The 459,272-nt window shown below is 64.0% G+C and carries 415 protein-coding genes, 3 tRNA genes and 1 pseudogene (2 of these 419 only partly in view); 214 read left to right on the plus strand and 205 right to left on the minus strand.

What is annotated here, in order from left to right; all coding sequences use genetic code 11:
• The 3 genes from QX071_RS03310 to QX071_RS03320 all read left to right on the plus strand — a co-directional run.
• Positions 1-169 carry the end of a DNA translocase FtsK gene (locus QX071_RS03310; protein WP_315702289.1) on the plus strand. The gene continues 2,300 nt to the left of window position 1, outside the view, so 169 of the gene's 2,469 nt are visible here — the last part of the coding sequence; its start codon lies off the left edge, out of view; its stop codon occupies positions 167-169.
• Positions 170-369: 200 nt separating this feature from the next.
• The gene (locus QX071_RS03315; RefSeq protein ID WP_409977481.1) at positions 370-1,131 is read left to right on the plus strand and encodes an outer membrane lipoprotein carrier protein LolA; all 762 of its coding nucleotides are present in this window, start codon (positions 370-372) and stop codon (positions 1,129-1,131) included.
• Positions 1,132-1,271: 140 nt separating this feature from the next.
• A complete protein-coding gene (locus QX071_RS03320) occupies positions 1,272-2,087 on the plus strand; it encodes an exodeoxyribonuclease III (protein ID WP_315702288.1) in 816 nt (271 codons plus the stop codon).
• Positions 2,088-2,158: 71 nt separating this feature from the next.
• On the opposite strand, the gene QX071_RS03325 is transcribed toward QX071_RS03320, so the two are convergent.
• Entirely contained in the window at positions 2,159-3,202 is a 1,044-nt protein-coding gene (locus tag QX071_RS03325) for a transporter (protein WP_315703142.1), read from the minus strand.
• Positions 3,203-3,616: 414 nt separating this feature from the next.
• Between QX071_RS03325 and QX071_RS03330 the strand changes: the two genes are divergently transcribed.
• On the plus strand, positions 3,617-6,106 hold the full coding sequence (locus QX071_RS03330; protein WP_315702287.1) for an arylsulfatase: 2,490 nt from the start codon (positions 3,617-3,619) through the stop codon (positions 6,104-6,106).
• A gap of 95 nt (positions 6,107-6,201) precedes the next feature.
• The gene (locus QX071_RS03335; protein WP_315702286.1) at positions 6,202-7,674 is read left to right on the plus strand and encodes a DUF1254 domain-containing protein; all 1,473 of its coding nucleotides are present in this window, start codon (positions 6,202-6,204) and stop codon (positions 7,672-7,674) included.
• 336 nt (positions 7,675-8,010) lie between these two features.
• Here QX071_RS03335 and QX071_RS03340 read toward each other — a convergent pair whose 3' ends face one another.
• A complete protein-coding gene (locus QX071_RS03340) occupies positions 8,011-8,607 on the minus strand; it encodes a cytochrome b (RefSeq protein ID WP_315702285.1) in 597 nt (198 codons plus the stop codon).
• Positions 8,608-8,748: 141 nt separating this feature from the next.
• On the opposite strand from QX071_RS03340, the gene QX071_RS03345 reads away from it, so the two are divergent.
• The 6 genes from QX071_RS03345 (at position 8,749) to QX071_RS03370 (ending at position 17,624) form a co-directional block, all read left to right on the plus strand.
• Positions 8,749-9,813 (plus strand): AI-2E family transporter, encoded by a 1,065-nt coding sequence (locus tag QX071_RS03345; protein ID WP_315702284.1) that lies wholly within the window; start codon positions 8,749-8,751, stop codon positions 9,811-9,813.
• A 136-nt stretch (positions 9,814-9,949) separates the two neighbouring features.
• Positions 9,950-10,609, plus strand: a complete 660-nt coding sequence (locus QX071_RS03350) for an ABC transporter ATP-binding protein (protein ID WP_315702283.1) — start codon at positions 9,950-9,952, stop codon at positions 10,607-10,609.
• Positions 10,606-12,969 (plus strand): ABC transporter permease, encoded by a 2,364-nt coding sequence (locus QX071_RS03355; protein ID WP_315702282.1) that lies wholly within the window; start codon positions 10,606-10,608, stop codon positions 12,967-12,969. Before QX071_RS03350 ends, QX071_RS03355 begins: the two co-directional genes overlap by 4 nt.
• Positions 12,970-12,971: 2 nt before the next feature.
• Positions 12,972-14,186 (plus strand): efflux RND transporter periplasmic adaptor subunit, encoded by a 1,215-nt coding sequence (locus QX071_RS03360; RefSeq protein ID WP_315702281.1) that lies wholly within the window; start codon positions 12,972-12,974, stop codon positions 14,184-14,186.
• A gap of 72 nt (positions 14,187-14,258) precedes the next feature.
• Positions 14,259-16,814 carry a cation-translocating P-type ATPase gene (locus tag QX071_RS03365; RefSeq protein WP_315702280.1) on the plus strand — a complete coding sequence of 852 codons (2,556 nt, stop codon included), beginning with the start codon at positions 14,259-14,261 and terminating at the stop codon, positions 16,812-16,814.
• Positions 16,815-16,976: 162 nt separating this feature from the next.
• Positions 16,977-17,624, plus strand: a complete 648-nt coding sequence (locus QX071_RS03370; RefSeq protein ID WP_315702279.1) for a tetratricopeptide repeat protein — start codon at positions 16,977-16,979, stop codon at positions 17,622-17,624.
• A gap of 33 nt (positions 17,625-17,657) precedes the next feature.
• Here the strand turns inward: QX071_RS03370 and QX071_RS03375 are convergent, their stop codons facing one another.
• Genes QX071_RS03375 through QX071_RS03385 form a run of 3 tightly spaced genes read right to left on the minus strand, consistent with a single transcriptional unit; the run spans position 17,658 to position 22,140 of the window.
• Positions 17,658-17,990, minus strand: a complete 333-nt coding sequence (locus QX071_RS03375) for a DUF3240 family protein (RefSeq protein ID WP_315702278.1) — start codon at positions 17,988-17,990, stop codon at positions 17,658-17,660.
• On the minus strand, positions 17,987-21,064 hold the full coding sequence (locus tag QX071_RS03380; RefSeq protein ID WP_315702277.1) for a CusA/CzcA family heavy metal efflux RND transporter: 3,078 nt from the start codon (positions 21,062-21,064) through the stop codon (positions 17,987-17,989). The genes QX071_RS03375 and QX071_RS03380 overlap by 4 nt, the downstream gene beginning before the upstream one ends.
• A gap of 2 nt (positions 21,065-21,066) precedes the next feature.
• Positions 21,067-22,140: an efflux RND transporter periplasmic adaptor subunit gene (locus QX071_RS03385; protein ID WP_315702276.1), complete on the minus strand. Its 1,074-nt coding sequence runs from the start codon at positions 22,138-22,140 to the stop codon at positions 21,067-21,069.
• Between the two features lie 436 nt (positions 22,141-22,576).
• Here QX071_RS03385 and QX071_RS03390 point away from each other — a divergent pair, with 436 nt between their 5' ends.
• Complete coding sequence (locus QX071_RS03390; RefSeq protein ID WP_315702275.1) at positions 22,577-23,050, plus strand: hypothetical protein; 474 nt, start codon at positions 22,577-22,579, stop codon at positions 23,048-23,050.
• A 135-nt stretch (positions 23,051-23,185) separates the two neighbouring features.
• On the opposite strand, the gene QX071_RS03395 is transcribed toward QX071_RS03390, so the two are convergent.
• Both QX071_RS03395 and QX071_RS03400 read right to left on the minus strand, forming a co-directional pair.
• The gene (locus QX071_RS03395; protein ID WP_315702274.1) at positions 23,186-23,629 is read right to left on the minus strand and encodes a cyclic nucleotide-binding domain-containing protein; all 444 of its coding nucleotides are present in this window, start codon (positions 23,627-23,629) and stop codon (positions 23,186-23,188) included.
• A gap of 73 nt (positions 23,630-23,702) precedes the next feature.
• Positions 23,703-24,389, minus strand: coding sequence for a response regulator transcription factor (locus QX071_RS03400; RefSeq protein WP_315702273.1), 687 nt, complete (start codon positions 24,387-24,389; stop codon positions 23,703-23,705).
• Positions 24,390-24,660: 271 nt separating this feature from the next.
• On the opposite strand from QX071_RS03400, the gene QX071_RS03405 reads away from it, so the two are divergent.
• Positions 24,661-25,185 (plus strand): L,D-transpeptidase, encoded by a 525-nt coding sequence (locus tag QX071_RS03405; RefSeq protein ID WP_315702272.1) that lies wholly within the window; start codon positions 24,661-24,663, stop codon positions 25,183-25,185.
• A gap of 35 nt (positions 25,186-25,220) precedes the next feature.
• Here QX071_RS03405 and QX071_RS03410 read toward each other — a convergent pair whose 3' ends face one another.
• Positions 25,221-25,895 carry a YggS family pyridoxal phosphate-dependent enzyme gene (locus QX071_RS03410; RefSeq protein WP_315702271.1) on the minus strand — a complete coding sequence of 225 codons (675 nt, stop codon included), beginning with the start codon at positions 25,893-25,895 and terminating at the stop codon, positions 25,221-25,223.
• A gap of 129 nt (positions 25,896-26,024) precedes the next feature.
• On the opposite strand from QX071_RS03410, the gene QX071_RS03415 reads away from it, so the two are divergent.
• The gene (locus QX071_RS03415) at positions 26,025-27,722 is read left to right on the plus strand and encodes a diguanylate cyclase domain-containing protein (protein WP_315702270.1); all 1,698 of its coding nucleotides are present in this window, start codon (positions 26,025-26,027) and stop codon (positions 27,720-27,722) included.
• Between the two features lie 27 nt (positions 27,723-27,749).
• On the opposite strand, the gene QX071_RS03420 is transcribed toward QX071_RS03415, so the two are convergent.
• Entirely contained in the window at positions 27,750-28,736 is a 987-nt protein-coding gene (locus QX071_RS03420) for a GGDEF domain-containing protein (protein ID WP_315703141.1), read from the minus strand.
• A gap of 485 nt (positions 28,737-29,221) precedes the next feature.
• On the opposite strand from QX071_RS03420, the gene leuS reads away from it, so the two are divergent.
• Genes leuS through holA form a run of 3 tightly spaced genes read left to right on the plus strand, consistent with a single transcriptional unit; the run spans position 29,222 to position 33,433 of the window.
• On the plus strand, positions 29,222-31,846 hold the full coding sequence (leuS, locus tag QX071_RS03425; RefSeq protein ID WP_315702269.1) for a leucine--tRNA ligase: 2,625 nt from the start codon (positions 29,222-29,224) through the stop codon (positions 31,844-31,846).
• The gene (gene lptE / locus QX071_RS03430; RefSeq protein WP_315702268.1) at positions 31,833-32,384 is read left to right on the plus strand and encodes an LPS assembly lipoprotein LptE; all 552 of its coding nucleotides are present in this window, start codon (positions 31,833-31,835) and stop codon (positions 32,382-32,384) included. Before leuS ends, lptE begins: the two co-directional genes overlap by 14 nt.
• A gap of 20 nt (positions 32,385-32,404) precedes the next feature.
• Positions 32,405-33,433 carry a DNA polymerase III subunit delta gene (gene holA, locus QX071_RS03435; RefSeq protein ID WP_315702267.1) on the plus strand — a complete coding sequence of 343 codons (1,029 nt, stop codon included), beginning with the start codon at positions 32,405-32,407 and terminating at the stop codon, positions 33,431-33,433.
• Positions 33,434-33,536: 103 nt separating this feature from the next.
• Here holA and QX071_RS03440 read toward each other — a convergent pair whose 3' ends face one another.
• From QX071_RS03440 to hemJ, 7 genes are all read right to left on the minus strand, one after another.
• A complete protein-coding gene (locus QX071_RS03440) occupies positions 33,537-34,430 on the minus strand; it encodes a ParB/RepB/Spo0J family partition protein (protein WP_315702266.1) in 894 nt (297 codons plus the stop codon).
• A gap of 145 nt (positions 34,431-34,575) precedes the next feature.
• The gene (locus QX071_RS03445; RefSeq protein ID WP_315702265.1) at positions 34,576-35,427 is read right to left on the minus strand and encodes a ParA family protein; all 852 of its coding nucleotides are present in this window, start codon (positions 35,425-35,427) and stop codon (positions 34,576-34,578) included.
• Between the two features lie 27 nt (positions 35,428-35,454).
• A complete protein-coding gene (gene rsmG, locus QX071_RS03450; protein ID WP_315703140.1) occupies positions 35,455-36,093 on the minus strand; it encodes a 16S rRNA (guanine(527)-N(7))-methyltransferase RsmG in 639 nt (212 codons plus the stop codon).
• 48 nt (positions 36,094-36,141) lie between these two features.
• Positions 36,142-38,007: a tRNA uridine-5-carboxymethylaminomethyl(34) synthesis enzyme MnmG gene (gene mnmG, locus QX071_RS03455; protein WP_409998043.1), complete on the minus strand. Its 1,866-nt coding sequence runs from the start codon at positions 38,005-38,007 to the stop codon at positions 36,142-36,144.
• A 198-nt stretch (positions 38,008-38,205) separates the two neighbouring features.
• Entirely contained in the window at positions 38,206-39,537 is a 1,332-nt protein-coding gene (mnmE, locus tag QX071_RS03460; RefSeq protein ID WP_315702263.1) for a tRNA uridine-5-carboxymethylaminomethyl(34) synthesis GTPase MnmE, read from the minus strand.
• Positions 39,538-39,694: 157 nt separating this feature from the next.
• A complete protein-coding gene (gene rho / locus QX071_RS03465; protein ID WP_315702262.1) occupies positions 39,695-40,960 on the minus strand; it encodes a transcription termination factor Rho in 1,266 nt (421 codons plus the stop codon).
• Between the two features lie 243 nt (positions 40,961-41,203).
• Positions 41,204-41,626, minus strand: coding sequence for a protoporphyrinogen oxidase HemJ (gene hemJ / locus QX071_RS03470; RefSeq protein ID WP_315702261.1), 423 nt, complete (start codon positions 41,624-41,626; stop codon positions 41,204-41,206).
• 414 nt (positions 41,627-42,040) lie between these two features.
• Between hemJ and QX071_RS03475 the strand changes: the two genes are divergently transcribed.
• The 4 genes from QX071_RS03475 to dnaQ are packed head-to-tail and all read left to right on the plus strand — an operon-like array spanning position 42,041 to position 44,867.
• Positions 42,041-42,880 (plus strand): pyruvate, water dikinase regulatory protein, encoded by an 840-nt coding sequence (locus tag QX071_RS03475; RefSeq protein WP_315702260.1) that lies wholly within the window; start codon positions 42,041-42,043, stop codon positions 42,878-42,880.
• A gap of 10 nt (positions 42,881-42,890) precedes the next feature.
• Positions 42,891-43,499 (plus strand): Maf family protein, encoded by a 609-nt coding sequence (locus QX071_RS03480; RefSeq protein ID WP_315702259.1) that lies wholly within the window; start codon positions 42,891-42,893, stop codon positions 43,497-43,499.
• 30 nt (positions 43,500-43,529) lie between these two features.
• Positions 43,530-44,129 carry a dephospho-CoA kinase gene (coaE, locus tag QX071_RS03485; protein ID WP_315702258.1) on the plus strand — a complete coding sequence of 200 codons (600 nt, stop codon included), beginning with the start codon at positions 43,530-43,532 and terminating at the stop codon, positions 44,127-44,129.
• 39 nt (positions 44,130-44,168) lie between these two features.
• A complete protein-coding gene (dnaQ, locus tag QX071_RS03490) occupies positions 44,169-44,867 on the plus strand; it encodes a DNA polymerase III subunit epsilon (protein ID WP_315702257.1) in 699 nt (232 codons plus the stop codon).
• Positions 44,868-44,956: 89 nt separating this feature from the next.
• On the opposite strand, the gene secB is transcribed toward dnaQ, so the two are convergent.
• The gene (gene secB, locus QX071_RS03495) at positions 44,957-45,436 is read right to left on the minus strand and encodes a protein-export chaperone SecB (protein WP_315702256.1); all 480 of its coding nucleotides are present in this window, start codon (positions 45,434-45,436) and stop codon (positions 44,957-44,959) included.
• A gap of 379 nt (positions 45,437-45,815) precedes the next feature.
• Here secB and QX071_RS03500 point away from each other — a divergent pair, with 379 nt between their 5' ends.
• The 3 genes from QX071_RS03500 (at position 45,816) to QX071_RS03510 (ending at position 48,891) form a co-directional block, all read left to right on the plus strand.
• The gene (locus QX071_RS03500) at positions 45,816-46,517 is read left to right on the plus strand and encodes a Tim44/TimA family putative adaptor protein (protein WP_315702255.1); all 702 of its coding nucleotides are present in this window, start codon (positions 45,816-45,818) and stop codon (positions 46,515-46,517) included.
• A gap of 158 nt (positions 46,518-46,675) precedes the next feature.
• Positions 46,676-48,316: a murein transglycosylase A gene (locus QX071_RS03505; RefSeq protein ID WP_315702254.1), complete on the plus strand. Its 1,641-nt coding sequence runs from the start codon at positions 46,676-46,678 to the stop codon at positions 48,314-48,316.
• Positions 48,313-48,891: a Smr/MutS family protein gene (locus QX071_RS03510; RefSeq protein WP_315702253.1), complete on the plus strand. Its 579-nt coding sequence runs from the start codon at positions 48,313-48,315 to the stop codon at positions 48,889-48,891. Before QX071_RS03505 ends, QX071_RS03510 begins: the two co-directional genes overlap by 4 nt.
• A 78-nt stretch (positions 48,892-48,969) precedes the next feature.
• On the opposite strand, the gene hslU is transcribed toward QX071_RS03510, so the two are convergent.
• Together hslU and hslV are read right to left on the minus strand one after the other, a co-directional pair.
• Positions 48,970-50,274 (minus strand): ATP-dependent protease ATPase subunit HslU, encoded by a 1,305-nt coding sequence (gene hslU / locus QX071_RS03515; RefSeq protein WP_315702252.1) that lies wholly within the window; start codon positions 50,272-50,274, stop codon positions 48,970-48,972.
• Between the two features lie 102 nt (positions 50,275-50,376).
• Positions 50,377-50,937, minus strand: a complete 561-nt coding sequence (gene hslV, locus QX071_RS03520; RefSeq protein ID WP_315702251.1) for an ATP-dependent protease subunit HslV — start codon at positions 50,935-50,937, stop codon at positions 50,377-50,379.
• Between the two features lie 202 nt (positions 50,938-51,139).
• Between hslV and hisB the strand changes: the two genes are divergently transcribed.
• The 7 genes from hisB to coaA all read left to right on the plus strand — a co-directional run bounded on the left by hisB (position 51,140) and on the right by coaA (position 55,926).
• Positions 51,140-51,733 carry an imidazoleglycerol-phosphate dehydratase HisB gene (hisB, locus tag QX071_RS03525; RefSeq protein ID WP_315702250.1) on the plus strand — a complete coding sequence of 198 codons (594 nt, stop codon included), beginning with the start codon at positions 51,140-51,142 and terminating at the stop codon, positions 51,731-51,733.
• Between the two features lie 22 nt (positions 51,734-51,755).
• On the plus strand, positions 51,756-52,280 hold the full coding sequence (locus QX071_RS03530; protein ID WP_315702249.1) for a DUF2628 domain-containing protein: 525 nt from the start codon (positions 51,756-51,758) through the stop codon (positions 52,278-52,280).
• The gene (gene hisH / locus QX071_RS03535; RefSeq protein ID WP_315702248.1) at positions 52,277-52,927 is read left to right on the plus strand and encodes an imidazole glycerol phosphate synthase subunit HisH; all 651 of its coding nucleotides are present in this window, start codon (positions 52,277-52,279) and stop codon (positions 52,925-52,927) included. Before QX071_RS03530 ends, hisH begins: the two co-directional genes overlap by 4 nt.
• A gap of 65 nt (positions 52,928-52,992) precedes the next feature.
• Complete coding sequence (gene hisA / locus QX071_RS03540) at positions 52,993-53,730, plus strand: 1-(5-phosphoribosyl)-5-[(5-phosphoribosylamino)methylideneamino]imidazole-4-carboxamide isomerase (protein WP_315703139.1); 738 nt, start codon at positions 52,993-52,995, stop codon at positions 53,728-53,730.
• An 11-nt stretch (positions 53,731-53,741) separates the two neighbouring features.
• A complete protein-coding gene (hisF, locus tag QX071_RS03545; RefSeq protein WP_315702247.1) occupies positions 53,742-54,518 on the plus strand; it encodes an imidazole glycerol phosphate synthase subunit HisF in 777 nt (258 codons plus the stop codon).
• Positions 54,519-54,599: 81 nt separating this feature from the next.
• Positions 54,600-54,923 carry a phosphoribosyl-ATP diphosphatase gene (locus QX071_RS03550; protein ID WP_315702246.1) on the plus strand — a complete coding sequence of 108 codons (324 nt, stop codon included), beginning with the start codon at positions 54,600-54,602 and terminating at the stop codon, positions 54,921-54,923.
• Positions 54,924-54,969: 46 nt separating this feature from the next.
• A complete protein-coding gene (coaA, locus tag QX071_RS03555) occupies positions 54,970-55,926 on the plus strand; it encodes a type I pantothenate kinase (RefSeq protein WP_315702245.1) in 957 nt (318 codons plus the stop codon).
• A gap of 12 nt (positions 55,927-55,938) precedes the next feature.
• On the opposite strand, the gene QX071_RS03560 is transcribed toward coaA, so the two are convergent.
• The 3 genes from QX071_RS03560 to QX071_RS03570 form a co-directional block, all read right to left on the minus strand.
• Complete coding sequence (locus tag QX071_RS03560; protein WP_315702244.1) at positions 55,939-58,179, minus strand: PAS domain-containing hybrid sensor histidine kinase/response regulator; 2,241 nt, start codon at positions 58,177-58,179, stop codon at positions 55,939-55,941.
• A gap of 134 nt (positions 58,180-58,313) precedes the next feature.
• Complete coding sequence (locus QX071_RS03565) at positions 58,314-58,784, minus strand: hypothetical protein (RefSeq protein WP_315702243.1); 471 nt, start codon at positions 58,782-58,784, stop codon at positions 58,314-58,316.
• Between the two features lie 94 nt (positions 58,785-58,878).
• The gene (locus QX071_RS03570) at positions 58,879-60,417 is read right to left on the minus strand and encodes a YifB family Mg chelatase-like AAA ATPase (RefSeq protein ID WP_315702242.1); all 1,539 of its coding nucleotides are present in this window, start codon (positions 60,415-60,417) and stop codon (positions 58,879-58,881) included.
• Between the two features lie 227 nt (positions 60,418-60,644).
• Here QX071_RS03570 and QX071_RS03575 point away from each other — a divergent pair, with 227 nt between their 5' ends.
• Positions 60,645-62,621, plus strand: a complete 1,977-nt coding sequence (locus QX071_RS03575; protein ID WP_315703138.1) for a putative bifunctional diguanylate cyclase/phosphodiesterase — start codon at positions 60,645-60,647, stop codon at positions 62,619-62,621.
• Positions 62,622-62,783: 162 nt separating this feature from the next.
• Complete coding sequence (locus tag QX071_RS03580) at positions 62,784-63,791, plus strand: DUF2336 domain-containing protein (protein ID WP_315702241.1); 1,008 nt, start codon at positions 62,784-62,786, stop codon at positions 63,789-63,791.
• A 1-nt stretch (position 63,792) separates the two neighbouring features.
• Here QX071_RS03580 and gshB read toward each other — a convergent pair whose 3' ends face one another.
• From gshB to rsmI, 3 genes are read right to left on the minus strand one after another with little or no spacing between them, the layout of a single operon-like run.
• Positions 63,793-64,734: a glutathione synthase gene (gene gshB, locus QX071_RS03585; RefSeq protein ID WP_315702240.1), complete on the minus strand. Its 942-nt coding sequence runs from the start codon at positions 64,732-64,734 to the stop codon at positions 63,793-63,795.
• A gap of 28 nt (positions 64,735-64,762) precedes the next feature.
• A complete protein-coding gene (locus QX071_RS03590) occupies positions 64,763-65,215 on the minus strand; it encodes a YraN family protein (protein ID WP_315702239.1) in 453 nt (150 codons plus the stop codon).
• Positions 65,202-66,173: a 16S rRNA (cytidine(1402)-2'-O)-methyltransferase gene (gene rsmI, locus QX071_RS03595; protein WP_315702238.1), complete on the minus strand. Its 972-nt coding sequence runs from the start codon at positions 66,171-66,173 to the stop codon at positions 65,202-65,204. The genes QX071_RS03590 and rsmI overlap by 14 nt, the downstream gene beginning before the upstream one ends.
• A 223-nt stretch (positions 66,174-66,396) precedes the next feature.
• On the opposite strand from rsmI, the gene QX071_RS03600 reads away from it, so the two are divergent.
• Positions 66,397-67,599 (plus strand): penicillin-binding protein activator, encoded by a 1,203-nt coding sequence (locus QX071_RS03600; protein WP_315702237.1) that lies wholly within the window; start codon positions 66,397-66,399, stop codon positions 67,597-67,599.
• A gap of 67 nt (positions 67,600-67,666) precedes the next feature.
• Here QX071_RS03600 and hemW read toward each other — a convergent pair whose 3' ends face one another.
• The 3 genes from hemW to rph are packed head-to-tail and all read right to left on the minus strand — an operon-like array spanning position 67,667 to position 70,159.
• The gene (gene hemW / locus QX071_RS03605) at positions 67,667-68,818 is read right to left on the minus strand and encodes a radical SAM family heme chaperone HemW (protein ID WP_315702236.1); all 1,152 of its coding nucleotides are present in this window, start codon (positions 68,816-68,818) and stop codon (positions 67,667-67,669) included.
• Positions 68,811-69,449: an RdgB/HAM1 family non-canonical purine NTP pyrophosphatase gene (gene rdgB / locus QX071_RS03610; protein WP_315702235.1), complete on the minus strand. Its 639-nt coding sequence runs from the start codon at positions 69,447-69,449 to the stop codon at positions 68,811-68,813. The genes hemW and rdgB overlap by 8 nt, the downstream gene beginning before the upstream one ends.
• Complete coding sequence (gene rph, locus QX071_RS03615; protein WP_315702234.1) at positions 69,446-70,159, minus strand: ribonuclease PH; 714 nt, start codon at positions 70,157-70,159, stop codon at positions 69,446-69,448. The genes rdgB and rph overlap by 4 nt, the downstream gene beginning before the upstream one ends.
• 150 nt (positions 70,160-70,309) lie before the next feature.
• Here rph and hrcA point away from each other — a divergent pair, with 150 nt between their 5' ends.
• The 3 genes from hrcA to QX071_RS03630 all read left to right on the plus strand — a co-directional run bounded on the left by hrcA (position 70,310) and on the right by QX071_RS03630 (position 73,862).
• Positions 70,310-71,398: a heat-inducible transcriptional repressor HrcA gene (hrcA, locus tag QX071_RS03620; RefSeq protein WP_315702233.1), complete on the plus strand. Its 1,089-nt coding sequence runs from the start codon at positions 70,310-70,312 to the stop codon at positions 71,396-71,398.
• 134 nt (positions 71,399-71,532) lie between these two features.
• Positions 71,533-72,156, plus strand: a complete 624-nt coding sequence (grpE, locus tag QX071_RS03625) for a nucleotide exchange factor GrpE (RefSeq protein WP_315702232.1) — start codon at positions 71,533-71,535, stop codon at positions 72,154-72,156.
• A gap of 185 nt (positions 72,157-72,341) precedes the next feature.
• Positions 72,342-73,862: a hypothetical protein gene (locus tag QX071_RS03630; RefSeq protein WP_315728093.1), complete on the plus strand. Its 1,521-nt coding sequence runs from the start codon at positions 72,342-72,344 to the stop codon at positions 73,860-73,862.
• Between the two features lie 12 nt (positions 73,863-73,874).
• On the opposite strand, the gene QX071_RS03635 is transcribed toward QX071_RS03630, so the two are convergent.
• Positions 73,875-74,813 (minus strand): hypothetical protein, encoded by a 939-nt coding sequence (locus QX071_RS03635; RefSeq protein WP_315728091.1) that lies wholly within the window; start codon positions 74,811-74,813, stop codon positions 73,875-73,877.
• Between the two features lie 426 nt (positions 74,814-75,239).
• Here QX071_RS03635 and dnaK point away from each other — a divergent pair, with 426 nt between their 5' ends.
• The 8 genes from dnaK (at position 75,240) to QX071_RS03675 (ending at position 82,495) form a co-directional block, all read left to right on the plus strand.
• Positions 75,240-77,135 (plus strand): molecular chaperone DnaK, encoded by a 1,896-nt coding sequence (gene dnaK, locus QX071_RS03640; protein ID WP_315702229.1) that lies wholly within the window; start codon positions 75,240-75,242, stop codon positions 77,133-77,135.
• A 142-nt stretch (positions 77,136-77,277) separates the two neighbouring features.
• On the plus strand, positions 77,278-78,405 hold the full coding sequence (gene dnaJ / locus QX071_RS03645; protein WP_315702228.1) for a molecular chaperone DnaJ: 1,128 nt from the start codon (positions 77,278-77,280) through the stop codon (positions 78,403-78,405).
• 207 nt (positions 78,406-78,612) lie between these two features.
• The gene (locus QX071_RS03650; protein ID WP_315728089.1) at positions 78,613-79,215 is read left to right on the plus strand and encodes a class I SAM-dependent methyltransferase; all 603 of its coding nucleotides are present in this window, start codon (positions 78,613-78,615) and stop codon (positions 79,213-79,215) included.
• 126 nt (positions 79,216-79,341) lie between these two features.
• Complete coding sequence (locus tag QX071_RS03655) at positions 79,342-79,920, plus strand: NAD(P)H-dependent oxidoreductase (protein ID WP_315728327.1); 579 nt, start codon at positions 79,342-79,344, stop codon at positions 79,918-79,920.
• Positions 79,921-79,927: 7 nt separating this feature from the next.
• Positions 79,928-80,638, plus strand: coding sequence for an orotidine-5'-phosphate decarboxylase (gene pyrF / locus QX071_RS03660; protein ID WP_315728087.1), 711 nt, complete (start codon positions 79,928-79,930; stop codon positions 80,636-80,638).
• Positions 80,639-80,660: 22 nt separating this feature from the next.
• Entirely contained in the window at positions 80,661-80,963 is a 303-nt protein-coding gene (locus QX071_RS03665) for a DUF1330 domain-containing protein (protein ID WP_315702225.1), read from the plus strand.
• A 68-nt stretch (positions 80,964-81,031) separates the two neighbouring features.
• Complete coding sequence (gene dapB, locus QX071_RS03670; protein ID WP_315702224.1) at positions 81,032-81,850, plus strand: 4-hydroxy-tetrahydrodipicolinate reductase; 819 nt, start codon at positions 81,032-81,034, stop codon at positions 81,848-81,850.
• A 21-nt stretch (positions 81,851-81,871) separates the two neighbouring features.
• Complete coding sequence (locus tag QX071_RS03675) at positions 81,872-82,495, plus strand: 2,3-bisphosphoglycerate-dependent phosphoglycerate mutase (RefSeq protein ID WP_315702223.1); 624 nt, start codon at positions 81,872-81,874, stop codon at positions 82,493-82,495.
• 54 nt (positions 82,496-82,549) lie between these two features.
• Here QX071_RS03675 and QX071_RS03680 read toward each other — a convergent pair whose 3' ends face one another.
• Together QX071_RS03680 and QX071_RS03685 are read right to left on the minus strand one after the other, a co-directional pair.
• The gene (locus tag QX071_RS03680; protein ID WP_315766963.1) at positions 82,550-83,449 is read right to left on the minus strand and encodes a bifunctional helix-turn-helix domain-containing protein/methylated-DNA--[protein]-cysteine S-methyltransferase; all 900 of its coding nucleotides are present in this window, start codon (positions 83,447-83,449) and stop codon (positions 82,550-82,552) included.
• 57 nt (positions 83,450-83,506) lie between these two features.
• The gene (locus QX071_RS03685) at positions 83,507-84,040 is read right to left on the minus strand and encodes a DUF2244 domain-containing protein (protein ID WP_315702221.1); all 534 of its coding nucleotides are present in this window, start codon (positions 84,038-84,040) and stop codon (positions 83,507-83,509) included.
• A gap of 22 nt (positions 84,041-84,062) precedes the next feature.
• On the opposite strand from QX071_RS03685, the gene nth reads away from it, so the two are divergent.
• The 4 genes from nth to QX071_RS03705 all read left to right on the plus strand — a co-directional run bounded on the left by nth (position 84,063) and on the right by QX071_RS03705 (position 88,246).
• Complete coding sequence (gene nth, locus QX071_RS03690; protein ID WP_315702220.1) at positions 84,063-84,866, plus strand: endonuclease III; 804 nt, start codon at positions 84,063-84,065, stop codon at positions 84,864-84,866.
• 208 nt (positions 84,867-85,074) lie between these two features.
• A complete protein-coding gene (locus QX071_RS03695) occupies positions 85,075-86,127 on the plus strand; it encodes a type III polyketide synthase (RefSeq protein WP_315702219.1) in 1,053 nt (350 codons plus the stop codon).
• Positions 86,124-86,627 carry an isoprenylcysteine carboxyl methyltransferase family protein gene (locus QX071_RS03700; protein ID WP_315702218.1) on the plus strand — a complete coding sequence of 168 codons (504 nt, stop codon included), beginning with the start codon at positions 86,124-86,126 and terminating at the stop codon, positions 86,625-86,627. Before QX071_RS03695 ends, QX071_RS03700 begins: the two co-directional genes overlap by 4 nt.
• Positions 86,624-88,246, plus strand: coding sequence for a DHA2 family efflux MFS transporter permease subunit (locus QX071_RS03705; RefSeq protein ID WP_315702217.1), 1,623 nt, complete (start codon positions 86,624-86,626; stop codon positions 88,244-88,246). The genes QX071_RS03700 and QX071_RS03705 overlap by 4 nt, the downstream gene beginning before the upstream one ends.
• Here the strand turns inward: QX071_RS03705 and QX071_RS03710 are convergent.
• Positions 88,175-88,936, minus strand: a complete 762-nt coding sequence (locus QX071_RS03710; protein WP_315702216.1) for a sulfate transporter family protein — start codon at positions 88,934-88,936, stop codon at positions 88,175-88,177. The two genes, QX071_RS03705 and QX071_RS03710, sit on opposite strands and share 72 nt — an antisense overlap.
• 88 nt (positions 88,937-89,024) lie before the next feature.
• A complete protein-coding gene (locus tag QX071_RS03715) occupies positions 89,025-91,514 on the minus strand; it encodes a heavy metal translocating P-type ATPase (RefSeq protein ID WP_315702215.1) in 2,490 nt (829 codons plus the stop codon).
• Between the two features lie 53 nt (positions 91,515-91,567).
• On the opposite strand from QX071_RS03715, the gene QX071_RS03720 reads away from it, so the two are divergent.
• Positions 91,568-91,843, plus strand: coding sequence for a metal-sensitive transcriptional regulator (locus QX071_RS03720; protein ID WP_315702214.1), 276 nt, complete (start codon positions 91,568-91,570; stop codon positions 91,841-91,843).
• Positions 91,844-91,863: 20 nt separating this feature from the next.
• Here the strand turns inward: QX071_RS03720 and QX071_RS03725 are convergent, their stop codons facing one another.
• Entirely contained in the window at positions 91,864-92,817 is a 954-nt protein-coding gene (locus tag QX071_RS03725; protein ID WP_315702213.1) for a YiiX/YebB-like N1pC/P60 family cysteine hydrolase, read from the minus strand.
• Between the two features lie 195 nt (positions 92,818-93,012).
• Here QX071_RS03725 and QX071_RS03730 point away from each other — a divergent pair, with 195 nt between their 5' ends.
• A complete protein-coding gene (locus QX071_RS03730; RefSeq protein ID WP_315702212.1) occupies positions 93,013-94,428 on the plus strand; it encodes a flavin monoamine oxidase family protein in 1,416 nt (471 codons plus the stop codon).
• A gap of 8 nt (positions 94,429-94,436) precedes the next feature.
• On the opposite strand, the gene QX071_RS03735 is transcribed toward QX071_RS03730, so the two are convergent.
• The 9 genes from QX071_RS03735 to QX071_RS03775 form a co-directional block, all read right to left on the minus strand.
• Complete coding sequence (locus tag QX071_RS03735; protein WP_315702211.1) at positions 94,437-95,381, minus strand: MBL fold metallo-hydrolase; 945 nt, start codon at positions 95,379-95,381, stop codon at positions 94,437-94,439.
• A 36-nt stretch (positions 95,382-95,417) separates the two neighbouring features.
• On the minus strand, positions 95,418-96,194 hold the full coding sequence (locus tag QX071_RS03740; protein WP_315702210.1) for a sulfite exporter TauE/SafE family protein: 777 nt from the start codon (positions 96,192-96,194) through the stop codon (positions 95,418-95,420).
• Complete coding sequence (gene pheT, locus QX071_RS03745; protein WP_315702209.1) at positions 96,191-98,599, minus strand: phenylalanine--tRNA ligase subunit beta; 2,409 nt, start codon at positions 98,597-98,599, stop codon at positions 96,191-96,193. The genes QX071_RS03740 and pheT overlap by 4 nt, the downstream gene beginning before the upstream one ends.
• A gap of 18 nt (positions 98,600-98,617) precedes the next feature.
• Entirely contained in the window at positions 98,618-99,037 is a 420-nt protein-coding gene (locus QX071_RS03750) for an endonuclease domain-containing protein (protein ID WP_315702208.1), read from the minus strand.
• Between the two features lie 98 nt (positions 99,038-99,135).
• Complete coding sequence (gene pheS / locus QX071_RS03755; protein ID WP_315702207.1) at positions 99,136-100,218, minus strand: phenylalanine--tRNA ligase subunit alpha; 1,083 nt, start codon at positions 100,216-100,218, stop codon at positions 99,136-99,138.
• Positions 100,219-100,412: 194 nt separating this feature from the next.
• On the minus strand, positions 100,413-100,772 hold the full coding sequence (rplT, locus tag QX071_RS03760) for a 50S ribosomal protein L20 (protein ID WP_315702206.1): 360 nt from the start codon (positions 100,770-100,772) through the stop codon (positions 100,413-100,415).
• A 72-nt stretch (positions 100,773-100,844) separates the two neighbouring features.
• Positions 100,845-101,045, minus strand: a complete 201-nt coding sequence (gene rpmI / locus QX071_RS03765; protein WP_008539890.1) for a 50S ribosomal protein L35 — start codon at positions 101,043-101,045, stop codon at positions 100,845-100,847.
• Between the two features lie 409 nt (positions 101,046-101,454).
• Positions 101,455-101,994, minus strand: coding sequence for a translation initiation factor IF-3 (infC, locus tag QX071_RS03770; RefSeq protein ID WP_315703136.1), 540 nt, complete (start codon positions 101,992-101,994; stop codon positions 101,455-101,457).
• The gene (locus tag QX071_RS03775) at positions 101,978-102,328 is read right to left on the minus strand and encodes a hypothetical protein (protein WP_315703201.1); all 351 of its coding nucleotides are present in this window, start codon (positions 102,326-102,328) and stop codon (positions 101,978-101,980) included. The genes infC and QX071_RS03775 overlap by 17 nt, the downstream gene beginning before the upstream one ends.
• Here QX071_RS03775 and QX071_RS03780 point away from each other — a divergent pair.
• Positions 102,327-103,112, plus strand: a complete 786-nt coding sequence (locus QX071_RS03780) for an alpha/beta hydrolase (RefSeq protein ID WP_315702205.1) — start codon at positions 102,327-102,329, stop codon at positions 103,110-103,112. The genes QX071_RS03775 and QX071_RS03780 overlap by 2 nt on opposite strands.
• A 7-nt stretch (positions 103,113-103,119) precedes the next feature.
• Here QX071_RS03780 and queG read toward each other — a convergent pair whose 3' ends face one another.
• Together queG and QX071_RS03790 are read right to left on the minus strand one after the other, a co-directional pair.
• Complete coding sequence (gene queG, locus QX071_RS03785) at positions 103,120-104,304, minus strand: tRNA epoxyqueuosine(34) reductase QueG (protein ID WP_315703135.1); 1,185 nt, start codon at positions 104,302-104,304, stop codon at positions 103,120-103,122.
• Positions 104,253-104,945, minus strand: coding sequence for a glutathione S-transferase family protein (locus tag QX071_RS03790; protein ID WP_315702204.1), 693 nt, complete (start codon positions 104,943-104,945; stop codon positions 104,253-104,255). The genes queG and QX071_RS03790 overlap by 52 nt, the downstream gene beginning before the upstream one ends.
• A gap of 373 nt (positions 104,946-105,318) precedes the next feature.
• Here QX071_RS03790 and QX071_RS03795 point away from each other — a divergent pair, with 373 nt between their 5' ends.
• Positions 105,319-106,125, plus strand: coding sequence for an undecaprenyl-diphosphate phosphatase (locus QX071_RS03795; RefSeq protein ID WP_315702203.1), 807 nt, complete (start codon positions 105,319-105,321; stop codon positions 106,123-106,125).
• A 30-nt stretch (positions 106,126-106,155) separates the two neighbouring features.
• Here the strand turns inward: QX071_RS03795 and QX071_RS03800 are convergent, their stop codons facing one another.
• Positions 106,156-107,124, minus strand: a complete 969-nt coding sequence (locus QX071_RS03800; protein ID WP_315702202.1) for a complex I NDUFA9 subunit family protein — start codon at positions 107,122-107,124, stop codon at positions 106,156-106,158.
• 197 nt (positions 107,125-107,321) lie between these two features.
• On the opposite strand from QX071_RS03800, the gene QX071_RS03805 reads away from it, so the two are divergent.
• Positions 107,322-107,408 (plus strand) — tRNA-Leu (locus QX071_RS03805).
• Between the two features lie 170 nt (positions 107,409-107,578).
• On the opposite strand, the gene QX071_RS03810 is transcribed toward QX071_RS03805, so the two are convergent.
• Positions 107,579-108,535 (minus strand): IS110 family transposase, encoded by a 957-nt coding sequence (locus QX071_RS03810; protein ID WP_315701447.1) that lies wholly within the window; start codon positions 108,533-108,535, stop codon positions 107,579-107,581.
• Positions 108,536-109,640: 1,105 nt separating this feature from the next.
• On the opposite strand from QX071_RS03810, the gene QX071_RS03815 reads away from it, so the two are divergent.
• The 8 genes from QX071_RS03815 to ptsN all read left to right on the plus strand — a co-directional run bounded on the left by QX071_RS03815 (position 109,641) and on the right by ptsN (position 117,327).
• Complete coding sequence (locus QX071_RS03815) at positions 109,641-110,099, plus strand: hypothetical protein (protein ID WP_315702201.1); 459 nt, start codon at positions 109,641-109,643, stop codon at positions 110,097-110,099.
• 246 nt (positions 110,100-110,345) lie between these two features.
• The gene (locus QX071_RS03820; RefSeq protein WP_315702200.1) at positions 110,346-110,960 is read left to right on the plus strand and encodes a ribonuclease D; all 615 of its coding nucleotides are present in this window, start codon (positions 110,346-110,348) and stop codon (positions 110,958-110,960) included.
• A 128-nt stretch (positions 110,961-111,088) separates the two neighbouring features.
• Positions 111,089-111,832: an LPS export ABC transporter periplasmic protein LptC gene (lptC, locus tag QX071_RS03825; RefSeq protein ID WP_315702199.1), complete on the plus strand. Its 744-nt coding sequence runs from the start codon at positions 111,089-111,091 to the stop codon at positions 111,830-111,832.
• A 70-nt stretch (positions 111,833-111,902) separates the two neighbouring features.
• A complete protein-coding gene (locus QX071_RS03830) occupies positions 111,903-112,556 on the plus strand; it encodes an LptA/OstA family protein (RefSeq protein WP_315702198.1) in 654 nt (217 codons plus the stop codon).
• A 329-nt stretch (positions 112,557-112,885) separates the two neighbouring features.
• Positions 112,886-113,869 carry an LPS export ABC transporter ATP-binding protein gene (lptB, locus tag QX071_RS03835; protein ID WP_315702197.1) on the plus strand — a complete coding sequence of 328 codons (984 nt, stop codon included), beginning with the start codon at positions 112,886-112,888 and terminating at the stop codon, positions 113,867-113,869.
• Between the two features lie 418 nt (positions 113,870-114,287).
• On the plus strand, positions 114,288-115,916 hold the full coding sequence (gene rpoN / locus QX071_RS03840; RefSeq protein WP_315702196.1) for an RNA polymerase factor sigma-54: 1,629 nt from the start codon (positions 114,288-114,290) through the stop codon (positions 115,914-115,916).
• Between the two features lie 97 nt (positions 115,917-116,013).
• Complete coding sequence (gene hpf / locus QX071_RS03845) at positions 116,014-116,613, plus strand: ribosome hibernation-promoting factor, HPF/YfiA family (protein ID WP_315702195.1); 600 nt, start codon at positions 116,014-116,016, stop codon at positions 116,611-116,613.
• A gap of 252 nt (positions 116,614-116,865) precedes the next feature.
• Positions 116,866-117,327: a PTS IIA-like nitrogen regulatory protein PtsN gene (ptsN, locus tag QX071_RS03850; protein WP_315702194.1), complete on the plus strand. Its 462-nt coding sequence runs from the start codon at positions 116,866-116,868 to the stop codon at positions 117,325-117,327.
• A gap of 56 nt (positions 117,328-117,383) precedes the next feature.
• On the opposite strand, the gene QX071_RS03855 is transcribed toward ptsN, so the two are convergent.
• The 10 genes from QX071_RS03855 to QX071_RS03900 all read right to left on the minus strand — a co-directional run bounded on the left by QX071_RS03855 (position 117,384) and on the right by QX071_RS03900 (position 126,618).
• Positions 117,384-118,406 carry a hypothetical protein gene (locus tag QX071_RS03855; RefSeq protein ID WP_315702193.1) on the minus strand — a complete coding sequence of 341 codons (1,023 nt, stop codon included), beginning with the start codon at positions 118,404-118,406 and terminating at the stop codon, positions 117,384-117,386.
• A 308-nt stretch (positions 118,407-118,714) separates the two neighbouring features.
• Positions 118,715-119,200 (minus strand): GNAT family N-acetyltransferase, encoded by a 486-nt coding sequence (locus QX071_RS03860; protein ID WP_315702192.1) that lies wholly within the window; start codon positions 119,198-119,200, stop codon positions 118,715-118,717.
• Between the two features lie 134 nt (positions 119,201-119,334).
• The gene (locus QX071_RS03865) at positions 119,335-119,598 is read right to left on the minus strand and encodes a DUF1150 domain-containing protein (RefSeq protein WP_315702191.1); all 264 of its coding nucleotides are present in this window, start codon (positions 119,596-119,598) and stop codon (positions 119,335-119,337) included.
• Between the two features lie 61 nt (positions 119,599-119,659).
• A complete protein-coding gene (locus QX071_RS03870) occupies positions 119,660-120,085 on the minus strand; it encodes an Hsp20 family protein (RefSeq protein WP_315702190.1) in 426 nt (141 codons plus the stop codon).
• A 132-nt stretch (positions 120,086-120,217) separates the two neighbouring features.
• On the minus strand, positions 120,218-121,315 hold the full coding sequence (locus tag QX071_RS03875) for a sn-glycerol-3-phosphate import ATP-binding protein UgpC (protein WP_315702189.1): 1,098 nt from the start codon (positions 121,313-121,315) through the stop codon (positions 120,218-120,220).
• A gap of 123 nt (positions 121,316-121,438) precedes the next feature.
• On the minus strand, positions 121,439-122,287 hold the full coding sequence (ugpE, locus tag QX071_RS03880) for a sn-glycerol-3-phosphate ABC transporter permease UgpE (RefSeq protein WP_315702188.1): 849 nt from the start codon (positions 122,285-122,287) through the stop codon (positions 121,439-121,441).
• A gap of 3 nt (positions 122,288-122,290) precedes the next feature.
• Positions 122,291-123,172 carry a sn-glycerol-3-phosphate ABC transporter permease UgpA gene (gene ugpA, locus QX071_RS03885; protein ID WP_315702187.1) on the minus strand — a complete coding sequence of 294 codons (882 nt, stop codon included), beginning with the start codon at positions 123,170-123,172 and terminating at the stop codon, positions 122,291-122,293.
• A 155-nt stretch (positions 123,173-123,327) separates the two neighbouring features.
• The gene (gene ugpB / locus QX071_RS03890) at positions 123,328-124,650 is read right to left on the minus strand and encodes a sn-glycerol-3-phosphate ABC transporter substrate-binding protein UgpB (RefSeq protein ID WP_315702186.1); all 1,323 of its coding nucleotides are present in this window, start codon (positions 124,648-124,650) and stop codon (positions 123,328-123,330) included.
• Between the two features lie 192 nt (positions 124,651-124,842).
• On the minus strand, positions 124,843-126,045 hold the full coding sequence (locus QX071_RS03895; RefSeq protein ID WP_315702185.1) for a CaiB/BaiF CoA-transferase family protein: 1,203 nt from the start codon (positions 126,043-126,045) through the stop codon (positions 124,843-124,845).
• 147 nt (positions 126,046-126,192) lie between these two features.
• A complete protein-coding gene (locus QX071_RS03900; protein WP_315702184.1) occupies positions 126,193-126,618 on the minus strand; it encodes an organic hydroperoxide resistance protein in 426 nt (141 codons plus the stop codon).
• Positions 126,619-126,783: 165 nt separating this feature from the next.
• Between QX071_RS03900 and QX071_RS03905 the strand changes: the two genes are divergently transcribed.
• Positions 126,784-127,248, plus strand: coding sequence for a MarR family transcriptional regulator (locus QX071_RS03905; protein ID WP_315702183.1), 465 nt, complete (start codon positions 126,784-126,786; stop codon positions 127,246-127,248).
• A gap of 12 nt (positions 127,249-127,260) precedes the next feature.
• Here the strand turns inward: QX071_RS03905 and QX071_RS03910 are convergent, their stop codons facing one another.
• From QX071_RS03910 to QX071_RS03920, 3 genes are all read right to left on the minus strand, one after another.
• Positions 127,261-127,497 (minus strand): GIY-YIG nuclease family protein, encoded by a 237-nt coding sequence (locus tag QX071_RS03910; protein ID WP_315702182.1) that lies wholly within the window; start codon positions 127,495-127,497, stop codon positions 127,261-127,263.
• 181 nt (positions 127,498-127,678) lie between these two features.
• Positions 127,679-127,754, minus strand: a tRNA-Ala gene (locus tag QX071_RS03915).
• Positions 127,755-127,820: 66 nt separating this feature from the next.
• Positions 127,821-128,231, minus strand: a complete 411-nt coding sequence (locus tag QX071_RS03920) for a TIGR02300 family protein (RefSeq protein WP_315702181.1) — start codon at positions 128,229-128,231, stop codon at positions 127,821-127,823.
• Positions 128,232-128,381: 150 nt separating this feature from the next.
• On the opposite strand from QX071_RS03920, the gene aroA reads away from it, so the two are divergent.
• The 11 genes from aroA to QX071_RS03975 all read left to right on the plus strand — a co-directional run bounded on the left by aroA (position 128,382) and on the right by QX071_RS03975 (position 139,610).
• Positions 128,382-129,719: a 3-phosphoshikimate 1-carboxyvinyltransferase gene (gene aroA, locus QX071_RS03925; RefSeq protein ID WP_315702180.1), complete on the plus strand. Its 1,338-nt coding sequence runs from the start codon at positions 128,382-128,384 to the stop codon at positions 129,717-129,719.
• Positions 129,716-130,354, plus strand: coding sequence for a (d)CMP kinase (cmk, locus tag QX071_RS03930; protein WP_315702179.1), 639 nt, complete (start codon positions 129,716-129,718; stop codon positions 130,352-130,354). Before aroA ends, cmk begins: the two co-directional genes overlap by 4 nt.
• A gap of 249 nt (positions 130,355-130,603) precedes the next feature.
• Positions 130,604-132,313 carry a 30S ribosomal protein S1 gene (gene rpsA, locus QX071_RS03935; protein WP_315702178.1) on the plus strand — a complete coding sequence of 570 codons (1,710 nt, stop codon included), beginning with the start codon at positions 130,604-130,606 and terminating at the stop codon, positions 132,311-132,313.
• 232 nt (positions 132,314-132,545) lie between these two features.
• Positions 132,546-133,526 (plus strand): signal peptide peptidase SppA, encoded by a 981-nt coding sequence (sppA, locus tag QX071_RS03940; RefSeq protein WP_315702177.1) that lies wholly within the window; start codon positions 132,546-132,548, stop codon positions 133,524-133,526.
• 170 nt (positions 133,527-133,696) lie between these two features.
• Entirely contained in the window at positions 133,697-134,008 is a 312-nt protein-coding gene (locus tag QX071_RS03945; protein ID WP_315702176.1) for an integration host factor subunit beta, read from the plus strand.
• A 67-nt stretch (positions 134,009-134,075) separates the two neighbouring features.
• Positions 134,076-134,471: a lipopolysaccharide assembly protein LapA domain-containing protein gene (locus QX071_RS03950; RefSeq protein ID WP_315702175.1), complete on the plus strand. Its 396-nt coding sequence runs from the start codon at positions 134,076-134,078 to the stop codon at positions 134,469-134,471.
• A 60-nt stretch (positions 134,472-134,531) separates the two neighbouring features.
• On the plus strand, positions 134,532-135,191 hold the full coding sequence (locus tag QX071_RS03955; protein ID WP_315702174.1) for a phosphoribosylanthranilate isomerase: 660 nt from the start codon (positions 134,532-134,534) through the stop codon (positions 135,189-135,191).
• On the plus strand, positions 135,188-136,405 hold the full coding sequence (trpB, locus tag QX071_RS03960; protein ID WP_315702173.1) for a tryptophan synthase subunit beta: 1,218 nt from the start codon (positions 135,188-135,190) through the stop codon (positions 136,403-136,405). Before QX071_RS03955 ends, trpB begins: the two co-directional genes overlap by 4 nt.
• Positions 136,402-137,238, plus strand: coding sequence for a tryptophan synthase subunit alpha (trpA, locus tag QX071_RS03965; RefSeq protein ID WP_315702172.1), 837 nt, complete (start codon positions 136,402-136,404; stop codon positions 137,236-137,238). The genes trpB and trpA overlap by 4 nt, the downstream gene beginning before the upstream one ends.
• 93 nt (positions 137,239-137,331) lie before the next feature.
• A complete protein-coding gene (gene accD / locus QX071_RS03970; protein ID WP_315702171.1) occupies positions 137,332-138,270 on the plus strand; it encodes an acetyl-CoA carboxylase, carboxyltransferase subunit beta in 939 nt (312 codons plus the stop codon).
• Positions 138,267-139,610: a folylpolyglutamate synthase/dihydrofolate synthase family protein gene (locus QX071_RS03975; protein WP_315702170.1), complete on the plus strand. Its 1,344-nt coding sequence runs from the start codon at positions 138,267-138,269 to the stop codon at positions 139,608-139,610. Before accD ends, QX071_RS03975 begins: the two co-directional genes overlap by 4 nt.
• A gap of 2 nt (positions 139,611-139,612) precedes the next feature.
• Here the strand turns inward: QX071_RS03975 and QX071_RS03980 are convergent, their stop codons facing one another.
• From QX071_RS03980 to QX071_RS04020, 9 genes are all read right to left on the minus strand, one after another.
• Complete coding sequence (locus QX071_RS03980; RefSeq protein WP_315702169.1) at positions 139,613-140,677, minus strand: ATP-dependent DNA ligase; 1,065 nt, start codon at positions 140,675-140,677, stop codon at positions 139,613-139,615.
• A gap of 97 nt (positions 140,678-140,774) precedes the next feature.
• A complete protein-coding gene (trxA, locus tag QX071_RS03985; protein ID WP_315702168.1) occupies positions 140,775-141,095 on the minus strand; it encodes a thioredoxin in 321 nt (106 codons plus the stop codon).
• Positions 141,096-141,194: 99 nt separating this feature from the next.
• Entirely contained in the window at positions 141,195-144,671 is a 3,477-nt protein-coding gene (gene addA / locus QX071_RS03990; RefSeq protein WP_315702167.1) for a double-strand break repair helicase AddA, read from the minus strand.
• On the minus strand, positions 144,665-147,850 hold the full coding sequence (gene addB, locus QX071_RS03995) for a double-strand break repair protein AddB (protein ID WP_315702166.1): 3,186 nt from the start codon (positions 147,848-147,850) through the stop codon (positions 144,665-144,667). Before addB ends, addA begins: the two co-directional genes overlap by 7 nt.
• Before the next feature lie 1,076 nt (positions 147,851-148,926).
• Entirely contained in the window at positions 148,927-149,649 is a 723-nt protein-coding gene (locus QX071_RS04000) for a nucleotidyltransferase family protein (RefSeq protein WP_315702165.1), read from the minus strand.
• Positions 149,650-149,807: 158 nt separating this feature from the next.
• On the minus strand, positions 149,808-150,119 hold the full coding sequence (locus QX071_RS04005; RefSeq protein ID WP_315702164.1) for a PilZ domain-containing protein: 312 nt from the start codon (positions 150,117-150,119) through the stop codon (positions 149,808-149,810).
• 125 nt (positions 150,120-150,244) lie between these two features.
• Positions 150,245-151,726 (minus strand): M20 family peptidase, encoded by a 1,482-nt coding sequence (locus QX071_RS04010; protein ID WP_315702163.1) that lies wholly within the window; start codon positions 151,724-151,726, stop codon positions 150,245-150,247.
• Between the two features lie 135 nt (positions 151,727-151,861).
• On the minus strand, positions 151,862-152,398 hold the full coding sequence (gene ppa, locus QX071_RS04015; protein WP_315702162.1) for an inorganic diphosphatase: 537 nt from the start codon (positions 152,396-152,398) through the stop codon (positions 151,862-151,864).
• Positions 152,399-152,582: 184 nt separating this feature from the next.
• Positions 152,583-153,092 (minus strand): GNAT family N-acetyltransferase, encoded by a 510-nt coding sequence (locus QX071_RS04020; protein WP_315702161.1) that lies wholly within the window; start codon positions 153,090-153,092, stop codon positions 152,583-152,585.
• A gap of 62 nt (positions 153,093-153,154) precedes the next feature.
• On the opposite strand from QX071_RS04020, the gene QX071_RS04025 reads away from it, so the two are divergent.
• The 4 genes from QX071_RS04025 (at position 153,155) to QX071_RS04040 (ending at position 155,939) form a co-directional block, all read left to right on the plus strand.
• Complete coding sequence (locus QX071_RS04025) at positions 153,155-153,433, plus strand: hypothetical protein (RefSeq protein WP_315703200.1); 279 nt, start codon at positions 153,155-153,157, stop codon at positions 153,431-153,433.
• Positions 153,433-153,840, plus strand: coding sequence for a thiol-disulfide oxidoreductase DCC family protein (locus QX071_RS04030; protein ID WP_315703134.1), 408 nt, complete (start codon positions 153,433-153,435; stop codon positions 153,838-153,840). Before QX071_RS04025 ends, QX071_RS04030 begins: the two co-directional genes overlap by 1 nt.
• Before the next feature lie 110 nt (positions 153,841-153,950).
• The gene (locus tag QX071_RS04035; RefSeq protein WP_409977470.1) at positions 153,951-155,027 is read left to right on the plus strand and encodes a YeiH family protein; all 1,077 of its coding nucleotides are present in this window, start codon (positions 153,951-153,953) and stop codon (positions 155,025-155,027) included.
• 6 nt (positions 155,028-155,033) lie between these two features.
• A complete protein-coding gene (locus QX071_RS04040) occupies positions 155,034-155,939 on the plus strand; it encodes a LysR family transcriptional regulator (RefSeq protein WP_315702160.1) in 906 nt (301 codons plus the stop codon).
• Positions 155,940-156,314: 375 nt separating this feature from the next.
• Here the strand turns inward: QX071_RS04040 and typA are convergent, their stop codons facing one another.
• Both typA and QX071_RS04050 read right to left on the minus strand, forming a co-directional pair.
• Complete coding sequence (gene typA, locus QX071_RS04045) at positions 156,315-158,141, minus strand: translational GTPase TypA (protein WP_315702159.1); 1,827 nt, start codon at positions 158,139-158,141, stop codon at positions 156,315-156,317.
• Positions 158,142-158,425: 284 nt separating this feature from the next.
• A complete protein-coding gene (locus QX071_RS04050) occupies positions 158,426-159,187 on the minus strand; it encodes a Crp/Fnr family transcriptional regulator (protein ID WP_315702158.1) in 762 nt (253 codons plus the stop codon).
• A gap of 176 nt (positions 159,188-159,363) precedes the next feature.
• Between QX071_RS04050 and QX071_RS04055 the strand changes: the two genes are divergently transcribed.
• A complete protein-coding gene (locus tag QX071_RS04055) occupies positions 159,364-159,738 on the plus strand; it encodes a response regulator (protein ID WP_315702157.1) in 375 nt (124 codons plus the stop codon).
• A 242-nt stretch (positions 159,739-159,980) separates the two neighbouring features.
• Here QX071_RS04055 and QX071_RS04060 read toward each other — a convergent pair whose 3' ends face one another.
• Positions 159,981-161,555 carry an alkaline phosphatase D family protein gene (locus QX071_RS04060; RefSeq protein WP_315702156.1) on the minus strand — a complete coding sequence of 525 codons (1,575 nt, stop codon included), beginning with the start codon at positions 161,553-161,555 and terminating at the stop codon, positions 159,981-159,983.
• A 195-nt stretch (positions 161,556-161,750) separates the two neighbouring features.
• Positions 161,751-163,100, minus strand: coding sequence for a TAXI family TRAP transporter solute-binding subunit (locus QX071_RS04065; RefSeq protein ID WP_315703132.1), 1,350 nt, complete (start codon positions 163,098-163,100; stop codon positions 161,751-161,753).
• Positions 163,101-163,455: 355 nt separating this feature from the next.
• On the opposite strand from QX071_RS04065, the gene QX071_RS04070 reads away from it, so the two are divergent.
• Both QX071_RS04070 and QX071_RS04075 read left to right on the plus strand, forming a co-directional pair.
• Complete coding sequence (locus QX071_RS04070) at positions 163,456-163,758, plus strand: 4a-hydroxytetrahydrobiopterin dehydratase (protein WP_315702155.1); 303 nt, start codon at positions 163,456-163,458, stop codon at positions 163,756-163,758.
• Positions 163,759-163,854: 96 nt separating this feature from the next.
• Positions 163,855-164,253 carry a YkvA family protein gene (locus QX071_RS04075; protein ID WP_315728081.1) on the plus strand — a complete coding sequence of 133 codons (399 nt, stop codon included), beginning with the start codon at positions 163,855-163,857 and terminating at the stop codon, positions 164,251-164,253.
• 140 nt (positions 164,254-164,393) lie between these two features.
• On the opposite strand, the gene QX071_RS04080 is transcribed toward QX071_RS04075, so the two are convergent.
• From QX071_RS04080 to QX071_RS04090, 3 genes are all read right to left on the minus strand, one after another.
• Positions 164,394-165,539, minus strand: coding sequence for a TAXI family TRAP transporter solute-binding subunit (locus QX071_RS04080; RefSeq protein WP_409977482.1), 1,146 nt, complete (start codon positions 165,537-165,539; stop codon positions 164,394-164,396).
• Between the two features lie 68 nt (positions 165,540-165,607).
• A complete protein-coding gene (locus QX071_RS04085; RefSeq protein WP_315702152.1) occupies positions 165,608-166,627 on the minus strand; it encodes a hypothetical protein in 1,020 nt (339 codons plus the stop codon).
• A 544-nt stretch (positions 166,628-167,171) separates the two neighbouring features.
• Positions 167,172-168,146, minus strand: coding sequence for an NADPH:quinone oxidoreductase family protein (locus QX071_RS04090; protein ID WP_315728079.1), 975 nt, complete (start codon positions 168,144-168,146; stop codon positions 167,172-167,174).
• Positions 168,147-168,592: 446 nt separating this feature from the next.
• On the opposite strand from QX071_RS04090, the gene QX071_RS04095 reads away from it, so the two are divergent.
• From QX071_RS04095 to QX071_RS04120, 6 genes are all read left to right on the plus strand, one after another.
• Entirely contained in the window at positions 168,593-169,204 is a 612-nt protein-coding gene (locus tag QX071_RS04095) for an invasion associated locus B family protein (RefSeq protein ID WP_315728077.1), read from the plus strand.
• 125 nt (positions 169,205-169,329) lie between these two features.
• On the plus strand, positions 169,330-170,541 hold the full coding sequence (gene rlmN / locus QX071_RS04100; RefSeq protein ID WP_315702149.1) for a 23S rRNA (adenine(2503)-C(2))-methyltransferase RlmN: 1,212 nt from the start codon (positions 169,330-169,332) through the stop codon (positions 170,539-170,541).
• A gap of 126 nt (positions 170,542-170,667) precedes the next feature.
• Positions 170,668-171,153 (plus strand): hypothetical protein, encoded by a 486-nt coding sequence (locus tag QX071_RS04105; RefSeq protein WP_315728075.1) that lies wholly within the window; start codon positions 170,668-170,670, stop codon positions 171,151-171,153.
• 120 nt (positions 171,154-171,273) lie between these two features.
• Positions 171,274-172,065, plus strand: coding sequence for a phosphatase PAP2 family protein (locus tag QX071_RS04110; protein WP_315702147.1), 792 nt, complete (start codon positions 171,274-171,276; stop codon positions 172,063-172,065).
• A gap of 114 nt (positions 172,066-172,179) precedes the next feature.
• Entirely contained in the window at positions 172,180-173,517 is a 1,338-nt protein-coding gene (gene argG, locus QX071_RS04115) for an argininosuccinate synthase (protein WP_315702146.1), read from the plus strand.
• A 219-nt stretch (positions 173,518-173,736) separates the two neighbouring features.
• The gene (locus tag QX071_RS04120) at positions 173,737-175,263 is read left to right on the plus strand and encodes a malonyl-CoA synthase (protein ID WP_315728073.1); all 1,527 of its coding nucleotides are present in this window, start codon (positions 173,737-173,739) and stop codon (positions 175,261-175,263) included.
• A 68-nt stretch (positions 175,264-175,331) separates the two neighbouring features.
• Here QX071_RS04120 and QX071_RS04125 read toward each other — a convergent pair whose 3' ends face one another.
• Complete coding sequence (locus tag QX071_RS04125; protein WP_315728070.1) at positions 175,332-176,192, minus strand: sulfite exporter TauE/SafE family protein; 861 nt, start codon at positions 176,190-176,192, stop codon at positions 175,332-175,334.
• A gap of 127 nt (positions 176,193-176,319) precedes the next feature.
• Between QX071_RS04125 and QX071_RS04130 the strand changes: the two genes are divergently transcribed.
• From QX071_RS04130 to QX071_RS34000, 10 genes are all read left to right on the plus strand, one after another.
• Positions 176,320-177,219 carry a LysR family transcriptional regulator gene (locus QX071_RS04130; protein WP_315702143.1) on the plus strand — a complete coding sequence of 300 codons (900 nt, stop codon included), beginning with the start codon at positions 176,320-176,322 and terminating at the stop codon, positions 177,217-177,219.
• A 413-nt stretch (positions 177,220-177,632) separates the two neighbouring features.
• Positions 177,633-178,031, plus strand: a complete 399-nt coding sequence (gene sdhC, locus QX071_RS04135) for a succinate dehydrogenase, cytochrome b556 subunit (protein ID WP_315702142.1) — start codon at positions 177,633-177,635, stop codon at positions 178,029-178,031.
• A gap of 20 nt (positions 178,032-178,051) precedes the next feature.
• Positions 178,052-178,426, plus strand: a complete 375-nt coding sequence (gene sdhD, locus QX071_RS04140) for a succinate dehydrogenase, hydrophobic membrane anchor protein (protein ID WP_315703131.1) — start codon at positions 178,052-178,054, stop codon at positions 178,424-178,426.
• 3 nt (positions 178,427-178,429) lie between these two features.
• Positions 178,430-180,265, plus strand: a complete 1,836-nt coding sequence (sdhA, locus tag QX071_RS04145) for a succinate dehydrogenase flavoprotein subunit (RefSeq protein ID WP_315702141.1) — start codon at positions 178,430-178,432, stop codon at positions 180,263-180,265.
• 48 nt (positions 180,266-180,313) lie between these two features.
• Entirely contained in the window at positions 180,314-181,096 is a 783-nt protein-coding gene (locus QX071_RS04150; protein ID WP_315702140.1) for a succinate dehydrogenase iron-sulfur subunit, read from the plus strand.
• Between the two features lie 141 nt (positions 181,097-181,237).
• Positions 181,238-183,385, plus strand: a complete 2,148-nt coding sequence (locus QX071_RS04155) for an ATP-binding protein (protein WP_315702139.1) — start codon at positions 181,238-181,240, stop codon at positions 183,383-183,385.
• A gap of 205 nt (positions 183,386-183,590) precedes the next feature.
• Positions 183,591-184,415 (plus strand): FkbM family methyltransferase, encoded by an 825-nt coding sequence (locus QX071_RS04160; RefSeq protein ID WP_315703130.1) that lies wholly within the window; start codon positions 183,591-183,593, stop codon positions 184,413-184,415.
• A gap of 88 nt (positions 184,416-184,503) precedes the next feature.
• The gene (locus QX071_RS04165; protein WP_315702138.1) at positions 184,504-184,989 is read left to right on the plus strand and encodes a pyridoxamine 5'-phosphate oxidase family protein; all 486 of its coding nucleotides are present in this window, start codon (positions 184,504-184,506) and stop codon (positions 184,987-184,989) included.
• Positions 184,989-185,207, plus strand: a complete 219-nt coding sequence (locus tag QX071_RS04170) for a hypothetical protein (protein ID WP_315703129.1) — start codon at positions 184,989-184,991, stop codon at positions 185,205-185,207. Before QX071_RS04165 ends, QX071_RS04170 begins: the two co-directional genes overlap by 1 nt.
• 1,377 nt (positions 185,208-186,584) lie before the next feature.
• Positions 186,585-187,619, plus strand: a complete 1,035-nt coding sequence (locus QX071_RS34000; RefSeq protein WP_409977471.1) for an OmpA family protein — start codon at positions 186,585-186,587, stop codon at positions 187,617-187,619.
• A 120-nt stretch (positions 187,620-187,739) separates the two neighbouring features.
• Here QX071_RS34000 and QX071_RS04180 read toward each other — a convergent pair whose 3' ends face one another.
• On the minus strand, positions 187,740-188,174 hold the full coding sequence (locus tag QX071_RS04180; protein ID WP_315702136.1) for a hypothetical protein: 435 nt from the start codon (positions 188,172-188,174) through the stop codon (positions 187,740-187,742).
• A 428-nt stretch (positions 188,175-188,602) separates the two neighbouring features.
• On the opposite strand from QX071_RS04180, the gene QX071_RS04185 reads away from it, so the two are divergent.
• The 3 genes from QX071_RS04185 to QX071_RS04195 all read left to right on the plus strand — a co-directional run bounded on the left by QX071_RS04185 (position 188,603) and on the right by QX071_RS04195 (position 190,884).
• Entirely contained in the window at positions 188,603-189,157 is a 555-nt protein-coding gene (locus QX071_RS04185; RefSeq protein ID WP_315702135.1) for a fasciclin domain-containing protein, read from the plus strand.
• A gap of 273 nt (positions 189,158-189,430) precedes the next feature.
• On the plus strand, positions 189,431-190,075 hold the full coding sequence (locus QX071_RS04190) for a cytochrome b/b6 domain-containing protein (RefSeq protein WP_315702134.1): 645 nt from the start codon (positions 189,431-189,433) through the stop codon (positions 190,073-190,075).
• A gap of 23 nt (positions 190,076-190,098) precedes the next feature.
• Entirely contained in the window at positions 190,099-190,884 is a 786-nt protein-coding gene (locus tag QX071_RS04195; protein ID WP_315702133.1) for a molybdopterin-binding protein, read from the plus strand.
• A gap of 216 nt (positions 190,885-191,100) precedes the next feature.
• Here the strand turns inward: QX071_RS04195 and QX071_RS04200 are convergent, their stop codons facing one another.
• A complete protein-coding gene (locus QX071_RS04200) occupies positions 191,101-192,288 on the minus strand; it encodes a YbfB/YjiJ family MFS transporter (RefSeq protein WP_315702132.1) in 1,188 nt (395 codons plus the stop codon).
• A gap of 215 nt (positions 192,289-192,503) precedes the next feature.
• Here QX071_RS04200 and leuB point away from each other — a divergent pair, with 215 nt between their 5' ends.
• Complete coding sequence (gene leuB, locus QX071_RS04205) at positions 192,504-193,616, plus strand: 3-isopropylmalate dehydrogenase (RefSeq protein ID WP_315702131.1); 1,113 nt, start codon at positions 192,504-192,506, stop codon at positions 193,614-193,616.
• Between the two features lie 251 nt (positions 193,617-193,867).
• Here the strand turns inward: leuB and QX071_RS04210 are convergent, their stop codons facing one another.
• The gene (locus QX071_RS04210; protein WP_315702130.1) at positions 193,868-194,239 is read right to left on the minus strand and encodes a hypothetical protein; all 372 of its coding nucleotides are present in this window, start codon (positions 194,237-194,239) and stop codon (positions 193,868-193,870) included.
• A 243-nt stretch (positions 194,240-194,482) separates the two neighbouring features.
• Positions 194,483-195,283, minus strand: coding sequence for a hypothetical protein (locus tag QX071_RS04215; protein ID WP_315702129.1), 801 nt, complete (start codon positions 195,281-195,283; stop codon positions 194,483-194,485).
• Positions 195,284-195,397: 114 nt separating this feature from the next.
• Here QX071_RS04215 and QX071_RS04220 point away from each other — a divergent pair, with 114 nt between their 5' ends.
• Positions 195,398-196,432: an aspartate-semialdehyde dehydrogenase gene (locus QX071_RS04220; RefSeq protein ID WP_315702128.1), complete on the plus strand. Its 1,035-nt coding sequence runs from the start codon at positions 195,398-195,400 to the stop codon at positions 196,430-196,432.
• A gap of 33 nt (positions 196,433-196,465) precedes the next feature.
• Entirely contained in the window at positions 196,466-197,008 is a 543-nt protein-coding gene (locus QX071_RS04225; protein ID WP_315702127.1) for a TIGR00645 family protein, read from the plus strand.
• Between the two features lie 47 nt (positions 197,009-197,055).
• On the opposite strand, the gene QX071_RS04230 is transcribed toward QX071_RS04225, so the two are convergent.
• Complete coding sequence (locus tag QX071_RS04230; RefSeq protein WP_315702126.1) at positions 197,056-197,700, minus strand: carbonic anhydrase; 645 nt, start codon at positions 197,698-197,700, stop codon at positions 197,056-197,058.
• 104 nt (positions 197,701-197,804) lie between these two features.
• Between QX071_RS04230 and QX071_RS04235 the strand changes: the two genes are divergently transcribed.
• Positions 197,805-198,683: a CoA ester lyase gene (locus QX071_RS04235; protein WP_315702125.1), complete on the plus strand. Its 879-nt coding sequence runs from the start codon at positions 197,805-197,807 to the stop codon at positions 198,681-198,683.
• An 18-nt stretch (positions 198,684-198,701) separates the two neighbouring features.
• Here QX071_RS04235 and QX071_RS04240 read toward each other — a convergent pair whose 3' ends face one another.
• From QX071_RS04240 to QX071_RS04260, 5 genes are all read right to left on the minus strand, one after another.
• Positions 198,702-199,055 carry a cytochrome c gene (locus QX071_RS04240; protein WP_315702124.1) on the minus strand — a complete coding sequence of 118 codons (354 nt, stop codon included), beginning with the start codon at positions 199,053-199,055 and terminating at the stop codon, positions 198,702-198,704.
• 38 nt (positions 199,056-199,093) lie between these two features.
• Positions 199,094-199,513 (minus strand): hypothetical protein, encoded by a 420-nt coding sequence (locus QX071_RS04245; RefSeq protein WP_315702123.1) that lies wholly within the window; start codon positions 199,511-199,513, stop codon positions 199,094-199,096.
• Positions 199,514-199,631: 118 nt separating this feature from the next.
• Positions 199,632-200,423: a hypothetical protein gene (locus tag QX071_RS04250; RefSeq protein ID WP_315702122.1), complete on the minus strand. Its 792-nt coding sequence runs from the start codon at positions 200,421-200,423 to the stop codon at positions 199,632-199,634.
• A 73-nt stretch (positions 200,424-200,496) separates the two neighbouring features.
• Positions 200,497-201,102, minus strand: a complete 606-nt coding sequence (gene leuD / locus QX071_RS04255) for a 3-isopropylmalate dehydratase small subunit (RefSeq protein WP_315702121.1) — start codon at positions 201,100-201,102, stop codon at positions 200,497-200,499.
• Positions 201,103-201,225: 123 nt separating this feature from the next.
• A complete protein-coding gene (locus tag QX071_RS04260; RefSeq protein WP_315702120.1) occupies positions 201,226-201,624 on the minus strand; it encodes a metallopeptidase family protein in 399 nt (132 codons plus the stop codon).
• 129 nt (positions 201,625-201,753) lie between these two features.
• On the opposite strand from QX071_RS04260, the gene QX071_RS04265 reads away from it, so the two are divergent.
• Together QX071_RS04265 and QX071_RS04270 are read left to right on the plus strand one after the other, a co-directional pair.
• A complete protein-coding gene (locus tag QX071_RS04265; protein WP_315702119.1) occupies positions 201,754-202,080 on the plus strand; it encodes a hypothetical protein in 327 nt (108 codons plus the stop codon).
• Positions 202,081-202,437: 357 nt separating this feature from the next.
• Positions 202,438-202,710, plus strand: a complete 273-nt coding sequence (locus QX071_RS04270; RefSeq protein ID WP_315728062.1) for a hypothetical protein — start codon at positions 202,438-202,440, stop codon at positions 202,708-202,710.
• Between the two features lie 378 nt (positions 202,711-203,088).
• On the opposite strand, the gene QX071_RS34005 is transcribed toward QX071_RS04270, so the two are convergent.
• The 3 genes from QX071_RS34005 to leuC form a co-directional block, all read right to left on the minus strand.
• Complete coding sequence (locus QX071_RS34005) at positions 203,089-203,424, minus strand: hypothetical protein (RefSeq protein WP_409977472.1); 336 nt, start codon at positions 203,422-203,424, stop codon at positions 203,089-203,091.
• A gap of 303 nt (positions 203,425-203,727) precedes the next feature.
• The gene (locus QX071_RS04280) at positions 203,728-203,946 is read right to left on the minus strand and encodes a hypothetical protein (protein ID WP_315702117.1); all 219 of its coding nucleotides are present in this window, start codon (positions 203,944-203,946) and stop codon (positions 203,728-203,730) included.
• Positions 203,947-204,140: 194 nt separating this feature from the next.
• Positions 204,141-205,547, minus strand: a complete 1,407-nt coding sequence (leuC, locus tag QX071_RS04285) for a 3-isopropylmalate dehydratase large subunit (RefSeq protein ID WP_315702116.1) — start codon at positions 205,545-205,547, stop codon at positions 204,141-204,143.
• A gap of 246 nt (positions 205,548-205,793) precedes the next feature.
• Here leuC and QX071_RS04290 point away from each other — a divergent pair, with 246 nt between their 5' ends.
• Positions 205,794-205,931, plus strand: a complete 138-nt coding sequence (locus QX071_RS04290; RefSeq protein ID WP_315702115.1) for a hypothetical protein — start codon at positions 205,794-205,796, stop codon at positions 205,929-205,931.
• Here the strand turns inward: QX071_RS04290 and rplS are convergent.
• The 8 genes from rplS to ffh all read right to left on the minus strand — a co-directional run bounded on the left by rplS (position 205,921) and on the right by ffh (position 212,748).
• Positions 205,921-206,301 (minus strand): 50S ribosomal protein L19, encoded by a 381-nt coding sequence (gene rplS / locus QX071_RS04295; protein ID WP_315702114.1) that lies wholly within the window; start codon positions 206,299-206,301, stop codon positions 205,921-205,923. The genes QX071_RS04290 and rplS overlap by 11 nt on opposite strands.
• 107 nt (positions 206,302-206,408) lie before the next feature.
• A complete protein-coding gene (trmD, locus tag QX071_RS04300) occupies positions 206,409-207,182 on the minus strand; it encodes a tRNA (guanosine(37)-N1)-methyltransferase TrmD (RefSeq protein ID WP_315702113.1) in 774 nt (257 codons plus the stop codon).
• A gap of 64 nt (positions 207,183-207,246) precedes the next feature.
• Positions 207,247-207,906, minus strand: coding sequence for a hypothetical protein (locus QX071_RS04305; RefSeq protein WP_315702112.1), 660 nt, complete (start codon positions 207,904-207,906; stop codon positions 207,247-207,249).
• A 36-nt stretch (positions 207,907-207,942) separates the two neighbouring features.
• Complete coding sequence (locus QX071_RS04310) at positions 207,943-208,623, minus strand: hypothetical protein (RefSeq protein ID WP_315702111.1); 681 nt, start codon at positions 208,621-208,623, stop codon at positions 207,943-207,945.
• 150 nt (positions 208,624-208,773) lie between these two features.
• Entirely contained in the window at positions 208,774-209,868 is a 1,095-nt protein-coding gene (locus QX071_RS04315; RefSeq protein WP_315702110.1) for a zinc-binding alcohol dehydrogenase family protein, read from the minus strand.
• 114 nt (positions 209,869-209,982) lie between these two features.
• Positions 209,983-210,570 carry a ribosome maturation factor RimM gene (gene rimM / locus QX071_RS04320; RefSeq protein ID WP_315702109.1) on the minus strand — a complete coding sequence of 196 codons (588 nt, stop codon included), beginning with the start codon at positions 210,568-210,570 and terminating at the stop codon, positions 209,983-209,985.
• 126 nt (positions 210,571-210,696) lie between these two features.
• Positions 210,697-211,029, minus strand: a complete 333-nt coding sequence (rpsP, locus tag QX071_RS04325) for a 30S ribosomal protein S16 (protein ID WP_315702108.1) — start codon at positions 211,027-211,029, stop codon at positions 210,697-210,699.
• Between the two features lie 168 nt (positions 211,030-211,197).
• Entirely contained in the window at positions 211,198-212,748 is a 1,551-nt protein-coding gene (ffh, locus tag QX071_RS04330) for a signal recognition particle protein (protein ID WP_315702107.1), read from the minus strand.
• A gap of 413 nt (positions 212,749-213,161) precedes the next feature.
• On the opposite strand from ffh, the gene QX071_RS04335 reads away from it, so the two are divergent.
• Positions 213,162-214,154: an MBL fold metallo-hydrolase gene (locus QX071_RS04335; protein WP_315702106.1), complete on the plus strand. Its 993-nt coding sequence runs from the start codon at positions 213,162-213,164 to the stop codon at positions 214,152-214,154.
• A 185-nt stretch (positions 214,155-214,339) separates the two neighbouring features.
• Here QX071_RS04335 and QX071_RS04340 read toward each other — a convergent pair whose 3' ends face one another.
• Both QX071_RS04340 and QX071_RS04345 read right to left on the minus strand, forming a co-directional pair.
• Positions 214,340-215,062: an SIMPL domain-containing protein gene (locus tag QX071_RS04340; RefSeq protein WP_315702105.1), complete on the minus strand. Its 723-nt coding sequence runs from the start codon at positions 215,060-215,062 to the stop codon at positions 214,340-214,342.
• Positions 215,059-215,808: a GyrI-like domain-containing protein gene (locus QX071_RS04345; protein ID WP_315702104.1), complete on the minus strand. Its 750-nt coding sequence runs from the start codon at positions 215,806-215,808 to the stop codon at positions 215,059-215,061. Before QX071_RS04345 ends, QX071_RS04340 begins: the two co-directional genes overlap by 4 nt.
• Before the next feature lie 180 nt (positions 215,809-215,988).
• Between QX071_RS04345 and dapF the strand changes: the two genes are divergently transcribed.
• Both dapF and mtaB read left to right on the plus strand, forming a co-directional pair.
• Positions 215,989-216,855 (plus strand): diaminopimelate epimerase, encoded by an 867-nt coding sequence (gene dapF, locus QX071_RS04350; protein ID WP_315702103.1) that lies wholly within the window; start codon positions 215,989-215,991, stop codon positions 216,853-216,855.
• 5 nt (positions 216,856-216,860) lie between these two features.
• The gene (mtaB, locus tag QX071_RS04355; RefSeq protein ID WP_315702102.1) at positions 216,861-218,129 is read left to right on the plus strand and encodes a tRNA (N(6)-L-threonylcarbamoyladenosine(37)-C(2))-methylthiotransferase MtaB; all 1,269 of its coding nucleotides are present in this window, start codon (positions 216,861-216,863) and stop codon (positions 218,127-218,129) included.
• A gap of 161 nt (positions 218,130-218,290) precedes the next feature.
• Here the strand turns inward: mtaB and QX071_RS04360 are convergent, their stop codons facing one another.
• Positions 218,291-219,097: an RNA pseudouridine synthase gene (locus QX071_RS04360; protein ID WP_315702101.1), complete on the minus strand. Its 807-nt coding sequence runs from the start codon at positions 219,095-219,097 to the stop codon at positions 218,291-218,293.
• Between the two features lie 50 nt (positions 219,098-219,147).
• Between QX071_RS04360 and ftsY the strand changes: the two genes are divergently transcribed.
• Positions 219,148-220,095 (plus strand): signal recognition particle-docking protein FtsY, encoded by a 948-nt coding sequence (gene ftsY, locus QX071_RS04365; RefSeq protein WP_315702100.1) that lies wholly within the window; start codon positions 219,148-219,150, stop codon positions 220,093-220,095.
• A gap of 114 nt (positions 220,096-220,209) precedes the next feature.
• A complete protein-coding gene (locus QX071_RS04370; RefSeq protein WP_315702099.1) occupies positions 220,210-220,812 on the plus strand; it encodes a septation protein A in 603 nt (200 codons plus the stop codon).
• A 119-nt stretch (positions 220,813-220,931) separates the two neighbouring features.
• On the opposite strand, the gene QX071_RS04375 is transcribed toward QX071_RS04370, so the two are convergent.
• The 5 genes from QX071_RS04375 to ccmA all read right to left on the minus strand — a co-directional run bounded on the left by QX071_RS04375 (position 220,932) and on the right by ccmA (position 223,977).
• A complete protein-coding gene (locus QX071_RS04375; protein ID WP_315702098.1) occupies positions 220,932-221,534 on the minus strand; it encodes a DsbE family thiol:disulfide interchange protein in 603 nt (200 codons plus the stop codon).
• The gene (gene ccmD / locus QX071_RS04380; RefSeq protein WP_315702097.1) at positions 221,531-221,710 is read right to left on the minus strand and encodes a heme exporter protein CcmD; all 180 of its coding nucleotides are present in this window, start codon (positions 221,708-221,710) and stop codon (positions 221,531-221,533) included. The genes QX071_RS04375 and ccmD overlap by 4 nt, the downstream gene beginning before the upstream one ends.
• Before the next feature lie 4 nt (positions 221,711-221,714).
• A complete protein-coding gene (locus tag QX071_RS04385; protein ID WP_315702096.1) occupies positions 221,715-222,491 on the minus strand; it encodes a heme ABC transporter permease in 777 nt (258 codons plus the stop codon).
• Positions 222,492-222,578: 87 nt separating this feature from the next.
• On the minus strand, positions 222,579-223,247 hold the full coding sequence (gene ccmB / locus QX071_RS04390) for a heme exporter protein CcmB (RefSeq protein ID WP_315702095.1): 669 nt from the start codon (positions 223,245-223,247) through the stop codon (positions 222,579-222,581).
• Between the two features lie 124 nt (positions 223,248-223,371).
• Positions 223,372-223,977, minus strand: coding sequence for a heme ABC exporter ATP-binding protein CcmA (gene ccmA / locus QX071_RS04395; RefSeq protein ID WP_315702094.1), 606 nt, complete (start codon positions 223,975-223,977; stop codon positions 223,372-223,374).
• Positions 223,978-224,200: 223 nt separating this feature from the next.
• Here ccmA and acnA point away from each other — a divergent pair, with 223 nt between their 5' ends.
• The 3 genes from acnA (at position 224,201) to QX071_RS04410 (ending at position 228,863) form a co-directional block, all read left to right on the plus strand.
• A complete protein-coding gene (gene acnA / locus QX071_RS04400) occupies positions 224,201-226,918 on the plus strand; it encodes an aconitate hydratase AcnA (protein ID WP_315702093.1) in 2,718 nt (905 codons plus the stop codon).
• Between the two features lie 157 nt (positions 226,919-227,075).
• Positions 227,076-227,840, plus strand: coding sequence for a DUF1223 domain-containing protein (locus QX071_RS04405; RefSeq protein ID WP_315702092.1), 765 nt, complete (start codon positions 227,076-227,078; stop codon positions 227,838-227,840).
• Positions 227,841-228,494: 654 nt separating this feature from the next.
• Positions 228,495-228,863 carry a DUF2794 domain-containing protein gene (locus QX071_RS04410; protein WP_315702091.1) on the plus strand — a complete coding sequence of 123 codons (369 nt, stop codon included), beginning with the start codon at positions 228,495-228,497 and terminating at the stop codon, positions 228,861-228,863.
• 62 nt (positions 228,864-228,925) lie between these two features.
• Here QX071_RS04410 and QX071_RS04415 read toward each other — a convergent pair whose 3' ends face one another.
• From QX071_RS04415 to QX071_RS04430, 4 genes are all read right to left on the minus strand, one after another.
• Positions 228,926-229,546 (minus strand): GNAT family N-acetyltransferase, encoded by a 621-nt coding sequence (locus QX071_RS04415; protein ID WP_315702090.1) that lies wholly within the window; start codon positions 229,544-229,546, stop codon positions 228,926-228,928.
• 122 nt (positions 229,547-229,668) lie between these two features.
• A complete protein-coding gene (locus tag QX071_RS04420) occupies positions 229,669-230,460 on the minus strand; it encodes a Bax inhibitor-1/YccA family protein (RefSeq protein WP_315702089.1) in 792 nt (263 codons plus the stop codon).
• Between the two features lie 258 nt (positions 230,461-230,718).
• On the minus strand, positions 230,719-233,289 hold the full coding sequence (locus QX071_RS04425) for an ABC transporter permease (protein ID WP_315702088.1): 2,571 nt from the start codon (positions 233,287-233,289) through the stop codon (positions 230,719-230,721).
• Positions 233,286-234,023, minus strand: a complete 738-nt coding sequence (locus QX071_RS04430) for an ABC transporter ATP-binding protein (protein WP_315702087.1) — start codon at positions 234,021-234,023, stop codon at positions 233,286-233,288. Before QX071_RS04430 ends, QX071_RS04425 begins: the two co-directional genes overlap by 4 nt.
• A 55-nt stretch (positions 234,024-234,078) precedes the next feature.
• Between QX071_RS04430 and QX071_RS04435 the strand changes: the two genes are divergently transcribed.
• The 12 genes from QX071_RS04435 (at position 234,079) to QX071_RS04490 (ending at position 248,312) form a co-directional block, all read left to right on the plus strand.
• Entirely contained in the window at positions 234,079-234,711 is a 633-nt protein-coding gene (locus QX071_RS04435; RefSeq protein WP_315703128.1) for an arylesterase, read from the plus strand.
• Positions 234,712-234,921: 210 nt separating this feature from the next.
• Positions 234,922-235,458: an RNA 2',3'-cyclic phosphodiesterase gene (thpR, locus tag QX071_RS04440; protein WP_315702086.1), complete on the plus strand. Its 537-nt coding sequence runs from the start codon at positions 234,922-234,924 to the stop codon at positions 235,456-235,458.
• Positions 235,459-235,602: 144 nt separating this feature from the next.
• Positions 235,603-236,784 carry a cell division protein ZapE gene (gene zapE, locus QX071_RS04445; protein WP_315702085.1) on the plus strand — a complete coding sequence of 394 codons (1,182 nt, stop codon included), beginning with the start codon at positions 235,603-235,605 and terminating at the stop codon, positions 236,782-236,784.
• A 242-nt stretch (positions 236,785-237,026) separates the two neighbouring features.
• Positions 237,027-237,995, plus strand: a complete 969-nt coding sequence (gene mdh, locus QX071_RS04450) for a malate dehydrogenase (RefSeq protein WP_315702084.1) — start codon at positions 237,027-237,029, stop codon at positions 237,993-237,995.
• A 140-nt stretch (positions 237,996-238,135) separates the two neighbouring features.
• Entirely contained in the window at positions 238,136-239,332 is a 1,197-nt protein-coding gene (sucC, locus tag QX071_RS04455; protein WP_315702083.1) for an ADP-forming succinate--CoA ligase subunit beta, read from the plus strand.
• Positions 239,333-239,337: 5 nt separating this feature from the next.
• Positions 239,338-239,814: a DUF1579 family protein gene (locus tag QX071_RS04460; protein WP_315702082.1), complete on the plus strand. Its 477-nt coding sequence runs from the start codon at positions 239,338-239,340 to the stop codon at positions 239,812-239,814.
• A gap of 228 nt (positions 239,815-240,042) precedes the next feature.
• A complete protein-coding gene (sucD, locus tag QX071_RS04465; protein ID WP_315702081.1) occupies positions 240,043-240,927 on the plus strand; it encodes a succinate--CoA ligase subunit alpha in 885 nt (294 codons plus the stop codon).
• Between the two features lie 137 nt (positions 240,928-241,064).
• Complete coding sequence (locus QX071_RS04470) at positions 241,065-244,022, plus strand: 2-oxoglutarate dehydrogenase E1 component (RefSeq protein ID WP_315728059.1); 2,958 nt, start codon at positions 241,065-241,067, stop codon at positions 244,020-244,022.
• A 130-nt stretch (positions 244,023-244,152) separates the two neighbouring features.
• Positions 244,153-245,391 (plus strand): 2-oxoglutarate dehydrogenase complex dihydrolipoyllysine-residue succinyltransferase, encoded by a 1,239-nt coding sequence (gene odhB / locus QX071_RS04475; protein ID WP_315702079.1) that lies wholly within the window; start codon positions 244,153-244,155, stop codon positions 245,389-245,391.
• Between the two features lie 65 nt (positions 245,392-245,456).
• Positions 245,457-246,203, plus strand: coding sequence for an SDR family oxidoreductase (locus tag QX071_RS04480; RefSeq protein WP_315702078.1), 747 nt, complete (start codon positions 245,457-245,459; stop codon positions 246,201-246,203).
• A gap of 50 nt (positions 246,204-246,253) precedes the next feature.
• Positions 246,254-247,657, plus strand: a complete 1,404-nt coding sequence (gene lpdA, locus QX071_RS04485) for a dihydrolipoyl dehydrogenase (protein WP_315728057.1) — start codon at positions 246,254-246,256, stop codon at positions 247,655-247,657.
• 124 nt (positions 247,658-247,781) lie between these two features.
• Positions 247,782-248,312 carry a hypothetical protein gene (locus tag QX071_RS04490; RefSeq protein ID WP_315728055.1) on the plus strand — a complete coding sequence of 177 codons (531 nt, stop codon included), beginning with the start codon at positions 247,782-247,784 and terminating at the stop codon, positions 248,310-248,312.
• Between the two features lie 19 nt (positions 248,313-248,331).
• Here QX071_RS04490 and QX071_RS04495 read toward each other — a convergent pair whose 3' ends face one another.
• Both QX071_RS04495 and QX071_RS04500 read right to left on the minus strand, forming a co-directional pair.
• Entirely contained in the window at positions 248,332-248,922 is a 591-nt protein-coding gene (locus tag QX071_RS04495) for a DUF4337 domain-containing protein (protein WP_315702075.1), read from the minus strand.
• Positions 248,923-249,014: 92 nt separating this feature from the next.
• The gene (locus QX071_RS04500) at positions 249,015-250,007 is read right to left on the minus strand and encodes a tyrosine recombinase XerC (RefSeq protein WP_315728053.1); all 993 of its coding nucleotides are present in this window, start codon (positions 250,005-250,007) and stop codon (positions 249,015-249,017) included.
• A gap of 111 nt (positions 250,008-250,118) precedes the next feature.
• Between QX071_RS04500 and QX071_RS04505 the strand changes: the two genes are divergently transcribed.
• Positions 250,119-252,329 (plus strand): primosomal protein N', encoded by a 2,211-nt coding sequence (locus tag QX071_RS04505; protein ID WP_315728052.1) that lies wholly within the window; start codon positions 250,119-250,121, stop codon positions 252,327-252,329.
• Between the two features lie 236 nt (positions 252,330-252,565).
• Here the strand turns inward: QX071_RS04505 and QX071_RS04510 are convergent, their stop codons facing one another.
• Positions 252,566-253,102 carry a septal ring lytic transglycosylase RlpA family protein gene (locus QX071_RS04510; protein ID WP_315702072.1) on the minus strand — a complete coding sequence of 179 codons (537 nt, stop codon included), beginning with the start codon at positions 253,100-253,102 and terminating at the stop codon, positions 252,566-252,568.
• A 653-nt stretch (positions 253,103-253,755) separates the two neighbouring features.
• Here QX071_RS04510 and QX071_RS04515 point away from each other — a divergent pair.
• From QX071_RS04515 to QX071_RS04535, 5 genes are all read left to right on the plus strand, one after another.
• Positions 253,756-254,316 (plus strand): F0F1 ATP synthase subunit delta, encoded by a 561-nt coding sequence (locus QX071_RS04515; RefSeq protein ID WP_315728050.1) that lies wholly within the window; start codon positions 253,756-253,758, stop codon positions 254,314-254,316.
• Positions 254,316-255,845, plus strand: coding sequence for a F0F1 ATP synthase subunit alpha (gene atpA / locus QX071_RS04520; RefSeq protein WP_315702070.1), 1,530 nt, complete (start codon positions 254,316-254,318; stop codon positions 255,843-255,845). The genes QX071_RS04515 and atpA overlap by 1 nt, the downstream gene beginning before the upstream one ends.
• A gap of 159 nt (positions 255,846-256,004) precedes the next feature.
• A complete protein-coding gene (locus QX071_RS04525) occupies positions 256,005-256,883 on the plus strand; it encodes a F0F1 ATP synthase subunit gamma (protein WP_315702069.1) in 879 nt (292 codons plus the stop codon).
• A gap of 96 nt (positions 256,884-256,979) precedes the next feature.
• Positions 256,980-258,410, plus strand: coding sequence for a F0F1 ATP synthase subunit beta (gene atpD / locus QX071_RS04530; RefSeq protein WP_315702068.1), 1,431 nt, complete (start codon positions 256,980-256,982; stop codon positions 258,408-258,410).
• A gap of 94 nt (positions 258,411-258,504) precedes the next feature.
• The gene (locus QX071_RS04535) at positions 258,505-258,912 is read left to right on the plus strand and encodes a F0F1 ATP synthase subunit epsilon (RefSeq protein WP_315702067.1); all 408 of its coding nucleotides are present in this window, start codon (positions 258,505-258,507) and stop codon (positions 258,910-258,912) included.
• Between the two features lie 87 nt (positions 258,913-258,999).
• Here the strand turns inward: QX071_RS04535 and QX071_RS04540 are convergent, their stop codons facing one another.
• From QX071_RS04540 to obgE, 11 genes are all read right to left on the minus strand, one after another.
• Complete coding sequence (locus tag QX071_RS04540) at positions 259,000-259,506, minus strand: RNA pyrophosphohydrolase (RefSeq protein WP_315702066.1); 507 nt, start codon at positions 259,504-259,506, stop codon at positions 259,000-259,002.
• 61 nt (positions 259,507-259,567) lie between these two features.
• On the minus strand, positions 259,568-260,074 hold the full coding sequence (locus tag QX071_RS04545; protein ID WP_315702065.1) for an RNA pyrophosphohydrolase: 507 nt from the start codon (positions 260,072-260,074) through the stop codon (positions 259,568-259,570).
• Positions 260,075-260,152: 78 nt separating this feature from the next.
• Positions 260,153-261,367: a divergent polysaccharide deacetylase family protein gene (locus tag QX071_RS04550; RefSeq protein ID WP_315702064.1), complete on the minus strand. Its 1,215-nt coding sequence runs from the start codon at positions 261,365-261,367 to the stop codon at positions 260,153-260,155.
• Positions 261,368-261,542: 175 nt separating this feature from the next.
• Entirely contained in the window at positions 261,543-262,925 is a 1,383-nt protein-coding gene (locus QX071_RS04555; protein WP_315702063.1) for a S41 family peptidase, read from the minus strand.
• Positions 262,922-264,304, minus strand: a complete 1,383-nt coding sequence (locus QX071_RS04560; RefSeq protein WP_315702062.1) for a murein hydrolase activator EnvC family protein — start codon at positions 264,302-264,304, stop codon at positions 262,922-262,924. Before QX071_RS04560 ends, QX071_RS04555 begins: the two co-directional genes overlap by 4 nt.
• Before the next feature lie 31 nt (positions 264,305-264,335).
• Entirely contained in the window at positions 264,336-264,818 is a 483-nt protein-coding gene (gene rlmH / locus QX071_RS04565; protein WP_315702061.1) for a 23S rRNA (pseudouridine(1915)-N(3))-methyltransferase RlmH, read from the minus strand.
• 48 nt (positions 264,819-264,866) lie between these two features.
• On the minus strand, positions 264,867-265,223 hold the full coding sequence (rsfS, locus tag QX071_RS04570) for a ribosome silencing factor (protein WP_315702060.1): 357 nt from the start codon (positions 265,221-265,223) through the stop codon (positions 264,867-264,869).
• A 300-nt stretch (positions 265,224-265,523) separates the two neighbouring features.
• Positions 265,524-266,123 carry a nicotinate-nucleotide adenylyltransferase gene (locus tag QX071_RS04575; protein ID WP_315703127.1) on the minus strand — a complete coding sequence of 200 codons (600 nt, stop codon included), beginning with the start codon at positions 266,121-266,123 and terminating at the stop codon, positions 265,524-265,526.
• 100 nt (positions 266,124-266,223) lie between these two features.
• Positions 266,224-267,513, minus strand: a complete 1,290-nt coding sequence (locus QX071_RS04580; RefSeq protein ID WP_315702059.1) for a glutamate-5-semialdehyde dehydrogenase — start codon at positions 267,511-267,513, stop codon at positions 266,224-266,226.
• A gap of 82 nt (positions 267,514-267,595) precedes the next feature.
• Entirely contained in the window at positions 267,596-268,738 is a 1,143-nt protein-coding gene (gene proB, locus QX071_RS04585) for a glutamate 5-kinase (RefSeq protein ID WP_315702058.1), read from the minus strand.
• Positions 268,739-268,857: 119 nt separating this feature from the next.
• Positions 268,858-269,928, minus strand: coding sequence for a GTPase ObgE (gene obgE, locus QX071_RS04590; RefSeq protein ID WP_315702057.1), 1,071 nt, complete (start codon positions 269,926-269,928; stop codon positions 268,858-268,860).
• A 189-nt stretch (positions 269,929-270,117) separates the two neighbouring features.
• Here obgE and QX071_RS04595 point away from each other — a divergent pair, with 189 nt between their 5' ends.
• The gene (locus tag QX071_RS04595; RefSeq protein ID WP_315702056.1) at positions 270,118-271,035 is read left to right on the plus strand and encodes a DMT family transporter; all 918 of its coding nucleotides are present in this window, start codon (positions 270,118-270,120) and stop codon (positions 271,033-271,035) included.
• An 80-nt stretch (positions 271,036-271,115) separates the two neighbouring features.
• On the opposite strand, the gene QX071_RS04600 is transcribed toward QX071_RS04595, so the two are convergent.
• Positions 271,116-272,375, minus strand: coding sequence for a DUF2235 domain-containing protein (locus tag QX071_RS04600; protein WP_315702055.1), 1,260 nt, complete (start codon positions 272,373-272,375; stop codon positions 271,116-271,118).
• A gap of 590 nt (positions 272,376-272,965) precedes the next feature.
• Positions 272,966-273,274 (minus strand): 50S ribosomal protein L28, encoded by a 309-nt coding sequence (gene rpmB, locus QX071_RS04605; RefSeq protein ID WP_315702054.1) that lies wholly within the window; start codon positions 273,272-273,274, stop codon positions 272,966-272,968.
• 582 nt (positions 273,275-273,856) lie between these two features.
• Between rpmB and QX071_RS04610 the strand changes: the two genes are divergently transcribed.
• The 5 genes from QX071_RS04610 (at position 273,857) to QX071_RS04630 (ending at position 280,790) form a co-directional block, all read left to right on the plus strand.
• Entirely contained in the window at positions 273,857-274,666 is an 810-nt protein-coding gene (locus QX071_RS04610) for a DUF3108 domain-containing protein (protein ID WP_315703126.1), read from the plus strand.
• A gap of 420 nt (positions 274,667-275,086) precedes the next feature.
• Entirely contained in the window at positions 275,087-278,635 is a 3,549-nt protein-coding gene (locus QX071_RS04615; protein WP_315702053.1) for a helicase-related protein, read from the plus strand.
• Positions 278,636-278,719: 84 nt separating this feature from the next.
• On the plus strand, positions 278,720-278,947 hold the full coding sequence (locus tag QX071_RS04620; RefSeq protein WP_315702052.1) for a S4 domain-containing protein: 228 nt from the start codon (positions 278,720-278,722) through the stop codon (positions 278,945-278,947).
• 162 nt (positions 278,948-279,109) lie between these two features.
• Positions 279,110-279,448: a ferredoxin FdxA gene (gene fdxA / locus QX071_RS04625; RefSeq protein WP_315702051.1), complete on the plus strand. Its 339-nt coding sequence runs from the start codon at positions 279,110-279,112 to the stop codon at positions 279,446-279,448.
• Between the two features lie 502 nt (positions 279,449-279,950).
• Complete coding sequence (locus QX071_RS04630) at positions 279,951-280,790, plus strand: CarD family transcriptional regulator (RefSeq protein WP_315702050.1); 840 nt, start codon at positions 279,951-279,953, stop codon at positions 280,788-280,790.
• A 128-nt stretch (positions 280,791-280,918) separates the two neighbouring features.
• On the opposite strand, the gene QX071_RS04635 is transcribed toward QX071_RS04630, so the two are convergent.
• Positions 280,919-281,809 (minus strand): AraC family transcriptional regulator, encoded by an 891-nt coding sequence (locus tag QX071_RS04635; RefSeq protein WP_315702049.1) that lies wholly within the window; start codon positions 281,807-281,809, stop codon positions 280,919-280,921.
• Between the two features lie 135 nt (positions 281,810-281,944).
• Here QX071_RS04635 and QX071_RS04640 point away from each other — a divergent pair, with 135 nt between their 5' ends.
• Together QX071_RS04640 and QX071_RS04645 are read left to right on the plus strand one after the other, a co-directional pair.
• Positions 281,945-282,700, plus strand: coding sequence for an SDR family NAD(P)-dependent oxidoreductase (locus QX071_RS04640; protein ID WP_315702048.1), 756 nt, complete (start codon positions 281,945-281,947; stop codon positions 282,698-282,700).
• A 30-nt stretch (positions 282,701-282,730) separates the two neighbouring features.
• Complete coding sequence (locus QX071_RS04645; RefSeq protein WP_315702047.1) at positions 282,731-283,525, plus strand: N-acyl homoserine lactonase family protein; 795 nt, start codon at positions 282,731-282,733, stop codon at positions 283,523-283,525.
• Between the two features lie 68 nt (positions 283,526-283,593).
• Here the strand turns inward: QX071_RS04645 and QX071_RS04650 are convergent, their stop codons facing one another.
• Together QX071_RS04650 and QX071_RS04655 are read right to left on the minus strand one after the other, a co-directional pair.
• A complete protein-coding gene (locus QX071_RS04650) occupies positions 283,594-284,973 on the minus strand; it encodes a M48 family metalloprotease (RefSeq protein ID WP_315703125.1) in 1,380 nt (459 codons plus the stop codon).
• 125 nt (positions 284,974-285,098) lie between these two features.
• Positions 285,099-285,881: a thermonuclease family protein gene (locus QX071_RS04655; protein ID WP_315702046.1), complete on the minus strand. Its 783-nt coding sequence runs from the start codon at positions 285,879-285,881 to the stop codon at positions 285,099-285,101.
• Positions 285,882-286,079: 198 nt separating this feature from the next.
• Here QX071_RS04655 and QX071_RS04660 point away from each other — a divergent pair, with 198 nt between their 5' ends.
• The 3 genes from QX071_RS04660 to QX071_RS04670 all read left to right on the plus strand — a co-directional run bounded on the left by QX071_RS04660 (position 286,080) and on the right by QX071_RS04670 (position 289,003).
• Positions 286,080-287,303 carry an ABC transporter substrate-binding protein gene (locus tag QX071_RS04660; RefSeq protein ID WP_315728042.1) on the plus strand — a complete coding sequence of 408 codons (1,224 nt, stop codon included), beginning with the start codon at positions 286,080-286,082 and terminating at the stop codon, positions 287,301-287,303.
• Positions 287,304-287,383: 80 nt separating this feature from the next.
• On the plus strand, positions 287,384-288,178 hold the full coding sequence (locus tag QX071_RS04665; RefSeq protein WP_315702045.1) for an enoyl-CoA hydratase: 795 nt from the start codon (positions 287,384-287,386) through the stop codon (positions 288,176-288,178).
• 63 nt (positions 288,179-288,241) lie between these two features.
• On the plus strand, positions 288,242-289,003 hold the full coding sequence (locus QX071_RS04670; protein ID WP_315702044.1) for a hypothetical protein: 762 nt from the start codon (positions 288,242-288,244) through the stop codon (positions 289,001-289,003).
• A gap of 86 nt (positions 289,004-289,089) precedes the next feature.
• On the opposite strand, the gene QX071_RS04675 is transcribed toward QX071_RS04670, so the two are convergent.
• From QX071_RS04675 to rplU, 3 genes are all read right to left on the minus strand, one after another.
• Positions 289,090-289,686 carry a GNAT family N-acetyltransferase gene (locus QX071_RS04675; RefSeq protein WP_315702043.1) on the minus strand — a complete coding sequence of 199 codons (597 nt, stop codon included), beginning with the start codon at positions 289,684-289,686 and terminating at the stop codon, positions 289,090-289,092.
• Between the two features lie 134 nt (positions 289,687-289,820).
• Positions 289,821-290,090 carry a 50S ribosomal protein L27 gene (rpmA, locus tag QX071_RS04680; protein WP_315702042.1) on the minus strand — a complete coding sequence of 90 codons (270 nt, stop codon included), beginning with the start codon at positions 290,088-290,090 and terminating at the stop codon, positions 289,821-289,823.
• Positions 290,091-290,213: 123 nt separating this feature from the next.
• Entirely contained in the window at positions 290,214-290,597 is a 384-nt protein-coding gene (gene rplU, locus QX071_RS04685; protein ID WP_315702041.1) for a 50S ribosomal protein L21, read from the minus strand.
• 304 nt (positions 290,598-290,901) lie between these two features.
• Here rplU and QX071_RS04690 point away from each other — a divergent pair.
• The 3 genes and pseudogenes from QX071_RS04690 to QX071_RS04700 all read left to right on the plus strand — a co-directional run bounded on the left by QX071_RS04690 (position 290,902) and on the right by QX071_RS04700 (position 293,585).
• Positions 290,902-292,036 (plus strand): annotated as a pseudogene (locus QX071_RS04690) (ROK family protein).
• 570 nt (positions 292,037-292,606) lie between these two features.
• The gene (locus QX071_RS04695) at positions 292,607-293,266 is read left to right on the plus strand and encodes an outer membrane protein (RefSeq protein ID WP_315702040.1); all 660 of its coding nucleotides are present in this window, start codon (positions 292,607-292,609) and stop codon (positions 293,264-293,266) included.
• A 229-nt stretch (positions 293,267-293,495) separates the two neighbouring features.
• Positions 293,496-293,585 (plus strand) — tRNA-Ser (locus QX071_RS04700).
• A gap of 137 nt (positions 293,586-293,722) precedes the next feature.
• Here QX071_RS04700 and QX071_RS04705 read toward each other — a convergent pair.
• Entirely contained in the window at positions 293,723-294,202 is a 480-nt protein-coding gene (locus tag QX071_RS04705) for an SRPBCC family protein (protein ID WP_315702039.1), read from the minus strand.
• Positions 294,186-294,536, minus strand: coding sequence for a metalloregulator ArsR/SmtB family transcription factor (locus tag QX071_RS04710; protein ID WP_315702038.1), 351 nt, complete (start codon positions 294,534-294,536; stop codon positions 294,186-294,188). The genes QX071_RS04705 and QX071_RS04710 overlap by 17 nt, the downstream gene beginning before the upstream one ends.
• Positions 294,537-294,642: 106 nt before the next feature.
• Between QX071_RS04710 and QX071_RS04715 the strand changes: the two genes are divergently transcribed.
• The 3 genes from QX071_RS04715 to QX071_RS04725 all read left to right on the plus strand — a co-directional run bounded on the left by QX071_RS04715 (position 294,643) and on the right by QX071_RS04725 (position 297,145).
• Positions 294,643-295,284 carry a dihydrofolate reductase family protein gene (locus QX071_RS04715; RefSeq protein WP_315702037.1) on the plus strand — a complete coding sequence of 214 codons (642 nt, stop codon included), beginning with the start codon at positions 294,643-294,645 and terminating at the stop codon, positions 295,282-295,284.
• A 305-nt stretch (positions 295,285-295,589) separates the two neighbouring features.
• A complete protein-coding gene (locus QX071_RS04720; RefSeq protein ID WP_315702036.1) occupies positions 295,590-296,309 on the plus strand; it encodes an AraC family transcriptional regulator in 720 nt (239 codons plus the stop codon).
• A gap of 71 nt (positions 296,310-296,380) precedes the next feature.
• Complete coding sequence (locus QX071_RS04725) at positions 296,381-297,145, plus strand: sulfite exporter TauE/SafE family protein (RefSeq protein WP_315702035.1); 765 nt, start codon at positions 296,381-296,383, stop codon at positions 297,143-297,145.
• 101 nt (positions 297,146-297,246) lie between these two features.
• Here QX071_RS04725 and QX071_RS04730 read toward each other — a convergent pair whose 3' ends face one another.
• Both QX071_RS04730 and QX071_RS04735 read right to left on the minus strand, forming a co-directional pair.
• Complete coding sequence (locus QX071_RS04730; protein WP_315702034.1) at positions 297,247-298,224, minus strand: hypothetical protein; 978 nt, start codon at positions 298,222-298,224, stop codon at positions 297,247-297,249.
• Between the two features lie 313 nt (positions 298,225-298,537).
• On the minus strand, positions 298,538-299,563 hold the full coding sequence (locus QX071_RS04735) for a hypothetical protein (protein WP_315702033.1): 1,026 nt from the start codon (positions 299,561-299,563) through the stop codon (positions 298,538-298,540).
• 521 nt (positions 299,564-300,084) lie between these two features.
• On the opposite strand from QX071_RS04735, the gene QX071_RS04740 reads away from it, so the two are divergent.
• Both QX071_RS04740 and QX071_RS04745 read left to right on the plus strand, forming a co-directional pair.
• Positions 300,085-300,591 (plus strand): YchJ family protein, encoded by a 507-nt coding sequence (locus tag QX071_RS04740; RefSeq protein ID WP_315702032.1) that lies wholly within the window; start codon positions 300,085-300,087, stop codon positions 300,589-300,591.
• An 883-nt stretch (positions 300,592-301,474) separates the two neighbouring features.
• A complete protein-coding gene (locus tag QX071_RS04745) occupies positions 301,475-301,672 on the plus strand; it encodes a hypothetical protein (RefSeq protein ID WP_315702031.1) in 198 nt (65 codons plus the stop codon).
• A 112-nt stretch (positions 301,673-301,784) separates the two neighbouring features.
• On the opposite strand, the gene QX071_RS04750 is transcribed toward QX071_RS04745, so the two are convergent.
• From QX071_RS04750 to QX071_RS04785, 8 genes are all read right to left on the minus strand, one after another.
• Entirely contained in the window at positions 301,785-303,026 is a 1,242-nt protein-coding gene (locus QX071_RS04750; protein ID WP_315702030.1) for an O-antigen ligase family protein, read from the minus strand.
• A gap of 126 nt (positions 303,027-303,152) precedes the next feature.
• Complete coding sequence (locus QX071_RS04755) at positions 303,153-304,127, minus strand: glycosyltransferase family 2 protein (protein WP_315702029.1); 975 nt, start codon at positions 304,125-304,127, stop codon at positions 303,153-303,155.
• Positions 304,124-305,341 (minus strand): glycoside hydrolase family 16 protein, encoded by a 1,218-nt coding sequence (locus QX071_RS04760; protein WP_315702028.1) that lies wholly within the window; start codon positions 305,339-305,341, stop codon positions 304,124-304,126. Before QX071_RS04760 ends, QX071_RS04755 begins: the two co-directional genes overlap by 4 nt.
• Positions 305,338-307,593 carry a glycosyltransferase gene (locus tag QX071_RS04765; protein WP_315702027.1) on the minus strand — a complete coding sequence of 752 codons (2,256 nt, stop codon included), beginning with the start codon at positions 307,591-307,593 and terminating at the stop codon, positions 305,338-305,340. The genes QX071_RS04760 and QX071_RS04765 overlap by 4 nt, the downstream gene beginning before the upstream one ends.
• Positions 307,590-308,651, minus strand: coding sequence for a glycosyltransferase family 2 protein (locus QX071_RS04770; protein ID WP_315702026.1), 1,062 nt, complete (start codon positions 308,649-308,651; stop codon positions 307,590-307,592). The genes QX071_RS04765 and QX071_RS04770 overlap by 4 nt, the downstream gene beginning before the upstream one ends.
• Positions 308,652-308,655: 4 nt before the next feature.
• On the minus strand, positions 308,656-309,777 hold the full coding sequence (locus QX071_RS04775) for a glycosyltransferase (protein ID WP_315731330.1): 1,122 nt from the start codon (positions 309,775-309,777) through the stop codon (positions 308,656-308,658).
• Between the two features lie 181 nt (positions 309,778-309,958).
• Positions 309,959-310,693 carry an FkbM family methyltransferase gene (locus tag QX071_RS04780; protein WP_315702025.1) on the minus strand — a complete coding sequence of 245 codons (735 nt, stop codon included), beginning with the start codon at positions 310,691-310,693 and terminating at the stop codon, positions 309,959-309,961.
• Between the two features lie 40 nt (positions 310,694-310,733).
• Positions 310,734-311,942: a glycosyltransferase family 4 protein gene (locus QX071_RS04785; protein ID WP_315702024.1), complete on the minus strand. Its 1,209-nt coding sequence runs from the start codon at positions 311,940-311,942 to the stop codon at positions 310,734-310,736.
• 374 nt (positions 311,943-312,316) lie between these two features.
• Between QX071_RS04785 and QX071_RS04790 the strand changes: the two genes are divergently transcribed.
• From QX071_RS04790 to QX071_RS04800, 3 genes are read left to right on the plus strand one after another with little or no spacing between them, the layout of a single operon-like run.
• Entirely contained in the window at positions 312,317-313,774 is a 1,458-nt protein-coding gene (locus QX071_RS04790; RefSeq protein WP_315702023.1) for a lipopolysaccharide biosynthesis protein, read from the plus strand.
• 18 nt (positions 313,775-313,792) lie between these two features.
• Positions 313,793-314,713: a glycosyltransferase family 2 protein gene (locus QX071_RS04795; protein WP_315702022.1), complete on the plus strand. Its 921-nt coding sequence runs from the start codon at positions 313,793-313,795 to the stop codon at positions 314,711-314,713.
• 7 nt (positions 314,714-314,720) lie between these two features.
• On the plus strand, positions 314,721-315,722 hold the full coding sequence (locus QX071_RS04800; RefSeq protein WP_315702021.1) for a glycosyltransferase family A protein: 1,002 nt from the start codon (positions 314,721-314,723) through the stop codon (positions 315,720-315,722).
• 39 nt (positions 315,723-315,761) lie between these two features.
• Here QX071_RS04800 and QX071_RS04805 read toward each other — a convergent pair whose 3' ends face one another.
• A complete protein-coding gene (locus tag QX071_RS04805) occupies positions 315,762-317,234 on the minus strand; it encodes a polysaccharide deacetylase family protein (protein ID WP_315702020.1) in 1,473 nt (490 codons plus the stop codon).
• A 460-nt stretch (positions 317,235-317,694) separates the two neighbouring features.
• Between QX071_RS04805 and QX071_RS04810 the strand changes: the two genes are divergently transcribed.
• From QX071_RS04810 to QX071_RS04820, 3 genes are all read left to right on the plus strand, one after another.
• On the plus strand, positions 317,695-318,879 hold the full coding sequence (locus tag QX071_RS04810) for an acyltransferase (RefSeq protein WP_315702019.1): 1,185 nt from the start codon (positions 317,695-317,697) through the stop codon (positions 318,877-318,879).
• Between the two features lie 333 nt (positions 318,880-319,212).
• Positions 319,213-320,250 carry an acyltransferase gene (locus QX071_RS04815; protein WP_315702018.1) on the plus strand — a complete coding sequence of 346 codons (1,038 nt, stop codon included), beginning with the start codon at positions 319,213-319,215 and terminating at the stop codon, positions 320,248-320,250.
• A gap of 193 nt (positions 320,251-320,443) precedes the next feature.
• Complete coding sequence (locus QX071_RS04820) at positions 320,444-321,559, plus strand: acyltransferase (RefSeq protein ID WP_315702017.1); 1,116 nt, start codon at positions 320,444-320,446, stop codon at positions 321,557-321,559.
• A 124-nt stretch (positions 321,560-321,683) separates the two neighbouring features.
• Here the strand turns inward: QX071_RS04820 and QX071_RS04825 are convergent, their stop codons facing one another.
• A complete protein-coding gene (locus QX071_RS04825; protein ID WP_315702016.1) occupies positions 321,684-322,448 on the minus strand; it encodes a metallophosphoesterase family protein in 765 nt (254 codons plus the stop codon).
• Between the two features lie 642 nt (positions 322,449-323,090).
• On the opposite strand from QX071_RS04825, the gene QX071_RS04830 reads away from it, so the two are divergent.
• The 6 genes from QX071_RS04830 (at position 323,091) to QX071_RS04855 (ending at position 329,633) form a co-directional block, all read left to right on the plus strand.
• Positions 323,091-323,627 (plus strand): hypothetical protein, encoded by a 537-nt coding sequence (locus QX071_RS04830; protein ID WP_315702015.1) that lies wholly within the window; start codon positions 323,091-323,093, stop codon positions 323,625-323,627.
• Positions 323,628-323,691: 64 nt separating this feature from the next.
• A complete protein-coding gene (locus QX071_RS04835) occupies positions 323,692-325,968 on the plus strand; it encodes a polysaccharide biosynthesis tyrosine autokinase (protein WP_315702014.1) in 2,277 nt (758 codons plus the stop codon).
• 83 nt (positions 325,969-326,051) lie between these two features.
• The gene (locus QX071_RS04840; protein ID WP_315702013.1) at positions 326,052-326,699 is read left to right on the plus strand and encodes a hypothetical protein; all 648 of its coding nucleotides are present in this window, start codon (positions 326,052-326,054) and stop codon (positions 326,697-326,699) included.
• Positions 326,700-327,603: 904 nt separating this feature from the next.
• The gene (locus tag QX071_RS04845) at positions 327,604-328,209 is read left to right on the plus strand and encodes a sugar transferase (RefSeq protein WP_315702012.1); all 606 of its coding nucleotides are present in this window, start codon (positions 327,604-327,606) and stop codon (positions 328,207-328,209) included.
• A 216-nt stretch (positions 328,210-328,425) separates the two neighbouring features.
• Entirely contained in the window at positions 328,426-328,644 is a 219-nt protein-coding gene (locus tag QX071_RS04850; protein WP_315702011.1) for a hypothetical protein, read from the plus strand.
• 269 nt (positions 328,645-328,913) lie between these two features.
• A complete protein-coding gene (locus tag QX071_RS04855; RefSeq protein ID WP_315702010.1) occupies positions 328,914-329,633 on the plus strand; it encodes a transglutaminase-like cysteine peptidase in 720 nt (239 codons plus the stop codon).
• Between the two features lie 318 nt (positions 329,634-329,951).
• Here QX071_RS04855 and QX071_RS04860 read toward each other — a convergent pair whose 3' ends face one another.
• The gene (locus tag QX071_RS04860) at positions 329,952-331,343 is read right to left on the minus strand and encodes an O-antigen ligase family protein (protein ID WP_315702009.1); all 1,392 of its coding nucleotides are present in this window, start codon (positions 331,341-331,343) and stop codon (positions 329,952-329,954) included.
• Positions 331,344-331,397: 54 nt separating this feature from the next.
• Positions 331,398-332,507, minus strand: coding sequence for a polysaccharide biosynthesis/export family protein (locus QX071_RS04865; protein WP_315702008.1), 1,110 nt, complete (start codon positions 332,505-332,507; stop codon positions 331,398-331,400).
• Between the two features lie 770 nt (positions 332,508-333,277).
• Between QX071_RS04865 and QX071_RS04870 the strand changes: the two genes are divergently transcribed.
• Entirely contained in the window at positions 333,278-333,649 is a 372-nt protein-coding gene (locus tag QX071_RS04870) for a hypothetical protein (protein ID WP_315702007.1), read from the plus strand.
• Here the strand turns inward: QX071_RS04870 and QX071_RS04875 are convergent.
• Complete coding sequence (locus QX071_RS04875; RefSeq protein ID WP_315702006.1) at positions 333,561-334,814, minus strand: hypothetical protein; 1,254 nt, start codon at positions 334,812-334,814, stop codon at positions 333,561-333,563. The two genes, QX071_RS04870 and QX071_RS04875, sit on opposite strands and share 89 nt — an antisense overlap.
• Before the next feature lie 226 nt (positions 334,815-335,040).
• On the opposite strand from QX071_RS04875, the gene QX071_RS04880 reads away from it, so the two are divergent.
• From QX071_RS04880 to QX071_RS04890, 3 genes are all read left to right on the plus strand, one after another.
• Complete coding sequence (locus QX071_RS04880) at positions 335,041-335,319, plus strand: hypothetical protein (protein WP_315702005.1); 279 nt, start codon at positions 335,041-335,043, stop codon at positions 335,317-335,319.
• 355 nt (positions 335,320-335,674) lie between these two features.
• A complete protein-coding gene (locus tag QX071_RS04885; protein WP_315702004.1) occupies positions 335,675-335,881 on the plus strand; it encodes a hypothetical protein in 207 nt (68 codons plus the stop codon).
• A 111-nt stretch (positions 335,882-335,992) separates the two neighbouring features.
• Positions 335,993-336,817 (plus strand): NAD-dependent protein deacetylase, encoded by an 825-nt coding sequence (locus QX071_RS04890; protein WP_315702003.1) that lies wholly within the window; start codon positions 335,993-335,995, stop codon positions 336,815-336,817.
• A 15-nt stretch (positions 336,818-336,832) separates the two neighbouring features.
• On the opposite strand, the gene QX071_RS04895 is transcribed toward QX071_RS04890, so the two are convergent.
• Entirely contained in the window at positions 336,833-337,006 is a 174-nt protein-coding gene (locus tag QX071_RS04895) for a hypothetical protein (protein ID WP_315702002.1), read from the minus strand.
• Between the two features lie 103 nt (positions 337,007-337,109).
• Between QX071_RS04895 and QX071_RS04900 the strand changes: the two genes are divergently transcribed.
• The 3 genes from QX071_RS04900 to ipdC all read left to right on the plus strand — a co-directional run bounded on the left by QX071_RS04900 (position 337,110) and on the right by ipdC (position 340,575).
• Positions 337,110-337,802 carry a DUF2848 domain-containing protein gene (locus QX071_RS04900; RefSeq protein WP_315702001.1) on the plus strand — a complete coding sequence of 231 codons (693 nt, stop codon included), beginning with the start codon at positions 337,110-337,112 and terminating at the stop codon, positions 337,800-337,802.
• Positions 337,803-338,450: 648 nt separating this feature from the next.
• Positions 338,451-338,555 carry a BA14K family protein gene (locus tag QX071_RS34010; RefSeq protein ID WP_409977483.1) on the plus strand — a complete coding sequence of 35 codons (105 nt, stop codon included), beginning with the start codon at positions 338,451-338,453 and terminating at the stop codon, positions 338,553-338,555.
• Positions 338,556-338,937: 382 nt separating this feature from the next.
• Complete coding sequence (gene ipdC / locus QX071_RS04905) at positions 338,938-340,575, plus strand: indolepyruvate/phenylpyruvate decarboxylase (protein ID WP_315702000.1); 1,638 nt, start codon at positions 338,938-338,940, stop codon at positions 340,573-340,575.
• A 59-nt stretch (positions 340,576-340,634) separates the two neighbouring features.
• On the opposite strand, the gene QX071_RS04910 is transcribed toward ipdC, so the two are convergent.
• The 3 genes from QX071_RS04910 to QX071_RS04920 all read right to left on the minus strand — a co-directional run bounded on the left by QX071_RS04910 (position 340,635) and on the right by QX071_RS04920 (position 342,987).
• Positions 340,635-341,024: a VOC family protein gene (locus QX071_RS04910; protein WP_409977473.1), complete on the minus strand. Its 390-nt coding sequence runs from the start codon at positions 341,022-341,024 to the stop codon at positions 340,635-340,637.
• A 35-nt stretch (positions 341,025-341,059) separates the two neighbouring features.
• Entirely contained in the window at positions 341,060-341,479 is a 420-nt protein-coding gene (locus tag QX071_RS04915) for a hypothetical protein (RefSeq protein ID WP_315701998.1), read from the minus strand.
• A 341-nt stretch (positions 341,480-341,820) separates the two neighbouring features.
• Positions 341,821-342,987, minus strand: a complete 1,167-nt coding sequence (locus QX071_RS04920; RefSeq protein WP_315701997.1) for a hypothetical protein — start codon at positions 342,985-342,987, stop codon at positions 341,821-341,823.
• Between the two features lie 367 nt (positions 342,988-343,354).
• On the opposite strand from QX071_RS04920, the gene QX071_RS04925 reads away from it, so the two are divergent.
• The gene (locus QX071_RS04925) at positions 343,355-343,975 is read left to right on the plus strand and encodes a LuxR C-terminal-related transcriptional regulator (protein WP_315703122.1); all 621 of its coding nucleotides are present in this window, start codon (positions 343,355-343,357) and stop codon (positions 343,973-343,975) included.
• A 103-nt stretch (positions 343,976-344,078) separates the two neighbouring features.
• Here the strand turns inward: QX071_RS04925 and QX071_RS04930 are convergent, their stop codons facing one another.
• The 3 genes from QX071_RS04930 to QX071_RS04940 all read right to left on the minus strand — a co-directional run bounded on the left by QX071_RS04930 (position 344,079) and on the right by QX071_RS04940 (position 346,206).
• Entirely contained in the window at positions 344,079-344,324 is a 246-nt protein-coding gene (locus QX071_RS04930) for a hypothetical protein (protein WP_315701996.1), read from the minus strand.
• A 329-nt stretch (positions 344,325-344,653) separates the two neighbouring features.
• Positions 344,654-345,043, minus strand: a complete 390-nt coding sequence (locus QX071_RS04935) for a response regulator (protein ID WP_315701995.1) — start codon at positions 345,041-345,043, stop codon at positions 344,654-344,656.
• Between the two features lie 443 nt (positions 345,044-345,486).
• Positions 345,487-346,206, minus strand: a complete 720-nt coding sequence (locus QX071_RS04940) for a Crp/Fnr family transcriptional regulator (protein WP_315701994.1) — start codon at positions 346,204-346,206, stop codon at positions 345,487-345,489.
• An 807-nt stretch (positions 346,207-347,013) separates the two neighbouring features.
• Between QX071_RS04940 and QX071_RS04945 the strand changes: the two genes are divergently transcribed.
• The 8 genes from QX071_RS04945 (at position 347,014) to QX071_RS04980 (ending at position 356,071) form a co-directional block, all read left to right on the plus strand.
• Positions 347,014-347,658: a histidine kinase gene (locus QX071_RS04945; protein ID WP_315701993.1), complete on the plus strand. Its 645-nt coding sequence runs from the start codon at positions 347,014-347,016 to the stop codon at positions 347,656-347,658.
• 267 nt (positions 347,659-347,925) lie between these two features.
• A complete protein-coding gene (locus QX071_RS04950; RefSeq protein WP_315701992.1) occupies positions 347,926-349,458 on the plus strand; it encodes a flagellin in 1,533 nt (510 codons plus the stop codon).
• Between the two features lie 477 nt (positions 349,459-349,935).
• Entirely contained in the window at positions 349,936-352,701 is a 2,766-nt protein-coding gene (locus QX071_RS04955) for a hybrid sensor histidine kinase/response regulator (RefSeq protein ID WP_315701266.1), read from the plus strand.
• A gap of 29 nt (positions 352,702-352,730) precedes the next feature.
• Positions 352,731-353,204 (plus strand): chemotaxis protein CheW, encoded by a 474-nt coding sequence (locus tag QX071_RS04960; RefSeq protein ID WP_315701991.1) that lies wholly within the window; start codon positions 352,731-352,733, stop codon positions 353,202-353,204.
• 40 nt (positions 353,205-353,244) lie between these two features.
• A complete protein-coding gene (locus tag QX071_RS04965; RefSeq protein WP_315701990.1) occupies positions 353,245-353,625 on the plus strand; it encodes a response regulator in 381 nt (126 codons plus the stop codon).
• Between the two features lie 104 nt (positions 353,626-353,729).
• Positions 353,730-354,605, plus strand: a complete 876-nt coding sequence (locus tag QX071_RS04970; RefSeq protein WP_315701989.1) for a protein-glutamate O-methyltransferase CheR — start codon at positions 353,730-353,732, stop codon at positions 354,603-354,605.
• A 17-nt stretch (positions 354,606-354,622) separates the two neighbouring features.
• A complete protein-coding gene (locus tag QX071_RS04975) occupies positions 354,623-354,946 on the plus strand; it encodes a PilZ domain-containing protein (RefSeq protein ID WP_315701988.1) in 324 nt (107 codons plus the stop codon).
• A gap of 489 nt (positions 354,947-355,435) precedes the next feature.
• Positions 355,436-356,071, plus strand: coding sequence for a response regulator transcription factor (locus QX071_RS04980; protein ID WP_315701987.1), 636 nt, complete (start codon positions 355,436-355,438; stop codon positions 356,069-356,071).
• Between the two features lie 54 nt (positions 356,072-356,125).
• On the opposite strand, the gene QX071_RS04985 is transcribed toward QX071_RS04980, so the two are convergent.
• The 3 genes from QX071_RS04985 to QX071_RS04995 all read right to left on the minus strand — a co-directional run bounded on the left by QX071_RS04985 (position 356,126) and on the right by QX071_RS04995 (position 361,018).
• Positions 356,126-359,752: a PAS domain S-box protein gene (locus QX071_RS04985; protein WP_315701986.1), complete on the minus strand. Its 3,627-nt coding sequence runs from the start codon at positions 359,750-359,752 to the stop codon at positions 356,126-356,128.
• On the minus strand, positions 359,733-360,092 hold the full coding sequence (locus QX071_RS04990; protein ID WP_315701985.1) for a response regulator: 360 nt from the start codon (positions 360,090-360,092) through the stop codon (positions 359,733-359,735). Before QX071_RS04990 ends, QX071_RS04985 begins: the two co-directional genes overlap by 20 nt.
• Positions 360,093-360,247: 155 nt before the next feature.
• The gene (locus QX071_RS04995; RefSeq protein WP_315701984.1) at positions 360,248-361,018 is read right to left on the minus strand and encodes a GntR family transcriptional regulator; all 771 of its coding nucleotides are present in this window, start codon (positions 361,016-361,018) and stop codon (positions 360,248-360,250) included.
• Between the two features lie 106 nt (positions 361,019-361,124).
• Between QX071_RS04995 and araD the strand changes: the two genes are divergently transcribed.
• The gene (gene araD / locus QX071_RS05000) at positions 361,125-362,864 is read left to right on the plus strand and encodes an L-arabinonate dehydratase (protein WP_315701983.1); all 1,740 of its coding nucleotides are present in this window, start codon (positions 361,125-361,127) and stop codon (positions 362,862-362,864) included.
• Positions 362,865-363,080: 216 nt separating this feature from the next.
• A complete protein-coding gene (locus QX071_RS05005) occupies positions 363,081-363,800 on the plus strand; it encodes a ribonuclease activity regulator RraA (protein WP_315701982.1) in 720 nt (239 codons plus the stop codon).
• A gap of 190 nt (positions 363,801-363,990) precedes the next feature.
• Here QX071_RS05005 and QX071_RS05010 read toward each other — a convergent pair whose 3' ends face one another.
• The 6 genes from QX071_RS05010 to QX071_RS05035 form a co-directional block, all read right to left on the minus strand.
• A complete protein-coding gene (locus QX071_RS05010) occupies positions 363,991-364,551 on the minus strand; it encodes a flavin reductase family protein (protein ID WP_315701981.1) in 561 nt (186 codons plus the stop codon).
• 44 nt (positions 364,552-364,595) lie between these two features.
• Positions 364,596-365,297 carry a 2-phosphosulfolactate phosphatase gene (locus QX071_RS05015; protein WP_315701980.1) on the minus strand — a complete coding sequence of 234 codons (702 nt, stop codon included), beginning with the start codon at positions 365,295-365,297 and terminating at the stop codon, positions 364,596-364,598.
• A gap of 14 nt (positions 365,298-365,311) precedes the next feature.
• Positions 365,312-367,411 carry a S9 family peptidase gene (locus QX071_RS05020; RefSeq protein WP_315701979.1) on the minus strand — a complete coding sequence of 700 codons (2,100 nt, stop codon included), beginning with the start codon at positions 367,409-367,411 and terminating at the stop codon, positions 365,312-365,314.
• 9 nt (positions 367,412-367,420) lie between these two features.
• Positions 367,421-368,626, minus strand: a complete 1,206-nt coding sequence (locus QX071_RS05025) for a pyridoxal-phosphate-dependent aminotransferase family protein (RefSeq protein ID WP_315701978.1) — start codon at positions 368,624-368,626, stop codon at positions 367,421-367,423.
• A gap of 139 nt (positions 368,627-368,765) precedes the next feature.
• Positions 368,766-369,491: a thermonuclease family protein gene (locus tag QX071_RS05030; protein WP_315701977.1), complete on the minus strand. Its 726-nt coding sequence runs from the start codon at positions 369,489-369,491 to the stop codon at positions 368,766-368,768.
• 150 nt (positions 369,492-369,641) lie between these two features.
• The gene (locus tag QX071_RS05035; protein ID WP_315701976.1) at positions 369,642-371,366 is read right to left on the minus strand and encodes a hypothetical protein; all 1,725 of its coding nucleotides are present in this window, start codon (positions 371,364-371,366) and stop codon (positions 369,642-369,644) included.
• Between the two features lie 438 nt (positions 371,367-371,804).
• On the opposite strand from QX071_RS05035, the gene QX071_RS05040 reads away from it, so the two are divergent.
• Positions 371,805-372,668, plus strand: a complete 864-nt coding sequence (locus tag QX071_RS05040) for a caspase family protein (protein WP_315701975.1) — start codon at positions 371,805-371,807, stop codon at positions 372,666-372,668.
• A 67-nt stretch (positions 372,669-372,735) separates the two neighbouring features.
• Here QX071_RS05040 and QX071_RS05045 read toward each other — a convergent pair whose 3' ends face one another.
• A complete protein-coding gene (locus QX071_RS05045; protein ID WP_315701974.1) occupies positions 372,736-373,653 on the minus strand; it encodes an efflux RND transporter periplasmic adaptor subunit in 918 nt (305 codons plus the stop codon).
• A 1,252-nt stretch (positions 373,654-374,905) separates the two neighbouring features.
• Here QX071_RS05045 and QX071_RS05050 point away from each other — a divergent pair.
• Positions 374,906-375,139 carry a hypothetical protein gene (locus QX071_RS05050; protein ID WP_315701973.1) on the plus strand — a complete coding sequence of 78 codons (234 nt, stop codon included), beginning with the start codon at positions 374,906-374,908 and terminating at the stop codon, positions 375,137-375,139.
• A gap of 223 nt (positions 375,140-375,362) precedes the next feature.
• On the opposite strand, the gene QX071_RS05055 is transcribed toward QX071_RS05050, so the two are convergent.
• Positions 375,363-375,623: a hypothetical protein gene (locus QX071_RS05055; RefSeq protein WP_315701972.1), complete on the minus strand. Its 261-nt coding sequence runs from the start codon at positions 375,621-375,623 to the stop codon at positions 375,363-375,365.
• Positions 375,624-376,331: 708 nt separating this feature from the next.
• Between QX071_RS05055 and QX071_RS05060 the strand changes: the two genes are divergently transcribed.
• The 3 genes from QX071_RS05060 to QX071_RS05070 all read left to right on the plus strand — a co-directional run bounded on the left by QX071_RS05060 (position 376,332) and on the right by QX071_RS05070 (position 378,354).
• The gene (locus tag QX071_RS05060; RefSeq protein WP_316171379.1) at positions 376,332-377,309 is read left to right on the plus strand and encodes a L,D-transpeptidase; all 978 of its coding nucleotides are present in this window, start codon (positions 376,332-376,334) and stop codon (positions 377,307-377,309) included.
• 447 nt (positions 377,310-377,756) lie between these two features.
• Positions 377,757-378,038, plus strand: a complete 282-nt coding sequence (locus QX071_RS05065; protein WP_315701970.1) for a type II toxin-antitoxin system RelE/ParE family toxin — start codon at positions 377,757-377,759, stop codon at positions 378,036-378,038.
• A 10-nt stretch (positions 378,039-378,048) separates the two neighbouring features.
• Positions 378,049-378,354, plus strand: a complete 306-nt coding sequence (locus QX071_RS05070; RefSeq protein ID WP_315701969.1) for a HigA family addiction module antitoxin — start codon at positions 378,049-378,051, stop codon at positions 378,352-378,354.
• Positions 378,355-379,145: 791 nt separating this feature from the next.
• On the opposite strand, the gene QX071_RS05075 is transcribed toward QX071_RS05070, so the two are convergent.
• The 3 genes from QX071_RS05075 to QX071_RS05085 form a co-directional block, all read right to left on the minus strand.
• Positions 379,146-379,970 (minus strand): PhzF family phenazine biosynthesis protein, encoded by an 825-nt coding sequence (locus QX071_RS05075; RefSeq protein WP_315701968.1) that lies wholly within the window; start codon positions 379,968-379,970, stop codon positions 379,146-379,148.
• Positions 379,971-380,710: 740 nt separating this feature from the next.
• Positions 380,711-381,619 (minus strand): NAD(P)-dependent oxidoreductase, encoded by a 909-nt coding sequence (locus QX071_RS05080; protein ID WP_315701967.1) that lies wholly within the window; start codon positions 381,617-381,619, stop codon positions 380,711-380,713.
• 6 nt (positions 381,620-381,625) lie between these two features.
• Complete coding sequence (locus tag QX071_RS05085; RefSeq protein ID WP_315701966.1) at positions 381,626-382,447, minus strand: N-acyl homoserine lactonase family protein; 822 nt, start codon at positions 382,445-382,447, stop codon at positions 381,626-381,628.
• A 362-nt stretch (positions 382,448-382,809) separates the two neighbouring features.
• On the opposite strand from QX071_RS05085, the gene QX071_RS05090 reads away from it, so the two are divergent.
• From QX071_RS05090 to QX071_RS05105, 4 genes are all read left to right on the plus strand, one after another.
• Positions 382,810-384,330, plus strand: a complete 1,521-nt coding sequence (locus QX071_RS05090) for a caspase family protein (RefSeq protein ID WP_315703121.1) — start codon at positions 382,810-382,812, stop codon at positions 384,328-384,330.
• 187 nt (positions 384,331-384,517) lie between these two features.
• Entirely contained in the window at positions 384,518-385,147 is a 630-nt protein-coding gene (locus QX071_RS05095) for an OmpA family protein (RefSeq protein ID WP_409977484.1), read from the plus strand.
• A gap of 139 nt (positions 385,148-385,286) precedes the next feature.
• The gene (locus QX071_RS05100) at positions 385,287-386,213 is read left to right on the plus strand and encodes an efflux RND transporter periplasmic adaptor subunit (RefSeq protein ID WP_315701964.1); all 927 of its coding nucleotides are present in this window, start codon (positions 385,287-385,289) and stop codon (positions 386,211-386,213) included.
• The gene (locus QX071_RS05105) at positions 386,213-389,368 is read left to right on the plus strand and encodes an efflux RND transporter permease subunit (protein WP_315701963.1); all 3,156 of its coding nucleotides are present in this window, start codon (positions 386,213-386,215) and stop codon (positions 389,366-389,368) included. The genes QX071_RS05100 and QX071_RS05105 overlap by 1 nt, the downstream gene beginning before the upstream one ends.
• Positions 389,369-389,387: 19 nt before the next feature.
• Here the strand turns inward: QX071_RS05105 and QX071_RS05110 are convergent, their stop codons facing one another.
• A complete protein-coding gene (locus tag QX071_RS05110; RefSeq protein ID WP_315701962.1) occupies positions 389,388-390,884 on the minus strand; it encodes a glycosyltransferase family 39 protein in 1,497 nt (498 codons plus the stop codon).
• Positions 390,885-391,367: 483 nt separating this feature from the next.
• Positions 391,368-392,042: a Crp/Fnr family transcriptional regulator gene (locus QX071_RS05115; RefSeq protein WP_315701961.1), complete on the minus strand. Its 675-nt coding sequence runs from the start codon at positions 392,040-392,042 to the stop codon at positions 391,368-391,370.
• A gap of 197 nt (positions 392,043-392,239) precedes the next feature.
• Here QX071_RS05115 and QX071_RS05120 point away from each other — a divergent pair, with 197 nt between their 5' ends.
• Together QX071_RS05120 and QX071_RS05125 are read left to right on the plus strand one after the other, a co-directional pair.
• Positions 392,240-394,279, plus strand: coding sequence for an AsmA family protein (locus QX071_RS05120; RefSeq protein ID WP_315701960.1), 2,040 nt, complete (start codon positions 392,240-392,242; stop codon positions 394,277-394,279).
• 186 nt (positions 394,280-394,465) lie between these two features.
• Positions 394,466-396,946, plus strand: a complete 2,481-nt coding sequence (locus QX071_RS05125; RefSeq protein WP_315701959.1) for an adenylate/guanylate cyclase domain-containing protein — start codon at positions 394,466-394,468, stop codon at positions 396,944-396,946.
• A gap of 39 nt (positions 396,947-396,985) precedes the next feature.
• Here the strand turns inward: QX071_RS05125 and QX071_RS05130 are convergent, their stop codons facing one another.
• A complete protein-coding gene (locus QX071_RS05130) occupies positions 396,986-397,447 on the minus strand; it encodes a MarR family winged helix-turn-helix transcriptional regulator (protein WP_409977485.1) in 462 nt (153 codons plus the stop codon).
• 271 nt (positions 397,448-397,718) lie between these two features.
• On the opposite strand from QX071_RS05130, the gene QX071_RS05135 reads away from it, so the two are divergent.
• The 5 genes from QX071_RS05135 (at position 397,719) to fahA (ending at position 403,332) form a co-directional block, all read left to right on the plus strand.
• Positions 397,719-399,356: an FAD-dependent oxidoreductase gene (locus QX071_RS05135; protein ID WP_315703120.1), complete on the plus strand. Its 1,638-nt coding sequence runs from the start codon at positions 397,719-397,721 to the stop codon at positions 399,354-399,356.
• Between the two features lie 9 nt (positions 399,357-399,365).
• Positions 399,366-399,605, plus strand: coding sequence for a DUF2783 domain-containing protein (locus tag QX071_RS05140; RefSeq protein ID WP_315701957.1), 240 nt, complete (start codon positions 399,366-399,368; stop codon positions 399,603-399,605).
• A gap of 9 nt (positions 399,606-399,614) precedes the next feature.
• Entirely contained in the window at positions 399,615-400,574 is a 960-nt protein-coding gene (locus tag QX071_RS05145; protein WP_315701956.1) for an MBL fold metallo-hydrolase, read from the plus strand.
• Positions 400,571-401,917: a homogentisate 1,2-dioxygenase gene (hmgA, locus tag QX071_RS05150; protein ID WP_315701955.1), complete on the plus strand. Its 1,347-nt coding sequence runs from the start codon at positions 400,571-400,573 to the stop codon at positions 401,915-401,917. The genes QX071_RS05145 and hmgA overlap by 4 nt, the downstream gene beginning before the upstream one ends.
• A gap of 140 nt (positions 401,918-402,057) precedes the next feature.
• Entirely contained in the window at positions 402,058-403,332 is a 1,275-nt protein-coding gene (gene fahA / locus QX071_RS05155) for a fumarylacetoacetase (protein ID WP_315701954.1), read from the plus strand.
• 77 nt (positions 403,333-403,409) lie between these two features.
• Here the strand turns inward: fahA and QX071_RS05160 are convergent, their stop codons facing one another.
• Positions 403,410-403,886 carry an Lrp/AsnC family transcriptional regulator gene (locus QX071_RS05160; protein ID WP_315701953.1) on the minus strand — a complete coding sequence of 159 codons (477 nt, stop codon included), beginning with the start codon at positions 403,884-403,886 and terminating at the stop codon, positions 403,410-403,412.
• 121 nt (positions 403,887-404,007) lie between these two features.
• Between QX071_RS05160 and hppD the strand changes: the two genes are divergently transcribed.
• On the plus strand, positions 404,008-405,126 hold the full coding sequence (hppD, locus tag QX071_RS05165; RefSeq protein ID WP_315701952.1) for a 4-hydroxyphenylpyruvate dioxygenase: 1,119 nt from the start codon (positions 404,008-404,010) through the stop codon (positions 405,124-405,126).
• Between the two features lie 30 nt (positions 405,127-405,156).
• Here hppD and QX071_RS05170 read toward each other — a convergent pair whose 3' ends face one another.
• The 5 genes from QX071_RS05170 to QX071_RS05190 all read right to left on the minus strand — a co-directional run bounded on the left by QX071_RS05170 (position 405,157) and on the right by QX071_RS05190 (position 412,138).
• Positions 405,157-406,470 (minus strand): hemolysin family protein, encoded by a 1,314-nt coding sequence (locus QX071_RS05170; RefSeq protein ID WP_315701951.1) that lies wholly within the window; start codon positions 406,468-406,470, stop codon positions 405,157-405,159.
• 163 nt (positions 406,471-406,633) lie between these two features.
• Positions 406,634-407,647: an MBL fold metallo-hydrolase gene (locus QX071_RS05175; RefSeq protein WP_315701950.1), complete on the minus strand. Its 1,014-nt coding sequence runs from the start codon at positions 407,645-407,647 to the stop codon at positions 406,634-406,636.
• An 81-nt stretch (positions 407,648-407,728) separates the two neighbouring features.
• Positions 407,729-408,760, minus strand: a complete 1,032-nt coding sequence (locus QX071_RS05180; protein WP_315701949.1) for an amidohydrolase family protein — start codon at positions 408,758-408,760, stop codon at positions 407,729-407,731.
• Between the two features lie 182 nt (positions 408,761-408,942).
• Complete coding sequence (locus tag QX071_RS05185) at positions 408,943-410,880, minus strand: carbohydrate porin (RefSeq protein ID WP_315701948.1); 1,938 nt, start codon at positions 410,878-410,880, stop codon at positions 408,943-408,945.
• Positions 410,881-411,322: 442 nt separating this feature from the next.
• Positions 411,323-412,138, minus strand: a complete 816-nt coding sequence (locus tag QX071_RS05190) for a creatininase family protein (RefSeq protein ID WP_315703119.1) — start codon at positions 412,136-412,138, stop codon at positions 411,323-411,325.
• Between the two features lie 85 nt (positions 412,139-412,223).
• Between QX071_RS05190 and QX071_RS05195 the strand changes: the two genes are divergently transcribed.
• From QX071_RS05195 to QX071_RS05220, 6 genes are all read left to right on the plus strand, one after another.
• Complete coding sequence (locus tag QX071_RS05195; RefSeq protein ID WP_315701947.1) at positions 412,224-413,243, plus strand: ABC transporter substrate-binding protein; 1,020 nt, start codon at positions 412,224-412,226, stop codon at positions 413,241-413,243.
• 25 nt (positions 413,244-413,268) lie between these two features.
• Positions 413,269-414,081, plus strand: coding sequence for an ABC transporter ATP-binding protein (locus QX071_RS05200; RefSeq protein ID WP_409977475.1), 813 nt, complete (start codon positions 413,269-413,271; stop codon positions 414,079-414,081).
• 38 nt (positions 414,082-414,119) lie between these two features.
• Entirely contained in the window at positions 414,120-414,905 is a 786-nt protein-coding gene (locus QX071_RS05205; RefSeq protein WP_315701946.1) for an ABC transporter permease, read from the plus strand.
• Positions 414,905-415,888 (plus strand): 2-hydroxyacid dehydrogenase, encoded by a 984-nt coding sequence (locus tag QX071_RS05210; protein WP_315701945.1) that lies wholly within the window; start codon positions 414,905-414,907, stop codon positions 415,886-415,888. The genes QX071_RS05205 and QX071_RS05210 overlap by 1 nt, the downstream gene beginning before the upstream one ends.
• Before the next feature lie 95 nt (positions 415,889-415,983).
• The gene (locus QX071_RS05215) at positions 415,984-416,580 is read left to right on the plus strand and encodes an AprI/Inh family metalloprotease inhibitor (protein WP_315703117.1); all 597 of its coding nucleotides are present in this window, start codon (positions 415,984-415,986) and stop codon (positions 416,578-416,580) included.
• Positions 416,581-416,688: 108 nt separating this feature from the next.
• On the plus strand, positions 416,689-417,006 hold the full coding sequence (locus tag QX071_RS05220; RefSeq protein ID WP_315701944.1) for a hypothetical protein: 318 nt from the start codon (positions 416,689-416,691) through the stop codon (positions 417,004-417,006).
• A gap of 44 nt (positions 417,007-417,050) precedes the next feature.
• Here the strand turns inward: QX071_RS05220 and QX071_RS05225 are convergent, their stop codons facing one another.
• From QX071_RS05225 to QX071_RS05260, 8 genes are all read right to left on the minus strand, one after another.
• The gene (locus QX071_RS05225) at positions 417,051-417,764 is read right to left on the minus strand and encodes a hypothetical protein (RefSeq protein ID WP_315701943.1); all 714 of its coding nucleotides are present in this window, start codon (positions 417,762-417,764) and stop codon (positions 417,051-417,053) included.
• 159 nt (positions 417,765-417,923) lie between these two features.
• Entirely contained in the window at positions 417,924-419,813 is a 1,890-nt protein-coding gene (locus tag QX071_RS05230; protein ID WP_315701942.1) for a multicopper oxidase domain-containing protein, read from the minus strand.
• 545 nt (positions 419,814-420,358) lie between these two features.
• Positions 420,359-421,069, minus strand: coding sequence for a RadC family protein (radC, locus tag QX071_RS05235; RefSeq protein WP_315701941.1), 711 nt, complete (start codon positions 421,067-421,069; stop codon positions 420,359-420,361).
• An 84-nt stretch (positions 421,070-421,153) separates the two neighbouring features.
• Positions 421,154-421,681 carry an alpha/beta hydrolase gene (locus tag QX071_RS05240; protein WP_315701940.1) on the minus strand — a complete coding sequence of 176 codons (528 nt, stop codon included), beginning with the start codon at positions 421,679-421,681 and terminating at the stop codon, positions 421,154-421,156.
• Complete coding sequence (locus QX071_RS05245) at positions 421,630-422,577, minus strand: glycosyltransferase (RefSeq protein WP_315728026.1); 948 nt, start codon at positions 422,575-422,577, stop codon at positions 421,630-421,632. The genes QX071_RS05240 and QX071_RS05245 overlap by 52 nt, the downstream gene beginning before the upstream one ends.
• A gap of 319 nt (positions 422,578-422,896) precedes the next feature.
• Positions 422,897-423,700 (minus strand): intradiol ring-cleavage dioxygenase, encoded by an 804-nt coding sequence (locus QX071_RS05250; protein WP_315701938.1) that lies wholly within the window; start codon positions 423,698-423,700, stop codon positions 422,897-422,899.
• Between the two features lie 139 nt (positions 423,701-423,839).
• Positions 423,840-424,664: a type I methionyl aminopeptidase gene (map, locus tag QX071_RS05255; protein ID WP_315701937.1), complete on the minus strand. Its 825-nt coding sequence runs from the start codon at positions 424,662-424,664 to the stop codon at positions 423,840-423,842.
• Positions 424,665-424,752: 88 nt separating this feature from the next.
• A complete protein-coding gene (locus QX071_RS05260) occupies positions 424,753-426,072 on the minus strand; it encodes a mechanosensitive ion channel family protein (RefSeq protein ID WP_315701936.1) in 1,320 nt (439 codons plus the stop codon).
• 220 nt (positions 426,073-426,292) lie between these two features.
• On the opposite strand from QX071_RS05260, the gene QX071_RS05265 reads away from it, so the two are divergent.
• Positions 426,293-428,086, plus strand: coding sequence for a potassium/proton antiporter (locus QX071_RS05265; protein WP_315701935.1), 1,794 nt, complete (start codon positions 426,293-426,295; stop codon positions 428,084-428,086).
• Between the two features lie 16 nt (positions 428,087-428,102).
• Here QX071_RS05265 and QX071_RS05270 read toward each other — a convergent pair whose 3' ends face one another.
• Positions 428,103-428,627 carry a hypothetical protein gene (locus QX071_RS05270; RefSeq protein WP_315701934.1) on the minus strand — a complete coding sequence of 175 codons (525 nt, stop codon included), beginning with the start codon at positions 428,625-428,627 and terminating at the stop codon, positions 428,103-428,105.
• A gap of 110 nt (positions 428,628-428,737) precedes the next feature.
• A complete protein-coding gene (mepA, locus tag QX071_RS05275) occupies positions 428,738-429,736 on the minus strand; it encodes a penicillin-insensitive murein endopeptidase (protein ID WP_315701933.1) in 999 nt (332 codons plus the stop codon).
• A gap of 482 nt (positions 429,737-430,218) precedes the next feature.
• Between mepA and QX071_RS05280 the strand changes: the two genes are divergently transcribed.
• The gene (locus QX071_RS05280) at positions 430,219-432,444 is read left to right on the plus strand and encodes a putative bifunctional diguanylate cyclase/phosphodiesterase (protein WP_315701932.1); all 2,226 of its coding nucleotides are present in this window, start codon (positions 430,219-430,221) and stop codon (positions 432,442-432,444) included.
• Between the two features lie 60 nt (positions 432,445-432,504).
• Here QX071_RS05280 and lepA read toward each other — a convergent pair whose 3' ends face one another.
• Positions 432,505-434,316, minus strand: a complete 1,812-nt coding sequence (gene lepA, locus QX071_RS05285) for a translation elongation factor 4 (RefSeq protein WP_315701931.1) — start codon at positions 434,314-434,316, stop codon at positions 432,505-432,507.
• Positions 434,317-434,431: 115 nt separating this feature from the next.
• On the opposite strand from lepA, the gene QX071_RS05290 reads away from it, so the two are divergent.
• Positions 434,432-436,036, plus strand: a complete 1,605-nt coding sequence (locus tag QX071_RS05290) for a glycosyltransferase family 39 protein (protein WP_315701930.1) — start codon at positions 434,432-434,434, stop codon at positions 436,034-436,036.
• A gap of 62 nt (positions 436,037-436,098) precedes the next feature.
• On the opposite strand, the gene QX071_RS05295 is transcribed toward QX071_RS05290, so the two are convergent.
• The 5 genes from QX071_RS05295 to QX071_RS05315 all read right to left on the minus strand — a co-directional run bounded on the left by QX071_RS05295 (position 436,099) and on the right by QX071_RS05315 (position 440,104).
• Positions 436,099-436,428 (minus strand): HPr family phosphocarrier protein, encoded by a 330-nt coding sequence (locus QX071_RS05295; RefSeq protein ID WP_315701929.1) that lies wholly within the window; start codon positions 436,426-436,428, stop codon positions 436,099-436,101.
• Positions 436,425-436,826, minus strand: a complete 402-nt coding sequence (locus QX071_RS05300; RefSeq protein WP_006611446.1) for a PTS sugar transporter subunit IIA — start codon at positions 436,824-436,826, stop codon at positions 436,425-436,427. Before QX071_RS05300 ends, QX071_RS05295 begins: the two co-directional genes overlap by 4 nt.
• Before the next feature lie 132 nt (positions 436,827-436,958).
• On the minus strand, positions 436,959-437,483 hold the full coding sequence (locus QX071_RS05305; protein ID WP_315701928.1) for an HPr kinase/phosphatase C-terminal domain-containing protein: 525 nt from the start codon (positions 437,481-437,483) through the stop codon (positions 436,959-436,961).
• Positions 437,480-439,288, minus strand: a complete 1,809-nt coding sequence (locus QX071_RS05310) for a sensor histidine kinase (RefSeq protein ID WP_315701927.1) — start codon at positions 439,286-439,288, stop codon at positions 437,480-437,482. Before QX071_RS05310 ends, QX071_RS05305 begins: the two co-directional genes overlap by 4 nt.
• A gap of 114 nt (positions 439,289-439,402) precedes the next feature.
• A complete protein-coding gene (locus tag QX071_RS05315) occupies positions 439,403-440,104 on the minus strand; it encodes a response regulator transcription factor (RefSeq protein WP_008966744.1) in 702 nt (233 codons plus the stop codon).
• A 214-nt stretch (positions 440,105-440,318) separates the two neighbouring features.
• Here QX071_RS05315 and QX071_RS05320 point away from each other — a divergent pair, with 214 nt between their 5' ends.
• Both QX071_RS05320 and QX071_RS05325 read left to right on the plus strand, forming a co-directional pair.
• Positions 440,319-441,059: a HugZ family protein gene (locus QX071_RS05320; protein ID WP_315703116.1), complete on the plus strand. Its 741-nt coding sequence runs from the start codon at positions 440,319-440,321 to the stop codon at positions 441,057-441,059.
• A gap of 400 nt (positions 441,060-441,459) precedes the next feature.
• The gene (locus tag QX071_RS05325) at positions 441,460-443,076 is read left to right on the plus strand and encodes a phosphoenolpyruvate carboxykinase (protein WP_315701926.1); all 1,617 of its coding nucleotides are present in this window, start codon (positions 441,460-441,462) and stop codon (positions 443,074-443,076) included.
• Positions 443,077-443,221: 145 nt separating this feature from the next.
• Here the strand turns inward: QX071_RS05325 and QX071_RS05330 are convergent, their stop codons facing one another.
• Together QX071_RS05330 and QX071_RS05335 are read right to left on the minus strand one after the other, a co-directional pair.
• Entirely contained in the window at positions 443,222-444,043 is an 822-nt protein-coding gene (locus QX071_RS05330; protein WP_315701925.1) for a thioesterase family protein, read from the minus strand.
• A gap of 98 nt (positions 444,044-444,141) precedes the next feature.
• Positions 444,142-446,655, minus strand: coding sequence for a glycogen/starch/alpha-glucan phosphorylase (locus QX071_RS05335; protein ID WP_315701924.1), 2,514 nt, complete (start codon positions 446,653-446,655; stop codon positions 444,142-444,144).
• Positions 446,656-446,896: 241 nt separating this feature from the next.
• Between QX071_RS05335 and QX071_RS05340 the strand changes: the two genes are divergently transcribed.
• Both QX071_RS05340 and QX071_RS05345 read left to right on the plus strand, forming a co-directional pair.
• The gene (locus tag QX071_RS05340; protein WP_315701923.1) at positions 446,897-447,358 is read left to right on the plus strand and encodes a GNAT family N-acetyltransferase; all 462 of its coding nucleotides are present in this window, start codon (positions 446,897-446,899) and stop codon (positions 447,356-447,358) included.
• Between the two features lie 209 nt (positions 447,359-447,567).
• Positions 447,568-447,999: a hypothetical protein gene (locus tag QX071_RS05345; RefSeq protein ID WP_315701922.1), complete on the plus strand. Its 432-nt coding sequence runs from the start codon at positions 447,568-447,570 to the stop codon at positions 447,997-447,999.
• 48 nt (positions 448,000-448,047) lie between these two features.
• On the opposite strand, the gene QX071_RS05350 is transcribed toward QX071_RS05345, so the two are convergent.
• Together QX071_RS05350 and pyrE are read right to left on the minus strand one after the other, a co-directional pair.
• Entirely contained in the window at positions 448,048-448,797 is a 750-nt protein-coding gene (locus tag QX071_RS05350) for a DUF2865 domain-containing protein (protein ID WP_315703115.1), read from the minus strand.
• A gap of 253 nt (positions 448,798-449,050) precedes the next feature.
• The gene (gene pyrE / locus QX071_RS05355; RefSeq protein ID WP_315701921.1) at positions 449,051-449,614 is read right to left on the minus strand and encodes an orotate phosphoribosyltransferase; all 564 of its coding nucleotides are present in this window, start codon (positions 449,612-449,614) and stop codon (positions 449,051-449,053) included.
• A gap of 193 nt (positions 449,615-449,807) precedes the next feature.
• Here pyrE and QX071_RS05360 point away from each other — a divergent pair, with 193 nt between their 5' ends.
• The gene (locus tag QX071_RS05360) at positions 449,808-450,434 is read left to right on the plus strand and encodes a glutathione S-transferase family protein (RefSeq protein ID WP_315701920.1); all 627 of its coding nucleotides are present in this window, start codon (positions 449,808-449,810) and stop codon (positions 450,432-450,434) included.
• A gap of 359 nt (positions 450,435-450,793) precedes the next feature.
• Here the strand turns inward: QX071_RS05360 and QX071_RS05365 are convergent, their stop codons facing one another.
• Entirely contained in the window at positions 450,794-451,702 is a 909-nt protein-coding gene (locus tag QX071_RS05365; RefSeq protein WP_315701919.1) for an amino acid ABC transporter substrate-binding protein, read from the minus strand.
• 167 nt (positions 451,703-451,869) lie between these two features.
• Positions 451,870-452,769: a LysR family transcriptional regulator gene (locus QX071_RS05370; protein WP_315701918.1), complete on the minus strand. Its 900-nt coding sequence runs from the start codon at positions 452,767-452,769 to the stop codon at positions 451,870-451,872.
• Positions 452,770-452,937: 168 nt separating this feature from the next.
• Between QX071_RS05370 and QX071_RS05375 the strand changes: the two genes are divergently transcribed.
• Positions 452,938-453,570 carry an RraA family protein gene (locus QX071_RS05375; RefSeq protein ID WP_315701917.1) on the plus strand — a complete coding sequence of 211 codons (633 nt, stop codon included), beginning with the start codon at positions 452,938-452,940 and terminating at the stop codon, positions 453,568-453,570.
• 82 nt (positions 453,571-453,652) lie between these two features.
• Here QX071_RS05375 and QX071_RS05380 read toward each other — a convergent pair whose 3' ends face one another.
• The 4 genes from QX071_RS05380 to QX071_RS05395 all read right to left on the minus strand — a co-directional run.
• Positions 453,653-454,288, minus strand: a complete 636-nt coding sequence (locus QX071_RS05380; protein ID WP_315701916.1) for a LysE family translocator — start codon at positions 454,286-454,288, stop codon at positions 453,653-453,655.
• Positions 454,289-455,257: 969 nt separating this feature from the next.
• Positions 455,258-455,797, minus strand: coding sequence for an NADPH-dependent FMN reductase (locus QX071_RS05385; protein ID WP_315701915.1), 540 nt, complete (start codon positions 455,795-455,797; stop codon positions 455,258-455,260).
• Between the two features lie 27 nt (positions 455,798-455,824).
• Positions 455,825-458,908, minus strand: coding sequence for a DNA polymerase I (polA, locus tag QX071_RS05390; RefSeq protein ID WP_316171394.1), 3,084 nt, complete (start codon positions 458,906-458,908; stop codon positions 455,825-455,827).
• Between the two features lie 40 nt (positions 458,909-458,948).
• Positions 458,949-459,272, minus strand: the 3' end of a protein-coding gene (locus QX071_RS05395) for a LysR family transcriptional regulator (RefSeq protein WP_315701913.1). Its footprint extends 561 nt past the window's final position; 324 of the gene's 885 nt are visible here — the last part of the coding sequence; its start codon lies off the right edge, out of view; the stop codon is at positions 458,949-458,951.

The following is a 459,272-nucleotide window of genomic DNA, read 5'->3' on the forward strand; positions in this document are numbered from 1 at the left end:
CAAACGGGACCGCAAGGCCTCCACCAGCTACATTCAACGCCGGCTACAGATCGGCTATAATAAGGCTGCTTCGCTGATGGAGCGAATGGAACAAGAGGGTATCGTCGGCCAGGCGAATCATGCCGGCAAGCGCGAGATCCTGGTGCCGGAGGAAGAGGGCGGGTTCTGACATCGCCCATTTGGCCCCAAACCGGCCTCATCTGTGTCGTCATGTTCACGCAATTACGATCACGCGGCCCGACCGAACCGAGTTAGAAACGCGCAAAAGCTCAGGACGTCGTTTTGAATAGCCCAGCCCCGAACACCTCAATTCCGTCGCCTTCCGTCGTGCGCGTCGCGCCGGCTCCTGCCGGCTTGGCGCTGGCAGGGCTGGTCATATTCGCGCTCACGGGCACAGCCGGCCATTGTGCAGCACAGACTGCTCCGCCGAAGGCCGCGAAGGGGCGCGATAGCACGCAGCTCAGCGCGTCCGAGAGCCAACGCGGCCAGCAGACCACCGCCACCACCCAGAGCGTGCCGCCGAACCCGATCATCCCGGACCCACGGCGCAACGTTCCGGCTAGTATTTTCACCACCTTCGATGCCAACCAGAAGGCGCAGGCCGCGAAGGTGAGTGCTTACCTGTCGTCGCTGCAGACGCTGGTGGGAAATTTCGTCCAGGTCGGGCCCGACGGCAGCAAGGTGAAGGGCGACTTCTACATCCAGAAGCCGGGCAAGGTGCGCTTCGAATATGATCCGCCGAGCCCGATCGACATCGTCGCCGACGGCTCCTCGCTGGTGGTGCGCGACCGCAATCTCGCGACCCAGGACGTCTACCCGCTGTCGCAGACGCCGCTGCGCTATCTTCTCTCCGACCGCATCGACCTGCTGAAGGACACCAACGTGATCGCGGTGTCGGCGGACGACATGTACATCAGCATCACGATCGAGGAGAAGCAGGCGCTGATCGGGACCAGCCGAATGCTCCTGATGGTCGGCGTCAAGGACGGCCAGCTCAAGCAATGGACCGTCACCGATCCGCAGGGCTACGACACCACGGTCGCGGTCTACAATCTCGACGCGACCAAGAAGCTCGATCCGAGCCTGTTCAAGATCGACTTCACCAATTATCCGACCACGCCGCCGGGCTGAGACCAGGCGGTCTCGCCCGCAAGCGGCCTGTGGAGAGCTGGGGATAAGCGCCGCGACCGCTCGTAGCGCGACCCCCGGGTGCCCGCAAGTGGCCCAAGAAGGGCAGACTCCGCCACAATCCGTGCTATGACGCATCTCCCATGCGTCTCGTTCTCACCACCTGGAACATCAATTCGGTGCGCCTGCGCATCGATCTCGTCGCCAAATTCATCAAGTCGGTGCGCCCCGATGTGCTCTGCCTGCAGGAGACCAAGTGCATCGACGACGCCTTTCCGCTGAAGCGCTTCAAGCGGCTCGGCTATGAGCACATCGCGCTGAACGGGCAGAAGGGCTATCACGGCGTCGCCGTGATCTCGAAATGGCCGTTCGAGAGCACCGATGTCAGAACCTTCTGCGACAAGATCGACTCCCGCCATATCTCGGTGTCGTTCGGCGAAAAGGCCGAGCTCGCAAGGCCGCTGGTGCTGCACAATTTCTATGTGCCGGCTGGCGGCGACATTCCCGATCCCGCGCTCAATCCGAAATTCGAGCACAAGCTGCAATTCCTCGACGAGATGAAGGCCTGCGAGCCGCTGCACCCGCGCGGCGATGACCGCCACATCCTGGTCGGCGACCTCAATGTCGCGCCCTATGAGAACGACGTCTGGTCGCACAAGCAGCTTTTGAAGGTGGTCTCGCACACCCCGGTCGAATGCGAGAAGCTGCTGGCCGCGCAAGCGCATGGCGAATGGTTCGACGTGGCGCGCGAGCGGATTCCCCAATCGGAAAAGGTCTATACGTGGTGGAGCTACCGCGCGGCGGATTGGACGGTGGGCGATCGCGGCCGCCGGCTCGACCACATCTGGGTGTCGCGCGCCCTCAAGGACCAGGTCAGCGACTTCCGCATCCTGCGCGACGCGCGCGGCTGGGAGCGTCCGTCGGACCACGTCCCGGTGACAGTGACGCTGGAGGTCTGACGCCCCGATTCCGAAGTCCGCACCGCATCGCGGCGCATCCGGTTGCGAATCTCGGAAACGAGGAGCCGTAGCTACTTCGTGACTATCCGCTTCGGGGGCGCGGTCGGCATCGGCGGCGCCGGCGAAATGGAGAACGTCACCCAGGCATTCCAGCCGTCGGGCCGGCGTTCTGCGGCAAATTCCTTGTAAGCCTTGAAATTCAGATAGCCCTGCATCTCGCCGACCGGGAAAATGAACCCGACCTGCGGACCCACGGCCGCGACCTGAGAGCGGAAGCAGCCGACCCGATCACCGGAACCGCTGTCGCAGCCGAGCTGCTTGTAGACGTAGCCCACCAGGCCGACCTGGACCTGCTTGCTCAGGAACTGCGACGCGCCCCAGTCGAAGTGCATGTCGACGCCGCTCTGATACTGCGTGTCGGTATTCTTGAGATTGTAGGTAAAGCCAAGCACGCCGGAGAGCTCATGTCCGGTCTGCGGATTGAAGTAGGTATAGCCGCCGCCCGCATCGATCGCACCATGTCCGATGCCGATATTGGCGAGGCGCGTCGAGCTGTAGGCGCCGACCGGGATGTCACCCATGACGTAAGTCATGTAGTTGTTGACGCCGGCATTCCAGCGCATGGCGAATTGCGGGATCAGATCACCGAAGCCCGCTGTGGAGTCGCTGATGGAATCGAACCGCGAGAACGGGATCGAGCCGAGCGGGGTCGAGAGTATGCCCGTCACCGATCCGTTGAGCGAGGTGGTATTGGCACCATAGATTCCGATCAGGCTGGCTGACGCCTGACCGCCGAGCACCGGCGTTGCAAAGACATAGGTCGCATTCAGCAGCCCGAGATCGACCTTGGCATTCAGATTCGCGTTTACTGTCGCGGTGAGATTCACCGGAATGCGGCCGATCTGGATTTCGCGTGCCCGTGCCACTTCGGCGCCTGCAGAAACCGAGGTGTGATAATAGATCGAAGCGGCCGACCATCCCGGCTGTTGAGGTGTGGCCGCAAGGCTGCCGAATGTGCCGGGGATCCAGAAGCTGATACCACCTTCATCTGCCGAAGCCACGACGGGCGCCGAAGCGGCGATTGCGAATACAATTGCGGCCAGCGCCTTGGTCATTCTCATTGCAGCTCCCCCCTCTGAACCACGGCCCCGTCCCGTGTGCAGTCCCGAACACGACGCTGAAAATATGACACCGACGGACAAGCGGGCCATAGCTGCCTTAGAGCAGGGAAAGTATTTTGCAACCATATGTTGCGCAACGGGCACAATAGCCCTATCGCACCGCTCACCTCGGATCATTGAGGGCGCTGCACGCTGCAGCAGCAGGCAACGCGACGCGTAGTCTCACCCAGCGCGCGCGAATGACGTTCTCGTCTGGATCAATTCTCACGCCGCCGTCGTAGGTAAGTGACGTGTCGCACACAGCACTATTCCTACTTCTCGCCCGTCGTCCGGTGCGTTGATTTGCGTCAATTCGTGGCTGTCGACACCAGCCCATGATTGTTTTCTATTTTGAAGGGAGACGCTGCAATGATCTCCACTCGCTTTTTCGTTGTTGCACTTGCATTTTCCTTCTTGACGCCAGCGGTTGCTCAGCAAAGTCAACCAAGCACCTCTCCGCCACCCGGCTCGCCTGCCGCAACCACCACCATTCCAGGTGATCAGTTGCCGCCACCGCCGCCGAAATTCGGGGGCGTGATCAAGGAAGACGCCAAGGATTCGAAGCCCTGGTGGCCGCCGACGGTGGTGCCGCCCAAGGGCGCGCCGAACGTGCTGCTGATCATGACCGACGACTCCGGTTATGGCGTGCCGAGCACCTTCGGCGGCGTGATCCCGACGCCAACGCTCGATCGGATCGCCAACAACGGACTGCGCTACACCCAATTCCACTCGACCGCCCTCTGCTCGCCGACACGAGCCGCGTTGATTTCAGGCCGCAATCATCACTCCGTCGGATTCGGCCAGATCAGCGAATTTGCAACCGGCTACCCGGGCTATGACTCGATCATCGGTCCGGAGAACGCCACCATCGGCCGGATCCTGAGCGACAACGGCTACGCCACCTCGTGGTTCGGCAAGAACCACAATACGCCCTCGTTCCAGTACAGCGCGGCGGGACCGTTCGACCAATGGCCGAGCGGGATGGGCTTCCAATACTTCTACGGATTCATGGGCGGCGAGTCCGACCAGTGGACGCCGTATCTCTTCCGCGATCACACCCCGATCTATCCGTGGATCGGCAGGAAGGACTACAACCTCGTCACCGACATGGCGGACGAGGCCATCAAGTACATGAAGGCGCTCGATGCCTCGGCGCCAGACAAACCGTTCTTCATTTACTACGTGCCCGGCGCGACGCACGACCCGCACCAGCCGACCAAGGAATGGATCGACAAGATCAGCAGCATGCACCTGTTCGACCAGGGCTGGGAGAAATTGCGTGAGCAGATCTTTGCCAACCAGAAGCGCCTCGGCGTGATTCCTGCAAACACGCAGCTCACGCCCTGGCCGAACGAGTTGCCGAAATGGGATTCGCTCTCCGAAATCAAGAAGAAGATCGTCATCCGCGAGGCCGACGTGTTCGCCGCCTACACCGCCTATAACGATCACGAGATCGGCCGTGTGGTCCAGGCCGTCGAGGACATGGGCAAACTGGACAACACGTTGATCATCTACATCAACGGCGACAACGGCACGAGCGCGGAAGGCTCGATGATGGGGACGCCGAACTGGCTGACCGTCGCCAACGGCGTGCTGGAACTGCCGGAGCTCGAATATCTGCGGTATTACGAGTCCTGGGGCTCCGACCAGACCTATCCCCATATGGCAGTGCCGTGGGCGTGGGCATTCGACACGCCATTCAAGTGGGTCAAGCAGGTCGCGTCGCATTTCGGCGGGACGCGGCAAGGCATGGCCATCTCGTGGCCCGGTCACATCAACGACGTCGGAGGCATTCGCAGCCAGTTTCACCACGTGATCGACATCGTGCCCACGATCCTCGAGGCGGCCGGGATCAAGGCGCCGGACATGGTCGACGGCATCAAGCAGAAGCCCATCGAGGGGGTGAGCATGGCGTACACCTTCGACAAGGCGAATGCCAACGCGCCGTCCAGACATACCACTCAGTACTTCGAGATGTTCGCCAACCGCGGCATCTATCACGATGGCTGGTATGCCGCGACCACGCCGCCCGAGCCGCCGTGGCTGGTCGGCACGAAGCCGCTGCCTCCGGTCGATCAGTACAAGTGGGAACTCTACAACATCGCCGAGGACTTCTCGCAGAACAACGACCTGGCGGCGAAGAATCCCGAAAAGCTCAAGGAGCTGCAGGCGCTGTTCCTCTCGGAGGCGGCAAAGTACCAGGTCCTGCCGCTTGACAACTCGGTGCTCCCGCGCCTCCTCACGCCGCGTCCAAGCGGAACGGCGGGACGATCCGAGTTCGTCTACACGGGCGAGAACGTGGACATTCCGATCGGCAACGCTCCGAGTCTGCTCAACCGCAATTACACGATCACCGCCGACATCACGATTCCGGCGGCCGGCGCGGAAGGAATGATCGCCACCATGGGCGGTCGTTTCGGCGGCTACGGGCTCTACCTGCTCGGCGGCAGGCCGGTCTTCGTCTACAATCTACTCAACCTGAAGCGCTATCGCTTTGAGGGCGGCGTCGGCGCCGAGGACTGGCTGGGCGGCCGAGCCCTCGAGCCGGGCAAGCACACGATCGTGTTCGATTTCAAGTACGACGGACCAGGCCTCGGCAAAGGTGGCACCGGCGTGCTGACGGTCGACGGAAAGGTGCTGTCGCAGCTGAAGATGGAGCATACCATTCCGTTCATGATGGCGATCGATGAGTCTTTCGACGTCGGGCTGGACACCCGTACGCCGGTGGACGACAGCTACAAACTGCCGTTCCGCTTTACCGGCAGCATCGATAAGCTGACCATCAAGACCGGTCCGGAGCAGTTGGCCGCGGAAGAGCGCGAGCAGATGAAACGGGCCCTCGCGACCGGACACGACTGATCGTCGGACGCAGACCGCGGACTCTCTGTGAGTCCGACAGCGCGCGGTCGTCCTGATCCGACCGCGGGGCTTCCTCCAACGAACGGGCATCGACCATGTTGAGCGAACGGAGTCTATCGTTTCACCGCCGGGACCTGCTGACGACCGCCTTCGGCGCAGGGGTCGGCGCCATGCTGCCGGCGGCGACCGCCCGAGCCGCCGGTCCTCTCGAGCGCGCCTTCGGGGACGTGCGAGGAGATGCGGTCGAGGAGTTCGCGTATTTGCTGGGCATGGAAGCATACGTCTATGGCTTCCCCCTTGTGATGATGGATGTCACCAACCGCGTGGAGACTGCGACCTCCGAGGCGGGCGAATATGCCGCGCCTATAAACCAGCTCTTCAAAATGAAAGGGTTTGTCAGTCCGGACTTCAAGAACTGCGTCCGTATCAGCGTCAACTCGGTGTGGTCCGGCGGCGTCTTCGATCTCGAAAAGGAGCCACAGGTCTTCTCGTACCCGGACTCGAATGGACGCTATTTCGTCATCCAGTTGCTGAACATGTGGACCGACGATTTCGCCTCCGTCGGGACCCGCACCACCGGCAGCGCCGGTGGCAACTTTCTGATTGTCGGCCCGAACTGGAACGGCACGGCGCCACCCGACGTCAAAGCTGTCTATCGCTGCTCCACCCGATACGGGTGGGCCCTGGTGCAAATGGCCGCCGCTGGTCCGCAGGACTTCCCGGAAATCCACAAATTGCAGGATGGGCTGAAGCTTACGCCACTGAGCGCCTGGGGTACTCCATACGAGCCTCCGAAGAATGTTCCCGTCGATCCCGACGTCGATCTCACCGCCACACCTTACGATCAGGTGCGATTGATGACAGGGGAGATGTTCTTCAGCCGTCTCGCCGCTCTGCTGAAAGACAATCCGCCGTACCTGGCCGACGCTCCGATGCTTACCAAGCTCAAGCGTATCGGTGTCGAGCCCGGCAAGCCGTTCGACCGCACGACCGTGGAGCCCGCCATCATCAAAGGGCTGAACCGGGTGCCCGCTGAAATCTGGTTCAAGCTTGAAACAGGTCCGTATACCGCGCCTACCGTCAACGGTTGGCAGAACACGCTCAATATCGGGAGATTCGGCACGGATTACACGACGCGCGCGTTCGTCGCCTGGTTCGGACTTGGAGCGCTCACGGCGGACGACGCGGTCTATCCCACGGCCTTCGTCGATGGCGATGGCGATGTTCTCGACGGCTCACAAAAATATCTTCTGCATTTCGCAAAGGATGAGATGCTGCCTTCCGAGAGCGGCGTCTGGTCGATATCGCCGTATCGCGAAAACTTCTACGTCCGCAACGCCATCGATCGCTATGGCGTGACGTCCGGAATGCCGCTGAAATACAATCCGGACGGCTCGTTGGACATCTACATCCAGTCGCGGTCTCCGGGAGGAGACAAGGAAGCAAATTGGCTACCTTGCCCGCCGAGCCTTCCCTTCAACCTGAGCATCCGGGTGTATCAACCGAAGGCTGCCCTCAAGGACGGCACGTACAAGATTCCGCCAATTCGGCGCGTTCGCGACAGTTGACGCGGGTGTGACGGCCAATACGATTCAAAGCGCCGCTCGCTTGAAACCGGTGGCGTCCGCCATTGCTCAGTTGGAGCGGGTCATCGATGGCCGATCATCGGCAATGTCGCTGCGCCCGCAATTCGCTCGGGTCTCTTGTCTCTCGGGTCTCTTGGGCGCAGTGGCAACGTCGATCTCAGTCCTGATTTCCGGATCGGTGAGGTCACCGACAGATCTTTACCATTCCATTCACGCTGTCCGAAGCGTGATTCCTCGACATGATTCCTCAAGGCTGATGCGCTTTGGCTGCGGTGCGCGCCACTCTTGTACAGATCACCTTTTGCGTAATCGTCTTTGCTAGCGCGGTCTCACCTGTTCTTTGCCCAGGTTCTTTGCCCAGGTCGGCAGCATGCGGCGCAGCGTATCGTCGCCGAAGACGACGTGATGGACGAGCGCCGCGGCCATGTGGAAGAACGCCAGGGCCAGAAGGACATTAGCCAGGACCTCGTGCACTTCCTTGACGGTATGGGCGAATGCCTTATCGGCCAGCCACGGCGATGGAATTTCGACGAGCCCAAAAATCGGAAGGGCATGCCCCTTGGCAAATTGCAGCGCGATTCCGCAGATCGGGACTGCAATCAGCAGCGCATAGAGCGCATAATGCATGAGTCGCGAGACCGGGTCGGTCCACTCGACGAGCCACTTTCCGAATTCCGTCGGCGTGACCTTCGGCGGCGGATTTGCCATCCGCCACGGTACCCGAACGAAGGCGATCAGGAGGATGACCAAGCCGATCCAGATGTGAGCGAGCAAGCCCGCGTCCCGCGCGCCTCCCCGAGGAAGCTCATCGCCAAACGTGCCCAAGACCCAGGCCAGGGCCACCAGGGCCACCGTGATCCAGTGCAAGAGCTTTGCGACCGGACCGTACCCTTGACTTAGCTCTTGAGAATCCATGTCCCGTCCTCCTGCGGGAAATTTAGGCCACGCAGCAGGCGAAGATTTGATCCGCATCAAGAGGCAAATCTCGTTTGTTGCTTTCTCGCGTGAGGAAGGTGCGATGCTGCGGACGGAACAGGACACATAAGGAAGGTCATCTTGCGCGACGACATGGAGCGGACGCCTTCAGACAGCTTCGCGCGGCGGCTTGTTCTGGTGTGCCTCGTCGGTGCGGCACTGATCGCGATCTGGAAGCTCTCGGACGTTCTCGTCTTGGCTTTCGGCGCCGCGCTCCTCGCGCTCCTGCTGCGAGGCTTGGCGCACGAACTCGGCCGCAGAACCCGGCTGCCGGATCAATGGGCGGTACTGCCTGTCATCGTCGCGCTTGCCGGATCGATCGGCGCCGTCGGTTGGCTGTTCGGGGCGCAAATCTCGGCGCAATTCAGCGTGCTCGCGAAGGACCTCCCGCAGAGCCTCTCGGAAATCGTCCGCGAATTCGGATCGAGTTCGGTGGGCGTGTGGCTGCTCGGGCAGGTGCGCGACATGAACCTCGGCAACGCGACCGGGCAGGCTGCGGGTTATCTTGCGGCGCTCTTTGGCTCGGTCGTTCGGGCAGGCGCCTACGTCGCCGTCCTGCTGTTCGCTGCGGTTTATCTGGCGGTGCAGCCGACACGGTATATCGAAGCCCTGCTGCGGCTCGTTCCGGCAGATCGCCGCGAGAGAAGCCGCGATGTCGTCGATCTCCTTGGAATGACCCTGCGGCGCTGGCTGATCGGTCAGTCGGTCACGATGGCGGTCGTCGGCACATTGACAAGCATCGGCCTCCTCACGCTCGGCGTCGCTGCGCCGATCGCGCTCGGGATGATCTCGGGGATGTTTGCCTTCATCCCCTATGTCGGGCCGATCCTGGCGTCGGTGTCCGCCATACTCATGGCCGCGATGCAGGGACCGATGCTGGTCGTCTACGTCATCGCGCTCTACGCCGGAATTCATTTCATCGAAGGCAATCTCATTACGCCGTTGGTCCAGGCGGAAGCCGTCGAGCTGCCTCCGGTGCTCACGCTGTTCGCGACGCTCGTCTTCGGATTGCTGTTAGGTCCGTTCGGCGTCCTGCTGGCCGCGCCGCTCGCTGTCGTGCTGCTGGTTCTGGTCAATACGGTCTATATAGAGGGACTGCTCGGCGAACGCCGCGTGTGGCCGTCAAGCCCCAAGCCACCGCGCTGACTTTACGGATGTGGCGCTCATGGACTCCGCGGACGAGCCAGGCCAACACGGGATCGGATATAGCGTAGCCGCCGCTGCCGCGTCGCCGGTTGCGACACCGGTCTTCCGCGCCCGGCGCCTTTCAAAAACCTACCATATGGGCGACGTCGAGGTGCATGCCCTACGGGATGTCGACCTCGATATCTTCGAACGCGAATTTGTCGTGCTGCTGGGACCATCGGGTTCGGGCAAATCGACGCTGCTGAACATCCTTGGCGGGCTGGACAGTCCGACTTCGGGCGAAGCCCATTGGCGCGATCACGATCTGGTCGCGGCAGGAGATGCCGAACTGACGCGCTACCGGCGCGAACATGTCGGCTTCGTCTTCCAATTCTACAATCTCATCCCCAGCCTCACCGTGCTGGAGAACGTCGCGCTGGTCAAAGAGATTGCGGAACGGCCGCTCGATCCTCTGGAGGTGATCAGGCTGGTCGGCCTCGAGCACCGCATCGACCACTTTCCGTCCCAGCTGTCCGGCGGCGAACAGCAGCGCGTGGCGGTGGCCCGCGCCATCGTCAAATCCCCGGACGTGCTGCTCTGCGACGAGCCCACCGGCGCGCTGGATTACGAGACCGGCAAGGTGGTTCTGGCGGCGATCGCGCGTGCCAACGAGAGGTTTGGCACCACGATCATCATCATCACCCATAATGCCGCGATCGCCGGCATGGCCGATCGCGTGCTGCGGCTCGGCGGTGGACGGATCGTCGGCGAAGAGCGCAATGCGCGACGGCTCTCGGCCGACGAGGTGCGCTGGTGAGCCTGCTGGACCGCAAACTGCGGCGCGACATCAGCGCAATGCGCGGCCAAGTGCTTACCATCGCGCTGCTCGTTGCCGCCGGCGTCGCGGTCTTTGTCGGGTCGGTTTCGACCTACGTATCCTTGCGCTCGGCCTGCGAGCGGTTCTACGCGTCCGCCCGGTTTCCAGAGATTTTCGTGACGCTCAAGCGGGCGCCATTGTCGATCGTGCCGCGCCTCAGCGCCACTGCGGGCATCGTTGCCGTCGAGCCCCGCATCGTCCGCGAAGTCATCATCGACTGGCCGGCGGCATCACAGCCGGTGTCGGCACGCATGGTCTCTTTGAATCATGCCGGCGACGAACAGCTGGCGCGGCTACATTTTCGCCGCGGCACGGCACCTGACCCGGGCTCGCCGAGGGACGCCGTCATCAACGAAGCCTTTGCCGAGGCGAACGGCGTGAAGCCCGGCGACGAGGTCCGCGTGCTGCTCAACGGCAAGCTCCAGAGCTTTCGCGTCTCGGGGATCGCGCTGTCACCGGAATATGTCTACGCGGTCAAGCCTGGACTGCCCATTCCGGACGACCGACTCTACGCTATCCTTTGGGTGGACCGTCGCGCCGCCGAAGCGGCTTTCGACATGAAGGCCGCCTTCAATGATGCCGTCATTTCCCTGGCTCCCGGTGTGGATCCGCAGCCGGTGATCGAAGAACTGGATCGGCTGCTGGACCCCTATGGCTCGGTCGGGGCCATCGCACGCCGGGACCAGCCCTCCAATCGCTTCCTTCAGGATGAGCTGAACCAGCAGAGGGTGATGTCGATCACCATTCCGTTCATCTTCTTTGGTGTCGCCGCGTTCCTTCTGAACAGTGCGCTCGGCAGACTGGTCGGCGCTCAGCGCGAGCAGATCGCAGCACTGAAGGCGCTGGGCTTTCCGACCGTCACACTCGCGCTGCATTATCTGAAGCTCGTCCTGGTCATAGTGCTGATCGGCTCGGTGCTCGGCATCGCTGCCGGTCTTGGCTTCGGGGAAGCGATGATGGCCAGCTATCAGGGCTTTTTCCGCCTGCCCGACCTCCCATTCAACCTGACGCCTTGGTCGATCGTTGCGGGCGTCGCGATCAGCCTGGCCGCAGGTTCGCTAGGCGTCCTGACGGCGTTGCGGGATGTCGTCGGCCTGGCCCCGGCGGTTGCGATGCGACCGGCCGCGCCGCTCGGATTTCGTCGCTCTCTCTTCGAGACGTTTCTGCCGGGCAGGGCGATGACGGTGCGTTGGATGATGATGCTGCGGAACATGGCCGGACGACCGTTCCGTTCGCTGCTCACCGTGGTCGGGGTTGCGTTTGCCGTGCCCATGATGGTGCTGGGCATATTCTGGCGCGACGCCATCGACCAAATGATCGATCTGCAGTTCAATCTGATCGAGCGGGGCAATGTTTCGATCACGTTTTCGCACCCAATGGACCGCGTCATCATTCGCGATCTGGCGCGCCTGCCCGGCGTGTTGGCCGTCGAGGGGCAACGCATCGTGCCGGTTCGGCTGCGTGCCGGACAGCACAGTTATCTGACCTCGGTGATCGGCCTGTCGTCCGCCGACCAGCTTCGCCGGCCGCATGACGCGGCGCTGCGACCGATTGCCGCTTCTCCGGATGGCGTGACGCTGACCCTGAGGCTGGCCGAACGCCTCGGGGTGAAGCCGGGCGATGTGATCACCGTCGAGACGATGGAAGGCCGTCGGCTGAAGCGCGACCTTCCGGTGAGCGCGACCGTCGACGAGTCGATCGGGATGGCATCCTACATGGATATCGATACGCTCAATCGCTTGACCGCAGAAGGAGCCACGATTTCCGCAGCCAGCCTGTATGTCGAGCCGACCGCACTGCCGGCATTGGGGCGAAGCTTCAAGAACCTGCCGACGATCGAATCCGTATCGATGAAAGCCTACACGCTATCGTCATTTCTGGAGAAGATCGGCGGGTTGGTTTTCGTCAGCGCCGGCATTCTCACCGTCTTTGCCGGGATCATCACCGTGGGCGTCGTCTACAACAGCGCGCGGATCAGCCTGCAGGAGCGCGCCTGGGAGCTTGCAAGCCTGCGCGTGCTCGGCTTTACCCGCAGCGAGGTCGCAGGCATCCTGTTTGGAGAATTCGCCGTCGAGATAGCACTGGCCATTCCGATCGGGCTCTCGTTGTCACATGGGATCATCGCCGTGATTGCCCGCTTTCATTCCAACGAAAGCTTCCAGATTCCCGCGGTCATCGAGCCCCGGACGTATCTGATCGCGGCCGGCGTCGTCCTGGCGGCAGCCGCGGGAAGCGCATTCGTCGTCCGCCGGCGCGTCGACCAGCTCGACCTGGTGGCGGCACTCAAGACAAGGGAATAAGCATGCACGTGGCCATCCGCCGCATCGCGATCGCCGGGGCCCTTATCGCGGTCGCGGCGCTGGTCGCCTGGGCGGTGATGCCGAGCGCCGTGACCGTCGAGACGGCAGTCGTCGCCAAAGGGCGATTTGTTGCCACCGTCGATGACGATGGGAAGACTCGTATCCGCCAGCGCTATGTGGTGGCGGCGCCGCTCGCCGGCCGGCTTGGACGTATCCGCTTCAAGGCAGGAGACCAGATCAAGTCTGACGATGCCGTCGCCACCATCACGCCTTCGCCCGCACCCCTGATGGATCCTCGCAGCCGTCACGAAGCCGAGGAGCGGCTTGGCGCGGCGGAGGCCAATGTGGCGCGCGCCAAGGCAGTGGTCGAGCGGGCGCATGCCCAGAGTGATCAGGCGAACGCCGACGTGGCCCGCACGCGGACACTGGCTGAGCACGGGACGGCGACGGCTCAGGCATTGGAGCACGCCGAGCTCGCTGTTCGGACCGCGGACCGGGATCTGCGCGCAGCAGAGTTCCTGGACCATGCTGCCGAACACGAGCTGAGCCAGATGCGCGCCTTGTTGGCACGCTATAGCGGCAACACAAATCCGGACGAGACCCCGGAAAGCTGGAGCGTCACGGCGCCGGTTACCGGAGTCGTGCTGAAAGTCGCGCAGGAGAGCGAGACGATCGTCCAGCCGGGAACACCGCTCCTGGAGGTCGGCGATCCGCACGATCTCGAAATCGTCGTCGATGTCTTGAGCACGGATGCCGTCGAAATTCGCCCGGGGGCGGATGTGACGATTATTCATTGGGGCCGTCCGGAGCCGCTGTCCGGACGCGTCCGCCGGGTCGAACCGGCAGCCTTCACCAAGATCTCGACTCTCGGGGTGGAAGAGCAACGGGTCAACGTCCTGATCGACATCACCTCGCCGGCGGAGCAGTGGACACGGCTCGGCGATGCCTATCAGCTCGATACGCAGATCGTCGTGTTCACGAAGGATGACGCGACCATCGTTCCGGCCGGAGCTCTCTTTCGCCGCGGCGATCAATGGAGCGTCTACGCCGTCAAGGATGGCCGGGCCGAACTGCGCAGCGTCGAGGTGCTACGCCGCTCGGGTCGGTTTGCCGCAATCGCCTCCGGGCTTACCGACGGCGAAGCGGTTATCGTCTATCCCGGCGATCGTGTTGCGTCGGGAGTGCGCGTCACATCGCGCCCGCAGGCCGCGCCGTAGCCATGCCGGCCAATCTTCAAAGTAGCTACCGCCGGAAAGAATATGACAGCTCTCCGAGATGATGGGTGTCCGATGGGTCTGACCGGCCTCAGCGAAAGCGAAGCGCAGGCGCGGCTGGCCGCCGAGGGCGCCAACGAACTCCCTCAACCGGAGCGTCGCACGCCGCTTCGTATCGTGCTCGAAGTCCTCCGTGAGCCGATGTTCGCGCTGCTGATCGGGGGCGGGGTCATCTACGTCCTGCTCGGGGACATCAAGGAAGCGCTGATCCTGCTCGGCTTCGCGATGCTCTCGATCCTGATCACTGTCGTTCAGGAAAGCAGGACCGAGCGCGTGCTCGACGCGCTGCGCAACTTGGCGAGCCCGCGCGCATTGGTGATCCGCGATGGCGTGCGCAAGCGGATTGCCGGACGCGAGGTGGTCCGCGGCGATCTCATCCTTCTGACCGAGGGCGACCGGGTTCCAGCCGATGGCTTGTTGCTCGAGGCGCGGGATTTGCAAGCCGACGAATCCTTGCTGACCGGCGAGTCCGTTCCGGTGCGAAAGCTCGCCTCGCCCGACGCACAGCGCACGATTGCGGCGCCTGGCGGCGAAGATTCGCCGTACGTCTTTTCAGGCTCGCTCGTGGTTCGCGGCAACGGCACGGCCGAGATCGTCGCCACGGGCGCGCGCAGCCAGATGGGCAAGATCGGGCAATTGCTCCATGGGCTCGAGCCCGAGCCGCCCCGTCTGCAAATCGAGACCCGCAGTCTGGTCCGGCTCGCGGCGATCGGCGGCGGCGCCGTCAGCCTCGTGGTCATGGTCCTCTACGGCTTGTTCCGCGGCGGCTGGCTGGAAGCATTGCTGGCGGGCATTACCATCGGCATGTCGATGTTGCCGGAAGAATTTCCGGTGGTGCTCACGGTGTTCATGGCAATGGGGGCCTGGCGCATCTCCCGCGCGCGGGTGCTGACACGCCGCTCGACGGCGATCGAAGCGCTCGGCTCGGCGACGGTGCTGTGCACGGACAAGACCGGGACGCTGACCGAAAATCGAATGTCCATTGTCGAACTGCGAGCGGGCGAAGCCAGATGGCGGCCTGGCGATGCGGGTCCGGCCAGTGATGACATTCAGCAGCTTGTCACCTTTGGCGTTCTCGCGAGCGCGCCGGAGGCGTTCGATCCGATGGAGAAGGCGCTGCGCGAGGCTGCAGACCGGCTCTCCGAACCAGACGTCGATCCGCGGCCGGACGCAAGACTGGTGAACACCTACGGCCTGCGACCGGAGCTTCTGGCGGTTACGCAAGTTTGGGCCAGAACTGACGGCGAGCCGCTGGTCGTCGCCGCGAAGGGAGCTCCGGAGGCGATTGCTCGGCTGTGCCGGCTCTCGACGAGCGAGACCGCCGATCTGGAAGCGTCGGTCGAAGCCATGGCCGCGCAGGGCATGCGCGTGCTGGCGGTCGCGCGCGCGCAGTATGGCGGGACGAAGCTGCCTGACACGCCGGCCGATTTTGCGTTCGACCCGCTCGGCCTGATCGGGTTCGCCGACCCGTTGCGGGCGAGTGTTCCGGCCGCAGTGCGGCAGTGCCAGACCGCCGGCATCCGGATCGTGATGATCACGGGCGACTATCCGACGACCGCCGTTGCGATTGCCCGCCAAGCCGGCATTGCGGCGAACGAAGCTGTCACGGGTGAGATGATCAACAGGGAGGACGCCACAGCGCTGGTCTCCTACGCGCGGAGCGCGACCGTGTTTGCGCGGATCGTGCCCGAACAGAAACTGCGCATCGTGGAAGCGCTGAAAGCGGACGGGCAGATCGTCGCCATGACCGGCGACGGCGTCAACGATGCACCCTCGCTGAAGGCGGCGCATATCGGCATCGCCATGGGCGGGCGCGGCACGGATGTCGCCCGCGAAGCCTCCGCCATCGTGCTGCTGGATGACGATTTCGGATCGATCGTCACCGCCGTCCGACTCGGTCGGCGCATCTACGACAATCTGCGCAAGGCGATGAGCTTCATCGTGGCCGTCCATGTCCCCATCGCCGGCCTTGCCTTGCTGCCGCTGCTGCTGGGATTGCCAATCATTTTCAGCCCGATCCACATAGCCTTCCTCGAACTGGTCATCGATCCCGTCTGCTCCCTGGTCTTCGAGGCCGAGACGGAGGAGGAGGACGTGATGCGCCGGCCGCCGCGGTCGCCGACCGAGCGATTGCTGCCGCTTCCATTGATCGCCTGGGGAGCCCTGCAGGGCGCACTTGTGCTTGTCATGGCTGGGGCCATGTTCATCTTCGCATCGAGGAATGGCATGCCCGGCGACGAGGTGAGGGCACTCACCTTTGTTTCGCTCGTTGCCGGCATTTTCAGTCTGGTGCTGGTGGACCGCTCTTTCAGTTCATCGCTCAAGCTTGCGCTGGTTCGTCCCAACTTGGCGCTGCTCTCGATCCTGCTCGGCGTTTGCGCCATGCTCGGCCTCGGCCTGAGCGTCCCGGCCTTACGTGAGCTGTTTCGGTTCGGCGCGCTGCATCTCGACGATCTGGCGCTGGCGCTCGGTTCCGCACTGCTCATCTTCGCGGTGTTGGAGTTGCTGAAGCCGTTCTGGCGGCCGAGGCTCACGGGCCGCCGTCTCAGCCTGGGAGCCGGGGAACTCTGACAAAAGGCCGTTGATCCATATCAGCTGGCTGTCAGCTTCGATCTGCCATATTGCGGGTCAAACAAGCCGTGTTTTCCGGGAGCATGTCCATTGTCCAGGTCCGCCGCGGTCCTGCCCGCCGCAATGAGGGCGCCGGCAATGCGAGCATCTATCCGGAAGCGAATGGCTTGCGGCAGAGCTGCCGGCAATACCGTCAGATTTGCTCTGGCTGGGGCGATCGTCACTGCCGCCCTGGTCGCGTCTTACGCGCCGCCGGCGCTGGCCCTGAGCGAGGAAGATTGGGATTCCTGCGCGCGTGCTGCCGAGTTGGCGTCCGACCGTCCGATCCGCGGCTGCACGGCTGTCATCAAGGCGAGTGAGAGGGTGCTTGCCCATCTCGTCGCCGCCTACAACAACCGGGGTCTTGCCTTCAGGTCCAACGGCGAGCTCGACCGCGCCATCGAGGATTACGACCAGGCCATCCGCCTGCAGCCGGATTATTATATCGCGATCAATAATCGCGGCGTCGCTTTGATGGCCAAAGGGGAGTTCGATCGCGCCATTGCGGATTTCGATCGCGCCATTCAACTGAAGCCGGACTATCTGGCAGCGTTCGGCGCACGCGCAGCAGCTTATGGCCACAAAGGCCTGTTCGATCGCGCGATCGCCGACCTCGACGTGGTGATCAAAGCCGATCCGAAGAATGCGTTGTTCGTCCGTGAGCGGGGAACGATGAAAGCGAAACTCGGCGACCGCATCGGCGCTGAAGTGGACTTCCGCCGCGCCGAGGCTCTCACCTCCGGCGTTGCTCGGACAGAGCGCCCGAAGTGAAGCGCGGCTCCGATCGGACCGCCACGGCCGCGATCAAGGCAGATCCTCGGCCGAGCCGTCGACCACCCCGAATTCCAAAACGGGCATGATCCAATAGACCATCCTGGATCCGGCGAAGGCCGTCTTCAGGCGCTGGATCAATTGCGTTGCATCCTGCCGACGAAGAATGGTCCGCACCATCACTTCATCGGCATGGCCTCTGACCCGTTCGGACGGAGTCTGCAAGCGGACGTTCGGGCCGTGCCCGGCAACAGCAGACGCCGTAAAGCCGGACGCGAGGTCGCCCTGTTCGCCGAAATAATCGAACAGTTCGTCGCGAAGCGATTGCGGGATGACCAGCGTGAGGCAGACGAGCTCGGCACTCATTTGGCGACCTTCGCGGCGCCGCCGAAGCGGCGATAGAGGATTGGCAGCAGGATCAGCGTCAAAGCCGTCGACGAGACCAGCCCGCCGATGACCACGATCGCCAATGGGCGCTGGATCTCCGACCCCGGACCGGTCGCGAACAGCAGCGGGATCAAGCCGAGCGCCGTGATGCTCGCCGTCATCAGGACCGGCCTGAGCCGGCGCTGGGCGCCCTCGACCACGATCTGCCTTTCCGGCACGCCGCGGGCGCGGAGTTGGTTGAAGTAGGAGACCAGCACGACGCCGTTGAGCACCGCGATGCCGAGCAGCGCGATGAACCCAACCGATGCCGGAACCGACAGGTACTCACCGGTCAGGATCAATGCGAAGACACCGCCGATGACGGCGAACGGAATGTTGACCAGGACCAGCAGCGCCTGGCGGATCGAGCCGAAGGTCGTGAACAGCAGCACAAAGATCAGCCCGATCGCAACGGGGACCACGATCGACAGGCGCGCGGCGGCCCGCTGCTGATTTTCGAATTGACCGCCCCAGGTCAGCCGATAGCCTTGCGGCAGCGGCAACTCCGCCGCCACCTTCCGCTGGGCCGCCTCGACGAAGCCGACCATGTCGCGCCCGCGGACATTGACGCGCACCACGCTCATTCGGGATCCGTTCTCTCGATTGACCTGGACGGGACCGTCGACGCGGCGAATCCGGGCCACTTGCGACAGCGCAACATGTTGACCCGAAGCGAGCGTCAGCGGCAGGCTTGCGAGCAGCGTCGGCGTCTCCCGCGAGGTCTCGCTGCCGCGAACCAGGATCGGGGTGCGGCGGCCGTCTTCGAGCACCGTTCCGATCGTGCGGCCTTCGATCTGGGTGCGCAACGAATTGGCGATCGCGTCCACGCTGAGACCGAGCCGGCCGGCTTCCATGCGGTTCACCGCAACCGTGTAGTACTGCGCACCTTCGTTGAGCGTGGTGTAGACGTCGTCGGCGCCGTCGATGCTGGACAGGATGGCGGACAGCTTGCTCGCGATCTCGTTGAGCTTGGTGATGTCAGGGCCGAATATCTTCACTGCGACATCGCCGCGCACGCCGCTGATCATTTCCTGCACGCGCATGTCGATCGGCTGGGTGAAGCTGAGTGACAGTCCCGGGAAATCGGTCAGCACATGCCTTAGCTCTTCGAGCAGCGCCGTCTTGTCAGCTGCCTTGCGCTCCTCGACCGGCTTCAGGACCAGGAACGTGTCGGTCTGGTTGGGTCCCATCGGGTCGAGCCCGAGCTCGTCGGAGCCGGTTCTCGCGACGATGCCTTTGACGTCCGGCACTTTCGCCAGAATGGCAGACTGAAGCCGCGTATTGATCGCGATCATCTCGTCGAGATTGATCGACGGAAGCGCCTCGACACTGATGATCGTATCGCCTTCGTCCATCGTCGGCATGAACGTCTTGCCGAGCTGGGTATAGGCGTAGGCTGCAGCTGCCAGCGCCAGCAGTGCGGCGATCACAACCTTGCGCTCGTTCTTGAGCGCCCAGCCGAGTGCAGGCGCATACAGGCGCGAGGCCATCCGGACCAGCCATGGATCGCCATGCGATGCGCTCTTCAGGAGGAAGGAGGTCGCAACCGGGATCACCGTAAGCGCGAGCAACAGCGAAGCGGCCAATGCGAATATGATCGCGAGCGCGACCGGAATGAACAGCTTGCCCTCGAGCCCCTGCAGCGTCAGCAGCGGCACGAACACGATGATGATGATCAGCACGCCGGACGCGACCGGCTGCAGCACTTCTGAGACCGAGCGGAAAATGATATGGACGAGCGGAGCGGCCGTTCCCTGCCGCTCCTTGCTGAGATTTCCGACGACGTTCTCGACGACCACGACGAGCGCATCGATCAGCATGCCGATGGCGATGGCAAGGCCGCCCAGGCTCATCAGGTTCGCCGACATCCCCACGATGCGCATCACGATCAGGGCGATCACGATTGCGAGCGGCAGGCTCAAGGCGATCACCAGCGAGGCGCGCCAATTGCCCAGAAACAGCAGCAGGAGGACAACCACCAGGACGGTTGCTTCGCCGAGCGCGCGGACCACGGTGCCGACGGCACGGTCGACCAGCCGGCTGCGATCATAAAACACGTTGATGCTGACGCCCTGCGGCAGCAAAGGCTTGAGTTCGTCGAGCCGTGCCCGCACGTCGCTGACGAGCTGGCGCGCATTGGCGCCGCGCAGTCCGACGACGATCCCTTCGACGGTTTCGCCGCGACCGTCACTCGTAACCGCGCCATAGCGCGTCAAGGATCCCACCTGGACGCGGGCGACGTCCTTGACCCGGATCGGGACGCCGTCCTTGGTATCGATAACGATCTGCCGGATGTCCTCGATCGAGCGGATGCTGCCTTCGATCCGGACCAGGGCGCTGTCCTCGCCCTGGTTGACGCGGCCGGCGCCGTCGTTCTTGCTGTTGGCGTCGATCGCACGCCGAAACATATCGTAGGAAATGCCACGCGCCGCGAGCGCATCGCTGAGCGGCACGATCTCGAACGCACGGACATGACCGCCGAGAGCGTTAACATCGGCCACGCCGGGAACGGTGCGCAGCGCCGGTCGGATCACCCAATCAAGCAGACTTCGCCGCTCGGCAAGCGAGAGGTCCGCACCATCGATGGTGAACATGAACATCTCGCCGAGCGGGCTGGTGATCGGGGCGAGGCCGCCGGTCACACCCTCCGGCAGATCACGGCTGACATTGGCCAGGCGTTCGGAGACCTGGTTGCGCGCCCAATAGATGTCGGTGCCGTCCTCGAAATCGACCGTGACGTCCGCAAGCGCGTATTTGGTCGTCGAGCGCAGGATCTTCTTGTTCGGCAGTCCGAGCAGTTCAAGCTCGATCGGGACCGTGACGCGCTGCTCGACCTCCTCCGGCGTGAGCCCCGGTGCTTTCATGATCACCTTGACCTGGACGGGCGAGACATCCGGAAAGGCGTCGATCGGCAGGCTGGGCAACGCGACCAGTCCGGCACCGACGAGGAGAAGCACGCCGAGTGCGACGAACAGCCGCTGCGAAAGTGCAAATGCGACAAGACGCTCGAGCATGATCAACCCGCACCGAGCTTGAGCAGGACCCCGCGAAGCGCAGAGATGCCGCTGACGGCGATGGCGTCCTTGTCGCTGATCGGACCGGACACCACCACATGCTCCTGGTCCTCTTCGAGCAGCGTAACCGGAACGAGGTGAAAGCCGCCTTCCGTCGCAACGAATACCGAGGCCTGTTCGCCGCGGCGGATCAATGCGCTGTAGGGAATCTGCCAGGCCGTTTCGACAGAGGATACAAATCCGATCCGCGCCTGGGCTGTCTGCCCAGGCCGCAGCTGGCCGTTGTTCGGCACCTCCGCCCGGACCAGGACGGTCTGGGTCGCGGGATCGGCGGTTTCCGAAACCAGCACCACCTGCCCCGGCGTCGAATAGCCCTCAACGTCCACCTTCGCCCCCGGGCGGATGGCGCGGATATTCGACGCAGGGATTGCGATCTCGACCCATAACGGAGACAGCTGGGCAAGCTTGATCAGCGACGCCGTCTGTTCCACCCGCTGTCCGGGAGAGACCGCGATATCGACGACGGTCGCGGCGCGCGGCGCCACCACGGACAGCGCCGCGCTGATGGCACCTTCGTTGGTCAGTTTCGAGAGCGCCTCATCCGACAGCCCGCTCAGCCGCAGCACTTGCCGCCGCTCAGCAACCACGATGCTGGCCTGCCGGGCTTCGGTCTGGCTCGCCTCCAGAACCCGCTGAGGGGTCGCATTGCCCTGGAATAGCTGAGTGTTTCGCGCGAGCTGCTGAGCGGTCAGGGACTCCTGCGCCACGGCCTGCAGGTACTCGCGTTGCTGCGACACGAAGCTCGGGCTCTCCATCATGACGAGAGGCTGGCCGGCCTTGACCCGGTCGCCGCGCGCCACCGAAAGGCTCGTGACCATGCCGGCGACAGGGCTGCTCACGACCCATAATTGCGGCGTCGGAATAACGATCTGGGCGGGGTAGGGCAGCGTCTTATCGATCGGGCTCGCGATCGGATGGACCACGCGGACCCCGAGGCTGGTTGCCTGCTCCGGGCTGAGTTTCACGGTATCCTCGGCCATCGCCTCTGACGGCAGGGCCAGAAGCGCCAACGTCATCACGATGCGAGCCCTCTTTCGCCATGAGGGCGTTGCTGAACTCAGGTGCATGGCAAGGATTCCACGGGCAAGATCGCGATAACAGATTTGGCCCTTTGCAACCGGCTAGTCCCGATCTGCATGTCGGAGGTTGATATTTATCAATGCCGCTCGTCTTCCGGGGCGCTAATCGGTGCCGAGCGTAGACTTGCTTCGTCGCAAGTCCATGACCTCCTGAACAATGATGAATCAGCGCTGACGGGATGCTGTCGATCCATGTCAGCACATTGTAAGCTCGAATTTGCGACGCTGCGACGACGAATTGCACGTCGTGCCGCGTGCGGGCGGCGAACTGAGCGTGCTGTTCCGGCGCCGACATTCGCTCTCTCCTCTTAAGAGGCACCCGAGCGAAATGTGGGCGCGCCAAAAGGACAAGAAAACCACTGGGAGTCCCGCCATGCTGTCGAGGAAGTGGGCCCTTCCGGCAATTGCGTTCGCTCTCTGCTTGTTGGGCTCTCCCCAGGCCGCGTCGGCATACGGAGGAATTGGGCAGAATCCATGGAATCCTGCGCACCTCAGCAATCTACCTTCGGACCTCCGCGTGCAGGCGAAAAAATGGGAGGCCGCCTGTGGTGCTCCGATCGCTGCCGCCCAAGGGTTTGCGCTTTACCTGACCGCTCCGGGCGTTCAATTCGTCGCACTTCACTTCGATGATTTCCAATGCCGGAACAAGATCGCAGTATGCGACGCATACGGGTGTTTGCATGAAGTGTATGTGGCAAACCGAGGACGATATCGGAAAGTGCTGACCGTGCGTGCTCAAGATATCCGGCTGGTCCGCGACCAAGGCGCCGTATTTCTGGAGATACGAAACGGCTCGATCGCCGGTCCAACAATGCTTCGCTGGACCGGGTCACGCTTCATGCGATGAGCTGATACGTGGAAGTCGTGCGGCCGATTCCTTCCGATCGGTTCGTCGCAGATGCTGCCGACCTCTATGCGAGGCCGCCCCACGACCATGGGGCTTGCGACACCCAAAGTGCTTACGACGACACAGTCGCTGCAACTACGAAATCAGCTTCGCACCGGCGGTGAGGATGTCACTGGCGATCTGGTTCGCCCTGTTGGCGAACGCGTCGCGGAGCCGAACGGCAGCGGCCGGATCGCTCTCCAGAACTCGTTGAAACAGGCTTCGCGACAACCGCACCACGGTCGAATATTCCAACGCGATCGCAGTGGACGGTCGTGGCATCTCGAGCAAGAGAGCGAGCTCGCCGATCAGCATGCCGGGCTTGGCTACGATCTCGGCCCCGTTATCGTCATGAATGCGCAAGGAGCCGCGCTGGACCACATAGCCGCAATCGGCCGTATCACCAACACGGAACAGCACCTCGTCGGCCTGGACGTTGCGATTCTCGGCGCCGATCGCGAGCATGCGCAACGACTCGGGGCCAAGCAGCCGCAGGGTAGGGACGCGCTCCAAGAGCGCGATATCGTCTTCAATCGACATCAATGGCCCGGGAGAGGCGAGAACGACTCATTAAACTATAAACTATGCGGCAACTCGCCGCTCCCGGATCGTATCACGGCACCAGCTTGTAGCCACCGGCCTCCGTGACCAGGATTTCGGGATTGGCAGCATCTTTCTCGATCTTCTGCCGGAGCCGGTAGATGTGGGTTTCGAGCGTGTGGGTGGTGACCCCCGAATTGTAGCCCCAGACTTCCTGGAGCAGGGTCTCGCGCGAGACCGGCAGCTGTCCGGCGCGATAGAGGAAACGGAGGATCGCCGTCTCCTTCTCGGTCAGCCGAACCTTGCGGGCGTTGGGCCCGGTCAACATCTTCGAGCCCGGCCGGAAGCTGTAGGGGCCGACCGAGAACACCGCGTCCTCGCTCGCCTCGTGCTGTCGGAGCTGAGCGCGAATCCGGGCCAGCAGCACCGCGAAGCGGAAGGGCTTTGCGACGTAGTCGTTGGCGCCGGATTCGAGGCCGAGGATCGTATCGGAATCCGTGTCGTGCCCCGTGAGCATGATGATCGGCGCCTTGAAACCGCCCTTGCGCAACGAGCGCACCACCTCGCGCCCATCGGTATCGGGCAGGCCGACATCCATCAGGACCAGGTCGGGCGAGTTGGCTTTTGCAGCGCTGGCGCCCTTGGCACCGGTATCGACCGCTGAGGCTTCGAATTCGTCATGCAGCGAGAGCTGCTCCATCAGGGTGTCGCGCAGATCGGTATCGTCATCCACGATCAGGATCTTGCGGGCATTGGCCATTGGTACAATCCTCATATTGGCGCCGGAAGACCACACAGCAGGCGCCTGCAGCGGTGGCAATACAAGCCTCACGGGCCGTATTTCGTTTGAAGTAGGCGTCTGTTACCGATTCACAAGCGCGAGCACAGTCTACTCCAGATTTCCCGAGCGGCGAGACGAATGTCCTGCCAGGCCCGAGGCCGGACCATTTTCCCACATTAAGGCAATTGACGGGCAGAGCTGGCCAATGAAAAGGCAAGATTTATCATATTGTTACGAACGTAACCCAAAAATGAGGCAGCTCGCTACGGTGCGGATTCATACCGCTGCGGGGACTCGGATTCGTGGCTGGATGAGATTCTCGGGCCATGTCGTCCCCGTGGCGCTTGGCCGGGGCGGCGTCCTCGCCAACAAGCGGGAAGGTGACGGCGGCACCCCGCGGGGCACATTCCGGCCGCTTCGGCTGTGGTGGCGGAGCGACCGCCATGTCCGGCCCCATACTTTTTTACCGGTCCGGGTGATCGGCGCTGACGACGGATGGTGCGAGGATCCCGCCGACCGCCGCTACAACCGGCCGCTCCGGGTGGAGGGAGCCCAAGCCGGCGATCGGCTGCGACGTGACGACCGCCTCTATGATTTCATCATCGAAATCGACCACAATACCCGGCCGCGCGTTGCCGGCCGCGGCAGCGCGGTTTTCCTGCATCTCGCGCGCGCCAATTTCGGCCCCACCGCCGGTTGCGTGGCGATGAGGCCATCAACCATGCTGCGCTTGCTGCAACGGATCGGCCCGCGCACGCGGATCATCATCGAATAGGCGCCCGGCGAGACACGCCGCTACGGCGCAGCCCGCTATAGCCGGCGACCGAAAATGGCCGACCCCACCCGGACATGGGTGGCTCCGAACTGGATGGCGACCGCAAAGTCTGCACTCATGCCCATCGACAGGTTCGCCAGTCCGTTGCGCGCGGCGATCTTCGCGGTCAGGGCAAAATGCGGCGCCGGCGCTTCATTCACCGGCGGGATGCACATCAGGCCGGATATCACCAAGCCATAATGATCGCGGCAGCTCGCGATGAACGCATCGGCGTCGCCAGGCGCGATGCCGGCCTTCTGCGCTTCCTCGCCGGTGTTGATCTGGACGAACAGCTGCGGCCGGCGCTTCTGAGCCTCGATCTCCTTGGCAAGCGCCTGGCACAGGCTCGGCCGATCCACTGAATGGATCGCATCGAACAGCGCCACGGCCTCTTTGGCCTTGTTCGACTGCAACGGCCCGATCAGGTGGAGCGCAAGACCCGGATGAGCCGACATCAGAGCCGGCCACTTGGCCTTGGCCTCCTGCACCCGATTTTCGCCGAACACCCGCTGCCCGGCCGTAATCACCGGCTCGATCGCGTCAGCACCGTACGTCTTCGACACCGCGATCAGGGTCACGGCTTCGCGCGGGCGCCGCGCCTCGTTGCAGGCGCGCAAGATTTCCTGTTCCACCGCCGCCAATGCCGATGGTGAAGGCGAGGTTAAAGTCATGGGACGTTCTGTCGCCATCAGGTCTGGCACTCGTAAATTTGCGGACGTTCGTTCCAATTTTACCGAGTCCGGGAAAGGCTTTTTGAACCCTTCCACCTATCCTCGGCAATTGGGGGTACGGGACCGAAGATGCCAAGCATCCGCTTCAACCGCAATAGAGTAAGGCTCAAGCGGATACTGGGAATCCGTGCCCGCCTGGCCCTGCTGGCGGTGATCCTGGTTGCGCCATTGATGCTGGAGCGCGCGCGTTCGCTGGAAACCACGCGGGCGCGACAGATCGCGCTTGCCACCGAAGAATTCTCGACCGTCGCCAAACACAGCGCCGATACGCAGCGCGAGATCATCATGTCGGTCGAGACGCTGCTGAAGTCCTCGGCCTATATCCGCGCATCCACCGCCGGCATCGCGCGGAGCTGCGACATGTTGCGGGCCAGCCTGCCGCTGAACCTGCCCTGGATCCGCAGCATCATGATCGCGGGCCAGGACGGCCGCGTGCAGTGCTCGACCGATAACAACATTGTCGGCCTGGATGTGAGCAACCGTCCCTATTTCCGGAAGGCGCAAGACACGCGCAATTTCGTGTTCAGCGACTTCATGCTGGCACGGCAGGAGCAGAAGCCGATCATCATGGCCGCCTATCCGGTCTCTGCCATCACCGGCGAACCGGACGCTGTCTTGCTCGCGTCGGTCAATCTGGCGTGGATGTCCAAGATCATGAGCAATCTGGACGGCCGCCCCGGCATCTCGGCGGTGCTGGTCGACAGCACCGGGACCGTCCTGGCGGCGTCCGGCGACGAGTCGAGCTTGATCGGACAGTCGCTCGACAGCGCGCCGCTGTTGTCCGCGATCGCGGAGACCGCGATGAGTTCGGATCGCCGCGAAGGCTCGATCTCCTTCGCCGCCGCAGACGGCTCGCGCCGCGCCGTCACTTTCACCCGCATTGCCGACACCGGATCGCGTTTGATCCTGAGCATCGACGAGACAAGGGTCACCGCCGCAATCGATCAGGAAATTCGCACCGCCTATCTGCAGGCCGGCTTCGTCTGCCTGTTCGTTCTGCTGGGTGCCTTGATCGCCGCGGAGCATTTGATCGTCAAACCAATCAACCTGCTTGCCGCGACCGCGAAGCGGTTCGGACATGGCGATTGGCTGGCGCGCGCGACGACCGCGCGACTTCCGGCGGAATTCATGCCGCTCGCCAAGGCATTCAATGCCATGGCGACCAAATTAGCCCAGCGTGAGCGCGAGCTGGTCGAAGCCAACGACCGTCTGACAGTCATTGCCTCGATGGACATGCTGTCCGGCCTCGCCAATCGCCGCGGCTTCCAGAGCCGGCTCGATTTCGAATGGATCAAGGCACAGCAGCACGGCGGCGAGCTGGCGCTGCTGATGATCGATGTCGATCATTTCAAGCTGTTCAACGACACCTATGGGCATCCGGAAGGCGACGCGTGCCTGGCACAGCTCGGTGAGACACTTTCCAACATCGCGGCGGCGGCGACAGGTTTCGCAGGACGTTATGGCGGCGAGGAATTCTGCCTGTTGGTGCCGAATGCCGGTGCCGACCGTGCGTTGGAGATTGGCGAGATCGTCCGCGCGGCCGTGCTCGAACTCGGGCTGCCTCATGCGACGTCCGGACATCAATGCGTCACGGTCAGCGTCGGCGTCGCCTGCGCGCGGCCGAATCCCTCGCTGCGCCCGGTCGATTTGATCGAAGCGGCGGATGCCGCGCTCTATGCGGCGAAGCATCGCGGCCGTAATGCCGTGGTCGCGCATGGCTTCATCCAGATGGTCGAGGAGGGAAGCGACGCGGTTCGCGCGAGCTGACGCGACTTTCGAGAGAGGTTCTCGCGATCAGCCTACCGCGAGCTTGCGATCGAGCTCGGTCTCAGTGACCACGCGATTGCGGCCGAGCTTCTTGGCCAGATACAACGCACGATCGCAACGGTCGATCAGATCCGCCATCGATTCTCCGAACTGGAATTGGCCGACGCCGATCGAGACCGTGATGCGCGGCAGGGTTTCCCCGGTTGACCGGCGCGTGAACTGGCACTCCGAGATCGACCGGCGGATGCGTTCGGCGATCGCGGTGCAGGTCTCGAGGTCGGCCCGCGGAAGCACGGCAATCAGCTCCTCACCGCCATAGCGCGCCGGCAGATCCTTCTCCCGTACGCGCTCGCGCACCGCTTTCGCAACCAGGCGGAGCACCTGGTCGCCGACGCCGTGGCCAAAATTGTCGTTGAACTTCTTGAAGTGATCGACGTCGATCAGAAGCACGCTGAGCGGCTCATCCTGCTCCATGGCCGCGATCTGCGCCTGGCGGAAGAACTCCTCCAGCGCGCGGCGGTTCGGCAGGCCCGTCAGCGTGTCGGTCCGGGCCCGCTGCTCGGATTTGTTGAGGGAGTCGCGGATGGTGTCGAGCTCGCGCGACTTCTCCGCAAAGCTGGCTTCGAGCTTGGCCGCGCGTTCGGTGGCCTTGGCCAGCTCGCTCACCAGATTTTCAATCAGGGGCTTCGGATCGAAGCCGTCGCCGCTGCGGTCGGCAACGTCGTCGATCGCCTCGATCTGGGTCCGGTTCTCTGCAATGGCCGCCGTCAGGTACTGCTTGGCGGAATCCATCACGCCATAGAGCTGCTGCGACACCTTGTGAACCACCGCCGCATCGGCGCCTTGCGATCCGATGTAGGTATCATAGAGCGCCTGGCTCGTGGTCTTGTCGAACTTGCGCTTGTTGCTGATCAGGATGTCGACGGCCCGCTTCAAGTCGGACGCCGCACCCAGCGAGTATTGGAACCAGAGATGAAAGTTATTCGGTGTCGGCGGCACGTGCTGCTGCACCATCGCACGCAGCGCCTTGTCGGCGACAGAGGTCGCGTATTCGAAATCGAGCTCGTGGAAAGTGGCACTGGACACGATTTGAATGGGTCCCAGATACGGGCAGCAGAGCGCGCGCTGCGACGAGACTGTCCCACCCAAGTCTTAACCCCGCCTCAATCCGATCTCCGAGACTCGGCAGCAATCCCGTAAAAAACCTACCAAGTACCGTCGCTTAGCGCCCCGCCAGGCCGGTATCATCATGTGACCAGCCCATTGACCGGGCTGCAGATTTTATGGCCTAGTGCGGCGGATTTGATGGTCCGAACGGTTCGTCCGCACGTGTCATCGGAACTTCAAATCCAAGGCCGCACCAGAATCCCAGATTTGCTGGTGCTCCTGCTTTCCGAAGTTCGCAAACGAACGCGCCGCGATCGGGTGTGAACGTCGGAATGGGAGCACTGGTCCGCGTCTTCACTCGACGCGAATCCTCGAAAATTACAAGCGATTCCATGACATCCGAACGCTACAACGCCCGTGAAGCCGAGCCGCGCTGGCAGCGCGAATGGGACGAGAAGGCGATTTTCGCCGCCAAGAACGACGATCCGCGCCCCAAGTACTACGTGCTGGAGATGTTTCCCTATCCCTCCGGGCGAATCCATATCGGCCATGTCAGGAATTATACGCTCGGCGACGTTCTGGCCCGCTTCATGCGCGCCAAAGGCTTCAACGTGCTGCACCCGATGGGGTGGGACGCGTTCGGCCTGCCGGCCGAGAATGCGGCGATCGAGCGCAAGGTGGCGCCAAAGGCCTGGACCTACGACAACATCGCAGCGATGAAGAAGCAGCTGCGCTCGATCGGCCTGTCGCTCGACTGGAGCCGCGAATTCGCTACCTGCGATCCATCCTACTACAAGCACCAGCAGAGGCTCTTTCTCGATTTCATGACGGCGGGGCTGGTCGAGCGCGAGAAGCGCAAGGTCAACTGGGACCCGGTCGACATGACCGTGCTCGCCAACGAACAGGTGATCGACGGCCGCGGTTGGCGCTCGGGCGCTGTGGTCGAGCAGCGCGAGATGAACCAGTGGGTCTTCAAGATCACGAAGTACTCGCAGGAGCTGCTGGACGCGCTCGACAAGTTGGACCGCTGGCCGGACAAGGTGCGGCTGATGCAGCGCAACTGGATCGGCCGCTCCGAAGGCCTCTTGATCCGCTTCGCGCTGGATCCTGCAACGACGCCGGCCGGCGAGACAGAGCTGAAGATCTTCACCACGCGCCCCGACACCCTGTTCGGCGCCAAGTTCATGGCGATCTCGGCCGATCATCCGCTGGCGCAGGCCGCGGCCGCGAAGAACCCCGACCTCGCTGCCTTCATCGCCGAGATCAAGCGCATCGGCACGGCGCAGGAGATCATCGACACCGCCGAGAAGCAGGGTTTCGATACCGGCATCAGGGCCGTGCACCCGTTCGATCCAAGCTGGAAGCTGCCGGTCTATGTCGCGAACTTCGTGTTGATGGAATACGGCACCGGCGCGATCTTCGGCTGCCCGGCGCATGACCAGCGCGACCTCGACTTCGTCAACAAATACGGGCTCGGCAACACGCCAGTGGTCTGCCCGGAGGGGCAGGACCCCGGCACCTTCGTGATCACGGATACCGCCTATGACGGCGAAGGCCGCATGATCAATTCGCGCTTCCTCGACGGCATGAGCATTGCGCAAGCCAAGGAGGAGGTCGCCAAGCGGCTGGAAGGCGAGACGCGCAGCAATGCGCCGGTCGGTGAGCGCCAAGTGAACTTCCGCCTGCGCGACTGGGGCATCTCGCGGCAGCGCTACTGGGGCTGCCCGATCCCGGTGATCCACTGCCCAAAATGCGACGTCGTGCCGGTGCCGGCCGGCCAATTGCCGGTGACGCTGCCGGACGACGCCACCTTCGACAAGCCCGGCAATGCGCTCGACCATCATCCGACCTGGAAGCACGTCACCTGCCCCCAATGCGGGGCGAAGGCGCTGCGCGAAACCGACACGATGGACACCTTCGTCGATTCGTCCTGGTATTTCGCGCGCTTCACCGATCCCTGGAACGAGGCCTCGCCGACGACGCCTAAGGTCGCCAACCGGATGATGCCGGTCGACCAATATATCGGCGGCGTCGAGCACGCGATCCTGCATCTGCTCTACAGCCGCTTTTTCACCCGCGCGATGAAGGCAACCGGCCACGTGGCGATGGACGAGCCGTTCGCCGGCATGTTCACGCAAGGGATGGTCGTGCACGAGACCTACCAGAAGGCCGACGGCACCTATGTGAGCCCGGCCGAGGTCAAGATCGAGACCGGCGACAACGGCCGGCGCGCCGTGCTGGCGGCGACCGGCGAGGACATCACCGTCGGCCCGATCGAGAAGATGTCGAAGTCGAAGAAGAACACGGTCGACCCCGACGACATCATCGAGAGCTACGGCGCCGACGTCGCCCGCTGGTTCATGCTGTCGGACTCGCCGCCCGACCGCGATGTGATCTGGAGCGATGAGCGGGTGCAGGGCGCCGCGCGCTTCGTGCAGCGGCTCTGGCGGCTGGTCAATGAATCGGTCGAATTCAGCAAGGGTGCGCCCTCCTCCCGGCCGACGCAGTTCGGTGCCGACGCGCTGGTCCTGCGCAAGGCCGCGCACGGCGCGCTGGACAAGGTGTCGGGCGGCATCGAGCGGCTGCACTTCAATGTCTGCCTGGCTCACATCCGCGAATTCGCCAATGCGCTGGCCGAGGTGCTGGCAAAGGGCGGCAATCCCAGCGCGGACCTCGCCTGGTCCGTGCGCGAAGCGGCCACCATCCTGGTGCACCTGTTCTCGCCGATGATGCCGCATCTGGCGGAGGAGTGTTGGCAGGCGCTGGACCAGCCTGGGCTGGTCTCGGAAGCCGGCTGGCCACAAATCGAACCGGATTTGCTGGTTGAGGACAGCGTCACCCTGGTGGTCCAGGTCAACGGTAAGAAGCGCGGCGAAGTCACAGTCGCCAGCAATGCGCAGAATCCGGAAATTGAGGCTGCCGTTTTGGGCCTCGATGCAGTAAAATTGGCGCTGGACGGCAAACCTGTCCGCAAGGTGATCATCGTCCCCAAGAGGATCGTGAATGTCGTCGGCTAAGTTTCGGATCGCCTCTCGGCTCGTGGCCGTAGCCGCCCTGGCTGCGCTGACCGCGGGCTGTTTCCAGCCGATGTACGCCGAACATGCCGACGGCACGCCGGGCCTGCGCGACAAGCTGATGGCAATCGACCTGCCGCCGGTCGACAAGCCCACCGCCTCGCCGGAAGCGCGGATCGGCGTCGACATCCGCAATGCGCTCGCCTTCAAACTCTATGGCAATGCCACCGGCTCGCCGCCACTCTATAAGTTGGTCCTGAAATTCCAGACCACTCGCTCGTCGCTGATCATCGATCCCAATACCGGGCTGCCGACCACCGAGAATGTCGGGATCGACGCACAGTATAATCTGGTCGAACTCGCGACCAACAAATCGGTGATGACCGGCACGACCTTCGCCCGCACCTCCTATGACATTCCGGGCTCCTATCAGCGCTTCTCGCGTCTGCGCGCGTTCCGCGATGCCGAAGACCGGGCGGCCGATCAGATCGCCGAAAACATCAAGACCCGGCTAGCCTCCTATTTCAGCGCCGGCATCTAGCCAGCGCGCTCTGAAGAACCGTGGTCGCGCTACGCGGACAAGACATCAACGCTTTCCTCGCCAAGCCGGATGCGGCGCGGCCGGTCATCCTGCTCTACGGCCCCGATGCCGGCCTGGTGCGCGAGCGCGCCGACGCGTTGATCACCTCGGCGGTCGACGATCGCGATGATCCATTTTCAGTGGTCAAGCTGGACGGCGACGAGCTTGCCGCCGAACCCTCGAGGCTGATCGACGAAGCGATGACGGTGCCGCTGTTCGGCGGCCGCCGCGCCATCCGGGTCCGCGCCGGCGCCCGCAATTTTGCCAGCGGCATCGATACGCTCGCAGAGATGTCGCTGAAGGATTGCCGCATCGTCATCGAGGCCGGCGATCTCAGGCCGGAATCGCCGCTGCGCAAGGCGTGCGAACGATCCAAGACCGCGGTCGCGATCGGCTGCTATCCCGACACCGAGCGCGATCTGGCCAAGCTGATCGACGACGAGCTGCGCACGTCCAATCTGCGGATCGCGCCCGACGCTCGGGCCTCGCTGATGTCCCTGCTCGGCGGTGACCGTCAGGCCTCGCGCAACGAACTGCGCAAGTTGACCCTGTTCGCGCACGGCCAGGGCGAGGTGACGCTCGATCACGTGATGGCTGTGGTCGCTGACGCCTCCGAGATGAAGCTCGATCCGATCGTCGACGGCGCCTTCGGCGGCAAGCCCGAACTGGTCGAGACCGAGTTCGCCAAGGCGATGGTCGCCGGCACCTATCCCGGCCTCATTATTTCCGCAGCACAGCGCCATGCGGCCTGGTTGCACAAATCGGCGCTGGCGGTCGCAGCAGGCACGCCGGTCTCGGGGATCCTCGAAGGCGGATTCCCACGGCTGCATTTCTCACGCAAACCTGCTGCGGAAGTGGCGCTGCGAAATTTCTCCCCGGCGCGCCTGCTGCCGATCATCGATCAGCTCGCGACCGCCGCGCTGGAGGCGCGCAAGCAGCCGACGCTGGCCGCGGCGATCGCACAGCGCGCGCTGCTGTCGATTGCGGTCAGCGCCAGACGCCGCGGGTGATGGTTGCGTGGAAGACGTCGGACAGAAGTGACGCTTCGCCCTTCTCCTGAAGAGCCGGATGACCGCAACTTCGTCGAACGGCGCCGCTTGGACGAACTAATTATCAGCCCTGCTCCAACCGGCGCATCACCTCGTCGAGCTGTTCGAGGTTGCGGTAGCTGATTTGCACGGTACCGCCGGGATCGCGGTGATTGACCGACACCGTCAGACCCAGCGCGTCGCCGACGCGCTTCTCGAGTGCGAGCGTGTCGGCATCCTTCTTCTCGCCGGCAGACGCCGCACCGGCACGCGGCTTCTGCGGCTTGCGCTCCGGCACGCCCTCTTCATGCGCCAGCGCTTCGGTCTGACGGACATTGAGTCCCTCGGCGACGATGCGCTTCGCAGCGGACAGCGGGTCGGGCAAGTTAATCAGCGCCCGCGCATGGCCGGCCGAGATCTGACCGGTCGCGATCAAGCCCTGCACCTCCGCCGGCAGCTTCGTCAGTCGCATCATGTTGGCGACATGGCTGCGGCTCTTGCCAACGATCTTGGCGATGTCTTCCTGGCCGCGCTGAAACTCGTTGGCGAGCGCGTGATAGCCCTGCGCCTCTTCCATCGGATTGAGGTCTTCGCGCTGCACGTTCTCGATGATCGCAAGCTCGAGCGCGTCGCTGTCGCTGACATCGACCGGCACGATCGGCACCTCGTGCAGACCCGCGGCCTGCGAGGCGCGCCAGCGGCGCTCACCGGCGATGATCTCATAACGATCCTGCACGCCCTTCACCGGCCGCACCACGATAGGCTGGATCACGCCGTGCTGCTTGATGGAATTGGTCAGCTCGCCAAGCTCGGCCTCTGAGAAGGTACGGCGCGGGTTGCGCGGATTGGGCTTCAAGAATTCGATCGGCACCTTGCGCTGCGCACGCGGCCGCTCCGGCGGCGCGCCGGCTTCACGCCCGACATCTCCGATCAGACTTGCAAGACCGCGGCCCAAACGCGAACGCGCTTCATCGGCCATCGCCTTCTCCCTTGGACTCACGCCGTTCGACTCCTGCTCCCGTTTCCGATCCGGGACGCAGGAGCACAAGCGAACCCGAACTATCTCGATGCGATAACCGGTCCCGCAAAGCGCAAGCGTTGACCGATCCGGACTGATGGCGGGATCAGCTCGTCTTGAGCTCGCGCTCGCGCTGGATCACTTCGGTTGCAAGCTTGAGGTAGGCTTCGCTGCCGACGCACTTCAGATCATAGACCAGCACTGGCTTGCCGTAGGACGGCGCCTCCGAGATGCGCACGTTGCGCGGGATCATCGTGTTGTAGACCTTCGATCCCATGAACTGGCGCACGTCCGCCACCACCTGGTTCGACAGGTTGTTACGGGAGTCGAACATGGTGAGCACGATGCCATGGATCGACAGGTGCGGATTCAAGGTGGCGCGCACCTGCTCCACGGTTTGCAGCAGTTGCGACAGACCTTCGAGGGCGAAGAACTCACACTGCAGCGGCACCAGGATCGCATCGGACGCGGCCATCGCGTTGACCGTGAGCAGGTTCAACGACGGCGGACAATCGACCAGCACATAAGTGTAGTCGGCGTCGGGCGAGACATTGTTGTTGAGACCGGCGATCGCATCGCGCAGCCGGAACGCGCGGTTCGCGCTGGAGCCAAGCTCGAGCTCGAGACCGGAGAGGTCCATCGTCGAGGAGGCGATGTGCAGGCGCGGCACGGCGGTCGGCACCACCGCGTCGCGCAACGCGGCCTCGCCGATCAGAACGTCGTAGGTCGAGCAACTGCGGTTGCGCCGGTCGATGCCAAGTCCGGTCGAGGCATTGCCTTGCGGGTCGAGGTCGACGATCAGCACACGCTCGCCGATCGCGGCCAGCGCGGTCCCGAGATTGATGGCGGTCGTGGTCTTGCCCACCCCACCCTTCTGATTGGCGAGCGCGAGAATGCGCGGCTGGCCCTCTGGGTGCTGGGCCCTATCCTCTTGATAGACTTGATCAATTACGGTCATGCGCGGTCGCCATGTCTGTCGCGGGGGTCAGTTGCGTCGTTCGATATGATCGATCTCGACGATCCAGCCCTGTCCGCCCGTCCGGCTGGGATGAAGTTTCGCCGCAATCTTCCAATATTTGGTAGATTCGGTCAATTCTGACTCTACATCTTGACCCTTGAGAAACAGCGCCGTTGAGCCTCTGTTAACCAAGGGTTCCACAAAACTGATTAGCTGATGTAGCGGAGCCAGCGCACGCGCGGTGACGCAATCGATTCGCCCGCTCCAGTTCTCCACGATATCCCCGATTTCGGACAAATGCACGACGCCAGGTGCGCCGGTGACGCGAATCGCTTCGCGCAGGAATGCTGCTTTCTTGGCGATCCGTTCCACCAAGTGAACCTGCGCGCCCGGCGTTTCCGCCAAGGCACAGGCCAGGACCACGCCGGGAAAGCCGCCGCCGCTGCCGAGATCCATCCAGATCTTGGCCTGCGGCGCGAGCTCAAGGAGTTGCAGCGAGTCGGCGATATGCCGGGTCCAGATCTGCGGCAGCGTCGACGGCGCGACCAGATTGGTCTTGGCTTGCCACTCCCGCAACAAAGCAACATAGCGATCGAGCCGCGCTTCCGTTTCACGTGAAACGGACACGAGCCGCAACGCCGCTGCTTTGTCTGAAGCCAAGTCCATGGCGGCCGTTGGCCGCGCGTTTGGTTTCACGTGAAATGATCCCTCACCTTAAGCGGTCGCTTTGGCCCGTCGCGCCTCCCGGCGCAAATACGCCGCGAGGATGCCGAGCGCAGCGGGCGTCATGCCATCGATCCGGCTCGCCTGCCCTACTGTCCAAGGTCGCGCCGCGATCAGCTTGGCGCGCGCCTCATTGGAAAGGCCCGGGACTGCACCATAGTCGATATCGCCAAGCACCATGCCTTCATCACGCCGGAACGCATCGACATCCGCGCTCTGACGCTTGAGATAGACATCATATTTGGCATCGATCTCGAGATGGACGGCAATGCCCGGATCGATCGAACCTAGCTCCGGCCAGATCGCGCGGACATCGTCCCACCCCACTTCCGGATAGGCGAGGAGCTCAAACGCAGAGCGGCGCTGACCGTCCTTGTTCAAATTGAGCCCATGCTTGGCCGCCTCATTGGGGGTCAGAGTTAGTGATCGCGCGTGTGTCCTCGCCGCCTCCAGCGCCGCCATCTTTGACCGATGCCGCTCTGCGCGGAAACTGCCGACGCAGCCAAGAGCGATGCCCTTATCGGTCAGGCGTTGGTCGGCATTGTCAGCGCGCAGTGTCAGGCGATACTCGGCGCGCGAGGTGAACATGCGATAGGGCTCGCTGATGCCGCGCGTCACGAGATCATCGATCATCACCCCGAGATAACCATCGGCGCGGTCGAGCACGATGGCGTCGGCGTCGCCTGCCACCAACGCGGCATTGAGGCCGGCGACAAGGCCCTGTGCCGCCGCCTCCTCATAACCCGTGGTGCCATTGATCTGTCCGGCCAGGAACAGCCCCTTGAGCCGCTTGGTCTGCAGCGTCGGCTCAAGCTCCCGCGGATCGACGTGATCGTATTCGATAGCATAGCCAGGCCGGATCATCCTGACCCGCTCCAGTCCCGGAATGGTCGGCAGCAGCGCCAGCTGAACCTCTTCCGGCAGCGAGGTCGAGATCCCGTTCGGATAGACCGTGCTATCGTCCAGTCCTTCCGGCTCGAGAAAGATCTGATGACCATCGCGATCGCCGAAACGGACGATCTTGTCTTCCACCGACGGGCAATAGCGCGGGCCCGTGCTCTTGATCTGACCGGAATACATCGGCGACCGGTGGACGTTCGCCCGGATCACCTCATGCGTCGCCGCCGTGGTGCGGGTGATCCCACATTGAATTTGAGGCGTGACGATCTTGCCCGTAAGCACTGAAAACGGCTCTGGCGGATCATCGCCGGGCTGCATTTCGACCGCGCTCCAATCGATCGTCGTCCCATCGAGACGCGGCGGTGTCCCGGTCTTCAACCGTCCGAGCTTGAACCCGATCGCCTCGAGCGAACGGGACAACCCAAGCGCCGGCGCTTCACCGACCCGGCCAGCCGGCCAGTTCCTCTCACCGAGATGGATGAGACCCCGAAGAAACGTGCCGGTCGTGATCACGACGGCTCCGGCGGACAGGTGTCGTCCATCGCTCAGCTTGATGCCGCTCACGCGGCCGTCGAAAACGACGAGCTCGTCAGCCTCGCCCTCGATCACGTCCAGATTGGCGGTATCACTGATCGCAGCCTGCATCGCCACCGCATAGAGCTTCCGGTCGGCCTGCGCACGGGGACCGCGAACGGCTGGTCCCTTCCGGCGATTGAGTACCCGGAACTGGATGCCGCCGGCGTCCGCAACACGCCCCATCAATCCGTCCAGCGCATCGACTTCGCGAACCAGATGGCCCTTCCCGAGACCGCCGATAGCCGGATTGCAGGACATGGCGCCAATAGTTGCGAACCGATGCGTCACCAACGCGGTCCGAGCGCCCATTCGCGCCGCCGCAGCTGCCGCTTCACAGCCGGCATGGCCGCCGCCGATGACGATGACGTCGAAGGTCTTCATAGCTGTGCTCATGGATCGATATTTAGCGCCGGAAGGCGACCGTCGAAAGACGTTTCACGTGAAACAAGGAAGAGATGCGCGGGGCGCTGTTTCACGTGAAACACATGCGAGCAATCGTCCATCGTGTTTCACGTGAAACGGCCGGCCGGCCGGCCCCGACTTTAACCTCGCATTAAACATAGACGGAGATATCCGCGCCTACTTGCCAATGCAGAACTCGCGAAAGATGACGTCGAGCAAATCCTCGACATCGACCCGGCCAAGCAACTTTCCCAACGCGAAAGCGGCAATGCGCAGCTCCTCGGCGGCAAGCTCCTCCCCGAGCGAGACGACTTCCAGACTCCGCCGCAACGATACGGCCGTTTCCTCCAGAAGCTTTCGATGTCGTTCGCGACTGATCAGACCAGCCTCGGAGCTGCCGAAGTATTCGCCGGCGAATGCGACCAGCCCGTCGAGGAGCTCGGGGACGCCCTTCCCGTTCTTTGCAGCGATCCGATAGGTCGGCACACCACCATTCCGTTGGACGTCTACCCCATCGCCGCTCAGGTCGATCTTGTTCCGAAGCAGCCAAACCGGAGCTTCGCCATCGTAGTCGATCTTGGCTTCACCCCTCTCGGCGAGCCATAGCACCAGATCGGCGTCGGCCGCGCGTGCCCGCGCCCGACGGACACCCTCCTGCTCCACCGGATCATCCGTGTCCCGGATTCCGGCCGTGTCGATCACCGTGACCGGATAGCCGTCGAGGTCGAGCTGGACTTCGATCACGTCCCGCGTCGTCCCCGCGTGCGGAGAAACAATCGCGACGTCGCGCCGCGCGATCTGATTCATCAAGGTCGATTTGCCAACGTTCGGAGGCCCTGCGATCACGACCGTCAGACCTTCACGCAAGCGCTCGGCTCGACCGCCTTCGGCGAGGACGCTTTCGATCTCACCGAGCAGCGTCTCGATGCGCATCGTCGCGGGTCGCATCAGCTCCTGCGGCACATCGCCCTCGTCGGAGAAATCGATCCCGGCTTCGACCAACGCCGACGCCTCAATGATCTGGCGCCGCCATTCGCGCGCTCTATCCCCGAGGAGACCCCTGAACTGCTGTAGCGCCCGACGGCGCTGCCGGTCCGTGTCAGCATGGATCAGATCATCCAGGCCCTCGGCTTCGGTCAGATCTATCTTCCCGTTCTCGAAGGCACGCCGGGTGAATTCGCCGGGCTCCGCCGTGCGCATATTCGGGAGCGCCGAGAGAGCAGAAAACAACGTTGCAACGACCGCGCGACTGCCATGAATATGAAGCTCGGCGACGTCCTCCCCGGTGGCACTGGCCGGGGCGGGAAACCACAGCACCACCGCATCGTCGATTGGCTCGCCCGTAACATCACGCAGCAGCGCCCGTGTCGCGATCCGCGGACGCGGCAGCTGCCCTGCCAGGGTCTGCAGCGCGAACCCGGCCTGCGAACCCGACAGCCGGACGATCGCAATCGCGCTCGGCAGCCGTCCGGAGGACAAAGCAAAGATCGTTTGATCGTGAGGGTGCATGTGCCCTCAGGTGGACCTTCAGCGCCGCAAAAACAATCGATTTGCCGCAAGATGCTTTACGTTCGGCGGAGCGTCTGCCGGACACCGCAGCAAGCACCGGCCAACAAAAAGGGCGCCCGTAACGGCGCCCTTCGTAATCTGGTCTCCGAACCGTCGCTCAGGTGTTCATCGACTCGAAGAACTCGGCGTTGCTCTTGGTGTTGCGGAGCTTGTCGAGCAGAAAGTCGATCGCATCCATGGTGCCCATCGGATTGAGGATGCGCCGGAGCACGTACATCTTCTTGAGGTTCTGCGTGTCGGTGATGAGTTCTTCCTTGCGGGTGCCGGAGCGGGCGATGTCGATCGCCGGGAAGGTCCGCTTGTCCGCAACCTTGCGGTCGAGGATCAGCTCGGAGTTGCCGGTGCCCTTGAACTCTTCAAAGATGACCTCGTCCATGCGACTGCCGGTATCGACCAGCGCGGTCGCGATGATCGTGAGCGAACCGCCTTCCTCGATGTTGCGGGCTGCGCCGAAGAACCGCTTCGGGCGCTGCAGCGCATTGGCGTCGACACCGCCGGTCAGCACTTTGCCCGAGGATGGCACCACCGTGTTGTAGGCGCGGCCGAGACGCGTGATCGAGTCCAGCAGAATGACAACGTCGCGGCCGTGCTCGACCAGGCGCTTGGCCTTCTCGATCACCATCTCCGCGACCTGGACATGACGCACCGCCGGCTCGTCGAAGGTCGACGACACCACCTCGCCCTTCACCGAGCGCTGCATGTCGGTGACTTCTTCCGGACGTTCATCGATCAGAAGAACGATGAGGTAGCACTCTGGATGATTAGCCGTGATGGAATGTGCGATGTTCTGCATCAGCACGGTCTTGCCGGTCCGCGGCGGCGCGACGATCAGTGCGCGCTGGCCCTTGCCGATCGGCGCCACAATGTCGATGACGCGTGACGACAGATCCTTCCGGGTCGGATCTTCAATCTCGAGCCGGAAACGCTCATCCGGAAACAGCGGCGTCAGATTGTCGAAATTGACCTTGTGCTTGGACTTCTCGGGATCCTCGAAGTTCAGCGTATTGACCTTCAGCAGCGCAAAATAGCGTTCGCCTTCCTTGGGGCTGCGGATGTGGCCTTCGATCGTATCACCTGTGCGCAAACCGAACCGGCGGATTTGCGACGGCGAAACGTAGATGTCGTCTGGGCCGGGAAGATAATTGGCGTCCGGCGAACGCAGAAAGCCGAAGCCGTCAGAGAGGACTTCGACGACGCCTTCCCCGATAATGTCGGTCTCAGCGATCGCGAGCTGTTTGAGGATGGCGAACATCAGCTCCTGCTTTCGCATCGTGCTGGCGTTCTCGACCCCGTTTTCCTCAGCAAAGGTGACAAGCTCGGCCGGTGTTTTCGACTTGAGGTCCTGAAGTTTAATTTCCCGCATTGGGAGGTCCTGTGGAACGACTTGGGAAGGATGCGAAGTGGCTGTGGGAAGCGCGGACGGAAAAGAAGGTCCGCAGGTCTAAGCAAAGTTGGCGCCATGGAGGCACCAAACCTGATGCGGCGGCCGGTCAAACCGGAACGCAACCACATCCGCCTGCGTGGGGTGGGGATGACCTCAATATAGAAAATCGCATCTCATTGCGCAAGGCGCCACGCAGCAAACTGTCATGCTGGTTTTACCGGTCTAAAACGGCTTTACAATCACGAGGATAACGATGCCGATCATCAGTACCGTCGGTAGCTCATTGATGATGCGATAGAAACGCTGGGTGTGCGTATTGCGGTCGGCTGCGAACTCCCTGACCCAGCGTGAAAAGAACCCGTGAACGCCGGACATGATCAGGACCAGCAGGAATTTGACGTGGAACCAGCCGGCCATATACCAGCCGCCGGCCCAGACCAGATACAGCCCGGCGAGCCAGGTCACGATCATGGCCGGGTTGATGATCGCCTTGAACAGCCGCCGTTCCATGACCTTGAAGGTCTCGGACTGCTTGGAGCCGATCTCGGCTTCGCAGTGATAGACGAACAGTCGGGGCAGATAGAGCATGCCGGCCATCCACGAGATGACCGCAATGACGTGCAGCGCCTTGATCCACTCATACATCGAGACGAGCAATCCTCTGGTGGGCCGATCCCTCTTGCAGAGGAGACATATCCGCTCGCTCGATGCCCTCCAAACCAAATAAATTTTGAATCTTAAGGTTTGAGTCTAGGTAGACGTGGATTGGACTCATGCAATGCAGCTCGCAGCTTTCGCCCAGCTTCTTCACATCCCTCAACAAGCCGGTGCTGAACCTCTGCCGGCGGCACAAGACAATGCATCTCAGGGACTTGCGCAGAGTGATCGACAGCTTATCCAGAGACAAGCGAGCTTCGTCCCGATATCATCGCGCCATCGGGTCGACTTATCCTGGCGGGCAGGCATGTGTAGAAGATTGGCGGTTATCCAAAGCCTCCGGGGTGAGGCCGCTTTTTTCGGCGCATCCTTCACCGAGATTCACAGATTGTTAGGGAATTGATGCCCACCACCGGCAACTATTTTCACCTGCATTTGGTTTCGGACTCGACCGGCGAAACCTTGATTACGGTCGCCCGTGCGGTGGCCGCGCAATACACCAACATCACACCCGTCGAGCATGTATATCCGCTGGTCCGCAGCCAGAAGCAGCTCGACCGCGTGCTCGACGAGATCGAGGAATCACCGGGCATCGTGCTGTTCACGCTGCTCGAGAAGGATCTGGTCAGCCGGCTGGAGGCCAAGTGTCAGGAAGTCAACATCCCTAGCCTGTCGATCATCGGGCCGGTGATGCAGCTGTTCGAAGCCTATCTGGGCGCGGCGACCGCCGGTCGCGTGGGCGCGCAGCATGTGCTCAATGCGGAATATTTCGCACGCATCGATGCGCTGAATTACACCATGCTCCACGATGATGGGCAGCTGGTCGAGGATCTCGAAGGAGCCGAGGTCGTGCTGGTCGGCGTGTCCCGCACCTCGAAGACGCCGACCTCGATCTATCTCGCCAATCGCGGGGTGCGCACGGCCAACGTGCCGCTGGTCCCCGGCATTCCGATCCCGCATCAGCTTGAAAATTTGAAGAAGCCTCTGGTCGTCAGCTTGCATGCGACGCCGGAACGGCTGATCCAGGTGCGACAGAACCGGCTGCTCAGCATGGGCGCCGACACCAGCAACGAGACCTATGTCGACAAGCAGTCGGTGGCTGAAGAGGTCGCCTATGCGCGCAAGCTCAGCGCGAAGTTCGACTGGGTCATGCTCGATGTCACGCGTCGCTCGATCGAGGAGACGGCGGCTGCAATCCTGAAACTCTATTCCGACCGGCAGCGACAGCGACTGCTGGAGTGATGAGCGCGACATGACTTTATGGCGCGGCGAAGTGCCGCTTGTCCTTGCCTCCCAGAGCCGGGCGCGGCGAACGCTGCTCGAGAATGCCGGACTGGCCTGCGTGGCCGAGCCGGCCGATATCGACGAGCGTGCGATGCAGACGGAATCCGGTCTGGTTGCGCCCTATGAGCTCGCGCTGCATCTCGCAAAGGCCAAGGCGCTGGCGGTCTCGGCCACGAAGCCCGGTGCCCACGTCGTCGGAGCCGACCAGACGCTGGCGCTGGGTGACCGTCTGTTCAACAAACCCGCGGGCCGTGATGAGGCCCATCGGCAATTGCTCGCGCTTGCCGGTCGGACCCATGCGCTGCATTCGGCCATCGCGGTTGCCCGCGACAGCGAGGTGGTGTTCTCGCATGTCGCGGTCGCTTGGATGTCGATGCGGCCGCTGAGCGAGACCGATATTTCGGCCTATCTCGACGAGGCCGGGGCGGCGGTCACGACGAGCGTCGGCGCCTATCAGCTCGAAGGGCTCGGCGTGCATCTGTTCGATCGTATCGATGGTGATCATTTCACCATCCTCGGCCTGCCGCTGCTGCCGCTGCTGGCCTTCTTCAGAGATGCGCAGCTGCTCGCAATGTAACGGCTGGCCGCGCAGACCGGAGAGAGGCGAATGAAAGTGCTTGGGCTGACCGGCTCGATCGGGATGGGCAAATCAACGACGGCAAAGCTGTTCGCCGAGGCCGGCGTTCCGGTCTACGATGCCGATGCTACGGTCCATAAGGTATATGAGGGCGAAGCCGTGCCTGCGATCGAGGCCGCCTTCCCTGGCACCACTCTCAATGGCAAGGTCGATCGCACCAAACTGTCGGCGAGGGTCGTCGGCGATCCCGAGGCGATCAGGCGGCTCGAGGGAATCGTCCATCCGATGCTGCGCTCCTATCATCAGAGGTTTCTCGAGGATGCCGAGCGGTCGGGGGCCGCGGTCGCGGTGGTCGATGTGCCACTGTTGTTCGAGACCGGCGGCGATAAACGTGTCGATGCGGTTGTCGTGGTTACGACATCGCCGGAGATTCAACGCGAGCGCATTCTGGCACGTGGGACCATGTCGCGTGAGGCGCTCGATGCTATTCTGGCTCGCCAAATGCCCGATGAGGAAAAGCGCAAGCGGGCCGATTTCGTCGTGGATACGTCACACGGACTCGAGCCCGTACGGGCCCGTATTCGCGACATCCTCGATCAGCTTGTTAAGATGCCGCGGCGGCGAAGCTGATTCGTGACGGTCAAGCCGATCTGACGGACCAGACAAGACATGCGTGAAATCGTTCTCGACACGGAAACCACAGGCCTCGATCCCTTGCGTGGCGATCGGCTGGTCGAGATCGGCTGTATCGAGATTTTCAACCGCATGCCGACGGGCCAGGTCTTTCATCGCTACATCAACCCGGAACGCGACATGCCGGCCGAGGCCTTCGCGGTTCACGGACTGTCGACCGAATTTCTCGCGACCAAGCCGCTGTTCCACGAGATCGTGGAGGAGTTTCTGACCTTCATCGGCGATGCGCCGCTGGTCATTCATAATGCGTCATTCGACGTCGGTTTCATCAACGCCGAACTCGACCGCGTGAGGCGGGCACCGATTCCGCGCGAGCGGCTGGTCGATACCTTGTTGCTGGCACGCCGGAAGCATCCAGGCGTGTCGAACCGGCTGGATGATCTCTGCTCCCGTTACGCGATCGATAATTCCCGCCGCACCAAGCACGGCGCGTTGCTCGATGCTGAGCTGCTCGCCGAAGTCTATGTCGATTTGGTCGGGGCGCGGCAGTCGCAGCTCATCCTGACCCAGGAGAGTGCGGAGATTCGTGTCGGGACATCCACCGACATGCCGCGTCGGCAACGTGACGTGCCGCTTGCGCCGCGGATTTCCGAGGCAGAACGCGAGGCCCATCGCGCCTTTATCGCAACTCTGGGCGATAAGCCGCTCTGGACTGATTTCATGCCGGGAACGTGATCCGCCTCGGCCTATTGGCCTGACGGATCACGCGCCTTCGTCTCAATTCACCCGACGATATTCACTTGGCGGTCTTCGTCTAGCAGCGCTCAGCTCAGCTGACCCTGGCCAGCTGCCTGCCGTTCCATGTTCTGCCGGTACAGGCCGACGAAATCCACCGGGTCCAGCATCAGCGGCGGGAACCCGCCGTCGCGTACCGAAGTCGCCACGATCTCGCGAGCGAACGGGAACAACAGCCGGGGGCACTCGATCAGCAGCATCGGCGACAGGTTTTCGCGGGGGATGTTGACCAGCCGGAACACGCCGCCATAGACGAGTTCGAAGCTGAACATCAGCTTGCCGGCGCTTTCGGCCTTGCCGTCGATCGACAGCGTCACCTCGTACTCGTTCTCGGCGATGTTGTTTGCACCGACATTGATCTGAATGTTGATCTGCGGCGGCTGGGCCTGCGGGGACAGCGACTGCGGCGCATTCGGATTCTCGAACGAGAGATCCTTGGTGTACTGCGCCAGGACGTTCAGCTGGGGAGGAGGGGCTGCCTCGGGAGTGGCGCCGTTACCATTGGTCATGAAGTGTTCTCCTGGCACAAAAAGGGCGAATTATCGCGGCGCGTGGCTAACATACGGCCGGTCTGTTCCACAAGGACGAGCGTGGGAAGGACGGATGTCAGCTCCTGCGGCGGACCCGTTTTTACCGACCGCCATCACGCCAGCCACGCAACCCTAACGGCCGGTAAACACTTGAACGGGCATTAATTCCCGGCGGGATCGGATTTCCCCTCCGTTCCGAAACAGGTTACAATCCCGCGCCAGAATGCGTCATTGGCTGGGCTCAATTGAGTGACTACATCGAGGCGATAATCGACCCGGTAGTCTCAGCCGGCTTTGAAACAGCGAGCCCGACGGTCGATTTCGTGGCCGGCGCGAGAAGTCAGAAAGCGAAAACGACGTGGATATCTATACCATCATCTTCCTGGCGCTGGCGGTCTTTATCTTTGTGCGCCTGCGCGCCGTGCTTGGGCAGCGGACCGGTAGCGAGCGTCCACCCTTCGATCGGGCCGCTCGGAACGCTGTCCAGGGTGCGCCTGATAGTAATGCCATGCCGGTTCCAGGCAAACTGATCGAGCCGGCCGCGCCTCTGCAGACGGCCGACTTGGCTCCTGCAGCCGACCGCTGGAAGGGACTGGCCGAACCGGGCAGCGCGCTGGCCCGGGGTTTGGACGGCATCGCCGCCCAGGACTCCGCTTTTGACCCGCGCCATTTCATCTCGGGTGCGCGCAGCGCCTACGAGATGATCGTGCTGGCCTTTGCCAATGGCGATCGCCGCGCGTTGCGCGACCTGTTGTCGCCGGACGTTTATGACAGCTTCGAAGCGGTCATCAAGGATCGCGAGAAGCACGAGCAGACGAACGAGACCCGCTTCGTCTCGATCGACAAGGCCGAACTGGTCGGGGCCGAGCTGCGCGACCGCACCGCGCAGCTGACGGTGCGCTTCGTCTCGCAGATGATCTCCGTCACGCGCGACAAGGCGGGCACGATCGTCGACGGCAATCCGGACAAGGTCGCCGATATCACCGACATCTGGACTTTTGCCCGCGACGTCACCTCGCGCGATCCGAACTGGAAACTGATCGGCACCGGCAGCCATTGAGGTCAGGCAGCGGCGCCGTGCACGGCTCCGCTATGGAGGAGGACAGATAGAACATCGTGAGAGCATCGCCGAGGCACTGAGGCGCAGCGCTCGTGGGTATTCTTGTCTAAGTCTTAATTTCCAAGGTTCGCGTTGAGTGGTGTTTAGATGGTGCAGCGATGGTTCGCGAATTTTGGAAGCTGCCTTTTTCAGGCAATCGCCTCAACTACGCTGTCGCGGCGCTTGGCTTGACCGCGGCTGCGGGCGTGCTGACGCCCTATGCCGCCGAAGCTGTTCGCGCCGCCCGCCGTCATGAGCCGGTAGTACCGGCCCGCCACCTCCCCTACCCGCATTTGGACTGGCCGCTGCAGATCGCCGGCAGCCAATATGTTCCGTTATCCTGGGCCGAGGTTCCCGGCTGGACCGACGATGATCATCTGGCGGCGTATCGGACATTCCGTGCGAGCTGTAAGCCGATCGCCGCGCAGCAGAATGCTGTCGCTGATCCGAAAATCCCCAACGCAAACGGCGGCGAGCCAAAAGCGCTGGGCGACTCCTTGCGCGATCCTTGCCGCGCAGCGCAATCGCTCGATATCTCCGACGGCACCAAAGCACGGGCCTTCTTTGAAGCTCACTTCCTGCCCTTGAAGATTTCACGACTGGGCGACAGCGACGGCTTCGTCACCGGCTATTACGAGCCGGTCTTGGACGGATCGCGCACGCAGAATGAAGTCTACAATGTCCCGGTCTATCGCCGGCCTTCCAACCTGTTCGTGCGAGGCTTCAAGCAGGATGCGCCGAGCTTGCCTAACAAGGGGCCGGTCTACCGCAAGATCGGACGCCGCAAGCTCGTGCCCTATTACGACCGTGCTGCGATCGAAGACGGTGCGATCGAAGGTCGCGGACTCGAAATCTGCTGGCTCAAGAGCCAGACCGACTTGCTGTTCATGCAGATCCAGGGCTCGGCACGTATTCAGCTCGACGACAGCTCGACCCTTCGCGTCAATTATGACGCCTATAACGGTTACCCCTACACGCCCGTCGGCCGCATTCTGATCGAACGCGGCATCATCCCCCGCGAAGAGATGTCGATGCAGCGGATCAGGGAGTGGATGGAGCAGAATCCGAACGCTGCGGACGAAGTTCGCCGGCAGAATCGGTCCTACATCTTCTTTCGCGAGGTGCAGCTCTCGGATAAGGACGAAGCGGTGGGCGCACAGGGCATTCCGCTGACACCGGGACGATCGATCGCCGTCGACAAGTCGCTGCATGTCTATGGTACGCCGTTCTTCATCACCGGCGAGTTGCCGATCGAATCGGAGCGCTCCAAGACCGCGTTCCACCGGCTGATGATCGCGCAGGACACCGGCTCGGCCATCGTCGGGCCCGCGCGGGCCGATCTCTATTTCGGTGCCGGTGCGGACGCAGGCAAGGTTTCCGGTCGGCTCAAGCACAACATGGAATTCGTAATGCTCGTGCCGAAAAGTCTCGATCCAGTGGCGCGGGGCCACAAGATGCCGCTGCCGGATTCGCGACCGTCGGAGAAGATCGCCAAGCTGTTTCCGCAGCTACCGCCCAAGGATCCGGACCAAGCCAAGGATCAAACGAAGGATCGGAAGTCCGCGGCAGTCGTTCCCGACCCGGCCCCACCTGCTGCTGCCGCTGCCGCTTCAGCCCCGGCATCCGCAGCGAATTCGCCTGCCTCATCGGCTGCGAGCGCGGCGCAAGCCGTGCCGCTGCCGGAGCCGAGGCCCAGCATCGAAAGTGATGCAACGATCAGCCGCTCTCATCGTGGCCGGCATCACCGTCATCGCCAATGAAACCGCCGTCGCAGGATCCGAAGTCACCGCGCGGTCGACGGCGCGGCTTGAGCGAAGAAGATCGCGCTTTGTGGGAGACCGTAATCAAGCAGGTCAGGCCGCTGCGCAAGAAGCCACGTCCGACCAAGCCGCATCCGCCGATGTCGGCGCCTGAGCCGGTCCTCGCAAAACCAAGTTCACCGCGTCCGGTTACTCCGATCCCGGTGCCGAAACCTGCAAAGGCTCCGATGCCGCCGCTGGCGCCGCTCGGCCGCCGTGAACGCGCGCGCCTGTCGCGCGGCCGCAACGAGATCGACGCGCGGCTCGACCTGCACGGCATGACCCAACATCGGGCGCACCAGGCGCTGCATCTATTTCTGCAGCGGGCGCATCATGAAGGCCTGACCTTCGTGCTCGTGATCACCGGTAAGGGCACGGTCGGCAGCGACCCCGAGCGGGGGGTGCTGCGGCGGCAGGTGCCGCAATGGCTGAGCCTGCCGGAATTCCGCTCCCTCATCGTCGGCTTCGAGGAGGCCCATATTGGCCACGGCGGCGCCGGGGCACTCTATGTGCGGATCCGGCGCACCCGAGCTTAAGCCGCAAGAATGCGAGACGGGGGTACACCGCGCGTTTCTGCGTCCGAGCGCTTCTCGCGGGAATGACAGGGTCGAGAACTACAAAATGAACCGGCTCAGGTCGGCGTTCTTGGCGAGGTCGCCGATGTGCTGCTGCACGTAGTCGGCATCGACCCGGATGGTCTCGCCGCCGCGGTCGGATGCGGTAAAGGAGATGTCGTCCAGCACCCGCTCCATGACGGTCTGCAGCCTGCGCGCGCCGATGTTCTCGACCGTGGAATTAACGGCCACCGCGACGTCAGCCAACGCGTCGATGGCATTGTCGGTGATCTCGAGGGTGACGCCTTCCGTCTGCATCAGGGCGACATACTGCTTGATCAGCGAAGCCTCCGGCTCGGTCAGGATCCTGCGCATGTCGTCGCGGCTGAGCGCCTGCAGCTCGACCCGGATCGGCAGGCGGCCCTGCAGCTCCGGCAGCAGGTCGGACGGTTTGGCGATGTGGAAGGCACCCGAAGCGATGAAGAGGATGTGATCGGTCTTGACCGCACCGTGCTTGGTCGAGACCGTGGTTCCTTCGATCAGCGGCAGCAAATCGCGCTGGACGCCCTCGCGCGAGACATCGCCGCCGGCACGGTTTTCGCGGACGCAGATCTTGTCGATCTCATCCAGGAACACGATGCCGTTGTTCTCGACCACGCTGATCGCTTCCTGCACCAACTGGTCGTTGTCGAGCAGCTTGTCGGATTCCTCGTTGATGAGGATCTCGTGCGAGCCTGCCACCGTCAGGCGCCGCGTCTTGGTGCGCCCTCCCATCTTGCCGAACAGATCGCCGATCGAGATTGCACCCATCTGCGCGCCCGGCATGCCCGGAATCTCGAACATCGGAAAACCGCTGCCGGAGGATTGCGTCTCGACCTCGATCTCCTTGTCGTTGAGCTCGCCGGCGCGCAGCTTGCGGCGGAACGAGTCCCGCGTGGCAGCACTAGAGTTCGCGCCAACCAGTGCGTCGAGCACGCGCTCTTCGGCGGCGAGCTGGGCGCGCGCGGCGACATCCTTGCGCTTGCGCTCGCGCACCTGGATGATTGCGATCTCGACGAGGTCGCGGATGATCTGCTCGACGTCGCGGCCGACGTAGCCGACCTCGGTGAATTTGGTGGCTTCGACCTTGAGGAACGGCGCGCCGGCGAGCTTTGCCAGGCGCCGCGCGATCTCGGTCTTGCCGACGCCTGTCGGCCCGATCATCAGGATGTTTTTGGGCAGCACCTCTTCGCGCAAGCCGGCGTCGAGCTGCAGCCTCCGCCAGCGGTTGCGCAGCGCGATGGAGACCGCGCGCTTGGCGTCGGCCTGGCCGACGATGAAGCGGTCGAGTTCGGAGACGATTTCGCGGGGGGAAAAGTCGGTCATGGACTTTAGCTAGGGCTGGTTTGGGATCGGGGCAAGCCGGGTTGCTGCCGCAATGTCCGGCCGTCGGCTCGGGTCGGCGGACACAGCGCGAAGCCGGCTGGATCAGCCCGCCTCGAGCGCCTCGATCGTGATGTTGCGGTTGGTGTAGACGCAGATGTCGGCCGCGATATCGAGGGCACGGCGGACGATGGTCTCGGCGTCCTTGTCGGTATCGATCAAGGCGCGGGCCGCGGCCAGCGCGTAATTGCCGCCGGAGCCGATCGCCATGACCCCGGCCTCCGGTTCCAGCACGTCGCCGGTGCCGGTCAGGACCAATGAAACGTCCTTGTCGGCGACGATCATCATCGCTTCCAGCCGACGCAGATAGCGGTCCGTGCGCCAATCCTTGGCGAGCTCGACCGCCGCCCGGGTGAGTTGCCCCGGATATTGCTCAAGCTTGCTTTCCAGCCGTTCGAACAGGGTGAAGGCGTCGGCCGTGGCGCCGGCAAAGCCGCCGATCACGTCGCCCTTGCCGAGCTTGCGGACCTTCTTGGCGTTGGATTTGATCACGGTCTGGCCGATCGAGACCTGGCCGTCGCCGCCGATCACCACGCGTCCGCCCTTGCGGACCGTCAGAATCGTGGTGCCATGCCAGACCGGCAGCTGGTTTTGGGATGCTTGCATGCGGAATCCTTGCTCAGAGCCTTGCATCTAGGGCCTGCTGGCCGGGGATGCAATTACCAGCCAAGGTAACGGTCAAAGCTGGCATGGACTTGAAATCCGCTCACCATAGGCCGAGATGGAGGTCTCATCCCGTCATCCCGCAGTAGCGAAGCTGACATCCGCCTGTTAAAAGGGCCGCGTTTTCAAGGGAAAGCAGACCCTCATGCGCAGCGCGACCATCAAGCGCAAGACCAAAGAGACCGACATCGAGGTGGCCGTCAATCTGGATGGCTCCGGACTGTCCGAGATCGCGACCGGTATCGGCTTCCTCGATCACATGCTCGACCTGCTGGCGCGTCATTCCCGCATCGACATGACGGTCAAGGCGGCCGGCGATCTGCACATCGATTACCATCACACCACTGAGGACGTCGGGATCGCACTCGGCCAGGCCGTCAAGCAGGCGCTGGGCGACATGGCGGGTATCACCCGCTACGCCTCGATCCACATGCCGATGGACGAGACGCTGACCCGGGTCGTGATCGACGTCTCGGGGCGGCCGATGCTGGTGTTTCGCACCACCTTTCCGCGCGACAAGATCGGTGAGTTCGATACCGAGCTGGTGCGCGAATGGTTCAATGCCTTCGCGATGAACGCCGGCATTACGCTGCATGTCGAAACCCTGTACGGCGAGAACAGTCATCATATCGCCGAATCCTGCTTCAAGGGTCTCGCGCGCGCTCTTCGCGTGGCGGTCGGCATCGATCCGCGCGCGGCAGGCGAAGTGCCATCCACCAAGGGTCGGCTCGGCGGCTGACCTCCTTGCGAGGACTATCAAGATGCCGGTCTACACCGTTCACGCTCCTCTCGCGGCCGGAGCCGATCTGCGCTCGACCGACCGTTTCGTGTTCGTGCGCGACGGCTTCCATCTGTGGGCGGCTGTCTTGAGCGTGCTCTGGCTTGCCTGGCACCGGTTGTGGCTCGGGCTGATCGGCTGGGTCGTCCTGGTTGCAGCTGTCGATGTCGTCCTGCGCCGAGTTGGGATCGGTTGGGGTACGGTCGTTGTCGCCGATATCCTGCTCGCGATCCTGTTGGGCTTCGAGGCGTCCAGTCTCAAACGCTGGAGTTTTTCGCGCGGGAATTGGCGGCAGCTCGACATCGTGATCGGCGACGATCTCGATTCGGCTGAGCGGCGTTTCTTCGAGCGCTGGGCCGCGCGTCGCGGCGCCACAAATTACGACAATCACACCGTCGATCGCGGCGCACCGCCGCCGACGCGTGACAATGGCAATGCGCTTCGGCCGCCGCCGCTGCCGCATGCCAGCATCATTGGCTTGTTTCCGGAACCGGGAGGTGGACGATGAGTGTTGCGATCATCGATTACGGATCCGGCAATCTGCATTCGGCGGCCAAGGCTTTCGAGCGCGCCGCGCGTAGCATGCAAGATCCGCAGAAGATCGTTGTCACGAGCGACCCCGAAACGGTTTATCGCGCCGATCGGATCGTGCTGCCGGGCGTCGGCGCCTTCGCCGATTGCCGTCGCGGCGTCGATGCGGTCGACGGCATGTTGGAGGCGCTGAACGAGGCGGTGCGGCACAAGGCGCGGCCGTTCTTCGGGATCTGCGTCGGCATGCAGCTGATGGCATCCCGCGGCAAGGAGCATGTCATCACCGAGGGCTTCGACTGGATCGCGGGCGATGTCGAAAAGATCGTGCCGCGCGACGAGAGTTTGAAGATTCCGCACATGGGCTGGAATACGCTCGATCTCGTGCAGGAACATCCGGTGCTGGAGCGGCTGCCGCTCGGGCCGAACGGGCGGCACGCCTACTTCGTGCACTCCTATCATCTGAACGCGGCAAATGAGAACGACGTGTTGGCGCGCGCCGACTATGGCGGGCCGATCACCGCGATCGTCGCCAAGGACACTGCGATCGGCACCCAATTTCACCCGGAGAAGAGCCAGCGCTTCGGGCTCGCGCTGATCTCCAACTTCCTGAAGTGGAAGCCGTAGGTCTTGCTGCCCTCTCCGCCCGCTGCTGCGCGGAGAGGAGCGGCATGCTTGAAAGATTTTCTCTGATGATCCTGTTTCCCGCCATCGACCTTAAGAATGGCCAATGCGTTCGCCTCGAGCAGGGCGACATGGCGCGCGCGACCGTGTTCAATCTCGATCCCGCCGCGCAGGCCAAGAGCTTCGCCGACCAGGGTTTCGAGTATCTCCACGTCGTCGACCTCGACGGTGCCTTTGCTGGCAAGCCGGTCAATGCGCAAGCTGTCGAAGCGATGCTGGCGGCGGTCAAGATGCCGGTGCAACTCGGCGGCGGCATCCGCGATCTCAAGACCGTGGAAGCCTGGCTCGTCAAGGGCATCACCCGCGTCATCATCGGCACGGCGGCGGTGCGCGATCCCGGGCTGGTGAAGACCGCGGCGAAGGCCTTTCCGGGCCGCGTCGCCGTCGGCCTCGACGCGCGCGACGGCAAGGTCGCGGTCGAAGGCTGGGCCGAGACCTCCGAGGTCACGGCGCTCGACATCGCCCGCCGCTTCGAGGACGCAGGCGTTGCCGCCATCATCTTCACCGATATTGCGCGCGACGGCCTGCTGAAGGGACTGAACCTCGATGCGACCATCGCGCTTGCCGACCAGATCTCCATTCCCGTGATTGCCTCGGGAGGGCTTGCCTCGATCGAGGACGTCAAGGCGATGCTGTCGCCGCGCGCCAGCAAGCTGGAAGGCGCGATCGCCGGCCGTGCGCTGTACGATGGCCGGCTCGACCCCGCTGCCGCGCTCGATCTGATCCGCCGCGCACGCGCCGCGTAGGAGAAACCGCCATGTTCAAGGTTCGTGTCATTCCCTGCCTCGACGTCAAGGACGGACGGGTGGTCAAGGGCGTGAATTTCGTCGATCTGCGCGATGCCGGCGATCCGGTCGAAGCGGCCATCGCCTATGATGCGGCCGGCGCCGACGAGCTCTGCTTTCTCGATATCACTGCGACCCACGAAAACCGCGGCATCATGCTGGATGTCGTCCGGCGCACGGCGGAAGCCTGCTTCATGCCGGTCACCGTCGGCGGCGGCGTCCGCACCATCGACGATATCAGGACCCTGCTGCGCTCCGGCGCCGACAAGGTCTCGATCAATTCTGCGGCAGTGGCCCGGCGCGAATTCGTCAAGGAAGCGGCCGAAAAGTTCGGCGAGCAGTGCGTCGTGGTCGCGATCGACGCCAAGCGCGTAGCCCGCCCGGGCGGTTCGGAGCGTTGGGAGATCTTCACCCATGGCGGGCGGAAATCGACCGGGATCGATGCGCTGGAATATGCCCAGGAGGTGGTCGCGCTCGGGGCCGGCGAAATTCTTCTGACCTCGATGGATCGTGACGGCACCAAACAGGGCTTCGACATTCCGCTGACCCGCGCGATTGCCGACAGCGTGCCGGTGCCGGTGATCGCCTCGGGAGGCGTCGGTAATCTCGACCACCTGGTCCAGGGTATCCGGGAAGGCCACGCCACCGCCGTGCTGGCGGCATCGATCTTCCATTTCGGGGAATTTACAATCCGTGAGGCCAAGGATCACATGGTCCGCGCCGGCCTGCCGATGCGGCTGGATCCCTGAGGACTTCGCGTCGCAAAACTGCTACATAGGAACCCTAGCGTCCGCTCTCCTGCCGCGGGCGTCTGTATCGAGTACCGACTGATGCCCCGTTTCACGGTCCACGATCTCGCCGCCATCATCGATGCCCGCGCAGAGGCGGGTGGCGAAGCGTCCTATACCCGCAAGCTGCTCGACAAAGGTCCGCAGCACTGCGCCAAGAAGATGGGCGAAGAGGCTGTCGAAACCGTGATCGCTGCGGTCGAGAACGATCGCGATCATTTCATCGCCGAAAGCGCCGATCTGCTGTTTCATCTGTTGGTGTTGCTGAAGTCGCGCGGCGTCCGCCTCGAAGAGGTCGAGGCGACCCTGGCCAAACGAACCGGGATGTCCGGGCTGGAAGAAAAGGCGTCACGCAAGACGGAATAGCGCAGCGGCTACTTGGGAACCGCTCGGGGGAAGCGAGGTCAGCGTCATGGATATGCGCACCACAGAACAACAATATAATCCGTACCGCATCTTCACCCGCGAGCAATGGGCGGAGCTGCGCAACGACACCCCGATGACGCTCGAGCCCGGCGAATTCTCCAAGCTGCGTTCGATGCATGATCGCCTCGACTTGCAGGAGGTCGAGGACATCTATCTGCCGCTGTCGCGCCTGCTGTCGATCTATGTCGATGCGATGCAGCGGCTCTATTACGCGCAGCGCCAGTTCCTCGGCATCCGCGACCGCAAGATGCCCTACATCATCGGCGTGGCTGGATCGGTGGCGGTCGGCAAATCGACCACGGCGCGCGTGCTGCAGGCGCTGCTGGCGCGCTGGTCGCCCCGGCCGAAGGTCGACCTCATCACCACCGACGGCTTCCTGTACCCCAAGGCGGTGCTGGAACGGCAGGGCCTGATGCAGAAAAAGGGCTTTCCAGAGAGCTACGACCTGCCGCTGCTGCTCGGCTTCCTCTCCGACATCAAGGCCGGACGCCATCCGGTGCGGGCTCCGGTCTACTCGCATCTGACCTATGACATCGTGCCCAATCAGTGGACCGAGATCGATCAGCCGGACATCCTGATCGTGGAAGGCGTCAATGTGCTGCAGACCGGTCCCTTGCCGCGCGATGGCAAGGCTGTGCCCGTGGTGTCGGACTTCTTCGACTTCTCCGTCTACATCGATGCTGAGGAGCCGGTGTTGCGGAACTGGTATGTGAAGCGCTTCCTGGCGCTGCGCGATACCGCGTTCCATGATCCGCGCTCCTACTTCCATCGCTACGCGCTGTTGTCGGATGAAGAGGCGACCGCGACCGCGACCGCGATCTGGGAGCGCACCAACCTCGCCAACCTCGAGGACAACATCCTGCCCACGCGGCCGCGTGCGACCCTGATCCTCAAGAAGGGTCCCGATCACGGCGTCGAGACGGTGGCACTGCGGCGGCTGTAAGGGCCGTGCCGTTCACGCCGGCACATGGCGCGCCGCCGTCAGCGCGGCGAGCGCCTCGTCGAGCTTGTCGCGATCGAGCGGCTTGATCAGGAAGCCGTCCATGCCCGCTTCGAAACAGGCGTAGCGGTCTTCCACCAGCGTATTGGCGGTCAATGCCAGGATCGGCGTGCGCCGGCTTGGCTCAGACGCTTCTCGAGCGCGAATGCGTTTGGCAGCCTCGATGCCGTCGAGCCGCGGCATTTGCACATCCATCAGGATCAGGTCGTGCGGCGTGCCGGCGGATTTCGCGGCAAGCCAGGATTCCAAAGCCGCTTCGCCGTTGGTTGCGATCACAGTGCGATGACCCAGCCGCGTCAGGAGCGAGCGCATCAGAAGCGCATTGATCTCATTGTCTTCTGCGACAAGGATCGACAGGCCTGAGCTCGGGTTCACCGGCGTCTGTCCGTGGGATTCGATGGCGGCTTCATCGGCCAATGCGGGTGCGGTCACGTCGGTCGCAATGGCGAGACGGGCTGCGAGCGATGCCGCCCGCAAGGGTTTGACGAGATAGCCGGTGAAGGGCGAGCTCGCCTGCAGCTCGTGACGCGTGGCTGGCGTGACCAGCACGATGCGACGGGCAGTGTGGTGTCGCGCGGCTTCGCCGACCTTCAACGCCGTATCGCGCCCGATCGCCTCGTCGATCAGCACGGCGTGCCACGACCGTTCCGGCAGCAGCGCCTGTGCCGTCCCGCCATCCGATGCGAGGCAGGTTTGAGCGCCCCAGTTCTGCAACCGCCGTTCGATCAGCTCCGTCGCAAGACCCGGCGCAGCCAGCAGCATGACGGAGTGGCCGCGCAAATCCGGGCCGGCAAAGCTGTTCTGTTCGCCGCGTTCGAGCGCAGCGGGCAAGGGGACGGCAATCTCGAAGGTTGCGCCCGCACCGGGCGCACTCTCCAGCGTGATGCGGCCGCCCATGCGCCTGACGATCCGCTCGGAGATCGCAAGGCCGAGCCCGGTGCCGCCGAAGCTGCGCGCAACCCGTTCGTCGGCCTGCTCGAACTCCCGGAAGATGCGCGTCTGCGCCTCCGGCGCGATGCCGATGCCGGTGTCGCGGACGCGGAAGCTGATCTCGCCCGGCCAGATTCCCGGCTCGACGATCAGCGCGATGCTGCCTTTCTCAGTGAACTTGATCGCGTTGCCGGCGAGATTGAGCAGAACCTGACGCAGCCGCGCGGCGTCGCCGACCACGCAGGACGGCAGGCGCTCGTCGACATAGGCGGCAATCTCCAGATTCTTCGCCTGCGCCCGCGGCGCCAGCAATTCGGTGACGTCCTCGATCAGCGGCGCGAGCGCAAACGGCCGCGCCTCCAGGTCGAGCTTGCCGGCTTCGATCTTGGAATAGTCGAGCAGCTCCTCGATCAACGACATCAGTGCTTCGCCCGATGTCCTCACCGCTCTGGCGTAGGTGGTCTGCTCCGGCGTCAAAGCGGTGTCGAGCAGCAAGCCGCTCATGCCGATGATGCCGTTCAGCGGCGTGCGGATCTCGTGGCTCGCCATCGCCAGGAAGCGCGACTTGGCACGGCTCGCCGCATTGGCCTGGTCGCGGGCTTCGGCTAATGCGCGCTCGGTCTCGGTACGGTCGGTGACATCGCGGCCGACACATTGCAGCACCGCGGGCTGCCCGGCATCCGAGCGCACCAGCGCTTCCCGCCAGGCGATCCAGCGCGGTCCGATCGCGCTCTCGATGCGCTGGTCGTGAACGCGCGTGCCGTTCGGCTCGAGCGCGTTGTCGCCCTGTTCGATCAGTTCGAAGACAAAACGGCTGCCGAGCAGGTTCTCCCGATCAAGGCCTGCCATTTGACAATAAGCGTCGTTGACGAAGGTGATGCAGCCGTCCGCATCCCGCATCACGATCAGGTCACCCTGGGACTCGAACAGGCTGCGGGCTCGCTGCTCGGCTTCCTGCAGCTCCCAGTTCCGGTCGGCGAGCACCTCGTTGTGGAGCGCGAGCTTGTGGAGCTTCTTGGCGACGAAGCGTAGCCGCATGCTGAGCGTTGCGAGCGCAACGCAGGCGATCGCGAACAGAAAGCTGGCGCCGATCGCAAAGGCATGCGGATTGTAGCCCGAGTTTTCGGACAGGCTGGCCTTGATGAAGCCGTAGGCGCCGCCGAACCCGGCGGAGAAGATCATCAGCGAGCGCAGAATGGCGATCACAAGCTGGTGGCGGCGCGCGAAGCGGAGCAAGCGCAGCTTGATGCGGAAGAACCGTCCCATCGCCATACCCCTGATGAATTCGAACGTTGCCGATCAGTCCAACCAACATGCGGTTGCTATCTTGCGGAGAGCTTGAGCCGGTGTTCAGCAGCGGCGTTGCCGTGCGAACAAGGTGAACGAGGTCCTAATTCCGTTCAGAACTGCGCGTCGGCCAGGTGCGATCTGCCGCCGTGCGCGCCGACGATCAGCGCGGCCGCCTGGCGCGCGGTGACGCGCGTGGATCGGACAAATATCCGATAGTCAGCAGGGCCGTCCGCTGTGAGATAAATCCGCAATGGCGGGTTCTGTGCGGGATTGGCGGCCAGTGCGACGAACTCGGTCGCCGCCGCGGCGCCGCAGCCTTTGTCATCCGCCACCGTCCCATCGTCGACGATGACGAGATCGGCGGTCTCAGGGCTGTCCGTCAGGGCGACGCGAACCGTGGCAAGCGCAGGGTCATCGGTGAAGTCGACGTGGAGGTCGGCATGAAATGGCGTAGAGCCGATCTCGACGGCGTCGGCGCCGACGACGATGCAGGGGCGAGCCGCGGAGGATAATTCGATCTTGCCGACGACCGCCGCCGTCACCGCGAGGGTGATCATCACCAGCACTTTGAAACGCAACATCACATACCCGCCAATCCCGAGCCGACAACACCGGCTGTTATGGTTGGCGGAGTGTAAAGGGAACTGGTTACCGTCCTGTTGACGGAGGAGCGGCTCAGGCCGCGTGCCGCGCTTCGTCCGCGAGCGCGCGATAGGACAAGGCTTCGGCCAGATGCAGCCGCCCGATCTTGTCGGCATGGTCGAGATCGGCGAGCGTCCGGGCGACGCGCAGCACCCGATGATAGCCGCGTGCCGACAGCCGCATGGTCTCCGCAGCTTCGCGCAGCAGCTTCTGGCCTTGCGCATCGGGCTTTGCGATCTCGTCCAGCACGGCAGCCGGCGCCTCGGCATTGGTGCGGACTTGCGGCAGGCCGGCTGCCGCGTAACGCGCAAGCTGGATGCCGCGCGCCGTTGCGACGCGCGCAGCGACCTCCTTCGAGCCCTCGGCGGCTGGCGGCAGGATCAGATCGGCTGCGGTCACCGCGGGCACTTCGATGCGCAGGTCGATGCGGTCCATCAGCGGACCGGAGATGCGCATCTGATAGTCCGCGGTGCAACGCTCGATCCGGTTGCGCTTGCAGGCATAGCCGGGCTCGAAGGCGTTGCCGCAGCGGCAGGGATTCATCGCTGCGACCAGCATGAAGCGGGCAGGATAGGTCACGCGATGGTTGGCGCGCGAGATCGAGACCTCGCCATTCTCCAGCGGCTGACGCAGCGAGTCGAGCACGCGCGGATCGAACTCCGGCAGCTCGTCCAGGAACAGCACGCCCTGATGGGCGAGAGAAATCTCGCCGGGCTTGGCGCGCAGGCCGCCGCCGGTCAGTGCCGCCATGCTGGCCGAATGATGCGGGCTGCGGAACGGCCGTCGCGAGGTCAGCGCGCCGCCCTCGATCTCGCCGGCCACCGAGGCGATCATCGAGACTTCAAGGAGCTCGGCCGGTGACAGCGGCGGCAGGATCGATGGCAACCGCGCCGCCAGCATCGACTTGCCGGCGCCGGGCGCACCGATCATCAGCAGATGATGGCCGCCTGCCGCGGCGATCTCGAGCGCCCGCTTGGCGCTCTCCTGGCCTTTGATGTCGCGCAGGTCGAGCGCGCTCGACGGCGCCTCGTGGATCTTCGGCTGCGGCCGCGACAGCACCTGCGTGCCCTTGAAATGGTTGGCGATCTGGATCAGCGAGCTTGCCGCAATGATCTGGATATCGGGGCTGGCCCAGGCCGCTTCGGCCCCGCACGCAGCCGGACAGATCAGGCCTTCCTCGCGGGCATTGGCACCGATCGCGGCCGGCAGCACGCCGGCGACAGGCGCAATCGAGCCGTCGAGGCCGAGTTCGCCCAGCACGGTGAAGCCGCTCAGCGCATCCGGCGGGATGGCGCCGATCGCGGCCATCAGGCCGAGCGCGATCGGCAGGTCGTAATGGCTACCTTCCTTGGGCAGGTCGGCTGGCGCCAGGTTCACGGTGATCCGCCGGGCCGGCAGCGCAAGACCCGACGCGATCAGCGCCGAGCGCACCCGCTCGCGCGCTTCCGAGACCGCCTTGTCCGGCAGGCCGACGATGGCAAAGGCCGGCAACCCCGGCGCAACCTGGACCTGCACGTCCACTGCGCGGGCTTCGATCCCTTCAAAGGCAACGGTAGTGACGCGCTGGACCATGCCGCCCTCCCCAACGGGTGGAAGGTAACTGAAGACGCCAGTAGCCGCAAGAACAATACATGAACACGAGGAGGCGCCGCTGCGCGGCAATCAAGGACATCCGCCGGAGCGAATTAACGTCGCCTTAGGCCCCACTCTGGATGCTCGTTCCGCGCGAGCGGATCCTCCGGGCCACAATCACCACGTCGTTCCGTCAATTCGACCATTGAAGGCCGCCAGTGCCAAGCATGCAGATCAAGGATAGCGAGCTGAGGCCGGCGGCACTTGCGAGAGCGCAGGCGACGAGCCTGCTGCAAAATATCGCCCTGACTTTGCTCTCGAACGTTGCGATCGCGGTCTCGCTCGCGCTGCTGATCTATCTCGAGCATGGAGGGACGATCATCTCCTCCTGGCTCGCCGCCGCGGTCGCCTTTGCACTGGTCCGGGCCTGGTGGATTCTGAGGATGAAATCCTCGGGAATGCTGGAAACCGATCCGCAGCGGGTGCTGCGGTCCCTGACCGTCGCGGCGTTCCTGAGCGGGCTGCTATGGTCGGTCGTGCCGCTCTGCTTCGGGGCTTTCCTCGCCACGCAGACGATATACTGCGTTGTCTTCATCATGGCCGGGACGACGACCGGCGCAATCATCCAGAGTCTCGCCTATTCGCCGCCGGCGATTGCGTTTGGCGCGCCGCTCATGGGGGCCACGCTGTCGAGGATGCTGATGTCCGGGAGCGGCGTCAGCTACATCATCGCGCTCGACGTCCTCTTCCTGACCTTGATGCTGTTCCGGGCTGCCCGCGTCGGAGAGCGCGGCTTCATCGCCAGCCAAGTCACCGCATTCGAAGCCACGGACCTTGCCTCCTCGCTTGCGGAAGCCAACAGCGAGGTGCTGCATTCCAACCGCGCGCTGGAACGCCTCGTGCGCACCGATGCGCTGACCGGGCTTGCCAACCGGAGTCACTTCCGCGACGTCGCCGACGCGGCGTGCTCCGCTGGGCGGGGCGTCGCGTTCCTGCTGTTCGACATCGACAACTTCAAGACGATCAACGACACGCGCGGCCATGAAGCCGGGGATCGCGTCCTCGCGGCGGTAGCCGACGTGCTCCGGTCCAGCTGCGAGGCAGATGACCTGCCGGTACGGCTGGGCGGCGATGAGTTTATCGTGGTGTTCCAGGGCCGTGATGTCGAGGAGCGCGCCATCGCCTTCGCCGAACGGCTCAGCGAAGGCTTGCTGCAGCCATTGGCAATCGCAGGCCAGCCACAGTCCATCAGCTGCTCGATCGGCATCGCCGCGCACCTCGACGGCGATATCGATGTCGAGGTGCTCTGCGCCCGAGCCGATGCGGCGCTCTATCGGGCCAAAGAGGATGGGCGCGCCTGCATACGCGTGTTCGACGCGCAGATGCAGATTGAGCTGGCGCTGCAGCGTTGCCTCGATCTCGAACTGCCGCAGGCCCTGGCACGCGGTGAGCTCCACCTCGAATTCCAGCCGCAGGTCGTGATGGCGACGCGCGAGGTGATCGGCTTTGAAGCCCTGCTCCGCTGGCGGCACCCGCGGGTCGGCATGATCCCGCCGCCGGAGATTGTGCGTGCTGCCGTTCGGCTACGCTTGTCGGACAAGCTCACGAGCTTCGTCGCCGAACGGGCCTGCGCATTCGTGCGGGCGCTCGACGCGAGTCACGCGCCAAACGCCAAAGTCGCGATCAACGTCTCGCCGCGCGAGTTTTCGATCCATTCGCCTGCGACAATCCTCAACGACGCAGCGCAGCGATACGGCATCGACCCGCGGCGAATCGAGATCGAAATCACCGAGGAGGCGATGTTCGATCCGAAGCGTTGCGCGCAGGAGCTGGAGCTGATCCACGCATACGGATTTGGTCTGGCAATCGATGATTTCGGCGTCGGTCACTCCTCGATCTCCAACCTGGTGGCCCTTGAGCTCGATACCATCAAGATTGATCGCTCATTCGTCCATGGCCTCACGACGAGCTGCCGAAACCAACAACTGATCACGGCAATTACCGCGGTCGCCTTGCCGCTCGGGCACAGGATCGTCGCCGAGGGAGTGGAGACGGAGGAAGAGGCGCGACTGCTGCGGACGCTCGGATGCATCTACGGGCAGGGCTGGCTCTACGGTCGCCCGATGGTGGATAGCGACGCGATCGCATGGTTGACGTGCAGTCAAGGCAGCGAGGTCGGTGCCGACGCAGTCTCGGCCGCCTGATCCCTTAACGTGGCTTTAGGCGGACGCTTGCATGCTCTGGCAGGGTCGTGCCGGCGCTGCCGGTCGGGCTGACATCCTCGCGACGCAAGAGGTAAACGAACCATGACTCAAAGGCATCCGGTGCTCCCGGCGGCACGACAGGCCGCTCCTGAGAGCAGGACGATGTCCGATCTGTCGATCGAAATCTTGCGCAAGACGACCGCGCTGCTTCTGTCCGGGCCACGGCCGCACGCAGCCGAGCAACTCGATCTGTACGATCAGATCTTTGCCCGGCTGTTGCCGCAGGTCGGCGTCGAAGCGCTGGCCGAGTTAAGCGCCGCTTTGGCCTCGGTCGAGCGCGCGCCCTACGCCACCGCGCGCCTGCTGGCGAGCCATCCGGAGGTGCGTGTTGCGGCGCCGATGTTGGCGAAGGCTGCGGTGCTGTCGGAGCGTGACCTCGCGGACTTCATCAAGACCGGCAACCAGCCGCATCTGATTGCGGTCGCAAGCCGCAAGGCCATTGGTGAGCCATTGACCGAGCTTCTGATCGCGCGCAGCTATCCGGCAGTGCGCATGGCGCTGGTGCAGAATCTCACGGCGAAGTTTTCCGAGGACGGTTACCGCAGCCTGTTCAAGAGCGCCGAGCGCGACGCCGATCTCGCCGAGAAGCTCGGGGCCCGTCCCGATCTGCCGGCCAAGCTGTCCCGCGCCTTCGTGGCGGCGGCGAGCGAGGACGCGCGCGCGCGTTTCATCAAGGCGGCGCCGCCGGCCGCCAAGGCTACGCTGCAGGCGACTCCTACCCGATCCGCGGCCGCAGCGATGCGTGCCACCTGGGACTACACGCAGGTCAAGAGCGAGGTCGCTGCCCTGAACAGGACCGGCAAGCTCAGCGATTCCGCGGTCAACCGGTTCGCCGCGACCAACGACTATCCGGCCGTCATTGCCGCGCTGGCGCTGCTGTCGGACGTCAGCATCGAAACCATCGAGGCGCTGCTGGATGACGATCGCATCGGCGATCTCCTGGTCGCCTGCAAGGCATCGCGCCTGAGCTGGGCCACGACCTCGATCATCCTCCGCGGCAGGCCGGGCTGTGCGCCGATCTCCGCCGAGGATTTCGACGAAAGCCGCAAGCGTTTCGACAAGCTCGTGCTCTCCGAGGCCCAGCTGAAAGCGCGGGGCATGAAGCCTTAAATCAGCTCCGCTTCTTTTCGATCACGTCCCAGACGCGCGCCGCAATATCGGGACCGCCGAGTCGGGAAATGGCGCGGATACCGGTCGGCGAGGTCACGTTGATCTCGGTCAGGTTGCCGTCGATCACGTCGATGCCGACGAACAGCAGCCCGCGCTCGCGCAAGGCCGGCCCCAAGGTCTCGCAAATCTCGCGCTCGCGGGCGCTTAGGTCGGTCGCCTGCGCCGCGCCGCCGCGAACCATGTTGGAGCGCAGATCATCGGCCGCCGGCACGCGGTTGACGGCGCCGGCGAATTCGCCATCGACCAGGATGATGCGCTTGTCGCCGTGCTTCACCTCCGGCAGGAAGCGCTGGATCACCCAAGGCTCCTTGAACGTGACCGAGAACATGTCGAACAGCGAGCCGAAATTCATGTCTTGCGGCATCACGCGGAACACCGCCGCACCGCCATGGCCGTGCAGCGGCTTCATCACCACGGCGCCATGCTGATCGCGGAAGACGTTGATCTCGTCGAGATCGCGCGAGATCAGGGTCGGCGGCATAAGCTGCGGGAAATTCATCACGAACAGCTTTTCCGGTGCGTTGCGGACGCTGGCCGGGTCGTTCACCACCAGCGTCTTAGGATGAATCCGCTCGAGGAAATGCGTCGAGGTGATGTAGGCGAGATCGAATGGCGGATCCTGCCGCAGCAGCACGACGTCGAACGATGTCAGCGGCGTCGGCTTCGGCTCACCCAAGGTGAAGTGATCGCCGACTTGGTCACGCACGGTCAGCGCCTGCACGGGCGCGACCAGCTCCTCGCCGCGCAAGGAGAGCTTGTCGGGCGTGTAGTAGGATAGGCCATGTCCGCGGCGCTGCGCTTCCAGGAGCAGCGCGAAGGTCGAATCGCCACGGACGTTGATGCGGGCGATCGGGTCCATCTGGACGGCGACATTCAATTTCATGAGGCTGGTCCTGGTCTTATGAGCGTGTTTAAGGGCTGGCGTCGAATGCGGCCAGCAGATGACGCGGCAGGCTCTTCGGCGCAATCAGAATCGCATCGAAGCGCAATTCGAATTCGGCATGTTCGGGATGCGCCATCAGCCAGGCCTGCGCGGCATCGATAATGCGCTGCTGCTGGCGCGGCGTCACCGCGTAGGCGGCGTCATCCAGGGAGGCGCGAGCCTTGACCTCGACGAAGGCGAGCAGGTTGCGCTTGCGCGCGACGATATCGATCTCGCCGTGCGGCGTGCGGAAGCGCTTAGCCAGAATGCGATAACCCTTGGCCATCAGCAACGCGGCCGCACGACTTTCGGCCGAAAGCCCGGTGCGAAAGGCGGCGACGCGCTCGGGCGCGGCGACCTTCGCAGGTTTTGCCGACGCGGCGTCAGGGCTCGCCGGGTCAGTCTTGGCAGGTGCAGTCTTGGTCGACTCAATCTTGGCCATCGGCCTCTCCGGCCCGCATGTCCTTGGTCTGCATATTCTTGGCGAGTGCCAGCGCACGGGCATAGACCTCGCGCCGCGGCCGCCCGGAGAGCTCGACCGCGTGCATGACCGCGTCCTTGACGGTCTCGGTCCGCAACTGCTCCGTCAGTAATTTATCGAGCTCATCGGATGACATGAGGCCGGCATCGCGTGCGGGCGGACCGATGACGAGGACGAATTCGCCGCGCGTCTCCAGGCTGGCGGCATTTGCGGCGAGCTCGGCGAGCGATGCGCGCGTGATCTCCTCATGCAGCTTGGTCAGCTCGCGGCAGATCGCGGCCTCGCGCGCGCCCATGATCTCGGAGAGATCGTGCAACGTGTCCTGCACTCGGCTGCCGGACTCGAACAGCACCAGCGTCGCCTCGATGCGGGCGAGTTCCGCGAGCCGGCTGCGGCGCGCCTGCTGTTTCGCCGGCAGAAAGCCTTCGAAGAAGAAGCGGTCCGTCGGAAGTGCCGCCACGTTCAGCGCCGTAAGCACGGACGAGGCGCCGGGCAACGCCGTCAGCGGATGACCGGCCGCGCAGACGGCGCGCACCAGCTTGTATCCGGGGTCGGAGATCAGCGGCGTCCCGGCGTCGGAGACCAGCGCGATCGCCGCGCCCTCGGCCAAACGCTGCAGCAGCTTTGGCCGCGCGGCTTCTGCATTGTGCTCGTGATAAGGGGTAAGTTCCGCCGAGATGGCGTAGCGTTCCGTGAGGCGCCGCGTGATCCTGGTGTCCTCGCAGGCGATCAGGTCGACACCGGCCAGGGTCTCGAGCGCACGCAGCGTGATATCGCCAAGGTTGCCGATCGGCGTTGCCACGAGGTACAAGCCAGGTCGAGCCCGTGGCGCCGGAATGCCGTGTCCCGCCACCACATAGCTGGCTTCGGCAATGTGGCCGTTGTCGATCGGTGTGTTCGGGATTGCCTTTGCGCCCATGTCCCCAATCTAGAGGGTGGATTGGGCGAATGCCACCCGCGTTCGCGACGTGCCCGTTGCCGTCGAAAGCAAGACGCAAAACAGTGAATTTGACCAGCTGTGGGGGTCCTCTAATCCTTTTGTTTTGGTTAACTATTCGTCGACAATATGCCTGAATCCGTCCCCCATGTCGGTGCGGGGGCGGATCAATCCTGGCCGGTCTCCGGCCAAGCAAAGAGATGCCATGGCGGGCCCGCGTGATCCCAATTCAGCTGCTCCGAGGCCGGAGCCCACCCGGCTCGCTCGGCGGACCGCGCTGGGCCTTATTCTCGGCGCGCCGCTGCTGTCGGCCTGCTCCAGCGTGTCCAATCCGTTCGAGCAGGCGGCCCCCGGCGGACCGCCGCAGCAGCCGGCGGTCGCAGGCAATGGCCAGGTCAAGGTCGGGCTGATTCTGCCGCTGTCGGCCTCCGGCAATGCCGGTGTTGCCGCCCTGTCGATGCGGCACGCGGCCGAGATGGCGCTGGCCGAGTTCCAGAACCCCAATATCCAGCTTCTGATCAAGGACGACGCCGGCAGTCCGCAAGGTGCACAACAGAGTGCACAACAGGCCTGTGACGAAGGCGCGGAGATCATCCTCGGGCCGCTGTTTGCCGGCTCAGTGCCGCCGACCGCACAGGTGGCGCGTGCACGGAACGTCTCGGTGATCGCCTTCTCGACGGATTCCAGCGTCGCCGGGCGCGGGGTCTATCTGCTCAGTTTTCTGCCTGAGTCCGACGTCAGTCGGATCGTCGAATATTCTGTCGGCATCGGCAAACGATCCTTTGCGGCGATGTTGCCGGACAACGCGTACGGCACGGTCGTCGAAGGCGCTTTCAAGACCGCGGTCAGCCGCAAGGGCGGCCGTATCGTTGCGTTCGAGAAATACGGACAGGATCGCGCCACCACGGCACGGACCGTGGCGCAGTCGCTCGGCGGTGCCGACGCGCTGTTGCTGGCCGATGATGGCGACGCCGTCGTCGCAACCGCCGATGCGCTCACGGCGGCGGGCGCCAATCTCCGCAACATCCAACTGCTCGGGACCGGCCTGTGGGACAATCCGCGCGTCTACGCCAGCGCCAACTTGCAGGGCGGCTTGTATGCCGCGCCGGATCCATCGGGCTTCCGCGCCTTTTCCGGCCGTTATCGCACGCGCTTCGGCTCGGAGCCGGTACGCACCGCGACGCTCGCCTATGATGCGGTGGCGCTGGTTGCGGCATTGGCGCGGACCCAAGGCCCGCAGCGCTTCGCGCCCGACGTGCTGACCAACGCATCCGGCTTTGCCGGCATCGACGGCCTGTTCCGCTTCCGCACCGACGGCACCAATGAGCGGGGGCTTGCCGTGATGCGGGTGGCATCGGCCGGTGGCCAGGCGGTTGCGGGGTCGCCGAAGAGCTTCAGCGCCACCTAAAAGATCTCGTTATTACTCGAGCATGATCTTTTTGGGAAAACCGGTCTCAACTCTTCCGGATCATGCTCTAGGCTGCGAGATCGGCCACGACTGCGTCGAGCACGGGGAACCCCTCCTGCGTCACGCGCAGCCGGCCGTCGCTATCGACGACGATCGCGCCTTCCTCGCGGAGCAGCGCAATCCGCTGCGGGTCGAGCGTACGTCCTGAAATAGCCGCGTAGCGCTTGGGATCGATGCCTTCGGCCAGCCGCAAGCCCATCAGCAGAAATTCGTCGGCGCGTTCTTCGCGGTTGAGCGCGTCGTCGATAGTCACACCATGGCCGTTGGCTTCGACCCGCATCAGCCAGGCCTCAGGGCGCTTGTCGGTCGCGGTGGCGTAGCGGACGCCGTTGATGTCGAGCCGGCCATGCGCGCCGGGTCCGATGCCGGCATATTCGTGGCCGCGCCAATAGACCAGATTGTGCCGGCATTCCGCGCCCGGTCGGGCGTGGTTGGAAATCTCGTAGGCCGGCAGGCCGTGACGGCTGCAGACCTCCTGCGTCACGTCGTAGAGTACCCGTGCCAAACCTTCGTCCGGCGTCTTCAGCTTGCCCGCGGCGTGCAGGCCGAAGAAGGGCGTGCCCTCCTCGATCGTGAGCTGGTACAGCGACAGATGCTCCGCCGCCTCGCCGATGGCGCGCTTGAGCTCCTCCGTCCACATCTGTGGCGTCTGATCGGGACGCGCGTAGATCAGGTCGAACGAATAGCGTCCGAACGTGCTGCGTGCGATCGCAACCGCATCCATGGCTTCTTGCGCCGTGTGCAAACGGCCCAGCATTTTCAGCGAGACGTCGTCGAGCGCCTGCACGCCGAGCGAGACGCGATTGACGCCGGCCGCGCGATAGCCGGCAAAGCGCGTGGCTTCGACGCTGGTCGGATTGGCTTCCAGCGTCACCTCCACATCAGCGGCGACGCGCCAATGTTTGCCGATGGCATCAAGGATGGTGCCGACGGTCTGCGGCTGCATCAGCGACGGCGTGCCGCCGCCGAGGAAGATCGATGTGACATCGCGCTGCCCAATACGTCCCGCGGTGGTCTCGATCTCGCGCGCGAACGCGCGCGCAAAGCGCTCCTGGTTAATGGCGACGTGGCGGACATGGCTGTTGAAGTCGCAATAGGGGCACTTCGACAGGCAGAACGGCCAATGCACATAGACGCCGAAAGCGGACGGATCAGGCAAGGCAGATCTCCGCAAGCTTCACGAAGGCCCGGGCACGATGCGACAGGCCGAGCCCGAGCGGCGGCAGGCCGTGCTTTTCGACCGCGGTCATCTCGCCGAATGTCCTGTCGTGGTCGTCGGGCCGGAACATGGGATCATAGCCGAAGCCTGCATTGCCGCGCGGCGGCCAGACCAGGGTGCCGTCGACGCGCGCCTCGACCTCCTCGATATGGCCGTCGGGCCAGGCCACGCACAGCGCGGAGACGAAATGCGCGCGGCGCTGCTCCGGCGACGTCGCGCCGCGTTCCTGCAACAGGCGCTCGATCTGTGTCATCGCGGCGGTGAAGTCCTTGGATGGTCCCGCCCAACGCGCCGAATAGATGCCGGGTGCGCCGTCGAGCGCCTCGACCACGATGCCGGAGTCATCGGCGAACGCCGGCAATTGCGCGGCTTTGGCCGCTGCGATCGCCTTGATGCGCGCATTGGCCTGGAACGTTTCCCCGGACTCGTCGGGTTCGCCGAGCCCCAGCTCGCCGGCCGATACTGCCTCGACCCCATGCGGCGCCAACAGCTCGCGCATCTCGGCCAGCTTGCCGGGATTGTGCGTGGCGATGACGAGGCGGCCTTCGATTTGCCGGTGCGTGTTCGTCATGCGACCGCGAGCTTTTGTAGATCGACCAGCCGGGCCACGCCCTTGCGCGCAAGCGCCATCAAGGCGAGGAACTCGGCCTCCGTGAAGGGCGTCTTCTCGGCCGTGCCCTGTACTTCGATGATGCGGCCGTCGCCAGTCATCACGAAATTGGCATCGGTCTCAGCTTCGGAATCCTCAGCATAATCGAGATCGAGCACCGGGGTTCCGTTGTAGACACCACAGGAGATCGCAGCGACATGGTCGCGCAGCACCTCGGTTTTCACCATATTGCGCGCCTTCATCCAGCTGATGCAGTCCGCGAGAGCGACCCAGGCGCCGGTGATCGATGCGGTGCGGGTGCCGCCGTCCGCCTGGAGCACGTCGCAGTCCACAGTGATCTGGCGCTCGCCGAGTGCCTCAAGGTTGATCGCGGTCCGCAGGGAGCGGCCGATCAGGCGTTGGATTTCGACCGTGCGGCCGCTCTGCTTGCCGGCCGAGGCTTCGCGCCGCGTCCGCTCCAGGGTCGCCCGCGGCAGCATGCCATATTCGGCGGTGACCCAGCCGCGGCCCTGCCCTTTCAGCCAGGGCGGCAAGCGATCCTCCAGGGTGGCAGTAACCAGCACATGGGTGTCGCCGAACTTCACTAGGCAGGACCCCTCGGCATATTTGACGACGCCACGTTCCAGGCTGACGGCGCGCAGTTCATCCGGTGCACGGCGGCTCGGCCGCATGAGAATCCTCCGAAGCAGGGTAAAATATCGGCTATGCCGAGGCCTTGTAGGGGGGGTGATCAGGACCGGCAAGGCCTTATCGTGCCCCGGACTGGCTTGCCACGGGCCTGCCGCATGGACAAATTATGGGCAATCCGGAAGGGGATAGCTGTGGCACACCACGACCCGATCAACCTGATAACACCGCCTGCCGGGCTCGCGCAGCTCAACGAGCGGTCGCGGGAGATTTTCCGGCAGATCGTCGAAAGCTATCTGGCGACCGGCGAGCCGGTCGGCTCGCGCAACCTCTCCCGCCTGATTACGGTTCCGTTGTCACCGGCCTCGGTCCGCAACGTCATGGCCGATCTCGAGCAGCTTGGCCTGATCTATGCGCCGCATACGTCCGCCGGACGGCTGCCGACTGAGCTCGGCCTGCGCTTTTTCGTCGACGCCCTGATGCAGGTGGGCGACATGACCGAAGCCGAGCGGCAATCGATCGAGGGCCAGTTGGCATCGGTCGGCCGGGCGCAATCGGTCGAGGCCGCGCTGGATGAGGCGCTGACCCGGCTCTCCGGCCTTACACGGGCGGCCGCGGTGGTCCTCACGGCCAAGTCCAATTCGCGCCTGAAGCACATCGAGTTCGTGCGGCTGGAGCCGGAACGGGCGCTGGCCGTGCTGGTGGGCGAAGATGGCCAGGTCGAGAATCGGGTCCTGACCCTGCCGCCGGGCGTTCCCTCGTCGGCTCTGACCGAGGCCTCGAACTTCCTCAATGCCCGGATCAGGGGACGGACGCTCGCCGACGCGCGGCTGGAGCTCGAGACCGCTCTGGCGCGAGATCGCGTGGAGCTTGACGAACTGGCCCAGAAGGTGATCGCCGCAGGATTTGCGAGCTGGTCCGGCGGTGACAATGATGACAGGCAGCTGATCGTTCGCGGCCATGCCAATCTCCTCGACGATCTGCACGCCCTCGAAGATCTCGAGCGCGTGCGCCAGCTGTTCGATGATCTCGAGGCCAAGCGCGGCGTGATCGATCTGCTCGGCCGGGCGGAAAATGCGGAAGGCGTCCGCATCTTCATCGGCTCCGAGAACAAGCTGTTCTCGCTGTCGGGTTCGTCGACCATCGCGGCACCTTATACCGATGCGAGGGGTCGCATCGTCGGTGTGCTCGGCGTGATCGGTCCGACGCGGCTGAATTATGCGCGGGTGATCCCGACCGTCGACTATGCCGCGCGTCTGGTCAGCCGGCTTCTGGGTGGCTGATGAGGGCAACAGCGGGGTTGCTCGACCGTGACTTCGTCGGCCAAGTCCATGCTGTGCTTGATTTTCGGCGCTCAAAGCACGATATCCCGGCCGACACACCCCCCCTTCCAGTTGATTTTGCGAGAAGTCTGTCCATGACCGATCCCGACCTGCAGAAGAACGATCCGGCGAACCCGGCGCAGGCCAACGAACCCGTCGTTTCCAGGCCTTATGTGATGCCCGACGATCCCGAGACCGGCTCTGTGGAGGCATTGGCCAAGGAGGCCGCCGAGGCCCGGGACAAGATGCTGCGGACGCTGGCGGAGATGGAAAATCTGCGCAAGCGCACGGCGCGGGAAGTTGCCGACGCGCGCATGTACGGCATCACGGGCTTTGCCCGCGATGTACTCGATATCGCGGACAATCTGCAGCGTGCGCTCGATGCGGTGCCGGCAGAAGCGCGGGCCGCAGCCGACCCCGGTCTGAAAGCGCTGATCGAAGGCGTCGAGCTGACGGAGCGCTCGCTGCACAACACGCTGGAGAAGAACGGCGTGAAGAAGCTGGATCCGTCCGGCCAGAAGTTCGATCCGAATTTTCATCAGGCGATGTACGAGGTTCCTGATCCGTCGGTACCCTCCGGCACGGTCGTTCAGGTGGTCCAGGCGGGCTATACGATCGGCGAGCGCGTGCTGCGGCCGGCCTTGGTCGGCGTATCCAAGGGCGGACCGAAGGCTGCGCCGGCGGCTGCAAACACGGATGAACCCAACAGCGCGGCTTGATTTTCCGCTCAGTGCTCGGCCGCTTTCGTCAACGATCGACGGATGACGAATGTGAAGCCACGGTGTCGTGCCGTGGCTTCCGGCTGCGTAGCGATCGCAACGCGGTCCGGATCTTCTCCGGAGCTCCTGAAACAAAGCCTTAATGGCGCTTGGCTACGGTCCCGAGAGTTGCGGGGGTGTACGCCATGGCTATGAATATCCATACCGCGCCCCGGCCGATCTGCAGGCCGGAGGTGGACCGGACCTTAGCCCTGCAATGGGGCGCGATCGTTGCGGCGTTCAGCGCAGCGATCGTGATGCGCCACATTGTGGCGGCGAGCCCCGACGTGAGCTGGCTGCTGATTGCGGGCGAGCGCTGGCTCGACGGGCAGCGGCTATATTCCGAAATCCTGGAGACGAACCCGCCCATGGCGGTCTTCGTCTATCTCCCCGGGATCCTGATTGCCCGCGCCCTTGGCTGGAATGCTGAGGACGTCGTCGATGGCCTCGTGTTCCTGGCCATCGCTCTGTCTCTCGGTCTGAGCGCTCTCATCCTGCGAAAATCGACCGTTATCGGGGCGAGACAGGGCTGGGTCCTTGCAATCACTGCCGTTCTCGTCCTGGCGGTCTTGCCGGTCCAGTCCTTTGGACAGCGCGAGCATATCGCCGTGATCGAGATGATCCCTGCGATGGCTGCTCTTGCGCTGCGCCTAAACCGCGAAACTCCGCCCGCATGGACGATCGGGATAACAGGCGTCGGCCTTGGCTTGGCACTGTGTTTCAAGCCTCATTTCGCGCCTGCAATGTTCTGCTGTCTGCTTGTGGCGGCAGCGTCTGCGAGATCGTGGCGAGTGCTCGTCGCACCGGAGAACATTGTCGCTGTCGGTGTGATCCTCGCCTACAGCGTCTGCACGATCTGGTTCTTCCCCGAATACTTCACCTTTATCGTGCCGCTGATCCGCGACGTCTACTCGATCGGACAGCCGATGGGCGCCATGTTGATGAAGCCGGCCGTCCCATTGTTGGGCCTCACCTTGATCGCGACGCTCGTGCAGAAGCGATGCAAAGCTATGACGCCGACATTGCTCCTTTTGCTGGCCGCGTCCGTCTGCTTCGGAATCGTCTATCTGTTGCAGCGTAAGGGCTGGCCATACCACGCCTATCCGATGCTGGCCTTTTCCTGGCTCGGGTTCGGCTATGCCATCTCGTTCAGCGAGGATGGCTTCGACGCCGTTCCTCGCGGGCTTCGCCCTGGCGAGCTTGCCGCATGTGGGGCTCTGTTCCTGGCCGCGATGGTGTGGTTCAATCTGGGGATGGATGCGCGCTTCTTGCAGCCGGCCATTGCAAGGACAGGTCTGCAACATCCGACCATCCTGGCGATCTCGGCCGATGGAGCGATCGCTCATCCGCTGACGCGCGCGATCGGGGGCGTGTGGGCGTCGCGCGAGCAGCGGCTGCTCGTACCGAGATACGAGCAGCTGGTCAGAAGCATACCATCATCGGATTCGAACACGCTGGCAGCGCTCGCGGGATATGCGCAGCGCGAACGCGCGTGGCTGATCGAGGATTTCCGCCGAAATCGGCCCGCGATCGTGCTGGTCGACAATGCAACGGACGATTGGGCCGCCTGGATACACGACAGCCCCGAGCTCGACAGGTTGTTGCAGGGTTACCGGCTCTCGGAAACCGTCCAGAACATCGATGTCTACGTCCGCCGGGGCGGCTGACGTGGCGCTTCGTCACCCCTTCGGCTGGATTCCATCCCGCACGGCCCGGAAGCGCGGGAACGCCGCCGACCATTGATCGCGCGGAGCGCTGCCGATGATGCGCAGCGTGGTCGGACCGCCGAAGCGCAGCCACTGCACGATGGTGACGGGCGTATTGTCCTTGCCGCTGGTCGCATCGATCCGCGTCTCATAGGCCGGCAAGCCGTCGATGCGGATCGGCTCCGACATCGTCAAGCGAGCATCGCGCACGCCGGGGATCGTCGTTGCGGCTTGCTGCGCGAAGCGCCCGCGGTCGCCAGGCTCCGTCGGTGCCGCGGCAATCAGGCTGACCACCATGAAGGGGGCGGACTCGAAGCCTTTGGCTTCATCGCCATCAGCAAGGATCAGTGCGGCGCCCGGTGCCAAGGTGCGGACCGTCTTGAAACTCGCGAGCTCGGTAACCTTGAACGGCATCAGCGAGAGCTGCTCGTCGACCGGGACTTCTTTTCGGACTGCGGCGGAGGCAAACATCTGGCGAATCGCGTCGTCGGTGTAGATCTTGCTCGCGCTCTCCGGGACCTGCACGGCGACATAGCCCGAGAAGGTGCCGCCGGCGACAATCATGGAATAGCGACGCACCGGCGTGGCGCCATCCTTGCCGTTCTCGACGGTGTAGTAGCCGAGCCCGGCGGTGGTCTCGATGCTTTCCGGCTTGATGCCGCCGGTGCCGCCCGGATTGGCGGTGAAGGCGTTCTTCACTTCGCCATAGGCATCGGCGGGCAGCTCCGCGAGCAGGACCTTGACGCTGTGATCTTCGGTCTCGAAGCCGGGGAAGGACTTGGCGACGGAGAGGCCGACCAAAGGGGCCAGCCCGACGCGGGCGCCGGGTGGAAAAACCGCGTCTGCCGCGAGGACCGGCCGCAGCAGCATAGTAGACAGTGCGGCCGCAATGAGGAGTCGAAAGAACGTCATGAATCATCTGCCTCGTTAACGAATACCGCCAGATCGCCGGCTGTCGCGGTCCCCGCCGGGTGGTGGTTCGGCCGCACGCTTTTAACGGGTTTGCGGCAATGGCGACAGGCTCTTGCTCGGGATTTGAAGTTCCGCGAGCCGCGGCTGCCCTGCCCGTTTGGAATTTCCTAACCACAGCGCATGATGGCGCGTGGTCCTGGGCGGGACCGGACCGGATCCGGTCAGCCGCGAGCGCGCCTCATCGAGGGCCGTAAAAGCTTCGGTCTTTCGACCACCGAGCCGGTGGTTCGGTCCTTGCGGGCCGGTCCCCCCCTCCTATATGAGGCTCATCGTCGCAATATCGCGAGCATTTGATCTGAGGGGGTTTGGATTGGGGGCGCCGTCAGGGCCCCTCCCAACCTGCCGCAAAAAGAAGGACATGAGACCATGGGAAAGGTCATTGGGATCGATCTTGGCACCACGAATTCGTGCGTGGCCGTGATGGATGGCAAGGCGCCGAAAGTCATCGAGAATGCCGAGGGCATGCGCACGACCCCGTCGATCGTCGCCTTCAGCGATGATGGCGAGCGGCTGGTCGGCCAGCCTGCGAAGCGCCAGGCGGTGACCAATCCCGAGCGCACCTTCTTTGCGGTCAAGCGCCTCATCGGCCGCCGCTATGACGACCCGATGGTCGAGAAGGACAAGAAGCTCGTCCCCTATAAGATCGTCAAGGCCGGCAACGGCGACGCCTGGGTCGAGGCCGACGGCAAGGCCTATTCGCCCTCGCAGATTTCGGCTTTCATTCTGCAGAAGATGAAAGAGACCGCCGAGGCCCATCTCGGCCAGAAGGTCGACCAAGCCGTCATCACCGTTCCCGCTTACTTCAACGACGCCCAGCGCCAAGCCACCAAGGACGCCGGCAAGATCGCCGGCCTCGAAGTGCTGCGCATCATCAACGAGCCGACCGCAGCCGCGCTCGCCTATGGCCTCGACAAATCGAAGTCCGGCACCATCGCGGTGTACGACCTCGGCGGCGGCACCTTCGACGTCTCGATCCTGGAGATCGGCGACGGCGTGTTCGAGGTGAAGTCGACCAATGGCGACACCTTCCTCGGCGGTGAAGATTTCGACATGCGGCTGGTCAACTACCTGGCCGACGAATTCCAGAAGGAGCAGGGCATCAACCTGCGCAACGACAAGCTCGCGCTGCAGCGCCTCAAGGAGGCTGCTGAAAAGGCCAAGATCGAGCTGTCCTCGACCACGCAGACCGAGATCAACCTGCCCTTCATCACGGCCGACCAGTCCGGCCCGAAGCATCTGACGATGAAGTTGACCCGCGCCAAGTTCGAGGCGCTGGTGGCCGACCTCATCGAGAAGACGGTCGAGCCGTGCCGCAAGGCGCTGAAGGATGCCGGCCTCACCGCCGGCGAGATCGGCGAAGTGGTCCTGGTCGGCGGCATGACCCGCATGCCGAAGATCCAGGAGATGGTGAAGCAGTTCTTCGGCAAGGAGCCGCATAAGGGCGTCAACCCGGACGAGGTCGTGGCGATCGGTGCTGCGATCCAGGCCGGCGTGCTGCAGGGTGACGTCAAGGACGTGCTGCTGCTCGACGTGACCCCGCTGTCGCTGGGCATCGAGACCTTGGGTGGCGTGTTCACCCGCATCATCGACCGCAACACCACGATCCCGACCAAGAAGAGCCAGGTGTTCTCGACCGCCGAGGACAATCAGAACGCGGTCACCATCCGGGTCTTCCAGGGCGAGCGCGAAATGGCGGCCGACAACAAGATGCTCGGCCAGTTCGACCTGATGGGTATTCCGCCCGCACCGCGCGGCATGCCGCAGATCGAGGTCACCTTCGACATCGATGCCAACGGCATCGTCAATGTGTCGGCAAAGGACAAGGCCACCGGCAAGGAGCAGCAGATCCGCATCCAGGCTTCGGGCGGTCTGTCGGAAGCCGACATCGACAAGATGGTCAAGGACGCGGAAGCCAATGCCGCGGCCGACAAGAAGCGCCGCGAGGCGGTCGACGCCAAGAACCACGCCGACGCGCTGGTGCACTCCACTGAGAAGGCGCTGGCCGAGCATGGGTCGAAGGTTGCCGACAGCGAGCGTCGCGCCATCGAGGATGCCGTCAGCGATCTGAAGGAAGCGCTGAAGGGCGACGACGCGGAGGCCATCAAGGCCAAGACCAACACGCTGGCGCAGGCTTCGATGAAGCTCGGTGAGGCCATGTATAAGCAGCAGGCCGAGAGCGATGCGGCTCGCGATGCCGCCAAGGATGACGTGGTCGACGCGGAGTTCACCGAGGTCGACGACGACAAGAAGAAATCTGCTTAAGTCCAGGCAGAGGCGATGTCATGACCCCCATGCCAAAGAGCGCACGATGCGTCTCATTGGATGGGGGTCATTTTCATTGAGCCGAAGCCTGCGCGTTTCGCGCCAGCCCTTCGGCCTGACGACGTTCGGGCGGGTTTGATTGATGTCCACCAAGCGCTGCTACTACGAAACTCTGGAAGTTGAACGCGATGCTGACGAGGGCAAGCTCAAGGCTGCCTTCCGCAAGCTCGCCATGAAATGGCATCCGGACAAGAATCCGGGCGACGCGTCCAGCGAAGTGAAGTTCAAGGAAATCAACGAAGCCTACGAGGTGCTGCGCGACGCCGACAAGCGCGCGGCCTACGATCGCTACGGCCACGCTGCATTCGAGCAGGGCGGCATGGGTGGCCCGCACGGTTTCGGTGCCGGTTTCGCCTCGTCATTTTCCGATATTTTCGAGGACCTGTTCGGCATGGCCGGGCAGCGCCGCGGCACCGGGCGCGAGCGCGGCGCCGACCTCCGTTACAATATGGAGATCACGCTCGAGGAGGCCTTCCAGGGCAAGACCGCGCAAATCGAAATTCCCGTGTCGGTCACCTGCGAGTCGTGCTCGGGCACTGGAGCCAAGGCAGGCACCAAGCCCAAGACCTGCGGCATGTGCGGCGGCGCCGGCCGCGTTCGCCAGGCGCAAGGCTTCTTCACCTTGGAGCGGACCTGTCCGGGCTGCCAGGGCCGCGGGCAGATGATCGAGGATCCCTGCCCGTCATGTTCGGGCTCCGGCCGCGTCACGCGCGACCGCACTCTGTCGGTCAATATCCCGCAGGGCGTCGAGGACGGCACGCGAATCAGGCTGGCGGGCGAAGGCGAGGCCGGCGTCCGCGGCGGACCGCCGGGCGACCTCTACATCTTCCTGTCGCTGACACCGCACGAGTTCTTCCAGCGTGACGGCGCCGACCTGCACTGCCGCGTGCCGATCTCCATGGTCACTGCGGCGCTCGGCGGTGAATTCGAGGTGCCGACGATCGACAAGGGCAAGACCAAGGTCAAGATTCCTGCCGGGGCCCAATCGGGTCGTCGCTTCCGCATCGCGGCAAAGGGCATGCCGGTGCTGCGCTCGCGTCAAACCGGCGACATGTACGTCCAGATCGTGGTCGAGACGCCGCAGAATCTCACCAAGAAGCAGCAGGAACTGCTGCTTGAATTCGAGAAACTGTCGTCTGGCGAGACCCACCCGGAGGCTGCCGGCTTCTTCGCCAAAGTGAAGGACTTCTTCGGTACGCGCGCCACTTGAAGCGCGTGCTCATCGGCTCAGTCGTTGCACCGGCAGGTATAGGTGCAGCGCAACCGCTTAGCCGCCTGCAAATAATTTGCAGGGACCCGCGGAGCCGCGCCGCTTGGCCGAGCGTTACGGTTCAGCTTGACCGCCTCGCCTCCGCCCTATACGTCTTTGTGACTCTTTTCTGACATCGCCGTGAAGACGGTCCCGTCTGGTACTGAGATGCCTCTCCCCTCGTCCGTGCGTGCGTCGAAAAAGCCTCTTCGTCTGGACGACGAGGTTCGATTTCTCCGCTCCTGGATCGAAAAACCTCTGCACATGGGTGCAGTCATGCCATCGGGCCGGTTTCTCGCCCGTACGATGGCGCAATACGTTGACCCGCACGCGTCGGGGCCGGTCGTCGAGCTCGGGCCCGGCACGGGCGCGATTACCAATGCGCTGGTCGAGCACGGCATCGATCAAAAGCGCTTGGTGCTGGTCGAGTACAATCCCGGTTTTTGTGCCCTGTTGCGCGACCGCTACCCGCAGGCGCGGGTGGTCCAGGGCGACGCCTACACCTTGCGAGACACGCTCTGGAACGTCCTGGCGGCGCCGGCCTCGGCGATCGTGTCCGGGCTGCCGCTGGTGACCAAGCCGATGCTCACCAGGCTGAAGCTGATCCGCGATGCCTTTGCGGCATTGGCGCCGGGCTCGCCCTTCGTCCAGTTCACCTATTCGGTGGTGCCCCCAATCCCGAAATCATTGCCCGGCGTGACCACGGAAGCCTCGGAACGGATCTGGATGAATCTTCCGCCGGCCCGCGTCTGGGTGTATCGCAAGGGCTGACGGACCTATCCGCCGCTGGTGCCTGGTTCTGACATTCGTATCATTCGCGGCGCGCGGTTAGAGTAAAGCAGCGAATGTCAGACGCGCCACACGAGTCGTGGCGGGTCGCTCATGACCCACCCGAACATGACCGCACTGAAAATCCTCATCATTCCCGGCTCGGTGCGATCAGGCTCGCGCAACGTCAAGCTGGCGGCAGCCGCGGCTGATCGGTTCCACCAGGCCGATGTCGATGTGACCCGCATCTCGCTGGCCGACTATCCGCTGCCGATCTACGACGCGGACCTGCAGGGGATGTCAGGCGTGCCGAGGCATGCGCTGAACCTCAAACGCATGATCGCCGCACATGATGGTGTCCTGTTCGTCACCCCCGAATACAACGCATCGATCCCGCCGCTTCTGAAGAATGCGATCGATTGGGTGAGCCGGATTGCAGAACCGCATGAGCGCGGCAGCGGGGTGTTTCGCACACGACCCTTTGCCATCGCCGCAGCATCCGAAGGCGGGCTTGGGGGCGCTCGTGCGCTGGCCGCCTTGCGGCTGATCCTGACGGCATGTCATGCCAGCGTGATCCCCAACCAGCTTGCGCTATCCTTTGCCGATCAGGCCTATAACGAGACCGACCGCTTGAAGCAGCCTCAAGATGTCGATGCGCTCGATGCGCTGGTCCGGCAACTGATCGCGTTTGCACAACAGATGAAGTGAGATGGGCATGGCACACCAGATTGCACCGCGTGACCGACTGATCGTCGCGCTCGACCTGCCTGGGCTGAGTGAGGCAGAGGCCATGATCGCCCGCCTTGGCGACAGCGTGAGCTTCTACAAGGTCGGTTATCAGCTCGCCTTCGCCGGCGGCCTTTCGCTGGTGCCGAAACTCGCCGCAGGCGGCAAGAAGGTGTTCGTTGACCTGAAGCTGCATGACATCGGCAACACGGTGATGCATGGCGTCGAAAGCATCGCCAGGCTCGGTGCGACCTTCCTGACCGTCCATGCCTATCCGCAGACGATGAAGGCCGCGGTCGAGGGCCGTGGCGGATCAGGCCTGAAGATTCTCGCCGTCACCGTCCTGACCTCCTATGACGAGGCCGATCTCGCTGCGGCTGGCTACCGCGCCGGGGTTTCGGAGCTGGTGGAGATGCGCGCGCAGCAGGCGCAGTCGCTCGGCGTCGATGGCCTGGTCTGCGCGGGGGAAGAGGTGAGCGGCTTGCGTAACATTGTCGGCGATCGGCTCTGTCTGGTTACCCCCGGCATCAGGCCGGCTGGCGCCGCCGTCGGCGATCAGAAGCGCGTCATGACGCCCGCGCGCGCCATCGGAGCCGGCAGCGATTACCTCGTCGTCGGCCGTCCCGTGATCGGCGCGTCCGATCCCAAAGCGGCGGCGGAGGCCATTCACGCCGAGATCGCCGAGGCGCTCGGTCGGTAACGACAAATCAAAGGAGAACGAGATGGCGAAGGCCTATTGGATCGCCCGCATCGATGTGCACAACATGGACGGCTACAAGGAGTACGTCGCCCAGAATGGCGCCGTGTTCCACAAATACGGAGCCAAGTTCCTGGTCCGTGGCGGCAAGTATGAAACCAAGGAAGGCACCTCGCGTTCGCGCAATGTGGTGATCGAGTTCAAGGACTACGACACCGCGCTGGCCTGCTACAATTCGCCCGAATATCAGCGTCTGGTTGCGATCCGCGCCCCGCATTCCGAGGGCGATCTCGTGATCATCGAGGGCTATGACGGGCCGCAGCCCTGACCTCGCACCCGGTCGGGTTGCCGCCGCCGCCTGCCACGGGGTATAGCCTTCAGCAGTGAGGAAATGACATGTCCAAGATGCGGTTGATTGTTGCTGGTGCCGGCGGTCGGATGGGCCGCGCGCTGGTGCGTGCGATTGCTGAAACCGACGGCGCGGTGTTGACCGGCGCGCTGGAGGCGCCCGGTTCCGAGCTGATCGGCAAAGACGCCGGCATGCTCGCCGGCCTGCCCGCCAACGGCATCAAGCTGTCCGCCGATCTGTGGGCGCTGTCGGGCGAGGCCGATGGCATCCTCGACTTCACCGTGCCGGCGGCGACCATCGCCAACGTCGCCATCGCGGCCGAGCGCGGCATCGTCCATGTCATCGGCACCACCGGCCTGTCGGCCTCCGACGACGCCGTGATCAAGAGCGTCACCAAGCGCGCCGTGGTCGTGCAGTCCGGCAATATGAGCCTCGGGGTCAATCTGCTCGCCGCGCTGGTCAAGCGCGTCGCGCAGTCGCTCGACGACAGCTTCGACATCGAAATCCTGGAGATGCACCACAAGGCCAAGGTCGATGCGCCTTCGGGCACTGCCTTGATGCTCGGCCGGGCCGCGGCCGCTGGCCGCGGCATCGACCTGGACCAGCATTCAGCACGGGGACGCGACGGCTTCACCGGGGCACGGCGCACCGGCGACATCGGCTTTGCGTCCTTGCGCGGCGGCACCGCCGCCGGCGATCACAGCGTGATCTTCGCAGGCGCCTCGGAGCGGCTGGTGCTGGCGCATCACGCTGAGGATCGGATGATCTTCGCCCACGGCGCGCTGAAGGCGGCGCTCTGGGCCCATGGCAAGCCGCCCGGCCACTACTCGATGGACGACGTGCTCGGCCTCAAGAATCTGTTCTAATCAATATAAGTGGATCGAAGAATGAGCGAACGTCTCCTGGTGCTGGTGCGCCACGGCCAGAGCGAGTGGAATCTGAAGAACCTGTTCACCGGCTGGAAAGATCCGGATCTGACCGAGCAGGGCGTGTCGGAAGCCAAAGAGGCTGGACGCAAGCTCAAGGCTCACGGCCTGACGTTCGACGTCGCCTTCACCTCGGTCCTCCAGCGCGCTCAGCATACGCTCGATCTCATTCTTGCAGAGCTCGGCCAGACCGGGCTCAAGACACAGAAGGACCTCGCGCTGAACGAGCGCGACTATGGCGATCTCTCCGGGCTCAACAAGGACGATGCGCGCAAGAAATGGGGCGAGGAGCAGGTGCACGTCTGGCGCCGCTCCTATGATGTGCCGCCGCCCGGCGGTGAGAGCCTGAAGGACACGCTGGCGCGCGCCCTGCCTTACTATGTGCAGGAGATCCTGCCGGGGGTGCTGCGCGGCGAGCGCACGCTGGTGGCGGCCCACGGCAATTCGCTGCGCGCGCTGATCATGGTGCTGGAGAAACTGTCGCCCGAGGGCATCTTGAAGCGCGAACTCGCGACCGGCGTGCCGATCATTTACCGGCTGAACGCGGACTCGACGGTCGCCTCCAAGCTCGATCTGGCGTCATAGGCGACCGGTTCGATGAGCGCGGCGGCGCGCGGAATTTGCGCGCCGCAGGGAGAATTAGTTGACGCCAACCTGCCCGGCTTCCCAGCCCAGCATCGCCTTCTTTCGTGTGAGACCCCAGTGATAGCCGGTCAGCGCGCCGCTCTTGCCGAGCGCGCGATGGCAGGGGACCACGAAGGAGATCGGGTTCTTGCCGACTGCCGCGCCCACCGCCCGTGACGCCTTCGGCGCCTGCAGCCTGTTGGCGATGTCGGAATAACAAACCGCGCGGCCCATCGGGATCTTCAAGAGCGTCTCCCAGACCCGCACCTCGAAGTCGGTGCCGATCAGGACGACGCGCAGCGGCTGATCCTGCCGCCACAGGCTGGTATCGAAGATTCGCTGCGCCAATGTCGCCGTGCCCGCCGGGTCCTCGACATAACTGGCGCGTGGCCAGCGGCTCTTCATGTCAGCCAGTGCCGAGGCCTCTTCGCCTGGATCGGCAAAGGCGAGCCCGGAAAGACCACGGCCGGTGGCCATCACCAGCGCCGTGCCGAACGGCGAGGGATGAAAGCCGTAACGCATGGCCATGCCGGAGCCACCGCTCTTCCATTCCCCCGGCGACATCGCCTCATGCGTGACGAACAGGTCGTGCAGTCGCCTCGGCCCTGACAGCCCGGAGTCGAGTGCGGCATCCAGCACGCTGGCCGAGCCCTTGAGCAGGCCCTTGGCATGATCGAGCGTCAAAGCCTGCATGAAGGCTTTCGGGGTCAGGCCGGCCCAGCGGCGGAACAAATGGTGCAATTCGTCCGGGGTGACGCCGGCAGCGTCGGCCATGTCCTCGATGGTTGGCTGCCGCCGCCAATGTTCCGAGATGAACGCGATCGCGCGGCGCACGGAGTCATAATCGCGCAGCGCGGCGGGCTGCTGTGGCCCCGGCTTGGCCAGGGCTTGGTCGTGGATCGCAAGGGTCATCATGGCGCTCAATCTAAGGCGGCCAGGGGTCCCGCTCCACCCGATTTCCGATCTTCCCGTTCAGATCGGGTTGTAGACCGGACCCCGCCGTGCCGCCTGCAGGGCGGCGGTCAACGCCTTGGCGAAGCTTGCCTTTTCGTTGGGACCCAAAAAGCTTCCGATCGCGACCCGTTGCCCCCTGGAGACCAGATAGAGGTACTCGACCCCGAACTCCTCATGGACGATCTGGTCGAGCTTGACCCAGAGCGGATTGAACGTCCATTCCATGACGTGGCCGCGATGGCTGACCCGCCGCAGCCGCAGCTCGGAGGGGGTGACCGAGACCTCCTCATAGGCGCGGGCGCGGCGGAAGTTGACCTTGAAGGCCCAATAAATCGCGAGCGCGTCGAGGCCGAAAAAGCCGAGGATGGGCCAGGCTCCCGTCAGCCAGGAGGCGACGCCGCCGACGAAGCTGACGCCGCTGACCACCACCATCAGCACGACGAAGCCGGTTCGGTTGAGCGAGCGGTGCGGGGTCAGCAGCGCCGAGAACAGCTCAGTCTCGGCGGGATCCGGTACCTGCTCCTGGTGCGCAAAGGCATTGCCTGCAGTCATGGCGGATCAGTATACCCAGAACATGGCCAAAATCACCCGTCCCCAACGCGCCAACGCAGTGCCGGTTCGTTCCGCACCCAAGAAGGCCCTCAAAACCGCCGTGAAGGGCACAAAGGCAAAAAAGCCAGCGAAGTTGCCGAAGACGGCGCCGGCTTCCAGGCCCGCGAAAAAGTCCCTGAGAGCGCCGAAACCCTGGACCCCGGCGGAGGTGCGCGAGGCCTTCAGCCGCTTCGCCAACGCAAATCCGGCGCCAAAGGGCGAACTCGAGCACCTCAATCCCTTCACCTTGCTGGTTGCGGTCGTGCTGTCGGCGCAGGCGACGGACGCCGGCGTCAACAAGGCGACGCGGCCGCTCTTTGCCGTGGCCGACACGCCGCAGAAGATGGTCGCGCTCGGTGAAGAGCGGTTGCGCGACTACATCAAAACGGTCGGGCTCTATCGGACCAAGGCCAAGAACGTCATCGCACTATCCGAGAAGTTGATCAGAGATTTCGGCAGCGAGGTGCCGCGCACGCGCGCGGAGATCGAGTCGCTGCCCGGCGCCGGGCGCAAGACGGCCAACGTCGTGCTCAACATGGCGTTCGGCGAGCGGACGATGGCGGTCGATACGCATGTGTTTCGGGTCGCCAACCGCACCGGGCTCGCGCCGGGCAAGACGCCGCTCGAGGTCGAGCTCGGCCTGGAAAAAGCGATCCCGGCCGAGTTCATGCTCCATGCCCATCACTGGCTGATCCTGCACGGCCGCTACACGTGTCTCGCCCGCAAGCCGCGTTGTGAGGTCTGCCTCATCAACGATCTGTGCCGCTGGCCGGAGAAGACCGTTTGAACACGACGGCGCGATCGGAGCGCCACCACAGCCTATGAAATGGTGACTTCAAATCGGCGGCATCGGGCGCTGTCTCACCACGGGCGGGCCACATCGGTGCCCCCATTTGAAATTGAAATGCACTCGCCGATGGACGCGAGTGGCATGTGACATGATCGGCGCCGCCACTCGTTGAGGTTGATCGGAGTTGGAGGAAGGACCCCGTCGCATGAACAACACCGCCGCACTCGTATCACTTGCGACCGCGGTCCCGCCGCATCGATTCCAGCAGCAACAGGTGATGGAAGCCGCGCGCGACGTGCTCGCGCCGCGCTTTCCGCAATTCGATACGCTTGCCAGCCTGTTCTCCAACACCGGAATCCGCCATCGCTTCGGCGTCAAGCCGATCGAATGGTACATGGAGCGGCGTGGTTGGCCGGAGCGGACGCAAGCCTATCTGGAGGGCGCGGAAGCGTTGTTCGTCGACGTCGCGAACAAGGCGCTGATGCAAGCCGATCTTGCGGCGTCCGAGATCGACACGGTCGTGACCGTCAGCTCGACCGGCATCGCCACGCCGACGCTGGAAGCGCGCGTGGCGCGGCAAATGGGCTTCCGCCCCGATATCTCGCGCGTTCCCGTCTTCGGGCTCGGTTGCGCCGGAGGCGTATCCGGTCTGTCGATCGCCTCACGGCTCGCCCAGGCGCGGCCCGGCACCAACGTGCTGCTCGTGACGTTCGAGCTCTGCACGCTTGCGGTCCGCCATGACGAATTGACCAAGGCCAATATCGTCGCGCTCAGCCTGTTCGGTGACGGTGCCGCTGCGGCGGTACTGCGCGCCGGCGACGGCGGCGCCACGCGAGTGGAGGCGACCGGCGAGAAGTTGTGGCCGGATACGCTCGACATCATGGGCTGGAGCGTCGACCCCGAAGGGTTCGGCGTGATCTTCCAGCGCACGATTCCGGATTTCGTGACCGAGAACATGGGTCCGGCCGTCACCGAGATCCTCGAAGGAATGCAGCTTGCGCCTCACGATGTCGATCGCTTCGTCTGCCATCCCGGCGGCTCGAAGGTGATCACCGCGTTGGAACGGGCGCTGTCGCTGGATCAGGGCACGCTGGATCACGAGCGGGACATCATCGCCGACTACGGCAACATGTCGGCCCCCACCGTGCTGTTCGTGCTGGAGCGTGCCCGTAACAGCGGACTGCCGCGACGCTCGCTGCTGACGGCGCTTGGCCCCGGCTTCACCGCCAGTTGCGTCTCGTTACGGCACGCCGCATGACGATCGCCTCCTTCATCCTTGCGCTCGTCACCATGCAGCGGCTCGGCGAGCTCGTGCTGGCCCGCCACAATACGAGCCGTCTGCGTGCACGCGGTGCGATCGAGGTCGGCGCCGGCCACTATCCGTTGCTGGTCTCGATGCACGGAGCCTGGCTGATCTCGTTATGGGTCCTGGGCCATGACCAGCCGGTGGATCCGTTCCTGCTGCTGGCCTTCATCATGCTTCAGGCCATGCGCTGGTGGGTGCTCTCGACCCTGGGTCCGCGCTGGACCACGCGGATCATCGTGCTGCCCGGTGCGCCGCTCGTCACCGGTGGGCCGTACCGATATATGTCGCATCCCAACTACGCCGTCGTCACCGCCGAGATCGCAGTGCTGCCGCTTGCCCTACATCTGCCGTGGCTCGCGCTGATATTCACGCTCTTGAACGCGGCCATGCTGGCGGTTCGGATCCGAGCCGAGCAGCAGGCGCTTGGGGAGATCGGGGGGCGGGTCGCATGAGCAGCCAGTCCGCGTCGCAGCCGACACCGGCCGTTGCCACATGGCTCGGTTTCCTGCTGATGTGCCTGGGCATGTTCATGGCGATCCTGGACATCCAGGTGGTCGCGACCTCGCTGCCGACCATCCAGGATGCGCTCGGCATCTCGCCGGAGGCGATGAGCTGGATCCAGACCGCCTATCTGATCGCGGAAGTGATCGCGATCCCGCTCACGGGCCTGCTGACGCGCGTGTTCAGCCTCCGCTGGCTGTTCGTCGGTGCAGTCGGCCTGTTCACGCTGGCCTCGTTCGGTTGCGCGCTCAGCGCCAGTTTCGGCATGCTGCTGAGCTTCCGCGTGCTGCAGGGCTTCTCCGGTGGCCTCCTGATCCCGGCGGTGTTCTCTGCCGTGTTTCTGCTGTTTCCATTGCGCCTGCATGCGGTCGCCACCACGATCGCCGGCGTCGTCGCGGTCTTGGCGCCGACCATCGGCCCGGTGGTCGGCGGTTACATCACCGATACCTGGTCGTGGCCGTGGCTGTTCCTGATCAATGTCGCGCCAGGCATTGTCGCGGCATCGGCCACGCCGCGCCTGTTGCCGCGCCAACCGACCGATTTTGCCGAATTGTCCAAGCTCGACCTGCCCGCCTTGGCGTTGCTGGCGCTGTCGCTGACGAGCCTCGAGATCGGATTGAAGCAGGCGCCCGAGCGCGGCTGGCTGTCGCCGAACTGCCTCGCATTGCTGGTGCTGAGCGGCTCGAGCCTGGTCCTGCTGGTTCAGCGCACGCTGCTGTCGGAACATCCCATCGTAAGGTTCGGGAGTCTGCGGCGGCGCGGCTTTGCGGCCGGGTGCGGCTTGAGCTTTTGCCTGGGCGTCGGGCTGTTCGGATCGGTCTATCTGATGCCGGTGTTCCTCGCCTTCGTGCGTCACCACTCCGCCTTCGAGATCGGCACGATCATGCTGGTGACCGGCGTCGCGCAGCTGCTCGCTGCACCATGTGTGACCCTGCTGGAGAGCCGGGTCGATGCGAGAGTCCTGTCGGCATTCGGCTTCACGCTGTTTGCGGCCGGACTCGCCATGAGTGCGTTTCAGCCGCGTACGGCGGATTACGCCGAGATGTTCGGACCGCAGGTGATCCGCGGCATCGGGATCATGTTCTGCCTGCTGCCGCCGACGCGGATTGCGCTTGGTGACCTGCCGCAAGCGGAGGTCGCCGATGCGAGCGCGCTGTTCAACCTGATGCGAAATCTGGGCGGCGCCATCGGCATCGCGCTGATCGACACGATCATCTATGGCCGCGTCAGCATTCATGCGACCGATCTTCGCGATCGTTTGATCGCCGGCGATGTTACGGCGGCCAAGGCGATCGGATTGCCACCGGAGCTCCTGCTCCACCGCCCTCCGGGACCGCCCGATGCGGCCACCATCGCTTATGTCCGGCCGCTGGTGGAGAAAGCCTCGCTGGCGCTGTGCGTCAACGAGGCCTGGGCCCTGCTCGCGGGCGTATCGCTATTCGCTCTGCTGATCCTGCTATTTGCGCGCGAGCGCGAAGTTGCCGGCGAGGCGCCGGTATCAATCGCGCTGGAATCCCGTCACGCTGCGGCGTCGCGACGGCTCGATCAGCTCGGGTCGCGACCCAGATAGCCGCTTGTGCATGTGGACCATGAAGGCCATGCCGAACAGCGGCGTGGCGAGATTGACGATCGGGATCGAGACGAAGGCGGCAATGATCAGGCCGGCGGTGAACACCGTCGCCGCGTTGTCGCGCCGCATCGCCTTGGCCTCTGCAGGCGGCCGAAATCGCATTGCCGCCAGCTCGAAATATTCGCGGCCGAGCAGCCAGGCGGCGGCAATGAAGAAGATGACGAAGCCCGCGCCCGCCAGGAACACGAAAGGCAGTGCGATCAGATAAACCAGGATGGTGAGGCTTGCGGCCTTCAGCCCCTCTTGGATTGCGAGACCGAACGGCAGCGCGACGCCGGGGCGTTCCGCGGGATAATATTCGCGCTCGACATGCTCGGCCACCTCATCGACGAACAGGCTTGCCACCAGCGAGGTGATCGCCGGCATCAACATGATGCCGCCGAACACGACGCCGAATCCGGCCGCGATCGAAATGATCCAGGCCAGCGCGTCGAGCGAGGTATGCGAATGGGGGCCCAGCATGCCTTCCGCCCAGCCTTCGCCAGCGGTGGCCAGCCAGCTCAGGAGCCGTTGCAGGCCGATCGCCAGCACGGTCACGAGGACAAGCGCAAGCCCGACCGATCGCCACAGGATCGAGCGCATCGGCGGCGACAGCATCTGCGAAAACGCCTTGATGGCAGCATCGATCATGGCGGTTCAACCCCTTCGAAATCCAGCGGAAGAGGTAACGATGCCGGCCTGTTTCGACAAGGCCGGTATCGGTGTCGCCAGCTCCAACTTAGAGCTTCACGCTGCGCAGCCGCAGCGCATTGCCGACCACGCTGACCGAAGACAGCGACATCGCTGCGGCGGCAATGATCGGCGAGAGCAGGATGCCGAAGGCTGGATAGAGAATTCCCGCCGCGATCGGGATGCCGGCTGCGTTGTAGATGAAGGCGAAGAACAGGTTCTGGCGGATGTTGCGCATCGTCGCCGCTGAGAGCTTGCGCGCCCGCGCGATGCCCCCGAGATCGCCTTTCAGCAGCGTGACCCCTGCGCTCTCCATCGCGACATCGGTCCCGGTGCCCATGGCGATGCCGACATCGGCCGCGGCCAGCGCCGGCGCATCGTTGACGCCATCGCCGGCCATGCCCACGATCTTGCCGGCTGCGCGCAGCCGCGCGACCACGGCGCTCTTCTGATTCGGCAGCACCTCCGCTTCCACCTCGGTGATCCCGATCCTGCGCGCGACGGCGGTGGCGGTCGTCCTGTTGTCGCCGGTCAGCATGATCACCTTGATGCCGTCGGCGGCGAGCGCTTTCAGCGCATCCGGCGTCGACGCCTTGATCGGATCTGCAATGGCGAACAGTGCTGCCGGCTTTCCGTCGATCGCCATGACGATGACCGTGGCCCCTTCGCTTCGCAACCGCTTGCTCTCGACGCCGAGCGCATCGCTGACGATCCCAAGCGAGGCGAGATAGGTGGCGTTGCCGAGTACGATCGATTTGCCGTCGACCGAGCCCTGTGCGCCTTTGCCGGTCGGCGCGTCGAAGCCGCTGACCTCGCCGAGCGGCAGGTTGCGCCCCTTTGCATGTCGTACGATCGCATCCGCGAGCGGATGTTCGCTGGCGCGCTCGACGCTGGCGGCGAGCCGCAGCACCTCGCTCTCGTCGAAGCCGGATGCGGTCACGATCGCCGTCACCTTCGGCTTGCCTTCGGTCAAGGTGCCGGTCTTGTCGACCACGAGCGTATTGACCTTCTCCATCCGCTCCAGCGCCTCGGCATTCTTGATCAGAATTCCGGCCTGCGCGCCGCGCCCGACGCCGACCATGATCGACATCGGCGTCGCAAGCCCAAGCGCGCAGGGGCAGGCGATGATCAGCACGCTGACGGCTGCCACGAGGCCGTAAGTGAACCGCGGCTCCGGCCCAAATGCGTACCAGGCGGCGAAGGCGATGATCGCGGCCGCGATCACCATCGGCACGAACCAGCTGGCCACCTGATCGGCGAGCCGCTGGATCGGCGCGCGCGAGCGCTGCGCCTCGGCGACCATCTGGACGATCTGCGACAGCAGCGTGTCCCGGCCAACCTTGTCGGCGCGCATCACGAAGCCGCCGGACTGGTTCATGGTGCCGGCGATGACGTGGGCGCCCTCCTCCTTGGTCACCGGCATCGATTCGCCGGTCACGAGCGATTCGTCGAGCGTCGAGCGGCCGTCGAGAATGGTGCCGTCGACCGGCACCTTCTCGCCCGGGCGTACGCGCAAGCGATCGCCGACCTGCAATTGGTCGATCTCGATCTCGTGGTCCTGACCGTCCTCGCTTACGCGCCGCGCCGTCTTCGGCGCGAGCTGCAGCAGGGCCTTGATCGCGCCCGAGGTGGCTTCGCGCGCGCGCAGTTCCAACACCTGTCCGACGAGCACGAGGACGATGATGACCGCGGCCGCCTCGAAATAGGTCGCAACCGCGCCGCCGTGATCGCGGAACGTCGCCGGGAAGGCTTGCGGCGCCATCGTTGCAATCGCGCTGTAGACATAGGCGACCCCGGTCCCCATCGCGATCAGCGTGAACATGTTGAGGTTGCGCGTCTGCAGCGATTGCCAGCCGCGCACGAAGAACGGCCACCCGGCCCACAACACCACGGGGGTTGCGAAAGCGAACTGGATCCAGTTCGACCAGAGCGGGTCGACCAGGCCGTGGCCGCCGCCGAGCAGATGCCCGCCCATTTCCAGAATGACAACGGGCACGGTCAGCAAGGCGCCGATCCAGAGCCGTCGGGTCATGTCGACGAGCTCGGGATTCGGCGCGCTGTCGAGGCTGACGATCTCCGGCTCCAGCGCCATGCCGCAGATCGGGCAGCTTCCCGGGCCGACCTGCCTGACCTCAGGGTGCATCGGGCAGGTGTAGATGGTGCCGGCCGGCATCTCCGGCGGAGGCTCTTTCTTCTCGAGGTATTTGGCGGGGTCGGCGGCGAATTTGGCGCGACAGCCGGCGGAACAGAAAAGGAAGGTCTGGCCGCGATGGTCGAAGCGGTGTTTTGACGTCGCAGGGTCGACGGTCATCCCGCAGACCGGATCCAGCGCTTTTGCGTTGGTGTCGGAATGATCATGCCCATGACCGCCACAGCAACCCGCACTGGCAGCCGCCGTTTCAGTCACGGCATGATTGCTGCAGCAGCTCTTGGCGACCGCCTCGGTTTGTACGGTTTCCGGCGCTGGCGCCTTCGATCCGCAGCCGCAGGTCCCGGAAGCGGCAATGGCTCCTGAATGCGTGTGTTCGCTTTCCGACATCGGTGTCCAACTCCGGGCTTGTAACCACTACCCCGTAGGGGTATATAGGCCGAATGCGGAAGGACATCAAGATATCCTGTCAGAAGCGGTTGAGCCGGATCGAAGGGCAGGTCCGCGGCCTGTCCAAAATGGTCGAGGACGATCGCTACTGCATCGACATCGTCACCCAGATCTCGGCGGTCCGGGCTGCCCTGCGCCGCGTCGAGGAAGAGATCTTGCGTGATCACGTCGCTCATTGCGTCGAGCACGCGATCGCCTCGGGCGACAAGACCGATCAGCGGCAGAAGATCGCGGAACTGATGGATGTCATCAGCCGCTCCGATCGGTAGCGGTGAGGCCACGCCTGAGGCTAGACGACCGCTTTGTGCCGTCCGGTATCGTCGCGGGAATTTGCCCTACGAGCAGGCCATGCACGGTCACGCTCGACCGCCTTCGCGGCCAGGTTTATTTGCTCAGGCGTAGCCGGCGCTTCCGGGTCAAGCGCTTCAGGAACCAGCGACGGCGTTTCGACCATTTCTGGAAACACACCGAATTCGCCCGCTACCTCCGCGAGCGGCTTCTGCTTGTCCGCCCAGTGCAGGGCCGTGTAGTCGAATCCGTTGATGATGGTCGGCTTGACGATCTCGAAATAGGGCGAGATGTCGAAGTCGCGCGGCATATAGAGCGAGGAATCGCGGATGTGCAGGATCTCGCGCTTGGCGCGCCTGGATCCCGCGCGGGTGATCTTCGGCAGGATCGGATAGCGCACGGCATCGAAGGCCTGCGCAATCAGCGCCGAGCAGATCATTTTTGTTGGATCGCCGGAGCCGAGCGCGATCATGCGCCGACGCCAGCGTTGCGGCACCGGCAGCGGAACCAGATAGCGCATCAGGTCGATGATGTTCTTCGTGTCGTAGCCGAAGCCGATGCGATTGATGGCGTAGCGGCACACCGTGTGCCGGTCTTCGAATGTCAGGCCGACCGGCCGGCAGATGCGCGTGTGGTAGGTGACGTATTTCGACAAGGGCGCCGAAATGACGCCTTCATCGACATAGGCCTCGACCAGCACATGCGGTTCGCCATCGGGTTCCGCCGCACCATCGATCGGTCCGACATAAAGCGCCGCATGCGACCAGGTCGACTGCGTCAGATATTTGATGATGCCGGAGATGCGGCTGTTGCCCTCGACGAGCAGCACATCGCCGGGTTGGACGTCCTTGCGCAGATTGTCCGGATCGCTCGGCGTGAACGGCTCGTAGCCCGGCACCTCCTTCTGCAGGTACGCGGCAATCAGCTTGCCGATCTGATCGAGCACGACGCCCATGACGGTCAATCCCCCCGGAGGGCCTCGGTCGGCCGCTTTTCCCTGTGTGTATCATGGTCGACTGCGGTTGCCATTTGGTTCATGTTCAGTGTGACATCAATCATGGTTGATTCACTATGATGGTTGCCGCACCGCGCCTGATGCGGCAGAGTTCTCGCTACAATCCTGTTTTTCCAATCTTTCGGAAACCATGACATGACTTTCACGCGCCGCGGCTTTCTCTCCGCATCCGCGGCGCTCGCGGCGACGCCATGGCTCGACCGCGGCGCTGTCGCCGCGACGCCGCCGCGCGATGCCGATATCGTCGTGATCGGTGCAGGTGCGGCCGGCATCGCTGCGGCGCGGCGGGTGCTGGCGGCCAATCGCAGGGTGCTCGTGCTTGAAGCCGCGAACCAGATCGGTGGGCGCTGCAGTACCGATACCAGGATCTTCGGCGTACCTTTCGATCACGGTGCGCGTTGGCTCTACAATCCTGACGGCAATCCGCTGGCGAAGCTCGGGCGTGCGGCCGGGCTCGACGTGATGGCTGCTCCTGTCGGGCACAAGATCCGCGTGGGCCGCCGCAACGCGCGGGCCGGTGAAACCGAGCAGTTCCTGGCCGCGCTGGTTCGCGCCAAGCACGCGATCGACGAGGCCGGCCGCAGCAAGCTCGATACCTCCTGTGCTACTGCCTTGCCGAAGGATCTCGGTGATTGGACCGCGACGGCGGAGTTCGTCCTTGGACCTGCTACAGCGGCCAAGGACTTGAACGAGCTCTCGGCCATGGACAAGGCGCGGGCGCAGGACCGCAGCGCGGCGCTTGCGTGTCGCCAGGGGCTCGGCACGCTGATCACCAAACTTGGCGAGCAGCTGCCGTTGGCTCTATCGACTCCCGCCACGCGCATCGTATGGACCAATCGCGAGGTCTGGGTGGAGACGCCGTCGGGTCGCGTCACCGCGCGTGCCATCATCCTGACGGTCTCGACCAATGTGCTCACCTCTGGCGCGATCAAGTTCACGCCCGAACTGCCGAAGCGGCAGCTCGATGCCGCCGCCAAGCTCAGTCTCGGCAGTTACGATCGCATCGCGCTGCAGCTTGCGGGCAACCCCCTCGGTCTGTCGCGCGACGATCTCATGATCGAACAGAGCAGCTCGAAGCGAACCGGCCTTTTGTTCGCCAATATCGGTGGCTCGTCGCTCTGCACGATCGATGTCGCCGGATCCTTTGGCCGCGAGCTGTCGGCACAAGGCGCAGCGGCGATGGTCGCCTTTGGCAAGGAGTGGCTGGCGAAGCTGTTCGGCAGCGACGCCGCTGCTGCGGTGCAGGCCTCCGCCGTCACGCGCTGGAATGCCGCGCCAACCATCCTCGGCGCGATGTCGGCGGCTGCACCCGGGGGACAGGGCTCGCGCAAGATCCTGAGCGAGCCGCTGGGTCCGTTGTTTCTGGCCGGTGAAGCTACGCATGAAACGATGTGGGGCACGGTCGATGGCGCCTGGGAGTCCGGCGCGCGTGCCGCCGAAGCCGCTCTGCGCAGGATTGGTGCGCTTAGGGATTCCGAGCCGGCCGAAGCGCCGGAACCAAAGCGGTCACGTCGTCGCGGCTCGATCCGCTCCGCATCGCCACGCAACTAACCGCCCGCTCACACCGGCAGCTTGAGCTCCATGAGGTCCTTGGCCACGATAATACGGCCGGAGAAGCTTGCCTTCACATCGCGCGTCCAATCGTCATCGGTGATGTCGGGGTCATCGCCCGGCACGAGGTGACTCAGCACGAGCGTCTTTACACCGGCTGCGGCGGCGATGCGTCCGACATCGGCGGTGGACGTGTGACTGTCCATCAGATGCTTCTTCAACGTGGCCCCGTTCTTGGTCTTCAGCACCAGACGGTCGACTGCCGGTACGTAGAGACATTCATGGACCAGCACATCGGCGCCCTTGGCGAACTCGGCCAGCTTGGGATTGTAGGCAGTGTCCGAGGAGAACACGATCACCCCATCCGGCGTCTCGAACTTGTAGGCAAAATTGTCCGTAATCGGCGGATGCGGCGTACGAAACGCGGTCACGGTCACATCGTCCGTCTTCAGCACCATGCCGTCGTCGGTGATGTCCTTGGCGATCAGGAGCGGACGCGGATCGGGGCGGCCTTCGTCATCGATCCGGGTCTCGACGTCGAACTTGTTCAGCTCCCAAAAGTTGCGCGTCATCGCTTCAAGTCCCTTCGGCCCGAAGGAGCGGATCGGAGCGGATAGCCCGGCCGCCCACGCATTGTAGAACAAGTTGCCATATTCCAGGTTGTGATCGGAATGGTGATGGCTGATGAGGATATATTTCACCGAAGGAAGCGGGACGCCCGCGGCCACGAGCTGACGGCTGACGCCCATCCCGCAATCGATCACGAACGGCGTGTTGTTGACGACGACGAGATTGGCGGGGTTGGAGGCGCCGATGCCGACGCGCGGTCCGCCTTTGGTGCCGAGGAAGACGATGCGCGTGCGCGGCTTTGTGGTTTGCGCAAGCACCGAAGGCGCCGCCAGCGTACCGGCTGCGCCGAGCGCAAGGGTCAGCACGCCACGCCGATCGATCATGATCTCCTCCTCGATTTTGTTATGTCGAGGAGAACACTAGCGACGGCCCAGCACCCCGTCGAGAGCCGGCAATCCAAAGACGACCGCCAGCGCGATCAGCGCATAGCAGATGGCGCGAAATGCGCGCTCGCTGGCACGCCCGAACAACGAGGCGCCGAAGAACACGCCGAGCGCATAGATCGGTCCGACCAGGAGCGACAGCTTCAGCGAATCCCAGGTGATCAGCCCGCTCACCGCATAGCTCGCCATCGAGAACAAATCGGAGGCGCCGAAAAACAGCAGGATGTTCGCGCGTGCAGTTTTCGACGCGATCGGCCGCCCGAGCCAGTAGCCGACGATCGGCGGCCCACCGGTCTGCGCGAGCCCGCTGCAGAAGCCGGACACGCTCCCCACCGCGACGGCCAGGGCCGGATGGTCCTTGCCGCGATAGCGCCAGCCCGACAGCAGCAGCGCGAGCAGCGCTACGACGAAGCCGGATATGATCCAGCGCGTCGTGACCGGATCGAGCCGGGTCAGGAAATAGGTGCCGACGGGCACGCCGACCAGGGCGCCCGCGACCATGACGGCCGTCGCCCTGCGGTCGGCATCTTTCCAGGCGTTGGGAACGAGCGGCGCGGCGGATACGAAGTCGATGACGAGCAGCAGCGCGGCAACGAGCTGCGGCCCCGCGACGCTGCTCGCGAGCGGCATGAAGATCAGCGCCGCGCCGAAGCCGGAGAAGCCGCGCGCCGTCGCGGCGATAAGGGCGATGACGCAGAGCGCCAGCGCGGCCGAGGCGCTGACATCGTCAGGGATGAGCCCTGAAAGGCTCATCCGCGCAAGACGCCGCCGGTCTTCTTCGCAACCTCGGCCGTGATCTTGGCGGCCACGGCATCGATCTCCTCGTCCGTCATGGTCTTCTCGCGCGGCTGCATCGTCACAGCGATCGCGATCGACTTCTTGCCGTCCTCGATGCCCTTGCCTTCGTAGACGTCGAACACCGTCACATTCGTGATCAGCTTCTTGTCGACGCCCTGCGCGGCGCGCACGATGTCACCGCCTTTGACGGCGCGATCGACGATGAACGCGAAATCGCGCGACACCGGCTGGAAGGCCGAGAGCTCGAGCACCGGCTTGGCGCGGGTCGGCCTCTGCTTGGCTGCCGGAATACGATCCAGAATGACCTCGAAGCCGACCAGTGGACCATCGGCCTTGAGCGTCTCGAGCGTACGCGGGTGGATCTCGCCGAAGGTGCCGAGCACGTTCTGCGGCCCCATCTGGATGGTGCCGGAACGTCCGGGATGCAGCCAGCTCGGGCCGCCGGGCACGATCTGCAACGCCGCCATCGGCGCGCCGGCGGCGGCTAGCACCGCGAGCGCGTCAGCCTTGGCGTCGAAGGCGCTTGCGGTCTGTGATCCGCTCCAATGCCGTCCAAGCCCTGCGGAGGAGGCGACGCCGCGACGGACGCCGCTCGCCGCCACGAACTGATCCTCGGGCCGATCACCCTTGAAGATCTGTCCGACCTCGAAGATCGCGCTATCGCCGATGCCGCGATCCGCATTGGCCTGCGCGGTCGCGATCAGGCCGGGCATGAGGCTCGGGCGCATGTCGGAGAGATCGGCGGCAATCGGATTGGCGACCGCAAGCTCCGCCTTGCCGCCGCCGAACAGTTCGGCCGCCGGCTTGGAGATGAACGACCAGGTGACGGCCTCGACCATCCCTCTCGTAGCCAGCGCTCGTTTGGCGCGGCGGGTCCGAATCTGGATCGGCGTCAGCACCGGTTTGCGCGGCGCGTCGCCGCGCTCGAACGGCGTCTCCGGGACCTTGTCGACGCCGACCATGCGCACGACCTCTTCGACGATGTCGGCCTTGCCGTGCACGTCACTGCGCCAGGAGGGCACCGCGATCTTCACCACCGGACCCGATCCCGCCAGCATGAAGCCGAGATGGCCGAGGATGCGGCGCATCTCCGTCAGCGGCACGTCGATGCCGGCCAGCCGCTTCACCTCGGTGAGCGGGAAATCGATCACGCGCTCGTCGCCGAAAGGATTGCCGACGACGACGTTGTCCGACGGCGTGCCGCCGCAGAGCTCAAGGACGAGCTTCGTCGCCAATTCCAGCCCCGGCACCATGAAGGCGGGATCGACGCCGCGTTCGAAGCGATAGCGTGCATCCGAATTGATGCCGAGCTTGCGGCCGGTCTGGGCGATGTTGATCTCGTTCCAGAGCGCCGATTCGATCAGCACGTCGGTGGTGGTCTCGTCACAGCCGGAGGCTTCGCCACCCATGATGCCGGCCAGCGACTCGACGCCCGTGTCGTCGGCGATCACGCACATGCCGCTGTCGAGCGTGTAGGTGCGGCCGTCGAGCGCCAAGAGCGTCTCGCCGTCGCGCGCGCGGCGCACGACCAGATTGCCTGTCACCTTCTTGGCGTCGAACACATGCAGCGGACGCGCGCGATCGAAGGTCATGAAATTGGTGATGTCGACCAGCGCGTTGATCGGTCGCAGCCCGATCGAGGTCAGGCGCTGCTGCAGCCATTTCGGCGAGGCGCCGTTCTTGACGCCACGCACCAGCCGCAGTGCGAAGCCGGGGCACAATTTCTCGTCCTCGACCGTGACCTTCACCGGGCAGGGGAATTCGCCCTTGATCGGCTTGATCGCGGGCTCCTTCAGCTTGCCCATGTCGGCCGCGGCGAGGTCGCGCGCGATGCCATGCACGCCGGTGCAGTCCTGCCGGTTCGGCGTCAAATTGATCTCGAACATGGGATCGCCGAGCCCGGCCCACTCGGCGTAGGGCTTGCCGATCGGAGCGTCCGCCGGCAGCTCCATGATGCCGTCGTGGTTCTCCGAGATTTCGAGCTCGGCCTCGGAGCACAGCATGCCGCGGCTCTCGACGCCTCTGATGGTGCCGACCGAGAGCGTGATCTTCTTGGCGGGGATATAAGTGCCGGGCGGCGAGAACACCGAGACGAGGCCCGCGCGCGCGTTGGGCGCGCCGCACACGACCTGCACCGGCGCTGCGCCGTTACCGGTATCGACCATGCAGACACGCAAGCGATCCGCGTTCGGATGCTGCTCGGCGGAGATGACACGGGCGATCGTGAACGGCGCGAGCAGCTTCGCCTTGTCCTCGAGATGCTCGACCTCGAGACCGATCATGGTGAGCTTGTCGGCGAGCTTCTCGACCGGCTCATCGGTGTCGAGATGGTCCTTCAGCCAGGACAGCGTGAATTTCATGGCTCTTTTCCCGCGAAGTCAGTCCTGTTCCCTCCCCCGCTTGCGGGGGAGGGTCAGGGTGGGGGCTCTGGCTGCGACGGCAGCCGCGATGGTTTCGAGAACGCCAGCGCGATTGCTCATCACGTCGTTGTTGGCGAAGCGCAGGATCTGAAATCCTTTCGCTTCGATCACTGCGGAGCGTGAGGCGTCGCGCTGTTCGGCTTCGGTCGAGAAGTGCTGTCCGCCGTCAAGCTCGATGACAAGGCGCGCGGCGTGGCAGACGAAGTCGGCGATGTAACGGTCGATCGGAACTTGCCGACGAAAGCCTGCGCCGAGGAGGCGATGATCACGCAGCTCCGACCACAATAGTCGTTCGGCGTCGGTCGAATTTCTGCGGAGTGCCCGTGCATTCGATCGAAGCTTGGGGGATACGGTCCAGATGGGCTTCTCATCATCCATCGACACCTCCGCTGCGGAGATACCCCCACCCCAGCCCTCCCCCGCAAGCGGGAGAGGGAGCCGCAGCGCCCGATTGGAGATATCGAGGCCGCCAACGTTCACGAGCTCAATCCCCCCGCGAGCGTCGGCACCTCGAGCGGCTTGAAGCCGTAATGCGACAGCCAGCGCACGTCGCCTTCGAACAGTTGGCGCAGGTCGCTCATGCCGTATTTCAGCATCGCGATGCGGTCGATGCCCATGCCCCAGGCGAAGCCCTGGTACTCGTCCGGATCGAGCCCGCAGGCCCGCAGCACGTTCGGATGCACCATGCCGCAGCCGAGAATCTCCAGCCAATCCTCGCCCTCGCCGAAGCGGATCTCGCCCTTGTCGCGGCGGCACTGGATGTCGACCTCGAGCGACGGCTCGGTGAACGGGAAGAACGACGGCCGGAAGCGCATGTTGATGTGATCGACCTCGAAGAACGCCTTGCAGAACTCGTGCAGGATCCATTTGAGGTGACCGAGATGCGAGCCCTTGTCGATGACGAGGCCTTCGACCTGGTGGAATTGCGGCGTGTGGGTCGCATCCGAATCGATGCGATAGGTGCGGCCCGGGCAGATCACGCGGATCGGCGGCTTCTGGGTCAGCATCGTCCGCACCTGCACGGGCGAGGTGTGGGTGCGCAGAAGCATGCGCGAGCCGTCCGCCTTCGGATTGAAGAAGAAGGTGTCGTGCATCTCGCGCGCCGGATGGCCTTCCGGGAAGTTCAGTTTGGTGAAGTTGTAGTCGTCGGTCTCAATATCCGGACCTTCGGCGATGGCGAAGCCCATGTCGGCGAAGATCGTGGTGAGTTCGTCCATCACCTGACTGAGCGGATGCACCCTGCCCGCCTCCGCCGGCGCATCCTGCAACGGCAAGGTGACATCGATCGTCTCGGAGGCCAGCCTTGCGTCCAATGCGGCTGATTTCAGCACCTCGCGCCGGGCGGCGAGCGCTTGCGTCACCTTGTCCTTGGCGAGGTTGATCGCCGCACCTTGCGTCTTGCGCTCTTCGGGCGACATCTTTCCGAGCGTCGCCAGCAGCGCCGAGATCGAGCCCTTCTTGCCGAGAGCGGCGACGCGCACCGCTTCGAGCGCAGCTTCGTCGCCGGCTGCGGTAATCTGCTCGAGGATCGAAGTTTCGAGATTGGCAAGATCGGACACAGGTTGATCTCCGCGAAAAAGCGGCTGGTTGTCGCCGCGCGGGCGGCAGGGGTCAAGGTCAATTCGCCGCGTGAATGACGGTCGCGATGCACGCCTGGCGATGCCCGGCGCTCATCGGACTGAGACGGTCACAAGAATGCAAAAAGCGGCCGATCATCTCGGCCGCTTTCAGCGCTACTTCTCACACAGGAGAATCAGGCAGCCAATGCGGCCTTGGCCTTCTCGACGATCGCCTGAAAGGCCACCGGCTCGTTGATCGCGAGATCCGACAGCACCTTGCGATCGACGGTGATGCCGGACTTCGCGAGACCGTCGATGAAACGGCTGTAGGTCAGCTCGAACGGCCGCACGGCGGCGTTCAGGCGCTGGATCCAGAGCGCGCGGAAGGTGCGCTTCTTGCGCTTCCGATCGCGGAACGCGTACTGGCCGGCCTTTTCGACGGCCTGCTTGGCGGTGCGGATCGTGTTCTTGCGGCGGCCGTAATAGCCCTTGGCGGCCTTGAAGACTTTCTTGTGCTTGGCGTGGGCGGTCACACCGCGTTTGACGCGAGACATGACGGAAATCCTTGATCAATAGTGAGTGTGGGCCGCGCCCTGCGCGGCCGGCGGATCGGAAGCAGTTGGCCGTCAGGCGTTCGGCAAGAAGTACTTCTTGACGTTGTCGCCGTCGGTCTTGAACAGCACGCGGGTGCCGCGCAGCTGCCGGATCTGCTTCTTGGTCCGCTTGATCATGCCGTGGCGCTTGCCGCGCTGGGCGTGCATCACTTTGCCGGTGGCCGTCACCTTGAATCGCTTTTTGGCGCCGGATTTGGTCTTCAACTTGGGCATTTGGCTCTCCTTGATGCCAACAGCAAGCCGCCCGCTAAAGCGGCGCCGTCTGGCGAAAATGCTCGTTAGAGCGTTGACCGTGCTCAGGTTTTCGGAAAAAGCCGAAGCCACCCGCACAAAAGCATCGCCACGGCAGCCCTTGATCAGCCGGGCGGTGAAGGCTGCGCTTATGGCAGAGACAAGGCCGATTGGCAACGCTGGAGAGCCGGAATCAGCGAATTTGACCCGACGTCGGCTCCGTGCACGGCGAGAGACCATGGTGTCCCCGCACCGCCGTGGTTCGTCTCCGCCTTTGGCATCGACTTGCCCGGACGATGCGAATGCCGCCCGCGATTAACCTCTCGTTAGGCAAAAGCCCGCCAAACGCCGTGGCGGGCTCCTCAAGCTGTCGTGCAGGTGGGCGCCGGCTTTAGCGCGGCGCCAGCACCATCACGACCTGCCGACCTTCGAACTTGGCGTCCTGCTCGACCTTGGCAAAGGCGGCCACGTCCGCTTTGACTTTGTCCAGGAGCTTGGTGCCGATCTCCTGGTGCGCCATTTCGCGACCGCGATAGCGCAGGGTGATCTTGACCTTGTCGCCCTCCTCGAAGAACCGCTGCATGGCGCGCATCTTCACGTCGTAGTCATGGTCGTCGATCATCGGCCGGAGCTTGATCTCCTTGATCTCAACGACTTTCTGCTTCTTGCGGGCTTCCGCAGCCTTCTTCTGCGCCGAATATTTGTACTTCCCGTAGTCCATGATCTTGCAGACGGGAGGGCTGCTGTTCGGCTGAATTTCCACCAGGTCCATGCCGGCTTCGGCGGCCATCTTGATGGCGACCATGGTCTCGACGGTACCGTGGTTTTGGCCGTTCTGATCGATCAACTGGATCTGCGCATTGCGAATCTCATCATTGGTGCGCGGCCCGTCTTTGGTGGCAGCGGGCGGAGCTCTATTGGGACGGCGAATGGGTACTTCTCCGAAGTTGTGGAAGAGGGGCATTACTTTGAAGGAAGAAGCCGTAAGGGGCAAGACAGCTCACGGCTCCGGCGTGAAATTTCGCGCCGAGCGGTGCAGCTTTGCCGCCAAACGAGACCGAACTCGGCATCCGCGCCTGCGCGCCGGCGAGGTCGGGCATCTCCCCCGGAACCGGCCGCCGAACATCCGCAAATTCGGAGACGGTGCTGGTTCCGGTGGCGACATAGAGTGCGAAGTCGCGTTTCGCAAGCAGGACGGTCGCCGCGGCGTTGACGGATGGTTGAGGTTCGCCCACACAAACGCCCGATAGCGGGGTGCGATCCATGACCATCACGGCGGAAGCCAACGAAACGCCTGTCTTCATCGAGGTCGGTACGGGCCAATCGTCGCGCCGGATCGCGGTCCGTGCCCGTGAGGGCAGGGGGCCGGGCCTGTTCTGGCTCGGTGGCTTCCATTCCGACATGAAAGGCACCAAAGCCTTGGCGCTCGACGCCTGGGCAGCCGAGCACGGCCGCGCCTGTGTGCGCTTCGACTATTCGGGCCATGGCGAATCCGGGGGGCAATTCGTCGATGGGACCATCGGTCGCTGGCTCGAGGAGAGCGTTGCCGTGTTCACCCGGTTCTGCCGGGGTCCCCAGGTCGTGATCGGCTCATCCATGGGCGGCTGGCTCGCGCTTTTGCTCGCCCGCGAACTCGCCAAGCGCGCCGGCGAGCCGACCGTGGCGGGACTGGTGCTGATCGCGCCGGCGCCGGATTTCACCGAGGAGCTGATGTGGAAGGGATTTTCCCAGGCGGTCAGGCAGGAGATCGAGACCAAGGGCGTCTGGCTGCGGCCGTCAGAGTATGGTGACCCCTACCCGATCACGAAGACGCTGATCGAGGAGGGCCGCAACCATCTTCTGCTGGGCAGCGCCATCAATGTCGGCTGCCCGGTCCGGATCCTGCAGGGCGCCCAGGATCCGGATGTGCCCTGGCAGCATGCCTTTGCGCTGGCGCATCGCCTCCCCGCGGACGATGTCGTGCTCACGATGATCCAGGACGGCGATCACCGGCTGTCGCGGCCGCAAGACATCGCGCGCATCCTGGCCGCGGTCGCCGAGATGGGTTGAATCCAGATCACACGGCGAGTCGCCATTCCTGGCGCACGCCCTCGTCGGTCTCGCCAGCAAGTGCCATCGCCGCGTGCCGATCGAAGCTGGTGCGATCGAGCTGGGCCAGGGCCCAGACGGCCGCCCCGCGCACCAGCGGGCTGGCGTCGTTCAGGAGCGCTTCGGCCGTTGCCGCGAGCGCGGCGTCACCGGAATTGCCGATCGCAATCAGGACGTTGCGGATGAAGCGGTCGCGTCCGATCCGCTTGATCGGCGATTTCGTAAAGAGGGCGCGGAACGAGGCGTCATCGAGCGAGGCCAATTCGGCCAGCGCCGGTGCACGCAAGCCGTCGCGGGCGGCCAGCTTGGCCTCGCGCCCTTCCCTGGCGAATTTGTTCCAGGGGCACGCGGCCAGGCAATCGTCGCAGCCGTAGATGCGATTGCCGATGCTCTTGCGGAATTCGCGCGGAATCGGGCCTTTGTTCTCGATGGTGAGATACGAGATGCAGCGCCGCGCATCGAGCCGGTAGGGCGCCGGAAACGCTGCCGTCGGGCAGATGTCGAGGCAGGCGCGGCAGGAGCCGCAATGATCGATCTCCGCCGCGTCGAATGGCAATTCCAAGGTGGAATAGATGGCGCCGAGGAACAGCCAGGAGCCGAAGCTGCGGGAGACCAGGTTGGTGTGCTTGCCCTGCCAGCCGAGTCCGGCGGCCTGGCCGAGCGGCTTTTCCATCACCGGCGCGGTGTCGATGAACACCTTGAGCTCGCAGGGGGCCGTCGCGATCAGCCAGCGGGCCAGCGCCTTCAGCCGCTTCTTGATGATGTCATGATAGTCATCGCCGCGTGCATAGACCGAGATGGCGCCGCGGGAGCGGGCCTGAAGCACGGCAAGCGGATCCTCGTCGGGGCCGTAATTCACGCCGAGCATGATCACGCTGCGCACCTCGGGCCACAGCGTCTGCGGGTCCATCCGCCGCTCGGGGTCACGTGCCAGCCAGTCCATGTCGCCATGGGCCCCGGCGGCGAGGAATTCCTGGAAGCGCCGGGCGCGTTCGGGCGTCGGTTCCGGCCGCGCGATGCCAATGCAGTCGAAGCCAAGCTTGTGAGCCTCGGCCGCAAGCTTCGCCTTGAGATCGCGGCCGGGAGGAGCAGGCGCCGGGTTCAGAAGTCGAGGTCCACATAGGTCCGCGACGCCGGCACGCCCGCCAGCCAGTCGCTCAGCAGCGGACGGAACGACGGGCGGGACTTCACCCGCGCGTACCACGCCTTTGCTGCGTCGTCCTCGATCCATGGCACGTCGCCCAGATAGTCGATCGCCGACAGATGCGCGGCAGCCGCCAGGTCGGCATAGGTCAGCCGGTCGCCGGCGAGAAAATTGCGCCGCTGTGCCAACCAGCCGATATAGGCCAGATGATAGCGCACATTGGTCTTCGCGGCGCGAATCACGTCGGTCGAAGGCGGCCCGCCGCCATCCTCCTCGCTCATGAAGCGCTTGTAGATGCGCTCGGTGACCAGAAGGTTCGAGGCCTCCTCGAAGAACTTCTCGTTGAACCAGCCCATCAGCCGGCGCACCTCGATGCGTTCGGCCGTGGTGGTCGGCAACAGCCTGCGATCCCCCATCTCCGGCCCGCATGTCTCGTCGAGGAACTCTGCGATGACGCTGACGCCGGGTACCGGCGGCAAGCCCTCGACGGATAATACCGGCGTGGTTCCGGCGGGATTCAGCGTCAAGAAGGCTTCCCGCCGCTCCCAGGCGCGCTCCTCAACCAGCCGCAGGTCGAGACCATATTCACCGAGCACGAGGCGGACGAATCGCGAGTGCGGGCAGAAGGCATGGTGAAAGAGCGTGTACATGGAGCCTTTGACTAGATGGCCGCGCTTAACGAAGCTTCAACCATTCGGCGTTTGCGGCGGGTTCGCTGAGAGGGTCCGAGCTTCGAAACGACGTCCTGCAGATCCGATTCGGAGCATTAGCGCATGGTCGGCAAAAGTGTAAGCAGTTGGGCGGCTGGCCAAAGTGTGACCACAGGGAACGGTGTATCCCCAGGCAAAGCTGGCGGTGCCTGCATGCTCTTGCAGCCGCGCATTTCCGATTCGTGCTCGCGCGCCGGGCTTTTTGGATTGCGAGCGGTGGCCGAATAAGCGAGAAGGACGCGCTTTTCGCGGATCTCGCCGCATTGTCGGCGCATGTCGGCGGCGAGCGAGCCGGCAATGACGGACCAAATTCATGATGTCAGATACGCTGCGGGCGGTGCTTCTCGGGATCGTCGAGGGCGTCACCGAGTTCCTTCCGGTCTCGTCGACCGGCCATCTCCTGCTGGCGGAGCGCTTCTTCGGGCTGGGCGAGGACGGGTTCTGGAAGAGCTTCGCGATCCTGATCCAGCTCGGCGCCATCCTGGCCATCGTCGCGCTGTATTTCTTCAAGCTATCGCGCGTCGCCATCGGCGCCCTGTCGAACGCGGACGATCGCCGCTTCATCATCGGCGTGCTGGTGGCGTTCATGCCGGCCGTCATCATCGGCCTCATCGCCGGCAAATACATCAAGGCGGTGCTGTTCGATCCCTGGGTGGTCTGCTTCACGCTGATCGTCGGCGGTGCAGTCCTGCTGTGGGTCGATCAGATCGATCACAAGCCGCGCGAGCATGACGCCACGCGCTATCCGCTGATGATGTATCTGTGGATCGGCGTCGCGCAGTGTCTCGCCATGATTCCCGGCGTGTCGCGCTCGGGCGCGACCATCGTCGCCGCGATGCTGCTCGGCGGCGACAAGCGCTCGGCCGCTGAATTCTCGTTCTTCCTGGCGATCCCGACCATGATCGGCGCCTTCGTCTACGACTTCTACAAGAGCCGCGCCGAGATGACGACCGACCATATCGGCCTCATCGCGATCGGCTTCGTGGTGTCGTTCATCACCGCGATGATCGTGGTGAAGACGTTCCTCGAATACGTCACCCGTCACGGCTTCGTGCTGTTCGCCTGGTGGCGCGTCATCGTCGGCACCCTCGGACTGATCGCGCTGGCGCTGGGGATGTAAGGCGCTGCGTGGCGGGCTGCCCGCCGCGCCTCAGGCGTTCTTGCGCTGGAACTGGCCGGCGGGACGGAAGCGCCAGAGATATTGCGGGGCGATCGCCTCGAGCGAATCGGGCGTGATGCCGAGGCCCTGCAGGGTGCGCCCCTCCGCCGTGGCGGTTTCCGAGACGACGTTGTCGTGGCGCAACAGCTCGACCTGGTCCGGCGTCAGCTTCAGCGCGCCCGGCGCGAATTGCAGGAAGGCGGCCTGGAGTTTCGCCAGCCCGAACGGCAGCGACACCAGCGCGCGCTTGCGGTCGGTGATGTCGAGGATGATCTCGATGATCTCGCGGAAGCTGAGCACCTCCGGCCCGCCGAGCTCGTAAGTGGTCCCTGCCCTCGCCTTGCCGTCGACGGCATCCGCGATCGCGGTGGCGACATCGCCGACATAGACCGGCTGCATCCGGGTCTGGCCGCCGCCGATCAGCGGCAGGAATGGCGAGATCCGCGCCAGGCCGGCGAAGCGGTTGGTGAAGTCGTCCTCGGGACCGAACACCACCGAGGGCCGCATGATCGTTGCCGTCGGCAGCGCGGTCAGCACCGCCTTCTCGCCGGCGGCCTTGGCGCGCGCGTAAGCGGAGGCGGACGCTTCGTCGGCGCCGATCGCCGAGACATGCACCAGCTGCGCGCCCGCCCCGGCTGCCGCCTTTGCGACTGTCGCCGCCCCCTCCGCCTGCACCGCGTTGAAGGTCTGGGCGCCACTCTCGGTCAGCACGCCGACCAGGTTGATCACGGCATGCGCGTCGCGCATCGCCGCGTCGACCGAGGCCGGATAACGCAGATTCGCCTGCACGGCGTGGATCTGGCCGACCCGGCCCAAAGGCTGCAGGTGACCGGCCAGCTCGGGGCGGCGCACCGCGACGCGGATGCGGTAATCGCGCTTGGCGAGCGCCCGGACCACGTGGCGGCCGAGAAAGCCCGAACCGCCGAAGACCGTGACGAGGGTGTCGAGATTCGATGCCATGGGAATCGTCCTGGGATGTCCTGCGGAAGGGCGTCATTTGGCGGGCGTAGCGTCCGCCGCTTCGCCGCGCTGTATAGCGTATCGCCGCGGGACGGGAAACGTGGGGCGTGATTTTCCGCGCATCTCGGAAAAATCGTCACAAAAATCGCATCCGCGGTTTGACAAGCGCGCCCCCGATCCGTACTAACCGCCCCCATGCCCAGGTGGCGGAATTGGTAGACGCGCTGGCTTCAGGTGCCAGTGGCTTAACGGCCGTGAAGGTTCGAGTCCTTTCCTGGGCACCACGCTTCGCTCTTCGAGCTACGCGTGGTGCGGCGAAGTTGGATTTTCGCCGGTCGCGAAGCGGCGTCCGTAGCGCCCTAGGCCCAGCGAGCCCCCTACCCCGATTTAACCTGTCAAACAGCTGTTCTTGTCATTCCGGGGCACCGCGCCAGCGCTGAACCCGGCGACTGTCTTAGCTGTCAAGCGATTGCTGGGTATATCGGGTGTTGTTTTTGACCATGGTGTTTGCGGTGACCAACAGCTTTCGGGCGATGGCAATGAGGGCGAGCTTGGCGGGCTTGCCCTGTTCTCGCAGGGCTTGGTAGGCGGCTTTCATTCGGGGATTGTGACGGCTGGCGACGAGGGCGGCCATGTAGAGCGCCGTGCGCACGCAAGGGCGGCCGCCCGAGATGGCGGCACGGGGCGGCGCATTGCCGGACTGGCTGACATGCGGCGCGAGGCCGGCCAGGCTGGCGACAGCCTTGCGATCGACGCGGCCAATCTCAGGCAGTTCGGTGATCAGCACAGTGGCCACGCGCTCGCCGATCCCGGGGATCGAGGTGAGGATCTCGAAGCTGCAGGCAAGCTGCGGATCGGCGGCGATCCGGCGGTCGAGTTCGGTCTCGATCTGGCGGCACTGGGTCGTCAGAACAGAGATGGTGGCACGGTGATTGTCCAATAGGAGTGGCTCGGCGGTTTGTTTCAGCCGTGTCTTCTCCATGGCGATCATTTCCGTGAGCTGGCGACGACGTGTGGTGAGGGCCTTGAGCGTCAGCTGCTCGGCGGATGGCAATGGGCGAATGGCGTCGGTCATGGCGAGAGCGAAGCGCGCAATCAGCCGCGCGTCCAGCCTGTCGGTCTTGGCACGGCGCCCTTCAAACTCACGGAATGCCTTGATGCGGCGCGGATTGACGAGACCGACCTCGAACCCGGCCGCGCCGAGAGCGCTGACGAGTTGCCGGGCATAGGGGCCGATCGCCTCCAGCACGACACGGCCGACGCCGGCCTGGGTCAACCGCTCGACCACGGCGGCAACGCCTTCGGCAGCGTTGGCAACCCGGAAAGTCTTGCCCGAGGGAGCAAGGCCGACATCAAGAAAGCGCTGACCGACATCGATGCCGGCCGCGAGCGCAAGAGACTGAGCTGTCATGGGGATCAGACCTGTATGCGAGCTACCGGAAATCGGCGCTCATGCGACTGTTCGATCAGACAAGGCAAGCGGAGACGCCCAAGCCGGGTTACGGTCGCCGAGGCAACCGGGAATCCAACGAGCTGTCTCTACCCGCCGCCACTATGACAGTGACACCCGGTCAGATACAGGAATCCATGTCGTATCCCGCTCTGTGTCCAATGGATTCCGGGCTCGCGCTGCGCGCCCCGGAATGACATGGCGTTTGTCGAAAGATCATCCCGGACACGGACTCTCGTTCTCGCGGCGCAATCTGCGTCCGAGCTTTGCCAAGCTATCCCCCTCAACGGCGAGAGGGCACAGGGAAGGCCGGATGTTTGGCCAACACCCATGGCCCGCCTGCAAACAAAAAGCAGGCGGCAGTCACCACAGGTGGGCCGCAACAACCGGCCTTCCCTGTGCGATGGTTTTAACGCTTATACGCGCTCTCCCCGGGGACCGGCTGTCTTGCCCCCGTCGCCCATGATGCTCGTCGAGTTGCATCACGCGCTTGGCGTCAGCACCGGGACGCCAGGACCACACGATTTCACGTCCGTCGCCATATCGGTCGTCTTGCGCGAAGCGCGCCCGACATCGCAACGTCCACCGCATCCCGCGCTCAACGTTCGTGACGATCGCGAAGCGCCCCTCTCTCAAGAGCGCGGGACGGCGACTAACATCGTTCTGATTTGCCCGACACGACAAGCCGCACAGCCTGCGACAGAGTGGCACGACGGGCAGTTTGCGGATGGGTGATATGCACGAGCACGACGCGTAGTTACGTATCGGAGGAGGTCATCGCTGCCGCTTTCGACAACTGATTTCATGCGATCATCAATCCCCTGCACATGTTAGCTCGAACTGAGTTCGAGGTGCAATTCGTGACAGAGAAGGAGTTGTTTCCTGTCCTTGAAGAGCTTCGAGGAGATGCGCTTGCTTCGTCGTACGTGACTGCGTGGCGGTGTCGGCGCATGTCAGCGGCGCACAGCGCTGCTCTTGCTCTGTCGAGCTAACAAGAGAAACTTGGATTTGATCTGTGCGAACAATCGTGGTGGGATGAAGCCATAGCTGAACGTGCCGGGCCGGCTTGGAAAGCGGCGTCAAGCCGACCTTCGGCGCAGGCGGCGCCTATGTCGAGACGGTTAGCCGGACGACCTTCACGAGCTTTCGTCACCGGCTGTATCGTAAAGGCAATGCCGGGACGGCGTATCTCGCCATGACCCCGAACTACAAGATCGACGACATGAAGAGGTTCGAAGCAACGATACGGACGATCATGGCAGATCGCTCCGTCATCCTGATCGGCGACAAGACGAAACGGACGTGTCCGCTCCAGCTGGCCGCCCTGGAGAACAACCCGACCGGTGTCCAGGTGTCCGCTCAGATCGTCGGCGCGACAATGGCTGATCTTCAGGCGGCGAAGCGAATCGAGATCTCCTTTGACGGGATTGGACGTGTGGAGCAGGACGTCGCGATGGGATTGCAGTTCGATCTCGCCGGCGACCGGCGCAAGATCGGCATCGCTGCGCGGTCTTGCGTCAGGTGAGCCGCCGATAGATGCTGGCCGGCCGGCCAAGACCGCGGGTTCCGCCGGCGGGCCGTCTCGCCTTGCGACGCGCTCGGGCTTGCGTCCAGTCCGCCGGACTGGCATTCGGAGGCCGGCACGCGGCCAATCCGCGGCGTTTGCCGGATAGTTACCAGTGCCGGGCTTAAGTCCGCGCATCAGCGCTTTTACGCGGCGTCGGTCTGGCTCATCGCGTCCGACATCGATTCGACCGAGGTTTTGAAACACATGACCGTACGCCTGCACCGCGGCGACCTGCCCGATCTGTCCCGTTATACCACCTCGGTTGCGATCGATACCGAGACCATGGGCCTCAACCCGCATCGCGACCGGCTTTGCGTGGTGCAGCTGTCGAACGGGGACGGCACGGCCGACGTGGTGCAGATTCCGAAGGGGCACACCGATGCACCGAATCTGAAGGCGCTGCTCGGCAATCCCAACGTCACGAAAATCTTCCACTTCGCGCGCTTCGACGTCGCGGTGCTCTATCATACCTTCGGCGTGATGCCGCAGCCGCTCTACTGCACCAAGATCGCCTCGCGCCTGGCGCGCACCTATACCGACCGCCACGGCCTGAAGGACCTGGTGCGCGAGCTGCTTAATGTCGACCTGTCGAAGCAGCAGCAGTCGAGCGACTGGGGCGCTGATAGTTTGACCGAGCCGCAGCTTGCCTACGCGGCCTCCGATGTGCTCCATCTGCATGGCTTGCGGGAGCGTCTCGATGCGATGCTGGCCCGCGAGGGGCGGAGCGCGGTGGCGCAAGCCTGTTTCGAGTTCCTGCCGCACCGCGCCAGGCTGGATCTCCAAGGTTTTGAAGCCGAGGATATCTTTGCCCATTCCTGAGGCGGTCGATTCTTAAATTCTCGTAACCAATTGAGCCCTGACGGCCACAGATCGGCCGCCGGTTCCGGCTGCAATGTCCGCCGTCTCCGTGGTAGAATGCGCACGGAACCTTCCGCATTGGAGCCACGGTGAACTCCGTCCACAACCCCGTCTACGATCCCGGACTGGAAGCGCGCTTCGCCGTGGCCTCGCGGCACAGCCGCATGGTCCGCGTGTTGCGCATCGCGGTGCCGGTGGCCGTGGCCTTGGCGATGGCGGCGGTTCTGGGAGTCTCGATCTTCAATCCATTCCGCGTTCTGATGCCGAGCCTGCCGCTCGATTCCGGCAATCTCGTCGTCTCCGGCAGCAAGATCACCATGGAGACGCCGCATCTCACCGGCTTCACGCCGGACCAGCGGCCTTACGATCTCGTCGCCCACAGCGCCGTGCAGGACCTCACCGATCCCGATCATGTCCAGCTCAACATCCTGCGCGCCAAGGTGCTGATGGAAGACCAGTCCACGGTGACGCTGAAGGCGCGCACCGGCATCTTCGATACCAAGCAACAGCTCCTGGATCTGTACAAGGATGTCGTCATGACGACATCGACCGGCTACGAGGCGCATTTGAGCGAGGCGCATGCCGACATGGGCAAGGGCACGGTGAGCTCGGACCAGCACGTCGACGTCAAGCTGACCAATGGCACGCTGGCTGCGGATCGCCTGCGAATCACCGACAATGGCGATGTCGTGCGATTCGAGGGCAATGTGGTCATGCATCTGGAAAATCTGGACGGCGGCAATGCCGGGCCGAATGCTCCGGCCGCCGAGCGCGCGGCCGACGCAACGCCCACGCAGCGGACGCGGCCCGTCAAGTCAACGAATGCAAAGTGAATTCATGATTGATCTTATCAGGCCAAGTCGCGTCAGGCTCGGTCGCGCGGGCTCTGCCCTTGCGCGATTCATGGCGGTTGCGGCGCTGCTCGCAGGCGCCAGCGGCGGTGCGTTCGCGCAGAGCGCAACGACGGGCGTGCCCAACGCGCTGCAGGGCTTCTCGCAGAATCGCGATCAGCCGATCCAGATCGAGGCGGCTTCGCTCGAGATGCGCGACAAGGTGAAAGAGGCGACCTTCTCCGGCAATGTGAAGGTGGTGCAGGGCGACACCACGATGACGTCGAAGACGCTGGTGGTGTTCTACGAGGGCGGTTCGAACTCGCCTGGCAATGCCGGCGCCAAGCCGGCGAAGGGTCCGTCGATGCAGGCTGCGACGCCTGGGCCAGGTGGCGCCTCGTCGATCAAGCGGCTGGAGGCGCGCGGCAACGTCGTCGTGACCCAGAAGGACCAGGTCGTCACCGGCGAGACCGCCATCTTCGATCCCAAGAGCAACCAGATCACGATGCAAGGCGGCGTGGTGCTGACCCAGTGCAAGAACGTCATGCGCGGCGACCGGCTGACCGTGGACATGACCACCGGGGTCTCCAGGGTCGAATCCGACAGCGGCCGAGGCGTGCAGGTCTTGCTGCCGCAGGCCTCGGGAGGCGGCAGCGGGCAGGGCTGCGGCTCGTCCGGGCCGACCATCGGATCGCCATTGTCGTTGGGCGCAAATAGGCCCAAATGACAGGAGAGTGACCCGAGAGTTTGGCTTGGGTTACTCTTGGGTTAACTGGCGGCAGTTGAATGCCGCCGCGCCCGCCTCTATTTACGAATGCGGCCGTTGCCGTCGCAATGAACTCGCCACAACGTCTTGGTGAAGTCCATGGCTGCGGAGCCCATATGAGGGCAGGGCGGTGGCTTGCGGCGATGTGCAGGTGCTGTTCCGGGAGATGTTGGCGAGCCCCGAGGTCGAAGGCGTCCGCTGGGCAGGGTAAATCGTTCGTTCGAACTGGGCGACCGAATCAGGCTGAGCGGGTGGTGAGACACCTTCGAGGGAGTTGAGCAAAGCGGGGAATGGTGGATCTACGCGACATGTTCCGTCGGCAGCCCGCAAAGCGCGGCCAGCGAGGTTTCGTGCGCCCGCGTGAGGACATCACCGCGCTCGACGATCCGTTGGCGGCGCTCGCGGAGACCGTGAGCGAGCGGCCCGGGCCACGGATCAACCCGCGCTCGCCGCAGAACACCGAGACACTGGCGCGCAGCAACCGCCCGCCCGCGAATAAGGCTGCAGGCAAGTCAGCAAAAGCCGGTGGCGGGCCGCAGCTGTTGCGGCGGCCGGGCTTTCTCGCGGTTCACTCGATCGAGAAGAGCTTTGGCAGCCGCCAGGTGGTGCGCGGCGTCAGCATCTATGTCCGGCGTGGCGAGGCGGTGGGCCTGCTGGGGCCGAACGGCGCCGGCAAGACCACCGTATTCTACATGATCACTGGCCTGATCAAGGCGGATCGCGGCGCCATCGAGCTCGACGGCCACGATGTCACCCGCCTGCCGATGTATCAGCGCGCGCGACTCGGCATCGGCTATCTGCCGCAGGAAGCTTCGATCTTCCGCGGCCTCACGGTCGAGCAGAACATCCGCGCGGTGCTGGAAGTGGTCGAGCCGTCGCGCAAGAAGCGCGAGCGCGAACTCGACGCGCTGCTCGAAGAATTCACCATCACGCGGCTGCGCAAGTCGCCGTCGATCGCGCTGTCCGGCGGCGAGCGCCGCCGCGTCGAGATCGCGCGTGCGCTTGCCACGCGGCCGAACTACATGCTGCTCGACGAGCCGTTCGCCGGCATCGACCCGATCGCGGTCGGCGACATCCAGCAGCTCGTGCGCCACCTCACCAATCGCGGCATCGGCGTTCTGATCACCGACCATAACGTTCGCGAGACGCTGGGCCTGACCGACCGCGCCTATATCGTCTACGCCGGACAGATCCTGACCGAAGGCAGCCCGGAGGAGATCGTCGCCGATCCCGACGTGCGCAGGCTTTATCTCGGCGAGGAATTCCGCCTGTAGTGTCATGAATGTTTTGTCGGCTTTGTCGTCCATGCGACATGCGCGACGACTCTGCCGCAGGCTTGAGCGTCAGAACGAATTGTCGTTCCGGCGTATGACGCGACCTCGGTGCGCTGCCTTGCGCGCGTCGCGATCCGCGGGGGATGCATCAAGAAAACGATAACGGCCAATTGCCCCGCCAAATAACAAGCTGCGGCCAAGAGCGGCCAAGAATCCTGGCCGGAGGCCGGAACAACGGCGGAAATGTCGGCGATTGCGGTCGCGCCTGGCGGGGAGAAAAGGCGGCAGCTGCCTGAGCCGGTAACGGCTTAGTGCGTGCGCGCCATAGTTCGTTTTTCTTATTCGTCAAGCCGTGTACATCCGGCGCAGAGTAGGATAAGCAAGAATTGGACCACTGTTAGGGAATGTTCTTGCCTCCATGGCGCTGACGCAGAGATTGGAATTCCGCCAGTCGCAATCGCTGGTGATGACGCCGCAGCTGATGCAGGCGATCAAGCTGCTGCAGCTGTCAAATCTGGACCTCGCAACGTTCGTCGAAGACGAGCTGGAACGCAATCCGCTGCTGGAGCGCGCGGCCGACGGGCCCGAGGCGCCGGTTGCGGGCGAGCACACGGCGGAGCGCGCCGAGTTCTCCGATGCCGAGGGCGGCAACGACGATTTTGCCGAGGCGAGCGGCAGTGGCGAAAGCTTCGAGCCGGCCCAGGAAGACTGGATGAACCGCGATCTCGGCAGCCGTGCCGAGATCGAGCAGACGCTCGACACCGGCCTCGACAACGTCTTCTCCGAAGAGCCGGCGGAAGCGGCCGCACGCAACGCGCAGGACGCACCGCCCACCACCTACACCGAATGGGGCGGCGGGGCCTCGAGCGACGAGGACTATAATCTCGAGGCCTTCGTCGCCGCCGAGACCACGCTTTCCGATCACCTCGCCGAGCAGGCTGCGGTCGCCTTCACCGCGCCGGCCGACCGCATGATCGGCCAGTACCTGATCGATCTCGTCGACGAGGCCGGCTATCTGCCGGTCGACCTGGGCCAGGCCGCCGAGCGGCTCGGCGCCGAGCAGGCCGATGTCGAGGCGGTGCTCGGGGTCCTGCAGACATTCGATCCGCCCGGCATCTGCGCGCGGAACCTGAGCGAGTGCCTGGCGGCCCAGCTGCGCGAACTCGACCGCTACGATCCGGCGATGCAGGCGTTGATCGAGCATCTCGACCTGTTGGCCAAGCGCGATTTCGCCGCGCTTCGCAAGCTGTGCGGCGTCGACGACGAGGATCTCGTCGACATGATCGGGGAAATCAAAAGGCTCGATCCGAAGCCGGGGCTGAAGTTCGGCACCACGCGCACCCAGACCATGGTGCCCGACGTCTATGTGCGGCCGGGGCCCGACGGCGGCTGGCTGGTCGAGCTCAACAGCGACACGCTGCCGCGCGTGCTCGTGAACCAAGTCTATTACACCGAGTTGTCGAAGAAGATCGGCAAGGACGGCGACAAGTCCTACTTCACCGACTGTCTGCAGAACGCGACGTGGCTGGTGCGTGCGCTGGATCAGCGGGCGCGCACGATCCTGAAAGTGGCGACCGAGATCGTGCGCCAGCAGGACGGCTTCTTCACCCATGGCGTGGCGCATCTGCGGCCCTTGAATCTGAAGGCCGTTGCGGATGCCATTCAGATGCATGAATCGACCGTGTCGCGCGTCACCGCCAACAAATACATGGCGACCAATCGCGGCACGTTCGAGCTGAAATATTTCTTCACTGCGTCGATCGCCTCGGCCGATGGCGGCGAGGCGCATTCCGCGGAAGCCGTCCGTCACCACATCAAGCAGCTGATCGATGCGGAGGAGCCTTCGGCGATTCTCTCCGACGACACCATCGTCGAGAAGCTGCGCGCGGCCGGCATCGACATCGCGCGTCGCACGGTCGCGAAATACCGCGAAGCGATGCGGATACCTTCTTCGGTGCAGCGGCGTCGCGACAAGCAGAGCATGCTCGCGCATGCGCTATCGGGTTCGCATGCGCCCGATCGTTCCCGGGACACCGCTTCCGCCTGATCGCGCCTGGTTGCGTCCATCGATCGCGCTGGCGCGGATTGCGCCTTGCCCAAATCGGGCTAGTCTTGGCCTCGGTTGACATGAATCGAGGCAGCATATGACCTTACGGATCTCCGGCAAAAGCATCAGCGTCGGCGAGGCGCTGCGTGGGCGCGTCAGCGAACGGACGGCGGAGGTGCTGAGCAAATATTTCGACGGCAACTACTCCGGTCACATCACGCTGTCGAAGGACGGCTTCGGCTTCAAGACCGACTGCGCGCTGCATCTGGATTCCGGAATCACGTTGGAGGCGGAGGGCAACGCGCCGGACGCCTATGCCAGCGCCGACCAGGCTCTGCTGATGATCGAAAAGCGGCTACGCCGCTACAAGAGCCGGCTCAAGGATCGTTCGGCGCGCAAGACGCATGCCGCCAATACGGCGCTTGCCGGCCTCGAGGCGCCGACGGTGGACGCGCCCAGCTACGTCATCGAGGCTCCGGGGGAGGGCGACGAGGAGCTCTCCGGCTACAATCCCGTCATCATCGCCGAGGCCACGACCGCGCTGAAGCGGCTGTCGGTCTCCGAGGCGGTCCTGGAGCTCGACCTGACCGGAGCCTCCTGCCTCGTGTTCCAGCATGGCTCCAGCGGCCGCATCAACGTGATCTATCGCCGTGCCGACGGCAATATCGGCTGGGTGGATCCCCCCGCCACGTCTTGAAGCCGGCCGCCGGGACGCAGCGGATTCGGCCGTGGAACGCGGCAATTGACCGCCTTTTGGACGCCGTTCAACGATCTTAAGGATAGGCCGCCGGAACATGCTTGCGGGAGTTGGCACGGCCGTTGCGTTGGGGTAGAAGCCCCTCGCATCCGACCCGGGCGAGCCCCCGCCCGCGTCGTTCGTCGGCTCCTTGACGCCGCTCGGTCCCGACCTATTTTCGCCCCTGACGGTTCATTCACCTCGGAACGCCCTATGCCGATTACCGATCTGGTCGCACCCGAGGCGATTCTCCCGGCATTGAAGGTCAATAGTAAAAAGCAGGCGCTGCAGGAGCTGGCCGCCCGCGCCGCAGCGCTGACCGGGCAGAACGAACGCGCCATCTTCGAGGTCCTGCTGCAGCGGGAAAAGCTCGGCACCACGGCGGTCGGCTATGGCGTGGCCATCCCGCATGGCAAGCTGCCGAAGCTGGAAAAGCTGTTCGGCCTGTTCGCCCGCCTGGAACGGCCGATCGATTTCGAGGCGATGGACGGCCAGCCCGTCGACCTGATTTTCCTGCTCTTGGCGCCGGAAGGGGCGGGCGCCGATCACCTGAAGGCGCTGGCGCGCATCGCCCGGCTGCTCCGCGATCAGGACGTCGCCAAGAAGCTGCGGGCCTCCCGTGATGCCCAGGCGATTTATTCCGTGCTGGCGCTGCCGCCCGCCTCCGCGGCGTGATGCCGCGCCGTCCTCCAGCGAATTCGTGCGCACTTCGGCTTGAAGAACGCTAGCCACTAGTCCCCCTGCCAGTTCTGGCGCCCTTGCGAGCAGCACCCAGCCTCTGCCGCGGGCCGGCCCGGGCGCGGCAGGGCGAACGTCGTGAGGCGCTTGGCAAGCCTGCGCGCGGCGCCGTAGCCCTTTGCACGCGCCAGCGTGTCCGCAGGAGTCGGATCGTAGCCGAACTCGACGACCAGTTCCTGGAACGCCTCGTCGCGGAGCAGATCGAGATGCTGCGGCATCATCCGATCCTTGTAGACACCGACCTTCTTGGGCCGTCCCGACGACGTCAGGCCGCGCCCCAGGACCTTGAGGTCCGATGGCGCTTTGCGCGGAAGCCCGAGATAGTCGCAGATGCGGTGAAGGACGGGAAACGACGATGTCGTCGTTGCATCGTCAGCGGCGAGTTCGGAATAGAGATCTTCGAACCTCACGGTCAGACAGGCCGGCGAGTCGAGCCAGCTCATGAAATTCCTGATCCCGGATCGGGGAAGCGAGAGGATTGTCGAGGTGATCCGCGACGCATCGTCGGGGTGGGCTGCCGATCCGGCTGCCCGCAGATAGGCGTTCCACTTCCGCATCCGCGGGTAGGCCGCCGAATGGTAGACGAAGTCGACCCAGCTCATGACGATGTCGCGCGGGTCGCGCACGATGAACAGCATCTTGTGCTCGGGTCTGCCGAGCAGATATTGCTCGAGATGCGGACAGTACTCGGTATGCGAGGCGCAGAAGTAGCCGGGAGTGAGTGCGGAGGCCCAGAGCGGCGCCGTAATCGCGCGTCCGTAATCGAATGACCCGTCCGGGTTCACTTTGCTGATCGATGATGTGTAGGTGTGGTAGCCGACGTCGACGTGGCCGCCCAGCGCTCTCACGAGCTCGACCAGGAGGTAGGTCCCCGCCTTGGGTACGCTGTTGCAGATCACGTAGTACGGGCTCGATCCCGGCGCAGGAACGTCCGCGAACACGTGACGGTTCGGCACGGTCCCGAGCGCCAGCTCTCGAAACAGCCCAAGGCTCGACCCAAGGCTCGACGCATGCATCTGCAGTCCCTACACACGATCGTCGTGTTTTTCGATCCCGAAGCACGAGATTGCCGCGACATGACGCGAGCATCGAAAGGCGCGAACATCGGAATCGGAGCACTAGCGGCTGCCGCCGCAGGGACAAACTTAAGGATTGGACAGCTCGGCCCTGAACGGGCTTGATTTATGTCTCGGCGTGAAATTCGGCGCCGCGGAAATGGCCAGAAACAAAATTCTTGAATTATCCGTCTCGTCGATCGGGCTCGGATCGGTTTGCCCGAGCCGTTCGTCATCGCGAGCGTCGGCAGCGTGACGCTGCGCCGGCATCACGACAGAGCTCGTGCGAGATAGCGGACCGTCTTGGCGCCGCCGTGAATGCTGGCCGAGCCGACTTCTGAAAAGTCAAGCGCGGCATGAAACGCGTCGGACTGCGGATTGGGCGGGTCGAGATTGACCTCGCAGACGACGCGATCGTGGCCCGCCTCCGACGCCTTCCGGATCAATGCCTCGTAGAGCCGGCGCGCCAGACCGCGCCCTCGCGCCATGGGCGCGACCACGATGCGATCGACATAGACGAAGCGCGGAAAGCGGTCGTGAAACCATTGGAAGTTCGGATTGTCATAGGAGGCGCGCTCGTCGAGCGCGATCAGGAGCGCGTCGGCATCGCCGATCCGCCAGGCGGCATAGGCCTGCACGACAAGATGCGCGAGCCGCCCGGAGTCCAGCCAGGATAATTCCGTGGCATGCGCGTTGTTCAGCGCCAGCAGCGCCGCGCCGAGCGGCGAGCCGGGCGTCAGCTCCGCGGATGTCATGGATCTCAGGAGCGCGTCCGTCATTAAGCAACAAACATCGGGCCAAAAAAATACGCGGACCTGTCGAGGCGACAGATCCGCGCATGTGTATCACGGCTCCATCGACCGCCACGCGAGGGGCGGCGAGAAATTCGTCAGTGCACGCTCACGGCCTGGAGTTCGTGGCTCCACGCATTCGCAATCGCGGCTTCGCGGCTGTCGGTCAGCATGATCGGCGTGCCGTCGGCGGCATGCAATGCGAACAGCTTCAGGCCTGGCGCGATCTGCGGCGCCTGCGGAAACAGCCCGGGCACATCCTCGGACCGGATCTGCTTCACATAGGCGATATGACCTTCGCCCAAACTGGCCAGCGACTCCAGCGAGACGCCGGATTGAGACGCAACATTACCCTCGTTCATGGTCTCGACTCCTCATCGTAGTCTCAAGCGGTCGAGTCCGCTACTCGTTCCATACCAACTATTATTCGTGTTCATTGATAGCGATTGTCTTAACGATCCGCTCCGGCTCGGGCCGGGCCAGATCGATCGACAACAGCCCGTTCTTCAGATCCGCACCCAGCACGTGCATCCCCTCCGCCAGCACGAAAGTGCGCTGGAAGTGGCGCGCGGCAATGCCGCGATGGATGTATTGCCGGGTCTTGTCGTCCTGCTGCCGCCCGCGGATGACGAGCTGGTTTTCCTCAATGGTGACATCGAGTTGGTCGCGGGTAAAACCCGCCACCGCCAGCGTGATCCTCAAGCGTTCTGGCTGGCCATTGGTGCGTTCGAACCGCTCGATATTATAGGGCGGATAACCGTCGGCACCTTTGACGACGCGGTCGAGCACACGCTCGATCTCGTCGAAGCCCAGCAGGAACGGGCTGGAGAGCGAAGGAACACGAGACATAGTTTACAAAGTCCTCTCGAAGCGACTTTGACGTTTCAGGGCCCTATCGGCACCCCTTGGCAAGCAATATGGGCATGACGCCCGCGCGGTTCAAGCGCCGGGCGACCCTAAACCACCTGTATCTCGAACGGGTTAAAGCACGATCCGGCGGCGGCCGTCGGCCGAGAACAGATGCAGCTGCTCGCGCGGCGCCACCGCGCGAATTTCGGTGCCGATCCCAGGCGCCGCGGTCCCCGGCACCCGTACGATGATGTCGTTGGCGGTCGCCGCCAAAGTGAGGGCGCTGTCCGGATCGATCGGGCCCTGCCGGCGGGCGCCATAGACGAAGGTCTCCGCCCCGACATGCTCGATCGCCTCGACGGTGAGGTCGAGGGCGACGCCGCCGCCGGCGGGCGTTCCCGCGGCGAGCTCGAAATGCTCTGGGCGGATGCCGAGGATGCCGGCCTCGCCCGCGAGCAGGCCGGCGGCTGCGAGCTGGGATTTCAAGCCATCGTCCAGCGTGATCAGGTTCATCGGCGGCGCGCCGATGAAGGTGGCGACGAAGGTGGTCGCCGGGTGGCTGTAGATCTCGAGCGGGCTGCCGATCTGCTCGACGCGCCCGGCATTCATCACGACCAGGATGTCGGCCAGCGTCATGGCCTCGAGCTGATCATGGGTGACGTAGATCGCCGTGGTGTTGAGCCGGCGTTGCAGCTTGCGGATCTCCACCCGCATCGCGATCCGCAGCTTGGCGTCGAGGTTCGAGAGCGGCTCGTCGAACAGGAACACTTTCGGCTGGCGCACGATGGCCCGGCCCATCGCCACGCGCTGTCGCTGGCCGCCGGACAACTGCCCCGGCCTGCGATCGAGCAGCGCGCCGAGTTCGAGGATGCGCGCGGCTTCCTGGACGCGGGCATCGATGTCCTTCGCCGGTGTGCCACGATTGCGCAGGCCGTAAGCCATGTTGTTGTACACGCTCATATGCGGATAGAGCGCGTAGTTCTGGAACACCATCGCGATGTCGCGTTCGGCCGGCTCGACCTGATTGACGATCTGGCCGCCGATGTCGATCTCGCCGGACGTCACGGTCTCCAGCCCCGCCACCATGCGCAGCAGCGTGGACTTGCCGCAGCCGGAGGGGCCGACCAGCACGCAGAACGCGCCATCGCCGATCTCGAAATCGATGCCTTTGATGGCCTCGAAGCCATTCGGATAGGCCTTGCGGATATTGCGGAGAACGACGTTAGCCATGGTTATGCCCGGCGAGTAGCGAATAGGGAGTAGCGAACAGGTGAATTGGATTAGAGAGTCGGGCAAAAGCGAGCGGCTTGGCGAGAGCCCCAATTCGCCATTCGCTACTCGCCATTCGCCTCCTCACTTTTCCGTCTCGATCAGACCCTTCACGAACAGGCGCTGCATCAAGACCACGACGGCGACCGGCGGCAGCATGGCGAGCACGGCGGTCGCCATCGCCACCGACCATTCGGTCAGCGCATCGTGCACGTCGATGATCTTCTTGATGCCGATCACGATCGTCTGCATGTCGTCGCGGGTGGTGATCAGCAGCGGCCAGAGATACTGATTCCAGCCGTAGATGAACAGGATCACGAATAGCGCCGCGATGTTGGTGACCGAGAGCGGCAGCAGCGTATCGAAGAAGAAACGAACAGGTCCGGCACCGTCCATCTTGGAGGCTTCGACCAGCTCCTTCGGCACCGTCATGAAGAACTGCCGGAACAAGAGCGTCGCGGTGGCCGAGGCGACCAGCGGCAGGATCAGCCCGGAATACGAATCCAGCATGTGCAGGTCGGTGGTGATCTTGTAGGTCGGAAAGATGCGCACCTCGACCGGCAGCATCAAGGTGACGAAGATGGTCCAGAACATCGCCATCCGGAACGGAAACGAGAAGAACACGATCGCATAGGCCGAGATGATCGAGATCGCGATCTTGCCCCCCGCAATCCCGAGCGCCATGATCAGGCTCGACAGCATCATGCTGCCGACCGGCTCGTGCGTGGTGCGGCCGCTGCCGGATACGATGGTCTTCCAATAGGTCTCCAGCCCGTGTCCGCCAGGCCAGAGCGTCATCTGGCCGTTGGCGATCACCGCATTGTCGTGCGTCGACGCGATGATGGCGAGGTAGACCGGGAAGGCAACAATGGCGACGCCGGTCAACAGCACCAGGTGCGGAAGCAGATTCCCAAAGCGGCGATGCTCGACCATGATTTAATAGTGAACCTTCTTCTCGACGTAGCGGAATTGGAAGGCGGTCAACACGATCACGATGGCCATCAGGATCACGGACTGGGCTGCCGAGCTGCCGAGATCGGTGCCGGCCTTGCCGTCCAGGAACACCTTGTAGACCAAGGTCTGGGTCGCTCCGTTCGGGCCGCCTTCGGTCGCGGTATCGATGATGCCGAGGGTGTCGAAAAAAGCGTAGGTCGTATTGACGATGATCAGGAAGAAGGTGGTCGGCGACAGCAGTGGAAACACGATGGTCCAGAACCGCCGGAACGGTCGGGCGCCGTCGATCGCAGCCGCCTCGATCACGCTCTTTGGAATGGACTGCAGCCCGGCGAGGAAGAACAGGAAGTTGTAGCTGATCTGGTGCCACACGGCGCCGATCACGATCAGGGTCATGGCCTGCGGGCCGTTCAGCACCGGATTCCAATCGATCCCCGACCGCTGCAGCAGGCGGGCAATCATGCCGAGGCCCGGCTGGAACATGAAGATGAACAGGGTGCTCGCCACGGCCGGCGCGACCGCATAGGGGATGATCAGGAACGTGCGGTAGATCTGCAGCCCCGCGAGTTCGCGGTTGGCCATCACGGCGAGCAGCAGGCCGATGCTCAGCGAAAAAAACGCGACCAGGGCTGAAAACATCAAGGTGACGCCGATCGAGTTGTAATACTCCGGCATCTTCAAGATCGACAGATAGTTCTCGAACCAGACGAACTCGGTGGACAGCCCGAACGCGTCCTGGACCAGGAACGACTGCCAGAGAGCCTGCGCCGCGGGCCAATAGAAGAAGATCAGCGAAATCGCGAGCTGCGGCAGGACCAGCAGAATGGGGAGTGCTTTTCCCGAGAAGATCGCGCGGTTTTCCATGATCCCTATCTATGGCCGGTGGGTACCGGCTCATCCCCAGCTACGGAAAGTGCGGCCTTCGCAGCCTGAGAGCTGCGCAAAGACGTTTAGCGCGAATGAGGAGCCGCGGCGAGCCGGGGACTTAGGAGCCCGAGCCGCCGCGGCGTTGGCTATGACTATTTCGTTGCGGTGCGTTCGAACTGCCGCAGCATCTGGTTGCCGCGGGAGACGGCGGTATCGAGCGCGTCCTTGGCGGACTTCTTGCCGGCAAGCGCCGCCTCGATTTCCTCCGACCAGACGTCTCGCATCTGCACCATGCCGCCGAAGCGCAGGCCGCGCGAATTCTCGGTCGGCGCCTTGTTGGTCAGCTCCTTGAGCGGCACTTCCAGGATCGGATTCTTCTCATAGAAGCCGGAGACCTTGGTCTTCTCATATGCCGCCTTGGTGATCGGCAGATAGCCGGAGACCTGGTGCAGGTTGGCCTGACGGTCGGTGTCGGACAGGAAGGTGAAGAACTTGGCGATGCCCTTGTACTCTTCCTTCGACTTGCCGCCCATCACCCACAGCGAAGCGCCGCCGATGATCGAGTTCTGCGGTGCGCCCTTCGCTTCCGGGAAATACGGCATCGCGACCGCCGTGTAGTTGAACTTGGCGTTCGCCTTCACGTTCGGATAGAACGCCGACGACGTCATGAACATCGCGCATTCGCCCGAGGTGAAGCGGCCTTCGCCGGTGTTGGTGCGACCGGAATAGTCGAAGCTCTTGTCCTTCTGCAGCTCGACCAGGTTCTCGAGCAGCTTGGTTTCCAGCGGCGAGTTGAACTCGAGCACGGTGTCGAAGCCGTCAAGCCCGTTGGCCTTGGTGCCGATCGGCAGGTTGTGCCAGGCGTTGAACTGTTCGATCAGCGCCCAAGTCACCCAGCCCGTGGAGAAACCGCAGGTCGGATTGCCGGCTGCATGCAGCTTCTTGGCGTCTTCGAAGACGTCCGGCCAAGTCTTCGGAGGAGCATCGATGCCGGCCTTCTTCAATGCGTCGAGATTGACCCACATCACCATGCTCGACGAGTTGAAGGGGAACGACAGCATGTCCCCCTTCGAGGTCGAATAATAACCGGTGATCGCCGGCAGATAGGAATTCGGGTCGAACGGTTCGCCCTCCTCCTTCATCAGTTCGGACACCGGCTTGATGGCGCCCTTGGCAGCCATCATGGTCGCGGTGCCGACCTCGAATACCTGCATGATGCCCGGCGCGTTGCCGGCGCGGAACGCGGCGATGCCGGCGTTCAGCGTGTCGGCGTAGCTGCCCTTGAAGCTCGGAACGATCTTGTAGTCGCTCTGCGAGGCGTTGAAGTCGCTGGCGAGCTTGTTCACGACGTCATTGTTCGGGCCGGTCATGGCGTGCCACCACTGGATCTCGGTCACCGCATGCGCGGGCGAGGCGGCGGCAAAGGCCATCATGGCCAGGACCGAAGTCGCGGCGCTAAATTGTCGAACTGACATCAAAAGTACCTCCCATGGGGCGTCATCAACGTTCGTGGCCGTTAGCAGCGGCGGATGACGGTTCAATGAAAGATGTATAGACGGCCGCAGTTGCTGGGGAAAGCACGCCCCACCGCGCCGGTAAAGCGCGCGAACTCCCCCTACATTTGTTGCGGCCGCCCGCCCACGTGGAGCTGAACCGGCGGCTCGCGTTCAGCGCTTGCGTTCGATGCAGACAGCGCCGCTGTCGACCAGGGCCTTGATGGCTTCGTCCGAATAGCCGAACTCGCCCAGCACCTCGCCTGCGTGCTGGCTGAACTTCGGCGGGGTCGAGCGCAGGCTCGGCTTGGTGCGGCCGAGCCGGATCGGTGAGGCAACACCCTTGTACCAGTCCTTCTCGATGACATCGCCGCGATGCAGCGTATGTGCGTTGGTCAGGGCCTGGTCGATCTTCTGCACCGGACCTGCCGGCAGGCCGGCTCCGAGCAGCCGGTCGCAGAGAGGTTCGGCCTCGAACTGGCTGAAGACCGCGGCGAGTTCTGTCCGTAGCGCCGCGCGGTTTGCGACGCGGTCGCGGTTGCGGGCAAAGCGTGGATCGGTGCCGAGCTCCGGCCGGCCGATCTCCTTGCAGAGCTTACGGAACGTGCCGTCATTGCCGACGCCGATGAAGATGTCGTCGGTCTTGGTCGGGAAGATCGCGTAAGGCACGAGGTTCGGATGTTCGTTGCCCGTCAGTGATGGCGGCTTGCCGTGCATGAAGTAGTTCGCCGTATGCGGATGCATGATGGCGAGTCCGGTCTCGTACAGCGTGACTTCGAGGAATTGCCCGAGGCCGGAGCGGTGCCGCTCCGACAGCGCCATCAGGATGCCGATCGCGGCATAGAGCCCGGTGGTGATGTCGACCAGCGGCACGCCGATCCGCATCGGCCCGCTTTCGGGCGAGCCGGTCGCTGCGATCATGCCGGTCATGGCCTGGATGATCGCGTCGTAGCCGGGATTGCCGCCGCGGGGGCCATCGGCACCGAAGCCGCAGATCCGGCAATGCACCAGCTGGGGGAATTTCTCGCGCAGGGCATCGCTGCCGATGCCCCATTTTTCCAGCGTGCCCGGCTTGAAGTTTTCGATCAGCACGTCGGCCGTTTCGAGCATCTTCATCAGCACCGCGCGGCCGCCTTCGGCGGCGAGGTCGAGGCCGATCGAGCGCTTGTTGCGGTTGATGCCGACGAAATAGGCCGCGTCCTCGTCATGGAAGGGCGGGCCCCAGTCGCGCACCTCGTCGCCGGCGGGCGGTTCGACCTTGATCACGTCGGCGCCGTGGTCGGCGAGGATCTGGGTGCAATAGGGTCCGCCGAGCACGCGCGTGAGATCGATCACGCGCAGGCCGGTCATCGCGCCGGGGACGAATTGTGGGGTCATCGAGGGATTCGCGAGGTTGGTGTCAACTCGCGGTCATAAAGCACTGGCGGCGCACCGGCGCAAATCCGAGGGCGCACCGTGCCCATGCACAAAAGGGGCAGGAGACTGCGACCTGCGATCTCCTGCCGTGTCGTGGAATCGCGCCGGTCAGACGACGCTCAGCTTGACGTCGACATTGCCGCGGGTGGCGTTGGAGTAGGGACATACCTGGTGCGCCTTCTCGACCAAGGCTTCTGCGTCGGCCTTGGCGAGGCCGGGGAGCGAGACCGCAAGCTCGACCGTGATGCCGAAGCCGCCCTCCGAACGCGGTCCGATGCCGACCGTGGAGGTGACCGAGGTGTCGGCCGGCACCTTGGGGCCGCCCTGCGAGGCCACGAACTTCATCGCGCCGATGAAGCAGGCCGCATAGCCGGCGGCGAACAGCTGCTCGGGATTGTTGCCGGCACCGCCGGCGCCACCGAGTTCCTTCGGGGTGGCCAGCTTGACGCTCAGCGAGCCGTCGAGGGTCTGTGCTTCACCGTCGCGGCCGCCGGTGGCCTTGGCGCTGGTCTTGTAGAGCACGTTCACGGACATGGTCGGGTCTCCCGTTCATGAATTTCGATGGACACAATATTGCATACAATTATATTGTGCACAATATAATTGGTCGATAGAAATTTCGTGATCGTAGCGCGGGTCGTTGATCGGCATGCCCGGCCGACCCAAGATGGGGTCACGATCCGAGCTTCCGAGGTCACCATGCCCAGAAAGGCCGCGGCCGACGCGCCGCTTCTGCTCGCCAACCAGCTTTGTTTCGCCGTGTATTCGACGGCGCATGCGTTCAACCGCGTCTATAAGCCCCTGCTCGACCGGCTCGGCCTCACCTATCCGCAATATCTGGTGATGCTGGTGCTGTGGGAACGGGATGGCCTGGCGGTCAAGGAGATCGGTGAGCGGCTGTTCCTGGACTCCGGCACCTTGACGCCGCTCCTGAAGCGACTGGAGACGGCTCACCTCGTCAAGCGGACGCGTTCGGTAGCGGACGAGCGGCAGGTCCTGGTGGCGCTGACCGCGCAGGGCGCGGCGCTGCGCGAGAAGGCCAGGGCGATCATCCCGCCGGCGATTCTCGACGCGACGGGATGCTCGGTTGCGGAACTGGCGACATTGCAGAAGAGCCTGATTGCGCTGCGCGAGCGACTCGATGCGGTGGCGGGGGAAGGCTAGGGACCGTCCAGCCTACAAGTGCTTCTTCGCAAAAGCGCGGCCAGAGCCCGACTTGAGATATCTCTCGAACGCGAACGCGAGCTTCTCGTCGCTGAATGCAACATAAGTTCTAACACGCCGCGGCCTATACTTGGACGTATGCGGGACCGCGCCTGCGTTGTGCTTGATCAGACGCTCCGGCACGTCGTCGGTGATCCCGGCATAGAAGTGCACGCCGTCCAGACTTTCAAGGATATAGACATATTTCATGAGAAGGCCCGGCGCTCAGTCGTATCACTACGATAGCGCGGACAACGTGCCGTTAGCCAAGTCTCATTATCGACAGTCCGCCTTCGCTCTCTGAGCTTCGGCGGGACAGCCTTCGCTGGCTTCGCTACGATAGGGGCGGAGTGTGGCTTGCCCTGCCGAAGCTCGCGAAGCGAGCGAAGGCTGGTGGAGCCAGGCGGGATCGAACCGCCGACCTCTTGCATGCCATGCAAGCGCTCTCCCAGCTGAGCTATGGCCCCTTAACAGCTCCGGCTCGTCTGGGCGACGCGCCGGGATGCACCGTGAAACACGTTTTCAGAATTATCTCAAGTGTCTTCGTCGCCGCCGACGTCACCAATGATGTCGGTGACGTCTTCATCCCCTTCTTCTTCGTCGGCGATGAAGGTCGAATCATCGTCCTCGTCGTCGTCGAGGGTCTCGTCGATCTCGATGTCGTCTTCCGATTCGGGAACGACGGCCTTGACCTTGCCGGTGTTCTCCTCGGCATCGGCCTCCTCGAGCGAGACCAACTCTTCGGCCTCGGCCGGCTCGTGCGCCGTATCGACGGGGGCGGCAGCGCGCGCGGCCTCGCCGCGCATGGCGCGGGCAGGGGCCACCGGGGCGATCGGCACCACCTCGCCGGTGTAGGGCGAAATCACCGGGTTCTTGTTGAGGTCGTAGAACTTTTTGCCCGTGGTCGGGCAAATGCGTTTGGTTCCAAGCTCGGCTTTGGCCACGTGCAGCGTCCTGGGAATGTCTGAAAAGCGGTGCTTCACTTGGCTAGTTGCCGCGCCGCTGTCAATAGCGCTTTACACGAGAATTTCGAGGGCTCGTGACGGCCGGTTGGGCCTGTGATACCTGCGGCTCCGATCTGAGAGGACATGACCTTGTCGACATCTGCAGCCCCGACCCCGCTCGAATCCCGGGCCAGCGGCCCCCTGACGGGCACGATTCGTGTTCCCGGCGACAAGTCGATCTCGCACCGGGCCTTGATTCTGGGCGCGATGGCGGTCGGCGAAACCACGATTTCCGGCCTGCTCGAAGGCGAGGACGTCCTGAACACCGCCAAATCCATGCGCATCCTCGGTGCCAAGGTCGAGCGGACCGGCGATTTCGCCTGGAGCGTCCGCGGGGTCGGTGTCGGCGGCTTCGCCCAGCCTGGCGAGACCCTCGATTTCGGCAATTCCGGCACGGGATGCCGGCTGGTCATGGGCGCGGTGGCGGGCTGCCCGATCACGGCCGTGTTCGACGGCGACGCCTCGCTGCGCAGCCGCCCCATGCGCCGGATACTCGATCCGCTGGCCCTGATGGGCGCCAAGGTCATTGCCGAAGGCGAAGGCGGCAGGCTGCCGCTGACCTTGCAGGGCGCGCGCAATCCGATTCCGATCGAATATCGCACGCCCGTCGCCTCGGCCCAGATCAAGTCGGCGGTGCTGCTGGCGGGGCTCGCCGCCCCCGGCATCACCACCGTCATCGAACAGGAGGCCAGCCGCGACCACACCGAGCTGATGCTCAAGCATTTTGGCGCCGAGATCGTCACGACGGCGGAAGGGCCGCATGGGCGCCGCATCGCCTTGGCCGGCGAGCCGGAATTGCGCGGTGCTGCCGTGATCGTGCCGGGGGATCCGTCCTCGGCCGCGTTCCCGATCGTCGCGGCGCTGATCGTCGAAGGCTCCGACCTGGTGCTCCCGGACGTGATGACCAACCCGCTGCGGACCGGCCTGTTCACCACCTTGCGCGAGATGGGCGCCTCGATCGAGGAAAGCGACGTTCGCGGCGACGCCGGCGAGCCGATGGCCAGGCTGCGGGTCCGCGCCTCGAAGCTGCGCGGCGTCGAAGTCCCGCCGGAACGCGCGCCGTCGATGATCGACGAATATCTGGTGCTGGCGGTGGCAGCCAGCTACGCCGAAGGCACCACGATCATGCGCGGGCTGCAGGAACTGCGGGTCAAGGAATCCGACCGGCTGGAGGCGACCGCGGCGATGCTGCGGGTCAACGGCGTCAAGGTGGAGATCGTTGGCGACGACCTGATCGTGGAGGGCAGGGGCCATGTGCCCGGGGGCGGCCTGGTGGCCACGCACATGGACCACCGTATCGCGATGTCGGCGCTGGTGATGGGACTTGCCTCAGACCAGCCGGTCAAGGTCGACGACACCGCTTTCATTGCGACCAGCTTCCCGGACTTTTTGCCGCTGATGCGCAAAGCCGGCGCGGAGTTCGCATGATTATCGCCATCGACGGCCCGGCGGCGTCGGGCAAGGGCACCCTCGCCAAGCGGCTCGCGGCGCATTACGGCTATCGGCATCTTGATACCGGCGTGATTTATCGCGCCGTGGCCTATGCCATGCTCTCGGCCGGTCATGACCTGAACGACGAAGGCCAAGCGGCACAGATTGCCCTGAAGCTCGAGCCCGAGACCTTCGACAATCCGGCGCTGAAGTCCCAGGCGGTGGGCTCGGCTGCCTCGGTCGTCTCGGCCCTTCCCAAGGTGCGCGAGGCGCTGGTGGCGTTCCAACGTCAGTTTGCATCCAGCCCGCCCGGCGCCGTGCTCGACGGCCGCGACATCGGCACGGTGATCTGCCCGGATGCCGACGTGAAGATCTATGTCGTGGCCGATCCGAAGATCCGGGCCCAGCGCCGCACCCTGGAGGCGCGGGCCCGTGGCGAGGAGGCCGACGAGGCCGCCGTCCTGGCCGATATCCTTGCCCGCGACGCGCGCGACCAGAACCGCCCGATTGCTCCTTTAAAGCAAGCACCGGATGCTTACTTGCTAGACAACTCCCATTTGGATATAGAAAGCGGCGTCCGGGCCGCCATCGATATTGTCGAGGCCGTTCGAGCGGGCCGTCAGCGGGTTTGATATTTGCCGCTGGCGTCATTGGAGGAACGCCCGCTCCCGCCCTTGACCGTCGATAGCTCGATTGCGGTTCAATCGGGTTCGATCAGCCGGACATTACTCAACGTATCGCATGTGCAGGCACTGCCGGCCCGCTTCTGCGCGTTTCGCGCACCGAGCGGTCGTTTGGGGTATTTGCGGACCTCCAAACACTGTGCATCCGATGCGCCGATCAACCCGCTGCCGGCAAGACAGTCCGCATCTGGAGAACCAATGGCTTCGAGTACCACTGCTACTTCCTACAACCCCAGCCGCGATGATTTTGCCGCGATGCTGGATGAGTCCTTCACGCGCGGTAACCTGCAGGAAAGTTCCGTCGTCAAGGGCAAGGTGGTTGCGATCGAGAAGGACATGGCCGTCATCGACGTCGGCCTGAAGACCGAAGGCCGCGTCGCGCTGCGCGAATTCGCAGGCCCCGGCCGTGAGAACGAATTGAAGGTCGGCGACGAGGTCGAGGTGTTCCTCGACCGGATCGAGAACGCACTCGGCGAAGCCGTGCTGTCGCGCGACAAGGCGCGCCGCGAAGAGAGCTGGGGCAAGCTCGAGAAGGCGTTCCAGAACAACGAGAAGGTCAACGGCGTCATCTTCAACCAGGTCAAGGGCGGCTTCACCGTCGACCTCGACGGCGCGGTGGCCTTCCTGCCGCGTTCGCAGGTGGACATCCGTCCGATCCGCGACGTCGCACCGCTGATGAACAACTCGCAGCCGTTCCAGATCCTCAAGATGGATCGCCGCCGCGGCAACATCGTCGTGTCGCGCCGTACCGTGCTGGAAGAGACCCGCGCCGAGCAGCGCCAGGAGCTGGTGCAGAACCTCGAAGAGGGTCAGGTGATCGACGGCGTCGTCAAGAACATCACCGATTACGGTGCGTTCGTCGACCTCGGCGGCATCGACGGCCTGCTGCACGTCACCGATATCGCCTGGCGGCGTGTCAACCATCCGACTGAGGTGCTCAGCATCGGCCAGACGGTGAAGGTCAAGATCATCAAGATCAACCACGAGACGCACCGCATCTCGCTGGGCATGAAGCAGCTGCTGGACGATCCGTGGCAGGGCATCGAGGCGAAGTATCCGCTGGGTGCGCGCTTCCACGGCCGCGTCACCAACATCACCGACTACGGCGCCTTCGTCGAGCTGGAGCCGGGCATCGAAGGCCTGATCCACGTCTCGGAGATGTCGTGGACCAAGAAGAACATGCATCCGGGCAAGATCGTCTCGACCTCGCAGGAAGTCGAAGTCCAGGTGCTCGAGGTCGATTCGGTCAAGCGCCGCATCTCGCTCGGTCTCAAGCAGACCATGCGCAATCCGTGGGAGGTCTTCGTCGAGAAGCATCCGACGGGTTCGGTGGTCGAGGGCGAGGTCAAGAACAAGACCGAGTTCGGCCTGTTCCTCGGCCTCGAGGGCGATGTCGACGGCATGGTCCACCTGTCCGATCTCGACTGGAAGCTTCCGGGCGAGCAGGTGATCGACAACTACAAGAAGGGCGACATGGTGAAGGCCGTGGTGCTCGACGTCGATGTGGAGAAGGAGCGTATTTCGCTCGGCATCAAGCAGCTCGAAGGCGATCCCTTCGCCGAGCCGGGCGATGTCAAGAAGGGCGCGGTCGTCACCTGCGAGGTGCTCGACGTCAAGGAAGGCGGCATCGACGTCAAGATCGCCGGCACCGACTTCGCCACCTTCATCAAGCGCTCCGAGCTGGCGCGCGACCGCAACGATCAGCGCTCCGAACGCTTCGCGGTCGGTGAGAAGGTCGATGCCCGCGTGATCCAGTTCGACAAGAAGGCCCGCAAGGTGCAGGTCTCGATCAAGGCGCTGGAAGTCGCGGAAGAGAAGGAGGCCATCGCGCAATATGGCTCCTCCGATTCGGGCGCGACGCTCGGCGACATCCTGGGCACCGCGCTCAAGAATCGCGATCAGAAGTAAGCCGTCGTCGATTTGACGAGCATCAAAGCCCCGGTTTCGGCCGGGGCTTTTTTTATTCGACCGACGTAAGAAGCCGGCCGATCCGGCCTCTGCCTCCAACCGGCATGGCGATCGTTCGGCAGCATCGTGGCGGGCCATGCTTTCTTCATATTGGGTCGCAATTGATGTAATCAGGTAACGTCGGATTCACGCTGCGGATGCAAAACGCGCTGATACTTCCTGGAGATTTTCCATGTCGCTTGATTCGGATGTGATCGTCGATCGGCGCAGGCTGCGCCGCAAGCTGACGTTCTGGCGCGTCGCTGCCGTGCTGATCGCGATCGCGGCTCTTTCGGCGGTCGGCTTCGTGATGTCGCCGCGCGGACGCACCGCGCTGACCACGTCGGGATCGATCGCCCGCGTCAACATCGAAGGCCTGATCCGCAGCGACCAGGATCGCGTCGAGGCGCTGGAGCGGCTGGAGAATTCGTCCGCCGCCGCCGTCGTGCTTCACATCAATTCGCCGGGCGGCACCACCGCGGGATCCGAGCAGCTCTACGATTCTCTGGTCCGCCTAAAGGCGAAGAAGCCGCTGGTGGTCGTCGTCGAAGGGCTTGCGGCCTCCGGCGGCTACATCACGGCGATTGCGGCCGATCACATCGTCGCACAGCAGAGTTCTCTCGTCGGCTCGATCGGTGTGCTGTTCCAATATCCCAATGTCGGCGAACTCTTGAAGACCATTGGCGTCAAGGTCGAGGAGGTGAAATCCTCGCCGTTGAAGGCTGCGCCCAACGGGTTCGAGCCGACAAGCCCGGAAGCGCGCGAGGCGCTCGACGCGCTGGTGAAGGATTCCTACGCATGGTTCCGTGGACTCGTGAAGGAGCGGCGCGGCATGGATGATGCGCAGCTGGAAAAGGTTGCTGACGGCCGCGTCTTCACCGGACGACAGGCGATCGATCTGAAGCTGATCGACGAACTCGGCGATGAGAAGAAGGCGATTGCCTGGCTGGTTGCGCAAAAGAACGTCAAAAAGGATCTGCCCGTGCGCGACTACAAACTTTCGCCGCGGTTCGGCGATCTCTCCTTCCTGCGTACGGCAACTTCGATCGCGCTCGAGGCTGTCGGTCTGAGCGCCGTCGCGCATCAGATCGAGCATGCGGGCGTGGTGCGCGCAGTGGACGGCTTGGGGTTGGACGGCATGCTGGCGCTGTGGCAGCCGGCGGGCAGCAACTGAACCCGCTAAGACCGGCGTCGCCGTATCTTTCGCGCGCTGCGTGTGGGGCTGGAAAGCGGGATTTCGGCCCTGTCACGCAATTTCGCGTCGCCGATGAATGATTTAGCGTCTTGACAGTCCACGGCATTTTCACGGAAATGGGCGCTGAATTTCCCGGATACACCTTCTCGATGATCAAATCCGAGCTTGTTCAGCGTATCGCCGAGCACAACCCGCATCTCTACCAGCGAGATGTCGAGAACATTGTGAATGCGATCCTTGATGAGATCGTCGCAGCGTTGGCGCGCGGCGATCGGGTGGAGCTGCGTGGTTTCGGCGCCTTCTCCGTCAAGCACCGTCCGGCGCGCGCAGGGCGAAATCCGCGGACCGGCGCCCATGTGCCGGTGGACCAGAAATGCGTGCCGTTCTTCAAGACCGGCAAGGAAATGCGCGAGCGGCTGAACCGCGACCAGCCGCCGGAAGCGGCCGAATCCTCGTCCTGATGCGTCCTGCGCAAGGCGCCGGATGTGTTGAGGCGGATGCGGTCTGGGATGAGCACGAGCGAGCGTTATGCGAAAATTCCTTACCGCGGTGATCGTCATTCCGCTGGCACTGCTCTTCGTCGTGTTTGCAGTCGCGAACCGGCATTTCGTTACCGTATCGTTCAATCCATTTGACACGACCGATGCCGGCGCGGCGGTGTCATTGCCGCTCTTTGCGCTGATCATCGCCGCGACCATCGTGGGCGTCGTTGCTGGCGGCCTCGCGACCTGGATCGGTCAGCGCCGATGGCGGCGAGCGGCGCGTCAGCATCAGGCCGACGCGGACGCTGCACGGGCCGAGCTCGCCCATCTCAAGGCGGCCTCGGCTGCGACGCGGGGTGCGCGGGGGCAGCTGGTTCCGTCGTCCTCTCCGGCCGGGCTTTTCGGCCCTTATGGGCGAGACAAGCAGGGCGCCGCGTTGTAGAACCCGCGCGAAACCTCGTTACGAGGTGATCCTTTTCGCGCGGAATTGCGTTTTCGACTGATGCCCTTGCTCGTCAAAATCTGCGGCCTGACCACGCCCGAGACGCTCGCGGCGGCCCTGGATGCTGGCGCAGACATGGTGGGGTTCGTGTTCTTTCCGCCGTCGCCGCGCCATCTCGGCCTCCAAGCGGCCCGCGCGCTCGGCGCGCAGGCGAAAGGCCGCGCGTTGAAGGTCGCGCTCACGGTCGATGCCGATGACGCCACGATCGAGAACATCGTCGAGACCTTGAGGCCGGATCTGCTGCAGCTCCATGGCAAGGAGAGCGTGGCGCGGGTTCGCGACATCAAGCAGCGCTTCGGCCTGCCGGTGATGAAGGCGATCCCCGTCGAAACCGCCGCCGACCTGGCGTCGCTGTCCGGCTATGCCGCTGTGTGCGACCGCATTCTGTTCGATGCCCGTGCGCCCAAGGATGCCACGCGTCCCGGCGGGCTGGGCGCCACCTTCGATTGGCATCTGCTTCAAGATCTCAAGCTCGATCTCCCGTTCATGGTGTCGGGCGGCTTGAGTGCCGGCAATGTGCATGAGGCGGTCAGAATCACAGGTGCGGGAGGCGTCGATGTTTCTTCTGGCGTCGAGCGCGCGCCCGGCGTGAAGGATAGCGACATGATCAGAGAATTTGTGCGCGCGGCGCGCGCGATCGAAGAGTTGAGCGTCCGATGACCACTTTGCGTCCCAATTCCTATCGAAGCGGCCCCGACGAGCGCGGCCATTTCGGCATTTTCGGCGGCCGCTTTGTCGCGGAAACGCTGATGCCGCTGATCTTGGACCTGGAGAAAGCCTACGCCGAAGCGAAGGCCGATCCGGCGTTCCAGGCCGAGATGGACGGCTACCTCAAGCACTATGTCGGCCGTCCTTCGCCGCTTTATTTCGCCGAACGGCTGACCGAGCATCTTGGCGGCGCCAAGATCTACTTCAAGCGCGAGGAGCTCAATCACACCGGCTCGCACAAGGTCAACAATGTGCTCGGCCAGATCATGATGGCGCGGCGTATGGGCAAGAAGCGCATCATCGCCGAGACCGGCGCCGGCCAGCATGGCGTCGCGACTGCGACGCTGTGCGCGCGCTTCGGTCTTGAATGCGTGGTCTATATGGGCGCGGTCGATGTCGAGCGGCAGCAGCCGAACGTGATCCGCATGGAGATGCTGGGCGCAAAGGTGGTCCCGGTGCAGTCCGGCGCACGCACCTTGAAGGACGCGATGAACGAGGCGCTGCGCGATTGGGTCACTAACGTCCACAACACGTTCTACTGCATCGGTACGGTCGCGGGGCCGCATCCCTATCCGATGATGGTGCGCGACTTCCAGTCGGTGATCGGCAACGAGACCCGGGTGCAGATGCAGGAGATGGAAGGCCGCCTGCCGGATTCTCTCATCGCCTGCATCGGCGGCGGCTCGAACGCCATGGGCCTGTTTCATCCGTTTCTCGATGACCCCTCGGTGGAGATCTTCGGCGTGGAAGCTGCGGGCCATGGCCTCACGCAGCTGCATGCCGCCTCGATCGCCGGCGGTCGGCCCGGCGTGCTTCATGGCAACCGCACCTATCTGCTGATGGATGAGGACGGCCAGATCCAGGAAGCGCATTCGATCTCGGCAGGTCTCGACTATCCCGGCATCGGGCCGGAGCATTCCTGGCTGCACGAGACAGGCCGCGTGACATACCTCTCCGCGACCGACGAAGAGGCGCTGGCGGCGTTTCAGCTGTTGTCGCGGCTCGAAGGCATCATCCCGGCGCTGGAGCCGGCACACGCGATCGCCAAGGTGATGGAGCTCGCGCCCAAGCGATCGAAGGATCATCTGATGGTCGTCAACCTCTCGGGCCGCGGCGACAAGGACGTCCCGCAGGTCGGCGAGATCCTGCGAGGGAGGAAGTCGTGACCACCCGGATGGACGCGCGGTTCGCGCAATTGAAAAAGCAAGGCCGCTCGGCGTTCGTCACCTTCGTGATGGCCGGCGATCCCGACCCGCAGACGTCGCTTGCGATCGTCAAGGCGCTGCCGCAGGCTGGCGCCGACATCATCGAGCTCGGCATGCCCTTCACCGATCCGATGGCCGATGGCCCCTCGATCCAGGCCGCAGGCCTGCGCGCGCTGAAAGGCGGCATGACCTTGCGCAAGACGCTCGCCCTGGTGCGCAGCTTCCGCGAAAGCGACGATACCACGCCGATCGTGCTGATGGGCTACTACAACCCGATCTACATTTACGGCGTCGAGCCGTTTCTGGCCGACGCGAAAGCGGCGGGCGTGGACGGCTTGATCATCGTGGACCTTCCGCCGGAAGAGGACGATGAATTGTGCGTGCCGGCGCTCAAGGCCGGGCTCAACTTCATTCGCCTCGCGACTCCGACCACCGACGACAAGCGCTTGCCGGCGGTGCTCGCGAACACATCGGGTTTCGTCTACTACGTCTCGATCACCGGCATCACCGGCGCGGCCTCGGCCGATGCGAAGTCGGTCGGTGCCGCCGTGGCCCGGATCAAGGGACATACGGCGCTGCCGGTCTGCGTCGGCTTCGGCATCCGCACCCCTGAAGCGGCGCGGGCGATTGCCCAACATGCCGATGGCGCCGTCGTGGGCACGGCTCTGGTGGATGCGGTGCGCAGCAGCCTGGACGCGGAGGGGCGCGCGACCGCGAAGACGGTGGGCGCCGTGGCCGATCTGGCCGCAGCACTCGCGCAAGGCGTGCACGGCGCGAAACAAGCCGCAGAATAGCTGTTGTCCGGCTGCGCTGCCGCCGTAGGCGGCGGCTTGCCGGGCCAAGAACTCACCGCCATATATGTTTGCGAGCGCCATACGGAGCGACACATGAACTGGCTTACCAATGTGGTCCGGCCGAAGATCCGCAGCATCCTGCGGCGCGAGACGCCGGAGAACCTGTGGATCAAGTGCCCGGATTCCGGACAGCTCGTGTTCTACAAGGACGTCGAGGCCAACCAGTTCGTCATCCCCGGCTCGAACTATCACATGCGCATGGGCGCGGTTGCGCGCCTGAAATCGATCTTCGACAACGAGACCTGGTTCGACGTCGCGCTTCCCGAAGTCACGCCTGACCCGCTGAAATTCCGCGACGAGCGTCGCTATGCCGATCGCATCAAGGATGCACGCGCCCGCACCGGCCTGAACGATGCCGTCAAGGTCGGCTACGGCAAGCTCGAGGGCATGGGTACGGTGATCGCCGTGCAGGATTTCGATTTCATGGGCGGCTCGCTCGGCATGGCCGCGGGCGAAGCCATCGTGCGCGGGCTCGAGCTCGCAGTTGAGAAGAAATCGCCGTTCATCGTGTTCGCGGCTTCCGGCGGTGCTCGCATGCAGGAGGGCATCCTGTCGCTGATGCAGATGCCGCGCACGACCGTGGCCGTGCAGATGCTGCGCGAGGCGCGGCAACCCTACATCGTGGTGCTGACCAATCCGACCACCGGCGGCGTCACGGCTTCCTATGCGATGCTCGGCGACGTTCAGATCGCCGAGCCCGGCGCTCTGATCGGCTTCGCCGGTGCGCGCGTGATCGAGCAGACCATCCGCGAGAAGCTTCCCGAAGGCTTCCAGCGTGCCGAATATCTCCGCGACCACGGCATGGTGGACATGGTCGTGCATCGTCACGACCTGCGCCCGACTTTGGCGCGGCTCTGCCGGCTGCTGACCAAATCGCCGGCCATCGAGCCCACCAAGCCGATGGCGCAGCTGCCACCGCCTGAGAAGACGGTCGTCTCTTCCGAGGCGACCGCGGGCGCGCCGGCTGCGTGAACGATCCGGCGTCCCAGCAGACCTGTTCGCCCGACGAGCTGATCGCGCGGCTCTCGGCTCTGCATCCGAGCCAGATCGATCTCGGGCTGGATCGCATGCATCGGCTGCTGGCGCAGCTTGGCCATCCCGAGCGCAAGCTGCCGCCGGTGATCCATGTCGCCGGCACCAACGGCAAAGGCTCGACCGTCGCCTATCTGCGGGCGATGCTGGAGGCCGCGGGCCTGCGGGTGCACGTCTTCACTTCGCCCTGGCTTGTGCGCATCAACGAAAGCTATCGGCTGGGCCGCGTCGGTGGCGGCGTCCTGGTCGGTGACGATGAATTGCGTGATGCGCTTGAGCAATGCGAGCGGGTCAACGCGGGCGCGCCGATCACCTTTTTCGAGGTGAAGACCGTCGCTGCGTTTGTGCTGTTTGCCAAGCATCCGGCCGACGTCGTGCTGCTCGAGGTCGGTCTCGGCGGCCGGCTCGACTCCACCAATGTGATCGAGCAGCCGGCGGCCAGCGTGCTGACGCCGATCAGCATGGATCATATGGATTTTCTCGGCACCGATCTGGCATCGATCGCCGGCGAGAAGGCTGCGATCATCAAGCGCGGCTGCCCGGTGATCTCGGCCGAGCAGGAGCCGTCGGCGCTGGCCGTGATCGAACAGCAGGCGAAACGCATGCGTGCGCCGCTGTTTGCGGCTGGTGAGGCCTGGCATGTCAATGTCGAGCGCGGCCGGCTGGTCTATCAGGACGATCGTGGCTTGCTCGATCTCCCCGCGCCAAGACTGTTCGGTCGGCACCAGTTCGACAATGCGGGGCTGGCGATCGCGACCTTGCGCGCCATCGACAGGTTCAAGCTTCCGACCAAGGCGTTCGAAGCGGGCATTACCGGGGCCGAGTGGCCGGCGCGGATGCAGCGCCTGTCGACCGGCGCGCTGCCTGTGCTCGGGCCACAGGGCTCCGAGATCTGGCTGGACGGCGGTCACAATGCCGAAGGCGGTCGCGTGGTCGCGGCTGCACTCGGCGATCTCGAGGAGCGGGTGTCGCGACCGCTGGTGGTCATCGTCGGCATGATGGCCAACAAGGACGCGCGTGCTTTTCTGGCCAATTTTGCCGGCCTGACACGCCACATCATTGTCGTGCCGATCCCCGGTCAGGACAAGGCGATGACGCCTTCCGATCTGGCCGATGCCGCGCGCGTGCTCGGCATGCGGGTCGAGATTGCCGCCGGGGTCGAAGCGGCGCTCGCGAGCATCGCGCGCCTCGCCTACGAGGTGCCGCCGCGCATCCTGATCACTGGCTCGCTCTATCTCGCCGGCCATGTGCTGGCGATCAACGGCACGCCTCCCACTTAAGCTCATGCGAGCAGCTTCATCGGATCTGCGGCCTTCTGCTTCAGCTGATCGAAGGTGCATTGTCGCGGGGCCTTGTCGGGGCGCCAGCGCAGGATCGAGGTGCCGTGGCGAAAGCGGTCGCCGGAAAAATGATCGTAGCAAACCTCGATCACGAGCTTCGGCTTCAGCGGGCACCATTGCGTCGATCGCTCGGTGGACCAGCGGCTCGGGCCGCCCGGCGCATTGCCGGTAAAACCCGGTGGTGCGATCAAAGCCTCCAGCTTCGCGGTCAGCGCCGGCTTGTCTTCCTTTTTGATCGCGGAGGTGAAGCCGACGTGGTGCAGCAGCCCTTCGTCGTCGTACAGCCCGAGCAGCAATGAACCGACCACCTTCTGGCCATTGCCGCCCTTGTTGGTCGCGTAGCGGAAGCCGCCGATCACGCAATCGGCGCTGCGGAAGCGCTTGATCTTCTGCATGCCGTCGCGATTGCCGGCCTGATAGGGCTGGTCGATGCGCTTGGCGATCACGCCATCCGAGCCGGCGCCGGAGCGCGCCAGCCATCTCTCGGCGGTGGCGAAGCTGGTCGTGACCGGCGACAGGCGAAAGGTCGCATGTTTTTTGAAATTGGCGTTGGCAAAGGCTTCCAAGGCCGGCCGCCGCTCGTCCAGAGGATGCTCGGCCAGTTCGCCATCCTTGGCCGTGGCCAGCAGATCGAAAGCAATGAACAGCGCTGGCGTCTCCTGCGACAGCTTCGTCACCCGGCTGGCGGCGGGATGGATCCGCTGCAACAGATCGTCGAACGAGCTGGTCTTGCCATGCGGCACGACCAGCTCGCCGTCGAGCACGAATTTCTGCACTTTCAATTCCCGCGCCGCCGCAACCACCTCGGGAAAATAGCGCGTCAGGTCCTCGCCGGCCTTCGACTGCATCGTTACCTCGTCGCCATTGCGCGACAACAGGCAACGGAAGCCGTCCCATTTCGGCTCGTATTGCCACTCCTTCCCGCGCGGGATGGCGTCGACCGAGCGCGCCTCCATGGCCTGCAAATCGGGATGGCGGGAGAGGGATCTGCGGGGGCGGGCGGGCATGGTGGGCAAACGCTCAAAACGCGGCAAACTCCCCCTCTCAACGCAAACGGCCGGCGATTTCGCCGGCCGTTCTCGAAAAATCTTAAACCCGGAGGGCTCAGACCGCGGTCGAGATCCACTGCTGCAGCTTGGCCTTCGGCGCCGCGCCGACCTGGCGGGAGGCCATTTCGCCGCCCTTGAAGATCATCAGGGTCGGGATCGACATCACGCCGTATTTGGAGGCCGTCTTCGGGCTCTCGTCGACGTTCAGCTTCACGATTTTGACCTTGTCGCCCATCGCGCCCGCGATCTCATCCAGCGCCGGGGCGATCATGCGGCAGGGGCCGCACCACTCGGCCCAGAAGTCGACGACCACAGGGCCGTTCGCCTTCAGCACCTCGGTGTCGAAATCGGCATCGGAAACCTTGCCAACGGCCATGGGAATACCTCGTTTGGTTGGAGAACGGCGCGGAGATTCGCGCCCATAATCGTGACAGCAAAGCTATGAACGGTCTGTTGCGGGGTCAAGCTTGCTCACTCAGACGTGGGGGGATAGCAGTTCCGCGTCCAAAGCGGAGGCGGAAAGCTCCATTAATTCAGGGGTTTCGGTCCAGAGCAGGGCGGCGCGGATGGCGCGGTGGGGGTACAGCTGGCGCAGCACGGCGCGGTACAGCGCGAGCTGGCGGACATAGGCGGGCGGCACCTCGGCCAGACCGGCCGGCGGGCTCTGGTTGGTCTTGAAATCGACGATCAGGACCTCGGCATCGGTCACCACCAAGCGGTCGATCTGGCCGGACACCAGGGCCGCGGGCTGGCCCTCCTGGCTCAACCGCCCCACGATCGAGACCTCCGCACGGCTGCCGGCGGCAAACACGGCAGCAAAGCGCGGCTCCTCGATCACCCCGAGCACGCGCGTCGCCAGCTTCTCGCGCTCGTCCTCAGGCCAGTCGGCCGCATTGCGCGCCAGATATTTCAAGGCTGCCTCGCGGCGCCGCGCCGGCGTCACGTCGGGCAAGGATTGCAGCAGCCGGTGCACCAGCGTGCCGCGCTGCATCGCCTCGCTCCGCGCCATGATCGTCTCGGCCGCCTTGACCGGGCGTCCGTCATCGGGCGTCGCGTCAGAGGGCCGCAGCACCACGTCCGCAGCGGGCGCCTCCGCTGCTTCGGTGCGCAGCCAGGATGGCAGCTCAACCGGCCGGTTGGCCTCGCGCCGCTCCTCGGCGCCGCCAGAAATCGCGATATCCTCGGCGCTGAGATAGCGCTTCACCGGTCCGTCCGGGGTTTCGATCGTCTGCACCTGAAGACCTGCCGCCTCCAGCCCGCGCGCCATCAGATCGTACCAGCTGCCGGGGCGGACATTGTTCATGTTGCCGGGCATGCAGCCGCCGATGATGAGCCGGTCGGCGGCGCGGGTCATGGCGACATAGAGCAGGCGGCGATATTCATCCTCGGTGTCCTGCAGCATCTTGGCGCGGGCCGCTGTCACCGGCCTGGGGTCGTCGGCCTTGCGGCCGGCCCAGACCACGATCTCCTTCTCGCCATAGGGCACATGGATCAGGCGCAGCCGCTGGGTGTCCGAGGGCGAGGACGTCGTATCGACCAGGAAGACCACCGAGGCCTCAAGCCCCTTGGCGCCGTGCACCGTCATCACCCGCACCTCGTCGCGCGAGATCTCCATGTCGCGCTTCACCTCGGTGTCGGCGGCGCGCAGCCAGGCCATGAAACCCTGCAGCGAGGCCGGCGCCTTCCGCTCATAGGACAGCGCGAGTTCGAGGAATTCGTCGAGCGCGTCATTGGCCTCATGGCCGAGCCGCGCCAGGATGCGCTTGCGGCCGCCGTCGCCGCCGAGCAGCCAGGCATAGAAGGCGAACGGGGTCTCTTCCCTGGCGCGGCGCTCGCATTGCTGCAACCGCCGCAGAGCGCGCTGCAGGCGTTCGTCCAAGGCCGCATGCGCCGCCAGCGCCTCGCGCAACGATCCCTTGCGCTGCCACGCCAAGGTGAAGAGATCGTCGTCGGTCAGCCCGAACAGCGGGCTCTTCAGCGCAGTCGCCAGCGCCAGATCGTCCTGGGGCAGCAGCAGCGCGTCGGCGAGGTTCATCAGGTCGATGATGGCGATGTGCTCGGTCAGCTTCAGCCGGTCGGCGCCGGCGACCGGAATGCCGGCATGCTTCAGCGCCTGGATCACCGCATCGAAGGCGTTGCCGCGCCGGCGCACCAGGATCAGCATGTCGCCATAGCTCAGGCGACGCCGCGCGCCCTCATGCCCGGTCATGGCGCCATCGCGGATCAGGCGCTTGATCTCGGCCTGGATGCGCCTAGCGAGCTTGACCTCGGGGCTCGTCACCGCGACGCCGTCGAACGGCGCCCGCCAGCCCTCGATGTCCTTGGTGTCGTCACGCTCGCACAGGCTCCAGAGCTCGACCAGGCTCGGACCCGCATCCGCGAGCGAGTTATGGATGGGATAGCCGATGTCGGGCGAATGGATGCTGCGATAGACCTGCGGATCGCGGAACACGTGATCGACCGCGTGCAGCACGGTCGCCCCCGAGCGGAACGAATAGGTGAAAGACACCGGATCGAAGGTCAGACCGGCCTCGGTGAAGCGCTGCTGCAGCTGCCGCCGCCGCGCGTCGAACTCATGCGGGGCGGCGCCCTGGAACGAGAAGATCGACTGCTTCTCGTCGCCGACCGCAAAGACGGTGCGGACAAGGCCGTCGCGTGCGCCTTCGCCGGCCGTGAACTCCTCGATGATGTGGGCGACGATCTCCCACTGCCGCGGGCTCGTATCCTGCGCCTCGTCGATCAGAACGTGATCGACGCCGCGGTCGAGCTTGTAATGCACCCAGCCGGCGGAGACGCGGTTGAGCATCGCCAGGGTTTTGTCGATCAGATCGTCGTAGTCGAGAAGGCCGCGCTCCTGCTTCTCGCGCCGGTAGTTCGCGGCAGCCGATGTGGCGATCCGCAGCAGCGCATCCGTGCGGTCGCGCATGACCGCCGCGCGGCGCTTCTCGATCAGGACGTCGAGCCGGCCCGCCTCGGCCTCGAACAGCGCGGCGAGAGCAGGATTGGCATCCGCGAACTTCTTGGTCAGCAGCGATTTGCGTGGCTGCTTCTCATCCGTCAGGAAGACGCAGAGATATTCATCGACCTGGTCGCTGCCGGAGTAGGCGAGCGCTGCGCGCAACTGATCCGCCTGCTTCTGCTCGGTCTTGGCGCCCCCGTCGAGCTGCGCCGCGATTTGCAGCCAATCGGCGCGCGGCAGATTGGGGCCGTCGAGGATGTCGCGCTCGATGTGCTCGATCGTCTCATCGGCGCTGACGCCGAGCGCCTGCGACAACTGCGCCGCGGCGAGATCGACATGGCCTGCGCCATCCGTCCACGCCATGAAATGATCGCGGCTCAGGCACGCCTCGCGCACCACGTCCTTGAAGGTCACGTCGGCGGCGCTCGCCATCGCGACCTGAAGCGCACGGCCGACGGCGCTGTCAGGTGCACGCGCCGCATCGAGCAGCACTTTCAAGTTGGCGCGCTCCATCATCTCGGTCTGGTCGCGCTCGTCGAGCACCGTAAACCGCGCCGGCACGTTCGCCTCGAACGGAAACTGCTGCAGAAGCCGCGTGCACAGCGCGTGGATGGTCTGCACCTTCAGCCCGCCCGGCGTCTCCAGCGCGCTCGCGAACAGTTTGCGGGCGGCGGCACGGAGCTGGGCATTCGGGTGCGGAATGCCGGTGGATTTGATCGCATCGTCGAGCGCGCTGTCGTCGAGCGTTACCCAATGTCCCAGCGTGGAGAACACGCGCTCGGCCATGTTGGCGGCGGCAGCCTTGGTGAAGGTGATGCAGAGGATCTTCTCCGGCGGCACGCCTTCGAGCAGCAGCCGGATCACGCGCTGGACCAGCACATGAGTCTTGCCCGAGCCGGCATTGGCCGACACGAAGGCCGACGCCGCCGGGTTCGAGGCGCGGGTTTGCGCTTCGCGTACGGCAGCAGGAATCGGGCGCGGCGCCTTCACCATTCCTCGATCCCCAATCCGCCGGCCGCCGACCACTCCTTGATGCGCGCAAGATCGTCATAGGCGCCGTAGCGGTTCGCCCACATCGACAGGTTCAACGAGGTATAGGCCTGGTTCTCGTCCTCGAAGCTGCGGATCAGCGCTTCGAGCTTGTCGCGCGCCTCGCGCGCGGCGGCATCAGGCGGCTGCGGCGCATCGCCCTTGTTGATCTTCAGTTCGAGCACGCGCTCCTCGCCCGGCGGATTGTTGCCGGAGAGCCTGACGTAAGCGAGCTGGCCGACCAGGCTGCCGGCGGGCATCCCCTCGAAGCCGCCCTCGCGCAGGATCGCAGCTTCCAGCGTGAGCTGCGGCGACAGTCCCATGCGGACCTGCTTGCCGGTCGGCGGCTGTCCGGTCTTGTAGTCGAGGATCGCGAACGAGCCGTCGCTGCGGCGCTCGATGCGGTCGGCGCGAGCTGACAGCGTGAAGGTCCTGTCCGGCCCGAGCGGAATCCCGATCTCGCCGCGGATCTCGGCGGTGAGCTGTTCGACGTGCTCGCGCCGCGCGCTTTCCCATGCCGCGAACCAGGTGGCGATGCGCTGGAAGCGCGGCCACCACAGCGCGCGCGCTTCGGGCCGTTCCATCAGCGGGGCGAAATGCTTCTCGCCGATCAGCCGCAGCGTGCGCGCCGGATCCGGCGGCAGCGCCTGCGCAAAGTTCTCCGTGAACTCAGCGATCGCCTGGTGGATCGCCGAGCCGCGATCGGCCGCGGACAGCGGCATGTCGACGGGATCGAGCGGCTGGAGTTTGAGGATGTAGCGCGCGAAGATCGTGTAGGGATCGCGCAGCCAGTCCTCGATCGCGGTGACCGACATGCGCGTGGGTCGCGCCGCCAGCGGCGGCTTCGGCGCCGGCTGCGGGATCGGCCGGACGTCGGCAGGCTGGTCCAGCGCCTCGGCGTAGCGCACATAGATCTCGCCGCGCACTTCGGCCGCGCGCCAATGATCGCCGCCAGCGACCGCCTCCAGCCGGTGCAGGAAGCGCGAAGCGACCGCGGGCGCGCCGCCGGCCTTGGCGGAGTGGGTCAGGATCACCTCGGGGCTGCCCAGCAGTTGCGCGAAGTCGTGCGCCGACAAGCCAATGCGCCGTTCGGGCAGATCAAGGCCGAGCTGATGCCGCATCGGGCGGCTGAGCCAGGGATCGATGCGCGGCGCCGGCGGCCACACGCCCTCGATCAGCCCGCCGATGATGACGCGATCGGCCTGCATCAGCCGCGCCTCTAGCGGGCCGTAGATCTGCAGGAGGGCACCATGTCGTTCCGGGCGGCGCACTGCGCGATCGCTGAATGCGGTCTGGAACACCTCGGGATAGTCGGACAGCGGAAGCATCAGGCCGCAGCGCTCGCCCGATTTGAGCAGATCGTCGAAGCACCGTGCGAGGCCGCTGCCGTCGCGCTCGGCGAAGGCGACGCTGAGGCCGAGATCGTCGCGCGACACCGCTACCAGCACCTCGCGATGGCGCGCGGCGAGCTCGGCGAAGTCATAGGGCTTGGGCGAGTTCAGGTTCTCCAGCGGAGCCAGAGCCTTCTGCAGGCGCTCGATCAGACCTTGCGCGCGATCGAGCTGCTGCGGAGACAGCCGTGCACGCTGTTCGGCTGGATGCAGCGAAGACGCCTCGCCTTGGTGCAGCTTGGCATGCTCGTCGCGGAAGCGCGCGAAGTCGCGCGCCAGGCCCGCCGTGCCCGGCTGCGGCCTGGTGCCGCGGAGTACGGCCAATTCCAGCGTCTCGATCGCTCCCCTGAACGCGCCCGAGGCGCTGCCCAGCCGGCACAGCGGATGCTTGAGCAGCGCCAGCAAGGTCGGCGGCTCCAGCCCCTTCGCGGCAGCTTCGGCTGCAAGGCGCGCGAAAATGCCGGCGGGCGTTTCCAGCAGCGCATCGCCGCCGGAATCGTCGAAGGTCAGATGCCAGCGCGACAGTGAAGCCATCACCCGCCGCGCCAGCGCACGGTCCGGCGTCACCAGCGCCGCCGATTTCCCGAGATGCCGCGCCTCACGCATCGCAATCGCGATCGCCAGCGCCTCCATCTCCGGATTCGGCGCAGCGACGACGGCGAGATTATCCATTGCGGAGGCGATGTTCGCGGCGACGTCGAACTGGCGCAGCCGCTCATGCCAGGCCGCCGTCGCTTCCGACGGGCGCATGGCTTCCGAGATCAGCACCTCGCGCCCGCCGCGCGCGGGATGGGCGAGCCTGATGACGTCGCGCCGCTCGATGCCGAAGCGGCGCAGCAGCATCTGCATCGCATATTGCGGGTGGTTGAAGGAGGGGTGGGCGCGGACCGCGACGTCCAGCGTCGCATCCTTGCTCGTGTTGTTTGTTGGCTTGTTAGTCGGTTTGGCGCCGCCGATCGCGCGCCAGGCCGCCTCATCGAGATCGGTGTCGAGCCCCGGCAGCACCACCGCGCCATAGGGCAGCTTCGCCACCGCCTGCAGGAATTTCGCAGTTGCCGGCATTGAGCCGGTCGAACCGGCCGCGACGACGGGGCCGTCAGCATTGGCGGTCAGCCGCGCGGCTTCCGCCGCGATCAGAAGATCACGCCGCGCCGCCGGCTCGATGCGCTGGATCTCTTCGAGGTAAGCCGGCCACGCGGTGCGCGCGATGCGCAGGAACTCCAGGGAATGCTGCCAATAGCGATCGAGCTGATCCGGCACCAGGCCGTCGAGCGCATCCCAGGAGATGCCGCGCGTGACCATGTCGTCGATCAGCCGGGCGAGGTCGCCGGCGAGCGCGAGCGTGGAGGCCGGACCGCCGACAACCAGCGGCGCCGAGACCGGCGTCTTGGCCCAGGCCGCAACCAACCGGGCCAGGGTGAGGCGGCGATCGAGCTCGCCGAGCCGGTCCGGAATCTCCAGCGGCGCCGTGCCGGTAAAGGACTCGCCGTCCTCGGCGAAGGCGAGCTCGTCCTCGTCGATGTCGCCGAGCGCGACCAGTCGCGGCAGCACCGCGGCATCGGTCGCAAGTTCCTCGAGGAACACCTCGCGCGCCACGCGCAGGGAGCGCCGGGTCGGCAGGTACAGCGTGGCGCTCGCCAGCCGCGCCGGATCGGTGCGCGCCTCGAAGCCGTCGACCAGCCGGCCGTCGATCAGCGCGGCGATCACGGTGCGCAGGAACGGCGCTGAGATGGGAACGGTATAGACGCGCATGCCGGCCGATTCGTTGTCCTACGCGTCTATATAGGGAGCGATCGGCCCACGGTCATGCGCGGGCTGTGGATGGGTGTTGATAGCCAAGCGCTCGGTACCGCCGTGGCGCGTGGCGGACCGGCCCGTGCGGCCGTCCTTCGAGACGCCCGCCTCCGGCGGGCTCCTCGGGACGAGGGCTGATTCGCGGCAGCATTTCAGACCCTCATGGTGAGGACGCCGCTCGCGGCGCGTCTCCGGACGATGCTACGCATCGCCGGGAGAACCATGAGGCCCGTTGGCTCGCGGCGAGGTTGGATCGAGGTCGCTGCAGCCATTGTTGCATAGATATGCGGTCGCGCTCTCGCGGCGCATGGCGCGTCCGAGCTCTGCTAATTCGTCGCCCTCAGCGGGAGGGCGCAGGGAAGGCCGGGCATCGGCTGATGCCCGTGGCCCCCGTGCGTGAAAAGTGCACGGGGCAGGAACCACAGGTACAGCCGGATAGCACCGGCCTTCCCCGCGCGAATGGGTTACGGCTTATACGCGATCTCCCTGGTGCGCCGGGCTTGTTGGCCACCATATCCGCGCGAAGCGAAAGCTTCGTCGCGTCCGCGACAACGCGCCGAGGCGCGTTGCGCGGGACACCAGCGTCGGGGTGTCAGGACCACGCGATTTCGCCGTCCGCATCGCGGCCGTTCGTCTTCCGGCAGCGACACGTCCATCGCATCCCGCACTCAACGTCCGTGACGACGCGTACGCCCCTCGCTCCGAGTCGGGATGCGAGCAATATAACATTTATTTCTGAAAAACAGAAGTTATATTTTGAGCAGCAAGCCTCATCGGCACGATCGCATTGAACGTGCTTCATGAATTGGCGCTTCTACGCTTATTGATCGGTTCAGATAGGCAGCAAACTGCCGAGCGGCATAGGCAGCGTCTTCTGGAAAAAGGTCGTCATGCCCGGGCATCCACGCCTGCCATGTGGTCCGGTGGCAAAGACGTGGATGGCAGGGACAAGTCCGGCCATGACAGCAATTACCAGCAACTATCTTATGGCTTCGTCCCGTCGGACGGCAGCGGAGCTTGCTGCGGGGCCCGAACTACGCCGCGCTCTCCAGCAGCGCGTCTTCGGCGGCGGCGACCGCGTCAGGTGTGCCGACATGCATCCAGACGCCGTCGAGGCGCAGGCCGAACAGCCGGTCCTGCTCATTGGCCTGGTCGAAACTCCTGGTCAGCGAGAACGCGCCGTCGGGAGCGCCGTCGAAGATCGCGGGCGAGATGATCGCCGCACCAGCATAGACGAAGGGGACGACCTGATGCTCCCGGCGCTTGCGTAGGGCGCCGTCGGGCAGCATCGAATAATCGCCCGGACCGCTATAGCCGATCGAGTTTGCGGTCGGCGCCATCAGCAGCAGGATGTCCATCCGTTCCGGATCGAAGGCGTCGGCAAGCCGGGTCAGGTTGTGTCGCACGCCCTCGACCCACATCGTATCGGAGTTGACGTGAAAGAAGGGCTCGGAGCCGAGCAGCGGCAGCGCCTTCACCACGCCGCCGCCGGTGCCGAGCACCTGGTCGCGCTCGTCGGAGATGATGACGCGAGGCGCCTTGCGGGGCGCGACATGATCGATGATCTGGTCGGGCAGATAATGCACGTTCACGACCGCCTCGCTCACGCCGGCATCCGCCAGGCGGTCCAGCACGTGGTCGAGCAACGGCCGGCCGGCGACGCGCACGAGCGGCTTGGGCATGGTGTCCGTCAGCGGGCGCATGCGCAGGCCCAGACCGGCGGCGAGAACCATGGCTTTGTGCGGCTTGACTGGCATCTTCCGGCGTCTCGAAGCAGTAACAACCTTGTAGCGAATCATACCACGTAAGGGCGTGAATCGTCTCGACCCCCGCTGCGATAGCGAGCCGCGATGACGATTATGCGACGGACAAGGGTCCGAGGCCTAGCTGAGTTCGACTGCCAAAGGGCCGGATTTTAGGCGTCCTCGGCCGCGCGGCGGTTCGACTTCTTCTTGCGATCGCCGAGCTTCAGGAAATTGACGCCGATCTGGTCGCCATTGACCCAGGCGAGTTCGCAGCGGCGGTAGGCGAGGCCGGTCGAGGACAACAGCAGGAAGAACTCCTTCAGGTGCAGACCCTCGACCGAACCCTCGACCGTCAGCTTGGCGCCGGTCTCGGAGACGTCCTCGATGGTGCAATTGCGCCGCCAGGTGCCGTCGATGCCCATCATGAAGGCGGGGATACCGCGCTCGAAGACGACGCGCTCGCCCCTTTGACGTTCTGCCATCGGATCCTCCAACGCGCCCGTGCCTCGCGCGCGAATGATCACAACAGCGTAAAGCCGGATGGCTAAGAACCCGTAAACGGCGCCCGAGACGGCGCTTCGTGCCGTCGTTCACGTCCAAGTTTGCATCATCCCGCGCTCGCCTCCAGCAGCCGGCGATAGAAGCGGATCATGTCGGCATATCCGTCGATCGAGAGCCGCTCATTGGTGCCGTGGAAGCGCTTGAGGTCTTGGTTGGTCGCGCGCAGCGGCGAGAAGCGGAAGATGTTGTCGGCGACCCCGACATAATGCCGCGAATCGGTGCCGCCGACCATCAGGCTCGGCGCCACGACGGCATCGGGAAAGACCTCGCGGATGGTGCGGTTCATCAGCTGATAGGACGGCGACGCGCTCGATGTGACCGGCGGCGGCTCGGTGTTGCTCGGCACCGGGTCGATCGTGATGCGATCATTGGCGATGGTGCGCGTGACATGCTCGATGACGCTGCCCTGCGTATCGCCCGGCAGCAGGCGGAAATTCACCGTGGCGGACGCAACGCCCGGCAGCACGTTATCCTTGTCGCCGGCGTTGAAGATCGTGAGTGCGGTGGTGGTGCGCACCATCGCTTCCGTCACACCGCTCTTTTCGAACTCGCGGAGCAAGAGCGGCCTGAACAGCCAGAGATTGGACAAGGCGACGCGGTTGAACCCGGTCATCTCCGGCGCGAGCGTTGCGAACATCTCGCCGACCGCGCCGTCGATCCGCATCGGCAGACGGTTGGCCTCGAGCTTCGCCAGCGCCGCGCTCATCATCCCGATTGCGGTGTCATGCGGCGGCATCGAGGAATGGCCAGGCGTCGCCTTCGCCTTCAGGAGCAAAGTCGCATAGCCCTTCTCGGCGACGCCGACCAGTGCGGCCGGCTTCGTGAGCCCCTTGATGCCGCCCTCGGAGATCAGGAGGCCTTCGTCGATCAGGAAGTCGAGTCGCACATTGCGCGAGGCCAGCAAGGCGGCGATCGCCTTGGCGCCTCGGGTGCCGCTGACCTCCTCGTCGTGACCGAACGCAAAATAGACCGTGCGCTTCGGCTTGAAGCCGGCCTTCGCCAGCGCTTCCGCCGCTTCGAGCATTGCGTAGAGATTGCCCTTGTCGTCCCAGGCGCCGCGGCCCCAGATGAAGCCGTCCTTGATGCTCCCGGAAAATGGCGGCTCGCTCCAATCGCCTTCCGTGCCCGGCGCGATCGGCACCACGTCCTGATGCGCGAGCAATGCGATCGGCTTGGCGGCGGGATCGCTGCCTTGCCACGTGTAGAGCAGGCTGTGACCCGCGACCACCTCCTGCTTGGCGGCCGCATGAAATGCAGGGAAGCTCGCTTCGATATGCGCCTTCAGCCCTGCAAACGCATTCGCATTCTGCTCGGGATCGTCATAGCTGGAGATGGTGCGAAAGCGGACGGCTGCGGCAAGCCGGTTCGCCGCGGCCTCTCCGTCGATCGAGATTTTCGGCAGCGCCGTCACCTGAAGCTGGCGCGAACCTTGGCGTTGCGTATTGAGGGCGAGGATCGCGAGCACGGCGATGATCGCGACCAGCACGAGAAGAACTACGTTTCTGACGATCCTGGGCAGCCGTCGCATCGCGTTTACCCTCAAAGCAAAACGACGCCGCAAGCTTCGCCTGCGGCGTCGTCGACTTTGCTCAAAGCCTGCGGCGAAGTCCATCGCCGTTGCGATCGAAGCGCAACTCACTCACACCGCGAGCACGCAGAGGGACTACTTCTTCGCCGCCTTCGCCCGGGCGATGCCTTCGGTGATCAGCTGATGCGCATCGTCGGCCGAGCCCCAGCGCAGCACCTTGACCCATTTGCCGGGTTCGAGGTCCTTGTAGTGCTCGTAGAAGTGCTGGATCTGCGCCAGCGTGATGTCCGGCAGGTCGCTATAGGTGCGCACCTTGTCGTAGCGCTGGGTCAGCTTCGACGACGGCACCGCGATGATCTTCTCGTCGCCGCCGGCCTCGTCTTCCATCAGCAACACGCCGACCGGGCGGACGCTCATCACGGCGCCCGGCACGATGGCGCGGGTGTTGGCGATCAGGACGTCGCAGGGGTCGCCGTCGTTCGAGAGCGTGTGCGGGATGAATCCGTAATTTCCCGGATACCGCATCGCCGTGTAGAGGAAGCGATCGACGAACAGCGTGCCAGCGTCCTTGTCGAGCTCGTATTTGATCGGCTCGCCGCCCACCGGGACTTCGATGACGACGTTGACGTCGCGTGGCGGATCTTTCCCGATCGGGATGGCGTCGATGCGCATGAAGGACTCCGTTGGACTGGAACGTAAAGGTCAGGCGTTCAGAGGACGAACGCACTCATTCGCAGTCGCAAAAAATTTGCGGCTCTGCAACAGCAACTTGATGCCGCACAACGCGTCGAGTTCGGCAGCCGCGCTTAAGCTTACTTGATCGAGGCGTAATGGCCTCAGAAACCGAGCCTGGAGCTCAATTGGTCCAGGCGAAGGCAACCTTGTCGAGCGATTTCGGCCCGAACCGCTCCGACGAGCGCGCCACCATCCGGCCGCCCAAGGTGCGGTAAAACTCGGTGGCGGGGTCGTTGTCGGACAACGCCCACACCACCATGCTCTTCAGGCCGCTTTGCGCGAGGTCGCGCTTGGCCGCCGTGAAGAGGCGGCGACCGAACCCCAGCCCCTGAAATTCCGGTCGCAGATAAAGCTCATAAATCTCGCCGTCGAAATGCAGACTGCGGGCGCGGTTGCGGCCGTAATTGGCATAGCCTGCGATCTTGTCGTTGAACACGAGCACGCTGACCCGGCTGCCCTTGCGGATCGCGCTGTCCCACCATTGCGGGCCGCGGCGATTGATCAGCTTTTCCAGCTCGGCGCCGGGGATGATACCCTGATAGGCAGAGCGCCAGGCTTCGTCATGGGCAGACGCCACCGCAGCCGCATCTGCAGCCTTGGCCGGACGGACTTCGATCAGGGTTGTGCTCATGAGGGGATCAAAGCAAGTCGGCGGCGCCGCTTCAAGGTCCAACGTTAAAGATCGGTTAACCTGTGGACTTTCTGCATCACCGGGCGAGAAATCTGTGCCGAAAAGGGACGATTCGGCAACAGCCGGGCGATCCGGAGATGCCGGCCGCACCGGTGACGCGGCTTGGCCCTCAAAAAGCTCCGCTGATTCGGTGGGGCGGTTCGGGGTTAGAATGCGCGATGCGTCTCGGCTGCGCGATATTCACGCCCGATCTCTGGCGCGAGCCGCTGGGCGCGCTGGTCAAGACAGGACCCGCGATCGTGCTGATGCTGGTCGCGCTGTCGACACTGGATAATCGATGATGACGCAATGGCCCGATGACGACGTGATCCTCTACGATGGGGTCTGCGTGTTCTGCTCGCGCTGGGTTCGTTTCGTGATCGCGCGCGATCGCGAGGCGCGGTTTCGGTTCACGCCGATCCAGTCGGCCTACGGCACCCGCCTCGCGCAGGCGTTCGGCATCGACCCTGATGATCCCGACACCAATGCCGTCGTGCACGGCGGCAGGGCGCACCTGAAATCCAATGCCGCGCTGACGGTGCTGTCGACCCTGCCCGGCTGGCGCTGGACGCGCGTGCTGTTCGCCGTGCCCAAGCCGCTGCGCGACGTGGTCTACGGCCTGGTCGCCCGCAACCGCTATCGCATCTTCGGCAGATACGAGGCGTGCTTCATCCCGGATGCGGAGCTGCGGGCGCGGGTGCTGGAATAGCAGGTGATAATTAATCGATTGAAACGAACGGTTTATCCGATATAATGCGTTAGATCGATTGATAGGGGTGTGAAATTCTCCTCCCAGCCGCCCACGTGGGAGATTATTTCATGACTGCCCCGTCGCACGAACTCGCCGCCGATGCGCCCACCGCCGTTCCGCATCATGACTTCCGTGTCCACGCGCCCCTTCAGCACGGTATTCCGGCGCTGGTGCCCGGCCTCCTGCTCTCGGCGGCGATCGCCGGCGCCGGCTTTTCCCTGCGCCAGGTTCCAGGCCTGGCGGTGTTCAGTCCGATGATCCTGGCTATCGTCGCCGGCATGGCCTTCCACAACCTGATCGGGACGCCGCATCGGGCCAAGGCCGGCGTCACCTTCTCGCTCCGGCGGGTGCTGCGGCTCGCCATCGTGCTGCTCGGCTTGCAGCTCACCGCCGAGCAGGTGGTGGAGGTCGGCGCGCGCGGGCTTCTCGTGATCGCGCTCAGCCTCACCGGCACCTTCCTGTTCACGGTGTGGATGGGGCGGCTGCTCGGCGTCGAACGCAAGCTGACCGAACTGATCGCGGCCGGCACCTCGATCTGCGGCGCCTCGGCCGTGATCGCCACCAACACGGTCACCCGTGCGCCCGACGAGGACGTCGCCTATGCGGTGGCCTGCGTCACCGTGTTCGGCTCGATCGCGATGTTCAGCTATCCGCTGTTGCCGGCGCTGTTGCACCTCGATGCCCACGCCTATGGTCTGTGGAGCGGCGCCTCGATCCATGAGATCGCACAAGTGGTGGCCGCCGCCTTCCAGCAGGGCCAGCAGGCCGGCGAATTCGGCACCATCGCCAAGCTCGCCCGCGTGATGCTGCTGGCGCCCGTCGTGATCACGCTCGGCCTGCTGGCAGCGCGCCGCGCCCGTCATGGCGGCCATGCTCACGCCAGTGCAAAGGCGCCGCTGCCCTGGTTCATCTTTGGCTTCATCGCGCTGGTCGGCATCAACAGCATCGTCACCATTCCGGCGGAGGTCAGAACCGTCATCGTGACCGCGACCACCTTCCTGCTGTCGATGGCGCTGGCCGCGATGGGATTGGAAACCGATTTCGCCAAGCTGAAGGCCAAGGGCCTGCGGCCGCTCACGCTCGGCCTGCTCGCCTTCGTCTTCATCGCAAGCTTCAGCCTGACGCTGGTGAAGCTCACAAGTTAGGACGTCATGACGCTCGAGCAGCTCAGGATCTTCGTTGCGGTCGCGACCCGCGAGCATGTCACGCAAGCCGCGCGCGACCTCAACCTGACGCAATCGGCCACATCGGCGGCGGTCGCCGCGCTCGAAGCGCGATATCAAACCAAATTGTTCGACCGCGTCGGCCGCCGGATCGTGCTCACCGCCGCCGGCAAGACGTTCCTCGTCGAAGCCAGGAGCATCCTTGCCCGCGTCGCGAGCGCAGAGGCCGTGCTGGACGATCTCGCCGGGCTAAGGCGGGGGCAGCTGTCGCTGGCCGCGAGCCAGACCATCGCCGGCTATTGGCTGCCCGCCTTCATTCACAAGTTCAATGCCGCGCATCCGGCGATCACGCTCTCGCTCGCGATCGGCAACACCGAGCAGGTGGCCGCGCGCGTGCGCGAAGGTTCGGCGGACCTCGGTTTCGTCGAGGGCAATGTCGACGATCCCGTGCTCGCGGCGCAGCCGGTCGCGGATGACGAACTGGTGCTGGTCGGGCCGCCCGATCACCCGCTGTGCCGAGCATCGTCGGTCACGGCCGGCGATCTGAGGTCGGCGCGCTGGGTGCTGCGCGAGGCGGGTTCGGGGACACGGGCGGTGTTCGAGGCTGCGCTCGCTGAGCTCGGCGTCGATCCACGCGAGCTCGATGTCGCGTTCGATCTGCCCTCCAACGAGGCGGTGCGCGGTGCGGTCGAAGCGGGTGCCGGCGTGACCGTGATCTCGCGCCTGGTCGTGGTCCGGGCCTTGAAGGCGGGTCTGCTGGCTGTCGCCAATATCCCGCTGCCCAAACGGCATTTCTTCAGCCTGCGTCACAAGGAGCATCACCAGACGATGGCGGCGCGGGAATTCTTGCGGATGGTGGGGGATGATCGCGAATCGCGCTCAGCGCGAGCGTAGCGACGCGATCCAGGAATCCTCCCACGGCCGCCCTCTGGATTGCTTCGTCGCTTCGCTCCTCGCAATGACGAGGAGAGAGTTGGTCGATCGCCGTCGGCGCTGAAGGTGCCGAGGCGTCGCGGCAATTGCTTTCTCGCCGCGCAAGCGGCAGGGCAATCGCATATGGGAAAAGCGGCCGGACGATCTCGCCCGCGGCCGTCCTTCGAGACGCTCGCCTCCGGCGAGCTCCTCAGGAGGAGGCCATCTTTGCGGTGAGATCGTAGCCTCTCATGGTGAGGGCGCGGCAAAGCCGCGCGTCTCGAACCATGAGGTCGCGACCCTGCTTGGGCCATATCAGACAGCCCGGCCGCAAGCGGGGAGGGGGCAGGAGCGTGCTTACGCCACCGCTTCCTTGGTCTTTTCGGCGCGCTTGCGCTCGTTCGGGTCGAGATGCTTCTTGCGCAGCCGGATCGATTTCGGCGTCACCTCGACCAGTTCGTCGTCCTCGATATAGGCGAGCGCCTTTTCCAGCGTCATCCTGATCGGCGGCGTCAGCCGGACGGCTTCGTCTTTCGAGGTGGTGCGGATGTTGGTGAGCTGCTTGCCCTTGAGCACGTTGATCTCGAGGTCGTTGTCGCGGGTGTGCTCGCCGACGATCATGCCGCGATAGACCTTCCAGCCCGGCTCGATCATCATCGGGCCGCGGTCTTCCAGCTTGAACATCGCGTAGGCCACCGCCTCGCCCTGGTCGTTGGAGATCAGGACGCCATTGCGGCGGCCGGCGATCTCGCCCTTGTACGGGGCGTAGCCGTGGAAGAGGCGGTTCATGATCGCGGTGCCGCGGGTGTCGGTGAGCAGTTCGCCCTGGTAACCGATCAGGCCGCGGGTCGGCGCGTAGAACACCAGCCGCAGCCGGTTGCCGCCGGACGGGCGCATCTCGATCATCTCGGCCTTGCGCTCGCTCATCTTCTGCACGACGACGCCGGAATGCTCTTCGTCGACGTCGATCACGACCTCCTCGATCGGCTCCAGCCACTGGCCGGTGGCCTCGTCCTTTTGCAGAACGACGCGCGGGCGCGACACCGACAGCTCGAAGCCCTCGCGGCGCATGGTCTCGATCAGGATCGCGAGCTGCAATTCGCCGCGGCCGGACACTTCCATGGCGTCCTTGTCGACGGATTCGACGACGCGGAGCGCGACGTTGCCCTCGGCCTCGCGCAGCAGGCGGTCGCGAATCATGCGGCTCGTCACCTTGTCACCCTCGGTGCCCGCCAGCGGCGAGTTGTTGACGATGAAGGACATCGACACCGTGGGCGGATCGATCGGCTGCGCCGGCAGCGGTGTTTCGACGGTGGGGTCGCAGAAGGTGTCGGCGACGGTGCCCTTGCTGAGGCCTGCGATGGCGACGATGTCGCCGGCTTCGGCCTCGTCGAGCGGCACGCGCTCGATACCGCGGAACGCCAGAATCTTGGAGATGCGACCCTGCTCGACAACCTTGCCTTCGGCGTTCAGCACCTTCACGGCCTGGTTCGGCTTGATACTGCCCGAGGTGATGCGCCCGGTGATGATGCGTCCAAGGAAGTTGTTGGCTTCCAGGATGGTGCCGATCATACGGAACGGCCCCTCTTCGACCGATGGTGCCGGCACATGGCGCAGCACCAGGTCGAACAGCGGCTGCATGCCCTGGTCCTTCGGACCGTCCGGGCTGTCGGCCATCCAGCCCTGCTTGGCCGAGCCGTAGAGGATCGGGAAGTCGAGCTGCTCCTCGCTGGCGTCGAGCGCCGCGAACAGATCGAACACCTCGTTGATGACCTCGGTCGGCCGCGCGTCCGGGCGGTCGACCTTGTTGATGACGACGATCGGCTTCAGCCCCACCTTGAGCGCCTTGGAGACCACGAATTTGGTCTGCGGCAGCGGGCCCTCGGCGGCGTCGACCAGCACCAGCGCACCGTCCACCATGTTGAGGATGCGCTCGACCTCGCCGCCGAAATCGGCGTGGCCGGGGGTGTCGACGATGTTGATGCGCGTGTCCTTCCACTGCACCGATGCCGCTTTCGCCAGGATGGTGATGCCGCGCTCGCGCTCCAGGTCGTTGGAGTCCATAGCGCGCTCGGCGACCTTCTGGTTCTCGCGGAAGGTGCCGGATTGCTGCAGCAGGCGATCGACGAGCGTGGTCTTGCCGTGGTCGACGTGGGCGATGATGGCGATGTTGCGAAGGTTCATGACTTGCTTCTTTAAGCTTTCTTAAGCTCGTGCTCTGTCCCCGGCGGCGCGCGCTCCTGCAGGGAAATCAGTTATTTAGCTATGGAGCGCGCTCGCGAAACGGGTCTGCGGCGGAGAGGGCATCCCGCCCTCAAAAAGGAAGCCCGGCCAAAAGGACCGGGCAAACCTGACGCGTTGCGCCGCAATATAGGCAGAAACTACCAAAAAACAATGACAATCAATGACAATCCTGGTCGGTGCGCCGACGTGCGAAGTCCTGTGCCGGGCTGTCGGTTCCCGCCAGATCAGCCAGCCGCCGCCTGCTCGCTCGGGTAGACGCCGCGGAGTACCTCCTCGAAATGGCCTTTCACGGCCTCGTTGCAGAGGCAGGAGCGCCGCTTCAGGGCTTCCGTATCGCGGACCGTGATCGCGCCACGCCGGGTCTCCAGGATGCCCTCGGCCTTGAAGGTCTGGAGCACGCGGCTGGCATAGCTGCGGCCGACCCCGAGCAAGGTGGCGAGCTGCTCGTGGGTCAACGGTACGGTCGGGTCGCCATCGGTCCGCTCCATGGCTGCGATGATCCATTTCGCCGTGCGCTGCTCGATCGAATGGATCGCGTTGCAGGCGGTGGACTGGAACATCTGGGCCAGCATGCAGTCGGCGTAGCGCGCGAACACGCTGCGCAAGGTCTTCGACTGCAGCTTGGCAGCGTCGAGCTTGGTGACGGGCAGACGAACGAAGGGCCCGGCGAACTTGACGACGATGCGGGTATAGGCGGGCAGAAAGCCCTGGCTGACGATGCCGCCGACCGCGCCTTCGCGCCCCACCAGAATGGTCTCGACGTCGCGCCCATCCTCGTTCGCGACCAGATAGGAGGCAAGGGCCGGTCCGCAGGGAAAGTGCACGATCTGCACGTCGTCGCCGGGGTTGTACAGCAGGTCCCCGGCCGAGGTCTGCTCCTCGGCCAGATGCGGAGAGAGCAGTGCATAGTCGGTCATGCTCAATCGGCGCAGCAAGTTATTGTACGGCCGCTCGCGCGAGAGCGGCGTCACTCCCTGACTCAGCATTGCCATTTCTACGCCCTCTTGGCTCAGTGTTGGCCCTGTCGATTTGTTTCACGCTATGTACAGAAGTGGACCGACAGGGGAACTCTGGTATGGTGGTTTCGTTCCAGGAACCCGCCGGCGTGCTTGTGCGAAGGCGCTGGCTGCGGGGGCCGTCCTTCATCTCTGGAACCCCGCTCATGACCGCTTCGCAGCTCGGCTTGCCGGAGCTCTATCAGGACATATTGATCGTCGAGGACGATCCGATCATCGCGCTTGGCCTGGAAGATACGATCCTCGGCTTCGGCGTGCCGACCGTGCGTGTTGCCGCCAACGTCGCGAACGCGCTCGTGATGATCGAGCAGCGCGCGCCGGATTTCGCGCTGCTCGATGTCGGACTGGTGCGCGGCAATAGCTTCGCCGTGGCTGAGCGGCTGGCTGCGCTGCAGATCCCGTTCGCCTTCGCGACCGGCTATGACGCCGACCGCGTGCCCGCGCAATTCTCCGACCGGCCGCGGCTGCAGAAGCCTTGCCCGACGGATGCACTGGAAGCGGCGCTGCGGCGGAAGACGTAGCGAGCGGAGCTGATCGCACCGCTACTGAATTCCCTTTCCCGGCAAGCGGCAGGGCAATCGCATATGACTGTAGCTTCGGGCCTCATGGTTCTCCCGGCGAAGCATCGTCCGGAGACGCGCGGCTTCGCCGCGCCCTCACCATGAGGGTCTGTCATTTTGCCGCAAAACAGGCCCTCGTCCTGAGGAGCTCGCCGGAGGCGAGCGTCTCGAAGGACGGCCGCGGGAGAAATCGTCGGCGGCACTCACTCCAGCTTCGGATCGAGCGTGGTCGACCACAGCGCGATGTCGGCGCGATCGCGCAAGGTGACCGTCATCTGTCCGGTGGCGCCTTCGATCTTGACGTGGCCGAAGAACTGCATGCCCGCCGACGGCGGCAGGTTCTGCTTGTCGAGGCCGGGCGCCTTGATGAAGCGCACCTCGGGGCCGAACGTGTTGTCGAGCTCGTTCGGTCCGAACGTGCCGGCATGCAGCGGCCCCGAGACGAACTCCCAGAACGGCTCGAAGTCCTGGAATTGCGCCTTGTCCGGATTGTAGTAATGCGCGGCGGCGTAGTGGACGTCGGCGGTCAGCCACACCGTGTTCTGGATCGGCGCCGTCTTGATGAAGCGGAGGATCTCGGCGATCTCGAGCTCGCGGCCGCGCGGCGGACCGTCACCTTGCGCGAACGCTTCAGAGCCGCGTTTGTTGGCGGCATCGTCATAGACGATCAGGCTGAGCGGCATGTCGGAAGCGATCACCTTCCAGGTCGCGCGCGAGTTCAACAGCGCCCGCTTCAGCCAGCGCATCTGCTCGGGACCGAGGAAATAGGCATCGGGACCGTATTCGGTCTGCTGATTCGGGTTGTTCGGACCGCGATAGGAGCGCTCGTCCAGCATGAACACGTCGAGATGCGGACCATAGGAGATGCTGCGATAGACGCGACCGGGCTCGACAATGCTTTCGCGCAGCGGATACATCTCGTGGAAGGCGCGCGCGGCGCGCGCCGCCAGCAGCTGGATGTTGCGCTCCTTGTAGGCGGCTGGAAGATCCTTCGAGGCCGACCAGTTGTTGGTGACCTCGTGATCGTCCCACTGCACGAAGATCGGCACCTCGGCATTGAAGGCGCGGACATTGTCGTCGAGGAAATTGTATTTGTGAGCGGCGCGGAATTCGTCGAGCGTCTCGGCGACCTTGGCCTTCTCCGGGATGGTGAGATTCTTCCAGAGCTTGCCGTCGGAAAGCTTCACCTCGGATGCGATCACACCGTCGGCATAGATGGTGTCGCCGGAGTGGATGAAGAAGTCCGGCCGGTGCTTTTTCATGGTCGAGAACGTGAACATGCCCCCGTCGTCCGGGTTGATGCCCCAGCCTTGTCCTGCGACGTCGCCGCCCCAGACGAAGCTGACATCGCGCTTGTCCGCCGGCGCGGTGCGGAAGCGTCCGACGAGCGGCTCGCTCTCGATGTCGGGATGCGACAAGTCGCGGAATTTGACGCGGTAGAAGATTTCCTGGCCGCCGGGCAGGTTCTCGACCAGCATCTTGGCCGTGTAGTCACTTTCCGGCAGCGCTGCGATCGGCGGCAGCGCACGGGCGTCCTTGAACGTGTCCGATGTGGCGACCTCGACCAGCATCTGCGCGGGTCGGTCGGCGCGCGACCAGATCACGCCGCCGTCGCTGCTCACATCGCCGGACTGCACACCGTGAGTGATCTGCGGCCGGTCGGCGGCGCGGCTGAGGTAAGGCATGGCCAGCGTGCTGACGCCGGCTGCGGCCGCGGTGGACAGGAAGCGGCGGCGGGAGAGCGCATGGAAAGCGCGGCGTGGGATTCGGATCGTCATGAATATCTCCTCCGGGGCGGCGGCGAGTCGCGCCCGAATGTACGACCGAAGAGCTAGGAAAATTCGATGACAGCGCGATTACGCGAAGGCGCCACAGGGGAGGATTTTGCGAGCCGTTCCGATGTCGGTCCACGAAGCTGACGTCGGCTGGCGGTGAAGCGCCAGCGTTGCATCGCGGCTGGACTTGCCTTGGTATCAGGTGCCGGTCGCGCGCAATTGGGGACCGTTGCCGGTGCCGGCGCGCGGCGGGGTCTGCGGCATGCTCATCAGGATCAGCTTGCGGTCGGCGACCGCATTGTGGAACTGCTCGAGCGCGATGTTGAAGGCGGTGAGCGCGGCGTGCTCGATCGCGCCATCCTCGAAACAGGCAAGCGTGTTGCGCAGGATGTCGTCGGCTTCGCTCTGCATGTTGTCGAGCTCTTCGGGGGAATCGCTCTTGCGCGCGATCGTGATCATTTCGAGCAGCCGGTCACGCATCGAACTGTTGATGAACCGCTCGTCCTTCTTCAGATAGCCGGCGAACCAGGCACCGATCGAGCCCATCGCCGAGAGCGCCATCAGGCTCCACCAGATGTAATCGCTGTAGCGGTCGAGGAAGGTCTTCTCCTCGCCGTCGACAAAGGCAGCCGCTCCCGGATGCACCGGGATCGCGGCGTCCTTGTCGGTGTCGGGGGTCTCGATCTTCGCAGCCAACGGGAATTCCGACATCAGCTGCTGGCGCACCGAAAACAGCTGGCGGGCGAAGGCGGAGACGGTCGATTCCGCCAAGCCTTTGCGCGCCACGATGTGGTGGTTGAAGCTGATCGTCTTCACCTCGTCCTCGGGCCGGTCGGGCGAGCCGCCGAAGGCGCCGGCCGGGATGTCGGCCGCTTCATATTCCGGATGATTCTGCGCGATCGCTTCCGCAGAATCGATCGCAAGGAAGGTCGGTGTGCCGCCATCCTTGGTGGAGGCTGCGATCGCCTCCGTCGTGATCTTGCTGTTGACAGGTCCCGCAGCCAGCCAGACGTCGGCTTTCTGACTGCGCACCGCGTCGATGGCCTCGGTGATCGGGAATTGCAGGATATCGACCTTGCCGGGATCGACGCCATATTGCTGCAGGATCACCTTGAGCAGATTGACGTTGGCCGGAGTGCGGCCGATGACGCCGATCTTGCGGCCGGCGAGCTGCGAAATCTTGGTGATCTTCGCGCCCTTCCTCCGGCCCTTGGCCGGGGGCACCCATAGCACCGCGACGTTCTTGCGCAGCGTTGCCACGGCCTGCGCGTTCTTCGGAACGTTGAGGTCGCCGCGGATGATGGCGAGATCGACCTTGCCTTCGGCGAGCGCCTGCGCGCTTTCGGCGGCGCCCTCGGTCTGCACCGGACGCAAGCGGACATAGCCGTGATTTTGCGAAAACGCCTGGGTCAGCGCCTGCACCACCCTGAGATCGTCGCTGTTGGGAGGACCGACGGCGATCTTTAGCGGCACCGGGCGCATCGCAAAGTAATAGCCGCCGATAAGCGCGCCGACGATCGCCAGAATTCCGGCGACGACGATGAACACGACGGGGCGGACCGGCGAGCGCGGTTTTGTCGGGATCTGAGCTTCCACCAGGTCCAATCCTCCCATGATCGCGCTGGCGACAGTCGCCGATGGGTCTGGTTCCGAGCCGCTAGGCCAAACTTGTAGCAAATATCTTGCCTGAAGAGGGTTACATCTGCGTCATGGTTACCGAGATGCGCTGGGCTCGACCGGCGGGATCGGTTCCGCGAACGATGCGAATGCATGGTTTGGGATCGATGTCGGGAAGGTTCCCCTTGCGACGGCGGGCGCGAGGGCGGACAGTATGGCCATACCGGGCAGGCCGATGGCAGGGCGGCGGGTCCGATCAGCGGAACGTTAGCGAGAGGAGGCGATCATGGCGGAGCGATTGTCGGCCGAGGCGCGGGCCGCGGCCCTGGGCGAGCTTTCCGGCTGGACCGAACTGGACGGCCGCGACGCGATCAGGCGAACCTTCACTTTCAAGGATTTCAACGCGGCCTTCGGCTTCATGTGCCGCGTCGCGCTGGTGGCCGAGAAGCGCGACCATCATCCGGAATGGCGCAATGTCTACCGTACCGTCGAGGTGGTGCTGGCGACACACGACGCCGGCGGCGTCACGAAGCTGGATATCGAACTGGCCAAGGCGATGGATGCGATCGCAGCGCAGATGGGCGCATAATGTGCTCTCCTCCCTTATCTGGCTTGCGGGTCGCGGAGCCATCCCCACATCTTGTGGCGGCAGGCCGCTAGGATCGCGGCACGAGGGGAACCAAACGTGGCATCCGACACCACCGACTATACTGTGGGTTTCGAACCGGCCGACCGCCTCGCGCGCGACCGCGATAGTGTGCGCCGCAGGTTCTGGACCACGTTCAAGCGGGTGATGGCGAAGCTGCCCTTCGCCGAAGACCTGCTCGCCGCCTATTACTGCGCGTTCGACAGCGAGACGCCGCGTCACGTCCAGGCCGCGCTGCTCGGCGCCATCGCCTATTTCATCCTGCCGTTCGATTTCATTCCGGACGTGATGCCGGTGCTCGGCTTCACCGACGATGCGGCCGTGCTCGCCACGGCCATCCGCATGGTCGCCTCGCACATCACCCCCGATCATCGCGCCGCCGCACGCGCCGCGCTAAAGCGCGGGCTGGAGGGGGACGAAGAGGACAAGGCCAATTAGCTGTCCGGTGGCGGCACCAGTGCACGGCACGTGGCGTCCGCCGAGGTCACGCGATGTGCGCGTGAGAATAACGCAAGAGAAAAGCCCCGCGGCATGACCGCGGGGCTTTTGTTTGCTTGAGCAGCTGATCGGCTACAGCCTCAGCGCTGCCGCGTCTGCGTCCGCGGGCTGCCGTTCCGCTCGGCCTCCCAGGCCTGGAACTGCTTGAACAGGGCCTCGCGATCGGCCTCGCTCTGCAGGCCCTTGCCGGCGTCGCTCTGCTTCACGAAATCGTCGAAGCGGTCGCGCGCCGCACCCGAACTTTCGAACGAATGGGTCTCCAGCCACTGCTTGGCATAGGGGAAGCGTTGCCAGCCCGCCAGCGGCGCCGACAGCGAGACCTCCTTCCACTTCGGATGGAAGGGCGGCTTCTGGAAGCTCGGAAACTTGGCGAAGAAGGCGTCGACGAACAGCGACAGTTTGCGATAGCGGTCGGTGTTGGGCGCCCAGTTGTAGGCGGCGAGCACCGCCGGTACGGCGATGGTGTCGACCTTGTCGCCTTCGGCGATCAGGTTCGGATAATCCTTCGACGTGAGCGTTGCCGGCAGGTAGTCGGTTTGCAGCGGTCGGTCATAATCGACGTTCACCAGATGGAAGCGGCCGCCGTCATTGACGAAATTGCTGACCGACTTGTACGGCTTGCCGCCGACCACGATCACCGCATCGAGCTCGCCCTTCTTCAGCTTCTCCATCGCGATGCGCTGTTCGATGTAGCGGAAGTTGGAGGCATTGAGCCCGAGCCGTTCGAACGTGGTCAAGGCGGTGACGAAGGTGCCGCCATCGGGCAGGTCGACGCTGACCCGCTTGCCGTCGAGGTCGCGCAGATTGCGGATCGCGAGCGGCGCGATCACCTGCATCTCTTCATTGTAGAGCTTGGTCACATAGGTGAATTGCTTCTTGATGTCGTGCGCGAAGCCCTTGCGCTCGAGATAGTCGAGCGTGTCGGCACGCACCACGCCGAGATCCACCCCCTGCAGGAACAGAATGTCGGCGACGCTCTGCACCGAGCCGCGGCCGACGATCGGCAGCACGCGCAGCTTGTTGCCGTCGTCGAGCACGGAGGCGAGGTCGGCACCGAACTGCACATAGGTGCCGCCGATGGTGCCGGTGATCATCGTCACTGTATTGGCGTTAAGGGCCTGCTTGGTCTGGTTCGAACCGAACTGGAAGACGGCCTTGAGACTGTCGCTGACTTTGGCCGGATCATACTCGTCCGCCGCCTGGGCGCTGAACGCGCCCATCGTCATGATGGCAGCAAGTGCTGCCAGCCTGCTGAAAGGTGTCATGTGTTCCCCTGCCTTGAAAAAATCTGAACTTAATTCTGCAATTGATCGAGCCGCCGCTGCGCCTCGGCCGAGCCGAGCTGCGCTGCACGGCGATACCAGGTGCGCGCTGCCGCCGGATCGGCATTGATGTTGCGCACGTCGCTCGTCCCCAGCACCTGAGCGTCGTAGGTCTGCGCCAACATCAGCGCGGCGCCGGCCTCTTGGGCGTCGGCAGCACGCTCGAGCAGCAGGCGCGCGGCCGGGATGTCGCCGGCCGCCAATAGGCTCTTGGCGCGCTTCATGATGCCGGCGAGTTCGTCAGGATCCATGCGCCGCGCCTTGGGTTGCTGCGACTGCATCGGCGTGGAGATGGATGGCCCGACGATGGCCGGTGCCACGATCGCAGTCGCCGCGCCCGGCGCGGTGATCGAATTGGGCGCGGTGACGGCCGGTGTCGCTGCCGGAGGCGGCGCGGCGGGTGCCGGCTGCGGTGTCGTGACCGCGGGGTCGACAGCGGCGCGGTTCTGCAGCGCGGCCTGGTAGGCGTTGGCGATGTCTTCCCGGCTCGGCGCGACGGAGGCGGTCTGCACCGGGCTGGCGACCGGGGCCGGCGCGGGCGGGACCCTGGCCGGCTCGTTCAGCTGCAGGTCGCGCGCGGTCAATTGCGTGTCAGCGGGCTGCGGCGGTGCGGTCGGATCGGCGGGCGCGCCGATGATCGAGGCCTTGGCGGTGGCGATCAGGTCGCGCGTCGCGTCCGACGTGACCAGCGCGAACACCATCGCCACGCCGGCTGCGGCGACGACCGCAAGCAGGATCCGTGACGATATGGATGGGCGCCGCCGGCGCGCCGGCCAGTGCTCCTCATAGGCGAATTCCGTCCCGTCCTGTTCATTGTCGTAGTCGGACAAGAACATCGGCATCGACTCGTCGGAGGGATAGCTGTCCTGAGTCGATCGTCCGAAACGGTAGACCTGCGAGCGTTCTTGCGCAGCCTCTTCTGGAAAGGGTCTGAAGTCGGGACTACCTGAAACTCCGTCGTGTGACCGACCGTAGCTCCTACGCTCACCCATAGCTGTTCCCCATCATCTTCACGCAACAATTGTGGCCCCGAGTTGTCAGCTCTCAGGGCCAGTCGCATTTTGCCGGAGGCACCCCATTTGCCTTGAACTAATTGACTATCCGAATCAGCCCAAAAGTGGACGGGTTTGGCGTGAATCTGGAGATTTCTTGATTTGGCCGCGGCAAAGGCCAGCAAATCGGCGAGAAGAAGAAGTCGGAATCTTAAGTAGAACAGTAACTAAGTGGTCGAATTAACCGTGCCACAATTTTTTTTGGTTGTAGTTGTTCTTGGATGCGCGGTTTTCGATTTTGGTCGGCAAATTGATTTCGGCCCATGTCGATTTATCGGCGGTTGTGGCATTGTTGCACCGTCGGATACATCTCCCGCTTAGCATTATATACAAGATGCACGCGAAGGTTTTACGCGGGAGAATGCGGCCCTGCCGAATGTGACGAGGTCGTGGCGCGTGGCGCAAAGTGCGCGCCACGCTGTCGACCAAATTGCCGGCGCCCGGGCTCGTGCCGAGAACGCCGCTTCCGCATTCGCCGCCGCCGTCAAGGATGCAGGATGACCTTGCCCATGGCCTGACGGCCGCCGAGCACCTTCAACGCATCGGCCGTCTGCGCTAGCGGGAAGACGCGATCGACATGGGACGACAGCTTGCCGTCAGCGGTCCACTGCGCGAGCTTCTCGAGATTGGCGCGATGCTTGGCAGGGTTGATGCGGGTCCAGGCGCCCCAGAATACGCCGCGGATATCGCAACCCTTCAAGAGCGCGAGGTTGAGCGGCATCTTCGGAATCTCGCCCGCAGCAAAGCCGATCACCAGAAAGCGGCCTTCCCACGCGATCGAGCGCAGCGCGGCTTCGGCGTAGGCGCCTCCGACCGGATCGAAGATGATATCGGCACCCTTGCCGTTGGTCAGGCGGCGCAGGCCTTCCTTCAGATCCTCCTTGGCGTAGTTCAAGGTGAGCTCGGCGCCATGCGCCTTGGCGAAAGCCAGTTTCTCGTCGCTGGAGGCGCACGCAATGACCTTCAAGCCCATCAGTCTGCCGAGTTCGCAGGCGGCAAGGCCGGTGCCGCCGGCGGCGCCGAGCACGGCCAGCGTTTCGCCGGGCTGCGCCCTTGCGCGGTCGTCCAGCGCATGCAGCGCCGTGCCGTAGACGATGATGATGCCCGCAGCGCGGTCGAAGTCGAGATTGTCGGGAATCTTCACGATCGCTTCCGCCGGCAGCGCGATCTTTTCCCGCGCGCCGTTGTGACCGCACGACGCCATCACGCGATCGCCGACCTTGAGATCGGTGACGCCTTCGCCGACGCTCTCGATCACGCCCGCGACTTCGGCGCCCGGCGAAAACGGAAAGGGCGGCTTGACCTGATACTTGCCCTGAATCATCAGGATATCGAAGAAATTCAGCGCAGCGGCCTTGATCGCGATCACCGCCTCGCCGGGGCCCGCCACGGGATCAGGAATGTCGGCAAGCACGAGATCATCCGGCTGGCAGAATTGGGAACAGAGAATGGCTTTCATGAGCGCTCCTGACGTTCTTGTTATTGGATCCTCTTGGTCCGCGCGCCTCCCGCTTTCCGATGCTGACGGTTCGGCGGCAAAGCTGCCGGGCCGCTGTCCGAACAGGGAGCTCGCTTGGCAGTGCTCATGCCGGATTTGCTGCCGCGCCACAATCTGAATTCCCCGGCGACGGATTCCCGTTGAAGTTGTAAATTGCTTCGCGTGAACGCGCCGGCGGGGCCATCTTCCAGTCACAATATTGATGGAACCACCGCGGCCTATGACGAATTTGAAGTTCTGATCGCTGCTTCTGCACGCTCGTCATCGGAGCTTCCAATTCAAAGCCGCAGTTGTTCATGCTTTGCTAGGGCTCTGCTATTTCAGACGTTCGCAAACGAAGACGGCGCGGTATTATATACTATGGTGCGAACTTCGGAGTCGGGGCACCAGGGGGAAGTACTCTCATCATGTTTTTTGGACGAGGACTGACAGCGCTGGCCGCCGGCGTGCTCGTGTTCGGCGTTCCGAATCTTGCGGTGGCGCAGAGCGGGGCGCCCAAAGCGCCGAAGGCGGCTCCCAAGGTGGCGCCGAAGCAGGAGGCGAAGACGGCCGTACCCAATGTGGGTGGGGCCGAGCCGACCTTGATCGGCCAGTTCGGAAGCTGGGGCGCCTATACGGCAGCGCCAGCCGGTAAGAAGGTCTGCTTCGCGCTCGCCAAGCCGACCTCATCCAAAACCAGCCCGCCGAACCGGCCGCGCGATCCGGCCTATGCCTTCGTCTCGTCGCGGCCGTCCGAGAAGGTCTTCAACGAGGTCTCGATCATGATCGGCTATGCCGCGAAACCCGGCTCGGATTCCACGCTGGAGGTCGGCGGCGCGTCCTACGCGATGTACACCCAAGGCGACGGGCTATGGATCAAGAACGCGGCGGAAGAGGAGCGCTTGGTGGAAGCGATGCGCCGCGCCCCGGATGCCGTCGTCAAGGCGGTCTCGGCCAAGGGCACCGAGACGGTGGATACCTTCTCGCTGAAGGGGCTCTCACAGGCGCTCGACCGCATCGCGCAGGATTGCAAGCGGTAAAGGTCCATCGAACCTTGCCGGTTCCGGTCGCAATTGCAGCGAAGCTTGCTATATAGGGCCGATATGGGGGCTCGCGCCTCCGGCCGTCAGCCCGGGGCTGGGGCACAGCATTTGGGTCCTTTCTGATGTCATCGACCGCCGAGTTGCGCGGGACCGCCGCGCCCCTCGAAAAAACGCCGCTCGAAACCTACGTGCCGCCGGCCAAGCCGTCGCTGATCGGCCTGTCGCGCGCGGAGCTTGCGGAGCGCCTGGGCGAGATCGGCGTGCCGCCGCGGCAGCAGAAGATGCGGGTGCAGCAGCTGTGGCACTGGATCTACTTCCGCGGGGCGAGATCCTTCGACGAGATGACCTCCGTGTCCAAGGAGACGCGGACCGGCTTGGCCGAGCGGTTCACGGTCGACCGTCCCGAAGTGGTCGCCGAGCAGATCTCCAACGACGGCACCCGCAAATGGCTGTTGCGGCTGCCGAGCGGCGATGCCTTGCAGAAGGCGCATGAAGTCGAGTGCGTCTACATCCCCGAGACCGACCGCGGCACGCTCTGCGTCTCATCGCAGGTCGGCTGTACCTTGAACTGCGCATTCTGCCACACCGGCACGCAGCGCCTGGTGCGCAATCTCACCGCAGGCGAGATCGTCGGCCAGGTGATGGTGGCGCGCGACCGGCTCAACGATTGGGCCGATCGTGAGACGCCGCACGGCAACAGGCTCGTCACCAATGTCGTGATGATGGGGATGGGCGAGCCGCTCTATAATTTCGACGCGGTGCGCGACGCGCTGCTGATCGTCTCGGACAACGAAGGCATCGGCATCTCTCGTCGCCGCATCACGCTGTCGACCTCCGGCGTGGTGCCCAACATCGCTCGGGCCGGCGAGGAGATCGGCGTCATGCTCGCGATCTCGCTGCACGCGGTGCGCGACGAACTCCGCAACGAACTGGTGCCGCTCAATCGCAAGTACCCGATCGCCGAACTGCTGCAGGCCTGCCGCGACTATCCCGGCGCCTCGAATGCGCGGCGCATCACCTTCGAATATGTGATGCTCAAGGGCGTCAACGATTCGCTCGACGACGCCAAGCTCCTGGTCAAGCTGCTCAAGGGCATCCCGGCCAAGATCAATCTGATCCCGTTCAATCCCTGGCCCGGCTCGCGCTACGAATGCTCGGATTGGGAGCAGATCGAGAAATTCTCGGAGTATGTCTTCAACGCCGGCTATTCCTCGCCGGTGCGCACCCCGCGCGGCCGCGACATTCTCGCCGCCTGCGGCCAGCTGAAATCGGAGACGGAAAAACTGTCGGCGCGCGAACGCCAGGCGCTGCGCGCCATGGCGATGACCGATTAGTGTAAATGTCAGATGCCAAACGTACGTCGTTGCGAGCGAAGCGAAGCAATCCAGGACCGCACGAGTGATGCTGGATTGCTTCGTTGCTGACGCTCCTCGCAATGACTGCGGTTGGGAGGGCCTAACATGGCGCTGATCGGCCGCCTGTTCGTGATCGCGTTCGCCTTCCTGGCCGCGTGCTTCGTTGCGGGGCTGATCGTCGTGATCGCGATCCTGTTTCCGGAGTTCTCCGACCTTGGCGAGGGCCCGATCGACCAGGGTGCGCTGAACGTGATCATCGGCTTCGGCTTCATCTTCGTCTCCGGTTTCGCCCTGCTCCCGGCGATGCTGATCGCGTTGATCACGGAGGCATTCTCGATCCGCAGCGTGCTGGCTTACGCGATCGGCGGCGGCGTGGTCGGTGCGGCCTGCTATCTCGGCCTGGTTCCGTTCGATCCGGACACGTTCCAATTCGAAGGCATCGTGCGGCGGCACCTGGAGATCCTGACCGGCGCCGGCATCGTCGGCGGCCTCGTCTACTGGCTGATCGCCGGTCGCAACGCGGGCGCCTGGCGCGAACCGCCGCGGCAGCTGCCGCCGTCGCCGCCCTTGCCGTCGGGCTCGGTGCGGTGAACATCCGTCATTCCGGGGCATCGAGCCCGAAATCCCGCGATTCCGGGGTCGGCTGTTGGGGTCGTCGCGGAACAACGGTGGAGCTTTCCACCTTTCACGTTGTCGGCTAAACCGCGCGCCATGAACCGGACCGGACTTTTCGTCGCACTGTCGCTCGCGCTCGTCATCGGGATCGTGTTCGGGATCTATCCCGAGCTCGACCTCAAGCTCGCCGCGCTGTTCTATGATCCCGTCACGCACGCATTTCCGCTGAAGCTCAACGGCTATGCGTCGTTCGCGCGTGACGGCGCGATGTGGATCGCCTGGGCGATCGCGCTTCCCTCCATCGTTGCGCTGGTGGTGAAGTTCATCCGGCCCGATCGGCCGCTGCTGGTGAAGGGCCGTACCATCGCGTTCCTGTTGCTGACCTTGTCGCTGTCGGCCATCGTACTCGCCAACGCCACCTTCAAATCCTATTGGGGCCGGCCGCGCCCGGTGGTGGTGACCGAGTTCGGCGGGGACCTGCCCTTCGTGCCATGGTGGGATCCGCGCGGCGGTTGCGGTCGTAATTGCTCGTTCTTCTCCGGCGAGGGCGCGACCGCGTTCTGGACACTGGCGCCGGCCGCCTTGACCCCGCCTGCGGTGCGCCCGATCGCCTACGCCGCGGCGGCCGTGTTCGGGCTCGTCACCTCGGGGCTGCGCATGGCCTTTGGCGGGCATTTCTTCACCGATGTCGCCGCCGCCGGTCTCGTGACCTTCCTCGTGATCTGGCTCTTGCACGGCTACATTTACCGCTGGCCGTCCACGCGCCTGTCCGACGAGGCCATCGATGCGTCGCTGACCCGCCTCGCCTGGCCCGGCTACCGGCTGATGCTGCGGCTGGTGCGCCGCCGTCGCGCCGCCGGGACCAGCCCTGCGGCTCGAGCGGGGTAGCCCGCTATCGGTGCCTGCCCAAAAACCCGTGCCCAAGCTTGGGAAATTTGATATTCGCGGCAACTTGAAGCGCCGCACCAGATGCACCAGCACCTACGACCGATTGGAAGCTCCATGAGTACGATCCTGAAAAGCCTGCCCACAGGGGAAAAAGTCGGCATTGCGTTCTCGGGCGGTCTCGACACCAGTGCGGCGCTGTTGTGGATGAAGCTGAAGGGCGCCCGCTGCTTCGCCTACACCGCCAATCTCGGCCAGCCCGATGAGGCCGATTACGACGAGATCCCGCGCAAGGCGCTCAGCTTCGGCGCCGAGAAGGCCCGGCTCGTGGATTGCCGCACCCAACTGGTCCATGAGGGCATCGCCGCCATTCAATCCGGCGCGTTCCATATCTCGACCGGCGGCCTGACCTATTTCAACACCACGCCGCTCGGCCGCGCCGTCACCGGTACGATGCTGGTCGCGGCCATGAAGGAAGATGGCGTCAACATCTGGGGCGACGGCTCCACCTATAAAGGCAACGACATCGAGCGGTTCTATCGCTACGGCTTGCTGACCAATCCGAATCTGAGGATCTACAAGCCCTGGCTCGATCAGCAGTTCATCGATGAGCTCGGTGGCCGCGCGGAGATGTCGGCGTTCCTGACCGCCAATGGCTTCGCCTACAAGATGAGTGCCGAGAAGGCCTATTCGACCGATAGCAATCTGCTCGGCGCCACGCATGAGGCCAAGGATCTCGAACATCTCGACAGTGGCATCCGGATCGTCAATCCGATCATGGGCGTGCCGTTCTGGCGCGACGATTGCGTCGTCAAGCCCGAGACGGTCACCGTGCGTTTCGAGGAGGGCCAACCGGTCGCGCTGAACGGCCAATCCTTCACCGATCCGGTCGCATTGTTCCTCGAGGCCAATGCCATCGGCGGTCGTCACGGTCTCGGCATGAGCGACCAGATCGAGAACCGGATCATCGAGGCGAAAAGCCGCGGCATCTATGAAGCGCCCGGCATGGCGCTGCTGCACATCGCCTATGAGCGCCTGGTCACCGGCATCCACAACGAGGATACGATCGAGCAGTATCGGATCAGCGGCATGCGTCTCGGCCGGCTGCTCTATCAGGGACGCTGGTTCGACTCGCAAGCCTTGATGCTGCGCGAGACCGCCCAGCGCTGGGTGGCGCGCGCCATCACCGGCGAGGTGACGCTCGAACTGCGCCGGGGCAACGACTATTCGATCCTGAACACCGAAAGCCCCAACCTGACCTATCAGCCCGAGCGGCTGAGCATGGAGAAGGTCGAAGACGCGGCGTTCACGCCGGCCGACCGCATCGGCCAGCTGACCATGCGTAACCTCGACATCGCCGATACCCGCACCAAGCTCAACCTCTACGCAGAGACGGGGCTGATCTCAAACCGAGACGGTTCTCAGATCTTCCAGCTCGAAAGCGATAAGGACTGAGACGACGGATGTGTCGACCCGGCCGGGTGGTCGGATTCGCTTTCGCGACATTTCGGCCGGCCGTCTCCGTTGCCTTCGAAAGGGCGTTTTTGCTATTGCAGCCTCGTCCCGACCGCGAGGCTCGGGGCAGCCATCCCGGCTATCGTCGCTATCGTCGAGCATGATGTTTCCGAGCAACCGGCCGTCGCTGTTCCGGATCGTGCTCCAGGGGAATGTTGCATGAACCAAGCTGCCAACGCCAACCTGTTCTCCCGCCTGTTCGACACACTCGACGATCCGAGCCGGCTTGCGATCGAAACCCAGGACGGCGGCCGGATCACCTATAGCGACCTGATCGCACGCGCCGGTCAGATGGCGAACGTCCTGGCGGCGCGCGGCGTCAAGCCCGGCGACCGGGTCGCGGTCCAGGTCGAGAAGTCCGTCGAGAACCTCGTGCTCTATCTCGCGACCGTGCGCGCCGGCGGCGTCTATTTGCCGCTCAACACCGCCTACACGCTGAACGAGCTCGATTATTTCATCTCTGACGCCGAGCCGACGGTGGTGGTCTGCGATCCGTCGAAGGAAGAGGGCATCGCGTCGCTTGCGGCCAAGGTCGGCGCCAAGGTCGAGACGCTGGATGCGAGCGGCAAGGGCTCGCTGACGGAGGCGGCGGACAAGGCCGACAGCGCGTTCGCAACCGTGCCGCGGACGAACGACGACCTGGCGGCAATCCTCTACACGTCCGGCACCACCGGCCGCTCCAAGGGCGCCATGCTGAGCCATGATAATCTGGCGTCGAACTCGCTCACCCTGGTCGACTACTGGCGCTTCACCAAGGACGACGTGCTGATCCACGCGCTGCCGATCTATCACACTCACGGCCTGTTCGTGGCGAGCAACGTCACGCTGTTTGCGCGGGCCTCGATGATCTTCCTGCCCAAGCTCGATCCCGAACTGATCATCAAGCTGATGGCGCGCTCGACCGTGCTGATGGGCGTGCCGACTTTCTACACCCGCTTGTTGCAGAACCCGCATCTGAACAAAGAGACCACCAGGCATATGCGTCTCTTCGTGTCGGGCTCGGCGCCGCTGCTGGCCGACACCCATCGCGAATGGTTCGCACGCACCGGCCACGCCGTGCTCGAACGCTACGGCATGACCGAAACCAATATGAATACGTCAAATCCTTACGACGGCGAGCGCGTGCCCGGCGCGGTCGGCTTCCCGCTGCCCGGCGTCTCCGTGCGTGTCGCCGATCCCGAAACCGGCAAGGAGCTTGCCCGCGACGAGATCGGCATGATCGAGGTCAAGGGGCCGAACGTCTTCAAGGGCTATTGGCGGATGCCGGAGAAGACCAAGTCGGAATTCCGTGACGACGGCTTCTTCATCACCGGCGATCTCGGCAAGATCGATCCCAAGGGCTACGTCCACATCGTCGGGCGCGGCAAGGACCTCGTGATCTCGGGCGGCTTCAACGTCTATCCGAAGGAGATCGAGAGCGAGATCGATGCCATGCCGGGCGTGGTGGAATCGGCCGTGATCGGCGTGCCGCATCCCGATTTCGGCGAGGGCGTCACCGCGGTGGTGGTGCGCCATGCGGACGCGGATGTGACCGAGGCCAGCGTGCTGAAGGGGCTCGACGGACGGCTCGCCAAGTTCAAGATGCCCAAGCGCGTCTTCATCGTGAACGAGCTGCCGCGCAACACGATGAGCAAGGTGCAGAAGAACGTGCTGCGCGACCAGTACAAGGATATCTATACGAAGTGACATGTCGTCCCGGCGAACGCTCTGCGCGCTACGGAGGACAGGCAAGGCCGGGGCGAGCGCGGAGTTCGTTATTGCCCTGACACCAGGCTGATCACGAACCGGCTGCCGACGATGAACAGATAGCAGCCGAACGCCGCCTCCAGCATGCGTTTGCCCATTGCATGCGCCACGCGTACGCCAACCGGCGCGGTGAACAGGCTGAGCGGCATCACCAGAATCGCGCCGATCAGGGAAACATAGCCGATCGCGAACGGCAGCTGCAGCGCCATCACGTCGGGATAGCGCGCGGCTGCCGGCCAGCCGGCATAGATGTAGCCTAATGCGCCGGGGATCGAGATCAGCACCGCGAGCGCCGACGATGTCGCCACCGCCTGATGAATGGGGCGGCCGTAGAAGGTCATCAGCAGGTTCGAGAACAGGCCGCCGCCGATCCCCATCAAGGTCGACAAGACGCCGACCGCGAGCCCATAAAGCTGCATCAGGCCGCCGCGTGGCAATTTATCGCCGAGTTTCCAGTTCTCGCGGGCCAGGATCAGCCGCGCTGCGGCCGACCATGCGACGGCAACAAAGACGATCTTGAACAGCCGCTCGGGCGCGTAGCGGGCGATGACGCTGCCGCCGATCACGCCAAGGATGATCGGTACCGCCCAGGCGCGGACCACGGCGAGGTCGACTGCGCCGCGCGCATGATGGGCGCGAAAGGAGCGGATTGCGGTTGGAATGATGATGGCCAGCGAGGTGCCGACGCAGAGCGGCATGCGCACTTCGAGCGGGACGCCGGCGATGCGGAAGCATTCGTAGAGCACTGGCACCAGGATCGCGCCGCCGCCGATGCCGAACAGGCCGGCGAGGAATCCGGACAGCGCGCCGACCAGGATGAGAGCGAGCGCGAGCTCGACGAGCCCGCCGATATCGACTGCAACCGGCATGTGCGACGACGTATCCTGGCGCTGGGGACGGATGAGAGAACGCAGGAGCGCGATGTAGACTCTTCCGCATGCAGGGAGTATCCGGCAAATCCGGTCAGCTCTCTTGCAGATTGCGGAAGGATGACGCGTGGATCAGCTTTCGGCGATGGCGACCTTCGTGAATGTCGTGGAGGCCGGCAGCCTGTCCGGCGCGGCCCGCGCCGCTCACGCCTCGCTGACATCGGTCAGCCGACAGGTCGCGTGGCTGGAAGCGCATTACGGCACGCAGCTGTTGCTGCGGACGACGCGACGGCTTGCGCTGACCGATGCCGGGCGGCTGCTCTACGACCGGGTCAAAACGATCCTGAGCGAGGTCCGTGAGATCGACGCGGCGCTCTCATCCAGCCAGCATCAGCTCACGGGACGCTTGCGCATGAGCGCGCCGAGCTTGATGGGACGACTCTTGATCGCGCCCGTGCTGCCGGACTTCCTGCGCCGCCACCCGCAGCTCTCGCTCGACCTGCTGCTGCTCGATCGCCCGGTCGATCTCCTCGCGGAGGATATTCACGTCGCGCTCCGGATCGGACGTCTGCCGGATTCGCAGCTGATAGCGCACCGGCTGGGCGAGCTCACGATGGTGGTCTGCGCCGCGCCGGACTATTTGGACCGGCGCGGCGAGCCGCAATCGCCGCGCGAGCTGGTCCGGCACGATTGCCTGGTATTCTCGGACACGCCGGGCGCCGCCGTTTGGCGCTTCCGCGTGCGGGATGGAGCCGAACAGAAGATCCACGTATCAGGCCGGCTCTGGATCAACAGCCTGGACTCGCTGGTGTTGGCTGCAACAGCGGGACTCGGCCTCGCCCGGGTGCCATCCTGGCAGGTGAAGCACGCCATCGAAACCGGGCGCTTGCGGCGAATCCTGACCGCGTATGAACTGCCGCCCACGCCCGTGCAGTTGGTGTTTCCGGCCGCGCGGCTCGGCGCCCCCAAGACGCGAGCCCTGGTGGATCATCTGGCCGCGTGCTGGCGATCTTCTGGCGAGCTCTGACCTGCTGTTGACTGAGAGCAGGGTTGCGCGAGCATCATCGCAACCTCGTGCATACGGCCGAAACCGATGCGGCAAGCGCGTCCGCGCAAGAAATGAATCTATCGCGCGATGCGGCTTGGCGTGGAGCACTGCGAACCGATCGTTCCACCGAATGCGCGCAAAAGAAGTGAATTCCTGTTGCTCCATGCGATGGTCCCACGCCGTCTGGTATACCACGGAGCGGATTGTCTCTTTTAAGACCCGCTGCGGCGCCCGACCTGCTCGCAGCTGTAGGACTGAACACCGGTTCGGTTTTGGGCCATTTGATCGTTGCGCTGGCTGTTCCGACTCCGTAAATAAAGGCCGCCTTCCACGATCCACGACGGGCTTACAAGCGCGCGCTGCTTGCGGCCCACAAGAATATATCAAGCACAATGAACGCCAGGATCGAACGACCTCTCTCCCCACATCTGCAAACCTACCGCTGGACGTTGACGATGATCTTGTCGATCGTCCACCGCGCCACCGGGGTTGCGCTCTATTTCGGGACCCTGCTGCTCGCTTGGTGGCTGATCGCCGCGGCGTCAGGGCCCAGCGCGTATTCTTACGTGCAGGCCTTTACCTCCAGCATCATCGGCCGGCTGATCGTGTTCGGCTTCACCTGGGCGTTGCTGCACCACCTGCTCTCCGGTATCCGGCATTTCGTCTGGGATCTCGGCTATGGCTTCAAGCCGAACGAGCGCGAGGCGCTGACCTGGGGCGCGCTGATCGGCGGCATCTTCCTGACCGTGCTGGTCTGGATCCTGGCCTATGCGGTGGGAGGCGGCCGATGAGCGACGCACGCACAAAATCGATGCGGACTCCGCTCGGCCGCGTCCGCAATCTCGGTGCGGCTCATTCCGGCACCAGCGATTTCTGGCGCCAGCGCATCACTGCAGTGGCGATGACGCTGCTGATCATTCCGATCGTCGTGATCGTGATCATGCTGCTGGGCCGCAACCAGGCGGGTGCTGCGCAAATTCTCGGCTCGCTGCCGATCGCGATGATCATGCTGCTCTTCATCGTCGCCAGCTGCTGGCACATGAAGATCGGCATGCAGGTGGTGATCGAGGACTACGTCCATAGCGAGCAGCTGAAGCTCGTGGCGATCATGGCCAATAACTTCTTCGCGCTGACCGTGGCCCTGGCCTCGATCTACGCCATCTTCAAACTTTCATCCGGAGTCTAGCCTATGGCCGGCGGTGCAAATGGCAGCGCGAACGGCGCGCCCGCAACGAACGGGAAAGCCTATCCGATCGAGGATCATACCTACGACGTCGTGGTGATCGGCGCCGGCGGCGCCGGCTTGCGCGCCGTGGTCGGCTGCAGCGAGGCGGGCCTGCGCACCGCCTGCATCACCAAGGTGTTCCCGACCCGCTCGCATACGGTGGCGGCACAGGGCGGCATTTCCGCTTCGCTCGGCAACATGCATCCGGACGATTGGCGTTGGCACATGTACGACACCGTCAAGGGGTCGGACTGGCTCGGCGACCAGGATGCGATCGAATACATGGTGCGCAATGCGCCCGAGGCGGTCTACGAGCTCGAACATTGGGGCGTGCCGTTTTCGCGCACCGAGGACGGCAAGATCTATCAGCGCCCGTTCGGCGGCATGACCTTGGATTACGGCAAGGGCCAGGCGCAGCGCACCTGCGCCGCCGCCGACCGCACCGGTCACGCCATGCTGCACACGATGTACGGCCAGGCGCTGCGCCATGCCGCCGAGTTCTACATCGAATTCTTCGCTATCGACCTGATCATGGACGATCAGGGGGCTTGCCGCGGCGTGATCGCGCTCAAGCTCGACGACGGCACTCTGCACCGTTTCCGCGCCCAGACCACCATTCTCGCGACCGGCGGCTATGGCCGCGCCTTTGCCTCCTGCACCTCGGCGCACACCTGCACCGGCGACGGCGGCGCGATGGCGCTGCGTGCCGGCCTGCCGCTGCAGGACATGGAGTTCGTGCAATTCCATCCGACCGGCATTTATGGTTCGGGCTGCCTGGTCACCGAGGGCGCTCGCGGCGAAGGCGGCTACCTCGTCAATGCCGAAGGCGAGCGCTTCATGGAGCGCTATGCGCCGTCGGCCAAGGACCTGGCCTCACGCGACGTGGTGTCGCGGGCGATGACCATCGAGATCCGCGAAGGCCGCGGCGTCGGCAAGAAGAAGGACCACATCTTCCTGCATCTCGACCATCTCGATCCGAAGGTGCTGGCCGAGCGTCTGCCCGGCATCTCCGAATCGGCGAAGATTTTCGCCAATGTCGACGTCACGCGCGAGCCGATCCCGATCGTGCCGACCGTGCACTACAACATGGGTGGCATCCCGACCAACTATCACGCCGAGGTGCTGACCAAGAAGGATGGCGACGACAACGCCGTGGTGCCCGGCCTCATGGCCGTCGGCGAAGCGGCCTGCGTGTCCGTGCACGGTGCCAACCGTCTCGGCTCCAATTCGCTGATCGACCTCGTCGTGTTCGGCCGCGCTGCCGCGCTGCGTCTCGCCGAGAAGCTCACCGCCAACGGCAAGCAGCCGGATCTGCCGAAGGACTCGGCCGACAAGGCGCTCGGGCGCCTTGACCGCTTCCGTTATGCCTCCGGCGGCACTCCGACCGCGAAGCTGCGCGAGAGCATGCAGCATGTGATGCAGAACAATTGCGCGGTGTTCCGCACCGGCGAGGTGCTGCAGGAAGGCCATAACCTGATCCATAAGGTCTATGGCGGCATCGGCGACATCGCGATCTCGGACCGCTCGCTGGTCTGGAATTCCGACCTGGTCGAGACCCTGGAGTTCGACAATCTGATCGCGCAGGCGGTGGTGACGATGGACTCGGCGGCCAACCGCACCGAGAGCCGCGGCGCGCATGCGCGCGAGGATTATCCGGACCGCGACGACAAGAACTGGATGAAGCACACCCTGGTGTGGATCGATCGGGACGGCAAGACCACGATCGATTACCGCCCCGTGCACAGCTACACCATGACCAACGATGTGCAGTACATCCCGCCCAAGGCGCGGGTCTATTGATCGCGCGCGTACTGATTACATCCCGGACAACCAAGAAGGCCTTTCGAAATGGCTGAGTTCGCACTTCCGAAGAATTCGCAGATCACCGGCGGCAAGACCTGGCCGAAGCCGGCTGGCGCCACCGAAGTCCGCGAGTTCAAGGTGTATCGCTGGAATCCGGACGACGGCAAAAACCCGAGCATCGACACCTATTACGTCGACGTGAATGATTGCGGCCCGATGGTGCTCGACGGCCTGATCTGGATCAAGAACCACATCGATCCGTCGCTGACCTTCCGCCGCTCCTGCCGCGAGGGCGTGTGCGGCTCCTGCGCCATGAATATCGATGGCCAGAATACGCTCGCCTGCACCAAGTCGATGCACGAGGTGAAGGACAGCGCGGTGAAGGTCAACCCGCTGCCGCATCAGCCGGTGGTGAAGGACCTGGTGCCCGATCTCACCAACTTCTATGCGCAATACGCGTCGATCGAGCCCTGGCTGAAGACGACTACGCCGACGCCGCAGAAGGAATGGCGACAGAGCCATGAGGACCGCGAGAAGCTCGACGGCCTTTATGAGTGCATCCTCTGCGCCTGCTGCTCGACCTCCTGCCCGAGCTATTGGTGGAACAGCCAGCGCTATCTCGGACCGGCGGCGCTGCTGCAGGCGAACCGCTGGGTCAAGGACAGCCGCGACGAGGCCACCGGCGAGCGTCTCGACAATCTCGAGGATCCGTTCCGCCTCTATCGCTGCCACACCATCATGAACTGCGCCAAGGCCTGCCCGAAGGGCCTCAACCCGGCCGAAGCGATTGCGGAACTCAAGCTGAAGCTGGTCGAGCGGCAGATCTAAGCCGCAGCCCAGACCAGAGCTCCGTCCTCGGAGCCTCATCACACCAGCGCCCTGGCCGATTTACCGGTTCCAGGGCGCTCTCGTCTTTGTGATGAGCTGCGAATTGCGTTAAGCTCCTCGCCGTCGGAGGCTGGGGCGACCGTGCAGCTTGCGCAACGCAATTCCTTGAGACTGCTGCGATGGATGATGGCGGCTTCGCTGGCGCTGCCGATTGCGTTGTTCGCCGTTGCATCCCTTGTCTCCTACGACGCGACGCAGAAAGAAGCCGACCGCGATATCGCGCGTTCGCTCGACGTCGTCCACGAACATGCGCTGAAGGTGTTCGAAACCATCGACCGCAGCCTTGCAGAAACGGACGCGATCATCCGAGACATGCCGGACGCCGAGATCCGGGCACGTGAGCAGGAGCTGTACTTGCGGCTGCGCCGGCTCCCCGAAGCGCTATCGCAGATCAGGTCGGTCTGGGTGTTCGATGCGCAAGGTCGCACCTTGGTCAACAGCCTGGTCTACCCCGCGCCCGCGATCGACTTCTCCGACCGCGACTATTTCAGAGCCCATCTGGGCTCCGACATTGGAACTTTTATCGGAGCGCCGCTGGCGCCGCGTTCGCCGTATCAGGGAGCCCCCTTCTTCGGGGTCAGCCGACGGCGCCACGACGCCAACGGCAACTTCACCGGCGTGATCCTGGCCTCCGTGCTGCCCAACTATTTCGAGCAGTTCTATGCCCGGATCGGACGTGATCCGGGCAGCTATTTTGCGATTCGTCGGGCCGATGGTTCGGCGCTGGTAAGATTTCCGGCCCTGGCCATCAAGCCGGATCCGAGCAATCCGGAAGTTGAGGCGACCGGGAGCCCGTCGGGTCTGATCACGACGACCTCTTCGGCGGACGGCATCGAGCGCCGGATCGGCTATCGGCGGCTGACCGAATATCCAATCTATGTCAGCGCGGGGCTCGAGACTTCGACCATCCGCAGCCGTTGGCTCGGCGCGATCAGCCGCCACCTGATCTTCGGCGTGCCCGCCACCGCGTTCCTGTTCCTGTTCCTCACCTTGGCCTTGCGGCGCACCGAACGGCTGTATGCCGAGGCCGAGCGTCGGCTGGAAGCGGAGCAGGCGCTCAAGCACGGGCAGCGCATGGAGGCGCTGGGGCAACTCACCGGCGGCGTGGCGCACGATTTCAACAATCTGCTCACCGTGATCAGAGCCTCGGCCGACCTGTTGCGCCGGCCCAACCTGCCGGAGGAGCGGCGGCAGCGCTATGTCGATGCGATTTCGGACACGGTCGGGCGGGCCTCGAAGCTGACGGGGCAGCTGCTGGCCTTTGCGCGACGGCAGGCGCTGAAACCCGAGGTCTTCGACATCGGCAGCAGCGTGACGGCGCTGCGCGACATGATCAAGACCCTGGTGGGAACGCGGATCGAGGTCGTCATCGCCCTGGCCGAGGAGCCTTGCTACGTCAGCGCCGACGCCGGCCAGTTCGAGACCGCGCTGATCAACATGGCGGTCAACGCGCGCGATGCGATGGCGGGCCAGGGGCAGCTCACGATCAAAGTCCACGCGGTCGGCGAACTGCCGACACCAGCGGCGCCCCACGAGCGGCCGCCGCTCGGCTACGTCGCCATCGTTGTCAAGGACACCGGCGTCGGCATTCCCGAAGCGCAATTCAGCCGCATCTTCGAGCCGTTCTTCACCACCAAAACCATCGGCCATGGCACCGGTCTCGGCCTCTCGCAGGTGTTCGGCTTCGCAAAACAGTCCGGCGGCGAGATCGCGGTGTCGAGCGAAGTCGGCCGTGGCGCGACCTTCACGCTCTATCTGCCCCGGGCGCCGGCCGCAGTCGGATCGCAGAACGCCCATGCCGGCGAGGGCGCGGCCGTCGGCGGCGATGGCCTCTCGGTGCTGGTGATCGAGGACAATATCGACGTCGGTCGCGCTACGACGGAAGCTCTGTCCGAACTCGGCTATCGCACCATCCTGGTCGACAACGCCAAGGATGCGCTCGAAGAACTGGTCAGTGGCGTGCAGCGGTTCGATGTGGTGTTCACTGACGTCATGATGCCCGGCATGACGGGCCTCGAGCTCGCCGAAGAAGTCCGACGCCTCGATATCGACGTGCCGATCGTACTTGCGACAGGCTACAGCCACATTCTCGCGCAGCAGGGCTTGCATGGTTACGAGCTGCTGCGGAAACCTTATTCGATCGAGGAATTGTCGCGTGTGCTGCACCGTATCGGCTCGCCTTCCAGGCGCCGCGCCGCTCCGACTCCTCCGGCCTCAATGGCGCGCTGAGACCATCCTGCCGAGACATGATTAGGACATCATAGCATCTGAGGATGTCTTCGCGGCTGCGGAGGCCAGGACATCGGAATATCGCTTTCATCAGCGTCTCCGTTTCGCTTTGGGGAAGAACCCGGGAGAGGAAGAGATGACACTGGTGCGGGCACTGGAGTCACGCGCTACTGAGGGCGGCTGGCGTTCGCGCAATGCAACGGCAATGCCGGACGATGATGTGTCCGCACCGCCGTTCGGCGCTTTCGCGCCGAGTTGGGCGCAGGCCGCGGTGATTGCGCTCGCGCACGGCTCCGGGTTGAAGCGTGGCGCGTTTCGTCCGACCTTGTCGCGGCTTCTCAATCTGCTCCGGGCAGGTCCGATCGATGCGAACTACCAGGGCGCATCCTTTCGCTTTCACCACCAGTTCAGCGCGACCGAGCGCGGCGCCCTGTTCAACCCGGACTACGATCGCGCCGAGCTCGACTTTCTGCGTGCGCATGTGCCCGGCGGCGGCGTATTCGTCGATGTCGGTGCCAATGTCGGCACCTATGCGCTGACCCTCGCGCGTCACGTCGGCTCGCGTGGTCGCGTCGTCGCGATCGAGGCGCATCCGGTTGCGCATGCGCGCTTGGCCTTCAATGTCGCCGCATCCGGTCTCACCCAGGTGAGACTGGTTGCCGCGGCCGCATCCGACAGCGACGGCGAGTTGATGATTGCGACGGACGCGGAGAATCTCGGCGCAAGTCGCATAGTGCCCGCAGCGGCGGCGGACCAGGCGTACAAGGTGCGGGCGCTGCGGCTTGCGCGCATCGTCAACGACGCCGGCCTGACCAAGATCCACGCGCTGAAGATCGATGTCGAAGGTTTCGAGGATCGTGTGCTGACCGGCTTCTTTCGCGACGTCGCGCCGGCGTTGTGGCCGCGCGCGATCGCGATCGAGCATCTGTCGCGAAGCGAATGGCGTCAGGATTGCCTCGTCGACATGATCGGTCGCGGTTATCGCGAGGCCGGCAGGACCCGCAGCAACACGCTGTTGTTGCGGGATTGACCGCTCCTCGTTGATTTCGGCCGACCGGCGGGTGGAACATCGCCTGATGGCCCCCGTTATCGCTTCCGAAAGATCGAGGAGCGAAACCATGGCCACCAATGCCGCGCGCGGTCAGGATCGCGCCTGGGACCTGATGAAGAAGATCGGCTTTGCGATGCTGGTGACCCGCGATGGCGAGAAGCTGCGGGCGCGGCCGATGGCCGCCTATATCGAGCGGGACGAGGGCATGATCTACTTCCTGACCGATGCCCGTCGTCACAAGGAGAAGGAGATCGCGCGCGATCCGCACGTCAATCTCGCTTTCGCCGACGCCGGAAGTCAGAAATACGTCTCGCTGACCGGCACGGCAGCAATCTCCAACGATCGCGCCAAGGTCAGGGAGCTGTTCTCAACCCCGGCGAAAGCCTGGTGGGACAGTGCCGATGATCCCAACATCCGCGTCCTGAAGATCACGCCTGATGATGCGGAGTTCTGGGATTCGCCAGGCACGGTCGTCAGTTATGTGAAGATGGCCGCAGCAGCGGTCACCGGCTCTCGGCCTGTCATCGGCGATAACCGCAAGGTTGCGATGTGATCGGAATCGAGCCGCCGGAGATTCCACCGGCAACGCCGGGTCGTCCCGCCGAGCCGCCACCGGAGGATCCGGTCGGCAATCCTCAGCCGGAGGTGCCGCCGCCGGTGCGGGAGCCCGACACGCCAACCCCGCCGGACGAGCTGCCCGGCAGCACGCCTGAGGAGGTGCCGGGGCGGGGACCGGCGAGCCCGACCACCCCGAATCCAGCCACGGATTGAACGCGGTTGCGGCGTACAAACGATGTGCGCGCAAGGCGTGCGTCCGATGTGCGCGCGCTGCAGAGGGGGCTTTGCAACGCATTGAAATCTATCACTGAATGCAACATGAACAGCAGCGGCGCGAGTGCGCTCATGCGGCAAAATAAATCGGTCGGCCTATTTGAACCGCGCCACAATCCGGCCTAACGCATATTCGTTGATCACGCGCCTCTCACAGAGATCATTCCGGGGAATCGATATCACATGAGCAAACTTCGACTTCTGCTGCTTGCGACGACCGCGATGTCGGCGGCGCAAATGGCAAGCTTCGCGTCCCATGCGCAGACCGCGCCGCTGGTCTTGGCCCAGGCGCAGGGCGAAGTCGGGCCGGATGGCAAGCCGAAGCAGCCTCCACACGGCCAGCCGCCCGCGCCAGGCGCGCAGCCCCAGCGACCGGCGCCCGGAGCTCCCGGCGCCGCGCCGCCGCCTGTAGCTCAACCGCATCCCGCAGCTCCGCCGCCGCCGCCCCCGGCGCCGCCTCCGCATGCTGCCCCGCCGCCGCCAGCTCCTGCGCCGCACGTGGCTCCACCTCCACCTCCGCCGCCGCCGGCTCCTGCGCCGCGCGTGGCTCCACCGCCGCCGCCGCCGCCGGCTCCCGCGCCGCACGTGGCTCCGCCGCCTCCGCCGGCACCGGCCCCACATGTCGCTCCGCCGCCCGCACCTGCGCCGCACGTCGCGCCGCCGGCTCCGAGCGCCGCGCCGCCACAGCATCCGACTCCGCCGGCGCCGCCCGCAGCTGCGCCGCCCGCGCACATGCCGCCGCCGCCGGTGGCCGCCCCGAAGGAGCCGACGCGTCCGGCCGCGCCGCCGCCCCCTCCGCCGGTAGCCGCACCGAGCCATCCGACGCCTCCGTCCCCGCCGCCCGCTGCAGCGCCAAACGCGCCTGGTGGGGCGCCTGTGGCACGTCCCGGCGCGACTCCGACACCCTCGGCGCCGCCCGCTGGCACTACGCCGCCTGCGCATTCGGGGCCGCCCCCGGCAGCAAACCCCCCGCCGCCTGCTCCGCCGGCGGCGGCCGGTGGCCAGCCCCCCGCCCGGCCCGGAGCCGCGCCAGGAACGCCACCCGTAACATCGCCAGGAACGCAGCCGGGAATGCCGCCAGGTACGCCGCCGCGCGGTACGCCGACCCCGCCGGTGGGAACGACAAGCCCGGCTCCGTCGCAGCCGTCGGCTGCTCCCGGCGCGCCGTCTGCCGGACAACCCACGCCGCCGCCGGCCGGTGGTGCGGGATTGGGCGGACATCCTGGATCAGCTCCGGGGGTGCCGCCAGCGCAGCAGGCTCCCGCAGCCCAGCCGCCGGCCGGGCAGAGCGCGTTGCCGCCGGGAGGGCCGCCCGCAATGTCCAATCGTCCGCCGCCGCAGGTCGCCGCTCCCATTCCAGCGCCGCCCCCGCCGACGCCGCAGCAGCTGACGCCGATCGCGCCGGGTGCCCAAGCGCCCGGTCCGCAGCGGCTGGAGGACTTCCGCGCCCAGCGCCGCGAGGTGCAGGAAGGCGGTCGCACCGTGATCTTCGAGCCGGGCCGCGTCATCGTGCGCGATCCGAGCGGTCAGGAGTTCGTGCGGCACGACGAGATCGATCGCTTCCGCTACGGCGCGCGTGACATCCGCGTCCAGGATGTCGGCGGCGAGCGGCGTACCGTCGTCATCCGCCCCGACGGCAGTGAGATCATCACGGTCGCCGCGCCGGACGGCCGGCTGCTGCGCCGCATCCGCCGGGATCCGGGTGGTCGCGAGATCATCATCATCGACAACACCTATCGCGATCCTGACGCGGTCGGCGGCTTCTATGTCGACCTGCCGCCCCCGGTTATCCGCATTCCGAACGACCGCTACATCGTCGACGCGGACGAGGCGTCGCCGGATGTCATCTACGACACGCTGGAGGCTCCGCCGGTGGAGCGCGTTGCGCGGCGCTATTCGCTGGACGAAGTTCGCTACAGCCCGTCGGTGCGGCAGTTGATGCCTTCGATCGACCTCAACACCGTTACTTTCGACACGGGATCGTGGGAGATCAGTCCGGACCAGGTGGCGAAGTTGCAGGTGATCGCGGACGGCCTCAACCGTGCGATCCAGCGCAATCCGCGCGAGGTGTTCCTGATCGAGGGCCACACCGACGCGGTCGGCAACGACACCGACAATCTGTCGCTGTCGGATCGTCGCGCCGAATCCGTTGCAACGCTGCTGACGCAGCAGTTCAACGTGCCGGCGGAGAACCTGACCTCGCAGGGCTATGGCTCGCAATATCTGAAGGAGCAGACCTCCGGCCCCAGTCGGATCAACCGCCGCGTCACCGTGCGCCGCATTACGCCACTGCTGAACGGGGGCCAGGCTTCGCTGCCGCCGCCTCCGCCCGGCATCGCGCCGCCGCGGTAAGCGGAAAGAGCGTCATCGCCCCATACGGGTGCATAGGGCGCAAACAAAACGGCCGGGAGCGATCCCGGCCGTTTTCGCTGATGCAAGCTTGCGCGGGCCGCGCCGCAGTGTGGTTCTGAATCAGCCCTGGCAGCGCGGCGCGAGATTTGCGGAAGCCAGGAAGCGCGCGATCGGATCGAGTTGCCGGCATGGCGCGACGGCCATTTTGGCCGGCTCGGACCCGCTCTTGGAACGAGCATGTGCGGCCGCTTTGGCGCGGCCGGCAGGCCGAACCCGACGCGTTGACCCCGCTCGAAATGTTTCAGTCGTCGGCCGTACGACGGTGGAGAGAATCGGCAACGCGCCGGCGTCATCCGTATTGGCCAGCGGCATTGCCGCGTTGCGATCGGCCTCGGTCAGCGTGTCGATCCCCGGAATGGGGATGCGCTCCAGCGATGCGGTCGCATCGAATTGGCTCTCAGACGAGGCCGATACCGCCGCCGACACCACCTTGGTGGCGAGCAGGCCCGCGATCATCAATAGACAAAGACCGGCAATCCAGATTGTTCTGATCACGACGCGACCCCCGTCCACGACGCGCGCCTGACGTTGCGGAAGAGCCCCTTCCCGCGAACAGCGCTGACCTGTAATCAACCTTAAGAAAGTGTTACCCGCAACGACGCCGTGCGCTTTGCTCGGGTTTGTCGTCGAACGTAGTTAACGCTCGCAATGAGAGCGGCATCGTCGTCCCGCCGCCGCGCCGCCATGAGTTGGTCGGCCGGATGACGCGGGCGGTATTGTTGCCTTCATGAAGCAACGAGACACGGTCTCACCCGCTATTAGTTTCAGGCATCACATAAAGTTATGCGTCGAAACTGGCTGGAAGCGCCCCCGTAGCTTGGCCCGACACGATGCGGGGAAGTCTCTGCAATGACCGCATCGCCGTCGCAGCCAATCTCATGAACACCGGCGTCGCCGGCTGTTCAAACATTCGGGAGCTATCGATGACCAAGCGCATTGCCTTCTTGTCTGTCGCTGCCTTCAGCGCGCTCGCGCTGACGTCCACGCTCGTCGCGCCGGCGCGTGCCGAACAGAAGACCGTGATGGTCGGCGGTGCCGCGATGTATCCCTCGAAGAATATCATCGAGAACGCGGTCAATTCGAGGGACCACACCATGTTGGTCGCGGCGGTGAAGGCCGCCGGTCTCGTCCACACCCTGGAAGGCAAGGGTCCGTTCACGGTGTTCGCGCCGACCGACGCCGCCTTCGGCAAGTTGCCGGCCGGCGCCGTCGACGCACTCGCCAAGCCGGAGAACAAGGCGGCGCTCACCAAGATTCTTACCTATCACGTGGTCGCCGGCAGATACGACGCCTCGGACCTCACGGACGGCAAGATGCTGAAGACCGTCGAGGGCGAGCAGCTCACCGTCAAGCGGAAAGACGGGAAGATCTGGATCATCGACGCCAAGGGTGACGCCTCGATGGTTTCGATCTCCAACGTCCATCAGTCGAACGGCGTCATCCACGTGGTCGACACGGTGCTGATGCCGGCAACGTAACACCGCTGCCGTCCGTTTCCCCCCCCGCCTCACGGATGCGCGGTTGGCGAGCCGGGACAGAGTTCCGGCTCGCCCTTTCGTGATCGTTCTTTTTGTCGCCCCGGCGGAAGACGACGCCAAATTGTTCGTCTTACCGATGGTAACGAAGCGCCAGATGCCGGCGTATAATCGCCAGTAGAGCGGATTTACCTTTGCATCCCCATTGCCAGAGGGGAGCGAATGTTGGCGTCGGAGCACCGGGATGACGTCAATGCGAAACGAATGGAGGCCATCATGTCCAGCCTTGCCGTCACCGAGGGCCACGTCAGCGCAGCACCGGCCGACGCGAGCAGGCCAAAGGTGATCCAGCCGGCCTGGGTCCGCGTGATGCACTGGATCAATGCCGTGGCGATGATCCTGATGATCATGTCGGGCTGGCAGATCTACAACGCCTCGCCCCTGTTCAACTTCCGTTTCGACCACAGCATCACGCTCGGCGGCTGGCTCGGCGGTGCCCTGCTGTGGCACTTCGCCGCGATGTGGCTGTTGATGCTCAACGGCCTCGCTTACCTGATCACGGGGGTGGCGACCGGCCGCTTCCGTAGCAAGCTGTTTCCGATCACGCCCGGGGGCGTGTTCGCCGATCTCAAGGCGGCGCTGAGCTTCAGGCTCGCGCACGACGATCTCACCGTCTACAACTCCGTGCAGAAGCTGCTCTATGCCGGCATCATCCTGGTCGGCGTTGTCGTCGTGCTCTCGGGCCTGTCAATCTGGAAGCCGGTGCAGCTGCACTGGCTGGTCACATTGTTCGGCGACTATCCGACCGCGCGCTATGTGCACTTCGTCTGCATGTCGCTGATCTGCGCCTTCCTGATCGTCCATGTCGCGCTCGCCATCCTGGTGCCGAAGAGCCTGCGCGCGATGATCATCGGGCGCTGACACCACTTCCGAGGAGACAGATCATGAGCCGCATGCGCAAGCTTCTCATCCCCGGCGTCGACAAGAAGCTCCTGGTCAAGGACGCCGCCAAGCTGATGCCCGATCTTACCCGCCGCCGCTTCATCTCGGGCGGCGCGAGCCTCGGTGCACTGACGCTGCTCACCGGCTGCGACGTGCTCGACAGCGACTCGGCCGAGACGCTGCTGGCCCAGATCTCGAAGTTCAACGATGCGGTGCAGGCCCGGCTGTTCGACCCGGATGCGCTGGCGCCGACCTTTCCGGAGAGCATGATTACGAAGCCGTTCCCGTTCAACGCCTATTACGATCTCGACGAGGCGCCGGAGGTCGACGGCGAGGATTGGAGCCTCGAGGTGCGCGGCCTCGTTGACAACAAGAAGTCGTGGAGGCTGGAGGAGCTCTACGCGCTGCCGCAGGTCACGCAGGTGACGCGGCACATCTGCGTCGAGGGCTGGAGCGCCATCGGCTCATGGACTGGCACGCCCCTGCGCGATTTCCTCAAACTGATAGGCGCCGACACACGCGCGAAATATGTCTGGTTCCAGTGCGCCGACAAGGACGGTTACAACTCGCCGCTGGATATGCGCACCGCGCTGCATCCGCAGACCCAGATGACCTTCAAGTTCGCCGACCAGATCCTGCCGCGCGCCTATGGCTATCCGATGAAGATCCGCGTGCCCACCAAGCTCGGCTTCAAGAACCCGAAATACGTGCTCTCGATGGAAGTCACCAACGACTACAAGGGCGGCTATTGGGAGGACCAGGGCTACAATTCGTTCAGCGGCAGCTGATGGCGGCTGTGACTTGAGCGGGGGTATGGCTCTTCTTGCAAGCGATGAGCAGAGCTGTGGCTACGTTCTCCGCCGTCGTTCCGGCGAACGCTGGGATCCATTACCATAGGTCCCAATTATCGTGCGCGGGCTGGGCCGCGTGCCTGTTTCTAACATCACGCGGTATGGGTCCGGCGTTCGCCGGGACGACAGCGAGGGTGTTGATACGCCTGTGAGTTACACGTCCTTCTTCAATTTGCGCTGCATCGCCGACGCGATCGCGCCCGCCAACAGGGTGGCCGCGGAGATGTTCAACGCGTAGCTCAGGCTGCCCATCGCGTCGGTGATCGCACCGACCACGAAAGGACCCAATGTCTGGCCGATGCCGAATGCGATGGTCATCGCAGCGATCGCCGCAGGCCAGGCGGACGGCGGGTAGTTGAGGCGCACGAAAGCGGTGGTTGAGCCGGCCACCGCGAAAAAGGAGACCCCGAACACGACCGCGGAGATGGCGAGCATGGTCGTGGAATGTCCCAGGATCGGCAGTGCTGCACCAACTGCATTGACGGCAAGGACGATTGCAGTGGCGAGCCCGCCGCGGTCCAGCGCTAATGTGCCGCGCCAGACCCAGGGCGTTGCAAAGCCGGACAATCCGATCAGGCTCCAGAATGCAGCCTGCGCGGTTGCGCCGCCGCCGAGATCGCGGACATAGGCGATCATGAACGTCATGTAGGCGATGTAGCCCGCACCGAACAAGAAATAGCCGAACAGATAGATCGCGACTGGCCAGACCGAGAACGAAGCTGCGTCGGCGGCATTAAGGCCGGCCTTGCTTCGGATCGGCGTGAGCAGCAGTGGAATGGTGAGCAGGCTCGATAGCGCCGTCAGCGCCCACCAGACGATCCACCACGACCCGGGGCCGAAGCCCTGCAGAACGAACGGCGCGACCAGACCCGAGGTCAGAATGCCGAGCCCGGGACCGGCGTAGAACAGGCTGAGCAGGAAGCTCGCCCGTTCGGGACGCGATTGCGCGATCTCGGCCGCCAATGCGCCGCCGGCCACGAAGCAGGCCGCAGCCGCTAAGCCGCCGATCAGGCGCGCAAAGCTCAAGACGACGAAATTGCCGGTGATGGCACACAGCGCCAGTGCCGCGAGATTGACCAGCGTTCCTCCGCGCAGCGCAGCCGACCAGCCCACGCGCCTTACCATCCAGGATGCCAACAAGGCCCCGGCGAGATAGCCGGCGGCGTTGATCGTGTTCATGAAGCCGGCCGCCGAATACGACCAATGCAGCGACTCCCGCATGTCCGGCAGGACGAGCGCGTAGGCGAACCGGCCGATGCCGAGGCTGACGGTAGCGCTGAGCGAGAGCGTGAGGATCAGCCGCGCCAGATGGGCGGTCGATGGGGGGTGAGGGCTGTGCAAGGAAATGCTCCGGCGCGCCGATCGCGCGAACGATTGCATGCGTCGACGCTGATGCTGTGGGACGATTATAGCCCTCACGGCCCGCCGTAGAATGCCGGCTGCGGCAATGGTGTCTTGCCAAGGCCGCAACGGCGCTTTAGCACTCCGCCGATTTTCCAGAGAACGCCGTCAGGTCCGGATCGAGCCGGGCATGACACCTAGCGAGGATGACGACCATGGCGACCCATAAACTGCTTCTGCTGCCCGGCGACGGCATCGGCCCCGAAGTGATGGCGGAAGTGAAGCGGCTGATCGGCTGGCTCAACGCCCGCGGGCTCGCCTCGTTCGAGACGGAAGAGGGGCTGGTCGGCGGCGCCGCCTATGACGCGCACAAGGTGTCGATTTCCGAGGCCGACATGGCCAAGGCCAAGGCGGCCGACGCCGTGATCTTCGGTGCGGTCGGCGGGCCGAAATGGGACGGCGTTCCCTACGACGTCCGCCCCGAGGCCGGCCTGCTGCGCCTGCGCAAGGATCTCGGCCTGTTCGCCAACCTCCGTCCGGCCGTGTGCTATCCGGCGCTCGCGGACGCCTCCAGCCTGAAGCGCGAGATCGTCGAAGGCCTCGACATCATGATCGTGCGCGAGCTCACCGGCGGCGTCTATTTCGGCGAGCCGAAGACCATCACCGATCTCGGCAACGGCCAGAAGCGCGCCGTCGATACCCAGGTCTACGACACCTATGAGATCGAGCGTATCGCGCGGGTCGCCTTCGATCTCGCCCGCAAGCGCCGCAACAAGGTCACCTCGATGGAGAAGCGCAACGTCATGAAGACGGGCGTGCTCTGGAACGAGGTCGTGACCGCGGTGCACAGCCGCGAATACAAGGACGTGACGCTCGAGCACCAGCTCGCCGATTCCGGCGGCATGAATCTGGTGAAGTATCCGAAGATGTTCGACGTCATCGTCACCGACAATCTGTTCGGCGACATGCTGTCGGACATCGCGGCGATGCTGACCGGCTCGCTCGGCATGCTGCCGTCAGCCTCGCTCGGCGAGGTCGATGCCAAGACCAAGACGCGCAAGGCGCTGTATGAGCCGGTGCACGGCTCCGCGCCCGACATCGCGGGCAAGGGGCTCGCCAATCCGATCGCGATGGTCTCGTCCTTCGGCATGGCGCTGCGCTATTCCTTCGACATGGGCGCGCTGGCCGACAAGCTGGAAGCTGCTATCGCCGCCGTGCTCGCGAGCGGTTTGCGCACCGCCGACATCAAGTCCGAAGGCGCGACGCCGGCATCGACCACGCAGATGGGCGAGGCGATCCTCAAGGAACTGGAGAAGCTGCACGCATAGGGCGTGGCACTCTCGATGCCGCGCGCAAGCGCATCAGCATGAATTGGCGTCGTCCCGGCGGATTGCCGGGACGACGTTTTTTATGTGGCTACCGTGTCGGGTCTGTTGGCCACAGCTCGTCAGCGGTGCCTTGCCGCGCAACTCGCCTTCATTTTCTCGCGCGTCCTGATCCGTAGCGGCGCGTTGCGTGCGCTCCATACGCAAAAGGCCGGGCTGGGCCCGGCCTTCGTCATCAGGCGCTATCGCCGACCTCAGTAGGGAATTGGGAAGGTCCGCGGATAGCCGCCGAGATCGGTCGGCGTCATCAGCGGCTGGCGATCGATCGGCCGGTTCAGGTTCTCGCGGCCGAAGCTCGGATAGCCGTATTCGGACGGGAATGCATAGTCGCTGAACTTGCGATCGCCGGGCAGCACCTCGGTGCCGCCGTCGAGCCAGGAGCGCCTGGTGATGTAGATGCGGGTGCGCGGGCCGGACTGGTAGGAATAGTTCGGGCCGCTGCCGGTGGCGACGTAATTGCCGTAGTGCCGACGCTTGGTCTCGGCATTGGCGGATGTGATGGCAAGACCGGTCGCGGCGATCAGCGCCACGGTCATGACCCGGGTCGCGGCAGAAAATCTCGTCATCACGTCCTCTTCCTCGCGCCAAACGGGGCGGGCGCGCGCCATGCAATGATTTGGGCAATACATTATCCGGCTCGGATATGGCGTCACAAGGTCAATCCCGCCATACCGGTCAAGATAAATCCCCGCTGTGGCGGGAAAGTTGCATCAAAATCCGTGGCTTGACGGCCGATCCGGGTGCCGGCGGCGCGGCCGAAAGGTGGCGTGGACGCATTGGGAAACGGCGGGATGTGTTCGGCGCGCCAGTTAGAGCGTGCCGCGCAGCCGTGGCTCGTCGAGCGCCGTGACCCAATCGGACGGTCTCGCTGCTCCCGCGGTCGGGTCGCAGGCCAAGCGCCTGCCGTCGGCACGCGCGAACAGGGCGCTCAGGTCCGCGTCGTGACTGCCCGACAACAGCGTCAGCCGGTTCAGCATGCAGCCGACCATTGCGCGCCTGACGGGTGCGCTGACGCCCTGGCAGGACCATCCCGAGAGCCGCAAGGCAGGCTCGCCGAGCTGTTTGAGAAAGCCGAGGCAGGCGCCCGGCCCATCCGCGGCCCCGGTTTGGCGGAGCAGGCTGACTGAGCCGAACTTGGTGTCGATCACGCCCGCGGCTTCCAGCTCGCTTGTTCCGTCCGGCGCCATGCGCAGGCCCAGTGCGTGAGCGGCGTGTCGCGAGGCGGCGGGTTCGGCTCCTAAGCGATAGATTTCGAGTTCGGCCGCCGGGCGGTCGGCCGGTTCACCCCAGCGGAAGATGTCCTTGCGGCCGCCAAGCGGGTGCCGGAGCACGGTATAGGTTGCCGATTTGTCCGGCTGGTCGGTCAGCCGCAGCGAGAATGCGGGGACAGCGTTATCGACCATGCTCCAGCCCGACCGGGCTGATTCTGCCGCGTCGCCCCCGATCTGGCGCCAGCCCGCCAGGGCCAGGATGGCGATCAGCGCCAGCGCCCCCAGATAAGCGAACAGGCGTGCAAAGGTGGCGCAAACCTCGTCGGCAAGGCTCTCGAGCGCCAGGAGAAAGGCGGCAACGCGGGATGGGGCGGCTGTTCTGGCCGAAACGGGATGCATCAAACGCGAAACGTCATGGTAAGATTGTGTCAGGGACGTTTCTCGCATAGAAGCGCTGCCGCTTCCGTTGCCGCATCCTTGTGCGGCCGGCCATTTTTCGTCGGAGAGTGAACGATGGGTTACAAAGTCGCAGTGGTCGGCGCGACCGGCAATGTCGGGCGGGAAATGCTCAATATCCTCGACGAACGGAAATTCCCGGCCGACGAGGTGGTGGTGCTGGCCTCGCGCCGCAGCATCGGGATCGAGGTTTCCTACGGCGACCGTACGCTCAAGGTCAAAGCGCTGGAGCACTACGATTTTGCCGATGTCGACATCTGCCTGATGTCGGCAGGCGGGGCGGTATCGAAGGAATGGTCGCCGCGGATCGGCGCCGCCGGTGCGGTCGTGATCGACAACTCGTCCGCTTGGCGCATGGACCCGGACGTGCCGTTGATCGTGCCGGAGGTGAACGCGGATGCGACCGCCGGTTTTGCCAGGAAGAACATCATCGCCAATCCGAACTGCTCGACGGCACAGCTCGTGGTCGCGTTGAAGCCCCTGCACGAGAAGGCGACGATCAAGCGCGTGGTGGTGTCGACCTATCAGTCGGTATCGGGCGCCGGCAAGGATGCGATGGACGAGTTGTTCTCGCAGACCAAGGCCGTCTACACCAATGACGAGCTGATCAATAAGAAGTTTCCGAAGCGCATCGCCTTCAACGTCATTCCGCAGATCGACGTCTTCATGGAGGACGGCTACACCAAGGAAGAGTGGAAGATGATGGCGGAGACCAAGAAGATCCTGGATCCGAAGATCAAGCTGACCGCGACCTGCGTGCGCGTGCCGGTCTTCGTCGGTCACTCGGAAGCGGTCAATGTCGAGTTCGAGAATCCGATCACGGCGGACGAGGCTCGCGATATCCTGCGCCGCGCGCCGGGCTGTCTCGTCATCGACAAGCTGGAGCCGGGTGGATATGTCACGCCCTATGAGGCGGCCGGCGAGGACGCGACCTATATCAGCCGCATCCGTGAGGATGCGACCGTGGAGAACGGCCTCGCCTTCTGGTGCGTCTCGGACAATCTGCGCAAGGGCGCCGCGCTGAACGCGGTGCAGATCGCGGAAGTGCTGATCAACCGCAAGCTGATCACCGCGAAGAAGAAAGCGGCCTGAAGCGGCCGGCATGTTATCCCGATGACGACTCCCATGAGCGAACAGCCGGCGGCATCGGCCCGACAGCACGCGCCAAACGTGGTGGAACGCGGAATCGAAGGCCTTTTGTTCAAGAGCCGCTGGCTGATGGCGCCGTTCTATGTCGGCCTGGTCGTCAGCCTAGCGGTTTTGCTGGTCAAATTCGTGATGCTGCTGTGGGAGTTCGTCCTGCACGTGCCGTCCGCGAAGGAGAGCGACATCATCCTCGGTGTGCTCTCGTTGATCGACGTTTCGTTGACCGGCAATCTGGTGCTGATCGTGGTGTTCTCGGGCTATGAGAACTTCGTCTCGCGGATCGATCCGGGCGGCCATCCGGACTGGCCGGAATGGATGACCAAGGTCGATTTCGCCGGGCTGAAGCAGAAATTGCTGGCCTCGATCGTCGCGATCTCGGCAATCCAGGTGCTGAAGGCTTTCATGAACCTCGATGCCGGCGTTGACTCGATCAAGCTCGGCTGGCTGGTCGGCGTGCATCTGGTATTCGTGGTTTCAACCGTGATGCTGGCATTGTCGGATCGCTGGGGCAGCGATCACTGAAGCGAGTGGCGAATTGGAAAGTTATTCCACTTGCTATCCGCTACGCCCTATTCGTCAATGCGCGCGCTCTTGAATTCCTTGGTCGTCTTGTCGAGCACGAACAGCGAACCTTCCTTGACGCCGAAATAGGCGCCGTGCAGTTGCAGCGTGCCGGCCTCGACCTGCTTGTGCACGAACGGAAAGGTCAGCAGATTCTCCAGGCTGCGGAAGATCGCAGCCTTCTCGATCCTGATGACGAAGTCCTGCATGGTCTCATGGGCGCGCTGCTCGACGATCTCGCCCGGCTTGACGAACATCGCCATCCAGCGGCCGATGAAATCGCTTGGCGACAACGGCTCGATCTTGTCCACGAAGGCGCGGATGCCGCCGCATTGGGCATGACCCAGCACGACGATGTGCTTGATGCGCAGCACGGTGACCGCGTATTCCAGCGCCGCCGAGACGCCGTGAGCGCCGCTGTCCGGTTCGTACACGGGAACCAGATTGGCGACATTGCGGACCACGAATAGCTCGCCCGGGCCGGCGTCGAAGATCACCTCGGGCGAGACGCGCGAGTCGCAGCAACCGATCACCATCACTTCCGGCGACTGGCCACGTTCGGAGAGTTCCCGGTAACGGCTTTGCTCGGTCGGAAGGCGGGTGGTGGCAAAGGCGCGATAGCCGTCGAGCAGACGGGGCGGAAAGGTGATCATGGCGGTTACCTAAACAACATATGTCCGGAGCAGGAACAAGCCTTTCAGGACGGGGCTCGAAATGGTATCGCGAGACGCCTGAATAAGCCAAGGGAAACGCCGACATGATCCGCCCGCGCCGCAGCCTCCTGTTCATGCCCGGCTCGAATGCGCGCGCATTGGACAAAGGCCGCAGCCTGCCCGTCGACGGGCTCATTCTCGACCTCGAGGACTCGGTCGCGCCGGATGCCAAGGGATCTGCCCGCGAGCAGATCGCCAAGGCGGTCGCCACCGATGGTTATGGCGGTCGCGAGCTTCTGATCCGCATCAACAGCCTCGATACGCCCTGGTGGAGCGACGACGTCGCAATGGCCGGGCAGGCGGCGCCCGACGGCATCCTGGTTCCCAAGGTTTCGACGGTCGAGGACCTGCAGAAGGTCACTGAGCGTCTTGCCGAGGTCGGCGCTGATCCGACGCTGAAGGTCTGGGCGATGATCGAAACCGCCCGTGCCGTGCTCGATGCGGACAGGTTGGCCGCCACCGTGCGGGAACCAGGGTCACGGCTCGCCGGCTTCGTGTTCGGTCCGAACGACATTTCGCGGGAGACGCGCATCCGCATGCTGCCCGGCCGCTCCACGATGCTGCCGATGATCTCTCACTGCATTCTGGCGACGCGGGCCCATGGCCTGGAAATCCTCGACGGTCCCTACAGCGATTTCGCCAATGCGGACGGATTTGCGCAGGAGTGCATCCAGGCGCGCGATCTCGGTTTCGACGGCAAGACGTTGATCCATCCGAGCCAGATCGATTCCTGCAATGCGATCTTCACCCCGCCGGCTCAAGAGGTCGCCGAGGCTCGCAAGATCCTTGCCGCGTTCGATCTGCCGGAAAATGCCACGCGCGGTGCGATCCAGATCGACGGCCGCATGGTGGAGCGCCTGCACGCCGACATGGCCCGTCGCACCATCGCCATCGCGGACGCCATTGCGGCGCTCACCAAGTAGGTGCGCGAGGCCGCAGCTCTACTTGCGCTTCAAGCTGAGGATGTAGTCGACGAGATCGCCGCGCTGCTCGGGCGTCATCATGATGTTCGGCATGTTGGCGTGGCTGCTCTGCAGGAACACCTTCAGAGAGAGCTCGGTCGTGGAATGCATGTTGGCGACCGCGACGAAATCGGGCGCGCCGCCCTGGGCCGTTCCGTGCCGCGCATCGATGACGTGACACGCCGTGCACCAGGCCTCCGCAAGCTTGTGGCCTGCCGCCACGCTGCTACTCGGGGATTCTGCGCCGTGGGCGTTGTGCAGCCGGATCAGGAACAGTGCGGCGATCGCAAGCAGGATCGCAACGCTGATTTGAAGCAGACGATTGCGGTGCATGTGCGGCCGTCCTCAATGTCCGGCGATCGATGAATGGTTCAAGCGTGCTTGACGAGGTCCGCGCCGAGACGGTCGATCGTCGGCGCATTGGGGCAATATTCCTCGTAGTGCGCGCCGGCCGTACCGGTGGCGAGGTCACGGTGACAACGTGGCTTGTCCTTGCAGAGGGCGCAGACCCGCTCCATGTCACGCAGCACCATCGGCTCGCTGCGGGCAAGGGCGGCCTCGTCGATGCTCAGCGCCTTCAGCATCTGCGGCAATTCGTCGGCGGCATGTTCGCCGTGCCGGACCAGTTCGTCGAGATCGGCGGGCGAGACCTGGAGGTCCGCCGCGATGCGCTCGAAGTCCTCGCGATCCATCTGGCGAATCTCGCTCAGCTCGCGCCGATGCTTCAGCCACTGCGCAAACGTATCGATCAGGTACTGAACCCTGGGATATGGCGTAGTTTGCGTGGTCATGCGGCACCTCCAATCAGCGGCGCCAATCAACCATCGTCATCGCAACAGCACGTTGCGTTAGATCAAAGTGCAAATACCGTTCTGCTGCGCGCAACGGGGCTGGTTCTCAAGCCACTCATCAGAACCGCTCCGCGGCCCAGCCATACAGGCTTCCCGGCAACGGCGGCTGGCTGCCGCGTCCTTTGGGCGAGATATGCAGGCCGATGATCGCGGGGTCGCTGATCAGGTCCGAGAAGTTCGAGGGCTCGAAGAAGGCCTTGGGCTCGGCGTGAACCGCGTAGAACGACTTCTTGGGCAACGCATGGTGCAGGCTGCGATGCCGGCGGGCGAGCGCGGTCAGCGCCGCCGGACCGAAGACGGCGACACGGATGTCGGAGAGCCGTTTCGAGCCGCCGCGCAGGCGCCGCAAAGCGAACGTCACACGGTGCGATAGCGACAGCCAGTTTGGCGTCAGCTCCTTCTGCTGCATCAGCTGCTCGAATTCGGTGACGATCGGATCGTCCGGCGGCAGATACAGCACGGAGTTGCCGAGTTGCCGCGACCGCTCCCAGGCGAAGTAGGGATTTGCCGGATCAATCTCGATCGGCCTCAGCAGCAAGACATCCGCATCCAGCCACACGCCCGCGCCTTGTGCCATCAGCTTGATGCGGAAGAAGTCGCTGAATTGCAGCGTGGTCCAGTCGCGCCAGCTGCCGTCGGGTTGGGGCGGACGCAGCCGCTCGGAAAAGCGGTAAGGCAGCACGGCTTCGGCGTCGGCGTTGCTGACGCCCTCGGGCAATCCGGGCAGCGGATCGAAACTATAGACCGTGACCTTGTGGCCGGCCGCGAGTTGCGAGCGCAAGCAGGTCTGCCGCAGCCGGTCGAGCGGGCCACGCCAGAAGCTGACGATGTCGGGCAATGAGCGCGTCACCGGCGTCGGTCGCTTGCGAAAAAAGGCCCCGGACGATCATCCAGGGCCCCAAAGGCATCATGGACGGAATGGATCACGCCCAGGCGCGCTCGCTCTTCAGCTTGGTTTCGTAGCTGTCGATTGCGGCCTTCTTCTCCATGGTGAGGCCGATGTCGTCCAGGCCGTTGAGCAGGCAGTGTTTGCGGAACGGGTCGATGTCGAACTTGACCGTGCCGCCGTCCGGTCCGCGGATTTCCTGATTGGCAAGATCGATCGTGAGCGTCGCATTGGCGCCGCGCTCGGCATCGTCGAACAGCTTGTCGAGATCGGCCTGCGAGACGCGGATCGGCAGAATGCCGTTCTTGAAACAGTTGTTGTAGAAGATGTCGCCGAACGAGGTCGAGATCACGCAGCGGATGCCGAAGTCGAGCAGCGCCCAGGGCGCGTGCTCACGGCTCGAGCCGCAGCCGAAATTGTCGCCGGCGACCAGGATCTTGGCATTGCGGTAAGCCGGCTGATTGAGGACGAAATCCGGATTCTCGCTGCCATCGTCCTTGAAGCGCTGTTCCGAGAACAGCCCCTTGCCAAGGCCAGTGCGCTTGATGGTTTTCAGGTACTGCTTGGGGATGATCATGTCGGTATCGACATTGATGATCTTCAAGGGCGCCGCGACGCCTTCCAGCGTGGTGAATTTGTCCATCGTTGCACTTTCCGAAAGTGGGCAGGCTGTTGATGTAGCGCGATTGGCGCTGGCGATAAAGGAAAAATGCCTGGAATTTCAGCCCGCGCCCGTCAATCCGACCTGGATCGATTCCGTGCCCGTTCAATCCGCGCCGGCCTCGATGGCCGCCATGTCGTCGTCCGACAGTCCAAAATGGTGGCCGATCTCATGGATCAGCACGTGACGCACGATGTGGCCGAGCGTCTCATCGTGCTCTGCCCAATAGTCCAGGATCGGCCGCCGGTAGAGCCAGATCATGTTCGGCAGCCGCGGCAGGTCGTCATTGCTGCGGAACGGCAGCCCGGTGCCCTGGAACAGGCCGAGCAGGTCGAATTCGCTTTCCGCCTCCATCTCGTCCAACACCTCCTCGGTCGGAAAGTCGTCGACGCGGATGATGACGCCTTCGCACATGGTGCGGAAGTGGCCGGGCAGGCGCGCGAAGACCTGATGCGCCATGGCTTCCATCTCGGCCAGCGAGGGGGCTTTCAGCTCTGTCCACATTGCCGCCTTGTAGCGCGGGTCTGATGGACACGCACCATTAGAATTCTGACCTCTCCCGTGCCGCGGCGGTTGACGTGGCTTGCGAAAACGGAGACCGTAAAACGCGATTTTGGGGTGGGATTGAGCGCGATGATGCGGACGACGATGGCCTTGATCGGCGCGGCACTGACGGTGGCGGTTCTGGTGTCTCCCGGCGCGAATGCACAGCCGATCGCTGCGCAGAGCCAGGCGCGCCCGGCGCAAAACGGGTTGAACACTGAGGTGTCCGCCCAGCGCCGCCAGCGGCGCCTCCAGATCTATCCGCGTCAGGATGAGCATTGGCAGCCCGACGTGGTGCCCCGCTATAATCCCGGCCCGAACGCCGTGCGGGTTTGCAACGCCCAGTATGTGCAGGAATTCAGGCCCAGCGGCACCGTGATCGTGCCGCATATGAGCTGCTATTGGCGGCGCGGCTGAAGTCTCCGAAATCGCCGTCCGTGCGGACGTTTTGACGATGACTGCGTGTCGGCGCGTGACACGGTTCGAGATGTCGCGCACGGGGACGGAACCGCCATGAAGCGCGCGCAGGGCTCTGTCGCTGCTTAATCCTGGTACCGCTGCGGCTGCGCAGGAGGGCTGCCGCCTCGACGCCCGAAGTCCGCTGGCACCACGGCCATTGGTGGCGTCATTGGCAAGGACGTCGCCAAAGGGACCATTGGCACCGCCATCACCGGGGACCCGGCGATGCCGGCCGTCCCGCTCTGATTGCGTTCAACAGGCCCGTTCGCGGGCCTGTTGTCGTATGGTGAGCTGTCCGAGCAGGGAGGATCCGCCGTGAAGATCCGAATTGGCGTCGTCGTTGTGATCCAACTCGTGGCGCTGTTTGCGTTCTCGTCCGCAGCATCTGCCGCCAGTTCTGCGCCGGAGACGACCACTCATCCGCAGCAACAAGGTAGGACGAAGGCCGCCGCGCATCATCATCAGCGGCACCGCATTGTGCGCCGCCCTACTGACAAGCTGCACTATTACGGCAGACCAGTGCTTTACGCGCCGGCGCCGTATGCCCCATTTCTGCCGTTCATCAGCGATGGCTGGAAACGATACTGAGGAGCGAATGGAACGCGGTCGCAGCGCGAGGCCGGGACGCGATTTCCGTCAGGGTGACTGATTGCGCCGCATCACGAGTGCGGCAATTCGTCTCGTCAATCGTCACATTCGACGCGAAGTTCTCGCTCAGAGTAGTTCCGATTAGTTCGCGTTCCGCGTGCGGCATTCATGCCGCGTTCACGTGCCTATCATTACGTTCATGTCGGGGCGACTTGTGATCGATCGGCGGAGAAACGATACGGCGGGTGCTCTCCGTCGCTTGAAGCGACTTAGGGAGAAGTGACGATGACGAGGACGAGAGATCCGGGAGGTGGCCTCGTTCGCCGCCTCGGTCTTGCTGCGGCCGCGTTACTCGCGTTTGCCGCGGTGCCTGATCATTCAACACAAGCGATGATGCTGATCGGTGCCGGCGCGCGGCCGGCTTCGCAAGAGCCGGCGAATGCGCCGATCATTCAGGTTCAAGCCCGCGGTGCTGGTCCGGGTGGTGGTGGCGGTGCTCACATCGGCGGAGGCGGTGGAGGATTTCGCGGAGGTGGCGGGCCCGTCGGTGGAGCTGCGGCCTTCCATGGTGGTGGAGGCCCAGCTTTCCACGGCGGTGGTTTTCGCGGAGGCCCGGCCTTTCATGGTGGCGGCGTTGCGTTCCATGGCGGAGGCTTTCGCGGCGGACCCGTCTTTCACGGCGGCGGCTTCCGTTATGGCGGATATCACCGTCACTACGCCTATCGGCCGTACTTCCACCACCGGCACCGGTATTTCTACGGCGCCTACTACTATCCCTACTACACCGGATATTACTACTATCCGTACCGGCGTTGCCGGGTGATCTGGACCTATTACGGCCCGCACCGCGTTTGCCATTATCGGCACTGGCATAGGTACCATCGTTGGCACCATCGCCATCATCGCCACTGGCGCCATTATTATTAATGGCTGAGCGCATCGGCCGCTTACAAGAAAGGGCGCCACCCGGGCGCCCTTTTTTGATCCGCGATCTGTGGGACGCAGCCGGAGCCGCGTTCAGAACCAATCCTTGAACTGCCAGTTCTTCACCGTCAGTTTCCAGGGCACCAAGGTCGCCAGCCGCCATTTCGCAAAGTGGCCCGGCGGCCAGTTGGAGAGCCGCTTTTCTTCCTTCTCCACGACTTCAGGCCTGGCGATGATCTTGCGCGGTCGCGTGCGACGCCGTTGACGCGTTGCGTCGCGGATCAGATCGACGAATTCCGGCTTGTTGGCCACGACATGCTCCTTGGCACGTTCCTCTTCGGATGCGGCGTGCATCTGGAGGGGGCACTGTGCGAGCGGACCCTTAAGGAGTCCTTGCGGAAGCCTGTCGAGATTGAGCTGAAACGAAAACGCGACGGCCGGTGAGGCCATCGCGCTGTTGATCGTCGGCAATTTGCCGTGTCGTCGTGCTGCGACCGGGAAAGCCGTCAGCGCCAATCTCTCACATCGACGAAATGACCGGCGATCGCCGCTGCCGCGGCCATGGCCGGCGACACCAAATGGGTGCGGCCCTTGAAACCCTGACGGCCCTCGAAGTTGCGGTTCGAGGTCGAGGCGCAGCGCTCCTCCGGCTTCAGCTTATCGGGGTTCATGGCAAGGCACATCGAGCAGCCGGGCTCGCGCCATTCGAAGCCGGCCTTGATGAAGATCTTATCGAGCCCCTCGGCTTCGGCCTGCTGCTTCACCAGGCCAGAGCCGGGAACGACCATCGCGTTGACATGGGCGCTCACCGTCTTGCCTTCGGCGATCTTGGCCGCGGCACGCAGATCCTCGATGCGGCCGTTGGTGCAGGAGCCGATGAACACGCGGTCGAGCTGGATGTCGGTGATCTTCGTTCCGGGAACGAGGCCCATATATTTCAGCGCGCGATGCTTCGACAGACGCTTGGCCTCGTCCGCGATCTTGTCCGGATCGGGCACGATGCCGGTCACCGAGATCACATCTTCCGGCGAGGTGCCCCAGGTCACGATCGGCGGCAGCTTGGCAGCATCCAGCCGGATCTCGTGGTCGAAATGCGCGCCTTCGTCCGAACGCAGCTTTTCCCAGTAGCGCATGGCCGCATCCCAGGCCCCGCCCTTCGGCGCCTTCGGGCGATCGCGCAGGAAGTCGAACGCCTTCTGGTCGGGCGCGACCAGACCGGCGCGCGCGCCGCCCTCGATCGACATGTTGCACACGGTCATGCGGCCCTCCATCGAGAGCGCACGGATTGCCTCGCCGGCATATTCCAGCACGTAGCCGGTGCCGCCCGCCGTTCCGATCTCGCCGATGATGGCGAGGATGATGTCCTTGCCCGTCACGCCCTCCGGCAAAGTGCCGTCGACTGTGACGCGCATGTTCTTGGCCTTCTTCTGGATCAGCGTCTGCGTCGCCAGCACGTGCTCCACTTCGGAGGTGCCGATACCGTGCGCGAGCGCGCCGAACGCGCCATGGGTCGAGGTGTGGCTGTCACCGCAGACAATGGTGGTGCCGGGCAGCGTGAAGCCCTGCTCCGGGCCGATGACGTGGACGATGCCCTGGCGGCGATCGAACTCGTTGTAATATTCGATGCCGAATTCCTTGGCGTTCTCGGCCAGCGCCTTGATCTGCTCGATGCTCTCGGGGTCCGGGTTCGGCTTGGTGCGATCGGTGGTCGGCACGTTGTGGTCGACCACGGCGAGCGTCTTCTCCGGCGCATGCACCTTGCGGCCCGTGGCGCGCAGGCCCTCGAAGGCTTGCGGCGAGGTCACCTCGTGAACCAGATGGCGGTCGATATAGAGCAGACACGTGCCGTCCTCGGCTTCGTGCACCAGATGGTCGTTCCAGATCTTGTCGTACAGCGTGGTGGGTTTGGACATGAGCGGATGCTCCCGGGCTATGGCTTGAACGAGGGACGCGCGAGGCCGCGCGGGGAAGGGAAAAAAAGAGATCGGCGCTGCGCCTAGAGCGCGCGCATAAGCTCCGACGTCGCCGACGTGGCGAACCGTCCGAAGAAGCGCCCGGGCAGCCGGCTACGATCGTCGATGACGATGCGGCGGCAGGCCATATGAGAGCGATTTAGAACCATTTGAGGGATATATAGCACGCGTGACGCGGAGTGCGAGATGCGTTTGCGTGAGCGGTCCGAGCGCGCTTTCGCCGGAGTCATCCAGGATGATCCGAAGGACGGCGCCGCAAAAACAAAAAAGCGCGGGACCGGCCCGCGCTCTTTCAAAACCGATATTGCCGCGCTTACTCGTTGACGGCGGTCTGGCGGTCCTGCTTCTCGACGATGCGGGCCGACTTGCCGCGCAGGCTGCGCAGATAATACAGCTTGGCGCGACGCACCTTGCCGCGGCGCACGACCTTGATCGAGTCGATCATCGGGGAGAGGATCGGGAACACACGCTCCACGCCCTCACCGTAGGAGATCTTGCGGACAGTGAAGCTCTCGTTGATGCCGCCGCCGGAGCGGCCGATGCAGACGCCTTCATAGGCCTGCACGCGGGTGCGCTCGCCTTCGACGACCTTGACGTTGACAATGACAGTGTCGCCGGGCCCGAAATCCGGAATGTCCTTGGTAGCGGCGAGCTTGTCGTACTGCTCTTTTTCGAGCTGCTGAATCAGGTTCACGGGTAAATCTCCATCGGCGGCGCGCCCAGCCGTTAACCGCGGGCTGCGCTTGTTCCTGCCGTCACTTGCGGAATTAAGCGCTCCTATAAGGCAAAGCGCGAGGCTTGTCACCCGTCTGTCGTGTTTTTTGGCGTTTTTTGGCCGGTTCCGCTTTGTTCGCCGACTCCATCCGATTTCTTATCGGATTTCTTGGCCCAAAGGTCGGGACGGCGGCTCTGGGTCAGCGCCTCCGCCTGGGCGCGCCGCCAGGCCGCCACCTTGGCGTGATCTCCCGAGAGCAGGATGTCCGGGATCGGTCGGCCCTCGAACAGCTGGGGTCGCGTGTATTGCGGGTATTCCAGTAAGCCTTCGGAGAAACTCTCGTCGGTGCCGGATTCCAATTTCCCCATCACGCCCGGCAACAGCCGAACGCAGGCATCGATCAGGGCCATCGCGGCGATCTCGCCGCCCGACAGCACGTAATCGCCGATCGACACCTCGATCAGCCCTCGCGCCTCGATCACGCGCTGGTCGATACCTTCGAACCGGCCGCAGACGATCAGCGGCCCCGGTCCTGCAGCGATCTCCTGCACCATCGCCTGGGTCAATGGCCGACCGCGCGGGCTCATCAGAAGACGCGGCCGGTCGGGCGCAGCCTCAGTGGCATCGATCGCGGCGGCCAGCACATCGGCCCGCAGCACCATGCCGGGGCCGCCACCGGCCGGGGTGTCGTCGACGCTGCGGTGCCTGTCCGTGGCGGATGCCCGGATGTCGCGCGCCTCCAGCGCCCACAGCCCCGAGGCCAGCGCGCGACCGGCGAGGCTGACGCCGAGCGGTCCCGGAAACATCTCCGGGAACAGGGTCAGGACGGTGGCGCGCCAGGGAAGTGCGAGTTGGGTCATAGCGCCGTTGTTACGGCACCAGCGCGGGGAGATCGAGCCCCTGTGTCGGGCCCAACGCCGCCGGTCACTCCTTGCGCCCGTAGGCTACGAGCTCGATCTTCGAGTTGACGCGCAGCATGTTGTCGGTCCGGACGGTATTTGTCCGCAAAACCCAGTGGTCGACAGCGGGCGCGTACCACGTCTGCATGACGGCTTCGGATTTCCGTCCCGGATTGTTGATGGGATAGAAGGTGTAAGTGGTTTCGATCTTGAAGGTCTCGAACGTGCCGGCCTTCGTCGTGATCTTTTCCTCGCCGCTCACCTTGGATTGTCCGGCCCACCTCCAGGTGAAACCCTTTTCCGTGTTGGTTTGTTCGACCTTGATCGGCCAGGTCGAGCCGACTTTCAGCGGTTGGACCACGCCAAGACCGCTGTTGGGAGTATATTTCATGGCGTCGGCCGTCTTCGCATTCCAGTTCCGGTCGTAGACTTGGAATCCGGCTTTATCCCGGTCGTTCGTGTAGCGGATGGCGATCGCAGTCGGGGTCACCTCGGTCACGGTGTCGGTCCGCTTGCTCGTCACCTTACCGGAGATCTCGTCGCGGATCTCATAAGTCCAATGATCGCCCTGACGCGGCTCTTCCATCGCCACAGGCACCGGCGCCTCGGCTGCTGGAGGGGCTGACTGCTGGGCAAATGCCATCGGGCCGCTCAGGCACGCCAACGCGGTCAGGATCATGCGCATGCGGGATTCCAAGGCTCGGAGTAGGAGAGATTGCGGTCAACGACGGCCGTATTCGATCAGCTCCATCGCGCTCTTGTCACGAACTTGCCCGTCGATGCGGGTCTCCGATGAACGCTTCACCCAATGATCGATCTCCGGCGCATACCAGGTGGTCTGGGTGACCTGAATCTTTCGCGAAGGGTCCTTTGTGTTGATCGCTTGGATCGAGGTCTCGATCTTATAGGTGTCGAACGTGCCGGCTGAGGTCGTCAGGCTTTCCTTAGCTGTCACCTTACTGGTGCCAGTTCGCCTGAAGTTGGCGTTGGCCGATATGCTGGTGTCGTTCGACTTGATGGGCCAGGACTTGCCGACTGCGAGCGGCACGCTGACGCCGGTGCCATCGCTCGGGGCATAGCGCCATGTGCCGTTGTTCTTAACGTTCCAGCTGCGATCGAAGGTCAGGAATCCTGTATTTGGGTTGTTGAGCGCAGAAACGCGGATGCTGATGTCGCTTGCCGAGACGTCGGTGATGGTCTGAATCACGGTCGACTTCAGATCGCCAGTGATTTCGTCCCGGACTTCGTACGTCCAGTGGTCTCCGGTCTGGGGCGCCTCCATTGCCTCACCGCTGCTGGCTGGCTGGGGTGCTGAGGGCGTGGTTTCGGCCTGCGGCTGTGCGCTGGCGAGCGGCATCGAGCCCAGCAGGGTGGCTACGATCAAAAATTTACGGCTGAGCATGATCCTCTCCGGCGGTTACCGGGCGAACAAAGGCAGCTATGTGCTGATGTTGAGCCAGGGCGAGCTATCCGTTTGCAAGTATGGAACTACCAAATCTGATTGGCCGTGATAAGGTCTCCTGTTATGAAATTTCGACGATGATCGCTCCTGTCACGGCACGACGGCCGTGAGATCGAGCCCCTGCATCAGGGCCGCAGCCTCGATCGCGCGCGGGAAGTCGGCGAGCGGAAAGCTCGTCACCACGATCTTGCCGAGGTCGAGCAGGCCCTCGCGGGCCAGCGAGGCGAGTTGGCTGGGAGCGGTCCGCTCATACATGAACTGGCCGACCACCTCCCAATCATTCGCCAGCATCTCGCCGAACGAGAGCTCGAGCGGCGCGGTGGCGCTGCCCATCAGCACCAATCGTCCGCCGCGTTTGAGCGCGCGCAAGCATGACAGCGTGGTCGAGGTGCTTCTGGCCTGGCCGAGCAGATCGAGCGCGACGTCGGCGCCGCCTCCCGCCGCATGGCGGATCGTCGCCGCATCCTTCGCGGCATCGTTGCCTGAGACGACGGCGGGAATGACGCGTGGGCCAAAGGCCTTAGTCAGTCGCTCCAGCGCCTCGCGCTTGCGGCCCACTGCGACGATGCGCGCCGCGCCCATCGCGACCGCCAGGAGCACCGCGCCCGAGCCGAAATAGCCGGTCGCGCCATTGATGATGATGGTCTGGCCGCCGCGCAGGTTCAGCCGCTGCAGGCCGCCGAAGGGCACGATGAGTTTGGCGAGGCCGATCAGTTCGGTGGCGGCGCGGTCCTCGAGGCCGCTGAGCGGCGTGACGCAGGCGGCCGGCCAATGCGCAATCTCCGCAAAGACGCCGTCGCGCCAGTGCGCCTGCAGGGCGAGCGCGGCTTCGGAAGCGCCCATGCTGGTGAGCCCGATCAGGATCTGTGCCGGCTCGGGATCGGGCACATCGGCGCGCAGATGCGGGCTGAGAAAGACCCGGTCGCCGGCCCGGACATGGCCGACGCTCGCGCCGGCCGCGACCACGCGCCCGATCGCATTGGTGCCGGGCACGAACGGCATCGGCGGCAGTGCGTAGGGCAACGCGGCCGCCACGACCTTGTTCGTGTAGGACAGCACCATCGCGGCTTCGATGCTGACGATCACGCCGTCGGGAGCAGGCGCCGGGGTTTCCACCTGTTCGAAGCGAAGATCGTTCGGCGCGTGCAGGCGCCAGGCTTTGTGGTGAGACTTGTGAGTTGCCATCGCCACCACCTCAAATTCAGTGTCGTCCCGGCCTTGCGCCGGGAACCTATATTCCCCGGCAAGCATGGCGAAAGCGAGCTGTTGCTCAAGTCTGCGTCGCATTAAATCCTGTGGTTATGGGTCCCCGCTTTCGCGGGGACGACCCGCAGAGAAGGCGGCCGCAGTTTCATCCTTCCCGTTCTCATGCCCATCGCGCTCCTCGCCCTCGATCTCCGTCGGCAGCTCGATCAGGACGCGGCCGCCCTCGAGGTCGACCGTCGGGACAACGGCATTGGAGAACGGCAGCATCAGCGTGCTGCCCGAAGGCGGGGCGATCTCGATGATGTCGCCGGCGCCGAAATTATGGATGGCGATCACGCGCCCGAGCGGCTCGCCCGCGGTGGTCTCCGCGGCAAGTCCGATCAAGTCGGTGTGATAATATTCGTCGTCCTCGGTCTCGGGCAGCCGGTCGCGCGGCACATAGAGTTCGAGGCCGTTGAGCCGCTCGGCGGCATTGCGATCGGCGACGCCCTTGATGGTCGCGACCAGATGGTCCTTGGCCTCGCGGGCTTTCGCAATTTCGAAGCTGCGATTGCCGTCTTTGGTCTGAAGCGGACCGTAATGCAGCACGGCGAGCGGATCGTCGGTGAAGGTCCACAAGCGAACCTCGCCGCGCACGCCGTGGGCGGCGCCGATCCTGGCGACGCAGATCAGCTTGGACATCAGCGGGCCTCGTATTCCAGGACGCACGCCACGGCGCGCTCCTCAGGACGAGGCGCCAAATCCTCATGCTGAGGAGCACGGCGCAAGCCGTGCGTCTCGAAGCATGAGGCATCGGCCATTGGCGAGTTAGCCCTTCGCGGCGGCTTCGGCCTGCGCCTTGCGCTCCTTGCGCGGCACGGCCTTCTCGGGATTGTTGCGGGCTTCACGCTTCTTGACGCCGGCGGCGTCAAGGAACCGCGCCACGCGATCCGACGGCTGGGCGCCCTTGGCGAGCCAGGCCTTCGTCTTCTCCATGTCGAGCTTCAGCCGCGCCTCGTTGTCCTTCGGCATCAGCGGATTGAAATGGCCAAGGCGCTCGATGAAACGGCCGTCACGCGGAAAGCGCGAGTCGGCGACGACGACGTGGTAGACCGGGCGCTTCTTGGTGCCGGCACGGGCGAGGCGGATGACGACTGACATAAGGTTCTCCTGAGTGTCGTTTGGTCTAGATGATATTGAGAGATGTCGTCATTCCGGGGCAGCGCGAAGCGGTGAGCCCGGAATCCATACTCACGATCGTGGTTATGGATTCCGGGCCCGCGCCTCGCGACGCGTCCCGGAATGACGGGATGAGAGAGGAACGGATCCTCATTTCTTCTTCCCCGGCGGCAGACCGAGGCCGGGCAGCATCGGCTTGCCGGAAAGGCCGGTGAGTCCCGGCAGGTTCGGCAATCCGCCGCGCAGGCCCGCTGGCAGGTCCTTCGGCAGGTTCGGTAGTCCACCTGCGGGTAGTCCGCCCGGCATCTTCTCGGCGAGCGCCTTCAGCTGCTCGGGCGAAGGCGCGGGCATGCCGCCGCCAAAGCCCATCGCCTGGGCGATGCCGGCCAGAGGTCCGCGCTTGCCGGAACTCATGGCCTTCATCATGTCGGCCATGTTCCGGTGCATCTTCAGCAGCTTGTTGACGTGCTCGACGCTCTGGCCGGAGCCGGCGGCGATACGCTTCTTGCGGCTGGCCTTGAGAAGGTCGGGATGCTTGCGCTCGTCGCGCGTCATCGAGTCGATGATCGCGACCTGGCGCTTGATGACCTTGTCGTCGATGCCGGCGGCCGCGATCTGGTTCTTCATCTTGGCGATGCCGGGCATCATGCCCATCAGCCCGCTGATGCCGCCCATCTGCGCCATCTGCATCAGCTGCTCGCGCATGTCGTTGAGGTCGAACTGACCCTTGCGCATCTTCTCTGCGGCGCGCGCGGCCTTTTCGGCATCGATATTCGCCGCCGCCTTCTCGACCAGCGAGACGATGTCGCCCATGCCGAGGATGCGGCCGGCGATGCGCGAGGGATAGAAGTCTTCCAGCGCATCGGTCTTCTCGCCGGTGCCGAGCAGCTTGATCGGCTTGCCGGTGACTGCGCGCATCGACAGCGCAGCGCCGCCGCGACCGTCGCCGTCCACCCTGGTCAGCACGATGCCGGTCAGGCCCACGCGCTCATCGAAGGAGCGCGCCAGATTGACTGCGTCCTGGCCGGTCAGGGAGTCCGCGACCAGCAGCACCTCATGCGGATTGGCGACCGCTTTGATCTCGGCCGCCTCCTTCATCATCTCTTCGTCGAGCGTGGTGCGGCCGGCGGTGTCGAGCAGCACGACGTCGTAACCGCCGAGCTTGCCGGCTTCCAGCGCGCGGCGGGCGATCTGCGCCGGCTTCTGGCCTTCGACGATCGGCAGGGTCGCGATCTCGAGGTCGCGGCCGAGCACGGCGAGCTGTTCCATGGCGGCCGGACGGTAGACGTCGAGCGAAGCCATCAGCACCTTGCGCTTGTCGCGCTGGGTCATGCGCCGGGCGAGCTTGGCCGTGGTGGTGGTCTTGCCCGAGCCCTGCAGGCCGACCATCATGATCGGCACCGGCGGAACGGCATTCAAATCGATGGTCTGGCCGTCCGAGCCGAGCGTATTGACCAGCTCGTCGTGGACGATCTTGACCACCATCTGGCCGGGCGTCACCGATTTGACCACGGTGGCGCCGATCGCCTGTTCGCGCACGCGCTCGGTGAAGCTTCGGACCACTTCGAGCGCGACGTCGGCCTCCAGCAGCGCCCGGCGGACTTCGCGCATCGCGGCGTCGACGTCGGCCTCCGACAGGGACCCTCGCCCCGTCAGCCGATCGAGAATGCCGCCAAGCCTTTCCGACAGATTGTCGAACACTTGCTTCGTCCTTTGTCCTGCACTGCAGGCGCTTGAATTCCTTGATCGTCATGCCCCGCGCATGCGAGGCATCCAGTACGCCGCAGCGTCTCGGCTCCTGCCGAGCTCCCTGGGATACTGGATCACCCGCTTTTCGCGGGTGATGACGGCTGTCGGTTCGGTAGATAGTGCCGAAACCGACAATACAAACAATTTCGCGCCCGAGGGCGCATAGCGCTGTCGGGCGTTGACCTCCGGTCTCCAGGACCGGTCGGTGGCTCGAAAAGATGACACTTTCCGATAAAGAGGCCGCCTTAAACCCTCAAGCCGGCGAAAAGTCAAGGAAACTTGCACTCCGGCGGCCCGTTGTCGGACCTCGGCCGGCCGCTTACCTGTTGCCGAACTTGAGGTTTCCGGCTCCGACGAGGATCACATTGGCGCGCCGTTCCAAGACCTATTCAGGTCCCATCACCGACCATTTCGACGGCAAGCGCTTCTATGATCCCGATGGGGTGCCGCCCAAATCCCTGCCGGAGGTTCTGCGCTGGCAGTTCGGCCGCCGCGAAAAGCCGGCCAAATGGCCCAAATGGGTGCCCAGCCCCCATGCCGATATCCCGCCGGTGCGGGTCGACGGCGATGCGGTTCGGCTCTCTTTCGTGGGGCATGCGAGCTGGCTGATCCAGGGCGGCGGGCTCAACATCCTTATCGATCCCGTATGGTCGGAGCGGGTCTCGCCCGTCTCCTTCGCCGGGCCGAAGCGGCACAACCATCCCGGCATCGCGTTCGATGCTCTTCCGAACATCGACGTCGTGCTGGTGTCCCATGGTCATTACGATCATCTCGATATCAGGACGTTGTCGCGGCTGGACGCGCGTTTTGGGCCGCGTGTCGTGACGCCGCTCGGCAACGATCTCACCATGATGGCAAAGATCCCGAAGATCCGCGCCGAGGCCTACGACTGGCACGATCGCGTCGCGCTCAACGCGGAGATTGCGGTGACGCTGGTGCCGACCCGCCACTGGTCGGCGCGCGGCATCTCCGATCGCAACATGGCGCTGTGGGCAAGCTTCGTGTTGGAGACGCCCGCCGGCAAGATCTACATCGTCTGCGATTCCGGCTATGGCACGGGTGCGCATTTCCGCCGTGTCGCCGAAGCGCATGCGCCGCTCAAGCTCGCGATCCTGCCGATCGGCGCTTATGAGCCGCGCTGGTTCATGCAGGATCAGCACATGAACCCGGCTGACGCGGTACAGGCGCTGCAGGATTGCGGCGCGGAGGCCGCGCTGGCGCATCATCACGGCACCTTCCAGCTCACGGACGAGGCGATCGACGCGCCGGTCCATGCGCTTCACGCGGCGTTGGATGACGCCGGCATTCCGCGCGAGCGCTTCGGTGTGCTCAAGCCGGGGCAGGTGGTGGAGATCTGATAGATGGTCGAGAAGAGATCGTCGTCCCGGGCAAGCCCGGCAACGCGCAGCGTTGGCGGGCGCCGACCCGGGATCCATAAACACCATCGTCAAATGTGACGAAGGTTAGAGCTCCAGCCCGCTCATCAATCTCCGATCGGGATTATGGGTCCCGACTCAAGGCCGGGACGACATCGAGTATGTTGCTACTGCCCCGTCTTGATCGCCCAGGTCACGCTGACGGCGATCGACAGCGTCTCCTCGCCCTGCGCGACCGGGGTCGATGCGGCGGCCATCGGTGCCGCGAGCGTCTTGACCCGGAACATCGGCGTCGGCGTGCCCTCTTCGGATATGCTCAAGGGCGCGCCGAGCGTCACGCCCGCCGCCTTGGCATAGATCTCGGCCTTGCGGCGAGCGTCGGCCACAGCCTTTTCGCGCGCCTGGTCCAGCAGCTTCGACGGTTCGGCGACGGTGAAATAGACATTGCCGACATCGTTGGCGCCGGCGCCGACCACGGTATCGATGAGGCTGGCGACCTTGCTGACGTCGTGCAGCTTGATGGTGACGCGGTTGCTGGCGCGGTAGCCGACCACGGTCGATTGCCCCGGACGGTTCGGCGCATATTGCGGCTGCAGCGACAGGCGCGAGGTCTGATAGTCCTTGTCCTCGATGCCAGCCGCTTTCAACGCCTGCAGCACCTTGGCCATCGCGGTATTGTTGGCCTCTGCGGCCTCGCGCGCGGTCTTGGCGTCCGAGGCGACGCCGGCATCGATCTGTGCGAGATCCGGCGGCGCCGAGACGCTGGCTTCTCCGCTCACGGAGATCGCCGGCGGAAAGTCGGTCGACGCCGGCTGCTGGGCTAGGCCGGGTGTTGCGGCCCCTGCCGCAATGACGAGCGCAAGCGGGATGCGGGCGGTGATCTTCATCATTTCAGCGGCACATAAACGTTGATGACGAGCTTGTCTTCGGCAGTCTTCAAGGGGTCGGTCAGATATTCCTCGATGAAGGTGTCCTTGGCTTCCAGCTTGCGCTCGTCGAGGTGATTGGTGATCGCCTCATAGGTATTGTCCATGTTGTCGTAGGAGCCGCGGTGCACGAATTTCAGCGCCTTGCCCTCGGGCGACTGGCCGATGCTCATGCCCTTGCCGAGGTTCTTCGGCTCCTGGTCGATCGGCATCTCGGCCATGAAGGTAAAGCCGGTGTCGTCGGTCGAGGTGTAGACGATCATGCCGTTGCCGGCCGGCTTGATGCCTTGCTTGTCGAGCAGCGCTGACAATGTCTTGAATGAATCGATGAGGGTATCGAAGGCATTGTCCCAGTTCGCGGTGCCCTTGACGATCAGCACCTTCTTGGCCGCCAGCGTGATCTCCTCGCCGAAGGCTTCCGATGGCTGGGCCTGGGCTGCGGCCGGAGGCGGGGAGGCCGGCGCTGCCGGTGCGGGGCTCGCACTCGCCGCTGGTGCCGGGCTGGCAGCCGGCGCGGGGCTGGCGGAGGCGGCCGGGGCTGGCGTCGCCGATGTCTCGGGCGAGGGGGTGGCGCTCGATGCCGGGGCCGGAGTCGACGAGGCTGCAGGAGCCGGCGACGCGGACGGCGACTGGGCCTGAGCGGCCGCGATTCCGAATGACAGCGCGACCGACGTTACGGCCAGAGCGCGGCGGAAGGTACTTACATTCATCCAATTATTCTCCAGGGCCGTGCGTCGGTGCCCGGTTCGTGCCGGCGAATGGCCCGGTTCCTATCATGTCCGGCCTTGATCGTCCCCTGACAGATGCGTCATGTGGCCATTACGGGTCGGCTGGGCTGGTCAATGTCTCGCCATTCCGCCATATAAGACGGACACAATTTGGATATTTTCATGAGCGCGCTCGCAGGCCACGCCTTTGCCAAGATGAACGGGATCGGGAACGAAATCGTCGTTCTCGACTTGCGTGATTCGAAGCATGTCGTGACGCCGGACGAGGCCCGCGCCATCGCCTCCCGCGTCCCCTACGATCAACTGATGGTGCTGCAGCCGCCCCGGCTGACCGGCACCGAGGCCTTCATCCGCATCTACAACAATGACGGCTCCGAATCCGGCGCCTGCGGCAACGGCATGCGCTGCGTGGTCCGGCGGGTGTTCGAGACCACCGGCGAGACCACGGCAACTTTCGAGAGCCGTGCCGGCTTGTTGAACTGCTGGCAAGGGCCTTCGTCAGATCTCTACACGGTCGACATGGGCGTGCCGAAGTTCGGCTGGCAGGACATTCCGCTCGCCGAGGAGTTCCGCGATACCCGCTACATCGAGCTGCAGATCGGTCCGATCGATGCGCCGATCCTGCATTCGCCCTCGGTGGTCAACATGGGCAATCCGCACGCGATCTTCTGGGTCGATGACGTCGATGCCTATGATCTCGCCCGCGTCGGCCCGCTCTTGGAAAATCATCCGGTGTTCCCGGAACGCGCCAACATCACGCTGGCGCAGATCGTCGATCGCGATCACATCACCATCCGCACCTGGGAGCGCGGCGCCGGCCTCACCAAGGCCTGCGGCTCGGCCGCCTGCGCCACCGCAGTCGCGGCGGCGCGGCTCAAGCGCGCCAACCGCATCGTCAGGGTGACCTTGCCGGGCGGCGATCTCAACATCGAATGGCGCGAGCGCGACGATCACGTGCTGATGACCGGCACGGCGACGTTCGAATATGAAGGTCGCTTCGATCCCGCGCTGTTCGCCTCCGTGGCGTGACGGCCGTGCCGGTCGATGTCGTCAGTTTCGGCTGCCGCCTCAACGCCTTCGAATCCGAACTGATCGCGCGCGAGGCGGATGCCGCCGGCCTTTCCGAGACCATCGTCATCAACAGCTGTGCCGTGACCAACGAGGCGGTGGCACAGGCCCGGCAGTCGATCCGCAAATTGAAGCGCGAACGGCCCGATGCGCGCATCATCGTCACCGGCTGCGCGGCGCAGACGCAAGCGGACATGTTCGCAGCGATGCCCGAGGTCGATCGAGTCGTCGGCAATGACGACAAGCTGCATGCGGCGGCCTGGCGGGCCAGCGCGCAGGCGCTCGAGGCGCCGCGCTTCGGGATCGACGCGACCGAGAAGGTCGCCGTCTCCGACATCATGGCGGTGAAGGAGATGGCGCCGCATCTTCTGGAGGGCTATCAGCGCGGGCTGCCGCGGGTGTTCGTTCAGGTGCAGAACGGTTGCGACCACCGCTGCACGTTCTGCATCATTCCGTTCGGCCGCGGCAATTCACGCTCGGTGCCGATGGGCGCGGTGATCGACCAGGTCCGTGCGCTGGTGGAGCGCGGTCACGCCGAGATCGTGCTGACCGGGGTCGACCTGACGAGCTATGGCGCCGATCTGCCGGGGATGCCGAAGCTTGGCCGTCTGGTGAAGCAGATCTTGCGGCATGTGCCGGAGCTGAGGCGGCTGCGGATTTCCTCGATCGACTCGATCGAGGCGGACGCCGATCTGCTCGATGCGATTGGGAGCGATGCGCGGCTGATGCCGCATCTGCACCTGTCCTTGCAGGCCGGCGATGATCTGATCCTCAAGCGCATGAAGCGGCGGCATCTGCGCCAGGACGCGATCGATTTCTGTGCGCAAGTGCGCCGCCTGCGGCCGGACATCGCGCTCGGCGCCGATCTCATCGCGGGCTTTCCGACCGAGAGCGAGGAGGCGTTCGCCCGTTCGCTCGATCTGGTCGCGGAATGTGCGCTGACCTTCCTGCATGTGTTTCCCTATTCGCCGCGGCCCGGCACGCCGGCGGCGCGAATGCCGCAGCTCGCGAGCAGCATCATCCGCGAGCGAGCGCGGCGCTTGCGGGCGGCGGGCGAGGCGGCGTTGCGGCGGCGGTTGGATGAGGAGATCGGCTGCCGGCGCGAGGTGCTGATCGAGAGCGAGACCCAGGGGCGCACGGAGCATTATCTGCCGGTGGCGGTGAGCGGCGAGCCTCCGGGCGCGGTGCGGCGGCTCGCGATTGCGGGTCATGATGGGGCGAGGCTGCTTCCGTAGTTTCGGTCGTCGTCGCCCGGCTTGACCGGGCGATCCAGTACGCCGCGGCCTCTCGATTGATCGCGACTGTCTCTGGGGTACTGGATCATCCGCCTTCGCGGATGATGACGGCGGAGTGTGCGGTGGTCGCGCGCGTCTCAATCAGTCGTGAGCGGCTCCACTCACTCTCCCTGCCATCCACACGCCTTCAGTCGCTCATGCATATGCGCCGGCGCCGGCGCCACCACATGCACCGGCGGCTTGTTCTTCGACAGCGGGATGCTGATCTCGCGCGCATGCAAATGCAGCCGCGGCTCGCCGAGGCGTGGACCGTTGCCGTAGATATTGTCGCCGACGATCGGCCAGCCCATGGCTGCCGCATGCACGCGCAGCTGGTGGGTGCGGCCGGTGACCGGTTTCATGGCGAGCCAGGTGAGCTTTGTCGATGTACTGCCTGTTGTCGCCTCGGTGTCGGCGCGAGCAGAGTGCGCTCCCTCTCCTCTTTCGGGTTGCGACGAGCTTGGCTCGCGCTGAGAGGGTTGGGGAGGGGAGAACTTCCCCAGCACCCGCCATTTCGTGATCGCCGGCTGTCCCTCGGGATCCGGCTTCTGCCACCAGCCGCGCTCGGCATTGCGCCTGCCGAGCGGCAGTTCGATCGTGCCTTCGTCCTCGTCCGGACCGCCTTCCACCACCGCCCAGTAGGTCTTGGAAATCTTGCCATGCTTGAACAAAAGCCCGAGCGAGGCCGTTGCCTTGCGATGGCGTCCCAGCACCAGGCAGCCCGAGGTTTCCTTGTCCAGCCGATGGGCCAAGACCGGCGGTCGCGGCAGGCCATAGCGCAGCGCGTCGAACGAGGCCTCCAGATTCGGCCCGCCCTTGGGACCCTTGTGCACGGGGATGCCGGCCGGCTTGTCGATCACCAGCATCAGCCCGTCGCGATGGAGCACGCGGGCCAGCATTTCCTCGTCGGTGGGTTGGTCGATATCCATAAATCCGGTCTAGGCTTTCGTTTGCGGGATGGAAGGGCTAACACCACGCCATGAACGATACCACCTCCGAAACACCCAAGCTCAGCTGGTGGCGGCGGCTGTCCGCCGGGCTGAAGCGCACCTCGGGCGCGCTGGGGACCGCTGTTGCGGATCTCGTCACCAAGCGCAAGCTCGACCGCGCGATGCTCGAGGACATCGAGGACGTGCTGCTGCGCGCCGATCTCGGCACGCAAGTGGCTGCCCGGATCGCAGATGCCGTCGGCACCGGCCGTTACGACAAGACGATCAGCGCCGACGAGGTGAAGGCGGTGGTCGCGACCGAGGTCGAGAAGGTGTTGGCGCCGGTGGCGAAGCCGCTCGATGTCGATACCGCTCGTAAACCTTTCGTTATCCTCGTGGTCGGCGTCAACGGTTCCGGCAAGACCACCACGATCGGCAAGCTGGCGGCGAAATTCGTCTCGGAAGGCAAGCAGGTCATGCTGGCCGCCGGCGACACCTTTCGCGCCGCTGCGATCGAGCAGCTCAAGGTCTGGGGCGAGCGGACCAAGGTGCCGGTGATCGCCGGGGCGCAAGGCTCGGATGCCGCAAGCCTCGCCTTCAACGCGATCACGGCGGCCAAGGAGCAGGGCCGGGACATCCTCCTGATCGATACCGCCGGCCGGCTGCAGAACAAGGCCGAGCTGATGAACGAGCTGGAAAAGGTCGTGCGCGTGATCCGCAAGGTCGATGCGTCAGCGCCCCATGCCGTGTTGCTCGTGCTGGACGCCACGGTGGGACAGAATGCGCTGTCGCAGGTCGAGGCATTTCATCGCACCGCAGGCGTTACGGGTCTGGTGATGACGAAGCTCGACGGCACCGCGCGCGGCGGCATCCTGGTGGCGCTGGCGGAGAAATTCAAACTGCCGGTGCACTTTATCGGGGTCGGCGAAGGCGTCGACGATCTCTCGCCATTCGCGGCGAAGGATTTTGCCCGCGCGATTGCCGGCATCGAGGATTAGTTTTCTCTTGCCATGCCCCGCGCCTGCAGGGCATCGAGTGCGCCGCGCCGCCAACATACATCTTAGATACTGGGTCGCCGCTTTTGGCGGTGAGGACAGCTAACAGGACACGACATGGACAAGACCCAGCCGCATCCACTCTTCAAGCTGGCGACCGAGCTCGGTCCGCTGCTCGTGTTCTTCGTGGTCAATGCCAAGTTTCAACTGTTCGCGGCGACCGGCGCATTCATGGTGGCGATCGTCGTGGCGATGATCGCGTCCTACGTGGTGACCAAGCACGTTCCGATCATGGCGCTGGTCACCGGCGTGGTCGTGCTGGTGTTCGGCACGCTTACTTTGGTCTTGCATGACGAGACCTTCATCAAGGTCAAGCCGACCATCATCTACGGTCTGTTCGCCGCGGTGCTCGGTGGCGGCCTCTTGTTCAATCGCTCCTTCATCGCGATCATGTTCGATCAGATGTTCAACCTGACTCCTGCGGGCTGGCGCATCCTCACCTTCCGCTGGGCACTGTTCTTTGCCGCGATGGCGGTCTTGAACGAAGCGGTCTGGCGCACACAGAGCACGGATTTCTGGGTCGGCTTCAAGGCGTTCGGCGTGATCCCGCTGACCACGATCTTCGCCATCGCGCAGATGCCGCTGATCAAGCGCTATCATCTCGAGCCGGTGTCGCTGGAGGCCAGCGAAGCCGATGCGGGCGATGTCAGCAAGGGATAGGCGGTGGTCATTGCGAGGCGCCCATGGGTTTCGCCTCCGGCGAACCCGATGACAGGCCCCGGCGACGAAACAATCCAGAATCCCGTCTGGGTGGCGGCGCTTCGCTCGCAATGACGGAGCTAGCTTCCCGCCTGCAGCGCCTTCTCGATCTCAGGCTTCAACACGGTGGTGATGTTCTCTGCCGTGATCGGGCCGACCAGCTTATAGACGATGGTGCCATCGCGGCCGACGATGAAGGTCTCGGGCACGCCATAGACGCCCCATTCGATGCCGGCGCGACCGTTGCCGTCGACGCCGACGACGTTATAGGGGTTGCCGTAGCGGCCGAGGAAGCGGCGCGCGTTGTCGGCAGCGTCCTTGTAGTTGATGCCGACGATCTGGAACCGCTTGTCGCGTCCGAGCTCGACCAGGAGCGGGGCCTCGTCGTGACAGGGCACGCACCAGGACGCCCAGACGTTGACGATGCTGACCTTGCCCTTGAAGGCGGCAGGGTCGAGCCCCGGCACCGGAGTGCCGTTGTTCGTCAAAGCGACGAGCGGCGGTAGCGTCGTCTGCGGGGCCGGGCGGCCGATCAGGGCGGAGGGAATGCGCGAGGGATCGCCGCTGCCGAGCCGGAACCAGAACAGGGCCGCGAGCCCTAGAAACACGACCAGCGGCAGCAGCATCAGGACGGAGCGGCGGCGCGGCGCGGCCTCGGTGGTCTGGTGGCTCAGTTCGGTCATGACATGTCCGTTGCGGCGCGACCGGAGCGGCGGTTGACGCCGCTCTCTTCGAGCGCGCGCAGTCGCGCCTTCTGGGTACGGTGGTCCACCATGATCCAGGCGATCAGGAGCGCGACGACCAGGGCAGCCGCGAGGTAGGACGAGGCGATGAAGGTCGTATAGGGCCCGAGGTCCATGGGATCACGCCGCTCCTGCGATATGGCTGGGCACGCCGCCGGTCGAAACGTCGCTTGCAACGTTGCGCGCCTGCATCATCTGCAGGCTGCGCACGCGCCGGCGCAGGATCTCGTTGCGCATCGCCGCGACATGCAGCGTCACGAACAGGAACGTGAAGGCGACCGCCATCACCAGGAGCGGGATCAGGAACGCCTTGTCGAGTGCGGGACCGCCCATTCGCATCACCGAGGCCGGCTGATGCAGCGTGTTCCACCAGTCGACGGAGAACTTGATGATCGGCAAATTGATCGCGCCAACCAGGGTCAGGACCGCAGCCGCACGGGCTGCGCGGGTCGGGTCCTCGACCGCGCGCCACAGCGCGATCAGGCCGAGATACATCAGAAACAGGATCAGCACCGAGGTCAGTCGCGCATCCCACTCCCAATAGGTGCCCCACATCGGCCGGCCCCACAGCGAGCCGGTGATCAGCGCCAGGAAGGTGAAGCTCGCGCCGATCGGCGCCGCCGCTTTCGCTGCGACATCGGCCAGCGGATGGCGCCACACCAAGGTGCCGAGTGAGGCGACGCTCATGATCGCCCAGACGAACATCGACAGCCAGGCGTTCGGAACATGGATGAACATGATCTTGACGGTAGCCCCCTGCTGGTAGTCGTCGGGGGCGAGGGCGGACAGGTACAGGCCGGCCGCCAGCAGGGCGGCCGTGATCCCCGCCAGCCAAGGTAATAGCCGCGCAGCCAGTGCAAGGAACCGGGTCGGATTGGCGAGGTCGATCAGTGTCATAAGCATCTAGTTAAAGGCCGGAGCGGTTGCAGGCAATCAGCATAGGATCGCTCTAGAAGAGTTGATGCGGGTCAAGCCGGGCGCGGCTCAGTCGAGTCCGTGCCGCAAGCTCGCTGCCGCAGCAAAAGGACCCACCACGAAACTGACCAAAGAAAGTGCGCAAAGAATGGAGAAGGGTGCGCCAAATGGTAGCGGGCCGACGATTGCGGCCTGGGAGGCCGCGACGCCAAAGATCAGCACGGGGATGGACAAAGGCAGCACCAGGACCGCAAGCAACAGGCCCCCGCGATGCATCGTCACGGCGAGTGCCGCGCCAATCATGCCGATGAAGGTCAGCGCCGGCGTGCCGGCCAGCAACGTCAGCGCGATAGCGCCCGTCGCCGTTGCATCCAGGTTGAGGAGCAGACCCAGCACGGGGGTGGCCACGACGAGCGGCAGGCCGGCGGCGATCCAATGTGCCAGGGCCTTGGCGGCGCAGGCGAGCTCCAGGGGCGTACGGCTCATCACGACCAGGTCGAGCGAGCCATCCTCGTGATCGGCGGTGAACAGCCGATCGAGCGTCAGCAGGCTGGCCAGCAGCGCACCGAGCCAGAGGATCGCGGGGCCAAGGCGCTTCAGCAGCGCGAGATCGGGGCCGACCGCAAACGGCATCAGCACGACCACAGTCAGGAAGAACAGGACGCCGATCAGTGCGCCGCCGCCGACGCGCAGCGCAATCCTGATGTCGCGGCGGATCAGGGCATCAAGCGCGGTCATGCGGGGAGCGCCTCGGCGAGAGGCTTAGTACGAGAGCGAGGCTCTCTCCCCGCGCTCGCTGCGCTCCCTCCCCGCAAGGGGGAGGGGAGAACGGCCGCCGTGCACGAAAAACAGCCTCGATCCATCATCCCATCCCCCCGATCCGCAATTCGCGCACGTCGATGCCGAGTGGCCCGTGGGTGGCGGCGACGATCAGTCCACCCGCGGCCAGGTGCGCGCGCATGAGATCGGCAAACATCGCCTGGCCCGCGACATCAAGCGCATTGGTCGGCTCGTCCAGAAGCCACAGCGGACGGTGCACAGCTAGCAGTCGGGCGATCGAGAGCCGCCGTCGCTGGCCGGCGGAGAGATACGCCGCCGGCAGATCGGTCGCGTGCGCAAGCCCCACCGCGGCAAGGCAATCGGCGGTCGCGCGGACCGCGCCGCCGCCGAGGAAATCGGTCCAGAAGGATAGGTTTTCATGCACGCTGAGCGCTGGCTTCAGGGCATCGCGATGACCGAGATAATGCGCCTGTTCGGCGACCGTCAGTTCGTCCTCGCCGCCCTCGATCGCGATCGTGCCGCCGGCCGGCAGCAGCAGCCCGGCAATCAGCCGCAGCAGGGATGTCTTGCCCGAACCGTTGCGCCCGGTGACCGCCACCGCTTCGCCTGCCGCGGCCTGGAAGGTGAGTCCCGCGAACACCTCGCGCCCGCCCCGCACACATCTGACATCGCTTCCCAACAGCTGCATGGTCCGTCCGTTACAGCCCTCTGAATCCGATGGCTAGCACTTCAGAATTTGTGGGTGATGCCACGTCGCGACTTGCTCGTCTCTGTGGCGGCGCAGTTAGAAAGCTTCTATAAGCCCGGATTTGATGCAGCACACAAACCCCCGCTGCAAGCCACCCGGCGCTTTGCGCTGACGGTCCTTGGGTACCCTCTCCGGGTATAACGATCAATTGGGATTTCCACGCATGACCTCGCTCGACAGCTTCAAGAGCCGTAAGACCCTTCGGGTCGGTACGAAGTCTTATGTCTATTACAGCCTTCCCGCCGCAGAGAAGAACGGTCTGAAGGATATCTCCAAGCTGCCGTACTCGATGAAGGTGCTGCTCGAGAACCTGTTGCGCAACGAGGACGGTCGCAGCGTGACCAAGGACGACATTCTCGCCGTCGCCAAATGGCTGAAGAAGAAGACGCTGCAGCATGAAATCGCTTTCCGCCCCGCGCGGGTCTTGATGCAGGATTTCACCGGCGTGCCGGCGGTGGTCGATCTGGCCGCGATGCGCAACGCGATGCAGAAGCTTGGCGGCGATGCCGAGAAGATCAACCCGCTGGTGCCGGTCGATCTCGTCATCGACCACAGCGTCATCGTGAACTTCTTCGGCGACAACAAGGCGTTCGGCAAGAACGTGGCCGAGGAATACAAGCAGAACCAGGAGCGCTACGAATTCCTGAAATGGGGCCAGAAGGCCTTCACCAACTTCTCCGTGGTGCCGCCGGGCACCGGCATCTGCCACCAGGTCAACCTGGAATATCTGGCGCAGACGGTGTGGACCAAGAAGGAGAAGATGACGGTCGGCCGCACCAAGGGCACCTTCGAGGTCGCCTATCCGGACTCGCTGGTCGGCACCGATTCCCACACCACCATGGTGAACGGCCTCGCCGTGCTCGGCTGGGGCGTCGGCGGCATCGAAGCTGAGGCCTGCATGCTCGGCCAGCCGCTCTCGATGCTGCTGCCCGACGTGGTCGGCTTCAAGCTGACCGGCCAGCTCAAGGAAGGCGTCACCGCGACCGATCTCGTGCTGACGGTGACCCAGATGCTGCGCAAGCTCGGCGTGGTCGGCAAGTTCGTCGAGTTCTTCGGCCCCGGTCTCGATAATCTTTCCGTGGCCGACAAGGCGACGATCGGCAACATGGCCCCCGAATATGGCGCGACCTGCGGCTTCTTCCCGGTCGATGCCGCGACGATCGATTACCTCAAGGTCTCGGGCCGCAAGTCGGCGCGTGTTGCGCTGGTCGAAGCCTATGCCAAGGCACAGGGCCTGTTCCGTACGGCGAAGTCGGCCGATCCGGTATTCACGCAGACGCTGACGCTCGATCTCGGCGACGTCGTGCCCTCGATGGCCGGTCCGAAGCGGCCCGAAGGCCGCATTGCCCTGCCGGCGGTCGGCGAAGGCTTTTCCACCGCGCTGGCTGGCGAGTACAAGAAGACGGACGCCACCCACCGCTTCCCGGTCGAGGGCCGCGACTTCGATCTCGGTCACGGCGACGTGGTGATCGCGGCGATCACCTCCTGCACCAACACCTCGAACCCGAGCGTCCTGATCGGGGCCGGCCTGCTCGCGCGCAACGCGGTCGCCAAGGGCCTCAAGGCCAAGCCCTGGGTGAAGACCTCGCTCGCCCCGGGCAGCCAGGTCGTGGCGGAATACCTCGCCAATTCCGGCCTGCAGAAGGACCTCGACAAGGTCGGCTTCAACCTGGTCGGGTTCGGCTGCACCACCTGCATCGGCAATTCCGGCCCGCTGCCGGAGGAGATTTCGAAGTCGATCAACGATAACGGCATCGTTGCTGCGGCCGTGCTGTCCGGCAACCGCAACTTCGAGGGCCGCGTCTCGCCGGACGTGCAGGCCAACTATCTGGCGTCACCGCCGCTGGTGGTGGCTTACGCGCTCGCCGGCACTGTGACCAAGGACCTTGCGGTCGAGCCGATCGGCATCGGCAAGGACAAGAAGCCGGTCTACCTGAAGGACATCTGGCCGACGACCAAGGAAATCAACGACTTCATGAAGAAGTACGTGAAGGCGTCGATCTTCAAGAAGCGCTATGCCGACGTGTTCAAGGGCGACACCAACTGGCGCAAGATCAAGACGGTCGAGAGCGAGACCTACCGCTGGAACATGGGCTCGACCTATGTACAGAACCCGCCTTATTTCGAGGGCATGAAGAAGGAGCCGGAGCCGATCAAGGACGTGGTGGAAGCCCGCATCCTGGCGCTGTTCGGCGACAAGATCACCACCGACCACATCTCGCCGGCCGGTTCGATCAAGCTGACCTCGCCCGCCGGCAAATTCCTCAGCGAGCATCAGGTGCGCCCCGCGGACTTCAATCAGTACGGCACCCGCCGCGGCAATCACGAAGTCATGATGCGCGGCACCTTCGCCAATATCCGCATCAAGAACTTCATGCTCAAGGGCGCCGACGGCAGCATCCCCGAGGGCGGTCTCACCAAGCACTGGCCCGACGGCGAGCAGATGCCGATCTACGACGCTGCCATGAAGTACCAGGCCGAGGGCGTGCCGCTGGTGGTGTTCGCCGGCGCCGAATATGGCAACGGCTCGTCGCGCGATTGGGCCGCCAAGGGCACGCGGCTGCTCGGCGTCCGCGCCGTCATCTGCCAGAGCTTCGAGCGTATTCACCGCTCCAACCTGGTCGGCATGGGCGTACTGCCCTTGACCTTCCAGGAGGGTACATCCTGGCAGTCGCTCGGCCTGAAGGGTGACGAGAAGGTCACCATCAGGGGTCTGCAGGGCGATCTCAAGCCTCGCCAAACGCTCACCGCCGAGATCACCTCGGCTGAGGGGTCGACGCAGCAGGTCCCGCTGCTGTGCCGGATCGATACCCTCGACGAACTCGATTACTATCGAAACGGCGGCATTCTCCACTACGTGCTGCGCAAGCTCGCGGCGTGAGGGTGCGACAGATTGGCTCACTCTGAAGTGAGTGGCAGGTGATGCGGGAGGCGGCCTATGACATGGGCCGCCTCTTTTGTGTTCGGTATACCATCGTGCCTCGAGGCGATTTCGGGACGGTGTCAACGCGGCAAGGTGTGACGGGTAGTATGCGACCATGGCAGGGATGATGGGTGGTAGGACGTCTTGGTGGTCGGGCGCGGCGCTCGGGGTCTGTGCGATCATCGCCGTCATTCGACCGGCCCAAGCCGATCCTCGCGCGGTAGTTGAGCTTTTCACATCCCAAGGTTGTTCGTCCTGTCCGCCGGCGGACAAGGTGCTTGGCGAGTTGGCGCAGGATCCCACCGTCATCGCCATGAGCATGCCGATCGATTATTGGGATTATCTCGGCTGGAAGGACACCTTGGCCGATTCCCGGTTCTCAGCCCGCCAGCGGGCCTATTCGCGCATGCGCGGCGACCGCGAGGTCTACACGCCGCAGGCCGTCATCAACGGCTCGGTTCACGTCATCGGTAGCGATCGCGAGGCGATCGAAGGCGCGATCGAAGACACGATGCGCGGCGGCGCCGTAATGTCGGTGCCGGTCAGCCTGGTCCTTCAGGGCGATGAGTTGACCGTGAGCGTCGCGGCCGCAAAGGAGCAGGCTGCGCACAAGCGCGGCGAGGTGTGGCTCTGCTCGATCTCCAAGGCTATCCCGATCTCGATCAGCCGTGGCGAGAACACCGGCCGCGAGTTGACCTATTACAACGTCGTTCGCAATCTCTTGAAGGTCGGCGATTGGAATGGGACGCCGGGACACTGGAATGTGCCTATCGACAAGATCGCCCATGAGGGCGTGGATGGCGCCGTCGTCTACGTGCAGGACGGGACGCGAGACCGTCCCGGCCCCATGCTCGGCGCCGCCTATACCGAACTTCACTGACGTTTGATCCGATCCCACGTCCGGATTTGCACGCACGCTGAGGCGTTGGCGCTTCTCGCGGTCGGCGTTGCGACTGTCGTCGGTCGGAAAATCGCGAGTTCGGGTTCCGCTCAGCAGGTCTGCGCAACCATCTTCGATTCGAGGCCGCGCTGAGATCAAGACTCTGCCGGAGCTCTTCGCACCCGCAGCTCGCAACCAGCTCGCCCCCGCTAGATGCGAAGGTCGGACGCGGAGTAGGAATACCCCCAAAAGCAAAAGGACCAACTTTCGTCGGTCCTTCAATGGCATCCTTCGATGTCGGGAGGAGTGAATAGGCCCGATCCTGACGACCCCGGGGGGCTGGGGGCTGAGGAATCCGGAACCGAAAGGACCGGGCCAACGCACACGCAACGTTATGTTTGGTTGGAGGGGCGGACGCTTGGCGGAAGTGGGGCGTCATTATGATTCCGCTAACGATCCCGTGACGGACCCGCATTGCGTGCAGGCTGCACGACACAGGGCGGATCTGGCTCGCCAAGAATCACCAAGAATCGCCGGCGATCATCATGAGTGGCCCAGGGTCGCTTTGAGCGCCTTCGCGAGTCTCCTCAAGAGTCCCTTGCGGTCGTTGAGGGACGGCGCGATCATGTCATGCAGATGACAGGAGGACGCTCAATGAACCTCGTACCGGAGGATGCCGACCCGAGCGAGAACCGCGCGGCGGCCCGCAACGTCGCCGCGGCGATCCCGAATCGGGTGACGTTCAACCGCCTCGAACTCAACCGCATCTTGAATCTGTATGGCCGCATGGTCGCCGACGGCGTGTGGCGGGACTATTCGATCGATTTTCTACGCGACCGCGCGGTCTTTTCAGTGTTCCGGCGCGCCTCGGAAGTTCCCCTCTACCGGATCGAGAAGGACCCGCGGCTCGCCCGCAAGCAGGGCATGTACAGCGTGATCTCGGCCACGGGGCTGATCCTGCGCCGCGGCCACGAACTTGAGCGGGTTCTCCTGGTCATCGATCGCAAGCCGGCGCTGGTGTGACCGCGTCGGCCGCCACGCCGAGGCCGCTGGCCCGCGCACGTTCCGGAATGAGGGGCGGATTTTCAGGTTGCCGGCAGCGTATCGGCGCCTTGGCCAAGCTGGCGCTGCATCATCACCGTGTCGAGCCAGCGTCCGAATTTCAGTCCGACGTTCGGATGTGTGCCGATCATCTGGAAGCCGCATCGGGTGTGCAGGCCGATCGAGGCGGCGTTGGCCGAGTCGCCGATCACCGCGATCATCTGGCGGAAGCCGCGGGCCTCGCATTCCGAGATCAGCTGCTGCATCAGCCGCAAGCCGATCCCGCGCCGATGGCTTGCAGGATCGAGATAGACTGAATTCTCGACCGTGAAGCGGTAGGCCGGGCGCGGCCGATAGGCCCCCGCATAGGCGTAGCCGGCGATACGGCCATCCTGCACCGCGACCAAATAAGGAAAGCCGCCGTCGGTCAACGCACGGAAGCGACGCGTCATCTCAGGCAGATCCGGCGGCTCCAGTTCGAAGGTCGCTGTGCCTTCGCGCACGGCCTGCGCATAGATCGCGGTAATGGCGGCAAGGTCGGCCTCGCTCGTCGGCCGGATTTCGAGTTCTGACATGGACCGGAACCATATCAGGGGCCGGCCCACGTTCAACCGCCTTCCAACATGGCAGGTCTTCCCGGCAAGTCTTCCCGCCAGTTCTTCCATGGGCAAGTGTTCGATGGGGCGGTCTTCGTGCCCTTGATGGGGGCGCAGAGAGCTGCCCGAGGTCCAACAAAAAAAGCCCCGGCCAGAAGCCGGGGCTTTGAACAGGTTGGCCTTCGCCGTTGTTAGTCGCGCTGGCCGAGCAGCTGCAGAAGCAGCGTGAACAGGTTGATGAAGTTCAGGTACAGCGACAGCGCGCCGGTGATCGCTGCGCGCTCAGCGACGTCGCCGCCGGCCGAGGCATAGCCGTAGATGTACTCGTTCTTCAGCCGCTGCGTATCCCAGGCGGTGAGGCCGGCGAACACGAACACGCCGATGATCGACACAAAGAACTGCAGCGCGGAGCTCGCCAGGAACAGGTTGACGAGGCTTGCGATCACGATGCCGATCAGGCCCATGAACAGGAACGAGCCGAACCCGGTCATGTCACGCTTGGTGGTGTAGCCGTAGAGGCTCAGCGCGCCGAAGGTCGCCGCGGTGATGAAGAACACCCGCACGATCGAGGTGTGGGTGTACACCAGGAAGATCGACGACAGCGAAACACCCATCAGCGCCGAGAACACCCAGAACAGGATCTGCGCGGTCGACGGTGCCAAGCGGTTGATGCCGGCCGAGATGGCGAACACCATCGCCAAGGGCGCGAGGATGAACAGCCACTTCAGCGGGCTCACGAACATCGCGTAGCCGAACTGGGTCAGGTAGGCGTTTCCGAAGCGGAAGACGCCGGCCGCCGGATCACCGGTCACGGCCGCCATGTAGACGCCGAGCGCGGCCAAGCCGGTGATGGCGAGGCCAATGCTCATGTAATTGTAGATGCGCAGCATATAGGCGCGCAGACCGGCATCGACGGTCGCGGCATCGGCGCGCCCGGCGACCCGGCCGAAGGGAGAAGCGTAATTGCGGTTTAGATCCGACATGGTCGAATTCCCGTTGTTTGTCCGGCGGTCCGTTTGTGGGCCCGTTCCGCCAGCTCTCGAAACCCTATCTCAGATGTCCCTCGCTCCCGACATTAAATTTCCGTCATCGGCAAATTTACGTCCGGGGGCGGACTCTGAACCCATCATTCAAGTGGGAAACTAGCATATTCGATGCAAGCTTCCACGCGCGGCCGAATGTCGCTCCGCACGTGTTTTTGGCCTTACATCGCGTTAACCGTGCGGCAGAGCGCCGCAATTTCATAAATTCCTCAGGACGGAGGCCGGTTTCTGGTTGAGCGCCAAAAGGGTGCCGACCAGCCCCAATCCGACGGTTACGACCAGGGCTGCCAAAACCACCCAGGCGGCGCTGCCGGCCTGCCAGACAAAACTCAAGGTCATCAGCCGTGTCACGATCAGCCAGGCTGCCACCGAACCGGCGATGACCCCGAATACTGCCGTGGCCAGGCCGATCAACAGATATTCCAACCCATAGGCGCCAAGCAGACGCAGCCGCGTCGCGCCCAGGGTCTTCAGGATCACCGCGTCGTAGACACGATGGCGATGGCCGGCAGCCAATGCACCGCCCAATACCAGAATTGCGGAGATCAATGTGACAGCGCTCGCGCCGCGGATCGCCAACGCCAGGTTGGACACCACCGCGCCGATCGTCTCCATCACTTCCCGCACCCGCACGCTGGTCACCATCGGAAAGGCATCCGCCACCTTCTTGATGACCTGCGCATCGTCGGTGACGTCGGCCCGCGCCTCGGTCAGGGTCGCCACATGGGTGTGTGGCGCGCCCTTGAAGGCGCCAGGCGAGAACACCAGGACGAAATTGATGCCGAGCCCCTGCCAGTCGATGTTGCGCATGTTGCCGATATGAGCGGTGATGTCCCGTCCCAGCACATTGACCACGATCTCGTCGCCGACCTTCAGCCCCATGCCGTCGGCGATCCGTTTCTCGATCGAGACCAGCGGTGGGCCATTGTATTCGGCGCCCCACCATTGGCCTTCGACCACTTTGGAGCCTTTCGGCACCTCGCCCGTATAGGTCAGGCCGCGGTCGCTCTGCAGCACCCATTCGGCGTCCGGCGAAGCTTTGATGTCTTCGGCGCGGACGCCGCGCGCGGAAACGATGCGCCCGCGCAGCATCGGCACCTCCTCGACTTTCGAGTTCGGGGCCAGCTGCTTGAGAAACGTGCCGAAGCGATCGGCTTCGGTCGAAGGGATATCGATGAAGAAGAACGAGGGCGCTTGCTCGGGCAGCTGCGCCAGGAATTGCCGGCGCAGGTTGCCGTCGATCTGAGTGATCGTCACCAGCACCGCCAGTCCAAGGCCGAGCGACAGCACCACCGATGGGGTCAGGGCACCGGGACGATAAATGTTGGTGATCGCGAGCCGGACCAGGGGCAACCGGCTGCGAGGCAGACGGCGGGCGGTCGCCATCACCAGCGCTGCGACGCCGCGCAGCAGCGCAAACACCAGAACCGAGGCCGCCACGAAGATCGCAGCGATCCGCTTGTCGTAGGCGAGCCCGATGACGACGGCGACCAGGAACGCCACCACTACGGCCATCAGCACCAGATAGCGCCAGCGCGGACGGTGAAATTCGGCGATCACCGCTTCACGAAACAGCGCCGCCACCGGCACGTCGTGGACGCGGCCGAGCGGCCACAGGCCGAACGCAAGCGCGGTGAGGAGACCGTAGACGAACGACAGCGCGAGCTCGTCCGGGTGCAGCGCCGGCACTACCGGTAACGGCAACAGCTTGCCTAGGAGGCCGACGATGACGAAGGGCAGTGCCGCGCCGGCGCAAAGTCCGATCACCGAGCCGATGCCGGCCAGTACGATCACCTGTGTGAGGTAAATGCCGAACACATCGCGGCTCGTTGCGCCGAGCGCCTTGAACGCTGCGATCACTTCGGTGCGCCGGTCGATGTGGCTCTTCACGGCATTGGCGACGCCGACGCCACCGACCAATAGCGCTGCCAGTCCGACCAGCGTCAGGAATTGGGTGAAACGGGTGATGTTGCGTTCGAGCTGCGGCGAGGCGTTGCTGCGGGAGCGGATCTCCCAGCCCGCGGAAGGCGAGGCCTCGCGCGCCGCGGCAATGAAGGCGGCGGTGGCATGATCGTCGGCCGCATTGTCGGGCAGGCGGACGCGATAGGTCCAGCGCACCAGGCTGCCGGGCTGCAGCAGCTGCGTGGCACGCAATGCCGCCTCGCTGATCAGAAAGCGCGGGCCGAGCCCGATGCCGCCGGATAGCTTGTCCGGCTCGGCCTCCAACGTGCTGCGGATCTGGAAACGGGCCTTGTCGATCGTGACGGTGTCGCCGACCTTGAGGTCGAGCCGGGCGAGCAGCGCGGGATCGGCGGCGGCCCCGAAAGCGCCGTCGCGCTCGCCGAGCAGATCCCCGAGCGGCATGGCCGGTTTCAGGTCAAGGTGGCCGAGCAGCGGATAGGCGCCGTCGACGGCCTTCGCTTCCACCAGCGCCAGCCGTCCGTCGGCCGCACGCACCATCGCCCGCAACGTCGCCGCCAGCGAGACTTCGCCATGCGTGCGCAGGAAGGCGACTTCCTCAAGCTTGGCCTCGCGCTGAAACAGCGAGAAGGCAACGTCGCCGCCGAGCAGGGTGCGGCCTTCTCGCGTCAGCCCGTCGCTGAGGCTGGCTGACACCGAGCCGACGCCCGCGATCGCCAGCACGCCGAGCGCGATGCAGGCGATGAAAACGTAGAAGCCGCGCAGGCCACCGCGCAGCTCGCGCAGCGCATAGCGGACGGACAGAGCGGTCGTCCGGCCGCCGCCGATCGGTTCGGATATCGTGCTCATGCGGTCCGGACTTGCGGCTTGCTGTGATCGCCTTCGACCCGCCCGGAGCGCAGCCGCACCACGCGGTCGCAGCGATGCGCCAGCGAGCTGTCATGGGTCACCAGCACCAGCGTCATGCCGCGTTCGGCATGCTTGGTGAACAGAAGGTCGACGATCTGCCTGCCGGTGGTTTCGTCCAGATTGCCGGTGGGCTCGTCGGCGACGAGGATCGCGGGATCCGGCGCCAGCGCGCGCGCCAACGCGACCCGCTGCTGCTCACCGCCGGAGAGCTGGGTCGGATAGTGGTGCAGGCGGTGACCGAGTCCGACCGATTCCAGCTCCTGTGCCGCCCGCCGCGCCGCGTCCATGTTTCCTGCCAATTCGAGCGGCACCGCGACATTCTCCAGCGCCGTCATCGTGGGAATGAGGTGGAACGACTGGAACACGATCCCGACCTGACGACCGCGGAACCGGGCCAGGCCATCCTCGTCGAGAGCATTGAAAGCGGTGCCATTGACCACCACCTCTCCGCTATCCGGACGTTCCAACCCCGCCATCACCATCAGCAGCGTGGATTTGCCCGATCCCGAGGGACCGATCAGGCCGATCGTTTCACCCTGACCGACCCGCAGGCTGATATCTTTCAGGATATGGACCCGCGCAGCACCGGTGCCGAGCGAGAGGTTGACGTTGGAGATGGAGATCGTGTCCGGCACAGAGCCGGCCAATTGTGAGGGTTCGATGAGGCTGTCCATGGCTCGGTCATATGGCACTTCCGCAAGCCGGGTCGAGAGTTTCGGGCGGATGGCCGTGCACATACTCGTGTTGATGCTCGGATTGATGACGGCAGGCCCGGCGCTCGCCGGGGCCGACGCCGCGAAGCCGATAAAGGTGGTGGTACTCGGGGATTCCTTGAGTGCAGGACTTGGCCTCGCCGGCAACGAGGCATTTCCGGCCAAGTTACAAAAATCCCTGCAGGACAATGGTATAGCTATCGACATGACGAATGCCGGCGTGTCCGGCGATACTGCGTCCGGTGGCCGTGACCGGCTCGATTGGTCGGTGCCCGACGGCACCGATGCCGTGATCGTCGAGCTCGGGGCCAACGACGCCCTCCGCGGCATCGATCCCGCAGTGACCCGCAAGGCCCTGACCGAGATCGTGACCCGGCTGAAGGCGCGAAAGATTGCGGTGATGTTATGCGGCATGCTCGCGCCGCCGAACTATGGCAGCGAATACGCGGCGAAGTTCAACGCGATCTATCCGGATCTCGCCAAGCAATTCGATGTGCCGCTCTATCCATTCTTTCTCGAAGGCGTTGCGGCTGACCCCAAGCTCAACCAGGCCGATGGGCTTCATCCCACCGCGGCTGGGGTCGACATCATCGTCGCGAAGATGCTGCCTACGGTAGAGGCATTCCTGCGCCCGCTTCGCGGACAATGAGCGGGCTACGAGCTTTGGAAGGCGCGCGTTAACCTGAGATAGAGCGAAACTCCAAGGTTTTCCGCAGGTTTTCGATCGGTTAACGCCCGTTGCTTCGCAGAGTCATATAAGTTCGGTACAAGTGTGTACTGGACGATTCGTCGATCAACTTTGGAGGCTTGATCCCGTTGTCTTGCGGGGGCAGCCTCAAGCATCGGGAGTCCTCAAACGATGCCGCGTCTGTTCACTGGACTGGAAATCCCGGCCGATATCGGCAGCACACTTTCCAGTTTGCGGGGTGGCCTTCCCGGCGCCCGCTGGGTCGATCCCGACAATTATCACGTGACCCTGCGTTTCATCGGCGACATCGACGGCGCCTCCGCCAATGAGATCGCTTCGTTGCTGTGGCGGGTCAACCGCAAGCCCTTCGAGGTCACGGTGCAGGGGCTCTCCAGCTTCGGCGGCCGCAAGCCACGTGCGGTGGTCGCCAATATCGCGCCAAGCCGGCCGCTGATCGAATTGCAGGCCGAGCTCGAGCGCATGATGCAACGGATCGGGCTCGATCCCGAGGGACGCAAGTTCGTCCCGCATGTGACGCTGGCGCGGCTGCATGATGCTTCCAGCCAGGACGTTGCCGATTACCTGTCGGTGCGCGGCTATTTCCCGAGCCGGGTGTTCCTGGCCGAGCGCTTCGTGCTGTTCTCTTCGCGCGCGTCGACCGGAGGCGGACCCTACGTCGTCGAGGATGCCTACCAGCTCTGCGCGTAAATTCGCCGAACCGCCGCCGATTGCTGGTGGAAACGGCAGGTTCTTTGCCTGCCGTATACCAAAGCCGGCGATGATGACCGCATAGCGGCCACGACCAAATGACGGCTTGCAATTTTAGCAAGCCTCATGACCTAGAGTGGGCTCATGTTGTCCACTCCGTCCGACGCGTTTCGCGCCCAGTACCAATCCCTCATCGATTCCGGCGCTATCGAGGCCGATCCCGCGCAGTCGGAGGTCGCCGATGCCTTGGCCGCGCTGGAGCGCCGGCTGTCGACCTACAAGCCCGCGCGCAAGCAGGGCCTTTTGGGCCGGCTGTTTTCCGAGAAGAGCGAGCCGCCGCGCGGCCTCTATGTCCACGGCGAAGTCGGTCGCGGCAAGACCATGCTGATGGACCTGTTCTTTCAGACCTGTCCGGTGACGCACAAGCGCCGCGCTCATTTCCACGAATTCATGGCCGACGTGCATGAGCGCATCTATGGCTATCGGCAGAACATTGCGCGCGGCGAGCTTGCCGATACCGACGTGATCGGGCTGACCGCAAACGCCATCTTCGACCAGGCATGGCTGCTTTGCTTTGACGAATTCCATGTCACCGACATCGCAGACGCGATGATCCTCGGGCGATTGTTCGCCAAGCTGTTCGAGCTCGGTACGGTCGTCGTCGCCACGTCGAACGTGGCGCCGGAGGATCTGTACAAAGGCGGGCTGAACCGGGCGCTTTTCCTGCCGTTCATCAAACAGATCGAAGACCATATGGAGGTGGCACGGCTCGATGCCCGCACCGACTTCCGGCTCGAGAAGCTAGCCGGCGTCAAGATGTGGCTGGTGCCTGCCGATATCGATGCGCGGGCCGCGCTTGACAAGGCTTGGGCGAAGCTGACCGGCAATGCCAGGTGCAGGCCGCGCGACATTGCGATCAAGGGGCGCACGCTTCACGTGCCGTGTTCGGCGCCGGGAGTCGCCCGCTTTTCCTTCGCCGAATTGTGTGAGAAGCCGCTGGCCGCATCCGACTATCTACGGCTCGCGCACGACTATCACACCATCTTGGTCGACCATATTCCAGTGATGGATTACCCTGAGCGTAACGCTGCGAAGCGGTTTGTGACGCTGATCGATGCGCTCTACGACAATGCCGTGAAGCTGATCGCCTCCGCCGAAGCCAACCCGGTGTCGCTCTATCTCGCGAACGAGGGGATCGAGGCGATGGAGTTCAAGCGCACCGCGTCGCGGCTGATCGAGATGGGTTCGGAATCCTATCTCGCCTTGCCCCACGGCCGAAAGGACTCGACCGCCAGCGGCACGTCGACCGGCCTGGTCGAAACCTGACAGAGCGGCGGTGTCGGAGTGCAATGGGCGGGCAAAGCCTGCCATCGAACACACGGCCGTGAAAACGCCATGCCGGTGCGGCCAATGACGATCCCTGCCGGCTTTTTCAGGGGCTGATCGAAATGAAGGCAGCCCCTCGAATTGGCCATTAGCCTGACTTGAATGGCCTCGGCGAAAGGGATAACCAGCCACCCAGGCTTTTCCACCTCCCTCCACCCGTTCGGGTTCAAAGGACATTTCTCATGGCGCGCGACAAGATTGCTTTGATTGGCTCCGGTCAGATCGGCGGAACGCTGGCTCACCTCATTGGCCTGAAAGAGCTTGGCGACGTCGTTATGTTCGACATTGCGGAAGGCGTGCCGCAGGGCAAGGCGCTCGACATCGCTCAGTCCTCGCCGGTCGATGGCTTCGATGCCCACTACAGCGGCGCCAATTCCTATGAGGCGTTGGACAACGCGAAGGTCTGCATCGTCACCGCGGGCGTGCCGCGCAAGCCCGGTATGAGCCGCGACGATCTGCTCTCGATCAATCTGAAGGTGATGGAGCAGGTCGGCGCCGGCATTAAGAAATACGCGCCCGACGCCTTCGTCATCTGCATCACCAACCCGCTCGACGCGATGGTCTGGGCGCTGCAGAAGGCCTCCGGCCTGCCGGCCAAAAAGGTGGTCGGCATGGCGGGCGTGCTCGACTCCGCGCGCTTCCGCTATTTCCTGGCCGACGAGTTCAACGTCTCGGTCGAGGACGTCACGGCTTTCGTGCTCGGCGGCCATGGCGATACCATGGTGCCGCTGACCAAGTACTCGACCGTGGCCGGCATTCCGCTGCCCGACCTCGTCAAGATGGGGTGGACCTCGCAGGCCCGTATCGACGAGATCGTCGACCGCACCCGCAACGGCGGCGCCGAGATCGTCAACCTGCTGAAAACCGGCTCGGCCTATTACGCGCCGGCGGCCTCAGCGATCGCGATGGCTGAGAGCTACCTGCGCGACAAGAAGCGCGTCCTGCCCTGCGCCGCCTACCTCAACGGCGAGTTCGGCGTGAAAGACATGTATGTCGGCGTTCCCGTCGTGATCGGCTCCAAGGGTGTCGAGCGCGTCGTCGAGATCGAACTCGCCGGCAAGGATCGCGAGGCGTTCGACAAGTCGGTTGCTGCGGTGCAAGGTCTGGTCGACGCCTGCCGGAAGATCGCGCCTGAACTGTTGGGCAAGTAAGCTTGGGCAAGTTTGCGTGACTGCGGGCGGTCTCCTCCGCCCGCAATCATGGGGTTGTCCGACGTTTGGTATATGGTATACCAGACCGTAGAGTTGGAACGTTGCAATTCACCCCAGGCGGGGTCGGGGAGCATGCTCGTATGAACATTCACGAATACCAGGCCAAGGCGCTGCTGCATCAATTCGGTGTGCCGATCTCGAAGGGTGTGCCGGTGTTGCGGCCGGAGGATTCGGATGCCGCAGCCAAGACGCTGGGTGGTCCGATCTGGGTGGTGAAGAGCCAGATCCATGCCGGCGGGCGCGGCAAGGGCAAGTTCAAGGAGGCCTCGGCCGGTGACAAGGGCGGCGTCCGCCTCGCCAAGTCGGTCGAAGAGGTGAATACGTTCGCCAAGCAGATGCTCGGCGCGACCCTGGTCACCGTGCAGACCGGCCCGCAGGGCAAGCAGGTCAACCGCCTCTACATCGAGGAAGGCTCCGACATCGATAAGGAGTTCTACCTCTCGATCCTGGTCGATCGCGAGACCTCGCGGGTCGCCTTCGTCGTGTCCACCGAAGGTGGCGTCAACATCGAGGACGTCGCTCATGAAAGCCCCGAGAAGATCGTCACCTTCTCGGTCGATCCGGCCACCGGCGTCATGCCGCATCACGGCCGCGCCGTGGCCAAGGCGCTGAAATTGTCGGGTGATCTCGCCAAACAGGCCGAGAAGCTGACGATCCAGCTCTACAACGCCTTCGTCGCCAAGGACATGGCGATGCTCGAGATCAATCCGCTGGTCGTCACCAAGCAGGGCCAGCTGCGCGTGCTCGACGCCAAGGTCTCGTTCGACTCCAACTCGCTGTTCCGGCATCCTGACGTCGTCGAACTGCGCGATGAGACCGAGGAGGACGCCAAGGAGATCGAGGCGTCGAAGTACGATCTGAACTACGTCGCGCTCGACGGCACCATCGGCTGCATGGTCAACGGCGCGGGCCTTGCCATGGCGACGATGGACATCATCAAGCTATACGGCATGGAGCCGGCCAACTTCCTCGACGTCGGCGGCGGCGCCAACAAGGAGAAGGTCACCGCGGCCTTCAAGATCATCACCGCGGACCCCAACGTGAAGGGCATCCTGATCAACATCTTTGGCGGCATCATGAAGTGCGACGTCATTGCCGAGGGCGTGGTCGCTGCGGTCAAGGAAGTCGGTCTCAAGGTGCCGCTGGTCGTGCGGCTCGAAGGCACCAATGTCGAATTGGGCAAGAAGATCATCAGCGAGTCCGGCCTGAATGTGCTGCCGGCCGACAATCTCGATGACGCCGCGCAGAAGATCGTCAAGGCGGTGAAGGGAGCCTGAGTCCGATGGCGGACCGTCTCGCCGCACCAATGCCGACGGAGGAGCACCGCAGGCTTGCGGTGTTCGCCGGCGAGTGGCGCGGCGAAGAGACGGTCTACCCGTCACGGTGGGTCGAGGGCGGCGAGGCGACCTCGCAGGTCTCGGCCCGCATGGACCTCAACGGCTTCTATCTGATCCAAGACACCAGGCAGACTCGCGGGGCCGCGGAAAGCTTCGCGACCCACGCGGTCTTCACCTATGACCGCGAGGATCGGCTCTACAAGCTGTTCTGGCACGATTCACTCGGCTATTTCGCGCCGTCGCCGGCGTCAGGCAGCTGGAGCGGAAACGCGCTGGTGCTGGTCCGCGGCTCGCTGCGTGGCAACGCGCGTCACGTCTACGAAGTAATCGACGACGACAGCTATACCGCGAGGATCCAGTTCTCGCCGGATGCCGAGGGCTGGTCCGACGTGATGACTGGCATCTATCGGCGGAGCGCCTGATGCCGATCTCGACCGAAGATTGGGCCTGATATGGATCAGTCGTCCTGGATGCTCGTGATGAGCTGGGTCCCCTTCGTCGTCCTGATGACAGCGTGGCTGCTGATCCGGCGGCCTTGCATGCGATGGGTCGTGGCCCGGTTCGGTCCGGCCGGCGATGGCAACAAATCGAAGTCCTAAGCATCAAAGTTCCCAAGCAATTCAAGGTTCAACCGAAAAGCAGGTCCACGCATGTCCATCCTGATCGACAAGAACACCAAGGTCATCTGCCAAGGCTTCACCGGCAAGAACGGCACATTCCACTCGGAGGCCGCGGTCGCCTACGGCACCAAGATGGTCGGCGGCACCTCGCCGGGCAAAGGCGGCTCGACCCATCTGGGCCTGCCGGTGTTCGACACCGTGCGCGAAGCGCGCGATGCGACAGGCGCCGACGCGTCGGTGATCTACGTTCCGCCGCCGGGTGCAGCCGACGCCATCTGTGAGGCGATCGATGCAGAGATCCCGCTGATCGTGTGCATCACCGAGGGCATCCCGGTGCTCGACATGGTGCGGGTCAAGCGTTCGCTGCAGGGCTCGAAGTCGCGGCTGATCGGGCCGAACTGCCCGGGCGTCATGACCGCCGGCGAGTGCAAGATCGGCATCATGCCGGCCAACATCTTCCGCCCCGGCTCGGTCGGCATCGTCTCCCGTTCGGGTACGCTGACCTATGAAGCCGTGTTCCAGACCAGCCAGGAAGGCCTCGGCCAGACCACGGCAGTCGGCATCGGCGGCGACCCGGTCAAGGGTACCGAGTTCATCGACATGCTGGAAATGTTCCTGGCGGACCCCAAGACGGAGTCGATCATCATGATCGGCGAGATCGGCGGCTCGGCGGAAGAGGACGCCGCGCAGTTCATCAAGGACGAAGCCAAGCGCGGCCGCAAGAAGCCGATGGTCGGCTTCATCGCCGGCGTCACGGCCCCTCCCGGCCGCCGCATGGGCCATGCCGGTGCGATCATCTCCGGCGGCAAGGGCGATGCCGGCTCGAAGACCGCAGCGATGGAAGCGGCCGGTATCACCGTGTCGCCATCGCCCGCCCGTCTCGGCAAAACGCTTGTCGAAAAATTGAAATCCTAATTCAGTGCTTTGTTCTTTTCGGCGCGAATATTTACAATAAATAAGGTAAACGGTCCTAACCGAGCCTGATCCGCGCTAGCGGGTCAGGCTTTGCGCCGCTTTTTGATTGGCGCAGCGAAATTCACCAGGACGACACCATGTCTCGCCAAGATGCGAACGCAGCTTTTGCTCTGTCATCTTTTCTGCAGGGCACCAACGCCACCTACATCGACGAAATCTATGCCCGTTATGAGAAAGACCCCGCCTCGGTCGATGCCGACTGGCAGGCGTTTTTCAAAAGCCTGAAGGATACCCCCACCGACGTCATCAAGAATGCAGAGGGTCCGTCCTGGGAGCGCGCCAACTGGCCGGTTGCTCCGCGGGATGATTTGACCTCGGCGCTCGATGGCAACTGGGCGGAGGTCGAAAAAGCGGTCGGGACCAAGGTCGCAGCGAAGGCGCAGGCCAAGGGCGTCGAACTTTCGGCTGCGGACATCAATCAGGCGACCCGGGACTCGGTGCGGGCATTGATGCTGATCCGCGCCTACCGCATGCGGGGCCATTTCCACGCCAAGCTCGACCCGCTCGGTATCGAGGCACCGCGCAACCGCGAGGAGCTCGATCCACGCTCTTATGGCTTTGCGGAAGCCGACTTCGACCGCAAGATCTTCCTCGATCACGTGCTCGGGCTTGAATACGGCTCGCTGCGCGAGATCGTCGCCATCTGCGAGCGCACCTATTGCCAGACGCTCGGCGTCGAGTTCATGCATATCAGCAATGCGGCGCAGAAGGCCTGGATCCAGGAGCGCATCGAGGGTCCCGACAAGGAGATTTCCTTCACCCGCGAAGGCCGGCGCGCCATCCTGATGAAGCTGGTCGAGGCCGAAGGCTTCGAAAAGTTCTGCGACGTCAAGTTCACGGGCACCAAGCGCTTCGGTCTGGACGGCGGCGAGGCGCTGATCCCGGCGCTGGAGCAGATCATCAAGCGCGGCGGCAATCTCGGCATCAAAGAGGTCGTGGTCGGCATGCCGCATCGCGGCCGGCTCAACGTGCTGACCCAGGTGATGGGCAAGCCGCACCGCGCGCTGTTTCACGAGTTCAAGGGCGGCTCGGCCAATCCGGACGCGGTCGAAGGCTCCGGCGACGTCAAGTACCACCTCGGCGCGTCGTCCGATCGCGAGTTCGACGGCAACCGCATCCATCTGTCGCTGACCGCCAATCCGTCGCATCTGGAGATCGTCGATCCTGTCGTGCTCGGCAAGGTCCGCGCCAAGCAGGATCAGCACGGCGATCCGCCGGACATGCGCATCTCCGTCCTGCCGCTGCTGATGCATGGCGACGCGGCCTTCGCCGGCCAGGGTGTGGTCGCCGAGTGCTTCGCGCTGTCCGACCTGAAGGGCTACCGCACCGGCGGCTCGCTGCACTTCATCGTCAACAACCAGATCGGCTTCACCACCTATCCGCGCTATTCGCGCTCGTCGCCCTATCCGTCGGATGTGGCGAAGATGATCGATGCGCCGATCTTCCACGTGAACGGCGACGATCCGGAAGCTGTGGTGTTCGCGGCCAAGGTCGCAACCGAGTTCCGGCAGAAATTCCACAAGCCCGTCGTGATCGACATGTTCTGCTATCGCAGGCATGGTCACAACGAGGGCGACGAGCCGGCTTTCACCCAGCCGGTGATGTACAAGAAGATCGGCGCCCATCCGAGCACGCTGGAGATCTACTCCAAGCGCCTCGTCGCCGAAGGCGTGATGACCGAGGGCGAGATCGAGAAGGCCAAGGCCGATTGGCGCGCCCGGCTTGATGCCGAGTTCGAGGCCGGTGCCAGCTATCGTCCGAACAAGGCCGACTGGCTCGACGGCAAGTGGGCCGGGCTGAAGTCGGCGGACCAGGAAGAAGAAGCCCGGCGCGGCGTCACCGGCGTCGAAATGGACAGGCTGAAGGAGATCGGCCGCAAGATCACCAAGGTGCCGGACGGTTTTCGCGTCCACCGCACGATCCAACGCTTCCTCGAGAATCGCGCCAAGGCGATCGACAGCGGCGTCGGGCTCGACTGGGCGACCGGCGAGGCGCTGGCGTTCTGCACGCTGCTCCTGGAAGGCCACAAGGTCCGCCTTTCGGGACAGGATTGCGAGCGCGGCACCTTCTCGCAGCGCCATTCCGTTCTGATCGACCAGGAAGACGAGAGCCGCTACACCCCGTTCAACCATCTGGCGCCGGAACAGGAGCATTTCGAGGTCATCAACTCGCTCCTGTCCGAAGAAGCGGTGCTGGGCTTCGAATACGGCTACTCGCTCGCCGAGCCGAATGCGCTCGCGTGCTGGGAGGCGCAGTTCGGCGACTTCGCCAACGGCGCCCAGGTGGTGTTCGACCAATTCATTTCTTCGGGTGAGCGCAAGTGGCTGCGCATGTCGGGCTTGGTCTGCATGCTGCCGCATGGCTATGAGGGCCAGGGACCGGAGCACTCCTCCGCGCGTCTGGAGCGCTATCTGCAGATGTGCGCCGAGGACAACATGCAGGTGGTCTATCCGACCACGCCGGCGAACTACTTCCACGTCCTGCGTCGCCAGCTGCATCGCGAAATCCGCAAACCCTTGATCCTGATGACGCCGAAGTCGCTGCTGCGCCACAAGCGCGCTGTGTCGCGGCTCGACGAACTCGCCAAGGGCACGACGTTCCACCGCATCCTGTACGATGACGCCCAGATGCAGCCGGACGAGAAGACCAAGCTGGTCCCGGACGATCGGATCCGCCGCATCGTGCTGTGCTCCGGCAAGGTCTATTACGACCTCTACGAGGAGCGCGAGAAGCGTGGTCTCGACGACGTCTACCTGATGCGCATCGAGCAGCTCTATCCGGTGCCGCTGAAGGCGCTGGTCGCCGAGCTGTCGCGCTTCAAGAACGCGGAAGTCGTCTGGTGTCAGGAAGAGCCGCGCAACATGGGTGCCTGGCACTTCATCGAGCCCTATCTGGAGTGGGTGCTGAACCAGGCCGGTGGCAAGAGCAAGCGTCCGCGTTATGCCGGTCGCGCTGCGTCGGCTGCGACCGCCACCGGGTTGATGTCGAAGCATCTCGCCCAGCTCAAGGCGCTGCTTGACGACGCGCTCAACTGATCCATTCCTCGTGGCCCGCGCAGGCGGGCCACTCAGTACGCGTAGCACCATCTGTTCGTACTGGATCGCCCGCGCCCGCGAGCGATGACACTCTTGTTTATGACCGCACGGGGTTATTGAGGACAAAACCATGACTGAAATTCGCGTTCCGACGCTCGGTGAATCCGTCACCGAGGCTACCATCGGCCGCTGGTTCAAGAAGGCTGGAGACGCCGTGGCGGTGGACGAGCCGCTCGTCGAGCTCGAGACCGATAAGGTCACCATCGAGGTGCCCTCGCCCACGGCAGGAACGCTCGGCGAGATCGTGGCCAAGGACGGCGAGACGGTCGCCGTCGGTGCACTGCTCGGACAGATCAATGACGGCGCCGTCGCCGCCAAGCCCGCCGCAGCCCCGGCCAAGCCGGTCGCGTCGGCGGCCCCGCCGGCTGCGACAGCGACTGCACCGGCTGCCAAGGCTCCGCCGGCGGATGCGCCGCTGGCGCCGTCGGTGCGCAAGCTTTCCGCCGAGAGCGGCATCGATGCCACCACGGTGCCGGGCTCCGGCAAGGATGGTCGCGTCACCAAGGGCGATATGCTGGCGGCGATCGAGCGGGCGGCGTCGGCACCGACCCCCGTCAATCAGCCCGCCGCGGCCGTCCAGGTTCGTGCGCCGTCGCCGGCTGACGATGCCGCGCGCGAAGAGCGCGTGAAGATGACGCGCCTGCGCCAGACCATCGCGCGCCGCCTCAAGGACGTGCAGAACACCGCGGCGATGCTCACGACCTTCAATGAGGTCGACATGAGCCACGTGATGGCGCTGCGCGCGCAGTACAAGGACGTGTTCGAGAAGAAGCACGGCGCCAAGCTCGGCTTCATGGGCTTCTTCACCAAGGCCGTGGTGCAGGCGCTCAAGGACATCCCGGCGGTCAACGCCGAGATCGACGGCAGTGACCTGATCTACAAGAACTACTATCACATCGGCGTCGCCGTCGGCACCGACAAGGGCTTGGTGGTGCCTGTCGTGCGCGATTGCGACGGCAAGTCGATCGCCGACATCGAGAAGTCGATCGCAGATTTCGGCCGCCGCGCCCGCGATGGCCAGCTCAAGATCGACGAGATGCAGGGCGGCACCTTCACGATCACCAATGGCGGCATCTACGGCTCGTTGATGTCGACGCCGATCCTGAACGCGCCGCAGTCGGGCATTCTCGGCATGCACAAGATCCAGGAGCGGCCGATGGTGGTCGGCGGCAAGATCGAGGTGCGGCCGATGATGTATCTGGCGCTGTCCTACGATCACCGGGTGATCGACGGCAAGGAGGCGGTGACCTTCCTGGTGCGCGTCAAGGAGAGCCTGGAGGATCCGGCACGACTGGTGCTGGATCTCTGAGACCTCATCGTCCGGTTCATATGAGGCGCGCCAAGAGCGCGCCTCATAGCTTAACGGGGGCTACCATGAGCGACAGGGTTGCAGTCATCACCGGCGGCAGTCGCGGCATCGGCCGCGCCACGGCACTCGCGGTCGCCGCACGCGGTTTCAAGGTCGTGATCGGCTATGCCAGCAACGAGGCCGCGGCCAAAAGCGTCGTTGCGGCGATCGAGGCGAAGGGCGGCAAGGCCATCGCGGTCAAATGCGACGTCGGTCATGAGCGCGACATCCTTGCTCTGTTCAAGGCGGCGGACGCGTTCGGTACGCTGGGAGCGCTCATCAACAATGCCGGTATCGTCGGCCCGACCTCGCGCGTCGACGAGATGAGCGCCGAACGCATCGAGCGGCTGATGGCGGTCAACGTCACCGGCAGCATCCTCTGCGCGCGCGAGGCGGTGAAGCGGATGTCGACCCGCCATGGCGGCAAGGGCGGTGTGATCATCAACCTGTCTTCCGTCGCCGCCAAGCTCGGCTCGCCTAATACCTATGTCGATTATGCCGCCTCCAAGGGCGCGATCGATTCTTTTACGGTCGGCCTCGGTCATGAGGTCGCGGGCGAGGGCATCCGCGTCGCAGCCATTCGTCCCGGCCTGATCGATACCGAAATTCATGCATCCGGCGGCGAACCGGATCGTGCGCATCGTCTTGCTCCGATGGTGCCGATGAAGCGCGTCGGCACTGCCGAGGAAATCGCCAACGCCATCGTCTGGCTGGTGTCGGACGAGGCCTCCTACGTCACCTCAGCCATCCTCGACGTGTCCGGCGGCCGCTGACGCTCGCTCTCCAACTCATCCCACGAACTAATCCCACGGAAAATTCGATTATGGCCACTTACGATCTCATTGTCATCGGCACCGGACCCGGAGGTTACGTCTGCGCGATCCGCGCGGCGCAGCTCGGCATGAAGGTGGCGGTGGTTGAGAAAAACGCGACGCTCGGCGGCACCTGTCTCAACGTCGGCTGCATGCCCTCGAAGGCGCTGTTGCATGCCTCCGAGATGTTCGAAGAGGCCGGGCATTCCTTTGCAAAGATGGGCGTCAGCGTCCCGGCGCCGAAGCTCGATCTGCCGTCGATGATGAATTTCAAGCAGCAGGGCATCGACGGCAACGTCAAGGGCGTCGAGTTCCTGATGAAGAAGAACAAGATCGACGTGCTCCACGGCAAGGGCAAGATCTTGGGCTCCGGCAAGGTTCAGGTGACGGGCCAGGATGGTGCCAGCCAGACGGTCGAGACCAAGAACATCGTGATCGCGACCGGTTCCGACGTCGCGCGCCTGAAGGGGATCGAGATCGACGAGAAGCGCATCGTCTCATCGACCGGCGCGCTGTCGCTGGAGAAGGTGCCTTCGAGCCTGCTCGTGGTCGGCGCCGGCGTGATCGGCCTCGAGCTCGGTTCGGTGTGGCGCCGCCTCGGCGCGCAAGTCACCGTGGTCGAATTCCTGGACCGTATTCTCCCGGGAATGGATGGTGAGATCGCCAAACAGTTCCAGCGCATCCTCGAGAAGCAGGGCTTCGCGTTCAAGCTCGGCGCCAAGGTCACGGGCGTGAACACCGCGGGTGCGAAGCTTGCCGCGACCATCGAGCCGGCCGCCGGCGGCAGCGCCGAGACGCTGGAAGCTGACGTCGTGCTGATCGCGATCGGCCGCGTTCCTTACACGGAAGGACTGGGCCTGCAGGAAGCCGGCGTCACGCTCGACAATCGCGGCCGGGTGCAGACCGATCATCACTTCGCGACCAATGTGCCGGGCATCTATGCGATCGGCGACGTCGTCGCCGGCCCCATGCTCGCGCACAAGGCTGAAGACGAAGGCGTCGCGGTCGCCGAGATTCTCGCGGGCCAGGCCGGACACGTGAACTACGACGTGATTCCCGGCGTGGTGTACACGACGCCGGAAGTCTCTGCCGTCGGCAAGACCGAGGACGAGCTGAAGCAGGCCGGCGTCGCTTATACCGTCGGAAAGTTTCCGTTCACCGCGAATGGCCGCTCGAAGGTCAACCAGACCACCGACGGGTTCGTCAAAATTCTGGCGGATGCGAAGACCGATCGCGTGCTCGGCGTGCATATCATCGGCCGTGAGGCCGGCGAATTGATCCACGAAGCTGCCGTATTGATGGAGTTCGGTGGCTCGGCGGAGGATCTGGCGCGCACCTGTCACGCGCATCCGACGCGGTCGGAAGCCATCAAGGAGGCGGCGCTTGCGGTCGGCAAGCGTGCCATCCATATGTGATCGAGGCCCTGAGGCATGATTGCACGACCATGAGTCGCGCGATCATGCTGCCAGCAGGTAACGCGCAGTGCTGCGTCATTTGGCCGTATTGCGCTTGCCTGTTGCGGGGCTGAGATGGAGTTTCATGCTGCGCCGCCTGCTTCAGCCGTTCTGGGTCCTGCTTGCGATCATCTTCCTGATCGAAGCTTGGCTGTGGGACCACCTCGAGCCGATCGTGGCGCGCGTGGTCGCTCTCATTCCGCTCCGCGCCCTCAAGCAATGGCTCGCAGAGCGAGTCGATAGCCTGTCGCCGGCGATGAGCTTGATCGTCTTCATCGTGCCGGTCATTCCGCTCTTTCCGCTCAAGCTGGCCGGCATGTGGCTCCTGATGCACCAGCACTGGACCAGCGCCGTCTTCACGATCCTGTTCGCGAAGTTCCTGGGCGTCGGCATCACCGCTTTCGTGTTCGACGTGACGCGCAACAAGCTGTTGCAGATGGCCTGGTTCGAATGGCTCTATGAAGCGGTCCTGGCGCTCCGTGCCAAGGCGGCCGCGCTCGTCAATCCGATCAAGGCGCGGATCGTCGAGATCATCCGAGGACACCGCGACGGCTGGTCGTCCCGCGTACTGCGGCTGATCATGCGCTTCCGCAAGAGCGTGCAGCAGGCGCGCTGACCTGCCGCCGCGGCGGCTTTCAATGCAAATGCAGCAGATGCGGCTCGAAGATCCCGAGCACGGTCATTCCAATCCCGACCAGCATCAGTCCGCCCGAGATCCAGGCCAGCGCCAGCATGCCGGTGATGATGGTGGCCGAGGCCAGCACGATCGCGATCTGGAAGGCGGCTGATGCCAGTTCGTAGTGATGGTATTTGTCGGTAGCGAGGTTGCGCTCCTCTTCGGCGTGCTTGGCGCGTTCGGCCAGTTGTTCGCTGCCCTCGCCGGTGTCGGGCTCGGAGCGATAGCGCGAGGCGTTCTTCTGCCAGTCGTCGATCTGCTTCTGCAGTGCCGCCTTGGTCGTCTCGTCCGGCAAAGCCGGCAGGTTGAGCTTGCCCTGTTCGGCTGCGGTCTGCACCACGGTGCGGCGGATCGTCTTGGCCTGGAAGAACGCCCAGAGGTTCGAGGCCTCGACATTCTTGCTGATCGATTCGGTCTGTGCGCCCTTACCCAGGGTCTCCGATAGTGCCAGGCACAGCGCGATGACTGAGATCAGCAGCGCGATCTTCTTGTTCTCGCTCGATGCATGCTCGGCGTGTTCGGCATGCTCCATGCTTTCATGTGCGCTCATCTGTTCCCCCTCCGGATGGTCAGAGGACGAATGCCGGAACGGCGAGGGCAGCGCAAGCGAAACGATATGACGGAAACGTGTCGGCGACGAACTCACCGCCGCGGATGCGCCGAGGCGTAGACCTCGAGCAGTCGTTCAGAGTCGATGCCGGTATAGATTTGCGTCGTCGACAGAGATGCGTGGCCGAGCAGCTCCTGGATGGCGCGCAAATCGCCGCCGCGCGAGAGCAGGTGCGTCGCGAAGGAATGGCGCAGCGCATGTGGCGTGGCGCTATCGGGCAGGCCCAGCGCGCCGCGCAGCCGCTCCATCGCCAGCTGGATGATGCGCGGGCTCAACGGGCCCCCCTTGGCGCCGACGAAGATCGGGCCCTCCGCCGGTAGCGGGTAGGGACAGAGCGAGGCATATTCATCGATCAGCTGCAGCACGTTCTGCAGCACCGGCACCATGCGGGTCTTGTTGCCCTTCCCGGTCACCACCAGCACGTCGCCTTCACCGGGACGCGGCACCTCGCGACGCTTCAGGCCGAGCGCTTCCGAGATGCGCAGCCCCGACCCATAGAGCAGCGCCATCACGGCGGCATCTCGCACCAGCACCCAGGTCTCGCGCGTCTCGCCGGCGCGTTCATCGGCATCGGTCACGCGCTTGGCCGCATCCATCGGCAGCGGCTTTGGCAGGCTCTTGGCGATCTTCGGCGCCCGGATCGCCGAGAACGCCCCGACCTTGCCCTTGCCTTCCCGCTCCAGGAAGCGGCCAAATGACCGCAGCCCCGCGAGCGCGCGCATCAGCGAGCGCCCGGCGATGTCGTTGGCGCGGCGCATCGCCATGAAGGCGCGGATATCGGTGGCTTCCAGCGCGGCGAAGCGTGCCAGCGTGACTCGCTCACCCCAGTGCTCGCACAGGAACTGTAGGCATTGCCTGAGGTCCCGCGCATAGGCCTCGACCGTCTTCGGCGACAGCCGCCGCTCGCTGCGCAGATGTGCGAGCCAATGCATCATCGCCTGCGACAGGCTGGCGTCGGCACAGACGAGCTCTGGCGGTTCGGGCGTCGTGATCGCTTTCTCTGGCTTGTTCTCTGCCTTGGCCATGGCGTTCTGGACAGCGCTGGTGATCTGACTATATCGCATTGCCTTCGTTTACCATTCGCTAACCGCTCGCGGCCGCGCTAGCCTCGATGGCCACAGGAACCGATTCCGTTCATGGACCGCGCGACGAATCCTCATCCAGGCGCTGCCGCGTCGACCCGCGTGGTCGACGTCCTGGTGCCGGTCGCGCTCGACCACACCTATTCCTATCGTGTGCCGCGCGGCCTGGAGTTGAAGCCGGGCGACGTGGTCGGCGTGCCGCTCGGGCCGCGCGAGGTGCTGGCCGTGGTCTGGGCGGACAACGCCAATCCCGATCCGCGCCTGCACAACCGCCTGAAGGATGTCTCCGAGAAGCTCGAGGTGCCCCCGCTCAAGGAGGAGCTGCGGGCACTGGTCGACTGGGTTGCGAATTACACGCTGTCGCCGCGCGGCATGGTGCTGCGGATGTCGCTGCGCATGGGCGAGCATCTGGGACCTGAACGCATCCGGCTTGGGGTGCGTCTGGTCGGCGAGGCGCCGAAGCGGCTGACGCCGGCGCGACGCCGCGTGATCGAGGCGGTGTCCGATCGCCTCCTGCACGGCAAGTCCGATCTCGCACGCGAGGCAGGCGTGTCGACCGGCGTCATCGACGGTCTCGTCGACGAAGGCACGCTCACCGTCGAAGCCATGCCGCGCGCCTTGCCACCGCCGCCGCCCGATCCTGGTTTTGCGCAACCGGAGTTCTTCCGCGAGCAGCGCGCGGCTGTCGATGCGATGCGCGCGCTCGCCGCCAACGGCACCTTCCATGTCGCGCTGCTCGACGGCGTCACCGGCTCGGGCAAAACGGAAGTGTATTTCGAAGCCGTGGCTGAGACGATCCGCCGGGGCAAGCAGTCGCTGATCCTGATGCCGGAGATCGCGTTAACCGGCCAGTTCCTCGATCGCTTCGCGCGCCGCTTCGGGGTGCGGCCGCTGGAATGGCATTCCGAGCTGACGCCGCGGACGCGCCAGCGCAATTGGGCCGCGATCGCGGCCGGCGAAGCACCGGTCGTGGTCGGCGCGCGCTCGGCGCTGTTTCTGCCCTATGCCGATCTCGGGCTCATCGTCGTCGATGAGGAGCATGACCAGGCCTACAAGCAGGACGAAGGCGCGCATTATCATGCCCGCGATATGGCCGTGGTGCGTGGGCACATCGCCAAGATTCCGGTCGTCCTGGCTTCGGCCACACCCTCAGTCGAGACCGAGGTCAATGCGCGCAAGGGACGCTATCAGCGCGTGGCGCTGCCCTCGCGTTTCGGCGGCCAGCACATGCCGCATATCGAAGCCATCGATCTGCGGCGCGAGCCGCCGCCGCGTGGCCGCTTCGTCTCGCCGCGGCTCGCCGGCGAGATCCGCAACGCGATCGAACGGCGCGAGCAGGCGCTGCTGTTTCTCAACCGCCGCGGCTATGCGCCGCTGACTTTGTGCCGCGCCTGCGGCCATCGCTTCGCCTGCACCATCTGCGACGCTTGGCTGGTCGATCACAGATTTCGTCAGCGCCTGGTCTGCCATCATTGCGGCTTCTCGATGCCGCGTCCGCCCACCTGCCCGCATTGCGCGGCGGAGCAGTCGCTGGTTGCCGTCGGTCCCGGCGTCGAGCGCCTGCAGGAGGAGGCGGCGGCGCTGTTTCCGGAGGCGCGCAGCATGGTGCTGTCGAGCGACCTCATCACCTCGATCGAGACCATGCGCGCCGAACTGACGGAGATTGCGGAGGGCCGCGTCGACATCATTATCGGCACCCAGCTCGTGGCAAAAGGCCATCATTTCCCCCGCCTCAATCTGGTTGGCGTGGTCGATGCCGATTTGGGTTTGAGCAACGGCGATCCGCGCGCGGCAGAGCGCACTTGGCAACTCCTCAACCAGGTAATCGGGCGCGCCGGCCGCGACCAAGGCCGCGGCGTCGGCTATCTGCAGACGCATCAGCCGGAGCATCCGGTGATGAAGGCGCTGGTCGCCTGCGATCGCGAGGCGTTCTATGCGAGCGAGATCGAGGCGCGTGAGCGCACCGGCTATCCGCCGTTCGGCCGGCTGGCGAGTCTGATCATTTCGGCCGGCGACCGGCCCACCGCTGAGGGCTTTGCGCGTCAGCTGGCCACGACGGCGCCGCGCGAAGAGGGGGTAACCTTATTGGGGCCGGCCGAGGCACCGCTCGCCGTCATCAAGGGCCGCTATCGTTTCCGGCTGCTGCTGAAATCGGCGCGCAATTTCGATCTATCGGATTATCTGCGCCATTGGCTGGCGCATGCGCCGAAGCCGAAAGGCAACCTGAAGCTCGAAGTGGACGTCGACCCGCAGAGCTTCTTGTAGCACGTTGCTTGTTGCGCCCCCTCCGCCGCTCATAGCCAGCGGAGCGACTTGTCCGCCGAAGCCTGAAGCAATCCAGGATGGTCCAGAGTGGAAGGCCTGGATTGCTTCGGGGCTTCGCCCCTCGCAATGACGGTGCGAACGGGCGGCGGTATCGACCTCAACCTGCAGCCTTCGACCGTCATGCACATCTGGCGCATGGAGCAGACGGCGGTGCTGAGGGAGAAGCGGCCTGCGTCTTACGAAACGACTTCGGCGGTGACGCGGCCGACGCCTGCGCGGGTCAGGCCGATGGCGCGGGCCGCGCCGGTCGAGAGGTCGAGCACCCGGCCACGGATGAACGGGCCGCGATCGTTGACGGTGACGATCACGCTCTGACCGCCATGGGTGACGCGCAGCTTGGTGCCGAACGGCAGCGAGCGATGCGCGCAGGTCATGGCATTGGAGTTCATGCGCTGGCCCGAGGCGGTGCGGCTGCCGGATTCGCTGCCGTAGTAGGAGGCCATGCCCGAGAAGGTCCGGCCGGAGCCCGAGTTCGATCCGATCGAGGCGTTGGCGTTCACCCAAGATCCATTCGACCAGCCGTTCGCGAACGACTCCGACGCCGCCTCGCCGCTGGGGCGGGCCATGTGGTGGTGATGGTGGCGATGATGGTGATGCCTGGTCCGGGCCGACGCCTCGGTGGCGGTGCCGCCGACGATCAGGGTGACGGCGACGGCGAGCGCAGTTCGCGAGCCGGCAATCTTGGCGACCGGCAGCTTCTTCAGTTTCAGCATCTACAACGGTTCCTTTAGGGTAGTATTGCCACGTTCTGTGGTCAGTTGACCCCCGTCAGTTTTGAGCGATCGCCGTTTGGTGGCGCAATGCGGCACGAATGGGGCAGTAGATTTCGTTCCCACGCCGCGGAAATATTCTGTGGCGGCGTACATTGATCCAGGAAAATTCCGTAATCTTGTACGTTAACTGGAAATTAACGGCTAAAATACTTTATAATACTGTCAAAGAAAGTCTTTATCGTTTCGGGTAAGTTTTCGCCAAATATTGCGCCTGTAACGCGCGCAGGGCGCCCACGGGTCGAAAATGGCCGGTCAAGGGACTTTGGTCATAACCCCTATGCGCCCAGCGCGTGGAACATCGCGGCGGCGAGTTGGGAAGTTACGGTAACATGGTCTGACGGGCGGCCGGCGCCCGGTGCTGTCCGCTGATGCAGGCTGGCCGCGCTGCGGCGATAAGGCGCCGATTGGGGGGCTGGTCTTGTTGCGGCTGCGCTTACGCTATGTTAGCAAAGCGCCGCTTTTCGTGATCAAGCTGCTTTTGCGGCGATCGAAAATCAAAGTCCGGCTTGAATTCCAAGGGCTTGATCGGTTTGCGCCGCGGCGCGGCGCCGGTTTCCTCCTTGCGGATTTGACATAATAAAAAGAGCACGTCTGTGGCTGCTGAAGATCCGTCCGTATCAGGTGTGTCCGGTCGTTATGCGACCGCCCTGTTTGAGTTGGCCCGCGATAAGAAGTCGATCGATGCGGTCAAGGCCGATCTCGACAAATTCGACGCGCTGGTGACCGAGAGCGCCGATCTCAAGCGGCTCGTCCGCAGCCCGGTCTTCGCCGCGGACGTGCAGCTCAAGGCGCTGACGGCCGTTCTCGACAAGGCCGGCATCTCCGGCATCGCCGCCAACTTCCTGAAAGTGCTGACCGCCAATCGCCGCCTGTTTGCGGTGGCTGACGTGATCCGCGCCTTCAGCGCGCTGGTGGCCAAGTTCAAGGGCGAGGCCAGTGCCGATGTCACGGTGGCCGAGCCTCTGTCCGACAAGAATCTCGACGCTCTGAAGGCCGCCCTGAAGACGGTGACCGGCAAGGACGTCGCTCTCAATGTGAAGGTCGATCCTGCGATCATCGGCGGTCTCGTCGTCAAGCTCGGCAGCCGCATGATCGACAGCTCGCTCCGCACCAAACTCAATTCGATTAAGCACGCGATGAAAGAGGCAGGCTGATGGACATCCGCGCCGCGGAAATTTCCGCGATCCTGAAGGACCAGATCAAGAATTTCGGACAGGAAGCCGAGGTCTCCGAAGTCGGCCAGGTGCTCTCCGTCGGTGACGGTATCGCCCGCGTCTACGGCCTCGACAACGTCCAGGCCGGCGAGATGGTCGAGTTCGAGAACGGCACCCGCGGCATGGCGCTGAACCTCGAAACCGACAATGTCGGCGTCGTCATCTTCGGTGCCGACCGCGAGATCAAGGAAGGCCAGACGGTCAAGCGCACCCGCGCCATCGTCGACACGCCGGTCGGCAAGGGCCTGCTCGGCCGCGTCGTCGACGCGCTCGGCAATCCGATCGACGGCAAGGGGCCGATCCAGGCGACCGAACGCAAGCGCGTCGACGTCAAGGCGCCCGGCATCATTCCGCGCAAGTCGGTGCACGAGCCGATGGCCACCGGTCTCAAGGCGATCGACGCGCTGATCCCGATCGGCCGCGGCCAGCGCGAGCTGATCATCGGCGACCGCCAGACCGGCAAGACCGCGATCGCGCTCGACACCATCCTGAACCAGAAGCCCCTGAACGCGCAGAACGACGAGAAGATCAAGCTGTACTGCGTCTACGTGGCGGTCGGTCAGAAGCGTTCGACGGTTGCTCAGTTCGTGAAGGTGCTGGAGGAGCAGGGCGCTCTGGAATATTCGATCGTGGTCGCCGCGACCGCATCCGACCCGGCGCCGATGCAGTATCTCGCGCCGTTCACCGGCTGCACCATGGGCGAGTACTTCCGCGACAACGGCATGCACGCGGTCATCATCTATGACGATCTTTCCAAGCAGGCCGTCGCCTATCGCCAGATGTCGCTCTTGCTGCGCCGTCCGCCGGGCCGCGAAGCCTATCCGGGCGACGTGTTCTATCTGCATTCGCGCCTGCTCGAGCGGGCCGCCAAGCTGAACGACGCGCAGGGGGCGGGATCGCTGACCGCGCTGCCGGTGATCGAAACCCAGGCCAACGACGTGTCGGCCTACATCCCGACCAACGTGATCTCGATCACCGACGGCCAGATCTTCCTGGAGACCGACCTGTTCTTCCAGGGCATCCGTCCCGCGGTGAACGTCGGTCTGTCGGTGTCGCGCGTCGGTTCGTCGGCGCAGACCAAGGCGATGAAGAAGGTCGCCGGCAAGATCAAGGGTGAGCTGGCGCAGTACCGAGAAATGGCGGCGTTCGCGCAGTTTGGCTCCGATCTCGACGCCGCCACTCAGCGCCTGCTCAACCGCGGTTCGCGCCTGACCGAACTCTTGAAGCAGCCGCAGTTCTCGCCGCTGAAGATGGAAGAGCAGGTCTGCGTGATCTGGGCCGGCACCAACGGCTATCTCGACGGTCTGCCGCTCAACAAGGTCGGTGCCTTCGAGGAGGGGCTGCTGTCGACGCTGCGCGGCAAGCATGCCGACCTGCTCAACGCCATCCGCGACAGCCGCGACCTGTCGGACGACAGCGCCTCCAAGTTGAAGGCCGTGGTCGAGGCTTACGCCAAGTCCTTCGCCTGATTGAGCAGGCTATGGCTGGCTGGGTTCGCCCAGCCATCCACGTCGTCGATGTGGGACAACGGGACATGTCATGCCCGGCACGAGGCCGGGCGTGAATCATCTTAAGGGTTGAGCGGTCAAGTCCCAGGGGACCGGCCGCCGGGGTGAGCTAGACGAGCAATGGCGTCACTGAAAGATATGCGGGTCCGCATCGCCTCGACCAAGGCGACGCAGAAGATCACCAAGGCAATGCAGATGGTCGCAGCCTCCAAGCTGCGCCGCGCGCAGACGGCGGCCGAAGCGGCACGTCCCTATGCCGAGAAGATGGACGCGGTGATCTCGAACATTGCGAGTGCCGCGGCAGGTTCGGCCACTGCGCCGAAACTGCTTTCAGGCACCGGCCGCGACCATGTCCATCTGCTCCTGGTCTGTACCGGTGAGCGCGGCCTGTCCGGCGCCTTCAACTCCTCGATCGTGCGTCTGGCGCGCGATCGGGCCCTCGCCTTGATGAACCAGGGCAAGGAGGTCAAGTTCTTCTGCGTCGGCCGCAAGGGTTATGAGCAGCTCCGCCGCCTGTTCGAGAAGCAGATCGTCGAGCATGTCGACCTACGCGCCGTGCGCCAGCTTGGCTTCGTCCACGCCGAGGACATCGCCAAGAAGGTGATTGCACGTTTCGAGGCCGGCGAGTTCGATGTTTGCACGCTGTTCTATTCGCGCTTCAAATCGGTGATCGCGCAGCTCCCGACCGCCCAGCAGATCATCCCGCTGGTCGTCGAAGAGCGGCCGGCCAATGCCGCGCCGGTCGCGCTCTACGAATACGAGCCGGAGGAGGATGAGATCCTCGCAGGTCTCCTGCCGCGCAATGTCGGCGTCCAGATCTTCCGCGCGCTGCTCGAGAACAACGCCTCGTTCTACGGTGCGCAGATGACCGCGATGGACAATGCCACGCGCAATGCCGGCGACATGATCCGCAAGCAGACCCTGGTTTACAACCGGACCCGCCAGGCGATGATCACCAAGGAACTGATTGAAATTATTTCGGGTGCCGAGGCCGTGTAACAGCGGTCACGCAGCACTCATTCGAGGCAATCAAGGTCAATATCCCCGGTCGAGCCGGCCGAGGTCGAGAATTCGGATCGTAAGGAGAGAGATGAGATGGCTACCGCAGCCAACCAGATCGGTCGCATTACCCAGGTCATCGGCGCCGTCGTCGACGTTCAGTTCGAAGGTGAACTTCCGGCGATCCTGAATTCGCTCGAAACCAAGAACGGCGGCAACCGCCTCGTGCTCGAGGTCGCGCAGCATCTCGGTGAGAACACCGTGCGCACCATCGCGATGGATACCACCGAAGGTCTGGTGCGGGGCCAGGAAGTCACCGATACCGGTGAGCCGATCTCGGTACCGGTCGGCGAGGGCACGCTCGGTCGCATCATGAACGTGGTGGGTGATCCCGTCGACGAAGCCGGTCCGGTCAAGGCGGTCGGCAAGCGCGCCATCCATCAGCCGGCTCCTGCCTATACCGAGCAGTCGACCGAAGCCGAGATTCTCGTCACCGGCATCAAGGTCGTCGATCTGCTCGCGCCTTATGCCAAGGGCGGCAAGATCGGCCTGTTCGGTGGCGCCGGCGTCGGCAAGACGGTGCTGATTCAAGAGCTGATCAACAACGTCGCCAAGGCCCATGGCGGCTACTCGGTGTTCGCCGGCGTCGGCGAGCGTACCCGTGAGGGCAACGATCTCTATCACGAGTTCATCGAATCCGGCGTCAACAAGCAGGGCGGCGGCGAGGGATCGAAGTGCGCGCTGGTGTACGGCCAGATGAACGAGCCGCCAGGCGCGCGCGCCCGCGTCGGCCTCACCGGCCTGACCGTCGCCGAATATTTCCGCGATCAGGGTCAGGACGTGCTTTTCTTCGTGGACAACATCTTCCGCTTCACCCAGGCGGGCTCGGAAGTGTCGGCGCTGCTCGGCCGCATTCCGTCGGCGGTGGGCTATCAGCCGACGCTGGCCACCGACATGGGCGCGCTGCAGGAGCGCATCACCACCACCACCAAGGGCTCGATCACCTCGGTGCAGGCGATCTACGTGCCGGCCGACGACTTGACCGACCCGGCGCCGGCGACCTCGTTCGCTCACTTGGACGCTACCACCGTGCTGAACCGTGCAATCTCGGAAAAGGGCATCTACCCGGCGGTGGACCCGCTCGACTCGACCTCGCGCATGCTGTCGCCGCTGGTCGTCGGTGAGGAGCACTACACCACTGCGCGCATGGTCCAGCAGATCCTGCAGCGCTACAAGTCGCTGCAGGACATCATCGCCATTCTCGGCATGGACGAGTTGTCGGAAGAGGACAAGCTCACGGTGGCGCGCGCCCGCAAGATCGAGCGCTTCCTTTCGCAGCCGTTCCACGTCGCCGAGATCTTCACCGGCTCGCCCGGCAAGTTCGTCGAGCTCGCGGACACCATCAAGGGCTTCCGCGGCTTGTGCGAAGGCAAGTATGACCACCTGCCGGAGGCTGCCTTCTACATGGTCGGCACCATTGAAGAGGCTGTCGAGAAGGGCAAGAAGCTGGCGGCGGAAGCCGCCTAAGCGAATAGCGAATAGGGAGTAGCGAATAGAACAGACTATTCGCTGCATCCTCTTCACTACTCGCCATTCGCTATTCGCTATTCGCAGGTGTCAAATGGCAACCTTTCATTTCGATCTCGTCTCGCCGGAAAAGATCGCCTTCGCTGGCGAAGTCGATCAGGTCGATATCCCCGGGCTGGAAGGTGACTTCGGCGTCCTGGCCGGACATGCGCCGTTCGTCGCGGCGTTGCGGCCCGGCATCTTGACGGTGACGACCGGCAGCACGCATCAGAAGATCATCGTGCTGGGCGGACTTGCTGAGGTTTCCGACAAGGGGCTGACGGTGCTTGCCGATGTGGCCACCTCGCTGGCCGAGCTCGACCGTGCCGCATTCGCCGGCCAGATCTCCGACATGGAGGCCAAGCTCGCCGAGAAGGAAGGCAACGAGCTCGACCGCGCCATTGAGCGGCTGGATCACTTCAAGACCATCCAGTACCAGCTCAATACCACCGCCCTTCATTAAGTCGGCGGCGCGCCCGAGAACTCGCAAACCAGCATCGAACGACAAAAAGGCCGGGCTTCGTCCCGGCCATTTTGTTGAGGTGTCCGATCAGATCACCTGTTCGGCAAAGCGCGCGAACTGCCAGGCCACTTGGCGATAGACTTCGCGGCGGAACGGTATGACGAGGTCCGGCACAAGGGCCAAACGTTCCCAGCGCCAAGCGTCGAACTCGGCCGCCTGCCCATTGCGCAGCGTCAGCGGATCGATGTCCGCCTCGTCGCCGGTGAAGCGCATGGCGAACCATTTCTGGCGCTGGCCGCGGAATCTGGCGAGCCGGTGCGAGGGGTCCTCGAAGGGCGGAAATTCATATGTCAGCCAGTCGCTCTCGCCGAGGAAATCGGCGTCGCGGATGCCTGTCTCTTCCCAGAGTTCCCGGCGTGCGGCGTCCCGCAGATCCTCGCCTGCGTCGACGCCTCCCTGCGGCATCTGCCATTCCAGCCCCGGCAGAATGATCTCCGGTCCGTCGTCGCGGAAGCGACGGCCGAGGAAGACCTGGCCTTCGGTATTGAACAAAGCGATCCCGACATTCGGACGATAGGGCTTTGTCTCGCTCATGAGATTGCTGACCTGATCCGTCGAGATGCGATGTCGCAAATGCGCGGCGCGTGGCGAGCCATCATCGCTTCACGAGCTTGGTGAATTCCTGCACCACCCGTTCGTAGACCGGGCGCTTGAATGGGACGATCAGCTCGGGCAGATTCTGCATCGGCTCCCACCGCCAGCCGACGAATTCAGCCTTGTGGTGACCGCCGCCGGGATGGGTGACTTCGATCTCGCTGTCCTGGCCGGTGAAGCGCATGGCGAACCATTTCTGGCGCTGTCCGCGATACCGTCCTTTCCAGGCGCGTCCGGCCACCGTCCGCGGGATGTCGTAGGTCAGCCAGTCGCCGACCTCGGCGAGCTTCTCGACCGAGCGCACGCTGGTCTCCTCATAGAGTTCGCGCTTGGCCGCATCCCACGCGTCCTCGCCGGGATCGACGCCGCCCTGCGGCATCTGCCACACGTGGGATTCATCGACATGCTCAATGCCGCCGGCACGACGACCGATGAAGACCAGCCCCTCTTGGTTGATAAGCATGACGCCGACACAGTCTCGGTAGGGCAGGTCTTCGTAACGTGTCATTCCGTCAAAGCCTTCCTGCGGTCGACCTCTATTCACGGGTCGCTCGCCTTACCTGCGCCGGGCTAGGACCGGACGCCGTCAATTGGATTTTGATTTCAGCATCGCGCTTGTCAATGGCACAAGCAAAATGCCTTTGCGCTCCAGCCCTTTGATCCAGGTTCCGATGCGCTCGATCGAGACCGGCAGGGCCGATGCCGTGCCGACTGCGACGCCGCGCTCTTTCGCAAGGCTCTCGAGCTTCGTCAGCGCGTTGTCGATCTCAACGGCGGTCGGCACCGCGTCGATCGCGACGTCGCCCTTGGCGAAGGGCATGGCTTGGCCGGTTGCCAGCGCGCCTGCGACGCTGCGGGGCGCTGCGCCGTCATCGAAGAAGGCGAGCCCCCGCTTGGCGGCCTCCGCGACGATGGGCTGCATCGCGCTCTCGGTCGCGACGAAGCGTGCACCCATGAAATTTGCGACCCCGACATAGCCCTGCAGCCGGCTCAAATGCCAATACAGCCGATCAATATTCTGGTCCGGTCCCAAGGTGGCCAGCAAGGTCTGCGGTCCCGGATCGTTGTCCGGATAGTCATAGGGCTCCATCGGAATCTGCAGCAGGATCTCGTGGCGCTGGGCCCGCGCGCGCTCGGCGAGCTTGCCGGGATCGGAGCCGTAGGGTGTGAAGGCCAAGGTCACCGCTGCAGGCAGCTTCATGATGGCGTCGGTGGTCTTGGCGGCCCCGACGCCAAGCCCGCCGATCACGATCGCCACGACCGGCATTTTCGCGGCCTTGGCGCGGTCGGCGTCTGCCGCATAGGCCGTGAACGGCTTCAGCCCATCGGCGGATACCGGGATCATGCCGTAGCGCGATTTTTCAAGCAGCCGCGGGTCCACACCGATCATGGCCGTTGCCGGCGGGGCCTTGCCTGAATCGCCGCCATCGGCCGTGTCGGCGCCGATCGCCACCTCCTGCCGGGTGCCGCTGGAGCCATCGATGATGGTCACCGTCTTCTGGCTGCCGCTCGGCTGCTGCTTCGTCTCCGTAGCACTGCCGTGCTCGGATTTGGCGGCGGGTTTCGCTGTAGCGGCCGCGTCATCGCTCGGCTTGATGCCGCTGCTGATCGCAATCCGCACCACGGGCTCGCCGCCGAGCGGATCGTCATGGAATAGCGCAAAGCCGGCGAACACGACCAAGGTCAGCCCAAGCAGCACGGCCAGCGCTTGCCATCCGGTGAACGGAAGCCGGAGCCAGCGCCTGCGACGTGTCTCCGTCTGTCCCAGCGGGGCGCTCAGCTCGTCGGCCGTTTCTGTCATCGAAATTCCCGAATCAGTCGGGCCGACGATACCACGGCCGAGTGTACCCGCGCAGGGCTCGGGCTTTGGTGACGGTCAAGGAAGAGAGCGGCCCACCTGTCGGCGGTCAGCGCTTGGACGCAAAAGGGCGGCCCGAAGGCCGCCCTTGCGAAACTTGAATTTCCGAAACTTTGCGTCAGTTCGGCTTCGGCGTCTGCCGCTCGCTGACGGCCGGCTTGTCGGCCGCCGCCTTGTCGGTCGTTGCTGCCGGTGCTGGATTCGCCGAGGAGCTGCTCTTGATGCCGTGCAGCAGGTCATCGGCCATCTTCAGTGCCTTGTCGTCCTTGGCGTCCGGCGGCACGTAGGACTGCGAGCCGGTCTTCTCGTCGCCATCGTTCTTCAGGTGGCCGCGCAACGAAGCCTCGCCCTTGGTGTCCATGCGCGATTTCAGCTCGTCCGGCACGTCCTGCAGCACTTCGATGTCGGGCACGATGCCCTTGGCTTGGATCGACTTGCCCGATGGCGTGTAGTAGCGCGCCGTCGTCAGGCGCAGCGCGCCATTGCCCGCGCCGAGCGGGATGATGGTCTGCACAGATCCCTTGCCGAACGAGCGGGTGCCCACCAGCGTCGCGCGCTTGTGATCCTGCAGAGCACCAGCGACGATTTCGGAGGCCGAGGCCGAGCCGCCATTGATCAGCACGATCACCGGCTTACCCTTGGTCAGATCGCCCGGATGCGCGGTGCGGCGCTGGGTTTCCTCGGCATTGCGGCCGCGGGTCGAAACGATCTCGCCCCGCTCCAGGAAGGTGTCGGAGACGGTGACGGCCTCTTCGAGCAGGCCGCCCGGATTGTTGCGGAGATCGATGACGTAACCCTTCAGCTTGTCGCCGATCTGGTTCTGCAGATCCGCGATGCTCTTCTTCAGGCCTTCGGTGGTCTGCTCGTTGAAGGTCGTGATGCGGATATAGGCGATGTCGTCGGCCTCGACGCGCGAACGCACCGAGCGAACGCGGATGTTGTCGCGGGTCAGCGTGACGTCGAGCGGATTGTCGGCGCCCTTGCGGACGATCTTGAGCTTGATCTTGGTGCCGACGGGGCCGCGCATCTTCTCGACCGCCTGGTTCAGCGTCAGGCCCTGCACGGCCTCGTCGTCGAGATTGGTGATGATGTCGTTGGCCTGGATTCCGGCCTTCGAGGCCGGCGTGTCGTCGATCGGCGAGACCACCTTGATCAGGCCGTCTTCCATGGTGACCTCGATGCCGAGGCCACCGAACTCGCCGCGGGTCTGCACCTGCATGTCGCGGAAGCTCTTGGCATCCATGTAGCTCGAATGCGGATCGAGGCCCGAGAGCATGCCGCTGATCGCGGATTCCACGAGCTTCGAATCGTCGGGCTTTTCGACATAGTCACTGCGCACGCGCTCGAACACGTCGCCGAACAGGTTGAGCTGGCGATAGGTATCAGCGGTCGCGGCGCGCGCGGTCGATCCCATCAGCACTGCGCGTGGCTGCGTTACCAGCAGGGTCAATGCCGCACCGGTGGCCGCGCTCAGGAGAATTACCGAAGTCTTACGCATCATCCGCGTACCTTTTCGCCTTCATTTATGGCCCACCATGGGCCTGGATCGATTGGAGTGCCGTCCTTACGAAACTCGATATAGAGCACAGGTTGGCTCGCATTGGTGGCGAGAATGGAGGCGACCTGCGAGGTGTTTCCCATGGTCGCGACCGGCTCTCCCGCCTGAACAAACTGCCCGATAGTGACGGAAATGCGCTCCATCCCGGCGATCAGGACATGATACCCGCCCCCGGCGTTGAGGATCAAGAGTTGTCCGTAGCTGCGGAAGGGCCCGGCATAGACGACCCAGCCATCACACGGCGTTGTGACTTGGGCTCCGGGCCGGGTCGCCAAAGAAATGCCTTTATCGACACTACTGGCACCGTCGGAACCGCCAAAACCGCGAATCTTGGTGCCGTTCACGGGAAGGGCGAGCATTCCTTTGGTCGAGGCAAAGGCGATCGCCGGGCTCTTGCGATTTGAGTTTCGCAGTGCGTTGACGTCAGGTTTGTTGTTGACCGGAACGCCCTGCAGGCTCGCCGTCACCGCGGCCTTGGCTGCGCTCTTGACGTCCTGCTCCATGGTCGCGATCAGGCCTTGCAGATTGTCGATCTGCTGGGCGATCGCGACCGCGCGGGCGCCTTCAGCCTGCATGTCCTTCTCGGCGGCAGCCTGCTGACGCTGGCGTTCCTCGATCAGAGCGGATAGCCGCGTTTGATCGGTTCTGAGCTTATCGCGGTCGAGTGCGAGCTTGTCGCGCTCGGTCGCGATGGTCTTGCGGACGTTGAGCAATTCGCCGAGGTCGCCCGATAGCTTTTCGGCGCGGCTGCGCATCTCCGGCACGACCGAGCCGAGCAGCATCGCGGTCCGCAGCGATTGCAGCGCATCTTCGGGCCGCACCAACAGCGCCGGCGGTGTCCGGCGGCCGGCGCGCTGCAGCGCGGCCAGCACCTCGATGATCTCGGAGCGCCGCGACTCCAGGGAGTCGCGCAGTTCCTGCTCGCGACTGTCCAAACCGCGCAGCCGCGTCTCCGCCTCGCCGATGCGGCCTTCGATACCGCGCACCTGCGCGGCGACATCGATCAATTGCTGATTGAGCTTGCTGCGATCCTGACCGATCGCGGCGATATCCGCCTTCAGTCGCTCCTGGGCGTCTGCCGCGCTCTTTTGCGCCGCGCGGGCGGCCTCGAGCTCCTGTTCGCGCTGCTTCAAGGCGTCGGCGGACGGCGGCGTCCCGGCCGTGGGTGTCCCGACCGACGGTCGCAGCGGGGTCTGGCTGAACACCGGTCCAGCGGGCGCCACAAGGATTGCGGATAGGAGCAGGGCTGAGAGCGAGGGGGTGGGAGGCCGGCCGGGGCGGCTGGTGAATGAAGGGAAGCGAGGGGGCCGCGCAGCGGACATCGGACCTTAATGTGCTCGTCTCGGCGCCAATTCAAGCGCGGTGATAGGGATGGCCTGCCAGGATCGTCGCGGCCCGGTAAAGCTGCTCCAGAAGCAGAACGCGGACAATCTGATGCGGCCAGGTCGCGGTCCCGAACGCGATCCTCAGCTTCGCTCTGCGCTGCAATTCGGGCGAAAGTCCGTCAGCCCCGCCGATCACGAAAGCCGTGCTGGGCGCGGCCTCGTCACGCCAGCGGCCGAGCTGACCGGCAAAGCCGGCGCTGTCGATGTTTTGGCCGTGTTCGTCGAGCGTCACCAGCAGGGATTTTTCCGGGATGTGAGTCGCGATCGCCGCCGCTTCCTCGGCGATCCGCGCCGCCGCATCGCGGGCGCGGCTTTCGCTGATCTCATGGATGTCGATGCCGCGGAAGCCGAGCTTGCGGCTGAGATCCTCGAAGCGCTCGCGATAGCGATCTGCGAGTTCGCGCTCAGGACCCTGCTTCAGGCGGCCGACGGCAATGACAACAATGCGCATGCGATATCGTTAGCATGCGCACGCATGGCATGACACCGCGCCGTCGCGTCAGAGCGTCTTCGCCGGCTTCGGCCCCTGCGTCCACAACCGCTCGAGATTGTAGAACTCGCGGACCTCGGGCCTGAACACGTGCACGATCACGTCGCCGGAATCGATCAGGACCCAATCGCAGTTGGGCAGGCCTTCGATATGCGGCGGTTTGACACCGGATTCCTTCAGGGCTTTAGCGACGTTTTCCGCGATCGAGCCGACGTGCCGGTTGGACCGGCCCGAGGTGACGACCATGTAGTCGGAATATGCCGATTTACCACGAAGATCGATGGTGACCGTCTCTTCCGCCTTCATGTCGTCGAGGCGGGAAAGGATCATGCTCAGGGTCTTGTCGGCGTCGGGTTGCGCCTGCAAGGCCGCTTTCGGGGTCGATGTTTTACGCGTCGACTTGACGGTCTTCGGTAAAACCGACTGGGACAATACAGATGTGGTCAGGGACCATTCCTTTCACTGTATCGCAGGCCGAATCTCTTCGCCTGCTGACCATACTACGCATGTGGGGTTAACGAGTTCAATATTCCAGTACCCCACTTTCCCGGCACTTTTCCGAGGCTCGATAACCAGATTCGGTCTCCGGAACCTCGACGTAGCAGGGACCGACAAGCGCTCGCGCGTCTCGATGTCGCACCCGCTCTTCGGGTGCGGTCTTGCATTTCATTCCGACTTCCAGCTGCCGTCCGGGTTCCTAAGGCCGGTCGACGACAGGTTCAATTTGAGGCCGGTGAGGAACACCCAGGCGGGGGCGTGGCGATCGGCGAGCCGGCCGGCCTCGTTCTCCGGGATTCGGTAACGCGCCAGCGCGCGGGCTGCGGGCGCGGTCAGGGCGCGAAAGCTCTGAGGCGGCCGATCGATGATGGCCATCGGCACTTGGGCAGCGATGCGCTGCCAGTTCTGCCAACGATGGAACTGCGCGAGATTGTCGGCGCCCATGATCCAGACAAAGCGCAGGCGCGAAGCACGCCTACGCAAGTAGTTGATCGTATCAGCAGTGTAGCGGGTCCCGATGACGGCTTCGAGACAGCTGATCTCGATCCTGGGGTCGGCAGCCATTTTCTGCGCCGCGGCCGCACGCTCGGCGAGCGCGTGCAGGCCGTCATTGTCTTTCAGCGGATTGCCCGGCGTGACCAGCCACCAGACGCGATCGAGTTGCAGTCGCTTCAGCGCGAACAGGCTGATAGCGCGATGCGCCTGATGCGGCGGGTTGAAGGAGCCGCCGAGCAGGCCGATGCGCATGCCATCGCTATGAGGCGGCAGCCCTTGGAGGAACGCGGGCGCGGTGGCGGAGATATCGTTCAAGGACGTCTCCGCTGCAGGCCCTGGCAGCTCTGCCGATGCTTCACGCCAACGCTCGCTGTTACGGACGGGTCTGCCCGGTACCGTGGATGCGGTACTTGAAGCTGGTCAACTGCTCCACGCCAACGGGTCCGCGTGCGTGGAACTTGCCGGTGGCGATGCCGATCTCCGCGCCGAAGCCGAACTCGCCACCGTCGGCGAATTGCGTCGAAGCGTTGTGCAGCACGATCGCCGAATCCACCTCGTTGAGGAACTTGTCGGCCGCTTTGGTATCCTCGGTCACGATCGCATCGGTGTGATGCGAACCGTGCTCGTGGATATGAGCGATGGCGCCCTGCACGCCATCCACCACCTTGGCGGTGATGATCGCGTCGAGATATTCGGTGTCCCAGTCCTCCTCGCTCGCCGGCTTCACGCGCGAGTCGGCACGCTGGACTGTTTCATCGCCCCGCACTTCGCAGCCGGCGTCGATCAACATATCGAGCAGCGGCTTGAGCATGGTGCCGGCCGTCCGATCCACCAGCAGGGTTTCGGCGGCGCCGCAGACGCCGGTGCGACGCATCTTCGCGTTCAGCACGATCGATTTCGCCATCTCCAAGTCGGCAGCGCCATCGACATACACGTGGTTGACGCCTTCGAGATGGGCGAACACCGGCACGCGCGCTTCAGCCTCGACCCGCGCCACCAGGCTCTTGCCGCCGCGCGGCACGATCACATCGACGCCGCCGTTCAAGCCGCTCAGCAGCAGCCCCACCGCGGCCCGGTCGCGGGTCGGCACCAATGTGATCGATGCTTCAGGCAGGCCCGCTTCGCGCAAGCCCTGCACCAGGCAATCGTGGATCGCGCGGCAGGACCGGAAGCTGTCGGAGCCGCCGCGCAGGATCACCGCGTTGCCGGATTTCAGGCAGAGTGCGCCAGCGTCGGCAGCGACGTTCGGCCGGCTCTCGAAGATCACAGCGATGACGCCGAGCGGCACGCGCACGCGCTCGATGGTCATGCCGTTCGGGCGTTGCCAGCTTTCGGTGACGACGCCGACCGGATCGGAAATCGCGCGCACGGCGGCGATCCCGTCCGCCATGGCGGCGATGCGCGCCGGCGTCAGCGTCAGGCGGTCGATGAAGGCGCTGGTGATCCCGGCAGCCTTGGCCTCGGCGACGTCCTCAGCATTGGTAGCGAGGATGGCATCGGCGCGCGCACGGATCAGACGCTCCATCGCTTCCAGCGCGCGGTTCTTTTGCTCAGCCGGCGCCAGCGACAGTACCCGCGCGGCCGCGCGGGCCTGTGCGGCAAGCTCGTTCATCAGCGCGGGCAGATCGGCGCTGCCGTCGATGGCTTTGAGGGAAGCTGTCATGACGTTCCAACCTTGAATTTCGATCAATTCCTAGCATGAAAGCGACGTCGGAGCGAATTCGCCGCCCATCTACGCCGCCCATCTACGCCGTCGGTCCGGCGCCGGCCGGTCCGATCACCAGGTCATCGCGATGGATCATCTCGGCCCGGCCGGGCACGCCCAGGATGGTGGCGACATCCGGCGAGGAGCGGCCTTTGATCCTGTCGGCGTCGTCGGCGTCATAGGCCACCAGTCCGCGACCGATTTCATGCATGTCGGGCCCGCGCACCACCACCGCGTCGCCGCGGGCGAACTGGCCCTCCACGCGGACGACGCCCGCGGGCAGCAGGCTCTTGCCGGAGCGCAGCGCCGTCACTGCACCGGCATCGATCACCAGCATGCCCTTCGGCTCCAGCGAGCCTGCGATCCAGCGCTTGCGCGCGGTGACGGGGTTGGCGGGCGTCAGGAACCAGGTGCAGCGGCCACCTTCGGCGATCGCGGCCAGCGGATGCTCGATCTTCCCGGAGGCGATCAGCATGTGGGTGCCGCCGGTGGTCGCGATCTTGGCCGCCTCGATCTTGGTGTGCATGCCGCCGCGCGACAGCTCGGACGCGGCGCTGCCGGCCATCCCCTCGATCTCGGCGGTGACGGTTTCGACCACGGGAATGAGCCGCGCGTTCGGGTCCTGGGCCGGCGGCGCCGTGTAGAGCCCATCGATGTCGGAGAGCAGAATCAGCAGATCGGCGCTGGCCATGGTCGCAACACGTGCGGCCAGCCGATCATTGTCGCCGTAGCGGATTTCGGCGGTCGCGACCGTGTCGTTCTCGTTGATCACGGGCACCGCGCGCCATTCCAGGAGCTTGGCGATGGTCGAGCGGGCGTTGAGATAACGCCGCCGCTCCTCGGTGTCCTGCAGAGTGACCAGGATCTGCCCGGCATCGATGCCGTGCGCGCCCAGCACCTCCGACCAGATCCGGGCCAGCGCGATCTGGCCGACGGCGGCCGCGGCCTGGCTTTCCTCCAGCTTCAGAGGACCGCGCGGCAACTTCAAGCGGCTGCGGCCGAGCGCGATCGAGCCCGAGGACACCACCAGCACCTCGCAGCCGGCGTCATGCAGCTTGGCGATATCGGCAGCGAGCGCGGCGAGCCACGACGTCCGCACGTCTCCGGCCTCGGCATCGACCAGAAGCGAGGAGCCGACCTTGACCACGATACGGCGGAAATTCTCGAGTTTGGGATCGGCCATGATGAGCTGCGAGGTCGGTTCGAATGCCTCGCATGGATGGAGGCACGGGGCGTCGCGAGAGCGATTGTTCAGGGATTGTCGCAAGCCGCCGCAGGGGAGGCAAGCTGGGCGACGGGCGCTCAGCCTTGCGGCGGCGGCGGCGCCGCCCACGGCTCCTCGGTCGCGGCGTTCTCGATCGCGTTCTTTGCCTTGGCGGACACCGGCTGCTCGCCGATCACCTCGGAGAGCTTGCGCAGGGCTTCCTTGACGCCGTCCCCGGTCGCGCCGGAGAGCAGTAGCGGCGTCTTCTTGGCTGCGCGCTTCAGGCGGTCCTTCTGCTTTTTCAGCTCATCGGCATCGACCGCATCGATCTTGTTCAGCGCGACGATCTCGACTTTGTCGGCAAGCTGCCCGCCATAGGCTTCGAGTTCGTGCCGGACCGTCTTGTAGGCCTTGCCGGCATGCTCGCAGGTCGCATCGACCAGATGCAGCAACACGCGGCAGCGTTCGACATGGCCCAAGAAGCGGTCACCGAGGCCGGCGCCCTCATGCGCGCCCTCGATCAGGCCGGGAATGTCGGCGAGCACGAATTCGCGGCCATCGGCATTCACCACCCCGAGCTGCGGATGCAAGGTGGTGAAAGGATAGTCCGCGATCTTGGGCTTGGCGGCGCTGACCTTGGACAGGAAGGTCGATTTGCCGGCGTTGGGCAGGCCGACCAGGCCGGCATCCGCAATCAGCTTCAGCCGCAGCCAGATCCAGCGCTCCTCGCCCGGCTGGCCGGGATTGGCGTGGCGCGGGGCGCGGTTGGTCGGCGACTTGAAATGCGCATTGCCGAAGCCGCCATTGCCGCCATGAGCCAGCACGAAGCGCTCGCCCCGGGTGGCGAAATCGTGGATCAAGGTCTCCTTGTCCTCGTCGAAGATCTGGGTGCCGACGGGGACCTTGAGCACGATCGGCTTGCCGCCGGCGCCGTGGCGGTCCTTGCCCATGCCGTTTTCGCCCTTTTGGGCCTTGAAATGCTGCTGGTAGCGGTAGTCGATCAGCGTGTTCAGCCCATCGACGGCCTCGATGACCACATCGCCGCCACGGCCGCCATTGCCGCCGGACGGGCCGCCGAACTCGATGAACTTCTCGCGCCGGAACGCAACGCAACCGTTGCCGCCGTCGCCGGAGCGCACATAGACCTTGGCTTCATCGAGGAATTTCATGGGTCTTAGGTAGGCGAGGCGGGCCGCCACGGCAACCGCGGAGTTCGGCCTTTTCGGCCCAAACGCTTAATTCATGGGCTTGGAATTGAACTCGGAATCGAGCATTGCGTGGCGGTTGCGGCAGGATCGCGCCGCACGCGTAGCGGAACGCTGGAGCCGAAGCAGATGGCTTGGTAAGGCTGCACCATCATGAGCGTGCTCTCTCGACTCTCCACGTCCAACGATGAACGCGCCGCCCGGCTCGCCGGCATCGCCTTGATGCTGCTGTCGATCTTCATGTTCTCGTTCGGTGACGCCACCGGTAAATTCCTGGTCGGCACCTATTCGGTCGGGCAGCTCCTGGTCTTGCGCGCCTGTGCCGCCTTGCTGGTGCTCTCGCCGGTGATCTGGCGTCACCGCGCGCAGTTCCTCAAGCTGGAGCGGCCGTGGCTGCAGCTCGTCCGCGTGATCCTCTCGACGCTGGAGGTGGCGGCGTTCTTCCTTGCCACCGTCTACCTGCCGCTCGCGGACGTCATCACGTATTATCTGGCCGGGCCCATCTTCGTCACCGCGCTGTCGGCGCTGGTCTTGCGCGAGCAGGTCGGCTGGCGGCGCTGGAGCGCGATCCTGATCGGTTTCTGCGGCGTTGTGATCGCGCTGCGTCCGTCGGCGCAGACATTCAGCCTGCCGGCGCTGATCGCGCTCGGCGGCAGCCTTTCCTTCGCCGTGCTGATGCTGATCACCCGCTCACTGCGCGCCACCCCCGACATCGTGATGGCGTCCTCGCAATTCGTGGGCACCTTTTTGCTCGGTGCGGTCATGGCACCGTTCGGCTGGGTGACGCCGACGCCGGGAAGCCTGATGCTGTTCGCTGCGGCGGGCCTCATCTCGGTCACGGCGTTGTTCTGCGTCAACCGCTCCTTGAAGCTCGCGCCTGCATCGGTGGTCGTGCCCTATCAATATTCGATGATCGTGTGGGCGGTGATCTTCGGTTTCGTGGTGTTCGGCGATGTGCCGCATCCGGCGACGATCGCCGGTGCAGCGATCATCATCGGCGCCGGGCTTTACATCTATTTGCGCGAGCGCAGCCTCGGCAAGGACGAGGGTGCGGTCAATCCGCCGGTCTGAACCAACTCATCCTATCCAGGGAAGAAGCAGCTCATAGATCGCATCTGACCCGACGTCCGTTCTGAAGGCGCAGAGGAAGCTTAGCCCACTTGCCCCTTCGCCGAGAGCGGCACACGCTCGTAAGCCATGGGCAGGTTTACCGGTCGATAGTTGGGTATCTCGGCGATCCGCATCAACGCGCTCTCGTGGATGAAGGCGCCGTCGGGGATGAAGCGCGGTTCGCAGTCCGGAATGTAGAAGCCGAGATGCGATTTGCGCGCCGGCCATTCCTTGTATTTGTCCTTCTTCGGCAAGTATTCGAGCAGTCGCCAGGGGAGTGTCATCGAATCGTGGAGTTGGCCGCGAATGTCCGGCGCGACATAGGAAAACGGGCTGCCTTTGCGCTGCACGCCCCAGGCGAGCTGGTTCACCGTGCTCGGGTTGACGCTCAACCCCGCCGCGACGGCCTCGTCGATCATCCACAGCAGCGGAAATTTCGACAGCGCGGAATCCTTCTCCGGATAGCCGCCGCCGATGTCGCTATGCACGCCGGCGAACCACACCTGCTTGGAATCCTGCGGGCCGGAATGGACGTCGTTGAAGCGGACCGGCTTGTAGCTCTGCGGCTCGTCCCACTTCTTCAACCGGAACATGTAGCGGCGCTCGTCCATCGCGATCGCCTGCCGGAAGATCTTGACGCTCGGGTTCTGGATCGTGAAGGCGAGCTCCTCGAGGCTCGGCCAATAGAGGCGGTCCGGCCGCGGCACGATCACGCTTGCCACGGTGTCCCACACGCCGATGAAATGGATCGAGGGTGCGCGGGTCGACAAGATGCGGGCGAACTGCGCGGCGTGGTCGTTGCGGTTCTGCGGCAATGGGCCGTCCTCGTCGGCGGTTTCCGCCTTCGCCGTGACGCCGCGGCCAGCCTTCGGGTTGTCGCTCGAATATTTCTTGTAGGCGATCAGCCCGGATCCGGCGAGGTTCACCTGGTTTGGTGAGATCAGCCCGATCTTGTGGATCAGCCCGGCCAGCATGCGCACGGCGTAGGCGCCGCGGGAAAAGCCGAACAGGAAGACCCGGTCGCCCTCCTCGTAATGCTGCACCAGGAAGGCGTAGGCCGCGATGACGTTGTCGTCGAGCCCGTAACCGGTCATCAGCCCCAGCACCATGTTGAAATTGGCCTTGATGCGATGCCAAGTGTCCGGCTGCGACAAGGTGCCGACGCCGGGATCATAGAACACCGCCTGGTGCGGCGTGGTCCTGTCGGTCTTGCGCAGGCAGCGATAGAGCTTCAGCACGTTGGAGATATTTTCGCTGATCTCGTTGCCTGTGCCGTCACAGCAGATGACGATGTTCTTCATTGCGATTGTGGGCCTCCAGAATACGACCTTTGCGAGTGTAATGCATCTGGCGGAGTTTGAGGAGATTGGTTTTTGTGACAGTTGTACAGGTGCCAGAAACCGACGATTGTGCTGGTATAAGGAATTCAGAGGCGGTAGTCGGCGCGAACGACCGCCGGGAAGTTCGTTTTTTGCGAGCTGCGAGGGTCAGAGCTGTCTTAGTCCGTCGCCCTCATTCTGATATTCAATCGAAGTTCTGCACGAGAGTTTCTGCGTCTGCTGGGCCTCTCGGCGGGCGTGACAACAAAAACCTGCGGTGCTCCGTGCGCGCTATTGAATTAAATGATCGATTTCGGCCCACGCTGCGCTTGGTCTCCGCAACGCGCTCGTCCATCAGTACAGCTGCGGCTGAACGGAATGATCACCATATGCGAACCGCGAAACCGCATCGGACGGGAGTTGGATAAGGTAACTCCGCTGCGAAGCCGACAGGCAGCCGACGATGCGTTTTCCAGCATCAAACAGATAAGGCCGGGTCGTTCGACCCGGCCTTATCGGTTTGCTCAGGTTCCGTGAGCAGCCGGGCTCGGCCGCTGCTCTAAATCTCGTAGTCAGCTCGCCTTCGCGACGGGAGCGGCCTCGGCGGCCTTCTTTTCGATCTGGCGCTTCAGCTCCAGCGCACGCGGCGACAGCGTCGCGGCATTGGCCTTGAGCAGATACGCATCCAGTCCGCCATTGTGGTCGACGCTTTTGATCGCGTTGGTCGAGACGCGCAGACGCACGTTGCGGCCCAGCGCATCCGAGATGAAGGTCACGTTGCAAAGGTTCGGCAGGAAGCGCCGCTTGGTCTTGATGTTGGAGTGGCTCACCTTGTGGCCGACCTGGGGGCCCTTGGCCGTCAGTTCACAGCGCCGCGACATCGTTGCAAATCCTCTTTCATCCCCGCACCCGTAATCGCCGCTTTTGGCGCGCGGCGCGGGGGTCCAAAATTCGTCCAGTTCTCTCTGGGAGACGCGGACGTATAGGGGCGATGGGCGAATACGTCAAGTTTTTGAAGGCGGGTAACTGGCGCCTTTCGAGATGCGGTGGCTCCCGCCCTTTGCGCGACGCGGGTCAGGGGGTAGCCGTCAAAGTTCCGTTTTTCCAGGGCGGCGCCCGCAATCACCTACAAGTCAGAAATCTGACGCGAAATCAACACTGTAGACTCTGGCCGGTCACCATATAAAGAGCATAATCGGGGCGGTACGATAGGCTGGATGCCGTTGGCGCGGCCCAATAGACTTTCGGCCCCGCAAGGGACCCGGCGCGGGAAATGCCGCGCCGACGCCGAGTTGCGTTGTGCGTTGGATTTTTTCGCTTAAGTAACGAGGCGATCGCGCAGAGGTGCGCGAGCAGGCGTTTTGGCAGGACGGCCCTTTGAAGTGACCCATCGCGCAGCTCCCTTGATCGTCGCGCCCTCCTGTGGTCGCGGCCTTGCCCGCGGCGTCGCACGTGGCGCGACCATCGCGGTCGCGCTTGTCCTGGTGCTGTTCGCCGCCGTTCCACAAGCTTCCGCGCAGGGCCGCCTCGATGCCGTATATGAGGCGACGCTCGCCGGCATCCCGATCGGCAAAGGCACCTGGGCCATCGAGATCGGCGAGGATCAGTATGGCGCGGCCGCGCAAGGCGGCACCGCGGGGTTGCTGAAGAGCTTCTCGCAAGGTTCGGGCCAGGGCTCGGCACAGGGGCGGATCGTCAACGGGGCGCTGGTCGGCCAGAGCTACCAAGCCTCGACCACTGCGGGGAAGAAGTCCGAACAGATCCGCATCACGCTTACGAATGGTAACGTGAAGGAGTTCAGCATCGATCCGACGCCGCCGGTCGATCCCGACCGCATTCCGGTGACGGAGGCGCATAAGCGCGGCGTGTACGATCCGATGACCGCCTCGCTGTTGCGCGTCCCCGGCAATGGCGATCTGCTGACGCCGGAGGCCTGCCACGCCGGCGCGCCGGTGTTCGACGGCCGCATGCGCTACGAGCTCAAGCTCGATTTCAAGCGCCTGGAAAATGTGCGGGCCGAAAAGGGCTATCGCGGGCCGGCGTTGGTCTGTGCCATCTACTTCACGCCGGTGGCGGGCTATATTCCAGACCGGCCCGTGATCAAATATCTGGCCAGCGCGCGCAATCTCGAGATTTATTTCGTGCCGATCGCGGGGACCCGCATCCTGGTGCCGTTCAGGCTGGTGATTCCGACCCCGTTTGGAACCGGCGTGCTGGAGGCGACCAGCTTCGTCACCCAGGCCACCCCGCCGCGTGTGGCGAAAACGCAGTAGCGGCTCGCCCGCCGACTTTCCGCCAAAGGGAGACGGTCCCTCTGGATCGTCCGTTGTCGCAATTCCCGCGTGAATCCGTTTGACTCTTGCTCGAATCTGATTCGACTCGCGCTCCGAAAAAGCCGCGCCGAATCCGTCGCAAAACCGTTGCTTGTGGTTGCTCCAAAAACTTGATCTAGTGCGGTCTTTCACCTCACGCGCGAGATGTTGCGGTGAACGAAGCCGGAAAGCCGCCGGAGTCAGCGATTCGGGCGCGATTCGTTCTCCGGGCGTTCCGAAGCTTAAGGTGCGACACTATATGCGTAGCAAATTGACACAGCCGGGTGCGGTCGCGACCTTCTGAAATCGCTTCAAAACTCGGTTCCATCGCGTGTAACAGCACACGCGCACATCACGCCGGCAAAGACCTAAAATTAACGAATGGCCTTCTCGTCCTCTTCGGCTGCCTCGCCCTTCGAGCGCACGCCTGATCGTGCTCCGGGCTCCGGCGTCACCGCCGTGCTCGGTCCGACCAACACCGGCAAGACGCATCTCGCCATCGAGCGCATGCTTGCGCATTCGTCGGGGATCATCGGCCTGCCGCTGCGCCTGTTGGCGCGCGAGGTCTACAACAAGATCGTCGATCGCACCGGCTCCGACGCAGTCGCGCTGATCACCGGCGAAGAGAAGATCAAGCCGAAAAATCCGCGCTATTGGGTCTCGACGGTCGAAGCGATGCCGCGCGATCTCGACGTATCGTTCCTTGCCGTCGATGAGATCCAGATCGCAGCCGATCTCGAGCGCGGCCATGTTTTCACCGACCGCATTCTCAACCGGCGCGGCCGCGACGAGACGTTGTTGTTGGGGGCTGCAACGATGCGGCCGATCATCGAGCGGCTGCTGCCGGGCGCTTCGATGGTGACGCGGCCACGGCTGTCGCAGCTCGAATTCGCCGGCGACCGCAAGATCACGCGCCAGCCGAGGCGGACCGCGATCGTCGCCTTCTCGGCCGACGAGGTTTATGCGATTGCCGAACTGATCCGACGCCAGCATGGCGGCGCGGCGGTGGTGCTGGGCTCGCTATCTCCGCGCACGCGGAACGCGCAGGTGGCGATGTTCCAGAACGGAGATGTCGACTATCTCGTCGCCACCGACGCGGTCGGCATGGGCCTCAATCTCGACGTCGATCACGTCGCCTTTGCCTCCGACCGCAAATACGATGGCTATCAGTTCCGTCGTTTGACGCCCGCGGAATTCGCCCAGATCGCCGGCCGCGCCGGCCGGGCTACGCGAAATGGCACCTTCGGCACGACCGGACGTTGCGCGCCCTTCGAGCCCGAACTCGTCAATGTGCTGCAGAACCACACCTTCGATTCCGTGAAGGTGCTGCAATGGCGCAATGCGCGGCTGGATTTTTCGTCTTTGGGCGCGCTGCAGGTGTCGCTGGCTTTGCCGCCGGCGCATGAGGCGCTGACGCGGGCGCCCGTTGCCGAAGATTTGCGCGTGCTGGATCACGCGGCGCGCGACGCGGATGTGCGGGATTTGGCGCATGGCGCGGCGGCGGTCGAGCGGTTGTGGGAAGCCTGCCAGATCCCGGACTACCGCAAGCTGTCGCCGGCGGCCCATGCCGAGCTCGTCACCACGGTGTTCGGCTTTTTGATGCAAAAAGGGCGGATTCCGGACGCGTGGTATGCCGCTCAGGTCGACCAGGCCGACCGCATCGACGGCGATATCGACACGCTATCGGGCCGGATTGCACAAATTCGCACCTGGACCTTCGTCGCCAACCGGCCGGATTGGCTGGCCGATCCCGATTATTGGCAGGGAATTACCCGCGATGTTGAAAATAAATTGTCAGACGCCCTGCATGAACGGCTCACGGAGCGTTTCGTTGATCGTCGTACCAGTGTATTGATGCGGCGCCTGCGGGAGAACAGTGTTTTGAATACGGAAATCGGCAAGACTGGCGAAGTGATCGTCGAAGGGCATGCGATCGGCCGGCTGGATGGATTCACCTTCGCGCCCGACGCCGCCGAGGCCGGCTCCGAAGCCAAGGCCCTGCAGGCTGCGGCCCAGAAGGCTTTGGCCGGCGAGATCGAGGCCCGCGCTGAAAAGCTCTCCAACGCGCCCGATGAGCATTTCGTGCTCACCGCCGACGGTACGGTCCGTTGGACCGGGGATGCGGTCGCCAAGCTGGTGGCGGCTGACGACGCGCTGCATCCGCGCCTGCGCATCATCGCTGACGAGCGTCTTACCGGCGCTGCGCGCGACAAGGTCCAGGCGCGCCTCGATCTGTGGCTGAAGACGCATATCGAGAAGCTGCTGGGCCCGCTGTTCGAACTGTCCAAGGCGGAGGACATCACCGGCATTGCGCGCGGCATCGCCTTCCAGCTCGTCGAGGCGCTCGGCGTCATCGAACGCAGCAAAATCGCGAGCGAGATGAAGGATCTCGATCAGCCCTCGCGCGCAACCTTGCGCAAATACGGCGTGCGCTTCGGCGCCTATCACATCTACCTGCCGGCGCTGCTCAAGCCTGCGGCGCGCGCCCTCGCGGCGCTGCTGTGGGCGGAGAAGCAGGGCAATGTCGACATGTCCGCGCTGACCGGCGCGCAGCATCTGGCAAGCTCGGGGCGTACCTCTTTTCCCGTCGACAAGGCGCTGCCGCGGGACGCCTATCGCGTGCTTGGCTACAAGCAGGCCGGCGAACGTGCCGTGCGCGTCGACATTCTCGAGCGGCTGGCCGATCTGATCCGGCCTGCGCTGGCCTGGCGGGAAAATGCTCCTGGCGAGAAGCCTGCAGGCGCTTTCGACGGCCGCGGCTTCGTGGTGACGCAGGCGATGACCTCGCTGACGGGATCGGCCGGTGAGGATTTTGCCTCGATCCTGCGCGCGCTTGGCTATCGCATGGAGAAGCGCCCGCCGTTGCCGCCCAAGGGCGTTGAAAAGCCGACGGAAGCTCCGGCCGGCGAAGCGATGGCTGCTGACGCCGCCGCGAGCGAGGGGGCGGCGGTGGAAACCGCCGGCGCCGACGCTGCAGCACCGGCCATCGGCGACGATGCCGCCGCGGCGCCTGCGACCGAGGAGATGGTTCCGACGGTGGCTGAGGCCGCAGTGGCGCCGGTGGTCGAACAGGTCGTCGCTGTGCCGGAGCCGGTCGAGACGTCCGAACAGGCCGAACCGATCGCGACGGCGGCCTCCTTGCCAATGGTCGACTTCGCTCCGCCACCCGCGGAAGAGGCGGTGATGCCCACGTCGGAGCCGACCGTCGCCGAGTCCATTGTCGTCGAGTCCGAGCCCTCCGACGCAGCGCAGGCCGAAATCTCCGCCGAGCCGGAGGTCGTGAGCCCAGCAGCACCGGCGGAAGCCGCGTCCCCCGAAGCGACCGCAACTCCGGCGGCAGAGCCCGCCGAACCGCAGCTGGTCGAAGTCTGGCGTCCCGGCGGCCGTTCCGAGGAGCGACGCCCGCGCCATGAGCATCAGCGCCCCCGCCATCAGCGGCCGCATCAGGATCGCGGCCAACAGCCGGCCGGCGAGCATGCTGCAGGCGGGGCTGCCCCGGCCGAGGGCGAGTCTCGCGGCGAGCGTCGCCATGGTCAGGGGCATGGCCGCCGCGACCGCGTAAAGGAATTTGGCAAGGACTTTCGGAAGGGGCCGCGTCAGGGCACTGAAGGCCAGCCTCAAGGTCAAGCGCAGGGCGAAGGCGTGCAGACGCGTGAGGACCGGGCCCCCCGCCGCGAGCACGACAGCAAGGGACGTGATCGCGACCGCGATCGTAACAAGGGCGGCAAGTTCGGCGGCGAGCGCGAGGGGCGCGGCGGCCGGGACTTCGGTAAGGGCGGCCGCGACAAGCGCGACGGCGGCCCGGCGCTCCGGCCCTACGCGTCGAGCGCCGGTTCGCGCGACCGCGATCGGCCGATCGATCCGAATTCGCCGTTTGCCAAGCTCGCTGCGCTGAAGGAGCAGCTCGCCGCGAACAACCGGAAGGACTGACGCGCGATCAGCAGGAAGGACGAGGCCAAGCCGGAAAGCCCGTCAGAGCGCCAGCGCCTCGACAAATGGCTGTGGCATGCGCGCGTGGTGAAAGCCCGCGCGAGCGCCGCTGCTCTCGTCACCTCCGGCCATGTCCGCGTCAACGGCGTCCGCGAGACCTCGCCGGGCCACGGCATCAAGCCCGGCGACGTGCTGACCATCGCGCTCGACCGCAGCGTCCGGATCCTGAAGGTGGTGGCGTTTGCGGAGCGACGGGGCGATGCGACCTCTGCGCGCGTGCTCTACGATGACTTGGCGGGCGGTTCGCAATAGCGTTTGCTGCACGACAAACCCGTTTCAGTTCTTTGCCCCGTTCACTTGCGGCCCACCACGTCCTGCGCTAGTGGTCCGACGCCAGCATTTGCTCCCCATCCGGGAAAGCACGTTTGCAAATGTGCAGGCCAGCTGATTTCTAGACCCGTTCCGGAGCCCTGGATGACTTACGTCGTCACTGAGAACTGCATCAAATGCAAATATACGGATTGCGTTGAAGTCTGCCCGGTAGACTGCTTCTACGAGGGCGACAATATGCTGGTCATCCATCCTGACGAATGCATCGATTGCGGTGTCTGCGAACCGGAATGCCCGGCGGACGCGATCAAGCCGGACACCGAGCCGGGGCTGGAAAAGTGGCTCGGGGTGAATGCCGAATATGCCAAGGCCTGGCCCAACATCACCCAGAAAAAGGATCCTCCCGGCGACGCCAAGGAACATGACGGCGAGGATGGGAAGTTCGAAAAATATTTTTCGCCCAATCCCGGAACTGGGGATTGAGCGCCTCCTCTCGGCTGAGGTCTGAGCTGCCGCGGGAGTGACGGCCGGTCCGTCGCCCGGCAAATTTGCCGGCTGCGAATCATTCCGCGGAAACAAGGATGTAAGACGATTTGGTGACGGCCCGAATGCTGCAATTGTCGGCACCGGGCGACTCGCCGTTTAACCCTAAGCACGCGGATCCGTCACAGAACCGCCCTTCCGCCTCTAAATCATTGATTTTTGCGGGAAATGTGCTATATATGGCACATTCTCAGAGCCGAACCCGGCCATGCGTAATTTTGGCCGCCCTTTTAGGTTCCCGCAACATCAAACAGGGGCGTGGCAGTTCCGCGCGCAGGCTGTGTCACAGAAAACGCGTAAAAAAAGTGCTTCCAAGAGTACCAAGAAGCCCGCCGCGGCCAGCCGCAGCGTTTCCAAGGGCCGTGCCCGGGCTCCTGTAAAGGAAGTTCGGGCTGCCGCAAAGGCCTCGGCTGCCAAATCCTCGAAGAACAAAAGAAGCGCAATGCCTGAAAAGACTGCCAAGACTGCCGCGAAAGCCACTGCTGCCAAGACTTCTGCCGTCAAGGCTTCTGCTGTCAAGAGTTCTGCCGCGAAGGTTGCCGCCAAGCCTGCCGTTGCCGCTCCTAAGCCCGCTGCCGCCCCCAAGGCGGCCGTCGCGGCGCCTGCGCCTGCCAAGACCGTGGCCGCCAAGCCGGCCGCGCCTGCTCCGCGCGTCGAGGAAAAGAAGCTGCCCACCCAGCGTCAGGGCTTCAAGACCAACGAATTCGTGGTCTATCCGGCGCATGGCGTTGGCCAGATCCTGGCCATCGAGGAGCAGGAGATTGCGGGCGCCAAGCTCGAACTGTTCGTCATCAACTTCATCAAGGACAAGATGACCTTGCGCGTTCCGACCGCCAAGGTCGCCAATGTCGGCATGCGCAAGCTGTCCGATCCGGCGCTGGTCAAGAAGGCGCTGGAGACGTTGAAGGGCCGCGCGCGTGTCAAGCGCACGATGTGGTCGCGCCGCGCCCAGGAGTATGAAGCGAAGATCAACTCGGGCGACATCGTTGCGATCGCGGAAGTGGTGCGCGATCTCTACCGTTCCGAGTCGCAGCCTGAGCAGTCCTACAGCGAACGTCAGCTCTATGAAGCGGCACTGGACCGGCTGTCGCGCGAGATCGCCGTCGTGCAGCACTCGACCGAGACCGAAGCGGTCAAGGAGATCGAGGGCCAGCTCGCCAAGAGCCCGCGTCGCGGCGCCAAGACGGAAGCCGATGCGGTTGCCGAGGGTGAAGGCGACGCCGAGGGCGATATCGATGATATCGACGGCGACGATACCGCTGTGGCCGACGAGGCGGCGTAACGCGTCACCCGCTCAATCGAATACGAAAGCCCGGCCCGCAAGGCCGGGCTTTTTGCTTGGGCAGCCATCGTCCTGAGCTTACTCGAACGTCCCTGGTCCGGCGGGTACGCCGCCGCGTCTGGCGTTGCTCAGGCCACGGCCTCCAGCTTGCTCCGCGCGGCCCTGATGTCCCGCACCGGCGGCAGGCCGAACAGCCGGCCATATTCGCGTGTGAACTGCGGCACGCTCTCATAGCCCACCGCGAACGCGGCGCTGCTTGCATTCATGCCCTCTGCGAGCATCAGCCGCCGCGCCTCGATCAGCCGCAGCTGCTTCTGGAATTGCAGCGGCGACAGCGAGGTATGCTTGCGGAAATACTGGTGGAAGGAGGATGGGCTCATGCCGGCAACGGCAGCGAGCTGCTGGACCGGCAGCGCCTGCGTGAATTCGGCGCGCAGCAACGCCACCGTGCGCGCGATACGTTGCGCATGGCTGTCGGGGCCGCCGAGCCTGCGGATTGCCGCGCCATGCCGGCCTGCCAGCAGCCAATAATGCATCTCGCGCACGAGCTGCGCCTGCAGCACGGGCAATGCGGCGGGCCGATCGAGCAGGCGCACCAGCCGCACCGCGGCGTCGGCGGCTTCCGCATCGGTCGGCTCAACCCGAACGGCGTGGCCATCGGCTTCTGCCGTGCCGTTCATCTGCGCAATCAGCTCGGCAACGAGCGCAGGATCAAGCTCCAGCACCAGGGAGAGGTACGGCGCGGCGATGCTGGCCCGCGTGATCTGGCTGACAGTGGGCACGTCGGCCGTGATGATCAGTGAAGCGCCGGCAGAAAACGCAACCCTCTGCTTCCCCATCGCGACATGCTTATCGCCCTGCACGACCAGGCAAACCAGCGGTCGAGAGATCGCATACACGAGCTCGCTGGGCGCGGTTGCACGCACCATCGTGAGCCCCGGGATCAGGGTCTTGGCGAGACCTGTGGCACCGGCATGGATAGCCGTGTAGCGGCTCACGGTGCTGAGCAGACTGGTCATGCAACGAGCCTAAACCGGCGCCGCCGGCGATGCATCCTCCTTCGGAGGATCGGGCAAGAAACGGCGAGCTTCTGGCAACCGCGGACGGCGCTGCGGCCCGATATCGGGGTGGTCAAATCCCGACTGGAGGCAGACATGACCAAGATCGCGCTCGTCACCGGCGCCAGCCGCGGGCTCGGCCGGGCCACTGCATTGCATATCGCCCGCCGCGGCGGCGATGTCATCCTCACCTATCAGCGCCACGCGGAGGAGGCGCAGGCCGTAGTCGCCGAGATCGAAGCGATGGGCCGCAAGGCGCTGGCATTTCAGCTCGACAGCGGCGACGTCGCGGCGTTTGCGCCATTCGCCGAGACGCTGCGTGCCGCGCTGCGCCGGAGCTGGCAGCGCGACACCTTCGACCACCTCGTCAACAATGCCGGCCATGGCGATTACGCGCTGATCGCCGACACGACCGAGGCGCAGTTCGATCGGCTGATCGACGTGCACTTCAAGGGCGTCTATTTCCTCACTCAGGCGCTGCTGCCGCTGCTTGCGGATGGCGGCCGCATCGTCAACCTGTCCTCCGGACTGACGCGGACCTCGTTCCCCGGTTATGCCGCCTATGCGGCCGCTAAGGGGGCGGTGGAGGTGCTCTCGACCTACCTGGCCAAGGAGCTCGGCGGCCGTGGCATTGCCGTGAACACGGTGGCGCCGGGGGCGATCGAAACCGATTTTGGCGGGGGCGCCGTGCGCGACGACCCCGAGATCAACAAGGTGTTCGCCGGCATGACCGCGTTGGGCCGGGTCGGCCTGCCCGACGACATCGGTCCGATGATCGCAAGCCTGCTGTCGGAAGACAATCGTTGGGTCAACGCCCAGCGGATCGAGGTCTCCGGCGGTCAGGCGATCTGACCGGAACAGCAGCCAGACAGGAGATTGGCCATGAGCGCGAACGGCCGACATCTGGGAACGCTCGATCGTCTCTACGTGCTCGATGGCGGCGCTGCGATTGCTCCTGACCGGTCCGTCTATACGCCTGGGAAATGGTGCGGCGAACCGGTGACGCTGAGCTGCAACGCCTATTTGATGCGGCGGAACGGCGAATGGGTCCTCTGGGACACCGGGATCGACGAAGCCTTGGCCGAAGAGCCGCGGGGCAGGATCATCGCGCACGGCATCAGGGGCATCGTCGCCAGGCCCATCACGGCTCAGCTCGCCGATATCGGTCTCGCCGCGGCCGATATCGGGATGGTGCTGCTGTCCCATGCGCACTTCGACCACATCGGCAATGCCGGCCTGTTCGAGCGCGCGACCTGGTACATCCAGCGCCGCGAGCACGAAGCCATGTTCGGTGCTGATTATCGCCAGCATGGCTACACTCCGGCGCTCTATGAGGGTCTGGGGCAGGCCAAGGTCGAACTGATCGATGGTGATCTCGATCTGTTCGGTGACGACTCGGTTCGCGTGATCTCCACACCCGGCCACACACCCGGGCATTGCTCGCTACTGGTCCGTCTCGCCAACACCGGGCCGGTCTTGCTCTCGGGGGACGTCGCGCATGACGCTTACAACATGGCACATCGGCAGGTGCCGACTATGAATGCGAGCCGCGAGCTGTCGCTGGCCTCGATGGAACGCATCGCTGCGATCGTCGATGCCGAGGGCGCGCAGCTCTGGTTGAACCATGATACCGCCCAGTCGGCGACGCTTGCGCATGCGCCGGCGTATTTCGACTAGACGAGTGCCGGCTTGTCGTCGTCGCGACAACGAGGACGCAAATCGAAAGGCCTGCCCTGCTTGGCCGGTCACTCCACCACGATCTTGACGCGGTCGCGCACCTTGACCTGGGCATGGGCATCGAGCCCGTTGAGAACACGGAATCGCTCGACCGGGTGATCGAGGCCGGCCATGCGGTGCGCCAGCGAGTCCACCGTGTCGCCGGGCTGCACGGTGATGACCTTGATGCGCAGCGGCCGGGCCGACTGGATCTCGTCGAGGCTCAGGCGGCGGAACGAATTGACCGTCTCGCGCGCGTTGCGCTCGCTCTCCGTCGTCCGTTGCCGCATGGCAAAGATGAAGCGATAGACGTCGGTTCCGACGCGCAGCGCGTAGACCTTGAACTGCCAGGCATCGCCGCTCGCCGTCGTCGCGGCCGCTGGGAACCCGTTGATCGTGAGCTCCTCGGTCGCGGACTTGTCGACATTCTCCATCCAGCCCGAATTCAGGTAATCGCCGAGCGTCTGCTCGGCGGGCACCCGCACCACGTCGAAGCGCATCGCCTGGGCGCCGCCCTCGCGCACGCCGATCACCGCCTGTGCGGTGTTGTCGAGCGTGAAGTTCTCCGGCGCTTGGAAGGTGAAGCCGAGCTTGGGATGCAGGAAGCGCCGGCCGCGTACGAATCCCTCGCTGGGGTCCTCGCCATAGACAATGTTGTCGATGGCCCCGAGATAGGTCTCGCGATCGTGCTCCCTGGGGTCGGCAGAGGCATATTGCTTGGCGACCGCCTCGGCATTCTGCACCCGCTCCGGCGTTGCCGGATGCGAGGACAGGAAGTCCTGCGCCCGCGGATCGAACCCGATCTTGCCGGCCTTCAGCTCCGCGTTGCGCTCCATCGAGCTGAGGAACCGTGCCGCGCCAAACGGATCGAAATGCGCCTTGGCCGAGATGCCGACGCCGATGCCGTCAGCTTCGAATTCCTGGGCGCGCGAGAAGCTCGCCATCGTCAGCTTGGTCTTCGCCAGTGCCAGCGCGGTCAGATCGGGATCGTCGGAGCCGACGCGCGTCACGACGGCAACCTGGCGGGCCTGATCTTCACGGATCGCCGCATGGTGGGCGAGGACATGCGCCATCTCGTGGCTCAGCACCGAAGAGAGCTCGGAGGTGTCGTTGGCAAGCGCGATCAGGCCGCGGGTGACGTAAAGCTGGCCGGTCGGCAAGGCGAAGGCGTTGACCGCACCGGAATTCAGGATGGTCACCTTGTAGCTCTGCTCGGGATGGTCGGAGGCCGCCACCAGCCGGTCAACGATCTTGCCGATCAGGGATTCAAGCTGCGGGTCGTCGTACGAGCCACCATAGGTTGCGAGTATTCTTTCGTGTTCGCGATCGCTGGCGGGCGTCGTCTGGACGATGGCGGGCTTGGGGCGCGGTGTCGGCGTCGGTGCGGTCGTGGTCTGCAGCTTGCCCATGTAGCTGCAGCCGGCGAGCGCGAAGCCGAGGCATAGCAAAGCGGGCGCGACCCGAAGGCCGCTCCTCGTCGCTCTTCCACGCCAGTGCGCAAACCCTTTCACGTGGCTCCCCGGTAGCTTCGTCGTCAGTTGCTGTTCAAGACTTCGATCTGGGTCACCCTGGCCGCGTCGATGCGCGGTCCCGAGTTCGGCCCGGAATGCGCCTCTACCCAGCCGCGCACCCGAATCCGTCGTTGTTCCAAGGACTTTACGGCAAGGCCGGCCGACTCGAAGACCGGCAGCGCGCGCCTTGAAATAGTCACAGCGAAACCCCGTGTCCAGTTACGTGCGAAATTGAGGTACGTCGTCGCCCCTGCCTGTCGTACGGACAAGACCTTGCCTTCGACAACTGTAAATCGTCCGACCCGAGACAAAATATCGTCTGGACTTTCCGCGCTTTTTATGACGATGGCGTCTGCCCAGATGCCGCGTTTGTCGGCGCGGGCCTCGGATTCGGCGGCGGCGAGCGCCGCTGCGCAGTCCCTGTCGGCGATGTCGGTGGCCAGAAGCGCCTGCCCTCGCGCGAGCAACTCGCGCTGAGCGAGCACATCCGAGCCTGCGATCGACACGAAAGCGCTCTGTCGCCCATAGCGGTCCGGCGCATCGTCGCTCCCGTACAGGACGACCTCGCGGCCATCGATCAGTTCGGCCAATCCATTGCTCGGGTTGCCGGTTGCAGTCGCCAGCTCAACGCCGGCGAGCTTGATTTCGCGACCATCGGATAAACGAAAGCTTCGCGCATCTACAACCTCGGTCACGCGTCCGTCGCCGAGCGATTCGAACGCGCACGGCGAGGCATCGCTTGCTGCCGGACCGGCAATCGCGAGCATAGTTGTGAAGATAAGAAAAAACGCGCTTTGCGTGTTCATCCTCGCAGCCCTCACCGGATTCGACGTCGGACGATCATCCCATACTTTCTCCATTCCACCGAATGGAAAACTGCAGCACGTCGCGATCTGAGCAGCACCGGCCGCTGCCCTTGCTGCTTGGCAAGCGCTGCGGCATGATCCGGCCAATCAATGATAAGGGCCGCCGCGATGACGGCGTCCGCCAGGGAGGTGATTTTAATGACGCGGATATTGTCGGGCGCGTTGGCGCCGTTGTTTGCATTGGCGTCCGTTCTCTCGCTCACGTCAGGTGCTGTGCATGCACAGGAGAAGCCGCCGCTGAAGATCGGCGGCGTCCTGGACATGTCCAGCCTTTACGCCGACATCACGGGCGTAGGCAGCGAGACGGCAGCCAAGATGGCGGTGGAGGATTTCGGCGGCGAGGTCCTTGGGCGCAAGATCGAAGTGTTGGCCGCCGACCATCTCAACAAGGCCGATCTTGCCGCCAACATCGCCCGCGACATGATCGACAATCAAGGCGTCGAGATGATCTACGACGTAGCAGCATCCGCCACCGCGCTCGCAGCGGGCGAGATCGCAAAAGCGCGCAACAAGATCATCATCTTCAACGGCCCGGGTTCGGTGCGGCTCACCAACGAGGCCTGCGGTCCTTATACCGTGCACTACGTGTTCGACACGTTTGCGCAGGCCAACGTCACCGGGCTTGCAGCGGTGAAATCCGGGCTCGACACCTGGTTCTTTCTCACCGCCGACTATGCCTTCGGCCAGGATCTGGAAAAAGACACCACCAATGTGATCGTGAAGTCCGGCGGCAAGGTGCTTGGCAGCGTGCGCCATCCGCTCAATACGTCCGATTTCTCATCCTTCCTGCTGCAGGCGCAGGCATCGAAAGCGAAGGTCATCGGCCTTGCCAATGCCGGCGGCGACACCATCAACGCGATCAAGCAGGCCGCCGAATTCGGCCTGACCAAGAGCGGCCAGAAGCTGTCTCCGCTCCTCGCTTTCGTCTCCGACATCGACAGCGTCGGGCTCGAGACCGCGCAGGGGCTTCTCCTCGCCGAGGCCTGGTACTGGGACCTCAACGACGAGACCCGTGCCTTCACCAAGCGCTTCATGGCGCGCACCAAGCGCGTGCCGACTTCGGCGCAGGCCGGCGTCTATTCGTCGGTGCTGCATTATCTCAATGCGGTAAAGGCGGCCGGCACGACCGATCCGGCCGCCGTGATGAAGGTGATGAAGGCAACCCCGATCAACGACATGTTCGCCAAAGGCGGCCACATCCGCGAGGACGGCCGCATGGTGCACGACATGTATCTGTTCGAGGTGAAGAAGCCATCCGAATCCAAAGGCCGCTCCGATGACTACAAGCTGCTGGCGACGGTGCCAGGCGACCAGGCATTCCAGCCGCTGGAAGCCTCGCGCTGCGCGCTGGTGAAGAAATAGTCCGCCGTTGCGAGCGAGGCGGCTTCGCTGCTCGCAATGACGAACTGTGATCCCTGCAATGACAACGGAAAGTAAATCCGATGACCGCCAACGACACCGTCCTGCAGCACCTCGAGTCCGGCTTGCTCACGATTACGATGAACCGTCCCGAGCGGCGCAATGCGCTGAACGCCGAGATGACCACCGGTCTCGTTGCCGCCGCCCGCCGCGCCATGGAGGACCATGATGTGCGGGCGGTCCTGATCAAGGGCGCCGGCGGCACCTTCTGTGTCGGCGGCGACGTCAAGGCGATGGCCGAGGGCAAGGCGCCTCCGCCGTTCGAGAGCAAGGTTGCCATCCTGCGCGACCGCATGGAAGTCTCGCGCCTGCTGCACCAAATGCCCAAGCCTGTCGTGGCGCAGATCGATGGCGCTGCCGCGGGCGCGGGGCTCTCGATTGCGCTGGCCTGCGATCTCCGCGTCGCCGGCGCCTCCGCCAAGATCACCACCGCCTTCGCCAAGGTCGGATTGTCAGGCGATTTCGGCGGCACCTATTTTCTCACCCAGCTGCTCGGCAGCGCCAAAGCGCGTGAGCTCTATTTGACCTCGCCGCTCTTGAGCGCCCAGGAGGCTTACGCGCTCGGCATGGTGACGAAGGTCGTGCCGGACGCGGAGGTCGAGGCGGCCGCGCGCGAACTTGCGATGTCGTTGGCGCACGGGCCGACGGTGACGCTCGGCTATATCAAGCGCAACATCAACAACGCGGAGACATTGTCGCTCGAACACTGCTTCGATGCGGAGGCGATGCATCACTCTCGTTGCAGCGAGACCGCCGACCACATGGAGGCTGCGAAAGCCTTTGTCGAGAAGCGGCCGCCGGTGTTCCAGGGCAAATAGGTGCAACGTCGTCGTTGCGAAGCGCGAAGCGACGAAGCAATCCAGACCTCTTAGGTGTGTATCATGAGCTACCTGCATCTGCGCCAGGTCTGCCTGGTCGCACCGCGGCTCGAGCCCGTTGTGTCCGACATTGCGGAGATCATGGGACTCGAGGTCTGTTACCGCGATCCGCATGTCGGCAAATACGGCCTGGAGAATGCACTGCTGCCGGTCGATACGATCCTGCTGGAGATCGTCGCGCCGATCCGCGCCGGCACAGCCGCGGGACGCTTCCTGGAGAAGACCGGCGGGCAGGGCGGCTATATGGCGATCTTCGCCTGCGATGATCCGGACGCGCGTGCTGGCAACGCCAATGCGCTCGGCGTGCGGACGGCGAACGTGATCGATCATCCGCCCTATCACGGCGTGCAGCTGCATCCGCGCGACTGCCGCGCCGCCTTCATCGAGTTCAATCACACCACAGGCAGTGACGATATCCTTGGGTGTTATCCGCCGGCCGGACCCGACTGGCAGCGCGCGATCCGCAAGAACGTGACGATGGCGCTGACCGCGGTCGAGCTGCAGAGCCCCGATCCGTCGGGCCTCGCTGCGCATTGGGGCCGCATCCTCGAGATCGCGCCAACCGTCGAGGCCGGCGAGACGCCGCAGATCGATCTGCCAAACGCCCGCTTTCGCTTCGTGGAGGGTGACCGCGAGATCGTGAGTGGGCTGACGTTTCGCGCGGCCGATGCGAGGGGAATCTGTGCCGCTGCGCAGGCGCGCGGGCATTCGGTCGTGAACGGTGGTTTCTCGCTGGGTGGGGTGACGTTCAGGCTGCAGGCGTGACGTGGCCCTGTGGCCGGACCATAGGGCCGCATCGGTTGGCCTCTGCCCTCCAGGGAGCCTCTCTGGAGGGGGATGAGGCGAGGCGCCTAAATCGCCCGGCGCGCGGCGCTGGCCCAGTTCTTCAGCGAGGCCCAGACGTTGCGGGAGAGGCGGAACGCATCTACCGGCGCCGAGGAGGCCAGCACTTCGAAACGGTGCAGCTCGACCCCGGTCCACTGGAAGCCGCACTTCTCGAGGATGTTGCGCGAGGCGGGATTGGAGACGCGCGCATAGGCGAGCAGCGCGTCGTGCCCGTGCGCATCGAAGAAGTAGTCGATGATTGCGCGCGCGGCTTCGGTGCCGTAGCCGCGGCCCCAATAGGCGATGCCGAGCCAGTAACCGAGGGCAGGCAGGTCCGGCGCGCGCCAGTTCACGCCGACGATGCCGATCGGCTGGCGATCGGTCTCGATCAGGAAGGCCGTTTCCTTGCCGCCATCGGCGAGCCCGCGCACGAAGCTGACGGCGTCATCGGGCGTATAAGGATGCGGCAGGCGACGGGTGTTCTCGGCGATGCGGCGGTCATCGGCGAGACGGGCGATGGCTTTCACGTCCGCGAGCGTCGGCTGACGCAAGATCAGCCGCTCGGTCTCGAGGACGCAAGGTCTCGCCTCGCGAAAGGTCGATGTCGGGATCTCCTGCAGCATGTCGGGCTCCATCAACACGGCGACGGCAATATGACGCACGCAACGAAAAGGGGAGGCCGGTGTCCCGCCTCCCCTGGAGCCTTTTTGCGCTCCGCCGGTTCATCAGGACCCGGCGGACGTAATTTGATCCACCGTTATTCGGCCGCCTCTGCAGCCACCGGACGCACCGAAATGAAGGTGCGGTTGGACCGGTCATGAAATTCTACGACGCCCTCGACCTTGGCGAACAGCGTATGGTCGGTGCCCATGCCAACATTAAGGCCAGGGTGCCAGGTCGTGCCGCGCTGACGCGCAATGATGTTACCGGGAATCACGCGCTCGCCACCGAACGTCTTGATGCCAAGGCGTTTGCCTTTGGAATCACGGCCGTTGCGCGATGAACCGCCTGCTTTTTTATGAGCCATGGCTCGTCTCCGATCTCGCTTCTCTCTAGCTCAATTTGGCTGGAGAATCATTCACATTTGCGATGTGCGGACGTGAGGTCCGCGCGAATTGTCTGTCGATGTGGCGCGCTTGCGCCGCAATCCTTACTCGGCCGCGTCTGCCGCCGGTGCCGCAGCCTTGGCCTTCTTCGGCCGCGGGCCGATGGTCGGCTTGGCGTTGTCGGTCAAGATCTCGGTCACGCGCAGCACCGTCAGCTCGTCGCGGTAGCCGCGCTTGCGGCGCGAATTCTTGCGGCGACGCTTCTTGAACGCGACCACCTTGGGGCCGCGCTTGTGCTGCAGCACCTCGGCCGCGACCGTGGCGCCGGCCACGGTGGGGACGCCCAGCACCGGCGTGTCGCCGCCGACCACCAGCACTTCGGGAAGCTGCACGATCGTGCCGACTTCGCCTTCGATCTTGCCAATCTCGAGCACATCATCCGGAGCGACACGGTATTGCCGGCCGCCGGTCTTGATGACTGCGAACATCGTTCTATTCCTTCGTGTTCGATCCCGGCCTCGAGTCGAAACTGCGGGCCGGCTTCTTGTTCAGTCGTTATGGTTCGGTTTGGTCGTACCTCGACCGGTACGATCCTGCGCAGTTTCCAAGGGCAGAAAGCCCGCCAAATCCGCGCAAAAACAAGCGGCGCGGGAGGGCCCACGCCGGATGAAGCGGCATTTATAGCCGCAAGGGTCGGTGAGTCAAGGTAAATGGCCGCCGGCCGCCTTCAACGAAACCAAACGGTTCCCTCCGCCGTTGTGTCCACCCAACACGCGAAAAGGGCAGGGACCAATGGCTGAGGACGTCATGACCTCCACCGGCATCGGCCCGGCACGGCGCCACGCGACTGCCGTCGGTGGACATCGACAGCTTCAATATCGAGATCAAGGACGAGGACGGCTTTGTCGGCGACCGCGCCTCCAAGGGCGCCTTCCGCAAGATCTTCGAGCGCTGGCGCAAGCCGTTGCGTAAATCCGGCAAGGACCCGTTCGGCAAGGAGTCGTCCGACGAGATCAGCAAGAAGGTGCTCGACGAGATCCTGATCGGCGAGGACACCGAGGCGTCTGCGGTGGTGCATTCGGCGATCGAGGACTTCGCCCAGGAGCTCGCTTACGTCACCCGGCGTTTCCTGCGCACCAAGGCCTGGGCCGACACCGGATGCATCGTGGTCGGCGGCGGCTTTCGCGCCTCCCGGCTCGGCGAGCTTGCGATTGCACGCGCCGAAATCATCCTCAGGGACGAAGGTTTCGAGGTTGACCTGGTGCCGATCCGCTACGACCCGGATGATGCCGGGCTGATCGGCGCGCTGCATCTGGCGCCTTCCTGGATCTTCGAAGCCCATGACAGCATCCTGGCGGTCGATATCGGCGGCACCAATATCCGCTGCGGCGTGGTCGAGACTGGCGCCAAGAAGGCACCGGACCTCTCGAAAGCCTCGGTGTGGAAGTCCGACCTGTGGCGCCACGCCGACTACGAGCCGACCCGCGAAGGTGCAGTGAAGCGGCTGGCCAAGATGCTGAAGGGGTTGATCGAGAAGGCCGAGGCTGAGGGCTTCAAGCTCGCGCCCTTCATCGGCATCGCCTGTCCCGGCGTGATCGATGCGGACGGATCGATCGAGAAGGGCGCCCAGAACCTGCCGGGCAATTGGGAGAGCAGCAAGTTCAATCTGCCGAGCAGCCTGATCGAGGCGATTCCTATGATCGGCGGCCACGACACCGCGCTGCTGATGCACAATGACGGAGTGGTGCAGGGCCTGTCGGAGGTGCCGTTCATGCAGGGAATGGAGCACTGGGGCGTGCTCACCATCGGCACCGGGCTAGGCAACGCCCGCTTCACCAACCGTCACAAGGAGAACGGCAAGAAGGATAAGGACAAAGCGGACGACAAATCCGACGACAAGAAAGCCAAGAAGAAGAGCAAGGATTAGCTGCTCGGTATCGATATGCGCCCGTCCCCCTCTCATATTGTTGCGATGCAGCATAGAAGCGCGTGAAGGGTTGCTGCCGACAATCGTGGATTGCGCCAGGGCCTCAGTCGGCGCTTGTTGAAAAATATCTTGCAATCAATAGGATAGGGATAGTGCGCGGCCGCCGCCGGTAACCTTTACCGGTTAGGTTAAAGATCGCTTTTTAGACGTTAAGGATGAGTTTGCATTGCAGCGATCCGGCCTATGCCGCAAGGCTGCCTTGTCGCTCAGGCCAGCCGGATTGACCCCCGTCTCTTTCGGTTGGTTTCCCCAAGATGAAGCGACACGGGACCGCCATTGTGTGTCAGCGTATGGCGGTCCCACATTTTTTTCCGCATCTCTCCTCCCAAGTCCCTTCTCCCAGCTCCCTTCGCTTTCGCGCCGCTTCGCTGTTCGGTTGCGATCCTTCGCAGAAACTGCCGGTGTGACGGATCGGCCTATTTACAAACCGTCTAGACGGTTTTTATATGACGCAACCCAATTCGGGGTGGGACGTGCGCGGCGTCAAGCCGCCAACTGGAGACTGAGGACATGAAGATCAAAGCCGCCGGATATGGGCTGACGGCGCTGCTTGCGACGCTGCCCTGCGCAGGCGCAAATGCCGCCGATCTGCCGGCCAACACGTACAAGGCGCCGGCCTACATGCAGCCCGCGCCGGCCCCGTTTTCCTGGACGGGATTCTACGTCGGCGCCAATGTCGGCGGCGGCTTCACTGGCGCCAACGCGTACAGCAATTTCGGCGGAGGGGCCGGCGGTAAGCTCTCCGGCGCGATCGGCGGGCTGCAGGCCGGCTACAATTACCAGCTGTCGCCGATGTTCGTGGTCGGTATCGAGAACGACCTTGCGTTCGGCAATCTGTCTCACAAGGCCGATCTGGTGAGCCCGGAGATCAGTGTGCCCTGGCTGACCACCGGCCGCGCCCGCGCCGGCATCGCGGTGCTCGATTCGCGGCTGCTACTTTACAGCACCGCCGGCCTTGCCGCCGGCGAATTGAAGGACGGCCCTGTCCATAAGATGAAGATGGGCTGGGTCGCCGGCGGCGGCGCCGAATGGGCGTTCGCGCCGAAATGGTCGGCCAAGCTCGAATATCTCTACATCGACCTCAAGCACGACAATCTGCCGGACTGGAACGCGGCCAAGATCCACACCGTCAGCGTCGGCGTGAACTACCATTTCGATCTCTTCCGCTGAGATAACGCGCTCCGGGGCCGCCACGTCCAACGTTTGGCCCCGTGCGGCGGCTCGCTTGTCCGGTCGAACCCGCCGCACGCGCGGTCCGCCTGCCCCGGCGGACCGCGTCGGCGGCTTGTCCGCATCTGCCAGCGTGCGGGCAAATTTTCGCCCTCGCTGCCTTGTCACCCCCGCCATCGTGCCCTAGAACACGGCCCAACCACGGGGGCCATGCCCCTGATTTGCGCCCGGAGAGGTGGCAGAGTGGTTGAATGCACCGCACTCGAAATGCGGCATAGGTGCAAGCCTATCGGGGGTTCGAATCCCTCCCTCTCCGCCATTTGCCGCCGATTGTACGCTACAGCCCGAAATATCTTGAAGATCAGCGACGGCATTCCGGTCGTTGGGATTGGGCCGTAAAGCCCCAGTCGATCATGGCGCTAGGGCAGCGACCGGAACCCCCAAGATGCGCAGCGTTCAACGATCTAGCCAAGCGGTCAGACCATCAAGCGTTTGCAGGCCATACTCCACCGCGCCGAAACCGACGACCACCTGACGCCGTTCGCGGCTTGGGTGAAGCTGGCGCAAGGTCAATACGGTCTTGCCGTCGGTCTGCTCATCGAAGGTAACCGTCATGTAGAAGCGCTCAGGGTCGTTGAGGTCCGGGGTACCATAGTCCACCACGATCAGTTCGTTGGGCACGATCTTCAAGAAGCGCATGAGGTTGGGAAAGCGCTGCTCTTGGCCCTCGAATACGCCCACCATGTCGAAGCGCCATTGCCCTCCCTCGCGGATATCGGCCTCGTGGTTCTCGATGCTGAGGCCAGCCGGGCCGTACCATTGCGCCAGCGCTTCCAGATCCATCCAAGCGGCGAAAACCTTATGTCGCGGGTGCTTCAGCACCTTGACGACCACGATCTCACGGTCGAGCGACCAGGTCTCAAATAGTTTTTCCATCGTCGTTCTCTTCCGTCCCGTCCAAATAGGCTTCCAACCGGTCGAGCCGCGCGGCCCAGCGTCGACGCTCCGCTTCCATCCAATTGGCCGCCTCCTCGAAGCGCGCTCGTTCCAGTCGGCACCAGCGACTGCGTCCGCGCTTCTCGCTGGCGATCAATCCGCAATCTTCCAGCACCTTGAGATGCTGAGCGAAGGAGGGCAGCGCCATATCGAAGGGCTCCGCGAGGGCGCTGACCGGCAACTCTCCCTCGGCCAGACGCGACACCACCGCCCGGCGTGTCGGGTCACTGAGAGCATGGAAGGCAAGGTCGAGGGGGGCCGAATGATAAGGCATGCGCGACGGTAAGGCGGATCGTCCATATGCGTCAACAATAATAAGGCACTTGCCTTTGTATCTCATTGCATTAATAAGGTATGTACCTTACTATTAGGAGAGGCCAATGGCAGTACGTGTCGACCTTCTTATCTCGCTCGACGGTTTCGCAACGACGACGGACCAGACACCCGAAAACCCGTTCGGCCCCGATTGGACGCGCCTTGTTGCAGCATATGTGGCCACAAGGACGTTTCGAGAGCGCGTGCTCAAAGACACCAGCGGCAAAGGCACCACCGGCCTCGACGATGAGTATGCGAAAGATTATTTCACCAACATTGGCGCCGAGATCATGGGGGCCGGCAAGTTCGGCCTGCACAACTTTCCCGATGATCCGGACTGGAAGGGCTGGTGGGGCGACGAGCCGCCATTTCACTGCCCGGTCTTCGTCCTGACGCACACGCCGCGGCCTTCCATCGAGATGGCCGGAGGCACCACGTTCCACTTCCTCGCGGCCGATCCGGTTGATGCGCTGCAGCGCGCCGAGAGAGCCGCAAACGGCAAGGATGTTCGGATAGGCGGCGGACCCACCATGGTCCGCGCCTATCTCAAGGCTGGACTTGTGGACCGCATCCATGTCGCCATTGCTCCAATTCTGCTGGGGCGGGGCATACGCCTCTGGGACGAGTTGCGCGGATTGGAGGCCGGCTACACCACCAAGACCGAAACGGCCGAGAGCGGGACCGTCCACCTCACGTTCCAGCGCTAGCCATCGGCCATCGACTTACGGCGGTCATCGGCTATCCAAACTTGGCCCTTGGCTGCCTTCTTCTTTCTACCCTCGAACGAGCTCCAACTCTTCCTGGTTTCATAACCGTACGCAGACCGACCGTTTCCCACCGATATTCATCGGTCACCCGTGGTTCAATTTAAGAGGGCTATGGCGTAAACGTAGTTCTCCGTTTCGTCGTTCTCGGTCCGCCATACAACGCAATCCGATGGTATCCGGCCGTTGTTGTTAGTCCGCTGTGGCCCCCCACCGCTCGGAAGCGATCATTGACTCCGTATTCTTCGATGCTCCGCTCTGCCTCTGAATCCCGCTGGAGCTATTGCCAGGCGAACATCGCCGGTATCGTCGAGCTTGGCTCATGGCGCGGCCGCGGCTCTCCCGGTCTCAGGCCCCATTTTCATGACGAGACCCAGATCGTGATGGTTCTGTCGGGATCCCGGGTGTTTCTTATCGACGGCACGACGGTGACGGTGGCGGCGGGACAGGCCGCCTGCATTCCGGCGGGGATGCTGCACGTCCCGCTCGCGACCACGGAAGACGAAACGATTTGCCTTAACGCCTACATTCCAGCGGGCGGTTCCGCGCAATCTTTGGAGGTCTTCGACATCCAGTATGGCCGGTCGAGCGCAGGCCGGACCTCCGGAGACGAATTCCTGCGGGTCCGGGATAAAATCGCATCCCACGTGGCCCTTCGTCCAACCGTGAAAGCTGACCAAGAGAAGCTCCGCGCGACTTTGACGAACAGCTTCGGGCGGATCGGAGAAATCGCCGCAAGTCTCGGCCAAAGCCGTGAAGGATTCAGCCGGCTGGTGACGCGCGAACTTGGCATCGCCCCCCATGCTTTCAGAGTCCTCACGCGGTTGAACATGGCGCGACGCTTGTTGCGAGAAGGCCAGCCGATAGCTGCCGCGGCAGCCGACACCGGCTTCGCTGATCAAAGCCATCTGACACGATTGTTTCGTCGAACATTCGGAACCACACCGGGTCTCTACTGGCACGGCTGAATCCGGTCACAAACGTTCCAGACTCGCCGACTCGCGAACGGATACCCCTCTCGTGATCGGAGAGAGCGAGCATGCACTTCACTACGGGCGCGGCTTTAATGGTGGCCGGCGTGGCCGGCGGCCTCATCAATGCGCTGGCCGGCGGCGCGACGCTCATTACATTTCCGGCGATGTTGGCGGCAGGATTGCCAGCCATTGCCGCTAATGCGTCCAACGCGGTTGCAATTTCACCTGGTCATTTGATCGCGGCTCTCGCCGATCGCGCGAAGCTGCCGGTCTTGACGAGTCGCGCGGTGTCGTTTGTCGCTGTCGCCGTCCTGGGAGGAGCGACCGGGGCGATCGTCTTGTCGCTCCTGCCCGAGCGCCTCTTCACCTTGCCGGTCCCAGCCCTGATCGCGTTGTCAACGCTGCTCTTTGCCTTCGCGCCGCAAATCCAGGCGTCGACCGTCCGTCACTACAGCACCGGCAGTTCGGTGCCGGGTGGTCTCAGCGCGGCGTTCATCGGGACAGCTTGCATCTACGGGGGATTCTTCGGCGCCGGTCTGGGCGTCATCCTGACGGCCGTCTTGTCGATCACCGAACCGAACGACATCCGTGCGATAAAGGCCCTGAAGAATCTGCTCGCAACCTGTGTGGCATTCGCCGCGACCGTCATCTTCATCGTCCAGGGAGCCGTGCGGTGGCCGGAGACAACTGTTATGCTTTTTGGAGCGATGATTGGCGGATATGGCGGCGGTTACCTGATTCGCGTTCTTCCGGCGAACTACGTGAGACGATTCGTAATCGTCGCGGGGGCGGCAATGACCGTGATTTATGCAAGACGATACTGGCTGTAGCCGTGCATTAGGTAGCAATGGCGCAGATATCGTTCTCATCCTCATCTCGCACGACCCGCCATAAAAGCGAGAAGTGTAACCCATGTGTTCGGTACGCAATTTCACCTATCTCTCGGGTCGCTCAACGACGCGGTCGCCGGCAGCTTTGAGAGCGTGTCCGGCCCGCGCTCGCGAGGGCGTGGTGGAATTCGCCGGCCGCCAATGGTGATCGCGATTCCGAGTTTCCAGACCGATTTTGCGAGTAACTTAAGCGCCAGATAGGCGCCGCTAAAGATGGGCCAATAGGTCGCCTGCTTCAATCCATCTCCGACATACGCCAGATCGCGGGGGCCGGACCAGCCGGGATCGGGTGGAATCGTGCACAGAGTTGCTTCCGTGAGGGTGTTGAGATCCAGGCTGCAGATATCGTACCCACGCAGGAAGTATAAAGTCTGCGGACTGCGGTAACAGAGGCCAGAAATGGGGCCGTTGCCAAGATAGATCCGCTGCACGTTGCCCGTCACCGTGTTCGGGAGCGCTCCATCGACCCTGTAGATGCCCGCTTTTACAACTATTCCATTTTTGCCACCCAAGTCACCGGTCGACAAATAGAGTGTGTCGCCGTCGCCGAATGTGAAGTCGCCGCTCATATAGGCGGGTATCTCCTGACTGGGCTTGCATGGGTTGGGAATGGTCAGTTGCGAAGGATAGATCGTGACGTAAGGAACCGCAGAACCATTTTCGAGGAAAGAGATTTGAAAGATCTGCTCTCCTATCTGTTGAGCGCCCTGGCTCGTATCATAGGAGCTGAAGTAGACGCGCTCCTGCCCGAAGCCGATCATTCGCACCCTGACTTTGGAAAGATACACCTGGTAGGCCAGCGGTTCGACGTAGATGAGTACGTCGGTTTTCGGGCCCTGGGTCTTGTGGATCTCAGCATCGCTTGGGCCGCAGACCAGCTCGAATTCTTTGTCGGCAGTGAATGCCAGGCTCTGCACGTTTCCGCTGCCGGTATGAACTGGATATGGCGGCAGAGTTGGATTATCTGCGTCGATCTGCCATACGACATCGCTCCAATCGCAAACCGCAAATTTTGCCAAGTCCGAACCCTCCTGATCCTTTTGAGAAATAAAGTTCGGAACTGCCGAAGAGTCGTTGACCTGGATCAGGCAACGTCGTTGACCAATCCGTCCTGCGCGTAGCGGCGCCCAGGCAGGCGACGACTATCCCCCGTGGCCGCCGACTTCCGGTCGATTTCCGCCGCGCACCAACCATCGCGGCAAATGCAGAATCCGGCATGAAGTCTCCATGCCGGCACTTAGAGGATTATGGCGTAGACACACTGCTCATCCTCATCGTTCGTGGTCCGCCATGCTTGGCCGCGTCATGGCCGTTCGGACAGGCTGACGCGCCTCACGCCCGCCGCCCGACCATCAGCAGGATGCCGCCGAACTGCGGCAGCAGCGCCAGCAGCACCAGGCGCAGCATGGCGAAATCATCCGCCGCCGGCTTCACCAGGCCATGGGAGACCCAGGCGACCAGCTTGATCGCGGCCTCGGTCTGCGGATCGGCGGTCTGCGTCACCGACTGCAGCGCGGCGTCCAGCGTGCGCCGGCGCTCGGCCACCTCGGCTTCGCGCTCCCTGCAGAACTTGCCGACGCCGCTCTTGCATTCGCGGTCGCGCGCGATGGTGGCGTCGGCGAGCTGCGCCTGCGCGGCCTCGATCGCCGGCGTCGTCCGCGAGGAGCGTGCGAACGCGACCTCGCTGATATTGGTGGAGGCGAAGCCGATTCCTGCGGTGACTGCGAACACGAAGGTCATCGACCACACCGTCCAACCCGCGAGCGCGGTGGCGCGGTGGCGCTCGTGCCAGAGTCTGGCGGCGCAGGTCGGCATCACCAGCGCGACCAGGTCGGCGGCGACGCCGATCGCCAGAAACATCCAGCCCGCGACATGGCTCGAGCCGAGCGACTGCGCGAACCAGCCGTTCATGGCCATGCCGACGAGAGCGAGCGCGAACGCGGCCGCCTGCAGCAGATAGGGCGCAAGGTTGCGCCGCGCGGCTGCGCTGGCCGGTGCTGCGGCTGGCGTCGTCGCAGGCGAAGCCGAGGCGGCGATTTGCCCGGCCCCGGCCCACGCGCTCGCGGTTTCTTCGATCCGCGCGCGGTCGGCGATCGACGGCCGCTTCGCCTCAGCCTCGACCAGCTCCAGGAAATCCGGCGCGATCAGCGAGTCCGCGGCGTAGAGATCGTCGTCCGCATCACTGGTGGCCTTCAGCCTGGCCTGGGCCTTGTTCGCTTCGGTCTTGCTGGTCTGGGGCTTGTTGGTTGAAGTCTTGGCTCGCTTGCGCGGCTTGGTCGCGGGCGAGCGTTTGGCGCGGGTCGCCGGCTTCTTGGGCTGGTGCCAGGGAATGATTGACGCAACTGACTCGTCGGCCATCGGAGCCGCTCCATTCGGTCGCGATGCGGCGGCGCGCGGGCGTGCAGGTAAGCACGCTGTCGCGCCGGCATCAGGTTGATGTGAGACCGGGAGCTAGGCCTTGGGCCCGTCCAGGGCGGGCCTCTTGATCGATTTACGGCTTGGCCGGCATCGCGCGAAAAAATTGGCGTAGCGATCGCGCGCCATGGCCGCTGATGATGCGGGCGGGCTCGCGGAATGCGAACGCGACGTAATGAGGTCGGCGTCCGAAAAAGGTTCTGCTCCGCGCGGGGCCGGGCCGGTCAGCCGAACGCCCAACACCCACTCTTAACGAATGGTTAACACGGATTCGCCGGTGGCGAAACGGCGCGGCGTGGTTGTCGGCGCGGTCAGCGACACTAGGCGGCAAAGGTGCGGCTTTGGGGACACAGGGTTGATCGCTGCGCTGGCGCGCGACCCTTTTCCCCCAGGTATTCAAGAATATCAGAATCGATTCGCTCGGGTGGCGTTCTGGAGCGCTACCCGCATGATAATATTCCTGGATGCCATGCCCTTGCGGTTCAGATCTGGATTTTGAGCGGTGTTGCGGTCCGTTCTTGAGCGGGGATGAGAACCCCCCGACGGCCGAAGCGTTGATGCGCTCGCGCTACACTGCCTACGCGAGAGGCAACATCGACTACATCGCGCAAACGCTCGCGCCGGAGAAACGCGGAACATTGGACGCCGAAGCCGCCACGGCGTGGGCTACGCAGGCCAAATGGCTCGGCCTGAAAATCCTGTTTGTTGAAGGCGGCCAGCAGGCAGATGCGACGGGCGTAGTGTCCTTCATTGCGACTTACCAACAGGGCGGTCAAACCATTGCGCATCACGAAGTCTCGCAGTTTGGTCGGCGAGACGGCGACACGTGGCGATTCGTCGAGGGCAATGCGAGCGCGCGCGTCATTGACGGGCGGCGGGAAGGCACGATGCGGAGCGCGGCAAAAGTCGGCCGCAACGGTCCCTGCCCGTGCGGGAGCGGCAAGAAATACAAAAAATGCTGCGGAGCTTAGGTCGGCGCATTCGGGTGCGCGCGCGTCTGCAGCATCTCCTGAGGGCACCGGACGCGATATCGAGACTCGTTCACGAGTCGCGGTCCATCGTTCGTGCGTGAGGCCGAGTGCCTGTCAGGCAGATCGCGTTCATGTTGAAACGAATGACCGCTGCGGAACGACCACAACCACGCCGGCTCTCTTCAGTTCTGAGTCAAAATTTCTATTTCGCTTTTTCGGAAATCGTGTTATCTCTTCGCTATCCCGCCTCGATGCGAGGGGCGTATCGCGATCGTCACGAACGCGAGGCGGGGAGCGGTGGCCGCGACGGTGTTGCCCGACGAGCAGCATCGGTCGGTGCGCGCGTGAGGCTTTCGGCGGGGCAGGTACCAAGCCCGTCGTCTCCGGCCTTGTGCGAGGCACCTTCGCGGACGGCCAAGCCGTGTGGTCCTGGCGCCCCGGTGCTGGCGCCAAGTTCGTGATGCTTTGACGAGCACGCGAGCGACAGGGGCAAGACAGCCGGTCCCTGGGGAGAGCACGGAGCAACCGGTTAAACCATCGCGCAGGGAAGGCCGGGATGTCTCAGCCGAACCTGTGGTGACTGCCGCCTGCTTTCTTTTCTGCAGGCGGGCCATGGGGGCGGCGAGCTCCCGGCCTTCCCTGCGCCCTCGCATTCTCGAGAGGGCGGACGAAGCCAAGCCTCGGGTGCCTGCGCGGCCCGCGAGAACGCCTGCGGCTACCCGTTGTTTGACATCGCTGTCGCGTGTTTACCCCACGCAAGCTTGCGTGAGGTCGCGGTCACGACAGTTCAACTCATCGTCAGGGCAGGTACGGGCCGAAACCCGGCCGGCGTCCAAAATCTTAACCTTTTCGAGCTTTGATGGGGGGTACAAAGGACCCTGATATGGCAGTCGGAACTCAACATTTCCTCGCCCGGTCGGCAAAAGCCGTCGCGTTCGACAGGACGGCCCCGCTGAAGGGGAACGCTGCGCGGATGAGCCCCGCGCTGCACTATTCCTCGCCGCGGCCCTGGCTGCTGGCCGCCTCGATCAGCAGCGCCATGTGGGCCGGCATCGTCTGGGCGGTCTGGCGCATCCTCTGATCGTCCAGTTTTCAGCGACTTAAGATAGGCTCCGGCTTCACGCTGCCAGCGAGCCTTGCGCTCGCCGCGTGTGCGGCATCGGGCATTCGTATCAGCTTGGGGGAAGGCGCGATCAGCGCATCGCGCGCGGCTTGATCGCGGCGCTCTGCCCGGCGCGATCCCATGCGGTATTGGCTTCGCGCGCGTAGTAATAGGCGCCCATGAAGATGATCGGCATCAGCGCGAACTGGATGAACAGCTCGACCTCGCCGATCGTCCTCAGCGTCACGAAAGCGATGAAGCCCAGGAAGAAGCAGCCCTCGGGCTGCGGATCGCGCAGCACCCAGCGCACGACGTTGAACACCACCGTGATGACGGTGGCGGCGGCCAGGAAGATTCCGGTCAGCCCCAGCTCGACGCCGATCTCCAGCCAGAGATCGTGAAAGTGGAAGCCGGACCGGGTGTAGATGTAGAAGAACGCCCAGAACTGTTCGGCCGCCCGGTTGCCCTCCACCCAGAACGCCTGCAGGCCGACCCCGCCGAGCGGATGGTTGGCGATCACGTCGGTCGCATAGGACCAGAGCAGGGTGCGCCCGGTCAGGCTGGTATCCTTGCCGATCGACAGCAGCAGCACCTCGAACAGATTGTCGACCGAGAGAAACGCGATGCCGAGCCCGGCCAGCACCACGACGGCCGCGATCAGGATGGTCGAGATCCGCGCATTCGCGGACATCTGCCGCAGCAGGAACGGGATGAAGGATGCGAACAGCGCCACGCCGGCGCCAAGCAACGCGCCTTCCGACCCCGCTGCGATCAGCAGCGACGGGGCGCCGAACAGCGCGCCGAGCGCAACGAACCGCGTGATTTTCGGCTGCTTGCTGTCGAGCATCACCCAGCAGCTCGCCAGCATCGCCAGCGCGACCGCGAGGCCAAAGCTGTTCTTGGCGCCGAAGATGCCGGTCTCGTATTGGCTCGCCACCACCGAGGCCAGGAAGGCGTACATCAGGTTGGCGATGTAGCGGTAGGCCGGCAGGCTCTGCGCAAACAGGATCGCGATGTAGATCGTGATCGCGATCTGCGCGGCGGCGCGGGCCGACAGCGCCGGCTGATCCGACCACACCATCGACAGCGCGCCGAACAGCGGCAGCATCCAGGGCAGGAAATTCCAGAAGATCACCCGCTGGGCCTGCAGCGGATACAGCCCGCTGTAGAGCAGGGCGGAGCCGAGCATGATGACGGCCGGAATGGTCGGGACGGCCTGGATGAAGGCCAGCGACACCGCGCAACAAAGCCAGGCCGCCCAGGCGATATGGCGTTGCCAGTTCGCGCTGCGCAGCACATCGTTTCTCGCCGGATTCCTCGCCAGCAGGCTCATCCTGATCCAATCACATGCACCGCGCGTCCCGCGCGGCGGTTCAAAGCAGGCGATATAGCAGGCGGAGGCCTGCGCGCCTATATTCATCGTGCCGGGTAGGCCACCCCTCCCGACAGGCCGGGTTAGTTACGTCATGCCGAGCAGCCTGCGGCTGCGCAGCACCACCTGCTCCAAGAGGCGGCTCACCAGAAAACTGCAGGTGCTCCAGCGGATCAGGAACGGGGCCAGAAACGCGCCGACGTCGCGCGCCTTCACCGCGTCGATGACGTTGAGCCACTGCACCCGCGCATCGATCGATTCATAGTGCTGGCGGATCAGCCGGCGCTCGTCCGCCGTCAGTGTGGTCAGGCGCAGCAGGCTCTTGTCGCTGTCGCGCAGCCGCTCGAGATCGCGCTTGGTGTGGTTGCCGCTCAGGGAGCCCGCGCGGACGACGGAGACATAAGTGGCGGACGGGATCACCCGGAACACAGCGCCGGCCGCGAGCGCGCGCGCGTAGAGCGCGAAATCCTCGCCGAGGCGCAGCTCCTCGTCGTAACGCAGGCCGTGCTGGACCAGGAACGCCCGCCGCAGCATCGGTTTGAGAAAGCCGTATTCCTTGCGCAGCCGCCCGGCCTGGCTGATGTTGCCGGCGACAAAGGTCGCGAGGTCGAGCGTGACGGTTTGATCGAGGCCGAGCAGCGGACTGCCGTTCGCTGTCTCAGCGCCTTCCCTGACCTGCAGCAGGTCGTCCGCGACGAGGTCCGCCCCGTCGGAGACCGATAACAGGCCGCGGAGGCGGTCCGGCGCGAAGTAGTCGTCACCGTCCAGGATGGTGACCCAGGGCGCATCGGACAAGGCCAGCGCGCGATTGCGCGCCGCGGCAGGGCCGCCATTGCGCTCCATCCGTTCCAGATGCAGCCGGGCCCCGAACTCGTCGATCAGAGCTGCGACAACCGCTGCCGTGTCGTCGGTCGAGCGGTCGTCGACCACGATCACGCGATTCACCTCCGGCGCTGCGAGCGCGGAGCGCACCGCTCGCGCGATCGTGCCGGCGTTGTTCCAGACGGCGATGATGACGTCGACTGAGGCCGGCAATATCCGCTCCGATCGCTCCGCGGTCATTCACTTGCTCCTGACCGCTCCGTCGGCAGGGGACGCGTATAGGCCCGCACCCAGTCGATCGAATAGAGGGCGGGAAACTTGGTCCACGCATTCGGGGCCCCGGGCCAGCCGCCGCCGACCGCCAGGTTGATCAGCATGTACATCGGCTGGTGCAGGTCCTGCGGCGTCGGCGCGCTCGCGACTTCTATATCGTCGAAGAACCAGTTGATCGTGTCCTTGGTCCACTCGACCGAATAGGTGTGAAAGTCGGCCGAGGCATCGGGAATATCGATCGGCTTGGTTTCGAACGAATGCTTGCCGCCGGCATTGCTGTGCCAGGACATGTAGACCTTGCTCGGATTGTCACCGAGGATTTCCAGCACGTCCAGTTCGGGCGGCCAGGCGCCGTTCGCGGGCAGGAGCCAGAAGGCCGGCCACAATCCCTTGCCGCGCGGCACCTTAGCCCGGATTTCGAACACCCCATATTGCTGCGAGAAGGATGCCTTCGTGGTCAAAAGTCCCGATGCGTAGGAACGTCCCCAGGCGACGCTGCGCACCTTCTCGTCCAGCGGCTCGGCGACGATGTCGAGTTTGCCGCTTCCTGTCCGGAACGGATTGAGGTTCAGGCTGGTCGATCCGGTCCCGGCGAATTTGGGATCGACATAGACTTCGAGCTCGCCATTGTTCACCAGGGTTCTGCTGTGGACCGAGGTCGGGCCGCCATAGCCGAAATTGGTCCGCCACCGTCCGGGCGACGAGGCACCGTCCTCCAGGTCGAGGCTCAGCTGGTCGAACTCGTCGGCGAAGCTGGGCACGAGACCGCTGCGATCCAACTCGATCTGAACCGAGCCAAGAACGTCCTTGTCCGCACCGACGACCGTCAACTCCTGGCCGCCACCGAGATCGATCACAATATCCGGTCCGGCAGTGGTAGCACGAGCTCGCAACTGATCGAGGCTCAGCGCGGTGAAGCCGACCAGCCTGATCTTCTGCCCGGCAGCTGGGTGGAATTCCTCGATCCGCTTGCTGCCTTGGCCCTTGCCGATGACGAACACGTGTCCGCGTTCGGCGCTGGTCAATACCTCGGCGCTGGCACCTGGTCGCTCATCGGCATGCGCGGTTGCGCCGGACATGATCCCGGCGATCGCAACGACAAACAGCCAGGCGCGCGGCCGCAGCGGCATCCTCGCGCGGTTGGCGGAGCGGGGCGTTGCTGGTCGAGTATTGCGTTTCATGATGCCGTCCGCCGCAGACCTGCGTCTGCCTGTTGCGTTGCCGTCGCCTTGATTGCAGCAACAATGCCGGCATACGCCTGCTCGGCCGAAAAATGCTGCTTTACCGTCTTCAGCCCGTCCGCTCCCAGGCGCTTGCGCCGCTCCGCGTCGCCGAGGAGAGCGATCACCGCAGAGGCAAAACCGGGCGCGGTGTCTTCGACGAAAACGCAGCCGCTCACGATGTCGCTGACGCCCTGCAGCGTGGTCGATGTCACCACCATGGCCTTGCCCTTTGACAAGCCCTCGATCAGCTTGATCTTGAGGCCGGATCCGGCGCGGAGCGGCGAAATCACGACCGATGCTTCAGCATAGAGGCTTTCGAGATCGTCCACGACGCCCAAGAGCCTGGTTGCGACGGGCGTGCCGGAGACCGCGTTGCAGACGCTCCCCGCTATCAGGAGTGATGCGTTCGGCCTTTCGCGGCGAATCCGCGGCCAGCAGGTCTCGATGAACCAGTTGATCCCGTCGCTGTTCGGCGCAGTCGAGCTGCCGACGAACAGCACGATGTCAGCTGCGCCCGGCTGCGGTTCGCTAACGGGATCGGCGGCAATCGGCGCGAGGACGATCTCATGACGAGGCAACTCCCGCTGCAGCATCGCCGCCTCGTCGCGCTGAATCGCAACCACGATTTCAGCAGCGGCAAGCATGCGGAGTTCCTGCTCGAGGGAGAGCGAGGCCACAGTATCAGCGGCATTCAAGCGTGCAAATTGCGAGGCACGGCTTGAAAACAGATCGTGCATGATGACGACGCGACGCGCATCGGGCCGCAACGCATAGGGGAAGGCGTCGGTGAGGAAGCAGTAGTCCGCGATCTGGACGTCCGAGATCGAGGGCGCCTCGCGCGCGACAAAGATCTGATCCTGCCGTGTCATTGGCTGGGCTATCGCATAGGGGGCGGGCTGCGACAGCGGGCGCGAAAGCATGCCGCTGCGAAGAAGCAGGCGGTCGAGAACCGCCACAGATGCCTTGATCGCCAGCCGCGGATCGCGCGCAATCACATAACGTCCCAGACGAAACGTTCCTCGGACCTTGATGGTCTTGAAGACGTCCATGTCGGCCGAGAGTTTGAGGAACGGCCATCGCCCCATCATCACCGGCGAGGGGACCCGCAAATGAACGTCGTATCCCTTCGCTGCAAGGAAGCCGGCGATCTCAAGGAGGTAGCGCGAGCTTCCGTTGTTGCGTGCCGTGATGCGCTGCCGGCTCAAGATGCAGATCTGCTGTCGCCGCGGCTTTTCGATCGGCTTCGATCGAGGGATACGCCGAACCAAGGCATCCTTCAGCGGAATCCTGAGCAGCGCCGCGGCAGCGGGATTGCGGACCGCAATCCGGACCGCTTCGCCCAGCTTTCGACCCTTGAGGGCCCGCACCAATTCGTCGAAGGCGATGGCGCGCTCCACTGAACGCGCGCGTGCCTCGAACAGCGGCTGCAATTCCGCGGACGGCCACCGCCTGGCCCAGTCCTGCTCGACCTCGCGTATCCGCATCAGCGCAAGTGTATTCAAGCGATGGGACAGGGAGGCGCCGTGGCGTCGATAGAAGTAGCCGAGTTGCGGCACGATCCAGAACCGCGCGCCGGCCAGCAACAGCCGGATCACCAGATTGTAGTCCTCGGCGATGATCAGCCGCTCGTCATAGCGAATGGCGTGCTTGGCCAGGAGCGAGGCACGAATGATCGGCTTGAGATAGCCGAAGGCGGGTCCGCCGCCATAAAGATTGTTGGCCGCGAGATAGTCGCGGGTGGAGAGCTGACGAGGCTCCGTCGCCCACGCTCCGTTCAGGAGCGTTTGCGGCGTCGCCCGGCGTTCGCTGTCGAACAGCAGCAGGTCATCGGCGATCATGTCGGCGCCGGTGGTGTCGCAGGCCCGAAGCAGCGACCGCAGACGATCAGGATGCATCAAATCGTCGCTGTCCATGATCGCAATCCAGCGGCCCCGGGCAATATCGATCGCCCGATTGCGCGCGGCAGCGGCGCCGCTGTTGGTCTTGGATTCAACGAGCCTTATCCGGGGATCGTCGGCCATCAGGCGCCTGACGACGGGAACGCTGGCGTCGGAGGACGCGTCGTCGGAGACGATCACTTCAATGTCGTCTAGAGTTTGCCCGCATGCCGATCGGATCGCATCGGCCAGGAACGCCGCGCCGTTGTAGTTCGCGACGATCACGCTGACCTCGACGTCAGCGCCGGAACGGTCCTGTGCAGCTCCGGTCATGGCTTGTCCGCCGCTCCCAAAGCTGCGGGATAGGTGCTGCGCCCGCCCTGCCGTTGTCGTACGCGTGAAGCTTGGCGCAGGACCTCGACGATGAACCCAAACGAGAAGCCGAGATGCATCAGCATCGCTGCAAAGCCCGCCGCGCCTGCGCAGAGATTGCGTTGCCGGAGTCCTTCGATCGCGCCGAGGCTCAGGCTTGCTGCCGCCCAGAAGAGCGCGGGAACGGCAAAGACCGGTGAGCCCGGCGCCAACAGCGACAGGCACACGGCCGGTACCACCATGACCGGGATCAGCTGACGCAGCTTGGGCCGGCTCCGATGCTTCAGAATGTTCATCGCGCGCCCGCGCCCGAAATTGCGGTACTGCCGGAACAGCGACACCGGGCCTTTCCGTGGGTAATAGGTGATGTCGGCGCCGGCACACAGATAGATGCGAGCTCCGGCTGCACTCAGGCGAGCGTCGAGCTCGGCATCCTCGTTGTGCGAGAATGCCTCGTCATATCCGCCGACGGCGCGAAACGCCTTGACCTCCATCAGCGCATGATGGCCGTGATCGACAAATCGCCCTTCGGCTGCCTTGCGATGCGCCGATCCGCCGTTGCCGAGCCGGGAGTTCTGCGCGGCGGCGGCGGCCGTTTGAAAGTAGGTCGTGCCCGCGGCGATCATGCTGACGACGACCGATTGCGCCCCGGTCTCGGCCTGCGCCCGCAACAGACTGGTGCAATAGCCTGCCGGATAACCGGCATGTGCATCGACACGAACCAGATACGGCGCGAGGTCGCCATATTGTTCGACGGCCCGGTTGACGCCGCTGCTTTGAATTCGGCGTTCGTTGTGAACGATCGCGATGCGATCGTCACGTTGCGCGCACGCCGTCACGATCGCCAAGGTGCTGTCCGTGCTGCCGCCATCGGCAATGACGATCCTGCGCACGGTCTCCGGCGGCTCGGCCATGAAGGTCGCGAGCGTGTTCTCGATGTAGCGCTCCTCGTTGAGGCAAGGGATCACGACAATTGCTGCAGACGGCGCGTTGTGATCGGCTGAGGCTACGTTCGACATGAGGTTAAACTCCTGCCCGAGCGAGACTTCCGAGCGTCTCGAACGATTTGAGAAGTTCGCCGCAGCTCTGTCGGGTCGCCGCCAAATCGGGACTTGGGACGTTGCGCAGCGCCGCCGTCAGCTCCTCATAGCGCGCATCCGTCAAGTCTCGGATGAACTCGGACAGAGATGCCGTGGGATCACCGTCGAGGACGGCGCCGATGCCCCTCTGCTGCAGCCAGCGCGCAGTTTCCACGCCCTGCAATGCGATCGGAATCGCCCCGAAGAACGAACTCTCATAGATCCGGTTCGGCAGCAGCCAAGACGAGTTCAGCCCTTCTTCGAAGAAGTCGATCGCCCAGCTGAAGTGCACGTCGCCATAGAGCTTGGGCAGATCTTCGAAGCGATAGGATCCCAAGAAGCTGAGGTGGGGGCACGCGGCGACCTGCGCCTCGAAATCGGGAAACTCCTTCGGCGACGGCCGGCCGGCGATCCTGACCTCAAGCAGGCCGTTCATCGCCTGCGCAGCAGCACTGAGGATCTCAAGGCTTCGGCGGCAGCGGATCATGCCGAACCAGCCGATCTTCCAGGGCGGACCGCTCGGCCGCGACATCTGGCGATCCATCTCGCGATCGACGAGGAGAACCTTGTTTTCCAGAATCGTGATCGGCCGGTCGAAGCCTCTGGGAGCAAAATATTCGGACACGAAACGCGGAGAACTGGTCAGGATGTGGTCCACATCCCGCATCAGCCGCTTCTCCATCGCGCGCAACAGCCGGTTTGGCAGAGCCCTGCCGAGCAGCAGGCGATGAATATCGAGACACTCATAGATCAGCGGTGCGGATGGCGCATAACGCCGTCGAGCCTTTGCCGCCACGTACAGCATCTCGAGGTTTCGCGCGAGCACCACCTGGCTGCCGCGGACCAGTTGATCGAGCCGACCCAGGTTCAGGCCAGCCGCGGCCACCGAGCCGATCCTGGCCAGGAAGGCTCCGTCCCTGGTCTGACCAAGGTCGACAAACTCACATCCGCTGATCTCATGAGGCACAGCGGCCGTGCGTCGGAATCCGGCAAGCTGCACGTCCGCGCCGCCAGCCGTCAGCATCCTGACGCGGCGGTGAATGGCAGGATCCGAGAGGTCATGCACGAGGTAGGCGATCTTCAGCTTGGTCTCCTGTTCGATCTGATCTCGTGCGTCACGGAAGGATTCTCCATGGTTGCGCCGCGGCTTTTGCTCGGAGGATTAGACGATGTCGCGCCAGTCGGCATCGACAGGAAGCCGTTAAGGCTAACGTCGCGCAGGGCAAACGCGCGGATCGACTGTGTTCTCACGGCGTTTGCTGCAGGAAGAAGAAGTTGTTGACATATCGATCGCCTGATCCAGCCTGCTGCAATGTGACCGCCGTCTCGGCGCTGATCGGCGACAGCCGATCGCTCTCGAGCACAAAGGCGCGATAGCCGAGCTGGGAGAGGTGCTGGAAAACGCGCTGGATCGAGCCGGCGTTGTGGCGCTCCTCGATTTCGATCATCAGATTCGGTCGATCGCGTTCAAGAATCCCCTGCGCGCCGCGCAACACCGCTTCCTCATGTCCTTCGACGTCGATCTTGATCAATCCGACCCTCGCCAGGCCCATGCCGTCAAGCCGACGGGCTGTGACCGGGACCGACTGGAAGGCCGCGCCGGACAGGCTGTTGCTCGGTGCGAGCGTGCCCAAGGCCGCCTCGCCGCCGCCAGCCCCTTCCACCGGTACGCGCAGCTGTAGCGTCGCATCCTCGTCCGACAATGCAACGTTCTCAATCCTGACATTGGCAGGCAGCATGCGGGCAGCTTCCCGCGCGCTCACCGGATTAGCCTCGAAAGAGAGTACCTGAGCTGCGAATCGCGCAAAATGGCGCGAATAGAAGCCAAGGTGGACACCAACGTCGATCACGAGCAAATCTTGCGGTATTATTTTGTGGATGTATCTGATCTCGGGCTCACCAGCCTTCGTATGTAGGTATTGCTGATATTTCAGCCAGTGCCAGAAGCTCGGAGAAAAATCGTGAAGGAATTGAGACAGCATCTCTGCTCCAGTCGGCGCGCAACGCACACACAATGATGAATCAGTTTGAACTCAGGACCTCTTCATAAATCCGCTCCAGGCGATCGACCGTATTGTCCCAGGACATCTTGACCGCCGTTTGCCGCGCTTCTGCGCCGAGCCGCTCCCGCAGGGTGCGGTCGAGCAGCAGACGGCGCATCGCGCGGCAGAGGCCATCTACATCGCCCTGATCGACGAGCAGACCGTTTCTTTCGTTCTCGACCAATTCGGGAACGCCACCCGATCGTGCTCCAATCACGGGAATTCCGGCGGCGAAGGCTTCAAGGATCACCAGTCCGAACGTCTCCTGGAACATGGAGGGCAGCACAAACACGTCGGCTGCCGCATAATAGGAGGGGAGCGCCGTTGGAGAGATGACGCCAAGCATTGACGCGCGCCGGCGCGCCACGGCATTCGTCAGGATCGCGCGAACCTGTTGTTCCGTCGTTTCCTGCGGACCATCGCCGTCGATCCAAAGCTTGCTGCCGCCGGCAATTGCGAGGAATGCATTATCATGCTCCTCCGACAATTTCGAGAACGCCTGCGCAAGCTGAATCACGCCCTTTTCCGGCCGGACTGCGCCTGCAAACATGAACAGCACATCGGAATCCGTGAGGCCGAGTTCGTGCCGCACGCGTTTGCGCGCCTCCCGCCGCTCGTCGCATGACAGCGCGTCGGCGTCGACACCGCTCTGGTTCACGACGATATTTGAGGCTGGCGCCATTTCGCCCGCGCGCTCATGAGACAGTCGCAGGCGACCGGCAACGAAGGAGCTGACGGCAATCTGCGCGCCGGCACTGCCGAGATCCCGCCAATAGCCAGGGGCTGCCGCGGCCAGCGTCGCATCGGCCAGCCCATCGAGCGGGTTATTGTGAAAATGCATGACCTTCGGCTGCTTCCCCAAGAAGCGCGTTCTGCGGTATTCATGCAGGTGGACCAGGTCGAACCGGCCCAATCGAACGAACTTGGTCAGGCTGAGATGCTCGCGAAGGTCCTTCACCTTGCCGCCATAGCTGATCTTCGCCCATGAATAGGGGCGAAGGTGGCGGAGGTTCACGCCCTCCCAGGCCCCGCGCCACGCCGTGGGCGCTATCGACGCGATCGTCACATCGGCGCCGCGCTGGGCCTGAATCCGCGCGATTTCGAGGGCGACGCGCTCGGTCCCACCGGTCGCATCGATCATCGGCCGTTTGGGAACTCGACCGATGCCAAGGAAATGCAGGACTCTCACCGCGCTATCCCGAGCCGATCCGCAAGGCGCCGCCCTTCGTCACCTGCGACGGTCTATCTTCGCCCGCGCCGGCGAAACCCGGTAGCGTCCACTGGAAATGCTTCATCTACTGGTCTACTTTGTCGATCTCAATATCGATATTTACATCTGGACGGAACAATCGAGCGTCCATGATCCATACCAAGCTGCGCGGGGATGGATCGATAATTTTCGGTCTTGTTCGAGTGTCTGAATTTACTGTGTCTGAATTTACTATGAATCGACGATGATATGCGGCTTATATCTTCAAGCGTGTCTTCTGTACTATTTAGGACCGGAAGTCGAGCGCATCCTTGCGTCGATCGATTTCAGCGCAAAGTGGTAGGATCATAGTAGTGTCGCTCCGACGGATCGTCACCGGTACGGCGTTTGTGTCGTCGGCCAGCGTCATTCGCATCCTTGCCCAGTTCATCGCGCTTCCGATCCTGTCGCGGCTGCTGAGTTCGACGGACTATGGTCTGGTCGCGATCGCGTCACCGTTCATCGCCTTCGCGATGCTGATCACGGACGCCGGCCTCGGCATGTCGCTGGTTCGATCGACGCCGCTCGAAGACGATACGGCGTGGTCGACGAGCTTCTGGGTCATCTTCTCGCTCGGCGGAACTCTCGCGGCGATCCTGCTGCTGTTGTCGCCACTTGCGGCCTATGCGTTCGGCGAGCCGCGGCTGCATTTGATCGTGTTCATCCTCTCCTTCACCATCGCGGCGCAAGCCGCGGCTGTCATTCCCGGCGCCGCCCTGCAGCAGTCGCGCCGCTTTTCCGCGGTCGCGGTGATCGAGATCAGCTCGACCCTGCTCGGGATCGCCACGGCCGTGACCGCGGCGTTGCTGGGAGCCGGCGTATGGTCCCTTGTCGCCCAGCAGATCGTGTTTTTCGCGGTCCGGCTTGTCTTGACCTTTGCCTGGTCGCCCTTCCGTCCCCGCCTCGTGTTCAATGTTGCCGCGATCAGGCACCATCTGATCTTCGGCCGCGATATCCTGAGCACGAATCTCATCGCCCATGTGTCGGGATCGATCGACAATCTCGCCATCGGCGGCGTACTCGGCCCGACCGCGGTCGGCTACTACAACATGGCGATGCAGTTCATCCGGCTCCCGACCACGGTCATCACCGGTCCGCTGCAATTCGTGCTCTACTCGCATTTGGCGACCATCAAGGACAATCTGCCGGCGATCCGGCGGACCTTCCTGCTGATCACCCGTATCCTCGCCATTCTCGTCATTCCTTCGCTCGGCATGGTCGCAGCCGCTCATTATCCGGTCTTCAAGATCGTCTTGTCCGAGAAATGGTCTCAGTCCGGCACGCTCTTCATGATCCTGGCCGGGGCCGGCGCAGTGCAGGCCATGATGGCGCTGGGTGGCGACATCATGTTGGTGCTTGGCCGCTCCGATCTGCGTCTGCGTACGACGATCGAGTTCAGCTTGATCTGGTTTGTCGCGCTGCTGCTCTCGCTTGCGATATCTCGCGACATCCACTGGGTGGCCGTGGCCTATAATTGCGCGGTCGTGCTCTACATGCCGCGCACGCTGAGCATCGTCCTCTCCCTGATCAAATGTCCCATCACGCAATATCTGGAGGCCATGGCGGTTCCGGCCCTCGTGACGCCTGCGACCATCTTTCTTTACGCCGAGATCGTCCGGCTTTGCGCACCTTCGCTCTATGCCGACGTCGTGATCGCGGCTGCCCTGACCCTTGCCACGATGGCCGTCTGCATCTTGATTCAGTTGCGTCCGCTGCGGGATGAAAGCGTGGGGGTCGCGCTGCCGTTTCGCTCGAACCCCGTTACGCAATGAGCTGAGCCGGCCGCTGCCATGAAGCTCTCCGTCGTCATCTGCACCAGGAATCGCGCCCATGCGATCGTTCATTGCCTGGAGTCGATCGACGTCGCGGCGCGCCGTGCCGCGCTTACCGACGCCGAGATCGTCATCACGGACAATGGATCGAGCGATGGTACTCCGGAGGTGGTGCGGAACTGGGCGGCCGGAGCCTCGATCGCAGTCCGCCTCGAGCATGAATCTCGAACCGGGATCACGATCGCCAAGAACCGCGGCCTGCGTGCGGCCCGCGGCGAGCTTCTGGTCCTGACGGATGACGATTGCCGGCTGCAGTCCGACTATTTCGTCCAGTTGCTGCGGCTTCATACAGCCGATCCGACCCCGGCACTCCGGGGCGGACGTGTCGAACTCGGCGATGCCACCGACCTGCCGCTGACGATCAAGACCGATATGGCGCCGCGCCGCTGGCATATCGACGATCGCTCGGCGTATTATGAGAACCTCGGCAACTGCTTTCTCGGATGCAACCTGTTCATGACGCGAGCCGTCTATGAGCGTCTCGGGCCTTTCGATGAGCGCTTTGGCGTCGGAGCGATTCCCTCGGGCGAAGACACCGACTATATCTTTCGCGCCTACATCGCCGGGCTCCGGCTCGAATACGTCCCTGAGATCGTCGTCTATCATCATCATGGACGAAAGCGGCCCGAGGCTGCGCGCCGATTATGGCAGAACTACATGATCGGTTCGGGAGCGCTCTATGCCAAATACATCCTGGCCTGCCCGTCATTGTGCCGGCAGCTGCGTTGGGACCTGAAGGATTTCGCGCGCGAGATCATAACGCGCAAAAATCTGTTCCTGCCTGAATACGACTTCTCCTACGCCGACAAGATGCGCTGCTACGCTGCCGGCGCCAGGCACTTCCTTGCCAGCTCGCCGCCACGCGCGCCAGTTGGATAGCGCGCAGATGACCGTCGTCGCCGTCGTCATTCCCTATTATCAGAAGAAGCTCGGCATTCTGCGCCGCGCTCTGCAATCGGTCCTCGGTCAGGTCGTCCCGCCGTCGGTCACGGTCAGGATCATCGTGACCGACGACGGATCTCCCGTCCCGCCGGATGGCGAGCTTGACGGATTGCTCATCACGCCGCCGTTCGAGCTGCAACTGGTCCGGCAGGCCAATGCGGGCGCGGCAGCTGCAAGAAATGGCTGCCTTGCGGCGGTCGCCGACGACACCAGCTACATCGCATTCCTCGACTCCGACGATCTTTGGGAGCCGGCGCACCTTGCCACCGCGCTTGCGGCACTGGATCGCGGATACGATTACTATTTCTGCAACAACCGCCGGGTCGGCGGTCATGAGTCCTATTTTGCGCAGACCGGATTCGACCGTTACCTTGCCGCGCAGGGGGCGCCGCTGGCCGATGGCCTCTATGCGCTCGATCCGGCGAATTTCATCTCCTTTTCGCTGCGAGCCTGGACCTCGCTCACGCCGACGGTTGTCTTCCGTCGCTCCATTGCGCCGGATCTCCGTTTCGATGCGTCACTCCGGGCCGCCGGCGAGGACTGCCTGTTCCTGCTGCAGCTGATGGGCCGTGCATCCCGAATCTGCTGCGCGACGGCGCTCAATGTGACCTGCGCCGAAGGTGTGAACATCTTCTACTCGACCTACAATTGGGATGATCCGGGGCACCTTCCGCGCCAGATCGGACAGCTCCTGAAGTCCTATCGCTTTCTCCAAACGTTGCCGCTCGCGCAAGCCGACCGCGACTATGTTCAGGCATGCATCACGCAGGAGCGTCGCAACATTGCATTCTTCTTCCTGCGCGCGGTGGCGAAAAAGCGGCTGAATGCGCTCGCAGATATCCATCGCCTGATGCGTGACGACCCGAGCTTTTGGCGCTGGTTTCCATTCAGCGCGGCCTCGGTCGCGGTGCTGTTTCCGTTGCGGCGCTTCTCGCCGAAGGATTGAGCGATACGCGGTCGAGCAGCTGGGAAGCGCGGCTCTGCCTTAGCCGGCGCAGGCTTCCAACTTGGCCGCGAAGCTCTGAACATCATCAGAGCCCATGATCTCTATGCGCGGCAGCCGCAGCGGATTGTCCTGCAGCGTGGCTGCGGCGGGATCGCATGTAAACGCGAACTCGTAGCCGCAGGTCGGCAGCACCCGCTCGACGAGCCGGTCATAAACGCCATAGGGGTAGCAGAACGCGATCGGTCGCCGTCCCAGCGCGCGGCCGATGATCTCGGCCGACATCCGCATGTCCTCGTGCGACTCGCGGACGTCCAGCCGCGAAAACCGACGGTGCATCAGCGAATGACTGCCGATCGCCACTCCCGCTGCCGAAATCTCCGATAGCTGCTGCCAATTCATCAGCGGCTCGGAGCGGCCGAGTGTCTGGTCCCAGTCCGAACGGCCGCCGACCTTGCCGGCAACGACGAACATCACGCTCGGAAATGCGAACGTCCGGAGCACGGGCCAGGCATGATCGTAAAAATCGCTGTAGCCGTCGTCGAACGTGATCAGCACAGGCCGGCGCGGCAATGGACCACTACCCTTGCTCGCAGCCTTCAGGACATCGAGCGAAAGCGGCGTGAAGCCCTTCTGCTTCAGCCATCCCATGTGTTGTTCGAACTGTGCCGGCGTGACGCGGTAGCGCGAAAGCTCGGGATCACCGTCGTCGGCAACACGATGATACATCAGGACCGGAATGGGCGTGTCGGGGAGAACGCCAGCAACGTCGGTCGCCTCGGGTGCGCCGGAACGGCGCAGCTGTTGCGCCAGGCATGCACGGACGCCAGCCGACAAGGCGGCCTTCGCGTCGCCCTTCAAATGCTTGGGCAGATCGCCGAGCGATCGCCGGTGCAGCCGGGACATGGCGCTGCCGATGGTGGCGGTCCAAAATCGTCCGCGCCCAACCAGGTGACGTAGCGACGCCGATAACGGCAGGTCGCCGGCCTGATCGAGGATGGCTTGCCCGAAAGAGATACGGGCCGCGCCTTCATATCCCGTCAGAAAGACGAGGCCGAGATGATGGCCGCCAAAGTTCAACTGCACGGCGCTCGGACCGCTCACGCTGAAGCCGCTCTCGCGCGGCTTGCGGAGGTCGACCTCCAACTCCGCAAGCAGGTCGGCTGACGTGTCGCGGGTGCGGCCAAACTCCAGGCCCAGCCCGTGCTTGGCTGCGGCCAGCGCGGTCGCCCTGACGCGGTCGCCTCCTGGCCAATCCAGCACTTGTGCGATCAAGGCTTGAATCGCCGGCCGCCACCGTTCCCACGTGTCCCCGTTGATCGGTCCACGCTCCGGCTCATCGCGCATCGCTGCGGCGATGACCTCGCCGAGATAGTCCGGCCGATATTCGGGCAATGACCGCGGAAACGTAAGGAAGCCATCCTCGATGGGGCGTGAATGGACAATGCCCCGCGCCGCCTGCCGGATGCGCTCGAGGTACTCGTCCCAGCTTGATGCCGCGGCGGTGCCGGCCATCTGAGTGTCCTCATCAGGAAGAGATTGAAGCATGGCGAGTGCGACGTCTGATAATCAAGGATCGCGTCTCCACCCTGACACGGTCGGACCGGAAGCACGACGCGGCAGAGGGATCAAGCTTAATCGGCCGACTAGAATACCATTTTCGGGTCTTCAGATTGTCCTCGCGCCGAAGCGGTCGGCCGTGCTGACGGAATTCATACCTCTCCTGCAAACGCAGCTTGACGTGAAGGTCAACCTCCAAGCTCTATCAGAATCAATACGTTATCCGAACCCCGATATTCGTACGAGCAGTTGCGGCGCCATGATGCGACCGCCGATGTCGCTCCGCGCGTTTAACCAATCTATCCGGATTTCTCCGCATTGCTGGCATCTTTCTATCAGTTGAGTAATGTCCGGATATCATCCAAAGATGCAGGTGGTTCGGGTAATTGTCGTGAGGGGATGACCGGAGGTGGCCTTGGCTGCGAGTTCTCAGTCCCGACTTGATCATCTCGATTCCATCAGAGGGATCGCGTCGGTCATCGTTCTCATTGCGCACGTCTGGGGCATGAACGCCGATGCGTTCCGCTCGTCACATCACCAGCTCGGCCATGCGACCGGCTCGTTCTCTGACTTCCTCCTCTATTGCCTGTCGCGGCTGGAGGAGGGAGGCCGTTCGGCGGTCATCCTGTTCTTCGTTCTCAGCGGTTTCGTTCTGGCCCATTCGCTCAAGAGCAATCCGGTTCCCTATGGCGGCTATGTCGTCAAGCGCGTCTTCCGCATCTATCCGGCCTTCTTCGTCGCGATCCTGATTAGTTTCCTGTTCCACAGCCTGATCGGCATCCGGCACGTATCGGACTCCGAGTGGGCACGGACCGGGGTCGATACGGCGGATACGTCGCTGCCGATGCTGCTGAAGACATTGCTGTTATGGGGCACCACCGCGACGCACGGACTTGACGGCGTCGACTGGTCGCTGGTTCACGAAATGCGCGTGTCGCTGATCTTCCCGCTGCTTTTGCTGATCGTCGCCCGATACAGATGGTTGGCCGTTGCCGGCTTCCTGCTGCTGTCCGTCGTCTGTACCGAAGCAACCTTCCTGCATCGCGGGCTGGTGCTGACGGGATTCCAGGAATCGACGCTGCCCAAAACCCTGATCGACACCAGCTATTTCATTGTGTTCTTCGCGGCCGGAGCCTGTCTCGCGCTCGACCGGGAGAAGGTCACGGAGCTCTCGACCATGCTGCCGGGCGTGGTCAAGGCAATTTTGGTCGCGGGAGCTGCGTTCACATTCCTAAAGACGGACGCGAATTTGCACACCGCGGCCGGATGCGTTCTCGATTATCTGCGTGGAATTGGCTCGCTGGTGGTTATTGGTCTGTCGCTTGGTGCGGGCTCCTTCCAGCGCGCGCTGCAACACCGCGGCCCGGTCTGGCTCGGGCGAATTTCATACAGCCTCTATCTCGTTCACCTCCCGATCATCTACCTCGCGGATCAATTCGCCTTCGATTGGCCCATGCTCGTGAAGGGGCCGCTGGTGATCATGCTGTCCATCGGCGCAGCCTTCGCGCTGGCGGAGCTGGTCGAGTTTCCCTCCATCAAGTTGGGCAAGAGGTTTGCCGTGCGGCAGCAGCCGCACCTGGCTCCGGTGGCCCCAGCCTGAGATATTCGCACCGGTTCGCGAGCTGCTGGGATGAGGACTAGCCAGGAAGGGACATGGGCGCCGGCAACGGCTCCAGGTCTCGATCGGATCTCATCCATTGGGCGATGATGGAAAACAAAACAACTTAGGGTGTGTAGCGCGATATGGCAGTCGACCCTAGTGATCGAACGGCGTTGAAGACGAGGCAGGCCCAACGTATTGTTACATAACTTGGCTATTTGCCAGCCGACAGACTGAAACCGTTTTCGCGCGCCGGATGCAGGACGGCGCTCATATGGATGTTTTCGCCCGTGCATGTGACAGCGTCACGGGCAAGATTTTGAGTTGAGAGCGATGGCTGTAAAGAAGCAGGAGCTACTGACGATCCAGTATTTGCGCGGGATCGCCTCTCTCTTCATACTTGGATACCACCTGACCCTCCGTTACGGCGGCACGATCGCGGTCGGCGGCTTTCGGACCGATTTGTTCTTCGTCATCAGCGGTTTCATCATGTGGGTCATCACGGTCGATCGCACGATCGATCCCGGGACCTTCATGCTTCGCCGCGTCATTCGCCTGGTGCCGAACTATTGGCTCGCCACGATGGCCACGGCCCTCCTGATCCTGGTCAAGCCCAATTTTACCTACGGTCACGAGCTTGATCCGTCGCGCTTTGTAGGCTCGCTGTTCTTCCTGCCGACCTTGTCGCATGATCGTATTCTGCCGGTGGTGCTGCAGGGCTGGACGCTGGTCTATGAGATGATGTTCTACGTCCTCATTGCCGCGTCGCTGCTCGTTGCGCAGCGCTATAGGCCGCTCTTCCTTGCGGCGGCTCTCGGCGCGCTGGTGATTATTCACGCGCTGCTGCCGGAGGCCCATTTCCTGTCCCTCACCAACCCGAACATTCTGCTTGAGTTTCTTGCCGGCGTGCTGCTCGGGGTCATTTGGAAGAAGTCGAGCCTCGGCATCGGATGGGCGTTGCTGTTTCTTGTGGCCGGTCCGATCGGATTTGCGCTGTCCGAATATTATCGCCCGGACGTTCTTCCGATCCTCAAATTCGGCATTCCGTCCGTTCTGATGGTTGCGGGTGCGGTGTACTACGAGAAGAGCAGGGGAGTGCCCGATATCGGCTTCCTGCGCTTCCTCGGCGATGCCTCATATTCGATCTTCATCTGGCACGTCTTCGTTTCGATCATCATCGATGGCTTGCTGCTGCATTTGCATCTGCCGATCGGCATCCAATTCGCGCTGGAGATATCAAGCACGGTCGTCCTCAGTTGCCTGATCTATGTCTGGATGGAACGTCCGATGACGGACTATCTGCGTGCCCTGATCGACCGCAAGCCGTTGCCGCCGGTCCGGCCGGCCGCCATGCAGCGGCAGATTTCCTGACGATTATTTCGTCGTGACCTGTCCGTGGTCACGCCGGTGCGCGCTGCCTCCCGGGAGTTTGGCGGCGCGCTCCCTCGCCGGATCGAGAAGGCGAAGCGACCTCGAACCGGCATTACCGAGCGCCAGGTCAGAATTCGCTACATCATTTTGTCGCATTCGCGATCCGGAAACATCAAGACACAAACAATGCTAGATGCTAGGTTTCGCACCTAGCGTGATTGTTTCTGACGCCCTGCAATTTGAGGGAGCGACGAACACGCGAGCGTACGAGTTCGGGAAGCGTTGTTTGGCAAGCAAAGAAATCTATACAATCCAATATCTCCGCGCGGTTGCTGCACTTTTCGTGCTTTACTATCATTTGGCGCTCCGTTATGGCGGCCCGATCCCCATTGGCACGTTTCCCCTGGATCTCTTCTTCGTCATCAGCGGGTTCATCACCTGGGTGATCTCGGTCGATCGTCCGATCGGTCCCTCGGCTTTCATGCTCCGCCGCATCGTTCGGCTCGTGCCGAATTATTGGCTGGCGACCTTTGCCACCGCGGTCCTGATCCTGGTCAAGCCCAATTTCACTTACGGGCACGAGCTTGACCTCTCTCGCTTCGTGGGCTCGCTGTTTTTCTGGCCGACCCTCTCGGGTGATCGCATCCTGCCCATCGTTCTGCAGGGCTGGACCCTGATCTACGAGATGATGTTTTACATTCTTGTCGCCGTATCGCTGCTCGTCGCGCAGCGCTATCGCCCTCTCTTCCTTGCTGCGGCGGTCGGCACATTGGCCGTTCTTCACGAGTGGATTCCCGATGCTCATTTTGTCTCGCTGACCAGCCCGAACATCCTGCTCGAATTTCTGGCCGGGGTGCTGCTCGGTGTCGTCTGGAAGAATGTGAGCCTCAGCATCGGCTGGGCACTGCTGTTTCTTGCTGCGGGCCCGATCGGCCTTGCTCTATCCGAATATTATCGCCCGGATGGTCTCTCCCTGCTGGCGCTGGTGGTCCCGCCGGTGCTGGTCGTCGCAGGGGCAGCCTATTACGAGAAGAGCAGGGGGCTGCCCGATATCCGTCTCCTGCGTTTTCTTGGCGATGCCTCATATTCGATCTTTATCTGGCATGTTTTCGTTTCGATCATTTTGGAGGGGCTGCTGCTCCACCTGAAGCTCCCGGTCAATTTGCACTTTGCGCTGGTGGTCTTGGCCACGGTCGGACTGACCTGCCTGATCTATCTCTGGGTGGAGCGGCCCATGACGGATTATGTGCGGGGTCTCGTCGCCCGTAAGCCGCTGCGGCCGCTGCCTGTACAGCGGCAGGCCTGCTGATGCCGCGGATGCTCCGTTCTCGTCCGCTTGCTTGGTATCGTTGATGCTGGCGTCAAGCGCCGTTGGCACGTATCGCAGCTGACGAGGCCTCGGAGAGGTGGGAGCGACTGCGAACGCCCGACCGTCAAGCCTGTCCGGTGTCGATCAGGGACAGCGAGCAGCCCTCGATGACGAGACATGTCAGGCAGCCGGTCGCGAATGCCCCGGTGTCGATATCGATCCGATTGGATTCCACCTGCACGGCCCGTGCGGGCGTATGACCATGAACCACGACCTTCCCGAAATCCTCGGCGGAGGCCAGGAATTCCTGCCGGATCCAGAGCAGGTCGCTTTCCTTCTGATTGGACAGGTCAATGCCCGGCCTGACCCCAGCATGGGCGAAGAAGAAATCGCCACAGTCAAAGCTCGGCCGCAGCTCCCGGAAAAAGCGCAGATGAGAGGGCGACAGCGCGGCGTGGAAAGCCGCCTGCAATTCTGCGATCGCCCGCGGCTGTTGCGCGTTCGGCGCGATCCCGAATGAGACCAGCGTCTGGAGGCCGCCCAGGCGCATCCACTGCTCGAACAGGTTGGGATCCGTCAGGCAACGGATCGCGACCTGCTCGTGATTTCCCTTGAGAAAGATCGACTCGCTCGTTTGTCCGTGCTCGATCAGCCGGTCGATCGTTTCCCGGGAGGAAGGCCCCCGATCGATGTAGTCGCCGAGAAAGACATGGAGCGGGCGATCGACCGGACGCTGCCGCGTGTCGGCGCTTGTTTGCGCCAGCAGGTCCTCGAGGAGGTCGAGTCGGCCGTGGATGTCGCCGATCGCATAGATCCTGGTGCCGTCGGGAAGCGCAGGTGTCCGCCCTGACAGCCGCAAGCGCTCAATACCGGGCAAGGATGACAGCACGCATTCCCCTGATACCGCCACGCGTCGCTGGATCAGGACGATGCCCAGTCCGCGCGCAGTGACGTCATTGATATCGCAACAGGTTAAGGCCGCGCCAATCAGCGGCGCTCTGACCGGAGTGGACCCATACTCACTCCTCCATAGGATCGGAATGGTATAAGCCTAGGAATGGTAAAGGGCCGCAAGTCGCCTAATGTTATTTAGTCGCACCCCCTAAAATTGCAAAGCGTTAACTTGCTAAACTGATAGTAAGTCTTATTTAACGTTTCGCCGCCCGCCTGTCGGAACGCCGAGCTGCGAATCTCAATTCCAAAGCTGCACTGCCGGCAATGAGTTAGCCAGTGGTCCTTTTGCCGCCAAGATTTACGAGCGTACTTCTGGGCGGGATGCGACGGGGTCCAGATGTCAGCGCCGGCACGCGGAGCTGCAGTTTCATACCGGCGAGCCGGAAACCATAGCGCGCGAGCGTGGTTGATGGGCTCTTAAGGGTGATGTATCTTAGAAGATATATTTTTTTACCACTCGCAAGGGGTTGGAGTCGTATCGATGCGTATCGGTTTGATCGTAAAGTCGCTATGCGCACAAATTTTTCTTGCACTCCTTATTACTCCCGTCCTCGCCAAATCTTGCATTGCGCCGCCGGTGTCCGAGTCGGACATCAATCGGTTCAAGTCGAATCCCGAGGATCTGCTGGCGCCCACCGCGGATACCCGCGCCATCGAAACCTCGGTGCGCGATCTCGCCGGGACCGATGCGTCGCTTGCGGCGGAGTTCGTGCGTCTGGCTCTGGCCGCTTCTCCGCGCTTCCGGACTGCAATCGCTGCGGGTCTCGCGCAAGCAGCTGTTGCTTGCGAGACGGCCGATCAGCAAGCCGCGCTCCTGATCCAGCAGGCGGTCGCAGGCTTCGAGGATGGCGAATTCCAGAACGCTTTCGCCGCTGTTGCAGGCGATCTCTCGACTGCAGCGGCGGAGGCCGCGACCACCGCCGCGACCGGCTCGGTCGGCAGTGTCATCGTGACCAATCCCAATCGCGGGACGCCGCTCAGCACGGCGCCCGGCGGCGGTGGGACCACCACGATATTTCAAATTTCTTCTACCGGGGTAGCTACCCGCCCCTCGACCACCAGCAACAGCAGCGGCACAGCCACCGCGGCAAGCCCGGTGAGCGCAACACGCTGATTTCTTCGGTCGTCGCGCCGGCCCAACAGGACCGCGGTCGTCAGGCCGATGTCGAGGATGTGATATGAATATTGCTGGTCCATTTCCGCCATATCGCGCGACAGAGGAACTCGATCGCGCCGCTGCGGTGGCCCCGCTGCTACAGGCGCGCGATTTCCTTCTGAGACAGTGGCGTCTGATCGCACTGGTCACCGCGCTCGCGATTACGGTCGGTGTCGCGAACCTCGCGATCATGCCGTCCAAATATACCGCCAGCACCGACATGATCATCGACACGAAGAAGATCGTGTGGATGCAGTCCGAGATGGCGACGGAAAATCGCGTGGTCGACGACGCTTCGGTGGAAAGCGAAATCGAGACCACCATGTCCGAGAACGTTGCAGGCTCCGTGGCGCGCCGGCTTCATTTGGACGAAGATCCTGAATTCATCGGCACTGGAGCGAGCCTGAGGTCGCGGTTGTTCGCGCTGTTCAAGAGCAAGGCCGCGCCTGCCCAGGAGATTACGCAGGAAGAGCGGATGCAGGGCGTTCTCGCCGTGCTTCGTGGAAACCTGCGTGTCGCTCGTGTCGGACGCAGCTATATCGAGCGGATTTCCTATACGTCGCTTGATCCCGTGAAGGCCGCGACGATCGCGAATGCGTTTGCGGATGCCTATATCGAGGACCAGCTGAACGCAAAATTCGAAGCGACTCACCGCGCCAGCGTCTGGCTGGAAGAGCGGATCGGGGAATTGCGCAAGCAGGCCACCGAAGCCTACAAAGCGGTCCAAGATTTCAAGTCGCAGAACAGCATCATCATCGGCGTCGACGGCAAGCTGGCGAGCGAGGTTGAACTCGATCAACTGGGCGTGTCTCTCGCCAAGGCGCGCGCCGACACCAGCCAGGCCAAAGCCAAGCTCGAGCGCATCGAGCGCGTTCTGGAGCAGCGGCCCGCGGCCAACTCCCCTGACAAGGAAACCTTCGATATTCCTGATCCCATCGTGACCGACGCGCTCAACAATCCGGTCATCACCAAGCTTCGGCAGCAGTTTCTGGACGACCAGAGCAAGGAGTCGGAGTGGAGCACGCGCTACGGTCACGATCACCAGGCGGCGCGAAACCTGCGCGCCGAAATGGCGGCGCTCCAGCGCGCCATCTGGGACGAGATCACGCGGATCGCGGAGAGCTACAAGAGCGAATTGCAGATCGCCAAGGCGCAGGAAGAGTCGATCGACAAGCGCATGACCGAAGTCTTCCAGCAGTCCGCCTCGACCCGTCAGGCCCAGGTCCGGCTGCGCGATCTTGAGACGGCGGCCAACACCTATCGAAACGTCTACGAGACGTTCCTGTCGCGCTTCACGCAATCGGTGCAGCAGCAGTCGTTCCCGTCGACGGAGGCGCGGGTCGTCACCCCGGCGACGCCGCCGCATGGGCGCAGCTCGCCCAAGACCAGCCTGACCCTGGCGCTCGCAGGACTTTGCGGAATCGGTATCGGCGTGATGCTGGCGTTTGCCCGGGAGCAGATGAACCGCCAAATTCACACCCGCGCCCAGATCGAGAGCCTTCTCGGCATAAACTGTCTGGCCGTGCTGCCTGCCCTCGCCGAGCGGAAGGGGCGGCGGCGGCGCCGCGCGGGCAGTGCCGAATCCGGGGTCATCCACCAGATCAGCGAGGTCGCCCCGTTTTCGGCGACAGCCGAAGCGCTGCGCTACATCAAGGTCGCAATCGACCTTCATCCCTCCGGCGGCAAGGTGGTGGGAATCGTTTCGGCTCTCCCCGGTGAGGGCAAGACGACGCTCACGACCGGCTTCGCTGCTTTTCTCGCCAAGAACGGCAGCCGCACGCTGGTCATCGATGCCGACCTGCGCAATCCCTCGATGACCACCAAGCTCGGTCATGCCGATTCCCCGGGCCTGCTCGACATGGTCGCCGACAAGTCGCCATTCAACGAGCTGCTGATCAAGGATTCCAACTTCAAGTTCGATTTCCTGCCGGCGGCTTCGACCCGGATCAAGCCATCCAACAGTTCCGATATCCTGAACTCGTCGGCGGTGAAGCAGGCCCTGAAGACGGCCAAGAGCGAGTACGATTATGTGCTGATCGATCTGCCGCCAATCCTGCCGGTGGTGGACGTCAAGGCGGTCGCGCATCTCTTCGATGCATTCGTACTGGTCGTCGAGTGGGGCTCAACCAAGCGGGATGAAATCCTCAAGGCGGTCGCGGCCTCGCCCATTCTCTCCGAACGACTGCTCGGCACCGTTCTTAACAAGGCCGACGAGAACGTGATGCGTCGCTTCGAGGGCTATTCGGACCGTCACTACGGCTATTACAACAACGACAAGATTCCTGCTCAAATCGTCTAGCCAGGTTCGTGCAACTGAAGCCAACAGCTGCTTCGCAGCACCAAGCCCTGCGCGTCCTGACCATCGTTGTCGGTTGTCTGGGCATGGCGTGGGGAATCGCCGGCTTCGCGCGTAGCGCGGCGGTGGATTATTTCGAGGACGTCGAGGCCCGCCTGCTGCGGTTCGGATCGTACAGCACCCAATCGGTGACCGGGATGCTCGATAGCTCGACCGCGCAGGACCTGAGCGATTGCGATAATCACGCCCAGAGATCGCTGCTGCTGCTGGAATTGCCCCTCGCCGACGCCGCGCTCCGGACAGGCGCAACGCGTGATTTCGACCGTCACGTCGAATCGATCGAGGCGCGCGCCAAACGAGTTCTCGCCTGTGCGCCGCGCGATCCGCTGTTCTGGCTCGTGTTGTTCGGACTTGAGGTCGAGCACGGACGGCGTGACCGTCACGCCTTCGACTTGCTCGCGACCTCCTACGAAATCTCACCCCATGAAGGTTGGCTCGGGCTGCGCCGAATGATGGTGACGATTCCCATCATCCAGACCGTTCCTGAGCCACTACGGGAGCAGGTTCTGACCGAATTCCAGAACCTGATCCGCGACAAGCTCCCCGAGATTCCTGCGCGCCTGTATCTGGGCGTATCGGGCTCCACGCGAGCCCTGCTCCAGGTGCGGATCGACCAGCTCGATGTGAAGAGCAGAGAAGCCTTCGCCGCGATGCTCCAGCAGCTTCAGCGCTGACAGGACAGCTGACGGGTCACTTGCCGCGCTGCCGATGGCAAGCTCCACCCGTGAAGCAATTCGAACCTTCGGCCAGGGATGACGTGGCGACGGATGATGTGGCGACAGCCGCCGGGCGTCATCGTCCTCACCAGTCGCAACGCCCCGCACGCGCCATGCTGTGCGCTGCAGTCCTCAGAATGAAGCCGCCGATTCCGGGCGTGCCGCATTGCAGCGGCCGGCGGATTACAGCGGGCCATGACCGATATCGATGCCCTCGCGCGGCGGACCATCGTCGCTTCCTTCTGCGGCCGGTCGGACGGTATCAGCATGCTTTTCGTTGCCGAGCTCGCGCGGCGGACCTGACATTCGTTCAGAGGGACCCCGCGTGCTCCACAACCAATAACAGGTCCGAAGCTGTACTAGACTACTGATTCCGCAGGTGCATTCGACCCGACTTTCGCAAACAGGGCTAACCGCAACTGATACGAATTTGCAACCCCGGGACCGTACGAGGTGTTCGTCGCGCCTCAGTTGCGAGATATGGTTAAAAGATTCTGAAAGCGAAAACTTTTTGGTCGGCCTTATGACATATTTGAAAGCTGAGAATGCACGGCAACGTGATTTGCGACCGTATCAGGGAGGCAAGATGGGATCCGCTCGATAGCCAAAAGCATCGTACGGTTAGCTGTTTAGCTTAACAGCATTCGGTATTTGGGTCGCATCTCTGCTGATTGTGCGTTGCCAGAGGTTTTGATAAACAATCAGTAAAAGAAGATGAAAAAGAAAATCTAAATTGCGATCCGGAGGATGTGTGTTCGAATCGTACCGGAGTACCGGAATGGATATATTTGCCGATACACGAAATGCTTTTGATATTACTCGTACGAAGACTCGCCGGCCGCAGGGTAAGCAGCCGGTAGGGATGGCCTACAAGAGGGTGCTGGACGTCGTCATTGCCCTGTCCGGCATCGTCCTGCTTGCGCCGCTTCTGCTGCTTTGTTTCGTTCTGACGATCGCCACCTCGCCTGGGCCGGCCCTGTTTCGGCATCGGCGTGTGGGGTTCGGCGGCAAGACGTTCGAATGCTTGAAATTCCGCACCATGGCGGTCGATGCCTCGGAGCGGCTACGCCACCTATTGGCGACTGATCCTCGGGCCGCAGCGGAATGGGCGTCGACACGCAAGTTGCGCAACGACCCGCGGGTCACCGTCTTCGGAGCGATCATGCGCAAGTCGAGCCTCGACGAGCTGCCGCAGCTGTTCAATGTGCTGAAGGGCGAAATGAGCATCGTCGGTCCGCGACCGGTGACCGAGGAAGAGCTCGAGCGCTATGCGAGCTCGATCGGTGCGTATCTCGCCTGTCGGCCCGGAATTACCGGACTATGGCAGGTGAGTGGCCGCAGCTCGACCACTTACGACAAACGCGTCGCCTACGACACGTTCTATGCGCAGAACTGGTCGGTCGCGCTCGATGCCAAGATCATCATCGTGACCATTCCCGCCGTTCTGTTTGCCGAAAATGCCTGCTGATCCGATCCGGCCGTGATCTTTGATTGCCGCCGGATCATGTTTGCTGAGCCCCGAGACCACCAATATGCGGTGACGTCGGGGTGCGGGATCAAGCCCCGTCCAGACTCGAAGCTTCCTACTTCCGACGACCGGAGATGCCGGCTTGAAGCCCTCGCTGGCTTCCAGCCTGTGCGCCGTCCTGTGATGCTTTTTGGCCGAATGTCTTGAGCACCGCCAATGACACCCATGATCGATTTCGATCCGATCGGCACGGAGAATGAGGACAAGCCGTTCTTCCCGGATGTTCCGCCCGGCCGACGCGTCGCTGTCGTACTGACCATTCTGCTCATCCTCGCGACGATCGGCGCGTGGTTCATATTTCTGGGATGGGGCGTCGTCGAGATCACTCACTCTGCATTTCTGGGTATCAAAACGCTTTGGAGTGAGATCCTCTAGCCGCGCGGTGAGGCTGCGGATCCGAGATCGCTCCAACAGTGCTGGTCTGAGGTCTGCTTCGGCTGCGAACACCAGTCACTCTCGACCAGCCTATATTTTCTACGTATTTCCCCCATTGATATACCGGCCCGATTCGATACAACCTGTTGCTCTCCCATCAAAAAAAGCGTTAACTGCTACAAATAGCGAAGATTTAACCCGCGAAGGACAGAATTTGCCGCAGTAGCGAACCCTCCGAGGCTCGCGTATCTCCGACTAGGTAGTGTGACATGGCGCGACGATCGGCGTTCTTGATCTCTGTGCTTGCCGCGTGCGGGCTCGCCGCAACTGCGGCAAATGCTCGTGATCGATGGGTTGGCGAACCGATTGCGCCGTCTGCGATCGAGCAAGGCGCGCCCACGCTGGCTCCATTCCAGCATGTTCGTTTCTGCCTGCGCTATCCCTCGGAGTGCCGCTCCGATCCGTCCGGCGAAGAGCGTATCGGGTTGAATGCCGAGAAGACGGAGCTTCTCGACCGCGTCAATCGCACCGTGAACGCGGAGATTTCGCCGACCGTCAAGCGCTACGGATCGGACCTGCAAAGCGCTTGGAGCATTGCGCCGGTGTTCGGCGATTGCAACGACTACGCGGTGACCAAGCGACACGACTTGGCACAGAACGGATTGTCGACGAGGGCGTTGCGACTGGCCGTCGTCAAGACTCCTGAAGGTCTCGGTCATCTCGTGCTCGTCGTGGCAACGACCAGCGGCGACATGGTCCTCGACAACCTCACACGAGCAATCCTGCCTTGGCAGCGGACTCGTTACCGATGGTTGAAGATCCAGTCAGCCGACGATCCTCGCTTCTGGTATGCAGTCAAGTCTCCGATGGTGGCGCGTAGCGAACACAAGACGCGTGTGGCGAGGCTCGTGCCGCGCACCCGAAGCTCGCTTCATCCGCAGCGATCTTCTCAAGGGTCGTTCGAATCCGAAGAATACCAGGACCTTTGATGCGAGCAGGCTTCGGTTCACACGCTTGATGAACCTGGCTCGCGGGACCGAAGCCAATTTCCGAACCACGACACGCGCATGCTGAGTCCGTCAGTTCGCATCGTTCTTTGCTGCGGCCGACGCGCGTGAGCGGCGAACTCTCCCCATCGGCAGTTACGAGCCAACCGAACTAGTTCTCTGCGCTTGAATCGGATCGCCTGCGATCGGAACGGCGCCGATTTGCGGCAAATCGCGAGCGTGCACGGTGTACGAAAGCGCTCCCGCCGCAGGCGGTGTCGTTGACCGCGGTCAACAGTGCAGTTGGGGGCGTGACCGCCGCTAACGCAGGGCGGGCTCTACAGCTGACGTCGGGCTCTTGATGCGATGCTCTGCGGTCGCTTGTGCAAGCCCGCAGCCAAGCAGGATCCCGAACACGATCGCATAGCCCGGTATCTGGAGTGAAAAGTCGATCATCGCATGCAGATAGGTCAGAACCGCAATTCCGGCCAGGGCGGCGAACGAGCTGCGGCGCCGGTCGACCGAGCGAAGTGCGGCGCGCGCCAGCACGAGCACAGAGGCCAAGGCAGCAAGTACGAACGCCAGCGCCAGAGGAATCCCCATCTCGAAAGCAATCTCGAGAATGGTCGAGTGTGCAAAATCCCAAACGCCCCAACTCTCGAAGTCGGTGGTGCGCAACGAAGGGAAGAGATCGGCGAAGGTGCCGAGGCCTGCGCCCAGAAGCGGCCGCTGGCGAATAACCTCCAAGGATATCTCGTAGACGGCCCATCGTCCCACGTCGAATGCGCCCTGGCTTCCGATCCGGCCTGTGCCGCTCAGCCAGGCGAATGTGACGGTCAGGGCGGCGATGATCGAGCCGGCCACAACCCAGGACCGGGCTCTGAACTGGTGTGGCACCATCAGGCCGAGCGCGACAAGAAGGCCGAGGCTGGAGCAAATCAGGCCGCCGCGTGAGCCGGTCAGCAGCAGCGCAAACAAACAGATCAGCGCTGCCGACGCACGGAGGACCAGTTCGAATGCCACGGCTTCATTAGCCGGGGTCAACAGCAGAACCCTGAGGGAGGACCATTGCAGCGATTGCAGCGTCAGGAAGGCTGCACAGGAGCACAGGATCATTCCGGCGCCGATAAACGTTGCAGCGGTGTTGTGGTTGACGAAGGTGGCAGTCAGGCTGCCCCGATAGGCGACCTTTGGCGCCCATAGCAGCAGGTCTGGGGTCAAGGCGAGCGCGGCCAGGCCGTAGATCGCATAGAGCAGAATGGAATAGCGCGCTGCGATGATCAGCTTGTCTGTCTTGCGCCGAGAGGTCCCGACGAAGAAGCCGCAGAGCAAGGACGTCACCGCAAGGAGGAAATGACCGATCGCGATCGGCGGAATCTCCGCCCGGCTGGAGATCCGCGGCGCAACATCCAGCCCGAGCAGGTCCTTGGTCCGCAGCCAGATCGGGTCGTCAAGACCGCTCAGCAGCCCAGGGATCACCTGGATGACTGCAACCAAGACATAGGCGGCAGCGATCAGGGACAACACCAGAAGCACGCGGCGCTGACCGGCGCTCAACGGGGCGGCTGCGACGCCGCAGATCGTGCCGAACGACAGCACGACCGTCCACACCGATACCCAGACGCGGTCGACCGATCCGAAGAACAGCGGTGCGAGGGTCAGCGCGCCAATCGTGACCCAAAGCTGGACGGAACCGATCGCCTTCACCGTCATCCCCAATCAAGCAGCGCCGAGCCGCCCCGACTCAGATCGGCTGCTAGATTGAGGTTACCACTTCGTCTTCACCGCCGTGTTGACGTTGGTCACTGCATTCGCCGTGTTCGACGTCGTGTTTGCCGTGGAGTTGATCAGGGTCAGGAGCTTGTAGTAGTCGACCACCTTCGCGTTGGCGACGTACATCACGTCCTTGCTCCGCACCTGGAAGCCTGCCGCCAGCAACATGCCCGACGGGTCGCGCAGATTGACGTGATAGATCGTCGGAATGCGATCGTAGGTGAACCGGGTGGTATCGATGCCCAGCTTCTGCAGGAGCGAACGGTCCTCGTAGCGATAAACGAAGACTTCGGCGGGATCCGACTGTTGATCGTTCAGACCGCCCGCCTTGCCGATCGCCTGCGACAGCGTGAGGGTCTCGGTGTCGAAGGCAATCTCGGAGTTGAAGCCGAAAACGTTCTGATTGAGGGCGCCGAGTGCCGTGAAGGTCGGAGCCTCGCGGGTAAGGAAGATCACGTCATTCGGACGGATGAAGATGTTCTCGTTGGGATCGTGCACCACGCGGCTCAACAGCACCCGCACGCGCTTCCCGTCGCGCTGCAGCGTAACGTAGCTCTCGATCGCCTCGTATTTCGGGCCGCCGGCCCGCGCAATGACGGCCAGGAGTCGCTCGCCGACGCTGTTCAACGCCAGCACGCCGGGCGTGTTGACGTCGCCGAGAACGCTGACCACGCTGGAATGCTGCTGGTTCAGGCTGACCACGACCTGCGGCTCGATTGCGCGATTGCGCAGCCGCGCAACGATCGCCTGCTGAATTTCGGGCAAGGTCCGCGAGGCGGCCGGAATCTCGCCGGCATAAGGAACGGTGATGTTGCCCTTCTGGTCGACCGCCTGTGCGGGCAGGTCGACGAAGTTGCCGGGACGAGCACCCGCGGCCGTTGCGGGCGTGAACAAGCCGCCGGGCGCGGCTTCGAAGATCGAGATGTTCAAGATGTCGCCGACGCCGGCCACCTGCTCGGGCTTTGGCCGTTTGTCGGGGAAGATGCCTTGGAACGAGATCAGGTTCGGCTGCGACAGAAACCCGATGGTTTCAGCGCTGACGTCGACCAGCGCATAGGGCAGCGCGGTGTTCGACCGGACGCTTGCCGTCGGGTTGCTATTCACTGCGTCGCTGTTCGGACCCGTTCCGGGGAGCAGCGAGCAGCCCGGCAGCAATGCCAACAGCGCCAGGACGATGAGCGAGCGCGAGCCTCCGCACAGGTGCCGCAATCGGTTCGGAGTGCTGTTGCGGGTAGCATCCCCGCTAACGTTGGCCGCTCCACGCGTCGAACGCGGATTGATAAGGATTCTCAAAACCCACCCTCGGATGCGATAAAAATAATTTGTTTTCCCCGCGCCGCGTCCTCACGAACGGAGGAAAACGGCGGTTCCATCCGGCTATGAACCTACTTGGCGACTTACCTAGGTAAAAGATCGTACTGCTCCGCCATCTCTGCTTTTGCAACGTCGTGGTAATTCAGTCACACTCTGGCCTACCAAGGTACCAATCATTGCCTGACCGGCCGCACGGTGTTGCGGCTCGGACTGCCTTGGCGGGCCGAGGAAACTGTTTGTGACAATGGAAGCACAAGGCCGTTGAGCGACGGTTACTTGGAAGTGTTCGGCGGAATTTTGCCACAAAATCGCAATCGCAAGTAGATGCTCCGGGCGATTACGCGTTGACGTTTTTTTTGAGCCGATTAACTTAAGAAGCTGTAATCTGATTGGCCGACGCTACGATTCGTGGTTCGGCTCAGCAGGTTGCTTGGGATGACGAGTGTGGCGGGAGTGTTGCTGATTCGGATCTCTGGGTATCTCTCATATGAGGCGGCATCGCGGCGACGTGCGCCGCATGTGTGAAGTTCGAATCACGGCGAACGGGAGGGACGTTGCTTATGGGGTACGCGGCCCTTGTATTGGCGATCTTGGGACTCGCCGCCGGACTCACGTCCCGACTGAAGATTCTTTTAGTGCACGTCACGGTTGTGTTTCTGCTGTCGATCGGTTTTTCCCTGCAGGCCGGCTTCACCTTCCTTTGGACCGCTGCGATCGTCATGATCGCGCAGACGATCCTGCAAAGCAGCTATCTCGCGGGCTTGGTGATTCGCGCCGTCCTGCGTCCGGCGCAGTTTCCGGCCTTCGATGACGCCTCGGACGCGCCGGCAGGCGAGCGTTCGGTTAAGGCTTTTGACAGGCTGAGTAAAACACCCCGTTCGCAGCGTCCGTTCGCTCAAGGCATTGTGCGGGGTCAGTTATGGCCCCGCTGATGGTGAAGTCGTAGCCGCGGTCCTTCAGAACGAGCGCGTAGCGTCCTGCAGGCAGGACGAAGTCAGGTTTCTCCGGCTGCACCAGCAGCATCTCGGGTTTTCCCGGCACCGGCCTGACCCGATACTCATAAGCGATACTGCGGATATTCCATGCGTCGGTGACGGCGGAGAAGACCGGCTTGCCCTTCGCATCGAACGAGAGCGCCCGCACCACCCGACCGACCACCCGCACATCCATCCGGTCCGGCGCGGTGTCGGCCATGTCTCGCCGATAGACGATGAATTTGGCCCGCCCGTCGGCGAGCGTGGTGTGGCTTGGCTGAGTGACCGGCGTCGATATCGCGATCCGCTTGTCGGGGACTCGCTCGGTGAGCTGTTGCAGCTCGACCAGCTCATCGTTGATCAGGGCGTAGACGCCGTAATCAGTGGGAACGGGAAACGGGGGCTGCGGCACGGCTGGTACTACGGGTGCAGCAGGCGCCAGCGAGGCGGCTGACGGTGCAGCAGGCGCGTTATTGGCCGCTGGCGCCGGAGGCGTGCCGGGTTCGGCGATCGGCCGGACTGGCGCATGGAAGAGAGCCAGGCGGTCGCCCAAGGCTGTCAACTGGTGGCGAAAGGACATCAATAGGACGCCACCTGCCAGCACCAGCAGGCCGGCGATGCCCGCGCGCGCGAGCCGCGCCGACCGTGATGGCCTGCGAACCTCCCGCACCCGAGCGTCCCGGTAGACCGACACCCGTTCCGGGACCAGGATGTCCTGGATCGGCGGATCGATGGGCACCATGGAGGTTTCGGTCAGCTCCACGGTCTCAATGCCCGTCGATGTCGTTGGCAGCAGTTTGTCGCCCTGGCTCTCGGCAGCGGCGGGCAGGCGCAGGAGGTCATCGTCGCGGAGCGAGAACCGCTCGACCCCTTTGATCGCGGTTTCCAGCGCCTCCGCCATCCGCCCGCGCTCGGCATCGGTGGTGTCGGCTGCGTCGATCTTCAGCCGGGCCCGCGCGAACTCGTAGATCGCCAGCCGCATCTGCGCCGGATCATCCTTCACCACGTTGATCATCTTCTGGAGAATCAGGGCGAACTCGATCTCCTGGCCGAACGGCGAGATGGCGCCCTTTTCGTCCTGTTTCGGAGTGTCACTGGTCATGTCGGTGGTCGGCCGATCCATCGGTCCTTCGCCGGAAGTCGCATCATGATTGAAATACCGGACATTGAAATATCTGGCTTGCTGCGCCGGTCATTGTGAGAGCGGTGCTGAAGGCACTGCCCCTGCCGAGGTAGGACGGATCGCAGCAAGGCGTTGTGGTCGAAATCGAGGAGCAGGTTGGCGAACCCTATTGTTCCAGTCTATGGTGCTTTAGCAATCGTTGAAACTCTGGGCGAGGGACTACCCGATGTCGAACGTCACCAGGATCGCCGCTGTCGCCATCGCGGCGTTGGCAGCTCTGTCGAGCCAGGCATCCGCGCGAGGCCTCTATCCGCTCACGGAATGCGGCCCCGATCTCAGCCAGCTGTGTCGGCTCCATGGGTCGTTCGCGGCTACTCCGTTCCACTATAATCTCGCGATCTACCCCGGTTGCATCAAGCGCGTCGCAGTCGAGACGCCACGGGGCGTGCGCTACCGCCGCGCGGTGGTTTGCGGCGCCCCGGACCGGCCGATGATCTGGTGGTGAGGGGCCCGCGTCCGCGCGCCGTTTTCACGTTGATCGGCCGCCCAACCACGTCGTGCTCAGCGCCGTTCGATTGTCCGGCGATTGGCGATGGACGGCCGGGCCGGCGCATTCCTGATTGAACAATTGTTCGCTGATCCCTGATTGACACCTGCGGGTGAATATGACCCGGTGTCGCGCACCAGATTGCCTGATGCATCGCGGCGGGCAGACACCCCGGATTGGACCAGCGCGGGCAGGCTGAGCCTACGACCAAGAGCTCCGCCACTTTCAATTGCATTCTTCACCCATGTTCGCGAGCCGGGCCTCGAGCCTAGCGAATTAGCATTTCGATTTGAACCGTTGACTGGAGCTTCTGATGGAATGGGTCCTTTTCGTTTCGCTGCAATGGATCGTCTATGGCAGTCCAACCCAGCCGACCACGCAGCAGATCCAGACCTTCTCCACCGAGCAGCTCTGCAATAAGGCCGCCGAGGCCCTCAGGCACGAAATCGAGACGCCGATCGCAGCCGGCAGGGTGCAAACGCTCGGCCGCGTCGTATGCCTCCTGCGCAAGGACAAGTAACCGGGCTGAACCAGTCCCGTCGATGGCGGCCGGAAGACATCCCTTGCGGCCGTCGGGACATCTCCTGTTACCGCCCTGGCAATCGTGCGAAAGCCGCCTAGATCATGCGACATGGTCGAACAGCGTGCACTCGAGGATTTCATCGGTCGGCATCCGAACCTGTTCGTGCTGACCGGAGCAGGGTGCAGCACCAATTCCGGCATCCCCGATTATCGTGACCGGCTGGGCAACTGGAAGCGGACGCAGCCCGTCAGCTTCCAGGCCTTCATCGGCGAGCAGTTGACCCGGCAGCGTTATTGGGCGCGGAGCCTGATCGGCTGGCAGCGCTTCGGCTTGGCGCGGCCGAACTCTACTCACCACGCGCTGGCGCGGCTGGAGGCGCAGGGCAGCTGCCGCCTGCTCGTCACCCAGAATGTCGACCGCCTGCATCAGGCCGCAGGCCACCGCGCGGTGATCGACCTGCATGGCCGGCTTGATCGTGTCAGGTGCATGGGCTGCGGTGCGCTGACGTCACGCCAGGATTTCCAAACCACGCTCGCGGGGGCCAATCCGGATTGGCTCGCGCTGGACGCCGCCGCTGCGCCGGACGGCGATGCCGACTTGGAGCGCGCGGATTTTTCCTGCTTCGTTGTGCCGGCGTGCGCGGCCTGCGGCGGCGTGCTCAAGCCGGATGTCGTGTTCTTCGGCGAAAACGTGCCGCGCGATGTCGTCGCCACGGCGCTGGCGCAACTCGATGACGCCGATGCCATGCTGATCGTCGGCTCCTCGCTGATGGTCTATTCCGGCTTTCGCTTCGTGCAGGCTGCGGCCAGGCGCGGCGTTCCGATCGCTGCCGTCAATCTCGGCCGCACCCGCGCCGACGATCTCCTCGCGCTCAAGGTCGAGGCGCCCTGCGAGGACGCCCTTGCCTTTCTCCTCGAAGGCGAGCGTGCCTGAACCGGCTATTCGAACCTAACGGCCGTGGGGCTCGTCGCGATTCTCGATCCGATCGCGGTTGTTGGCGCGCTCGGTTTCCGGCTTGACGATGTCGGCGACCTTGCCCGACTGGTTGCCCGGATTGTAGTGATACTTTCCGGCATCCTTCTCGCCCGGCTGTTTCTGCTTCGGATCCCTGTTGTCGGCCATCGCAACGCTCCTTCTGTCCTTTGCGACAACGGCGGCGCGCGAGCCGGGTTCCCGCGGCCAGGACGGAGAGACCGGGCTTAGAGGCAAGTGGAAAGGCGATGCGATGAGCGGGACGACGATCGAGTTCACGGTTCACCAGGATAAGAGCGCGTCGAAACGGCGCATTGCGGTCGATCGCCTGGTGATCGCCGGCTGGACCGGACGAGATCCTGTCGCGCGCGATAAGCATATAGCGGAGCTCGAGGCACTCGGCATCCCGCGGCCCGCATCCACGCCGATCTACTATGAAGTCGCAGCGAGCCGCCTGACCACGGCTGATACGATCCAGGTGAGCGGTGGCGACTCGAGCGGCGAGGTCGAATTCGTGCTGCTTCGTTCCGGCGGCACGCTCTATGTCGGCGTCGGCTCCGATCACACCGACCGCAAGGTCGAGACCTACAACATCACGGTGTCGAAGCAGATGTGCGACAAGCCTGTCGCGCCGGAGCTGTGGCGTTACGACGAGATTTCAGCGCATTGGGACCGCATCCTGCTGCGCGCATACGCGACCATCGATGGCACGCGGGAGCTCTATCAGGAGGGCCGGCTCGACGCCATGCTGGCGCCGGAGGACCTGATTGCCCGACGCTATGGCGATGCCGGCTTGCCTGAGGGCGCCGCGATGTTCGGCGGCACCTTTGCCGCCAAGGGTGGCATTCGCCCGGCCGAGCGTTTCGACTTCGAGATCATCGATCCGGTGCTCGACCGCACGATCCGGCATGGCTATGCGGTCGCAACCCTCGATATCGCAGGCTGACGCGGCAAACGATAAAGCCCGATCGGTTTGTCCGCGCATGCGTCGGCGGTCGGCATCAATTTCGGATCGGAGCACGCGCAGAGCGGGCATCGGTGCGGCGTCCCGCCTTTCTCGATGCGAATTCCGGCGGGTGGAAGAGATCGTTTTGCCACAAAGAGGTGCCAAAATTTCGGCGACAGGGTAGGAAGGTCCGCCATCCCTTTTCCGGGTGGCAAGTAGAGTACCGCGTGGGGCGTTGATTTGTTTTTCAAGACAAAGGTTTGCGTTGGCATTGCCTGCCAGCTGCTTCTGATCGTGAGCCATGGGGCTGCCCAGACCACTGGCTCGGTCAATAATGGCGCTGCCGGTGGTCCCGGCGCCGCGCTTGGGGAGCCGCCACCGGGAGGATGCATGCCGATCGGAGTCACCGCGGCGGGGAATATGGTGTTTCCCTTTGCGTGCAAGGACCTGATCGCACGTCACAGAGGGACGGAGGAGGCGTCCGCGCCATCAGAATCGAAAGCTCCGCCTGCTTCGAGCGCGGCTGTGGCTGCTTCTCCGGGGAAGGATGCGCTCAAGGCGTCGCAAGCTGCGACGGTCCAGCCGCAACAGACAGGTCCGGAAAACAAGCGCACGGACATGCCGCAACAGAACGACGTGGGATCGCGCATGAGCCGCCGCGACCGGCCCGGCTGCCTTCACTTCCGCAGTTACGATCCCAAAAGCGAGACCTATCTCGACTATAGCGGACGTCGCCAGCCATGCCGGTCATGAGATCGCGCGCGGTGTGCAGGAAGCTTCGACCGGCCAGTTGAGTGACGGCACGGCCGTGCCATGCCTATAGCCCCGGAAGATGGCGTCGCACGCAATCCTGGCACGGATGCCGTTGTCTCTCATGCAACGCTGCATCCTAATCGTCTTTCGCGAGGTCGGCGCGGGGAGCGGTCGGCGGGTTGCCGTCCGCGGGGGCGAGTTGCTCGCTTGCTACTCATGGTCGGATCCTCCGGAGCAACAAGACCTGTTCGACCGTTTGGTTCAGTCGTGCCATGCGGATGCGAGGGCTGGGCGCTTCTGCCGGCCGGTCGCGGCTCTTGCGCGTCGGCCGTGAGCGGCGCATCGTGGAGCACCGTCGCAACGAGCTATCTCAGGACATTCGATGCCTGCTCTTTCCTACGCGCTTCTCTCGGCTCTGAAGGATCACGGTGCCCGCGAGATCTTCGGCATTCCCGGCGATTTTGTTCTGCCGCTGTTCAAGGTGATCGAGGAAAGCAACATCCTGCCGAGCTTCACCTTGAGTCATGAGCCGGCGGTCGGTTTCGCCGCGGACGCATCCGCGCGTTATCATGGTGGTCTCGGCGTCGCCGTCGTGACCTATGGCGCTGGCGCCTTCAATCTGGTGAATTCGATCGCGGGTGCCTACGCCGAGCGATCGCCTGTGGTGGTGATTGCCGGCGCGCCCGGCGCGCGTGAGCGGGTCTCCGGCTTCCTCTTGCATCACCAGGCGCGCACCATCGACACCCAGCTCGCCGTGTTCAAGGAGATCACCTGCGATCAGGCGGTGCTGAACGATCCCGCGACCGCGCCGGCGCAGATCGCGCGGGTCCTGCGGAGTGCTCGGGAAATGTCCTTGCCGGTCTATCTGGAGTTTCCGCGCGACATGGTCGATGCCGAGGTCGAGACGGTGGTGCCGCTGCCGGCCCGGCGGGCCGATCTCGAGGCGCTCCGCGAATGCGTCGAGGAGATCCTTGCACGTGTCGAACGTGCGTCGGCGCCGGTCATCGTGGTCGATGTCGAGATCCGCCGTTATGGCGTCGAAGACAAGATCGCGTCGCTGGCGCGCAAGCTCAACGTTCCCCTGGTGACGACCTTCATGGGGCGTGGTCTGCTCGATCAGGCCGACGACGTCGTCGCCGGCACCTATCTTGGCGCCGCGGGCGATCCAGCGATCACGCGCGTGGTGGAGGAGGCCGATCTCGTCCTGATGCTCGGGGTCATCCTCTCCGACACCAATTTCGCGCTGTCGAACCGGGCGCCGGACCCGCGCCGAACCATCATGGCCTCGAGCCGCGAGGTGCAGATCGGCCATCATGTCTATCGCGACATGCCGCTTGCCGATCTGATCGCCGCGCTGGAGAGCCACGCTACGCCGCAACCTCCGCGCACCGGCCTGCCGCGGCAGCGTTCGGTCTATCCGCGCAACTTGCCCCACGACGATCAGCTGCTCGCGCCGTCCGACGTCGCGACCGCAATCAACGACCTGTTCGACCGCTACGGCAAGATGCCGATGACGTCGGATATCGGCGATTGCCTGTTCACGGCGATGGAGATCGACAACACCGCGCTGGCCGCGCCCGGCTATTATGCCGGCATGGGTTTCGGCGTGCCCGCCGGCCTCGGTGTTGCCGCCACGGGGCTGCGGCCGCTGATCCTGGTTGGCGACGGCGCCTTCCAGATGACCGGCTGGGAGCTTGGCAATTGCCGCCGCTATGGCCTCGACCCCATTGTGGTGCTGTTCAACAATTGCAGCTGGGAAATGCTGCGGGTGTTCCAGCCGGAATCGCGCTTCAACAATCTCGATGATTGGCATTTTGCGGAGGTCGCCAACGCGATCGGCGGGGTTGGCGAGCGTGTGGCGACGCGCGGTGAGCTTGCCGTGGCGCTGGATCGGGCCGTGCAACGGCGCGGCCAGTTTTCTCTGATCGAAGTGATGCTGCCGCGAGGCAAGACGTCGGAGACGCTGGCGCGCTTCGTCGCCGGCTTCAAATCGGCGCGCGAGCGGATGGTCAAGGATTAGCGGCGACGAGAGGCTCGGCCGATCTCATCCACTGGATCGACGTGTGATTGCCGAACGCATCACGCCGTTCGATCCGAAAGTCGCTGCGGCCGTCCGACTCGCACCAGCGTTTGATCCGGATCCGACAACGAGAATTCGTACATACCCCAGGGCTTGTTTTCCGCGCCGTTCGGCTCGACCGTCTCGCCGCGGAATTCGGCCGCCAGCGCGTCGACGTCATCGACATAAAGATAAAGCCCGAAGGGATTGCGGCCCGGGATCAGCCATTCCGGTTCGGCCCGGGTGAGATGCAGCGACGCGCCTTTGCCGTCCGACAACATACGGTACTCGTCGGCCATCCCATCGCGAGGTTGATCGGCCCGGGTGAAACCCAGCCGCCGATAGAACCTCTCGGACGCGTCGAGATCGTTACAGGGAAGGATTGCGCACAGTGAATGAGGAGGGGACATCGCATGTCACGCCGGGCTGGTTGCAATAACGGCGGCTATTGCGCGGCCTTGTCATGCGCCGCGAGCCCGACCGCCTTGTAGTCATAGGTCGGATAGAATTCGGTGCGATAGGCGCCCCAGGCGGTATCTTCCAGGATGCGGTTGACTTCACGCAGCCGGGATGCCGGAAGACGCAACGTCACCACCTGTCCGATTCCCATCATCACATACCAACTCACGACCTCGACGCCCGGAGGCGGGAACGCCTTGTAGAAGCCCTGCTTCTCCAGCTGCGCATTCAGCTCGCTTAAGGGGCGCGACTGGTCGTGCTTGAAGAACACCGTCAGCAGCACGGCATTGTCCGGCGTCGGCGTGGCGGTGCTGGCCGGCGGCGCCTGTGCGATGCTGCTGGAACTGAAAATTGCACCCGATATCAGCACGGCGAGCGCGGTCAGCAAAGCTCTTGTCGGTCTCATCTCATGCCTCCGGATGTCGCAGTCGCAAGCCAGCGGCTCGCGATCATCGATGCGAGGCGCCGGCCTGTAAACCGCAAAGGTTGGCCGACCGGCGCCTCTCCGGCAAATGTGAAGCAACTCACACGCGACCGCTGCGCGCTGCGATATCGATGAGGCGCCCGACGTGGCGACGAGGTAGACCTGATGACGACACGACGACTGGCCTATTGGTGGCTCAGATTCGTGTTTTCCGGGCGGTTCCTGGACACGTTTCTAGGGTGGCGACGGCGCTCGTGATCGCGTTTCGGAGCGGATCGATCGGTGATCGGGTCCGGACTGCACCGGCAAAGCCTCCGTTGCAGTTAGGAGTGTTGACCGATCAACCGCTTGCAGAAGGTGGCTCCGTCCTGAATCGCATCACGTCCCTTGTAGGCGAGATAGGTCAGCCGGCCGCCGAGCGAACGGTAGCTGCGGAGCCGCCGCGATCCCAGCACATGACCGACCTCCTCCGGGAACCGGCTCACCTCGGCTGCAACCATGGTCTCGATCGCCTGCATGATGCTCTGCAGCCGCCTGCCCCAGTCGGAATCCTCGATCCGATCGATCCGCACCTGCATGGCATATTCGGTGTTGTAGATGTCGGTCAGGATCTCCTTGGCCACGACCACGCGGTTGTTCTTCAAGGCCATCCGAAGTGCCAGCCGTTTGCCCTCCAGCTGGTCGAGCGCCATCGATACCGCGATCGCATAGGGGGTCGCGGCGACATCGGCCGCGTTCTTGCTCGGGGCTGCCTTGGTGGCAAGGCGCAATAACTGCCAAGGCTCCTTCAATCGCTTGGCGACCAGCGCGAGCGCGAACGGGACCGCCTCCGGGCTTTTCTTGCGAAAGCCGTCCAGCAGGTTGGTCATCTTCTTGATCTGCGGATCATCGAATTCGACGATCCGCTCGGGCAGCGTGTCGTTGAACCTCGCCAGTTCCTCGCGCGCCTGGAGGACCCGCATCAGCTTCGTCACATCGTTGAACACGGAGGGAGCGGCCGTATAGGCTTTGAGCTTGCTGCGCACCTGCTCGGCTCCATCGGGCCGCGCCAGCACGCCCTCCAAGGATTTCGTCACCTTGGTCTGGAACGCATTGGCGACCTGGCGAAGCTCGCGCTGCTTGTCGTACGCGATCAGATCCTTCATCTGGGCGTTGTAGTCGCGGGCCATGGTCGGCAGCAGGTCGCGGCTGATCCATTCCCAGATCGGCGCCAGCGAGCTGCGCGCGATGCGCCCCGAATTGGCGTGCTCGGGCGAGCCGTCGACCAGGAGCGGCTCGAGCGGCATAAAGAAGTATCGCGACGGGTTCGAGGTCCGATGTTGGGTGGTTCCGTCCTTGCGGAACTCCGCGCGCAGGCGGGCCTGGATGTCGGCTGAGCCCGGCATCTCTACCCCGTTCATCTCCAGGCGCTCGAGTTCGCTGAGCAGACAGCTACGTGTCAGCGGCGATAGCCGCTGCAGAAACTCCCAGATCCGGTCGATCGGTCCCATTGAGGTCTGGATTGGTTCGGAACGGCTGGCAGGCTCGCCTCCGGGGCGAGAATGGCTGATACAATCACAAAATTGTTCGCGCTCGATTAATCCAAGCGCGTAGATGGACCTCGTCCAAGGCTCATCGATCTCCGCGCTCATCGCTCTGAAGGGCTCATCGACCTGGAGGCATTGATACGGACCGCACCGGCGAGCGCGGACGGTCGCAGCTGTTTACGGCATTGCGATCTCGCGGGTGGGAGTGGCTGCGGGCCGCAACCAGGGCGCGAAAATATCCATGAATTTGCAGGGGTTTGCGGGAGGACCCGTAGTAATACGGAGCGGCAAGTTAACGCTCGTTAAGCATGTTTTCGCGCACAGTGCGGACATGTCGCAACCGAGCAAGAGCATCGTCGACGAACGTCCCGTGCCGGCTCTGTCTGAGCAGCCGGCTGATCGCAGCCCTTTGGGCGGGAGCCGGAACTGCTCGGACGACAACGTAACTGCGCTGCCCCATCTGTCGAGCGGCGAGCTGAGCGCCGCTGCGCTTGCACGTCAGCTCAATGGCTCGCTGATGGCGCTCATGCTGTATATGGGCGAGATCAAGCAGCAAAGCGAGAAGATCGCACATACTCGCACCGAGCGGCGCTACCTGCAGACGATCGTGGACAATGCGGTCGAACAGACCGAGCGAGTTTGTGCGTTGGTTCGCCAGATCTCCGGCTCTCCCGCGCCGGCCCTAGCGGGAGCGCCGCAGGTTGCCGATCGCAACTGCGCACCGCCGCATGGCGGCGCGATCTCGTCTCCACGCCAGCAGAAGCCGCTGACGCCGCGCGAACGTGAAGTGCTGAAGCTCATCAGCGAAGGCCATTCCAACAAGCAGGGTGCGCTGCGCATGAGAATCAGCCCGCGAACGTTCGAGAGCCATCGGGCCGAAGCGATGCGCAAGCTCGGCGCACGCAACACTGCCGAACTGGTCCGTGCCGCCTTGCTCTATCCCTTGGACTGAGGCGGGCGTTATTTGGTTCTGACCTTCGTAAACAGGCGCGTTGCAAGATGATACGAACGCCAGAACCGAGGCTAGCGTCCCGCTAGAGGACTCCGGCGCCGCACTAGAAATAGTCCTCCGCGAAGGGGCGAACGCGCGAGGTGGGGCGCAGCGGAGCCTCTGGCTTGGGCGGCATCGGAATGATGGTGATGGTCCAGCGCGGCGGGATGCTGGCTTCGTTCTCCATCACCGATCGCACATGGCCCGTGATGGTCACGCCGCCGGACTTAACAGTCGCCGGTCTGCCGTTGAACTGCGCGATGCGAAAACGCCTGACTTCCTTCTGGTCAGCTGTTTCGAATGTAAACATGGACACATCTCCTATGTGTTCGCGGGAGTGTCGCAAGTCATGATTAGCCGTTTATGAAAATCGAGAGCCGTATAAGTACGGCAGGGTTTTGAACGTCAGGACGAGCGCGCCGACCGTTAGGTTGGAGCCGGTTGTCGCGGCTCCTGCACGCGTCCGGCACGGTGGGCCCCGTCGATGCGGCCCGGCAGCGCCGCATAATTCTGTTTCGCGAACCGTCTCGCGCGTCTCTGCAGAACCGGGGCGAAGCCTCCGAGGTAGCCGAATGTTCCGGTGCTCTTTAGCGAATATGCCTCCCGTCCGATCCGGATGCGCTCCCGCTTCAGCGGGAGCTATTCGGCCGGGCCGAACACGGCTTCCATCTTGGTCTTGAGCGTCGCCGCATTGAACGGCTTGACGATGTAATTGCTCACGCCGGCTTTTTTGGCGGCGATGACGTTCTCGGTCTTGGATTCCGCCGTGATCATGATGAACGGCGTCTTCGATAGCTCGGGGCTGGCGCGAACCTCCCGCAGGAGGTCGTAGCCCGTCATCGGTTCCATGTTCCAGTCGGAGATCACCAGCCCGTATTTCTTGGCCTGCATCTTGGAAAGTGCGGCCGATCCATCGTTGGCATCGTCGACATTCTCGAATCCCAGCTGCTTCAGCAGGTTGCGGATGATACGGATCATCGTGGCGTAGTCATCCACCACCAAGATCGGCATCGACAGATCAAAAGCCATGTGAATCCACTCCGCTCGCTTCGCCAAAGCCGAACACGGGCGAGATACTCAGCACGAAGAGGGTACGTCACCCTTCGGACTCGCGCTCGTCAGCAGACGACAATTATCATTGCCCATTGAACAGCGCGTTAATGCCGTCTCCGACAATTGTTTGGATCTCTCGTGCGGTGAATTCGAAGTTGCGATCAAATCCTCCGCGCATTCGTCGTCGGTACGTCGTCGAAGCTGCGCCAGCTTCAATGATTTTCTATGCGCTTGGCGTTCCGAACTTTACAAATGAAGCGTGACAGGACGCGAGCGTCGGAATCGGAGCGCCACTGCGGACTTTGGAATTGGTCCGCAAAGTAGTTGCTAGGAACTGAAGCGCGTTTCGGAACTGGTCCGCCAGCGTGCCGTAATTATACGGATGTGCAGCGGGAGGGAAGCGAGCCTTCGCTGTGCCTTCAGGACCGGTCACGCCGCCGTACCAGACGGTCGTACTGCATCTTGACTGCCGCGTAACACTCGCAGGCGGTCTTCTTCAGGCCTTCCAGATCGATGATATCGATGTGGCCTCGGCTGTAGTGAATGAAGTTCGCCTGCTGCAATGTGCTCGCGACCAGCGATACGCTGTTGCGACGGGCGCCGATCATATGCGCGAGTGATTCCTGAGTCAGATAGAGCTTGCTGCCGCCGGACAGGTCGTAGGTTTGCACGAGACAGCGCGCCAGGCGAGACTCGACCGTATGCGCCGCGTTGCAGCCCGCGGTCTGCTGACTTTGCACATAGATCGCGAGTGCATGTCTGGCGAGCAGGTTGCGGAAGGTGCGGCTTTGATCCGCCGCGGCGCGGAGGCGGTCGATATCGAGCGCGCTCGCGACGCCCGCAACCGTCACGACGGCGCTGTTGAGTGCAAGGGGCTCGTCGGTGAGCGCCGACACCGAACCGAAGATGCTGTCGCGCCCGATCATCGCGACCTGCACGCGCTCCCCGCGTGAGAGATTGACCACGAGCGAAATCACGCCGCGATGGGGGAAATAGGCGCGTTCGACCGTTTCGCCGACTTCGGCCAGAGTCGAATCCTGGAGCAGATCGACCACCCGCAAATGGGGGCGGATCAATTCGAAATCATCCTCAGTCAGCGCCGACAGAAAGCCATTCGGAGAGCGCGAGCCCGTGTCCAAAATCAGATCTCCTGCTTAGCTGGTACCGCGGCTCCGGACCGCCGACAATGCACGCTGACCGCCCCACAGAATGAATCCTGGACGTTGTTCTGACAAGAGAAAATCGGCCGGAAAAGACCGGTTGGGACCTGGTGGAAAGCCGTTCCGAACTGGCTGGAGCTATTGTGCAGTTGCTCAGAGGCGGTCCGGCAGGGCTCCCCGTCGAGCCTTGATGGGCGTGGTCCGGCGCGATCATCATTCGCGTACGGAGGAGCGACTGCGGTCAACAGCCGGTGCCTCGGCATGAAAGCGATCCGGGGCGGCGCAGCCATGGTGCGGACGTCGAGATTCATGGTCGTAGAGGCTGCATCTTGCCGAGCGAGTCACTTCGTCTGCGGTGTATTTGACAGAGTGAGGCGTCGCGTCCGAGAGTAAACGGGCGTGCTGATTCGTTGCTGGTCGCTGAGCAGGTCACGCCCCGCATGTCGGGCGGCGCAGCCGATCTCGGTAATGAAGCCGGTCCCGCCGCGCCGTGACCGCGTGATGTGAGTGCGACATCTCGCACGCGGATGTGGTCCCCGCCTTCGGGCGTTTGCGAATGAATGACGGCCGCGCGGATTGAGTCTCGTTTGCGTTCGATTTGGAGTTCCTTGGGATCAATCCGCAGCCTGCGCTGCAGGGAATTTCCCGTTGTGTCGTTGGTTCGTCGAGTCCAAGAAGGTCATGCGAACAATGGCGATATCGTCTCAGCAACAGACATCCGATCGGCTTTCGCCCCGTGGCGGTGCGGATGCCGGCGCGCCGACGCCGATGAGTCAGAGCGAAGGCATGGCGCTCGTCGGACAGGTCGCTGGCGGCATTCTTCACGACTTCAACAATGTCCTGACGGTCATTACCGGAACGATCGACATACTCGCGCACGCCGTGGCGGACCGGCCCGAGCTTGCAGCTGTCGCTCGGTTGATCGACGAGGCCGCGAGTCGCGGTGCAAGACTGACGTCGCAGCTCTTGGCTTTCGCTCAGGGCCGGCCGCCTCAACCGTGCCGGGTTGATATCGACGAGCTTCTGACAGACGCCGGCCGGCTGCTTCGCCCCACGCTGGGAACGCAGATCGAGATCACGACGCAGGTGGCGACCGAGACGCCAGCGGCTTTTGCCGATGCAGGCCAGCTTCTGGCGGCGCTGTTGTGTCTCGGCATCGCCGCGGGGAAGAGCATGCCGGAGGGCGGCTCGCTTCGCTTCGAGGCGGGGCGTTCGGAGACGATCGCCGCGGGCCGGCGCGCAAGCAATTGCGTGGTGATATCGCTGAGGGCCGATGCTGCCGGGGTCTCCTCCCGGTTCGTTTCACAAATCGGAATGGTCGATGACTTCGTCAGACGATCGAATGGGGGCCTGACAGTCGAGGAGCCTGCGGGGCCGGAGACGCGGGTCGAGATTTCGTTGCCGCGCGCCGATACCGGTTTGCATGGTTAGCGGCGCGCTAACAAGCAACTCAACAACACTAAGGAATTGATCGTCTCATTCTGCCGCGAAGCTGAGCTTCGGCGCGTCCAACGCGCGTGAACCAAATTGGATCGAACCGATTAGGCGGCAGTTAGGGATAACGACGGCAGCCCCCCTTCTCTTCGGATATGCGGAACTCCGTTTAACGAACGGGTAGGAGTCCGCGGACCAGTCTGGCGCATCGCCGACAGAACTGTGCGGCGGTATTCAACTGTGTTCATCCAGAAGGGAATGACAATGTCAGGTATCGTACTCTCGGCGTCGGTGCGCCAGAATCTGCTCTCGCTGCAGTCGACGGCTCAGCTTCTCGCCACCACCCAGAACAACCTTGCTACCGGTAACAAGGTCAACTCGGCTCTCGACAATCCGACCAACTTCTTCACCGCGCAGGGCCTCAACAACCGGGCCAGCGACATCTCCAATCTGCTCGATGGTATCGGCAACGGCGTGCAGGTGCTGCAGGCCGCCAACACCGGCATCACCTCGCTGCAGAAGCTGGTCGATAGCGCCAAGTCGATCGCCAACCAGGTGCTGCAGACCTCGGTCGGCTACTCCACCAAGTCGACCGTGACCACGGCCGCGCTGACCGGCGCGACTGCCAGCACCCTGCTCGGGGCTTCCACCAGCGCCGTCACCGGCACGAACGTCCTCAACGACAATACGACCCCGGCTGCGATCACCAGCTCCACCAAGCTGTCGGGCACCGCCAGCAGCACCTCGAACGACCTCGCCACCGGCTTCACCACCACCGACACGCTGACCGTGAACGGCACCACCTTCACGTTCATCGCGGGCTCGACCTCGTCCGGCACCTCGATCGGTGTCGGCGACACCGTCGGCAACCTGCTGTCGGCAATCCAGACGTCGACCGGCGTCTCCGCCTCGATCAGCGCAACGGGCGCCATCACCCTGACGCCTCCGGCCTCCGGTCTCACGCTGTCAGGCTCGACCGGCGCTCTGGCGAAGCTCGGCCTCACCCAGGTCGGCGATGGCTTGGCCGGCCAGACGCTCAGTATCGCAGCTACGGGCGGTGGCACACCGACCAGTATCACCTTCGGTATCGGGACGGGCAAGGTCAACTCGTTGAACGACCTCAACACGGCCCTTGCCGCCAACAACCTGCAGGCCTCGGTCGACTCGACGGGCAAGATCTCGATCACCACGACCAACGACGCGGCGTCCTTCACGATCGGCGCGGTCAGCGGCGGTACGGCCTTCACCGGTTTGACCGCGAACGCCCCGGTTGCCGATCCGACCTCGCAGGCCACCCGGGCCAGCCTGGTTGCGCAGTACAACAACGTGCTCGCGCAGATCAACACGACCGCTGCCGACGCCTCCTTCAACGGCATCAACCTGTTGAACGGCGACACGCTGAAGCTGACGTTCAACGAGACCGGCAAGTCGACGCTGTCGATCACCGGCGTGAACTTCAACAGCACCGGCCTTGGCTTGAGCAACCTGACTTCGGGCACCGACTTCCTCGACAACTCGTCGGCGAACAAGGTTCTCAACGTCCTCAACAACGCCAGCTCGTCGTTGCGGTCGGAGGCCTCAACGCTCGGTTCGAACCTGTCGATCGTGCAGGTCCGTCAGGACTTCAACAAGAACCTGATCAACGTGCTGCAGACCGGCTCGTCCAACCTGACGCTGGCCGACACCAACCAGGAAGCGGCCAACAGCCAGGCGCTGTCGACCCGCCAGTCGATCGCGGTGTCCGCGCTCTCGCTCGCCAACCAGTCGCAGGCGAGCGTGCTGCAGCTGCTGCGCTAAGCAGCGCTGTCAGGCTGATGCAAAACCAGGCGGCGGGGGCAACCCCGCCGCCTTCGGCCTGATGAGACGGCCATCGTCCGGCTGATCCCTCTGCGGCCAATTCTCCCTCGAACCCTTGATCCGGATTCCTGAGACCTGACTCTTGGGCCGTAGTGAAGTCGGTATCGCGCTTCTGAGAGGGCCGGTGGAGCGAGGCGCACCGAACGCGACGTTCAGGACCGATCGGTCCGGCGCGTTGGTCACAACGACTACCGACGGAGCGAGCCTCCGTAGTTGAACGGATCACGAAATTAACGGGACAGAGAAAGCGAAAGCCTAACGCTTGCAAGCAGGGAAGCCCGTTGAGCTCAGCCAAGCGGCAGCCGCGACGGCTCACCCATCCCGGCCTGATGAGAGCGCGGGGCATGCTGCCGGACATGCCAACAGAATAGCGATTGCTCGGTAGCCGCAACGCCATTTCTTGGAAGGCACAGTCTGATGGATGATCTGTTGCGTGAGTTTTTGACGGAGACCAGCGAAAGCCTGGACACTGTCGACAATCAGCTGGTGCGGTTCGAGCAGGAGCCGAACAACGCCAAGATCCTGGATAACATTTTCCGTTTGGTGCACACGATCAAGGGGACCTGCGGCTTCCTCGGCCTGCCGCGGCTGGAAGCGCTGGCGCACGCCGCCGAGACCTTGATGGGCAAGTTCCGCGACGGCATGCCGGTGACCGGCGAGGCCGTGACCTTGATCCTGACCACGATCGACCGGATCAAAGACATTCTGGGACAGCTCGAGGCGACCGAGGCCGAGCCCGAAGGCGCCGATCGCGACCTCATCGATGAGCTCGAGGCGATGGTCGAGCGCGGCATGGCGGCCATGGCGGCGGGCGGAGCGCCAGCCGAGGCGGCGGCACCTGCAGCGGTGGAGCCGGCGGTCGCGAAGGGCACGCTGATCGATCAGACCTTGGAGCGGCCGCTGCGTCCGGGCGAAGTCTCGCTCGACGAATTGGAGCGCGCCTTCCGCGAGACCGCGATCGAAGTGCCGGCCGCGCATGAGCAGGCGAAGCCCGTCGCCCCAGCACCCGCCGCCAAGACCGACGCAAAGACCGAGGCCGCCAAGGCCGAGCCGAAGAAAGACGCCAAGCCCTCGCGGCTCAGCAAGGCCGCCGCCGAAACCGAGGTTCAGGAGAGCGACAAGGTCGCCAACCAGTCGATCCGCGTCAATGTCGACACGCTCGAACATCTGATGACGATGGTCTCCGAGCTGGTCCTGACCCGCAACCAATTGCTCGAGATCGCCCGTCGCAACGAGGACACCGAGTTCAAGGTGCCGCTGCAGCGGCTGTCCAACGTCACCGCCGAGCTGCAGGAAGGCGTCATGAAGACGCGCATGCAGCCGATCGGCAATGCCTGGCAGAAGCTGCCGCGCATCGTCCGCGATCTCGCCACCGAGCTCGGCAAGCAGATCGAGCTCGAGATGCACGGCGCCGACACCGAGCTCGACCGCCAGGTGCTCGACCTGATCAAGGATCCGCTCACCCACATGGTGCGCAACTCCGCCGATCATGGCCTGGAGACCACCGCCGAGCGTGCCGCCGCGGGCAAGCCGGAGCAGGGCACCATCCGCCTGTCCGCCTATCATGAAGGCGGCCACATCATCATCTGCATCGCCGACAACGGCCGCGGGCTCAACACCGAGCGGATCAAGGCCAAGGCGCTCGGCAACGGCCTCGTCAGCGAGGCCGAGCTCGAGAAGATGACGGAAGCCCAGATCCACAAATTCATCTTCGAGCCGGGCTTCTCGACCGCCGCCGCCATCACCTCGGTGTCGGGCCGCGGCGTCGGCATGGACGTGGTGCGCACCAATATCGACCAGATCGGCGGCACCATCGACATCAAGTCGGTGGCCGGCGAAGGCACCTCGGTCACCATCAAGATCCCGCTGACGCTCGCCATCGTCTCGGCGCTGATCGTCGAGGCCGGCGGCGACCGCTTCGCGATCCCGCAATTGGCGGTGGTCGAACTGGTGCGGGCGCGCGCCAATTCCGAGCACCGCATCGAGCGCATCAAGGACACCGCGGTCTTGCGCCTGCGCAACAAGCTGCTGCCCTTGATGCACCTGAAGAAGCTGTTGCGGATCGACGACGGCTCGTCCTCGGATCCGGAGAACGGCTTCATCGTGGTGACCCAGGTCGGCAGCCAGACCTTCGGCATCGTGGTCGACGGCGTGTTCCACACCGAGGAGATCGTGGTCAAGCCGATGTCGACCAAGCTGCGCCACATCGACATGTTCTCCGGCAACACCATCCTGGGCGACGGCGCCGTGATCATGATCATCGATCCGAACGGCATTGCGAAAGCGCTCGGCGCCGCCGGCTCGGCCTCGCAAGGCGTCGCCGACGAGCATGCGCTGCATCACGCCACCACCGGCGAGCAGCTCACCTCGCTGTTGGTGTTCCGCGCCGGCACGGCGCAGCCCAAGGCGGTGCCGCTGGCGCTGGTCACGCGGCTGGAAGAGATCGCGGCCGACAAGATCGAGATCAGTAACGGCCGCTACATGGTGCAGTACCGCGATCAGCTGATGCCGCTGGTGCAGATGGAGGGCGTCTCGGTCCAGACCTCGGGTTCGCAGCCGATCCTGGTGTTCGCCGACGAGACCCGCGCCATGGGCCTCGTGGTCGACGAGATCATCGACATCGTCGAGGAGCGCCTCCACATCCAGGTCTCCGGCTCCCGCGACGGCATTCTCGGCTCGGCGGTGATCAAGGGCCAGGCCACCGAAGTGATCGACGTCGGCCACTTCCTGCCGATGGCGTTCGCCGACTGGTTCATCCGCAAGGAGATGGCCACCGAGGCGCAGACGCAGTCGGTACTCCTGGTCGACGACTCGCCGTTCTTCCGCAACATGCTGGCGCCGGTGCTGAAGTCGGCGGGCTACAAGGTGCGCACCGCAAGCTCGGCGATCGAGGGGCTGGCGGCGCTGCGCTCGGGCCAGAGCTACAACATCGTCGTCACCGACATCGAGATGCCGGAGATGAACGGCTTCGAGTTCGCCGAGACCATCCGCGCCGATCAGCACCTGCACCATCTGCCTGTGATCGCGGTGTCCTCGCTGGTGTCGCCGGCGGCGATCGAGCGCGGCCGCCAGGCCGGGTTCTACGACTACATCGCCAAGTTCGACCGTCCGGGGCTGATCGCGGCGCTGAAGGAACAGGTCGAAGAGCAGGCCCGCGCCGAAGCCGCCAAGCAGGCCGCCTAACCGCAGCCGCCTCAAGGAGTAGCGTTAAGATGAGCATCAAGACCGAAACCAGCGACGGCGCGGTTGCCGAGTATGTCACCGCCGTGATCGGCGGCCAGCTGTTCGGATTGTCGATCTCGCGGGTGCAGGACGTGTTCATGCCGGAACGGCTGACGCGGGTGCCGCTGTCCTCGGTGGAGATCGCGGGCGTCCTGAACCTGCGCGGCCGCATCGTCACCGTGATCGACATGCGCGCGCGGCTCGGCCTTGCCAAGGCCGACGACGGCAAGCCGCCGATGGCGGTCGGCGTCGACCTGCGCGGCGAGTCCTATGGCCTCCTGATCGACCAGATCGGCGAGGTGCTGCGGCTGCCCGAGGATGGCCGCGAGGAGAACCCGGTCAATCTCGATCCGCGCATGGCCAAGCTCGCCGGCGGCGTCCACCGCCTCGACGGCCAGCTCATGGTCATCCTCGATGTCGATCGCGTGCTCGATATGCTGCCGAAGGCGGCGCTCGCCGCCTGATCGATTCGCCAGTCATTGTCCCAGCGGGGAGTAGAAAGTGATGAGAACGTGCTTGGTTGTCGATGACTCCAGCGTCGTGCGCAAGATCGCCCGGCGCATTCTGGAAGAGATGGGGTTCGAGGTCGTCGAGGCCGAAGACGGCGAGCAGGCACTGGAGCTCTGCAAGAGCCGCCTGCCCGACGCCGTCCTGCTCGACTGGAACATGCCGGTGATGGATGGCTACGACTTCCTGGGCAAATTGCGGCTCCTGCCGGGAGGCGAGCAGCCCAAAGTGGTGTTCTGCACCACCGAGAATGACATCGATCATATCTCGCGCGCGCTGAATGCCGGCGCCAATGAGTACATCATGAAGCCGTTCGATAAGGACATCGTCTCCGCCAAGTTCGAGGAGGTCGGCCTGTTTCAGGCCATGTCCAGCTAGCGGTTCGATTGCAATGTTCGCACGCCGTCTGGGAGGCAGGTTGCGAACATCAGATCCGCTCCAGCCATCCGCGTGATTCCCGATTTGCCCAGAAGAGGCCACCCGTGAACCAGCCCGATTATGATTTCCTGCGCAAGTTGCTCCGGGACAAATCCGGTCTCGATCTATCTGCCGACAAGCAGTACCTGATCGAGAGCCGTCTGCTTCCTCTGGCGCGCAAAGCCGGACTGCCCGGCATCGCCGAGCTAGTCCACAAACTGAAGGACGGACCGAGCAGCCTGATCAATCAGGTGGTCGAGGCCATGACCACCAACGAGACCTTCTTCTTTCGCGACAAGGTGCCGTTCGATCATTTCCGCGAAGTGATCGTGCCCGAGCTCCTGCGTGCGCGTACCAGCCGCAAGTCTCTGCGGATCTGGTGCGCGGCGGGGTCGACCGGTCAGGAGCCGTATTCGCTGGCAATGTGCCTGAAGGAGATGGGAGCCGCCGTCAGCGGCTGGCGGATCGAGATCCTCTCCACCGACCTTTCCCAGGAGGTGCTGGAGAAGTCCAGGGCCGGTCTCTACAGTCAGTTCGAGGTGCAGCGCGGCCTGCCGATCCAGCTTCTGGTCAAATATTTCAAGCAGGTCAGCGAGCTCTGGCAGATCAATCCCGAGATCCGCGCCATGGTCCAGCACCGCCAGTTCAACTTGTTGAACGATTTCTCCCAGCTCGGCACGTTCGACGTGATCTTCTGCCGCAACGTTCTGATCTATTTCGACCAGGATACCAAGATCAACATCTTCGGCCGGCTGGCCAAATCGATGGAGCCGGACGGATTCCTGGTGCTGGGCGCGGCGGAAACCGTGGTCGGGCTGACGGACGTCTTCAAACCGCTCGCGGAACGGCGCGGGCTGTATCGGCCGAACCTCGCTGCGTCCGCCAAGAGCGCGGCCGGATTGGGCGGGCTGCAGAAAATGGCCAGCTTCGCAGGACACTGAAAGGTCAGGACACGACGATGTCTGACGAAAACAAAGGTACGGAGCGCGTCACCTTCAGCCGGGGTTATGACGTCTGCATCATGGGTATCGACGGCACGTGGCGGCGCGACTGCCAGCTGAATGCCATATCCGACAACGATGCTGTGCTGACGGTCGAAGGCTCGATCCAGGGGCTCAATCTCAAGGAATTCTTCCTGCTCCTATCGTCGACCGGGCTTGCCTACCGCCGCTGCGAACTCGTGCGCGTAAACGGCGCGGAGATGGACATCCAGTTCATCAAGGGCAAGAACAAGAAGAAGCGCTCGAGCGCGTCCGCCGCCCAGGACGCGATGAGCGGCTGAGCGCGGCGTTTCCTATCTTGCGATTTGCGGGCCGTGGTCGCGAACCGCGCGTCCCGATTGGGCCGCGGAGATTTGCTTCGGCACGATCGCCGTGTCGCTCATCTTTGTGCGGGATCACTCGGCATCGAGCTGCAGACTCTCTCCAAGCCGGCGATCTCGCAGCGCCATGCATTCAGCCAGCCGATCGCGGCAAGGCTGCACTCGGCCGGTCGCGCCGACGACACGGATGCTGGCGCGAACGCGTCGGATCAGGGGTCTGCACGTCGGAGGTTGCGGAATTGGAACTTCGGTTCTCGCAAGGCAGCATCACGACACCCGGCACCGCCGGTTCCGATATTCCCCTCTCCCTGGGGCATTCGTCGGCCGCCCGCTACTACTTGTGGGCTATGGTTCTGAGCCGTACGAATACGGATGCACAAAACGCCATTGGAGTATGGTATCATAAAACGTGTTTCTATGATTTCTGCTCTCTATGCCGAGTGATCGCACATGGCTGAACAAACAACTTCCAGGGGTGAGATTTTTGTCGTCGATGACGACCCTGCCGTGCGTGATACCCTGTCGATGGTCTTGTCGGCCGGCGGCTATGACGTGATCTGCTTTGCGGACGGCGCTGCGTTGTTGGCGGTTGCCAGAACCAGGACGCCGGCCTGCATCCTGCTCGATGTGCATATCCCGGGAAAATCCGGGCTCGATATTCTCAAGGAACTCCATGGCGAGGATTATCCGGCGCCGATCTTCATGATCTCCGGGCAGGGCGACATCGCCATGGCGGTGAATGCCATCAAGAACGGCGCGCTCGACTTCATCGAGAAGCCGTTCCGCGGCAGTGAAATTGTCGAGCGGCTGAACGAGGCGATCGGCGCCTTTGCCCGCCGGCAAAAGGAGAATGCGAATCCAAAGATCGGCTCGCTGCATTTCCCCGGGCGGGAGCCGCTGACCCGGCGCGAGCGCGAAGTGCTGGAACAGTTTACCGCCGGCGCCTCGAACAAGGAAGCCGGCCGCACGCTCGGTATCAGCCCGCGGACGATCGAGGATCACCGCGCCAACATCATGAAGAAGCTCGGCGCGCGGAATGCGGCGGACCTGATCCGCATCGTCATGACGGCCTCGCGCGCCTCCTGAGCCGGAGCCAAGCCTCCGGCACGCCAACGTGCGTCGGCTCTCCCAGGTCGGCTCCTACGTCTCGACTCTCGCCTCTGCAGCCAGCGCCTTGCGAATCATCCTGGCAAGTTCCGACTTGCGATAAGGCTTGGCGAGCAGCAGGATCCCGGAGTCCAACCGGCCGTGATGCACCACGGCATTCTCGGTGTAGCCGGAGGTGAACAGCACCTTCTGGCCCGGCCGGAGCTGCTGAATCTCGGACGCCAGCTGACGTCCGTTCATGGAGCCGGGCATGATGATGTCGGTGAACAGCAGATCGAACGGCTCGCCGGAGCGCGCGATCGACAGCGCTTCGGTCGCATTCGCAGCCTCCAGGGTGGCGTAACCGAGCGAATGCAGTTGCGCGAGCACGTAGCCGCGCACCAGGCGGTCATCCTCGACCACGAGGATCGTTTCGTTGCCACCCTCGATCGGCAGCGAGGTTGCCTTCGCAGCAGCGGCGACACCACTGCGGCCGGGCGGCAGATACATCCTGATCGTGGTGCCGTGGCCTTCCTCGCTGTAGATCCTGATATGCCCGGCGGATTGCTTGACGAAACCGTAGACCATCGAAAGTCCGAGGCCGGTTCCCTTGCCCGGGCCCTTGGAGGTGAAGAACGGGTTGAACACCTTGTCGAGGATGGCCGAGGGAATTCCGGTGCCGCTGTCGCTGACGGCGATCATCGCATAGCGGCCCGGCCGGACGTCGTCGTACAGGCTGGCATAGGTCTCGTCGAGGTCGGCCCAGCCGGTCTCCAGGATCAGCTTGCCGCCGTTGGGCATCGCGTCGCGGGCGTTGAGCGCCAGGTTGATGATGGCGGTCGCGAGCTGGTTGGGGTCGACATGGGCGACGCAGCTCTCGTCCTGGAACACCGATTCGATTTCGATCTGCTCGCCCAAGGTCGGCCGGAGCAGCTTGGCGGTATCGATCACCAGCGTGTTGATGTCGATCTCGCGCGGTTGCAACGGCTGCCGTCGCGCAAAGGCCAGCAATTGCTGGGTCAGGGCGGCGCCCCGTCCCGCCGCCTCGTCGATCATCTTGGTGATCGCGGCGAGCTGCGGCTCCTTGGCGACGGCGCCGGCGAGGATCTCGATCGTGCCGGTGATGACAGTCAGGATGTTGTTGAAGTCGTGGGCGATGCCGCCGGTGAGCTGGCCGATCGCCTCCATCTTCTCCGATTGGCGGATGCGCTCTTCCGCGGCGATCTTGTCGGTGAGGTCGCGGAAGAATCCGTTGAACACGAACCCGCTGCGGGTCTTCAGGGCCGTGACGCTCAATTCGGCCTTGAATTCCCGGCCGTCGCGCCGGCGCACCATAATCTCTCGGCGACGGCCGCCGACGAGCCCGTCGCTGCCGCCGGTCAGCAGCACCCGCCCGAGCGCTGCTCGGAGTTCGTCGCGGTCCTGATCGACGGAGATCAGGTCGAAGACGTCCTTGCCCAGGATCTCCGCGCGCGGCCAGCCGAAGATCTTCTCGGCCTGTGAATTCCAGTTGAGAACACTGCCCCTGTCGTCGATCTGGACGAAGGCGTCGAGCGCGGTCTCGACGATATTGCGGGCCAGTTGCTCGCTCTCGCGCAGGGTCTCCTGCGCAAGCCGGCTTTCGGTCATGTCGCGGCCGATGAAGAAATGCCGCTGCACCGGTTCGGACCAGCTCGCCGTCCAGGACAGCGTCACGACCCGGCCGTCCTTGTGCATGTAGCGGGAGTCAGAGCCTCGCGCGCGTTGGCCCCGGCGCGAGGCGCGCATCTCACCGCGCGCCTTCTTGAGATCGTCGGGATGAAGAAAATCGGCGGCGCTCCGACCGATCATCTCCGCCGGAGTATAGCCCAGGATGGTTTCCGCGCTCGGGCTCACCTGGACCAGCATGCCCTTGCGGTCGGTAATCAGGATGAGGTCCTGCGAGCTCTCGAAGATGCGGCGCCGTTCTTCGGTCTGCTGGCGCAGTGCCTGTTCGGTCCTGCGGCTCTCGGTGATGTCGCGGGCGATCATCGACGCGCCGGTGATCTGCCCGGACGGTGATTTGATCGGCGCGATGCTGAGCGAAACCTGGATCGGCGAGCCGTCTTTGCGGAGCCGAATCGTCTCGTATTGCTGGATGCGCTCGCCGCGGCCGACCCGCGCCAGAATGTCCCGGCCCTCGCAGATCCGGTCGGCAGGCAGGATCAAGTCGATGTTGCGTCCGACGGCTTGCTGGGCCGAGTAGCCGAACACCTGCTCGGCAGCCGGGTTCCAGCCGGTGATGGTGCCGTCGAGCGATTCGGTGAGGATCGCATCGCTGGAGGATTCGACAGCGGCGCTGTAGAGGCGCTCGCGCTCCGCGAAATGGTCGCGGGCGGCCTCGGTCAGGTAATGCTCCTGCACCTCGCGCTCGAGTTCGGCGGTCTTGGCCCGGACCTCCTCCATGACGCGGGCGAAGGCGCGCGCCAGCACGCCGGTTTCGCCGCCGGCCTCGACGGGAATGGCCACGGCCTCGCCACGGCCGATGCCCTCGATCGCCGCGGTCAGCTGATTGATGGGCCGCGTCAGCGAGCGCGCGACGAGGAACGCCAGCGCGGCCGCGCAGAGCATGGCGATGAGACCGACGCCGAGAGCGGTTTTGCGAATGGCAACGGCCGGACCCATGAAGGTGGTGTTTGGAATGGTTTCGATGACGGCCACCCATTCCTGGCCTGCGAGCAAGGCGGGCGCGAAGGCGATCCCGTCCGGTCTGCCGTGCGCGTCATGGATAATGCGCGCAAACGTCTCTGTCGTGCCGGTTGCGGCAGCGAGCGAGGGAAAGTCATCCTGCCATTTCGTGGAGTTGCCGCGCTTGGAGGCAAACTCGCGGTCCGAATCCGGATGGAAGAGATAGTCGCCGCGCGCGTTGACCACATAGAGCTGCGCTCCCGGGCGGGCGGCCGCCCGCAGATGCGCAAAGATCGGACGCATGTCGACGTCGATCATGAGAACGCCGAACGGCTTGCCATCCGGCGCGAAGACGGGCGTTCCGACGCAGAGCATCGGAACGCCGGTCTTCGGGTCGGTCGTGTTGCCGTCCAAGATCACCGGCGAGATGCGGATCTGCCCGGGCGCGAGGCGCAGCGTCTCATTGATGTAAGGACGGTCGCCGCGTTCGATCAGCTCGCCCTCCGGAACGATCCGGACGCTGTGGTTCGGCCCGAGACGGTCGACACGGATGAGTTCACGCCGGTTGTTCTCCAGGCCGACCAGGCGGAACATGGCGTAGGTGGGCTCGGCCTGCAGTTCGGAAAAAAAGCGTAGCGCCACCCGTTCGCGCCAGGACTGGGCCGAGAGCCCTTCGCGCGGATCGAGGCCGCCAGCCATCATGGTGCGGATCAGCGTCGCTATGCTCGGGTCGGCGCGATAGCTCGCAAGATCGTTGCGCGCGCCGCCGACATAGGATTCCAGCTCGGTGGCCATCAGCCGTGCATGTGCTTCGACGCGATCCAGCGCGCGCGGCAACAATCCCTGCTCCAGGCTGCGATAGCCCAACCAGCCAACGGCGAACACGGCAATCGCTACCAGGAGGATCATCGCGACGGCGAGCCGGGTCGTCAGGGCCATCCGCTGCCAAGCCGCAACGACGCCTGGACGGTGCGTCCCTGGCGTCGACGGCTGGTCCCGCGAGCTGCTCTGGGCGTCAGGAATTCGGAAGAGCATCGTGACCCGGCTTGCAATTGCCAGCGGGGCTGGCGGAGGCGAGGCCGTCGGCAATCAGTGCCAGTAGCGTCGCCGGCTTGAACTGTTTTGGCAGAGCGGATACGGCAGCGAGCTTCATGACCATGGTACGATAATCCGCCTCCGGGAGCGAGTCCGCTGTGTGCCGCCGGCCGGAGGTCATGATGATCGGGACATCGGGGCGTCGTTTCACGATTCGTCGCACCATTTGATGCCCGTCCATGAACCTATCCACGAACGTGTCGAGCGCCAGCAGATCGAAGTCCTCAGTTCGAAATCCGGACAATGCCTTTTGGCCGTCTTCGCCAACCCGTAACGGCATGCCCCGCCTGCTCCGGCGCCCGCCGGATCGTCGGCGGAATGACCAGGTCGTCATCTACGACCAGTATCTTTGCCACGGCCCCTCATCCCGATTCGGCTGGTACACCAACGGGCAGTTGCAAAAGCTTTGCCCAAATCGTGGCGAGCTGCAAGCATTTAGCCGTCCGCGGGACCGCCTTGCGAGCGACTCGCAGCGGGGGGGGATCCCGCGAGGTAATTGGGGTGAAGGTCGCGGATCCTGGCGAGGTCGCTCAGCGTGCCGGAGAGATGGACCCTCAGATGCATCTGCGCCTCGTCTGGTCTGCCTTCGCCGATCGATCGGGCGATCAGGCGGTGGTGGCGCAGGATGTCCTGCGCCTTGCCGGACGACGGCAGATGCAGCCGCCGCAATCGGTCGATATGGCCGCTGCGGCTGCGCACCAGCACCCAAAGCTCGCGCTTGTCGGCTGCGGCATAGAGTGCGGCGTGGAATTCGTTATCCGCGGCCATGAAGGATTCGAGGTCGCCGTTCTTGGCAAAGCCCCGCTGCCGCGCGATCAGGTCGTACAGGTGAGCCACGAGGTCGGCATCCGGCGAGAGCGCGAGCAGCCGCACGATCTCGAGCTCCAGCGCCTGCCTGAGAAAGTGCGCCTGCTCGGCCGAGCGGACGTCGATCCGGCTCACCAGCGTCGCATGCTGCGGAAACACGTCCACCAGGCCTTCCTCGGCCAGCCGCATCAGGGCGTCGCGGATCGGGGTCGAACTCAAGCCGAACTCCGCGGCAAGTTCCGCGCGCGACAGCGGCGTGCCCGGCGGCAGGGTCAAACTCGTGATCAGGTCGCGCAACCGCTCGAACACTTGCGGCGCCGCCCGGCGGCTGCGGTCGAGCCGGTTGTTGCTCGATCTTGATGGGATGGCAGGGCGTGGTGCCGCCGATGGAGGGGCCATGGTCCGATGCTTCGCCGCGGTGCTTGCCATAGATGTACTAATGCATTAGTGCATCTATGGCTCGGCCGTCAAGAAGCAGCCGGGATGACAGGGGAGGACGTCCATCATGAGCGGCTCACGCAAGCGTCCCGAGGAACTGCGCAGCGCGCGCTGGTTCGCACCCGACGACCTTCGATCCTTCGGCCACCGCTCGCGCGTGATGCAGATGGGTTATGCGCAGGAGGAGTGGAAAGGCCGTCCGCTGATCGCGATCATCAACACCTGGTCCGATGCGCAGCCCTGCCACATGCATTTCAAGTCGCGGGTCGACGACGTCAAGCGCGGAGTATTGATGGCGGGCGGCCTGCCGATTGAGCTGCCGGCGCTATCGCTCTCGGAATCGCTGCTGAAGCCGACCACCATGCTCTATCGCAACATGCTGGCGATGGATGTCGAGGAGCTGCTGCGCAGCCATCCGATCGACGGTGTCGTGCTGATGGGCGGCTGCGACAAGACCACGCCGGCGCTCCTGCTCGGCGCCACCAGCATGAACCTGCCCGCGATCTATCTGCCGGCCGGGCCGATGTTGCGCGGCAATTGGAAGGGCAGGACGCTCGGATCGGGCTCGGATGCCTGGAAATATTGGGACGAGCGGCGGGCAGGGAAATTGTCCGAAAGAGACTGGGACACGATGGAGGCGGGCATCGCGCGCAGCCACGGCACCTGCATGACCATGGGCACCGCCTCCACCATGACCGCGATCGCGGAGGCGATCGGCATGACCCTGCCGGGCGCGTCCTCGATTCCGGCCGCGGATGCCGAGCACATCCGTATGAGTTCGGCGTGCGGCCGCCGCATCGTCGAGATGGTGTGGGAGGATCTGACGCCTGCGAAGATCCAGACCCGTGCGGCGTTCGAGAACGCGATCGCGGTGGCGATGGCGATGGGCTGCTCGACCAATGCCATCATCCATGTCATCGCGCAGGCGCGCCGCGCCGGCGCCGACATCGGGCTCGACGATTTCGAGACGGCAAGCCGCAAGGTGCCGGTGCTCGCCAATGTCCGGCCGAGCGGCGACGCCTATCTGATGGAAGATTTCTACTATGCGGGTGGCTTGCGCGCATTGATGAGCCGCATCGTCGAGCACCTTCATCTCGATTGCTTGACCGTGAACGGGCAGACGCTCGGCGAGAACATCGCCGATGCCGAAGTCTATAATGACGACGTCATCCGTCCGGCCTCGAATCCGATCTACCGCGAAGGTGCGCTCGCGGTGCTCAAGGGCAACCTCGCGCCCGATGGCTGCGTCATCAAGCCGTCAGCCTGCGATCCGCGCTTCCTCAAGCATACCGGGCCGGCGCTGGTGTTCGACGATTATCCGTCGATGAAGAAGGCGATCGACGATCCCGATCTCGATGTCACGCCTGACCATGTGCTGATCCTGCGCAATGCGGGGCCGCAAGGCGGTCCCGGCATGCCTGAATGGGGCATGCTGCCGATCCCGACCAAGCTGGTGAAGCAGTGCGTGCGCGACATGGTGCGTCTGTCGGACGCGCGCATGAGCGGCACCAGCTACGGCGCCTGCATCCTGCATGTCGCGCCGGAGGCCTATGTCGGTGGGCCGCTTGCCTTGGTGAGGAACGGGGATTTAATCAACCTCGACGTTGCCGCGCGCACCATCGATCTCGATGTGTCCGAGGAAGAACTTGCGCGTCGGCGGGCCGAATGGACCCCGCCGGCGCCGCGCTTCGAACGTGGCTATGGCTGGATGTTCGCCCGCCACATCAAGCAGGCCAATGACGGCTGCGATTTCGACTTCCTCGAGACCGGCTTCGGCCCGCCCGTGGGCGAGCCGGCGATTTATTAGTTCGTTGCGCGGCGAGGCAGTGTTCTCGCCCCAACCGCGGTGCGCTCCCTCCCCCCTTGTGGGGGAGGGCTGGGGAGGGGGTAGCCCCAGGCGACACCACCGATGTGGCCCCCCACCCATAGCCGAAGCTCTGCTTCGGCGTCTCCTAACGAAGCCGGCCGCGAACACGGCCGGTTGCCCTCCCCGCAAGGGGGAGGGGAGTGCAGCGAGCAGGACATGACCAAACTCAGCGACGTCACCCGCAACAAGCTCAAGACCGTTTCCACCGCCACCGTCGCGACCGCGCTGTTCAAGCGCGGCCTGCGCATCCAATGCGTCCAGAACGTTCATCCCCTGAACCCGGAGCAGCCCACTATGGTCGGTGAGGCCTTCACGCTGCGCTACATCCCGGCGCGCGAGGACCTCAACACCATCGAGGTGTTTCGCGACCGCAGCCATCCGCAGCGGAAGGCCGTGGAGGATTGCCCGCCCGGCGCGGTGCTGGTGATGGACAGCCGCAAGGATCCGCGGGCGGCCTCGGCGGGTGCGATCCTGGTGAGCCGGCTCAAGCAGCGCGGCGTCGCCGGCGTCGTCACCGACGGCGGTTTTCGCGATGCGGCCGATATCGCCAAGCTCGGCATTCCCGCCTTCCATCAGCGGCCGAGCGCGCCGACCAATCTCACCCTGCATCATGCGATCGAGATCAACGGGCCGATCGCCTGCGGCGATGCGCCGGTGTTCCCCGGCGACGTGATCCTGGGCGATGCCGATGGCGTCATCGTCATTCCGGCCCATCTCGCCGACGAGATCGCTGATGAGACCTTCGAGATGACCGCGTTCGAAGATTTCGTCGCGGAGGAGGTGGCGAAGGGCCGCTCGATTCTCGGGCTTTATCCTGCCACGGATACGCAAACGCCGACTGACTTTGCAGCCTGGCGGAAGAGGAACGGGCGATAGCCATTCACTCCGTCGTCGTCCCGGGCAAGCGCGTCAGCGCGCCGACCCGGGACCCATAACCCCAGGGCGTAGTTCTTACGCAGAACGCCGTTCCTTCGTGCTCCCTATCGGCTACGGTGGTTATGGGTCCCGGGTCTTCGCCCGAGACGACAGCGGTGCTGGTGCTGGCTTGATCGCGCCTCAGCAGAGCTCACAACATCTCCGGCCGAAACAGCTTCCTGAACTTCCGGGTCTCCTCACCCGAGATCATGAACTCACCGTCGCCGCGATAGTGGATCGTCTTCGGCGTCTTCGGCCTGGTCGCGACGTGTGCCTTCACCACTTCGAACACGAAGACGTTGTACTTCGTGACCCAGCTCGTATCGGCCAGCCGGCATTCGAAATTAGCGTAGCATTCCGCAATTAGCGGCGCTGCGACCATCTCGGCGGGTGCGGCCGTGAGGCCGAACGCGGTGAACTTGTCGATGTCGCGGCCGGACGAATTACCGATGCGGACGACCTTGTCGGCGAGATCGACCGTGGGCAAGTTGATCACGCATTGCCGGCTCTTCCGTATCAGCTCGAAGCTATGATTGGCCGATGAGATGCAGCAGCCGATCAGGGCCGGCTGAAACTCCATCATCATGTGCCAGGCCATGGTCATGATGTTGGTCTGGCCCTTATGGGCGGAACTGACCAGCACGACCGGGCCGGGCTCGAGGAAGCGCCGGACATTGCGAACCGGGAAATCGGCTTTGCGATAGGTCGGCATGCGATCTGCTTCCGCGCCTCGATGCTCCGCGGGCGATGAAACTGTCAGGCTGCAAGGTGTGAAAGGTCTCTCCGCGCCACCAGCCGGCCGTCTTCCTTCGAAATGCGCACAGCGAAGTCGTAGCGGTCAATGTCGATGGCGATATCCAGATCTTCGGGATGCAGATGCGGCTTGGCTGGATCGCGAAAATCTGGGATCTGAGGGCCCGCCAGAATGACGTTGCGCGTGCCAGCAATGCAGCCCGGTCTGCCCTGCAGCAGATTGCGCAGGTGGATGGCGCAGAGTTCGTCTTCGTCGGTCCGGATCTCGCCGTTCATACCCATTGCCACCAGCGAGACCCGAGCAGGCGCATGTCTTGTGACGGCTTGCGCGGTTGCCTTCGCCGTCACCAGCGATCCTGCATACAGCTGCGTCGCCTGCTTGGCCGCGACGATGCCTCGGGTGCCGGCGCTAGTGCGCTGGATGACGGTGATCCCGTCGAGCAGCGCCTGTGAGGCGTCGAACGGTGAATTGCCGAGATCGAAGCCGTTGGGCTTATGGCCGCCGACTTCGCCCATGCAGATCTGGCCGACGCCGGCGGCGCGTAACCTGAGCGCTTCCTCGACGGTGTCGACCATGATGATCTTCGTAGCGCCTCGCGCGAGCGCCACGGCGGCCGTGGTGAACGCGCGGAACACATCGATGATAACGACCGCGCCTTGCGCGCGTTCCGCGCCGGTAATCAGGCTATCGAGGCGGATGTCCATGGTCTCTCCGCCCATCAGGCGTTCTTGTCCGCCAGCCCCACCGCCCACAACGCAAACGCATAGACGATCGCGACCTCGTCGAGCCGGTTGAAGCGCCCCGAGGCGCCGCCATGGCCGGCGCCCATATTGGTTCGCAACAGCACCGGGCCGCCGGAGGTCATGGTGGCGCGCAGCCGCGCGATCCATTTGGCCGGCTCCCAATAGGTGACGCGGGGATCGGTCAGTCCGGCCATTGCGAGAATGGCGGGATAGGGCTTTGCCGCCACGTTGTCGTAGGGCGAGTAGGACAGGATGGCACGGAAGTCCTTCTCGCTCTCGATCGGATTGCCCCATTCCGGCCATTCCGGCGGGGTGAGCGGCAGCGTGTCGTCGAGCATGGTGTTGAGCACGTCGACGAACGGCACTTCGGCGACGATGCCGGCGAACAATGCGCCGGCGCGGTTGGCGACCGCGCCCATCAGCATGCCGCCGGCGCTGCCGCCATGGCCGACGATGCGCTTCTCGCTGGTGTAGTTGGCCGCGATCAGCGCGCGGGCGCAGGATATGAAATCCTCGAAGCTGTTGGGCTTCTTCTCGCGCTTGCCGTCGAGATACCAGCCCCAGCCCTTGTCGGTGCCGCCGCGGATATGCGCGATCGCATAGACGAAGCCGCGATCGACCAGCGACAGCCGGTTGACGTTGAACGAGGCCGGGATCGCGTGACCGTAGGAGCCGTAGCCATAGAGCAGCAGCGGCGCCTTGCCGTCCTGCACGAAGTCGCGCCGGCGCAGGAGCGAGATCGGCACCTCGGCGCCGTCATGCGCTTTGGCCATGATGCGGGTCGTGACGTAGTCGGCCGGGTTGTGGCCGGATGGAATCTCCTGCCGCTTGCGCAAGGTCCTGGTGCGCGTGACCATGTCGTAGTCGTAGACCTCCGACGGCGTCGTCATCGACGAGTAGGAGAAGCGCAGCGTCGTCGTGTCGAACTCGTAGGAGCCCATCGCATCGAGCGAGTAGGCGGCCTCGTCGAACGCGATCGCGTGCTCCTCGCCGCTGGTGAGGTCGCGGATCACGATCGACGGCAGCGCGTTGGCGCGCTCCAGCCGCACCAGATGACCCGCATAGAGATCGTGGTCGAGCACATAGACGCCGGCGCGGTGTGGGATGAGGTCGCGCCAATTGGCGCGCTCGGGCGAAGCCAGCGGTGCCGTCACGATCTTGAAGTCGATTGCGTCGTCGGCATTGGTCAGGATGAGCAGTTCGTCGCCGCGATCGGCGATCGAATATTGCACGCCGCTCTGGCGCGCTGCGACCAGCCGCGGCGGCGCGTCGGGATTGGCGAGATCGATCAGCCGCTGCTCGGAGGTCTCGTGATCGCCGCCGGCAATCACGCAGAACCGGCCGGAGGTCGATTCGTGCACATGGGTGAACCAGCCGGTGTCGTGCTCCTCATAGACCAGCACGTCGTCGGCCTGCGCCGTGCCGAGCCGGTGGCGCCACACCTGCATGGGACGGTGATTGTCGTCGAGCTTGACGTAGAAGAAGCTCTTGCAGTCGAGCGTCCAGACCACGCCGCCGTCGGTCTCCTCGACGAGGTCGTCATGGTCCTTGCAGCTCTCCCAGTCGCGCACCCGGATCGAAAAATATTCCGAGCCGTTGATATCGGCGCTCCAGGCCACGAGCTTGTGGTCATACGAATGACGGCTGCCGCCGAACTTGAAGTAGTCGTGGCCCTTGGCCAGCTCGTCGCCGTCGAGCGCGATCTGCTCGGCGCCGCCGTTGCGCGGCATGCGGCCGAACATCTCATGCTGGCCGCCCTCGCGGAATTTGCGGAAATAGGCGTAAGGGCCGTCCGGCGAGGGCACCGAGGAATCGTCCTCCTTGATACGCCCGCGCATCTCCGCGACCAATTTCTTCTGCAGCGGCGCGGTGTGGCCGAGCACGCTGTCCGCATAGGTGTTCTCCGCCTCGAGATAGCGGCGGATGTCGGCATCGAGCTGCGACGGATCGTGCAGCACCTCCTGCCAGTTCGCATCCTTCAGCCAGGCGTAGTCGTCCGCCACGGTGATGCCGTGGCGGGTGAAGGAATGCGGGCGGCGCGGCGCCACCGGCGCCTGTTCGGAGGTCTTGCTCATCTGTTCCCTTTACAACGGGCTTTCGCCGGTGGGGCTGACATTCGCGCCGAGCCATTGGATGGCGGCATCGAGGCCGCCTCTGCCATGCGGGATCTTCAACGCTATCAGCGCCATTTCGATCACGCCGAGCGTGCCCAACACCATCGGCGCGTTGACGTGGCCCATATGGGCGATTCGGAAGGCCTGGCCCTGCAGGTCGCCGATGCCGACGCCGAGCACGACGCCGCACTGCTCCTTGCAGTAGCGCTTCAAGATCTCCGGGTCATAGCCGCCGCCTACCAGCACGGTGGTCACCGTGTTGGAACGTTCCGACGGCTCGGCAATGTTGAAGCCCAGCACCTGGCCTTCGCTCCACACATTGACGGCGCGCCGTACGGCCTCGCCGAGCAGGCGGTGGCGCCGGAACGCATGTTCGAGTCCTTCGGCGAACAGCATGTCGATGGCTTGGCGCAGCGCGAACAACAGATGCACCGGCGCGGTGCCGCCATATTTGCGGTAGTGCTCGGCGCCTTCGCGCTCGCTCCAGTCCCAATAGGGCGTGCGCAGATTGGCCTTCTTATGCACCTCGAGCGCGCGCGCATTGGCGGCGACGAAGCCGAGGCCGGGCGGCGTCATCAGGCCCTTCTGCGAGCCGGACATCGCGACGTCGATGCCCCAGCCATCCATCTGGAACGGCATGCAGCCCAGCGAAGCCACCGTATCGACCATATACAGCGCCGGATGGCCGGCCGCCTTGATCGCCTTGCCGATCGCCTCGATGTCGTTGACCACGCCCGAGGCGGTGTCGACCTGCGCGACCACGATCGCCTTGATGCTGTGGTCCTTGTCGGCGCGCAGCCGCTGCTCCACCTCGGCCGGGCGCACCGCGCGACGCCAGTCGCCCTTGAGCACCTCGACCTCGGCGCCCATCGCGCGCGCCGCATGGCCCCAGCCGACCGCAAAGCGTCCGCTTTCGAGCACCAAGAGCTTGTCGCCGCGTGACAGCACGTTGGAGAGCACGGCTTCCCAGGCGCCATGACCGTTGGCGATGTAGATGTAGGTCTTGCCCTTGGTCGCGAACAGCTTGCCGAGATCGGCCATCAGGCTGTCGGTCAGATTGACCATCTGCTCCGAATAGATGTCGAGCGCCGGCCGGTGCATGGCCTGCAGCACCTCGTCGGGCATCGTGGTGGGTCCGGGGATGGCCAGAAATTCCCGGCCCGCGCGAACGGTCATTGCGATTGTCCTTGCAAGTTTCAGGTGACGGGGCCCGCATAACCCGGATCGGGCCGCGCTGGTTTTACGCGTCGCGGTCGCTCAAGAAAAGCCGGAGTTGACGAGGGGCTGGCATTCGCGCGCCGCGTCGCCGCCGAGGTCAGCGCCGCGTCTCACGGCATCCTGCGGCTTCCGCCTCTTCCACCGAGCAGAACCAGCGGGTGCCCTTGGCGATCCGCATTTTGATCTGCGCATACCAGCGGCTCGACGGCGTGTGATAAATGCATTCGCCGGCGCCGTTGACATTGCCCTTGATGGTGCAATCGGGCGAGGGCGCGACCGGTCCGGAGGCGGAGGCGAGCAGCACGGCGCTGGCATTGTCCGGCGGCTTGGTGGCGCCGAGAATGGCGGTCTTCTTGTTGCGCACGCGCCAATCCCAGGGCGCGATGAACGCGCCTTGCCACATGCCGGCCTTGGCTTCGCGCGCCGCATGCTCGTCGGGTTCGTAGTCCTTGGACACGTGCGTATAGGCCAGCGCCCAGCCGTTGGCGACCAGCCATTTCTGGATGTCCTCGCCGTCGACCTCGCAGCGCGCGATCTGGCGCCCGCGGCGGTCGACCTGGCGAGGATGGCAGGTCCAGCTCTTGCCGTCGACGTGCTTGATCAGCTCGTCGCGCGCGGCGATCCCGCAGGTCCAGCGTTCGCTCTTGTTGCTGATGCAGAGCTGGTCGGTCGATGGCGCGTCGATGCCGCCGAGCCGGATGCGCGCATTGCCGATCTGGACCAGATCGGCCTGGCGGATCTTGGGTATGCCGCTGATGTCGGCGGCGGAGGCCAGCGAGGGCAGCAGAACGAGCAATAGCGTAGGAGCAATCTTCATCAACATGAACCGGGCCGTGCATCCGAAATGGTGACGCGGACTGGGATTGTGCTGCGGTTCCAGCCCTCGCGCCAGTTCCTTGTGAGGACTCTCCCTCAACTTCGCGCGATGCCAGCCCCCGGCTTCAGCGCAGCGTAAAGGGTTCTTTAAGCGCGATCACCGTGCCATCGCCCGCCGCGCCAAAGCGAGGCCCATCAGCACGAAGGCCGAGGTCACCTCGGGGCCGCCGACCAGGATACGGGTCGGCGTCTTCATCTTGTTCCATTCATAGGCCCGGTAGGGATGGCGACGGCCGCCTTCGCCGAACCGGGTGACGATGCAATGCAGGGCGGGCACGAAGCTCGCGGTCGCGCCGCCGAGATGGCCGAGCGCAATCAGCGCCAGCGCCGCGTCGAACACGTTCATCTCGCGGCCGATCAGGTCGTCCTCGACATAGGCGAGCACGCGCGCGCGGATCAGGCCGAAGGCGCCGTCCGGATCGATCGCTTGTCGCGCCGGCGCGGGCAGCGCCATGAAGGCGGCGTAGCAGCGGCCGAAATAGGCGCAATAGAGCTCCGGCAGATAGTAGATGTGCGAGCGCGGATCGGCGAAGTCGCCGCTGACCACGAGGCGGAGCTGGAAGGCGACGATCCGCTTGACCGTCTCGAGCCGCTCGCGCGTCTCCAGGATCTTCCAGCGCGCCAGATTGCGGAACGAGACTTCGAGCACATCGAGATTGAGGGTAGGGTCGAGATCGTTGCCGAACGGCCGCTCGCCGGCGAGGCTGTCGATCCAGGTGGCGATGCCGCCGTCATAATCGATATCGTCGTTGATCGGCACTGTGACGCGCGGCTCGTTGCTGCCCGCGCGCACCTGATAGCCGGCGTAGAAATCGACCAGCGGCTGCTCGAGCATCGGATCATCGGCGCCGGCCTGCGTCGCTGCCGAAATCGAGCACGCCGTGGTGTCGCAATCCGGCACATAGATGCCGAAGCCGAGATCCTGCTTGATCTGGGCGAAGAAGCGCGAGAAGCGCGGATGCGGCGCCGGCGCGAGCGCGGTGACGACGTCGTAGCTCGTGCCATCGGCGCCGCGCACCTGTTCGCGGCTGGTCTTCAGGCAGAACTCCACCATCGCCGCGATGGCGCCGCGCGCAGAGGCGATCTGCGCGGCGGATGGCAATCCGGTCTCGACGAAGGCGAGCAGGGCCTCGGTGAAGAACGCATCGTAATAGGCCGAGCGATGCCGGATCTGCACCGGCGCCCACATCGGTTCGGCGATGCCGCGCCATGACGGATTGACGATGCCTGCGGCCGGCGAGCGCGCGATGAAGACGCGGGCGAGGTTGAAGAGCAGCGTCGAGTTCTTGTAGCCGCGCGAGTTGAGGCCGGTCAGCGCCATCAGGAATTCGCGGCCCTTGAGGTCGGGGTCGCCGATCAGGTTGAAGGCGGCATAGGTCGGGATGAAGCCGTTGCGGGCAAAGGAGCCGAGCAGATCGGCGCCGCAGGCGCGGATCACGCGCTCGATTTCACCGGCGGCGGGCAGCTTGCAGGCTTCGCTTGCGGCCGGCGGCTGCGGATGGCGCAGCTCGAAACTGTCGATCAGGGCGGCGACCGGCAGGCCGACCGTCTCCCAATCCGGCTGTTCGTCGTCGCGGGCCTGAACCAAAGCCTGGCGCAGCGCGTTGACTCGGCTGGAATCCTTCAGCTCGGCCAGGCCGCTGCGTCGCAGCAGCGTGCGCAGCGCCGGATTGCCGATGGCCGTGCGGTAGAAATTCGCGATGTGCGGATCGCCGCTGCGCGGATGGTTCAACACCGGGTCGCAGACGTCATAGAGCGACGGGCCGTCCTTGCGGGCCGTCAGGGCGCGATAGGCGGCACCGGCGAAGGCGTGCAGGTTCATCGGGCTGTCTTCTTGGGATGGCCGTCCGGCGGACACCGCCATCCGCGTAACCGCTGCGTCAGCCGTGCGCTCTTGGCGCAAGCTTGGCATGGCGTCCGAGGAAAGACAAATGTGACCGACGTCACAATTGGAACGCGAGGTTTAACGGCAATATGACACCCTCGAAATCTAAGGGAGTCGGCTCAAGAGAACGCCAGGATGGTTAAATTCTTATGAATTTTCAAATGCTTGTAAAATCAACGGGAATTGCAGGTTGCCCGGCCGGGCCGATCGAGCTAAGGCTGTGCGCGTTGCGGCGCCGCAAATTGCGGACAATCCGACGACACATCGTCCCGCAACTCCTCAAAGCTCCGCAGCCTGGGCGCGACCAATGCGTGCGCACCATTGGTACTGACGGATTTTTGCCTCCGGGCAACCGGCTCTGACAGGATTGACGTGATGACAGCAAGGCAGACTTCCTTCTCTCGCCGTTCGGTCGCGATCGCCGCCGTCCTCTTCGGCACGGTGTCGCTGGCGATCGGCGCGCATGCTGCCTTGAACAAGCGTCCGCTCGAAGCTGCCAATGCGGCGACCACCGAGCGTGTGGAGCCCGCCAACAACGGCATGCGGCTCGCGCTGGTGATCGGCAACGGCCATTATCCGGATGCCAATGCGCCGTTGACGCAGCCGATCAACGATGCGCGTGCGCTCACCCTCGCCCTGCGCCGCGACGGTTTCGATGTCGACGTGATCGAGGATGCCAGCAAGGACGATCTGGGCCGTGCCGTCGAGCGGCTGAAGGCGAAGGTCAAGCCGAACGCGGTGGTGATGCTGTTCTTCGGCGGCTACGCCATCCAGGCGGGCCGCGAGAGCTACATGATCCCGGTCGATGCCAAGATCTGGAACGAGCGCGACGTGCGCCGCGACGGCGTCAGCATCGAGGCCTTGCTCGACACCATGGCGCAGCAGGGCGCGCGCGCCAAGCTGGCGGTGATCGATGCCTCCCGCCGCAATCCCTATGAGCGGCGCTTCCGCGCCTACTCGCACGGTCTTGCCCCGATCAACGCGCCGGCCAATGCGCTGGTGCTGTCCTCGGCGACGCCGGGCAAGGTGGTCGACGACTCCAAGGGGCAGAACAGCGTGCTCGTCACCGAGTTGCTCGCCAATCTCGACGGCAAGTCCGCGCCCGCGGAAGCCGTGTTCAACAAGACCCGCGTTGCGGTCTCCCGCGCCTCGGAAGGCGAGCAGGTGCCTTCGGTCTCCTCCTCGCTGCAGGAAGAGGTCCGCTTCGGATCCGAGACGAACGCCAACGCCGGCACCTGATTAGTCGATCTGAATTCGTCGATCAGCGACACTCGAGTGTCCGCCGCCGCGTGACCATCGACCGCGCCTATTTCGACGCCGCTGCCTCCGCACCCGCCATGATCGGCCTCACCGGATCGCCTTCGCGCAACAGCGCGCCGGCGCGCGCCACCACCACGTCGCCTTCGTTGAGCCCGCTGCGGATCTCGACCTGGCCGCCGGCCATCAGCCCGACCTCGACCACTTTGGTCTCCACGCGCTGCTGCTTCACCACCTGCACCACGGTGCCTGCGGGATCGTAGAGCACCGCGGTCAGCGGCACCGCGATGCCGCAGCTCTGTCCGATCTTGATCACGGCACGGCCGAACGAATTGATCAGCAGCCTTTGGTCGCTGTTGATGCCGATGAAGGCCTGGCCGAGCTGGCTGTTGGGCTCGATGGTCGGTGCCACGCGGCGGATGCTGCCGTCGAAGTCGCCGGCGCCGACGATGTGGAGCCTGGCGCTCTGGTTGGCCGCGACCTTGCCGATCTCGGCGCTCGGCACCAGGCCGACCAGGTCATATTCGTTGCGGGCGATGATCGTGAACAACGCCTCGCCGCGGCCTGAAGCGAAGGCGCCGATCGTCGCGCTGGAGGTGGCGATGGTGCCGGCCACGGGCGCCTGGATCATGGTCGAGCCGCCGTCGGGCGCGGTGAGCCGGGCGAGATTCTGCCCTGCCTTGACCGTATCGCCGGGGTCCACCAGCACCTCGGCGACCTTCAGGGCCGGCCGGTCCGGCCGCACCGCGGTCTCGTCGCGGGCCAGCACCAGGCCGGAGACCTCGACCGTATCGTCGAAGCAGGATTTCGCGGCTTTCAGCACGGTGACGGCTGCGCCCTTCGGCGCATCTCGCTCCTCAGCGGCGGCGGCTGCTTGGACCAGACTGAAGAGGCTGGCGGCCGCAAGCGCTGAAAACTTGAGCGCCGAAAATCTGCGCGAGGCGGCGGCAAACGCGGAATGTCCCATACGAGCCTGGTCCTGTCGGCGAGGAGCGTCGACCGATAGCAGACGCGCGCGCCATCGGCCACCCGACCCGATCCGTCGCTATTGGTCGCAGCAAGAGGCCATGACGTTCACGCAGGCGTCATTGCGAGCGTAGCGACCTCTCCGCCGTCCGGATCGCTCGATCCGCCGCGCCCGGCAGCAACCCGCCCGCGTCCGATGTGATCGCGCTTCCGTCGAAGCCCGCGCCCACCATGCGACCTTCGACCGCTTCAAATTCAAACATATCCGCGGCACATTCCGTCGCCGTCGGGGCTCTCCTTGGATCACGGCAAAGTCGTTGCGCCACAATAAGTTTTAGTGATTTCGGAGCCCCGATGTGCTCGAACCTGTGAGATATCCAGGCCAGCCGTCATGACTATCGGCTTCTTCCTTTTTGATGGCCGATGAGGCCAAGGTTGCGGACCTGATGCGGCACAGGCGGTCAACCAAGAGAGCGCGCCATGCGCTTCGCACAAGGTTCTTTGGAGGCGGGAAACGACATGTTCGCGTGGCTGGCCGGCGCCGCCAAGGCTCCCGCCGGACGATCGAAGCATGTGAATGGGTCCTCATCAGAGAACGGAGTTCAATGAACGGTCAGCGGATCAAGCAAAGCAGCAATTGTACCGGAGATCGATGCAGAAATCGCAAGAACACCAGTTCCGTCATGCTCGGCATCATCGAAGGCATGGTGCTGACACGCAGAAGAGCGCAATCGCCGAGCCTCATGTCTTGAACGGATAGACCGGTTCACAGTCGATCCCGAGGACTGAGAACATGGATATGTTCAAGATCAAGATCGCCCGTATCGAGATGATCTCGCCGAACGAACGAACGAACGAGGCGAGGACGTCAGCTTGACGTTTCAATTCGATGGCCGTCAGACCACGTTTACCTCGCCGATATTTCTTAATTCGCGCGAATTCGACGACACCGAAATCGTCGAGGTAGCTCGAAGCAAGTTATACGATGTTCTCTGGCAGCTTTGCAGTCAGTGCAAGAATTGGCGGCTGACGGACGAAGAACGCCGTGCACTCGCAAGGATCAGCCAGCGGCCTGCCTAGAATCTTGTGCGTGCAGGCAGCGCTCCCCTCCAGGAGCCTTGCTGACGACTGGCACTCGTTCTATTCGTTCGCTTGAACGATGCGTGAAGATTGCGTGCTCAGGGCGTTCGTGGCGACTTTGTTCCATGGACAGGATCGTCGGAAATGGTACTGCAATCTCACAGAAGGCCTCAATGTCCGTTGCAGATGATATTCTCGACTTGTTGAGGCGGAAGCGCCGGCTAAAGCTGACCGCAAGCGACATCGCTGAAATGCTGTATTGGGAGGATCGGACCTACTACGAGCATCGCGTGCGGGCCGATTGTCTGAGCTTGTACGACCAAGGCAAGCTCCTTCGTGACGGCAAGGGCAGTCTTGCCGATCCCTACATGTATAGCATGACTCCACGCGAGCGGAGGTGGCCATAGCCGTCCGACGATGCATCAGATAATGGTGCAAGCCATTTTCATTTTTTGATGGCCGAGGCGAAGCTTGGCTGCAAGGCAGCGGCCTTCCGACCGGGCGCCGCGGCAATTGCCTTGATCTTTTCCTCTCTGCTTCGTGGCTTCCCGATGGCCTCTGTCGACCGTTTGCTACGTAGGCTGTCTTCGGGATTGAGATGACCGAAGCTGAATGCAAAATCGGCCAAAGTCAGAACAGATCATCAGCCGATGAAAGGCGAGGCGAGCGCAGATCGTATCTGGACCTGAGCGTCGCGATGAGATCGAGCGTGCGGCTGCGATAGAAATCGTCCAACTCGGAAACCGGCCGGCTGATGCTCGCGCTCCACCCATAGGCGTCGTCAAATATGAACAGCGTCATTCCTGCAGGCCACGGACCGTGAAGGATGCTCGCGCGTTCGACGATCATGTCCGCGAGCTCATACGCCGTCTTGAAGGGTTTTGCGTTCATTGCCGACCTTGCGCCATTGCTACCGTGGCCTGCTGCATTCGCCATCCGTCGAGCTGATCGAACTCATCGGAAAGCAGGATCCGGACCTCGCGGCATGCATATTCTCACCCCCGCGCGGGCCTGTTCCGGGAGCTCTCCCGCTTTCTTCAGGGCTGCCGCTGCCGTGGGGCAACCGAATTTGACCGAGCCCGATTGATCGCTTCGACTGACCAGGGGCGGCCGTGTCGTCGTGTTAGCCATGTCAGGCGGCCGCTGCGATAACCGAAAGCAGAAGGGCCGGCGGGACAACCACTGGCGGCACGATCCATTCGATCAAGCGAAACCGAGACAATAGACGCTCCCCTTCCTTGGCGGGAGCGCACGCCACGCTCAGTCACTGATGGATGCCCGTTGGAATCCGCTGATGCCAAAGCCTACGCTTCCGCGGTGGGAATAGCGAGCGGCAAAGCGTGGAACAATTTCGAAAGCCAAGCTGGAGCGCAGGCCGGCCGGTTCCCTGACGACGCCTTGCGAGAAACAGATAGCTAACAGAGCGCTGAACGTGACGGCCGGCACGCGCGACAGATCAGGACCGGACAGGGCAGCTGGCCCGGCCCGCGCGCGTCTGCTATCGGTCGCGGGACACCCGGTGGGACGACGTTACGAACTTTCCGGTCGTGATGACGTTGATGCCGCGATGGCGGCTTGGTTCTTCTTCGGGTGTCTCTGATGGTGCGGCTTTGGATTGCGGTTCTCTTCGCTGTGTTGGCCGCCGTGCCGGCCGGCGCCGCCACCTTGAAGCCGGATGACGTCAATACCGCCGAATTGCGCAAGCGCGGCCCGGGCGAAGAGAAGATGGATCCGGTCGCGATCCGCGCGCAGGTCATCCTCGACCGCACCCATGTCTCGCCGGGTGAGATCGACGGCAGGTTCGGCGACAACGCCAAGAAGGCGCTCGCCGCCTTTGCCGCGTCGAAAGGGCTCGACAGCGGCGCCAAGCTGACGCCGGAGCTGTGGGCCGCGCTGATGCAGCAGGACCAGGCGCCGGCCATCGTGAGCTATCAGATCACCAAGCAGGATCTGAAGGGGCCGTTCGTCCGTTCGCTGCCGAAGAAGATGGAGCGGATGAAGCGCCTGCCCTCGCTCGGCTACACCTCGCCGCGCGAAGATCTGGCCGAAAAATTTCACATGAGCCAGGATCTGCTGGCCGCGCTCAACCCGGGCAAATCCTTCGACAAAGCGGGCGAGGAGATCTTCGTCGCCAATGTGCTGAAGCCGGACGAGAAGGTGCCGCAGGTGACCAAGCTCGCGGTCGACAAGAATGCAGGCGCGGTGCAGGCCTATGATGCGGACAGTCACCTGTTCGGGTTCTTCCCCGCGACCGTCGGCAGCGAGGACAAGCCGACCCCGGTCGGCAACTACAAGGTGACCTCGGCCGATCCCAACTCGACCTATCGATACAATCCGAACTACAAGTTCAAGGGCGTGAAGGCGCGCAAGCCCTTCACCATCGAGCCCGGGCCGAACAATCCGGTCGGCTCCTATTGGATCGGGCTCTCCGTCGGCCAGGGCTACGGCATCCACGGCACCGCCGATCCCTCCAAGGTCGGCAAGACCGAATCCCACGGCTGCATCCGCCTGACCAATTGGGACGCCCAATTCCTCGGCGCCCACGTGAAGAAGGGCGCCGCAGTCGAGCTCCGTTGAGCGGCGGCCGCTCGCATCGCTCCCCGTCATTCGCAGAGCTATCGCATATGGCCGGAAATAGCTTCGGGCAGTCTTCTTTGCGGCCATCCATCGAGACGCCCGCCTGCGGCGGGCTCCTCACGATGAGGGCATTTTCCGCGGCGAAATCGTAGACCCTCATGGTGAGGGCGCGGCACGCCCGAGCAGGCCGAGCGATAGCGAGGCCGTCGCGAACGGCGCAAATGCTGCCGCGCGTCTCCAGACGATGCTACGCATCGTCGGGGGAACCATGAGGCCCCGCCCCTGCTTGACGCCATATGCGATAGCCCTGCGTCATTCCGGGGCGGTCGCACTCGTCCCGCAGCCGCTCGAAGAGCGGAGGCGCCAAGCGCCGTGCCCACCGTCGTCGGAGATGCTCCCTAGGACGTTCACTTGACGACATGTATCATCAAATGATACATTGACGATATGATCAGAAGCTTCCGGGACAAAGTCACTGAAGCCGTCTTCAACGGCGAGAGTCCAAAGGGCTTTCCATCCGATCTGGTCAAGGTGGCGCGCCGAAAGCTCCGCTACCTCAATGCTGCGGCCGATCTCGCCGATTTGAGATCGCCTCCCGGCAATCGGCTCGAGCCGCTGGCGGGGGATCGCCAGGGACAACATTCGATCCGCATCAACGACCAATTCCGGGTGTGCTTTGTTTGGACGGCCGAAGGGCCCGCGGAGGTCGAAGTGGTGGATTATCATTAGGAGGGACGCAATGACCAACAAGCTCAAGCCCATGCATCCCGGTGAAGTTCTGCGGGAAGAGTTCCTCGTTCCGCTCGGGATGTCGGCGGGTGCTCTCGCCAAGGTGTGCGGCTTGCCTCGGACCCGGATCGAGCGGATTGCCAGTGAGCAGACCGGCATTACGGCAGACACCGCGCTTCGGCTCGCCAAGGCGCTCGACACGACGGCTCAGCTTTGGCTCAATCTGCAGACGGACTACGACATTCAGGTCGCGAAGCGCGATCTCGGCAAGATTCTCGACCGCATCGAGACGGTGAACAAGCCGAGAGCTGCCTGATCGGCGGATGTGCCTGATACGGCGCTGAAGCGAGCGCCGGCGCAGCCATGAGTAAAGGCGAACGCCTAGTCGCGTGCGCAACTCCAGCATATTCAGATCGTAGGGTGGGTTAGCGGCCGCGCCAAGCATTTTGATGTCGGCCCGGAGTGTCGTTCGCGATCGCCTAACCCACCACGCTGTTCGCACGGGATTGGCGGGTTACGCTCCGCTAACCCGCCCTACGAGCTCACGTGAAGAAGGGCGCCGCGGTCGAGCTGCGTTGAGCCGCAGATTCTCACCTCCCCCGTCATTCCGGGGCGGTCGCAACGCGCCGAACCCGGAAATCCCGAGGTTGCGAGATGAGACCGCGCCTCCTTCGTCATTGCGAGCGCAAGCGGAGCAATCCAGGAATCCGAACGCCGCTGTCGTCCCCGCCTAGCGCGCAATTGCGCGCGGAGCGGGGATCCATAACCACCGACCTTTGTTGCTGCTACGATGAGTTCGGCAGCTCGCGCATCACAAGCGCCTCTGGAACATGAGTCCGACTCAAGGCCGGGACGATAGCGGTGGAAGTGGCGAAGCGGATTGCAGTGACTACGTTCGGCCGCGGTCCCGTAGGGTGGGCAAAGGCGCGAAGCGCCGTGCCCACCATATCGCCCAACGATCAATGGAGGGATCAATGCAATGATCAATGGTGGGCACGCTATCGCTTTGCCCACCCTACGGTCTGGTCGCGGTCGTGTAACCCGCCACGTTACTCGCACGCGATTTGCGGAGTGCGCTGGGTCTCACTGTGATCAGCGCTTCGCCGGCTACATCTGCCGAGCTGCTCCTGACACCCGGATGCTCGCACCGGGTTCAGAGGTGATCTCGGCTTGTAGCCGCGACGGCATACCCATGTCCTCCCCCTGTAGGATTTCGATCCTACCACCATGAGGCCATCCAAGATCGCGAAGATATCCCGCGAGGGCCGCCGCTGCGGCTCCCGTCGCCGGGTCTTCGTAGACGCCTCCCGCTGCGAATGGATTGCGGGCACGGAAGAGCGTATCGGTTTCTGCATGGACGAGACTGATGGTAACGATCCCCGCTGCAATCATGAGCCGCCGTCCTTGCTCTAGGTCATAGTGCATCGCGGCCAGCTTCTGGCGGCTCGTCAGGCCTAGCACGAGATGCCGAGCACCAGCCTCAGCGATTGCGGGAGGCAGCCGTGGGTCGAGATCAGCAACGGTATACGAGAAAAGGCTGAGTGCGGTCTCGACCAACTCCTTCGGCGCCTGTTCGCTGCGCGTGCGCGGTGATTGCAAGGCCGCCATAAGCTCGGGATTCTGCCATCCCGTTACCGTGATCCGCGTGTTGTTGAGTTGAAGCGCGAAGGTTCCGTCGCCATGGGCAAGAGCAAGCGCGGCCCCAAGCGCGATTGTTGCGTGCCCGCAGAACGGCACCTCGATCTCAGGAGCAAAGTAGCGTACCCGCCAGCCGTCCTCGTTCGGTGCGGCGAACACTGTCTCCGAGTACCCCACCTCTGCGGCGACCGCCAGCATCCGGTCGGCAGGAGGGAGGGCTTTGCAGAGCACGACACCTGCGGGGTTGCCCCCGTTCGTTCCTTGGGAAAAGGCGGCAATCCGCTGCACGTTCATTCGTCTCTCCAATGTCAAGATCACGGAACATAAGCTTACCGTTTTTCGTGCGCGTGACGCACCACCTTACTCGCACGGGACCAGCGGACGACGCTCCGCTAATCCGCTCTCGAGCTCACATCCCCCAACCCGATGGGCAATTCCGCATTCCCGTCATGCCCAAACTGCCCGTCGTGCCAGTTTGCCGCACGCTCCTGGCCTTGCCGTGTCGGGCAAATCACAACGATGATCTCGCTTATCCCGCGGCGATGAAGAGGGGCGTTTCGGCCGATCGTCACGAGGCGTAGCGGCGGGGAGCGGTGGACGCATTGGACTTGAGGCTCTGCATTGGCGAGCCGGCGAGCAAGTTCGACGCGGACGGTCAAGTCGCGTGGTCCTGATACCCCGACGCTGGTATCAAGTTCGCGACGATGCGCCTTGCGCATCGCGTGGATGACGGTGGCCAACAAGCCCGGCGCACCGGGGAGATCGCGAAGCAGCCGTTAAAACCATCGCGCAGGGAAGGCCGGGTCGTCCGGCTGGACCTGTGGTACCTGCCGCCTGCATTTTTTCTGCAGGCGGGCCACGGGCCTCAGTCGAGGTCCGGCCTTCCCTGCGCCCTCTCGTTTTTCGAGGGCGATGTCGGTAGCATGACTCGGACGTATCTGCGTCGCGAGAAGGCGTTGTCACGTCAGCCTGGGCTGTTTGACACATGAATCAGACATCGGATCGCGTGGGCGCAGGCACTTAGTCCCGGGCACTTAGTCCAGAGGCCGATCGATCAGCTTCGCAATGACCGGGAAGTACGCCTTGCCGGTGCCGGCATCGATCGCCTCCTGCAGGATGGTGCCGGTGAGCTCCGCGCCGCGCAGCGCCACGCCGGCATCGGCTGCGAGTTCGAGCGCATAGGACAAATCCTTCAGCGCATATTCGGTCGAGAAGGCGCGTTCCGGAAATGCGCCGGGCACGATCGCCTTCAGGCCATGGTTGCGGAGCGCGAAGCTGTCGGCCGAGCCCTTCGACAGCGTCTGCAGCAGGAGCTCGGGATCGACGCCGCTGCGGCGCGCCACGGCGACGGCTTCGGCCAGCGCGGTCACCGTCTCGAACAGCACCATGTTGTTGAGGATCTTGGTGACCTGCCCTGCGCCGACCTCGCCGCAAAGGGTGACGTCGGTGGCAAAGCAGCGGATGAGGGGCTCGATCGCCGCGAACAGCTCGGGCGAAGCGCCGACCATCACGCTCAGCGTGCCGTCCTGCGCCGCCTGCCGCGTGCGCGCGATCGGCGCGTCCACCCAGGCGGCGCCTTTGATCTGCAGCTGCGCGGCGAAGTCGCGGGTCTGCTTGACCGAGGAGGTGCCGAGATCGACCACGATCTGTTGCGGCCTGATATGGGCGAGAATGCCGTCGCCCTCGAATGCTGCGCGCACATGCGTGGCGCTCGGCAGGCACAGGAAGATCAATTCGCTCTGCCTGACGACATCGGCGACGGAAGCCGCGATCGCGGCGCCTGCCGACTCGATCCGCTCGAGCGGCTCGCGCGCGAGATCAAAGGTGATCACGCCGGCGTTGCTCTTGGTCACGAGGTTGCGGCAGATCGGCTCGCCCATGACGCCGAGACCGATGAAGCCAAGCCTCTTGTATGAAGAAAGCCTCTTGTATGCTGAGGTCATCGCGGCTCACTCTTTCACGAATGAGCGCGATGGCGCCTGATGCAGAGCGAACACGTCCACCGTCTCGCTCGCCCGCGGATAGATCTCGGCGACGATCGGATCATGTCCGGGGATGATGCGATCGGGATGGCCGGCGAGCCGCTCGACGATTTCCCAGCCGTGGGCCATGTCGCCGAGATTGTAGATGATCGGGTAGGGGCTGCGCCTGTGCAGATTGGCGAAGTAATGCGCGGCATCGGAGGCGAGCACGACCGGACCCCGCGCGGTCTCCACCCGCACCGCCTGCAGCCCGTCGGAATGACCGCCGACCCGGTGTACGGTGATGCCGGGCGCGATCTCGCCATCGCCGCAGTGGAAGACGACGCGCTCGCGATAGACATGCCGCACCATCGCCGTGACGTGCTCGACGGAGAACGGATGCCGCAGCAGGCCGTTGCACATGCAGCGGCCGGTCGCGTAAGCCATCTCGCGCTCCTGCAGATGGAAGCGCGCATTCGGGAAGCGGTCGAGATTGCCGGCGTGGTCATAATGCAGATGCGTGACGACCACCTCCCGGATCTGCGCCGGCGCCACGCCGAAGGCGGCCAGCGCCTCGACCGGATCGCAGGTGAGCTTGCGGTTGCGCAGCCGCGCCTCCTCGGCGTTGAAGCCGGTGTCGACCAGGATGTCGCGCCCCGGCCCACGGATCAGCCAGACGAAATAGTCGAGGTCCTGCGCCGTGCTCTCATGCGGGTCCGGCTGCAGATGGTTCATCTGCGGCGTGCGCCCCGACATCGTCGCATAGCGCAGCGCATAGATCTCATAGGCGATCTCATGGGCGTTCCCCATCCGGTCGTCTCTCCCCGTCGTTGTGGTCTCGTTCGGAATGCAGCAAGCCACTCCCGATCGTCGCGGTCAATGAGACCGAGAGCAGCTCGGTCGCCGCTGGCCTCATGTGCGGCCGGTCACATTCGCAAGCCGTCCAAGACGGGCATGCTCCGACGTCGAAGATCGTGCTGCAGAGAGAAGAGGCGAGAGGTGGCGCGATGCGTCGCGATTGTGACGCTTCTGCCGAGGTTCCCAGCGGTTGACGTCGGGTCACCGCGATTTGATAATGCCTGGTGCGGGGGGTAAGGTCGCCGCGGCGCAAGCGCGATCGGCGCCTTCTGTTGCTGACCTCTGGACCGCCCAAAGTCTGGACCGCCATCGTGATGACGCTTCGCCTGCTCCTCCTGCTCGGTTTGATCGTCCCTGCCGTTGCATCCGTACCCTGCTTCGCCGCCGCCGATCGCGTCGCGCTGGTGATCGGCAACGCCAAATATCCCGATGCCGACGCGCCGCTGACGGAGCCGGTGAACGACGCGCGCGACCTCGCCGATGAGCTGAAGCGCGACGGCTTCAACGTCGATGTTCTGGAGAATGCGGGCGGCGAGGCGATGCGCCACGCGCTCGATCGCCTGTACGGGAAGATCAAGCCCGGCACGGTGGCGCTGGTGTTCTTCTCCGGCTACGGCATCCAGTCCAACCGGCAGAGCTACCTGATCCCGGTCGATGCGCAGATCTGGCAGGAGGCCGATGTGCGGCGCGACGGCTTCAGCCTGGAGACGGTGCTGGGCGAGATCAACGGCCGTGGCGCCGGCGTCAAGATCGCACTGATCGACGCCTCGCGCCGCAATCCATACGAGCGGCGATTCCGGACCGCCTCGGCCGGGCTCGCACCGGTGATCGCGCCGACGGGGACGTTGGTGATGTATTCGGCCGCGCTGTCCGCGGTGGTCTCCGACAGCGGACGCGATCACAGTCTGTTCGTGCAGGAGCTGTTGAAGGAGATCCGCGTCCCTGATCTCTCGGCGGAAGAGACCTTGAACCACACCCGCGTCGGCGTCACCCGCGCCTCGCGCAATGAGCAGGTGCCGTGGATCTCCTCTTCGCTCGCTGAGGACTTCACCTTCGTCACGGGGCCGGCTGGCAACCGCCCGGCCGGCGGCGCCGCGGAGACGAACGTCACGCCGCCGCCCGCCCCGACACCGAGCCCGACGCAGGTCGTGGTGGCGCCGCCCGCTCCGCCTCCTGCGCCACCGATGCCGAGCCCGGCGCCTAGCCCGGTGCAGAAGGCCGACACGCCGCCGCCGGCACCGGCGCCGACAGCGACGCCTGCACCTGTGCCGCCTGCGGCCAGCAATTCGCCCAGTCCCGAGCCCAACGTGGCCCCGACGAGCACCCAGGTGGCGCTCGCCGACGATCCGACCATCAAGAGCCTGTCCGCCAAGATCGCTGCCAATCCGGATGATGTCAGCGCGCTGTATCGCCGCGGCCAGGTCTACGCCAGCAAGGGCGCCTATGATCTTGCGATCAAGGATTTCGACGACACCATCCGTATCAATCCGAAGGACGTCGAGGCGCTGAACAACCGCTGCTGGGCGCGCACCGTGATCGGCGAATTGCAGACCGCGTTGCGGGACTGCAACGAGGCGCTGCGGCTGCGGCCGAATTTCGTCGACGCGCTGGACAGTCGCGGGCTGCTCAACCTGAAGAGCGGCGCCAACAAGAATGCGATCGCCGATTTCGACGCGGCGCTCAAGATCAATCCGCGGCTGACGTCCTCGCTCTATGGCCGAGGTCTCGCCAGGCAGCGCAGCGGGGCGGCCCAGGAGGGGGCGCTCGACATCGCCAATGCCAAGGCGATGGACCCCAACGTCGTGCAGGAATTCGAAAGCTACGGCGTTCGCTGAGCAATTTCGCGATCGCAGCAACCGGCGCCGTTCGAACCCCAGGACGGCCCGGAATGACAAAAGGGCGAACAGCCACGGGAAACAGCGAAGGGACGCGGGCGGGCCTCGCCGTCGCTCGATCGGTGAGGACCCGCGCTCTCCGCACAGGAGGAACTGCCAGATGACGAGACCAACTCTCCCCGCCACGATGCTCGCGACGATTGCGATCGGAGCGGCGCTGTCGCTCGGCGCGGCCAGGGCCCTCGCCGCCGAGGACGTGACCGAGGATCAGATCGTCCGTGCGCTGGCCGGGCCGAAGAAGCCGCTGACGCGGGGCCTGTCGATGGCGCCGCCGGCGGAGGAGACGCCGGCCGTCTCGCCCGAACAGGACAAGTTCCTGCAGAGCGTGCGCGGCCGTACCGCACGCTCGCTGTCGTCGGCCGAGCGCGAGGAGATCGCCGCGATCGCCAAGGCCAGGCCGAACATCGACCTCGAGATCACCTTCGAGTACAATTCGGCCAACATCAGCCAGAAGTCGCTGGCGTCAGTGCAGGCGCTTGGCCGCGCGCTGACCAGCCCGGACCTGAAGGGATCGACCTTCCTGGTCGCCGGTTACACCGATGCCGCCGGCAGCGATGCCTACAACCAGGACCTCTCGGAGCGGCGCGCCGATTCCATCAAGCGCTATCTGGTCGAGAAATACGGCATCGCCGGCGCCGATCTCGTGACCGTCGGCTATGGCAAGAGCAAGCTGAAGGACCCAAGCCACCCGCTGTCGGAAGTGAACCGCCGCGTGCAGGTCGTGAACACGCAGAGCAAGACGGCGGCTGCGAAATAGTGTCTGCAGGGATCGAATTTGCGCCTCGCATGCGACTGAGGATCGGCCTGGGCGTTCCTCCCGCAGCATTGCGGGGCGCATATCCGTCACAAGCGGGCGTCCGCCGTCTCCGCCGCGAAGCTCTGGGATCAAGCCATCGATGAAGCTCACCGAGACTATCAAACCCGCCGCCGGCGCGGTGCTCGTCGCAGTCCTGCTGGGCGGCTATTACTGGTTCGAGCACCGGTCGCGACGGGTGGAAGACGAGCCGCGAATGCAGGCGCAGGTGGTCGTCACCAAGGCGGTGAACGCCTGCTTTTCCGATCTGGTGCGGGTCACCGGCTTTGTCGTGCCGCGCCGCGAAGCCGTGGTCGGCGCCGATCACGAAGGCTCGCGGGTCACCGACGTGCTGGTGAAGGAAGGCGATGCCGTCACCGAGAACCAGGAGCTGGCGCGGCTCACGCCGCCACCGCCGCAGCCGGGCGCACCGGCCGCAGCCGCCGGGCGGGCAGTGTCGCTGCGGGCGCCCGCGGCCGGCCTTGTCACCGAGGTTCGCACCATGGTCGGCGCGCCTGCCTCGCCGCAGGCCGGACCGATGTTCCGCATCGCCGTCAACAACGAGCTGGAGCTCGATGCCGAGGTGCCGAGCGTGCACCTGCTGAAACTCAATCCCGGCGCATCCGTCCGGATCAGCCGCGACGAGCAACCGGACATCATCGGGCGTGTACGGGTGGTTTCGCCGCAGATCGATCGTTCCACCCAGCTCGGCCATGTCAGGATTGCGCTCTCCGGCAATCCTGCCGTCAAGCCGGGAATGTTCGCGCGCGCCAGCATCGACGCCAAGCGCAGTTGCGGCGTCGCGGTTCCCAACACCGCGATCGATCATCTCACCATCCAGGTGGTCAAGGGCGACACCATCGAGACCCGCAGGGTCCGCGTCGGATTGGTATCGGACACCTCGACGGAGATCCTGGAAGGTCTCGACGTCGGCGAGGTCGTCGTGGCCGACGCCGGCAGCTCGCTGCATGATGGCGACCAGATCAAGACCATGTTCGCCGAAGACCTCGATCGCACCCGGGTACGCTGATGGCACTCAATATCTCGGCATGGTCGATCCGGCACCCGCTGCCGCCGGTGGTTTTCTCCATCATCCTATTGCTGCTCGGCTGGATCAGCTTCACCAAGCTCGCGGTGACCCGGCTGCCAAATGCCGACATTCCGGTGATCTCGGTTGCGGTGTCGCAGTTCGGCGCGGCGCCGGCCGAGCTCGAATCCCAGGTCGCCAAGACGATCGAGGACGGCGTCTCCGGCGTCGAAGGCGTGCGTCATATCTCCTCCTCGATCACCGACGGCCTGTCGGTGACCACGATCCAGTTCGCGCTGGAAACCAATTCCGACCGCGCGCTCAACGACATCAAGGATGCGGTGACGCGCGTGCGCGCCAATCTGCCGCAGAATGTCACTGAGCCCTTGATCCAGCGCGTCGACGTGATCGGACTGCCGATCGTGACCTATGCCGCGATCTCGCCGGGCAAGACGCCGGAGCAGCTGTCCTTCTTCGTCGATGACGTCGTCAAGCGCGCGCTGCAGGGCGTGCGCGGCGTGAGCCAGGTCGAGCGCATCGGCGGCGTCCAGCGCGAAATCCTGGTCTCGCTCAATCCCGACCGGCTGCAGGCGATGGGCCTGACCGCCGTCAATGTCAGCCAGAGCCTGCGTGGCACCAATGTCGATCTGGCCGGTGGGCGCGCCGAAATCGGCAAGAACGACCAGGCGATCCGCACGCTGGCCGGCGCCAAGACGCTGAACGATCTCGCCGGCACCATGATCCCGCTGTTCGGCGGCGGCGAGGTCCGGCTCGACGATCTCGGCACCGTTACGGACACGATCGCGGATCGCCGGACCTTCGCCCGCTTCAACGGCGATCCCGTGGTCGCGCTTGGCATCAAGCGCGCCAAGGGAGCGAGCGACGTGGTGGTCGCCGCGGCCGTACAGAAGCGCATCGATGCGCTGAAGGTCGCCTATCCCGACGTCGATCTGAGGCTGATCGATACCTCGGTCGATTTCACCAAGGGCAATTACGAGGCCGCGATCTCGACCCTGTTCGAGGGGGCGATCCTGGCCGTGATCATCGTGCTGCTGTTCCTGCGCGACATCAGGGCCACCGTGATCGCGGCCATTTCGCTGCCGCTGTCCATCTTCCCGGCCTTCTGGGCGATGGACATCCTCGGCTTCTCGCTCAACCTGGTCTCGTTCCTCGCGATCACGCTGTCGACCGGCATTCTGGTCGACGATGCCATCGTCGAGATCGAGAACATCGTCCGCCACATGCGGATGGGCAAGTCGCCTTATCGCGCCGCGCTCGAAGCGGCCGACGAGATCGGGCTGGCCGTGATCGCGATCAGCCTCACGATCATCGCGATCTTCACGCCCGCAAGCTTCATGTCGGGCGTTGCGGGACAGTTCTTCAAGCAGTTCGGCATCACCGTGTCGGTGCAGGTGTTTTTCTCGCTGCTCGCCGCACGCTTCGTGACCCCGATGTTGGCCGCCTATTTCCTGAAGCACCAGGCGCATGAGGAGCCGCCGTCCGGCCGCATCTTGCGCGGCTATCATGCCGTCGTAAGCTGGTCGGTGAAGCACTACTTCATCACGGTTGTCATCGGTTTTGCGATTTTCGCGGCTTCGATCCTGAGCATCAAGCTGCTGCCGCAAGGCTTCCTGCCGGCTCAGGACACCGCGCGTTCGCTGCTTGCAATGGAGCTGCCGCCCGGCTCGCAGCTTGCCTTCACGGAGCAGGTCACGGAGGGCATCGTGGCGCGGCTGCGCAAACGGCCGGAGGTGCGGAGTGTGTTCGTGGACGGCGGCCGCTCGCCGCCCGGCATCATGGAGGTGCGCCGCGCGGCGCTGATCATCAACTACACCCCGAAATCGGAGCGGAAGGTCACCCAGAAGGAGCTCGAACGCGAGATCGGCGAGGAGCTCAACAACGTCCCTGACATTCGCTTCTGGTTCCTGGATGAAAACGGCCTGCGCGCGATCTCGCTGGTGGTGACCGGTTCGGACAGCAAGATCGTCGACAATGTCGCAAGTGAACTCGCTTCGCAGATGAAGCGGATTCCGATCATCTCGAACGTGGTCTCGGAGACGGCGCTCGACCGGCCCGAATTGCGGATCCAGCCGCGGGCCGATCTCGCCGCCCGGCTCGGCGTATCGACCGAGAGTTTGTCTCAGACCATCCGCGTCGCCACCATCGGCGATGTCGGACCGGCGTTGGCAAAATTTGATGCCGGCGGCCGCCTGATCCCGATTCGGGTTCAGCTCGAGGACGCCGCGCGCGGCAACGTGCAGACGCTGGAGCAGCTGCGCGTCCCGCTTGGCATGCACGGCGAAAAGGGCGGCGTGCCGCTCTCGGTGGTCGCCGACATCAAGCTCGATCAGGGGCCGACCAGCATCAATCGCTACGACCGCGAGCGCCAGGCGACGGTGGCGGCCGACCTCGTCGGCTTCGCCGCGCTCGGCGATGCCACCCGGCAGATCAACGAGCTGCCGGTCATGAAGACGCTGCCGAAGATCGTCAGGGTCAGCCCTTCCGGCGATGCCGAAAGCCTGAATGAGCTGTCCGAAGGGTTCGCCACGGCGATCACATCCGGACTGATGATGGTCTATGCGGTGCTGGTCTTGTTGTTCGGCACTTTCCTGCAGCCGATCACGATCCTGTTCTCGCTGCCTTTGTCGATCGGCGGTGCGATCGCTGCACTGCTCCTGACCGGCAAGCAGCTGACCACGCCGGTCTGGATCGGCATCCTGATGCTGATGGGCATCGTCACCAAGAACGCGATCATGCTGGTCGAATTCGCCATCGAATCGATTCGTGCGGGCCAGCCGCGGGAGGCGGCGATGATCGACGCCGGCCTGAAGCGGGCGCGGCCGATCGTGATGACGACGATTGCCATGGTCGCCGGTATGATACCGAGTGCGCTCGCGGTCGGCGCCGGCGGCGAGTTCCGCTCGCCGATGGCGCTGGCGGTGATCGGCGGGTTGTTGTTCTCGACCGTTCTGTCGCTGGTCTTCGTGCCGGCGATGTTCATGGTGATGGATGACATCGGCGCGCTGTTCGGGCGCCTTGGCCGACGCCTGATCGTCTCGTCCGCTGCGGATGAGGCCGCCGATCAAGCTGCGGCTTCACCGCAAAAGGATGCGCAGGAGAAAAAGCCGCCGACGAGGATCTCGCCGGCTGCGGAGTAACTGAACGCCGTGCAGCCACTCAGTTGAGCATGGGCGGGCTTCGACGCTGGGCGCTGAAATCCTGAGCGATGCCGTTGCTCGGCGATGGCTTTGGCGCCTCATCGGTCGCAGGCGGCACGATCAGCGCGACGAAGCCCTGGCTCGCGCCCTCCAAGCCGAACAGGCTGGTGGTCAGCGAGAACGAGCTGCGAACGGCGCGATTCGTCCGCGCAGCGGCACTGTCCATGCCCGCCACGCAGGAGATATCGGTGTCGTAACACAGAGCTGCCCATCCCTGTGTGAAGGCATCATCCGGCAGCTGAAGCTCATGCGGATGCACCAGGCCGGTGTCAAAGACCGGATGATCGGGACTGTAGAACGCGGCCGCGAAGGCCAATCCTTCATCGCCGCCGACCGCTGGCAGCGCCGTGTCCGACAATGCGTGCCATTGACGCGTCAGCTCCGCGACCGCCGGCTGATAGAAGTTGCGCCCCTCATGCAGCGGAAAATAGTTGCGGTAGAGCGCGTGCAGCGGCGCGGCCACGAACGCGGCGAGGACCGCGACGCCGACGGCGGCGACAAGGAGATTGGCCGTCCGCTCGCGGGGAGCTTGATAGCTCGCGCCGCACACGATCACCACGACGAACAGGAACACGCCTTGCAGCCCCCAAAGCGGCGGCATATCCGTGCCGAACACTGCTGAAACCAACGCCGGAAGGACAATGGTTCCGATGCTGATGCTCGACAGCAACTGCAATCCGGGATCAAGCTTGAATATGTCGTCCAGCAATCGGCTCAAGCGAGGCCGCGCCATCACCAGCCAGATCAGGCCCGGGATTGCGATCAAACCGCCCATGGCGAGAAGGAATCCGGTCGCCTCGATCAGCGCCGGTCCAAGCGCCTTGCCGGAATGCCGCTCGATGGCGTAGGCAAATGGCTGAGCTCCGGTCGTTGCCAACCAATAGATGTGTGGAGCGAGGGCTGCGAGCCCGGTCGCGGAAGCGATCCATGGCGCCGAAGACGTATAGTAAGCTCGCCGCTCGCGATGCAGGAGGGCGGCGATCGCAAAGCTGCCGATCAGAAAGACCGAATAGTATTTGCCGAGCATTGCCAGAGCGCCTGCGGCGCCGGCGGCCATCGCCCAGCCTGGAGCACGGGTCTCGAACGAGCGCAGAAAACAATAGGTCGCAAGCGGCCACGTCGACAGCAGAATGGCGTTGGCGTTGAAGCGTTGTGCATGGAGCTGATAGACCGGCAACAGCATCAGCAGCAGCAGCACGATCAGGCGCTTGTCGCCACGCGCGAAACGGTGGGTGATCAGATCGACCGCCCATAATCCGACTGCCGAATTGGTCAGCGCCAGCAGGTTGAACGACCAGTTGGTGAGCGGAAAGACGATGGTCCAGGCCCGTGCGGTCCACGCCATCAGCGGCGGATGTTTCGATGAGCCCCAATCGAAGCTGCGGCCGAGCGACCAAGTTTCCAACACGTCCTGGTGAAGATCGCCGCCGATATAGGCAAGCGAAAAATAGATCATCCACAATGCGACGAAGCCTGTGAGGAGAAGCGGAATGGTCCATCCTTGTTCGACCCCGCGAGCCAAGCTCGAGACGGTCGCTCGCCAATCCCAGGACCAAGGCGCCGAAGAGCTTTCCTTACGCGCAGCCACCAACACCGCGAGACACATCGGGACTGATACTCACTGCTCTTGGAGCGTGCAAAGCCTTGCCCACGCGTACGAACGCGCGGGATGAATGGTCATCGCCGCTGCCGGATTACTTGTTTAGAACCATTAAAAAGCGTTCATGTCGCAAATTGTGAGGAGTGGTGGCCCAATTGCGATCATGTTTAGTCAGCGCAGATATGAAACGATGCGCGCCGCCCGATTTGCGTCACGCTTGCAGCCTGGAAAGGACAAGTTTGAGCTTGGGCGTGACAATAAAGTGCTTTGTCTGTGTGCTGCCTTGTCAAAGCCACGAAAAAGCACCGTGGGATTGGCCCGCATCAACGCGGCGTGCCGCTAATCGCTATGTGCGATCGCGCTGAGCGTGGTCAGGTCTTGAAGCAGGATGCGACCCCGCTGCAGTTCGAGAATCCCGTCCTTGCGCCAGGTCTGCAGTTGCCGATTGACGCTTTCGCGCGCTGCGCCGACGAAGATGCCAAGCTGCTCCTGGGAGATGTGGACCTCGGAACCGAAATCGTCGGCCAATGCGCACAGCCGCCGGGCAAGCCGGATCGGAAGCGGCTGCAGCACGGATTCTTCCATCCGTTCGCTTTGCCAGCGGATGCGTTGGCAGAGCAGCTGGATGATCTTGATCGCGACTTTCGGTTCGCGTTCCAGGAAGTCGAGAAACTCCTCACGCCGGAGCACGAACAGCTCGGTCGCTTGGCTTGCTGTGGCGTCCGCGGTGCGCTCCTGGCCGTCCAGTACGGCGACCTCGCCAAAGAGGTCGCCTGGCCCCATGAAGTTCAGAGTCAGCCGGGTGCCATCGGTTGCACCGGTCTCGATGCGGATTTGGCCGCGCCGGACTCCGAACAAGGCGTCACCAGGATCGCCTTTCTGGAACAGCACCTCACCCGCAGCGATATGCTGGGTATGACACAGGGTGGAGAGACGCTGCAGTTCGTCGTTTCCGAGGTCCGCGAACATCGGGTTCATTTTCAGAATGACCGCAAACTCGGCCTGCGTGCTCATCACTATGCCCTTAGGAACAGTTTGAAACCGTCAGTTACGGAAGCCGCTCTGGCAGAAGTGTGTCATACGTCACATAAAGTTGCGAGCTGCGCTGATTATTTTTGGCGCGTTGGAGCGATCGGTTGTCTGCGGGGCCGGTTGGCTCTGCTTGGGTCGCAGCGACTTGTCCGGCTCGCGCATCCGATTGGAACGTCGATATGAAAGCAGTGAGATACGCGGGCGCTGTGGTCGGTGTCGTCCTGGTGGTCTTCGTGGGGCTGCTGGCCTTTGGTGCGCCTGCAAGCCTGCTGGTCGCTGCGACCCAGGACCGGATCGAGCGCGGCACCGGCTACCGTTTGAGTATCGCAGGTGCCGCGAATATCGGACTGTTGCCGACACTCAACGCCACATTCGGCGATGTTACGCTGCAGGATCCCAAAGATCGCGACGGCAGCCGTCGGCTGACCATCGGCAAGGTGAGAGCCGAGCTGAGATGGTCGAGCCTGTGGTCGGGCCGCCCGGAGATCACCGCTCTCACCATCGAAAAGCCGGCGCTCTATCTGCCCTTGCTTCGGGAGCGGCGGCGCGATGAGTCCGCGCGCGATGCCGGATCTGCGGGATTCGGTACGATTGCTTCGGTCTCGATCGATCATGTCACGGTCACGGAAGGTGCCGTCATTCTGTCCAACCCCCGCGACCACGTGGAGCAGCGCATCGATGCCATTGCTGCGAGCGCCGCGCTATTGCCCGACAACACGACCAAGATCATCGGCAGCGCGCGGACCGGCGAGCGTCCGCTCGCATTCGACATCACGGCGGATGTTTCTTCGATGCAGCGGGCAGTTCCGATCGAGTTCAAGATCGACATGCCGGATACTCTGCGTTCGCCATTGTCCGGCCGCGCCGAGCTGCGGTGGAACGGAAAGCTGATCGCCATCAACAATCTCGGCGGAATGCTTGATGATGGTGCTTTCAACGGCTGGGCCTCCGTCGACATTGCGAGCAAGCCGCTGTTGAAGCTCGATCTGGACCTGCGGCGGCTTGCGGTCGGGAGCTCAAATGCTCCATCTGCTGGCCAGCGGCAGGGATGGAGCACGGCCTCGATCGACCTCCGCGCCTTGAACTATATCGACCTCCAGGCGAAGCTCTCCGCTGCCGAGTTCGATTTCGCCGGTGCACAACTCGGACCGGCCACGCTCGACGCATCGCTGGCCGGGGGTGTGCTGAAGACGGCCGTCGGCAATCTCCATCTCTACGACGGACAAGCCAGCGGTGAACTCATCGTCGATGCATCCGGGGGAAATCCAGCCTATGCGATGCATTGCGATATCGTCGGCGTGCGGGCGCTGCCGTTGCTGCAGGGTCTCGCCGATTTCGACAAAATCGACGCCAAGATGCAGGGGAAGCTCGCACTGCGCTCAAGCGGCGCCAGCGAACAGGCCATCATGTCCAATCTCAACGGTTCGGCGTTCCTGCTTTTCCAGGATGGTGCGATCCGCGGCATCAATGTCGCCCGGATGATCCGCTCCCTGACCTCCGCTCCTCTTTCGGGCTGGCAGGACTCGAAGGAGTTGTCGACCGATCTTAATCAGCTTTCTGCTTCGTTCCGCCTTGAACGTGGACAGGCGGTCACCGACGATCTCGATCTGATCGGGCCGTTGGTCAAGATGACGGGCGGCGGCACGGTCGACGTCGGCAACAAGACCTTGGCGTTGCGGGTCGAGCCCAAGCTCGTCATGACCATCGAGGGACAGGGCCGCAGGTCGGACCCTATCGGCCTCGGCATTCCCGTGATGATCGAGGGGTCCTGGAGCGAGCCGCGGATCTATCCGGATGTCGCGGGCATTTTGAGCGATCCGGATACCGCCTATGCCAAGCTGAAGCAGATGGGCCAGGGCCTGTTCGGCAAGGATGCCGCCGGATTGAGCGACCTGATCAATGGCATCGGTGGCTTGATCGGCAACGGCACCTCCAATCCGCCGGGCGGAAACTCCGGCGCAACTCCGCAAACTGCACCATCGGATCCGCTCGGAGGCGATCTCGGTGCCGCGATCGGCAATCTGATCCAGCAGGGTCTGCAGCAGGGGCAGAATGTCCGCAAGCGCGCCATCGTGCCGCCTTCGAGCCCCGATCCGTCGGTTCAACCTCCAGCGGCACAGGTCCCTGATCGGCAGGGGGCTCCGCCCGACACGTCACGTGACGGTGCGCAGGAGAGCCAGCCCATGAACGACATGTTGCGGCGCCTCTTCAACCGCTGACATCCGGCGCCTCCCGCGACGGACAACGCCCGCGGCTCCTGGCACGATTGTGTGCTAGACAGCGTTCGGCGGTCTTCTCGCGCAGTCGGCCACTCGGACGTATGCTGCCGTGACGGCTGCCGACGGGTTTAGTCTGTCATGGGGCACGGATGCGCGAGCCCTTGAAGGACAGCGCACGAGGATCGGATGAACGGGGTTGAGCACTGCGGCACGGCATTGCGCCAAAGCCTGTTCTCAAAACAAGGCCTGTTCGCCAAATATGTGGTTGCGCTGGTCGGCCTCGTCGTATTCGTGCTCGCGGTCAATGGCGTTACCGAGACCTGGATCAGCTATCGTGCCATCAAGGCCAGGCTGGTCGGCGCGATGTCCGAGAAAGCCGATGCTGCGGCAATCCGGATCGAGCAGGCGCTGTCTGACCTCCAGCGTCAGGTCAGTTGGGTCACGCGGGCGAGCGCCACCAAATTGGAGGATCGCCAGGCCGACTATATGCAGCTGCTGACGCAGGTGCCGGCTGTCACCCAGCTCTATCAGATCAATGGCGAGGGCCGCGAGCAGCTTCGAGTCTCGCGCACCGCGATCCTCAAATCGGCCGGTACGGATTTTTCGCGTGATCCGCGCTTCACTGAAACTGTCACCCGCGGGATGAGCTTTTCGTCCATCACGTTCCAGGGCACGCAGCCTGTCATGTCGGTCGCGGTTGCGCATTCCGGCTTCAATGCCGGCGTCACGGTAGCCGACATCGATCTCGGCTTTCTCGAAGATTTCGTGACCGATGCCCGGGTGGGCAAGGTCGCCGTTGCCTATGTGGTCGATCCACGTGGTCGGGTGTTGGCGAGCTCTACAAACGGGCCTGCTGTAGGGCAGGATGTCGCCAAGCTGCAGCAGGTGGCGGCGGCGATCGGCCCGCGCGGACACCCGGTCGCGTCAGGAGCCGATGCCGACGGCCGGGCGGTGCTCACCGCAGCGTCGGTGCTGCCGAAGCTCGGCTGGGTCGTGCTATTCGAGCAGCCGACGATGGTTGCATTGGCGCCGGTCCGCGATCAGCTCCTGCGCGGCGCGCTCCTAATCGGGCTTGGCCTCGTGGTGGCCACGCTGGCCGGCACCGTGCTGGCGAGGCGCATGCTGGTACCGGTCACGGCGTTGCGCGCCGGCGCGCGCCGGCTCGGCGCCGGGGACTTCAGCCATCGCATCGAAGTGCATACCCGCGATGAGCTGGAGGAGCTCGCCGAGCAGTTCAACGGTATGGCGGCTCAGCTCGCCGAGTCCTATTCCGAGCTCGAGGCGAAGGTGGAGGAGCGCACGCGCGAGCTTGCGCAATCGATCAACGAGCTGAAAGTGCTTGAAGAGGTCGGCCGAGAGGTGGCGTCGTCGCTCGACGTCAACGCAGTGCTGCCCACCATTGCCAGCCGCGCGCTCGAGATCACCCATGCCGATGCGATCCTGATCTATTCCTATGATGCCGCGAAACGTCAATTCGAGCTGGTGGAAGCGACGGGCATAGACGAGGTGCAATGGGCTGAACATCCCGTTTTGGCCGAGGACGACGCCCTGCTCGGCGATGCCGTGCGGAGCGGCGAGCCGATTGCGATCGCCGATCTGGCGACTGGGCCGGATCTGCCGCTCCGTGATGTTGCGCTTGCGGCTGGCTTCCATGCGGTGCTGTTCACGCCTCTGGTCGAGCAGCAGGGTGTGGTCGGCGCACTGGTTGTCTTACGGCGCGTCGCTGGCCCGTTTGCGCCGAACCTGATCGGGCTGGTGCGCACCTTCGCCCACCAGGCCGTGCTCGCCATGCGCAACGCGCGGCTGTTCAGCGAGGTCGATCAGAAGGGCCGCGAGCTCGCCCTCGCCCACGCTAAAGTGCAAGAGCAGGCCGCCAAACTGCAGGAGCAGACCGCGCAACTGCGCGAGTGGAATAGGTCTCTGGAAGAGCGCGTCGAGAAGCAGCTCGGCGAGATCGAGCGCATCCGGCGGCTCGAGCGCTTCCTGGCGCCGCAGGTCGCCCAGATCATTGCGTCGTCCGATGGCCACCATGCTCTGCTCGAAAGCCACCGCCGCGAGGTGACGGTGGTGTTCTGCGACCTGCGCGGCTTTACCGCCTTTACCGAAACCACCGAGCCGGAAGAGGCGATGGATGTGCTGCGGGACTATCACGCTGCGCTCGGACAACTGATCTTCCGCTACGAGGGCACACTGGACCGCTACGCCGGCGACGGCGTCATGATCCTGTTCAACGCGCCGATCCCGTTCGAGGATCACACCAAGCGCGCGGTCAGGATGGCGGTCGAGATGCGAGACGAGATCGGCCGTCTCACCGAGCGTTGGCGCAATCGCGGCCACAGTCTCGGCTTTGGTGTCGGCATTGCGCTCGGCTATGCGACGCTGGGTCAGGTCGGCTTCGAACATCGTTTGGAATATGCCGCGATCGGCAGCGTGACCAATCTTGCCTCGCGCCTGTGCGACGAGGCGAAGGCCGGGCAAATCATCGCATCCCGGCGTGTCTATGGCATGGTCGAACCCTGGGTCGAAGCGGTGCCGATCGACGATCTGCAGCTCAAGGGCTTCAATCACCCGGTGCTAGCGATGGAGATCTTGCGCTGGCGCAATGAGGTGGAGAACGTGATCGACGTCTCCGCTGCGGCGACGGCGCGGCGGAAACCGTCGTCATAAACGCCTACGTCGCTCCGCTCTGCGTCATGACGGCGCCGATCAATACGCTTCCTTTGCGTCGGCCTCTTCGCTGGTCTGGATCAGGCCGAGGCTCTCCTCGATCTTTCCGATCAGGCTATCGAAAATCTTGCGCTCCTGATCCGACAGGCAGGACATGATCTCGCGTTCCTTCCGCTGCAAACGGGGGATCAGTTCCTCGTACAGTGTCTTGCCCTTGCGGCTGAGGCGAAGCCGGAACTCGCGGCGATCATCGGCATTTTCGACCCGTTCGATCAGTCGCCGCTCCAGCAGCGTCGTGACAGCGCGGCTGATGGTGGATTTGTGCGTGCGCGTGCAATGGGCGACATATTGCGCACTGCAGGCATCGCGGCGGAAGCCCAGCGTTGCCAGCACCCGCCATTCCGGAATGTCGAGACCGTAACGCTCGCGATATTCGCAGGCGAGCGCCGCGCTGACCTCGGCGGCGAGCCGATTGAGCCGGAACGGCGTGAATTTGAACAGATCGAGCCGCTCCGATCGCTGTGGCGTCGCGACATCGCGTGTTGCCTCGGTGGTCTTCGCCTGTTGCCGGGCGGGGCTCACGGACGATTTAGCCAAGACGGGCTCCAATTTTTTGAGTTGACGCGGCCGAGGCCGTCGGGTGTAAGATAGTCGCAGATGCGACTATATGGCAAGATGCCGGTTGCGCATCGTTGGAAACGTCAAAAACCACTTCGATAAGAACGCCGGCGACAACGGCGGTCGCGAGACAGGCGAGCAGGGCACGCGAGCGATGGTGCAGGCCAATTCGGCAGAGACCACGGGCAAGGCCAAGGTTCAATTCGGCTATCGGCGCCATCCGGACCAGGATAGCGGCGAGCCGGCCGAACATCCGGTCGTGGTGGTCGGCGCCGGTCCGGTCGGCCTCTCCTTTGCGATCGACTTGGCGCAGCGTGGCCACGCGGTGGTGCTGTTGGACGACGCCGACCGCATCGGCGAGGGATCGCGTGCGATCTGCTTTTCCAAGCGGGCGCTGGAATATTGGGATCGGCTCGGCGTCGGCGACCGCATGGTCGATAAGGGCGTGGTGTGGAACGTTGGTCGGATCTTCCACGGTCCTGCAGAGCTCTATCAGTTCAACCTGCTGCCCGAACCGGGCCACAAGCGTCCGGCGTTCATCAATCTGCAGCAGTTCTATGCCGAGGCCTATCTGGTCGATCGCGTCAACGAACTGCCGGCCATCTCGCTGCGCTGGCGCAACAAGGTCGCCGCGCTCGAGCAGAGGAACGATCATGTGCTGCTGACGGTCGAGACGCCGGATGGGCCGTATCGGCTCTCGGCGCAGTATGTCATCGCCTGCGACGGCGCGCGCTCGACGCTGCGCCAGATGGTCGGCGCCGACTTTTCCGGCAAGGTGTTCGAGGACCAGTTCCTGATCGCCGACGTCAAGATGGCGGCCGATTTTCCGACCGAGCGCTGGTTCTGGTTTGATCCGCCGTTTCATGCCGGACGCTCGGCGCTCTTGCATCGGCAGCCGGACGACGTCTGGCGCATCGACCTGCAGCTCAGCCGTTATGCCGACCCTAACGTCGAGAAGCAGCCCGAGAACGTGCGGCCTCGGATCGCGCGGATGCTGGGCCACGATGCGTTCGAGTTCGAATGGATCTCGCTCTACAAATTCCAGTGCCGACGGATGGAGCGGTTCATCCATGGCCGCGTCATTTTCGCAGGCGATGCCGCGCACCAGGTCTCACCGTTCGGCGCGCGCGGCGCCAATTCGGGACTGGAGGACGCAGAGAACCTGGCCTGGAAGCTCGATCGTGTGCTGCGCGGCTTCTCACCGGCAACTCTGCTCGATACCTATCACCTGGAGCGGAGCGCGGCAGCCGACGAGAATATCCGAGAGTCTACGCGCGCGACCGATTTCATGGCGCCGAACTCGCATCAGGAGGCGCGCCTGCGCAAGATGGTGTTGGCGCTCGCCAAGGAGACCGAGTTCGCCAAGCGCATGGTCAACGGCGGCCGGCTCTCGGTGCCCTCGGTCTATGACACGCCGCTTTCGACGGCTGATGCCGAGTTCTGGCAGGGCGGATCCTGCCCCGGCACGTCCATGGCGGATGCGCCGCTGCGCGATTCCGAGGGTCGTCCGCTGTTCCTGACCGACGCGTTCAGCTCAGCGGGGCGGGGCTTCACGCTGCTCTCCTTCGAAAACGGTTGTGCCGCCGATGACCTGCCGGACGACATGGGCGCGATCAGGATCGGCGGCGCACGCGGCTTGATCGACGCGGAAGGCTTGGCTCGCACGCGCTACGGCGCCGATCCCGGAACGTCCTATCTGCTGCGGCCGGACGGCTACGTCGCCGCGCGCTTCCGGCATCCGACGCGCTCCGCGATCGAGGCCGCGGTGGCGCGTGCAGCGGGATTGAATTGAGGTGGGCGCATGACGCTTTCGACCAGCTCCAATTTCAGCAAACCAGACGACGCCTTCCGTGCCATCGTCGAGGCGCATCGTGGCCTGTCGGACATCGAGAGCGCCGATCTCGATGCCGCGCTGGTTCTCATTCTGGCCAACCACATCGGCGACATCGGCGTGTTGCGCGAGGCGATCACGCTCGCCAAGCGGCGCACGATGGAAGCCGGTCAGCAACAACAGGCAGCCGCACCGGAGCTGCAGAGATAGGGAATCATGATGGCGAAAGGCTTTGCATCCACCGGGGACCTCGCGGAGAAAAAGGTCACCTTTTCCGAGATCGGTCCTGATCTCTACGCGTTCACCGCCGAAGGCGATCCGAACTCGGCGGTGATCGTCGGCGACGACGGCTGCATCGTGTTCGATGCGCAGGCGACGCCGGCAATGGCGAACAAGGTGATCGAGCGTGTCAGGAAGGTCACCGACAAGCCGATCAAATATGTCGTGCTCTCGCACTATCACGCCGTCCGCGTGCTCGGCGCCTCGGCCTACCACGCGCAAGGCATCGTTGCCTCGCAGGAGACCTATCGACTGATCGCCGAGCGCGGTCAGCAGGATTGGGATTCCGAATATGGCCGCTTTCCCCGGCTGTTCCAGGACGCGGAGAGCATTCCCGGCCTGACCTGGCCGACGCTGACCTTCGAAGGCGAAATGTCGATCTATCTCGGCAAGCGCGAGGTGCAGCTGATCCAGATCGGAGCCGGACACACCTCGGGCGATATCGTCGCCTGGGTGCCGGACGCCGAGGTGATGTTCTCCGGCGACCTGATCGAATATCACTCCGCCTGCTATTGCGGCGACGCTTACTTGCGCGAATGGCCTTCGACCTTGAACGAGGTGCTGGGCTTCAACCCCAAGGCTATCGCGCCCGGCCGTGGTGACGCGCTGAAGGGCACCGCGACCGTACGCGAGGCGATCGCGATGACCCGTGACTTCGTCGGTTCACTCTATGGTGCAGCGGAGATGTCCGTCGCCAAGGGCCGCAGCCTGAAGGAGTCGATGGCGGCGACGCGCGAGGTGATGGATCCGAAATTCTCGAGCTTCGCGATCTATGAGCATTGCCTGCCATTCAACGTGTCGCGCGCCTTTGATGAGGCGAGTGGCATCGAAGAGCCCGTGATCTGGACGGCGGAGCGCGATCGCGAAATGTGGGCCCGCCTGCAAGGAGACGCGTCATGAACATCAACACCGCGCCTGGCAAACTGAACCAGGCTTCGTCGCAGATCACGCCGGGCTATATGTCCGGCTTCGGCAATTCGTTCGAAACCGAGGCGTTGCCGGGGGCCTTGCCGATCGGGCGCAACTCGCCGCAGCGCTGCGCCTACGGCCTCTATGCCGAACAGCTCTCCGGCTCGCCATTCACAGCGCCGCGGGGGGCCAATGAGCGCTCGTGGCTGTATCGCATTCGTCCCTCGGTCAAGCACTCCGGCCGCTTCGCCCGCGTCGAGGCCGGGCTTTGGCGCACGGCCCCCTGCCACGAGCAGGAGATCACGGTGCAGCAATTGCGCTGGGATCCGACGCCGATTCCCGCAGGCGAGGTGACGTTCCTGCAGGGCGTGCAGACCATGACGACCGCGGGCGACGCCGCAACGCAGGCCGGCATGGCGGCGCATGTCTATGTCATCACCAAGTCGATGGTCGATCAGCATTTCTACAATGCCGACGGAGAGCTGATGTTCGTGCTGCAGCAGGGTAATCTGCTGTTCGTCACCGAGTTCGGCCGCATCGACGCGGAGCCGGGCGAGATCGTGGTGATCCCGCGCGGGGTCAAGTTCCGGGTCGAGCTGCCGGCGGGCGCTGCACGCGGCTACCTCTGCGAGAATTATGGCGGCGCCTTCACCTTGCCGGAACGCGGACCGATCGGTGCCAATTGTCTCGCCAACGCACGCGACTTCCTGACTCCGGTGGCGTCGTACGAAGACAAGGACACGCCGACCGAGCTCTATGTCAAATGGGGCGGTGCGCTGTTCAGGACCGAGCTGCCGCATTCGCCGATCGATGTGGTCGCCTGGCACGGCAACTACGCGCCCTACAAATACGACCTGCGCACCTTCTCGCCGGTGGGCGCGATCGGTTTCGATCATCCCGATCCATCGATCTTCACCGTGCTGACCTCGCCGTCGGAGACGGCGGGCACCGCCAACATCGATTTCGTGATCTTCCCGGAGCGCTGGATGGTGGCGGAAAACACCTTCCGCCCGCCCTGGTATCACATGAACATCATGTCGGAGTTCATGGGCCTGATCTATGGCGTCTATGATGCCAAGCCGCAGGGCTTCGTACCCGGCGGCATGAGCTTGCACAATTGCATGTTGCCGCATGGCCCGGATCGCGAGGCGTTTGATCATGCGAGCGATGGTGAATTGAAACCGGTCAAGCTCACCGGGACCATGGCCTTCATGTTCGAGACGCGGTTCCCGCAACGGATCACCAGGCATGCCGCGGAGTCCGGCACGATGCAGGAGGACTATGCCGATTGCTGGAACGGTCTGGAGAAGCGGTTCGATCCAACCAGGCCGTAGCCATAAATCTCGCCGCCATTCTCGGGCGCCGCTTCGGCGGTGAGCCTGGATTCCATGACGACGGTCGTGCGTATGGATTCCAGGCTTGGCCCTGTCGGGCCATCCCGGGATGACGAGAGAGAGTCAGTAGGATTATGACATTGCCCCATCCCAACGATCCCTCGCTCCGTTCTTTCATCCCGGTCGATCCGGCCTCCGACTTCCCGATCCAGAACCTGCCCTATGGCGTGTTCTCGGCGGCCGACTCGCCGCAACGTCGTATCGGCGTTGCCATCGGCGATTTCGTGCTCGACCTCGCCGTGCTCGAGAGCGAAGGATTGATCGACCTTGCGCCGGCTTATGACGTGTTTGCGCAGGACTCGCTAAATCCATTCATGTCGCTCGGGCCCGCGGTCTGGTCGAAGACGCGGGCACGGATCAGCGAGCTGTTGCGCCATGACAATCCGGAGCTGCGCGACAACAAGGCGCTGCGCAGCCGCGCGGTGCTCGCCCGCGCCGGCGTGACGATGCACCTGCCGTTTCACGTGTCCGGCTACACCGATTTCTATTCGTCGAAGGAACACGCCACCAATGTCGGCGTGATGTTCCGCGGCAAGGACAACGCGCTGCAGCCGAACTGGCTGCACATGCCGATCGGATATAACGGTCGCGCCTCGACCGTTGTCGTGTCGGGCACCAAGGTGCAGCGTCCGCGCGGACAGCTCAAGCCGCCGAGCGTGGATGCGCCGAGTTTCGGTCCCTGCAAGCGGCTCGATTTCGAACTGGAAATGGGCGTCGTCATCGGCCAGCCCTCGAACATGGGCGAGATGCTGACCGAGGTGCAAGCCGAAGCCATGATCTTCGGCTTCGTGCTGCTCAACGACTGGAGCGCGCGCGATATCCAGCAATGGGAATATGTGCCGCTCGGGCCATTCCAGGCCAAGGCATTCGCGACGTCAATCAGCCCGTGGGTGGTGACGCGGGAGGCGCTGGAGCCATTCCGCGTGGCGGGGCCGAACCAAGAACCGACGCCGCTGCCCTACCTGCAGCAGAAGGGCGCGCAGAACTACGATCTCGAGCTCGACGTCTCCTTGCGCGCTCCCGGCATGAAGGCGGCGCAGACGATCTGCCGCACCAATTTCAAATACATGTACTGGTCCAGCGTGCAGCAGCTGATGCATCATGCATCGAGCGGCTGCGCCATGAGCATCGGCGACCTGTTAGGAAGCGGCACCATCTCCGGTCCCGAGAAGCATCAGCGCGGCAGCCTGCTGGAGATCAGCTGGAACGGCACGGAGCCGGTTGAGCTTGCTGATGGCATCAAGCGCTCGTTCCTGGAGGACGGCGACTCGCTCGCCATTCGCGGCTGGTGTCAGGGCGACGGCTATCGCATCGGATTCGGCGAGGTTGAGGGGACGGTCGCAGCGGCCGGATGAGCCCCGTCATTCCGGGTTCGCTCATTTCATTCGCGCCCCGGAATGACGGTTGCAGTATGAACCGTTACTGGATGACCTCAACGCGCGATCGCCCGCAGGGGCAGCTTCGCGCTTTCCTTCAACCGGTCGAGCACGATCGACGAGCGCACATGGGCGACGCTCTGGTGCGGCATCAGCACGTTGTTGACGATGTCGGACAGGCTCTTGAGGTCGCGCAGCACAGCCTTGAGCAGGTAATCGGCATCGCCGGTCAGCGCATAGGCTTCCTGGATCTCCTCGACCCGATTGACGAGTGAGCGGAATTTCTTGGCATTGTCCGGCGAATGGGTCGCCAGCGTGATCTGGATGAAGGCGATCAGCTCGAAGCCGAGCGCCGCACCCGCAAGTTCGGCGCGATAGCCGGATATCACGCCTTCCTCCTCCAGCCGCATCCGCCGCCGCGAGCACTGCGAGGCGGAGAGGCCGGCGATGTCGGCCAGCTCCTGGTTGGTGAGGCGGCCATCGTCCTGTAGGGCGGCCAGGATCTTGAGATCGAAGGCGTCGACTGAAATCATGCATCAATCCTGTATCCAATGCACGGATCGTGCACATCCGGCTGAAAATGGCAATCGTTTGCACGCCCCGTGCAGGTCCCGTGAGCCAGGATGCCTGATCGACATTTGGGAGAATCCGCCGATGGGTCCGTTTCCGCACGATGCGCCGCCTGCCACGATCTCGGCCGACAATCCGATGGGCACGGACGGGTTCGAGTTCGTGGAATATGCGCATCCGGAGCCCCCGCAACTGCACGCCCTGTTCAAGCTGATGGGGTTTGTGCCGGTTGCCCGCCACAAGACCAAGGCGATCACGTTGTATCGCCAGGGCGACATCAACTATCTGGTCAATGAGGAGCCGGGCAGCCATGGCTGCAGCTTCGTCGCCGAACACGGCCCCTGCGCGCCGTCGATGGCGTTCCGGGTGGTCGATGCGAGGGCCGCTTATGATCGCGCAGTCGCGCTCGGCGCGGAGCCGGCCGATGTGTTACCTGCGCAGAAGACGCTGGATGTGCCGGCCATCAAAGGCATCGGCGGCAGCCTTCTGTATTTTGTCGATCGCTACGGCGCCAAAGGCTCGGCCTATGATTACGAATTCGATTGGCTCGGCGCGCGCAATCCAAGCCCGACCGGCGCGGGCCTCTATTATATCGACCACCTGACCCACAACGTGCATCGTGGCCGCATGAATGTGTGGGCCGGCTTCTATGAGAAGCTGTTCAACTTCCGCCAGATCCGCTTCTTCGATATCGAAGGCCGCGCCTCAGGCCTGTTTTCGCGGGCCCTGACCAGTCCCGACGGCAAGATCCGGATTCCGATCAATGAGGACGCCGGCGATTCCGGGCAGATCGAGGAATATCTGAAGCTCTATCGCGGCGAGGGCATTCAGCACATCGCCTGTGGGGCGCGCGACATCTATGCGACGGTAGAGGGGCTGCGGGCCGCCAGCCTGCCGTTCATGCCGTCGCCGCCCGCCACCTATTTCGAAAAGATCGATAGCCGGCTGCCGAAACATGGCGAGGATGTCGCCCGCCTCAAAGCGAACGGCATCCTGATCGACGGCGAGGGCGTCGTGGACGGCGGGCACACCAAGGTGCTGCTGCAGATCTTCTCGGCGAACGCGATCGGACCTATCTTCTTCGAGTTCATCCAGCGCAAGGGCGACGACGGCTTCGGCGAGGGCAATTTCAAGGCATTGTTCGAGTCGATCGAGGAGGATCAGATCCGTCGCGGCGTGTTGAAGGTCGAGGCGGCGGAGTAGATCTCGATCAAAACCGACCCCGCCGCAAATCTACGCTGCCGGCGGCGTACCGTTCTCATCCTGCGGAAGCCGCATCGCCAGGATCTTGTCGATGCGGCGGCCATCGAGATCGACGATCTCGAAGCGCCAGCCGTTGAGATCGAAGCTCTGGCCCACGTGGGGAACGCTGCCGAAATGCTGCAAAACGAGGCCCGCTATCGTGTGGTAGCCGCGATGTGGCGGCACCTCGATCGACAATAGGTCGGAGAATTCATCGAGCGGCATCCAGCCCGAGATCAGGTATGAATCGTCTGCCCGCCGAACATAGGCGGGTTCGGGTGGCCCCTCTTCGGAGGTGAAGGCGCCGACGATCGATTCGAGAATATCCGCGGCCGTGACCACCCCGTCGAAGGCTCCGTATTCATCATGTACGAGCCCCATATGCACGGGCGAGCCCTTGAGAATCGCGATCACATCGCGGGCATCGACGCTCGAGGGAATGATCGGCACCTCGCGCACCAGGCTGCGCAGATCGGGTGTTTCGTCGCGCAAATAGGCCGCGAGCAGGTCCTTCGCCTGTAGCACGCCGATCGGACGGTCGCGCTCGCCATCGGATACCGGCAGGCGCGAATGCGGGCTCTTCGCCAGCAATTCGCGGATTGCCTTGGGATCATCGTTGAGATCGATGACGTCGACCTCGGGCCGCGGCGTCATGATGGCGCCGACGGGACGATCGCCGAGCCGCATCACACCGGCGATCATCTCCTTCTCGCCGGGTTCCAGCACGCCTGCCGTTTCCGCTTCGCGCACCAAATGATGGATCTCCTCCTCGGACACTTTGTCGTCGGAAACGCCGCTGCGGCCGAGCAACTTCAGGATCAGCTTGCCGGAAACATCGAGCAGCACGACCAGCGGCAGCGAGACTTTTGCGAGCAGCTGCATCGCCGGCGCGACCCTGACGGCGACGGCTTCGGGATCGCGCAGCGCAAGCTGCTTTGGCACCAGTTCGCCGACGATCAAAGTCGCATAGGTGATGCTGGTCACGACAAGGCCGACCCCGGCGATGTCTGCGAGCGACGGCGACAGGCCAAGGTCGAGCAACCACTGCGTCAAGCGCTGGCCGAGCGTGGCTCCGGAAAACGCGCCCGAGAGCACGCCGACCAGCGTGATCCCGATCTGGACCGTCGACAGGAACTTGCCGGGATCGGCGGCCAGTGTCAGAGCGCTCCGTGCGCCTCGGATGTTCTTCTCGGCCAGCAGCGCCAATCGCGCCGGACGCGACGAGACGATCGCCAACTCCGACATCGACAGCAGGCCGTTGATCACAATCAGGACGATGACGATCGCAAGTTCAACCGAGAGCATGGGAGCCTTCGTTGCGCCGATACGGCGGGAATCGATCCTGGCTCCCTTATATAGGATCGCGGCCGCCGTTTCGCGCCCGAATGCCGGCTGGCGACCGCATCAAGCGAACCTCGGAAGCGGAGCACGAGGAGATTCCAAGTTTCGATCAACTCCCCCGACCGTTTCACACGACCATCAGGTCCTTTGCGACGATGATCTTGCCCTTGAAGTATTTTGCCGCCCCCTCGCGCCAAGTGTCGTCGGCAATGCTGTCGAGCGGGGGCGTGAGATGCGACATGATCAGCGTTTTGACGCCCGCTTCCTGCGCGATACGACCGACGTCCTCCGATGGCGTGTGATCGGCTTTCATATGCGCCATGAAGTCATCGAACTTGACCGGCTGCCCTTTGGCGATTTCCGCTTTGACGTAATTCTCCACGGCTGGAACGTACATGGTCTCATGCACGAGCACGTCGGCGCCCTTGGCCATCACCGCGATCGCCTCCAGCGGCGCAGTGTCGCCGGAAAAGGCGATCGAGCGGTCCTTGAAATCGAAACGATAGCCGAGCGCCGGCTTTACCGGCGGATGCTCGACCACGATCGAAGAGACCTTGACGTTATCGTCCTGCATCACCGGGCCGGCGCCGGAGATTTCCTTCACACTGATTTCAGTTAGCGGCTTCGCGTGGAAGTCCTCAGCCCAGAAATCGACAGTCTGCCTGTAGGCGCGCAGGAAGTCCTCCGTCATCTGCTTGAGCGGTGGCGGACCGTAGGCGCGAACGTCGGGCGACAGACCGTGTATCCAACCGACGATCAGTAACGGGCCGTATTCGATATTGTGATCGGCATGGTGGTGGGTGATGAAGATAGACCGAAGCGCACTGAACGGGATACCGGTGTGTGCGTATTGATCCGTGACCCCCATGCCGCAATCGAGCACATAGGCCGAGCCGTTGCTAAGCATGACGTGCGAGGTCATCCGCCGAGAGCGGCCGGGCACCGGACCGGCGCCGGTGCCGAGCAGCACCAGCTTGGTGCCTTTGGCGCCTTTCAATGCGGCCTGGGCCTGTTGCGGTGTCCAGCGCGGTCCAGCTGTCTGTGCGGCCGCCGGGGAGGCCGTGCTCAAGGCAGGCGCCGCGGCGAGCCCGGCAAGGACATGACGGCGCGAAAGCCCAGGCAGGCGTGAGGTGTTGGTCACGATTTCTCTCCTTGCAGGCCTGACGTTTGCTGTTCTCTCTGCTCTGGTTGGTCGATGCGGCTCCGATCGATTGAAGCGGGGCTATAGGCGCAAGATCTTCTCGGCGTTGCCGTGGCACACCTTAGCGCGCGCGATTTCGCTGATCGGCGCGGATTCGATGAAGGCTCCGGCGGTCGTCGAATCCTCATAAGGATAGTCGACCGAGAACATCACACTGTCTTCGCCGAGCGCGGCAATCGCGCCGACCAGCGCATTCGGATCGCAGACGCCGGACGTGGTGATCATGATGTTGCGCCGGATGATGGTGGAGGGCAGATCGTCGCGCGGAAGCTTTTCGCCCAGCTCCATCTCCCAGCGGCTATCCAGGCGCCAGAGCAGGTGAGGCAGTGTCTCTCCCATATGGCCGAGGATGATCTTCAACCGCGGAAAGCGCTTGAAAGTACCGGCGAAAACGAGCCGCAGCGCGTGCGCCGCGGTGTCGGCGGTCCAGGCCCATACCGGTCCGTCGAGCTCAGGCCGGCCCGCAAACATCGCAGGTTGGTCGGCGAGTTGGCCGGGATGGAGGTACACCGGGACATCGAGGTCGTGCACGCGCTCCCAGAACGGCAGGTACATGTCGGCGTCGAGATAGTGCCCGGCGGTCTGCCCGTTGATGAGCGCGCCTTTGAAGCCGAGCTCCCTGACCGCGCGCTCCAATTCAGCTCCGGCGGCGACGCCATCCTGTGTGGGAAGATGGGCAAAGCCCGCGTATCTGTGCGGTCGCTTCTGTACTTGCCGCGCCAGCACGTCGTTGGCCTCGCGCGCGAGGCGAATTGCCAGATCAGTATCCGCGACCGCCTGAACGCCCGGCGTGGTAACCGACAGCACGGAAAGTTCGATGCCCGCGGCGTCCATCGCCTCCAGCCGCAGCTGGTCGAAGTCGGCGAGGCGGCGTTCGATGTCCGCGAATAGCGTGTCGCTCCGAGTCGGCCTCGCGACGTATGTCTTGGCAAGTTCGGGGGTCGAATAGTGCTCTTCGAGGGCGATCTTACGGATGGGTCGCGTAGCCTTGGTCTCGGCGCTGAGCCCCTCGGTCACCGCAATTCGCCCATCGCTCCGGCGGAGGTCGATCATGAGCAGGTGGCCCCGTCATCCGCGAGCCCGCCGCAGTGAGTGCCGTTTGTCGATGACGTCATCTCGGCTGGCCTTGCTGCATCAAGATCTGCAAAGGCTGCCACGTCCCTCCCTCGCGGCGTTGATCTGGATCAACGGTGAATCCGAGACGGACGCCCACCCAGATGAGGCTTCAGAGACGATCAGAACTCGGCGTGCAGGCGGGCCGAGACAATCGAGACCGGCCCGCGGTCGGCATTGTAGGCGGGATTGGCGATGAACTGGTAGTCGGCCGTGGCCGTGAAGTTCTTGGTGACCTGATAGGCGTAATAGGCTTCGAAAATCTGCTCAGGCCGGTAGTTGAGCCTGCTGTCACCGATCAGGAGCCCGGTGCCGCCAGCCGCGAGGAAATCGCGATGCGCCGCCGACAGGCCGTTGATGGCGCCGCCGATGCCAATCGTATCGTTCGCCCGGCCCCAGAAGCTGCCCTTGATCGAGACGCCGCCGGAGAGACTGCGGTCGATGTCGGTGAATGACAGGATCTCGTTCTGGCCGTCATTCCAACTCACGCGCGCGAACACGCCGACATCGGGAATGACCTGCTGCTCGAGATTGGCATAGAAGCCGTATTTCGGATTCACGTGGCGGATGCTCGCCATCACGTTGTTGATGTCTAGCGTCGGATCGCCGGCCTCGATCGCCAGCGCCTGGCGATAATTGCCGGTCACGCCCTGATTGCCGAATACGCCGAGCCTTAGCTTGCCCGGTTGCGTGAAGATGTTGTGGCGCTCCTCGAACTCGACGACCGCTCCGCCACCGGAGAGGCTGAGCTTGTCGCTGTTCGGCTGTGACGGCACCTGCAGCACTGCGCCGCGGATCGCCCAATCCTTGCGGTTGAGCTCGACCATCGCGCCTCGCGTATAGCCCGGAAGATCGGCCGGGAAATCATAGGCACCGGCTTCCCACAGCGCCCAGTTCATGAAGTCGGCGCGCGGATCGTGCGCGTAGGCGTTGTTGTCGAAGAAATCGCCGACCGCAAAGCGGCCGACGACCAGGGTCACGCGGTCGATGTCGCGCTTGCCGGCGAGCTGGTTGGGGCCGTCGGCGACGTCTTCCTGCTCGCCACCGAGGCCGAAGGTCTGCTTGATGTAATAGCGCTGCGCACGAATGCGCGGATAGGCCGCGCCGGCCTTCTGGGCCTCGCCATTCGGGAAGCCGGCAACGCCGAGCGTTCCGTCGAGGCCGAAGCCCTGCGCAATTTCAGGGTTGAAATAGAATTCGCCGCCGTCCCACAGCCGGACGCCGAGAAAGGCGGTCGTGGTCCAGGTGGACTGGAGCTGACCACGGCCGGGCAGGCTGTTCGGACCGCTATAGGGGGATGAGAAGCTGGGATAGCCTTGCGGCAGGAAGGTCGTCTGCGCGTGGACGTTCCAGTTGTCGGACTCGGGCAGCTTGGGATTTTCGGAGGCCTTCGGTGACCAAAGGCTGTCACCGAACTGATAGTTGAGGCCGACCTTGACCAGATGCAGTTGCGGATCGACCGTCACCGGCGCCAGGCCGAAGCGGTCAAGATTGTAGCTGCGGCGCGCCAAGTCGATATAGTCGTATTCGAGCTTGGCGGTCCAATTGCCGCTCACGGCAAATTCGAGACCCGCACCCGCCGCCCAGCCCAGCTGGGTTTGCCCAACCATGGCGCCGCTGCCGTCATTGACCTCGACATGCGGATGACCCCAGGCAAAACCGCCGGTCACATAAGGCATCCAGCGATCGAAGGTATAGCCGACGCGGCCGCGCAACGTTCCGACATAATCGAGCATCGTGTTGAACGGCGTCGGGGTGAGCCGTGCAACCGCGATCTGATCGACGGGGCTCGGAAATGACGCATCCGTCTCGATCCCGAGCACGACCCGGTTGGCCAATTGATAGTTGTAGCCGATCTGATAGCCACCGATCAGGCCGGTCACACTATGTGGAAACAGCACGCCCTGCATGGGAATGGGATTGGTGCCCGCCCCGAGGCTGCCGCCGCCATAACCAAAATGGCCGCCGAGATAAAAGCCGGTCCAGTCATAAGCGGGCTTGAGGGGCGATGCCTTGGCCTTGAGCGGCAGATCGGTCGCGCCGGCTGGGTCAGCCAACATCACCGCGGCACCCAGCGCAGCGCAAGCGAAGGTAAACTCTTGAGGGTAGAGACGGATCATTGAGCGGGCTGGTCCAAGCAAGGCATCACGCGGCAGCGATTACAATTGCGGGTTCAGTCAGACCTGATTTGCCCGTACCCTGTCACCAGGAAAACGAGCCGCACTCGCTCCTCTGCCGGATAATGCACAAATGGCCCAGCAGCATGTTACGCGTAACGGAACCATAATTGCGAATCATTCGCAAGTTCAACGCGCACAATGCCGCAGGTGCTTCGTTGGCACGGTTCTGTGACGCCCGTGCAACGCTATGCCGACGCGATGCGGGCTGCTCGCGGTGGCCGCCAGCCCGCTTGGAGTCCATCTGTTCGGACGCGGTCCGAATCGAGGGCTGGGCGTGTGGTGGTAAAAAATCGCTTTTATGTAGCAAGCGGTTAGCTTGCCCTCAGCCGCGAGCGCCGGGGCCACTGCCGAGCGTCTTCACGTCGAATTTATCGACGTCATCAAGCAGCTCGCAGAACGCGTGCGCACCGTGCGCGATCAGGCGTTCGCCCTTTTCGGCGCTCGCTTGCGCCGCATCGCCGACCGCGCCGCTCGCATTGAGATCCTGTGTCTGCCAAGCCATTGGCGCCGGCCGTTGTGTCGACAGCCGGCGATAGCGCGCCTCCATCGCGGTCCCCGCGGACGGAAAATTGGCGATCGCATCCATGCGGACGAGATCGGGATGTCGCGCCAGCATGATCGCGGTCTCGACCGCGCCGCCATGAATGCCGTAACGCAACTCGTCCTCCGCAAACAAACCATCCGGCGCGCCGAAGCGCGACCACGACGTGGTGACCGCGAGCATGCCGAACGCTGCGCGCAGATCCTGCGCCACCAGCGTCATGGCCGCGCTGTTGCCGCCATGGCTGGTGACCATCACCAGCTTCTTGAGGCCGGCCCGGGCCACGCTTTCGCCGATCGCAAACCAGCTCTTCAGCGCGACCTCGGTCGGTAAGGTCAGCGTGCCCGGAAAATCGATGTGCTCGGTGGAAATTCCGACCGGTTGCAGCGGCAGAAACGTCACCGCCAGTTTGTCCGATAAGAGATCGCGAACCGCAGCGAGATAGGCTTCTGCGATCAAGACATCGGTACCGAGAGGCAGATGCGGCCCATGCTGCTCGGTGGCGGCCAGCGGCAGCACTGCGATCCAGCCCGCGACATCGGACGTCTCCAGCTCGGGCCAATGAATGGCGGTCCAGTCGCGGGGCGGGAAGGGCATGGGAAGCATTGTTTCTTTCGTCGGTTGGCCGGGTTAGTACTCCACCAACCCCATCATGGGCCAGAATGAACCGGAGAGTCCAATCATGGCGCAGGCGCTTCTGTTCCGAATGTTAACGGCGGCTTGGCTGGCCGTGACGGTGACGTTTGCACCTGCGGCGGCCGAGACCCTCGACAAGGTCTCTTTCGGCACCAATTGGGTGGCCGAAGCCGAGCATGGCGGCTTCTTCCAGGCGCTCGCCGACGGCACCTATAAGCGATATGGCCTCGACGTCACCATCGTGCCGGGCGGGCCGAACGACAACAATCGCATGCTCCTGATCGCAGGCAAGCTCGATTTCTTCATGGCCGCGAACACGCTGATGTCGTTCGACGCGGTCGCCAACAACGTTCCGGTGGTGTCGATCGCCGCGATGTTTCAGAAGGACCCCCAGGTGTTTCTGACCCACCCGGAATCGAAGGTCGGCAAGCTCGAGGACCTGAAGCCGCTGACTTTATTCGTCTCCAAGGAGGGGATCTCGAGCTACTATCAATGGCTGAAATCCGAATACGGCTTCTCCGAGAAGAACGTCCGTCCTTACACATTCAACTCGCAGCCCTTCATCGCCACCCCGCAGAGCGCGATGCAAGGCTATGTGACGTCGGAGCCGTTTGCCGTGGAGCGTGCCGCGGGCTTCAAGCCGGGCGTGATCCTGCTCGCCGATTACGGCTTCAACACCTATTCGACCCTGATCGAGACGCGCTGGGACATGGTCGAGAAGAAGCCAGATCTGGTGCAGCGCTTCGTCGATGCCTCGATCGTCGGCTGGTATCACTATCTCTACGGCGACAATTCCGCCGGAAACGCGATGATCAAGAAGCTCAATCCCGAAATGACCGACGACCTGCTGGCCTATTCGGTCGCCAAGATGAAGGAATATGGCATCGTCGATTCCGGCGATTCCTTACGCGACGGGATCGGCGCGATGAACGACGAGCGGGTTACCAGCTTCTTCGACAAAATGGTGCGGGCCGGCGTGGTCAAGCCCACTATCGATTATCGCAAGTCCTATACGCTGCGCTTCGTCAACAAGGGCGTCGGCCTCGATCTGCGGCCGAAGAATTGATCCCGCGCGAAACGCCGCACACGCGATGGCTGACCTGTCTCCGTCTGTTCCTTCCCGCATCGCTCCAGCGCCGGCCGTGAGGCTGAGCAGCGTCACCAAGACCTATGATAGCGGGGTGATGGCGCTCGGGCCGCTAGACCTCGATGTCGCGCGGGGCGAATTCATCTCGCTGCTTGGGCCCTCGGGCTGCGGCAAGTCGACCGCCTTGCGGTTGATCGCCGGGCTTGCCGCGCCGACCACCGGCAGCGTCATGTTGGCAGAGGGCGCAAGCGCTTCACGGCCGGATCACAGCATCGGCTTCGTGTTCCAGGAACCGACCTTGATGCCGTGGACCAGCGTGCGCGAGAACGTCGGATTGCCGCTGAAGCTTGCGCATATGCCTGCGGTGGAGGCGCGGCCGAAGATCGAGGCGGCGCTTGAACAAGTCGGTCTGGCCGACTTTGCCGGGCGATTTCCGCGCGAGTTGTCCGGCGGCATGAAGATGCGGGTGTCGCTGGCGCGTGCATTGGTCACCAGTCCTGAGATTCTCTTGATGGACGAGCCGTTCGCGGCGCTCGATGAAATCACCCGCTTCCGCCTCAACAACGATCTGTTGGCATTGTGGCGGAGCTTGCGCATGACGGTGATCTTCGTCACCCATTCGGTGTTCGAATCCGTCTATCTGTCGCAGCGCGTCCTGGTGATGACGGCGCGGCCGGGCCGCTTGGGCGCGGAGATCCGCATCGCAGCCGAAGAGCCGCGCGGCGACGACTTCAGGACCTCCGTCGCCTATGCCGATCATTGCCGCCGCGTATCGGAGGCGTTGGCGCCGGCCTATTCGGGAGCGTCGGCCCTGTGAGCCCGCTCCCCAAACAGACGCCGGACGCGTCCGCGGGAATGGCATTGCGGCCTGCGCTCGGCCTCGTCCTGCCGGTGTTGGTGCTGGCTTTGGGCCTGGGCATGTGGGAGTTCGTGGTTCGGTTCAACGGCATCCCGCCTTACGTGCTGCCCGGCCCGGTGCTGGTGCTGCAAACGCTGGTTTCAGATTGGAACGTGCTGTCGCAATCGCTGCTGACGACGCTGATCACGACCGCGGAGGGTTTTGCCGCAGCGGCGATCGGTGGCATTGGGCTGGCATTGCTATTCAACCAATCGAAATGGCTGGAATACGCGCTGTTCCCTTACGCCATCGTGCTGCAGGTCACGCCGGTGATCGCGATCGCGCCGCTGCTTCTGATCTATCTGCCGCAGCAGACTGCGGTCGTCGTCTGCGCCTGGATCGTCGGCTTCTTTCCGGTGCTGTCGAACACGGCGTTGGGCTTGAACTCGGTCGATCGCAATCTGCTTGGTCTGTTCCAGCTCTATCGCGCCTCGAAGCTGCAGACCTTGCGTTACCTGAAGCTGCCGGCGGCGCTGCCCTACATTCTGGGCGGCCTGCGCATTGCCGGCGGGCTGTCGCTGATCGGCGCCGTGGTCGCGGAGATCGCGGCCGGCAGTGCCGGCGCCGGCTCCGGCCTCGCCTATCGCATTGCGGAATCCGGCTACCGTCTCAACATTCCACGCATGTTCGCAGCGCTGGTCCTGTTGTCGGTAGCCGGGATTGTCATCTACGCCGCGCTGGCGCTATTTTCGCACCTGGTTTTGCGGCGCTGGCATGAAAGTGCGCTTGGAAAGGACATGTGATGGCGGCTGTTCCGTCTGACAAGATCGACCTTCTGATCTACGGGCCGCTGCGGCCGATCCTCGAAAAAGGCTTTCCGGACAATTTCAATCTGCATTTCGCCGAGACGCGCGGCGATCTCGAACGGCTCCCGGCCGGCGTGATCGAGTCGATCCGCGGCATCGCCATGACCTTCCATACGGTTACGGCCGATGCCGCGACCATGGCGCGCTTTCCGAAGCTCGAGATCATCGCAAGCTTCGGCGTCGGCTACGACAACATCGCCGCGGCGCATGCCGGCCAGAACGGCCTCGTCGTCACCAACACGCCGGACGTGTTGACCGAAGAGGTTGCCGACGTCGCGTTGGGGCTTCTGATCGCCACCTTGCGTGAGTTCATCAAGGCGGATCGTTACGTGCGGTCCGGCCTCTGGCTGGCTCAGCCTTATCCGCTCTCCGTCGGCTCGCTGCGCAACCGCACGGTGGGGATGGTGGGCATGGGGCGGATCGGCCAAGCGATCGCGCGGCGCCTCGATGCCTCCAAGGTGCCGGTGGTCTATCACTCGCGGAAACCCGCGGCCGGGGTCGCCTATCAGCACTATCCGGACCTGATCGAGATGGCCAAGGCGGTGGATACGCTCGTGGTCATCGTGCCCGGCGGCGCCGGCACCAACAAGATGATCAATGCCGAGGTGTTGAAGGCGCTCGGGCCGAGCGGCGTCGTCATCAACGTTGCGCGCGGTTCCGTCATCGACGAGCAGGCGCTGATCGCCGCCCTGCAGTCGGGCGGCATCCTGGCTGCGGGCCTCGACGTGTTCGAGAAGGAGCCGAACGTTCCGGACGAGCTGAAGAGCATGCAAAATGTCGTGCTGCTGCCACATATCGGTTCAGCCGCGGTGGTAACACGCAATGCCATGGACCAGCTGGTGGTCGACAATCTCAAGGCTTGGTTTGCCGGCAAGCCGCCGCTGACGCCGGTGGCGGAAACGCCGGTGAAAGGTCGCTGATGCTTCGCCTTCTCCCGTTGCTTTTCGCGCTGCTGCTCGGCTGCGTGCATCCTGCGCCGGTCGCAGCGCAGGATGCCGCGGGCTTGAAGAAGGCGATGATCGGGCAATGGGAGCTCGCGACGACCGAGCGCAGCAAGACCTGCGTCGTGACATTGAAGCCGGATTCGTCGCCGCGTGGATTAAAGCTCGAGCTCGAGCCGAATTGCGCCGCGGCGCTGCCCTTCACCAAGGACATCGTCGGCTGGAACGTGAGGGGGCTCGACATCGTGCGGCTGCAGGATGCGACCGGTGAAGCCGTGATCGATTTCACCGAAGTCGAGACCGGAATCTTCGAGGGCGTGCGCCAAGGCGAGGGTGTCTACATCCTGCAGAACCTGGCGGCGGCGCGTTCACTGGCGAAGTCGATGGACCAGATGATCGGCGACTGGGCCATGGTGCGCGGCAATGGCGACACGATCTGCGGGCTCACGCTCACCAACAACGACGCAGGCAACGACAATTTCCAGGTGTTTCTCAAACCGAAATGCGATGCCGCCGTCGCGGCCTTTGCGCCGACGCAATGGCGGCTCGAGCACGGTCAGATGATCCTGATGTCCGACCGAGGCGAGACCTGGCGCTTCGAGGCCGATGACAACGCCCAGTGGCGGCTGGTGCCCGACAGCGCCAATCCGCTGATGATGCTGCGACAGTGATCATCACGTCAACTTTGCGATCGGTGCCTTGACCGTGCCTTGATCTACGCCAAAGAGCCGTAGCCACGAATGGTGTAAGCAATTTCGAATTGAAATGGAGGGGTTAACATGATCCGACATATCGCGACGCGCTTCGGGACGTTGGCCGTGCTCGGGCTCGCGCTTGCCGCGCCGCTTCATGAGGCTGCAGCGCAAGATGCGTTGGGCGGTGCCATCCTGGGTGGCGCCGGTGGTGCGATCATCGGCGGCGCGATCGGCGGTGGCCGCGGCGCGGCGATCGGCGCGGTGCTCGGCGCCGGCACTGGTGCTGCAATCGCCGCCGAAGGCGAGCGCCGCCGTGGCGGCTATTACTACTATCAGAGAGGCTGCTACCTGCAGCGCCCGGACGGCGCCTATGTCCGGGTGCATCCGCGCTATTGCTATTGAGCCTCGCGGGCCTGCGGCGCGACGGCTCTTGATGGTCGCATCTGTTACTTGCGGTGGTAAAGCCCGGTAAATGTGACGCCGGCGCCACCGCAATCGTTGTTGTCTTCGACCAGCAGCCACAGGCCGATCCGCTGCATGCGGACGCGGCATTCGTCGCCCTGATTCGGGCGCTCGAACGGCGTGCTGCCGTCGTCCACGAATGCAAGCATGCCGTCCTTCGGCGCGGCTTGCGCGCCGATCGCGCCATTGTGGAAGTCGCGCGCGGTCGGCACGACCTGCACGCCGTCGATCCTGAGCTTGCCGCCTTCGCCCTTGGCGATCGTGATGCCGCCGCCCGGATGCTCCCAGCTGCCGAGCCAGTCCGAAAGCGTCGGAGTGGTCATCGGTGCGACAGTGGTCAGCGCTGCGTTCGGCAGCCAACCCCTGCTCCAGGTCTGCTTTTTCGCCGTCGGCGATTGATAGGTGATGCAGGTGAATTCGCCGGAGACCTTGCCTACGAGCACGAGATCATTGGTCACGAGATAGGCCGCTCTCCGGCAGGCCTCCGTGGCGGCGGGGCAGGTCGAAGCCTTGAAGTCGTCATCATAAGGGCTCTTGATGAAGTTGACCCGCGGCTGCGCCGTGACCTTCGCGACCGTCAGGGGACGCGTGTCGTCCCAGTCGATTCCGAGGCAGTCGTTCGGGTTCGCGGTCTCGGCCAGGGCCGAACTCACCGAGAGCGCGGCGCCGAGGACCACGCCGATCAGCCTTGCCTGCATTCGAAATCTCCATGCGCGGAAAGCGTTACGGAACTGAGTTGGCGCAGCAGCCTCCCCGGTTCAAATCCGCGCTGCGCGCTCGAACCGGCAGCACGGGACAGCAGGGCCGATCGCAACGGATTCGCCTCTGCGGCTGCCCCCGCCCGCCTAACCGCGCCTTCACGGCGAAGGCGGCACGACGCTGATCTTGGCCATCATGCCCCCGTCTTCATGTTCGAGGATGTGGCAGTGGAAGACAAAGTCGCCGGCCTCTTTGAAGGTGATATCGACCACCACCCGGCTCGGACGGCAACTGCCTCGCTTCCATGCCCCGACCGTCCCGTCACAGCCGGTCCCGCTGGGCAGCGGGATGTTGTCATGCAGGACAATGGGCTCTGCGTCAGGAGGAGACGATTGGCCGTTCGCCGGTCGATCGGTGTTGCCGGGCAGTTGCGTCGCGACGACCGAAAACCGGCTTTGGTGGATGTGGAAATTGTGGTCTTCAGCGGCGATGTTGATGAGCTCCCAGCGCTCGGTCACGCCCTTCCCGCCCGCTGCAAGCGGCAGGCAAACGGCAGGCGCCGCCGCATGATCAAACACCTTGATCGCCAGATCGCCGGTCGGCGCCGTCAGCGCTTGATCTCTCCCGACCTCGCGGTAGCCCAATCCGAATGAGAGGCTGTTCGGGTCTTCGTTCGGGAGTCCGAAAATTACCTGCCGCACCCGGTCCGGCGCAAGCGCGGAACAGGGCGCATATTTCCGGGGAGCGTTGAGCTCGGCCAGTCTCGCCGCGAATGCCGCATGTTGCGATGGGCCAACGCGCGCCTGCGACGGCGCGGCGAGGCGTGAAATCGGCGTCGGTTCTTCCAGCCCACTGACGCGCGTCTTGGCAACCTGTCCGAGCGCGCCTTGAGGTCCGAACATCGTCTTGGCCTGCGCCTCGATGCCGAGATAGGAGAGCGGCTTTTGCGCGGCCAGGGCAGGAGCAAAAGCGACACGCGCCAGCTCGATGCCGGGCCAGGTGTCGCCAGCGCTGCCGGTATTGAAATTGTAGCTGCGTAGTGCGGCACTGGCCTTTCCGTCCGCGACTCCGGCGCTCTTGCGCGAAACCCAGACGTCGACGCGCGAGCTCGGCATCATCCGGATCCGATCGGCGCATACCGGCTTGCTCCGCCCGGCCGCAGTGGGCGCCCCGGCCGAGGCAACGCATTCGGAAATGTTCAGCTTGTCCGCAAACAGCGCTTGCAGACGCGCGGTCGGTATCTGTGATCCGACATCCGGGCTGACACCGTCGATTGACAGCACCTGGAACTGGAGGTCGCGTCCGCTCGCGTCGTCCTGCAATGCGAGCGAGTAGGTTGCACTCCCCGACGTGTTTGCGATGCGCCAGATCTCTCCTGCGGAATCGACCGACAATGTCGGGTCGATGGCGCCGTTGATGGTGAAGAGCCACTTGCCTTGCGAGTAATCGGTCGGCTGTTGCGCGCCCGGACATAAGCCTTTGCCGAGAACGGCGGTGCCTTGCGGCTCAAGCTCGCCGCAGAACTTCGGATCTTCCTGCAGCTTCAACGTGCCGTCGGCGCGAAGCTGGGTGTCCTTCAGCACCAGATGCCGGACTTTCACTTTATCGGGTTCGCAAGGCTTGGCGCCGCAGCGATATTGCGAAACGCTGCCGACGGTGATGATACCGGCGAGGCCGGCCGTGATCTGGTTGAGCGCCAGCCCATGGGCATGCGGGTGAAACCAGAACAGTCCCTCGGGATGATCGACGAGGTCGATATCGTAGTTGATCACCCCGTCGGGCGTGATGTCGAATTGGCTGGCATGATCGCCGCCATGGTGCATCGCCGAACCCGCCGGATCAGCCCTGTGCGCAAGCTGGCTCGGCGGATCATTGGCCGGATTGATGCCGAGCACGAAGATGTAGTCACCGTAGCTGTCGCCCGGATCGTCGGCTCGACGTGGCTCGACGATGAGCCCATGGGTGTGCAGGTTGGTTGGATTGTAATGCAGCAAGGTCTCGCCGTTCTCGCCGACGTGCTTGAACTCGCCTTGCGGCACGTCCTTCATGACCGCCGGGAGGCAATTGACGAGGCGAACCTTGAGCCGTTGCGTTCGTGCAAGCTGTAGCCGGACGCCGCCATAAGGGCTTACCGCTTCGTCCTCAACGGTTGGACAGGTGCTTCTCTTGCCGGAGGATCCTTTCTTGCCAGGGCAGCGTCGCGCATCCGGACCCGCATCCTTCTGGAGGCATGCCTCGTAGACCCAGCCGACCGGAGAGCCTGGCAGCTCTGCCAGTCTCTGCTCGCGGGCAACCAGCAGAATCTCGAGCGGTCCTTTCTTGGCCTGGAGAACCGGCGGAATCGGTAGTTCATCGGCAGCCGGCGAATGCGTGCCCGCCAGGAGGACGGAGATGAACGGAGCTAGAAAAGCGAAGGCATGAAAAATGCTGCTGCGGCGCATGGCAATTGCATTATATATCTGTTGCAATATCGGCGTGCGCCGGTGAGAGGGCGCACGGTCGCCTTCGACAAATAAATTTTGTTACATCTTGAGATTGTATAGCGTCGCCGCGTTCGGCTGACAACCGGTCCGAAAGGGAAACGAGGCGGCATTTAGATCAGCTGCAGGCCTCTCAGGCTGGAATGCCCGTTTTTGCCGACGATGATGTGATCGTGCACGGCGATGCCGAGCGGCTTGGCGATATCCACGATCGCCTTCGTCATGCGGATATCGGCTTGCGACGGCGTCGGATCGCCGGATGGATGATTGTGCACCAGGATGATCGCGGTGGCGGAGAGTTCGAGCGCGCGCTTGATCACTTCGCGCGGGTAGACGGGCGTGTGATCGACGGTACCGGTCTGCTGCACCTCGTCGGCGATCAGGTGGTTGCGCTTGTCCAGGAACAGGAGCCGGAACTGCTCCTTCTCGGCGAAGGCCATGCTGGTGCGGCAATAGGTGATGACCTCCTGCCACGATGACAAAGCGTGGCGCTGCTTCAACTCGCCTTTAGCGATCCGGCTGGCGGCGGCTGCGATCAGCTTGAGCTGCGTGACGACGGCCTCGCCGACGCCCTCGACTTCGCGCAGCAGCGGTCCAGGTGCGTGAATAACTTCGGCGAAGGAGCCGAACTTCTTCAACAGCGCCTTCGCAAGCGGCTTCATGTCGCGTCGCGGCTGCGCCGCGAACAGCACCATCTCGAGCAGCTCATAGTCGCTCAGCGCGTCGGCGCCGGCCGCATGGAAGCGCTCGCGCAACCGCTGCCGATGGCCGTGATAATGCGGCGGCTCGGCGCTCTCGGTGGGATGTTTGGGCTCGCTGGACATCGGAGGGGGAGCATGCCTTGCGGCGAGGAATTTGCAACCGCCAAGTGTAACTGGCGCGCCGCCCGCGGACGCTCTCACATCGCGTCAGGGGGCGCGCGGCCTCATCCCCACCGCCAGGAAACGCTCGATCATCGCATTGACCTGGTCGGCCACCTCGATCGTATTGAAATGACCGGCCAGCATCGTCTTGGCGACGACGAGCTGCGGACACAGCTGCTGCAGGCGGTCGAGGTCGCGCGCCATGTTGACCATCGGCACATCGGCGGAGATGTAGGCCATGGGCAGCCGGCAGGTCGCGGCCGCCGGTTCGGGGTCGTGTGACAGGGCGTTGACGAAGGCCGAGACGGCGACATACTGCGGCGTGGCCTCGCAGGGCGGACGGATATACGCGTCGAAGATCGCCTTACGCCGGGCCGGATCGTCATAGTCGCAGCCGATCTCCCAGGCATTCGCCCGCGAGGTGGCCAGATAATTCGGTCCGCTGATGCCTTCGACCAATTGGCGAATGGCAGGCGCCTCCCGGAGGTGGCTCGGAGGCAGCACGATCGAGTCGATCATGATCAGGCCGCTCGCGAGGTCCGGATGGCGGCCGCAGAGCTCGAGCGAGAGCATGCCGCACTGCGTAGCAGGTGGACGTTATTCGGCGCCTTCAGGCTTGCGACATCGACATTGGGGCCGGCGGTCGTGACCGCCTCGACCTCGATGAGGCCCATGGCATCGATGATCCGCTGCACCAGCTCGCCTTGGCCCTGCGCGCCGGTGCTGCAGCTGATCAGCACGCGCGGCTGCTTGACGGTCGCCTTCCACGGGGCGCGCCAAGGCTCCGACCAGCTGGGCTGGTCGAGCAGCGGCCCGACATATCTGACGTTGGTGGGAAGCCAGTCGGCCTCGAAGTCGAACGCGCGGCTCGTCGCCAACAACACGCGAGCCGGCCGGTCGAACAGGTCCATGACATGGCTGACGCCGGCAACGCCGAGATGCGCACAGCTTTCGTTGAGATCCGGCAGGAACTCGTTCATGAAATCCGAGAACCGTTGGTTGGCAGCATCGATTTCGGCGCGTTGCTGCAGGGTCTTCGCCGCGCCTAAGCCGCTGGTGGCGGGCGGCTGGCCGGCCAGAGGTCGAATGCCGATGTGCGGCGAGAGCATTGCTGCGGGGGCGCCGGCGGCTTCGGCTCCGAGCACGATATCCAGGCTTAGAACGGCGTCGGTTTCAGCCCTGCCGAGTTCGTCGCGGATGTCGGCTGCATAGCGCGTCGCCGGCTCGAATACCGTACGTTTGATCAAGTCTCCCATATTGGCGAAGTCGGTCGGGTCTGCGTCGTTGCCGACCGGAGCGCGATCCCAACTCACGAAATCGAATGCAGCGGCCAGGACCTCGTCACGCATCGCCGGGTCGGCCATCACCCTGACGAGGTGCCCCCTCTGCCGAAGCTGGCGGCCGGCCGTGAGCAGAGGATTGAGGTTGCCGGATGTGCCCCATGATGCGAGCAGGAAATTGTACGACACGATGCGAGCCTCCATGATTGTCCGACGGATCCGTTCAGGTGTCGGCGAAGGCGGGCCAGCGCTCGGCTGGACGCCGACGAACGGCCTGATGCGGCACGCCTCGGCAATGTCGGCTACGGGAGAATGTCGCGTCGAAATGCGATGGTTACGCGTGTAATGGTCCGGTTACGGTGTGTAGCTGGCGGACTCGGGCCGCCATATCTCGGCCATGACAGGGCCTCTACCGGACAAGTTTGTTCGTCGTCGCCGATGCGGCACGATCGGGCGTCGCGCGCAGCCGCGCCTGCGGCTGCCGGCGCAACTAAGAACGGAGCGGCAGTCAGAACGGGCTGCGCCTCAGGCCCGGCACCAGCGCGGCCAGGCGATCCTTGATCCACGGCGCGCGGGTGGGCGGACCGCTCGGCATGATGTCGGCGCTCGGCCTCGCATTGCGATCGACCGCCAGCGTCAGCAGCGCGACATAGCGGTCGCGCTCCTCCTTCACCGCACAATAGGCGCGGTGGTCGGGATCGGCTTGTGTGGCGACCCGATCATTGGCGTTGATCACCAGGCGCTGTTTCGGCCGTCCCGTGTAGTCGGGCACATTGTTGTAGATGAATTCGTTCAGTGCTTCCGGGAAGAAGGTCTGTCCCGTCAACGCGGTATGCTCATCCAGGAACACCTTGAAATGGACATGCGTGGCACGTCCCGCATACCAGCCTGGATAGATGGTGCTGAACGCGGCCCAGCCCGCGGCATCGGCAAGCTGCGTGCCGCGCAAGAATGTCTTGCCGGTCTGGTCGATATTGTGCCCGTCGCCTTGGTCGCGAAACGCCGAATAGAGCCCGTGCGCGTCGCAATGCCAGATATCGACCCGCGCGCCCGCGATCGGCGTACATGATCCGGCTTCGATCACGCGCAGCTGCAATGATAAGGGCACGCCGGGCCGGCCTTCGGTGATATCGGCGCGCACCAGCTTCGGGTCGAGGTAATAGGGCCCTTCTTCGGATTGCGGCGTCAGGATGCAGGAGTCGTCGACAGCGGAAGCGGTCGCCTCCGCGGCGCGCCCAGGACCGGCCGGCAACAGGCTTGCTGCTCCGGCAGAGGCGAGGCCCAGAAATCCCCGGCGTGTTGCGTGTGTCAAGCATGCCTCCTCTCGCGCGATGGAGGCTGCACTCCATCAGCGCGGGATGGCAACAATCGGACCGCCGCACGAGGCGGCCAAAGCCGACGGGAGGCGCCGCCCAGATTTGGACGATCGACTTAGACGTCAGACTTACATGTCAGACTTGGACGAAAGGCTTCTCGCCGTGACGCTCGGACAGCGTGAAAATCTCGACACCGTCATTGGTCACGCCGACCGAATGCTCGAACTGCGCCGACAACGAACGGTCGCGGGTCACCGCGGTCCAGCCGTCCGAGAGGATCTTCACATGCGGCTTGCCGAGATTGATCATCGGCTCGATCGTGAAGAACATGCCGGGCTTGAGCGGCACGCCTTCGCCGGGTCGCCCGACATGGATGATGTTCGGCTCGTCGTGGAACAGGCGGCCAAGGCCATGGCCGCAGAAGTCACGCACCACGCTCATCCCCTGCGGCTCGACGAAGCTCTGGATCGCATGTCCGATGTCACCGGTGGTGGCACCGGGTCTGACCGCGGCGATGCCGCGCATCATCGATTCATAGGTCACTTCGATCAGCCGCTCCGACTTGCGCGAGATCGCGCCCACCGCGTACATCCGGCTGGAGTCGCCGTACCAGCCGTCGACGATGAAGGTGACGTCGATGTTGACGATGTCGCCTTCCTTCAACGGGCGATCGCTCGGCATGCCGTGGCAGACGACGTGATTGATCGAGACGCAGGTGGAATAGCGATAGCCGCGATACATCAGCGTGGCCGGATAGGCGCCATGGCTGAAGGCGAACTCGCGGACGAATTCGTCGATTCGCGAGGTCGGGATACCGGGTTTGACGAGGTCGGTGAGTTCGTCGAGGCACTTGGACACCAGCCGGCCGGCCTTGCGCATGCCGGCAAAGCCGGCCGCTCCGTGCAGCTTGATTTGGCCGGTCTTGCGCAATGCGTTGTCGGTGGCTTCGATGTAGCTCATGGGCGCGGTTTGTTCCCGAGAATTCGCTGGTTTAAGGGTCTAATTTAATGATCGTAGCGCCCCGCGCAAGCGCGGGGAGCACCGGAGCCTAGCCCGTCGGCACTTCCACCGTGGTTTCCACGGGGAGCGCCCCGCCACGGACGCGGATTTCGCGCACGGGATAGGGCACGCGGATGCCCTCGCGCTTGAAGGCGTCCCAGAGCGACAGCATGATCTCGCTCTTGATGCTGTCCATGTCGCCGGGATCGGAAATCCAGGCCGTCAGCGAGAATTTCATCCCGGCTTCGGTGAATTCGGTGAGCAGGCAGTTCGGCGGCTTGGATTTCAGGGTCCGCGGCGTGGCCGCGGCGATTCCGATCGCGAGCTTGCAAACGAGCCTGGGATCGGCGTCGTAATTGGTGCCGAAATTGACCTTCACCAGCGTGTTCTTGTCGGTGTAGGTCCAATTGGTCACCTTCTGGGTCACGAGGTCTTCATTGGGGATCAGGAATTCGCGGCCATCGCCCGCGGCGACCGAGATGTAGCGGGTGTTCATGGCGCTGATGCGCCCGGAACTGTCGCCGATGGTGACGAGATCGCCCGGCTTCACCGATTTGTCGGCGAGCAGGATGATGCCGCTGATGAAATTGGCGACGATCTTCTGCAGGCCGAAACCGATGCCGACGCCCGCGGCGCCCGAGAAGATCGCCAGCGCCGAGAGATTGATGCCCACCGCGCTCAAGGCGATCGCGACCGCCAGGATCAGCAGCCCCATGCGCACCATTTTGATCAGGAGCACCTGGATCGACGGCGTGAGATCGGTAGAGCGGGTGATGCGGCCTTCGACGAAATTGCTGGCGATGTTGGTCAGCCACAGGGCTGCGATCAGCAGCACGCCGAGCTTGATGACCAGGAGCGGCGTCAGTCGCAGGCCGCCCAGCACCACCGACACCGAATCGAGGGCGTCGAGCACGGCGTCGAGCTGGCCGATGATGCTGAGCGCGGCGACGAGCCAGGCCGAGATCGACACCACCCGCACCAGCAGCGTGTTGCGGATCACCGAGGTGACGAGCCGAATCACGAGCCAGGCGAGCGCAAGCTTCAATGCGACTGCGAGCAGATAGCTGCGGCTCGGCCAGGTCCACAGCACCATGACCGTGCGAGCGATCCGCATCAGGATCACGAAAACCACCGTCGTCAGGCTTTCGACCAGGACGCGCAGGAACTGCCTGAGCGGCCCCGGCCAGCCCATCGCCAGCGAGGTCAGATCGATGCGGGAGCGGATCGCCGCGCCCGCGGCAAAGGCCAATCCGGCCCCGGCCAGCAGCAGGCCGAACTGCAGGTAGAACCAGGGCGAGGTGACCTCGGCGCCAACCGACCGGGCGGCCGTCTGCAGGGCGGTCAGAACGTCGTTGAGGTCGAAGTCCATCGGGATTCTCGGATTGGAGCGGAGCCCCGAATCGATGTGGTGATTCGGGGAATTGGCGGGTCTTCCGCACGAGTGGGCCGCGCGGACGCCCATATACCAGTATACAGGCGATGCGCGTAACCGCCCAAAATGGACATATCGCCGCGATTTGCGCAAATCCGGTTGGCGGGCGAGTATGGCGCCGATAAGACTGTAACAGTCGGATTCAGTTGCACTTTTGATGTCCTCTCTCGACGCCGTCAGTATTGCCATTCTTCTGGGCGCGGTCCTCGTCATGGCCGGCATCCTGTCGAGCCTGCTCGCGCTGCGGTTCGGGGCCCCCCTGCTACTGGCGTTTCTGGTGATCGGCATGCTGGCCGGGGACTCCGGCCCAGGCCATATCGAATTCCAGGACGTGCGGACCACCTATCTGGTGGGATCGGTCGCGCTCGCGCTGATCCTGTTCGACGGCGGCTTGCGGACCCGCTTTCAAAGCATCCGCGCCGTGCTGGCGCCATCGATGGTGCTGGCCACGATTGGTGTGCTGCTGACCGCGTTCATCACTGCACCGGTCGCCAAATACGCGCTGGATTTGAATTGGACCGAGGGGCTCCTGGTGGGCGCTGTGGTCGCGTCGACCGATGCGGCCGCCGTCTTCCTGTTGGTCCATGCGCAGGGGCTGCGGCTACGTCCCCGCGTCGGCGCGACGCTCGAAGCGGAGTCCGGCAGCAACGATCCCTTTGCGGTGTTTCTCACGCTGACCTTGGTCGAGTTGATCTCGGTCGGTCACGGCTCGTTCGGCCATTTCATGGCCGAGCTTGCACGTGAGGCCATCCTGGGCGTTTTGTTCGGCGTCGTCGGGGGACGCTGCGTGGTGATCGCGCTGAATAAAGTGGCGCTGCCGCAGGGCCTGCACGCCCCCTTCGTCACGACGGCAGCCCTCGTCATTTTCGGCGCGGCGCAGATTGCCCACGCCTCCGGCTTTCTCGCCGTCTATCTGGCCGGCATCATCATCGGCAACCGGCCGACCCGCGCCCACAATTCGATCGTGACGTTTCTCGATGCCGCGACCTGGCTCGCGCAGATCGTGATGTTCGTGCTGCTCGGGCTTCTGGTCTCGCCGTTGCGGCTGCTCGACAGCATCGTGCCGGCGGTCGCCGTTGCGCTGGTGCTGATGCTGGTGGCGCGGCCGCTTGCGGTGTTCGTGTGCCTGATGCCGTTTCGCTTCAACTGGCGCGAGAAGCTGTTCATGGCCTGGACCGGCCTGCGCGGCGCGGTCGCGATCTTCCTGGCCTCGATCCCGATGCTGGTCGGCCTGTCCAAGGCCTATCTCTATTTCGATGTCGCCTTCGTCGTGGTCATCATCTCACTGGTCGCCCAGGGCTGGACGCTCGGTACGGCGGCGCGGCGCTTGCAGGTGGCGCTCCCGCGCACCGATCGCGGTCCCCGCCGCGTCGAGCTCGATCTGCCTGGCCAGCTGGAGCAGCAGCTGGTCGGCTATCCGATCCGCGCCAAGAGCCTGTTCTTTCGACGCGGCCTCATCCCGTCCTGGTCGAAGCCGACGCTGGTGATTCGCAACGAGCAGATCCTTTCGCCGGTCGAAGCCGACCCGATCGCGCCCGGCGACTATCTGTATCTGCTGGCGCCGCCCGAGAAGGCCGAGTCGCTGGACCGCTTCTTCGTCGACATGCCGCCGTCCTCGGCACCTGATCCGCATCTGCTCGGTGATTTCATGGTGTCGGCCGAGCACACGCTCGAGGAGCTCGCGGAGATCTACGGCGTCAAGGTGGCCGAAGGCGAGGCCAAGCTCACGCTCGCCGACTATTTCGATGTCCATCTCGATCACGCGCCGAAGGAGGGAGCGACGCTCGCACTCGACGCCATCGTGCTGGTGGCGCGCTCGATCTCGGGCGGACGGGTCAATGTCGTCGGCCTGCGCCTGCCGGAGGAGGAAGAGGCTGCGCCGGTCGCGACGCGCACCGAGCAGCTCAAGCGCAAACTGGCCGATGTCTGGGCCTCGGTAGCGGGGGTTTAGATGTCAAGAAGCGTCATCATTCCGCGGGCAGGATCGCGATCGAAATCGCGTCCTCCTTGGTGCCGCTGATCTGCAGCACGAGGGGCTTGGCCGCGAGTTCGTATTTCATGGTTTTGCGAATCCCGCCGCAGTCGGTGGCGCCGCTGAAGGCGATCGGCTTGATGAAATGTCCGTCCTGCAGCACGTCGATCCAGCCGCCGCTGGAGAGGCTGATGGTGTAGATGCCGGGCTTCGGTGCGGTCGTGATCCGCGCAAAGCCGGCGAAGGTGCCGTCCTTCGGCGCGCGTTCCGGCGCGGAGGGCAGCTTCGCCTCGGCTGGTGGGACCAGGCCGAGTGTGAAGCCCGATTGGGGGATGGCGGCGAATTCGTTGCCCGAGGCGAGCCGCGCGCGATCAGGGGCCGTCAACGCGGCGCGTTCGCGGTCGATGGGCCATTTGAACTTATCGCAGCCGCTCGGCTCTTCTGCCGCAAGGGCGGTGGTGGCGCCGATCAGGGTCAGTGCAAGCGCAAAAGAGGCAGATGAAGGCCGAGAGATGGACATGACGACACCAGGCAATCCGCCGCGGCAGGGCGAGGACTTTTGATCAAGAGAGCTGCGGGCGGGACCGTCATCCCGGATGATGAAAGCGCTTACGGCGCTTCGGTATGATATTAGCGGATGTTCCCCGCTTTGGTGATCCCAATCCCGTTAGCCATCCCGGCATTCGTCTTTGCATCCGGCGCATGCAACACGGCGCGGCACTCCGGCGGCAATTGCGCCATCGTGATCGGAGGCACCGGCTTGGGCGGCTCCTTGGGCGGCGGCGGATGCAGCACCGAGTCCTGAAACCAAAAGGCCAGATCGGCGGCGCTGCAACCATCGCCGCCCTCCTGCTCCTTCTGGCCGTGACACTCCTTGTCGCCCGGCGGGCAAGTGATCCGGATATGGAAATGATAGTCGTGGCCCCACCAGGGCCGCACCTTCCTCAGCCAGCTGCGGTCGCCCTTGGCGTCGCGGCACAGCGCCTTCTTGATCGCGGCGTTGACGAAGATGCGCTGAACCGCCGGCTCCCGCGCGGCGTCGCGGATGACGGCAAGATGTCCCGGCGTAAAGACGCGCGGATCGACGTCGAGCCGATCCTCCCGCACCATCATGACCGCTGACGTCTCCTCGCGCTCCTCCCGCGACAGGCGGTGATCGGGCATCGGCGTCAGCCAGATGTCGGCATCGAGCCCGATCTGATGGCTGGCATGGCCGCTCAGAGCCGGGCCGCCGCGCGGCTGGCTGATATCGCCGACCAGAATGCCGGGCCAGCCGGCGTCCTTGTGCGCCTTGGCCGCCAGCCGCTTCAGCAGCGCGATCAGTTGCGGGTGTCCCCAGTTGCGGTTTCGTGACAGCCGCATCACCTGCCAGGCGTCGCCGTTGATCGGCATCGGCTCGGCGCCCGCAAGACAGCCGCGATTGTAAGTCCCGATCACCTTGGTCGGCAGCGCCGCAGACAGCAGCTTGCGCGCGAACAGTTCCTTTGCAGGCGTGTCGGGATCGTCCGGGTGCTCCAGCGGAGGCAGCGGCTTCGGATCGACGCTGCCCTTGTCCTGCGCCGAGGCAGGCCACGCGGTCAACGTGGCGATGATGGCGAGAAGCGCGATCAGAGGAGGGCGAGCTTGCATCGGATCACTCTGTTCTGTCGACCATACCACAGGTCGTCGCTTCTGCCCATTTTGCCGCGCCGGGTCCCGCGCTCAGCCAGGTGCTCGGACGGTCCTCGTTCCTGGAGCCGCCGCCGATCGGCGGATGGAACGCAGCTCGACGGGCGGAGGCATGTGAGATGCACCGCGCCATTAAGCGCTTGGCAACCTTGATCCCAACTCGGCGGTTTCCCGCGTCGGCCGTGGAACACACGCCTTGGGTGTGCCTCTGCGCGCGTTCATTTCTCTCCATTACTCGGTATGCGGGATTATTACCACCCGGCGTTTCGTCCTGCTTATCGTCGGTTGTAGACCGCTTGTGATCCGCTTGTGCGACGGGGGCTCGCGCTGTTTTCAAGGCATCGCCTTCAGGTTGCATAGCAAAACCGTCGGCGGAACGAGATACCATTTTTTCAGACCTTGGCCGACAACATCGTGATTGAGTAAGTTGAGTGAGGCGGTGCATGCGGCCCATCAGGCCAATGAAGCGAAAGAAACCGATGCGGGTGCCGCAGGCACGCGCGCAGTTCCGTCCCGTCAAACCCAATCCATTGCTCCCGACGCTGGCGGCCTCGCCGCCGATTGAAGCGGAGGAGATCGCACGCACCCGCGCCGAAGCTGCGGCCGCCATTGCCGACGCCCAAAAGGCGCACGAACGCCTGGTCGAGGCGATCGATATTCTGCCGCAAGGCATCGTCTTCCTCGATGCGGAAGGCCGTTACATCCTCTGGAACAAGAAATACGCCGAGATCTACAATCGCAGCTCGGACCAGTTCCAGCCGGGTGCGCGGCTGCAGGATACGATCCGGGTCGGCATTGCGCGCGGCGATTACCCCGAAGCGATCGGGCGGGAAGACGAATGGGTCTCCGATCGGCTCGACAAGCTGTTTCATCCGTGCGGGCCTCACGAACAGAAATTGTCGGACGGCCGTGTCATCCTGATCGAGGAGCGTCTGACCGACGATGGCGGCATTATCGGGCTGCGCGTCGATATCACCGCGTTGAAGCAGCGCGAGGAGTCCTTTCGCCTCCTGTTCGACGGCAATCCTGTTCCGATGATCGTCTGTGCGCAGGACGATGGGCAGGTCCTTGGCGTCAATGACGCGGCCGCAGAGCACTACGGCTACAGCCGGGCCGAGTTCAAGCAACTCGGCATCCGCAACCTGCAGGCCTTCGAGAGCGATCCGCCCTGGGCCAATGAGCGCCCGAGCGAAGAGCAGGCCGCGCGGACCTGGAAGCATGTGCGCGCCGACGGCGCCCTGATCGATCTCGCCATCTATTCGCGGCACCTCGTCTATGAGGAGAGGCCCGCGGTTCTGCTGGCGCTGATGGACATCACCGAACGCAAGCGGGCGGAGGCGCGGCTTGCGTTCTTGGCCCAGCACGATGCGATGACCGGCCTGCCCAACCGCAACCTGCTGCGTCAGCAGATGGACGACATGCTGGCGCAGACGCGGCGCGGCTCCGACAAGATGGCGGTGCTGGTGCTCGGGCTCGACAGTTTCAAGTCTGTCAACGACACGCTGGGCCACGGCGTGGGCGACAAGTTGTTGCGCGCGGTCGCCAAGCGGCTGCGGTCGGTTCTGCGCGAAAAGGACATCGTGGCGCGTCTCAATTCGGACGAGTTCGCGGTGGTCCAGGGTGGCCTGAGCCGCCCGGAGGATGCCGCGCAGCTGTGCCGGCGGCTGTTGCAGGCGCTCGCCGATCCTTATTTGCTCGACGGTCATTCCATCGTGATCGGGGCCACGGTCGGCATCGCCATGGCGCCCAGCGACGGCGACGACGCCGAGAAGCTGCTGAAGAACGCCGATATGGCGCTGTCACGCGCCAAGAGCGAGACGCGCGGCACGTTCAGCTATTTCGAGGCGGGCATGGATGCGCGCGCCCAAAGCCGCCGCAAGATGGAAATCGAATTGCGCGATGCGATCCGGCGCGAAGTCCTGCAGGCTTACTATCAGCCGCTGATCGACCTCTCGAGCGGGCGCATCACCGGCTTCGAGGCGCTGGTGCGCTGGCCGCATCCGGAGCGCGGCATGATCCCGCCCTCGGAGTTCATTCCGATCGCCGAGGAAACCGGGTTGATCTCCGCCCTCGGTCGGCTGATGCTGCGCCAGGCCTGCTTTGATGCGGCGAGTTGGCCCGACGACGTTCGTGTCGCCGTCAATCTGTCGCCGCTGCAGTTTCGGGTCGGCAATGTGCTGTCGCAGGTGATGGACGTGCTGAAGCAGTCCGGCCTGCCGCCGACGCGGCTCGAGCTCGAGATCACCGAGACCCTGGTGTTGGAAAAGAGCGGCCAGGTGCTCGCGACGTTGCATGCGTTGCGCGCGCTCGGGGTGCGGATCTCGATGGACGATTTCGGCACCGGCTATTCCAGCTTGAGCTATCTGCGCAGCTTTCCGTTCGACAAGATCAAGGTCGACCAGTCGTTCATTCGCGATCTCGCGGCCAACCGCGAGGCCCAGGCGATCGTCCGCTCGATCGTCAGCCTTGGCAAGGGGCTTGGCGTGACCATCACCGCCGAGGGCGTCGAAACCGAGGCCGAGCTGCGCTGCCTGCGCGCCGAGGGCTGCCACGAAGGACAGGGCTTTTTGTTCAGCCGGCCGCGCCCCAACGCCGAGATCGTCGGACTGCTGCAGGCGCAATACGATGCGGATCAGAGGTCGTCCGGCCCGAGGGTGCTGGTGGCCTAGCTTAAGCAGACCTTTACCGCGCTTGCCGAGCCGCCCCAGGCGCGACCCATCGAGGCTGCCTCAGCTATCCACCTTGAGCGCGGCGATGAAGGCTTCCTGCGGAATGTCGACCTTGCCGAACTGCCGCATCTTCTTCTTGCCTTCCTTCTGCTTCTCCAGAAGTTTTCGTTTACGCGTGATGTCGCCGCCGTAGCATTTCGCGGTGACGTCCTTGCGCAGCGCGCGTACGGTCTCGCGCGCGATCACCTTGCCGCCGATCGCCGCCTGGATCGGGATCTGGAACATGTGCGGCGGGATCAGCTCCTTCATCTTCTCGACCATGGCGCGGCCGCGCCCTTCGGCACGGGTCCGATGCACCAGCATCGACAGCGCGTCCACCGGCTCGTTGTTGACGAGGATCTGCATCTTGACCAGATCGGCCGGCTTGTAGTCGGTCAGGTGATAGTCGAACGACGCATAGCCCTTGGAGACGGATTTCAAGCGGTCGTAGAAGTCGAACACCACTTCGTTCAGCGGCAGATCGTATTTCACCATCGCGCGGGTGCCGACGTAGGTCAGCTCCTTCTGGCTGCCGCGGCGGTCCTGGCAGAGCTTCAATACGCTGCCGAGATATTCGTCCGGCGTCAGGATCGTGGCCTCGATCCAGGGCTCCTGGATCTCGGCGATCTTGACCACGTCGGGCATGTCGACCGGGTTGTGGATCTCGATCTCGGTGCCGTCGGTCAGTTTCATCTTGTAGATGACGGAAGGCGCGGTCGCGATCAGGTTGAGGTCGAATTCGCGGCTGAGCCGTTCCTGGATGATCTCGAGGTGCAGCAGCCCGAGGAAGCCGCAGCGGAAGCCGAAGCCCAGCGCGGCCGAGGTCTCCATCTCGAAGGAGAAGCTGGCGTCGTTGAGGCGCAATTTGCCCATCGCGGCGCGCAGCGTTTCGAAATCGTCCGCATCGACCGGGAACAGGCCGCAGAACACGACCGGGATCGCCGGCTTGAAGCCCGGCAGCATTTCCGACACGGGCTTGCGATCGTCGGTGATGGTGTCGCCGACGCGCGTGTCGGCCACTTCCTTGATCGCGGCGGTGATGAAGCCGATCTCGCCGGGGCCGAGCTCGTCGACCTGCTGCATCTTCGGCGTGAAGAAGCCGACGCGCTCGACGTCATAGGCGGCACCGGTGCCCATCATCCGGATGCGCTGGCCCTTCTTCATGACGCCGTCGACGATGCGCACCAGCACGACGACGCCGAGATAGACGTCGTACCAGCTGTCGACCAGCAGAGCCTTCAAGGTCGCCTCGCGGTCGCCCTTCGGCGGCGGCAGCCGGGTGACGATCGCCTCCAGCACGTCCGGAACGCCCAACCCCGTCTTGGCTGAGATCATCACCGCGTCCGAGGCGTCGATGCCGATCACGTCTTCGATCTGCTGCTTGATCTTGTCGGGCTCGGCGGCCGGCAGATCGATCTTGTTGAGGACCGGGACGATCTCGTGGTTGTTGTCGAGCGCCTGATAGACGTTGGCGAGGGTTTGCGCCTCAACGCCCTGGCTGGCGTCGACCACCAGGAGCGAGCCTTCGCAGGCCGCCAGCGACCGCGAGACCTCGTAGGCGAAGTCGACGTGGCCGGGCGTGTCCATCAGGTTGAAGATGTAATCCTTGCCGTCCTTGGCCCGGTAGTGCAGGCGCACCGTCTGCGCCTTGATGGTGATGCCGCGCTCGCGCTCGATGTCCATCGAATCGAGCACCTGCTCCTTGCCCGCCATCTCGCGGTCCGACAGGCCGCCTGTCATCTGGATCAGGCGGTCGGCCAAGGTCGACTTTCCATGGTCGATATGGGCGACGATGGAGAAGTTGCGGATGTTGGGAATGGGGACGGTCGTCATGCGCCGCGCAGATAGCATTCAGGCCCCAAAGCAGCAACCATATTGCTGAATTTGAAGGAGCTTTCTTCACGGCAAGCTGATTCCATCGGGCCGGAAAACGCGGTACCGAGAGGCCATGTCGAGCACGTCTTTTCTTCCCGCGACGGCGCGTGCGCGCGGCCGCGCCCCTCTTGCCCGGATGTCGGCCTGGATCGCGGCGCGCGCCAGCGATCCCGCAACCGGCCTGTGGCTGGTGGTCACGTTTGCGGTCCTGCACGCGGTGCTCTGGACCGTGATCCTGACCAATCTGAAGGCGGCGCAGGACATCCATATGGATGTCGCGGAGGCCTATGCCTGGGGCAGCAAGTTCCAGCTCGGCTATGGCAAGCATCCGCCGCTGTCGGGCTGGATCGCCGGCCTCTGGTTCATGGTCTTTCCGGTCAAGGATTGGGCGACTTACGCGCTGGCCATGACCACCGTCAGTGTCGGCCTCGTCATCTGCTGGTTCATCAGCCTCAAGGTGGTTGATCGGCGCCGGGCGTTCTTCGTCGTGGTCATGCTCGCGCTCTATCCGATCTTCAATTTCAAGGGCTTCAAATACAATCCCGACCTGCTGCAGCTGGTCACGCTGCCGCTCGTGATGCTGGCCTATCTCAACGCCTTCAAGAAGCGCAGCGTCGTTTCCGGCATCTGGCTCGGCCTTGCCGGCGCGGCTGCCCTGATGACGAAATATTGGGTGCTGACGATGATCGGCGCGATCGGGCTGGCTGCGCTGATCCATCCCGAGCGGCTTAGATTCCTGGCCTCGCCCGCGCCCTGGGTCGGCATCGCCACGATGATCGTCGCGATGATTCCGCACCTCGTGTGGCTGTGGGACGTCGATTTCGTGCCGCTGACCTACGCGGGTGACGTCTACACGCTGTCGGATCGGGGGAGGGCCGCGCAGCTCGTGCTCGGCTATGTCGGCCATAATCTGGCGCTGCTCGCGCTCCCGATTGCGCTCGCCGCCCTGGTTCTGGCGTGGCCGCCGCGCTGGGCTTTCCGCAATTGGCGCTCTGGTCCAAATCCCGGCGTCAATGTCAGCCAGGCGCTCAATGTCTGGATGGTGCAGGCGATCGTGGCGATCGGGCCGCCGCTCGGTGGGCTTGCCTTCACGATCTATATGAAGACCGACTGGGGCATCTCGCTGTTCTTCCTGGTGCCGCTGGCGCTGGTCGCCATTCCCGCTCTGCGTATCCGCCAAGCGGTGGTGGTTCGTTTGACCACGCTGTGGCTCGTGCTCTCGCTGCTGACCCTGGTGGCCTCGCCCTCGATCGCGCTGCGCGAGATGAAGGCGAGCCCAAATGGCTCGACGAGTTATGCGGCCCGGTCGCAATTGGCCCGTGAGCTGACCGACGCCTGGCATGCCCGCTTCGGCTCGCCCTGGCCGCTCGTCGCCGGCTATTCGGAGATGAACACGCCGATGACGTTCTACAGTCCCGACCACCCGCGGCCGTTCACGGTGCCGTTCATGGCGGACGAGACCTGGGGATCGGGCTTGACCTCGCTGGAGGATCTCAACCGCGAAGGCTTCATCGGGATCTGCGACACGACCGATAACCGGATCGCCGCCTGCGAAGCCTGGATGGCGCAGCAGGCGCCCAAGGCCGAGAAGCTCGTGATGACCACACAGCGCTTCTTCCGCGGTCAGCAGGGTCCTGCGATCGAATGGAAGATCTTTATTCAGCCGCCGGGGAAGTAGCCCGGAGCGCGTGATTCCGAGACGCCGCGTCACGACCGCCAGGAATGACGGCAAGGGCCGGCTTACACCCCTTCTTCGTGAAACTTGTCGTTGACGAGCTCGGTAATCGCCTGGAGGGCGGCTTCGGCCTCAGGTCCGGCGGCGGAGACCAGGATCGTGGTCCCAGGGGCGGCGGCCAGCATCATCAGGCCCATGATCGAGCGCCCGCCCACGGTTTCGCCGCCGCGGGTCACCCAGACTTCGGCCTGAAACTGCTCGACCGTCTGGACGAATTTGGCCGAGGCGCGGGCGTGCAAGCCGCGCTTGTTGGTGATCAGGAGCTCCCGGGATAACGCATCTGCGGGCACCGCTGGCCCGGCGACGTGGTTCTGGGGAGCGTCCTCGTCACTCATTTGCCGGCGAGCACACGGCTGGCGATCGTCACATATTTGCGGCCGGCTTCCTGGGCCATGGCGATCGCGTCCGGCAAGGAACGCTCCTCGCGGACCTTGGCCAGCTTCACCAGCATCGGCAGGTTGATTCCGGCGAGCACCTCGACCTTAGGTCGGCTCATGCAGGAAATCGCGAGGTTCGACGGCGTGCCGCCGAACATGTCGGTCAGAATGGCAACGCCATCGCCGGTATCGACGCGGTTCACGGCTTCGATGATATCGCTGCGACAGAGATCGGAGTCATCGTCCGCGCCGATTGTCACGGCTTCGATTTGTTTTTGAGGACCCATGACATGCTCGAGCGCCGCTCTGAACTCGTCGGCGAGGCGCCCATGGGTCACCAGTACCAGGCCAATCATTGGATACTCCTCGCGGGCGCCTTGGGTGCACCGCACGAACGCGCCACTTTGACCATCCAGAGCCCCTGCGCAAGAGGGGATGTGTAGCAGTCTCCCGGAATCTGACTTGCGGAAGGGGAGGCAGTGCGCGGTCTATTCGGGCGCGATAGTGCCGATGATATGGTTACCAATTCCCTTCACACAATCGGCCGAAAGGTTACTGGAACATGAAGTTTGAGTAGTAGTCAGTTCGGCTACAACCAATGGGAGGGGTGAAAACCCGCGTCCCACCGGGATTCTCGGTAAAGAAGCACCATAGAGTTCGCACCGGAGGGATTCCGGCGCGGGCAACCGCGCCGCATCGTCTGCCATCAAATCGACAACGAGTCCGACCCTGGCCTCGGACACGAAGTCGCAGGCTCGGATTCCGAGGCCGCGAATCTCGATCAGGCCAGCCAAGGCCGGGGCCGGGCTGACCCATATTTCTTTGCCGGCTGTGGCGAGATGAACACGGTCGTCGCCCACGAGGATCGTGGGGGAAATCTGTCCCGCGCGGCCCGCCAGAATGAGCTCGAAGGCGAGGCGGGATTTGCCGGAACCGGAAGGCCCCCGGATCAGCACGGCACGGTCGCCGACTTTGACGGCGGAGGCGTGGACGCTGGCGCCCACCGCACTCATGGCGCGGGTAGCCGGACGATAAAGCGGGCGCCGGCGGCCGTAGGCATTCCATCGGCGTCCACCGGACCGGGGCGGTTCTCGGCCCAGATGCGTCCGCCATGGGCCTCGATGATCTGCTTGGAGATCGAGAGCCCGAGCCCCGAATTCTGGCCAAAGCCCTGGTGCGGCCGGTCGGTATAGAAGCGCTCGAAGATCCGCTGCAGGGCGTCCTCGCGAATGCCGGGGCCGTCATCGTCGACCACGATCTCGATCTCGGAGCGCACGCGGCGGCAGGTGATGCGGACCTTGCCTCCGGGAGCGGAGAAGGATTGCGCGTTCGACAACAGGTTCGAGATCACCTGGCCGAGCCGCGAATCGTGGCCGGGAACGGAGAAGGTGTCGTTGACGCCGCGCCCCTCGAACCGGACCTCGACGCCGACGTCATGGCCGAGCTTGGTCTCGTTGGCGACCGAGGTCAGCGTCGTCAGCAGCCGCCGCACGTCGACCAGGGTCATGTCCTGGCGCTGCAGCTCGGCGTCGAGCCGGCTGGCATCGGAAATGTCCGAAATCAGGCGGTCGAGCCGCTTCACGTCATGCTCGATCACTGCGAGCAGCCGGCTGCGGCTGTTGTCGTTGCGCGCCAGCGGCAGCGTTTCGACGGCCGAGCGCAATGAGGTCAAGGGATTCTTCAGTTCGTGCGCGACATCGGCGGCAAACATCTCGATCGCCTCGATGCGGTTATAGAGCGCTTCCGTCATGTCGCGCAGCGCGCCGGACAGATGACCGATCTCGTCGCGGCGACGGGTGAAGTCAGGAATCTCGACACGGGTCTTGATTCGGCGGCGGACGCGCTCGGCGCTGTCGGCAAGTCTCCGCACCGGCCCTGCGATCGTGCTGGCCAGCAGCAGCGAAAGCACGATCATGACGGCGGAGGCGACGCCGCCGACCTTCAAAATCGCAAGCCGTTCGGCCGTCACCATCTGGTCGATATCGTCGCCCTGCGTCGACAGCATCAAGGCGCCGTGGATCGTTCGCGAGCGTTGCACGGGAACGGCGACCGAGACGATCACCTCGCCCCGCACATTGACCCGCACCATGCTGCGCTTCTGGCCGCGCAGCGCATCGGCAACTTCCTCATAGGCGTTGCCGTTTTCGGGTCCATGTTCGCGATAGAGCGGCAGATCGCCGCGATTGAGCCAGGTGCGCACCGAGATCAGAGCGCGCTCGGCCAGTCCGGGCTTTTCCGAAGCCGGCGGCGGCAGATCGAAGCGCAGCACGTTTTCGAGATTGCGGCTGTCGAGCAGGATCCCGCCATTGGGATCGTAGATGCGCGCCCGCGTCTTGGTCGGTGAGATGAGCGTGCGCAGGACGGGAGCGACGCGCTCCGGATTGATGGGGAAGTCGAGTGGCGAATATTCATCGGGCGCGCCGTAGCTTTCGCCCGGCTTGAGGTCGAGCAGCCGTTCCGGATCGATGGTGATGGTGTTGGTCTGCACGGTCGCGGAGGCGGCGATCGCGCCCGCGATGATTTCGGCCTGCACGAGCAGGCTCTGCGCACGGGCATCGATCAGGCCGGCGCGGAACTGCGAGAGGTAAAGAATGCTCGCGACCAGCGCCAGCAGGCCCGCGATGTTCAGCGAGACGATCCGCCGGGTCAGGCTGGAGAACGAGAGCGCGAACAGGAATTGCCCGGCGCGTCGCAGCCAGCTCAGCGGCCGCTGCCAACCCGAGACGGCAGGCGTCTCTTCCGGGGCGTTGTCGATCACGACAGCCGCCGATGTGCCTTCCGCATTCAGGCCGTGGTCAGGATGCGTTCGATCGAGCAATGGGTGGTGCCCCGTTTTCGGCGTTGCTGCGCCCGGCAGTCCGCCTCGACGCAGTCTACCCCAATGAGGTCACGCCGTCAGCGCGCGAACCGCGCGCTGCGACCCGCAGCGGCCTCAGGTTTCCTTGAAGCGATAGCCGACACCGTAAAGGGTTTCGATCATCTCGAAATCCTCGTCGACCATCTTGAACTTCTTGCGCAGCCGCTTGATGTGGCTGTCGATCGTGCGGTCGTCAACATAGACCTGATCGTCATAAGCCGCATCCATCAGCGCGTTGCGGCTCTTGACGACGCCGGGACGCTGGGCCAGCGCCTGCAGGATCAGAAACTCCGTGACCGTCAAGGTCACCGGCTCGTTCTTCCAGGTGCAGGTGTGCCGCTCCGGGTCCATCCGCAACAGGCCGCGATCGAGCGCCTTGGCGTCATTCTCCTTCGGCAGCGCCGTCGGATCCTTCGGCTGCGAGCGCCGCAACACCGCCTTGACGCGCTCGACCAGGAGACGCTGCGAGAACGGTTTGCGGATGAAATCGTCGGCACCCATCTTGAGGCCGAACAATTCGTCGATCTCTTCGTCCTTGGAGGTCAGGAAGATCACCGGCAGATCGGATTTCTGCCGCAGCCGACGCAAGGTCTCCATGCCGTCCATGCGCGGCATCTTGATGTCGAGGATAGCGAGATCGGGCTGGCTGGTGCGGAAGCCGTCGAGGGCCGACGCCCCGTCGGTGTAGGTCATGATGCGATAGCCTTCGGCCTCGAGTGCGATCGAGACGGAGGTCAGGATGTTGCGGTCGTCATCGACCAAGGCGATTGTGGGCATGAGCCTGCTTTCACAGTCTGGTTAGCTGAAACGGCGAGCAATCCAGCTAGGCGCCGCATAAATGGCTTCGAACGTGGTCAACGAGCAATGCAAGCTGGGCTGAAGTGTGACCGAGTTCCACAAAACGCGTGACGAAGCGCGCGTCGCAGTCCGAAACAAGGCCCCTTTAGCCGAAAAAACACCCTCATTGCAACAGGATGGGCGAGAGATAACCATGCAACCGACTTCTGATTTTAATCCGTCCCACCTTGCCAAATCGCTACTGCGCCGGAGCCGGCAGGGGGCATTGGCGACGTTGATGCTCGACTCCGGCGATCCCTATTGCTCGCTCGTGAACGTCGCGAGCTCGCCTGATGGCTCGCCGATCCTCTTGATTTCAAGGCTCGCCGTGCACACCAAGAACGTCTTGGCCGATCCGCGGGTCTCGCTGATGCTGGACGAGCGCGCGCCGGGCGACCCGCTGGAGGGCGCGCGGATCATGCTGCTGGGTCGCGCGGAACAGGTCGGCGCCGAGCAACGTGATACCTTGCGAAGACGGTATCTGAATGCTCACCCGTCGGCAGAAAATTATGCCGATTTTGCTGATTTCTCGTTTTTTCTGATTCGCCCGTCGGGACTGCACCTGGTGGCCGGATTCGGGCGCATCCTTGATCTGAAGCCGGCGCAATTCCTGACCGACACGTCGGATGCTGCCGGTTTGCTCGAAGCAGAACAGGGCGCCGTCGACCACATGAACGCCGATCACCGCGAGGCGCTCGGCCTTTACGCCACTCGGCTGCTCGGAGCCGAACAGGCCGACTGGCGCTGCACGGGATGCGATCCCGAGGGCCTCGATCTCGCAGCTGATGGCAAGGTGCTGCGGCTGGATTTTCCGGAGCGCGTGACCTCGCCCGGCGAGTTGCGCAAGATGCTTGTGAGGCTGGCCGAGGAGGCGCGCGCAAAGCGGCTTGCTTGAACGCTGCCGTCGTTAGTCGCGACTTGAGCGTCCGCAGACGAGAACAATGTGCGGTCGGGATGGTCGCGACAGCCGCGCCGGCAAGGGTCGCGCGCTGTTGCGCGTCGCGCAAGCGATGGCGGCCGGGTCCAGCTCATTAGTATGATGATTACTGCGACGCAGCATCGGCTGTTCCGCATCGCGTCGCTTTGTCACTGCGCCTAACACTTGTTGATGTGCATCAGGCCGGCAGCGGTGCAATAAGCAATTGGCGCGGATCGTCTTGGCAAGCCCGGCGTTGGTCAGTATTAGGTCCAAGCCCGAGCCATGACAGGCAATGCGTAACGGTAACGGTCAACGCGCAACAAGCGCTTTCAATCGATCGCGCAGTATAGACGCGGACTCTCAGGAGGGGACTTTCGTGCAAGAGACGGGTATTCGCAACGGCGCCTTCGGTGCTGATAAGTTCGGCTTGAAGAATCTGAAGCAGGTGCATTGGAATCTCGGTGCGCCGCAGCTCTACCAATATTCGCTCGCGGCGGGCGAAGCGGTGCTGTCCGCGGATGGTGCCTTGTGCGCGGACACCGGCGAATTCACCGGGCGCAGCCCCAAGGACAAGTTCACGGTCCGCGATGCTTCCACCGACAAGAAGATGTGGTGGGCGGGCAATCAGTCGATCACTTCGGAGCAGTTCGAAACGCTCTATCAGGATTTCCTCAAGCACGCCGAAGGCAAGCGGCTGTTCGCGCAGGATCTCTATGGCGGCGCCGATCCGAGCTTTCGGATCAAGACGCGTGTCTTCACCGAGCTCGCCTGGCACTCGCTGTTCATCCGCACGCTCCTGATCCGCCCTGAACGGATCGAGCTCGACACCTTCGTGCCGGAGCTCACCATCATCGACATGCCGAGCTTCCGCGCGGACCCGAAACGTCACGGCGTGCGCTCGGAGAACGTCGTTGCGATCGATTTCGCCCGCAAGATCGTCCTGATCGGCGGGTCTTATTATGCGGGCGAGATGAAGAAGAGCGTGTTCACCACGCTGAACTATTATCTGCCGGAAAAGGGTGTGATGCCGATGCATTGCTCGGCCAATGTCGGGCCGAACGGCGACACTGCGGTCTTCTTCGGTCTCTCCGGTACCGGCAAGACCACGCTCTCGGCCGATCCGAACCGCACGCTGATCGGCGACGACGAGCACGGCTGGGGCGGCGACGGCGTGTTCAACTTTGAGGGCGGCTGCTATGCCAAGTGCATCAAGCTGTCCAAGGAGGCCGAGCCGCAGATCTACGCCGCAAGCAAGCGCTTCGGTGCGGTGCTCGAGAACGTCGTGCTCGATGAGGACAGCCGCGAGGTCGACTTCAACGACGGCTCCAAGACCGAGAACACGCGCTCTGCCTATCCGTTGGATTTCATTCCCAACGCCTCGCGCACCGGACGCGCGCCGCATCCGAAGAACGTGGTGATGCTGGCCGCCGATGCCTTCGGCGTGCTGCCGCCGATCGCCAAGCTTTCGCCGGCCCAGGCGATGTACCACTTCCTGTCCGGCTACACCGCCAAGGTCGCGGGCACCGAGCGCGGGCTCGGCAAAGAGCCGCAGCCGGAATTCTCGACCTGCTTCGGCTCGCCGTTCCTGCCGCTCGATCCGTCAGTCTACGGCAACATGCTGCGGCAGCTGATCGCCGAGCACAATGTCGACTGCTGGCTGGTCAACACCGGCTGGACCGGCGGCAAATATGGCGTCGGCAGCCGCATGCCGATCAAGGTGACGCGCGCGCTGCTGACGGCGGCGCTCGATGGTTCGCTGCGCAATGTCGAATTCCGCACCGACAGGTATTTCGGCTTTGCGGTGCCGACCGCGCTGCCGGGCGTGCCCAGCGAGATCCTCGATCCCGTCAACACCTGGAGGGACAAGGCCGAGTTCGATGAGACCGCGCGTGCGCTGGTCGGCATGTTCCAGAAGAACTTTGCCAAGTTCGAGGCCCAGGTCGACGCCGAGGTCCGCGCGGCGGCGCCGGATCTGAAGCTGGCAGCGGAGTAGTTCGTCGCCCTGTTCTGAAATACTGGATCGCCCGGTCAAGCCGGGCGATGACAGTTGTAGGGGCGGCGTCTTTCTCGACGCAAACGCGATGCGGTGTTTATGAGCTTCGCCGGGACGACGCCGAGCGCGCCGAGGCGTGGTGGCCTCACGCCTTGAAATAGGCGATCTGTGTCGTGGTCGCGAGCAGGCGTCCCGACGGCGACCACAATTCGCCGTGCTGGTCCTGATAGCTTCTGTTGAAGACCTTGGCGTCGGCGACCGCGAGCACATGGGTGATGTCTTCGGCCGCGAGGTCGTCGCGGCCGACATGGAAATAGGTCGTCAGCGATACCGTGCCGAACGGCACCAATTCGCCGCGCGCGTGGAAGACGCGGCCGAAGAACGCGTCCGACATCGACATGAGCGACAGCATGTCGAGCCTGCGCGGCTTGCGGTCGGAGATCCAGAGCTTGGAATAGGCGCTCTGCGGCTCTGCCTTGGCGCCGCCAGCGAGATCGGGCTGGCCCTCGACGAAGCGAAAATCATACTGCCGGGTCCACGACATTCCTGTATCGGCATGCCGCTTCACCTGATCGAAAGGCGGGGCGTCCGGCCTTTGCGCCGGCTGGTGCGACCAGGACGGGCGACGCTCGGCAAACACAGCGGTGGCGACGGTGGCCGGATCGGCATCGCCCTGGCTCAGTTCGACATACCAATGCTGCGAGGAGCGGTTGGCCTTGACCAGACGGACGTCGAGATCGAACGGGCCTTCCGCGATCGGCGCGCAATAATTCACCGTCAGCGCCAGCGGATCTCCCGCAGCGTGCGGATGCTCGATCAGCGCGCGCAAGACGGTGGCCGCGGTGACGCCGCCGAACGGGCCGACAAAGGCCCAGTAATCCGGGCAGGTCCTGCCCTGCCAGCGGCTATCACCGGCGGTGACGCGGGTGGCCTGGTCGAAGAGGTGGTCCATCATTGTGCCGGGCATGCGTTTCTCTCTGACGCTCATCGTATGATGAGCATCATGTCAAAGGCAATGACGTCCGACGTCATTGCCGGCATGCGCGCCGTGCTCTGTGTGAGCTGTCAGCCCCGCTGAGCCTGCGGCTCGATCGCCCCGATCGGCCCCACCGGCACGTTCCAGATATCGTCGGCATATTCGCGGATGGTGCGGTCGGAGGAGAACCACGCCATCCGTGCGACGTTGAGGATCGAGGCGCGCGTCCAGGCCGGCATCACCTGCCAGCGCGCGTCGATGCCGCGCTGCGCCTCGTAATAGGAATCGAAATCGGCTGAGACCATGTAGTGGTCGAGATGGCGCAGCGCGTGCGCGATCGGCTGGAACCGGGATAGGTCATCGGGCGAGAACTCACCTGATCCGATTGCATTGATCGCGCGCGCAAGCCGCGGCGAGCGCTGGATGATGTCGCTGGCATCGAGCCCCTGCTGCCGCCGTGCCACCACTTCCATCGCCTCCATGCCGAAGATCGCGATGTTCTCCGCGCCGACATTGTCGCGAATTTCGATATTGGCGCCGTCCAGCGTGCCGATGGTGATGGCGCCGTTCAGCGCGAGTTTCATGTTGCCGGTGCCGGAGGCCTCCATGCCGGCCGTCGAGATCTGCTCCGAGAGGTCGGCGGCGGGAATGATGGATTCCGCCAGGCTGACATTGTAGTCGGCGAGGAACACGATCTTGAGCCGGCCGCCGATGGCCGGATCGTTGTTGACGACCTCGGCAACGTCGTTGATCAGCTTGATGACGAGCTTGGCATAGCGATAGCTGGCCGCGGCCTTGCCGGCGAAGATCTTTACCCGCGGCACCCAGTCGCGCTGCGGCTCGTCCTTCATCGCCTGATAGAGCGCGATCGCCTCCAGAATGTTGAGCAGCTGGCGCTTGTATTCGTGGATGCGCTTGATCTGCACGTCGAACAGCGCGGCCGGATCGAGCCGGACGTTCATGCGCTCCCCGACCAGCCGCGCCAGCTGGATCTTGTTGTGATGCTTCACCGCGCGGAATTTCTGGTGGAAGCCGCTGTCGCTGACATAGTCCTCGAGCCCTGCGAGCAGCGTGGGATCATCGACGACGGCGTCGCCGCAGGATTCGCGGAGCAGATCGGTCAGCTTCGGATTGGCCAGCATCAACCACCGACGGAAGGTGATGCCGTTGGTCTTGTTGGTGATGCGGCCGGGATAGAGATGGTTGAGATCGTGGAACACGGTCTCCTTCATCAGGTCGGAGTGCATCGCCGAGACGCCGTTGATCCGGTGCGAGCCGACGAAGGCGAGCTGGCCCATGCGCACGCGGCGGCCGCTCTTCTCGTCGATCAGCGAGACTGAGGCGCGGTAATCGATATCGCCGGGCGCGCGCTCCTCTGCGAGCGCCAGATGTTGCGCATTGATGCGGTAGATGATTTCGAGATGCCGCGGCAACAGCCGTTCGAACAGCTCGACCGGCCAGGTTTCGAGCGCCTCCGGCAGCAGCGTGTGGTTGGTGTAGGACAGGGTGGCGACCGTGATCTTCCAGGCCTCGTCCCAGCGGAAATTGTGCAGATCGACCAGGATGCGCATCAGCTCGGCCACCGCGAGCGAGGGATGCGTATCGTTGAGTTGCACCGCGGCCTTCTGCGGCAGGCTGCGGAGGTGGCCGTCGGACGCGAGATGCCGCTTGACGAGATCCTGCAGCGAGGCGGACACGAAGAAATATTCCTGCCGCAGCCTGAGCTCGCGTCCCGCAGGACTCTCGTCGTTCGGATACAGGAACTTGCAGATCGCCTCGGCGCGCGCTTCCTCGGCGGAGGCGCCGAGATAATCGCCGGCGTTGAAGACGTCGAGTTTGAGCGGATCGGGCGAGCGCGCGGACCACAGCCTGAGCGCATTCACGTGATGGCCGCGCCAGCCGACGATCGGCGTGTCATAGGCCACCGCCTGGACCGTCTCGCCGGGATGCCAGATGGCGCGGTCGCGCCCCCCCTTCTCATCCACATGCTCGACACCGCCGCCGAAATGGACGTGGTAGACGATCTCCGGCCGCTGGAACTCCCAAGGGTTACCGAACGAGAGCCACACGTCCGGATATTCCTGCTGCCAGCCGTCGACGATGACTTGCCGGAACAGGCCGTAATCATAGCGGATGCCGTAGCCGATCGCCGGGATCTGCAGGGTCGACATGCTCTCCATGAAGCAGGCGGCGAGCCGGCCGAGGCCGCCATTGCCCAGCGCGGCATCCGGTTCGGATTTGCGAAGATCGGAGAGGCCGACGCCGAGATCGCCGAGCGCGGTCTCGAACACCTTCATCAGGCCCATATTGTTGAGCGCGTCGGTGAAGAGCCGGCCGATCAGGAACTCGAGGCTGAGATAATAGACCCGCTTGCGGCCGGCGTCGTAGCTCTCCTTGTCGGCGGTCAGCCAGCGGTGCACGATGCGGTCGCGCAATGTCAGCGCCGCGGCGTAGTACCAGTCGTGCTGGGTCGCCTGGCTCGCCTCCTTGCCGATCGCAAGGCGCAGCTTGGCCAGGATGTCGCTCTTGATCTCCGCCACCGCCAGTTCGTCGACGGGCTGGCCGGTGCTTACAAAGCTGCGCTGGGGCGGTTGGTTTGTCACCGTGGAACCTGTGATGCTGATGTCAGTCCAGTGAAGAGCATACGACGGATGCGCCGCCTTCGGAAACCCGGAGCGGTCCGGGGCAGTGGGAATGCTGACAAGTTATGCAAGGTTCAGGCCGAGTTCCTGCTGTTGCAACCGAGCGGAATCGATGATGTCGCGAACGTGCGACGCAATAGGTGGGCGCACTGACGACGCGGCGTGATCAAACTGCAGTGAGCGACGGTGGGGAGTGGAGCAGATGCCGGAAGCAAGGTTGGCGCGGCCAGATGACCTGGATGGCGTGATTGCGCTTTTCCAGGCGTCCGAGGTCAGCGCCGTTGTTGGCCCACGCGAGCGTGCGGCTCATGTGTGGGAACGGATCCTGTCGCGCGAAGGTGTGGCGGTTTTCGTTTCGGAGATCGATGGAGCGGTCGTCGCAACCTGCATGCTGATCACCGTGCCCAATCTCTTGCGCTCCGGCCGCCAGCACGGGTTTCTCGAAAATGTCGTAACGCATCCCGAGCATCGCGGCCGTGGTCACGGCCACGCCGTGGTTGCTGCGGCTCTGGACGAAGCGTGGCGGCAGGACTGCCATCATGTGCTGCTGCAAAGCGGCCGAACCGACCCGCGCGTGCGCCGCTTCTACGAGAGCTGCGGCTTCAGGTCAGATGTGCGGACGGCCTACGTGGCGCAGCGCTCGCAGGACCTCTGCCATCCGTGAAGTCGCGCTGCAAACTCATAAGCGCGGCCAGCTGGGCAACAGGCCCGATAGCTCGTTTCCTGCGCTTGGCTTTCGCCAGGACGACGATAAATCAGCTCTTCACAAGTGCGCAAGAACAAATTAAGAACATCTGTGATAGGAGCTGTAGACGCTTTGATTCGGTGCCCCCGGCGCCATCACACCTCATCCGCGCATCCAGCGAGGACACCATGTCCAGTATCGCCTTCGATCCCCTGGCTCTCACCCGCATTGCCGATTTCGCCCGGACCTTGTCGCGGCTGCACCGGACGGCGCGTCGCCGCCCGGTCGATGACGACCAGATCGACCGCGAGTTCAATGCAGTCTGCCTGTCGATCTGGGGCTATACGACCGACGACATTTCCGACGATCTGTTCTCCGCCACCGATCACACCTTCCTCGATGGGCTGGACGAGGCGCGGGCGCGCATCTTTGCCGCCGAGCAGGGTTATGACCTCGTCGATGACGACGGCATGCTGACCGACTGGTGGGGATTTTGCTGGATGATCCTGGCCGAGAAGCGCGGCCTGTTGACGCCGGAGAACCGCGCCGCGGCGCGGGTTGCGATCGAGGAGAAATATCTCACCGCGCCGAACGTGATCGGCGTGATCGTGGGGCGGTGAGCCGGCAAGTCCTTGCGCGGCATTGCGCCCTGCGCGAGCGCTGACCGATCAGTCCATTTCCGCGCGCTTGTCGCGGCCGGGCACGGCTTTCGGCGCGATACTCAAAGGCGGCGCCACGCTGGCGGTGATATCGGCAGATGCCGGGTCGGTCGCCGCTATGTCAGCACGCACCGGCGCGACCTTCAGCTCGGTCAGGCGGGCGCGGACCTCGTTCGTCAATCCCGGATAGGATGCCACCGGCGTGAAGTCGGCAGCTTGTGCCGTGCCGCCGCGCGGTCCGGTATAGGCAACCAATCCCTCGGTGGTGGCGACGACATCGCCCGGACGCAGCGAATTGTCGAGCGCCAGATCGACCGGCGCGAGGCCGGCGGGATCGCGGCCGTTGCAGGTGCAGTCCGCGCGGAGCGCCTTGCGATAAGCGAAGGCATTCTCGCTGTCCGCATAGCGCTCGCCGTTCGCCGCCGCGGCGTAATCGATGCTGGAGCCGAAATAGACCTTGGTTGCACTGGCTGGGCAGAAGGCCTGGCACATCTGCGCCGGCGAGGCGAGGCCGCGCATCAGCGGGAAATAGCGTCCATCGCAGGTCCGCACGCAGAAGGCGGGTCCCGAGCCGGAGGCCGCCGTGCGCGGCTGCGGCTGGGCTTGCGGATTGTTGCCGAAGGGGTCGAAGCCATTTCCCTGTTGCTGTCGCTGCGGCTTGGTGAAACCGCCGAACAGGAAATCGAACAGGTTCTCGGCTGCTGCTCGCTGCGGCATCATGGCGATCGATCCGGCCAGCGCCAGCGCGACGATCGGCATGATGTGCCGCCGCCACGGGTGCAAAGACAAGAATTCGTTACGCAACGCCCACTCCCATCCGCAACAGCCACAATCCAGGCGCGCCGCTGCCCGAGATCATGAGACCTCAAACACGCCATCCTTGTGGCGCGGCCTGTCAGCTTTGCGGTAACCTTAACGGAGGATGGTAAATGAGCGGTATGCGTTGCTGCTCGCCCGGCGGATTTGAAGTCGTGATCGGCTCATCCGCGCACTCTTGGTCGGCATCGGACCACTAGGCCGAGAGGAACTCGCTGGCCTTGTACAGCGCGCGGAACGGCAGGCCGGCCTGTGCAAAGGTTTCCGCCGCGCCCTCCTCACGATCCACCATGGTGAACACCAGCGCCACGTCGGCGCCGGCCTCGCGCAGGGCTTCCACCGCCTTCATGGCCGAGCCGCCGGTGGTGGTGACGTCCTCAACCACGACGATGCGCTTGCCGGCCAGGGTCTCGTCCTTGGCGAGCCCTTCGATGGCGAGCCGTGCGCCATGCTCCTTCGGCTTCTTGCGCACGAAAAAGGCCGCGATCGGATGGCCCTTGATCCAGGAGATCTGCGCGATGGCGCCGGCAAGGGGCACCGCGCCCATCTCGAGCCCGCCGATATAGTCGAAATGCTCGTCCTTCAGCGCCTCATAGGTGAGCTCGGCAAGCAGCGTGGCTCCCTCCGGGTCCATCATGGTCGGCTTCAGGTTGAAATAGAAATCGCTCTTGCGGCCCGAGGCCAGCGTGACTTCGCCACGGCCGAACGAGCGCCTGCGAATGATCTCGAAGAGGCGGGCGCGGGAGGCGGATTTGGACACGGTCATCGATCCCCGTTTGGCTTGGCAGGGGTTGGCAATTATCAGCGGCCCGGCGCTCATGCCACCGGACGAGCCAGCCCGTCAACAGCGGCGAGGCGGCGCCGGCCGGCTTCGCACAGGCGGTGGGGGCGCTTTGGCCGCCGAGACCTCCGATGCTACAGACACCGCCTGAACAAGAGCTGAAGAGGCGCGGATGACCATCGAGCTTTACACCTGGAACACGCCGAACGGCCGCAAGATCTCGGTCGCCCTGGAGGAGATGGGCCTGTCCTACAAGGTCGTTCCGGTCGACATCACCAAGGGTGAGCAGATGGCGCCCGCCTTCCTCGCCATCAGCCCGAACAACAAGATCCCGGCGATCGTCGATCCCGAGGGGCCCGAGGGCAAGCCGGTGTCGATCTTCGAATCCGGCGCGATCCTGCTCTATCTCGGGGAGAAGACCGGCAAGTTCCTGCCGAAATCGTTGGCGGAACGGATTCCGGTCTATGAATGGCTGATGTGGCAGATGGGCGGCTTCGGCCCGATGCCGGGCCAGGTGCACCATTTCATCGCGCTCGACAACGAGCAGGACCGCGCCTATGGGCTGAAGCGCTACATGGCCGAGACCCGCCGGCTCTATGGGGTGCTGGACCGCCAGCTGGCCGCGCATGAGCTCGTTGCGGGGGCGCTGTCGGTGGCCGATTTCGCCATTCTCGGCTGGGCCTGGCGCCATCCGCGCCACAAGGTTGATCTGGCCGACTTCCCCAACGTCAAGCGCTGGTATGAGACGCTGATGGCCCGGCCGGCCGTCAAGCGCGGCATGGAGGCGAAGCTGGATTGAGGGGCGATTGCCGCGTCCTCCGCGGAGGCAGGCTCGACCGCCGCATCCGCGTGTGCTTGCTCCCTCTCCCGCTTGCGGGGCCGACGATCGCATTTGGATTCGGACGGCCGTGATCGTACTGGGGCCTCATGGTTCGAGACGGCGCTACGCGCCTCCTCACCATGAGGGTTTAGGATTTCACCGCAGAAAAGGCCCTCATCCTGAGGGACCGCCGAAGGCGGTCGTCTCGAAGGATGGCCGCGAAAAGACCGGCCGCCCCAGCTTCTTCCTTATATGCGATGGCCCTGCGCTTGCGGGGGAGGGCCAGAGAGGGGGCCGGACGACGAAGGCTTCGGTTTAGAACGAAGAATGCCCCGGCCTCAGTTCTGCACGTAGGTGTCCGGATCGGGGCTGCTGCTGGGCGTCTTGAATGCGGCCCGCAACGCGGCCGGCATCGGATAGTTGAAATTGATCCCGGTCGGCGGAACCGGCGATTCGAACCACTTCCTGTAGAGCGCTTCGATGTCCGAGCTCTGATAGATCTCGGCAGTGACACGGTCGGCAAGAGCCTTGAACGGCGCATCGTCCTTGCGGAACATGATGCCGTAAGGCTCCGGCTTCGAGAAGGAGTCGTTGCTGATCATGTACGCCGCCGGGTCCTTGGACCGCGCGATCGCGACCGCGAGCTGGACGTCGTCAAGCACATAGGCCTGCGCGCGGTCGGTCTCCAGCATGAGGAATGCCTCGGCCTGGTCCTTGGCCGGAACGATGTTGATGCCGAGCTTGCGCTCCAAATTGACCTTGTGCAGCTGTGCGATGTTGGTCGATCCGGCAATCGCGACGGCCGTCTTGCCTTTCAGGTCGTCAATCGTCTCGATCGACAGCGACTTCTTGGCTGCAAAGCGCGTGGCGCTGAGAAAGTGCGTGTTGGCAAACGCCACGAGCTTCTGGCGTTCGGCGTTGTTGGTGGTGGATGCGCACAGCAGGTCGATCGTGCCGTTCGTCATCAGCGGAATGCGGTTGGACGACGTCACCGGAATGGTTTCGATCGTGAGGTTGGGCAGCCCAAGCTCCTTCTTCACGGCGTCCGCGATCCGCGCGCAGATATCGAGCGCATAACCGACCGGCTTCTGGTTGCCGTCCAGGTAGCTGAACGGCACCGACGACTCCTGGAAACCGATCGAAATCTTGTTGCTCTCCTTGATCTTCTGCAGCGTGCCCGTCAGTTCCTCGGCGCTCGCGGCGTTTGCGGCGAGCGCTGCCGTCAGCAAAAATCCCCATATGCGCATTGAAGCCTCTCCTCGCACCAATCCTACTCGCACGCCGCAGGTGCCACACGTGCCCGATGACAGCCTCGCTTTGGCATGCAACGATGAAAAGGGATAAAAACGCTTCACGTCTCATTCCAAAAGGAGATCATTGGGCGCGGCAGACTTCCGTCGGCGCAGGCACCGCGCTAGCCCTGGAGCTGGCGACCGAAGTCGCAGGTCCTGCGTGCCAGCTGGGCTACGGCGGCCGTGAAGGCCGAGGGCCTGTCGTTGCGATACATGGCCGCATAGGGCACTGCGGGCAGCGCCGGCTTAACGGGCACGATGGCGAGCTTTCTCTCCTCGAAGAGGGGACGGAAACAGCGTTGCGGTAGATAGCTGATGCCGAGGCCGGCCACGGCGAGTCCGACCAGGGCAGTCAGATTGTCGACTGAAATCGCGCGCTTGAAGGAGACGCCGTTCGCTGTGAGCCATTTGTTGAAGAAGAGGCCGGAGCCTGAGCGGCGGCCCTGCATCAGGATCGTATGGTCGCCGAGCTCGTTGAATCCGAGAGCCCGACGCGATTGGACCAGGCCGGGGCGCGCCGTCCAGACGTTCTGGACTTCGGCCAGCCTGACCGATGTCACCTCCGGATCCGAAAACACATCCGGGATCACGATGAGGTCGATGCTGCCTTCGATGAGCCGATCGTACAGGCTGCGGCTGGTGTCCACCTCGGGCTCGATCATCACGGCCGGATGAGCTTCGCGAATAGCCGATACGAGACGCGGCAGCCATGTCAGCGCCGACAGTTCTGTTGCGCCGAGGCGGAGACGGTGGGCCGGTGCCTGCCGTCCGTCCTTCAGCTCCAGGATCTGATCCTGCAACGCCAGCATCTGCCGGCCCAGGGCAAGGATCTGCTCGCCCCTCTCAGTCAGGCGAGCGCCGCGCTGGCTGCGGTCGAACAGCGGAACGCGTGCGGAGGCCTCGAGCTCCTGGATGCGCTTCGAGATGGCCGATTGCGTCGTGTTGAGCTTTGCGGCCGCGCGCTCGAACGTGCCGAGTTCCGCGATCCAGTTCAAGGCCTCAAGCTGCTTTAGAGTGACCATGCGACATGCGAAAAAGAGATAGGTTAATATCTCTATTTATCTGTTTTTCGAATTCATGGCGAGTCCTACACAGTCGAACCATGCCCTTCAAAGGAGCGACATCTTCATATGCGGTGTCGCGATGGTGCGGGAGAGCCCATGGACGGTGCGAGAGAGCGATCAGCGAGAATGGAACACGGCGAACCGCAAGCTGGTGCGCCGATCGATCCCGCAATCATAGCCGCATTCAAGACTGTCGCCACGGCCGTGATTAGCGACAATCTGCAGCGGTTGCCCGGTGCGACGAACTTGCGGCCGTTCTATGCGGGCTCGCCCATGGCCGGGGTCGCGCTGACCGTGAACACGGCGCCGGGAGATAACCTCTTCATTCATCGGGCGCTCGATCTCGTAAAGCCCGGCGACGTCATCGTCGTCAATGGCGGGGGCGACGAGACGCGCGCATTGGTCGGCGAGATCATCGCTGCCATCGCCAGGCAACGTGGCGCGGCCGGAATCATCGTCGATGGCGCCGTCAGGGATTCCAACGTGCTCATGAACTCCGACTTCCCAGTGTTCGCACGTGCAGTTAATCACCGCGGCCCTTACAAGAATGGTCCTGGCGCGATCAACGTGCCGGTGTCGATTGGCGGCATGATCGTCGCGCCCGGAGACGTGGTGGTCGCGGACGCCGACGGTGTCGTTGCTTTCGCGCCGGCGATCGCCTCTGAGCTGCTGGAGGCCGTGCGCGGCCAGGAGCAGCGCGAAGCGGAGATCATGGCCAGCATCCGCGCCGGGCGCTATCGCGGCGCCTATGCCGAATAGCGGATGACTGCAATCGGGCGGCGAATGGACGCCGGGGCACTTGTCCGCCTTGTGGTCATTCCGGTCGGCGGGGTGGGAGTACTCACCCCCGCCGCGCCTCGACCGCGATCCGCACCGCCATCCCCGCCAGCACCGTGCCCATCAGATAGCGCTGCAGCAGCGCCCAGCTCGGTCGCGTCGCGAGGAACAGCGCGATGGTGCCGGCCGCCATCGCAATGAGGGCATTTACGCTGACGCTGATCGCGATCTGGATCGCGCCCAGCGCCACCGACTGCGTCAGCACGCTGCCTGCCGCGGGGTCGATGAACTGCGGCAGCAGCGCCAGATACAGCATTGCGATCTTCGGGTTCAAAAGATTGGTGACGAAGCCCATCACGAACAGCTTGCGCGGGCTGTCGACCGCGAGCTTCTTCACCTGAAACGGCGAGCGTCCGCCCGGCTTCACCGCCTGCCAGCCGAGGTAGAGCAAATAGGCGGCACCGGCGAGCCGGAGCGCGTCATAGGCGAAGGGCACCGCGAGCAGAAGGGCGGTGATGCCGAACGCCGCCGACAACATGTAGACCACGAAGCCGAGCGCGACGCCGCCGAGCGAGATGATTCCGGCCGTGCGTCCCTGCGTGATCGAGCGCGAGACCAGGTAGAGCATGTTCGGCCCGGGTGTCAGCACCATTCCGAACGAGACGAGGGCGAAAGCGAGCAGAGGCGAGGTGTGCGGCATCGGTAGCTCGAAGAGAAGGGCTGATGCCGGTTTCTAACTGGTCTCCTCGCGCGAGGTCATTGTCTAAATTGCTCTGAGTGCAATTGAGTAAGCCGCGGCCGAATACTGGATCGCGTCGGTGATATGTTGGCGACGAGACGCATGCGTCCCATGCGCGAATTGCCCGTCGGGTTACTTTGTCGCAGGCCGATGACGTTGCGCCGTCGGGCAAATCAGGCAGAGATTCTCGCACGTCCCGCCGCTGCATGAGGGGCGTTTCGCGAACGTCACGGACCGTTGGCAGTGGGATGCGATGGGTGTGTCTTGCTGCAGCATGGTTTCATCATGCGGACGAACAGCGAGGCATGCACGGTCAAGTCGCGTCGTCCTGATACCCCGATGCTGGTATCAAGCGGGTGATGATGCCTGAGCGCGTCACGCTCGTGATGGTGGCCAACAAGCCCGGCGCACCAGGGAGAACGCGAAGCAGCTGTTAAAACCATCGCGCAGGGAAGGCCGGGTCGTCTCGGCTGAGCCTGTGGTACCTGCCGCCTGCATTTTTTTGTTGCAGGCGGGCCGCGGGCGCCAGCCGGCGCCCGGCCTTCCCTGCGCCCTCATCGAGTTCAGAGGGCGGTTCGCTAGCAGAGCTCGGGCCGATCGTGCCGCGAGATCGCGATCGCATGTCCTCGCGCTGTTTGAGATGTGAATCGAAAATGCCGCGAGCCCTCCGTGCGCGGCGCGAGGTAGCAATCGAACCACGCGCAGTGGGCACGCCGACGCTTTGCCCATCTATGTGCTGGTCATGGGTGCCGTCATTGCGAGGAGCGAAGCGACGAAGCAATCTAGACCGTTTTCCGGGCTCTGGATTGCTTCCGCCGTGGCCCTTCGGGTTATCGCGGACAAGTCGCTTCGCTCACAATGACGACATATATCGATGCCGCTTCATCGCAACTATTCGCCGCGCGCGCATCGAAATGGAGCGGCCCGACGTCATGCGTCGGCCTGGTATCGGGAGATCGCGGCGGCGAAGCGGGCGATCGCATCCCGGAGCGGGTCGGCGAGCGCGTTGTCGGCAAGGATGGAGGCTGCATCGTTCGCCGTCCCTAGCAAAGGCAAGGTAATCGATGCGTCCTTGACCAGCCGGGCCGACATCGTCTCGAGCGTCAGCGTCAGCGCGGCCAGCGCATGGATCGCACGCGGGGATGTATTGATCAGCGCCACCGGCTTGTCCGGAAATTCGAAGCTGCCGACCAGCCAGTCCAGCGCGTTCTTCAGCACGCCGGCGACACCGCGCGCATATTCCGGACTGGAAATCACGATCCCATCAGCTTCCCCGATCTCGGTCCGAAACGCCGCGACCGGCGCGGGAAGCAGGTCGCCGTCGAGATCGGGGTTGAAGAACGGCAGTCTGGCGATGCCGTCGAACAGCACGATGTCGACGCCTCTGGGTGCAAGACGTGCCGCGGCGCGCAGCACCGTGGTGTTGCTCGAGGCCGCACGCAAGCTGCCGGAGATCGCGAGTATCCTCATAAGATCATCCGATCGAAGCGCGTCAGCTCAATGCGCCTCGTCCCAATTGTCGGCGGCGCGGGCGTCGACGTGGAGCGGCACCGACAGCAGCACGGCCGGGAACGGAGCGTCCTGCATCACGTGCTGAACCACCGGAAGCGTCGCCTCGACCTCTTCATTCGGCACCTCGAAGATCAGTTCGTCATGCACCTGCAAGAGCATCTGCGCCGAGAGCTTCTTCTGCGCCAGCGCCTCTTCCACCCGCGTCATGGCGCGGCGGATGATGTCGGCCGCCGTACCCTGGAGTCGTGCGTTGATCGCCGCGCGCTCGTTGAAGGCGCGCACCGAGGCGTTGGAGGCCTTGATCTCCGGGTAGTGGCACTTGCGGCCGAACAGGGTGGTGACATAGCCGTTCTTGCGGCAGAATTCCTTGGTCGCATCCATGTAGTCGCGGATGCCGGGGAAGCGCTCGAAGTAGCGCTTGATGTAGGCCGAGGCTTCCTCGCGCGCGATGCCGAGCTGGTTGGCGAGACCGAATGCCGAGATGCCGTAGATGATGCCGAAATTGATCGCCTTGGCGCGACGCCGCACCTCGCTCGGCATGTCCTTGATCGGCACGCCGAACATCTCGGAGGCCGTCATGGCGTGAATGTCGAGCCCGTCCTTGAACGCCTGTTTCAGTACCGGAATGTCGGCGATCTCGGCGAGCAGCCTGAGCTCGATCTGGGAATAGTCCGCCGACACCAGCTTGTGGCCGGGCGTCGCGATGAAGGCGCGGCGGATCTTGCGACCGTCCTCGGTGCGCACCGGGATGTTCTGCAGGTTCGGCTCGTTGGACGACAGCCGGCCCGTGGTGGTCGCGGCCAGCGCGTAGGTGGTGTGCACGCGATGGGTCTGCGGGTGGACGTAAGTCGGCAGCGCGTCGGTGTAGGTCGATTTCAGCTTGGAGACCTGGCGCCATTCCAGGATCTTCTTGGCGAAATCGTTGCCCTGTTCGGCCAGATCGTCGAGGATCGACGCGGAGGTCGACCAGGCGCCGGTCTTGGTCTTGGTGCCGCCGGGGATGCCCATCTTGCCGAACAGGATGTCGCCGATCTGCTTGGGGCTGCCGACATTGATCGGCTCGCCGGCCAGCTCCTGCAGCTCGGCCTCGACCCTCGCGGCAGTCTGAGCGAAATCGCCCGAGAGCCGCGACAGCACCTGGCGATCGATCGAGATGCCGCGGCGCTCCATGCGGGCCAGCACCGAGACCAGCGGCCGCTCCAGGGTCTCATAGACGGCGGTCATGCGTTCGGCCACCAGCCGCGGCTTCAGCACACGCCACACCCTCAAGATCACGTCGGCATCCTCAGCCGAATAGGCGGTGGCGCGGTCGATCGGCACCTGCTCGAAGCTGAGCTTGTTCTTGCCGCTGCCGATCAGTTCGCCATGGCTGATGATGGCATGGCCGAGGATGTGTTCAGAAAGCGAGTCGAGCTTGTGCGAGCCGCGCCCGGCATCGAGCGCGTAGGACATCAGCTGCACGTCGTCATAATTTCTCAAGGTGATGCCGGCCTGTGCCAGCATCACCGCGGCGAACTTGATGTTGAAGCCGACCTTGAGAATGCCCGGGGATTCCAGGATCGGCTTCAGCGCGTCCAGGGCGTAGCGCTCCTTGATCTGGTCCGGCGCGAGGCCGGCATCGAACAGTCCGCCGCCGTCGCCGGCCTGGCGATGCGCGAGCGGGATGTAGCAGGCGTCGTTGACGGAGCGGGCGAGCGCGATGCCGCAGAACTCTGCCTGCATCGGATCGATCGAGCTGGCCTTGGCTTCAACGGCGACATGACCGACATCATGGATGCGTGCGAGCCAGGCGTCGAGCTCATCGCGGCTGCGGATGGTCTGGTATGTCGCCCGGTCGATCCGCGCCGCCTTCGCGGCCTCCGCACGTGCGGCGACCAGCGCGACCGGCGTGCCCTTGCTGCTGGCGCTCTTGTCGGTGCGGGGATCGCCCCGCTTGCTCTGAGGGCTCCCTCCTCCCTTGAGGGCTGGGGAGGGGGATAAACCCGAGGCACCATTTGCGTGCGACGCCCCTGCCTGCTCCTCCCCCACAAGGGGGGAGGGAACGGAAGCAGCAATGGTCCCGCCGCTCTTCAAATGCTCGTCCGCGGCAACATCCGCCGGATCGATCTGGGAATAGTCCGCGACCCGGCGCGTGAGCGTGGAGAACTCCATCGCCTTCAGGAACGAGACCAGCTTGCGCGGATCGGGTTCGTGCACCGCGAGCTCGTCAAGCGGCACCTCGAGCTGGACGTGATCGTCGAGCAACACGAGCTGGCGTGAAATCCGCGCTTTCTCGGCATTCTCGATCAGCGTCTCGCGCCGCTTCGGCTGCTTGATCTCGCCGGCGCGCGTCAGCAGTCCTTCCAGGTCGCCATATTCGGTGATCAGCTGTGCGGCGGTCTTGACGCCGATACCGGGCACGCCCGGCACGTTGTCGGTGGAATCGCCGGCCAGCGCCTGCACCTCCACCACCTTCTCCGGAGGCACGCCGAACTTCTCGATCACCTCGGCAATGCCGATGCGGCGGTCCTTCATGGTGTCGTACATCGTCACGCAGTCGGTGACGAGCTGCATCAGGTCCTTGTCGGAGGAGACGATGGTGGTGGTCGCGCCGCGCTCGCAGGCGATGCGGGCATAGGTCGCGATCAGGTCGTCGGCTTCGAAGCCGCTTTGCTCCAGGCAGGGCAGGTCGAAGGCGCGCACCGCCTCGCGGATCAGCGCGAATTGCGGGATCAGGTCGTCGGGCGCGGGCGGCCGGTGGGCCTTGTACTCGGGATAGATATGGTTGCGGAAGGTGACCTCCGACTTGTCGAAGACGATCGCGAGGTGGGTTGGCCGGTTGTCCTCGGGCATGTCGCGGAGCAGCTTCCACAGCATGTTGCAGAAGCCGAGCACGGCGTTGACCTGCAGTCCGTCGGACTTGCGGTTGAGCGGCGGCAGCGCGTGGTAGGCGCGGAAGATGTAGGACGAGCCGTCGACCAGGAACACATGGTCGCCCTTTTGGGCGCCTCTGGCAGCCGCCGCCGGCTTGGCGGTCGGCGCAGCGGTATCGGGCGTGGTGGCGTCGGCTTTCTGGGGGGCTTTGGGCATGCGGCCAATTTAGGAATTTTTCGTCCCGATTGACAGCCATTCAAAGCGGCGTGCGCACCGGATTTTTCTCCGGCCGTCCCGGCTTCACGCAGTTCACCAGGAACTGCATGACCGCCCGGACCAGCGGCGCGCGGCTGAGGTCGCGGTGGACCACGAGCCAGATCTCGCGGTTGACCTCGCCGCGCCCGGAATCATAACGCACCAGTTGCGAATCGGGATCGCCGAGAAAATGCGGCAGCGCCGCCAAGCCGATGCCGGCGCGTGCGGCGGCCGCCTGGTTCTCCAGATCGCTGGTCAAGAGGACGATCGCGCGCTGGCCGGCAATCGATTTCAGCCATTGCTGCTGCGGCGCCTCGTCCATGCT

The organism is Bradyrhizobium sp. SZCCHNS1022 (assembly GCF_032484835.1).
Classification (GTDB): domain Bacteria; phylum Pseudomonadota; class Alphaproteobacteria; order Rhizobiales; family Xanthobacteraceae; genus Bradyrhizobium.

Excerpts from the sequence above, each read along its gene's own strand:
- QX071_RS04875 (WP_315702006.1), bottom strand. The coding sequence starts at position 334,814 with ATGGATCGGCCGACCACCGACATGACCAGTGACACTCCGAAACAGGAC.
- QX071_RS04545 (WP_315702065.1), bottom strand. The coding sequence starts at position 260,074 with ATGACACGTTACGAAGACCTGCCCTACCGAGACTGTGTCGGCGTCATG.
- QX071_RS04060 (WP_315702156.1), bottom strand. The coding sequence starts at position 161,555 with ATGACGATCCGAATCCCACGCCGCGCTTTCCATGCGCTCTCCCGCCGC.
- QX071_RS03390 (WP_315702275.1), top strand. The coding sequence starts at position 22,577 with ATGCTGTCGAGGAAGTGGGCCCTTCCGGCAATTGCGTTCGCTCTCTGC.
- mnmE (WP_315702263.1), bottom strand. The coding sequence starts at position 39,537 with ATGCACCCTCACGATCAAACGATCTTTGCTTTGTCCTCCGGACGGCTG.
- QX071_RS05240 (WP_315701940.1), bottom strand. The coding sequence starts at position 421,681 with ATGCTCTCGCTCGAGCTCTGCGGCCGCCATCCGGACCTCGCGAGCGGC.
- QX071_RS04125 (WP_315728070.1), bottom strand. The coding sequence starts at position 176,192 with ATGCCGGTTGCAGTCGATATCGGCGGGCTCGTCGAGCTCGCGCTCGCT.
- QX071_RS03820 (WP_315702200.1), top strand. The coding sequence starts at position 110,346 with ATGACCGTACGCCTGCACCGCGGCGACCTGCCCGATCTGTCCCGTTAT.
- QX071_RS03440 (WP_315702266.1), bottom strand. The coding sequence starts at position 34,430 with ATGGCCGATGAAGCGCGTTCGCGTTTGGGCCGCGGTCTTGCAAGTCTG.
- hisB (WP_315702250.1), top strand. The coding sequence starts at position 51,140 with ATGCGCAGCGCGACCATCAAGCGCAAGACCAAAGAGACCGACATCGAG.
- QX071_RS04225 (WP_315702127.1), top strand. The coding sequence starts at position 196,466 with ATGAGCGAACAGCCGGCGGCATCGGCCCGACAGCACGCGCCAAACGTG.
- QX071_RS04595 (WP_315702056.1), top strand. The coding sequence starts at position 270,118 with ATGAGCGTGCTCTCTCGACTCTCCACGTCCAACGATGAACGCGCCGCC.
- QX071_RS04745 (WP_315702031.1), top strand. The coding sequence starts at position 301,475 with ATGGCAGTCGGAACTCAACATTTCCTCGCCCGGTCGGCAAAAGCCGTC.
- QX071_RS04370 (WP_315702099.1), top strand. The coding sequence starts at position 220,210 with ATGGACAAGACCCAGCCGCATCCACTCTTCAAGCTGGCGACCGAGCTC.
- QX071_RS03750 (WP_315702208.1), bottom strand. The coding sequence starts at position 99,037 with ATGGATGATGAGAAGCCCATCTGGACCGTATCCCCCAAGCTTCGATCG.
- cmk (WP_315702179.1), top strand. The coding sequence starts at position 129,716 with ATGATTATCGCCATCGACGGCCCGGCGGCGTCGGGCAAGGGCACCCTC.
- coaA (WP_315702245.1), top strand. The coding sequence starts at position 54,970 with ATGGATATGCGCACCACAGAACAACAATATAATCCGTACCGCATCTTC.
- QX071_RS04815 (WP_315702018.1), top strand. The coding sequence starts at position 319,213 with ATGGCTGTAAAGAAGCAGGAGCTACTGACGATCCAGTATTTGCGCGGG.
- rpmB (WP_315702054.1), bottom strand. The coding sequence starts at position 273,274 with ATGTCGCGGCGCTGTGAACTGACGGCCAAGGGCCCCCAGGTCGGCCAC.
- QX071_RS03395 (WP_315702274.1), bottom strand. The coding sequence starts at position 23,629 with ATGTCGATTGAAGACGATATCGCGCTCTTGGAGCGCGTCCCTACCCTG.
- QX071_RS04020 (WP_315702161.1), bottom strand. The coding sequence starts at position 153,092 with ATGAGCACAACCCTGATCGAAGTCCGTCCGGCCAAGGCTGCAGATGCG.
- QX071_RS04665 (WP_315702045.1), top strand. The coding sequence starts at position 287,384 with ATGACCGCCAACGACACCGTCCTGCAGCACCTCGAGTCCGGCTTGCTC.
- pheT (WP_315702209.1), bottom strand. The coding sequence starts at position 98,599 with ATGAAATTCACGCTGTCCTGGCTGAAGGACCATCTCGACACCGATGAG.
- QX071_RS04385 (WP_315702096.1), bottom strand. The coding sequence starts at position 222,491 with ATGACACTGATCGACCTCGCCAATCCGACCCGGTTCCTTGCACTGGCT.
- QX071_RS05035 (WP_315701976.1), bottom strand. The coding sequence starts at position 371,366 with ATGAACCTGCACGCCTTCGCCGGTGCCGCCTATCGCGCCCTGACGGCC.
- QX071_RS03505 (WP_315702254.1), top strand. The coding sequence starts at position 46,676 with ATGGTTCGCGAATTTTGGAAGCTGCCTTTTTCAGGCAATCGCCTCAAC.
- QX071_RS05225 (WP_315701943.1), bottom strand. The coding sequence starts at position 417,764 with ATGCAGGCAAGGCTGATCGGCGTGGTCCTCGGCGCCGCGCTCTCGGTG.
- QX071_RS03575 (WP_315703138.1), top strand. The coding sequence starts at position 60,645 with ATGCAGATCAAGGATAGCGAGCTGAGGCCGGCGGCACTTGCGAGAGCG.
- QX071_RS03415 (WP_315702270.1), top strand. The coding sequence starts at position 26,025 with ATGCCAAGCATCCGCTTCAACCGCAATAGAGTAAGGCTCAAGCGGATA.
- QX071_RS04035 (WP_409977470.1), top strand. The coding sequence starts at position 153,951 with ATGACTGCCCCGTCGCACGAACTCGCCGCCGATGCGCCCACCGCCGTT.
- QX071_RS03565 (WP_315702243.1), bottom strand. The coding sequence starts at position 58,784 with ATGTTGCGTTTCAAAGTGCTGGTGATGATCACCCTCGCGGTGACGGCG.
- coaE (WP_315702258.1), top strand. The coding sequence starts at position 43,530 with ATGAAAGTGCTTGGGCTGACCGGCTCGATCGGGATGGGCAAATCAACG.
- QX071_RS05050 (WP_315701973.1), top strand. The coding sequence starts at position 374,906 with ATGTCCGTTGCAGATGATATTCTCGACTTGTTGAGGCGGAAGCGCCGG.
- sucD (WP_315702081.1), top strand. The coding sequence starts at position 240,043 with ATGTCCATCCTGATCGACAAGAACACCAAGGTCATCTGCCAAGGCTTC.
- QX071_RS03370 (WP_315702279.1), top strand. The coding sequence starts at position 16,977 with ATGGCTTGCGGCAGAGCTGCCGGCAATACCGTCAGATTTGCTCTGGCT.
- QX071_RS05170 (WP_315701951.1), bottom strand. The coding sequence starts at position 406,470 with ATGCTCTCGGTTGAACTTGCGATCGTCATCGTCCTGATTGTGATCAAC.
- ugpE (WP_315702188.1), bottom strand. The coding sequence starts at position 122,287 with ATGGTCGAGCATCGCCGCTTTGGGAATCTGCTTCCGCACCTGGTGCTG.
- mepA (WP_315701933.1), bottom strand. The coding sequence starts at position 429,736 with ATGCAAGCTCGCCCTCCTCTGATCGCGCTTCTCGCCATCATCGCCACG.
- QX071_RS05330 (WP_315701925.1), bottom strand. The coding sequence starts at position 444,043 with ATGCCCGGCACAATGATGGACCACCTCTTCGACCAGGCCACCCGCGTC.
- QX071_RS04915 (WP_315701998.1), bottom strand. The coding sequence starts at position 341,479 with ATGAGACCGACAAGAGCTTTGCTGACCGCGCTCGCCGTGCTGATATCG.
- QX071_RS03955 (WP_315702174.1), top strand. The coding sequence starts at position 134,532 with ATGCCCTTGCTCGTCAAAATCTGCGGCCTGACCACGCCCGAGACGCTC.
- QX071_RS03675 (WP_315702223.1), top strand. The coding sequence starts at position 81,872 with ATGAGCGAACGTCTCCTGGTGCTGGTGCGCCACGGCCAGAGCGAGTGG.
- QX071_RS04095 (WP_315728077.1), top strand. The coding sequence starts at position 168,593 with ATGTTTTTTGGACGAGGACTGACAGCGCTGGCCGCCGGCGTGCTCGTG.
- QX071_RS04195 (WP_315702133.1), top strand. The coding sequence starts at position 190,099 with ATGAGCCGCATGCGCAAGCTTCTCATCCCCGGCGTCGACAAGAAGCTC.
- mdh (WP_315702084.1), top strand. The coding sequence starts at position 237,027 with ATGGCGCGCGACAAGATTGCTTTGATTGGCTCCGGTCAGATCGGCGGA.
- araD (WP_315701983.1), top strand. The coding sequence starts at position 361,125 with ATGAGCGGCTCACGCAAGCGTCCCGAGGAACTGCGCAGCGCGCGCTGG.
- QX071_RS03875 (WP_315702189.1), bottom strand. The coding sequence starts at position 121,315 with ATGGCTAACGTCGTTCTCCGCAATATCCGCAAGGCCTATCCGAATGGC.
- nth (WP_315702220.1), top strand. The coding sequence starts at position 84,063 with ATGGCCAAAATCACCCGTCCCCAACGCGCCAACGCAGTGCCGGTTCGT.
- QX071_RS04760 (WP_315702028.1), bottom strand. The coding sequence starts at position 305,341 with ATGAAACGCAATACTCGACCAGCAACGCCCCGCTCCGCCAACCGCGCG.
- QX071_RS03730 (WP_315702212.1), top strand. The coding sequence starts at position 93,013 with ATGACTTTCACGCGCCGCGGCTTTCTCTCCGCATCCGCGGCGCTCGCG.
- QX071_RS04260 (WP_315702120.1), bottom strand. The coding sequence starts at position 201,624 with ATGTGGACAGAGCTGAAAGCCCCCTCGCTGGCCGAGATGGAAGCCATG.
- QX071_RS03775 (WP_315703201.1), bottom strand. The coding sequence starts at position 102,328 with ATGGATCGCACCCCGCTATCGGGCGTTTGTGTGGGCGAACCTCAACCA.
- dapB (WP_315702224.1), top strand. The coding sequence starts at position 81,032 with ATGTCCAAGATGCGGTTGATTGTTGCTGGTGCCGGCGGTCGGATGGGC.
- QX071_RS04955 (WP_315701266.1), top strand. The coding sequence starts at position 349,936 with ATGGATGATCTGTTGCGTGAGTTTTTGACGGAGACCAGCGAAAGCCTG.
- QX071_RS04890 (WP_315702003.1), top strand. The coding sequence starts at position 335,993 with ATGGTCGAACAGCGTGCACTCGAGGATTTCATCGGTCGGCATCCGAAC.
- typA (WP_315702159.1), bottom strand. The coding sequence starts at position 158,141 with ATGAACCTTCGCAACATCGCCATCATCGCCCACGTCGACCACGGCAAG.
- QX071_RS03735 (WP_315702211.1), bottom strand. The coding sequence starts at position 95,381 with ATGATCGATCGGCGTGGCGTGCTGACCCTTGCGCTCGGCGCAGCCGGT.
- QX071_RS03325 (WP_315703142.1), bottom strand. The coding sequence starts at position 3,202 with ATGACCAAGGCGCTGGCCGCAATTGTATTCGCAATCGCCGCTTCGGCG.
- QX071_RS04615 (WP_315702053.1), top strand. The coding sequence starts at position 275,087 with ATGGCCTTCTCGTCCTCTTCGGCTGCCTCGCCCTTCGAGCGCACGCCT.
- atpD (WP_315702068.1), top strand. The coding sequence starts at position 256,980 with ATGGCTACCGCAGCCAACCAGATCGGTCGCATTACCCAGGTCATCGGC.
- lptE (WP_315702268.1), top strand. The coding sequence starts at position 31,833 with ATGTCGTCGGCTAAGTTTCGGATCGCCTCTCGGCTCGTGGCCGTAGCC.
- QX071_RS05055 (WP_315701972.1), bottom strand. The coding sequence starts at position 375,623 with ATGAACGCAAAACCCTTCAAGACGGCGTATGAGCTCGCGGACATGATC.
- rlmN (WP_315702149.1), top strand. The coding sequence starts at position 169,330 with ATGTCATCGACCGCCGAGTTGCGCGGGACCGCCGCGCCCCTCGAAAAA.
- lptB (WP_315702197.1), top strand. The coding sequence starts at position 112,886 with ATGGTGGATCTACGCGACATGTTCCGTCGGCAGCCCGCAAAGCGCGGC.
- QX071_RS05290 (WP_315701930.1), top strand. The coding sequence starts at position 434,432 with ATGTCGAGCACGTCTTTTCTTCCCGCGACGGCGCGTGCGCGCGGCCGC.
- QX071_RS05205 (WP_315701946.1), top strand. The coding sequence starts at position 414,120 with ATGGCATTGCGGCCTGCGCTCGGCCTCGTCCTGCCGGTGTTGGTGCTG.
- QX071_RS03650 (WP_315728089.1), top strand. The coding sequence starts at position 78,613 with ATGCCTCTCCCCTCGTCCGTGCGTGCGTCGAAAAAGCCTCTTCGTCTG.
- QX071_RS04310 (WP_315702111.1), bottom strand. The coding sequence starts at position 208,623 with ATGCTCAGCCGTAAATTTTTGATCGTAGCCACCCTGCTGGGCTCGATG.
- QX071_RS03860 (WP_315702192.1), bottom strand. The coding sequence starts at position 119,200 with ATGACATCCGCGGAGCTGACGCCCGGCTCGCCGCTCGGCGCGGCGCTG.
- QX071_RS03590 (WP_315702239.1), bottom strand. The coding sequence starts at position 65,215 with ATGGCCAAGATTGAGTCGACCAAGACTGCACCTGCCAAGACTGACCCG.
- QX071_RS05085 (WP_315701966.1), bottom strand. The coding sequence starts at position 382,447 with ATGGGGAACGCCCATGAGATCGCCTATGAGATCTATGCGCTGCGCTAT.
- QX071_RS03790 (WP_315702204.1), bottom strand. The coding sequence starts at position 104,945 with ATGTACACGCTCTTTCACCATGCCTTCTGCCCGCACTCGCGATTCGTC.
- QX071_RS04750 (WP_315702030.1), bottom strand. The coding sequence starts at position 303,026 with ATGAGCCTGCTGGCGAGGAATCCGGCGAGAAACGATGTGCTGCGCAGC.
- trpB (WP_315702173.1), top strand. The coding sequence starts at position 135,188 with ATGACCACTTTGCGTCCCAATTCCTATCGAAGCGGCCCCGACGAGCGC.
- QX071_RS04210 (WP_315702130.1), bottom strand. The coding sequence starts at position 194,239 with ATGACGAGATTTTCTGCCGCGACCCGGGTCATGACCGTGGCGCTGATC.
- QX071_RS04010 (WP_315702163.1), bottom strand. The coding sequence starts at position 151,726 with ATGCGACGGCTGCCCAGGATCGTCAGAAACGTAGTTCTTCTCGTGCTG.
- QX071_RS05080 (WP_315701967.1), bottom strand. The coding sequence starts at position 381,619 with ATGACCTCAGCATACAAGAGGCTTTCTTCATACAAGAGGCTTGGCTTC.
- QX071_RS03795 (WP_315702203.1), top strand. The coding sequence starts at position 105,319 with ATGATGTCAGATACGCTGCGGGCGGTGCTTCTCGGGATCGTCGAGGGC.
- QX071_RS04725 (WP_315702035.1), top strand. The coding sequence starts at position 296,381 with ATGCACTTCACTACGGGCGCGGCTTTAATGGTGGCCGGCGTGGCCGGC.
- QX071_RS04635 (WP_315702049.1), bottom strand. The coding sequence starts at position 281,809 with ATGACCAGTCTGCTCAGCACCGTGAGCCGCTACACGGCTATCCATGCC.
- QX071_RS03725 (WP_315702213.1), bottom strand. The coding sequence starts at position 92,817 with ATGGGCGTCGTGCTCGATCAGATCGGCAAGCTGATTGCCGCGTACCTG.
- QX071_RS05110 (WP_315701962.1), bottom strand. The coding sequence starts at position 390,884 with ATGATCTATTTTTCGCTTGCCTATATCGGCGGCGATCTTCACCAGGAC.
- QX071_RS04910 (WP_409977473.1), bottom strand. The coding sequence starts at position 341,024 with ATGTCCCCTCCTCATTCACTGTGCGCAATCCTTCCCTGTAACGATCTC.
- mnmG (WP_409998043.1), bottom strand. The coding sequence starts at position 38,007 with ATGAAGACCTTCGACGTCATCGTCATCGGCGGCGGCCATGCCGGCTGT.
- QX071_RS05125 (WP_315701959.1), top strand. The coding sequence starts at position 394,466 with ATGAACGGGGTTGAGCACTGCGGCACGGCATTGCGCCAAAGCCTGTTC.
- QX071_RS04975 (WP_315701988.1), top strand. The coding sequence starts at position 354,623 with ATGTCTGACGAAAACAAAGGTACGGAGCGCGTCACCTTCAGCCGGGGT.
- rpmI (WP_008539890.1), bottom strand. The coding sequence starts at position 101,045 with ATGCCCAAGTTGAAGACCAAATCCGGCGCCAAAAAGCGATTCAAGGTG.
- QX071_RS04805 (WP_315702020.1), bottom strand. The coding sequence starts at position 317,234 with ATGGCCGGCACCGCCGCGGCATCAAGCTGGGACGAGTACCTCGAGCGC.
- QX071_RS03870 (WP_315702190.1), bottom strand. The coding sequence starts at position 120,085 with ATGTCTCGTGTTCCTTCGCTCTCCAGCCCGTTCCTGCTGGGCTTCGAC.
- QX071_RS04150 (WP_315702140.1), top strand. The coding sequence starts at position 180,314 with ATGGCTGAGTTCGCACTTCCGAAGAATTCGCAGATCACCGGCGGCAAG.
- QX071_RS05030 (WP_315701977.1), bottom strand. The coding sequence starts at position 369,491 with ATGTTGATGAAGATTGCTCCTACGCTATTGCTCGTTCTGCTGCCCTCG.
- QX071_RS05160 (WP_315701953.1), bottom strand. The coding sequence starts at position 403,886 with ATGATTTCAGTCGACGCCTTCGATCTCAAGATCCTGGCCGCCCTACAG.
- QX071_RS03950 (WP_315702175.1), top strand. The coding sequence starts at position 134,076 with ATGCGAAAATTCCTTACCGCGGTGATCGTCATTCCGCTGGCACTGCTC.
- QX071_RS05075 (WP_315701968.1), bottom strand. The coding sequence starts at position 379,970 with ATGAACGTGCAGCGGATTGCCGCCTTTTCCCAAGGAACGAACGGGGGC.
- QX071_RS04245 (WP_315702123.1), bottom strand. The coding sequence starts at position 199,513 with ATGACCACGCAAACTACGCCATATCCCAGGGTTCAGTACCTGATCGAT.
- QX071_RS03715 (WP_315702215.1), bottom strand. The coding sequence starts at position 91,514 with ATGTCGGAAAGCGAACACACGCATTCAGGAGCCATTGCCGCTTCCGGG.
- QX071_RS04215 (WP_315702129.1), bottom strand. The coding sequence starts at position 195,283 with ATGCATCCCGTTTCGGCCAGAACAGCCGCCCCATCCCGCGTTGCCGCC.
- QX071_RS04930 (WP_315701996.1), bottom strand. The coding sequence starts at position 344,324 with ATGTTTACATTCGAAACAGCTGACCAGAAGGAAGTCAGGCGTTTTCGC.
- fdxA (WP_315702051.1), top strand. The coding sequence starts at position 279,110 with ATGACTTACGTCGTCACTGAGAACTGCATCAAATGCAAATATACGGAT.
- trxA (WP_315702168.1), bottom strand. The coding sequence starts at position 141,095 with ATGGCCGTTGGCAAGGTTTCCGATGCCGATTTCGACACCGAGGTGCTG.
- QX071_RS04845 (WP_315702012.1), top strand. The coding sequence starts at position 327,604 with ATGGCCTACAAGAGGGTGCTGGACGTCGTCATTGCCCTGTCCGGCATC.
- QX071_RS05100 (WP_315701964.1), top strand. The coding sequence starts at position 385,287 with ATGAAGCTCACCGAGACTATCAAACCCGCCGCCGGCGCGGTGCTCGTC.
- QX071_RS05025 (WP_315701978.1), bottom strand. The coding sequence starts at position 368,626 with ATGACCGTTCGCGCGGGCCGGGAATTTCTGGCCATCCCCGGACCCACC.
- QX071_RS03385 (WP_315702276.1), bottom strand. The coding sequence starts at position 22,140 with ATGACGTTGGCGCTTCTGGCCCTGCCGTCAGAGGCGATGGCCGAGGAT.
- QX071_RS04415 (WP_315702090.1), bottom strand. The coding sequence starts at position 229,546 with ATGGAAGAACTGGCGGGAAGACTTGCCGGGAAGACCTGCCATGTTGGA.
- QX071_RS04950 (WP_315701992.1), top strand. The coding sequence starts at position 347,926 with ATGTCAGGTATCGTACTCTCGGCGTCGGTGCGCCAGAATCTGCTCTCG.
- hpf (WP_315702195.1), top strand. The coding sequence starts at position 116,014 with ATGACCTTACGGATCTCCGGCAAAAGCATCAGCGTCGGCGAGGCGCTG.
- QX071_RS04480 (WP_315702078.1), top strand. The coding sequence starts at position 245,457 with ATGAGCGACAGGGTTGCAGTCATCACCGGCGGCAGTCGCGGCATCGGC.
- QX071_RS05040 (WP_315701975.1), top strand. The coding sequence starts at position 371,805 with ATGACAGCAAGGCAGACTTCCTTCTCTCGCCGTTCGGTCGCGATCGCC.
- QX071_RS04460 (WP_315702082.1), top strand. The coding sequence starts at position 239,338 with ATGGCGGACCGTCTCGCCGCACCAATGCCGACGGAGGAGCACCGCAGG.
- QX071_RS03375 (WP_315702278.1), bottom strand. The coding sequence starts at position 17,990 with ATGAGTGCCGAGCTCGTCTGCCTCACGCTGGTCATCCCGCAATCGCTT.
- QX071_RS03560 (WP_315702244.1), bottom strand. The coding sequence starts at position 58,179 with ATGGGACGGTTCTTCCGCATCAAGCTGCGCTTGCTCCGCTTCGCGCGC.
- QX071_RS05375 (WP_315701917.1), top strand. The coding sequence starts at position 452,938 with ATGGAACACGGCGAACCGCAAGCTGGTGCGCCGATCGATCCCGCAATC.
- rsmI (WP_315702238.1), bottom strand. The coding sequence starts at position 66,173 with ATGGGCGCAAAGGCAATCCCGAACACACCGATCGACAACGGCCACATT.
- QX071_RS05345 (WP_315701922.1), top strand. The coding sequence starts at position 447,568 with ATGTCCAGTATCGCCTTCGATCCCCTGGCTCTCACCCGCATTGCCGAT.
- QX071_RS03945 (WP_315702176.1), top strand. The coding sequence starts at position 133,697 with ATGATCAAATCCGAGCTTGTTCAGCGTATCGCCGAGCACAACCCGCAT.
- QX071_RS04340 (WP_315702105.1), bottom strand. The coding sequence starts at position 215,062 with ATGATGAAGATCACCGCCCGCATCCCGCTTGCGCTCGTCATTGCGGCA.
- hppD (WP_315701952.1), top strand. The coding sequence starts at position 404,008 with ATGGGTCCGTTTCCGCACGATGCGCCGCCTGCCACGATCTCGGCCGAC.
- QX071_RS03330 (WP_315702287.1), top strand. The coding sequence starts at position 3,617 with ATGATCTCCACTCGCTTTTTCGTTGTTGCACTTGCATTTTCCTTCTTG.
- QX071_RS04555 (WP_315702063.1), bottom strand. The coding sequence starts at position 262,925 with ATGATGCGTAAGACTTCGGTAATTCTCCTGAGCGCGGCCACCGGTGCG.
- ipdC (WP_315702000.1), top strand. The coding sequence starts at position 338,938 with ATGCCTGCTCTTTCCTACGCGCTTCTCTCGGCTCTGAAGGATCACGGT.
- QX071_RS03350 (WP_315702283.1), top strand. The coding sequence starts at position 9,950 with ATGGGCGACGTCGAGGTGCATGCCCTACGGGATGTCGACCTCGATATC.
- QX071_RS04540 (WP_315702066.1), bottom strand. The coding sequence starts at position 259,506 with ATGAGCGAGACAAAGCCCTATCGTCCGAATGTCGGGATCGCTTTGTTC.
- QX071_RS04945 (WP_315701993.1), top strand. The coding sequence starts at position 347,014 with ATGGCGCTCGTCGGACAGGTCGCTGGCGGCATTCTTCACGACTTCAAC.
- QX071_RS05195 (WP_315701947.1), top strand. The coding sequence starts at position 412,224 with ATGGCGCAGGCGCTTCTGTTCCGAATGTTAACGGCGGCTTGGCTGGCC.
- addB (WP_315702166.1), bottom strand. The coding sequence starts at position 147,850 with ATGCGCGTCTATACCGTTCCCATCTCAGCGCCGTTCCTGCGCACCGTG.
- ugpB (WP_315702186.1), bottom strand. The coding sequence starts at position 124,650 with ATGTCAGTTCGACAATTTAGCGCCGCGACTTCGGTCCTGGCCATGATG.
- ptsN (WP_315702194.1), top strand. The coding sequence starts at position 116,866 with ATGCCGATTACCGATCTGGTCGCACCCGAGGCGATTCTCCCGGCATTG.
- rimM (WP_315702109.1), bottom strand. The coding sequence starts at position 210,570 with ATGTCCAAGCTGATCTGCGTCGCCAGGATCGGCGCCGCCCACGGCGTG.
- QX071_RS03405 (WP_315702272.1), top strand. The coding sequence starts at position 24,661 with ATGAGGCAGCTCGCTACGGTGCGGATTCATACCGCTGCGGGGACTCGG.
- QX071_RS05095 (WP_409977484.1), top strand. The coding sequence starts at position 384,518 with ATGCTCGCGACGATTGCGATCGGAGCGGCGCTGTCGCTCGGCGCGGCC.
- rpsP (WP_315702108.1), bottom strand. The coding sequence starts at position 211,029 with ATGTCAGTCGTCATCCGCCTCGCCCGTGCCGGCACCAAGAAGCGCCCG.
- QX071_RS03905 (WP_315702183.1), top strand. The coding sequence starts at position 126,784 with ATGCCCAGAAAGGCCGCGGCCGACGCGCCGCTTCTGCTCGCCAACCAG.
- trmD (WP_315702113.1), bottom strand. The coding sequence starts at position 207,182 with ATGACCCAACTCGCACTTCCCTGGCGCGCCACCGTCCTGACCCTGTTC.
- hemJ (WP_315702261.1), bottom strand. The coding sequence starts at position 41,626 with ATGTATGAGTGGATCAAGGCGCTGCACGTCATTGCGGTCATCTCGTGG.
- QX071_RS05090 (WP_315703121.1), top strand. The coding sequence starts at position 382,810 with ATGACGCTTCGCCTGCTCCTCCTGCTCGGTTTGATCGTCCCTGCCGTT.
- QX071_RS04935 (WP_315701995.1), bottom strand. The coding sequence starts at position 345,043 with ATGGCTTTTGATCTGTCGATGCCGATCTTGGTGGTGGATGACTACGCC.
- QX071_RS03680 (WP_315766963.1), bottom strand. The coding sequence starts at position 83,449 with ATGATGACCCTTGCGATCCACGACCAAGCCCTGGCCAAGCCGGGGCCA.
- QX071_RS04240 (WP_315702124.1), bottom strand. The coding sequence starts at position 199,055 with ATGCACCGCAATCGTCTGCTTCAAATCAGCGTTGCGATCCTGCTTGCG.
- QX071_RS04705 (WP_315702039.1), bottom strand. The coding sequence starts at position 294,202 with ATGGAAAAACTATTTGAGACCTGGTCGCTCGACCGTGAGATCGTGGTC.
- QX071_RS05045 (WP_315701974.1), bottom strand. The coding sequence starts at position 373,653 with ATGGGACATTCCGCGTTTGCCGCCGCCTCGCGCAGATTTTCGGCGCTC.
- hslV (WP_315702251.1), bottom strand. The coding sequence starts at position 50,937 with ATGCAAGCATCCCAAAACCAGCTGCCGGTCTGGCATGGCACCACGATT.
- QX071_RS03335 (WP_315702286.1), top strand. The coding sequence starts at position 6,202 with ATGTTGAGCGAACGGAGTCTATCGTTTCACCGCCGGGACCTGCTGACG.
- QX071_RS05010 (WP_315701981.1), bottom strand. The coding sequence starts at position 364,551 with ATGCCGACCTATCGCAAAGCCGATTTCCCGGTTCGCAATGTCCGGCGC.
- rpoN (WP_315702196.1), top strand. The coding sequence starts at position 114,288 with ATGGCGCTGACGCAGAGATTGGAATTCCGCCAGTCGCAATCGCTGGTG.
- QX071_RS05305 (WP_315701928.1), bottom strand. The coding sequence starts at position 437,483 with ATGAGTGCGGTGGGCGCCAGCGTCCACGCCTCCGCCGTCAAAGTCGGC.
- QX071_RS05280 (WP_315701932.1), top strand. The coding sequence starts at position 430,219 with ATGCGGCCCATCAGGCCAATGAAGCGAAAGAAACCGATGCGGGTGCCG.
- radC (WP_315701941.1), bottom strand. The coding sequence starts at position 421,069 with ATGTCCAGCGAGCCCAAACATCCCACCGAGAGCGCCGAGCCGCCGCAT.
- QX071_RS04925 (WP_315703122.1), top strand. The coding sequence starts at position 343,355 with ATGTCGCAACCGAGCAAGAGCATCGTCGACGAACGTCCCGTGCCGGCT.
- dnaK (WP_315702229.1), top strand. The coding sequence starts at position 75,240 with ATGGGAAAGGTCATTGGGATCGATCTTGGCACCACGAATTCGTGCGTG.
- QX071_RS04560 (WP_315702062.1), bottom strand. The coding sequence starts at position 264,304 with ATGTCCGCTGCGCGGCCCCCTCGCTTCCCTTCATTCACCAGCCGCCCC.
- QX071_RS05120 (WP_315701960.1), top strand. The coding sequence starts at position 392,240 with ATGAAAGCAGTGAGATACGCGGGCGCTGTGGTCGGTGTCGTCCTGGTG.
- QX071_RS04765 (WP_315702027.1), bottom strand. The coding sequence starts at position 307,593 with ATGACCGGAGCTGCACAGGACCGTTCCGGCGCTGACGTCGAGGTCAGC.
- QX071_RS05295 (WP_315701929.1), bottom strand. The coding sequence starts at position 436,428 with ATGAGTGACGAGGACGCTCCCCAGAACCACGTCGCCGGGCCAGCGGTG.
- rsmG (WP_315703140.1), bottom strand. The coding sequence starts at position 36,093 with ATGGACTTGGCTTCAGACAAAGCAGCGGCGTTGCGGCTCGTGTCCGTT.
- QX071_RS04165 (WP_315702138.1), top strand. The coding sequence starts at position 184,504 with ATGGCCACCAATGCCGCGCGCGGTCAGGATCGCGCCTGGGACCTGATG.
- zapE (WP_315702085.1), top strand. The coding sequence starts at position 235,603 with ATGTTGTCCACTCCGTCCGACGCGTTTCGCGCCCAGTACCAATCCCTC.
- gshB (WP_315702240.1), bottom strand. The coding sequence starts at position 64,734 with ATGAAATTGAATGTCGCCGTCCAGATGGACCCGATCGCCCGCATCAAC.
- QX071_RS03780 (WP_315702205.1), top strand. The coding sequence starts at position 102,327 with ATGACCATCACGGCGGAAGCCAACGAAACGCCTGTCTTCATCGAGGTC.
- QX071_RS04375 (WP_315702098.1), bottom strand. The coding sequence starts at position 221,534 with ATGACCGAACTGAGCCACCAGACCACCGAGGCCGCGCCGCGCCGCCGC.
- QX071_RS04850 (WP_315702011.1), top strand. The coding sequence starts at position 328,426 with ATGACACCCATGATCGATTTCGATCCGATCGGCACGGAGAATGAGGAC.
- QX071_RS04735 (WP_315702033.1), bottom strand. The coding sequence starts at position 299,563 with ATGGCCGACGAGTCAGTTGCGTCAATCATTCCCTGGCACCAGCCCAAG.
- leuC (WP_315702116.1), bottom strand. The coding sequence starts at position 205,547 with ATGTCCAAACCCACCACGCTGTACGACAAGATCTGGAACGACCATCTG.
- QX071_RS04640 (WP_315702048.1), top strand. The coding sequence starts at position 281,945 with ATGACCAAGATCGCGCTCGTCACCGGCGCCAGCCGCGGGCTCGGCCGG.
- dnaQ (WP_315702257.1), top strand. The coding sequence starts at position 44,169 with ATGCGTGAAATCGTTCTCGACACGGAAACCACAGGCCTCGATCCCTTG.
- rph (WP_315702234.1), bottom strand. The coding sequence starts at position 70,159 with ATGCGGCCGAGCCGCCGTGCACCGGATGAACTGCGCGCCGTCAGCCTG.
- QX071_RS04535 (WP_315702067.1), top strand. The coding sequence starts at position 258,505 with ATGGCAACCTTTCATTTCGATCTCGTCTCGCCGGAAAAGATCGCCTTC.
- QX071_RS04675 (WP_315702043.1), bottom strand. The coding sequence starts at position 289,686 with ATGCTGCAGGAGATCCCGACATCGACCTTTCGCGAGGCGAGACCTTGC.
- QX071_RS05005 (WP_315701982.1), top strand. The coding sequence starts at position 363,081 with ATGACCAAACTCAGCGACGTCACCCGCAACAAGCTCAAGACCGTTTCC.
- QX071_RS03865 (WP_315702191.1), bottom strand. The coding sequence starts at position 119,598 with ATGAACGAGGGTAATGTTGCGTCTCAATCCGGCGTCTCGCTGGAGTCG.
- sdhA (WP_315702141.1), top strand. The coding sequence starts at position 178,430 with ATGGCCGGCGGTGCAAATGGCAGCGCGAACGGCGCGCCCGCAACGAAC.
- ccmB (WP_315702095.1), bottom strand. The coding sequence starts at position 223,247 with ATGACCGCGCTTGATGCCCTGATCCGCCGCGACATCAGGATTGCGCTG.
- hslU (WP_315702252.1), bottom strand. The coding sequence starts at position 50,274 with ATGACCGACTTTTCCCCCCGCGAAATCGTCTCCGAACTCGACCGCTTC.
- QX071_RS05365 (WP_315701919.1), bottom strand. The coding sequence starts at position 451,702 with ATGCGCATATGGGGATTTTTGCTGACGGCAGCGCTCGCCGCAAACGCC.
- rpsA (WP_315702178.1), top strand. The coding sequence starts at position 130,604 with ATGGCTTCGAGTACCACTGCTACTTCCTACAACCCCAGCCGCGATGAT.
- QX071_RS04820 (WP_315702017.1), top strand. The coding sequence starts at position 320,444 with ATGCTAGGTTTCGCACCTAGCGTGATTGTTTCTGACGCCCTGCAATTT.
- QX071_RS04525 (WP_315702069.1), top strand. The coding sequence starts at position 256,005 with ATGGCGTCACTGAAAGATATGCGGGTCCGCATCGCCTCGACCAAGGCG.
- atpA (WP_315702070.1), top strand. The coding sequence starts at position 254,316 with ATGGACATCCGCGCCGCGGAAATTTCCGCGATCCTGAAGGACCAGATC.
- QX071_RS04085 (WP_315702152.1), bottom strand. The coding sequence starts at position 166,627 with ATGGGTGAGCGTAGGAGCTACGGTCGGTCACACGACGGAGTTTCAGGT.
- QX071_RS04720 (WP_315702036.1), top strand. The coding sequence starts at position 295,590 with ATGCTCCGCTCTGCCTCTGAATCCCGCTGGAGCTATTGCCAGGCGAAC.
- QX071_RS04670 (WP_315702044.1), top strand. The coding sequence starts at position 288,242 with ATGAGCTACCTGCATCTGCGCCAGGTCTGCCTGGTCGCACCGCGGCTC.
- QX071_RS04050 (WP_315702158.1), bottom strand. The coding sequence starts at position 159,187 with ATGCTGAGTCAGGGAGTGACGCCGCTCTCGCGCGAGCGGCCGTACAAT.
- QX071_RS04420 (WP_315702089.1), bottom strand. The coding sequence starts at position 230,460 with ATGTCGGATCTAAACCGCAATTACGCTTCTCCCTTCGGCCGGGTCGCC.
- QX071_RS04920 (WP_315701997.1), bottom strand. The coding sequence starts at position 342,987 with ATGGGACCGATCGACCGGATCTGGGAGTTTCTGCAGCGGCTATCGCCG.
- sucC (WP_315702083.1), top strand. The coding sequence starts at position 238,136 with ATGAACATTCACGAATACCAGGCCAAGGCGCTGCTGCATCAATTCGGT.
- QX071_RS04855 (WP_315702010.1), top strand. The coding sequence starts at position 328,914 with ATGGCGCGACGATCGGCGTTCTTGATCTCTGTGCTTGCCGCGTGCGGG.
- QX071_RS03550 (WP_315702246.1), top strand. The coding sequence starts at position 54,600 with ATGCCCCGTTTCACGGTCCACGATCTCGCCGCCATCATCGATGCCCGC.
- rlmH (WP_315702061.1), bottom strand. The coding sequence starts at position 264,818 with ATGCGCATTGTTGTCATTGCCGTCGGCCGCCTGAAGCAGGGTCCTGAG.
- QX071_RS03900 (WP_315702184.1), bottom strand. The coding sequence starts at position 126,618 with ATGTCCGTGAACGTGCTCTACAAGACCAGCGCCAAGGCCACCGGCGGC.
- accD (WP_315702171.1), top strand. The coding sequence starts at position 137,332 with ATGAACTGGCTTACCAATGTGGTCCGGCCGAAGATCCGCAGCATCCTG.
- thpR (WP_315702086.1), top strand. The coding sequence starts at position 234,922 with ATGCCGCGTCTGTTCACTGGACTGGAAATCCCGGCCGATATCGGCAGC.
- QX071_RS03480 (WP_315702259.1), top strand. The coding sequence starts at position 42,891 with ATGACTTTATGGCGCGGCGAAGTGCCGCTTGTCCTTGCCTCCCAGAGC.
- lepA (WP_315701931.1), bottom strand. The coding sequence starts at position 434,316 with ATGACGACCGTCCCCATTCCCAACATCCGCAACTTCTCCATCGTCGCC.
- QX071_RS04360 (WP_315702101.1), bottom strand. The coding sequence starts at position 219,097 with ATGGATATCGACCAACCCACCGACGAGGAAATGCTGGCCCGCGTGCTC.
- QX071_RS04630 (WP_315702050.1), top strand. The coding sequence starts at position 279,951 with ATGCCTGAAAAGACTGCCAAGACTGCCGCGAAAGCCACTGCTGCCAAG.
- QX071_RS05070 (WP_315701969.1), top strand. The coding sequence starts at position 378,049 with ATGACCAACAAGCTCAAGCCCATGCATCCCGGTGAAGTTCTGCGGGAA.
- QX071_RS05350 (WP_315703115.1), bottom strand. The coding sequence starts at position 448,797 with ATGCCGATCGTCGCGCTGGCGCTGGCCGGATCGATCGCCATGATGCCG.
- QX071_RS05320 (WP_315703116.1), top strand. The coding sequence starts at position 440,319 with ATGCAACCGACTTCTGATTTTAATCCGTCCCACCTTGCCAAATCGCTA.
- pyrF (WP_315728087.1), top strand. The coding sequence starts at position 79,928 with ATGGCACACCAGATTGCACCGCGTGACCGACTGATCGTCGCGCTCGAC.
- QX071_RS05115 (WP_315701961.1), bottom strand. The coding sequence starts at position 392,042 with ATGAGCACGCAGGCCGAGTTTGCGGTCATTCTGAAAATGAACCCGATG.
- QX071_RS04985 (WP_315701986.1), bottom strand. The coding sequence starts at position 359,752 with ATGCTCTTCCGAATTCCTGACGCCCAGAGCAGCTCGCGGGACCAGCCG.
- QX071_RS05105 (WP_315701963.1), top strand. The coding sequence starts at position 386,213 with ATGGCACTCAATATCTCGGCATGGTCGATCCGGCACCCGCTGCCGCCG.
- QX071_RS04695 (WP_315702040.1), top strand. The coding sequence starts at position 292,607 with ATGAAGATCAAAGCCGCCGGATATGGGCTGACGGCGCTGCTTGCGACG.
- QX071_RS04505 (WP_315728052.1), top strand. The coding sequence starts at position 250,119 with ATGGACCGCGCGACGAATCCTCATCCAGGCGCTGCCGCGTCGACCCGC.
- QX071_RS04405 (WP_315702092.1), top strand. The coding sequence starts at position 227,076 with ATGGCAGGGATGATGGGTGGTAGGACGTCTTGGTGGTCGGGCGCGGCG.
- QX071_RS04655 (WP_315702046.1), bottom strand. The coding sequence starts at position 285,881 with ATGAACACGCAAAGCGCGTTTTTTCTTATCTTCACAACTATGCTCGCG.
- QX071_RS03655 (WP_315728327.1), top strand. The coding sequence starts at position 79,342 with ATGACCGCACTGAAAATCCTCATCATTCCCGGCTCGGTGCGATCAGGC.
- QX071_RS04110 (WP_315702147.1), top strand. The coding sequence starts at position 171,274 with ATGAACCGGACCGGACTTTTCGTCGCACTGTCGCTCGCGCTCGTCATC.
- ccmD (WP_315702097.1), bottom strand. The coding sequence starts at position 221,710 with ATGGACCTCGGGCCCTATACGACCTTCATCGCCTCGTCCTACCTCGCG.
- QX071_RS05145 (WP_315701956.1), top strand. The coding sequence starts at position 399,615 with ATGGCGAAAGGCTTTGCATCCACCGGGGACCTCGCGGAGAAAAAGGTC.
- QX071_RS04900 (WP_315702001.1), top strand. The coding sequence starts at position 337,110 with ATGAGCGGGACGACGATCGAGTTCACGGTTCACCAGGATAAGAGCGCG.
- QX071_RS05060 (WP_316171379.1), top strand. The coding sequence starts at position 376,332 with ATGGTGCGGCTTTGGATTGCGGTTCTCTTCGCTGTGTTGGCCGCCGTG.
- QX071_RS04120 (WP_315728073.1), top strand. The coding sequence starts at position 173,737 with ATGAACCAAGCTGCCAACGCCAACCTGTTCTCCCGCCTGTTCGACACA.
- QX071_RS03635 (WP_315728091.1), bottom strand. The coding sequence starts at position 74,813 with ATGACGTTCTTTCGACTCCTCATTGCGGCCGCACTGTCTACTATGCTG.
- QX071_RS03380 (WP_315702277.1), bottom strand. The coding sequence starts at position 21,064 with ATGCTCGAGCGTCTTGTCGCATTTGCACTTTCGCAGCGGCTGTTCGTC.
- QX071_RS04780 (WP_315702025.1), bottom strand. The coding sequence starts at position 310,693 with ATGCTGTCTCAATTCCTTCACGATTTTTCTCCGAGCTTCTGGCACTGG.
- QX071_RS05380 (WP_315701916.1), bottom strand. The coding sequence starts at position 454,288 with ATGCCGCACACCTCGCCTCTGCTCGCTTTCGCCCTCGTCTCGTTCGGA.
- QX071_RS04235 (WP_315702125.1), top strand. The coding sequence starts at position 197,805 with ATGATCCGCCCGCGCCGCAGCCTCCTGTTCATGCCCGGCTCGAATGCG.
- QX071_RS05200 (WP_409977475.1), top strand. The coding sequence starts at position 413,269 with ATGGCTGACCTGTCTCCGTCTGTTCCTTCCCGCATCGCTCCAGCGCCG.
- QX071_RS03910 (WP_315702182.1), bottom strand. The coding sequence starts at position 127,497 with ATGAAATATGTCTATATCCTTGAAAGTCTGGACGGCGTGCACTTCTAT.
- QX071_RS03400 (WP_315702273.1), bottom strand. The coding sequence starts at position 24,389 with ATGGCCAATGCCCGCAAGATCCTGATCGTGGATGACGATACCGATCTG.
- ccmA (WP_315702094.1), bottom strand. The coding sequence starts at position 223,977 with ATGCAGCTGTTGGGAAGCGATGTCAGATGTGTGCGGGGCGGGCGCGAG.
- QX071_RS04755 (WP_315702029.1), bottom strand. The coding sequence starts at position 304,127 with ATGACCGCGGAGCGATCGGAGCGGATATTGCCGGCCTCAGTCGACGTC.
- QX071_RS03720 (WP_315702214.1), top strand. The coding sequence starts at position 91,568 with ATGCGGAAGGACATCAAGATATCCTGTCAGAAGCGGTTGAGCCGGATC.
- ftsY (WP_315702100.1), top strand. The coding sequence starts at position 219,148 with ATGAACGATACCACCTCCGAAACACCCAAGCTCAGCTGGTGGCGGCGG.
- QX071_RS04315 (WP_315702110.1), bottom strand. The coding sequence starts at position 209,868 with ATGGCAACTCACAAGTCTCACCACAAAGCCTGGCGCCTGCACGCGCCG.
- QX071_RS05315 (WP_008966744.1), bottom strand. The coding sequence starts at position 440,104 with ATGCCCACAATCGCCTTGGTCGATGACGACCGCAACATCCTGACCTCC.
- QX071_RS05220 (WP_315701944.1), top strand. The coding sequence starts at position 416,689 with ATGATCCGACATATCGCGACGCGCTTCGGGACGTTGGCCGTGCTCGGG.
- QX071_RS03580 (WP_315702241.1), top strand. The coding sequence starts at position 62,784 with ATGTCCGATCTGTCGATCGAAATCTTGCGCAAGACGACCGCGCTGCTT.
- QX071_RS03340 (WP_315702285.1), bottom strand. The coding sequence starts at position 8,607 with ATGGATTCTCAAGAGCTAAGTCAAGGGTACGGTCCGGTCGCAAAGCTC.
- QX071_RS04160 (WP_315703130.1), top strand. The coding sequence starts at position 183,591 with ATGCCGGACGATGATGTGTCCGCACCGCCGTTCGGCGCTTTCGCGCCG.
- proB (WP_315702058.1), bottom strand. The coding sequence starts at position 268,738 with ATGGCCGATCCCAAACTCGAGAATTTCCGCCGTATCGTGGTCAAGGTC.
- QX071_RS34000 (WP_409977471.1), top strand. The coding sequence starts at position 186,585 with ATGTCCAATCGTCCGCCGCCGCAGGTCGCCGCTCCCATTCCAGCGCCG.
- QX071_RS05210 (WP_315701945.1), top strand. The coding sequence starts at position 414,905 with ATGGCGGCTGTTCCGTCTGACAAGATCGACCTTCTGATCTACGGGCCG.
- QX071_RS03740 (WP_315702210.1), bottom strand. The coding sequence starts at position 96,194 with ATGAGCCTTTCAGGGCTCATCCCTGACGATGTCAGCGCCTCGGCCGCG.
- QX071_RS04880 (WP_315702005.1), top strand. The coding sequence starts at position 335,041 with ATGTCGAACGTCACCAGGATCGCCGCTGTCGCCATCGCGGCGTTGGCA.
- QX071_RS03475 (WP_315702260.1), top strand. The coding sequence starts at position 42,041 with ATGCCCACCACCGGCAACTATTTTCACCTGCATTTGGTTTCGGACTCG.
- QX071_RS04710 (WP_315702038.1), bottom strand. The coding sequence starts at position 294,536 with ATGCCTTATCATTCGGCCCCCCTCGACCTTGCCTTCCATGCTCTCAGT.
- QX071_RS03600 (WP_315702237.1), top strand. The coding sequence starts at position 66,397 with ATGGCGGGCCCGCGTGATCCCAATTCAGCTGCTCCGAGGCCGGAGCCC.
- grpE (WP_315702232.1), top strand. The coding sequence starts at position 71,533 with ATGACCGATCCCGACCTGCAGAAGAACGATCCGGCGAACCCGGCGCAG.
- ppa (WP_315702162.1), bottom strand. The coding sequence starts at position 152,398 with ATGCGCATCGACGCCATCCCGATCGGGAAAGATCCGCCACGCGACGTC.
- QX071_RS03410 (WP_315702271.1), bottom strand. The coding sequence starts at position 25,895 with ATGACTTTAACCTCGCCTTCACCATCGGCATTGGCGGCGGTGGAACAG.
- argG (WP_315702146.1), top strand. The coding sequence starts at position 172,180 with ATGAGTACGATCCTGAAAAGCCTGCCCACAGGGGAAAAAGTCGGCATT.
- QX071_RS04005 (WP_315702164.1), bottom strand. The coding sequence starts at position 150,119 with ATGGCAGAACGTCAAAGGGGCGAGCGCGTCGTCTTCGAGCGCGGTATC.
- QX071_RS05340 (WP_315701923.1), top strand. The coding sequence starts at position 446,897 with ATGCCGGAAGCAAGGTTGGCGCGGCCAGATGACCTGGATGGCGTGATT.
- QX071_RS03700 (WP_315702218.1), top strand. The coding sequence starts at position 86,124 with ATGACGATCGCCTCCTTCATCCTTGCGCTCGTCACCATGCAGCGGCTC.
- QX071_RS04740 (WP_315702032.1), top strand. The coding sequence starts at position 300,085 with ATGCCATGCCCTTGCGGTTCAGATCTGGATTTTGAGCGGTGTTGCGGT.
- QX071_RS03685 (WP_315702221.1), bottom strand. The coding sequence starts at position 84,040 with ATGACTGCAGGCAATGCCTTTGCGCACCAGGAGCAGGTACCGGATCCC.
- QX071_RS04885 (WP_315702004.1), top strand. The coding sequence starts at position 335,675 with ATGGAATGGGTCCTTTTCGTTTCGCTGCAATGGATCGTCTATGGCAGT.
- QX071_RS04430 (WP_315702087.1), bottom strand. The coding sequence starts at position 234,023 with ATGGACAGCCTCATCGAACCCTCACAATTGGCCGGCTCTGTGCCGGAC.
- QX071_RS04965 (WP_315701990.1), top strand. The coding sequence starts at position 353,245 with ATGAGAACGTGCTTGGTTGTCGATGACTCCAGCGTCGTGCGCAAGATC.
- ugpA (WP_315702187.1), bottom strand. The coding sequence starts at position 123,172 with ATGGAAAACCGCGCGATCTTCTCGGGAAAAGCACTCCCCATTCTGCTG.
- rdgB (WP_315702235.1), bottom strand. The coding sequence starts at position 69,449 with ATGACGAACACGCACCGGCAAATCGAAGGCCGCCTCGTCATCGCCACG.
- QX071_RS04220 (WP_315702128.1), top strand. The coding sequence starts at position 195,398 with ATGGGTTACAAAGTCGCAGTGGTCGGCGCGACCGGCAATGTCGGGCGG.
- QX071_RS04410 (WP_315702091.1), top strand. The coding sequence starts at position 228,495 with ATGAACCTCGTACCGGAGGATGCCGACCCGAGCGAGAACCGCGCGGCG.
- acnA (WP_315702093.1), top strand. The coding sequence starts at position 224,201 with ATGACCTCGCTCGACAGCTTCAAGAGCCGTAAGACCCTTCGGGTCGGT.
- secB (WP_315702256.1), bottom strand. The coding sequence starts at position 45,436 with ATGACCAATGGTAACGGCGCCACTCCCGAGGCAGCCCCTCCTCCCCAG.
- QX071_RS03800 (WP_315702202.1), bottom strand. The coding sequence starts at position 107,124 with ATGGCATCGAATCTCGACACCCTCGTCACGGTCTTCGGCGGTTCGGGC.
- QX071_RS04860 (WP_315702009.1), bottom strand. The coding sequence starts at position 331,343 with ATGACGGTGAAGGCGATCGGTTCCGTCCAGCTTTGGGTCACGATTGGC.
- odhB (WP_315702079.1), top strand. The coding sequence starts at position 244,153 with ATGACTGAAATTCGCGTTCCGACGCTCGGTGAATCCGTCACCGAGGCT.
- QX071_RS04660 (WP_315728042.1), top strand. The coding sequence starts at position 286,080 with ATGACGCGGATATTGTCGGGCGCGTTGGCGCCGTTGTTTGCATTGGCG.
- QX071_RS04500 (WP_315728053.1), bottom strand. The coding sequence starts at position 250,007 with ATGGCCAAGGCAGAGAACAAGCCAGAGAAAGCGATCACGACGCCCGAA.
- QX071_RS05370 (WP_315701918.1), bottom strand. The coding sequence starts at position 452,769 with ATGGTCACTCTAAAGCAGCTTGAGGCCTTGAACTGGATCGCGGAACTC.
- map (WP_315701937.1), bottom strand. The coding sequence starts at position 424,664 with ATGAGCTACATCGAAGCCACCGACAACGCATTGCGCAAGACCGGCCAA.
- QX071_RS05135 (WP_315703120.1), top strand. The coding sequence starts at position 397,719 with ATGGTGCAGGCCAATTCGGCAGAGACCACGGGCAAGGCCAAGGTTCAA.
- QX071_RS04835 (WP_315702014.1), top strand. The coding sequence starts at position 323,692 with ATGAATATTGCTGGTCCATTTCCGCCATATCGCGCGACAGAGGAACTC.
- QX071_RS03445 (WP_315702265.1), bottom strand. The coding sequence starts at position 35,427 with ATGACCGTAATTGATCAAGTCTATCAAGAGGATAGGGCCCAGCACCCA.
- QX071_RS04105 (WP_315728075.1), top strand. The coding sequence starts at position 170,668 with ATGGCGCTGATCGGCCGCCTGTTCGTGATCGCGTTCGCCTTCCTGGCC.
- sppA (WP_315702177.1), top strand. The coding sequence starts at position 132,546 with ATGTCGCTTGATTCGGATGTGATCGTCGATCGGCGCAGGCTGCGCCGC.
- leuB (WP_315702131.1), top strand. The coding sequence starts at position 192,504 with ATGGCGACCCATAAACTGCTTCTGCTGCCCGGCGACGGCATCGGCCCC.
- QX071_RS03855 (WP_315702193.1), bottom strand. The coding sequence starts at position 118,406 with ATGCATGCGTCGAGCCTTGGGTCGAGCCTTGGGCTGTTTCGAGAGCTG.
- QX071_RS05180 (WP_315701949.1), bottom strand. The coding sequence starts at position 408,760 with ATGATCGACCTCCGCCGGAGCGATGGGCGAATTGCGGTGACCGAGGGG.
- QX071_RS03980 (WP_315702169.1), bottom strand. The coding sequence starts at position 140,677 with ATGCCCGCCCGCCCCCGCAGATCCCTCTCCCGCCATCCCGATTTGCAG.
- QX071_RS04040 (WP_315702160.1), top strand. The coding sequence starts at position 155,034 with ATGACGCTCGAGCAGCTCAGGATCTTCGTTGCGGTCGCGACCCGCGAG.
- QX071_RS04510 (WP_315702072.1), bottom strand. The coding sequence starts at position 253,102 with ATGCTGAAACTGAAGAAGCTGCCGGTCGCCAAGATTGCCGGCTCGCGA.
- QX071_RS05230 (WP_315701942.1), bottom strand. The coding sequence starts at position 419,813 with ATGAAGGACGTGCCGCAAGGCGAGTTCAAGCACGTCGGCGAGAACGGC.
- QX071_RS05260 (WP_315701936.1), bottom strand. The coding sequence starts at position 426,072 with ATGGACTTCGACCTCAACGACGTTCTGACCGCCCTGCAGACGGCCGCC.
- polA (WP_316171394.1), bottom strand. The coding sequence starts at position 458,908 with ATGCCCAAAGCCCCCCAGAAAGCCGACGCCACCACGCCCGATACCGCT.
- QX071_RS04345 (WP_315702104.1), bottom strand. The coding sequence starts at position 215,808 with ATGAATGTAAGTACCTTCCGCCGCGCTCTGGCCGTAACGTCGGTCGCG.
- sdhD (WP_315703131.1), top strand. The coding sequence starts at position 178,052 with ATGCGGACTCCGCTCGGCCGCGTCCGCAATCTCGGTGCGGCTCATTCC.
- QX071_RS04600 (WP_315702055.1), bottom strand. The coding sequence starts at position 272,375 with ATGAAGAACATCGTCATCTGCTGTGACGGCACAGGCAACGAGATCAGC.
- QX071_RS03695 (WP_315702219.1), top strand. The coding sequence starts at position 85,075 with ATGAACAACACCGCCGCACTCGTATCACTTGCGACCGCGGTCCCGCCG.
- QX071_RS04895 (WP_315702002.1), bottom strand. The coding sequence starts at position 337,006 with ATGGCCGACAACAGGGATCCGAAGCAGAAACAGCCGGGCGAGAAGGAT.
- QX071_RS04030 (WP_315703134.1), top strand. The coding sequence starts at position 153,433 with ATGACGCAATGGCCCGATGACGACGTGATCCTCTACGATGGGGTCTGC.
- QX071_RS05385 (WP_315701915.1), bottom strand. The coding sequence starts at position 455,797 with ATGAGGATACTCGCGATCTCCGGCAGCTTGCGTGCGGCCTCGAGCAAC.
- QX071_RS04000 (WP_315702165.1), bottom strand. The coding sequence starts at position 149,649 with ATGCCAGTCAAGCCGCACAAAGCCATGGTTCTCGCCGCCGGTCTGGGC.
- QX071_RS34010 (WP_409977483.1), top strand. The coding sequence starts at position 338,451 with ATGAGCCGCCGCGACCGGCCCGGCTGCCTTCACTTCCGCAGTTACGAT.
- QX071_RS04795 (WP_315702022.1), top strand. The coding sequence starts at position 313,793 with ATGAAGCTCTCCGTCGTCATCTGCACCAGGAATCGCGCCCATGCGATC.
- hisH (WP_315702248.1), top strand. The coding sequence starts at position 52,277 with ATGAGTGTTGCGATCATCGATTACGGATCCGGCAATCTGCATTCGGCG.
- QX071_RS05190 (WP_315703119.1), bottom strand. The coding sequence starts at position 412,138 with ATGCCCTTCCCGCCCCGCGACTGGACCGCCATTCATTGGCCCGAGCTG.
- QX071_RS03810 (WP_315701447.1), bottom strand. The coding sequence starts at position 108,535 with ATGACAGCTCAGTCTCTTGCGCTCGCGGCCGGCATCGATGTCGGTCAG.
- QX071_RS05185 (WP_315701948.1), bottom strand. The coding sequence starts at position 410,880 with ATGTTGGCTGACCCAGCCGGCGCGACCGATCTGCCGCTCAAGGCCAAG.
- QX071_RS04090 (WP_315728079.1), bottom strand. The coding sequence starts at position 168,146 with ATGAAAGCCATTCTCTGTTCCCAATTCTGCCAGCCGGATGATCTCGTG.
- QX071_RS04580 (WP_315702059.1), bottom strand. The coding sequence starts at position 267,513 with ATGACAGCTTCCCTCAAAGCCATCGACGGCAGCGCCGATCTGCCCGCG.
- QX071_RS04495 (WP_315702075.1), bottom strand. The coding sequence starts at position 248,922 with ATGAGCGCACATGAAAGCATGGAGCATGCCGAACACGCCGAGCATGCA.
- QX071_RS04715 (WP_315702037.1), top strand. The coding sequence starts at position 294,643 with ATGGCAGTACGTGTCGACCTTCTTATCTCGCTCGACGGTTTCGCAACG.
- QX071_RS03420 (WP_315703141.1), bottom strand. The coding sequence starts at position 28,736 with ATGGTGCAGCAGCACGTGCCGCCGACACCGAATAACTTTCATCTCTGG.
- QX071_RS04185 (WP_315702135.1), top strand. The coding sequence starts at position 188,603 with ATGACCAAGCGCATTGCCTTCTTGTCTGTCGCTGCCTTCAGCGCGCTC.
- dapF (WP_315702103.1), top strand. The coding sequence starts at position 215,989 with ATGAGCGCGCTCGCAGGCCACGCCTTTGCCAAGATGAACGGGATCGGG.
- QX071_RS03360 (WP_315702281.1), top strand. The coding sequence starts at position 12,972 with ATGCACGTGGCCATCCGCCGCATCGCGATCGCCGGGGCCCTTATCGCG.
- QX071_RS04490 (WP_315728055.1), top strand. The coding sequence starts at position 247,782 with ATGCTGCGCCGCCTGCTTCAGCCGTTCTGGGTCCTGCTTGCGATCATC.
- QX071_RS03665 (WP_315702225.1), top strand. The coding sequence starts at position 80,661 with ATGGCGAAGGCCTATTGGATCGCCCGCATCGATGTGCACAACATGGAC.
- lpdA (WP_315728057.1), top strand. The coding sequence starts at position 246,254 with ATGGCCACTTACGATCTCATTGTCATCGGCACCGGACCCGGAGGTTAC.
- QX071_RS05140 (WP_315701957.1), top strand. The coding sequence starts at position 399,366 with ATGACGCTTTCGACCAGCTCCAATTTCAGCAAACCAGACGACGCCTTC.
- sdhC (WP_315702142.1), top strand. The coding sequence starts at position 177,633 with ATGAACGCCAGGATCGAACGACCTCTCTCCCCACATCTGCAAACCTAC.
- rho (WP_315702262.1), bottom strand. The coding sequence starts at position 40,960 with ATGCGGGAAATTAAACTTCAGGACCTCAAGTCGAAAACACCGGCCGAG.
- obgE (WP_315702057.1), bottom strand. The coding sequence starts at position 269,928 with ATGAAATTCCTCGATGAAGCCAAGGTCTATGTGCGCTCCGGCGACGGC.
- QX071_RS03630 (WP_315728093.1), top strand. The coding sequence starts at position 72,342 with ATGGCTATGAATATCCATACCGCGCCCCGGCCGATCTGCAGGCCGGAG.
- QX071_RS03705 (WP_315702217.1), top strand. The coding sequence starts at position 86,624 with ATGAGCAGCCAGTCCGCGTCGCAGCCGACACCGGCCGTTGCCACATGG.
- QX071_RS03320 (WP_315702288.1), top strand. The coding sequence starts at position 1,272 with ATGCGTCTCGTTCTCACCACCTGGAACATCAATTCGGTGCGCCTGCGC.
- QX071_RS03895 (WP_315702185.1), bottom strand. The coding sequence starts at position 126,045 with ATGACCCCACAATTCGTCCCCGGCGCGATGACCGGCCTGCGCGTGATC.
- QX071_RS04290 (WP_315702115.1), top strand. The coding sequence starts at position 205,794 with ATGCGTTTGCGTGAGCGGTCCGAGCGCGCTTTCGCCGGAGTCATCCAG.
- hisA (WP_315703139.1), top strand. The coding sequence starts at position 52,993 with ATGATCCTGTTTCCCGCCATCGACCTTAAGAATGGCCAATGCGTTCGC.
- QX071_RS04470 (WP_315728059.1), top strand. The coding sequence starts at position 241,065 with ATGTCTCGCCAAGATGCGAACGCAGCTTTTGCTCTGTCATCTTTTCTG.
- QX071_RS04995 (WP_315701984.1), bottom strand. The coding sequence starts at position 361,018 with ATGGCCCCTCCATCGGCGGCACCACGCCCTGCCATCCCATCAAGATCG.
- QX071_RS03830 (WP_315702198.1), top strand. The coding sequence starts at position 111,903 with ATGGCGGTTGCGGCGCTGCTCGCAGGCGCCAGCGGCGGTGCGTTCGCG.
- rplT (WP_315702206.1), bottom strand. The coding sequence starts at position 100,772 with ATGTCTCGCGTCAAACGCGGTGTGACCGCCCACGCCAAGCACAAGAAA.
- QX071_RS05020 (WP_315701979.1), bottom strand. The coding sequence starts at position 367,411 with ATGAGCAAGACCTCCGAACAGGCGCCGGTGGCGCCGCGCCGCCCGCAT.
- QX071_RS03365 (WP_315702280.1), top strand. The coding sequence starts at position 14,259 with ATGGGTCTGACCGGCCTCAGCGAAAGCGAAGCGCAGGCGCGGCTGGCC.
- QX071_RS04425 (WP_315702088.1), bottom strand. The coding sequence starts at position 233,289 with ATGAGCACGATATCCGAACCGATCGGCGGCGGCCGGACGACCGCTCTG.
- QX071_RS04070 (WP_315702155.1), top strand. The coding sequence starts at position 163,456 with ATGGCGGAGCGATTGTCGGCCGAGGCGCGGGCCGCGGCCCTGGGCGAG.
- QX071_RS04840 (WP_315702013.1), top strand. The coding sequence starts at position 326,052 with ATGGCGTGGGGAATCGCCGGCTTCGCGCGTAGCGCGGCGGTGGATTAT.
- QX071_RS04305 (WP_315702112.1), bottom strand. The coding sequence starts at position 207,906 with ATGCGCATGATCCTGACCGCGTTGGCGTGCCTGAGCGGCCCGATGGCA.
- QX071_RS04190 (WP_315702134.1), top strand. The coding sequence starts at position 189,431 with ATGTCCAGCCTTGCCGTCACCGAGGGCCACGTCAGCGCAGCACCGGCC.
- QX071_RS04960 (WP_315701991.1), top strand. The coding sequence starts at position 352,731 with ATGAGCATCAAGACCGAAACCAGCGACGGCGCGGTTGCCGAGTATGTC.
- rpmA (WP_315702042.1), bottom strand. The coding sequence starts at position 290,090 with ATGGCTCATAAAAAAGCAGGCGGTTCATCGCGCAACGGCCGTGATTCC.
- QX071_RS04645 (WP_315702047.1), top strand. The coding sequence starts at position 282,731 with ATGAGCGCGAACGGCCGACATCTGGGAACGCTCGATCGTCTCTACGTG.
- QX071_RS03530 (WP_315702249.1), top strand. The coding sequence starts at position 51,756 with ATGCCGGTCTACACCGTTCACGCTCCTCTCGCGGCCGGAGCCGATCTG.
- QX071_RS03510 (WP_315702253.1), top strand. The coding sequence starts at position 48,313 with ATGAAACCGCCGTCGCAGGATCCGAAGTCACCGCGCGGTCGACGGCGC.
- QX071_RS05270 (WP_315701934.1), bottom strand. The coding sequence starts at position 428,627 with ATGTCCATCTCTCGGCCTTCATCTGCCTCTTTTGCGCTTGCACTGACC.
- QX071_RS04230 (WP_315702126.1), bottom strand. The coding sequence starts at position 197,700 with ATGATCACCTTTCCGCCCCGTCTGCTCGACGGCTATCGCGCCTTTGCC.
- leuS (WP_315702269.1), top strand. The coding sequence starts at position 29,222 with ATGACATCCGAACGCTACAACGCCCGTGAAGCCGAGCCGCGCTGGCAG.
- QX071_RS04265 (WP_315702119.1), top strand. The coding sequence starts at position 201,754 with ATGATGCGGACGACGATGGCCTTGATCGGCGCGGCACTGACGGTGGCG.
- QX071_RS04990 (WP_315701985.1), bottom strand. The coding sequence starts at position 360,092 with ATGCCGTTACGGGTTGGCGAAGACGGCCAAAAGGCATTGTCCGGATTT.
- QX071_RS05065 (WP_315701970.1), top strand. The coding sequence starts at position 377,757 with ATGATCAGAAGCTTCCGGGACAAAGTCACTGAAGCCGTCTTCAACGGC.
- QX071_RS05015 (WP_315701980.1), bottom strand. The coding sequence starts at position 365,297 with ATGGACATCCGCCTCGATAGCCTGATTACCGGCGCGGAACGCGCGCAA.
- QX071_RS04870 (WP_315702007.1), top strand. The coding sequence starts at position 333,278 with ATGGGGTACGCGGCCCTTGTATTGGCGATCTTGGGACTCGCCGCCGGA.
- rplU (WP_315702041.1), bottom strand. The coding sequence starts at position 290,597 with ATGTTCGCAGTCATCAAGACCGGCGGCCGGCAATACCGTGTCGCTCCG.
- QX071_RS04650 (WP_315703125.1), bottom strand. The coding sequence starts at position 284,973 with ATGGGCAAGCTGCAGACCACGACCGCACCGACGCCGACACCGCGCCCC.
- leuD (WP_315702121.1), bottom strand. The coding sequence starts at position 201,102 with ATGGACAAATTCACCACGCTGGAAGGCGTCGCGGCGCCCTTGAAGATC.
- QX071_RS03570 (WP_315702242.1), bottom strand. The coding sequence starts at position 60,417 with ATGGTCCAGCGCGTCACTACCGTTGCCTTTGAAGGGATCGAAGCCCGC.
- QX071_RS04055 (WP_315702157.1), top strand. The coding sequence starts at position 159,364 with ATGACCGCTTCGCAGCTCGGCTTGCCGGAGCTCTATCAGGACATATTG.
- dnaJ (WP_315702228.1), top strand. The coding sequence starts at position 77,278 with ATGTCCACCAAGCGCTGCTACTACGAAACTCTGGAAGTTGAACGCGAT.
- QX071_RS04770 (WP_315702026.1), bottom strand. The coding sequence starts at position 308,651 with ATGTCGAACGTAGCCTCAGCCGATCACAACGCGCCGTCTGCAGCAATT.
- QX071_RS05360 (WP_315701920.1), top strand. The coding sequence starts at position 449,808 with ATGACCATCGAGCTTTACACCTGGAACACGCCGAACGGCCGCAAGATC.
- QX071_RS03710 (WP_315702216.1), bottom strand. The coding sequence starts at position 88,936 with ATGATCGATGCTGCCATCAAGGCGTTTTCGCAGATGCTGTCGCCGCCG.
- QX071_RS04800 (WP_315702021.1), top strand. The coding sequence starts at position 314,721 with ATGACCGTCGTCGCCGTCGTCATTCCCTATTATCAGAAGAAGCTCGGC.
- QX071_RS04080 (WP_409977482.1), bottom strand. The coding sequence starts at position 165,539 with ATGACGATGGGCGCGTTCAGCGCCCAGGCGGCGGACGAGTATGATCCG.
- hmgA (WP_315701955.1), top strand. The coding sequence starts at position 400,571 with ATGAACATCAACACCGCGCCTGGCAAACTGAACCAGGCTTCGTCGCAG.
- QX071_RS05265 (WP_315701935.1), top strand. The coding sequence starts at position 426,293 with ATGTCCTCTCTCGACGCCGTCAGTATTGCCATTCTTCTGGGCGCGGTC.
- QX071_RS05300 (WP_006611446.1), bottom strand. The coding sequence starts at position 436,826 with ATGATTGGCCTGGTACTGGTGACCCATGGGCGCCTCGCCGACGAGTTC.
- QX071_RS04980 (WP_315701987.1), top strand. The coding sequence starts at position 355,436 with ATGGCTGAACAAACAACTTCCAGGGGTGAGATTTTTGTCGTCGATGAC.
- QX071_RS05215 (WP_315703117.1), top strand. The coding sequence starts at position 415,984 with ATGATCGGGCAATGGGAGCTCGCGACGACCGAGCGCAGCAAGACCTGC.
- addA (WP_315702167.1), bottom strand. The coding sequence starts at position 144,671 with ATGGTGAAGGCGCCGCGCCCGATTCCTGCTGCCGTACGCGAAGCGCAA.
- QX071_RS04550 (WP_315702064.1), bottom strand. The coding sequence starts at position 261,367 with ATGACAGAAACGGCCGACGAGCTGAGCGCCCCGCTGGGACAGACGGAG.
- hisF (WP_315702247.1), top strand. The coding sequence starts at position 53,742 with ATGTTCAAGGTTCGTGTCATTCCCTGCCTCGACGTCAAGGACGGACGG.